The sequence below is a fragment of the Synechococcus sp. CS-603 genome, from assembly GCF_977929215.1.
Genome location: NZ_OZ376778.1, coordinates 222,798 through 663,250 on the forward strand (window position 1 = coordinate 222,798; position 440,453 = coordinate 663,250).

Below are 440,453 nucleotides of genomic sequence, written 5' to 3' on the forward strand. Positions count from 1 at the left end.
CTTGATTCCGGCGAAGCGGAAACCAGCCACCGAGCCGTCGCCAGCCAGCCGAATCTCGCGCAACGGCCGGTTCAGATGCACCTCCCCCCCTTGTTCGCGGATCGCGGCGACGATCGGTTCACACAGGCGCTCGGGCGGGTTGCCATCAAGGAACGCCATCTTTGAACCGTTTTTCTCCTGCAGGAAGCGGTTGAGGGCCGTGAGCAGCACCGTGCTGGAGATTTCATCGGGATTGATGAAATTAAGGGCCTTGCTCATCGCAATGAACACCTCGTCGTTGACCCGCTCCGGAATGTTGTGCAGCCGCAGCCAGTCGGTCCAGGAATACTGATCGCAGTCTTCGACGTAGCCCTGACCACGGATCATCGCTGGTACCAGGCCAAGCCCGAACTGGATTTTCTCCGGCCAGGTGAGCATGTCGTTGTTGCCGAGGATCGCCGCCACGCCGTTGAGCGGGGCGGGCAGATCAGGAAAATCGAAGCGGCTGTAGGTGCCGGGATCGTCCTTCTGGTTGAAGATCATCGCGTGGTCCTTCCACTGCAGACGGTCTTCAATGCCGAGTTCGCTGAACAGCTGGAGCATGTTGGGGTAGGCCCCGAAGAAGATGTGCAGACCGGTCTCGTACCAGTCGCCGTCTTCGTCCTGCCAGGCCGCCACCTTGCCGCCGAGCACATCCCTGGCTTCGTAGAGCACGGGGGTGTGGCCTGCGTCGCAGAGGTATTTGGCGCAGGAGAGGCCGGCAAGACCTGCTCCGGCGATGGCGACGCGCATGGGAAATCAAAAACCAAAATCAACCTTAAAAGGCCCAGGCCGCCCAGCGCTGAACGAGAGCTTCCTAAAGTCAGGTCGTGCGTCCTGTTCCGGCACTTCCGCCCCCCCTTTCATGGCCGACGAACTCCTGCTCAAATCGACGACCCGTCACGTACGGCTGTTCACCGCCCGCCTGGAGGAGGAGCAACTCGTGGCCGATCCCTCCAAACTCACCCTCGACCTCGATCCCGACAACGAGTTTCTCTGGGAGCCGGCCGTGGTCGCGACCGTCCAGAAGCGGTTCAAGGACCTGGTGGCGGCCGACGCCGGCAAGGATCTCAGCGAATACAACCTGCGCAGGATCGGCTCCGAGCTGGAGGGCACGATCCGGCAATTGCTGCAGGCCGGCGAGCTGAAGTACAACCCGGATGCCCGGGTCCTGAATTATTCGATGGGATTGCCCCGCAGCCCGGAGGCCTGAGATGAACCGTTCCCGTTTCGACCGCGAGCGTGACCCCTCTTCGGCTCGTAACCGTTCCAGTAGCACCAACGGCGATCGCGACGCCTACGCGGCCTACGACGAGGAGCGCTACGGCGAACGCTCCCGTCCCCGCCGCCAGCCCGGCCGGGCCGGCATCGAGAGCAACGGCGCAAGCGGCGTCGGAGCGGCTCCTGCCCAGCCCTTCAAGTTCAATGTGGCCACCATGGCCGTGCTCGCCGGCGTGCTGGTGGTTGGCATCGGCATCGGCACCGCCCTCTCCAGCAACACGGTGGGCAACCAGGGCAACATCGCCAGCAGCCAGCAGCTCGACCTCGCCGTCCCGGATCCGGAGTTCTGCAAGCAGTGGGGTGCGAGTGCCTTCGTGAACGACATCGAGCTCTACACGACCATGAACCCGAGCAGCAGTTTCGTGACCCAGCCGACCCTGCAGGCCGGTTGCGTGATCCGCCGGGAAAACTGGAGCGTGTTGCAGAAGGAAGGCGCCGTGACCGCCGAGCAGATGCGCCAGTGCAAGCAGCGCATGAACACCTTTGCCTACATCGGCTCGATCCGGGACAGCCCAGTGGTCCGCTGCGTCTACCAGACCGACATCAGCGGCAACAAATTCCAGACCCGCGGCATCGCCGGAGCCGCCGATGACGCCGTCGGGATCACCCCCGAAGGGGATCAGTTCTGAGCCGCTGCGCTCTGGGCCGTCGCTGCAGCCAGCACTTCGGGGCTGGCTGCAGGCTTGGCTGGCTGGCGTAGGGGGCTATCCGGGCTGGCGAACTCAGGCAGCACTTCGCGGCGGAAAGCTTCAGAGGCCCTGGAGCAATAGCGGGCTGGGTGGGTGATCAACTTCAGCTGACGCCGCACCAGCAAGTCGGCCACGGGGAGCCGTTGCAGGCTGCCGGTCGCCAGCTCCCGCTCGATCGAGACCACCGGCAGGAAGGCCGCTCCCAGACCAGACTGGACAGCATTTTTGATCGCCTCAAAGGAGTTGAGCTCCATCTCGATCTTGAGACGTTGCAACTCCAGGCCGGAGCGCGAGAGCAGATGGTCCACCATTTTCCGGGTGGTCGACTGGGCATCAAGGCAGACGAAGCCAAGGCGGTAGAGGTCGTCTTTGTGCAGCTCGCTCAGGCGCGACAACGGATGCTTGACCGGCAGTACCAGGGCAAGTTCATCGTTGGCGTAGGGAACCACCTGCAGCAGGTCGTTGAGCTCAGACGGCAGCTCGCCGCCGATGATCGCCAGATCCACCTGGCCATTGGCCACGCTCCAGCTGGTGCGCCGGGTGCTGTGCACCTGCAGCTGCACCGCCACATCGGGATACTTCTGGCGGAACAGGCCGATCATCCGCGGCATCAGATAGGTGCCCGTGGTCTGGCTGGCACCCACCACCAACGACCCCCCCTTGAGGTTGTGGAGATCCTCGATTGAGCGGCAGGCCTCCTGACACTGGCCGAGGATCCGGTCGCAGTAGCTCAACAGAAGGTGGCCGGCTTCGGTGAGCTGGGCCTTGCGGCCGCCCCGATCAAACAGGGAAACATCCAGCTGCTTCTCCAGATTCTGGATCTGCAGGCTGACCGCCGGCTGGGTCACGTAGAGGCTGTCCGCCGCCTTCTTGAAGCTGCCCTCGCTGGCAATGGCCCGCAGGATGCGCAGCTGATCGAGGGTGAAGGGCAGATCAGCCATGGAATGACCCGTGGGGCTTGCTCCAGCTGAGTGGGCGAACTCTAAGGGAAACCTTGCGGGTGAACCAAGCGGAGCAGCAGAGGGCAACAGGCCGTCAGAATCCGCCCAGCTGCGGCCGTTGCTTGCCCCTTGCAGACCACCAGTCCAGCCTGGAGATGCTGGCCCTCCTGTTCGCTTTCGCCGTAATCCACAGCGGCGGTGCGGCCCTGCGCGTCTGGGGGGAGAAGCGGATTGGCGCCCGGGCCTGGCGGCTGCTGTTCGCCGCGCTCAGCATTCCATCGGCCGTGCTGGTGATCGGCTATTTCCTCGCCCATCGCTACGACGGCGTGCGGCTCTGGAACCTGCAGGGCAGCGCCGGGCTGATCCCCCTGATCTGGATCGGCACGGCGATCAGCTTCTTCTTCCTCTATCCGGCCACCTACAACCTGCTGGAGATCCCGGCGCTGCTCAAACCTGAGCAGCGGCTCTATGCCACCGGCATCATCCGGATCAGCCGCCACCCCCAGGCCGTTGGCCAGGTGCTCTGGTGTGCGACCCACCTGCTCTGGATCGGCAGCAGTTTCACGCTGGTCACCTGTGTGGGGCTGATCGCCCATCACCTGTTCGCCATCTGGCACGGCGATCGGCGCCTGGCTGCCCGCTACGGACCGGCCTTCGCTGCCGTCAAGGCCAACACCTCGGTGCTTCCGTTTCGAGCCGTGCTCGATGGGCGCCAGTCGCTGGTGCCCGCTGAATTCCTGCGGCCCTCCCAGCTGGGCATCGCCATCGCCATCGGCGGGCTCTGGTGGAGCCATCGCTACATCGGCCTTGCCGCCAGCAGCTTCAGCGACGGTCCGCTCGGCGCTGCCCTGGGCTGAGCGCGGTCGCTCACACAGCCCGAAGCAGACCTGGAGGTCTGCTTACACTCCGGGGGACTGCCCAGGGACTGGATGACATCGGCCTCGGAACTCGCCTGGTTGATTCCAGTGCTACCCCTGCTGGGGGCAGCGCTGATCGGCCTCAGCCTGATCAGCTTCAATCGCACCATCAACAGGTTGCGCAAACCTGTTGCTGTTTTCCTGATCAGCTGCGTCGGGGCCGCCGCCGTGCTCAGTTACGCGGTGCTGATCGAGCAGATCGGCGGCGCGCCGCCCACGGAAGTGCTGTTCGACTGGGCCAGTGCCGGCAGCTTCAATCTGCAGATGGGCTTCCGGGTCGATGCGCTTGGCGCCGTGATGCTGGCCCTGGTGACCACCATCGCCGTGCTGGTGATGGTGTACTCGGATGGCTACATGGCCCATGACAAGAGTTATGTGCGCTTTTTCACCTATCTGGCCCTTTTCAGCAGCTCGATGCTGGGCCTGGTGATCAGCCCCAACCTGCTCGAGATCTACGTGTTCTGGGAGCTGGTGGGCATGAGCTCCTACCTGCTGATCGGCTTCTGGTATGACCGCGATGGTGCCGCCAACGCCGCCCAGAAGGCCTTTGTGGTCAACCGGGTGGGTGATTTCGGCCTGCTGCTCGGCATCCTCGGCCTGTTCTGGGCCACCGGCAGCTTCGGCTTCGAGGACATCGGCCTCCGCCTCAGCCAGGCCCTGGCCGATGGCAGCGTCTCTCACCCGGCGGCGGTGATCCTCTGCCTGTTGGTGTTCATGGGGCCGATGGCCAAATCGGCCCAGTTCCCGCTTCATGTCTGGTTGCCCGACGCCATGGAGGGGCCCACCCCGATCTCCGCCCTGATCCATGCGGCCACGATGGTGGCGGCCGGCGTGTTCCTGGTGGCCCGCCTTCAGCCGATCTACATCCAGTTCGAGGAGGTGCAGGCCTTCATTGCCGTGATCGGCACGATCACCTGTTTCCTGGGCGCCTCGATCGCCCTCACCCAGATGGATCTGAAGAAGGGCCTGGCCTACAGCACGGTGTCCCAGCTGGGCTACATGGTCTTAGCGATGGGATGCGGCGCCCCGGTGGCCGGGATGTTCCACCTCGTGACCCACGCCTTCTTCAAGGCCATGTTGTTCCTCTGTTCAGGCTCGGTGATCCACGCCATGGAGGAGGTGGTGGGCCACGAACCGGTTCTCGCCCAGGACATGCGCCTGATGGGAGGTCTGCGCAAGCACATGCCCGTGACGGCCACCACCTTCCTGATCGGCTGCGTGGCGATCAGCGGCATCCCTCCTTTGGCGGGCTTCTGGAGCAAGGACGAGATCCTCGGCCAGGCCTTCAACGCCTTCCCCCTGCTCTGGGCGGTGGGCTTCCTCACCGCCGGCATGACCGCCTTCTACATGTTCCGGCTCTACTTCCTCACCTTTGAGGGGCCGTTCCGAGGCACCGATGCCGCCTTGAAAGCCCAGGTGCTGGCCGATGCCGGCCGGGTGGCAATGGAGGAAGAAGGCCAGGAAGGGCATGGCCAGCACGCCAGCGTTCCCCACGAATCGGGCTGGCAGATGGCAGCCCCGCTTGCGGTTTTGGCGGTGCCTTCCGTGCTGATCGGCCTGCTTGGGACCCCCTGGAACAACCGCTTCGCCAACCTGCTTGACCCCAGTGAGGCCGCCGAGATGGCCGAGCAGTTCAGTTGGGGCGACTTTTTACCTCTGGCCGGCGCCTCGGTGGTGATCTCGCTCACCGGGATCACCGTGGCGGTCCTGGCCTACTCCCTACACAAGCTGGATCTGGCCACGGCCGTGGCGGGCCGCTTCCCCCGCCTCAACGCCTTTCTGGCCAACAAGTGGTACCTCGACGACATCAACGATCGAATTTTCGTCAAGGGCAGCCGCAAGCTCGCTCGCCAGGTGCTGGAGGTTGACGCCAAGGTGGTGGACGGGGTGGTCAACCTCACCGGCCTGCTCACCCTCGGCAGCGGCGAGGGTCTCAAGTACTTCGAAACCGGCCGCGCCCAATTCTATGCACTGATCGTCTTCGGAGGCGTGATTGCCCTGGTGGTGCTGTTCAGCAGCTTCTAGGCCTGCCGCCACTGTGTGTGTCAACCCGTATCTGGGGAGCTCAAGCGCGGCCTGTATTTCTACACTCCGCCCAGAACTGCTTCCGAGGTCTGTGCCGCTGGATTTCTCCGTTGCTCCAGGCGCCCTGGCGGTCCTGGGCGGCGATCACGCAGGGGCCTTCCCCTGGCTCAGCGTCTCGATCCTGATGCCGATCGTGGCCGGGCTGTTGATCCCGTTCATTCCTGATCCCGGCGACGGCAAGACGATTCGCTGGTACGCCCTGGGCGTCGCCCTGCTCACCTTCCTGGTCACCGTTGGGGCCTACCTCAACGGCTACGACCCCTCAGAGGCCGGCCTGCAGCTGATCGAGCGGGTGGAATGGCTGCCCGATCTCGGCCTGGCCTGGTCGGTCGGTGCCGACGGGCTCTCGATGCCCCTGATCCTGCTCACCAGCTTCATCACCGCCCTGGCGGTGCTGGCCGCCTGGCCGGTCACCTTCAAACCGCGGCTGTTCTTCTTCCTGATCCTGGCGATGGATGGCGGCCAGATCGCCGTCTTCGCCGTTCAGGACATGCTTCTGTTCTTCCTGGCCTGGGAGCTGGAACTGCTGCCGGTGTACCTGTTGTTGGCGATCTGGGGGGCCAAGAAGCGCCAGTACGCTGCCACCAAGTTCATCCTTTACACCGCCGGCGGCTCGGTGTTCATCCTGCTGGCGGCCCTGGCCATGGGCTTCCAGGGTGGCGGCCCCCCCAGCTTTGAATACACAGCCCTGGCGGCCAAGGATTTCGGCACGCGCTTTGAGCTGCTGGCCTACGCCGGCCTGCTGATCGCCTTTGGGGTGAAACTGCCGATCGTGCCGCTGCACACCTGGCTGCCTGACGCCCACGGCGAAGCGACCGCGCCCGTGCACATGTTGCTGGCCGGCATCCTGCTGAAGATGGGGGGCTATGCCCTGCTGCGCTTCAACGTGCAGCTGCTGCCCGCAGCCCACGCCCAGTTTGCGCCGTTGCTGGTGGTTCTGGGGGTGGTCAACATCATCTACGCCGCCCTCACCTCCTTCGCCCAGCGCAACCTCAAACGCAAGATCGCCTACAGCTCGATCAGCCACATGGGCTTCGTGCTGATTGGCATCGGCAGCTTCAGCGCCCTCGGCACCAGCGGCGCCATGTTGCAGATGGTCAGCCATGGCCTGATCGGTGCCAGCCTCTTCTTCCTGGTGGGCGCCACCTACGACCGCACCCACACCCTGCAGCTCGATGAGATGGGCGGCGTGGGCCAGAAGATGCGCAAGATGTTCGCCCTCTGGACCGTCTGTTCGCTGGCCTCGCTGGCCCTACCGGGCATGAGCGGTTTCGTCTCGGAGCTGATGGTGTTTGTGGGCTTCGTCACCAGCGAGGCCTACTCTCTCAGCTTCCGCATCGTCATGGCAGGCCTGGCGGCGGTGGGGGTGATTCTGACGCCGATCTACCTGCTCTCCATGCTGCGGGAGATCTTCTTCGGCAAGGAGAACCCCGAGCTGGCGGCCCACAACACCCAGCTGGTGGATGCCGAGCCCCGCGAGATCTACGTGATCTCCTGCCTGCTGGTGCCGATCATCGGCATTGGTCTGTACCCCAGGATCGTCACCGACACCTACCGCGCCTCCATCGAGGCCCTGGTGCTACGCGAGCAATCGGTGATGGCCCGGGTGCTGTCTCCTCCGGAGAACGGGCTGATCCGCAACGCCCAGCCGGTCGAGTGGATGGCCCCCGCCCTGCTCCAGGCCCCGGCCCTGGGCTGAAAGCGCCCGGGGCGCCTGCCTCTGAGCGGTTACGAAACCCTGCGGTTGCCGGCAGCGGATTGCAGAACCAGATCGCCCTGCCTACGCTCCCTGCCAGCAACCAAGACCAGCTGAATCGAGCCATGCGACAGCTGAATTTTCTGTTGATCTTCAGCTTCGGGCTGGCCACGGTGATGTTCACCCTGGAAAACACAGCCCCAACCACCGTTCAGTTCCTGCCGGGCGTGTCAACCACCCTGCCACTGGCGGCCATGTTGCTCGTGGTTGGCGGGATCGGCGCCACGGCCGCCTGGGTGTTCGCCGTCTGGACCGGCGTGGTCAAGAAGGTGGAGCTGGTCCAGTCCCAGAGCGATCGAGAAGCCCAGCGGGTGAAGATCACCGAGCTGGAAGCCGACATTCAGCGCTATCGGGCCACCGTGGATGCCCAGCTAGGCCTGCTGCCAGCAGCTGGGGAGAGTTCCGCACCGGCCGCCGAAGCCGTCACAACCGATTGAGCCCATTGGTCCGCCAGCCAGCTGAGTTCCAGCTGGCTTCTGGCTGCAGCCGGCCAAACCGGGTACGTTGCCCCTAGCGAGGGGAAGGAGTGGCAGACGCAGGCGCCAGGCTGGCCATTCGCCTGCTTCAGGACGCCGCTGAACGTGGCGACATCGACCCGTGGGACGTCGATGTGATCGCCGTTGTGGACGGCTTTCTTGACCAGCTGCGCGGACGCATCGAGGTGCCCCGCCTGATCGCGGCCACCCAGGCCGGACGGGGCGGCAGTTACGAACAGGACTTGGCCGCCTCCAGCGAGGCCTTCCTGGCTGCGGCCGTGCTGGTGGGCCTGAAGGCCGAGGTGCTGGAGCGACAGACGTTCCCAGCGCCGCAGCTGATCGAGGATCCCTTCGGCTGTGATCCGGATGATGAGGACGCAGATTTCGCGGGTTTTGTGTTGCCACGCCGGCCGGAGAGGCAACTCTGGCGCCGGCCGGTGGCACCCCCTCCACTGCAACGGCCGGTCAGCCTCGGTGAACTGATCAGCCAGCTCGAGGACATCGCCGCGCGGCTGGAGCAGGATGGTGGCCGCAACCGCCCCAAACCCAGGAGCCGGCCCTACAGCGAGCGGGAGGCCATCGAACAAGTGGCCTCCCTGGCCCACCGCGAGAAACTGCCAGAAACCACCGCGGCCCTGAGCCTGTTTCTGCAGCAGTGGCCCGCGGCCCTCGCATGGGTCGACTTCGAGCAGCTTGTTGCGGCCTGGGCAGCGTCGGCACCCGCCGATCTCGATCACGATCGGGTGGGGGTGTTCTGGGCCTTGCTGTTTCTCTGCTCCCAGGGCCGACTCGACCTGCAGCAGGAGGGTGGGCTCTTTGGTCCGCTTCAGATCAAGCGGCTGCAGGAGGTGGACCACCTGGAGACTCGGCGGCAGCAACAGCAGCAGCGAACCGACAACGACCCGGCCCCTGTGCTGGAACGCCAACGCACAGCTGGGCCAGCTCCCTTGCCGGCTCGATTGCCAGAGGCCGCCTGATTTTCTTTCATATAGTGATGTCTTGAAGTAACAAATTAAGGAAGGCGCCCATGAAGGCGATGATCCTCGCGGCCGGCAAGGGTACCCGCGTGCGTCCTATTACGCACACCATTCCCAAACCGATGATCCCGATCCTTCAGAAACCCGTCATGGAGTTTCTGCTGGAATTGTTGCGGCAACACGGATTTGACGAGGTGATGGTCAATGTCTCCCACCTGTCCGAAGAAATTGAAAATTATTTTCGCGACGGCCAGCGATTCGGTGTACAGATTGCTTACAGCTTTGAGGGGCGCATCGAAGATGGCGAACTGATCGGCGCCGCCCTTGGCTCGGCTGGAGGAATCAAAAAAGTTCAAACCTTTCAGAAATTTTTTGATGACACCTTTGTGGTGCTCTGCGGCGATGCCCTGATCGATCTTGACCTGACTGAAGCTGTTCGGCGCCACAAGGAAAAGGGTGCAATCGCCAGTCTGGTGACCAAGCGAGTGCCGAAGGATCAAGTCAGCAGCTATGGCGTCGTCGTCACCGATGAAGATTCCAGGGTGGTGACCTTCCAGGAGAAGCCCTCTCTGGAAGATGCCGCCAGCGACATGATCAACACTGGTATTTATATTTTCGAGCCCGAAGTACTCGATCACATCCCCGAAGGTGTTCCCTTCGATATCGGCGCCGACCTTTTCCCAAGGCTGACAGCTGTGGGCGCACCCTTTTATGCCCTGCCGATGGATTTTGAATGGGTCGACATCGGCAAGGTGCCCGACTACTGGCAGGCGATCCGCAGCGTGCTGCTCGGCGATGTTCGCCAGGTGCAGATCCCCGGACGGGAAGTGCGGCCTGGGATCTACGTGGGCCTGAACGTGGCGGCGGACTGGGATCAGATTGATGTGCGCGGCCCGGTCTACGTGGGAGGGATGAGCCGGATTGAACCGGGTGTGACAATCATTGGCCCAGCGATGATCGGCCCGAGCTGCCACATCTGCGAAGGTGCCACAATCGATAACTCGATCATTTTTGAATACTCCCGGATTGGCGCTGGCGTGCGCTTGGTCGAAAAATTGGTGTTCGGGCGCTATTGCGTCGATCGCAATGGTGACCACTTCGATCTTCAAGAAGCAGCCCTGGATTGGCTGATCACCGATGTGCGGCGCCAGGATGTCGCCCAACCCTCCCCCCATCAGAAGGCTTTGGCCGAGCTGCTCGGCACCGATTTCAGCCTCAGCCAGGGCGGAGTCTGAGCGACAGCGGCTCAACTGGAGCAACACCGGCCTTGGCCAGAATCATCGGGATTCGCTCTTCCGCTTTCACCGCCATCAGGTGCACCCCTTGGGCGATCGATTGATAGGTTGCCACCTGTTCGGCGGCGATGTTGATCCCTTCGGCAGCCGGATCTTCAGCGGCGGCGAGACGATCGATCAAGGCCTGGGGAATCAGTGCTCCTGGCACCATCCGGTTCACAAAGGCGGCATTGCGCGCCGACTTCAGCAGAAACACCCCCGCCAGCACCGGCAGACCCAGTGGTGCGGCGATCTCGCCACAGAAGCGCTTCAGGGCCTCCGGTTGCATCACCATCTGCGTCTGCAGAAAGCGGGCACCGGCGGCCTTTTTGCGCCCGACCCTGGTCTTCAGGCCGCTCCAACTGGGCGACTGCGGATCGGCAGCCGCGCCAGCGAACAGGCTGGTGGGGCCGTCGTTCAGCAAGCCTTTGACGGGGTCTTCCCCCGCATTGAAACCTCTGACCAGCTGCAACAGACGCACCGCTTCCAGCTCATTCACGGGGCGAGCCCCGGGTTGATCGCCGGCGCCGACAGGGTCACCGGTCAAGCAGAGCAGATTGCGAATGCCGAGGGCATGGGCTCCGAGCAGTTCGGCCTGGAGGGCAATGCGGTTGCGGTCGCGGCAGGAGAGTTGCAAGACGGGCTCCAGGCCGATGTCAAGCAGCAGGCGGCAGAGGGCCAGGCTGCTCATGCGCATCACCGCCCGGCTGCCATCGGTGACATTGACGGCATGAACAAGGCCTTTCAACCCCGCCGCCACCCTCAAGGTGCGGCCGGGGTCGCCGCCACGCGGCGGCATGACCTCCGCGGTGATCGCGAAGCGACCATCGGCAAGCGCCTGTTGCAGCAACAAAGAAACGGGAGAATCAGACGCTGCCCATCATGCGGCAACAGTGGTCCGGGCGCTTTGGTTGCTTAGAGTGAATCCCCGGAGGCTGGGATCCTTGATGTCCGTACCAGATGGTCTAGCCCAGCTGCCTGGCCCCATTCTTTCCGCGCGTGAGATCGAGATCATCGAGCTGGTGGCCACCGGCCTAACCAACCAGGAAATTGCCTTGCGCTTGATGATCAGCAAACGCACGGTCGATAATCACGTCAGCAATATCTTCAGCAAAACCGGCGCCAAGAACCGGGTCGCCCTGTTGAATTGGGCGATGGATCACGGCAAGATCTGCCGCGATGGCTTCAACTGCTGCAACCTTCCCTGAGCCTCAACCAGCCTGAAGGCGCCGATTCAGCAACCCCGCACTCAGTTGATGCCGGATTGTGACTCCGAGTGTTCGTCAGCGGATAACGCCTGCAGGCAATAGCCGTCGGGAGTGAGCCCGAACAATTCGGCGTAATCCAGGCAGGCAAGGGTGTCCCGTCCAGAGAAACGCAACATACCTTGATCGTCGTAGAGACCGATCATGGAAGGAGACAAGCCGGCAAAGGCAAACAAGGATAAAACCTTAAGACATGGGCTGAAGAGCCCCGCGGCCACCGAGTCATTGTTGATGTGAGCCATCTGGATTTGGTCCGTGTTGATCGGACCAGACAGGTCCGTGTTGATCGGACCAGCAGCTGTAGGGATGGGCTGCCAGGGCCGCATTGCTCCATGGACCTTGGCCGGTCAGCTCAATCCCGCACCACTCTGGCAAGGACAGAGGCTGCTCTGCGTGCTCGAGTTCCACCTCGGCGAGCACCAGAGGCGCATTCTCCGCCTCGAACACATCGACCACCCAGTCACCACCGGGACAATCAAGGCCAAAGCGCTGTTTGCTGAGGCGATGCGCCGCGAGAGCGAGCAGCGCTTCGCCATCGCCAAATGGAATCGGGTACTCGAACTCGTGGCGGGCGATCCCCGTCGCTGCGGCCTTGAGTGTGAGCCAGGCCTGGCCGTCATCACTGAGCCTCACCCGAACGGTAAATCCCTGCTCCGACGACACCAGGTAGCCCTGGCGGAACTGCTGCTGCCAGCAGATGTGCTCGCGCCAGCTGTTCCCCTCAACAAGAAAGCGTCGTTCGATCTCCAGTGCCATCAGACCGCCTGCTTCCAACGCATCGGTCCATCCTGGCCGCCGGCGGCAGGCAGCTCGCTCCCTTGGCCGATCACACGATCAATTGTTCGATGGTTCACCGGAGGTCAGGTCACCTGCCCAGTGGAGCTTGTGGGTCAAGGTCCGGTAATAGGACGGGCTCTGCTCGAGCACCACCATCAGGGCGGAGTGCTCACAGCGTCGCACCAAGCAGCGGTCGCCAGGTTCCAGCACGGTGGCGTGGGCCCCGTCTTTCCAGAGCTTCACCCGGCGACTGGCCTCACCCAGGGGCAACACCACCAGGGTCGAACCGGGGGGGACCACCAGGGGGCGGCTGGAGAGGCTCATCGGACAGATCGGATTGACCACAATGGCATCGATGCCAGGGTGCAGGATCGGTCCACCCGCCGCCATCGAATAGCCAGTGGAGCCGGTCGGCGTGGAAATGATCAGGCCATCGCCGCGGAACTGGTCCACCACCTCCCCATCGATCTCCAGCTCCAACAGGCAGGTGGGTGCAACTTCCTCCAGGCAAGGACGGAAATAGAAGTCATTGAGGGCACGATGCAGCCCTTGCCCGTCAGGCAGGCTGCGGTCGTCGGGCGCGCCATCACCGTGGTCGACGACAGCCTCGAGCATCATGCGGCGCTCCAGGGCAAAGCGGTCATCACGCAGCCGCTGCCAGAGATTGTCCGGGGTGCTGGGCGAAAGAACCAGCAACTGGCGCGCCTGCGTGAGAAAACCGAAGTGGCCACCCACGTTGAAGCTGAGGATCGGCACCCCCAAGGGGCCCAGGTGCCTGGCGGCGCCCAGCACCGTGCCATCACCGCCGAGCAGAACGGTGAGATCTGGCAGGCGCGGTTCTGTGGCCAGCAGGCCGGGGAACGGGTTGGCGGCCAGACCACTGGTGGCGACCGTGACCTCAATGCCCTGGCCCTTGAGATCGGCCGCACAGAGTCGGCCCTGTCGCTGGGCCTCCTGACTATTGCTACGCAGGATCAGCCAGACCCTCTCAAGCTGCATGAAGAGGTTGAGAGATCACCAGCGCAGCAGGTTAAAGCGCTCCATATCGACGGTTTCGCGGTTCCGATAGAGAGAGAGCAGGATCGCCAGGCCCACAGCCGCTTCAGCCGCCGCCACGGTGATCACAAAGATGGCAAACACCTGACCACGGATCAGCTGGCCATCGATGTAGCTGGAGAAGGCCATCAGGTTGATGTTGACGGCGTTGAGCATCAACTCGATACTCATCAGCACCCGCACAGCATTGCGGCTGTTGATCAGACCCCACACCCCTGTGCAGAAGAGAATCGCCGCTAGCACCAGATAGGCTTGCAGGGGCACATCAATCGAATTGGTCGTCATCATCGTCTGGTCTCCAGAGCGGTGGGTTCAGCTGGGGGGGTCTCGATCAGCAGGGGAGTTCTGGACTTCTCGATCAGGGCCTGATCGGCATCATCACCGGTGACGATGTCGACACTGAAGACATCGCGCCTGGCCAGCACAATTGCACCGATCATCGACATCAGCAGCAACACCGAAGCCAACTCAAAAGGAAGGAGATAGTCGGTGAAGAGATGGATGCCAATCCGGACGGTGGCGTCATCGCCGATCGGACTGGGGCCAGGCACCGCCCATGGCGTGGTGAGATCGACCCGCAGCAGCAACAGGAAGAGGCCGAGGCAAACACCACCGGAGAGCAGGCGACGCAAAGCTAGACCTGGAATGTCCGCCATCGCCTCCTTCTTGTTGACCAGCATGATCGCAAACAGGATCAGCACGTTGACCGCGCCGACGTAGACCAGCACCTGGGCAGCAGCAACGAAACTGGCGTTGAGCATCAGATAGAGGCCCGCCACCGACAGAAAAACGCCGCCGAGCAGAAAGGCCGAATAGACGATGTTGGGCAGCAGAACCACGCCGAGTGAACCGAACACCACGGCGGCCGACAGAATAAGGAAACAAATTCCCTGGGTGGTGGAAGCGATCGTCATCAGGCTGACTCCCCATTTGAACCGGCCTTGAGTTCAGCCAGCACCTGTTCGGGCAGCTTGCCGGCCCGGGGCCGGGCTGGATCGACGCCGTGGGGATCCATCTCACCTTTGGGCAGATAGGCCAGCTCTTTGAAGGCGGTGACGGCCGGATCACTGGTGACGCTGGTTGGCAGCCGGCCAAGGGCCACATTGTCGAAGTTGAGGCTGTGGCGATCAAAGGCCGCCAGCTCATACTCTTCGGTCATGGAGAGGCAATTGGTGGGGCAATACTCCACGCAGTTGCCGCAGAAGATGCAAACACCAAAATCGATTGAGTAGTTACTCAGCTCTTTCTTCTTGGTTTGCTTGTTCATCGCCCAATCCACCACCGGCAGGTTGATCGGACACACCCGCACACACACTTCACAAGCGATGCACTTGTCGAACTCGAAGTGGATCCGGCCCCGGTAACGCTCTGACGGGATCAGCTTCTCGTAGGGGTACTGAACGGTGATCGGCCGCCGGCTCAGGTGGTCAAAGGTGACCGACAGGCCTTGGGTGATGTAGGAGGCGGCGCTAACAGCCTCTTTGGTGTAATCGCCGACCTTTTGGAGGAATCCGAACATGGCTGGAGAAGTCGGAAGGTGAGAGGGGAGAGGGGCTACCCGGGCAACCCGAAAGCTGTAACTGAGCCCGCCTGCGGAAACGGAGTTTTGGAGGGAGTTCTGGAGAAGGTACTTCTACTCACTCATGATGGACGAACGCTGCCTTAACCGCCGAAGAAGGCAGGAAAGGCCAGCTTCAATCCGGCGGTGACCAGCAGATTGACCAGGGCGATCGGCAGCAGGAACTTCCAGCCCAGATCGAGCAGTTGGTCAATCCGCACCCGGGGCAGGGTCCAGCGCAGCAGGATCGCGATGAACACCAGCAGGTAGGCCTTGAGCACGGTCATGACGATACCCAGCGAGCCCGTGATCACCTGCACGACAGGGGCATCGACGGACTGGCCAATCGCCCCGGCTAACCACTCCACCGGAATCGGGAAGCCCCAGCCGCCTAGATAGAGCACCGCCACCAACAGGGCCGAGAGCACCAGATTGATGTAGCTGCCCAGGTAGAAAAGGGCGAACTTCATGCCGGAATATTCCGTCTGGTATCCGGCCACCAGCTCCTCTTCTGCCTCGGGAAGGTCGAAAGGGAGGCGCTCGCATTCGGCCAGGGCGCAGATCCAGAAGATCAGGAAGCCCACGGGCTGGCGCCAGATGTTCCAGCTGAGGATGCCGGCCGTGTTCTGCTGGTTGACGATGTCGATGGTGCTGAGCGAGTTGCTCATCATCACCACCGCCAGCACCGCCAGGGCAAGGGGAATCTCGTAGCTGATCGACTGGGCCGCCGCCCGCAGCCCACCAAGAAGCGAATACTTGTTATTGCTGGCGTAGCCACTCATCAGCAGGCCGATCGGCTGGATGCTGCTGAGGGCGATCCAGAGGAACACGCCGATGCCCACATCGCTGATGAGCATGTTCTGGCCGAAGGGGATCACCAGCCAGGAGAGGATCACCGGGATCAGCACCAGGATCGGGCCGAGGGTGAACAGCAGGCCATCGGCCTTCGCCGGGATGATGTCTTCCTTCCAGAGCAGCTTGAGGCCGTCGGCGAGGGGCTGCAGCACCCCAAGGGCGCCGGCATATTCCGGACCGATGCGCTGCTGAACGGCGGCGGAGATCTTGCGCTCCAGCCAGACGTTGACCAGTACGCCGATCACCGCGGCGACCAGCACCAGCAGCATGGGCAGGGGCAGCCAGAGCAGGTGGGCGGTGCCCGGAGTGAGGCCGAAGCCCTCCATGGCCGTGGTGAAGCTGCCTTGAAGGTCAAGGCCCGTACTGACCGCCGCCAGCGGAGATCTCAGCATTGTCATGGACTCTGGCGCGGTCATCATCACCACAGCGTCAACTGCCGAATCGGATCCGGTGCATGCAAGTTAACCGCCACCCGCGGCATTTCGGGCATCCAGGGGCACCCAGCTTCTGCCGGAACTGCCGGTATAGATCTGGGTGGGCCGGTAAATCCGATTGGCACCGAGCTGCTCCTTCCAGTGGGCCAGCCAGCCCGCCACCCGGGCGATCGCGAAGATCGGCGTGAACAGGTCGCGGGGGATGCCGAGCTTGCGGTAGACGAGGCCTGAATAAAAATCGACATTGGGGTAGATGCCCTTCGGCCCCAGCCGCGTGGCGGCCGCCTCCTCAAGGCGACGGGCCAGGTCGTACATCGAATCGTGGCCGAAGCGGTTGAAGAGTTGCTCGGCCAGGTCTTGCAGGATCACGGCGCGGGGATCCTTCACCTTGTATTCGCGGTGACCAAAGCCCATGATCTTCTGCTTTTCAGCGATGGCCCTATCCAGGTAGGGCTCCACCTGGTCTTCCGTGCCGATCTGCTCGAGCATGGCGAGCACGTCTTCATTGGCGCCGCCATGCAGGGGGCCAGCCAGGGTTCCCACTGCCGAGGCCACCACCGCGTAGGGGTCGGTGAGGGTGCTGGCGGTGACCCGGGCGCTGAAGGTGCTGGCGTTGAGGCTGTGCTCGGCGTGAAGGATCAGGCAGGCGTCGAAGATCCGAGCGGCGAGGGGATCGGGCTCCCGCTCGGTGATCATGTAGAGGAAATTGGCCGAATAGGGGAGATCGTCGCGGGGCTGGATGGGATCTTGGCCTTTGCGGATCAGCTGGTAGGCCGCCACCATCGTGGGGATCTTGGCGATCAGTCGCATCACCGCGTCAACGATGTAATCGGGATCGTCGAGGGCGCGGCGTGAATAGAAGAGCCCAAGAGAGGCGGCGCTCGACTGGAGCGCATCCATCGGGTGGCCGTCCGCCGGGAAGCACTTCATCATGTCGCGGATACGGAAGCTCACCCGACGGTGCATCTGGACATCGTTCTCGAAAGCGCGCAGCTGATCGAAGCTGGGCAGATCGCCCCAGATCAGCAGATAGGCCGTTTCCAGGAAGCTGCTGTTGGCCGCCAGCTCATCGACGCCATAGCCGCGGTAGGTGAGTAGACCCTTCTGGCCATCGATGTCGCAGATGGACGACTGCGTGGCCGGGACGCCTTCAAGTCCGGGCCGGAAGGCCTGGGCGGCTGGGGCCGCAGATTTCTCTGCCGCAGATTTCTCTGCCGCAGATGTATCTGCCGCAGTCTGCGCTGCATCCACCACCATCGCCAACGCCACCAATGGGAGTCGAATTTAGGGCCAGCTCCTCAGGGGCGCCGTAGCGGCGCTGACAGGCTGCGGGGCGTGAGCAGGAGCATCAGGCAGGCCCGGCCGAGACATCCATCCGGCTCCGGACTGCCGGCAGGAAGCTCCAGCAGCGCCACTCCGGCTTTGCGCAGCCGCAGGGCTCCAGGCGGCGCCCCGCACAACCGGGCGGCCAGGCCGCTCAGATCCGGCTCATGGCCCACCAGGCAGAGCCGCCGCCAGCCTGGCAGGGGCGGCTGCGCCCCCAGCCAGGGCAACAACAGATCGAGGGGATCGGCCTCCGGTGCCAGTTCAGGCGTCTGCTTCAGGCGGGGGGCCAAGCCGCCCGCGAGGGCAAGATCCGCGGTTTCGCTGGCGCGCAGCAGGGGGCTCGAAAGGATCTGATCGCAGCCCAGTCCCAGGCCCACCAACTTTTCAACCACCCAGGCGGTGCGTTGGCGTCCCTCCTCAGTGAGAGGCCGCTGCTGATCGGCCAGGCCCAAACGCCCGGCCAGCTCCCGGTCGAGAGCAAGCCCATGGCGCAGCAGCAGCAACTGGGATGTCCCCATCGGCTCAGCCCAGCTCCAGCCGGCCCCGCAGCCGCAGGGCCGGTTCGGCCTCTGTGTCTGCGGGAGCCTCCGCTTCCAGGCTGAAGGCGAGACCGTCGATCGTGTTGGCCAATGGGCTGCCGGCAAGCCCGGTGAGCAAGCGCCAGGGCTGCCACAGGGCCAGCAGCCTGCGGGCGGGCTCTGGGGCCAGGGCCGCTTGAAGCGGAGCCAGGGGCGACCCCAGGGCCTGCAACTGAAGGAGCCGCTCCTTGGGAGGCTGACGCCCTTCAAGCTGGGCGTCGAGTACGCCCAGCCCTTCCGCCCACCAGGCCACGCCGTTCTGAACGGCTCGGGTGCCGGCCACGCTGGCCTGGAGCTGGTCCGCGTTGCCTTGACGAGGGGCCGCCTCCAGCCGGGTCCAGACCTGCAGAGGCATCCGCTCGGAGCGGATCAGGGGGGCAGAGATCAGGCCATCGGCGCTGAGCGAGGGTTGGAGCTGGGCGGCGCTGGCGGAATCGCGGCTCGTTGCCAGCAACCAGCCTTTGGCCTGCTCGGCCCAGAGCAAGGGGCCCTGATCGTGACGGCTGACAAGGGCGGGAAGGGGTCCGGCCAATCCGAGCAGGCTTTGGTGCAGCAGCGGAGCCAGCAGGCGCTGCCAGAGCGCGAAATCAGTGGCCACAGCCTCGGCATCGAAGCGGTCCTGCTCGCTGCCAAGCGCACGCTCCTCGCTGCTCGCTGGCTGTGGTGAACCCGATGCGTTCGGGGGCTGCGATTCCTGCAACAGCAGGGCCGGGTTCTGGATCAGGGCAAGGCTGCTGGCCGGACTGCGCAGTTCCGAGAGCAAGGGCGGCTGGAGCTCGAGCTGAAGCGACGGCAGGGCTTGGCGCAGGTCGATGTCGGACTCAAGCCGTAACGCCCGACCCGAGGGAGAAAGGGCCGCCACCAGACCAACCACGTCTGGATCGGCCCCAATCTCCGCCGGAATCCCCAGCCAATCGGCGAAGACGTCGGGCCGGGCCGTGATCAGGGCAATGCCCTGGCCAAGACGTTGCAGATCGGCGGCCAGTCGTGGGTTTTCCGCCTGGTTGAGCTCGGCGATCTGGGAGACATCCAGGGCCTGCTCGAGCACACCGCGACCTGAGGCCACCAGGACCAGCCGGTCATGGATCAAGGCCGTGGCGAGGGGCCTGGCCCGCTCGCCCGTCACGCCGCCACGACCGCTGATCAGCCCCATGCCGCGATAGCTGCTGATCTGCAGTTCCGTGCCCGCCAGGCTGCGGGTCTGCCAGAAGCGCTGCAGGAAGAGGCGGGCCCCCTCCGCATCACGACTTTCCATGGCGAGCAGCCAGCCCGTCGGGCCAGCGGGGCCCTCGGGAGCCATCAGGGCCAGGCTGGTCTGGGAGCCCAGCCAATCGGCCAGCTCACTGGCGTAATCCAGTCCTGCAGCTGCAAAGGCGCCATCACGCAGGCGCTCGACCGCGGCCACTGCCCGGCGCCGCTGCCTTGCTGGAGCCATGACCCTGGTGTAGGCCACCAGCCCATCAGGATTGGTCAACAGATGGAGGCTGAGAGGGGCGGTGCGGGGAATGAACCGCGCCGCCTCAGGCATCGGCAGGCTGCGATGTTGCAGGTTGAGCGGGCTCTGCCGCACCACCAGCCACCAACCGCCGACGCCGATGGCGAGCAGGGTCAGGGCCACGGTCAGCACCAGCACCAGGAAGGGGCGCCCCTTCATGCGTCCAAGGCAGGATTCGCCTCATCCTTATGCATCCAGGCTGCTTTGCTCGCGCTAGCGGTGGTCTTCTCAGGCATCCGGCCTGACCTCGTAGGACCATCCAGCCTCGCTTCTGGCCCCTCACTCCCGGGAAACCCCTTCGATGAACCCTTCCAAACCCCATCCCCCCTCCAGCCTGCGGGCCCAGGAGCTGCAGGCCAGGCTCGCTCGAGGAGAGGCGCTGCAGTTGGTGGATGTGCGTGAAGACGCCGAACTGGTCCAGGCCAACCTGGGTGAGGGCGTGATCCACCTGCCCCTGAGCCGCTCGCAGGAGTGGATGTCTCAGATCGGCTTGCTGCTGGATCGGGACCGGGAGGTGGTGGTGTTCTGCCATGCGGGGATTCGCAGCTGGCAGTTCGGCTGCTGGCTGATCGAAACCCAGGGATTCGATCAGGTCTGGAACCTGCAGGGCGGCATCGACGCCTGTAGCGTGGAGGTGGATCGCTCGGTGGCCCGCTACTGAAACCCGCCACCAACCAGCCTTGCCGACCTGCAGCTTGCAACAGGGGAAGCAATACGATCCCCACGACTTACACAAAACCCAAAAGACTGTTCGCAATAAAGCAAAGCAAGAAGCTGGATTCATCCAGGGCAAAGTGCTGATAAAGGGCACGTTATTCACCCAAGTCCTTCTCTGCCGGCCAAGTGAAGAAGGCACAGCTTAAAATCACATAGCGCAGAAGCTGTGCCATAGAGACTAGAATCCAATTTGAATCAGTTCAATCACCAAACGTTGCCAGACCTGACACGGCGGGACCAACAGGTGCTAAGTGCAACCATTCAGCACTACGTCGACACGGTGGAGCCCGTGGGTAGTCAGACCCTGGTGAAGCGTTTCGATTTCCCGGCCAGCCCCGCCACAGTGCGTACCGCCATGGGGGTGCTGGAGCAGAAAGGTCTGCTGGTCCAGCCCCACATCTCCGCCGGCCGGGTTCCGAGCCAGCTGGGCTACAGGTTGTTTGTTGACGATCTGCTGCCAGCCCCCGGCGCCGGCGCCCTTCAGCTGGAGCGTGAACTGCTGGCTATGAGCCTGAAATGGGCGGCACTGGATGATCTCCTGATTCATCTGGCCCGGCGGCTGGCCGATCTCACCGGACTGCTCAGCCTGATCACCCGCCCACAACGCCTGCAGTCGCGGCTGCAGGCAACGCGGCTGGTGGCGGCCGGTGATCGGCTGCTGATCTTTTTGGTCGAGAACGGAGGGGTGGCCTGCAGCCTCAATGTGCGGCTGCAGGCCGGAACCGAACCGGAACTGCCTGCCCTAGAGCGCTGGGTGAATGATCAGCTCCGAAACAATCCCGATTCCACCATCCGCTGGCAGAGGCTCCCTCCCCAGCTGCAAACCAGTGGCCGGGTGGTGCTCCAAGCCCTGAGCAGCCATCAACTGGCCCGCAGGGCGGATGGCGAAGGAGCCGTGGCCCTTGGCCTCGGTGGCCTGCTGGGCCAACCGGAGTTCAGCCGCACCGCCAGCTTGCGGCCGCTGATTCAGCTGGTGGAAGAAGACCCCCAGAAACTGCTGCGTCGCGACGTCAGCGATCGCGACGGAATCCCTGCTTCGCTGATGGCCCTGCCCATGGCGATTCCCCTCGACGGGGTGTGGATCGGCGCCGAACACCCCCACCCGGCGCTCAACCAGTGCGCGGTCGTGCAGGCCACCTACGAGGCGGGCGATGGCAGCCGCGGCCAGGTTGCCCTGGTCGGGCCGATGCGGATGGCCTACGCCACCGCCCGCGCGGCGGTGCGCTCAGTCGCCAGTAGCCTGCAGCGCCTGCTCAGCTGAGGCCACGAGCATTGACCTATTGCGTCGGTTTTTATCTGGAGGATGGGCTGGTGATGGCCTCAGACTCCCGGACCAATGCCGGTGTGGATTACATCTCCAGCTATCGGAAGCTGCATGTGTTCCAGCCCAGCCCCGATCGCCTGTTCATCCTGCTGGCGGCCGGCAACCTGGCCACCACCCAGGCCTGTTTGAACTGGATCAGCCGCGATCTCGACCAAGCTCGCCTGGACGGTTCAAAGCCCAAGCCGCAGGCCTCGCCCGAAGCCGGCACGCCCCCCGACCTGCTGAGCGCAACCTATCTGTTTGAAGCCGCGGCCTACATCGGTCGGATCAGCGTGGCGGTGCAGGAGGCGAATCACTCGGCCCTGCGGCAGGCGGGCGCCAGCGGTGAGGCCACCTTCATCCTCGGTGGGCAGATCGCCGGACAAAGCCACGGGCTTTATCAGATCTATCCCCAGGGCAACGCGATCATGGCCACGCCGGAAACACCATTCCTGCAGATCGGTGAGAGCAAATACGGCAAGCCTCCCCTCGATGGCGTGGGCCATCACAAACTCTCACTCGAAGACGCCGCCCGGCTCTGCCTGGTGTCGCAGGTGATCACCCGTCGCTCCAATCTGACCGTCGGCCCCCCCTTCGAAGTGGCGCTCTATCGCCGCGACAGCCTGGAGATCGCCCATCAGCTCAAACTGGAGCGCGGCCATCCCGAGATCAGCCAGATCAACAAGGCCTGGATCGAGAGTCAGCGGCAGGCCCTCCAGCAGTTGCCCCGCTTTGCCTGGGAAGCCGAAGCCGACTCCCAGGCCTCCGCCACCCGCTGAGCGGTCCCCCGTCCCCACCCACGCACCTATGCAATCGGTGTCCAGCGGGATCTCCACAGGGCATCTGCCCGATACCGACGTGGTGCAGGAGCTGGTGCGCGAAGCCCACCGGCGCTTTGGCCCCATCAACGAAGGGCTGGTCGCCGATTACATCCCTGCCCTGGCAGCCGCCGCTGCCGATCACTTCGGCATCTGCGTGGCCGGCAGCATGACCGCCGTGGCCCCCGGCAACGGCGCGTGCGGCCAGCTCACCGCCCGTTTCCTCTCAACCGGCCATCGCATCGCCGAGCCGCTCGGCCACAGTGGTCACATCCTTGTCGCCGCGGCCAGAGAGGTTGATCACCACCTCCGTGCCCGGCGCCAGCGTCGGACAGAGCGACTCCAGCCAGGCAAAGGCATGGGCCGTTTCAAGCGCCGGGATGATGCCTTCGAGCTCGCTGACCCGCTGCAGGGCATCCAGGGCCTCCTGGTCGGTGACGGCGGCGTATTCGGCCCGGCCGAGCTCCTTGAGATAGCTGTGTTCCGGCCCGACGCCGGGATAGTCGAGGCCGGCGCTGATCGAATGGGCCTCCTGGACCTGACCCTCGGCGTCCTGGAGCAGCAGGCTCATGGCCCCGTGCAGCACGCCGACGCGGCCCTCGGTGATCGTGGCGGCGTGGCGCCCGGTGGCCACCCCCTCACCGGCAGCCTCCACACCGATCAGGCGCACGGAAGGGTCGTTCACGAACGGATGGAACAGCCCCATCGCATTGGAGCCGCCACCGACGCAGGCCAGCAGCACATCAGGCAGGCGACCGAAAGCCTCGGCGCACTGCCGCTTGGTTTCGTGGCCGATCACGGCGTGGAAATCGCGCACCAGCATCGGGTAGGGGTGGGGGCCGGCCACCGAGCCGAGGATGTAGTGGGTGCTCTCCACGTTGGTCACCCAATCGCGGATGGCTTCACTGGTGGCGTCCTTGAGGGTGGCCGTGCCGGCTGTCACCGGCTGCACCCTGGCTCCCAGCAGGCGCATGCGGAAAACGTTGAGGGCCTGGCGGCGCATGTCCTCGGCGCCCATGTAGACCACGCATTCCAGCCCGAAGCGAGCGCAGACGGTGGCAGTGGCCACGCCGTGCTGGCCAGCGCCAGTTTCAGCAATGATCCGCTTCTTGCCCATACGCAGGGCCAGCAGGGCCTGGCCAAGCGCGTTGTTGATCTTGTGGGCGCCGGTGTGGTTGAGGTCTTCGCGCTTCAGCCAGAGGCGCGGGCCGCCCTCGGGGCGCTGGTAGTGGGCGGTGAGTCGCTCAGCTTCATAGAGCGGGGTGGGCCGGCCCACGTAGGTACGCAGCAGGTGATCCAGGCGGGCGGTGAAGGCGGGATCGGCCCAGGCCGCCGCTGCTGCCGCTTCCAGCTCCGCCAGGGCCGGCATCAGCGTTTCCGGCACGTACTGGCCGCCGAAGCGACCGAAGCGACCGGCCGCCGTTGGCCGCACCGATGCGGCCAGGGTGGCGGGATCCGGATGGACGGAGGGGAGCGTGCTGGTCACCGGAAGAGGGGCGTGATAAGTCCAGCCTAGGAAGCTGGCTTCAACGCTTCGCTGGCGATACCGGCGGCTGGGCCGTTGCGCTGTGATGGAGGCGTCGCGACAACGGGCGCCATGGGCAAGGGAGGTTGGCAAGAATTCAGCAGGCCCGAGAGCACCGAAAGGGCGGGCAGCTCAGGCGCCGGTGCGGCGGCCCGATCCCAGCAGCGGGTGCGGGTGCAGCGCACCAAGGCCGGCAAAGGCGGTAAAACCGTAACTGTGATCACCGGGTTGGAGCTCAGCGACAGCGAAGCCAGCGGTCTGCTCAAGCGGCTCAAGACCTCCGCCGGCAGCGGCGGCACCCTCAAGCAGGGCCAGATCGAGCTGCAGGGAGATCAGCTGGCCATCGCCTTGGCGACGCTCAGCCAGGAGGGCTTCCGGCCAAAGCAGGCCGGCGGCTGACGTGGGCATCGGTGTGTGAATCGGCTCAGGGCCCGCGAACGTCCAGGCCGGCCTCACGGCCACGGATTTCGCCAGGCTCAGGCAGTCCCAGGCGGCAGGCGAGCTCATCGAGAAAGGTTTTCAGGCAGCTCGCCACCGGCACCGCCAGCAGCAGGCCAAGCAGGCCGCCGAGGCCGAGCAAGCTGCCGATACGGGCGCCGATCGGCAGGCTGACCAGCAGCCAGGCCGGCTGCAAGCCAACGATCTGACCCATCAGCCTGGGCTGGATGATCTGGTCGACCACCTGACCCACCGTGATCGCCGCCACCAGCACCTCAAGACCCGTGCGGGGATCATCGAGAGCCAGAAGGCCACTCACCAGGACGATCGTGAAGGCGCTGGCATAGGGAATCAAGGTGGTGAACCCGATCGCCACGGCGAAGAGCACGCCGTAGGGGATGGCCAGCAGGGCGAAGACCACAATCTGGGCAGCGCTGAGGATCAAGGCCAGCACCACCTGGCCGGCGAAATAGCCGCGGAAGGTGCGATACAACGTGCCCAGCACCATCGCTCTCCAGCTGGCCGGCAGCCAGCGTCCGAGCCCACGGCTGATCGACTCACCACCGATCAGCAGGAACACGGCCAGCACGATCACAACCAGCGTGTTGATCGTCAAGGTGAGCGTGGCGCCCAGCAGGCTGAGCAACCGCTGGCTGAGCTGGCTGGCGAGCTGGGTGGAGCGGGTGAGCAGCTCACTGCTGAGATCGCCGAAGTCGGCCGGCAGACCATGGGCCGTCGCCCAGCTCTGGGCCTCATTCAGCAGCAATTCACCTTGAACCAGCCAGCGGGGCAAGGCCTTGAGCAGATCGCCCAGCTGGTCTACCAGGCGCGGCACCAGCACCAGCGACACCAGCACCAGCAAGCCCAGCCCCAAGCCGAGCACCAGGGCAAGCGCCAGCAGGCGGGGCACCCCGCGACCCGTGAGCCAGCGGCTGGGGATGTCGAGCAGGAAGGCGATCAGGGCGGCCGTGAGGATCAGGGCCGGGAACGGCGCCAGCGGCAGCAGCAGCTGGCGCAGCACGAACACATTGAGCACCAGCAGCGGCAGGGCCAGACCCAGACGCAGGGACATCGGCACCGTCACGGTCGCAGCCTTGGTCATGACGGGGGGGCCTCCATCGCCCGGAGGTAGGCCGCCATCCCGAACGCTTCAAGACTGGAATCCTTCGCCCTCACCTGATCATGCAGTTCGGCCCTGTAGGCCATCAGCTGTTCGCCCAGGACGGGATCCGCCGTGGCCAGGATCTGGGCCGCCAACAGGCCGGCGTTGCTGCCGTTGCCGATCGCCACGGTGGCCACGGGAATGCCAGCCGGCATCTGCACGATCGAAAGCAGGGAGTCGAACCCCGAGAGGGCGCGGCTCTGCACCGGCACCCCAATCACCGGCAGGGGGGTGAGCGCCGCCACCATCCCCGGCAGATGGGCCGCCCCGCCGGCACCGGCAATGATCACCTTCAGGCCCCGGCCGTGGGCCCCGGTGGCGAACTCCACCATCGCCAGCGGCGTGCGGTGGGCCGAGAGCACCCGCACCTCCACCGCCATTCCGAAGCGCTCCAGGATCTGGACCGCCGGCGCCATGGTGGGCAGGTCGGAATCGCTGCCCATCACCACCGCGACCTGACAGGCGCCAGGTTCCGTTGCTGGCCGGGGTGTGGGGATGGCCGCAGCAGGCCTGGGCTCAACGTCCAAGGGAGGAGGGCAGCGAAGATGGCATTCTCCCGCTCCTGGCGCCTCGCCGCCGAAGGTCATGCGCTGGCTCAGCAACGTCCGCCTTCCAGGCGCCGGCCCAAGCGCGGGCAACGACGACCAGCGCTGGCGGATCGGTGTCGATGAGCAGGGTCAGATCGCCTGCGTGCGGCCGCTGCAGCCCGGCAGCAAGGCTGCCGGCGACGACTGGCAGGGGAACTGGCTCAGCCCAGCCGGCGTCGACCTGCAGATCAACGGCGGCCTGGGCCTGGCCTTCCCGGAGCTCCAGCCCCACGACCTGCCCCGCCTGCTGGAGCTGCTGGAGCTGCTCTGGCGTGATGGGGTCGAGGCGATCTGCCCAACCCTGGTGACCTGCGCGGTGGAGCCCCTGCGCCAGGCCCTGGCCGTGCTGGGCCAAGCCCGCGCCCAGCACCGGCCGGGCCGCTGCCTGCTGCTCGGCGCCCACCTGGAGGGCCCGTTCCTGGCCACGGCCCGCCGCGGCGCCCACCCCGAGCAGCACCTCTGCCCGCCCAGCCTGGCGGCGCTCCAGCAGCGGATCGGCGGCTTTGAAGACAGCATCGATCTGGTCACCCTGGCCCCGGAACTCCCCGGCGCCGGCGCCGTGATCGAGGCCCTGCGTGCCCGGGGCATCGTGGTGAGCCTGGGTCACAGCGCCGCCACAGAAGCCGAAGCCGACGCCGCCTTCACCGCAGGCGTTTCGATGCTCACCCACAGCTTCAACGCGATGCCCGGCCTGCACCACCGGGCGGCGGGTCCGATCGGCGCGGCACTGCGGCGCGGCGACATCAGCCTCGGGCTGATCGCCGATGGGGTGCATGTGACCCCCACCATGGCGGTGCTGTTGCAGCGGCTGGCGCCCCGGCACGTGGTGCTGGTCAGTGATGCGCTCGCTCCCTACGGGCTCGAGGAAGGCCGTCACCGCTGGGATGAGCGGACGTTGCTGGTGGAAGGCGGCAGCTGCCGGCTGGAGGACGGCACCCTGGCCGGCGTCACCCTGCCGCTGCTGGAGGGGGTGGTGCGGCTGGCCCGCTGGAGCGGCGCCCCGGGGCGGGCGATCGCCGCGGCCACCGTGCTGCCAAGGTGGGTGCTGGGCGATGACCGGCCGCTGGAGGCGATGCTGGTGGGCCTTCCCCTGGGCGAGGCCCTGCGCTGGAGCCGCCCGGCGCCAGGCGATCTGCGCTGGCGGCGGGCCGGGGCCAGCTGGGGCGGGGAGTCTCCTTAAGATTCGGCCGGTTGCACCCTGTCTCGATGTCCGCTGAACCGTTGCTGGAGAAGGCTCTGGAGAAAGCGGAGGTCCGCGACTACTTCAACAGCACGGGCTTTGAGCGCTGGAATCGCATCTACAGCGACAGCGACGAGGTCAATAAGGTGCAGCGGAACATCCGCATCGGCCACCAGAAAACCGTGGATCAGGTGCTGCTGTGGCTGCAGGAGGAGGGGAATCTGGCTGGGCGCAGCTTCCTCGATGCCGGCTGTGGCGTCGGCAGCCTCAGCCTTCCCCTGGCCCAGCTCGGTGCCGGCAGCATCGCCGCCAGCGACCTCTCCGAGGCGATGGTGAACGAGGCGGGCCGCCGGGCCGCAGCGGCTGATCTCGGCCCAGAGCGCATCCAATTCAGCGCCTCCGATCTCGAAAGCCTCAGCGGCCGCTACGACACGGTGATCTGCCTGGATGTGTTCATCCACTACCCCCAGGAGCCCGCCGAGCAGATGGTGCGCCACCTGGCCTCGATGGCCGAGCGCCGGCTGCTGGTCAGCTTCGCCCCCTACACCCCCTTGCTGGCCGCGCTGAAATCGATCGGTCAGCTCTTCCCCGGCCCCAGCAAGACCACCCGCGCCTACACCCTGCGCGAAGACGGCATCGTGGCGGCAGCGGCAACGGCAGGATTCCAGCCCTTACGCCGCAGCCTCAACACGGCCCCGTTTTACTTCTCGCGGCTGATCGAATTTGGCCGGAGCTGAGCAGGGCCGCCGGCAAGGGCGCCTCCAGCGCCAGCTCCTCCCCCCCCGGCAGTAACAGACGCAAGCGGTGGGCCCGCAGGGTGTACCCACCTTCGCCGGGGAGGGCCTCATCGCGAGCCCCGCCGCCAGCTCGATACAGCGGATCGCCCAGCAAGGGCGCCCCGAGGCTGGCGGTGTGGATCCGGATCTGATGGGGCCGTCCGGTCACGATCGCCACCTCCACCAGATCAGCCTCAGGGCGGCTCTCGATCAGGGTCAGCTGGCTGAGGGCCGTCAGGGCTCCGGGAGCCTCCGGCGGCACGGCGCACCAGACCTGGCCCAGCCGGGGATGGGGCACGCGCCCGATCGCGGCGTGGATCCAGCGGCTGAAACCGGGCTGCTGTGGCAGCACCCCGGGCCTGATCAGGGCGCGATAAAACTTGCGGCAAGAGGCCGGATCGCTCGTTCGCAGCTCGGCACTGAGCCAGGCCCGGGTGGCGGAGCGGCGCGCGCAGACCAGCAGCCCGGAGGTGAAGCGGCCGAGGCGGTGCACGGGCCTGGGAGCTGGCCCTGAACCCGAACCGCCAAAGCGGCGCTCCAGCAGGCGCAACAGCGTGTGCTCCAGGTACCCACCCGCCGGCAGCACCGGCAGCCCGCTGGGCTTGTCGATCACCAGCAAGTCGCCGTCATCGTGGATGACCTCCCAGTGATCCGGCACCGACGCTTCCAGCCAGGGGGGCCGCTGCCACTGCAGGCGGTCACCGCTGGATAGGGTGAAATCGCTGCGCAGGCGCTGGCCGTTGCACAAGACTTCGCCGGCCGCGAGACGCTGCGCCCAGACGCCCTGATCGGAATGGGCGTAGCGGCCGGCGTAGAACGCGCTGAGGCTGGAGCCGGCCTCAGCGGGCCCGATCCGGTCGCGGTAGGTCCAGCCGTTGTTGGCAGAAGCCGGCCGCCACTGCTCAGACAACCAGGCCGTTCTCCAGGGCGTAACGCACCAGTTCGGTGCGGCTGGTGGTGCTGGTTTTGATGAACAGCCGGCTCACGTACTTCTCGACGTTGCGGATGGAAGTTTCCAGCCGTCTGGCGATTTCCTTGTTCATCAGGCCCTCGGCCACCAGCTGCAGCACGCTTGCTTCGCGGGGAGTGAACTCATGGCGCACTGGAGCCGACGCCTTCTTGGCACCACCGAGCTGCAACAGGGAGCGGATCTCGGTGATCTGGCGAGCCATCTGGCCGATGTCGGCATCGGCGTAACGGGCGGCCTCCGCCAGCAAACGCTCCTGGCGCCGCACCACGTTGCGCACCCGGGCCACCAGCTCGTCGGGATCGAAAGGTTTGGGGATGTAATCGTCGACGCCGGCCTGGAAGCCCTCAATGCGATCGGCCGTCATGCCCTTGGCGGTGAGAAAGATCACCGGCGTACCGCCCAGCCGTTCATCGGAGCGCAGGCGCCGCAACAGCTCATAGCCGTCGCAGCGGGGCATCATCACGTCGCTGATCACCAGATCGGGCAGCAGCTCCTGGGCTGCCGCCCAGCCCTGGTCGCCATCGCTGGCGGTGGTGACATCAAAGCCCTCGTCCTCCAGGTAGGCCTGGACGGCGTTGCGCAGACCCGGTTCGTCGTCGACCAGCAGCAGCCGGGCTGGCGGCAGGGCCGCTTCAACGGGTGCCTCTGATGCCGTGCCCTCAGAAGAAGTGCCCTCTGACGCCGTTGTTGCCGCGTCCTGGGGAAGGGCGGGGATGTCTTGGCTCATGAACCCAGAAGCACATGTTGGGAATCTATCCAGTAGGGCTCAGGGGAAGCCCAGAGGCAGCACCGTCTCCCGCTCGACCCGATGGCCGCTGTAGCCGAGCTGGAGAGCCAACGGACGCAGGCCGGCGGGATCCTTGCCGGCCTGCTCGGGAAAACAGGTGGCCCACCAGACCAGATGGTCGATCCGGTTGACCGAGGAGATCGCCCCACCGGGGTTGAGTTCGCGCAGGATCAAAGAGCGGCCGTTATTGGTCACCCGCGTCGGCGCCGAGGGGGAGCAGCGGATCGTTTCGCTGCGCACCTTCACGTCGTCGGGGACTTCCTCCCAAACCTTGATCCGCCAGAGGTCTGGCTGTGATGGATCCGGCGTGATCCCGAACACCCCCAGCGCCTCGGGACCACCGCGGATGGTGCGCTCCATCAGCAACGCCATGCCCGCAGGACGGTTCTGGGCCGGGATGCCGACCCTGGTGCCCTGGGCGACGGCAGGAACCAGCGCGGCCCCCAGGCCCAGCAGGGCCGTGATCACGCCAACGGGCCACAGTTGGCTCAGCGACGGCCGGCTGCGATTGATCCTGTTCCCTGCCATCGGATGGCTCCACCAAGGCAGACGTGTTGTCAGCATGGAACGGTTCGTCTCTGTTGAAAAGGCCGGATGGCACGCCGGGGCGCTCCAGCGGACGGTTCGCTCCAGGGTGCACCGCCCCCCTATCTCGATCACCAGGCCACCACGCCCTGTGATCCTGCCGTGGTCGCGGCGATGGCGCCCTACTGGAGTGAGACCTTCGCCAACCCGGCCAGCCGCCTGCACCGGCCAGGGCTGGCGGCGGCGGCGGCGGTGGAGCGGGCCCGCCAGCAGCTGGGGTTCCTGTTGGGGGTGGGGCCTGAGCAGGTGGTGTTCACCAGCGGCGCCACCGAAGCGAACAACCTGGCCCTCAAGGGCTTGGCCGAGGCGCGGCTGAGCCGGGGCCGCCACCTGGTCTGCCTGGCCAGCGAGCACCGGGCCGTGCTCGATCCGCTGCGCTACCTGGCCGGCCACGGCTTTTCACTCACCGTGCTGCCCGTAGGGGCCGATGGCCTGGTGGACCTGGAGCAGCTGGAGGCCGCCCTGCGGCCCGACACTGTGCTGGTCAGCGTGATGGCCGCCAACAACGAGATCGGGGTGCTTCAGCCCCTGGCCTCGATCGCTGCGCTCTGTCGCCGGCGGGACATCGCCTTTCACTGTGACGGCGCCCAGGCCTTCGGCCAGATCCCCCTGCAGCCGGCGGAGCTGGGCATCGATCTGCTCAGCCTCAGCGGCCACAAGATCTACGGGCCCAAGGGGATCGGCGCCCTGGTGATCGATCCAGCCCTGAACCTGGCCCCCCAACAGCATGGCGGCGGCCAGGAAGGGGGCCTGCGCGGCGGCACCCTGCCCGTTCCCCTGATCGTGGGGCTGGCGGTGGCCGCGGAGCTGGCTATGGCCGACCGCGAGAGCCGCCGGGTGCGGCTCGGCGGCCTGCGCGACCGGCTGCTGGCCAGGCTGCTGGCCCTTGGCGGGGTGCGGCTCAACGGCAGCCTGGAGGCGCGCCTGGCCCACAACCTCAACCTCAGCTTTGACGGGGTGGATGGCAACCGCCTGCACAGCCTGCTGCGGCGGCGGCTGGCGGTGAGCGGCGGTTCGGCCTGCAGCAGCGGCAACCCCTCCCACGTGCTGGCCGCCCTGGGTCGCAGCCGGGCGGAGGCGGCGGCATCGATTCGCTTTGGCCTGGGGCGCAGCACCACGGCAGAGGAGATCGATTCGGCCGCCGCCGCTGTGATCGAGAGCGTGGAAACCTTGCGCCACAACCCGATGACAACCGGCCCATAAGCTGGTTTTAAGCTCGCCAACAGCTGATGCCGCTCGTCCAGGGAATCGACGGCCAGCCTCCGATTGAAGGCCGTCCGGCCGAAGCGGGAGAGCGAGCGGCAGCGCAGCCCCTGCAACAGCGCCGACTCCGTTTCCTTGGCGTCGCTCTGAATCGCCTGCTGGGCCTGCTCGGCACGGCCATGTTGTTGTCTGCGGCTGGCCGGAGTTTGGGGGTGGATGGCAGCCAGGCCACCACGGTTCAAGGGGTCGTGGCGCTCTGCGGTCTGGTGCTGCTGGTGGCCGCCATCCGGCGCAGCGGCCTGGGCCTGCTCGCGGCCGCTGAACGGCCAGCCGGGCGCAGCCGTCTGATCCAGGCCATCGGGCTGTTTCCCTTCCCGGCGATGGGCGCCTTCGTGATCTATCGCCTCGGCGTCACCGACATTGAGGCCTACCAACCGCTCGTGAGCGAGGGGAGCCTGGTGGAGTGGCTGAGTTTCCTGCTCTTCCTGGCGGCAGGCGTGATCGGCCTGCTCAGTGCCAGGGCGGAATGGCGCTCCGGCCAGGCTCTGCTGGCGGGCGTGTTCCTCGGATTCGCCCTGCTCTGCCTGTTCGTGGGCCTGGAGGAAATGAGCTGGGGTCAGACGATCTTCAACTGGGACACCCCGGAGCTGTTCAACGAGGTCAATGCCCAGAAAGAGACGAACCTGCACAACCATGTGGGGTTCAAGGACAAGCTCTGGGCCAGCACTGCGGCGGCCTTCCTGGTGATCACCCTGCTGATACCGCTGCGCTGGCTGCTGCAACGGCAGGGCTGGCTGCGCTCCTGGTCGGCCGTGGATGCGGCCTTACCGGTGGGCTGTCTGATCGGCTACTTCCTGCTCGCCACGGCCATTTACATCCCGGTGGCGCTGGAGAAGGGAGGCCTCGACGTGCCGGTTCTGGTCACCCGCGACCAGGAAGTGGCGGAGCTGCTCTTCGCCTTGGGAGTGTTGCTGCACGCCTGCAGAAACTACCTGCACTGGGCCGCTCCGATCCGCAGCAAAACCAGGCTCAGCCCGGCAGCAGCACAGCGCTGAGCAGCACGAAACCAACCACCCCCAGTACCGCCAGCAGGGCCTGGGCCACCCGGCTGACCAGCATGCCGGCGACCACCGCCAGGCCCACCAGCAAGGAGCGGCGCAGGCGCAGCAGTCCGAGGGGCCCCAAGGCGCTGGGCGCGCTGATCAGCTCCCCCAGCGAGGCTCCCGCCAGCGGCCCCACCAGGGCTCCCAGCAGCGGGCCGCCCACAGGCAGGGCCGGCAGCAGGCCGAACAACCCCACCACCAGGCCCAGGGCCGCACCGATGTAGGCCCAGCGGGTGGCCCGCAGGCGCGCCGCCCCCAGCACCACCCCGAGGGCATCGGCCCCCCAGCCCAGCAGCAGGATCAAGCTGGCGAAGCCGATCTCTGGCCAGGCGGTGGCCCAACCCACACCCCAGACCCAGAGCCCGGCCCCGAGCGGCAGAAAGATCAATCCGGGCAGAACCGGCAGCAGGGTGCCGGGGATCGCCAGCAGCTGGATCAGCAGCGCCGCCCACCAGAGCAGGTCGCTGCGCGAGAGCTCCGGCAGGGAAAGGTCGATCACGGCAAGCGTCGCGCCAGACGCAGCTTGGCCGATCGGCTGCGGGGATTGGCCTCCTGTTCGGCTGCGGAGGCCACCAGCGGCTTCCTGGTGATCCGCTCCAGGCGTCCATCGCCCAGGAAGGCCGTTTTGACGCGCCGGTCTTCGAGCGAGTGGAAGCTGATCACGGCCAGAACCCCTCCGGGTTGCAGCCAGTCGGGGGCGCGCAGCAGCCACTGATCTAGGGCGGCGAGTTCATCGTTGACGGCGATGCGCAGGGCCTGAAAGGTGCGGGTGGCTGGATGGAGGCGGCCGCGGCGGGCCTTGGGGGGATAGCAGCCGGCCACCAGATAGGCCAGAGCAGCGGTGCCCTGCGAAGAGCCGCTCCAGGGCCGCTTCTCGACGATCCGCCGGGCGATCCGCCGGGAAAGGCGCTCCTCGCCGTAGGCATAGATCAGATCGGCCAGCTCGGTTTCGCTGAGACGATCAATCAGCTCGGCGGCCGTTTCCCCGCTCTGGGGATCCATGCGCATGTCGAGGGGGCCATCGGCGCGGAAGCTGAACCCCCGTTGGGCTTGATCCAGCTGCGGACTGCTCACGCCCAGGTCGGCCAGCACGCCCCGCACCGGCCAGGGCGGTGTGAACGCCGCGAAATTGGAGGCCACCAGCCGCTGCCGATCGCCGAAGGGGGCCAGCCGATCGGCAGCGGCAGCCAGGGCGGCGGGGTCGCGGTCGAGGCCGATCAGGCCCAGGGCGGGGTGGGCCTCCAACAGCAGGGCGCTGTGGCCGCCGCCGCCAACGGTGGCATCGATCAGCCAGTCGGCAGGGGGGGGCGCAGGGACAGGCCCAGCGGCGCAGACCTCGGCAAAAGCCGCGATCAACGCTTCGGCCAGAACTGGAACGTGATCAAACGACTGAACCATGGGTTCCTTCCTAAGATCCCGGCATTCGCCAGCAGTTCTGGGACCCCATGACGCAGCTCGAAACCCGCACCGAGCCGATGGTGGTCAACTTCGGCCCCCATCACCCCTCGATGCACGGAGTGTTGCGGCTTGTGGTGACCCTCGATGGCGAAGACGTGGTGGACTGCGAGCCGGTGATCGGCTATCTGCACCGCGGCATGGAGAAGATCGCCGAAAACCGCACGAACGTGATGTTCGTGCCCTATGTGAGCCGCTGGGACTATGCCGCCGGCATGTTCAACGAGGCGATCACGGTGAACGCCCCTGAGCGGCTGGCGGACATCACGGTGCCGAAGCGGGCCAGCCACATCCGGGTGTTGATGCTGGAGCTCAACCGGATCGCCAACCACCTGCTCTGGCTTGGTCCATTCCTGGCGGATGTGGGCGCCCAGACCCCCTTCTTTTACATCTTCCGCGAGCGGGAGATGATCTATGACCTCTGGGAAGCAGCCACAGGCCAGCGGCTGATCAACAACAACTATTTCCGCATCGGTGGCGTGGCGGCCGATCTCCCCTACGGCTGGTTGGAGAAATGCCTCGATTTTTGCGACTACTTCGGGCCAAAAATCGATGAATACGAGAAGCTGATCACCAACAATCCGATCTTCAAACGCCGCATTGAGGGTCTGGGGGTGATCAGCCGTGAGATGGCGATCAACTGGAGCCTTTCCGGGCCGATGCTGCGCGCCTCTGGAGTGCCTTGGGATCTGCGCAAGGTGGATCACTACGAGTGCTACGACGATTTCGAGTGGGACGTGGCTACCGCCAGCGAAGGCGACTGCTACGCCCGCTATCGGGTGCGGATCGAGGAAATGCGCCAGTCGCTGAGGATCCTCAAGCAGGCCGCCAAGGCCATCCCCGGCGGTCCTACCGAGAATCTCGAAGCCAAGCGGATGATGGAAGGCAAGGGCGGCGATTCCTCTGGCTTCGATTACCAGTACATCGCCAAGAAAGTGGCTCCAACCTTCAAGATTCCAGGCGGTGAACTCTACGCGCGGCTGGAATCCGGAAAAGGAGAACTGGGCGTGTTCATCATGGGCAATGATGATGTCACTCCCTGGCGTTGGAAGATCCGGGCGGCCGATTTCAACAACCTCCAGATCCTCCCCCACATCCTGACCGGAGCCAAGGTCGCCGACATCATGGCGATCCTCGGTTCGATCGATGTGATCATGGGCTCCGTCGACCGCTAACGGCTGTGTCCCAGACGGTTGGGCCTCTGAAATCAGCTCGTCGCCGTCGTTCAGCGTTCCTGAACCGATTGCGGGCCTCGGGCTATTGGGTCCCGGCTCTGCTGACCGGCTACCTGGCGCTCAAGGGCCTGCACCCGGATCTGCCTGGCTTGGCCTGTCCCTTCCGCGCCCTGACAGGCATTCCATGCCCCACCTGCTATCTGACCCGATCCATCAGCGCCAGCCTGGTCGCTGACTTCGGAGAATCCCTGGCGCTGCATGCCCTCGGCCCGCTCGCCGCGGCAGGACTGATTCTTTGGTCGCTGCAGGCGATCCGCCAACGGGAACTGTGGCCTAGGGGGATCTCATCTCCCCGGCTGGTGGCTGCCGCAGCCCTGCTGGCCGGCTACTGGGCGTTCCGCATCGGCATGACCTACGGCGCCGGAATCAATCTGTTTCCGGCGTTCTGAACCTGGGGATCAACGCACCAGACCCTTGTAATAAACAGCGTTTTGAAGATAGAAGCTGGAAACAGGAACAGCCACCAGGGCGCCAAGGCCGCAGGTACACAGGGAGACCACAACGGTGACCGCCCAGACGATCACCTGCAGCCCCACGAACGAAAGGCCATCGGGAGATTTATAAACGGCCTGAAACGAAGAGGTGAAGGCTTCGATCACCGTGGCATCGCCGTTAAAGATCTTGTTGACATACACAGGGGCAACCAGTGCCACGGCAATGCCTGGAAGGACACAAAGCAGCAGCCCAATTGCCGAGGTCAGCGCAAAAAGAAGGCCTGCCAGAAAATAGCGTTTAGGACGTTCAAGCAGCGTTTTAAAAGCCTGCCTTGGCGCGATCGTCTCACCCGTTGAATAATGCAGCGCCGGCACCGCAACCAATAACACACCAACCAGACTGGAGAGTATCGAGAACGGCAGCTGCCCGACCTGGCCCAACACCAGACCAATCGATGCGGCAGTGTCCACCTCCGGCCCGCCAGCAACTGCAAGACCAAGCAGGCTGAACAGGAAGTAAACGAATACGCCAACAGCGGAGATGGCAATCGTGGCCACCCAGATCAGCAGGATGGTTGGGACATGGGGGATGAAGGCTGTCCACGCCTTGTTGATCGTGGGAGCCTCGTAGGCAATTGGATCAGCCAAAGATCGATAGACGCACGACTGCAAACCTACTGGAGGCTCCTGTGCGCAGCAACGGCGAAGCTGAAGGCAAGAGGGCGGAGTCAGGCTCGATTAGATTTCCACTCTCCAGCGGCTCAACACAGCGGCTCAACACCTGCGATCGAACAGCCTTTGACCAGCCCCGCACCCTGGCTTTCCCAGCAGCGCACCGTTCGCTTCGGCGACACCGATGCCGCCGGCGTCATGCACTTCCATCAGCTGTTGCGCTGGTGCCACGAGGCCTACGAGCAAAGCCTGGAACAATTCGGCATCCAGGCCACCGCCCTGTTTCCCAGCCCGAATGGAGGCGTGGCCGTGGCCCTGCCGATCATTCACTGCAGCGCCGATTTCCTCAGGCCCCTGGCCTGCGGTGACAAGCTTTCGGTTCAGCTCACGCCCCTGCCGCTTGACTCCGGCCGCTTTGAGGTCGCCTATGTCTTCCGCCGCAGCACCGATGACAGCCAGGAAGTGGCCCGCGGCCTCACACGCCATCTGGCGATCGACACCTCCAGCCGGCGCCGCTGCCTGCTGCCGCCAGCCATCGATCAATGGCTGCAAGGCTCCACGGCCAAGGCCCAAGCCGAAGTCAAGATGGCCTAGGGCCTTCGCCCCAACACGGCCTCGCGCACGGATTTGAGGATGTCCCAGGCTCTTTGCTTACTGGCGCACCCATCCCAGCTTGAGGCCCTGCTGGCCTGGATGGATCAGTACAAGCCAGCGATCACCGCCTTTGCGCTGCTCACAACACCGGAGCTGGCCCAGGCCTTTCGCCAGGATCCAAGAACCGCCTCTCTCAAGACCACAGAGCTAAGGCCCCTGAAGACCGGCGGTGATATCGAGCTGGCCGGCAAGGTGCTGGCCGCCGAAGTGGCCGCCATCATCTTCTTTCCTGAGATTGGGGGCACGGTGCAGTTGGCCTCGGAGCTGCCGCTGTTGATCCGGGCCTGTGCCATCGAGAACACACCGCTGGCTCTCAATGAAGCCACCGCCGATCTGGCGATGCACGGGCTGGCGCACAGCCGCGTGGCCTATCTGATCTTCAACCCCGTGGCCGGGCAGGGAGATCCCAATCAGGAACTCGCCCAGATCCGCTATCTCCTGGAGCCGCAGATTCTGCTGAATGTGGTGATGACCAAGATCGATGTCGATCCCACCGACCAGGCCAGCGCCATCGTCGCCAGAATCGCAGCCCAACCCGAGAGTGATCCGGGCAGCACGATGATCATCGCCTCGGGTGGAGATGGCACCGTGTCTGCGGTGGCGGGCGCGGTGATCGGCACCGGGATCCCCCTGGGGATCATCCCGCGGGGCACCGCCAATGCCTTTGCGGCTGGCCTTGGCATTCCCTTCGATCTTCGCGGAGCCTGCCGGACGATCCTGGCGGGGAACACCCATGTGATCGATGCGGCCCGCTGCAATGCCAAGCCGATGATTCTGCTGGCCGGACTGGGTTTTGAAGCCGGGATGGTGAGCCGGGCGACCCGGGAGCTCAAGAACCTGCTGGGCACCCTGGCCTATCTGCTGGCGGGTGCCCAGCAGCTGGCCAATCAGGCCACCTTTAAAGCCAGCCTGACAATCGATGGCGAACTGATTGAACTTGAATCCGCCGCAATCACAGTGGCGAATGTGGCACCATCGAGTTCTGTTCTGGCCCAGGGATTCGGCCGGGTCATCCCCGACGACGGCCTGCTGGAGGTCACCATCGCCACACCAGCGAACCCTCTGCAGAGCCTCAATGCCCTGGCCTCGCTGGCGGCTTCAGCCGTGGTGCAGACGCCGACAGATCGCGAGGATCTGCTCTGCTTCCGGGCCCGCACAATCACGATCGAAACCGATCCGGCCCAGCTCCTTGTGATCGATGGCGAAATCGTCGAGGCCAACCCGATCACCTTTGAATGTCTGCCCGGCAGTCTCACGATTTACGCCCCCTTGCCCTCGCCTTAGCCGCTGATGCAGCTGATTCAAGAACCGACGATTCCCGTCAAGATGCACGCCATGCAGCAACGGGTGTGCTGGCAGGATCCGGCAATCACCAGTCGGCAGATCGATCAGACGCAACTGGCCTTCAGCTCCGAACTCGGACCAGAGGATCCATTCAGTTTTCTGGTGCTGGGCGACAGCGGTACCGGGAGTGGCACTGGGCGCCATCGCCGGCGCAGGCCCCAGTGCCAGGTGGCCAAGCTATTGATGGAGCAGGGCAACGGTGCCAGTTTCGTGCTGCACACCGGAGATCTGGTCTATCAGGTGGGCTCCAGTGAGCAATACCGCCGAAATTTCATTCGTCCCTACCGGGATTGGTTGGTGGGCGGTGATCAACCGAAGAGAATCGCCTATGACCAGATGACCTTCAAGCTGCCTTTCTTTCCCGTTCTCGGTAATCACGACTATTACGATCTGCCCCTGCTGCTCGGACTGCTCTCTGGGATCACCGGCCCGCTGCAATGGCTGTTGCGCTCTTTGATCAACCTGGATGTGGGCTGGCATGGCTCCCACCGCGGGGATGCCTTCGCCCGCGCCTTTCTCGATTACCTCAAGGGCCGTCCCAAACACTCGCTGGGCGACCATCTCGACCAGCACTACACCAGCAGGGTGGATGACAGGCGCTGCCTCACCTACCGGCCCGGCAACTTCACGCGGCTGCCGAATCGTTACTACAGCTTCCGCCATGCCGGCATTGATGTCTTCGCGCTCGACTCCAACACTTTCAACCAACCCTTGCCGGGACAGGGCTCCGGTAAGGGGGGCCAAAAGCGGCAGGATTGGCTGGCCGAACGGGCTGAACTCCACCAGCAGAAGGCCGAACGACTCAAGGCCATCGGCCTGGAATTGCTGCCTTCGTTGCAGAACACGGAACCGGGCGATCGCGCTGATGATCTCGCTGGTGAGATCGAGGCGATCGACGAACAACTCCTCGATATCGAGAAGCGCCTGAACAGCGGGGATGGCGCCGACAGTGTCGATCAGGAGCAACTTGACTGGCTCCGGGATCGGTTGGTGGCCTCCTGGCGCAACCCGGCCGTGCGCGGGCGCGTCCTGGTGCTTCACCATCCGCCGTATGTGACCGAGGCGACCAAGTGGTTCCAGGGGCAGACCCTGGCCGTACGCCATCAACTCCGCCGGGTGCTCGATCAGGTGGCCGCGGAACTGGAGGAAGCACAGGTTCAGCAAGGGCAGAAGCAACCCCTGCTGGATCTGGTGCTGAGCGGCCACGCCCACTGCCTGGAGCTGCTGCGCAGCGGCGACACCGGCCATGGCGACGCCCACATTCCCTGGCTGATCTGTGGGGGCAGCGGCTACAGCCTGCGCCGTCAGCGGCCCGAAGGAGCGGACCTGCAGGAGCGGATCGAAGCGGCTGACTGCACGGTGGCGTACTCGCAGCTGTTCATCGGCCGCAGTGGCAAGGGCAGCAGCCTGCGGCGCCCCTATTCGGCTGTGCGGCTGGAGGTCTCAGCCGGCCGCCCCCCCCGATTCACGCTTCGACCGTTGGTGGCCGAACGCCGGCAGCATCGCTGGGAGAGCCCTGAACTGGAGCCCATCACGTTCTGACGACAGAGAAGCCGCTGCCTACAGTTCGCTGGTGTTTGATTCAAGCCTCCGGTGAGCCTGACGGTTGCCCTGCTCACCGTTTCCGATCGGCGCAGCGCCGACCCCGCCAGCGGCGATCCCTCCGGCGATCTGCTGAGCGATCGGCTGAAAGCCGCCGGTCACCGGCTGGTGGATCGCGCCCTGCTTCCCGATAACCGCTATGCCATCCGTGCCGCGATCAGCGGCTGGATTGCCGATCCGGCCGTGCAGGTGGTGATCAGCAGTGGTGGAACCGGCCTCACCGGCCGCGACGGCAGCCCTGAGGCCGTCGCACCTCTGCTCGACAAAACAATCGAGGGCTTCGGGGAGCTGTTCCGGGTGCTCTCCTTTGAGACGATCGGTACCAGCAGCCTGCAGAGCCGCTGCCTGGCCGGCGTGGCCAACGGCACCGTGATCTTCGTGTTGCCGGGATCACCCGATGCGGTGACAACAGCCTGGGACCGGCTGATCAGCGCCCAACTCGATGGCGGCACCCGCCCCTGCAATTTGGTGCAACTGCTGCCACGGCTGCTGGAAGACCCTGAGCAAGCTGAATTGGCTCCCTAGGAGCCTTGTAGATGCTCAGCAATGAAGAAGCCCCAAGCGATACGAAAACATGCAGACTTTAATTCAGTGGGTCAGCTCTTTATTGGCCGATCCCCTCGTCTCGAAGCTATTCATTGCTGTGGCCGGACTTCTGGTCATCAGCCTATTGATTCGCTCATTTCAATATTCACTAACACGTTATCTCAAAGATTCTGATAGCCGCTACTACGGGCGCAAACTCATTACTTTTTCTGGATATCTTGCGGGCTTTGTCTTCATTACGATCGTCTTCAAGGATCGGCTGGGTGGCTTGACCGTTGCCATTGGTGTTGCGAGCGCAGGCATTACCTTTTCCTTGCAGGAAGTGATTGCCAGCGTGGCAGGCTGGATTGCGATTTCAGCTGGTGGCTTTTACAACCCGGGGGATCGGGTCCAGATAGGAGGCAGTAAAGGGGATGTCATTGATATCGGCATACTTCGAACAACGTTGATGGAACTGGGCGAGTGGGTGGAATCTGACCTTTACACGGGAAGGATTGTCCGCATCGCCAACAGCTTTGTGTTCAAGGCGCCAGTCTTCAATTACTCGGGCGACTTTCCCTATTTATGGGACGAGATCAAAATCCCTGTGAAGTACGGAAGCGATCATCGCTTGGCACGATCCATCCTTGAACAAGTGATTGCAGAGATGATTCCAACCAATACAACAGCGAATGTCAAAGCCGCCTGGCAAGTGATGTTCAGGAAGTATTTAATTGAAGATGCCAGAATTGACCCCGTCGTCAGCCTCGTTCTCACTGACAACTGGATAGAATTCACCATTCGCTACGTGGTTGACTACAAAACCCGACGCCTGATCAAGGATCAGCTGTTCACGCGAATTCTCGATGAGTTTGCAAGGACAGAACAACGCGTCAACATTGCATCCACCACGATTCAGTTAACCGAAGCCCCCACGCTTAACGTGAAATTAGACAACAATCGGCCGGAGAACAATCGGCTATGAATACAGAGCTGCTTGGAAAAGAGTAGTGGCTACACGCCTACTCACGCTCGGCACTGGTTGCTGGAGCGACTTCAAGGACGGTAATCGGCTTGCCCTCCACCCCCGCATAGACCATCACGATCTCGGCGGTTTCCGTGCCGTTATTGGTGCCGTAGTGGGGCTGGTTCACCATCTCGATTATTCCATCGCCCGCCTTGAGTTGTTTGGAGGGGCCCGCCTCACTGATCACCAGCAGCTGGCCGCGGATCAGCATGCCGGCGTTGATCACCGGGTGGATGTGCATCGGCAGCTTCACCCCCGGGGGAATCGTGATGTGCAGCACGGTGAGCTCCGGCTCACCTCTGGGATAGGCGGGCAGGCGCGTGCCGTTCCACGCCTGGCCGGATCGGACCAGCGTTTGCACCTGGACCCCAGCGGGCTCGCCATCCGCCACTGCCTTCAGGCTTGTCAGCAGAAGACTGCCACCAAGCAGCAGCAGGGCCAACAAGTGCTTCTGGTGCTTCTGGAAAAACGGTTTTGTCTGAAGCATCGTCTGTCAACTCTCGGGCTAGCAGCAGAAGTTAGCCGACGAAACGGAAAGAGACAGGCACTGCTGCATCAGTTTTAATGCGGAGCGAAGAAGCCATTAGCGCCTCAAGACAGTGGACCGCAATCTGGTTGCTGGCATGGTCGGAATCTACGTTCATGTTAGATAGCGGCAGCTCCAGCACTGGTGAAACTTTCTTCCTTAACGACAACATCCATGTATTTCCAGCAAGCTATTTTATAAGCCGCTCTTTAAGCGCTAGCAAAAGCATCGACCACCTGAATATTAAGCCGAATTTCAACCGCTCAGCCCTAAGATCGCAAACTCCAATCAGCGCGCTGGCCGCCGCACGCCGAAGGCTTCAACATGGGCTCACGAGATCAACACACAAAATGGTAAGATGTAAGGCTGAGCTCATGAATGAGATTTCAAGCGATCGCAATGTGCTATTTTATTATCAAATATTGTAAAGTGTAAGCCTTAAGCCACAGTCACCAAGGCTGGAGAACTAAAAGTTCCAGTCATTTTTGAGTTAACCAAAAAGCAAGTCTTAGGCAACTGGATGACTGTTAGCGTTATTACTCCAACCAGGCTATTGCCAGATCGGCTGAGCATGTTGGTGGAATTAAATCAAAGCCTACAAAACAATGATTGTGTGGTTGAACACGTTATTGTCGTTGATGGCCAAAGCGGTGAAGCCCTGCCAAGCGAGATCCGCAAGACATCCACAGTCATCAAGACAGAGCGACCGATTGGCCAGGCCGCAGCACGCAATTTAGGCCTGGCGATTGCCCGAGGCGGTTGGATCACAAGTGCCGATGACGATGATTGGCTCTATCCACACTCCATTGACAAAAGACTAGCCGCGTTAAAAGGGCAACATGGTGCTCTTTGGTCAGCCGGATATTGCACAGATGATTGCAAGATTGATCCAGCAATCGTGCCAGCAGGGCCCAGCTCTCCTGGAGACATCTGGCGTAGTTGGCCAACACCAAAAGCCAGTATTCCACTAGGGCCGACAACCTTGTTGGTGGATGCCAATCTTCTGAAAAAAGCTGGCGGATGGATGGGCCTGCCCCAAGGCGAAGACATTGGCATGATGATTGCCGTAACCTGTATGGCGCCAGGCATTGTGATTAAAGACTATGTCTATCATATTCGCTTGCATGAGGGGCAGATGACAAAGACAAAATGGTTTGACGATTTAGAACTCCTGTCAAGGCGATGCGCCTGGGAGCGGGGTGAACAGATTATTTCGCATACGCCGATCGGCAGCCATCCATGGAGTGGCGCAACCGCTCCTAACTACAGCTCAGCAAGAAAGGGCAATCAGGCAACAACAGCCAAGCTCCTTTCCGTATAAACAAATTACATAACTACTAAAAACCGCAGCAAAAGCCCACAAAAAATTATATCGCAAAGCGGTCTATTTTCTTGTATTTTTAAAGAAGTAAGGTGCCATCAACGCTTGTGTTCTGTTTGTTCCACTTGTTCTGTCACTGCCCTGGTGGCTCGCAGGCCCCGCCACTCGGCATACTTTCTCCATGACCTCCTCCGGCACCAGCGTCGCCTCCGGCGGCAGCCCAATCACCACCCAGCTGGGTCAGCAGGGCCTGGGGCAGCAGCCCTGGTGGGTGGAGCAGTGGATGGAGCTGATCAACTCCTACCGCTACAAGAAACGGCTGGAGCGCGCCTGGACCTACGCCCGCTCCGGCAACGTGCTTTCGATCCGCTTTGAGGGGCGCCGGGTCCATGCCCGGGTGCAGGGCACCGAAGCTGAGCCCTACAAGGTGAAGCTCTGGCTCGACACCCTCTCCGACGAAGACTGGGGCTACGTGCTCGAAGCGCTCGGCCAGAAGGCCCGCTGGTCGGCCCAGTTGCTGGCTGGCGTGATGCCCCAGGACATCGAGCGGGCCTTTGCCGCCAGCGGCAAGCGCCTGTTCCCCTTCAAACTGCAAGAGGTGCGCTGCGAGTGCAGCTGCCCGGACAAGGCCGCCCCCTGCAAACACGTCAGCGCCGTCTACTTCCTGATGGGCGACCGCTTCAGCGAAGACCCCTTCGTGCTCTTCCAGATGCGGGGGCGCAGCCGCAGCCAGCTGCTCGCCGATCTGGCTGTGCAGCGCCGCAAATTGCTGGTGTCCAGGGCCGCCAGCGCCAAAGCCGCCGCCAAAACTGCTGCCAAAGCAGAGGCCAAAGCAGAAGCCAAGGGGCGCTCCAAAGCTGGAGGCAAGGGCCAGGCCCCAGCCCCGGTGCCCGCTGAGCCGCTCGCCGCCCAGGCGCCGCACCCGGTTCATGCCGCCATCACCGACCCGAGCCTGTGGTGGTCGTACGCCGCTGCCCTCGATCCGGATCTGGTCGTGATCACCCAGGCGATGGAAGGCGAAACGGGCCTGGATGAGGCGGGCGAACTACCGCTCGCCGCCGAACCCCTCTTCCCAGAAGCCAACCGCCTTTTCCTGGAGCAGCTCAAGGCCCAGGGCAACCGGCTCGGCAAGGCGGCCATGGCCCAGGCGATGGGCAGTGGCCCTGATCCCGGTTGATACCGGTTGATGCCCGTTTGTTCCTCACGCCTGAGCCGCTGCCGGCGGAGTCCCCCTGGCTCAGCCCTGCCGCCCTGGAGTTCGCCGAGGCCTTGCTCGCCGCGTTCCACAGCGGTTTCGGCCGGCCCCTGATCGCCAGCCAGGCCAGCCACTCCCGTGGCCGCGCCCAGGACCTGTTCGCCGCCTCTGCCGTGGTGCTCGCCCATGGCGGCGGCGACGATCCCCGGCTGATCTATGCCAACGCCGCGGCGCTTGGCCTCTGGCGCCGGCCCTGGAGCGCCATGGTCGGGATGCCGTCGCGGCTCACCGCCGAAGCCTCCGAGCGCCCAGGGCGCGCCGAGCTGCTGGCCACGGCACGGCGGCAGGAAGCCATCAGCGGCTACAGCGGCATTCGCATCGACAGCCAGGGCCGCCGCTTCCGCATCGAGTCAGCCCGGCTCTGGACCGTGCGCAACGCCAGCGGTGCGGCCTGCGCCCAGGCGGCCTGCTTTTCCCGATGGTGGTGGCTCTGAGTGAACGCGGCCTGCCTGCTGGTGATTGGCAAGGCGTTCGGTTCTCCGTTCTGGCGTGGAGGGTAGACCGACCGAGGCGTAGACACCGTACCGAATGGATCGGTTTTCGCCGGCTTGGTTGGCATCAAAAGGCGCCACATTGGCTTGGCGGGTGATCCATAACCCACCCGAATTCATCAATCCGTAGAGGACATCACCATGCTGACCCTGCGCCATTCCCCCTTCGAACTGTTGGAGCGCCTGGAGCAACAGGTGCGCCAGACCGATCTCGTTCCTGCCGCCGAAGTGCAGGAAAGCCAGACCTCCTACACGGTGGTCTTGGAACTCCCCGGCGTCGATCGCGGATCGATCGATGTTCAAGCCAGCGACCGCTCCCTGGTGATCAGCGCCAAGCGCGAATCCCAGACTCCTGCCACGGACAGTGGCGACGCTCAGCAGGCCCAGAGCAACGAAGCCAAGCAGGCGACTCCCCTGCACAGCGAGTTCAACTACGGCCTCTTGAAGCGCAGCTTCCAGTTCCCCGTTCCGCTTGAGCGCACCGGCCTCCAGGCCCGTTACCGCGACGGCCTGCTCACCGTCACCGCCCCCAAAGCCCAGACCCACACTCCCGTGACCGTACGGGTAGAGGACTGACGGGGCTGGAGCCTGCCTGCGCAGGCAGGCTCAGCGCTTGATCTTCAGGCTGTCGAGATAGGCCTGGGGATTCTCCGGATCAAAGACGATGCCGTCAAAGAAGGTTTCCTTGCCCCGCGAGGAACCGCTGGGAATGTCGGCAGCGGGAACGCCCACCTCAATGGCCGCTTGACGCCAGAGATCTTCGCGGACCACCTTGTCAACAAGGGCCTTCGCCTGGGCGATGGTATCGAGCTGTCCGGGGTGGAACTTCCAGCGGATCGATTCCACCAGGAACCAGAGATTGAGGCTCTTGTAGGGGTAGGAAATCACACCGCGATCGCTGTTCCAGTAGAGCGGACCAAGCTTGGGATCGTTGGAGGTCTTCAGGTCGGCACCGAGCTTGTACTGGGCCTTGAGGGCCGGCTCAAGCACGGAAACCGGCGTGTTGAAGTAGGCCCGGGAGCTGAGCATCTGGGCGAGCGCCATCTTGTTCTCGGGCTTGTCGGCCCACTGCTGCGCCTCGATCAGTCCCTTGAGCAGGGCGATGGTGGCCTGCGGGTGCTTGTCGACCCAGTCAGCGCGCACAGCCAGGAATTCCTCCGGGTGAACGGGCCAGATCTCGGCGGTGAGCGCGGCGATGTAGCCGATATTGTCGGCCACGATCCGGAACGGCCAGGGATCACCGGTGCTGAAGGCTTCCATCGAGCCGTTGCGCATCCCCTGCAGCGTTTCAGTGGAGGGCACCGTCAGCAGCTCGATGTCCTTGTCGGGGTCGATGCCGCCTGCACCAAGCCAGTAGCGAATCCAGAGATCCTGATTGGCATTGGCAAAGGTGTGGGCAGCCCGGAACTTGCGCCCATCGGTCTTGGGGAAGCCAAGGATGATCGCAGCAGCAGGGGTCAGGTTGACCCGCAGATTGGCCTCCTTCAAGGAGTTGGACACGGCAATTCCATTGCCCTGGCTGCTCAGCTGCGCCAGCACGTACATCGGCACCTTCTTGCCGTTGGTGATGAGGCCCTCAGTGATCAGGTGCGGCATCGGCAATTGCCACTGGCCGCCGTCAATGCCGCCACCGGCTGAGCCGATCACCACGTTTTCACTGGCGTCGGGCCAGCTGGCCTGCTTGGCCAAGGTCACCTCAAGGCCATGCTTGGCAAAGAAGCCTTGTTCCACACCGGCCACCAGGGCAGCGGCCTCCAGGATCGGGACATAGCCAAGCGTGATCGACCTGGTTTCGAGCTTGGCCGCGGCCGTCGAATTAGAGCTGGCTCCATCAGCAAGTCCGCCCCGATCAGGAGCGTTCCCACAGGCGTTGAGCACCAGGGTGCTCGCCAGGGTGGCGCTGAAAATGGAGAGAAATCTGCGGCGACGCGGCATGGTCAGGCTGACAAGAGAAAGAAGGGGAGAAAAATGGAAGCCAACAGAAAAACGACGCAATATCTCGCTCTTTGGCTGTGAAATTCTATAAACCTCGCGTCAGCGAGGTGGCCAGATCAGGATGCAGCCACGCCAGTCCAAGCGCCAAATCAAGCCCCGAATCAAGCGGGTTGGGGAAGGGATTGCTGGTCTCCATTCCTGCGGCCAGGGCTGCGGCTGCAGGACCCTAAGGCCGCTTGGGACGACGAAGCGAGAGAGTTGAATCATTGATTGTCTTTGTCATGCACGAGCGCGAATGGCAGCGATCAGCTCCGCCCATCCAGCCAATAAGGAAGGAAACGAGGCAGAAGCGATCCAGCCAAGCTCAACCCGGCCGAGCTAGAGGTGCCAGGGGTGCCCGTGGATTCCATGGGGAAGCAGCAGATCGACATCTCTCCTGGTCACGATCAGACCGCTGGCTTTGAAACGGCTCAAGGCTTTGGTCACGCTTACCCGGGTCATGCCGGTGAGATCAGCCAACATGCGATGGGTCAGGTTCATTTCCTGCAGCGATACCACGGTGCCCTGACTGCTGATCATGCCAAAGCGTGCTCCGATCCAGTGCAGCAGATGGATCAGCCTGGAATCAACAGGCCGGAGCCTGCCGATCTGGAGCAGGCTGATGGCCTGGGCCATCTGGTGATGAAGACAGGCGGACAGCTCCTCATTCGACGGGCTGACTTCCTCCACACTGACCCTTGTCAGGCAGACTCTTTCCATGGCTTGCCCCTTCGAATTCAGGGGAGCAATCAGATCACCGGGACCGGCCAATCCGATCGTCACAACATCGCCATCCAGCGTCCAGGTATTGGCGCGGATGTAGCCATCGACCAATCTCCAGCAGAGATGGGACGGCAGGATGCTGGCTGCATCCAGCGTGAGCTGAAGTTTTTCTACGGTCAGGCTGTTGATCATGAACCCAAGCAAAGGATGGAGTAATGAGAAAGAGGGAGTGAACCCCATCGGCAAGGGATCAACACGGCAAACATTTGTTTTGTTTTTCGTCTTTTTGCTGATGCCGAACCCTAGGGACTTGAGCGTGGACTTGGATCAATTCTGGCTAAAGGGTTCTTAATCCAGGCAATCAGCTGTCGTGATCGGATTGACGCACTGTTGCTCCTTTCCCTGTGGATTGATGAACCGGCGTAAATTATTGATTCCATTGATTTCGCCAGCAGCGTGAGCCCTGGGCTTGGACCTGATTTTTCTGCCCCTGGCTGGCTGGGCTGGGGTCGGCGGGTGAGCCTCGCCACCCGGCACGGCAAGGAGAAGGTGATCGCCAGGCCTTTCCGCAAGGGTCTGGGGGCGGAATTGGTGCTCGCCAGCGGCTTTGACACCGACAGCCTCGGCAGCTTCAGTGGCGAGCGGCCCCGGCTCAGCGATGCCGAAACCACCTGTCGCCTTAAGGCCGAAGCGGGAATGGCAGAAACCGGGCTGGATCTGGGCCTGGCCAGCGAAGGCAGCTTCGGGCCGCACCCGGCCCTGCCCTTTCTGCCCCTGGCGATGGAATGGATGGCCTGGGTGGACCGGGCCCAAGGCCTGGTGATCACCGAGCAGCTGGTCGGCTGTCGCACCAACTTCGACCATTGCACCGCCAGTCCCGGCGCGGATTTGGATCCGTGGCTGGACCGGATCGGCTTCCCCACCCACGCCGTGATTGTGCAACCCCATCGGGCTCGCGCGAAACCCTGCCTGAGCAAGGGCCTCGGCGCCGTGGCCGAACTGCGCGAGGCGATCGAGCAGGCCAGCCGTGCCTCCAGCGATGGGCTGGCCCTGCTGGAAACGGACATGCGCGCCCACCAAAATCCCACCCGGATGGCCTCGATCCGGGTGCTGGCCTTCAAGTTGGTGCGCCGGATCGCCAGTCCCTGCCCAACCTGCGGGGCCCCGGGCTGGGGAAGGGTCGACGTGCTGCTGGGGCTGCCCTGTGACTGGTGCGGCACGGCCACAGACCTGGTGCGCAGCGAGCGCTTCGGCTGCGTGAGTTGCTCAGCCAGTGAGGAGCGGCCGCGCGCCGATGGGCTCACCAAGGCCGATCCGCAGTTCTGCCCGCTCTGCAATCCCTGAACGGTTGACCCAGGATCCGTGGCCTCAGCGGCTGAGGCCAGTGACGGCGAAGAGCAGCACGAAGCCGCCAAGAACCAGCAGTCCCAGCCGCGCCACGGTGAGCAGAGCGGGGCCCAGCCGGCGGTCCGGCGGCACCTGGCGGCCCTGGATCACCTGCAGATTCATCCAGCCGAGCAGGGGGGTGGTCACGAACGACACCACCATCGCCAGCTGCACCAAGGTGCCCATCGAGCTGGCGGAGAAGAGCAGAATCCCGGCGGCAGCAAAGCCATGAAGCCCGATCCAGAGGCTGTGGTCGCTCTGGTTCTGAACGTCGCGGCCCCGGAATCCCCGCAGCAGCCGCAGCCCGGCCGAAGCCGAACGGGGATAGCCATCCAGGCAGGTGAGGGTGGTGCTGAACATCGTGGTGAAGGCCGCCAGGGCAATCAGGAGATAGGCCCACCCCCCCAGGCTGGCGGTATAGAGCTCGATCAGTTGCTGCGCAAAAACGGCACCGGCCGGCGAAAAGCTGCGGCCGGTGCCGTGCATCACCCAGGCCCCCAGGACCAGGAACAGCACCGCCATCAGCACAGTGGCGCCGTAGCCGATGTTGAAATCGGCCTCCAGCTCCGCTTGGCTGCCTTGATGGCCGGAATCCTCGCTGCGCGCAAAGATCCACAGCGATGACCAGGCCGCCAGATCAAGCGGACAGGGCATCCAGCCCATCAGGGCAATCAGGAACGGCAGGGCCGGCAGGGTCCAGGGGCTGGGGCTGAACATCGCGGCGATCGGAGCCCCGGAGACAGGCCCTTGAAGCAGGGCGGCCAGGGTGGCGGCGGTGGTGCTCAGCACCAGGATCGCCACCACCAGCTTGCTCAACCGATCCAGGCTGCGGTAGTGCCCCCAGAGCAACAGCAGTAGAGAGAGAACCAGCAGCAGCACGGCCAGGTTGGTGGCACTCAGCAACGCCCCGATCGAGGCCGGCAGCAAGCTGGTGGCCAGGCTGCCGCTCACCGCTGCCACCGCCACGATGTTGGCCACGCCGGTGGCGGCGGTGATCAGCAGGAACAGGGGCAGATACCACCGTCCCTGGCGTTGGTAACCCTCCAGCAGGCTCAGTCCGGTGGCGGCGGTGAATCGCGTGCCGACCAACAAAAAGGGGTACTTGATCAGGTTGATCAGCAGCACCAGCGCCAGCAACCCGAGGCCATAGCGGGCCCCCGCCTGGGTGGAGGCGACGAGGTGCGAACCACCGATCGCGGCGCCGGCCAACAAAATGCCGGGTCCAAGGCTCTGGCGCAGACCCGCCAGGCGGTAGCGCTTCGAAGCGGTGATAGGAATCATGGCAGCCAAAGGCAGCCATCAGTTTGACCAATCGGCCAGCCGCCGGACAATCGGCAGAGCACAGACTTGGCACTTGCTGGCGGCGCCCACGTGCGTTGCCAACGTGCGTTGTGCCAAATCACGATTGGCCACAGCCGTCAGTGCACCCCGCAAAGAAAAATCCCGGCCTGTGTAGACACACAGCCGGGATGGGAACGATGCAATGGGTTCGGATCAGTCAGATGGGATCAGATCAGAATTTGTGGGCGCGCAGAGCCTCCACCGAGGAGATGTAGGTAATGCAGGAGTAGTTGTCAAAATACTTCTCCACCACCTTGTTTTGAATGGCATCAGCCAGCTCACGGCTGGATGTCAGCACTTCAAATTTGATGTTGGAAAACGTATGAGAAACACTGGGTTCTCCCGTGGAGCGAACATTACGGCTACCTTCACCAGCCGCCGCAAGGATGGTGTATCCAGTGGCGCCCGCTTCCTTGATGATCTTAGCGATCTTCTTCAGCAGAATTTCTTCTGTGATGATGATCAACTTGCAGACTGGTTGGCTCATGGGAATGATCTCTGTTTGGAAGTGAGTTGAACAACGAAGGGATGGGGGCGCTTACTTGCCAAGCATGACCTCAGCAAGGCCCATGAAAAGCGGAATGCCGATGGCGATCGCCACTGGAGTGCCGATAGCGGTGGAAGCACCAATATAAGAAGATGGATTTGCCGTGGGAATACCAGCTCGAAGTGTCGGAGGGCCCGAAATATCAGAACTGGAGGCAGCGATCACAGCCAGCACAACAGCACCACCGATGCTGAAGCCAGTGAGCTTGTGAATCAGCAGGCCAACACCAAAACCGATGAAACCATGAAGCAGGGGCGCGATGAAAGCATAGATGGCAAACCATTGGGCCACTTTGCGCAGCTCATTCATACGCTGTGCGGCCTCCATACCCATGATGATCATGAGAACGGAGAGAAAGCCACGGAAAAGTAGATCATAAAAGCCTTCATAAACACGTTCAGGCCTGGTCAGAATGCCAAGGGCAACACCCAGCAGCATGGCCGTAACGGCAGAGCTCTGCAGGCTTTCCTTGATGATCGGCCAGATCTCGACTTCGTCAGACGTGTCAGGGGAATTGCGGCTGGTATAAACGCTTGCCACTACGATCGCCGTCACCAGCGCCGGGATATCCATGAACGGATAAAGGGCCGCACTCCAGGTCTCGTACTGGATGTTTGCCGATTCCAACTGGGGCAGAACCGCGGCGAGGGTGGAACCACTCACAGCACCAAAGAGACCACCTGTGGCGATGGCATCGGTGAATTTAATTCCCGGCAATCGCGCCAAAGTGAATTGACTGATCACCACGATCAGGATGCCAATCAGCACAGCCCCCAATGCCGGGAGAATGATCTCAGACAGGTTGGAATTGCGAATGCCAATGCCTGCGCTCAAGCCGATCTTCAAAAGCAAGAAGAACGTGATGAACTTGTAAATGGCATCCGGGATCGCCAATTGGCTACCGAACGAGGCAACAACGATGCCACCGATCAGGAAGCCTAGCGTTGGAGACTGAAGCTGCTTAATAAAAAGCTCAAAGAAGTCGGACAATTCAAATCCTCTGGTGTTTTGGTAAATGAGGTTGCTGGGAGAATTCAAAAGTCTTGGGCCGAATTCATCCCAAGCCTGCAACCAGATTGATGGGTTTCAGACCGTGTGTTCCAGGACACATGCGACTGCTCGAGCTGATGCCATCGCCATAGGCAAGGAAAACCACACGAGGTGATTTTGATGCCTGACAGGCACACAAGACCGCAAAAGCGTTAATGAAATTAACCTTTTGCGCGCATCCCGTTCTTGGTCAGGGCGAACGGGAGAACCTGAAGCGTGGGACCGAATCACCTGAGTGATCAAAAGCGCTCAGCAGGGAGACATAAAGGACTGATGTATTGGTTGCGTGACGTTAATTCCATCACGATGGCACTGGGTGCCTGTTGGACAAAGAGTTGCAAATCCTACAGATAAGCAGGGATTATCTGACGGCGATCTGATCGGCATATTGCGGGGAAAACCATAACGATTGCCGGCTTCCGTAACGGCTGGGCGTGAAATCTGCCGGTGGCCCAAGCCGTGCCTATGGCGGCCATCAGATGCCCGAATCGGCCCGGCCGGGCCCGGACGGCTCTGGAGCCAGGGAAATCCCAACGAAGTTTCTAGAGTCGGCGTCCTTGCAGACGCCGTCGATGACTGTCGCCACCGCTGCACCCCCCCGCCTTTCGCTCCAGTGCGAGGCGATCGGCGCCGATACCACCACGATCCGTTCCCTTGACTGGGACCGCAGCCGCTTCGACATCGAATTCGGCCTGCGCAACGGCACCACCTACAACGCCTTTCTGGTGCGGGGCGAGCGCACCGCCCTGATCGACACCAGCCACGCAAAATTCGCCGATACCTGGCTGCCACTGCTCGAAGGGCAGATCGATCCAACCACGATCGACTACCTGATCGTGTCCCACACCGAGCCCGACCACTCCGGCCTGATCGGAGCGGTGCTGGAGCGCAACCCCGAGATCGAGATCGTCGGCTCGAAGGTGGCGATCGCCTACCTGGCCGACCAGGTGCACCGGACGTTCAAGAGCCGGGCTGTCAAGAGCGGCGAGGTTCTCGATCTCGGCACCAACCCCAGCAGCGGTGTGGCCCACCGCTTCGAGTTCCTCAGTGCTCCCAACCTGCACTGGCCCGACACGATCTTCTCCTTCGATCACGGCACCGGCATCCTCTACACCTGCGATGCCTTCGGACTGCACTACTGCTCCGATGCCGTTTTCGATGTCGACCCCGGCTCAATCGCCCCAGATTTCCGCTTCTATTACGACTGCTTGATGGGCCCAAACGCCCGCAGCGTGCTGCAGGCCCTCAAGCGCATGGACGCCCTGCCGGAGCTAAGCATGATCGCCACGGGCCATGGCCCCTTGCTGCGCGATCACCTCAGCCTCTGGATCGGCGACTACCGCGACTGGAGCAGCCAGCGCAGTGCCGGCGAAACCTATGCGGCCGTCTGTTATCTGAGCCAGTATGGCTTCTGTGACCGGCTCAGCCAGGCCCTTGCCCGCGGCATCGGCAAGGCCGACAGCCAGGCCCAACTGGTGGATCTGCGCTCCACCGACCCCCAGGAGCTCGCCGCCCTGATCGGTGAAGCCAGCGCCGTGTTGGTGCCCACCTGGCCGGCCAATCCCGACGTGGAAACCCAGCAGTCGATCGGCACGCTGCTGGCCGCCCTGCACGGCAAGCAGTGGGTGGCCGTCTACGACGCCTACGGCGGCAACGACCTGCCGATCGACAGCATCGCCGCCAAGCTGCGCAGCCTGGGCCAAAAAGAAGCCTTCCCGCCGCTGCGGGTCAAAAAGGTGCCGGATGGCAACGACTATCAACGCTTCGAGGAAGCCGGCACCGACCTGGGCCAGGTGCTCGGCCGCGCCAAGACGATCGCGGCGATGAAGGCGCTCGACAGCGACCTCGACAAGGCGCTCGGGCGGCTCAGCGGTGGCCTCTACATCGTCACGGCCCGCCAGGAGGAGCGCAGCAGCGCCATGGTGGCCAGCTGGGTGAGCCAGGCCAGCTTTGAGCCGCCGGGCCTCTCGATCGCCGTGGCCAAAGACCGCGCCATCGAAACCCTGATGCAGGTCGGCGACCGCTTCGTGCTCAATGTGTTGCAGGAGGGTCAATACCAAGACTTGCTGCGCCATTTCCTGCGCCGCTTCCCGCCCGGTGCCGACCGCTTTGAAGGCGTGGCCACGTTGGAAGGGGCCGCCAGGGGCGGGCCTGTGCTCAGCGACGCCCTGGCCTTCCTGGGTTGCCAGGTGGTGCAGCGGATGGAAACCCCTGACCACTGGATCATCTATGCGGAGGTGGAGGAGGGCACCGTGGCCGATGCTGAGGGCAGCACGGCCGTGCACCATCGCAAGGTTGGCAACCACTACTGATGGGCAACTCCAGCTCCGCCACCCCCAGTGCTGATCGCAGCGTGATCCTGCTGCCGATCGAGCCTGGTCTCGTCTGCCTGCGCGGCCTCAGTCCGAAGCGGCTGCGCTTTGAGGTGGAGTACGGCCTGGAGCGTGGCACCACGGCCAACGCCTATCTGTTCACCGACGGCGAGCATGAGGGCGCGCCGATCGGGCCGGTGCTGGTGCATCCGCCGGGCCAATCGTTCGCCGAGCCTTTCCTGGCGGCCCTGGCAGCTGAGCTGGAGGCCGCCGCCACCCGCGCCTTGCCCACCCCCTTGCCACCGCTGCGCTTGGTGGTGGGCTTCACCAACCCGAACCGGGTGGCTTTCCTGCGCCAGCTGGCCGCCCGCTGGCCCGATCTCAGCCTGATCGCCTCCAACGCCGGCGCCCGTCTGCTCGCCGACCTCTGGCCCCAGGTGAAACCGAGCGCGCCGGGCTCCAGCGAACCGCCAGCGGCGCTGCCACCGCTGCCGCCGATCACAATCGTCAAGGGAGAGGAGCTGCTGGAGCTGGGGCTGGGCCGCCAGTTGCGGCTGATCCCGGTGCCCACCCCCCGCTGGCCCGGCGCCCTGGTGGCGTTTGAGGAGAGCAGCGGCCTGCTGATGAGCGGCAAATTCTTCGCCGCCCACCTCTGCATCGAGGCCTTTGCCGAGGCCAACCGGGTGAGCAGCGAGGAAGACCGACGCCACTTCTACGACTGCCTGATGGCGCCGATGGCCCGCCAGGTTGAAACAGTCGTCGACCGGCTCGAAGACCTGCCGATCCGCACGATCGCCCCGGGCCACGGCCCGGCGATCAGCGAGAGCTGGCGCAGCCTGCTGGCCGACTACCGCCGCTGGGGCGAGAGCCAGGGGAAGGCGCAGCTGTCTGTGGCCCTGCTCTACGCCAGCGCCTACGGCAACACCGCCGCCATCGCCGATGCCCTGGCCCAGGGGGTTTCGCGCACGGGGGTGCGGGTCGAGAGCGTCAACTGCGAATTCGCCCCGCCCGAGCAACTGCTCGAAACCATCCGCCGCTGCGATGCCTTGCTGATCGGCTCGCCCACCCTGGGCGGCCATGCCCCCACCCCGATCGTTTCGGCCCTGGGCACCCTGCTGGCCGAAGCCGACCGGGCCAAGCCTGTGGGAGTGTTCGGCAGCTACGGCTGGAGCGGCGAGGCGATCGACCTGCTGGAAGCGAAATTGCGCGACGGCGGCTTCCGCTTCGCCTTCGAGACCATCCGGGTGAAGTTCAGCCCCGACGGCGCCACCCTCCAGCGCCTGGAGGAAACCGGCACGGCCCTGGGGAGGGAACTGCTGGGTCAGCAGCGCCGCAGCAAACGGATCGCCGCCGGTGGCCTCAGCCAGAGCCTCAGCAACACCGCGGTGCTGGCCCTGGGCCGGATTGTCGGCTCGCTCTGCGTGCTCACCACCCGCCGCGGCGAAGGCGAGGCCGCTGTGGGAAGTGCCATGGTGGCTAGCTGGGTGAGCCAGGCCAGCTTCACCCCGCCGGGCTTCACCGTGGCGGTGGCCAAGGACCGGGCCGTTGAAACCCTGCTGCATGTTGGCGATGCCTTCACGCTCAACGTGCTGGCTGAAGGGCGCCAGATGGGCCCGATGAAACAGTTTCTGCAGCGGTTTCCGCCCGGCGCCGACCGCTTCGCCGGCCTGGAGCTGGAGAGCAGCCCCTCGGGCCAGCCGGTGTTGCCCGAGGCGATGGCCTGGCTGGAGGCGCGGGTGAGCCAGCGGATGGAATGCGGCGACCACTGGCTGCTCTATGCCCAGGTGGACCATGGCGGCCTGCTCGATCCAGTCGCCCTCACCGCCGTGCACCAACGCCGCAGTGGCGCCAACTACTGACTAGCAACACCGATCCCGCGATCAAACATTCTCCTGTGACCCGCAGAAGCAGCCAACCCTCCACCAAGGCTGCGGTCTTCCGCCCGGCCGCCGAGCGCTTCCTCAGCACACTTGACTGGCTGGAGAGCTGGCACAGCTTCTCCTTCGCCCACCACTACGACCCGGCCTGGCTGGGCTTCGGTCCGCTGCGGGTGATCAACGACGACACGATCGCCGCCGGCCGTGGCTTCGGCCTGCACCCCCACCGGGACATGGAGATCATCACCGTGATGCTGGAGGGCGAGCTCAGCCACAGCGATTCGATGGGCAACGGCGAGATGTTGCGGGCCGGCGAGGTGCAACGCATGAGTGCCGGCAGCGGCGTGGTTCACAGCGAGATCAACCGCGGCGCCGTGCCCTGCCGGCTGTTGCAGATCTGGATTGAACCGTCCAGCCACGGCAGCGCGCCGGCCTACGAGCAGAAGCCCTTCGCGTTGGGCGACGACTGGACCCTGCTGCTCGATCCCGAAGGCCGCCAGGGGGCGATGGCCTTGAACCGGCCCGTGCGGCTGTGGCGGGCCCGGCCTGCGGCCGGCAGCCGGCTGGGCCTGCCCCTGGCGGCTGGCCGCCAAAGCTGGCTGCAGCTGATCGATGGCAGCGTGCGGCTCGATTCCGGGCGCGCCCTGGAGCGTGGAGACGGCCTCGGCTTCGTGGCGGGTCCTGAAGCCCTCATCAGCGAAGCCGAAGGCCTGACAGCCGAGGCCGCCGGCGCCGATCTGCTGCTGTTCGAACTGGCTTGAATGGGACTGGCGAGAACGGCAGGACTGATGAACAGCTCCCAGCTGGAGCACTGCAGGCCAAAGCGGCAGAGATCCTGACCTTCTGGTTCGAGCAAACGGCGCCCCGAAGCTGGTTTGTCAAAGACCAGGCCTTTGATCGCTTCAGCAATGCCGACACCAGCCGCTTTGCCCGTCGGCACCGGGACGTGATCGCCTGATTGGGAATCGTTTTAGGGTCGAATGGCTTGGCGTTCCGGAACCGGAGAGCCTGGCTCAGGAGGCTTCGCTGGAAGGGATGGGGCCGGGTTGTGGAGGAGTTGAGAAGGAGTTGCGGAAGGGTTCTGGCCAGAGAAGGCCTTCGATCACAGCGGTTTCAAGGCCACACATCACCAAGATCGAGATCTTTTCTGAGACTGGCTTGAAGAGTTACGAAGAATACGGGTGAGTGCAGTGGTTGCTGCAGCATCCGGCGGCATCCATTCCTGTAATGAACTGAACCGTCCTGTCGACCATGGTCCAGGTCCGAGAGTTTCCTGACCCCAGCCTTCCCATTCACGGCCAGGCTGCCAGTCGTCAGGGCCGGCGCTGGATGGTGCGCTACAGGGGGTTTGTGCTCATGCCCCAGCCCGATCTCAGCTGGCTGGTGCGGCCAGAGCGCAGCCCGATGGGAGTACTGCCCTTCCGCACACCTCCCAATTCCCTCGACGATGTCAAGGCCTTGGTGGACTGGCGCCTCAATCAGGCCGCCTGAGGCGGTGTTGGCGTTGGTGAGGCTTGGAACGGCAGCACCAGGGTGACCCAGCGATCCGGTCGTTCGGGCCTGGCACGCCGCGCCTGACGCACACCAAACGGGACCCGCAGCACATTGGTGCCCTCAACGCGAAAGACCTCGCCGCGGGCGTGGGAATGGGCCATCGAACCGCGCAGGGGGGGAAGTTGGGGTTCGCGCCGCCTCGGAGTACTGCTCTGTGGAGTGCTGCCCTTCGAAGTGCTGCAACCCCTTGCATCAGCGCTGTCATCTGAGATGGCCAGGGCTGCCAGGTTCAGGTGACTGGGGGCGCGGGGGCCTTTGCTGCTGCCGTCGTTGTTGTTCATGATCCCGGGTGTGAGGAGCGGGCTGGCATGGGAGAACAACCGCACGGGGTTGCCCTGTTTGCCGGGAATGTAGCCCCCTTTCCAGTCGCCGGGTAGGGCGGAGATGCCGCCTACCTTTCCGGCTGAAGAAGTGACTGGATGATACTCACTCGCTGACCGCCATCTCCTCCACCGTCGGACAGGTGCAGACCAAGTTGCGATCGCCGTAGGCGTTATCGATCCGGGCCACGGCCGGCCAGAACTTGTTGTGGCGCTGGGCAACGCCGGCCGGGAAGGCCGCCTGGCTGCGGCTGTAGGGCCGATCCCACTGATCGGCGGTGACGGCAGCGAGGGTGTGGGGGGCGCGGCGCAGGGGGTTGTTGCTGGGATCGGAAGCGCCCGATTCAATGGCGGCCGCCTCGGCGCGGATGGCGACCATCGCCGCGCAGAACCGCTCGATCTCCGCGAGCGACTCGCTTTCGGTGGGCTCAACCATCACGGTGCCGGCCACCGGCCAACTCACGGTCGGTGCATGGAAGCCGTAATCCATCAGCCGTTTGGCCAGGTCATCAACCTCCAATCCAGCACTGCGCTTGAGCGGACGCAGATCGAGAATGCACTCATGGGCCACCCGGCCGCCGGCGCCGCGGAACAGCACCGGGTAGTGGTCTTCCAGTCGGCTGGCGATCAGGTTGGCGGCCAGCAGGGCCACGGCACTGGCCTGACGCAGGCCGGCGCCGCCCATCATCCGCACGTACATCCAGCTGATCGGCAGGATGCCGGCACTGCCCCAGGGCGCGGCGGACACCGGCCCGATCGCCTGGCTCTCAGGCCCTGAAGCGGACACCTTGGTGTGGGGATGGCCGGGAAGAAAGGGCACCAGATGGGGCGCTACTCCGATCGGGCCGACCCCGGGACCACCGCCGCCGTGGGGAATGCAGAAGGTCTTGTGCAGGTTGAGGTGGCAGACATCGGCGCCGAAACGACCCGGCTGGGCGAGCCCCACCTGGGCATTGAGATTGGCGCCATCGAGATAGACCTGGCCGCCATGACGATGCACCACCGCACAGAGCTGGCGGATGCCGGTTTCGAACACGCCGTGGGTGGAGGGATAGGTGACCATCACCGCTGCCAGCGAGGCGGCGTGGGTCTCGGCCTTGGCCTCCAGGTCAGCCAGGTCGATGTTGCCGTCGGCATCGCAGGCCACAGGCACCACCTTGAGGCCAGCCATCACGGCGCTGGCCGGGTTGGTGCCGTGGGCGCTGGTGGGAATCAGGCAGATGTGGCGCGCGCCCTCGCCGCGGCTGCGGTGCCAGGCCCGGATCACCAACAGGCCAGCATATTCACCCTGGGACCCGGCATTGGGCTGCAGCGACACCCCGGCAAAGCCCGTGCAGGCCGCCAGCCAACCTTCCAGATCGGCCACCAGCTTCGCGTAGCCCAGGGTCTGGCTGGTCGGGGCGAAGGGGTGCAGTTCGGCGAACTCCGGCCAGCTCACGGGCGCCAGCTCGGCGGCGGCATTGAGCTTCATCGTGCAGCTGCCCAGCGGGATCATGCCGTGCACCAGCGAGAGGTCTTTGGAGACCAGCCGTTGGATGTAGCGCAGCAGCTCGGTTTCGCTGCGGTAGCGATGGAAGACCTCCTGGGCCAGCCAGGGGCGCTGCCGCAGCGGCAGACCAGCCAGCAGCTGGCCATCGAGCGTGTGGCCAGCGGCGGTGGCGGCGCCCTCCAGCTCGGCCAACAAGGCCGCCGCGCTCGGGGCCTGCGCGCCTGCGGCAAAAACGGCCAGCAAGCGATCCAGCTCGGCGGTGTCGGTGCGCTCATCGAGGCTGATGGCCAGGCCAGCAGGGAACAGCGGCCGCAGGTTGAAGCCGGCCGCCTCGGCGCCCGCCAGCAGGCTGGCGGCAGCCGGGGTGCGCAGGCTGAGCGTGTCGAAGGCCGGGCCGGGCTCCACGGCAAAGCCCAGCCGCTCGAGGCCCAGGGCCAGGGCGGCCCGCTGCAGCATCAGCCGACGGGCGATCGCCGCGAGGCCATCGGGACCGTGGTGCACGGCGTAGAAGCTGGCCATCACCGCCAGCAGCACCTGGGCGGTGCAGATGTTGCTGGTGGCCTTATCGCGCCGGATGTGCTGCTCACGGGTCTGCAGCGCCAGCCGCAGGGCGGGGTTGCCTTCCGCATCGAGCGATTGGCCCACCAGCCGGCCGGGAATCTGGCGCTGGTGCTGGGTCGTGGTGGCGAAAAAGGCGGCATGGGGCCCGCCGCAGCCGAGCGGTACGCCGAAGCGTTGGCTGCTGCCGACGGCCATGTCAGCTCCGAGCTCTCCAACGGGCTCCAGCAGCACCTGGGCCAGGGGATCGATCGCCACGGTGACCAGGGCGCCGGCGGCGTGAGCCGCGGTGATCACGGCGCGGGGATCCCAGAGCCGGCCGCTGCTGCCGGGTAACTGCAGCAGAACGCCAAAGATGTCGCCTGCCTTCTCGCCTGGACCATCGCCAAGTCCAACAGGCAGGGGTCGGGCAGGGTCAAAGGTCTCGATCACCAGGCCCAGCGGCTCGGCGCGGGTCTGGAGCACGGCCAGGGTCTGGGGGAAGACCCCCTGATCCACCAGGAAGCGGCGGGCCTCGGGCCGCTTGCAGGCGCCGTAGCTGAGTGCCATGGCTTCGGCCGCGGCGGTGGCCTCATCGAGCAGGGAGGCGTTGGCGATCGGCAGGCCGGTGAGCTCGCTGATCAGGGTCTGGAAGTTGAGCAGGGCCTCCAACCGCCCCTGGGCGATTTCCGCTTGGTAGGGGGTGTAGGCGGTGTACCAAGAGGGGTTCTCCAGCACCTGGCGCTGAATCACCGCCGGGGTGGCGGTGCCGTAATACCCCAGCCCGATCAGGCTGCGCCGCACTTTGTTGGTGGCGGCGATCTGGCGCAGCTCAGCCAGGGCCTGGGCCTCCCCTACACCAACTGGCAAGCCCACGGCGGCCTCGGCGGAGCCCAGCAGGATGTCGGCGGGGACCACCTCGGCGATGAAACTGTCGAGATCAGCGCAACCAACGGCGGCCAGCATCTGAGCCTGATCGGCCGGCGACGGTCCGATGTGCCGCGCCACGAACGCAGAGAGGGCGGGCGTGACAGCTGGCGCGGCCGGAGCCGCTGCGGGCGTGGAGGTTGATGCAGCGAAAGAAGCCCGAGCTTCGGTCGCTTCGGTCGCCAGTCCTGAAGAGGCTGCGGTCACGGCCTGGCGCCCATGGGGAAGTGAGGGCGAGTGTAGGGAGGGATATTCGCCAGGCAGGCAGGCTCGCCTAAGCGCCTTCAGCTCCCTTCGACCTTGGCGCGGTATTGGCCGGCATCCATCAGATCGTTGAGTTCCGCCGCCGCACTGGGGCGCACCAGCAACAACCAGCCTTCACCGAAAGGGTCGTTCTGGATCTCCTCCGGGCTGGCCAGCACCGCTTCGTTGCGCACCTCAACGGTGCCGCTGATCGGGGCATACATATCCTCGACGGCCTTGACCGACTCCACCGAGCCAAAACTGGTGCCCCGCTCCAGGCTGGCGCCCACGTCCGGCAATTCGACAAAGACGATGTCGCCGAGTTGCTGCACGGCGAAGGCGCTGACGCCCACCCGCACCAGCTCACCTTCGGCACGGGCGTATTCGTGGCTCTCAGCGTATCGGCAGTCGTCGGGATAGGGGAGCGCCATCGCCGGCGGAATTTCAGAGGTGACTCACTGTGGCGGAACGCCACCGGTTAGGGCAACAGGCCAGCGGGTTCCAGCTGCCCTGCCGCTTCAAGGGCGGTGAGGGCCCGCTCCAGGGCCAGTTCGGCGTGGCAGTGATGGCTGCCGCCCTGGCTGAACAACACGTAGGGCTCCCGCAGCGGGGCATCGGCGGAGAACTCGCTGGTGCTGCCGTCGATGAAAGTGCCACCGGCCATCACCAGCTCACTGCCGTAGCCGGGCATCGGCGCAGGCACCGGATCGAGATAGGACCCCACCGGCGAGCAGGCCTGGAAGGCCCGGCAGACGGTTTGCAGCGGTCCTGCCGCACCGAAGCGCACCGCCTGGATCACATCGCTGCGCTCTCCCCCCACCAGGGGTTGGATGGCAAAGCCCAGCGAGGCGAACACCGCCCCCACCAGTTCGGCGCTGATCAACGCCTCAGCCACCATCTGCGGAGCCAGGAACAGGCCCTGGAACAGCAGGCGGTAGAGATCAAAACCGGTGCCGCCCTCCCGGCCGATGCCCGGGGCGGTGAGGCGGCAGCAGGCCTGCTCCACCAGCTCGCTGCGGCCGGCCACATAGCCGCCGGTGGGGGCCAGGGTTCCGCCGGGATTCTTGATCAAGGAGCCGGCGATCAGATCGGCCCCCACCGCCGGCGGCTCGCAGGCCTCAACGAATTCCCCATAACAGTTGTCGACAAAACAGACGCAGCCGGGCTGGAGCGCCTTGACCCGCTCAATCAGCGCGCCGATCGCGGCGATGCCCAGCGACGGACGCCAGCTATAGCCACAACTGCGCTGGATCAGCACCATCCGGGTGGGAACCGCCAGGGCGTCGGCCAACCCGGAAGTGTCCACCCGGCCGTCGGCATCGAGCCCAAGTTCGTCGTAGTGGATGCCGAACTCGGCCAGGGAGCCCTGGCCACTGCCGCGCAGGCCGATCACTTCTTCGAGGGTGTCGTAGGGGCGGCCGGTGAGAGCCAGCAGCCGGTCTCCAGGCCTGAGCACGCCGTAGAGGGCGGCGGCGATCGCGTGGGTGCCGCTGACGAACTGCAGGCGCACGGCCGCCGATTCGGCCCCCAGCACCCGGGCGAAAACCCGATCGAGGACCTCCCGGCCCAGATCACCGTGGCCGTAGCCGCTCACCGAGGCGAAGTGATGGGGCCCCAACCGCTCGGCCGCAAAGGCCTCCAGCACCCGTGCCAGGCCTGGCTTCACGGCGGCGGTGCGGCGGGCCGCCAGGGGAGTGATGGCGGCGAGTGCGGCGGCGACCCGATCGCTGGCCCAAGGGGAGATCGGCGCTGGAACGCTCCGTTGCGGCTGCCCGTCCATGACCCAAGGCCTCAGGAGTGGAGCCATCGTGCCTGCTCTTCCTCCTTTCACCGCTAGATTCCGAGGCGATTGAGCGGTGCCAAGCGCCGTTTGCCCAGGTTCAGGTGATCAACTTTGCCCCCACGGGGCTCCTTGCAGCGGGCCAGGCCCGTGGATGGCGAGGCGGCGGACACCACCCTGCCCACATCCGCGAGAGTTCATTTGGTTGCCGCTCCAGACACCAGCCCGGCCCCTTCCCAGCCGGGGCGATCTTCCCTTCAGACCCTGCGCAGCCCGGGTGTCCACGCCTCCGACAACCTGGAGGCAGCCATTCGCAGCGCCGTGAACTCCCGGCGTGCGCCGTTGCCGCCCAAACAGCGCGTCTACAAGCTCGGCACCACCGGCTTCATGCTGGCCATGCATGTGGGTGCCGTGGCAGCCCTGCTCCCCCGCTTCTGGAGCTGGCAGGCCGTGGCGGTGATGGCCGTCCTCTACTGGACCACCGTGCTCGGAGTCACCCTTGGGCTGCACCGCCTGCTGGCCCACCGCAGCTTCGTGGCCCCCAAGTGGCTGGAGCGCACCCTGGTGCTGATGGGCAGCCTGGCCTGCCAGAGCGGACCGATCGAATGGGTGGGGCTGCACCGCCACCACCACAAATTCTCCGACCAGTCCAACGACCACCACGACGCCGGCCGCGGTCTGTGGTGGAGCCACAGCGACTGGATGCTGCACGACATCCCCGCCGTGCGTGAGGTTGAGCGCTTCACCGGCGACCTGCAACGCGACCCCTTCTATCGCTGGCTGGATCGCTGGTTCCTGATGCTGCAGCTGCCCCTCGGTGCCGCCCTTTGGTGGTACGGCGAGCAGGCCGGCGTTCCAGGTGGCGGCCTCGGCCTGGTGCTCTGGGCGATTCCGCTGCGCCTGGTTGTCGTCTATCACGTCACCTGGCTGGTCAATAGCGCCACCCACGCCTTCGGCTACCGCAACTTCGACAGCCCCGATCTGTCGCGCAATTGCTGGTGGGTGGCGATCCTCTCTTTTGGTGAGGGCTGGCACAACAACCACCATGCCCATCCCTCCAGCGCCCGCCATGGCCTGCGCTGGTTCGAATTCGATCTCACCTGGCAGCACATCCGACTGCTGCAGTGGCTGGGCCTGGCCCGGCGCGTGCGGGTGGCCCGTTACGGGCCTGAAAGCTCGGCGGCGAGTTCCTGACGGATCACCTCAGCCAGTTCCCTGCTGCCCGCCTGTTTCTGCAGGCGGGCTTTTTGGCGCAATACCTCAAGGAACTGATCGGCACTGAGCTCCGGAGCGCCAGCCCCTCCAAGCCCCACCAGGGTGCGGTGAAGATCGAGCAGTTCGCTGTCGAGTTCGCCCGAGCTGTAATCGCGCTGGCCGGCCATCACGGCGGCGAAACGTTCACGGCGCTGGGATTTCTCGGCGGGATAGGCCGCCAGGATCTGATCGCGGCTGGATCGCCAGGGCCGACCGCCGCTGAGCAGTTCAGCCAGGGCGGCACTGAGCGGAATCGCTTCCTCGTCGGCGATGCGCAGGTCGAAGGCCGTGGGGGGCTGGCGGATCCCGACGAAAATCTCCAGCAGCTGGCCGCAGCCCAGCGCCAGGCCGTCGTTGTCGCGCAGGGGCAGGCAGCCGCTGGCGAGGGCCTCGATCAACTCGGGCTGGCCGGCGAGCGCCTCGGAGCGGCCAGCCCCAGCGCCGGCGCCCGCCAGCCACTGGTTGATGCGCCCCAGGGCGAGGAACACCTCCGGGCCTGGGGCCGCCAGCTTGCGGTTGCGCAGCATCGAGACCTGGGAGTTATGGATGCGCCCAAGGCCGAGGGTTTCAGCCAGGCCAGGGAGAACCCGGTGGGACCAGCCGTTGCGCTCATGCCAGGCCCTGATCAGATGAGCAAAGGCTTCACGGCCTGATTCGATTTCCTCTCGATATCCCACTCGATCTGGATTCGTATTGCTACCATTCTAAGGATTGATATGGAGATGACCCGCATGACCATGGCCCCCCAGCGTTCTCGCCCCCGGGGCCCAACCCCACACCTGATGCCAGGCCCGATGCCGGCTCCGCCTCCAAACCCGTGGGTCTGGACCACACCCCGCGACGAGAGGATCGCGGTGACAACTCGTGGCGCCGCAGGTGGCGTACACCCGCCCCAGCCAGTGGGAAACGCGCAGCGAGGGGGGGCTTACCGGCGGGTGAAGTCAGACCACGACCCGCTGCATGGCCGTGATCCATGTGCTGGCGCTGGTGGCATTGCTGCCCCGGTTCTGGAGCGTTCCGGCGGTCGTCAGCCTGCTGGTGCTCTATTGGATCACGGCCTGCCTGGGGGTCACGGTCGGCTATCACCGGCTGCTCAGCCACCGCTCGTTCCGGGTGCCCCACTGGCTGGAGCGGTTCTTCGCCACCTGCGGCGCCCTGAGCTGTCAGCACGGTCCGATCGACTGGAGCGGCCTGCACCGCCATCACCACAAGTTCTCCGATACGGATGTGGATCACCACAACAGCCACCGCGGCTTCTGGTGGAGCCACATGGGCTGGATGTTCGAGACCATCCCCGCCACCGCCGCCGTGCCCCGGCTCACCGGCGATCTGCAGCGCGACCCCTACTACCGCTGGCTGAACAATTACTTCCTGCTGCTGCAGATCCCCCTCGGCCTGCTGCTGTTCTGGATCGGCACGGTCAGCGGCGCCGGCGGCTGGGCTCTGGTGCTCTGGGGCATTCCCCTGCGCCTGGTGATCGTCTACCACTTCACCTGGCTGGTGAACAGCGCCACCCACCGTTGGGGGCAGGTCCGCTACCCCAGCGGCGACCAGTCGCGCAACAACCCCTGGGTGGCTGCCCTGACTTTCGGTGAGGGCTGGCACAACAACCACCACGCCTTCCCCCATTCGGCCCGCCACGGCTTCGGCCCCGCCCAGATCGACCTCACCTGGCAGCACATCCGCCTACTGCGTGCCCTCGGTCTGGCGACCCATGTGCGCCTTCCCCGCAGGGCTGGCTGAGGCCATCAAGCGTTGACCTAGGCTCGACGATCGCCCTTGCGGCCGCTCGCCCGAGTCGGCCCTTTGTTCACCTTCCTGCAACTCCCATGGCCAAACGCGTATCTGTCGTCCTCAGCGAAGACGTCGCCAGCCTCGGCAAGGACGGTGAACTGGTGGATGTGGCTCCCGGCTACGCCCGTAATTTCCTGCTTCCCCAAGGCAAGGCCGTGGCGGTGACCGCCGCGGTGCTGCGCCAGGTGGAGCACCGCCGGGCCAAGGAAGCCGAACGCCAGGCCGCCCTGAAGGCCGAGGCCGAAGCCTTCCGCACGGCCCTGGTCACGATCGGGCGTTTCACCGTCAAGAAGCAGACCGGCGGCGACGACGTGCTCTTCGGCACCGTCACCAACGGCGATGTGGCTGAAGCGATCGAAGCGGCCACCAAAAAAGAACTGGATCGCCGCGACATCCTGGTGCCCGAAATCCACCGTACTGGCGCCTACAAGGTGCAGGTGAAGCTCCACCCCGAAGTGACCGCCGAGATCAACCTCGAAGTGGTCAGCCACTGAGCCTGAACCGCGCCGAAACGGCGGCTGAACCCCTCGCAGCGGCCTAGCCTCGGCCGATGGTCAGCGCTCCCCTCTCAGCTCCCGATGGTGGCGGCCCCGAGCCCGGGGGCAACGTCACCCCGGCCTTCCGTCGCCGCGGCCGCGAGCAGGACGAAGCCCGCTTCGAGGCCCTTCCCGATCAGGTTCCGCCCCAGAACCTGGAGGCGGAAGAAGCCGTGCTGGGTGGCATCCTGCTCGACCCCGATGCCCTCGGGCGCATCGCCGACGTACTGCGTCCCGAGGCCTTCTACCTCAACGCCCACCGCGAGATCTACCGCACCGCCCTGATGCTGCACGGCCAGGGCAAGCCCACCGACCTCACAGCCATGGCCGCCTGGCTGGCGGACACCGGCCAACTGGAGAAGGTGGGCGGCAGCAACCGGCTGGTGGAGCTGGTGGAGCGCACGCTCAGCACCGCCTCGATCGACCAGGTGGCCCGCCTGGTGATGGACAAATACCTCAGGCGGCAGCTGATCCGCTCGGGCAATGAGGTGATCCGGCTCGGCTTTGATCAGACCAAGCCGATGGACCAGGTGCTCGATGAAGCCGAGCAGCAGATCTTCGCGATCAGCCAGGAAAAACCATCGGTGGGTCTTACCCCCACCGCCGAAATTCTCACCAGCACCTTCAACGAGATCGAAAGCCGCTCGCTCGGCATCTCGGTGGCGGGCATTCCGGTCAACTTCTACGACCTCGACGCGATCACCCAGGGGCTGCAGCGCAGTGACCTGATCATCGTGGCCGGCCGGCCAGCGATGGGGAAAACCTCGATCGTGCTCAACATCGCCAAGAACGTGGCCCAGCTCCACCAGCTGCCGGTCTGCGTCTTCAGCCTGGAGATGAGCAAAGCCCAGCTCACCTACCGCCTGCTCTCGATGGAGGTGGGCATCGAGAGCGGGCGGCTGCGCACCGGCCGGCTACAGCAGGAGGAATGGCCCCGGCTCGGCCAGGGCATCAACACCCTCGGCCAGCTGCCGCTGTTCATCGACGACAAGCCCAATGCCGGCGTCCTGGAGATGCGCTCCCTCTGCCGGCGGCTGATGGCCGAGCAGGGCAAGGAGCTGGGCCTGATTGTGATCGATTACCTGCAGCTGATGGAGGGCACCACCCCCGACAACCGGGTGCAGGAACTCTCCCGCATCACCCGGGGCCTCAAGGGCATGGCGCGCGAGCTGAACGTGCCGGTGATCGCCCTCTCCCAGCTCAGCCGCGGCGTCGAATCGCGCACCAACAAGCGGCCGATGCTCAGCGATCTGCGCGAATCAGGCTCAATCGAGCAGGACGCCGACCTGGTGCTGATGATCTACCGCGACGAGTATTACAACCCGGAAACGGCCGATCGCGGCATCACCGAGGTGATCGTCACCAAGCACCGCAACGGGCCGGTGGGCACCGTGAAATTGCTGTTCGAGCCCCAGTTCACCCGCTTCCGCAACCTGGCGGCGCCTTAAACCAGGCGGCACGCCTGCTGGAGCGATCAGCTGGATCCTGCTGCATCTCCATGATTTCGGCTGTTTCAAGGCGGCGCGGTGTCCCTAAGCTGTGCCGTGACGCCGCCTTTGGGATAACCAGTCCATGCCGATCGCACAGATCGACACTGAAAAGATCGACACCGAAACAGTGATCCGTTCGCTCGGCGATCACTCCTTCGTGTTCTACGGACTTGTTTTCTTCGGCATTATTTTAGCCCGTTATTTTCTGTTGGCCGGTGGATCCTGGTGGTGGCTCTATGCCCGCAGCCCGGAAACAATTCCCGCACCCACTCCCCAGCAGAGACATCGCAGCGCCGAGGGCATCCGCGCTGACATCCGCCTCTCGGTGCTCTCGGCGGTCGTGTTCGCCCTGGCCACCGCCGCCGTGCTCACGCTCCAGAGCCATGGGCTTACGCGCCTCTATGCCAAGCCCGACACCTACGGCTGGTGGTACCTGGCCTTGAGCTACGGCGCCATGCTGATCCTTCAGGACGCCCTGTACTACGCCAGCCATCGCCTCTTCCACCACCGCTGGTTTTACAGCTGGTGCCACCAAGGCCATCACCGCACGCGCCAACCCACCCCCTGGACCTCCTTCGCCTTCGATCCCCCCGAAGCCGTGGTTCAAGCCCTGGTGCTGGTGCTGCTGGTGATGCTGGTGCCCCTGCACCTGATCACCCTGATGGCGGTGCTGAGCACGATGACGGTCTGGGCGATTGTGAATCACCTCGGCCTCGATCACCTGCCCCGCCGTTTTCCCCACCACTGGCTGGGGCGCTGGGTGATTGGACCCGCCCACCATTCGCTGCACCATCGACACCCAGGCGTGCATTTCGGGCTCTATTTCACGTTCTGGGACCGCATCGGCGGCAGCGAAGATCCCGACTACGCCGCTGCGCTGGCCCCCCCGGGCGATCTGGGCGCCATACATTGAGGCGATGGCCTTCAGCGTCGAGCCCACCGAAACCTTTGAGCTGATCGTGGTCGGCGGCGGCCATGCCGGCTGCGAGGCGGCGATCACGGCGGCGCGGCTGGGGATCTCCACGGCCCTGTTCAGCCTCAACATCGATCGGATCGCCTGGCAGCCCTGCAACCCGGCGGTGGGCGGGCCAGCCAAGAGCCAGCTGGTGCACGAGGTGGATGCCCTCGGCGGCGTGATCGGCCGCCTCGCCGATGCCACGGCCCTGCAGAAGCGCGTGCTCAACGCCAGCCGCGGCCCGGCGGTGTGGGCCCTGCGCGCCCAGACCGACAAGCGCCAGTACGCCCGCCAGATGCGGCAGCTGCTGCAGCACACCCCCAACCCGCAGCCGCGCGAGGCGATGGTGACCGGCCTTGAGGTGGTGCTGGAGGGCAACGACCCCAACCAGGACGGCAGCGGGACTGTGGGCCGGATCACCGGCGTGCGCACCTATTTCGGCAGCGTCTATGCCGCGCCGGCCGTGATCCTCACCACCGGCACCTTCCTCGGGGGGCAGATCTGGGTGGGCAAGCAATCGATGAGCGCCGGCCGCGCTGGCGAGCAGGCCGCCGAAGGCCTCACCGAAGCACTGCAGGCCCTCGGGTTCCGCACCGGCCGCCTCAAAACCGGCACCCCCGCCCGGGTCGACCGCCGCAGCGTGGCCTTGGATCAGCTCGAAGAGCAGCCCAGCGACGCTGAGGGCCGCTACTTCTCCTTTGATCCGGCGGCCTGGGTGAGCGCTGAGCCGATGAGCTGTCACCTCACCCGCACCACCGCCGCCACCCACCAGCTGATCCGCGACAACCTCCATCTCACGCCCGTCTACGGCGGCTCGATCGACAGCAAAGGCCCCCGCTACTGCCCCTCGATCGAAGACAAGATCGTGCGCTTCGCCGATAAGGAAAGCCACCAGATCTTTCTGGAGCCAGAAGGCCGCGACACCCCCGAGCTCTATGTGCAGGGGTTCTCCACCGGCCTGCCAGAGCGGCTGCAGCTGGAGCTGCTGCGCACCCTGCCGGGGCTGGAGCGCTGCATCATGTTGCGGGCCGCCTACGCCGTCGACTACGACTACCTGCCCGCCACCCAGTGCCTGCCATCGCTGCAGACCAAACGGGTGGCCGGGCTGTTCACGGCCGGGCAACTCAATGGCACCACCGGCTACGAGGAGGCCGCCGCCCAGGGCCTGGTGGCCGGCCTCAACGCCGCCCGGCTGATTCGCCAGCAGCCGCCGGTGCATTTCCCCCGTGAGGGCAGCTACATCGGCACCTTGATCGACGATCTGGTCACGAAAGATCTGCGCGAGCCCTACCGGGTGCTCACCAGCCGCAGCGAGTACCGCCTGGTGCTGCGCTGCGACAACGCCGACCGGCGGCTGACGCCCCTGGGCCGCGAGCTGGGCCTGATCGATGATCGCCGCTGGCAGATCTTCGATCGCAAGCAGGCCCAGATCGTTGCCGAGCAGCAGCGCCTGGCCACGGTGCGGCTGAAGGTGAGTGATCCGGTGGCCCCGGCGGTGGAAGCGGAAACGGGGGCGCCGATCAAGGGATCGATCACCCTGGCCGACCTGCTGCGCCGCTCCGGCTTCCACAGCGCCGATCTGGTCCGCCATGGCCTGGCCGATCCCGCCCTGCCGCTCGATGTGCGCGAAGCCGCCGAGATCGACACCAAATACAGCGGCTACCTGGCCCGCCAGCAACAACAGATCGACCAGGTCAGCAAGCAACAGCAGCGCCCCATCCCCGCTGGCACCGATTTCCACGCCATCACCACCCTCTCGCGCGAGGCGCGCGAAAAACTCACGGCCGTGGGGCCGTTCAGCCTCGGCCAGGCCGCCCGCATCCCCGGAGTCAGCCCGGCGGACGTCACCGCCCTGCTGCTCTGGCTCGAACTGCAGCGACGCAAGGCCCTTGTTACCTGAGCCAACGAAATTCCATAGGCTGAAGCTCCCGCAAGCTGCCATGACGGGAACCGTTTCCCCCAGCACTGCTGACAGCCCAACCCCCAGCCCGGCTGAGCTCGGCTTGCCGTTTCTCTCGCCGCAGCCCCTCTGGCAGTGCTCCGTCGCGGCCCTGGCTGAGACCAGGACCACGGCCGAACTCAGCGGTCCCTGGCGCTTGCTGCTGCTCGGAGATGGCAGCCCCACCCGGCACCTGGAGCTGCTCACCGGCGCCCCGGTGGAGGTGGAGCTGATCGCGATGGCGCCGGATCCAGCCGGGGATGGCCGGGTGCCGGCAGAAGTCGGAGAACTGAGTCCTCCCTTGTTGCGACGGCAGGTCTGGCTGCGCTGCGGCGGCCAGGCCCTGGCCTGGGCCGAGAGCTGGTGGAACCAGACGGAAGCCGAACAAAGTCTTCGCGACCGGCAGCTGCCGATCTGGCGCAGCCTCAGCGCCGATCGGGCTGAGCTGTTCCGCGAAGTGGATGGGCTGGCACGGGTGCAGGCGAGCTGGCTGCAGCAGGGGTTCGCCGAGGAAGGCCCCTACTGGAGCCGCCACTACCGCTTCTTCCGTGACGGCAGGGAACTCACCGTGATCCGGGAGGTGTTCTCCCCGGCCCTCGAGCGCTGGCTTGGCCCCAGCAGCTCGAACAACATCTCTTAGGCCGAACCCAGGCGCAGGGCCTCGGCCTGTTGACGGCTCTTTTCGAGCAGCTCGCGCAGGCTGTCCTCGTCGGTGTGGCTGAGGCTGGTGCGCAGCAGCTTGGCGTGGGGAGCGAAGCGGCGCAGGCGCTCGATCACCCGATCAGGGGTGGCGTCACGCACCAGCAGGCAAAGGGCGGCATTGCCCTTCGGCAGGGTTTCGCCCACCTCGCGCAGAAAGCCATCGTTGATGCCCAGATCACTGAGCGCGCCGGAAGCGGCGCCCACGCCGGCACCGACAGCGGCCCCGAGCAGGGGATTCAGGAAGAGCAGGCCAACCAGTGACCCCCAGAAGCCCCCACCAAGGGCTCCAGCGGCAGTGAGGTTGACGGCCTGACGCAGCTGCACATGGCCCTGCTCGTCATGCTCGACGACCACCGCATCTTCCAGGGAAATCAGATGTTCCTGCTGGATGTTGACCAATTCACGGCGAACCTTATCGGCCTCATCAACCGAGGGGAAACCCACCACAATCAGGTTGCTCATCAGGCTTGCTCCCAGACATCACGACTGAATTCCAACCTAGGGGCAGCACCGACCCGGCGATCAGGGGCGGCGGCGGCTGGAGCGGGGCAGTGGCCTGGGCGAAGCCGACGCCGGCGGCAGCAGGGGGCCGCCCGGCGCGAGATGGCATCAAGCAAACGGCGCTGCTGAGGGGCGGCTAGGGGCGTGGTAACTGGGGGGAGCGGCCGCTTGATCGGTCTCGATTCGATCGTTGAATGGAGCTGGTGGCGTCCAGGGGTCCCGGCCTGGTGGCGACCGGCGTTCTTCCGGGATCGATTGCTGCCACGACTCCGGGGAGCGCTCGGACCAGTCGTCTTCCCCCTCCATGAACGCGTCGAGCTGGTTTTCCATCCAGCGCCCGACCCCTTTAAAACTGGGTAGGTCACTGGGTCGCTCAGCGGATCGCTCACTGCCGCGCTCGCCACCGCGGGCCTGGCTCCGGGAGCCCGGCCGTGCTCCGGCCACCCCATCCACCAACTGCCGCCCGGCAGTCATCCATTGATCGAGGGTGGATCCCGCTGATCGGCGCTTACCCCGACGGGCTGGATCACCAGAACCGTTCATCGCGCTGCCCTGACCTGCTCGAACGAAGCTGTTGGGCCAAGGTTAGCGGCTGTGGCGCAGTGCCCTGCGCTGCTTCAGCCAACGCTCCCGGCCGAGCCCCAGCAGGGCAATCGAAACACCGCCGACTTGCAGCACCCAAAGGAAAAGGTCCAAACGGGCGGAGAGCAGAAGGGCGAACCTTAAGGGGCGGTGTTCTCAGACACCGGCTTCGAAGATCAGCTGGCAGCTGGCGTTCCAGCGACCGCCGTGCAGGCGGTCACAGCAGAGGCGGCAGGCCACGCCCCGCACGCGGCGCTGGTAGGGAGCCGTGACACCGCAGCACGGACAGCGCGCCAGCCAGCGCACAGCCTGGAGTGGCAGGGGGTAGTGGTGACGCAGGCTCACCTCGAAGTCGCTCTGCGCCTGGTTGATCTCCGCCATGCGGGCCCGGAAGCAGGGACCATGCACCTCGCGCACCCCCAGGACCCGGTCGATCCAGGCATGGATCATCTCGTGGCAGAGCGTGCCGAGCATGGCCGTCTGCGGCAGGGGCTCCAGCAGGGGCCGCGAAAGCACGATCTCGCAGAGATCGCTGCCATCGGCGCGGCGACCGCGGCGGTAGAGGCCGGCGGTGCGGCGCATGCGGCCGTCACTCCAGCGCAGGTCCACCAAACGGCCTCCTGCCGGGGCCAGGGCACCGCCGAAGTGTTCCCGATCAAGGCGATGAAAAAGGGGAAGCAGGGGTGCAAGGGGCATGCCGCTTCGGCTTCGGGCCTTGGTGGCCCCCAGTCTGGCGGGGTCGTCGGTCAGACTCTGGGGCCAGAACGCAGCGGCACACACGATGGATTGGGGTCTGGCTCAGACGATCGGCACGAAGCTGCTGTTGGGTGGCGCCAGCGCCCTGCTCATCTACTGGACGTTCACGGCGGTGAAGCTGGTGCTCAGCGCCCGCGGCATCAACCCGCTGCTCAAGCAGTTCTTCACCCAGGTGGCCTCCGGTCAGATCGATGGCGCCTATCTACTCACCACCAAGAACTACCGCTCCCACGTGAACCGGCAGCAGTTCATCCGCTTCCTGGCCGGGCTGCAACTCAACAAGTACCGCAACCTCAAATCCGGCCGGCCCCGGCTGCAGGACAGTCAGATCATCCTCACGGTCAAGCTGAAGTCGGAAGCCAAAGAAGAGCTGCCCCTGGATTTCACCTTTGTGAAGGTGGAGAAAGCCTGGCGGGTGGAGCGAATCAGCCGGCTGGCAGCGGCCTGAGCCGAAGACGTCCGACGTCCTGCCACGGCCGATGCCCGATCCATCCCCCCAGCACAGGGCCGAGGAACTGCACCGGCTGCTGCAACGCGCCGCCCACGCGTACTACGTGCTCGATGCTCCGGAACTTGAAGACGCGGTTTACGACCGGCTGTATCGGGAGCTGCAGGAGATTGAGGCGCTAAGCCCCGAGCTGGTGCGTGCCGACAGCCCCACCCAGCGGGTGGGCGGCCCGCCGGCCGACGGCTTCTTGGCCGTGCGTCACCGCATCAGCCTGCTCAGCCTGGAGAACGCCTTCTCAAGCGAAGAGCTGCAGGCCTGGTACGGGCGGCTGCTGAAGGTGCTCGATCGGCCCGCTCCCCTCGGGGAAGCCGCCGCAGCGCTGCCGATGGTGTGCGAACTTAAGATCGACGGCAACGCCCTGGCCCTGAGCTACGAGCGTGGCGTGCTGGTGCGGGCCGCCAGCCGCGGCGACGGCGAATCCGGCGAGGAGATCACCGCCAATGTGCGCACAATCCAGAGCGTGCCCCTGCGCCTGCTGCTGGACGATCCGCCGGAGTGGCTGGAGGTGCGCGGCGAAGCCCTGATCCCCGATAGCACCTTCGCGGCCATCAACGCCGAGCGCGCCAGCCGCGAGGAGCCGCTGTTTGCCAACCCGCGCAATGCCTGCGCCGGCACCCTGCGTCAGCTCGATCCGGCCGTGGTGGCGGCACGGCGACTGGAGTTCTTTGCCTACACCCTGCACCTGCCGGGCGACTGGCAGCCTGCGGCCGGCGAGCCCTCCCGGCCCCGCAGCCAGTGGGAGTGCCTGAGCTGGCTGGCGGCCGCCGGCTTCCGGGTCAACCCCAACGCCGCGCTCTGCCCCGATCTGGCGTCGGTGGAGGCCTTCTTCGCGGCATGGGAACAGCAGCGGCATCAGCTCGCCTACGCCACCGATGGCGTGGTGGTGAAGCTCGATGACCTGCGCCTGCAGGCCGATGCCGGCTTCACCCAGAAGGCGCCGCGCTGGGCGATCGCCCTGAAGTACCCCGCCGAGGAGGCCCCCAGCCAGCTGCTTCATCTGGTGGCCCAGGTGGGCCGCACCGGCGTGATCACGCCGGTGGCTGAATTCGAGCCGGTGACTCTGGCCGGCACCAGCGTGAGCCGGGCCACATTGCACAACGCCGATCGCCTGGTCGAACTGGATCTCCATGACGGCGACACGGTGGTGGTGCGCAAGGCCGGCGAGATCATCCCCGAGGTGGTGCGCGTGCTGAGCGAGCTGCGCGCGCCAGGCGCCAGGCGCCTGCAGCTGCCCTCCACCTGCCCGGAGTGCGGCTCGACCCTGGTGCGCGAGGAGGGCGAGGCCGCCACCCGCTGCGTGAACAGCAGCTGCCCGGCGATCCTGCGCGGCGCCCTGCGCCACTGGGTGAGCAAGGCGGCCCTGGATGTGGATGGCCTCGGCGGCAAGCTGATCGAGCAGCTGGTGGACCAGGGTCTGGTGACCTCGATCGCCGCTCTCTACCGCCTCGATGCCGCCCTGCTCGCCAGCCTGGAGCGGATGGGCGAGACCTCAGCCTTGAAGCTGGCGGCGGCCCTTGAAGCCTCCAAGCAACAGCCTTGGCACCGTCAGCTTTATGGCCTTGGCATCCACCACGTGGGAGCGGTGAACGCCAAAGCTCTGGCGCGGCAGTTTGCCTCCGCCGAGGCCTTGGGCACCGCCGCGGCTGAGCAACCAGAAGCGATCACCGCCGTCTTCGGCATCGGCGCTGAAATCGCCGAATCCCTGCGCCAATGGTTCGCCACCGCCGCCAACCTCGCCCTGCTGGCGGAGCTGGAGGCTGAGGGGATCCCCCTGGCGGCAGCCCTAGGCGATGGGGCTGCTGGGGAAGCCGCCAACCGCTTGAGCGGCCAGACCTTCGTGCTCACTGGCACCCTGCCCAGCCTCAGCCGCAGCCAGGCCCAGGAGTTGATCGAGGCGGCGGGGGGAAAGGTGAGCAGCTCGGTGAGTAAAAGAACGAGCTACGTGGTGGCTGGCGCCGAAGCCGGCAGCAAGCTCAGCAAGGCCGAAGCCCTGGGCGTGGCCGTGCTCGATGAGGCCGGCCTGCGGGAGCTGCTGGAGGAATTGAGCTGAGACAGCCCAAGGCCGGATTGCGCCAGAGTGGCGACATGAACCCTGCACCCAGCCAACCCGCCGTCTACCGCTGGATCAAGACGGACTGCGGTCGAGCGCAATACATGGAACTGGCCAGCCGTCGCGGCCTACCCGCGAAAGTCCGCCTGGGCTGGTTCGTGCTGATCGCAGCGATCCGCGACTGGCCGCTGAAGCCGGCTGAGCCAGGCGCCTGAAAGTTGCCTTCAGCTCGGATCCAGCCGCTCCAGGGCCCGCCGCGCCGCCCGGCTCGCCAGCGAGATCGAGCCCACCGTGGCGATCAACCCCAGGATGCGCAGCACCCAGGTGCCGGCATCCGCCTCGCCGTGGAGCACCTCCCCGAAGCGGGCCACATCGCCGGCGAGCTCGCCAAGGGCACAGAACAACACCGTGCCCGGCAGGATCGCGATCAACCCGATCAGGTAGTCGCGCAGGCTCACCTCGCTGAGGCCATAGACGAGGTTGAGCAGACTGAAGGGAAACGCCGGTGAGAGGCGGGTGAGCAGCACCAACTTGAGGCCCTCCTGGCTCACGGCCCGCTCGATCGCCAGCAGCTTCGGAAAGGCCTGCAGCCGCTGGCGGGTCCAGTCGCGCAACCAGTGCCTGCCCAGCAGGAAGGCGGCGATCGCCCCCAACGAGGCACCCACGAACACGATCAGGCTGCCCCAGACGGTGCCGTAGAGCGCACCGGCCAGCATCGAAGCCCAGACCCCCGGCAGCAGCAACGTGACCCAAATGGCATAGAGCGGCACGAAAGCCACCGCCCCGGCGGGGGAGCGCAGGGCCGGCAGCAGCTGCTCCAGCCAGGGGGAGAGGTCCACTACCCAGACGGCGCGACAACCCCAACACTGGCAGCCGCAACCAGGCCAGTGACGCCTCCCTACAGTCCACTGCTAGAGAGCACCTGGCTCTGCTGGCAGTGGAAGCCCCCACGTCGATCAAGGAGAACAGCTTCTACGCTACGAGTCTGCGCACCACCTCAAAAGCGTTGCTGCAGCACGCGCGAGACCCTTGGCCATACCGCTGCCATGGGAGATCGGCCAGGGCTGACCGGCTCGCGTACGGTCAACGATGCAGTTCAAGCACCTCGGTCTGGCCGTCATGCCCCTGGTCGTAGGGGGTTGAGGCGAACCGGCCGCTCCAGCGGGGGGGAAGTTCGGCCAGAAGTGACTCAGCGAAGGGGTGCCGGCGGGCCTGACGTTCGATCGTGTGGGCGGGATAGAGGCGCACCGCCCTGCGGCTCACGCGCAACAGCTCAGCCAGCGCGCGGTGGTGCCAGGCCAGATCCAGCCCCTCTGCGGGCATCAGGCCGCCATCTGCCATCGACGCATAGCTGAACAGCAGGTGTCCGCTGAGCACCAGATCAAACTGTTGATCTGCAAAGGGCAACGCCGGCAGGCTGGCGGCGATGTAGCGATCCGGATTGGCACGGCGATCGGCCAGGAACACGTCGAGGGCAGCGAGGTGTTCCTGGCGGCAGGCGGCCAGATCAAAGCCCGGACGGATCGCTGGATCACCCGCGAGTTGGCCCATGGCGCGATCGAGGTCAGCCAGAGCCCGCTGCTTCAAGCTGTCCTCCGCCAACGCGTAGAGCGGATCCACGGCGGTCACATCGAATCCATCTGCCCGCAGCACAGCGGAAAGGGAGCCAGGGCCACCGGGACAGTCGAGCACCCGGGCGCCACGCCACTGCTGCGGATCGAGATTGAACATCGACAGGGCCTGTTTGCCAAGACGGCCGTAGAACACCACCTGGGCGAATTCCATGGCAGCCGCCTCTGGCGATGTGAACGATCAGTCTTGCTGTTCAACGCTGTCTGAGATCCGGTTCGCGCAGATCGACGACACCTGATCGCCCATGGGGCCGACAACAGATGCGGCTGATGGGCTTGGCGCATCTACGCGTGGCGATGCCGGCCTACGGTGCCAGCGGCGACATCGAGACAGGATCGTCATGGCATGCCCTGCCAGGCCAGCCAGCGCGGAAGAGCAGCTGGTCGAGAAGCTGCGCCGAATCGAGGCCCTGTTCGCCCGGGCCGGCAGCGATGGCGAGAAGGTGGCGGCCCAGCGGGCGCGGCAACGCATCCAGGCCCGCCTCAAGGAAATCGCGGCCGAGGAGCCGCCGATCGAGTTTCGCTTCTCGCTCGCCGACCAATGGTCGAGGCATCTGTTCGTGGCGCTGATGCGGCGCTACGGCATCACGCCCTACCGCTACCGCGGCCAACGGCGCACGACTGTGATGGCACGCCTCAGCCGCACGTTCGTGAACGACACCCTCTGGCCAGAGTTCCAGGAACTGCAGCAGAGCTTGGCCGCCTACTTCGACGCGCTCACCGATCGGGTGATCGAGCAGGCCCTGGACGTGAAGGCCAGCGAGGCAGAGGAGCGCGCCCCGGCGCAACAGTTGCCGCCGGTGGACCATCAGGGGTCGCTGCTGTAGGCCTTCATCGCGCACGGGGAACTGGCGGCGAGGGGAGCGCGCGCCAAACCATCTCCTAATTTGGACAAAGTTAGGAGTTCATTGGGAGTTGCCCATCCGTCTGCCCCACAGGCCTCCGCCCTTGGAGGAGTTGCTCGCCCGCAGCGGCGGGCTGGAGCAAGCCTTGGCATTGCTCAACCGGCTGGCCGCGGCGGCAGTACCAGAGCGCTATCTCCACTGGGACGAGCTGCGCCACCACCAGCCGCCGGAGGGCCTGAACCACGAGCAGTGGTGGCTGGCCGAGAAGCTCTCCCGCAGACCCATCCCCTTACCTCTGCAGGGGAGTGACGGCAAGGCCTTCTGGTTCTGCCAGCCACCCCTGCTGCTCCAGGGCCTCCATGAGATCGATCGGCAGGCCGGCGGCGGCGTAGTGGCCCCAGACGCTGTCACGACACGGTCCACGCGCGATCGCCACCTGCTGAGCTCGCTGATGGAGGAGGCGATCACCTCTTCGCAGATGGAAGGTGCGGCGACAACGCGGGATGTGGCCAAGGCCATGATCCGCAGTGGGCGGGTGCCGCGGGATCGCTCCGAGCGGATGATCCTCAACAACTTCCTGACGATGCAACGCATCCGGGAACTCAAGGATCAGCCGCTCAGTCCGCAGCTGGTGCTGGATCTGCACCGGCTGGTGAGTGAGGGCACCCTGGATGATCCGGCCGATGCCGGACAGCTGCGCCCGCCAGGCAAGGAGGTGGTAGTGGAGGACGCCTACGGCACGGTGTTCCATGTGCCACCAGCGGCTGGCGAGCTGGAGCAGCGGCTGGTGTTGCTCTGCCGTTTCGCCAACGGCGAGATTCCAGCCGTGTTCCTCCACCCGCTGGTGCGTGCCATCACGCTTCACTTCTGGCTGGCCTACGACCACCCCTTCTGTGATGGCAACGGCCGCACGGCTCGGGCGCTCTTCTACTGGGCGATGCTCCATCAGGGCTACCGGCTGTTTGAGTTCATCTCGATCTCCTCGGTGATCAACAAGGCCCGAGGGCAGTACGAACGCTCGTTTCTGTTCAGCGAAAGTGATGACAACGACCTCACCTACTTCCTGCTGGCACAGGTCAAGGTGATCCAGCAAGGGATCAGTAATTTGCATGCCTATCTGGAGCGCAAAGCCGGTGAGGTTGGCGCCTTGCAACTCCGGCTCGAAGGAGTGGACGGGCTGAACCACCGCCAGCTGGCCCTGCTACGCCATGCGCTGCGCCATTGCGGCTTTCGCTACACCGTGCTCTCCCACCAGAGGTGCCATGGGGTGAGCAACCAGACCGCCCGGACGGACCTACAGAAGCTGGCGGCACTCGGCCTACTCCTGCGCAGACAAGAGGGGCGAAGGGACGTCTTCTGCGTGCCGGAGGATCTCGCGGCGCGGCTGCCAAGCTGATCACCCCAGCTCAGAACTACTCGGAAAGCAAATAAAAGCCATTAACTCGGATTCCACTTAAATTGCGTTGATTAGGACTACGAGTAGGCGATGGACCTTAACGAGCAGGTGATCCGCGCACCATCACAGCTAGGCCAGCTGCTGAAGGGCCTCAGGCGCCAGCGGGGCTTGAGCCAGAAGGATCTCGCCCTCAGGGCCGGCGGCATCAGCCAGGCACGCCTGTCGCAGCTGGAGCTCCATCCCGGTCGCCTGACCCTGGAGCGCCTGCTGTTGCTGACGGCCGCTCTGGACCTGGAGCTGGTGATCAGGCCACGCCAAGAACCCTCCGACACCGCGGAGTGGTGATGGGGCGCCCTAGGCACAGCCGCGAACTGGCGGTCTGGATGAACGGGGAGCGGGTCGGCATCTGGGCGCTGCCGAGCAGGGGAGGCCAGGAGTTTCGCTACGCAGAGAGCTGGCTGGGCTCAAGCCAGTTCCGCCCCCTGTCGTTGTCGTTGCCAGCGGGCCTGGGCACCACCGCCCTGCAGGGCGCAGCGGTGGGGAGCTGGTTCGAGAATCTGCTGCCTGATAGCAGCGCGATCCGCCAGCGCGTTCAGCGACGCTTTCAGGCCGCCAGCTCCAGCGCCTTCGATCTGCTGGCCGCGGTGGGCCGTGATTGCGCCGGGGCGGTGCAAGTGCTGCCACTTGATGAAGAACCCAGCGGCCTTGATCGCATCGAGGCGACTCCGCTGTCTGAGCAGGAGATCGGGCAGGTGCTGCGGGGTGTCGTAGCCCCAGCGTTGCCTGGATTCAGTGGCCCTGCAGCAGAGGAGCTGCGGCTCTCCGTGGCTGGGGCGCAAGAAAAGACGGCCCTGCTCCGCCATAACGGCCGCTGGTGCCGGCCGCTCAACAGCACGCCCACCACCCACCTGTTCAAGCTGCCAATGGGAACGGTGGGCAACGGACAGATCGATTTCTCCACCTCTGTGGAGAACGAATGGCTGTGTGGTCGCCTGCTCAGGGCTTACGGCATCGATGTGGCTGCCTCCCAGATCGCCAGCTTCGCAGGCGAGCGCTGCTTGATCGTGGAGCGCTTCGACCGCAGGCTTCATCCCACGGGCAGCCACTGGCTGCGCTTGCCCACCGAAGATTTTTGCCAGGTCACCGGAACCCCGCCAGAGGCGAAATACGAAAATCAAGGTGGGCCTGGCCTGGTGGCGATCAGTGCCTGGCTGGCCCAATCCTCGGCTGCAGGAGATCTGTGCACGTTCTATCGAGCCCAAGTGTTGTTCTGGATGTTGCGCGCCATTGATGGACACGCCAAGAACTTCAGCCTGTTTCTCAACCCTGGCGGGCGCTACCAACTCACCCCGCTCTATGACGTTCTCTCCGCCTGGCCGGTGATCGGCACTGGCACCGGAATGTGGCCCCAGCAGGAGATCAGGATGGCCATGGCCTGGTATGGAAGCAAAAGCCGCACCTACAAGCCGTTACAGATTCAGCGACGCCACCTGATCAGCACAGCCCAGAAGCTGGGGCTGGGGGGAACGGCCGACACCATCGTGGATGCGTTGGTGGAGTCAACGCCAGGGGTGATTGATGCGGTGAGGGCTGAAGTGCCGTCTGGTTGCCCAGAAGAGCTGGCAGAGAGTGTTTTCAGAGGCTTGCAGTCGTCTGCAGATCAGATCAACAAATAGGCGTGAAGTTCAGTCTGTTAGTTATGGCATGAGGGTGGCATAGCAGGACACAGAGTCTGGCTGCAGCAGCTCACCCAAGCCCAGCTAACCGCCCCCGCGCCAGCCCCGCCTGCGCCTCGGCTTCCGCCAGGTTCGCGTGGCACTCGGCCACCACCTCCGGCGGCGCCTTGCTGGCGAAGTTGGGGTTGGCGAGACGGCCGGCCAGGCCCTTAATTTCCTTCTCGGCCTTGGCGATGTCTTTCTCCAGGCGGCCGCGCAGGGCATCGAGATCAACCAGACCCTCGATCGGCAGCAGCACCTGCAGCTCGCCGCTCACGGCCGCCAGGGTGCGCTCGCTCGCAGCCGCGTCGCCCGAGCCAGCCGGCTCGCGCACCTCCACCGACACCGCCCGGGTGAGGGCGGTAATGTCGCCGCTGGCCTGGCGCAGCACTGCCGCCAGCTCCGGACGGCCGGTGATGAACACCACCGGCGCCGGCTGCGACGGCTTGAGGCCAGCCACTGCCCGCAGGTTGCGCACCACCCGGATCGCCTCGATCAACTCCGCAAACGACGCTTCCAAGGAGGCATCAAGCGCGGACTGATCCACAGCCGGCCAGGGCTGCAGGGCCAAGAAGGTGCCCTCAGGCTCGCCGGTGAGGCCATGCCAGAGCTCCTCACTCAGGTGCGGCATCAGCGGGTGCAGCAACACCAACAGTTCGGCGAGCACCTTGGCGAGCACTTGCCGCGCTACGCGCTGATCGGCGAGGGCCTCAGGGCTGAGCGCGGCGCCTTCCGTGGCGGGGCGGGGATAGAGGCGCCGCTTGAGCAGCTCGATCGTCCAGTCGCACACCTCATTCCAGGCGAACTCGTAGAGCCCCTTGGCGGCTTCGCCCAGGGCGTAGCTGCCGTAGCGCTGGGCGGTGTCCTGGTTGACGCGGGCCAGGCGGGAGAGGATCCAGCGGTCGGCGAGGGTGAGGGCGGCCGGATCGGGGGCGCCAAGGGAAGCGGGGGTTTCGCCGCCCAGATTCATCAGCGCGAAGCGGGTGGCGTTCCAGAGCTTGTTGGCGAAGTTGCGCGCGCCCTCCACCGTGGCGGAGCTGCCGCTGGCACGGTCGTAGTCGAGGCGGATGTCCTGGCCGGCGCCGGCCACTTCGCGCACCAGGGCGAAGCGCAGGGCATCGGCGCCATAGCGCTCGATCAGCGGCAGCGGGTCGATGCCGTTGCCCGCCGATTTGCTCATCTTGCGGTTGTTTTCATCGCGCACCAGGCCGTGGATCATCACGTCGGCGAAGGGCATGCGCCCGGTGAAGGCGCCGGCGAGCATCGTCATCCGCGCCACCCAGAAAAAGATGATGTCGAAGCCGGTCACCAGCACGCTGGTGGGATACCAGGTGGCCAGATCGGCGGCGTTCTCATCGGGCCAGCCCAGGGTGGAGAAGGGCCAGAGGCCGCTGGAGAACCAGGTGTCGAGCACGTCCGGGTCCTGCTCCAGCTGCAGCGGCCGGCCAAATTGCGCCTCGGCTTTGGCGCGGGCTTCGGCCGCATCGCGGGCCACCACATAGGGGGTGGCGTCGCTGATCACACCGCCGGTTTCACTCACCACGAACCAGGCGGGGATGCGGTGACCCCACCAGAGCTGGCGGCTGATGCACCAGTCGCGGATGTCGGTGAGCCAGTCGCGGTACACCTTCTGCCAGCGCTCCGGCACGAAGCGTGGCTCGCCCCGATCGAGGGCCTCGCGGCAGCGGGCCGCCAGGGGCTCGGCCTTGGCGAACCATTGGGTGGAGAGCAGCGGCTCCACCGGCACCTTGCCGCGATCCGAAAACGGCACGCTGTGGCGGTGGGGCTCCACCTTCACCAGGAAGCCTTCGGCTTCCATCGCCGCCACCACCGCCGTGCGCGCCTCAAAGCGATCCAGCCCGGCGAAGCGGCCGGCGGCGGCGTTCATGCTGCCGTCCTTGGCCATCACCGTGATCAGCGGCAGGCCGTGGCGGGCGCCGATGGCGAAGTCGTTGGGGTCGTGGGCGGGGGTGACCTTGACGCAGCCGGTGCCGAAGGCGGGATCCACGTGCTCATCGGCCACGATCGGGATCTCGCGGCCCACCAGCGGCAGGGTGATCGTCTGGCCCACTAAGGCTGCATAGCGCGGGTCAGTGGGGTGCACGGCCACGCCGGTGTCACCCAGCAGGGTTTCGGGGCGGGTGGTGGCCACCACCAGGTGATCGAGGCCATCACGGGTGGCCCCACCACTAAGCGGGTAGCGGAAGTGCCAGAGGTGGCCGTCGAGCTCCTTCATCTCCACTTCGAGATCGCTCACCGCCGATCCCGAAGCCGGGCACCAGTTCACCAGGTATTCGCCCCGGTAGATCAGGCCCTGCTCGTGCAGGCGCACAAAGGCCTCCACCACCGCCTTGTTCAGGCCCGGATCGAGGGTGAAGCGCTCGCGCTTCCAGTCCACCGAGTAGCCCAGCCGGCGCAGCTGGCCCACGATCGTGCCGCCGCTTTCGGCCTTCCAGGCCCAGGCGCGCTCCAGGAAGGCGTCGCGGCCGAGGTCGTCTTTGCTGCCGCCTTCCGCCTTGATCTGCTTCTCCAGGATCGACTGCACAGCAATCGAGGCGTGGTCGGTACCGGGCAGGCAGAGCACGTTCTTGCCCTGCAGACGCTGGAAGCGCACGATCGTGTCGATCAGGGCCGTCTCGAAGCCGTGGCCCATGTGCAGGCTGCCGGTCACGTTCGGCGGCGGGATCACCACGCTGAACGGCTCGCCGGGGGCGGTGGGATCCGGGTGGAAGGCGCCGGCGGCTTCCCAGGCCGCCTGCCAGCGGGCTTCGGTGCCGGCCGGGTCGTAGGTCTTGGGCAGGGCCTCGGTCACGGCTGGCTTTGGGGAGATCAGCCCATGCTCTCAAAGGGGGCTCAGTAGCGTTGAAGCGGAAGCCTGCCTCAAGCCCCCGCACTGGATGCACTGTTGAACACACAAGCCGGGAGTTGATTCTTGTTGGTACGCAGAATCACTAGACAGCTCATCTCCATCGCCTCCCGCCTCACCGCAGCAGGGCTTGCCCTGGTACCGCTGGCGGCAGATGCAGCACCAAACGGCACGTGGCTATCCAAACCACAGATCTGGTTTTACACCTCAACCAACACCATCACCCAGACCCTGGCTGGGATGCGCGCGGTTCGCTATCGCGTGGTGTTTCTGGATTACCGGAACGTCGCTGATCCTGTTCAACAGCACGTTGCCCAGGAGGCCCGTCAACAAGGGCTGATGCCCGTGGTCTGGGTGCAATCACCGCAATACCGGTCCATGAGTATTCCAGATCTGGTGCATGAAGCCCGCCATGGGGATGGCATCCAGGTGGATGATCACTTTTTTGCCAATTACACCCGGGCCGACTTTTATCGACTTCGCCAGCTCTACACCAAGCCGATTTTTTGCAGCATCCAGCCCTTCCAGGTTGCGCTTTTGCCTCCCGGCGGCTGCAACCAGCTTGACGTGCAGTGCTACACAGCCCAGACATTTCAACAATGCGTCAAAACGGCTGATCGGCTCGGGGCCGTGGTGAGCTTGTCAACTAAAAACACCCTCGGGTATCAAAACAGCCTGGGTACCCGGCGCTTCAATACGTTCCTTTGGCCCGGCTGAGGGCCACCAGAGGCTGCCCTGCAGGTGGCAACGTTCTGAGGCCAAAATTTCAAAACAAAATCTCAGAATCAAAACGCCGTCAGGGTTCCCACGCACTATGGCAACGGCGCCAATCCGTTCGCCGCCGTCATCGGTATGTCCAACGGTCGGCCATCATCCCGATGCTTGCGCCGCCCACAACTGCCACTTCGCCACCTCCCGCTGGAGGTCTTCGAGCATGACATCTGCAACAGCCAAAACAGCCATGAACGCCGCCCTCTCAGGCGTCCTGGCCCTCGGCCTGGTGGGCGCCACCGCCGGTGAGGCCCTCGCGGGCAAAGCCGGCATGGAGAAATGCGCCGGCATCGCCAAAGCGGGCATGAATGACTGCGGCACCAGCAAGCACAGCTGCGCAGGAGAAGCGAAGGTTTCGGGTGATCCCGAAGAGTGGGTGTACGTGCCCAAAGGCACCTGCAAGAAGATTGTTGGAGGAACGATCAAGCAAGCCAGCTGAACGCAGGTGCCAGTGCCTATCGGGTTGAGGCCAACCATCCCGATAGGTCCATCGGCCAAGACTGGCAACCCAATGAGCCAACCAAGCGCCATGAATCTCCACGGAGTAGGCCTGGGCCTGCGCTCCCAGCACTATGCACCCATTCTCAACACAACCCCGGCCATCCCCTGGTTTGAGGCCCTCTCGGACAACTATCTCGGCGGCGGCCTGCCGTTGCGGCATCTCTCCGCCATCCGGGAGCGCTATCCCCTCACCCTGCATGGGGTCGGCCTGTCGATTGGCTCCGCCGATGCGCTCAACTGGGCTTACCTGCATCGTTTGAAAGCCCTGGCCGATCGGATTGAGCCCGTCTACGTGTCCGACCACCTGGCCTGGGTGTCAAGCGGCGGCCACTACTTCAACGATCTCGCCCCGCTGCCCTACACCGATTCCGTTCTCATTTATGTTGCCGATCGAATCCAGCAGGTGCAGGAGTTCCTGGGCCGGCGCATCCTGATCGAAAACCTGTCGCCCTACCTGCAGTTTGCCGGCAACGACCTCAGCGAATGGCAATTTCTCGCCGCGTTGGCTGAAAAGGCTGACTGTGATCTGCTGCTCGATGTCAACAATATCTATGTCAATGCCATCAATCACGGCTTTGATCCCATGGAGTATCTGGCCGCGATCTCGATTGATCGCGTCAAAGAAATACACCTGGCCGGCTATGAGCAGCAGGGATCCTTTCTCTTCGATACCCATGGAAAGCCGGTGCAGCCTGGTGTTTGGGCGCTGTACGAGCAGGCCCTGGAACGCTTTGGCCCGCTGCCCACCCTGATCGAATGGGATACCGACATCCCCAGCTTTGACGTGCTCCAGGCCGAAGTCCACAAAGCCGAGCAGTGCCGATGCCAACGCCAGCTCCCAACGACCTGATCCGCCTGCAACGGCTGTTCCATGGGGCGATCAGCCCTGGCGGTGATCCGGCCTGCCTGGAAGCGTTGGAGCCACAGCTTCATGGCTCCGGCAACCTCAGCGTGCGGCAGGGGATTGCGGCCTACAAGGGCAGTGTGAAAGGCAAGCTCATCCGTTGTCTGGAGGAGATTTATCCCGTCTGCCGGCGGCTGGTGGGCGCGGCCTTCTTCGGCGGCCTGGCCGAAACGTACGTGATGCAGAACGCGTCAACCTCGCCCGATCTGGGGGACTATGGCGGTGATCTGCCGGTCTTCCTTCAGACCTTCCCGCCTGCCAAAGCATTGCCCTATCTCGCCGATGTGGCGCAACTGGAGTGGCACTGGCACCGGGCCTTCAACGCTGCAGATGAAAGCGGCATCGACCTGACGGCCCTCGCCCAGGTGGCGCCTGGGCAATGGGAGCGGTTGGTGTTCCAACTGCCTCAATCCAGTGTGCTGATGCAATCCGACTTCCCTGTGCATCGCATCTGGCAGGCCAATCAGGCCGACGCCACGGATTCAGAGACCATTGACCTCGATGAGGGGAGTGTGAATCTCTTCATCTGGAGAGATGGGGTTGAAACCCGGATTGACAGGCCGAACCCTGATGAATGGCGGCTGCTGGAAGGCTTTGCCGCCAGAACAGAATTTGGCCAGCTCTGCAGCGAGCTGGATCAGGGGGCGGTCCCTGTGGATCCCGCCGTGTTGCTGCCGGTCTTTGTGCAGCGCGGCTGGGTGCGCTCGTTTGTGCTTGACAGCACCATGCTTCAGGCCGCCAGCCGTTTGACGTAGTCCTCCATCCGGCCGGCATTGATCCAGCCGGTGGCGATGGTTTTGCTGTGCTCCTGGCTCACCCGACCCCGGTGGATGTGTGAGACCCCGGCGGGGAAGATCGCCAGCTTGCCCCGCTCCGCTTGCTCGTGGTGCCCCTGCCAATGGAACTCGGTGCCCCCCTCGGGCAGGGAGTTGCAGTAGAGAATCCAGGCCAGCACGCGGGCGTGGGGTTCGGTGGCCTCATCGCTGAGGGTCCAGTCGCAGTGCCACTGGCGAAAGCCTTCCCTAGGGGCATAGCGCTGCAGGTTGAAGATCGGGTTCACGAACAGGCTCTGCTCGGGGCAGCACTGGCGCAGCAGCGGCCTCTCCTTGAGGTACTGACTGAGGCCGGCGTTCACGCCGCGCAGGATCACCTCGGCTAAGGCGAAGGCCTCTGGATCGCTGCGGTCGGTCGCCACCAGGCTGATATCAGTGGACACCTTCGCGGGCAGGCTGGCTGACTCAGCTTCGGGACCAACCTCAGGGCCGAAGGCCACACCTGGGCGCTGCAGGTCGCTGCGGTGATCAAAAAAGGCCATCACCCCATCGGCCAGGGCCGTGAAGCCGTTGTTTTGATACGTGGCAATCAGGTTCATGGATCGTCTCGCCAGGGCACAGCCACCAGGGCCTCCAGCTTCTGCCAGCGGCCGCGTTCACTCACCCGGCCCTCCAGACCGGCGGCGGCCAGGGCTGCCGCCACCCGCTCGAGATCAAGGGGCTGGCCGTCGCCCGCTTCGGACGCCAGTGGCAGCACCAGCACCTGGGGGTCGGCAGGGTCGGCCAGCAGCTTCAGGCCGAGGCCGTCGAGCTCACGCTCAAAGAACAGCCGCCGCATCCGACCCGCCAACGCAGGCCCCAGGGCGGCGGCGAAGCTTTCGAGGCCGCTGCGATCGCCGCTGCCGCCGCTGTTGAGGGCCAGCCAGATCATCAGCTTGGCCCAGCTCTCGGTGGTCCACAGGGGAGCGAAGCTGCCCCGGTGCTGGCGCACCAGCTCGGCAATGGCGAATTCGAACAGACCGGCCTGGAGGCTGGCGGCGGCGGGAACCGGCGGTGCAGGGGACATCAGCTCAACCAAGCATTTCGGATGAAGCGAGACTGACCCACCCATCGGGGGCCAAACTGTGAGGGCTTGAACCTGACAGACCCATGGGCCTCGACCTCAACGATCCCGAACTGGAGTTCGCAGACCTGGTCTACGCCTACCAGAGCTGGGTCATGGCAGTGATCAATGACGAGAAGCTTGGCGGGGAGGAGAAACTGCTCACCGACGACATCGCCGAGGACGCCCTCAACGCCATGCGCTTCCTGCCCGGCGAAGTCACTTCCGCGATCGAAACCAGCCTCGCCCGGGTCTACGACGTCGATGCCGACGAACTCGCCGACCTGCTGTTCCCTGAAGAATGAGCCGCAAGGGCTGAACGCCGAGCACGACCCATCCACGCCGATGGCCGCTTCCCAGCCTGATTCGCAGGCCACCGGCACCTATGTGCTCGGCACCGACGCCGCCGAACAGCAGCGCCTGAGCCAGCAGCACGCGCTCTGGCTTTCCTCCGCCCAGGAAGCCTGGGGCAGGGCCGGTCTGGCGGCAGGTGAACGGGTGCTTGATCTGGGGGCAGGTCCGGGATTCGTCAGCCTGGAGCTCGCCCGCCAGGTGGGAGCCGGCGGCCGGGTTCTGGCCCTGGAGCTCAGCCCCTCCTACGGGGAGGCCGCCCGACGGGCGGCGGCCGAAGCGGGCCTGGCCCAGCTGGAAGTCCGCCGCCATGACCTCTGCTCTGATCCACTGCCGCAGGAGGGCTTCGACCTTGTCTGGTGCCGCTGGGTGGCGATGTTTCTGCCGTCGCTTGAGCCCCTGCTCGACCAGCTCGCCGCCACCTTGAAACCGGGGGCACGGGTGTTGTTTCACGAATACGTGCACTGGAGCACCTTCGGGCTCCACCCCGATGGCGACGCGGTCCGCCGTTTCGGTGCCGCCGCCCTGGCCAGTTTTCGTGCCGCCGGCGGCGATCCCGATGTGAACCGCCGGCTGCCGTCGCTGCTGGCGGCGCGGGGGTTCCGCATTGATGCCCTGCGGCCATTGCCGCTCCTGGGGAGCCCTGGGGATGCTGGGGATGCCGTGGCGAACTGGCTGGAGAGCTTCGTGGATGTCTATGGCCAGCAGCTGATCCGCCAGGGGTTCTGGACGCCAACCGCCGCCGCTGCCGCCAGCGCCGAGATCGCCGCGGCCAGCCAGGATCCCGGGGCTTACTGGATGGGGCCCACGGTGATGGAACTTCAGGCGACACGATGAAGGCCCTGACCTGTTAGCGCGCCACAAGCCGATGCCCTGGACCACCGCCGACATCCCCGATCAGACCGGCCGGATCGCCCTGATCACTGGAGCCAACAGCGGGCTCGGGTTTGAATCGGCCCGGGCCCTGGCCGGCCATGGCGCCACCGTGGTGCTGGCCTGCCGCTCCCGCCGCAAGGGGGAGGCGGCCCGTGATGAGCTGCTGCCAGCCGCCACCGGCGGGCTGGAGGTGTTGATGCTCGATTTAGCCGACTTGGCCAGCGTGCGTGCCGGGGCCCGTTGGCTGGCCGAGCAATACGGTCGCCTCGACCTGCTGATCAACAACGCTGGTGTGATGGGCACGCCGCGGCAGCTCACCCACGATGGCTTCGAGCTGCAATTCGGCACCAACCACCTGGGCCACTTCGCCCTCACCACGGCCCTGTTGCCGCTGCTGGCCGAGCGGCCCGGAGCCCGGGTGGTCACGGTCACCTCAGGCGCCCAGTTCTTCGGTCGCCTCCCCTTCGATGACCTGATGGGCGAAAGCCACTACGACCGTTGGGCGGCCTACAGCCAGAGCAAGCTGGCCAACGTGATGTTCGCCCTCGAACTGCAGGAGCGGCTGCAGGCAGCCGGCAGCCCGGCGATCTCCCTGGCCGCCCACCCCGGCCTGGCCCGCACCAACCTGCAGCCGGCGTCAGTGGCCGCCAACGGCTCGAAGCTGGAGGGCCTGGCCTACCGGCTGATGGATCCCCTCTTCCAGAGCGCGGCGATGGGCGCCCTGCCCCAGCTCCATGCCGCCACAGCAGCGGAGGCCAAGGGCGGCGAGCACTTCGGCCCCGACCAACTGGGGGGAATGCGCGGCTGGCCGCGGGCCTGCCGGGTGGCACCAAAGGCCCTGAACGCAGAGACCCGCCGCCAGCTCTGGGAGGTCAGCGAAGCGCTCACGGCTGTTGGTTGAGCAAGGGAGATGAACATGCCGAGGATCACCTTTGCAGAAAGCAAGCGGGCTGAGCCCTGTTGATCCATCAAGGGCTAACGCCTTGGCTGGCAATGGCTCACTGGAGAAGGGTTGGTTATCGGTTCAGGATTCGGATTGATAGCCATGCTTGGCCGTGGGCTGGGGTGCTGATCTCCAGCCGCTGATGCTTGCGCTCCCAGCGCATCGGGCGGAACCGCGGACCATGACAGCCAGCGCTCAGCCACCCTTCCGACGGGATCAGGGGAACAGGTCGTGATGGCCGGCTCCTGTCTTTTGGAGTCAGACATCGATGGACTGGCCACACGGTTCCGGATTGCTGTCGCGCTCCTCAGACCTGCCCAGAGAAGAGAGCAGAAGCAGGCTTGCCACAGCGGCGGCTCCGCTAGCGGCCCCTGCATTCAACCAAGCCTGTGAAGGGGTGGTCGCTTGGCGCCGTGTCGCCATCGGATACCGCCATACAAAATTCAGCCCGATAGATGTAGTATGAGAATCGTTCTCAGGCCGATGATCGCGATCTCATGGTCCCTGTGCCCGTCACCGTGCTCACCGGCTTTCTCGGTGCCGGCAAGACCACGCTCCTCAACCACATTCTCAGCAACCAGAAGGGTGTGCGCAGTGCTGTATTAGTCAATGAATTCGGCGAGGTTGGCATCGACAACGAACTGGTGGTGACCACCAGCGACAACATGGTGGAGCTCAGTAACGGCTGCATTTGTTGTTCAATCAACGGTGAGCTGCAAGAGGCGGTTCAGCGCGTTCTGGAGCGCCCTGATCCGCCGGATTTCATCGTGGTGGAGACCACCGGATTGGCCGATCCGCTACCGGTGGCCCTCACCTTCATGGCTGGTGAGTTTCGCGATTTGCTCCGTTTGGATTCGATCATCACCTTGATCGATGCCGAGCATTTTGATGGCGCTTTTGTTGAGAAGAGCCCGATTGCCAGGGCTCAAGTTGTGTACGGCGACATCCTTGTACTCAACAAATGTGACCTTGTCGATGCCGAACGGCTAGTGGCCGTGGAGGCTCGCCTGAGGGAGATCAAGCCCGATGCCCGCATCCTGCATGCCAGCCATGGCGATGTGCCCCTGTCAATGCTGCTGAGTGTGGGCCTGTTCGAAACGGATCTATTGGTGGCGCTCCAAGACCAGGAAGCGCTCAGAAAGGATCACGACCACCACGTCCATCACGGCCAAGATCACCAACACAACCACCATCAATCGCACGACCATGTGCACAACCACGCAGACGCCCACACGCCTGAGCTGGAGGGATTCCGTTCAGTGTCTCTAGCGGCAGATGCTCCCTTTGATCTACGCCGCTTTCAACACTTTCTCGACAAGCAGCTGCCGGCCAACGTGTTTCGAGCCAAGGGGGTGCTCTGGTTTCGCGAGAGCAACCGCCGCCACCTGTTTCACCTCTGCGGCAAACGCTTCACGATTGATGATTCCGACTGGCCGCAAGGCAGCCCTCGGCACACCAAGGTGGTAGCGATCGGCAAAGACATTGATCAGGCCGGCCTAAAGGCGCAGCTCGAGGCCTGTTTGGCAGAACGATGAGCCAGATCCTGCTGATCTCCGGACCTCCAGGCTGTGGCAAGACGGCCTGGATCCTGAAACATTTTCAGGCCCACCTTGGGCCTTGCGGCTACCTCCGCCTTCCCGGATTTGCGGATGAAGGCCTGCAACACGCTGAGGATGGCGGCCTCGACCAGGCCTTTCTGTGCGATCAATGCCCGGAACTGATGGATCTCGCTGACCAAGACGTCAGCCTGGCTTCACACGCCACCAATCTGCTGGCCTGCCTTGAGATACCACAGTTTCACCACCCAGCGGAGAGCGGATTGGCCGGGATCGATCGACGCCTGATCCCCCAGCTGGCGGCCCTGCAGCTGATGCCTCAGTGTCATCTGCATTTTGGCCGTGATAACGAATTGCCCCAGCAGGACACCCTCGAATTCAGCGCTCTTGAGCACCACAGCCTGCCGCTCAATGGTGCGGTGTGGGATCCAGACAGTCTGAGCAGCTTCTGGTTTGAGCTGGTGAATGGAGCCTACGGCGATATTTTCCGCGCCAAGGCCCATGTCAACCTGCCTGACGGCCGCGGCTTCCTGTTCAACTGGATCGTGAGCCAGGAGGGGTCCCAATTTCTACCCTTGCTGGAGCTGGAATCACCACATGGACGTCCAACGCGGTTGTCGCGATTGGTCGTGCAAGGGAAGCAACTTCAGCTGAACCAGATACAAAACACGATCAACGACTGCCTGCTCAGCGACGCGGCTCTGGAGCTGCAGCAGGGGCCCTTGCGCCAACAGCAACAACTGCCGACCCCATCGCCTTGACACCCATGGCTATCGCCGTTCTCTCCTGCTTGCACGCCAACCTGGCCGCCGTGGAGGCGGTGTTGGCCGACATTGATCAGTTGGGTCTTGACACCATCATCTGCCTGGGTGATCTGGTTGGCTATGGCCCCCAACCCAATGAGGTGGTGGAGCTGGTACGTGAGCGGGGCATTCCCAGCTGCCAGGGCTGCTGGGATGAGGACATCATCGAGGGGCTCGATGCCTGCGATTGCAGCTATCCCTCCCAACTGGCCGAACGACGTGGGCAGCTGGCACACCATTGGACAGCGTCCCAGCTCAAGGCTGAAAACCGAGACTTTCTGGCAGGCCTTCCTTTTTCGCTACGCCGTGGGCGCCTGTTGTTTGTGCATGGCAGCCCCAACAGTCAGCACGAATATCTCCTGCCTGACATGAATGCTTTCACGGCCCTGGAGCGAGTCGATTCTGCGGAGGCCGACACCTTGCTCTGTGGCCACACCCATCGCCCCTATGTGCGCAGGTTGAACCATGGCTCCATCCGGGTGCGGGTTCAGAAACCTGCTGGCGCCGCAACCTCAAGTTCCAATCTCGCGAGCAGCGAGCATCAGCTCGATCTACCGCTTCGCCGCCTCATCAATGCGGGGTCGGTAGGCGAACCACGGCACGGCAGCACCAAGGCCACGTACATCACTGTCGACGAAGACCATGACGCGGTAGAGATCCGTGAAGTGAGCTACGACGTGGAGCGCACCTGCCAGGCCATCCTGAATGCGGGACTTCCGCCCATCTTCTCTTGGCGGCTTCGCCATGGATTCGAGTACGCCGAGCGGGCCGACGACGCTGCTCACGTTTGTGAGCGTTGATGGCGATGTGGGCACTTTTGAGTGGACTGCGCGGAAACCTGAAGGCCTATGAGGCCGTGCTCAGGGATCTTCGGCGTGAGCGAGTGAGCACTCTGTTCATTCTGGGCGATCTGGTGGGCCCTGACCCAAGCTGTCATGCCCTGCTGGAACGACTCCGGAACCCACGACGGGGGGAGTTGCAACCCCAGTGTGTCGTCGGCTGGTGGGATGAACAGCTCCTGGCGGAGTGGGGATACCGCGGGCGCAGCCGCGCCGATGGGTTGCGGGCGGCGCAAGGGGAGGCTGCCGTGGAATCACTGCTGAACGCGGTGGATCAAGCCGATATGGCCTGGCTGGCCAACCTGCCATTCGGCTTTAGGGAGCTTGACTGCGCCCTCCTGCACGGAAGCTCCGCCGATGTGAGCGACAGCCTCTCCAGCGACAGCTCACCACTGTTACTGCTCGATCGCCTCACACGGATGGATGTCAATCGACTGTTCACCGGCCGAAGCGGGGAGCAATTCTGTGTGGAGCTCAGCGGCGGCCTCGATTCCAACCTCCAGCACCTCGCTGGCGTGGAGGAGCATCACCAATCCGTACCGGCCCGCAAGGTGATCGGCGTGGGCTGCGTGAACCCGGGCCCAACGGCAGGGCCCAGCACTTACTGCCTCTACAATCCCGGATCCGATCAGGTCTTTTTCCAGCAGGTCGTCGCTCAGCGAGGTTTTGCATGAGCAGAGCCTTTGCTGGAGAGGTTGAACGGCTACGTCTCAATCTGGCGGGGCACCAGCTCACCGTCGTGCTGGAGCGCCGCGGACCAGCAGCCGCACCCCTTTGGCTGCTCCTACCTGCCCTGAGCACGGTTTCGAGCCGAAGCGAATGGCTGGCGTTTGTAGAGGCGGTCGGGGATCAACGCCAGCTGGTGAGCTTTGACTGGCTCGGTTTCGGTGAGAGTGATCGGCCGCCGATGGACTACGACGCATCGCTGCAGCGCTTCGTGCTCCAAGGCGTGTTGGACCATCTCGCTAGCCACCACTCCCAACCGGTCACGGTGGTTGCTGCCGGACACAGTGCCAGCCTGGCCCTCTCCCTGGCGGCGGAGTGCTCGAATCAGTGGCAAGGACTCATAGCGGTTGCACCGACCTGGCGCGGCCCCCTGCCCACCATGACTGGCTGGTCACCCCAGAGCTTTGGCTGGTTGCGACAGCTGCTGGCAGCGCCCTTGATCGGACCAGCGCTCTACTGGCTCAATACCAGCCGACCCGTGCTGCAGGTGATGCTGCGACGCCACGTGTGGATGAATCCTGCGCTGCTGACGCAGGCGCGAATATTTGAGCAGCAGAGCATCGCCCGTCAACCCGGTGCGCGCTACGCGAGTGCTGCGTTTGTCAGCGGTGGACTGGATGCCGCCACACATGGCAGGTGGTGGCGGCAACAGGCGACGTTGCTGAAGTGCCCTCTTCATGTCGTGCTGAGGTGGTCTGGCTTTTCTGGACAGGCCCCATCGTTAACCTCTGAGGCGGGGCACTGCCCTTGAAAAGGGGCTCCCAGCCATGAGCAAACGCCGTACCCACAGCCCAGAGTTCAAGGCCAGAGTCGCCATGGAGGCGATCAGTGGCCGCAAGACGCTCCAGGAGATTGCCGCTGATCACGCGATCCACCCGATCCAGGTGAGCCAGTGGAAGAAGCAGATGCTGGAGGGCGCCAGCGATCTGTTCACCCGAGGCAAGAAGAGCAACGCCAACGAGGAAGTACAGGCCAAGGAGGCGGAGCTGTTCCAGCAGATCGGTCGGCTCCAGATGGAACTGGAGTGGCTTAAAAAAAAGTCTCAGCTGCTGTGATGCCCGTGAACTGCGCAAGCTGGTCGACCACGATCACCCTGAGATCAGCATCACCCGGCAGTGTGAGCTGCTGGGGCTGCCACGATCCACGCTCTACTACCGGCCCACACCGGTGCGTGAATCGACGCTGCGGATCATGGCCAGGATCGATGCGCTGTATTTGGAGGATCCCTGCAGCGGCAGCCGCCGGATGGTGGACTACCTGGCCAGAGAAGGGATCCCGATCAGCCGTGACCGTGTCCGAAACCTCATGCGCCGCATGGGTTTACGGGCCATCTACCAGAAGCCACGCACCACAGTGCCAGGTGAGCCATCGGAGCGCTTTCCATGCCTGGTGGACCTCAAGGAGGTCAAGAAAGTGGATCAGGTTTGGGCAACGGATATCACCTATATCCCGCTGCGGAAAGGCTTTCTCTACCTCGTGGCTGTTGTGGATCTGTTCTCCAGGCACGTGCTCAGTTGGAAGCTTTCCAACAGCCTTGACACGGAATTCTGCCTGGAGGCATTGGAGATTGCTCTTACCGGTGGGCGAAAGCCACAGATGTTCCACTCCGATCAGGGGTGTCAGTTCACCTCCGGTGACTTCGTGGCAAGGCTCAAGACAGAGGAGATCAAGATCAGCTGGTCTGGTAGAGGACGCTGTTACGACAACATCCTGGTGGAGAGACTATGGAGGACAGTCAAATATGAGGAGGTGTACCTGCGCGCCTACAGCGATGGCTGGGAAGCTGAAATCAGCTTGTCCCGATTCCTGTGGAGGTACTGCCATGTAAGACCCCATAGCTCATTGGATAGCAAAACTCCCAATGAGGTCTACAATCAAATTGAACCCTGTCCCTCCCGCCCGAGGTTAACGATGTCAGGGGCCAGATCTGTCCAATAAAAGCCATCCACCTCATGCTGGCTGACGAAGCACCTCCCCGCTCACGACTCCAGATGCAGGCCTTGGCACAAGACGCCGATCAAGTCACGGTCATCGCCGGGCGCTTGGGCTTGCATCAGGAGTTCGGCGGTCTGCTGGCCCAACAACTGCTGGAGACCACGGGCGGAACTGGCTGATCAAAAGCGCCAGCAGGAAGCCGGCGAACTGCACGATCACCACACAGGGGCCAGAGGGCAGGTTGGTGATCCCCGAGCTGAGCAGGCCGATGACGGCGCAGCCTCCACCCAGCACAGCCGATGTGGTCACATAGATCGAAAATCTACGGCTCAACAACCGGCCGGCACACGCGGGAATCACCACGAAGGCACTGATCAGCAGCACACCCACCGCCTTAATTGACACGGCCACCACGACCGCCAACAGCACGATGAAGGAGAGGCGGTGGACAAGGCCTTGGACGCCGAAGGCTCCTGCCAGATCGCCATTGAGGGTCAGCAACACCTGAGCTCGCAGGCTCAGGGCCAAATACACCAGAGCACCAAGTAACAACGCCCCGATCACCCCCAGATCCAACCAGCTGATGCCGAGGATGTCACCGAAAAGAAGCTGCTGGATTCCACCCCGGTAGGACTTCACCAGGCTCAGCGCCACCACCGCAAAGGCCAAGGAAGTGGAATAGACGATGTTGAGCAAGGCATCGGTGGGCAGGCGGCTGCGCTCCACCAGCAGGTTCACCAGCAGGGCAAATCCCACCGCAAAGGGGATCAGCACCAAGGTGGGGTTGAGGCCCAGGAGGATCCCCAAACTGATGCCCAGGAGGGCCGAGTGGCCAAGCGCATCACTGAAAAAAGACAGCTGACGCAACACGGCAAAGCTGCCTAATAAGCCTCCGAGTGCGCCTGTGAGCAGACCGCCGATCAGGGCCCGCTGCATGAACGGCTGCGCCAGAACAGTACCCAGGGCTCCCACCTCAATCATGAAGGCTGCCGCTGCGCTCGTGATGATGCCGGTAGGGCACCATGTTGGGTCCGTAAAGCTCGCTCAGACGCGACGGACTGAGGGCATGGTCTGGCGACCCACTGCAACACAGCCGTCGGTTCAGACACAGAACCTGATTGCAGCTGCGTCGCACCATGTCCAGATCGTGGGACACATGCAAGACAGTCCAGCCCTCCTGACGACGAAGCTCCAGCAACAGCAGCTGGAACTGTGCCGCGGAGGGTGCATCCAAGCCGGCCTCAGCCTCATCGAGCACCAGCAACCGACGAGGCCGCACCACACAGAAGGACAGCAGCACCCGCTTGAGTTGCCCTCCGGACAGCTCGCTGAGCAACCGATCTCCCAGATCGCCGCAGCCAGTACGCACCAGGGAGCGGCGCACCGCCTGGCGCCGACGTTCGCCACCACGCCAAGGCAGCGTTGGACCCGGCGGATCAAACCCAAAACCCACGAACTCCGCCACCGAGAGCGGAAACTGCCCTTGCAAGCTGAGGGCCTGGGGCACGTAGGCGATCTGAGCGCGCACGGAACGGGGCAGCTGGCCCAGCGGGCCAAGCCGCTGGCCGAGGATCTGCACCGTGCCTCCCTGGTGGGGCAGCAGACCGAGCAGGGCTGCCACCAAAGTGCTCTTACCAGCGCCGTTGGGCCCCACCAGTGCGGTATCGCTTTCGCTGGGCAACTCAAAGGACACCCCATCAACGGCCAGCATCCCGTCGCGCCTCACGGTGAGGCCTTCAACCCGTAGCACCGGCTCAGCCTTCAAGGTTCAGCCACCGAAAGCCGAGAGCAAATCGGCCCCATTGCGGCGCATCACGGTGAAGTAGGTACCCGGGTCCCGCGATGCTTCCTCACTGCCGGTTTCCAGGGGGTCAAACACGCTGATCTTCACTCCAAGATCCCTGGCCAGCGCGTTGAAGGAGCGGTTCCCCTCCTGGGGTTCAGTGAGCAGGGCCCGCAACTGGGTGCGCTCCACGATCTCGCTCACCCGCTGCAGATCGGCGGGGGTGGGATTCATCTCGGGCACGTCCACCAAGTACTCCGCCTTAAGGCCGAAGCGCTCGGCGAAGTAGGGGGCGAAATCGTGGAAGGCCACGAAGGTCTTGCCCTGGAAGGGCTTGAGCTGGCCTGCTAACTCAGTGTTGAGACTTCTGAGCTGGGTGGTGTAGGCCTCCGCATTGCGGCGATAGCCCTCAGAACAGCTCGGATCGGCCTTCGTCAGCCCGTCCCGAATGTTTTCCACCTGCTGCACCGCCCGCAGCGGATCAAGCCAGATGTGGGGATTCACCTCGCCGTGGGCATGGCCGTGGGCTTGATCGTTCTCCTGGCTGTGGCCCTGCTCCTGCGGCGAATCAATTGTGGCCACCCCGCGGCTGGAGTCGATCACCACCAGCTGGCTGTTACCGACTGAGCTCACAAGCTTGTCGAGGAAGGCCTCCATATCCAGACCGTTCTTCACAAGCACGCGAGCCTCGCGTAGCGCTGCCAGATCACCCGGCTTGGCCTGGAAGTCGTGGGGGCCCGTGTTAGGCGGAATCAGGGCAGTGACTTCAGCGCAATCACCAGCCACCGCCTTCGTGAACAGGGTGATCGGCAGGAAGGTGGTCATCACCTTGAAGCCCTTGCCACCGGAACTGGCGTCATTGGCCTGTTGCGGGGCTCCGCAGGACACCAGGACAAGAGCCAGTCCCAACAGCCCCGTACGTCGCAGAGAGGAAAAGAGAACGCTCATCAAGATTCAGGGAGAAAAAAGGAAAACCCAGCAACAGGAGGCATCGCAACGAACGCCGCAACAACCAGAACCAAAACCAGAATGAGAATCGTTCCCATAGTAGCGGAGTCCACCTTCCCCGCATGAGCGGGTCCCGCTATTCAGGCGTCAGGCACCTCACTGGAGGTGAGCGGCCACATCACCCAAGCTCCCTCGTCTCCGCCAGCGGCGAGGGCCTGACCGTCAGAGCGCCAGACCACACGGCTTAGCCCCTGACCATCCAGGTCGAGCACTTGGAGCAGCGATCCGGCTTCCGTCCACAGCGCTGCTGTGCCATCGCGCGAAGCCGTCACGATCGGCACCTGAGCTGTGCCAAAAGCCAGTGCCGTGATCCGATCCTGATGCCAGGGGAGCAGCACGGCGTTCCAGGACTCGAGGTCGTCTTCTGGGCCGGACCACAGGACCGCGGCCTCCGCCGCAGCGACCAGTAGTCCCTGCTGCCCGCTGGGTAACCGCGCCAAATCAATGGCATGAATCTTTCCCAGTAAGTCACCGACGCCGAGCAAGGGTCGCTGCAGATCCCGCCAAAGCACCACGCGCCGGTCTATCAAGCCCGCCACTAGCCAAGGTGGATCGACGCCCCACACCAGTTGCAACACCGCCGAGCCCGTTTCCAGCTGTAGGGGCCCTGCAACTTGCGCTGAGGCCAGCGGCAGGGCCCAGATACACACCCCCTGCCCCGTGCCCGCAGCCAGCTGATCACCCAATGGACTCCAGCTCAGGGCCATGACGGCAGAGCCTGGACTGCGCAGCGGCGGCAGCCAGGCCTGATCGTCGCGGTTCCAGATCCAGATCTCTGCGCCCCGCGCCACTGCCAGCAGCGCACCACCCGGCTGCCAGGCCAGTTGATCGATCCAGCCCCCCACCGGAGGCACCGACATCCGTTGGGGCAGATCACCATCCAGGCGCCAGAGCGAAACAACCCCGCCCTCTCCGGCAGCCGCCAGCCAGTTGCCACAGCTGGAGAATCCCATGGCGTCAAAGCCCCGACTGTCTGCATCGTTGGCGTCGCGAAGGGGCCAATCCACGCCGGCCTGAAAGTCCACCAGGATCAGCTCTCCTTCGGCGCTGGCAATCCCGAGCTGGGCTGCATGGGGCGCCCAGGCCAATCCGGTGATGCAGCCCTGAACCCTGCCGCGCAGTCGCTGCGTCACTGGACCTTGGGCCATCGGCGAGCCAGTAGGTGAGCGTTCAACCATCACCGGTGGACCACTCCAGAAGCAACCCCACTGAGAGCAGCCAGGCCTGGTGGCGCAGCAGCCCACCCTGCATCTGCTCGAAGCATGCTTGCTCCTCCGCTGGGGGCTCGTGCTCTCAGGGGTGCTGCCCGGAAGATTCCTGCGCGCCCGAGGTCATCGGCAGACGCCAGAGCCTTGGGGCAAAGGGCAGCAGCATGGGCTCCACATGAATAAATGAGAATCGTTCTCACAGAATCGATTGCATGTCTGGTTCGGTCTGGCGGCGGGCATAGCGGCGCGTTCCTGCCAGAGGGAGGGCCCCACGGCCATCGTGTGAGGCGGAGTTCAGCCGCCATCAGGTTGTCAGCGAAAACCCTTTCCACTGGTTGGCGCTCTGCCTGCGCTGCCTTGGGGAATGTTCATCGGCCAAAGCCACCAGCGGCCCTGATCCCCGCCGGCGGCCAAGTGCCGCCCGTCGGGCCGCCAGGCAAGGGCATTGAACCCCTGGCCCTCGCCCTCCAGGGGCTGGCGCAGGCGCCCGCGGCCATCCCAGAGCCCCACCGTGCCATCGGCCGAGGCACTGGCCAGCAGGGGGCGGCCCGGTGCGAAGGCCAGGGCGGTGACACGTTTCTGATGCCAGATCAGGGGTTCGGGCTTCCAACCCTGTGAGCTTTTGTCCTGTTGTCTCCAGAGAACGACGCTGTCTCCAGAGGCGACGGCCAGCGGTGGTGCGAATCGGCTGGACTGATCACTCCAGGCCAGGGCCCGCACCTTGGCCGGAAAGCCACTGAACTGCCAGGGGCGAACATGGCCGACCGCAGGCCATAACAGCAGCGAACGATCCATTTGGCCGCTGGCCAGCAATCCGCCCATGGGCGAGAAGGCCAAGGCGAGGCCAGCGGAGCCTGTGGGTGCTCGCCAGGGCTCATCAGCCAGCGGCGTTGTTGGACGCCAGATGGCGACTTCCTTATGACAACTAGCAGCCAGCTGCAGCCCGTCAGGGCTCCAACTCAGGGCCTGCACGCTGCCGGGAAGACTGAGCGTGTCAGGGCGCCATTGACGCTTGGCTCCATCCCAGAGGCGCACCTGACGACCAGCGGCGACCGCCAGGAGCAGTCCATCGGGTTGCCACAGCGCCGCATCGAGCCAACCGGCTCCCAAGGGCAATGGCTCAAGGGCCATCGGCCGGATACCACTGCCACCCAGTTCCCAGAGCAGCAGCTCACCGGCCTGACCCACCGCCATCAGGAACTGTCCATCGGCACTGAAGCCAATGGAATCGAGGCTGACATCGCGATCTCCTTGGAGCAGCTCCTCAAAGCCGGCCCTGAAATCCAAGAACAGCAACTCGCCGCCGGCACTGGCGATGGCCAGGAATTCGCCATCCCTCGACCAGCTCAGCGTTGTGATCGCCTGTTGGAGCTCACCGCAGAGCCGCTCGCTCACCAAGGTCGCTGGTGCTGGCATCCGTCCTCAGGCGACGCAGGCGAGAAATCCGGACCGCAACGCTTCCGTATCGAGATCGCGGCCGATAATGACGAATTCAGTGCGGCGGCGTTCACCGGTTTTCCAGGAACGGTCGAAATCACCATCAATCAACATGTGCACCGATTGCAAGACATAGCGCTGATCTTTGCCGGCTAGCTGGATCAGGCCCTTCATACGGAACAGGTCGGGTCCGCGCTCGGCAACCAAGTCGGAGAGCCACTTGCTCAGTCGTTCCAGATCCATCGGGCGCTCCTCAACGAAGGCCACTGAACTCACCGCGTCGTCGTGTTCATGGGCGTGTTCGTCCACCAGAAAACCTGGATCCAGACTCAAGGCACGCTCCAGCTCAAAGGCCCCCACACCAAGGATCTGATCGATCGGCACATCGGCGTTGCTGCTGGTGAGCAGCCGGGCCATCGGGTTGATCGCCCGCACCCGCTGCTCAATCGCCTGGCGGCTGCTGGGATCAACCAGATCAGTTTTGTTGAGCACCAGGACATCGGCAAAAGCCAACTGCTCCTGCACTTCCTCAGCCTCCCAGTGTTGCTCGACATGGTGCAGATCCACCAAAGTGACTACCGCATCAAGCCTGAGCTCATCGCGCAGGTCTTCATCGACGAAGAAGGTCTGAATCACTGGGGCAGGATCGGCAAGACCCGTGGTCTCGATGATCAGATGATCAAAACGATCCCGGCGCTTCATCAAGTTGCCAATGATTCGGATCAGATCACCACGAACGGTGCAGCAGATGCAGCCGTTATTCATCTCAAAGATCTCTTCATCGGCATCGATCACCAGCTGGTTGTCGATTCCCACCTCGCCGAACTCGTTGACGATCACCGCCACCTTGAGGCCATGCTCGTGGGTGAGGATCCGGTTGAGCAGCGTGGTTTTACCGGCGCCGAGGTAACCCGTCAAAACGGTGACAGGCAGATGCTCGGAGGCTGGGACGGCACTGGAGAAAGTCACAAGAGCGCAAAGGACGACGCGTCCATGGGTGAGAATGGTTTTCGTTCTAGCAAGAACAGAGCCTCCTGCTTGTGTTCTGTTCTTCCCCGTTGACGGCCTTTGTCTCCGGCCTCCATGCCTCACCCAGACATCGCTCTCCCTTCGGACCTCTTGGAGGCGGCTTCAGTCCGGCCGGGCCCTCGTCAGCAGCAGTTGCTGCAGCTGCTGTGCGAGGCCGAGCGGGAATTGAGCGGGCAGGAGCTACATCAACGGCTCAAGGGCGGCCAGGAGCGCCAAGGCCTAGCCACCGTCTACCGCGGGCTCAAACAACTGCAACGTTGTGGGCTGGTGCGTTGTCGCAAGCTGAGCAGCGGTGAAAGCGTGTATGCCCCGTTGGAGCGGGATGAGCATCACCTCATCTGCATCCAATGCGGCCATAGCGAGCGGCTGCCGATCTGTCCGCTGGGTACCAGCGGACTGGGGCTGACCACGGTGCTGCTGCAGGGTTTCCGGCCGCTCTTTCACACGTTTGAGATCCACGGCCTCTGCTCCAGCTGCCAATACACCGGGGTGGCCTGCCATGGCTGAGCTGGTGATCGCCGGGGCCGGCCCCCAGGCCCTCACCCTCTGCTGCCAGCTGCTGCAGAAAAGGCCCCAGTGGCGCCGGCAGCTGCGGGTGCTCGACCCCACGGGAACCTGGCTGTCGTGCTGGCACAGCCAGATGCGGCGTTACGAGATCCCCTGGCTGCGCTCCCCCTCATCCCACCATCCGCACCCCAACCCCCATGCCCTGCGCCGCTATGCCCAAGAAAGGCAGCGCAGCCTGGACTTGGAAGGTCCCTATGGCCTCCCCCACACAAGCCTCTTTGCTGACTTCTGCCGCAGCGTCGTGGCCGACTTCCAGCTCGGTTCACACGTGCAGGCGGCCTCGGTGCAGCAGATCCGCCTGGACCAGGCAGGGCCCGCATCGCTGGAGGTGACCCTGAGTGACGGTGCAGTTGTGGCGGCCCATCGGCTGGTGATCGCCACTGGTGCGGGCGTGCCTGTGCTGCCGAGCTGGGCTCGGACCATCGCGGCTCCCCATCCGGCAGAGGCCATGCAACACAGCCAATCGATCGATCTGGCCGCCTGCCAGGGGTTGCGCGGGCAGCACATCTTGATCGTGGGTGGCGGTCTGACCAGCGGCCATCTGGCCCTGGGTGCCATCAAGCGGGGGGCCAGGGTCACCCTGCTGTGCCGGCGGGACCTGCGGAGCAAACACTTCGACGCAGATCCGGGCTGGCTGGGCCCGAACTACCTCAAGACTTTTCGTGCTGAACCGTGCTGGCACCGGCGCCGCCAGCAGGTGCTGGAAGCTCGCGATGGCGGTTCGATCACGCCCCAGCTCGTTGCCAAGCTGCATCAGGCGCGCCAGCAGGGCAGCCTGCAACTCCATGAGCACTGTGAGGTGGAGGAAGCTTGCTGGTGTGCAGGCCAGTGGCAGATTCTTTGCCGCGATGGAAGTCGGCAGCTGGCCGATCGCATCTGGCTGGCCACCGGCCTCCACCAGGGAGTCAGCCACCACCCGCTGCTGCGCCAGTTACTGGAGCAACGTCCCATCGAGCTGATCGATGATCAGCCCGCACTTACAAGCGATTTGCGCTGGCCAGGCACCAACGTGCACCTCATGGGAGGCCTGTCAGCGCTACGGCTTGGTCCTGCTGCGCGCAACCTTTTCGGAGGACGAGAAGCTTCTCAGCGCATTTGCCGCGCCGCCATGAAGGCCTGATGGACGTCCTTCCAGCGGTCGCAACAGACCATCTGGCTCAGCAACAGCCTGGCCACCATCCATGACAGCAGCATCAGGGCCGGCACCCTGCGGCAATCACAACTGTGAGCATCGTTGCCGCGCTCCCGCGCCCTGGCCTTTTGAATGAAGACTTCCCAGCTCTGTTACCAACGGTGGGCTCCCCAGTTCAAGGCGTTGCCGAGCCCGCGATCACCACGCCCCCCAGCGAGCTGATTCCCGTCGACGCCCTGCGCCAGCTGAATCGGCGAGCAGATGCGGCTGGCTGGCGACAGGTGGCGGGCCATGGGGGCCTGATCCTCGTGTGCGGGCTGATCTGGGGGGATGCTCGTTTGCCCTGGGCGCTGCGGATTCCGGCCCTGCTGCTGCTGGGCTGGGGTCTGGCCTTCTGCTTCTGCGCCATGCACGAATGCGGCCATCGCACCGCCTTCGCCAGCCGTTCGCTCAATGACGCGGTGGCCTGGTGGGCGGGGGTGCTGAGCTTCTACAACGCCGATTTCTACCGCCGCTACCACCAGTGGCATCACCGCTACACCCACCAGCCCGGGCTGGATCCTGAGCTCGAAGGGGGCACCCCCAGCTCTCGGCTGGCCTATGGCGTTGAGCTCAGCGGGCTGCCCTGGTGGATGGGCAAACTGCGCTCCCACTGGCGCGGGCTGGTGGGCGCCTACGACGACTGCCCCTACATCCCGGCAGACGCGGTGGCGGCTGTGCGCGCCTCCCACTGGAAGCAGGCGGCGGTCTACGCCGCGGCCCTGCTGCTCTCGCTGCTGGCCGGCAACGGCCTGCTGCTCTGGCTCTGGCTGCTGCCGCTGGCCCTGGGGCAACCCTTGCTGCGCTTCGTGTTGCTCGCTGAGCACGGTGGCTGCAGCACCAGCACCGATGGGCTGCGCAACACCCGCACCACCCACACCCTGGCGCCGTTGCGCTGGCTGATGTGGAACATGCCCTTCCACAGCGAACACCATCTGTTCGCCTCGATCCCCTTCCATGCCCTGCCCGCGGCACACCCCTGGATCGCCGCCGATCTGGAGCACAACGATCCGGGCTACCTGGCGGTGCACCGAACGTTCCTGGCCGATCCGTCAACACTGGCGCTGCCAACGGCATGAGCGTGGCACCAGCGGTTCAAGGCAGAGATGCGCTGTTTGAACTGGGGCCCATGGCGCTCAGCTGCGGCCGGGAACTGCCCGACGCTCGCCTCGCCTACCGGGTCTTCGGGGAGCTCAACGCCGATCGCTCCAACCTGGTGCTCTACCCCAGCTCCTACGGCGCCTGGCCTGAAGACATCGACTGGGTGGTGGGGCCGATCCTCGATCCAACGCGGTTCTGCGTGCTGCTCGTGAGTCAGTTCGGCAATGGGCGCTCCAGCAGCCCCAGCACCAGCGCCCTGGGCCTGGCCGAGCAGGGCTGGGTGATCAGCCATGCCGACAACGTGGCCGCCCAGCAACGCCTGATTCAGGAGGTGTTCGAGGTGGAGCGCCTCGCCCTGATCTACGGCTGGTCGATGGGGGCGCAGCAGGCCTACCACTGGGCGGCCCTGGCCCCAGAGCGGGTGGAGCGGATCTGCTGCCTCTGCGGCACGGCCCGCACCACGCCCCACAACCGCCTGTTCCTGCTCAGCCTGCGCCAGGCCCTCACCGCCGATCCCGCCTGGGATGGAACGCGCTTCAGGGCCAGCCCGGAGCAGGGGCTGCGCACCTTCGCCCTGATCTATGCCAGCTGGGCCGCCAGCCAGGCCTTCTACAGGCAGGGCCGGCACGAAGCCCTGGGCTACGGCAGCGTTGAGGCGTACGTGGAGCGCAGCTGGCTGCCCGCCTACCGCCGCCACGATCCCCACGATCTGCTGGCGATGCTCGACACCTGGCTGGCCAATGATCTGGCGGCTGCTGTGGCAGAGCAGGACAGCAAAACCAGCGCCGGCATTGAAGCCGAGCCGATCAATTTGGCGGCGGCCCTGGGGCGGATCACGGCCCGCACCACCGTGATCGCCGGCTCCCACGACCTGTATTTCCCGCCCGACGACTGCGCCGCAGAAGCCGCCCTGATTGCCGGCGCCCGCTTCGAGCGGCTGGAGTCGGTGCTGGGGCATCGGGCCGGCAATCCGCGCGAGGCGCCGGCCGAGCAGGCCGTGATCCGCGCCGCTGTTGAGAACCTGTTGAGAACCTTTTAAGCACCTGTTGAACCCATGACCGACCTGGCCCGCTACGCCGCCGACCACGGCCTCCGCCATTTCCTCTTCTCCTTCTCGGATCTGTTCGGGGTGCAGCGCGCCAAGCTCGTGCCAGCCAGCGCCGCTAACAAGCTGGCCCGTGATGGCGCCGGTTTCGCCGGCTTTGCCGCCTGGCTGGACATGACCCCGGCCGACCCGGACGTGCTCGCCCTGCCCGATCCCTCCAGCCTGGCGGTGCTGCCCTGGCAGCGCAACGTGGCCTGGGTGGCCACCGATCTGCAGGTGGAGGGCCAGCCGCTGGAGCAGTCGCCGCGCTGGGTGCTGCGCCGTCAGCTGGAGCGGGTGGCGCAGTTGGGCTACAGCTTCCGCACCGGGGTGGAGGCGGAGTTCTTCCTGCTGCAGCCCGGCGGTGAGGCGATCGCCGATGGCCGCGACAGCCAGCGCAAACCCTGCTACGACCAACTGGCGCTGATGCGTCAGTTCGAGCTGATCGGCGGCCTGCTCGAAGCGATGGAGGAGCTGGGCTGGGGGCCGTACCAGGCCGATCACGAGGATGCCAACGGCCAGTTCGAGATCAACTGGACCTTCGCCGATGCCCTGGTCACCGCCGACCGCCACGCCCTCTTCCGGGTGATGGCGCAGGCGATGGCCGAGCCCCTGGGCTGGCAGGTGAGCTTCGCGCCCAAGCCCTTCCCCCAGCTCACCGGCAGCGGCGCCCACCTGCACCACTCGCTCTGGGACACCGAAGGCCGCAACCTCTTTCACGACCCCCGCGGTGAGCTCGGCCTCTCGCCACTGGCGTACCACTTCCTGGCCGGCGTGCTGGAGCATGCGCCGGCCCTGTGCGCCATCACCAATCCCACAGCCGAGAGCTATGCGCGGCTCGGGGGCCAGACCACCAAGTCCGGCGCCACCTGGTCGCCGGGCTGGATCAGTTATGGCGGCAACAACCGCAGCCACATGGTGCGCATCCCCGATGACCAGCGCCTGGAACTGCGCCTGGCCGATAGCGCCGCCAACCCCTACCTGCTGCCGGCGGCGGTGCTGGCCGCCGGCCTCGACGGCCTGGAGCGGCAGCTCGATCCTGGCCCCCGCAACGACGCCAACCTCTACACCGACCCGCCTGCGCCGGGTACGACTCCGCCCCTGCCTGCCAATCCCGAAGAAGCCCTGGCCGCCTTCGCCGCAGACACGGTGCTGCGCCAGGCCCTTGGCGAACCCTTCTGCCAGGCCTACGAAAGCCTGAGGCGCCAGCACGGCTGAAGGCCGGCAGCAACGAACGGCTTGAAGGAGCGGCAAGAAAGATGGCTAGAAGGAGTGGCCAGAAGCAAGCTCCTGTAACAGCCGAACGTGAGATCCGGGAGTGAAGATGACGGTGCCTACCTGTCCATCCCCACGGTGTCCCTCCCTGCCTGCTCCCCGATCTCCGCGGCCCGGCCGCCGTTGTGGCGGGCCGCTCGGAGGCTGGCCGGCCCCGGGGCGGCCGCAGCCGTGATCGGGAGCCTGGCCCTGACGGCTCCGGCCGTGGCGGCGGCAGAAGATCCAGCGGCAGCGATAGCGGTGCCGGCGGCCGTGATGCGGCGCCTGGAGGCGGTCACCGGCAAGCCGATGTACCGCCACAGCACCTGGGGCTGGCAGGTGGTGGATGAAGGTAGCGGCGCGGTGCTGCTGGAGCGCAACAGCGCCCAGATGTTCGTGCCTGGCTCGATCATGAAAACCTTCAGCACTGCCGCGGTGCTGAACGAGTACGGGCCGGAGCACCGCTTCCGCACCCCGATCCACCAGTTCGGCAGCTTGCGCGATGGGGTGCTCGATGGCCACCTGGTGCTGGTGGCCTCGGGGGATTTCAGCTTCGGGCTGCGCGAGCGCGCCGACGGCAGCCTTGGCTTCAACAGCCTGCCCCAGATCGATCACAACTACGCCAGCACCGGATTCCCCGGCGTCGCCCTGCTGGACGACAGCGACCCGCTCCGGGCCCTGAACCAGCTGGCGGCCCAGGTGCGCGCCGCCGGCATCCAGCGGGTGCGCGGCGATGTGGTCATCGACGACCGCCTGTTCAACACCTACGCCGGCTGGCCCGATGGCCTGATCGCGCCGATCTGGGTGAACGAGAACATGCTCAACATCATCACCCGTCCAGGCCGCCCCGGTGAACTGGCCGTGGTGGACTGGCGGCCGCGCACCGCTGCGCTGAGCGTGGTGTCCCAGGTGACGACGGTCGCGGCGGGCACGGCCACCGAGCCGTTGCAGGTGGAGCCGCTCGATGGGGGGCTGGTGCGGATCAGCGGCCAGATCGCCGCCGATGCCCCGGAGCGGATCAGCAGCGCTGAGATCCTCCAGCCCGCTGCCTTTGCTCGCACCGCCTTGATCGAAGCCCTGGAGCGGGCCGGCGTGGTGGTGGAGGCTACGGCCACGGGGAAGAACCCGGTGGCGATCCTGCCGATCCTGCCGGCGACCGCCCGGACTGAGGCCATGACCAGCGCCTATGCCGGCGCCCCGAAGCTGGCGGAGCACGTCTCGCCGCCGCTCTCGGAATTCGTCAAGGTGGTCCTGAAGATCAGTTACAACCGCGGTGCCGCCCTGATGGTCTGCCTGGTGGCGGTCAAGGCGGGCAGCCTTGACTGCCCCGACGGCCTGGCGCGGGAGCTGGAGGTCATCACCGCCCTGGGCGTATCTCCCGCCAGCACCTTGGTGGAGGACGGGGCCGGCTCCATCGACAGCAGCCGCACCTCCCCGATCGATCAGACCACCCTGCTGCGCCGCCTGCTGAAGGAACCCTGGGGCCAGGCCCTGCGGCAGGGGCTGCCGGTGATGGGGGTGGACGGCACCCAGGCGCAGAACCAGGCGGGCCACCCGGCCGCCGGCCGGATCCGGCTCAAGGATGGCTCCAGGGTGATGGGCAGCGCCAGCGGCCAGGTCTCGATTCCCGCCAAGACCCAGGTGGGCTACATCGAGGCCGCCAGCGGCCGGCGGCTGGTGTATGCCCTCTATCTCAACAACGTGCCCACCAGCCCCGACACCCTGCTGAGCAGCTTCGAAACCGCAGACCGTGATCTCGCCGCGATCGCGGCGGCCTTTCAGGAGGCCTTCTGATGGGGGCCCTGCTGGTGAGGGCTGCACTGTTCGCCCTGGCGCTCGTGCCCGGCCTGGCGGAAAAGGCCCTGGCAGAGAAGGTCTTGGCAACGGCGTCCTTGCGGGAGGCGGCCCCATCCGCGGCAGTGGCGGCGGTGATGAACAAGCCGCGCTACTCGGGTGCGAGCTGGAGCCTGCTGGTGAGCGATCTTTCCAGCGGCCGCACGCTGATGGCTCTCAACCCCGATCAACTGGCCTTCACCGGGTCGGTTCGCAAGCTGTTCTCGGTGGGCCGCGCCCTGCAGACCCTGGGGCCGGAGCACCGGGTCGAGACCACGGTGCTCCGGCGGGGCTCCCTGGGCGCAGGGCGGCTGGCGGGTGATCTGGTGCTCGTGGCAGGTGGTGATCTCACCTTCGGGGGCAGGCGTCTGCCGGATGGCGGCGTGGCCTTCACGGCCTTCGATCACAACGATGCCAACAACCTCGGCACGGCCCTGCTGACGCCGCAGGATCCGCTGCAGGCTCTCGATGCCCTGGCGTTCCAGGTGCGGCAGGCGGGGATCCGCCAGGTGGAGGGCGATGTGGTGGTGGACGATCGGCTGTTTCCGGCTTACCGGGTCCCCAACGGCAATCTGCTGATCCCCCCGATCCTGGTGAACGAGAACATGGTCGATGTGTCGGTGACACCGACGGCCATGGGGGAACCGGCCCGGGTCGACTGGCGGCCCCGCAGTGCCGCCTTCCAGGTGCGCTCCAGCGTTCGCACCGTGGCAGCGGGAGGGCCAGCCGTGCTCGATCTCTCCGATCTGGGACAGATGGACTGCCAATGGCGGGAACCCTGCACGGGCACCATCAGCGGCACAATCCCCCTCGACTACCGGGCACCCCTCTCCGGCAGCCCGGTGGCGGTGCGCACCTTCCGGATCGAGGATCCCGCCTCCTATGCCCGCATCGCCTTCCATGAAGCCCTCGCCCGTGCCGGCGTGGTGGTGCGGGCCCCCCTGCTGGCCCCGAATGATCCGAGCCGGCTCCAGCCCGCCGGCTCCGGGGACGCCGAGCAGACGAACAAGCAGGCTGCGCAGCTGACGGAAGAGCAGACCGTGGCCTCCTGGCGCTCCACGCCCTATGGCGCCCTGGCCCGGCTGATCCTCAAGGTGAGTCTCAACCTGGGGGCCAACCTCAGCCTCACCCAGGTGGGACTGGTGGAAGGCGAACGGCAGGTGGACGGGGCCCTGGCCGCCGAACGGCGCGACCTGAACAGGCAGGGCCTGAGCCCCCAGAGCTTCCGGTTTCCCAGCAACGGCAGCGGTAGCCCCGACAGCCAGGCCACGCCTCGGGCGGTGGTGCAGTGGCTGGAGATCATGCACGGCAGCCCCCAGGCTGCCGTGTTCCGCTCGGCGCTGCCGGTACTGGGCGTGGATGGATCCCTGGCGGAAACCGGACGGGACCTGACCGCCCGCGGCGAGGTGATGGCCAAGACGGGCACCACGATCGATTCCACGGGCCTCAAGGCCCAGGTGCTGGCGGGCTACCTGCGCAGCGTCAGCGGGCGGGATCTGGCCTTCGCGTTGTTCGTGAACGACGCCGGTCCGGTGAGCTCGATCACCGATGTGGCCGAAGTGTTCGAGGATCAAGCGGTGATTACCGATCTGATCCGAAGCTGGAGCCCCTGACCCAGCCAAGGGCCAGCCCGGTCTCAGTTGGGCATTCTCAATTGGGCATCGTCACGAACTCTTCGGCGACGGAGGGGTGCAGCGCCATGGTGCGGTCGAAATCGGCCTTGGTGGCGCCCATGCCGATGGCGATCGCCGTCATCTGGATGATCTCTGCGGCGTGTTCACCCACCATGTGAGCGCCCAATACCTTTCCTGTGGCGGTTGCCACAACCAGCTTGAGCAGCACCCGGGGACCCCGGGCCGGCAAGGCCTGGTTCATCGGCCGGAAGCGGGCCCGGTGCACCTTGACGCCATCGGCGCCATGGCGCTCAATCGCCTGCTCCTCACTCAGGCCAACCGACGAGAGCTCAGGTTGGGAGAAGACCGCCGAGGCCACCAGGTCATGATCCACCTGGCGAGGCTTGTTGCCGTAAACCGTGTCGGCGAAGGCCCTGCCCTCATCAACGGCCACGGGCGTGAGGTTGATGCGATCGGTCACGTCACCCACCGCATAGATCGTCGGCACGCTGGTGCGTTGATCGGCGTCCACCGGGATCCGGTGGCCCTCCACCGCCACCCCGGCGGCCTCCAGGTTGATGCCCTGCAGGAATGGCCGCCGGCCTGTGGCCAGCAAGACGCCACCGCAGCTGAAACGTTCACCGCCCTCGCTGGTCAGCGTCAGCTCACCCGAGGGGCCCTCCTTGCTGATGGCGGCGGGCGAATGGGCAAATCGCAGGGTGATGCCTTCGGCCTCCATCCCCTCTTGCACGGCCGAGCTGGCTTCCCGATCGAAGCCGCGCAGCAGGTGATCGCCGCGGATCAGCTGGGTCACCTGCACGCCAAGGCCATGGAGGATGCAGGCGAATTCGCAGGCGATGAAACCGCCACCCACCACCACCACGTGGGCTGGGAGCGATTCGAGCAGGAACATGTCATCGCTCACCCAACCCAGCTCGGCGCCGGGGATGGCCGGGCGATGGGGGCGACCGCCCACGGCCACCAGAATCCGCTCGCCCCGCAGCTGGCGGGATGATCCATCCGCTGCCGTCACCGCAATGGTCTGGGCGTCGTCGAAGCGACCCCAGCCGCGCACCAGTTCCACACCGGCCTTGGCCAGCAGACCGATGTGGAGCTCATTGAGCCGATCCACCTCGGCGCGGACGTTGGCCAGCAAGCGCCCGGCATCCAGATTCAGATACCCCACGTCCCAGCCGTAGCTGGGGGCATCGGCAAGCAGATGGCGGTAGGCCGAGCCATAGACCAACAACTTCTTGGGAACGCAGCCCCGGATCACGCAGGTGCCACCCACCCGATCGCCCTCAACGATCGCCACCCGCGCCCCGTAGGAGGCGGCCCGCTTGGCTGCGGCCAGCCCCCCCGATCCGGCGCCAAGAACAATCAGATCGAAGGGGTCGCTCATGGGCAGGTGACGGGGAGCCAACGGATGGGTGGACAGGTCTGTATTCGCCTCAGCCGGCAAATTCGAGCCGGGGCTCGCAGACGCCCGTGGGTGCCACGCCCTTCAGGTAGGCCAGCATCGTGTCGGCGTCGGAGACTTCGAAGGGATCGGTGGGGCAGTTGTTCTCGGCGCCAGCTTCAGCGAAGACTTTCTCGATCGTGCCGTCATTAACCACCATCGAATAGCGCCAGGAACGCAGACCAAAGCCCAGGTTCGACTTCTCCACCAACATCCCCATCTCGCGGGTGAAGTCGCCGTTGCCATCGGGGAGCAGGAAGACATTCTTGGCGCCCACGCTCTGACCCCACTTGAACATCACGAAGGCATCGTTGACCGACACACAGACGATCTGATCGACGCCAAGCGCGCGGAACTCCTCATAAAGCTCTTCGTAGCGGGGCAGGTGGTTGGAGGAGCAGGTAGGGGTGAAGGCACCGGGCAGCGAAAACACCACAACTTTTTTGCCAGCAAAGATTTCACTGCTGCTGAGGTCTTGCCAGCGGAAAGGATTGCCCCCCTCCACGGATTCATCGCGGACGCGGGTCTTGAAGACGACGGTGGGGACGCTGGATGGGTAGGACATGGGAGGGGAAAACGGAGGGGTGAACTGGAGGCTGAAGGCCAAACGCTAGCCGGGCCAGCACAACAGCCAGCAGCTTATGCGAACTCATACTGGCTTCGACTTGGCCTGGCTGTCAAGGTGGTTTGACGTCTGTCTTCGCTTGGTCCACGCCTTTGCCTGAGTTGCGCCGCATCCTGCTCACCGGGGGTAACTCCGGTATCGGTTTCGAAGCCGCCGTCCTGCTCTGCAGGGCCGGCCATCCCCTCACCTTGCTCTGCCGGGATGGCACCAGCGCAGAGGAGGCCAGCCACCGGGTGGCAGAAAAGGCCGGCTCCACCACCCTGCCCCAGTCAGCCATTTGCGACCTGGGCGATCTGGAGAGCGTGAGGGCCTGCGCGGCCGCGCTGCTGGCGGCAGGAACGGTCAGCGACACGCTCGTTCTCAATGCCGGGCTGCAGTACGCGGGCGCCAAGGAACCGCGGCGCACCCCCCAGGGCTTCGAGCTCAGCGTCGGCGTCAACCATCTCGGCCATCTGCTGCTCGCCCAGCTGCTCACCCCCACGCTGGAGGCCGGACGCTCGCCTCGCCTGGTGGTCACCGCTTCGGAAGTGCATGACCCCACCAGCGCCGGCGGCAAGGTGGGCCGGCCAGCCGGGCTGGGTGATCTCAGCGGCTTGAAGGCTGGCGAGGACGCCGCCATGGTGGATGGATCCACCCCCTTCAATGCCGAGAAGGCCTACAAAGACAGCAAGCTCTGCAACGTGCTCTTCGCCCGCGAATACCAGCGCCGGATGGAAGCGCGGGGGCAGGACCTGCCGGTGATCGCCTGGAGCCCCGGGCTGGTGATCCCGCCGATCAGCAGCGGCGGCTTCTGGCGTTACAGCCGCCAGTCCAACGAGCTCGGCCAGCGCTTGTTTGCCCTGGCGGCCCGCTCGATCCTGCGGATCAGCGAGCGGGTGGAAACCGCCGGATCCCTGCTCGCCGCCCTGGCCACCGACGACGCCTACGCCACCCCTGGCTTCAGCTACTACAGCAACCGCCTGCTGGCCCCAGGTCGCCATCGCTTCGAGGCCACCGCGATCAGCGCCGAAGCCCAAAACGACGCCCTGGCCCTGCAGCTGTGGGAGCGGAGCACGGCGCTGGTGGGTACTGAGATCGGTACGGAGATCACCCTGCCCGACCAAGACGCCCACAGCGGCCAGATCGCTTAGTATCGACTTATACATTTCAGCTTGGCGGAGCCACTGGTATCCCTGCCCGGTCCTGGAGATCGGCAGACCATTCGGTCGTCTCCCCTGAGTCATCAAAACTGAATAAACACGTGGCATCCCCTTTTGGAGCCCTGGATTTGCCGATGGTGCAGTACGCGCCGTTGGCCCCCAAGGCTCCCGTTTCACCGCCCGCACCAGCCGGCATTCCTGCGGTGATCTACTGCGAGGGCCAGTTCATGAGCCCCGATGGCAAGACGGCCCATGGGTTGGTGCGCCACAGCGAGCGCTTCCGAATCGCGGCTGTGATCGACAGCCTCTGCGCCGGCGCCGATGCCGGCCTGCTCTTGGATGGTGTGGCCAATGGCATCCCGGTCGTGGCCGACCTGGAGGCGGCCTTTGCCCTCGGCGGAGCGCCACTGCGGACCTTGATCTACGGCATGGCCCCCGCCGATGGTCTGTTCAGCCCAACCGACCGTGCCGTGCTCCTCGGCGCCGTTCGCGCCGGCCTCGGCCTGGTGAATGGCCTGCGTGAGTTCCTCGGCGATGACGCCGAATTCACCGCCGCCGCCGCGCTCCATCAGGTCACGATTGAGGATGTCCGGCGTCCACCGGCCCTGAAGGACCTGCGCCTGTTCAGCGGCGCGATCGCCAGGGCCCACTGCCGGCGCATCGCCGTTCTCGGCACCGATGGCGCCATCGGCAAGCGCACCACCGCCACGCTGCTGGTGCAGGCCCTCAACGACCATGGCATCCGCGCCGTGCTGGTCTCCACCGGCCAGACCGGGATGATCCAGGGCGGGCGCTACGGGCTGCCGCTCGATGCCATCCCGTCCCAGTTCTGCTCCGGCGAAGTGGAAGCCGCCGTGGTGCTGGCCTACGAAACCGAGCAGCCCCAGGTGATCGTGATCGAGGGCCAGGGCGCCCTCAGCCATCCGGCCTACCTCTCCTCCACCTTCATCCTGCGCGGCAGCCAGCCCCAGGCCGTGGTGTTGCAACATGCGCCGAAACGCCGCTATCGCTGTGATTTTCCGCAGGTGGCGATGCCCACCCCCCAGAGCGAGATCACGCTGATCGAGGCCTTCGCCCCCACCCGGGTGATCGGCATGACCCTCAACCATGAGGGCATGGAGGTCGCTGAAATCCCCGCCGCCATTGCCCTTTACGAGGCCGAACTGCACATTCCAGTCACCGATGCCTTGGCCTGCCCGCCCGAGCGGCTCGTCCAGATGGTGATGCGGGCCTTCCCAGAACTGGCAGGGGAACTGGCGGCGGTGACGTGAGCGCCCCGCGGCTCGAGATCGATCTCGGCCGCCTCCAGCACAACGCCATCACCCTGGTGAGGCGCCTGGCACGCCAGGGCATTTCGGTTTCGGGCGTGAGCAAGGCCGTTCTCGGACTGCCGGAGATCGTGCACCTCTGGCTGGCCGCCGGGGTGAGCTCGATCGGGGATTCACGCCTCGAAACGATTGAAGCCATGGCGCATGCGGGCATCACAGCTCCACTGCTGTTGATCCGCACGCCCATGCTCAGCCAGGTGGAACGGGTCGTGGCCCATGCCGCCACCAGCTGCAACAGCGAACCCGTGGTAATCAAAGCCCTGGCAGCGGCGGCCTTGCGCCAAAGGCGGCGCCATGGCGTGTTGCTGATGGTGGAACTCGGTGATCTGCGCGAGGGGATCCTGCCGCCTGATCTGACGGCAATCGCCGAACTCACCCTGGGCCTGCCGTCGCTGCGGCTGGTGGGGATCGGCAGCAACCTGGGCTGCCAGCACGGGGTGGCGGCCGATGCCGACAACATGGGCGAACTCTCGGCCCTGGCCAACGCCCTGGAAGCCCGCTTCGGCATCAGCCTGGAGCTGATTTCAGGCGGGAATTCCGCCAATCTCCCCTGGCTGGAGCAAGGCGGAGCACCCGGCCGGATCAACCATCTGCGCCTGGGCGAGGCCCTGCTGCTGGGCCGCGAACCCCTGGGCCGCACCGCTATCCCCGGCCTCCACACCGACGCCTTCAAGCTGGTGGGTGAACTGATCGAAGTGAAAACCAAGCCAACCCGGCCCTGGGGCAGGCAAGGCCTCACCAGCTTCAGCGACGAAAGCCCCCGCCAACCTTCCTTACGCGAAGACCGGGGCCTGCGGCAGCGTGGCTTGTTAGCCCTTGGCCTTCAGGACGTTGATCCTGCCGGTCTGGAGCCGCCGCCGGGCGTTTCAATCGTGGGAGCCAGCAGCGATCACCTGGTGGTGGAGGCTGATCATCCCCTGAGCGTGGGCGAGGAACTGAGCTTCTCACCGAACTACAGCGCCCTGTTGCGTGCCATGACAAGCCTGTTTGTGGAGCGCCTGTGCATCGACGGAGAAGCCAAGGCTCCCAGAGGAGCGGCAGCCTCTACGGCTCAAGCACCAAGGCCGGGGAGTCAACCAGGGACGACTCTGGAGGGAGATTCGGAACGAGCGCTAGTCGCGACTACAAGCTGAACGGCACCGAACAAGCAGAAGTCAAATAAACAAATCACGGCTTTGTCTGATAATCAGCAAGGAAAGAGTGCAGGATCCACATGTAATCGTCACTTGACGATAACCAGCGGAGATCGACGCCAGCACTGGGATTGTCAAGCTGGACATTGAATTTTGCCGCCAGCCCCACCCCCGAACGGACCGAACTGACAGGACGGCCCTTGCTCCCGTGGCCAGTGGCCGAGGGAGACGAACGGCAAGAATCCGCCATACGGAGCAGGTCAGACTTGAGGAAATACCGCAAATCCATCGGCAAGCAAGCTAGAGCCAAGCCAGAACGACAGCTAAAACTTGACAGAACCACTGAACAATGGTAGGTATTGTCAAGTGACGAAGACATTCAATTAATGTTCAGGCCTTAGGCGCGCTCGCTCAAGGCACATACAGTTAAAAGAATTCACGCAAAAAATGTAGCCTTAAGTTCAACTGCAACTCCAGCAACTGGCAGCTCAGTTTCCTCTAGAATCCACACTACTTCACTTTTGAGCGAATGAAACTTGATCAGCACGTTTCCAATGGCTCAACTTCACAAAATACCAAATCTTGCATGTTTACTTGATTGGCCGTCCCACAAAGTCCTCAGCGACAGAATCCTGTAAACCACGGATTCTGCCCAAGAGCAGCAAGTGTTGAGGAAGATTGTAAGCGATAAGCACATCAATGCCAGCAGACCGCCCCCTCTTCATCCTGCTGATCAGCGTTCACGGCCTAATCCGTGGGGAGAATCTCGAACTCGGCCACGATGCCGATACTGGCGGTCAGACGAAATACGTTGTGGAGCTGGCCAGAGCCCTGGCCAGGCACGTTGACATTGAGCAGGTCGATCTGATCACCAGGCGGGTGGTGGATGCCTCCGTGAGCGACGACTACGCCAAACCAATCGAAGAATTGGCAGACAAAGCCCGCATTGTGCGCCTCGAAGCAGGCCCTGCGGCCTACATCGCCAAGGAAAGCCTCTGGCCCCATCTCGATACGTTGGCGGACAACGTCTTCGAGTGGATGTACAACCAGCCGCGCCTGCCCGACATCATTCACACCCACTACGCCGATGCCGGCTATGTGGGGGTGCGGCTGTCGAAGGCCACCGGCATCCCCCTGATCCACACCGGCCACTCTCTCGGGCGTGATAAGTGGCGGCGGCTGATGGCGATGGGCACCACGATCGAGCAGATCGAAGAGCGTTATCACATGGCTGAGCGTTTTTCTGCCGAAGAAAATGTTCTCGCTAATGCCGAGCTGATCATCACCAGCACACGTAATGAAATGGAGGATCAATATGGCCTCTACGACTACTACACTCCGGAGAAGATGGCGGTGATTCCGCCTGGGACCGATCTCAAGCTGTTTCATCCCGCCAGCAAGAAAGACTCCCCCTGCCAGCTCGCCCCAACCCTGGATCGACTGCTCAAGGATCCAACCAAGCCGATGATTCTGGCGCTCTGCCGGCCTGATCCGCGCAAGAATCTGCTCACCTTGGTGGAAGCCTATGGCGAATCCCCCAGCCTGCAACAGCTGGCCAATCTGGTGATAGTGGCTGGCAACCGCGATGACATCCGCGACCTTGGCGACAATGCCCAGGGTGTGTTTGCCGAGCTGCTGTTGGCGATCGATCTGCACGAGCTCTATGGCCTGGCGGCACTTCCCAAGCATCACAACTCCGACGACGTTCCAGGCATTTATCGGCAGGTTGCCGACTCGGGGGGGGTATTCATCAATCCAGCCCTGACCGAACCCTTCGGTCTCACCCTGCTGGAGGCGGCCGCCTGCGGACTACCGCTGGTGGCCACCGAGAACGGTGGCCCCGTCGACATCATCGGCAACTGCCGAAACGGGCTTCTGGTTGATCCACTCGATAAGGGGGCGATCGCCAGTGCCCTGAAACAGTTGCTCACCGATCAGGCACTCTGGCAACGCTGCGCCAGCAACGGCCTTCGCCATGTCAAGACGCACTATTCCTGGGATGCCCATGCCAGCAGCTATCTGCAGCGGATCCGCCCGATCACCGATCGCCATCAGGCGCGCCGCGCCGTACCCGCTTCGTCCGGAAGGCAGATCGACCGCCGCCGCGCCCTGTTCACGGCCATCGACAACACACTGCTGGGTGATGTCGAAGCCCTGCGCGAATTCATCGAAACCGTGCGCCGCCACCGCCGCCAGTTCGTCTTCGGCATCGCCACCGGCCGCCGGCTTGATTCGGTCCTGAAGCTGATCCGGGCCTATGGCATCCCCAGCCCCGATGTGCTCATTACCAGCCTGGGAACAGAGATCCACTACTCAGCCCAGTTGTTCGGCGACATCGCCTGGAGCCACCACATCGACCACGTCTGGACGCCCAAGGTGTTGCGGCGCGTTCTGGAGGGCATTCCCGGCCTGAAGACCCAGGGCAAGGAAGAACAGAGTCGCTACAAACTCTCCTACTTCTACGATGCTGCAGAGGCCCCACCGCTGGTAGAAATTCAATCCATCCTGCGCCAACGGGAACTCTCCGTGAATGCCATCTTGTCGTTCGGCCAGTATCTCGATGTGATTCCGGCCCGGGCCTCGAAAGGACAGGCGTTGCGCTACGTGCTCAACCAGCGGCGGATCCCCCTGGAGCGCAGCCTGGTCACCGGGGGGTCCGGCGGCGATGAGGACATGCTGCGGGGCAACATGCTGGGCGTGGTTGTTTCCAATCGCCACTGGGAGGAACTCTCCAACCTTCGTGAGAATGAGCGTGTGTATTTTGCCCAGGGAGCCCACTGCAGGGGGATTCTTGAAGCCATTGAGCACTACAACTTCTTCTCCAGCAGGCCCCAGGATTTTGCCCCTTCGAGCTGATCAAGCCGAGCCCAAACCGGAATCCTTTCTAGCGTTCAGCCATCCGCTTTCGGTCATCCTCCTTCATCTATCAGATCCAGCGATCAGATCCAGCCATCCGCTCCAGCCCTGGCTTCGGGCGTCGGTTATAGAACGTCCGCCTAGTGCCGTTCGATTGAGCCAGCACCCCACCAGATCAGCTCTCCCCCTTGTCTTGAATGTACGAACAAGTTTCCCATTCCCTGCTGAATTCGATCCTCAACGATCTCAAGCCCGAAATTCGCCGCCAAGACCTACGCCATTTCTACACACGGCTGGGGGCAAATTTCTATGCCATCCACTCCCTGTTCAGCACGCTCTACGGCCACCGCGATGATTTCAACATCCAGATCCTAAATCTGGTTGAAACGATGGCGACGGGCTACATCCAACGCAGCGCCGAGTTGGAGGAGCTCGACATGGAGCGGGAGCGTGACCACAACTGGTTTCTCTCCCAGAAGTGGGTGGGGATGGCTCTTTACACCAATGGGTTCGCCGAAAACCTGGAAGACCTGCTCCACAACAGGATCGGCTACCTCCAGGAGCTGGGCATCAACATGGTGCACATCATGCCGATTCTGAAATGTCCAGTTGGCCAGAGTGATGGTGGTTATGCCGTAAGCGACTTCCGGCAGATCGATGAGCGCGTGGGAACACTCAACACATTTCGCCAAGTGGCTGATGAGTTTCGCAAGCGCGAGATCCTGCTGGTTCATGACATCATTTTGAATCACACCTCCGATGAACACGCGTGGGCCCAGAAGGCCAAGGCAGGGGAGACTCACTACCAGGATTATTACTACACTTTCGAAGATCGGCGGATTCCCGATATCTACGAGCAAAGCATGCCGCAGGTGTTCCCTGGAACCGATCCCGGCAACTTCACCTGGAGTGGGGAGATGCAGCGCTGGGTGATGAGTGTGTTTCATCACTACCAGTGGGACCTGAATTACTCCAATCCAGAGGTGCTGATCCAGATCGTCGATATCATTCTGTTCTGGGCCAATCAGGGTGTCGATGTGCTCCGCCTTGATGCGGTGGCCTTTCTCTGGAAGCGGCTTGGCAGCACCTGCCAGAACGAACGCAAGGCCCACCTGATCCTGCAGCTGCTCAAAGACTGCTGCCAGGTCACCGCGCCGAGCGTGCTGTTCATCGCCGAGGCGATCGTGGCGCCGGTGGAAGTCACCAAATACTTTGGCGAAGATGCGATCGTGGCCAAGGAATGCGAGGTGGCCTACAACGCCACCTTGATGGCGTTGCTCTGGGATGCCACCGCCACCAAGAACGCCAAACTTCTCTGCCAGGGCCTCAAGAGCCTGCCAGGCAAGCTGGACCGGGCCACCTGGCTGAACTACGTCCGCTGCCATGACGACATCGGCTTCGGCTTTGATGATCAGGACATCCGGGCCGTCGGCTATGAACCCCGCGCCCACCGTCGTTTCCTCACCGACTATTTCACCGGCAGCTTCGACGGCCAGGCCAGGGGGCTGGCCTTCAACCGCGACGATGCCACAGGCGATGCCCGAATCTGCGGTTCGTTGGCTTCACTGGCGGGCCTGGAAACCGCACTGGAAGCCGACGATCAGGCCCTGATCCAAGCGGCCATCGACCGGATCTTGCTGCTGCACGGCGTGATCCTGTCCTTCGGTGGCATCCCGCTGATCTACAACGGAGACGCCATCGGCACCCTCAACGATTACAGCTTCTCCGATGATCCCAGCAAGAGCCATGACAACCGCTGGGTGCACCGCAACAAGATCAATTGGAAACGGGCCGAGCGGCGCAACCAGGCGGGAACGGTGGAACACAGCCTGTTTGGGGCGATGCAAAAACTGATCGCCATCCGCAAGGAGATCCCCGCCTTCGCTGATTTCAACAACCGCGAACTGCTGCCCCTGGCGAATGATCATCTGCTCGGCATGGTGCGCTTCAACCCCCAGCGTCCCTCCGACCTGGTGGTGGTAATCGCCAATTTCGACAGCAGCGCCCATGGGATCGACCTGGAGACCCTCTCCCGCCATGGCCTGAACCCAAGGGGCCGGCTGGTGGATCTCGCCAGCGGCCGCTCCCCACTCCTGCAGGACGGAGTTCTGGCCGTTGGCGGCCAGCAGTTCCACTGGCTAACCGAAACCTGAGCCCCGTCACGCCGGCCAATCAGCCCAGCAACACCACCGGATCCCCAAGCTTGAGGGCACCCGGCCGCAGCACCGAGAGCCGGATGCCTGCTTCCACCTTGTTATGGCGAGCGGTCGCCCGCAGGATTTCGAGGTTCTGAGGCAAGGCGCCCTGGGCCAGGGTGGTGACCACACAGCGCGGGCAGGCGTCGTCAACCCGCAGCTCCAGTTGATCGCCCAGTCGCAGCGTGCGGCCGATCCAGCCCGCCTCCACAAAGCCTTCGGCGCCTGCTTCCGGCTCGATCAGCAGGTTGGGGCGGAAGCGCTCTGCAGCGAAATCGAGCCCAGGCGCCAGGGCCCGCAAACGCTCCAGGCTGGCGGTGGTGATGGCGTGGATCGGGCAGGAATCGAAGAAGGTGCCATGGGGCAGCACCAGTTCGTTGACCACGTTCTGGAAATCACGCTCCGGCACTTCAGGCCAGTACTGATCTAGGCTGGCGTCCTGCGGGGCGCGATCGAGCAGGCTCACCTGGCGCCCAAGCAGGCCGGAGAGCCGCCTGGCCAGATCTGGGCCTGAGCTGAGCAGGTCGGGGCTTTCGGATTGTCCGTTGGCGAACCCCACCGGCGTGATCGCCACCGGCGGGGGGAGCGCCTCAGCCTCGGGTTCCGCCAGATAGCGGGCCCGATAGCCGAGCAATTCACTCCAGAGGCGCGGGTTCTTGGCACTGGCCACCCGGGAGGTGGCGTGATCCCAGAGGGCCCAGCCGCGGTCACCGCAGCCCCCCCGTCTGTCAACCGAGAGGCACTGCAGCGATTCCCCCAGCATCGATTTCACGGGGTAGCGCCAGAGCGCGGCCACCCGGCCCAGCAGCTGCGACGTGTCGCGTGAGACCAGCTCCGCGCCCATTGTCTCCACCATTCCTTCTGCGGCCGACCGCCGTTGAAACCGGAACCATCCAAGCCCCAGCCTGGAGGCGACAACGTTCGCAGCAGACCGGAGCTGAAGCCGACTGAAACCAGCCGTGACTATCTGCGTAGTCCCCCCCTCTGCCACTGGCCCGGCTACCACTGATCAGTCGACAACGCTTGATCCGCAGCAACTGCAGCAGGCCGTGGAACTCCGGCACCAACGCTTCACGCTCCGCCGCATCGCCCGGGCGCCACTGACACCACATGGCGAGCTGCCCGCGCGTTGCTGGTCGAAACCGCTGGCTACCCCGCTACCTGGAGACCTGTAACGGCAGCAGGTGCCACATGGCTCTCGGTAACCTCAAGCCTCAGCAGTGCCTCAATCGGCTGCTGATCGCTGAATGACCTGGTGAGAAAACACACCTAGGCAATGATTCCAATGCATCGAAACTTTCTCGCAATCCCGCTTGCCATTGCCGCCACATACTTTTTGGGTGGGCTTTTATTGTTCTTCTTTCAGCGCAACTTGATTTATTTCCCCACCAGCAAGATTGATCATGATTTCAATGAGCTGATCCTCGAAAACGATGAGCAAAAGATTCGCGTCATCTCTTTAAATGAGGGGAACGAATCTGCGATTTTGTATTTTGGCGGCAATGCAGAGTCCATGGCGTTTACGGCCATGGAGTTTCAAGCCAGATTGCCATCATTCTCCATCTATTTAATGAATTACAGGGGCTATGGCGGAAGCTCGGGGTACCCAGAGGAAGATGGATTGTATGCTGATGCTTTGCAGCTCTATGACTCCCTAAGATCAATGTACAACGACGTCTTTGTTGTTGGGCGCAGCCTTGGCAGTGGAGTGGCAACCTATGTTGCATCCCAGCGTCCCGTCAGCAGATTAGTGCTAGTAACACCTTTCGATAGTGTCGAGAATGTCGCCCAAGAGCAATTTCCTTTTTATCCTATTTGGATCTTACTGAAAGACAAGTTTGATTCTGCGAGCAGGGCAAAAGCCATCGATTCAAAAGTATTGATCCTATCGGCGGATGGCGACAGGGTGATATCCAAAAAACGTACTGATAACTTAGCCGCCAGCCTGAGCCGCGTCCAGCTCACCCAAGTGGTGATCAACAACTCTGGGCATAATTCTCTTTCGGAAAACAACAAATTCTACAACGCAATCCATCAGTTTCTTCAGTGATGCCAGCCAAGATCAAAGGCACTTGTTTTGTAAGGCTATCCAAAGCGTGCAGGCAAAGATCTGAACCGAAGGGATAAAATGGGGCCGAGATTGATTCAGTCGCATCTTCGTTGATGGAAGCGGCTCGATCGCCGGCTCTTCATGAGATGGCTTCCATAAAATGAGAACTCTATCCAGCACGATCGGATCCCTTTAGGGTTGATCATTCCGCTGCGCGACCAACATGAAACCGTTCGCTCCGTTGGTGGCCCTGCTGGCTGCGATCACACCTGCCATGCCGGTTGTCGCTCAAGTGGGCCTTTCTATTCAGATCGGTCAGCCGAACGTCTACGGACCGATTCAGTCCGGCTTCTACGGCCGCAACCAACCTTTCTTTACGGCACCGCAGTTTTACTACCCAAGGCTCAGGTGTCATGCCTTTAACGGATGCAGCAGGCCAGTTTATTCTGTTCGCGATCAGTGGTATCGAACGAATAACATTCCCCGCCTCCGGCCGGAGAGGCGCTGGAAACAGGACAACGACAATCGCTCGCGACGACAGCAATTCCGCTACCGAAACAACAAAAGGGGCTGGTATTAGGCCTCTCGAGCACAGCTGGCTCTTCATTCACAACTGATCAATGCCAACCGAAAGCTTTTGATCAATGCCAGCTAAAAAATTTGAGCTCGAAAACCTCACCAAACCAGCTCTGGTAATTCACGAAACACTTGTCGAACCCCGGCACTCCACTCGTCGCTGAGTTGCCTGAAAAAGCTGTCGCCTTCAGCGAAACGGCGGCGGTGGGTGATCGCCAGGCTGTCGCGCTTGTAGACAATCAGGTCAATCGGCATCCCGACCGACAAATTGCTGCGAATCGTCGAATCAAATGAAACGAGCACGCACTTGGCCGTTTCCCCCAGCGTCGTGTCGGGATGGATCACGCGATCGATGATCGGCTTGCCATACTTCGCCTCACCCGTCTGTAGATAGGGTGTGGTATCGCTGGCTTCGATGAAATTGCCTTCGGCGTACATCCGAAACAGCCGGGGCGGCTCGCCCTTCAGCTGGCCGCCCACCAGAAACGACGCATTGAATCCGCCGCCCGATCCCTCCAGGTAGGGGCCATCACGCTGCCCGATCGCCCGCACCGCATCGGACACAAGCCCCATCACATCGAACATCGTCCGCGCCGTCCACACAGTGGCCTGGCCATCTCCTGCTTCGCCGCGCTGACGCAGCAGACCAATCACCGCCTGCGTACCAGCCAGACTGCCGGAGCTGAGCAGCACCAACACCCGATCGCCGGCGCGCTCAAACACCGTCATCTTCGAGAAGCTGGCGAAATCATCCAAGCCCGCATTCGTGCGCGAATCCGAGGCGAACACCATGCCGCTCTCCAGCAACACGGCCACGCAATAAGTCATGCCGCCTGCGGACGATCGAGTCCTCAGCCTAGGAAGGGCTTGGCGTCTGCGCCTGTCAGGAGCCCGTCCGCCAGGGATCTCTCCAGCACGCTGGCGAGCCGATCGGCCCACTCCTGCTGGCCTGACTCCGTGGCCAGCAGATCCTGGCGGATCTCCAGCTCCACATGGGGAATCCGGCGCCGCTCACCGTGTTCCACCACCGTGTAATCGGTGCTGTCGCTAAGCGCATAGGGCTGGTTCTCCCCCACCAGGAGCCCCGGCTCGCGCCGCAGCTCCTGGCGCAGACGCCCAGCCAGGCGCCCGTCGCGGCCGTGCAGCACGCCCACAGGCCAGGGGCGCACCACGCCGGCGTACACCGGCGTGAAACTGTGCAGGGCCACAAGCACGCTTGGCTGCCCTCGCTGGAGACGGGAATCGAGCTCAGCGGCGATGCGGCGGTGGTAGGGCTCAAACAGTTCCTCGATCCGTTGCCGCCGCGCGGCAGACGAAAGCGTCTGGTTGGCGGCAATGGCTGTGTGCTCGCTGTGGTCAACGATCGAGTCCGTCGCCTCAAGCGGCCGGTTGGGGTCGATCACCAGCCGTGAGTAGTTGTGCAGGATCAAGAAGGCATCGAGTTGGGCCGATAGGCCTTCGGCCAGCCCGGCCACGCCCAGATCCCAGGCCACATGGGTCTCCAGCACCTGATCACTCAAGTGGAGGCGATTCAGGCTGCGGGGAATGGCGCGGCCGGCATGGTCGGCAGTAAGAAAAAAAGCTGATTCGCCAGCGGGGCGAACAAGGCGAAACACGGCCGGATCGTTCGCCCCCAGCAGCGGTTCTGGGTTCATCTTGGCCCGCTCTTCAACAGCCACTCACTTGAGCGAATGCAGGCCAATCGGATTGCCTTCCGTGTCGATCACCATCGAGATGAAGCCAAATTCACCGATCGCCATCTTTGGGCGACACACCGTTCCGCCGGCGGCGGCCACACGGCTCTCCTCCAGTGCGCAGTCTGCGCAGGCGAAGTAGACCGTTGTGCCACCCTTGCCAGGTTCAGCACCCTGCATCTGCATCAGCGCCCCACCGGCACCCACCACGCCGTCGTCCATCGGGAAGCACCAATAGGCCATGCCGTCCTGGGACATGTCCTCAAGCGTGACCTGGAAGACAGCGCTGTAGAACGCCTTGGCGCGCTCCATGTCGGCAACGTTGAGCTCGAACCAGCTGACGGGATTGACAGGCATCACTGCATTGGTTGAGGCAAATCCAAGCCTAGACCCGTCATTCCTTGCCTGGCCAGGCAGGGACGCTGACGCAGCGAGTGCTTCAGCCCAACGCTTCAACCGCATGAACGAGCGCTTGGTGGCGGGTGAGGTCGATGTGATTTTGAGGAAGCTGTTCATAGAGCTTGAGTTTCTCCAGACGCTTCAAGGTGGTGCCGCGGGCCCCCACCACATAGACGTTGCGGCCCACCTCAATTGCCTCTTCGACGGCGTTCTCGATCGCTAGTGCAGCGGTGAGTCCGAGATGCACCACCTCGCTGAGATCGAAGATCACGGCATCACAGTCTGCGATGGCATTGTGTTCCCGGTTGATCGCTTTGGCCACCCCGAAGATCATGGCGCCGTTGAGCTGGAAGAGCAGCACGCGGCCGCCGCCCTGGTTGAGCAGGACACGTTCGGAATCGCTGAGTTCGGCATCATTGTCACCCGTGCAGACTGATTTCACAGCCCGCGTCTGCATGCTGTTCATCTTGTCAATCGTGATGATATTGGCCAGGAAAATGCCCACGCCCACCGCCACCATCAGGTCGACGAGCACGGTGAGCGCCACCACCAGATAGGTGATCAGGGCACCCTTGGGCGAGAGCTGGGGCACCCGGCGCAGGAAGCCCCAGTCGACGATGTCGATCCCCACCTTGAAGACGATCGCCGCCAGCACGGCCAGTGGAATCCGCGAGGCCAGGCCTGAGCCGGCCAGGATCATCAGGGCGAGGATCAGCGCGCGCAGGATGCCCGACAGGGCGGTGCGGCCGCCGGCCTGGATGTTGACCACCGTGGCGGTGGTCGCCCCCGATCCAGGCAGGGCTCCGCAGAGGCCGGCCACGATGTTGGCGAGGCCCTGACCCACCAGCTCCTTGTCGGACTTGTGTTCGCTGCGGGTGAGGCTGTCGGAAACCAGACAGGTGAGCAGGCAGTCGATCGAACCGAGCATCCCCAGCAGGGCGGCATTGATCAGCACCAGCTGCAGCACATCGGGAGTGAGGGCCGGCAGGGTGAGCTGGGGCAGACCGCTGGGGATCACACCGATCCGGCGCAGCTCCACCCCCTGGAAGGCCACCAGGGAGATGGCCGTGCCAAGAAGCATGGCGAACAGCGGGGCCGGGATCAGCCGTTTGATCCGCTCCGGCGTCCACCAGAGAACGGCGAGGGTGATCAGGGCCAGCAGCGATTCCAGCGGTTGGACGCCCTGCAACAGCTGGGGCAGGCTCTGCAAGGTGCCGATCACACCCCCCGTGGGCTGGGCCTGACCGAGCAGGGGCCCGATCTGCAGCACGATCAGAATCGTGCCGATGCCGCTCATGAAGCCCGAGATCACCGTGTAAGGCATCTGGGTGATGTAGCGGCCCAGGCGGAAGACGCCGTAGAGGATCTGGAACACCCCGGAGAGCATCACCACGGTGAAGGCGATCGCCAGGGCCTGGGCCGGGCTGTCGGCCTTGGTGGCGAGGTTGGCGAGCACCGCCGTGAACACCACCGTCATCGGCCCGGTGGGCTCGGAAATCAGCGCCGGTGTGCCGCCAAACAGGGCGGTGACCAGACCGATGATCGCTGCCGACCAGAGGCCGGCCGCCGCGCCAGCTCCGGAGGCCACCCCAAAGGCCAGGGCCAATGGCAAGGCGATGACGGCCGCGGTGAGCCCGCCGAAGAAATCACCGCGCAGGTTGTTGCGGCCAATGTGGTTGAGGATCTGGCTTGGCATAGGACTTGTCATTGACACAGGCAATGGTCATCGATGTTTGACGGACACCCGTGAAGAGAACGAAGGCGTCCGTTGGCTAGGGGGAAGATTCTTTTGGCCCATTCATGCCCAGCATGGGGGTGAAATCACCCTTTGATACCGGGAACTGATTAAGCACACACCTTGGACCCGCGTTCAACCCGCCCTGCGCTGGCGGTTCATCTCCAACGGCGGCGGCAGCGGCCTGGCGGTTCTGGGGCTGGTTCTGGGGTTGGGGGCTCCCGCCCGTGCCCTCGAAGAGATCGTGGTGCCGCTGCCCCTGCTGCAAACCAATCTCACGGTGAAACTGGCTGAGTTGCGCAACCCCAGCAGCCTGTTGCGAGGCGACAGCGATCTGGCCCAGCTGGATCAGGCCAGCAATGGGGCCTTGGGTCGCAAGCTCGTGGAACTGGTGAACACCCCGTTGCCATTGGAGGTGAGTCGCTTCATCGACACGTCCGTGGAATCGCCGCTTCTAAACGAGGCCTTGGCGATCGTTGCGGCCATTTTCCAGGTCAAGGGATTGCCCCAGGAGCTCGACGGCAGCCAACTGGCGGCCGTCTTCAACCGAGCCGGCACCAACAAGACGTCGCCCACCCTGCTCGATCTGCTCGAAGCGATCCCGGGGCAGTCGGCCAGCCTGGATCTCGAGCAGGCCGTGTTGGCTGTGGACCGGCTGATCCGTCAGCAGGCGGAAGGTGAACGGTTGGCAAAGACGATTCCCGCGGCGGACATCGATCCTGCCTTGAGTCAGCTGGGGCCGCGGGCGATCCGCTTGGCCCAGCAGACCATCCCGGTGAGCTACCGGCCCGAGCCGCTCTCGGTCGTGTCGGTGGTGCCGAGAACAGGGGCCAACGGCCGGCTGGTGGTGATCTCCCACGGCCTCTGGGACGATCCCGAGAGCTTTGAGGGCTGGGGGAAGCACCTGGCCAGCCATGGCTACACGGTGCTGATCCCCCGCCACCCCGGCAGCGACCTCAGCCAGCAGCGGTCCATGCTCGCCGGCGAAGCGCCGCCGCCCAACCCCGACGACATGATCCTGCGGCCGATGGACATCTCGGCAGCCATCGATGCCGCTGCCGCCGGCACGCTCAGCAACCTTCCCGCCAACCTGCGCACCGACGCGGTGGTGGGCATGGGCCAGTCGTGGGGGGCGACGGACATGCTGCAACTCGCAGGCGCAGAGCCCAGCAACGCCGGCATCATCAAGCGCTGCCCGGGCCTGCGCAATCCGTCGCGCAATCTCAGCTGGGTGCTCCAGTGCAGCTTCCTCGAATCGGCCAACCGGGCCGGGCGGGCTGATCCACGCATCAAGGCCGTGATGGCCGTGAGTCCGGTGACGTCGCTGCTGTTCGACGTGGGGGCAGCCGGCCAGATGAACGCCCGCGTGCTGCTGGTGAGCGGCACCCATGACTGGGTCGTTCCCTCCGGGCCAGAAGCCATCGTGCCGATGGCAGAGGAGGCCCGCAACGTGGGCGGCGGCCACCAGTTCGTGCTGGCCAAAGGCGGCACTCACTTCAACCTGCGCGCCACATTGGCGCAAGGGGGTGGCCCCCTGGGAGGCCTGTTGCTGGCCTGGACGAACGCCGCCTTCGCGGCAGGGCCTGCAGCGGCGCCGGGCCCCAACGCAGCGTTGCTGTTGCCGCCCGATGGCTGGGGGGACAACACCTATCCCTTGATGAACGTCACACCTCAGCTAAAAACGCTACCGGTGCCTGCCAATCCCTAAAGACACACTGAAGCGTTGAAACGACGCAACAGCAGGACGTTCGATCATCACCACAACCTGGATCAGGGCCTTGCCAAGGCTCAAGGAGCGGGGGCGGAATCAGCCTGCTTCGGATCAGAATCCGCAGGAAGTTCCAGGCAATACCCAGCTCCATACACCGTTTTGATGAAGCGGGGTTTGCGGGAATCGGGTTCCAGCTTGGTGCGCAGATGGCGAATGTGGGCCCGCATCGTCTCAACGTCGTCATCAGGCTCGTAGCCCCAGACTTCCTGAAGGATCTGCGGCGGTGGCACGGCATGGCCGTGGTGTTGGAGCAGGCAATGCAACAGATTGAATTCCAGACGGGTGAGCCGCACCGCTTTGTCGAACCAGACGGCCTCAAAGCGCTCACGCACCAAGGTGAGAGGACCAAAGCTGAGGATCTCGTTGGGCTTGGTGGAAAGCGTGGCGCGCTGGCTGCGGCGCAGCAGGGCCTTCACCCTGGCAAGCAACTCCTCAAGATCAAAGGGTTTGGTGAGGTAGTCATCGGCGCCTGAGTTGAAACCACTGACTTTGTCGTGGGTTTCGCCCATGGCCGTGATCATCAGGATCGGGACCCCGGCGCTGCGTTCATTCCGGCGTAACCGTTGGCAAACGGTGAGGCCGTCCACCTTGGGGAGCATCAGATCCAGCAGGATCAGGTCCGGGTTCTCCTGCATGGCCAGGGCCTGCCCTTTGATGCCGTCCTCCGCACATTCCAGCCGAAAACCAGCTTGTTCGAGAAAGGCAACCACCAGCTCCTGCATGTCTGGGTTGTCTTCAATCAGCAGGATGCAGGGCTTCGCCAGAAATTGCCTGGTCATCAGCGGCAGCAGGGAATGGTGATTGACAAAACCAGCGTTCGCAGATTATCACGACTGCTCCATTGCAGAACTGTTACCTGGCAGGGTGCTCTAGCAAGCCACCCACAATCGGGTAACGGCTGATACGCAGTAAGCAAAAAGGCTCAATGGCCAACTCGATTAGGTAGCAAACTCCGCACACCTCAGGAGTCGTTCCGGCCGTGCTTGACAGCTGCAGATGGCATGAACCACACGCTCGGTCATTGCCGCCAGATTGAACCGCCGATTGAAGCGGTAGCTGAAGGCGCCCAAGTAGCGATCAGCGTACTTTTCGAAGCGAAGGGCATGGAAGCTGCCGCTGAAGCTGGTTTTCAAGTTGCTGAGCACCGTGTTAATCCAACGGAATTCTGGTAATTCATTGGGATGACGACCCTTTACGACCACAGGATGATGGAAGCAACCGACTTCTGCAACGGCGCGAAAGCAAGCCAGCCCATCGGAGATCACTTCACAGCCTATCGCCAGTGAATCTTGGGCCCAATCAGCAATAGCGGCAAAAGAGAACGTGGGCACGGTGGCAAGTTTTATATACCGGGGGTGGCCCGCCTCATCGACAGAGACGGCTGCCACGACCGGCACCTTGTTCTCCGATCCACGACCAGGCTTGCCACCACAGCGTTCTCCGCCAAGGTAGGCATCATCCACCTGCACCCTTCCTCTGAGGACATAGGCGCCATCACGTTCTTTCATTGCCTGCATGATCTTGTTCTGAAGCAACCATGCCGTTCGGTAGTTCACACCGAGATGACGCCTCAGAGCTAGTGAGGAGATTCCTGTCTTGGCTTGGCCGACGAGGTAGAAGGCAAGGAACCAGGTGGTCAGAGGTAACTTTGTTGCCTCCAAGATGGTACCGGCCGTGAGGGTGGCTTGATGACGACAGCTCCGGCACTGATAGCGCTTGTGGCGCCTGCCAATGATGAGCCCGTACTCCTTGCCCTCACAACGTGGGCAACGGAAACCATCAGGCCAGCGCGCCTGTTCCAGGGCAACTTCACATTTTTGCTCGGTTCCGTAGAGCTCAATAAACTGGGGCAGCGACAGGCTGGCCTGGAACTGGATCCGATTCATAGCCATGGCAGTGACGACTGGTATATGCGTACCAGCCTAGATCCCAAAAGGGCTGCCTGCGGAGCTTGCTGCCTAATCAAGATGGCCAATAGCGCCTGGAATGATGTGCCATTGGCCATTCCACAGTTCTGAGATAAGGCAAAGACAGAGAACTGGCTGCCTGGCCCGGGCAGACATCAACGAAGCTAGCAAGAGAGCAACGAGCCTGAAAGCCAAGCCAAGATGAACAAGCGCGCAGAAACTCCAGGAAATCTCTATGCAAACCAGCAGGAAAGACAAGGCACCCCTGTCAAACTACATAAGCCCTAAGCCAATTCCCGATAGGGAGTCGATGGAAAATGTCTGAGCTGAATGGCGTGATGATGCAATATTTCCACTGGTATAATGAACCCGATGGAAGTTTGTGGAACGAAGTTGCTGATAATGCTAAAGATCTGGCCGACGTAGGGATCACGGCACTCTGGCTTCCTCCCGCCTACAAGGGCAATGCAGGCGGTTACGACGTTGGCTACAGCGTTTATGACCTCTACGACCTGGGCGAGTTTGATCAAAAAGGAAGCATTCGTACAAAATACGGCAGCAAAGACGACTACGTGCGTGCGGTCGAAACCGCCAAAGAAGCAGGCATTCGTGTCTATGCCGACGTGGTCTTAAACCACAAGATGGGCGCTGACAACTTCGAAGAAGTGACAGCCACACCCATGAGCGAGGCCAACCGCCATGAAGCGATTGACGAACCACGCACGGTCAAAGTGTGGACCCATTTTAATTTTCCCGGTCGACAGGGTCAATATTCCGAAATGGAATGGCACTGGTGGCACTTTACGGCCATAGATTATGACGACAACAATCCAGATTACGAAGCTGTTTACCTTTTTGAAGGCAAACAGTTTGACGAGAATGTAGATCTAGAGAAAGGCGTTTTTGACTACCTCATGGGTTGCAACCTCGACATGAAGTCTGGGGAGGTGCGCGAGGCTCTCAATGACTGGGGGGCCTGGTACACCAAAACGACCGAGGTGGATGGCTTTCGCTTTGATGCGGTCAAGCACGTACGGGCCGGGTTCTTTCCACAATGGCTAGAGCATTGCCGCAAAACCTCCGGGCGCAGGCTGTTTGCCGTGGGTGAGTATTGGTCCTATGAAATTGAGGCCCTGCATCATTTTATCAAGGAAACGGGCGGAGATGTGCACCTGTTTGATGCGCCACTGCATTACAACTTTTGCGAAGCCAGCAAAGCCGGCAACGACTATGACCTCAGCACCATCTTCGACAATACCCTGGTGAAAGATCAGCCAGCCCTGGCCGTAACGCTGGTGGACAACCATGATTCTCAGCCGCTGCAATCACTCGAATCCGTTGTGGAGCCATGGTTCAAGCCCCTGGCCTACGCCCTGATCCTGCTGCGTCAGGATGGCTACCCTTGCATTTTCTACGCCGACTATTACGGCGCACACTACAAAGACAAGGGCAGCGACGGCGGCGAATACGAAATCTGGCTCGATAGCCACCGCTGGCTCATCGACAAGTTCTTGCTTGTACGCAGCAACTACGCCTACGGTGACCAGGTCGACTACTTTGACCACCCCAGCACCATCGGCTGGACGCGCTCAGGCGACAAGGACAACCCCGGCGGCATGGCGGTGCTGCTGAGCAGCGGTGATGATGGGCGCAAATGGATGGAGGTGGGCAAGCCCAACAGCGTTTTTCATGACATCACCGAACATATTTCAGATAGCGTCACCACTAACGACGAAGGCTGGGGGGAATTCAGCTGCAAGGGAGCTTCGGTGTCAGTCTGGGTGCCGAAGAACTAGGTATAAAAGAACAAAATAAATCTGCATACACTCCGAAAAGTGTATGCAGACTCGATTTGAAAGCCAAACAAACAGAACAACTAATCAGTTGATCGTGGCATGTGCGTCGTCTTTCATGTCTTCAACAGCATGTTGAACACTGGCGCGGGTTTGCTTGGCTTTGCCAGCAAGCTCATCTTCTTCTCTACCGGTTACCTTACCGAAGGTTTCCTGTGCCTTGCCTTCAAGGTCTTTGGCCGTAGCTTCAACCCTTTCACCTAATCCCATGATTGTCTCCTTTGTAATGGTCAACATCCAAGCAAGATGGATGTATGCAGTAACCATAGGCCATGCAAAGGGCTACAACTCACCAAATACCTTTGAACTTCCTTGAGTTCAGTTTGATTAAATCTGTAGCCTCGTCCATGTCTGCCGTTGATAGCTGGCATGAGCTCCTTGCTTACGTTGAGGCGGCAGAAAGCAGGGCTTCGGTCAGCTCATCAGGATCAGCATTGGAATCAGAACCTGGACCTGCATGGCCCAAGAGCTCGGGACGGTCAGCCAACGACTCGATCAGGGCAGAGAAAAAGTTGTCTTGATCATTGAGCATCAAGGCGCCCATGCTGCCCATCCTTCCACCGATGCACCAATCAACGGACCCATCCACTGCCGTGATCACCACCCCGGGGCGCTGGGGGAGAGAGTTTTGAATCTTCAATGGATCGCGACATGAAAAGAAGCCGTCGGCCTCTTCGGGTGTACAGCGAATTAAAGTGGCTGCTTGAGCCAATGGGCGGAAACGCCTGAGGATTTCCTGTGTCGGCATGGAGCCTGGCTCAAGCCCCCAGGACTGAGGCTTGCAGGCCACGTCCAGGGCAATCGCAACACCTTGTGGAATCGCACGCTCCAGCACCATCGTCAACGTTGTATTCTCTGTCGCACCAATCAGGGCATTACTGGTGATCTGAAGCCAGGAGGTCTTGGAGGCATCCGGCATCGTCACTTCCACCAGGCCAGCTGCCGTGGCAGTCGCAGAGTCTGCCTGTTCGAAGAGGGAAGCAAAGTCAGCATAAGCCTGATAGCAGGCCTCATCACTTGAAGCGAATGGCTCCTTGGCAGCAGGAGCGCTGTTGGTTGCATTCACAGTGTTATCAGTCATCAGAGTACAAATAGGGGTGGGCAATGAAAAAGTGTGCAGCGCTACTCAGCGTGACACGATGCAGTGGGACGACGACAAAAGACAGGCCAATGAAGAGCCATCAGCAACTCCTATCTCACTATCGGCAATGAGAGCTGAGGTTTGATGGTCAACTGAAGCGGCCTGAAACGCGAACTGCCATGGATTGTTCTCGGCCAATGTTCGGCATTCACAGCCTGGGTGAAAAGGCCACGACAAGAACAAGCACAGCCGAAACTATCGGCTAGCAAAGGATTGCGTATCGCAAGCCACCTGATCAGTATTGTGCTCGCCGCCAGCTTCAGCTTGCTTGGCTTTGCCTGCTAATTCACTCTGTTCATTTCCAATAACCTTGCCGAGCTGTTCCTGGATCTTGCCTTCAATATCCTTGGCAGTGGCCGCCACTTTCTGAGTCAAACCCATCATAACCTCGATTGTTTGCGCATCCGCAAAAGTTGGATGCATGCGCTCAAGATAAAACAGGGCACAAGGAGGTCGCCACCGTTAATCCATCATCATCCTTGAGTCCTTATGGATTAATTCTGGGATTTGAGAACTGGCTTTCGCAAGTACAGCTTAGATGAGATCGTACCTCCACGAGAACGATCCCATGCCTGCTGGAATACTCCCTGGAATACTCCGCAGAAGGAGTGGTAACAAAACGGGGCCTGTCAATCAAGCGAATGAATCAACAGGGTGCACGGGCCGGATGGTGCCACAAGGTCGGTGAGCACGCCATCTCTTGAACTGCTCTACGAGCAACGTGCGAAATGTTCGATGACGCTCAAACCTTCCACAGGGCCCGGTGAAATCAGCATCACCAAGGCATTGAGCCATTTACAGCGGCCGTTTCGCACGCCTGACATGGTGGGTGTTGCCATGCGGGCGCTACTGGCCAACAAGCTGGCAGACCTGCCACGACCAGCTGACGGCAGAACACTGCAACGCTGGCAAGCGCTAGCCGAAGTTGGAGCCAACGATCTTTCATTGGCCAAAGTCTATGAAGGCCATACCGATGCGCTGGCCATCCTTGCAGAACACCACGGTCCGATAGGTCAAGGAATCTGGGCGGTCTGGGCCGCCGAAACTCCACAATCACGCGTCAAATTCCTTGCGGGCAAACACGGAGGCGCGCTCTACGGAACGAAGGCTTGGTGCTCAGGGGCGGCACTGGCCGATTCAGCACTGATGACGGCCTGGACGCAGGATGAGCAACCGATCCTCGTGGCGCTGCAGCTGCGCCAACCTGGGCTCCGCATTGAAACTCAGCAGTGGAATGCGGTCGGGATGTCGGCCACTGAAAGTGCCACAGTCATCCTCAATGGTGTTCCTGCAGTCGCAGTCGGTGGTCAAGGAGAGTATGGCGGCCGTCCCGGTTTCTGGCAGGGCGGTGCCGGCATCGCAGCGGTTTGGTACGGGGCCACAGTGGCCATCGCTAAAGCACTTGCCACATCTTCGAAAGTTGCCAGCGATCCGCATGCCGCCGCCCATCTGGGCGCCATGGACAGCACCTTGCGCGCCGCCCGTGCGCTGCTCATCGAAACCGCCACATGGATCGACACCCATCCAATGGCAGACACCAAGTCAGCCGCGCTGCGCGTGCGAGCCACTGTGGAATCAACGGCCAACGACGTCTTGCAGCGCACGGGGCGGGCACTGGGCCCGGGACTGCTCTGTAGCGATGCCATTCATGCCCAGCGCTGCGCAGACCTCCCCGTCTTCTTGCGTCAGAGTCATGCGGAGCATGATCTTGCTGCCCTCGGACAATCTGTTAAGGGCCATTCCGCAAGGTGGTCATTATGACAGCAATCCAGTATGCGGGCGGATCAATTAAGGATGCGCTGATCACGCGGTCGTTGGATTTAGGGCTGGTAGCACCACATCCAAACCTACGTTCTTGTGTGGTTGTCCCGGCTCGCAACGAGGAAGCGGTTTTGCCAGCACTCATTGCTGCCCTAGCCGCTCAGCGAAATCTTGCCGGTGCCAAGCTCGATCCAAGCAGTTTCGAGGTCATCGTTCTAGTGAACAACTGCAGCGATTCCACAGCTTCAGTTGGCTTCGATCTGTGCAGACAGTTCCACCAGCTCCATCTCCACATCGCTGACGTATCTTTTGACGCCGATACGGCCCATGTGGGGCGTGCACGCCAAGCACTTTTTGACGTGGCCTTGGCCCGTTTTGAAAAGCTTGGGCGCCCCAACGGATTGATTCTCACCACTGACGCTGATTCACGGCCAGCAACCGATTGGATAGCCCAGACCGAGGCAGAGATTGCCAAGGGTGTGGTCGGCGTTGGCGGCCGCATTACTCTCCATCGAGAAGAAACAGCCGAACTGCAAGCAGGTGTACGCAAGTTCCTATTTCTCGATATTGCCTACCGACGGGCAATGGAAGAATTGCGCTGGCTCTACGCCCCAGAAGCGCATGATCCATTTCCCAGGCATCACCAGCACTTCGGCGCAAGTTTCGCTGTCACTGCGGCCGCCTACGTACAGGCCGGCGGCATGCCACTCCAGCGGAGTAGCGAAGACGTGGCCCTCTATCGAGCCATCATTGATTCAGGTGGTCGCTTTCGTCATAGCGCGCAAGTCAGGGTCCAGACATCAGCACGCATGGTCGGCAGGGCACAAGGCGGCTTAGCCGACGCACTTGACTGCTGGGATCAACAAACCCGCCATGCGGAACTCGTACTGGTTGAATCTGCTGCAGACGCCGAGGCACGTCTGGCCAGATTAGGGCTTTTATGCGCTGGGAATCCTGGCTGCATTCCACCGTCTTCGTTAATCATGACGCCAGACAAGCCTCTGCCAGGACAGGGGGCAGAGATTGGAGCCACCCTGCATTCCTTACGCGAAATCTGTGCCTCACTGAGGCCAATCACAATGACGGAGCGCCTCAATCAGGCGCGTTACCGATTCGGTCAGATCGATGCAGATGTCAAACCCCACAGAAACCAGATCATGCCAACTCCACTGCTACCCAAATCATTACTCGAAGAGCCAGAGCGTCATCCATTGCGTCCCGCAAAGGCAGCACTGGCTTTGGGGTCAACGGTCATCGTTGCTCCCCACCCAGACGATGAAACCCTGGGCTGCGGCGGTCTGCTGGCCTTACTTGCCCAGAGCGGTATCCCCACAAAGGTTCTGTTGATGACGAACGGCTCGCGCTCCCATCCAAACTCACTATCGCATCCGTACGAAAAGCTCGCAGAAGTGCGCGAGGGTGAAACAATCAACGCCCTCACTGCACTTGGAGTCTCACCGAACGCAGCAACGTTCCTACGCTATGGCGATGGCGAATTACCACAACCTTGCACCCCAGCCTTTGGCCAAACGATTGGACGCCTTAGAGATCTATTCACTGAACTTGAAGCGAACACCGTTTTGGTGCCATGGCGACGAGATCCCCATGACGATCACAAAGCCACTTGGCATCTGCTGAGATCAACCTTCGCTGGCTTGGCTGAGCGCCCGCGCTGGTTGGAATATCCAATTTGGGCTTGGCAGGATGCAAACAATGAAGCAGCACCAAGCAGCCATGAAGCCTGTGCCTGGAGGCTCGATATTTCATCCATACTGCTGCAAAAGCAACACGCTATCGCACAGCACCGTTCTCAGCTGGGTACATTAATCCATGACGATCCAGAAGGATTCGTGCTGAGGCCGGAAATGATCAGCTACTTCGTACAGCCTTGGGAACTTTTCATTGAGCCAAACGATGACTGAAGTAACACCACACATCAAAGCCACATGCAGCGGCTCCAGCTGCTTTGGGCGTGACTACTTCAATCTCTTGTACACACAGAACAGCGATCCATGGGCGTTTGAATCAAGCCCATACGAAGCAGCAAAATACGCGGCAACATTGGCAGTTCTACCACAGCTACATTATTGCAATGCCCTAGAACTTGGTTGCTCCATCGGTGTACTGACACAGCAACTGGCCTTAAGGTGCAATCAATTACTTGCCACTGACATCTCGGAAGTAGCCCTCGCGAAAGCGGAAGTGCGCTGCAAAAACCTCAATAACGTCAGATTCCAAAGACGTGATCTCAGCACAGATTTCACAAATGGACAATTTGATCTGATCCTGGTATCAGAAGTTGCCAACTATCTTTCGCAGCAAGAGTTAGAAGTTTTACGCTCCAACATCGCTAATGCCTTAATCCCTGGCGGCAGCCTGTTATTGGTACACTACACAGGCAAAACGCACTATCCACTCACTGCAGACCAAGTACACCAAACATTCCTTGAATGGGAAGGGGTGGCATGGAAATCTGAAGAACGTCAGTGCAGGGTGGACTACCGTCTCGATCTACTGACAAAAATCAACTCGTAGACATGCCAGCAGAGATTTAGCGGCCTGTGGGCCTATTCTGGATGCCCGCACAAAGGTGCTGTGAGCAACGCGCTGGGAAAGCATTCAGCAATATTCTGCTCGTTCAGCGCAGCAACAGAGAACGCCAAGTTTCAAGCGTGTCCAAGCAAGTCTGTTCAAGTCTGTTCAATTCTGTCGAAACAGACCGAACACAAGACGAAACTCATGTCCAGGCACCAAGCTCTAGATTAACTCAAGACTGAATCAAGAATTACGGAAGATTCCAGGTGCTCACAGGCTCTGTTCTTTGACATACTTTGAGTTGAAGGCTCGCTACTGATCACGATCAAGGGAGAACGCCATGCGCTTATCTAAAGAGGCGACAAGCAATGCAAAAATACTGCCAAGCATGCACTAGACAGTCTTCTATAGAATCAGCAACTTATCCAATTTCTAAGCAAAGCTCATGACCGTAAAAAGTATTAATCCGGCAACACGTGAAGTCATGTGGAGCTTTAAGACACTAACGAAATACGAGGCCCTGGACGCTGTTGACAAGGCACATGAGATGTTCGGTCAATGGAGGCATACGAGTTTTGAGGTGCGCAAAGATTTCATGCTCAGATTTGCTAGACAACTAAGAGAGCACAGGCAAGAACTAGCCGAGCTGATCACCTTAGAGATGGGGAAACGAATTGCAGAGAGTCTCGATGAAATCGAGCTCAGCGCCGAGATTGTAGATTATTATGCCCATAACGCTGAAGAATTCCTCTCCAATCAAAAACTTGAACTTGAGGGGTCAGAAGCCTACATCCAACACGCACCGATCGGAGTGCTTATTGGGGTGATGCCATGGAACTTCCCGTTTTATCAAGTGGTTCGATTCATCGCCCCCAACATTATGGCTGGCAATACCACATTGGTCCGCCATGCCAGTATCGTGCCTCAGTGCGCAGAGCGGATTGCCAACCTGCTGCAGAAGAGCGGTCTGCCAGAGGGGGTTTTTACAAATCTGCTGATCCCCCACGAATTCATGGCAACGTTAATCGCACACAAAGCCGTACGTGGTGTGTCATTAACAGGCAGCGAAAGTGCCGGCAGTTCGGTTGCTTCGCTGGCTGGAAAGAATCTAAAGCCTTCCGTTCTGGAATTGGGAGGCAATGATGCGTTTATTGTGCTGGAAGATGCAGACTTGGACTTAGCAGTAGAACTGGCCATCAAAGGACGGATGGCAAATACAGGACAATCATGTGTCGCCTCCAAGCGAATGATTGTTGTCAAACCAGTAGCAGAGCAATTCATCAATGGGCTGAAAGTGGGGCTGGAATCCATGAAGCTCGGGGATCCAATGGACCCTAAAACCGATGTAGGCCCATTGTCGTCCGAAAGTGCCGCACAACAACTCGATGATCAAGTACAGAAGACCATCGAAGCAGGGGCAACAGTCATTCTCGGTGGAGGGCGACCAGATCGTAAAGGAGCATTCTTTAATCCAACCATCCTGACTGGTGTAACTCCAAGGATGCCAAGCTATGACCAAGAACTCTTCGGACCCGTGGCTACGGTGTATGTGGTTGAGAACGAAACTGAAGCCATCAAGTTAGCCAATGATTCTGCCTACGGCTTGGGGGGTTCAGTCTTCACCAGTAATCCAGAACGTGCCTGTGCCATCGCAGAATCCGTAGACACCGGAATGATGTTCATCAACCAGCCGACAAACTCTCAGGCTGAACTTCCGTTCGGTGGAATCAAGAATTCAGGATATGGGCGGGAACTTTCGAAACTCGGAATTCTTGAGTTTGTCAACAAGAAACTCATCAACATCAGCAGAGCCTAATTCTCGCCACTGTGCCATGCTTTTTCAATGGCAACAAAGGCATACGCTATAGCGCATTTCAGCAGCTACAAAAGAAAGGCAGGCGAAATCTTTTGTGCTGATTCTTGATGACTCGTTGTACTGACTACCAATGAAATTCCATGGGAATCTCAAACACATCAGACACCCATCAATCAACGTAGTGACAGAGTTCAGGGTTTCATCCCTCCTAGGCGTGGTGATCGCATCCAACAACATAAAGCACGTCATTTTCAGCACACATCTAGCAGAAATCTGGCACAGATCCAGCAGGGATGCTCAACGGATTGATGTCTATGGCGGAAAGGGGCAAGAGCCTTCAACGGGCTCGTCAATGCAGACAGAATGGGCAAGTTTCTTGTGAAGGTCTACGGCAACACACCTCCTTACTCAAACAGCGTGGATAACGATGGATTTGAATGAAGATGTCGCGATTGTCACCGGGGCAAGCAGCGGAATTGGGGCTGCGATTGCAGTTGAACTCGCGCGTGCGGGGGCAACGATTGTCATCGCTTACTACTCCGATCCGGCCGGAGCAGATCAGGTCAAGGCAAAAGTTACGGCCTTTGGCGTACCCTGCTTGACGGTGCAAGGCAACGTCGCAGAACTGGATGATCTCAGGAGAATCTTTGCGACCACGATCAAACGATTTGGACGATTAGATATTATGGTGAACAATGCCGGCATCAATCCAGATAGTCCGCTCCTTGAAACAACTGAGGAGCTCTACGATAGAATAATGGCAGTAAATCTTAAAAGCGCCGTATTCGGTACGCAATTTGCCGCCAAGCAAATGATCAGCCAGGGAAGCGGTGGTCGTATCATTAACATCAGCTCAGTTCATGAAGACTGGCCAATGCCGGGACATTCGTCCTATTGCATCTCAAAAGGGGGGATGCGAATGCTAACGCGGAATGCAGCGTTAGAACTTGCAAGGTTCAAGATTTCTGTTGTCGGCGTTGGGCCTGGAGCTGTTGCAACACCGATCAATGAGGATACTCTTGAGGATCCTCAAGAGTTCAGTCGGTTGAATCAATCAATCCCAATCGGCCGCGTGGCAGAACCTGAAGAAATTGCTCGGATGGTAGCGTTCCTTGCCGGAGATGGCGCCAGCTATCTCACGGCAACAACCGTCATGGTCGATGGCGGAATTATGCACGGAAGCACTGGGCTATGAACAAGTTCAGATGTTAAGGTCGTTGTTACCAAAAACAGCCATTCCCCAAAGTTAGCGATTCAAACAAACGAGCCCATGTTCTCTCAGGTTGGGACTTCATAGCGAAGTTCCACAAGACCCGGTCCATATTGTTGAACTGCCACGAGTTTCAAAGCTGGAGAAATGATTTGACGTGGCAAGAGTGGCTTTCCCTTGCATAAGGTAACGGAACCTATCTGCACGATAATCTCATCCAGCAGGTTCTCGTCATAGAACTGAGCCACAAGGCCTCCTCCGCCAGCTAGCCAAAGATTTCTGCCATGGGCCGCTGCCTTCATGGCTTCGTGCACAGGTCTTACATGTCCAGAAACGAAGCGGATGTCAGCGCCCTCAACGCTTGGCAGGGTGCGGCTTGAGAACACCCAGGTGGGTTGCTCATAAGGCCAGGCAGAAGGGTTGGCCTGATCTGTGCCATGTTTGATCGTGTGTTGCAGCATCCAGCCATAGGTTGAAGAACCCATCGCAATGGCACCAACGTCATCTAAGAAAGATGGATAACTGGTTTTATTGACATCACCGAGTGGGAACAGCCAATCCAAGGAGTCGTCAGGTTTCGAAATGAATCCATCAAGACTAGAGGCGGAATAATATTGAGTACGCATAGCAAGGCTGGTGGGTTCGTTGTTTCGTTGACTAGACATGCGAACGAACGATCAATGGTCCGAAATGGTGCCTGAACGCACCACACCGGACCATCTGGTTCGTGAAAGGACATGGGCACAATCAGCCCATGCCAGCTTTGCTCGTAAGCGTGTCAGCTGTATCCCTGGCATTGGCTTCGGCCTGCTTGGCCTTACCGGCTAGGCGATCACCCTCATCACCAGTGACGAGGCCGATCGATTCCTGAATCTTACCCTCAACATCTTTGGCAACTGTTTTGGCTTTGTTAGAACCAAACAACATCAGAATGGGGGGTTGGTTGATGGAGGGTTGTGGCGTCGATGCAGCAAACACTGGGGAAGGAGAGGTGCAGAAAAAAGATAGAACTGAAAACAAGCCACCTAAACAGTAACTCAACGTTGAATGAAAGAGTCTTCGAAAAAGAATCATTGGAATGTCCAGAAGTGTTGATGTGATCCAAAGCAAAATGGAATGGATCTTGGCGCAGCAATTGGCAGAAGGCGATGAGCCCTGGCTGATAGCCAAATCTCATAGCTAGACTTGATAGGCAAAGCTGACAATGAGACCTGAGGGCCTCATGATGGTCAGCCCAGGCTGCGACGCCCCGTCAGGAAGGAGAACAAGGCAAGCACGAGGAACACAAGGAAGAGGATCTGGGCGATGCCAGCGGCTGAGCCGGCGATCCCACCAAAACCGAGGACTGCGGCAATGACCGCAACGACCAGAAAAACAAAAGAATAATGAAGCATGACGAATCACCGAGAAGTGGAAAAATAGACGCTTGGTTAATGCAATTAGTCAGAAGATTGCTTCATCATCTGTTCCTGGGTTTCACCAGTGATCAGTCCACTGGCCCGCTCCAGAGATTGCTCAACATTCTTGGAAACAGAGGGTATACCGCCTGGAACAAGCATGCTTTCCTCCATCATGTCCGTTGTGCCTTGAATTCGCTCTTGCTTGTTGGGGTCGAAGTCTTGGCTGACATCAAGCCCTGACAAGGCAATCCATGCACTGGTACCGGATGATGTAACTCCGATCATCGTGGTGACTGGAAGCCCGTCTGCCCAGGCCATTTGGGGGGCATAGCCACAGGCAGTAACGGCGGAGGTTAGAAATAGCAACCCAGAAACAAGTAACGCCTTTAGCATCTTTGCAATTGATTGTGCCATCGTATCGAAGGTTAAAGGTAGGTTTGTGCCCTTACTGGCAAAGCCAGAGGGCTTAAAATCATGATCAAGAACATAGGAAAGAAACGAAGGGCATCAATAGAGAAAAGACGACATTTAGGTGGCACCGCCAGGCACTTAGCCTTTCGCATCCTCAACTGCATGCTCCCCTTGGGCTTGAGCTTGTTTCGCTTTGCCAGCTAACTGGTTTTGCTCACTATCAGTAGCTTTGCCAAATGCTTCTTGAACTTTGCCTTCAATGTCTTTTGCTGTGGCTTGAGCCTTGTCACCTAAACCCATGATCAACTCCGCGATTGTGAATCGCATCCATGTGGAATGGATGCGTACAATCAATGTATGACAGGGAGGGCAGAACAGATCAGCCATAGGCTTTGAACTTCCTTGAGCTAACTTGCTTAAAATCTGTAGTATCTGCTAAAAGTAAAGTCAACGATACCAACCAATTGGTTCCTGAGCCAATGGGTATCGAATTCAGCCGGTCGTTTGGCGAAATAGCAGACAACGGTGATCAGCCGCCAAAGCTCCACCCCCATTGGATACCACAGATCAACTTCGAGGCATAACCGCCATCAAGGGTCGATCCTTTAGGCGTCATCAATGGATGACTAATTCTCTGGTCTTGTCTCCAACGGCATCGGCTTCTCCATTTTTATCACTACCTCCATTTCCATCATCAGAAATCGCAACGCCTGAGCCGGTCAGGTCTGAACCGGTCAGGGCAGTGGGATCATCATTCCATTCGTCTGTGACGACCTTGAAGCCCGCCAGCACGTTTTGGCCAAAGGAATGGGTAATCGGTACATCAGCCGCATCGCGACCACGGGCGATGAGAACGCGGCCGATCCGGGGCGTATTGTGTCTGGCATCGAAGGTGTACCAATGGCCATCAAGGTACGCCTCAAACCATCCAGAAAAGTCCATGGGCGCATCATGCGGCGGGATGCCGATATCACCCAAATAACCGGTGCAATAGCGCGCCGGAATGTTCATGCATCGGCAGAAGGTGACAGCAAGGTGGGCAAAATCACGACAGACACCGGAGCCTTCCTGATAGGCCTGCCATGCCGTCTTCATTGAATTGGCATGTTCATAACCAAAGCGCAGGTGTCCGTGAACAAAGTCACAGATCGCCTGAACGCGACCCCAGCCTTGAGGAGACGTGCCGAACAGTCGCCAAGCGATGTTGGAGAGACAATCTGTTTCGCAATAGCGGCTTCCCAACAGAAACAGCAGCGTCTCATCCGGCAACAGTTCCAAAGGAACCTGCTGAGCCTCAGGCACCATACGATCAGGTTGGCCTGAATCGTTAATCAAGGCATCGGTTGAAAGGCTGAGCCGTCCCTGGGGAGCCACAAAACGCTGGCAACAGTTACCGAAATGATCACGATAGGCCTTAAAGGGAATAGGCGGATCAAGTTGCGGAGGGTCAGCGATCAGCAGATCTTGACGGCGTGTCTCATGCACACTCAACATCAAGATCATGGGTGTGGGCTGAGGAATGTCATAGATCAGTTCGTAGCCGATGCGAATTTTCATAGTGAACTACCTTTCTCTCAAGGCAGTGAGGTGTGGAAGTGCTCGGAAAGTCTGTTGCAAGAAAAGGCTGTTGCAAGAAAAACCCTCAACAAATCAGTGTGCCATTGCAAGCGGTAGTGAAGCGGGTGCCCATTGTGTCAGTGGTCCGCCATGGATCTGACGATTCCATGGCGGACCAAGAGAGTTCAACGGACTTCAGACCTTGGGAATCAGGAATCCCGATTGGACTTAGCCCAACCCGGTCGCGTCCTTGACGTCTTCAACGGCATTGCGGACATTAGCTTCGCCTTGCTTGGCCATGCCAGCGAGACGGTCACCCGGATCACCCGTGGCTTTGCCAATTGATTCCTGGGTTTTTCCTTTGAGCTCCTTGGATGCAGCCGTGGCTTTGTTGGATCCGAACAACATCAACACACGTGGCTGACTGATCGCAGCAGGCTGGGGGCTTGCTGCAGACACTGGAGCAGGTATGAAGCTCAGTAGGGCCGCGATTGAGAGGATGCCGGCGAGACAGAAACTCATCATTGACTGACGAATTCGTTGAATGGTAATCATTGGATTCTCCAAGGTGGTAGTGGTTTAACGAAAGCATAGAACTTTGAATGACGAAAGATCATTCAATTATGGCTTTCTATCAGTAGCTAGGTAGCAGCGTTCGAGCCATGCCGGCCAGGGCTGGTGCACGACCGGCAACGCCGCAATGGCCTGGATTTGCAAAGCAGAACCTGAATGGATTGGGTTCAGCCCAGGCTGCGACGACCCGTAAGAAATGAGATCAAGGCCAGCACAATGAAGACCAGGAACAGGAATTGGGCGATGCCGGCGGCTGAACCAGCGATCCCGCCAAAACCAAGGACTGCGGCAATGACCGCAACGACCAGAAAGACTAGAGAGTAGTGAAGCATAACATTGCTCGAATAGTTGGGGAATTAATATGGATGATTAGTGGTAGTCAGTCCCTGGTAGCACCCGGGTTGACTCGCCTAGCCAGATCAAGGATCAGTGCCAGGCCAGGTCAGTCTTTTGCATCCTCGATAGCGTGTTCACCTTTGGCTTGGGCTTGCTTCGCCTTGCCAGCTAGTTTGTTCTGCTCATCATCGGTCACTTTGCCGAGGGTTTCCTGGGCCTTCCCTTCAATGTCCTTGGCAGTTGCTTGAGCCTTGTTTCCTAATCCCATGGTTGTCTCCGTATGGTGTGAATCACATCCAGAAGGTTTGGATGTGTGCAATCACCATATGCCAGGAACAAGCCCATTGAACAACTTCAACCGTTCATCTTCCTTGAGCTCTCCTGTTATAAATCTGAAATTTTCTGCAAAACCTGGCTGTTTAGAGTAAATTAAAGACAACACAGAAAGCTTTATTCTCAGATGGTGGACTTAGTGAGACAAAAATTGGCCGAATACGCTTGCGTCCTTATTTTGCCGAGAACTCTGCCTACAAACTTAGCGCAATACAATCGGAAATCGGAAGTTTGAAGAATATTTCCCTCGCCCCATCGGCCTTGGCAATGTTTGATTAGCAAAGTAGAGCTACGCACAGTTATGACGCAGTAACCAATGGATCTGTCCACCTGTGATCGCGAACCAATTCACATTCCGGGGCTGATTCAGCCCCATGGCGCTCTTTTGGTGCTGCAGGAGCCAGGCTTGATCATTGTCCAAGTCAGTGGGAACACACTTGAAATACTTGGCCATCGCCCAAAGGAACTATTAAGACAGCCGTTATCCATTTTGTTGGCTCCCCAGCAGATTGCTGCTATTCAGCAATGCCTTAGCGAAGATACGGAAAATGTGAATCCATTGGATATTGCTATTTCCTACAGAGGCAGCTTGCTGATGTTCGATGGCAATATCCACCGCCAAGATGCATTGGTACTTTTAGAATTAGAACCTCAAGATCAAAAGCAACGAAATGACTATTCCGAACTGCATCAGGGAGTCAAAAGCACGATAACAAAGATACAGAAATCCTCTAGCTTGCTGAAGATGTGCGAGCTGGTCGTTAAAGAAGTCAAAAAGATCACTGGATTCGATCGCATTATGGTCTACCAGTTTGATGCCGATGGTGCTGGAGAAGTCATCGCAGAAGAACGAACAGAAGGCCTCACGCCTTATCTGGGCCTACGCTACCCCGCAAGCGATATTCCAGTTCAGGCAAAACAACTTTATACACTCAACTGGCTACGCTTAATTCCGGACTCTAGCTATACACCAGTCGCCCTGGTTCCTGAGCGCAACCCCGTTGATGAGGAGCCCACAGATTTGAGTTTCGCGCTGCTCCGTAGTGTCTCTCCATTGCACTTGGAATATCTCAACAACATGGGAGTCGCAGCGTCAATGTCGATTTCCTTGATCCAAGATCAAAAACTATGGGGTTTGATTGCCTGTCACCATTCAAGGCCACGTCATGTGCCTTCTAATCTGCGAATCATGTGCGAGTTTATTGGGCAGGTGATGTCACTTGACCTCAGCAAGCGTGTAGACAATCAAGATTTGTCCTATAAGCTGAGCATGAAGTCTCTGCAAAGCAAGCTGGTCGAGTCGCTATCTCAATCCAAGCAGATTATCAAAGGATCCATCCAACTAGACGAAAGCTTGCTTGAACTCGTCAGTGCAACAGGAGCCATTTTCTGTACGGCAGATCATAGTATTGGTGTTGGTCAAACGCCACCAGCAAGTGAATGGCCTGCCCTGCGCGATTGGATTAAAACGCAGATGCAGGACAACATGTTTCAAAGCCGATCGCTCTCTCGCCTTTATCCCGCTGCAACATCGTTTAAGGCCGTTGCCAGTGGGGTGTTAGCTCTGGAAATCTCTCAATTCCATCAGGATTTCGTCATCTGGTTCCGCCCAGAGGTGATTGAAACGGTGACGTGGGCTGGCAACCCCCATAAGCCTGTCGAGGTAGCCAGCAACGGGATCGTCACCTTATCGCCGCGCAAATCATTTCAACAGTGGAAGGAAACACTGCAAGGTTGCGCCTTGCCATGGAAACCGTGTGAACTAAAAGTTGTTGCCGAATTACGCAGCTTGATCGTTAGCAAGATTCTCAAACAGGCGGCAGACCTGGCAAATGTAAATCTAGAACTTGAGCGAAGCAATATTGAGCTCGATTCGTTTGCATACGTTGCATCTCATGACCTCAAAGAGCCATTACGCGGCATTCACAATTACTCTAATTTTTTGATTGAAGATTATGCGGAAGTGCTTGACACTGCTGGTGTAGACAAATTAGCTACCCTCGTGCGCCTCACTCAACGAATGGAAGATCTGATCAATTCGCTTTTACATTATTCACAGCTGGGGCGCATTGAACTTTCCAGGCAACCCACAGACCTGGCTGAGTTGGTGGAACAAACGATTGAAGTTCTAAGAATTAGCCAACCGCAAAGCTCAATCGATTTTCGGATGTCAGGCTCCATGCCAATGGTGGATTGCGATCGCACACAAATCAGCGAGGTATTGACCAACCTATTAACCAATGCAATCAAGTACAACGACAAAGCTGAGAAGTGGGTTGAAATCGGCTGTGCCCAATCAGGCAATGGAGATTCTGACGGCCTCTCAGGTTGCACCTTTTTTGTCCGTGACAACGGCATTGGCATCCCGCCTCAACATTTGGAGCGTGTGTTTCAGATTTTCAAACGTTTGCATACCCAAGACCAATATGGAGGAGGGACTGGGGCTGGCCTGACGATCGTTCGCAAGATCGTCCATCAACATGGAGGCAAGATTTGGGTGGAATCGAGCTTCGGTGAAGGCAGCACATTCTTCTTTACGCTGGCATCAGGAGAGCAATCATGAATCAGTCATCATTGGCCAGAATCCATAATCGCTCGCTCATGTTGGTCGTTGAGGATAGCAATGAAGATTTCGAAGCCTTCCAACGCTATGCTCGTCGATCGCCGTTGAGAATTCCTATTTATCGCTGCGTCGATGGTGATCATGCACTGTCATTTCTCTATCGAACCGGTCGCTATGTTGACCCCAAGCAAGCACCACGTCCGAACTTGATTTTACTGGATCTTAATTTACCGGGAACGGACGGACGAGAAGTCTTGCAAAAAGTTAAGCGAGATGAAAATCTAAAAACGATTCCAGTCGTGATTTTGACGACATCAAGCAACCCCAAGGACATTGAAGCCTGTTATAGATGGGGCGCTAATAGCTATATGGTTAAGCCGATGGATTCCGATCGGCTAAAGCACGGGGTTCAATCCTTAATCAACTACTGGTTCAACACGACGTTACTACCCACCGACAATTGAGAGCTGCCCTAATGAATTCCCAACGGTGCCGCACCATTTTGATCGTGGACGATAGCCCAGAAGATCGCGAGATGTATCGACGCTACATGGTGCGCGATCGTGACCATGACTATACGTTCATCGAAACAAGTTTTGGTGAAGAAGGGTTGAATCTGTGGCGGCAGCACCATCCCGATGCTGTGCTACTTGATTATCGATTGCCCGACCAAGACGGATTGGAATTTCTCGCTGCGCTGCAAAAAGAACTTCCCCTTCCAATCGTGATGATGACCGCCGTTGGCAGCGAGGAGATTGCCGTTAAAGCGATTAAATCAGGCGCCCAAGACTATCTAGTTAAGGAGCAGATTACACCAGAGAATCTGAAGCACACTCTCGATGCAACAATTAAGACTGTGCAGCTAGAAGTACAACTGCAGAATCGCATCGATCGAGAAAGTATCATTGCCAAGTTATCAGAAAAAGTATTCCAAACTTTGGATCTAGATATGGTCCTGCAGACCATCGTCAAAGAAGTGCGCAACTTCCTTAAGGCTGATCGGGTCGTTGTGTTTCAAGCCAACTCGATTGGAAAGGAAGCGGTTGCAGCAGAAGCGGTGGGCAGCGAATGGAAATCGTTTCTTTCAGAGCCTATTAATGATCCGTCTTTTGTCGAAAACTATATCGACAACTCTCAGCGCGAACGCAATCCGCTGGCAACAGACGGCCACAATGCCAACATTTCACCCGGCCATGTTGAGCTGCTGAAGAAATATCAAGTGCAGTCTAATCTGGTCGTTCCCATTTTGAACGATGGCCAGCTTTGGGGAGGGTTAATTGCTCATCACTGTGCTGCTCCCCGCCAGTGGCAAGCGCTAGAGATTGATTTGCTTCACCAATTGTCCACGCAAGTTAGCGTTGCCATCAGGCAAGCAGAGCTGTATCAGGAAGCCCAGCGCGAACTTGTTGAACGGAGTCGCACAGAGGAGGTCTTACGAAACCAGGACGACAAACTCCGATTGGTGCTCGAAGCTGCCGGGATGACAACCTGGGACTGGGACCTTCTGACGAACTCTATTACCTGGTCCAGCAACATGGGCAGCCTGTTTGGATTGGGGACGGAGGAATCCAAAGGAACCTACGATGACTTCGTGGCTTGCCTACACCCCGATGATCGTGAACGCGTCTTAGGAGCCCTCCAAGACGCTCTAACACAAGAGAAAGATTACAACATTGATTTCCGAGTTCTACATCCGAACCAAGGGATTCGCTGGGCGTCAAGCCAAGCCACAGTCTTTACTGACCAGAATGGCAAGCCTATTCGCATGTCAGGTTGCACCCTGGACATTACTGAACGCAAACAGTCTGAGTGCAGATTGCAAGAGAGTGAAACTCAGGTGCGTCGTATTCTCGATGGGTTGTTTAGCTTTGTCGGCTTGCTAGCCTTGGATGGAACAATGCTTGAGGTTAATCGAACTGCCTTAGAAGCGGCTTCTCTGGTACCGGCAGATGTTGTAGGCAAGTCATTTCCTGATACCTATTGGTGGGCTTACGATTCAGAGGTTCAGGCCCAACTCTCTAAGGACATACGACAAGCAGCTTCAGGAGAAACAGTTCGCTACGACGTGCAGATCCGGCTCAAGGAAGATCACCTTATTACCATTGATTTTTCCTTGGCACCACTGTACAATCAGGCAGGGGATGTTGAATTCTTGATTCCCTCTGGCATCGATATCAGCGAACGTGTTCAGGCGCAGGCGGCATTAAAGCGAAGCCAAGACTTCAATAAACGGATCATCGAAAGCAGCAACGACTGCATCAAGGTTCTTGATCTTGATGCCAGATTGCTCTACATGAATGCGGCGAGCCGGGATTTCTTGAAGAGCTGCAAGCTGACAGTTGTCCCTCAAACAAACTGGTTGAGCCTGTGGAATGGTGATTATCAGCAAGCAGCAAAAAAAGCCTTTACTACAGCGAAATCCGGTGAAGTTGGCAGGTTTCAGGGGAACTATCAGCCTGCCAACGGCCTGCCCATTTGGCGGGATGTCGTGGTTACGCCAATCTTTGATTCAAGCGGACAGGTGATCCAGATTTTAACGACAACACGGGATATCACACAGCAACGATTGATGGAAGAACAACTACGGCAAAAGAATGCCATTCTGGACGTAGTCAATGAGTCTTCGCATACACTCATTTTCCTTAAAGATCGTCAAGGCAAAATGCTTTATGCCAACTCAGCCGTCCTTCAGACCCTTGGCAAAACGGAATCTGAGGTCATCGGACATTACGACTACGAGCTTTTCCCGAATGCCCATGAAGCAAAAAAGATCATGGATAATGACCAGCGAGTCATGGCGTCAAGGCAGGTTGAAAACGTTCAGGAGTCCATCGATGACTCTCAAGTTTTTCTATCCACCAAAGCGCCTTACTTTGATGAAAATGGAGACGTCATTGGGCTCGTTGGCATAGGCCACGATATCACTGATCGGATCAAACTAGAACACGAACGCGAGGACATCCTCCAGCAGAAACAATATTCCCTGGAAGAAGCGCAACGCGTGAACCGCATTAAAGACGAATTCCTGGCTGTACTCTCCCATGAATTGCGCTCGCCTCTTGGCCCAATTCTGGGCTGGACACAATTGCTGCAAACCCGCAAACTTGATGACACCAAAACCACAGCAGCGTTAGCAACGATCGAACGGAATGCCAAGGCCCAATGTCGCTTGATTGATGATCTGTTGGATATGGCCTGCGTGTTGCAAGGCAAGTTATCTCTAAAAATTGCTCCTGTCAGTTTAAAGGTGGTGATTGAGTCGGCAATCGAAACTGTGCAAACTGCTGCGATCGCCAAGTCTGTTCAGATTCGCTCCAAGCTCTCTGAAGTTCCAACACTATCTGGGGATTCCGTTCGCCTTCAGCAGGTCATCTGGAACTTGCTGACAAACGCGGTCAAATTCACGCCCAGCGGCGGCCAGATTGACATTCGGCTTGAGAACGTTGACAACCAGGCAGAGATCACCATCACAGATACAGGCAAAGGCATCAGTCCGGAATTCTTGCCTTATATCTTTGAGTCATTTTGCCAGGAAGACACCACAGTAACTCGGAAATATGGCGGCTTAGGGCTGGGTATGGCGATCGTCTATCAGCTGGTAGAAGCGCACGGTGGCCGTGTGACTGCTGAGAGCCTTGGCGAAGGGAAAGGAGCTTGTTTCACTGTGAAGCTTCCCCTGCTGAAAGCCCACATCAAGGAGCAGCAACCGAAACCTTCGCAAAAGCGAACCCTTGATCTCACCGGCATTCGCCTGCTGATCATTGACGACGATCCAGACAGTCGCGACCTACTTGACTTCATCTTGGATCAGGCCGGAGCAGAAAGTATTTCAGTTTCTACTGCTGCTGAATTCTTCCCCGCTCTGGAATCATTTCAACCTGATGTTGTGGTTAGTGATATCGGAATGCCAGAGATTGATGGCTATACGTTGCTCAAGAAAGTGCGATCCCTATCCCCTGAGCAGGGAGGGCAGGTTCCGATGATCGCCCTAACGGCTTACGCTGGCGAAGTTGACCGGCAACGTGCCATCACGGCAGGCTTTGAGAAACACATCACCAAGCCGATTGAGCCTGATCAATTGGTGGTAACGATCGCTGATTTGCTGAGCAAACAATCCATCGCCAAGAACTGAACTGCAACAACCGAACGCCACCAGCTGATCCAATGCCTGTAGCCGCCATGGCTGCGGAGATGGCGCGTGGATCGGCCGGTATGCGCAACAGCTCAGCACTAGCATCAAAAATCCAGGCCTTGAAACCATTGATCCGCCAGAAGCCATCCATTGGAGGCCGTCATCGGTATGCACAATGGGCGGCCACCAACTCCGTGTTGCAGCCCCCAAACCCCCATCCCACCCCCTCCAACAAGAGGGCTTCGAACATGACATCTGCAACAGCAAAAACGGCCATCAACACAGCCATCTCCAGCGTTTTGGCCCTTGGCCTGGTGGCCGTCACCAGCAGTGAAGCCCTCGCTGGCAAAGCCGGCATGGAAAAGTGCGCCGGCATCGCCAAGGCGGGCCTGAATGATTGCGGCACCAGCAAGCACAGCTGCGCAGGCAAGGCCACCGTGTCGGGTGATCCCGAAGAGTGGGTGTTCGTGCCCACTGGTACCTGCAACAAGATCGTTGGAGGGAAGCTCAAGATGGCGAACTGAACAGCCACCCATCAAGGACCAGCCCAAGCCGTTGACACATCCACCATGAATCTCCAAGGGGTGGGCCTCGGCTTGCGGTCTGTGCACTATTCCCACATCCTCAGGGAAACGCCGCCCGTGCCTTGGTTTGAGGCGCTCTCGGACAACTATCTGGGTGGCGGGCTACCGCTCCATCATCTGACCCTGATCCGCCAGACCTATCCAATCACCCTGCATGGGGTTGGGCTTTCGCTTGGTTCAGCAGATCCACTCAACTGGGACTATCTGCATCGGTTGAAAGCCCTGGCCACCCGCATCGAACCGGTGTATGTGTCCGACCATCTGGCCTGGGTTTCGAGCGGCGGCCACTATTTCAACGATCTGGCTCCGCTGCCCTACAACGAGCCTGTGTTGAACTACGTGGCTGATCGAATCCAACAGGTGCAGGAGTTTCTGGGAAGGCGAATCCTGATCGAAAACCTTTCGCCCTACCTGCAGTTTTCAGGCAACGACTACAGCGAATGGCAGTTTCTCGCCGCACTGGCTCAGCAGGCCGATTGCGATCTGTTACTTGATATCAACAACGTTTTTGTGAACGCCAGCAATCACGGCTTTAACCCGATGGAGTATCTCGCTGCCATGCCAGTCGATCGCGTCAAAGAGATCCACTTGGCTGGCTACGAGCAGCAAGGTTCCTTTCTTTTCGATACCCACGGAAGGCCGGTGCAATCCGGTGTTTGGTCGCTGTATCAAGAAGCCCTAGAGCGCTTTGGAGCGGTTCCGACCCTGATCGAATGGGACACCAATATTCCCTGCTTCGATGACCTCCAAAACGAAGCCCGCAAAGCCGAGACGTATCGATGCCAACTCCAGCCCCAAGCGAACTGACCTCTCTGCAGACCTTGTTCTATGCGGCGATCAGCCAAGCAGCCGATCCTGCCAGCCTTGCGGCTCTGGAGCCGATGCTGCATTGCAGCGGCAGCCTGAGCGTCAAAGAGGGGTTCGCCGCCTACCGGGGCAGCGTGAAGGGCAAGCTGATCCGTTGCCTCGAAGACATTTATCCCGTTTGTCAACGGCTGGTGGGTGATAATTTCTTCGGAGGACTTACCGAGCAGTTCATCATGACCTATGCATCAGTTTCGCCGGATCTGGGCGATTACGGCGCTGAGCTGCCGGCCTTCATCAAGACGTTCACTCCAGCTGAAGCCCTGCCCTATCTGGCCGATGTGGCCCAGCTGGAGTGGCACTGGCACCGGGTGTTCAACGCACCAGACGAGAAAGCCTTCGACATGCAGGCGCTTTCCCAAGTGGCAGCTGAGCAATGGGAAAGCCTGGTGTTCCAACTGCCTCGATCCAGTGTTTTGCTGCGATCGATCTATCCGGTCCACCGGATCTGGGAGGCCAATCAAGATGGCGTCACTGATTCAGTGCCGGTTGACCTGGACCAGGGAGGCGCGAATCTTTTCATCTGGAGAGATGGCGTTGAAACGCGGATTGAGATGCCGGGAGATGGGGAATGGAGGTTGCTGGAGGGCTTTGCCGCCAGAACAACATTTGGCCAGCTCTGCGCAGACCTGGATCAAGGCCTGGCCTCTGTGGATGCATCCGTGTTGCTGCCGGTCTTCGTCAAGCGTGGTTGGGTGAAATCGTTTGTATTGGGTGAGGGATAGAAGCTGTCAGTTGTCGTTGTCCCCTAACCGTCCATGGCCACACCGGCTTCTCGGGCTTGAGCTGAAACTTCTTGTACTGTTGCGGTTGGGGGGAATGGGCGATCACAGGATCGAACTGTGGACATCCTGCTTGTAAGGCAGGCGCTCTACCGCTGAGCTAATCGCCCCGGCTTTCATTCTGGGGCCTGGATGCCCCCATGCTGACGGGGACACCACCGATGCAGCGATGGCCAAGGGCCGTAGCCACGACCGCGCCACCTGGCTGCTGGCTCTGCCCTTTGCGCTGCTGTGGGCGCCGGGCCTGGGCCTGGCGGGGATGGGCACGGCCGGGCTCAGCTTCCTGGTGGGCGGCCTGCTGCTCTCCCCCGATCTCGACACCCGCTCCAACGCCACCCGTCGTTGGGGACCCCTGCGGCTGCTCTGGTGGCCCTACCGCAAGGGGCTCTCGCACCGCTCAGTGCTCTCCCACAGTCCGCTGCTGGGCACGGCTGGACGCCTGGCCTACCTGGCGTTGCTGGCCCTGGGCCTGGCAGCGCTGCTGTCTTTTTTCGGGGGGCCGCCGCCCCAGGAGCTGCTGGGCTGGGCCGGGCGCCTGTGGCGCGAGCAGCGCCCGCTGGTGCTGAGTGCGCTGGTGGGGCTGGAGGCCAGCAGCTGGCTGCACCTGATCCAGGATGGCGACCCGATGCCGCGGCTGCCCAGGCTGCTGCGCCGTCGCTGAGCACAGCAGCCGAGGCCCTGGCCCATGCCCGCCGATCCCACCCTGAGCGCCCTGGCCGAGCTGATCGCCGTGGTGGCACGGCTGCGCGATCCCGCCAGCGGTTGCCCCTGGGACCTGGAGCAGACCCACACCTCCCTGGTGCCCTATGTGCTGGAGGAGGCCCACGAGGTGGCCGATGCCATCCGCCATGGCGATGACGCCCACCTCAGCGAGGAACTGGGCGACCTGCTGCTGCAGGTGGTGCTGCACGCCCAGATCGCCAGCGAGGCGGGTCGCTTCGATCTGGGGGCGATTGCCCGGGGCATCAGCGCCAAGCTCATCCGCCGCCATCCCCATGTGTTCGCAGGCGCCGTGGCGGCCGACACCGCCGCCGTGCGCGCCAGCTGGGAGGCGATCAAGGCCGAGGAGGCCAGCGCCAGGGCAGCAGCCCACGCCAGCGCAACGGCAAGCCCACTCAGCGATCGGCTCGCCAGCAAAGTGCGCGGCCAACCCGCCCTGGCTGGCGCCATGACCATCTCCAAAAAGGCCGCCTCCGCCGGCTTCGAGTGGGACGACCTGGGCGGGGTGTGGGAGAAAGTGCAGGAGGAGCTGGGCGAGCTTCAGGAGGCCGTGGCCAGCGGCGACCGGGCCCACGCCCAGGAGGAACTCGGCGATGTGCTGTTCACCCTGGTGAACGTGGCCCGCTGGTGCGCGCTCGACCCGGAAGCCGGCCTAGCCGGCACCAACCAGCGGTTCCTGGATCGCTTCTCCCGCGTCGAAGCCGCCCTGGGCGGTGATCTTGGCGGTCGCAACATCGCCGAACTGGAGGACCTGTGGCGGCAGGCCAAGGCCGCAATCCGCGCTGAGGCGGCAGGGCCTTAGGCCGGCTCAGAGATCAAGCTCAGAGATCACTGCCACCGCCCCGCTGGGCACGCCGGGCCTTGATTGCGCCCCGCTGCTTCTTGGCCGTGAGCCGCCGCTCCACCGAGCCACGGCTGGGCCGGGTGGCGCGGCGCGGCGGTGGCGGCGGCCGCAGGGCCTCCTGCAGCAGCATCACAAGACGGCGCTGGGCCGCCACCCGGTTCTGCCACTGGGAGCGGTGCTCGCTGGCCGCCACCACCACGGCCCCCTCCACTAGGCGCGCCTCCAACCGCCGCAACGCCCGGGCCTGCAGCAGCGCCGGCAGCGCCGCCGAAGCCGCCAGATCAAACACCAGCTCCACCCGCGAGTCGGTGGTGTTCACGTTCTGACCACCCGGGCCCGAGGAGCGCGAAAAACGCCAGCGCAGCTCGGCCGCCGGGATCAGCACCGCCGGCGTCACGCGCAGATCACTGCCGGGCAGGTCGCTGGCCATGGATTGAGCCTGACATGGACAGGCGGCGCCCAACGTGCGGCCCTCTGTGCAAGCGTACGGATCAAGCCATCCGACCCCGCCCCGCCGCCATGGACCCCTCCCCCGGCTGGATCGATGAGGTCTACGACGGTGTGCGCTACGGCCTGGCTGGCCGGGTGATCGCCGAGACCAGCTCGCCTTACCAGCGCGTCACGATCATCGAGAGCGAGCGCTACGGCAAGGGGCTGCTGCTCGACGGTTGTTGGATGACGGCCGAGCGCCAGGAGCGGCACTACCACGAGCCCCTCGTGCATCCCGCCCTCTGCGGCGCCGCGGCCATCGAGCGGGTGCTGGTGATCGGTGGCGGCGACGGCGGCACCGCCCGCGAGTGCCTGCGCCACCCCGGCGTGCAGCAGCTCGACCTGGTGGAGATCGATGGCCAGGTGGTGGCCTGGAGCCAGGAGCACCTGCCCAGTCTCGGGGCCGGCTGCTGGAGCGATCCCCGTTTGCAGCTCACCGTGGGCGACGGCATTGCCTGGGTCGCCGCCGCCGCTGACGCCAGTTACGACGTGGTGATCGTCGACGGTTCCGACTCCGCCGGCCCGGCCGAGGGCCTGTTCAACCGCGCCTTCTTCCAGCACTGCCGCCGCATCCTCAGGCCCGGCGGCGTCTTCGCCACCCAGAGCGAATCGCCCGAGGCCTTCCGCTCGGTGCACCTCGAAACGGTGCGGCTGCTGCGCGAAGTGTTCCGCCACGCCGATCCCCTCTACGGCTGGGTGCCGATGTACCCAAGCGGCTGGTGGAGCTGGACCTTCGCCGCCAGCGACGGCCCCCGTTACCGGCAGCCGGATGCCGCCCGCGCCGCGTCCGTCGCCGAGGGCTGCGAGATCTGGAGCCCCCGCTGGCAGCGCGGCGCCTTCGAGGCGGTTCCGGCCGGAATCGAGAGGGCCCTCGCTGGCTGACGTGCTGGGCAGCACCGCTGAGGATCCAGACTTGTTGGCCATCACCTGTTTCAACCCAGACTTGCCCGACATCAACCAGTTCGACCCTGACCTGATTGACAGCGACCTCTTTGAAACGGACGGTGCGGTGTTCATGGCGGGCCGCCGCGATCCGGCCGGTTGCCAGGTGGGGCTATTCGGTGTCCCCTATGACGGCACCACCTCGTTCCGTCCCGGCACCCGCTTCGGGCCAGCGGCGATCCGGGAGGTGAGCAGTGGGCTGGAAACCTATTGCCCCCAGCTCGATCTGGATCTTGAGGACCTGGCCTTCGCCGATCTGGGCGCGGTGGCGATTCCCTTTGGCGCCCCGGAGCCAGTGGTGGCCGCCGTGGGCCAGGCCACCGAGGCGGTGCTGGCCCTGGGGCTGAAGCCCCTGATGCTGGGCGGCGAGCACTCGATCAGCAGCGGCGCGGTCGGGGCAGTCGCCGCCCGCCACCCGGATCTGGTGCTGGTGCAACTCGATGCCCACGCCGACCTGCGCCACAGCTGGCTCGGCTCAAGCCACAGCCACGCCTGCGCCATGCGCCGTTGCCTGGAGGTGCTCCCCAGTGGCCAGCTGCTGCAGATCGCCATCCGCAGCGGCACGCGCGCGGAATTCGCCGAACTCAGGCACAGCGGCCGCCTGGTGGGCACCGGCCCCGGCCTCTCTCTGCAGCCCGAGCGTCTGCAGGCCGACCTGGTGGCAGCCCTGGCGCCCCTGCGCGGCAGACCGCTTTACCTAACCGTGGATCTCGACTGGTTCGACCCTTCCGTTCTGCCGGGCACCGGCACACCAGAACCCGGCGGCTTTCTCTGGGGCCACTTCAGCGGGCTGGTGGACGAACTCCGCCACCACCGCCTGGTGGGCGCGGATGTGGTGGAGCTCTCACCCCTGCTCGACCCCGGCGGCAACAGCGCCGTTCTGGCGGCGAAAGTGGTTCGCAGCCTGCTGCTCTTGCTCGGTCGCCCCGCTCAGTAACAGTAAGAGCCGCTGGCCCGTTGTTCGCGCAGGCGCTCGTGCTGCTGGCCGATCAGGTCAATCGCGAGGGTGGGATGGTTGTGCAGCAGGTTCAGAAAACTGAGCCGGCCGAGCTTCACCAGTTCGACGGGAGTGCGGGCGATCGCCTCATGGCGGAAATAGCCCCCACGCCAGACGATGTCGAGATAGCTGAACAGTTCCCCTGGCCTGTAGCAGAGCCGGTCGCCAGCCTGGTCGATGATTTCGACGATTCCTTTGCGCACGGCATAAATGGCATTGGCTGGTTCGCCATGACCAAAAATGCGGGTTCCTGTCGGCAGGGTGAACGTTTCACCATCCAACTGACAGGCCATCAGTTCAACCGGCCTTCCCGGGGAAAGTGTGACCAACCATCTACCTCCTTACAGGGTTTGGGGGAGGGCTGCCTGGCAAAACAAGGGGCCAGAGGCCGGGAGATCATCCAAGCTGGCCCTTCGCCTTGTCACTGACAGCCGCTAAGCAGTCGCTGATTCTAGTTCAGTAAATCGCGTTTCAGGCATTCCTAAACAGAGACAGGCTCCTGTGAGACAGGCTCCAGCAATCCAACCAGGGAAAGCTGGCGATGGCCATAGGGCTGGAAGCTGATTGGCTGAGCCAGAACGGGCTCGACGGACGGGCGCCCGGAGCGCGCCGTCCAGTGGTGACACCAGAGGTCCCCACTCAATTCCGAATGGATCGCCAGCCGTCGCAACTGACACCAGCCAGGCTCACCACCCAAAGGAGCGATGCAGTGACGACAACTGCGACAGTTGGGGCGCTGGCCCATGATCGACTTAATCCAAGGTCCATAAGGTACTGATTTCAATGGGCTGCAAACAGGCGTAGAACCGAACCTCCCGGAAGTCTTCGGGTTTGAAACGCCACTCCATAGGATCGAGACAACGTTTCGGCAACCATTCAGCCATGGCAGGTGATCCCGTTGGCGCTGCCGCCGATCCGCTCCAACTCACCCCCCTGGCCGAACTCTGCAAGGCCGCCGGGGGGCGGATGGTGCCGTTTGAGGGCTGGCAGATGGCAGTGCAATACAAGGGGCTGGTCGAAGAACATCGGGCCGTGCGCGAGCGCTGCGGCGTCTTCGACATCTCCCACATGGGTGTGCTCACCCTCCAAGGCGATGGGGTGAAGAGCGCCCTGCAACGGCTCGTACCCACGGACCTCGATCGCATCGGCCCCGGCGAAGCGCTCTACACCGTGCTGCTCAACGAGGCGGGCGGCATCCGCGATGACCTGATCATCTACGACCAGGGCCGGCCTGATGGACCCGCAGGCCCCGTCGACACCCTGCTGGTGGTGATCAATGCCGCCTGCGCCGCAGCCGACACCGCCTGGCTGCGCGCTCAGCTGGAAACAGAGGATGTGCAGATCAGCGATCGCAAGGGGCAAGGGGTGCTGCTCGCCCTGCAGGGCCCCGAGGCCGCGGCCCTGCTGGAGGCCTTGGTGGGCGAAAGCCTCGCAGGCCTGCCCCGCTTCGGGCACCGCAGCCTGCGGCTCGCCGGCAGCGCCAGCGGCGCGGCGGCGGGGGCAGCCGTGTTCGTGGCCCGCACCGGCTACACCGGCGAGGACGGCTTCGAACTGCTGCTGGAGCGCTCGGCCGGCCAGGCCCTCTGGCAACAACTGCTGAGCAGCGGCGTGCCCCCCTGCGGCCTTGGCGCCCGCGACACCCTGCGCCTGGAGGCCGCCATGCACCTCTACGGCCAGGACATGGACGCCACCACCACCCCCCTGGAAGCCTCGCTGGGCTGGCTGGTTCACCTGGAGATGCCGGCTGATTTCATCGGCCGGGCGGCCCTGGAGCGCCAGACAGCCGAAGGGGTGAGCCGGCGGCTGGTGGGGCTCAAGCTCCAGGGCCGGGCGATCGCCCGCCATGGCTATCCGGTGCTCCTGGGTGGAGCCGTGGTGGGCGAGATCACCAGCGGTACCTGGTCACCGACGCTTGGCGAAGCCATCGCCCTGGCCAGCGTGCCAGCCGAGGCGGCCAAGCTCGGCACCGAACTGCAGGTGGAGATTCGCGGCCAGCCCCAACCGGCGCTTGTGGTGAAGCGGCCTTTCTATCGGCGGCCGTAGGGGACCCGGCCTTGGCTGCTGCCATGGGAAACTCGCAGATTCCTTTCCTCTTCCCCGATGCGCAGTCACGGATGCGGCGATCTGCGTCGTGATGCCGTCGATCAGACCGTTCAGCTCTGCGGCTGGGTGGACCGGCGCCGCGACCATGGCGGCCTGATCTTTCTGGATCTGCGTGATCGCAGTGGCACCATCCAGATCACGGTGGATCCCGAGCTCGCCGGCAACCTGCGCAATGAAACGGTGCTGCAGGTGGTGGGACGGGTGCAGCTTCGGCCAGAAGAGTCGCTCAACGAACGGCTGGCCACCGGTGCGGTGGAGGTGATCGCCAGCCAACTCACCGTTCTCAATGCCATCAAAAAAACGCTGCCCTTCGCCGTCTCCGTTCACGACGACGGCAACGTGCGCGAGGAACTGCGGCTGCGCCATCGCTATCTCGACCTGCGCCGCGAGCGCATGGCCCGCAACCTGCGGCTGCGGCACAGCACGATCCGGGCCGCCCGGACCTTCCTGGAAGGCGAAGGCTTCATCGAGGTGGAAACTCCGATCCTCACCCGCTCCACCCCCGAGGGCGCCCGCGATTACCTGGTACCCAGCCGGGTCTGCGGCGGCGAGTGGTTCGCCCTGCCCCAGTCACCCCAACTGTTCAAGCAGCTGCTGATGGTGGGCGGACTGGAGCGCTACTACCAGGTGGCGCGCTGCTTCCGCGACGAAGACCTGCGCGCCGATCGCCAGCCGGAGTTCACCCAGCTCGACATCGAGGTGAGCTTTCTGGAGCAGGAGGAGATCCTTGACCTCAACGAACGCCTGATCGCCGCGATCTGGAAGACAGCGAAGGGAATCGAGCTGCCGCTGCCCTTCCCCCGCCTCACCTGGCAGGAGGCGATGGATCGCTACGGCACCGACCGCCCCGACACCCGCTACGGCCTGGAGCTGGTGGATGTGAGCGACATTGCCACGCACTCCGGCTTCAAGGTGTTCTCCGGCGCCGTGGCGGCCGGTGGGGCCGTGAAGTGCATCGCCATCCCCGGCGGCAATGAGGCACTCAGCAACGTGCGCATCAAACCCGGCGGGGATGTGTTCAGCGAAGCCCAGGCGGCGGGAGCGGCTGGCCTGGCTTTCATCCGCGTCATTGAGGGGGTGGACCCTGAAACCTCCTTTGATGTCGGCGGCAACCTGGTCGGGATCAACACGATCGGAGCGATCAAAGATGGCTTCACCAAGGCGCAGATGGCCGAGCTGCTGGAGCGCAGCGGCGCCACGCCCGGCACCCTGCTGCTGTTCGGCGCCGGCGACACCGCCACGGTGAACAAGGCCCTTGACCGGGTGCGTCAGTACCTGGCCCGGGAGTTGGGCCTGGTTCCAGCCGAGGCCAGCAACGAGGCCTGGAACTTCCTCTGGGTGGTCGACTTCCCGATGTTCGGCTTCAACAGCGAGGAGAACCGGCTGGAGGCCCTGCACCATCCCTTTTGCGCCCCCAACCCCGCTGACCTCGGCAGTGATCCGGCCAGCTGGGCTGCGGCCTTGCCAAGCGCCCGAGCCCAGGCCTACGACCTGGTGCTCAACGGCCTGGAGCTGGGCGGCGGCTCCCTGCGCATCCATGATTCGGCCCTGCAGCGCCAGGTGCTGCAGACGATCGGCCTGCCCCAGGAAGAAGCGGAACGCCAGTTCGGCTTCCTGCTGGAGGCCCTTGATCTGGGTGCCCCGCCCCACGGCGGCATCGCCTTCGGCCTCGATCGGATGGTGATGCTGCTGGCCGGTGAGGAGTCGATCCGCGACACGATCGCCTTCCCAAAAACCCAGCAGGCCCGCTGCCTGCTCACCCAGGCCCCAGCCGATGTGGCCGCCCAGCAACTCAGGGATCTGCACGTGGCCAGCACCTGGAGCGACGCCGATTGACCCCAGAACTCCAGGAATATCAGGGATTTCAGTCCTGTAGGCCAACTAAAATGGCCTCATAACAACGCAACCCAGAACAACACCATGACTGCCACTGCCACTTCCAGCCAGGCCAGCACTTCCAGCCAGGCCAGCGCCCCACCGATCGACATCGGCATGTCCAGCGAGGAGCGCGAACAGATCGCCGCAGGGCTCAGCCGCCTCCTGGCTGACAGCTACGTGCTCTACGGCAAGACCCATGGCTTCCACTGGAACGTCACCGGTCCGATGTTCAACAGCCTGCATCTGATGTTCATGGAGCAGTACACCGAGATCTGGACGGCGCTCGATGAGATCGCCGAGCGCATCCGGGCCCTGGGTTGTCCTGCCCCGTTCGGCGGCTCCCACTTCGCCGCCCTCTCCTCGATCAGTGAGACCGAAGGGGAGCTCAACGCCATGGAGATGGTGCGGGAGCTGGTGCTCGGCCACGAAGCCGTGGCTCGTACGGCCCGCAGCGTCTTCGCCTCGGTGGAGGCCGCCAGCGATGAACCCACCGCCGACCTGCTCACCCAGCGGCTGCAGATCCACGAAAAAACCGCCTGGATGCTGCGCAGCCTGCTCGAGGCTTGAATCACCTGGGCCTGGCTTCGGTCGTTACGCCCGCTGCGCGGGCAACACGGGCCTACGCCAGGCCCAGGTGATTCGGCTGGGTGGGGCAGCAGGGGAGGGGAAGGGAGCCCTTGAGTTGAAGGAGCCTTTGGGTTGGAGGTCGTTAAAGTTGGCGATCGCCCTGGGGGTTCATGACCAAGTTTGTGTTCGTGACCGGCGGGGTGGTGTCGAGCATCGGCAAGGGCATCGTGGCGGCGAGCCTGGGACGGTTGCTGAAATCGCGCGGCTACAGCGTTTCGATCCTCAAGCTCGATCCGTACCTCAACGTGGATCCGGGCACCATGAGCCCCTACCAGCACGGTGAGGTGTTCGTCACCCAGGACGGCGCGGAGACCGACCTCGACCTGGGCCACTACGAGCGCTTCACCGACACCGCCATGTCACGCCTCAACAGCGTGACCACCGGCTCGATCTACCAGGCGGTGATCAACAAGGAACGCCGCGGTGATTACAACGGCGGCACGGTCCAGGTGATCCCCCACATCACCCGCGAGATCCGCGAGCGCATCCACCGGGTGGCCGCCGACAGTGGGGTTGACGTGGTGATCACCGAGATCGGCGGCACGGTGGGCGACATCGAATCGCTGCCATTCCTGGAAGCAATCCGTGAATTCCGTGGCGATGTGGGCCGCCGCGATCTGGCCTATGTGCACGTCACCCTGCTGCCTTACATCGGCACCTCCGGTGAGATCAAGACCAAGCCCACCCAGCACTCGGTGAAGGAACTGCGCTCGATCGGCATCCAACCCGATCTGCTGGTGTCGCGCTGTGACCGGCCGATCAGCGAAGAGCTCAAGGCCAAGATCGGCGGCTTCTGCGGCGTTCCGGCCACGGCCGTGATCCCCGCCCGTGATGCCGACAGCATCTACGCCGTCCCGATCGCCCTCGAGAAAGAAGGCCTGTGTCGGGAGGTGCTCCATGTGCTCGACCTCGAAGACCGCGACAGCGACATGGCCGGCTGGGAGGATCTGGTGCGCAAGCTGCGCAACCCAGGCCCGGCGGTGAAGGTGGCGTTGGTGGGCAAGTACGTCCAGCTCAACGACGCCTACCTCTCGGTGGTCGAGGCCCTGCGTCACGCCTGCATCGATCGGGATGCCTCCCTCGACCTGCACTGGATCTGCGCCGAGCAGCTCGAAATCGAAGGGGCAGAAGCCCTGCTCCACGGCATGGACGCGGTGGTGGTGCCGGGCGGCTTCGGGCACCGGGGCGTGGACGGCAAGATCCAGGCGATCCGCTGGGCGCGCGAGCAGCAGGTTCCGTTCCTGGGGCTCTGCCTGGGGATGCAGTGCGCCGTGATCGCCTGGGCCCGCCACGAGGCTGGTCTCAGTGGCGCCAGCAGCGCCGAGCTCGATGCCGACTCCCCTGATCCAGTTATCCACCTGCTGCCTGAGCAGCAGGACGTGGTCGACCTGGGCGGCACCATGCGCCTGGGCGTCTACCCCTGTCGCCTGTCCCCGGGCAGCCTGGCCTCCCGCCTCTATGGCGAGGAAGTGGTCTACGAGCGGCATCGCCATCGCTACGAATTCAATAACGCCTACCGCCAGCTCTTCCTCGACTCGGGCTATCGGATCAGCGGCAGCTCGCCGGATGGCCGCTTGGTCGAACTGATCGAACTCGACGGGCATCCGTTCTTCACAGCCTGCCAGTTCCATCCGGAATTCCTCTCCAGGCCCGGCCGCCCCCACCCACTGTTCCGGGGTCTGATCGAAGCCGCCCAGCGCCGCCTGCCCGCCAACGGCTCCGAGTTCGGCGTTTCTCCTGCGAGCACGGCCAGCGAGAGCAACGCCAGCGAAAGTCCTGTCAGCGAAAGGACCAACCAGCCGCTGAGCGAGATCGCGGTCTCCAGCTGAGGGGCCGACTGCCATGGCCGCCGTAGCGATGGTTGAGACCCCCGGGCTTCTGCCCGTGGTGGAAACCTTCCATTCCCTGCAGGGGGAAGGGGCCCATGCCGGCCGCAGCGCCTTTTTCATCCGGCTGGGCGGTTGCGCGGTGGGCTGCCCCTGGTGCGACACCAAGCACTCCTGGCCGCAGGCCAGCCACCCACTGCAGAGCCCCTCGGAACTCTCCGAGCGGGCGGCGCGGGCGGTGGAGGCGGGCGCTGGATTCGTAGTGATCACCGGCGGAGAACCGCTGCATCACAACCTTGATGGCCTCTGCCAGGCCTTGGCCGGTCTCAGCCAAGGCGGCGCCACTCCCTCCAGCTTCCAGCCCCTGCCGCTCCACCTCGAAACAAGCGGCGTGGATCCCTTCACGGGCCAGTTCGCCTGGATCACCCTCTCACCCAAGCCCCATCGCCCACCCACGGCCGAAGCGCTGGGCCGTTGCCACGAACTCAAGGTGGTGGTGCATGAGCCCTCCGATCTGGGTTTCGCCGAGCAGATGGCCGCTGCGGCGCTTCAGGCCCGGAGCAACAACGGGGAACCTGCGGCCGGCAGCCTACCGGTGCTGCTGCTCCAACCCGGCTGGGACAGCGCGAAGGGCCAGGCGCTGGCGGTCGACTTCGTGCGTCAACACCCCAGTTGGCGGCTCAGCCTGCAGACCCATAAGTGGCTGGGGGTGCGCTGAGCGGCCAGGCAGCCGTGGATTCAAAGGCTCATACGGTTCCAATTACGGTGCCAATTACAGTGCCGACCACTGCTCAAGATTCAGCGTGACGGCCTCCCAGAAGCGGAATCTCGTCACCGGTGGCGCCGGCTTTGTGGGATCCCATCTGGTTGATCGGCTGATGGAAGCCGGCGAAGACGTGATCTGCCTCGACAACTACTTCACCGGCCGCAAGGCCAACATCGCCCGCTGGATCGGCCACCCCAACTTCGAGCTGGTTCGTCACGACGTGACTGAGCCGATTTCGTTGGAGGTGGATCGGATCTGGCATCTGGCCTGTCCGGCCTCGCCGGTGCACTACCAGCACAATCCGATCAAGACGGCCAAAACCAGCTTTCTCGGCACCTACAACATGCTGGGCCTGGCCCGTCGGGTCGGGGCCCGCCTGTTGATGGCCAGCACCAGCGAAGTGTATGGCGATCCGGAGGTGCATCCCCAGCCGGAGAGCTATCGCGGCAGCGTCAATACCCACGGCATCCGCGCCTGCTACGACGAGGGTAAGCGGGTCGCCGAAACCCTCTGCTTCGACTACCAGCGGATGCACGGCACGGAGATCCGCATCGCCCGGATCTTCAACACCTACGGGCCACGCATGCTGGCCGACGACGGGCGGGTGGTGAGCAACTTCATCGTCCAGGCGCTGCGGGGCGAACCTCTTACCCTCTACGGCGAAGGCAGCCAGACCCGCAGCTTCTGCTTCGTCGATGATCTCGTCGAAGGGCTGATCCGCTTGATGAACGGGGAGCACTCCGGTCCGATCAACATCGGCAATCCAGGAGAGTTCACGATTCGCCAGCTGGCGGAACTGGTGCGCGAGCGGATCGATCCGTCGCTGGACTTCACCCTGCTGCCCTTGCCCCAGGACGACCCTCTCCAGCGCCAGCCGGTGATCACCCTGGCCCAGCAGGAGCTGGGCTGGGAGCCGACCATTCCCCTGCGCGCGGGCCTTGAGCGCACGATCGCCGATTTCCGCTGCCGCCTCGCGGCCTGAGGCCGGCCCCTGAGCCAGCTCCGGCTGGCGCCGGTTGATCCCCCAAACTGGGCGGCAGTGCTGGGTGCCGGCGTGGACAAGCTGCAGAGCCTTCGGGGCATGGTCGACCTGCTGCCGGAGCAGACGGCGATCTGGCAGCAGGTTGAGGCCGCGGCCCGCAGCCAGTTCCATCGGGCTGGCCTCGCCGAGATCCGCACCCCCCTGCTGGAGGCCACCGAGCTGTTCGCCCGCGGCATCGGCACCAGCACCGATGTGGTGGGCAAGGAGATGTACAGCTTCGAAGACCGGGGCCAGCGCCACTGCACGCTGCGGCCTGAAGGAACGGCCTCGGTGGTGCGCGCAGCGCTGCAGCACGGACTGCTCAACAAGGGGCCCCAGCGCCTTTGGTACACCGGCCCGATGTTTCGCTACGAGCGCCCCCAGGCGGGTCGCCAGCGCCAGTTCCACCAGCTCGGTGTCGAACTGCTGGGTTTCGCCGATCCCCGCAGCGACGCCGAAGCGATCGCGATCGCCTGGGACCTGCTGACAGCCCTGGGAATCGGGAATCTGGCCCTGGAGATCAACTCCCTCGGCGATGCCTGCGATCGCAGCCACTACCGCAGCGTGCTGGTGGAATGGCTCGAAGCCCGCCGCGACCAGCTCGACCCCGAAGCCCAGGGGCGGATCAGCACCAACCCGCTGCGGATCCTCGACAGCAAAAATCCCGAGACCCAGGCCCTGCTCGCCGCCGCACCCCTGCTCGGCGATTGTCTCAGCGCCAGCAGCCAGCAGCGCTTTGAGCGGGTGCGCCAGGCCCTCGACCGGCTGGAGATCCCCTATCAGCTCAATCCCAGGCTGGTGCGGGGGCTGGATTACTACACCCACACCGCCTTTGAGATCACCAGCAGCGAGCTCGGCGCCCAGGCCACGGTCTGCGGCGGTGGCCGTTACGACGGCCTGATCGAGCAGCTCGGTGGCAGCCCCACAGCGGCGATCGGCTGGGCCATCGGCCTGGAGCGGCTGGTGTTGCTGCTCCAGGCAGCCGTGGCCCCGGCCATGCATCCACTGGCCGCGGCGCAGGTGTATGTGATCAGCAGGGGCGAAGCGGCCGAGCTGCAGGCCCTTGCTCTGGCCAGGACCCTGCGCCAGGCGGGCTGCCGGGTGGAGCTGGATCTCACCGCTGCGGCCTTCGCCAAGCAACTCAAACGGGCCGATCGCAGCGGAGCCAGCTGGGCGCTGCTGATCGGGGAAGGGGAAATCGAGCAGGGGGTGGTGATCCTCAAGGATCTGCGCCTGTCCACTGAACAGCGCCTCCCCCCTGAGCTGGCGATCGGGGAGTTGGTCGCGAGGTTCTGCGATGCTGGCCCGCAGCCTTTCTCCTCGCCAACGGCATGACGGCACCGCTCACCGTCCGGACCATCTGTTGCATCGGGGCCGGCTACGTGGGCGGGCCGACGATGGCGGTGATTGCCGATCGCTGCCCGGGCATTCAGGTCACGGTGGTGGATCTCAACGCGGCCCGCATCGCCGCCTGGAATGGTGCCGATACCGCAGCCCTGCCGGTGTATGAACCGGGCCTCGCCGAGCTGGTGGAGCGCTGCCGCGGCCGCAACCTGCACTTCAGCACGGAGGTGGACCAGGCCATCGCCGCCGCCGACATGGTCTTCCTGTCGGTGAACACCCCCACGAAAACCAGGGGCATCGGCGCTGGTGAGGCCTCCGACCTGCGCTGGATCGAAGCCTCAGCCCGCCAGGTGGCTGCCCAAGCCCAGGGACACACGATCGTGGTGGAGAAGAGCACCCTGCCGGTGCGCACGGCCGAAACCGTCAAGGCCATCCTGGGCGCCTACCAGGAGCACAGCGGCACCACCGCCGCTGGCGGTGCCAAAACTTTCGCCGTGCTCTCCAATCCGGAATTCCTGGCCGAAGGGACCGCGATCGAGGATCTCAAGAACCCCGATCGGGTGCTGATCGGTGGCGATGAAACGGCCGCAATCGAGGCCCTAGCGGAGGTCTATGGCAACTGGGTGGCACCGGAGCGGATCCTGCGCACCAACCTCTGGAGCAGTGAACTCTCCAAGCTCACCGCCAATGCCTTTCTCGCCCAGCGGATCTCCTCGATCAATTCAATCGCCGCCCTCTGTGAAGCCACCGGAGCCGATGTGCGCGAGGTGGGACGGGCGATCGGCAGTGACTCCCGGATCGGCAAGCGCTTCCTGGCGGCAGGGCCAGGCTTTGGCGGCAGCTGCTTCCAGAAGGACATTCTCAACCTGGTTTATCTCTGCCGTCATTACCGGCTGGAGGAGGTGGCCCGTTACTGGCAGCAGGTGGTTGAGCTCAACAACTGGCAACAGCAACGGATCGCCCGGCTGGTGGTCAGCCGGCTGTTCGGCACGGTCAGCGGCAAGCGGATCGCCGTACTGGGCTTTGCCTTCAAGGCCGACACCAACGACACCCGCGCAGCGCCCGCCATTCGCATCTGCCAGGACCTGCTCGAAGAAGGCGCCCACCTGGCCATCCACGACCCCAAGGTGAGCAGCAGCCAGATCAGCGCCGACCTCAGCTCCCCGGATTGCTCAGGTGGCGACGGGCTGGGCCAGGGGCTGAGTGGCGAGGGGAGCTGGGAGAGCAGCGCCAACGTGCTGGCGGCTGTCCGTGGTGCTGATGCGGTGGTGGTGCTCACCGAATGGGGCGCCTTCGCCCAGCTCGACTGGCCGGCGATCGCGGCGCTGATGCGGCGGCCGGCCTGGCTGTTCGATGCCCGCGCCATCACCGATGCAGCGGCGGCTCGCTCGGCTGGGCTCCAGGTCTGGAGGGTGGGTGAGGGTGATTGATAGCTTGGCTGGCTTGAGGGCACAGCCGCGATGAGCATTCTGGTCACGGGGGCGGCGGGCTTCATCGGCGCCGCGGTGGCCGAGAGGCTTCTGGCCCGGGGCGATCGGGTGATCGGCCTCGACAACCTGAACAGCTACTACTCCCCCGCCCTGAAGCAGCAACGGCTGCAGCGACTCGAGCGGCACAGCAACTTTCACTTCCAGCGGCTGGCCCTGGAAGACACCGCCGCCATCTCCGAACTGTTTCGCTCGGAGGGATTGAAGCGGGTGATCCATCTGGCCGCCCAGGCGGGCGTTCGCTACTCAATTGAAAACCCGCTGGCCTATGTGAACAGCAATGTGGTGGGCTTTCTCTCGATCCTGGAGGGCTGCCGCCACCACGGCATTGAGCACCTGGTGTACGCGTCCAGCAGTTCGGTCTATGGAGGCAACCGCTGCCTGCCATTCTCAGAGCAGCAGGCCGTCAACCACCCAGTCAGCCTGTATGCGGCCACGAAAAAAGCCAATGAGCTGATGGCTCACACCTACAGCCACCTCTACGGGCTGCCGGCCACGGGCCTGCGCTTTTTCACCGTCTACGGCCCCTGGGGCCGACCGGACATGGCGCCGATGCTCTTCGCCAAGGCCATCCTGTCAGGAGAACCGATCCGGGTGTTCAACCAGGGGCGGATGGAGCGGGATTTCACCTACATCGATGACATCGTTGAAGGCGTGTTGCGCTGCCTCGACAAGCCTGCCACGGCTGAGGAAGGATTCGATCCGCTTCAGCCGAATCCAGCCACGGCCCAGGTGCCCCACCGGCTGTTCAACATCGGCAACAGCCAGCCAGTGCCGCTGCTCAGCTTCATCGCCCTGCTGGAGCAGGCCTTGGGGGTGAAAGCCATTCCACAATGGGAGCCGATGCAACCCGGTGATGTGGTGGCAACGGCGGCTGACACCACAGCACTGCAGCAATGGGTTGGATTCGCGCCCCACACACCCTTGGAGGTGGGTGTGGAGCGCTTCGCCAGCTGGTACCTGAACTGGGCTCAGGCGGAACCCACGGCCACATAGGAGCCGTAGAAGAACAGACCAACCACGAAGATCACCGCGATACCGCCAGCGGTGGCCACCAACCAGAGGGGCAGCACACCCTCGGTCCAGCGGCTGCGCCAAGCAACAGCGGGGCGACCGTCGGGAAGACGGTCGGGGATGCGGCCATCAGGCAGGGCTGATTTCTTACCACTCATGGCGAAATTGCGAAGTCAGGTTGAGGTCTCAGTTGAAGAAGTAGCTGGTGAACAGCACACCGATCACGAAGACCAGCAGCAGGCCGAGATAAAGGCTGGTGCGGTTCAGCTCAACCGGCAAATTGTTCGGATTCGGATTGCGCTCCATGGTTCTGATTTCAGCGACGGACGAACTGCATGGCCGCAAGGGCACCCAGGAAAAACACCGTGGGGACACCCAGGGCGTGAACGGAAAGCCAGCGCACCGTGAAGATCGGATAGTTGCGCGGCGTCGTGGCGGTTGGGGATTGACTCATCGGATTACTTCAAGCGCAGATCAAGCTGGTCTTTGCCTTCGTAGCGCTGGCTCACGACCGGAGCCTTCGCTTCCTGAGCCTGGAAATAGGCATCAGGGCGGGGGGTTCCGAAAGCGTCATAGGCCAGGCCCGTGGACACGAACAGGAAACCTGCCAAGAAAATGGCCGGCAGGGTGACCGCATGGATCACCCAGTAACGGATGCTCGTGATGATCTCGAAAAAGGGGCGTTCCCCGGTGGAGCCGGCAGCCATGGCAGCGGGCGAATCAGCTGAGCAAATCCTAAGGGGCGACCCGCTGCCGAGGCGCCCGAAGCCGCTGGTTGGTTACACAGGGTCGCCGATCAGCCGACCCAGCGCAGCATGTTGCCCCGCTCTCCGAGAACAAAGCCTTTGCCGTTGCCTGTGAAGGCGATTCGGTTGAAGTTGGTGGGCTGCTTGGCCCCCACTGGATCCCGCTGCCAGCTGGCTCCCCGGTCGCGACTGACCAGCAGGGTGCCGCTGCCGCCACCGGCCCAGATCGCGCCGCTGGGATCCCAGGCCATGTCGAGATAGCCGTAGCCATTGGTGATCGGGATCAGCGGTTTGCTCCAGTCCTCCGGATCGGCCGCATCGCCGTTGAAGCGCAGCTGGGCGCCACGGGTGACCATCCAGAGGCGACCGTCCGGTTCAAAACCCATGCTCTGCACCCGCTGGCTGCTGACCCGCTGATGGGGTTGCCAGGTCGCTTGGCCCGGATCCCAGGTGGCGAAGAAGTTGCCAAGGCTCGACACACTGACGTAACGCCCGTCCGGGGAACGGCGCAGGTCACGGACCGCTCCGGCCGCATCACTGACATCGGCCTGCCAGCTGGCTCCGCCGTCGTCCGTTCGGTAGATCGCGCCGACGCTGGTCGCCAGTTCGGCCTGCTTGGCCCCCAGGGCGGTCACGAGATAGGGCTCACCGGGAAGTTTGGTATCAAGCAGCAGGCGCTCCCAGTTCTGGCCGCCGTCGCCGGTGCGCAGCAGCAGGCCGGGCTGTCCGGCGATCCAGCCCTCCTGGCCCTTGAAGTCAACGCTGAGCAGGCGGTAGTTGTCGCCCTCGGGCAGGTCGAGCGAACGCTCCTGCCAGCTGGCGCCGCCATCCTCGGTTTCCAGGATCAGCCGGTTGCTGCCCACCAGGAAGCCATGCCGGTCGTCGGTGAAGGCCAGATCGAGCGGGCTGGCCTTGGTATCGAGTGCCACCGGCTGCCAGGGGCTGGTGGGCGTGACGGCCAGGCCGGTGGTGACACATCCACTCAGGCCGAAGCTGAGGCCCAGGGCCAGCACCACACCCAGCAGGGAAGAAAGCAGTCGGTTCACGGGTCTCAGCGGAGGGAATAGAGGGACAGGAAAAAGGCGAAACCCAGGGCAAGCCCCCCGAAGATCAGCACGTTCTTCTGGCCTGGGGTGAGCTTGTTGACCCCCAGACCGAAATTGAGGTTCTCCTCAAAACCGCTGGCCTGATTGCGGGGGCCGATGTCCCGGAAGGCCCCCACCCGGCTGCGGCAGACCGGGCAACGGAATGCAATCGGATCGAGGGCACTGAAAGGCACGCCGGCGGCGATGTTCAGCTTGCGGATGCCCTCGCCAGGGTCGTAGACGAAACCACAGCTGAGGCATTCGAAACGGTGGGTGTCCGGATCGGTGCTCTCACTGGGGTTCGGCCTCAGACCAGCAGCTGGTGTGGTCGCCTGGCTGCTTGCCTCAGTCGCGACATCCGGGTTGGCTTCGGCCGGAAGGGCGTTCTGGTCGTCGTCCTGACCACTGACCATCGTGATGGACCCCCGGGCTGAAGCTCAACTCTATCGAGGCCCCTCCAGGCCTAGAGCCGAGTGTCGCCGGAAACCGCCGCTTTCAAGGGATGGGTGCCAGACTTCCGCCCAGGTTTGGTCGGCTGATGTTCGTACTCCCGGGCTATGACGCCTTTCTCGGTTTTCTGCTGATTTCAGCGGCAGTGCCGATGTTGGCTCTCGTCACCAACAAGCTGTTGGCGCCGACCTCGCGCAATGGGGAACGGCGGCTTACCTACGAATCGGGCATGGAGCCGATCGGGGGGGCCTGGATTCAGTTCAACATTCGTTATTACATGTTCGCCCTGGTCTTTGTGATCTTCGACGTGGAGACGGTGTTCCTCTATCCCTGGGCCGTGGCCTTCAACCAGCTCGGCCTGCTGGCCTTCATCGAAGCCTTGATCTTCATCTCCATCTTGGTGGTGGCCCTGGCTTATGCCTGGCGCAAAGGCGCCCTCGAATGGAGCTAACCGGATCACCACCATGACCATCACTCCCTCCACCACCAATCCACTGGCCGCCCCCGGGCTCGGTGCCCCGTCGATCGACGCGCTGCGCGATCTGCGGGCCGCGAGCTGCAACCCGGTCGGGGCGCCCACCGTGACTTCGGATCTCTCCGAGAACGTGATCCTGACCAGCCTCGACGATCTGCACAACTGGGCTCGGCTGAGCAGCCTCTGGCCCCTGCTTTACGGCACGGCCTGCTGCTTCATCGAATTTGCAGCCCTGCTCGGTTCCCGCTTCGATTTCGACCGCTTCGGCCTGGTGCCCCGCTCCAGCCCAAGGCAGGCCGATCTGCTGATCACCGCTGGCACGGTGACCATGAAGATGGCCCCGGCTCTGGTCCGGCTCTACGAGCAGATGCCTGAGCCCAAATATGTGATCGCCATGGGGGCCTGCACGATCACCGGCGGCATGTTCAGCGCCGATTCCACCACCGCCGTTCGCGGGGTGGACAAGCTTATTCCGGTGGATCTCTATATTCCCGGCTGTCCGCCCAGGCCGGAAGCGATTTTTGATGCCGTCATCAAGCTGCGCAAGAAGGTGGGCAATGAGGCCTTAGCCGAGCGGGCCAACCTGCTGCCCAGCCACCGTTACCTCACCATTGAGCACCAGCTCAAGCCGGTTGCACCGATCGTGACCGGGGCCTATCTCAAGGCCGAAACCCAGAAGGCCGCCCTCGCCGCGGCCGACGGCCTGCCGATGGCAGCAGCCGATTCAGTCCCCAGCTCCGAGCCTGTTCCCGCCAGCAGCGCCTCCAACGATGCCTGAGTCTTCCGACAACGCTCCAGCCACGCCATCCTCGCAACCCCAGGAGGGCGCCGAACTGGCGATCCCGGCTGCCGGCCCGATCAGTCAGTGGCTCAACTCCCAGGGCTTTGAACACCGCTCTCTCGGCCCCGATCACATCGGCGTGGAGCTGATCGGCATTGAGCCGGTGTTTCTGCCGATGGTGGCCGCCGCGCTCAAGGCCTTCGGCTTTGACTATCTCCAGTGCCAGGGCGGCTACGACGAAGGCCCCGGTGGCCAGCTGGTCAGCTTTTATCACCTGGTCAAGCTGAGCGCAGCTGCCGTTGCTTCGCCGGCCCCGGGCAGCAAACCCGAAGAAGTGCGCCTGAAGGTGTTCCTGCCGCGGGATGGCGCGCTCACGGTGCCCAGCCTCTACGGGCTCTTCCGTGGCGCCGATTGGCAGGAGCGGGAAACCTTCGACATGTACGGCATTCAGTTCGAGGGCCATCCCCATCCCAAGCGCCTGCTGATGCCCGAAGACTGGAAGGGTTACCCCCTGCGCAAGGATTACGTTCAGCCCGATTTCTACGAACTTCAGGACGCTTACTGAACAGCTTCAGGCCACTTCTGAGCTTTTGCCGCTCTTGTGCTTGCGGAAGAAGCGCATCACTGCCAGGGCGAGGTTGCGTGGATCGTGGCGGAGGCTGGCGTCGGCCTGGTTCCCCTGCAGCGGGGCCTGCATCACCTCGTAGCCCTGGCCGCGCAACTTGGTGGCATCACAGATGACCGGGTCAGCGCCGCGGGCGCGGTAGTGGTGGATCAGCCGGTTGTTGCGCAGGGATTCCTGGGCGAGTACGGCGGTGAATAGCCGTTCCTGGACGCCGAGGCTGGCCAGCTGGGCTTCGATGGCCCGCAGATGGCCCTCCACATCAAGCCGATCGGTTTCCCCGGGCTGGGTCATCAGGTTGCAGATGTAGAGGCGGGGAGCCCGGCTGCGTCTGATCGCCTGGACCAGTTCCGGCACCAACAGATTGGGCAACAGCGAGGTGTAGAGGCTGCCGGGACCCAGCACAATCAGCTCAGCGTTGGCGATGGCTTCAATCGCCCGGGGCAGGGCTGGCGGCCGCTCGGGGGTGCAGCCCAGCCGCACGATCGGGCTGGTGGCCTGACCGATCGACGATTCACCTTCAAGCCGGTCGCCGTTCTCGAGTTCGGCCCAGAGCCGCACATCGGCCGTGGTGGCTGGCACCACCTGGCCCTGCACCGCCAGCACCCGGCTGCTGGCGGTGATCGCCGATTCGAGGCTGCCGGTGATCGCGGTGAGAGCTGTGAGGAAGAGATTGCCGAAGCTGTGGCCCTCGAGGCCGCTACCGGCCTTGAAGCGGTACTGAAACAGGCGGGTGAGCAGGGGCTCTTCCCGGGCCAGGGCCGCCAGGCAGTTGCGGATGTCGCCGGGTGGCTGCACCCCCAGCTCCCGCCTGAGCACGCCGCTGCTGCCGCCGTCATCGGCCACCGTCACAATCGCTGTGATGTTGCTGCTGTAGCGCTTGAGGCCACTGAGCAGGGTGGCCAGGCCGGTGCCGCCACCGATCGCGACCACATTGGGGCCGCGGTTGAGGCGACGCTGGGCCAACAGGGCATCCACCAGCACGGTGCCCTTTTCTGGAGCCAGTGCCTGCTGGATCGAATCAAAGCTGCGGCTTTGTCCCCAGATCACCAGCCCGGCTCCGGCCACCAGCACCAGCGGACCGGTGACACCCCGCGGCAACACCTCGGTGAGCTGGGTGAGAACCCAATTGAGTGATTCCAGCGACCAGTAGATCGGCTTGAGATCGGCGAGGATGGCGGCTCCCAGCAGGGCCAGGAGCAGCCCCAGGCCGGAGGTGAGCATCCAGCGCTTCACCACCAGACCAGGCTGCAGCCAGCGCACGGCGCGGCGTGAGCGGCTCACCAGATCCTGTTGACGCTGGTCGCCACGTCCCATCCAACCGGGACGGCGCAGCCGCCGGCCATGCAGGCGTCGGGGGAGGTGGGGGCGCTGGGGGTTCAAACCGACAGGGCGTCACGCCACAGCACGGAGTCCATGAACTGTACGGATGAACAACTTGAAAGCAAGTTTGACCCCTTCCCTGCCATGCGCAGGCCAGCCGGTACTGGAACTTGGCAACATCAGCATGCGCTGGGGCAGCAACTCGGTGCTCGATGGCCTCAGCCTGACGCTTCAAGAAGGGGAGCGGCTGGCGGTGGTGGGGCCTTCAGGAACCGGTAAATCAACCGTGCTACGAATCCTCGCTGGCCTGCTGCTGCCCAGCGAGGGTGAGCTGCGGATCAACGGAATCGCCCAGCGCTACCTGCGCATCGACCAGCCCCGGCCGCCCGATGTGCGCCTGGTGTTCCAGAACCCGGCCCTGCTCGGTTCGCTCACGGTGGGGCAGAACGTCGGCTTTCTGCTCTATCGCCACAGCCGGCTGCCGGAACGCGAGATTCGCGCCAGGGTTCAGAAGGCCCTGGAGGCCGTGGGTCTGCTCGGCATCGAAGACCAGCTACCCGGAGAGCTCAGCGGCGGCATGCAGAAACGGGTGAGCTTCGCTCGGGCCCTGATCGACGATCCCAGCCAGTCGTCTGGCCAGCACCCCCTGCTGCTCTTCGATGAACCGACCGCCGGCCTCGATCCGGTGGCCTGCACCCGCATCGAGGATCTGATCGTCACCACCAGCCGCATGGCGGGGGGCTGCTCGGTGGTCGTCAGCCACGTGATGAGCACGATCCTGCGCTCCGCCCAGCGGGTGGCGATGCTCTACGACGGCCACCTGCAGTGGTGCGGGGGCATTGAGGAGTTCGAGCAAACGGCCAATCCCTATGTGGCCCAGTTCAGAAGCGGTAGCCTGCAGGGCCCGATGCAACCGACGGAACTATGAAGCGTCATGCGTCGTAGCGTCCGTGAGGCCTTGGTTGGGTTCTCGCTGCTTGGAGCCATTGCCGGTGGCTTAGGCCTGTGGTTCTGGTTGCGGGGGATTTCACTCAGTCAGAACAACTGGATCATCAAGGCGACCTTCGCCGATGCCGCAGGCCTGGCCGATCGCTCGCCGGTTTTTTACCGCGGCGTCCAGGTGGGCAGCGTCAAAAGCATCGAAACCACCTCGCAGGCCGTGCTGGCGGAACTGGAGATCAGTGATCCCAATCTGCAGTTGGCCAGGCCGACCGTGGCCCAGGTCGAGACCGGTTCGCTGCTGGGAGGCGATGCCCAGGTGGCCCTGATCAGCAGGGGCAATCCGCTGCCCAAGAACGCTCCCCTGCCCGGTGCCAATGACTGTGACAAGGACCTGATGGTCTGCGCCGGTGGCGAACTCCAGGGTGTGGAGGCCGCCAGCTTGAACAGCGTCACCGAATTGATGCAGCAACTGCTCTCCCAGGCCGATCGCGAACAGATCCTGCCCCAGGTGGCCAGCACCACCCGCAGTTTTGACGCCACCTCCAAGGAAGCCAACCTCTTCCTCAAGGAAGCCCAGCGACTGGTCAGGGAGCTGAATGCGGCGGTCGGTAAAGCCGATCCGATCCTGGCCAACCTCAATGCGGCCAGTGCCGATGCCGCCGCTGCCGGTCGGCATGTCCGCAACCTCACCGCCAGCCTCGATGACCCCAAGACCCTGGCCGAGATCAAGACCACAGTGAGCAACGCCCAGCGGCTCACCGCCCGGGTCGATGCCGTCGGTGGCGACGTCAGCAAGCTCACCAGCGACCCCGAGTTCATGGATGGGGTGCGCAGCGTGGCGATCGGACTGGGCCAGCTGTTCGACGAGATCTACCCCGCCCAGACGGGACTGGCCCGCGACAAGGCCCGGCAGGACCAGCAGGGCCAGGACAAACAAAGCAAGCCGCCACAGCGCCAGGTTGCTCCCTAACGGCCGGGCCCGGCTTCAGCCCGGCCCGGCTTCAGGTGCCATTGAGAGCGTCGAGGGCGATGGCGGCGATCGCCTGGTCGCTGGCTTTGGGCAGCTGCACGTACTTGCCGCCGGCTGCTTCAGCCAGGTCCTTGCCCATGCCGCTGCCGATGAACTTGCGCTCGGTGTCGATCACCAGCAGCTTGATCCCCAGGGCCCGGTAGCGGCCGGCCACCCGGATCACCTCTTCTTTGAGGTCCACTGGCTCCTCGCCTTCCAGGGGCGGCTGGCCCAGGGATCGCGCGAGGGGCACGTTGCCGCGGCCATCGGTGATCGCCACCACCACCACTTGGCCCATGTCACCGCTGGCAAGGGCATTGGCGCCGACCCGGGCTGCCTGGGTGAGGCCGTGGGCCAGGGGTGAGCCGCCGCCACAGGGCATCTGCTCGAGGCGGCGACGGGCGGCGGTGATCGAGCGCGTGGGGGGGAGCAGCACCTCGGCCTGCTCGCCGCGGAAGGGGATCAGGGCGACTTCGTCTCGGTTTTCGTAGGCCTCGGTGAGCAGGCGGATCACGGCCCCCTTGGCGCTCTGCATGCGGTTGAGGGCCATCGAACCGCTGGCGTCCACCAGGAAGATCACCAGGGAGCCGGCCTTGCGCTGCAGCTGCTTGGCGCGCAGATCACCCTCCTCAACGATCACGGTGCGATGGGGTTCGCGGGCGCGGCGGGCCTTCTGGTGGGGGGCGGCGGCCCGCAGCGTGGCATCCACAGCGATGCGGCGCACAGGGCCGCGGGGGAGCATCGGCTTGACGTAGCGGCCGCGCGAGTCGGAGAGCACCACCGAGCGCTTGCCACTGCCGCCGCCTCGCGATTTAGCCGCAGCGAACAGCAGCAGATCGGGGTCGATGGCGATCGCCTCAGGATCGAGCAGAAACTCCTCAGGCACCTGGGGCGGCGCCTGGTCGTCGGGATTGTCGTCCTGGTTGTCGTCGTCGGTGTCGTCCGGGTTGTCCGGGTTGTCGGGCTCGGAGGTGTCCTCGGGATTGTCGTCAGGGCTGTTTTCTGAGTTATCTTCGGAGCCGTTTTCTGGGGGCTGCTGCGGGGGTTCGGGCGGCTGCTCTGGCGGCTGCTCGGCCTGGGGCGGCGGCGGGGGCTCCAGCGGTTGCTCTGGATCGGGCGGCGGCAGCTGCAGGGCGCGCGGCGCGATCACCAGCCGCACCGCCACCTGCAGGTCGTCGGCATCTACGCGGTCGCGGCCGCACAGGGCCGCATGGGCCCGCGCCACCCGCACGGCGTAGAGCTCGGAGCGGTGGCCTTCCACGCCGCCGCGCAGGGCCTCCTTCACCAGATAGACGATCTGCTCGCGGGCAATCACCACATCGGGGAGCCACTGGCGGGCCAGCAGCAGCTGGGTGGCCAGGGCATCGGTTTCCTCCTGCCAGCGGGCGCGGAAGGCTTCGCTGGAGCTGCCGTGGTCGAGGGCGGCGCTGGTGATCGCCACCCGCTGATCCATCGCCAGCAACTGGTTGGCGGAGAGAACAATGGCGAAGCGATCGAGCAGGTGATCGCGCACCGCCCCCTCTTCGGGGTTGTAGGTGGCGATCAGCAGGGTGCGGCAGGGGTGGGAGAGGCTGAGGCCTTCGCGCTCGATCCGGTTCTCGCCACTGCCCACCGCCGCCAGCAGCAGGTTGGTGATGCCGTCGTCGAGCAAGTTGAGCTCATCGACGTAGAGGACGCCGCGATGGGCTTCAGCCAGCAGGCCGGGCTGGAACACCGCGGCGCCGGCGGCCAGGGAGGCGGTCACATCGACTGAGCCCACCAGCCGGTCTTCGGTGACGCCCAGGGGCACCTGGATGAACGGAGCCGGGATCACCGCCGTGGGCAACAGGGCGGTGGGATCGGCGCCGCTGGGGTCCCCCCCCAGTTCGGTGATGCGGGCGCACACCGGCCCATCCCAGTCGTCGGGACGCAGCGGATCCACATTGAGGCGACGGCAGGCTTCGCCCAGATCGAGCACGTCGATCGGCGGCAGCAGGGCATGCAGGCCACGGGCCAACACCGACTTACCGGTGCCGCGGCCACCAGCAATCACAACGCCGCCCAGGCCGGGATCCACCGCTGCCAGCAGCAGCGCCAACTTCAAGGTGCCGTGGCCGGTGATCGCCGCCAGCGGAAAGGCGCGCGCAGCGGCGTTGGCGGCCGCGGCTGCAGAGGCTGTTGTTCCGCTGACAACCATGGGGGCGGAGGGCGGAAAAGAGTGAACTCAGTCTGGCGGATCGCTTCCCAGGCCCAGGTGCAGGGCTGCCTTCTAGAAGCGCGACATCGCCTTGATCTTGGAGATCTTCTCGGCATCAAGGCCGCTGAGTTCGTCGAGCTGGATCAGGTCTTCCTTCAACAGGTTGGCGAAAACAAACAGGATTCCGTCGAGGCGCATGTCGAAGCGCCCCTCAATCACGTGACGCTGGGTGCTCAGGTAATCGTGCAGCTGCCAGAGAGACTCAGCCGAGCTGATTGAATCCGCCTGGCTGCGAACGGTGCTGATCAATGTGGCGATCGCGCGGCCGTAAGCCGTGTTGAAAGCCCGCTCAGCGATGGCCTGTTCCGCCTCGCTCCAGCCGATCACAACCGCTAGCGCCATAAAAATCTCTTTCGATAAATGACCCTAATGGGGAGCTGATGGGGCCGCGAGTGGAGCGGAGGAATTCCGGCGCTGCAGAGCGAACGCGCGCTGGCGTGGCAGCTGAAACCAGGCCATGGCTGGGAACTCATGGTGCTCCCAGTGGTAGCCGAAGTGATAGCAGGCCAGCAAAGACAACCATTCCGGCAACTCCAGGCTGCGGGCATGGTGGCGATTGCCAGCGCCGTGCCGGTCACGGTGCGGCAGGTAGGTGCCAAAGACAAACAATTGCAGCGAACTGAGCAGCAGGGGCAAGGTGCAGAACAACAACACATGGACCAGTCCTGACTGGACACTGCCCGGACCGGGGGCCACCGCGGCGGATCCGATCAACAGCCCCCACCAGCCCAGCAGCAGCAGCATCTGGGCGCCGGAGAGATAACCCGCCAGGAAGTGGAGATACCAGCGCAGCCCACCCCACGCGGGATCGGGCCGGTGATCGGGGTCATCGGCCCGATCCCGCGTGGGGTGGCGGATGGTGGCGGATGTGGTTGGCCCGGCAAGCGCCATAGGGCAGGCAGCCATACAGCCCCAGGGCCAGTTGCCCCAACTGGTGGTTGGCCTGCGGCCGGCCTGGAAGCAGCAGGCCATGCATGGCGTCGTGGGCCACGATGAACAGGCCGGTGTGGAGCAGCGTGCGGATCAGCACCGCCAGGGCCAGCAGCGGCAGGGGAAGTAAGCCCAGATCAGCTGGCAGCAAGACCACCAGGCTGGTGGTCCAGGCCAGCAGGATCAGGGCGGCGAGCCCCAGGCCCGTGTTGGCGGGGATGGGGCTCAACTGGACAACCTCAACGGGCGTACTTGAGCAGGTCTGCTGGGGAGGCCAGCAGATCAATGGCCACGAAGTAGATCTTGCCCTCGGGATTGAGCAGGAAACGCCAGGCCACGTTCATGCCCACGCCGGCGCCGAACCAGGGGGTCTGGACCTTGCCGGTGACCTTGATCTGGGTGAACTCGCCATCGGCGGGCTCGGAGTAGCCCGATTCGGGCAGCAACCGCAGGTTCTGACAATCTTCGCGGAAGAAGCGCAGCACGGCCTCCCTACCGACGATCGGCTTCTGGAAGGGGGGCTGCAGGGCCCCGTCGGGAAGGAAGAGTTCGATCAGGTTGTCGAAGTCGTTGGCGTTGAGCAGATCCATGTAGGTGGTGACCGTGGGGCTATCCAGCCCGCTGATCAAGACCTTTTTGCGATCGGCTTCCGGCGTGGGTGCCACCACCGGCTCCATGACCCGCTGGCCTTCGCCCTTGGCGGGGTCGTAGCCCATGTCAACGACGAAGTTGCGCAACAGGGTGATCTGCTGGCCCTGCTCCACGCCCCTCAACGAGCTGAGCACGGATGCCGCGTTGGCGGAGAGCTGATAGCCCTTGGGAATCGGAGCCACGAGGCCAGCGGCCATCCACTCTCCGAGTTGATACCAGAAGCCGAGCTTGATGTTGACCGACCAGCTGGCGTAGGTACGACCGACCTGGAAATCGGTCCTGTTGGCGAGATCACACATCAGCTGGCTCTGCTCGGTGAAGCCCATGGCCTTGATCGCGCTGAGCGTGGCCTCCGCAAACTGCATGCGGGCAGCGCCGGGGGCCGCGACGGTGATGGTGGTGCCCATCTCGAGGTAGGCGTACCAGATCAGAGCCAGCTGGTCTTCGGCGCTGAGCAGCCTGAAGCGAGCTGTGATGGCAGGTACGGCGTCCGCGGAGAGCGTGTCCGGGAAGATCTGGGAAGCCTTCTCGAGGGTGAACATATGCGGTCAGACCCAATTGTTAAGGAAGCTTACGAAGCCTAGTCGACAAGCGATCGACTTGGTATGAAGATTTAACAGAAAAATGTAATCAAGACAACAAGGCTGGCCTGCTACCGACTGGATCCATGTCAGCTTCAAGCCATGCCAGGTTCAAGCCATGCTTCGTTTCCTGCTTAACGCCATCTGGTTCGTGCTCGGGGGCTTCGTGATGGGCCTGGGCTGGTGGCTGGCTGGTCTGGTGGCCGCGATCACGGTTGTGGGATTGCCCTGGGCGCGGGCCTGTTTCGTGATCGGCAATTTTTCGTTCTGGCCATTCGGCTACGAGGCGATCAGCCGAAGCGAACTCACCGGCCGCACTGACCTGGGCACCGGCCCCCTGGGGTTGGTGGGCAACGTGATCTGGTTTCTGCTGGCGGGCTGGTGGCTGGCGATCGGCCATGTCACCTCCGCCCTGGCCTGCTTCGTGACGATCATCGGCATTCCCTTCGGAATCCAGCACATCAAGCTGGCCCTGATTGCCCTGGCGCCGATCGGCCTGCAGGTGGTCCCGAGTGGCACGCGGTCGCAGGGAGGGCTCTGAAGCGGCAGCGCAGCACCGCCAGAGCCTCATCGGGCAAGCCCAAAAAGCGATCCAGCCAGGGCTCGCCGCAGGGCTCGATCGTGGCCACCCCCACCAGCAGGGCCGTGCCGTCGCCCGCCAGGGGCTGGCCGCTGCTGCGGTGCCGTTGGCTGACCAGCGCCCCACTGGTCAACTCGGTGTCGACCCGCAGGGCCGGAGCGCGATAGAGCGAGCCCAGCGAGAACAGAAAGCGGGCCCTGAACTGCAACGTCACCGCGCCGCTTTCACCATCCAGGCTGCCGGCCAACCGCTCCGGCTCGATCGCGATGCGCAATCCCGGCGGCAGGGGCAGACCCAGGAAACGGGTGCTGCGCCAATCGAGGGGCGGGATCGTCAGCTCAGAGGGCTCAAAGTCAAGCGCCAGTCCAGCGACTGGGGCCGCCGGTTGGCGCTGGCCGCCTAGCGGATCGCCGCCGATCCGCCCGAGGCCCCCGCCGCCGCTGGCGTTGTAACGGAAGCGGGGATAGCCACCGATCGTCAGGGCGCAGCCCGCCAGGGTGGAGAGCTGCAGGGAACTGGAACTCATCGTTGGCGCAGGGACTCCAGTTCTCCCTTGCTATTGCTCTCGGCGAGGGCGTCATAGCCACCGATCAACGCACCGTCGATGAACACCTGGGGCACGCGGCTCTCGCCCTCGGGCTCGATCACCAGATGGGGGATGTCGAGGCTGCGCAACAGGCGAAGCGCGCGCCAGGAAAAGGGGCAGCCGGGGCGCACGGCGATGGTGACCCGCGGCTCGGCGGTTGAGCCTGACGAAAGGACCGCCGGCAGGTGCTCGGCTGGGACTTGGGCCATGGCCGGGGTCGGCAGCGGACCGTCGAGCAGGCCCACCAGCAGATCGGCGCCCTTGAGCACCAGGCTGCCAGGCTCCAGGTGGCCGCCCCACACCTGGCACTCGGAATCGGAGAGGCTCAGGTGCAAATGCACGCCTTGCGGGGCCACGGTGCCCTGCAGGGTGATGATTTCCAGCTCTCCCTGGAGCACGGTGGGAGCAGCTTTGCCGGGGCACTGAAAGGCAGCCTGGGACAGGTTGCCCACCACACCGAGCACGAAGCCGGAGGCTCCCTGCTCCAGCGCCAGCTGCTCCAGCGCCAGGCGCAGGTCGCTGCCGGGCAGGAGATGGAGGGGCACAGAACGCATCGGCAGGGCTGGGACAAGCAGGGGGCAAGGCTACCGGGGAGGCGCCAGCGGCCTGCCTGCAAGCACGGGCAGCCGGGGATGCTGCAACTGGAAGCCCAGCCCATGCAGCCGCCGGTTCGACACCCGCCGGCCGGCGCCGGCGTCAGCGGCCGGGGCGGCCTCGGCCTCCCAGATCACCGGCTTGAGTCCGGCGGCACGGCAGGTCAGATCGATCAGGTCGCGCACGCTGATCGGCGCGTCATCCACCAGGTTGAACACCCCATCGAGGCCGGTCTCCAGCGCCAAGGCCAGGGCCGCCACCACGTCATCGCGGTGGATCCAGCTGGTGAGCGCGGCGCCATTCCCCTGGCGCTGGCTGCCCGCCAGCGACCGGAAACGCTCCTGCAGCTCCCGCCCGGGTCCATAGAGCGCCCCCAACCGCCAGATGGCGACGCGGCGGCTGGGGCTGCGGCAGCTCAACAACACGGCTTCGGCATCGCGCAGGATCTCGCCATGCCTGTCACGGGGCTGCAGCGGGGTGTCCTCCTCCAGCAGGCCGCCGGCGTTGCCGTACACCGAGCAACTGCTGGTGTACAGCAGCTGGTTGAGCTGGGGCAGCTCGCCCACCACGGCGGCCAGGGCCTGCATGCTGCGCAGAAAGGTGGCCTCGTAGCCGTCGGCATCCACCTGCCGCTCACCGCTGGGCGCCAGGCAGAACACGGCGGCCTCACTTCCCTGCAGGGCCTGGCGTAGCCCGATGGGGTCAGCGGCATCGAGCACCTGAACCGAATCGGCCACGGCGGCCAGCTCTTCGGCCCGATCGGCGCTGGTGGTGGTCACCCGCAGCCAGTGCCGGCCTTGCTGGTGCCAATGGCGGGCCAGGGCCGTGCCCACATAGCCACAGCCAACGATCGTGATCCGCATCCGGGGTCATGCTGTGGGCGGCAAGCTAGGGGGCCATGACCGGTCACGACCGCCAGTGGGAGCTGAACCGGCTCAACTTCGAGGGCCGCTGGTGCGGGACGAGCCGCTGGTACGAACGCAACACCGCCGGTGTGCTGGATCTGATCACCCCCACCGCGGTGATCGAGAGCACCTGCTACTCCATCAGCTTTTCCGACCCCGACACCGGTCTGTGGGATGGCAGCGGCCTGCGCTTCGCTCCGGACGGCCGCCGCCGGCTGCCTCTCTGCCGCGCCACCTACAACAGTGGCGGCCAGTGCTGGCAATTCCGCGCCGCCGGCGGCCAATCAAGCCTGATGGTGGACGAAAAGCAGCCCCGATTCGGCCATGAACTGAATCTGTTCTGCGGCCGCTCCCGCTCGATGCTGGTGCTGCTCTACGCGCCGCTGGCACCAGCCCCGGCTGGTGGTCCCCTCTGGCGCCTGCAGAGCCTGGGGGTGGTTCCCTTCCGCTGCACCCTGGCGCCCGAACCGGACCCTCCCCGGCCTGCGGCCAGCGACTGGCGGGCCCTGCTGGCGGAGGTGGAGGGCTGGCCCGGGGAGCTGGAGCGCCTGGAGCCCCGGCACTGGCCCTCAACCGACCCCCAGCCGCAGCCCTGCGCACCCTTTCGCAGCCGTCAGTTCAGTGGCAACGACCTCTGCGCCGGCTTCGCCGATGGGCTGGTTTGTTCGCTGCCGGAGACGCTGCCGGCGAGGGCCTTTGCCTTGCAGGTGGGCTGCCGCCTCGATGGCGGGCACTTCAATCAGGTGAGCCTCCACTACGGCAGCCAACAGCAGCTCACGGCCTGGGAACTGAGGCGATTCCAGAGTCCCTGAGGCTCAGTTCCTGACGCGGCAGGCCCAGGCGGATGCCCTCGCGATCGAAGGCCTCCTTGACGCGCAAACGGAACTCCCGCCCCACCGGCCACTGGGCCAGCGGCAGGGTCTGGATCCAGACCCGGATCAGGCAGCCCGACTGGCGCACCTCATCCACCCCCAGCACTTCCGGGGTCCCGAGCACGTACGGAGACCAGTCGGGATCGTGGCGCATGTCTTCGGCGACCCGGCCGATCAGCTCCAGCACGGCGCGCAGGTCTTCGTCGGCTGAAACCTCAATGGTGAAGTTCACCCGCGACCAGTCTTTGGTGAGGTTCTCGATGGCGCGGATCTGGCCGTTGGGCAGGCTGGTGAGCTGGCCGTCGAGGCCGCGCAGCTGGGTGTTGAACAGATTCATGTTCTCCACGAAGCCATCGTGGGGCGCGATGATCACCACATCGCCGATGGCATAACGGTCGGTGAGGATGATCAACAGCCCCTGCATGAAATCTTCCAGCAGGTTGCGCAGCAGCAGGCCAGCCGCCACGGCCACCACCCCGGCACCGGTGAGCACCGAACGGTTGATGCCCACGAGCAGCAGGGTGAGCACGATGCCGATCGTGATGCACACCATCGTGGCCGTGTTCCTGAGCATTTTGGTGTAGGTCACCGCCTGCAGGGCATAGCGCCGGGAGCCGGGATTGCTGATGGTGGAGGCAATCACCCAGTTGTTCACGCTGTGGTCAATCGCCAGCAGCAGCAACCAGCGCACCACGATCAGCCCCAGCCACATCAGCGGCACACTCACCGACTTCTGCATCAGCAGCAGGGAGGCGATGCGGATGCTGGGGAAAAAGATCGCGATCGCCCCGAGCCCGGCCGCCACCAGACTCAACTGCAGCAGACCGGTGATCAGCAGTGCCATCTCGAGCAGGTTGCGGGCCTGGTCGCGCCAGCCCTGCTGACGGAGCGTGGCGACCGAAAGGGTCTCGATCAGGCGGCTGGTGCCCTCGATCAGGCGGCCGGTGCCCTCGATCAGTTGCTGGGGGTGGCGGCTGGCGCGGCGGCCGAGGCGCTGCAGCCAGCTGCGCCGGGGCTGGGGTGACGCCTCGGCGACCCTCTCGTCGCTCCCCTCCGAACTGGGCGCGGCGTTCTGGCCCTCAAGGTTGCCGCTGAAGGCTGCCATCACCTCCCGCGTGGCCGATTCGCGCAGGGCCTCGGCGTTGTCCCGCAAGCCCCGCAACGCGTGCCGCAGCGCCCAGCGGATCGACGAGAGGGCCAGCTGGACCAGAAGCACGATGCCGGCCACCGCCGCCGCCAGCACCAGGCGACCGGCGGGAAAGCGGCGGTTGAACTCCAGGCCCCAGAGTGATTCGCTGATCACCTTCTGGAGCACTGTTTTCCAGCGCTCCGCCAGCTCCATCGTCGTGCTGCCGGCCCAAGCCGCATCGGGTTCGGTGACCGTGAGCAGGGTCGCGGGACCCAGGCCCAGGTCAGGAGCGGCGGGCATGAACACCACCGGCACGTTGTTGCGGAAGCCCACCGCCACGGTGGGCGTGAAGGGATGCAGGGCCTGGCGGTTGAACACGTTCCAGACGTTCAGCTCCGCGACAGCCAGCGTCGCGGTGCTCTCACGCACCGCCGCCGCGGCCTGCCGGCGCTCCGGCGACAGGGCGGCGCTTCCCTCCCGCTGGGCCTGGCGCAGTTGGGCAATCACCCCCTCCACGCTGCGTTCCACCGTTTCGGCCCGCGTCTCCGCTGCCCGCGCGGCGTCTGATGCCGACATCGATTCGCCGGGATCGATGGCCAGGACGATCCGGGTGCTGAGAACGTCGTGGGGGAACACCACGGTGCTGCACCAGAGGCGGCCGCACGAGAAGGCCTGCTCGCGATCCAGCCAGCCCTCTTCCGCTCCGCCACCGTCGTCGCCACCAGCTCCGACCAGGTTCAGTACCGCGGCGGCGGGTTGCCCCAGCAGCAGGCTCAGGGCCAGACCCAGCAGCAGCGGCCGCCACATACGCCGCCAGCAGCGGCGGCGCCTTGGCCCCCGATTCAGCCCCATCCCTTGCCCTCCCCTCAGTGGTTCCGTGGCAGCTGCCCAGCCCATCCAGCAGCTATTCAGGGTACGGAGGTTGAGGGAGCTCAGCCGTTTTGAGTGGATCTAAGAACCCATCTCCGCCGACACGCCCATCTCCAGCGAAAGCATCTGATCGGGCGGGACTTGCGGATCAAGGGAGACCTCTTCTTGTTGGGCTGAGCCCCCACTGCCCCAGCCGGCGAGGCCGCTGGGGATGGAGCCGCTGAGCGCGGCCAGCCCCAGCACGGTGGCCAGGGCCAGGACCAGGGCGCCGATCAGGAGCTGTCGCAGCGAGATCTCAGGCATGGCACGGCTGGGGGCAAGGGCCTTGACCTGGAGCTGGAGCCTTCAAGGCAGAGCGCATCAGGCCTGCTGCCGGTCTAGCTCGGAATCGTTGGCCAACCTGGCCACCAGATCGCCACCGGCGACAACGGCTCACCGGGGGACGTTCGCCTACGTGGCGGAGATCGCTGGCGGCGGAGCAAGACCACCTGGCTAAGTGAGTAGGGACCCCCCCACGAAGGGGGTCCCCTGCATCAGCGCGTGCAGATTGGCGGCGGTGACGCGAGCAATGTCGTTGAGAGCTTCGTGGGTGAGAAAGGCCTGGTGGGCTGTGATCAACACATTCGGAAAGGTGAGCATCCGCGCCAGCAGATCATCCTGCAACACCTCTCCGGAAAGATCTTCGAAAAACACCCCTTCTTCCTCCTCATAAACATCCAGCGCCACGCCACCAAGGCGTCCGGATTTCAAGGCCTCGATCAGGGCCACGGTGTCGATCAGGCCACCCCGGCTGACATTCACCAGGATCACACCCGGCTTCATGCAGTCGATGGTTTCACGGCGGATGATGTGATGGGTTTCCGGCATCAGGGGAACATGCAGGGAGATCACATCACTGAGGCTGGACAGGGTGATCGGATCCACATAGGTGATGCCCTCGCGAATCGCCCAGGCCGCATCGGGGTAGGGGTCGTAGGCGACAACCACCATGCCGAAACCGCGCAGGATCCTGGCCACGATCCGCCCGATCTTGCCCGTTCCCACAATGCCGGCCGTCTTGCCATTGAGATCAAAGCCCACCAGGCCCTGCAGGGAGAAATTGAGTTCCCGCACCCGGTTGAACGAGCGGTGCACATGGCGATTCAGGGTCAACAGCAACGCCACGGCATGCTCGGCCACGGCATTGGGTGAGTAGATGGGCACGCGGGTCACGGCCATGCCAAGATCGCGCGCCGCTTCGATGTCCACGTTGTTGCACCCGGTGCAGCGCAGGGCCACCAGCTCGACGCCCTGGCTGGCCAAGGATTCAAGACAGCCTTTGTCAATCACATCATTGACAAACACACAAACAGCCCGCGCCCCATCGGCCGTAGCCGCTGTATCGACACTCAGGCGAAAATTCAGAAAGCGCAGATCCAGATCGGAGCCTGCAGCTGCTGGCAGGTGCAGCAGGTCGTAGGGCTTTGTGTCATAGACAGCCACAGAGCACTGCGTCTTCTGCATGGAAATGGCGTGCCATCAAAGGGTCGTGTGGAGGGAACCTAGCCAGAGCCATCCACCCCTGTTCCAGCTCAGCCATCGCACAGCGGGGTCGTTTCGGCCCCAACGATCTACTTGAGGTCTGGTTTCCGGTTGCGGCGGCGGATCAGGCTCCTCCCATGCGGATTTCAGCTCTGAGCGGCCAGACAGGCTGGCTCCTGGGTGCAGCTGGGTTCGTGCTTGAGCGCACCCTCAACTGGCGTGACAACGATGGCGACAGACTCGCCAGGATGATGGCCTCAACGTCTGGGCCCAAGCCCAGGCATGGCCAGAACCCGAGAGACCCGTGACGACAACAGTGCCAGCAGCAGTTCGAACAACAACGTTCGCGGAGTTTGCCCAACGGGCCAACTATTCGCTGCTGGAGTCACTGCATGCGGATCCTCAGGCGAGTAGTGATGGCCACGATCACCGGCCCCGCCAGGTGTTCTCAGGCCATTACGTGCCGGTGACACCCACGCCGATTCCAGCGCCGGAGATCGTTGCCCACAGCCGAACCCTGTTCCACGAGCTGGGCCTGAGCGATGCGCTGGCCCATGACGACCAATTCATCCGACTGTTTTCCGGCGACATCAGCGTGGCGCAGGGGCCGATGCGACCGTTTGGCTGGGCGACCGGCTATGCCCTGTCGATCTACGGCACGGAGTACAACCAGCAGTGCCCGTTTGGAACCGGCAACGGCTACGGCGATGGCCGGGCCATTTCCGTGTTCGAAGGCGTCTTCAACGGCAGGCGCTGGGAGATGCAACTCAAAGGCGGTGGCCCCACGCCCTATTGCCGCGGCGCCGATGGACGCGCCGTGCTGCGCTCCAGCGTGCGCGAATTTCTGGCGCAGGAGTTCATGCACGCCCTGGGGGTTCCCACATCACGCTCGCTGATGCTGGTGGTGTCCCGAGGCGAAACCGTGCGCAGGCCCTGGTATTCCGCGAACTCCAGGTCGTTCGATCCCGACATCCTGGTGGACAACCCGGCGGCGATCACCACCCGCGTGGCACCGTCGTTTCTGCGGGTGGGCCAACTGGAGCTGTTCGCCCGTCGCGCCCGCAGCGAGGCCCATCCGGGTGCGTTGAACGAACTGCAGATGATCACGGCGCACCTGATTGAGCGCAATTACCGGCAGGAAATTGATCCGGGTCTGGAGTTCAGCGATCAGCTGGTGGAGCTGGCGGGATTGTTTCGCGCACGGCTCACTTCGCTGGTGGCCAACTGGATGCGCGTGGGTTATTGCCAGGGCAATTTCAACAGCGACAACTGCGCCGCAGGAGGCTTCACCCTCGACTATGGCCCCTTCGGCTTCTGCGAACTGTTCGAGCCCAGATTTCAGCCCTGGACCGGCGGCGGCGAGCATTTTTCATTCTTCAACCAACCGGTGGCAGCCGAAGCCAACTATCAGATGTTCTGGGCCTCCATCCGACTGCTGCTCGATGGCAACACCAAAGCCCTGGCGCGGCTGGATCAGATCCACGATGGCTTCGCTGAAGCGATGACCCTGGAGATCGAGGCCATGTGGGCCAAAAAACTCGGCCTGAACAGCTATGACCCCACGCTGGTGAATGAGTTACTGGAGCTCCTGGTTCTCTCCAAGGCTGACTACACGATCTTCTTCCGCAGGCTCTCTGAGATTCCAGAGCAACTCTCAGCCCTCAAAGAGAGCTTCTACCTGCCCAGTTCAGAGCAACTCGATTCGCAGTGGAACAACTGGCTGCAACGCTGGCGGGAGCGCATCACGGAAAGTGGCGACAGCCGCGTGACATCCGATGCGATGAAACGCGTCAACCCAAAGATCACCTGGCGCGAGTGGCTGATCGCGCCCGCCTATCAACAGGCTGAGCAAGGTGACACCAGCTTGATCGAGGAGCTGCAGGAGGTGTTCAGCCATCCCTATGACGAGCTATCGGCGGAGCTGGCGGCCAAGTACGACCGTCTCAAGCCCAGGGAATTCTTCAACGCCGGTGGCGTGTCCTACTACAGCTGCTCGTCGTGAGCCGATCGCACGTTTTCGACCCGTCTCAAGCCTCAAGCAACCAGAGGGCCTCGCGGCCGCCAGCGACCCCCTCACAGCTGAGGCGGCGATCGAAGCTCACCAGCCGGCCACCGCGGTGCATCCACATGGCTCTGGTCCAGCAGGCTGAGCGAGTCTGGCCAGAACGGATGCTGCGGGTGGCTGATCAGCTCCGCCACCAGAGGGGCCACCACCGCCGGCGGCCCCGGGCTGTTGGGATAGCGCGGCTGGCCGAGGATGCGCAGGACGGCGTTCTGTGTGAGCGGGCAGGTGGCCCATCCATTTGCCACGTTCACATCGAGCAGAGCCGCACTCACGCCAGCTCGTCGCGCAGGTTGTTCACGAGCTCCAGATCCACCGGTGCTCCCCTCTCCATCCATGGCAGCAGGGGCAGGCCGTTGCGATGGTCGGACCTCTGGTTATCGGAGCTGGAGCGCTGTTGCCGAGCCAGCACCCGCGCCGCCGCCAGCACGTCGTCGTCGAGCTGCAGGGTGGTGCGCATCTGATGTGATCGCATCAGGCATCAAGGGAAGGGACGCCTGTCCTGACTGCGGTGCTCGCGCACCAACCGCTGTTCGGACGGAGGCGAGGCGAGTAGCCGCCTCGTCGATCAGCTTGATATTGCTCGAAACGGCAGTCTGCGTCCGTGGGTTGGTCTCTAACTGCGCACGACCAACTCCAACGTTTCCACGCTCTTCACTCCGGCCTCCTCGTCCTCGACCTCAAGCCAAAGGGTGATGGCCTCACGGATGCTGCTGAGAGCTTCCTCGCGGGTGTTGCCCTGGGAGTGACAGCCAGGCAGGTCGAGGCAGCTCACAGCCCAGCCTTCTTCGGTTTCGAGCAGGCGGATGCGGTCGGTCATGGGGCCGGCCCCTTGGTGGTAGCAAGCCTGGCCGGTCTCACACCGCCACCGCCAGCGAATCGCCATCGGCCGTTCGCCTTCATGGCTCACATAATCGGCAATGCGCAGGCACAGGAACGGCAGCGTGGAGCCGCCGCATCTCGAGTGATGGGGAGGACGAGACCCATCCAGGCGTTGGATGCGTTCAAGTCGCTGGCTAAGGCATTGGGGCGTCTTTGCTCAGTACATCCTGCAGAGAGGTTTTGAGGCCAGGGAGGTCATTCTGGACGCATCCCAGAGAATCAGCTGATCCACGGTTTCGTAGACGTGAATGATTCTGTTGCGGGTACCCACGATGCGGCGGAGATCGGGGATGACATCAAGAACGCTGGGATCGGCATCGAGGGCCCGCTTGAGCGCTTCTCCGATGATCTCGAACTTACGTTCTACTGCTGATTGGATCAATTCATCGTCAAGGTAGTGATCAAGGGTGCAGTTCTCAATGAAGCGCTCAATCGCCTCGATGGCCTCAAAGGCGTCAAGCAGGCGTTTCAGCGCCTCCCTTTGCAGCTCAGAGTTCCAGGAGTAGCCGCCGTGAAGCGTCCACGTCTTTGCGGAAAAAAGGATTGTGGATCATGGATTCCGTCAGGAGATCCACCGGACGGCCGAAGAGGGCTTCCAATTCATCGGCGAAGGAACAGAAGCGCCGGGCATAGCCCGGTTCCCGTTGACCCCTCATCTGCACGATGAAGTCCAGATCACTGCTGGCAGGGTCAAACAGGCCCTTCGCCGCCGAGCCGAACACTTCAAGCCGATCCACGCCGTAGCGATCGCAAAGGTGCCTGAGCGGCTCAAGCCGGTCGATCAGCAAGGGCAGCAGTGGGGCGGCCGTGTCCATGGAGTCAGGTTAGTGGAGTCGTGGGTTCCCTCAAACCGCCACCGCCAGCTCCGGATAGAAGCCCCCGGAATCGGCCGCTCGCCTTCGTAGCTCACGTAGTCGGCAAAGCCGAGGGCCAGGTCGCGGGTGCGGGTGGTTTGGGAGGAGAGGGCTTCGCTTTTGCGCAGGGTGATGAACAGAAGGCCGTGATGGTGGGCTGGTGCCAGCGCACGCCTTCGCGTTGGATCCAGGAGGCTTTTCATTCCCTCAGGACCAGGCAGTTCGTCAGGACAGAACGGTCTTCAGCTGAAGGATCAGCAGCGGCAATTCCACCTGGATCACATCCCACACCACATCAAGATCGACCCCTAGGTAGGCGTGGATGAGTTGATTGCGCATCGCGATGATCTCCCGCCAGGGGATCTCAGGATGGGCCAGCTTCACCTCCTCTGGGATGCGAGTGGCGGCCTCGCCGATCAGCTCGATGTTGCGAAGAACGGCGTCCTGCATCAGCTGATTTGCCTCGAACTGCGCACGGTCCAGCTCAGCGCAGTAACTCACTGCACGATGGGCAAACCGATCCATGTCCTGCGCATAGAGGCACCAGTCACGTTTCGGATTGCCGTCAGAGGGGGATGGCATCCGCCTCCACTGCAGGTCTGAGCTCCTGCCGGAGTGCTTGTTCTGTCACCAGATCGACAGGTTGCTGGAGCAGATCTTCCAGGAACAGCTGAAGGCCATAGAAGCGTCTGGCGGTGGCAGGGCCGTCGAAGGCCACCAGCAGATCCACATCGCTGCTCGATGTTGCTGTGCCACGCGCCCAGGAGCCGAATAATCGCAGGCTGTGCACCCCGAAACGCTCACTACAGACGGGCGCGTGCTGGCGTAACTGGCTGATCAACGTTTCTGCACTGACGTCCATGGCCGACTGGGAACGCTCAGGAGTGGTCTGGAACAAGGCTAAACCGCCACCGCCAGCTCCGGGTAGAACGCAGGGCTGATTGAAAGTCTGATCAAGTCGCCCATCCTGGCCTGATCCCAGCCATTGTGAGCAGCTTGGCGATGTCGTGGGCCACCTCAGCCAGCCCAGCTCTCACCGAGTAGTGGCCGTGCAGCCCGAGCAGGTTGAGGGCCAGGGTCCTCAGCGTGGCCAGCACGGCAGCGCCGGGGCCGCCATAACGGTGTTCATCTTCATGGAGCTGGGTATCGCGGATCCAGTGCCAGCTTTCAATGCACCAGCGGTCCCTCACCAGTTGCAGCAGGGCTTTTGGCGTGGTGCGCAGGCTGGTGAGAAAAAGGTGCCGCTGGAGGGAGGGCTTGCCATGACGCTTGCCACTGACGACAAGTTCAACAATCCAGCTACTGCCGGGCCAGGCCTCGTTGATGAAGTCAGGAGCCTGTTTGGCCCTGAGTATCCAGGTGGTGTCGCGTCCATGGCTGCGTTCAGAAACCATTGCTGTGAGAGGGATCTTGCGGGAGTAGAGGAACTGCTCGCCGATCTGGCGATGCAGGGTCCTTTGGTTTGCTTTCACTGTGAGGAGGAAGTCGGCCCCCTGCTCCGTGAGCTGCCGAAAAACGGTTTCTGGGTATGAAGCGCGTCGGCCTGGATCAAGACGCCGTCGAGATCCATCGTGGCCAACAGCTCCCGCAGTACGGCACGCTCGTGAGATTCACGGGTGTCGTAGGTGGCCTGGGCAATGGCCACACCCAGGGTCTTGGAGTAGAGCGTCACCTGAGAAATGAACGCACCGCCGCCACCGTCGGTCTGGACAATCGAGCCGCGGAGTGTCTTGCCGTCGCACACGAGCTGATCAAGACCCATCGCACCACCTGGGATCTGGGCGAGCATCCACCCCTGCAGCTGCCGGCAGATCTCGGCCACATCAACCTGCAGGAACAGATAGCGGAAGGTGGAATCAGTGGGTGGCCGCCTGAGCTCAAGACCCAACGCCTGGTTCAGCGCAGCGTGATGGCGGAGGGCAAAGCGCTCCAGATCCCGCAGGCTCTGGCAGCCACTCAAGATCCCGAGGACCGCCACCAGGAGCAGAAACCACTGGGGGAAGCGCACCCCACGACGCATCCGTCCCTCTGGGATCGCCTGCAGAAAGCTGATCAGGTCGGCAGAGGCATTAGCAGGAGAGGGTTCTGGCAAAGAAGGGATCCATTCCCGCCGACCAAACCCAATGCTCGCAGCAACGCCAAGCTCGCTTGTGACAGACTTTCAATCAGCCCTGGGGTAGAACGCCCCCGGAATCGGCCGCTGCAGCCGCCAGCGAATCGCCATCGGGAGATCGTTCTCGTTGATGGTGACCCTTTGGTTCGCCTATCTTTGGTAAGCGGCTGGATGGATCTACGGTGAGAGCAGCAACTCCTCTGATTACCTGTACGCCGGGGATCCGAAGCGGCAAACCCTGTATTGCAGGCACCCGTATCAGTGTTTCGGATGTGTTGGAGTACCTGGCCAGCGGCATGCGTCAGGAGGATATCCTGGCCGATTTTCCTGACCTGCGGGTGGAGCATCTTCAGGCTGTCTTGAGCTACGCGGCAGATCGTGAGAAGCGCCTGAGTGACCTCACGACCGCGTGATTGCTTCGATGGCTGGGCCCCTTCTGTTTGATGAAAATCTCAGTCCTCGTCTGGCATCTGCAATGGCTGGCTTCTTTCCAGGCAGCATCCACATTCGCGATGTGGGCCTCAAGGGTGCAGCGGATCTTGAAATCTGGAGTTTTGCTCAGCAGCATGGGTTCACCATCGTCACGAAGGATGATGACTTTCGTGGACTAAGCCTTTTACGGGGTGCACCACCCAAGGTGCTGTGGCTGGTTGTGGGCAACACCAGCACTCAAACCATTTCCAGGATTCTGTTGACCAGGCGGGATGTGATCATAGCGTTCATCAAGGAACCCAACACTTCACTGCTGACGTTGCGCTGAGGCTGAGCAGCAGAGCAGCTTCGCCGCCCCCCTCACACCGCCAGCCCAGGAGGAGATGCCACTGAGGCGGCCATCAATCGTGCGGAATCAAACAACTCTGAGGAACTCACTGACGTCGACCTGAGCCTGGCGAAGAAGGCCTGCGAGGGTACCCACCTTGACCGGTCGATGCAACGGAACCACGCAACCCCGGCTACCGCAGCGCATCACCACGTGGCTTCCGTTCTGCCGGACAGCGCTGAACCCCAGGCGTTCCAATGCCCGAATGACCTCCCGACCAGAAAGGTGCGGAAGTTTAGGCATGGGCAGGAATGCTGAACATCGTGACCAGTGGGTGGCCCGTCACAGCGAGTGGGAACTCCTCGAGATACAAGGATGTCGCCTCTCGCAGGTTTGCAAGTGCTTCATCAATGGAATCGCCCTGGCTTGCGGTGCCAGTTTCGGGGTTGTAGGCCACATAGCCGCCTTCTTCGGCTGGGCTGAGCACGGCTGTCAGTTCCATGGACTTACCGCTTTCACTCCATTCTGACAGGGCTGGCAGCGGTCGGAAGATCCTGAAATTCTGACCCCCTTCACACTGCCACCGCCAGCTCCGGATAGAAGGCCCCCGGAATCGCCCTTTGAAGCCGCCAGCGAATCGCCATCGGGCGTTCGCCTTCGTGGCTCACGTATTCGGAAAAGCCGAGGCACAGAAACGGCAGCGTCACGCCACCGCGCCTGTTCTCCTCCCGCACCAACAACAGCACCCGGCTGCCGCGGGCGTGGTGGTGGATATAACGCTGGCCGGTGGATGAGGCTTCGCGGGTGAGACTCTGGCTCTCCCAGTGGAACTCGCGGGGCGAGATGGCGTAGTCGTTGTAGCGGGTGGTGGGGGAGAACAAGCGCTCGGATTTCTTCAGGGTGATGAAGAACACGTCGCAGCGCGACGCCTCATCAAAGAAGACCCCCTCGCGGCCGGGGAAGGGGCGGGCTTCGTTCAACAAGCCAAACGCCGCGAACACCTCGGCGCGGGAGTAGCGGCCATGGAGCATCAGGGGCACCGGCGGTGCTGGCTCGCCAGCGGCCAGAGCCGGCCAATCGAGCGGCGCCACCAGGTGGGTTGTGCGCTCCAGCAGGAGCTCTAACAGCTCCACCAGCTCGGCGCGGATGGCGGAAGCGGCCCAGAGTCGCACCAACGCCTCTGCGAGGGGCACATGGTTGCGGCCATTGCCCCAGAGCTGGGCCAGCAGCATCCGCCACTGGCGCTCCGCACACAGGTCCAACCCCCGCCGGATCGGGCGCCACTGGCCGCTGCAACTGATCCACCAGCCAGCGCAGTCGCTCCGAGTCGTCGAGATGCAGCAGGCCGCCGGCGATGCCCCGCCCCAACCGCTCCTCATCCGCCGTGGGCTCCCCGGAGGCTGCCGCCGCCCCCCACCCCAGCTCCCGCTGCAGCAACGCCCAACACCCCGCCACCCGATAAAACTCCCCCAGCTCCATACCGAGCCCGTCGAGCAGCGCCGCCAGCGAGCAGGACCCGAGGCGGCGGCATTCGGCGAGCAGCTGGGGCCGGCGGCTGGGCAGCGACTCGCGCAGATTGGAAAGCACCCGCTCCGTGGAGACGCGATCGAGCTGGAGGCTGCAGCCGGCGGGGAGGAAGGGGAAGCCGGTTTCGATTTACTGGCGCAGCTGGTCGCGGGTGCCGCCGAGCAGGGCGCGGTAGCGGAGGTCGTGGCGGAAGCGGCGGTGGGCCTGGCCGATGAAATCAAGAACGGTGAGGCAGCTCTTGCCCGGGCAGAGGCGCAGACCGCGGCCGAGCTGCTGCAGGAACACGATCGCGCTCTCGGTGGGCCGCAGGAACAGCACCGTGTCGATCTCGGGGATGTCGAGCCCTTCGTTGAACAGATCCACGGCGAAGAGGATCTGCAGCTCACCGGACCTGAGGCGGCGGATCTGCTCGGCGCGCTCGTCGCGAGGGCTGTTGGCATCCAGGGAGGCGGCGCGCAGGCCGGCCGCGGCGAACTTGCGGGCCATCCAGCCAGCGTGCTCCACGCTCACACAGAAGCCCAGGGCCCGCATCGTGGGCAGGTTGGTGATCTTGGCGGTGAGTTCGCGCAGGATCAGGCGCAGGCTTTTCTGGGCCAGCACCTACCCCAAAACCGCCCCACCCCAGGCAGACTCCCTCCAGCGCCGCCCCACCTGATCCAGCGATGCCCGATCAGGACCAGCTGAACGATTTCCGCGAAGGCCCGGAAACGCTGGGCGACCACGCCCCACTGATCTTCACTAGGCGCCTCTGCGATGGGTTCGACGACGAGTTGAAGCCGGGGACCGGCATGGAGATCGGCGGTCCGTTCAAGATTCCCAGGACCCGCAGCCAGGCGGGCGAACGGCTCAGCCTCGATCGCGGAACCAAGTGCTTCGCGCCATCCTTGCTTTGAACAACGCCATGCCATCGGAGAAGGCCGCTGTCGATCTACCCCAGAATCTGCCGTTTCCTGGCATCAGCGAGGAAGTGATTGAACGCGGCTTGATTGAAAAACTGCAAAGCCTGAAATACGACTATCGCCCAGACATCAAGAGCCGCTCCAACCTCGAAAAGAACTTTCGTGAGCGATTTGAGGCGCTGAATCGCGTTCAGCTCACCGATGGCGAGTTTGCCCGGCTGTTGGATGAGATCATCACGCCCGATGTCTTCAATGCCTCGAGGATCCTTCGAAGCATCAATGCCTTCACGCGCGACGACGGCACGCCGCTGAACTATACATTGGTGAACATCAAGGATTGGTGCAAGAACCACTTTGAGGTGATCAACCAGCTCCGCATCAACACAAACAATAGCCACCACCGCTACGACGTCATCCTTCTGATCAATGGCGTGCCGGTTGTTCAGATTGAGCTGAAGACCCTCGGCGTGAATCCGCGGCGGGCCATGGAGCAGATCGTTGAATACAAAAACGATTCCGGCAACGGTTACACCAAGACCCTGCTTTGCTTCATGCAGCTCTTCATCGTGAGCAACCGCGATCGCACCTATTACTTCTCCAACAACAACACTCGGCACTTCGCCTTCAATGCCGATGAACGCTTCCTGCCCGTGTATGAATTCGCCGGCGAAGACAACCAGAAGATCACCCACCTCGATGATTTCTCCGCGCATTTCCTCAAGAAGTGCGACCTCGGCCGCACCATCAGCCGCTACATGGTGCTCCTCGCCGGCGAGCAGAAGCTGATGATCATGCGCCCCTATCAGGTGTATGCCGTGCAGCACCTGGTGAGCTGCATCGCCGAAGACAACGGCAACGGCTTCATCTGGCACACCACCGGCAGCGGCAAGACGCTCACCTCCTTCAAGGCCTCCACCCTGCTCAAGGAAAACGAGCACATCCACAAATGTGTCTTCGTTGTCGACCGCAAAGACCTCGACCGTCAGACCCGCGAGGAGTTCAACCGCTTCCAGGACGGTTGCGTGGAAGAAAACACCAACACCGCCGCCCTGGTGCGCCGTCTGCGTTCCGAAGACTTTGCCGACAAGGTGATCGTCACCACGATCCAGAAGCTCGGCCTGGCGCTGGATGACAACAGCAAGCGCAACAAGCAGCGCAGCAGCAACGGCCAGCCCACCTACAAAGAGCAGCTCACCGGCCTGAAGGACAAACGCATCGTCTTCATCTTCGACGAATGCCACCGCTCACAGTTCGGCGACAACCACCGCGCGATCAAAGCCTTCTTCCCCAGGGCCCAGCTCTTCGGCTTCACCGGCACGCCGATCTTTGAGGTCAATGCCTCCTTGCAGAAGATCGAGAACACCCAGGCCTCGATGCGCACCACGGCAGACCTCTTCGAGAAGCAACTCCACGCCTACACCATCACCCATGCCATCGAGGATAGGAATGTTTTGCGCTTTCACGTTGATTACTTCAAGCCCAAGCTTGAGGCCGAAGGCACCCCGCCCCGGCCCGGAGAAGCGCTATCGAAACGGGCCGTCATTGAGGCCATCCTGGCCAAGCATGACGCCGCCACCGCCGGTCGCCGCTTCAATGCGATCCTCGCCACCGCCTCGATCAATGACGCCATCGAGTATCACGGCCTGTTCCAGACCATGCAGGCGGAAAAGGAGCGCAGCGATCTGGGCTTCAAACCGCTGAACATCGCCTGTGTGTTCTCCCCGCCTGCCGAGGGCGATCCGGATGTGAAGCAGATCCAGGAAGACCTGCCCCAGGAGCAGGCCGACAACACGGTGGACCCCGAGGGCAAGAAGGCTGCGCTCAAGGCCATTGTCACCATCTACAACAGCCGCTATGGCACCAATCACCGCCTCAGCGAGTTTGACCTCTACTACCAGGATGTGCAGAAGCGCATCAAAGATCAGCAGTGGCCTAATGCCGACTATCCCTCAGCGCAGAAGATCGATATCACGATCGTGGTGGACATGCTGCTCACGGGCTTCGATTCCAAGTATTTGAACACGCTCTATGTGGACAAGAACCTCAAGCACCACGGCTTGATCCAGGCCTTCTCGCGCACCAATCGCGTGCTCAATGGCACCAAGCCCTACGGCCACATCCTCGATTTCCGCCAGCAGCAGGACGCCGTGGATGCCGCCATCGCTCTGTTCTCCGGCGAAAAATCCAGCGAGCAGGCCCGCGAAATCTGGCTCGTGGAGAAGGCACCCGTGGTGATCCAGAAACTCGAAGCGGCCGTGCAGAAGCTCCATGGCTTCATGACTTCCCAGGGCCTGGCCTGCACCCCCTCCGCCGTGGCCAATTTGAAGGGCGATGCCGCCAAGGCTGCCTTCATCACGCACTTCAAGGAGGTGCAGCGGCTGAAAACCCAGCTCGACCAATACACCGATCTGACCGAGGAAAGCATTGCCACCATCGAGCAGGTACTGCCGAAGCAGAACCTGCTGGGCTTCAAAGGCCAGTACCTGGAAACCGCCAAACAGCTCAAGGAGGTTCAGGGCAAGGGCGATGACGACGGCGCCGGCACCAACCCCGTCGACCAGCTCGACTTCGAGTTCGTGCTCTTTGCCTCTGCTGTGATTGATTACGACTACATCATGGGCCTGATCGCCCGCTTCTCCGCCAGGGAGCCAGGCAAGACGAAGATGAGCCGCGAGGAACTCATCGGCCTGAGCAGCGCCGATGCCAAGTTCATGAACGAGCGTGAGGCCATCGCCGCGTACATCGGCACACTCAAGGCCGGTGAGGGTTTAAGCGAACAAGCCATCCGCGACGGCTACAGCCGCTTCAAGGCGGAACAATCAGCCGCTGAACTCGCCAACCTTGCCAGCCGGCACGGCCTCACCACGGCTGCCCTGCAAGCCTTCGTGGACGCCATCCTCGAGCGCATGATCTTCGATGGGGAGCAGCTCAGCGACCTCCTGGCCCCGCTCGACCTCGGCTGGAAAGCCCGCAGCCAGGCCGAACTCGCTCTCATGGCCGACCTCCACCCCCTCCTCAGCCAACGCGCCGGTGGCCGCAACATCTCAGGGCTCAGTGCATATGAGCAGTAAGACGAAAACCACCTCCATGAAGGAAGAGGTGAAGACTGTGATGGTGCCGAAGCTGCGGTTTCCGGAGTTTCGGGGGGCGGAGGGGTGGAAACTTATAGCCCTTCAAGAAGTATCCACGCCCATAACTGGAAGAGTGGGTCAAAAGAAACTCACGCCTGTGAGCATTTCGGCTGGAATCGGATTCGTTCCGCAGTCTGAGAAGTTCGGGCGAGACATTTCGGGAAAGCAGTATCAGCACTATACCTTGGTCAGCGATGGCGACTTCGTTTTCAACAAGGGTAACTCGCTCAAGTTTCCTCAGGGCTGTATCTATCTTCTGCAGGGATGGGGGGAAGTCGCTGCGCCAAATGTCTTCATCTGTTTCCGTCTGAAGGGTGGCTACTCGAATGGCTTCTTTCAGAATTGCTTCGAGCAAAACCAACATGGAAGGCAGCTCAAGAGGCACATCACGAGCGGAGCGCGAAGCAATGGCTTGTTGAACATCAGCAAAGAGACATTTTATGGGGTCGAAATCCCAACCCCAACCCTTTCTGAACAACAAAGAATCGCCGACTGCCTGAGTTCGGTGGACCAGTGGATGGCCGCCCAAGCCCGGAAAGTGGACGCGCTCAAGTCCTATAAAAGAGGGCTGATGCAGCAGCTTTTCCCCCGCGAAGGCGAAACCCAACCCCACCTTCGCTTCCCCGAGTTCCAAAATGCAGGTGAGTGGGAGCCGCGTACTCTTGGGTCTGTTTGCAGTTCATTTAGTGGAGGAACACCAAGCACTACCAAGCCTGAATACTATGAAGGGGACATCCCTTTCATAAGGTCAGCAGAGATTGCGAGAGATAGAACTGAGCTTTTCCCCCCTCTGCCAGCAAAGTTGACGCCTCTCCATCTCGACCACTTTCACCACCAGGGGGCTTAATGGAGCAGTTCAATGCGTGGATACAGCGAGGCCGTCAAGGCTGATGTGAGAAGGCGGATGAGCCCACCGCACAGGCAGAGCGTGGCCAGGATTTCAGAAGAGCTGGGCATCCACGTGATCACCCTCTACAAATGGAGGAAGACCTGGCGGTTGCAGGGTGAAGTGGTGCCGGCATCGGCGAAAGATCCCGAGGGCTGGGGTGCCACCGACAAGTTCACGGTGGTGCTGGAGACCGCTGGTTTTAACTCGACTGAGCTCAGCGCCTACTGCCGGGAGCGTGGTCTTTTCCCAAAGCAGGTAGACCGCTGGCGCCAAGCAGCCCAGGATGCCAACAAGAAGCCAGTGCTCACCTTGAAAGAGCAGAAGGATCTGGACCACCGCCATCAGCAGGACCAGCGTGAAATCAAGCAGCTCAAACAGGAGCTGCGCCGTAAGGAGAAGGCCCTTGCAGAAGCAGCCGCCCTGCTATTGGCGGCAAAAAAGATCCAGGCCTTCTGGGGAGAGGACGGGGACGACTGACGACCCCGGACGATCGCCGGAAGGCCCTGCAGATCCTGGATGAGGGCATCGCTGACGGAGCCCGAGCCAGTGAGCTGGCCATGCTGCTGGGCGTGGGCTTGACCACACTGCAGCGCTGGCGCCGACAGTTCGCAGGTGATGGGGATGGGACCGATGGCAGGAAAGGCAGCCATCGCCATGTGGCTCACCGCCTCAGCGATGAGGAACGCCAACGGATCCTGCTCACCTGCAACCAGCCGGAATTCGCCGCGCTGCCGCCGGGACAGATCGTGCCGATCCTTGCTGACCGTTCTCTCTATATCGGCTCGGAGCGCAGTTTTTACCGGGTGCTCTACACCCATGGGCAAGCCCATCGCCGTGGCCGTGCCAGGCCTCCTCAGGAACCCAGACCAGTGCCGCGGCTCCGAGCCGATGGCCCCAAGCAGGTGTGGAGTTGGGATATCACCTACTTGCCCACCACTGTCCGTGGTGTGTGGCTGTACCTCTATTTGGTGATCGACGTGTGGAGCCGCAAAGTCGTGGCCTGGGATATCGCTGAACGAGAGGACGCCAAGATTGCTGCTGATCTGGTGAGTAGGGCCTGCCTGCGCGAGCGCATCTCTCGCCATCGGGGATTCGGGACCCAGCAGCGCCCTCCGTTGATTCTCCACGCCGACAACGGCAATGCCATGCGCGCGGCCACGCTCGAATCAAGGCTGGAGGAGCTCGGTGTACTCAGATCCTTCTCCAGGCCAAGGGTTTCCAACGACAACCCTTACTCAGAATCCCTGTTCCGCACCGTGAAATACCGGCCCGATTACCCGAGCCGTCCGTTCAGCAGCAAGGACGAGGCCTGCCTGTGGGTGGCGTCATTCGTGGTCTGGTACAACCACCAGCACCGCCACAGCGGCATCAAGTTCGTCACGCCCCACCAGCGCCATTGCGGCCAGGCCGTCGAAATCTGCCGACACAGAGCCCACGTCTATGAACAGGCGCGTCAACTGCATCCCCGCCGATGGAGCCACTCAACGCGCTGCTGGCGTCAACCCGAAGTGGTGTGGATCAACCCGCCACCGCCAGAATTGGACAACGAAAAAGCTACATTGGCCATGGCCGCTTGATCAGCGGCAGGAGCGTCATCTTTCCTGGCAGTCACCGTTCTTGACTCGCGAGGGCCTTGCGAATTCAGCATCGAAGATTGTTGCCAAGGGAGATGTCTTGGTCGCGCTGTATGGTGCCAACAGCGGTGATGTCGCAATCGCCAAAATTAGTGGTGCAATAAATCAGGCAATCTTGTGCCTGAAATCCAAAGAGAGTAACGCCTTCATTTACCAGTTCTTGAGCTTCAAGAAGGACTGGGTTGTGGCGACCTATCTCCAGGGTGGGCAGGGGAACTTGTCGGGAGAGATCGTCAAGTCCATCTCCGTGTGTTTCCCCTTCCCCGCGGAACAACAACGCATCGCCGCCTGCCTTAACAGCCTCGACGTGCTGGTCACCGCCGAAACCCTAAAGCTCGAAGCCCTCAAGACCCACAAGCAAGGGCTAATGCAGCAGCTTTTCCCTTCACCGGAGGAGAACTGAATGATGATCTTCAAAATTAACCGACTCACTAACTTCGGCAACTTCCGCCAGTTTCAATGGGCAGGCACCACACCCTTTTCGAAACGCAACCTCATCTACGGATGGAATTACTCTGGCAAAACTACACTATCTCGCCTGTTTCAGATTCTTGCTGAACCAAATCAGCTCGCACAATGGCAGGGCTGTCAATTCGAAGTAGAGCTTCAAGACGGGACCACAAGGACGCACTCCAACCTGGTTAATCCTCTGCTCATTAAGGTCTTTAACCGTGACTTCGTCCAACGTAACTTTCAGCAGGAACACCAAGCCCCTAGCGTGTTCATTGTCGGTGGCGATGCCATCCACCTGCGCAATCGGATTGCTCGCTTGAGTGAGCACGAGACAAAGGTTCTAAGAATAAAGGTACGCATGTCCGAAGACCATGGGAGGCTACAAAGTGAACTTGATTTGTTGAAGACAAATCATGCTAGGGCCGTTAGCACGGTAACCGGAGACAGAACATACAATCGTACCAAACGCGTAGCTGAAATTGAACGAATCAAAGCGACGCCAGACGTTTTTATTCTTACAGAGGAAGACCTCCAAGCCAAGGTGTCGCTACTCCGCAGCACGGAACAATGGGCGGACATCAATGCTGTTCCCGCTCCAGCGGATAAACCAGATGCTTTGCATCAAGGTTTGCTCCCGGTGATGCAAAAGACCGCATCGAACGAGGCCATCGCCAAGCTGAAAGAAGATCGTGACCTTGAATCATGGATACGAACAGGCCTGTCGCATCATGTGGAATCCTCTCAGTGCGAATTCTGCGGGTCCACAATTTCGGAGGAGCGTCTGACGGCATTGCAAAAACACTTCTCAAAAGCCTACGAAGAGTTAGCTGCAGAAGTGGCTTCTCAAACCTCCACACTTGAAGACATAGAGCTGTCAATTAATCTCCCAGACGAGCGTGACTTCTTTCCAGATCTACGGACGCAGTTTGTTGCTCTGAAGGCTAGGATTGAGGATTGGATCACTTGGGCAGATTCAGCAGTCGGCGCGCTCGCCATGCTCGCCAAACAGAAACAGCTAAGCCTTGAAACTCAACTTGCCTGCGTGGTCGACACAAGACGCACCTCTGAAATTGATCAATTCGTAGCGGACATCAACGCGCTTGTTACATCCCACAATCAAAAGGGCACTCAGATCGACACTGAGAAAAGATCTGCTAAGGGTGCAATCGAGAAGCATCAAGCTGCGAGCTTTTATCAGAATAATAGTGTCCTAGATAGAGAGGCCGCGATTCAAGCTGCCATTGATCAAGTTGAAAAAGCACAAAATGTTCTGACTGAAATCACCGCAAAGAAGCTGGGGGTCGAAACTCTGATCCAGCAGCAATCCATCGCAGCACAAAAGATTAACGAGACGGTCCAGTTTCTTTTGCCGGACAACAACATCTCAGTCGCTGAACTCCCTGGAGGCTCATTTGAATTCAGACGCGATGGTTCACCAGCTAATAACCTGAGTGAAGGCGAGAAGACCGCCATCACCTTTGCCTATTTCCTCGTTACACTTGAAAATAATGGCGCTTCACTAATTCAAACAGCTGTCTTCATCGATGATCCCATTTCTAGCCTCGATTCAAACCACATCTACGCAATTTATGCATTGATTACAAGACAACTGGAGTCATGTCTGCAGATTTTTATTTCCACTCACAACATCGAGCTTTACACCCTGCTCAAGGACTATTGGTTTCAGGCAAGGCAACAGTTTGCGAACCACCCTGATGCATGCGCCTACTACACGCGGCGATACATAGATGGTACCAGCCGCCAATGGCACTCTACGCTCGAGGATACTCCAATTCTTCTTCGAAAATACAAATCTGAATACCAGTTTATTTTTGACCAATTGCACCTCTTTGCATCATCGCAGGCGCCGTCTCTTCATGAAGCTTATACCTCCCCCAACTTGCTGCGCAAGTTCCTTGAAGCATACCTTGGCTTCAAAAAGCCTTGTATATCAAAATGGTCAAACAAGCTTGACCTATTGTTTGATGTAGATATTGATCGGGTCGAAATCCAGAAGTTCGCTGACGATGCGTCGCACTTGCAAGGATTGACCCGTGCTCTCCAGCAACCAGACTTTATCTCTAATGCACAGAACACTGTGAACAAGGTTATCCAAGCCTTGAAAGCGAAAGACATCATGCACTACACGTCCATGTGCACTGTGATCGGAGTTAGTCCTTAATGGCTCTATGAGTGAGTTCATCTTATACGCCAGCGACGACGGCCAAAGCCACATCCAGCTGCGGGCACATGAGCAAACCGTCTGGCTGACCCAGCTCGAAATGGCGGAACTCTTCGATGCCACCAAGCAGAACATCTCCCTGCACCTGAAGAACGTCTTTGCCGAAGGAGAGTTGGTCCCAGCGGCAACTGTCAAGGAATCCTTGACAGTTCAGATCGAAGGCAGTCGCGAGGTGCAGCGTCCCGTCACCCTCTACAACCTCGATGCGATTCTGGCCATGGGCTACCGGGTGCGCTCGCCCCGTGGCGTGCAGTTCCGTCGGTGGGCTTCCACCATCCTGAAGGACTACCTGATCAAGGGTTTCGTGATGGATGACGAGCGGCTGAAGAACCCCGACGGCCGCCCGGATTACTTCGACGAGATGCTGGAGCGCATCCGAGATATTCGGGCCTCCGAGAAGCGCTTTTACAAGAAAGTGCGCAACCTCTTCGCCCTCAGCAGCGACTACGACAAGACCGACAAGGGCACCCAAGTCTTCTATGCCACCGTACAGAATCTTCTCATCTACGCCGTGACCAGGAAGACGGCAGCCGAACTCATCACCGCACGGGCAAATCCCGCCGATCCGCATTTCGGCCTGCTGACCTGGAAGGGCGACAAGGTGCGCAAGGCGGGCATCGTCGTGGCCAAGAGCTACCTGAGCGAGGATCAGATCATCACCTCCAACGGCTTCCCTCTGCTCACCCATGCAGGTTTGACAACGACCGCAAGAGGCAGGATGCCCTTCACGCCGATCAGCAGGATGAGGCCATCCTCAAGGCTCTGGAAACCAATATGAAACGCCGCCCCAAGCCATGACTGACCCCAACCAGAAGCAACTCGGCAGCACCCTTTGGGCGATCGCCGACCAATTGCGCGGAGCGATGAATGCAGACGACTTCCGCGATTACATGCTGTCGTTTCTCTTTCTGCGCTACCTGTCCGACAACTACGAGCTGGCAGCGAAAAGGGAGCTGGGCAGCGATTACCCAGAGCTGGAGGATGACAGCTATCTGGTACCACTGAACATCTGGTATGAACTCAACCCTGAGGATATCGATGCTTTTGAAAAACAGATGCGCCGAAAAATCCACTATGTGATTCAGCCAAAATACCTATGGAACAGCATTGCCCATCTGGCGCGCACCCAGAACGGTGAACTCCTGAACACGCTTCAGGGTGGCTTTCAGTACATCGAGAACGAATCGTTTGAGAGCACATTCCAGGGGCTGTTCGCTGAGATCAACCTGGCCTCCGACAAGCTCGGGCGAACCTACGCGGATCGCAACGCCAAGCTCTGCACCATCATCACCAAGATTGCCGAGGGTCTGGCGGAGTTTTCTACCAACATCGATTCGCTGGGGGATGCTTACGAGTATCTGATCGGGCAGTTTGCCGCTGGTTCGGGCAAGAAGGCGGGAGAGTTCTATACCCCTCAACAGATCTCAGACATCCTCTCCGGCATCGTCACACTCGACAGCCAAGAACCCAGAACCGGAACGAAGCAGCGACTGGACAGCGTGTTGGATTTCGCCTGTGGCTCAGGCTCCTTGCTTCTCAACATCCGTACGCGGGTGAAAAAAGCGGGCGGCACGATTGGCAAGATCTTTGGCCAGGAAAACAACATCACCACCTACAACCTCGCCCGCATGAACATGCTGTTGCATGGGGTGAAAGACACGGAGTTTGAGATCTTTCACGGCGACACCCTGCTGAACGAATGGGACATGCTGCGCGAGCAGAATCCAGCCAAGAAGCCGAGCTTCGATGCCATCGTGGCCAACCCGCCCTTCAGCTACCGCTGGGAGCCCACCGACGCACTTGCCGATGATGTGCGCTTCAAAAGCCATGGCATGGCCCCGAAATCCGCTGCAGACTTTGCCTTTCTGCTCCATGGCTTTCACTACCTGAAAGACGAAGGCGTCATGGCCATCATCTTGCCCCACGGGGTGCTCTTCCGTGGCGGAGCCGAAGAACGGATCCGCACCAAGCTGCTCAAAGACGGCCACATCGACACCGTGATCGGCCTCCCCGCCAATCTCTTTTACTCCACAGGCATCCCGGTCTGCATTCTCGTGCTCAAGAAGTGCAAGAAGCCCGATGACGTGCTCTTCATCAATGCAGCCGAGCACTTTGTCAAAGGTAAGCGCCAGAACCAATTAACTCAGGAGCACATCAGCAAGATTATCCACACCTATCAGCAGCGGGAGCCAGAACCTCGTTACTCCCGCCGGGTGGAGATGGCGGAGATTGAAAAGAATGACTTCAACCTGAACATCTCTCGCTACATCAGCACGGCCGTCGCTGAGGAGGAGATCGACTTGCTGGCCGTTCATTCCAAGCTGGCCTCCCTTGAGCAATCCATTCGTGATGCTCGAGACAAACACAATGTGTTCCTTGAGAAATTAGGCCTACCCCCCTTGCTGTGACGGCAAAGCTGAGCCATCCAGACGCCATGACCCCCGCCCGTCCCTTCGCCCTGCGTCTGTTCGTGCCCTCCAGCCAACCAGAGGGCATGCGCATTGTGGAGAAAACGAACTGGAGCGGCATCGGCTTCGTGGTGCCCCGCTCCCAGCTCAAGGAATTCACCCAGCGGCCTGAGGCCGCGCGCCCGGGCGTCTATGTGCTCTCGGGGCCAGATCCGGAGGGCGGCAGTGATCGCGTCTACATCGGCGAAGCCGATCCCCTAGGCCGCCGCCTGGAGCAACACCAGGCCAAGGAGTTCTGGACTACCGCCTATGCCTTCACCTCCAAAGATGGCTACCTCAACAAGGCCCATGCCCAGCATCTGGAGGCGCGCCTGATTGTGATGGCCCAGGAGGCCAAGCGCTGCCGCCTGGAGAACGTCGTGCAGGGGCACTCGATCTCCCTGGCGGAGATGGACCGGGCCGAGGCTGATGGCTTCCTGGAGGAGGTGCTGCTCTGCTGCCCGGTGCTGGGTTTCCGAGCTTTTGAGCAGCCATCGGGCAAGCCGTCTGCCTCCAGCCGCAGGCTGTTTCACCTCAAGGGCCCAGACGCTTCCGGCCAGGGCTTTGAGTCGCCAGGCGGTTTCACCGTGTTGCGTGGCGCCCGGGCCCGAACCGACTTCGTCGACTCCACGCCTCCCGCCTGGGTCACGGCCCGTGCGCAACTGGTGAGCCAGGGAGTGTTTCTCAAGGAACCATCCGGCCTCAGCCTCGCCCAGGCCTACGAATTCACCTCACCATCCCAGGCGGCGATGATGCTGCTCGCCCGTAATGCCAATGGCCGCACCGAGTGGAAAGACGCTAAGGGCCTCACCCTCAAGGCCCATCAGGAGCAGGCAGCGGAGGCGGCCTCCATCGAGCAGGAAAGGTGAACGCACCGTGCAGGTTTTGTAAGGAGGCATGTCGCTGATACGCCGGTGGCACTCACCAATGCAGCCGCCCCAGCGCCTTGGCCACCCGCGCCGTCTACTCCTTCACCGGCTTTCCCGGCGACCCGGAGAGCCACGTTTACCTCCATCACGACGGCTACCCCACCGGAGCCGCCTGGCGCTTTGCGGCAGCCCTGCGCGAAAACCATGAACCCGCCTGCTTCCTCGCCGCCTTCCTGAGCACGCAGCCCAGGGCGGAGCCAATTCAGAGCCCCGAGCAGGCTGCCGATGCCGAGTACCGCTACCGGGTGCAGCTCCTCCCTGGCACCGATCCCCACCTTGAGGTGCAGTGCCGGCGTCGGATTCCGGGTAGCGCCAGCTGGATTCCCCGCTGCGGGCCAATGCCGCTGAAGCTGTTCATTCGGCGCTTCCTGCCCGGTGATCAGCTTTGACCCGGCCAAGCGCCTGCGAACCGTTGAGCAGCGCGGCCTGGATTTTCTTGATGCTGAGCGCGTCTTTTCAGGGCCCACGCTTGAGTTCCAGGATGTGCGCCGCGACTATGGTGAGGAACGGATCGTCTGCCTGGGCCTGCTTGAGAGGCGTCTGGTCGTCATCGTGTACACGAAACGATCCTCCCACCGGCAGATCATTTCGATGCGAAAGGCTAATGCAAGAGAACAACTTCGTTTTCGTCTCTACTTCTCCTGAGGATCCGATCCGCTCTGATCTTCTGCGTGTGGATGCCCACGTGATCCAGCCAGAGGAGTACACAGAGATTCCGGAGATCACCGACGAGGATCTCCTCCATGCCGTGCTCCGGCGACCCGGGCAATCGGATCAGCCTGTGGTGGCCGACCCTCCCTCACACGCCTGATCGAAGCCGCCTCAGGTCCGAAGCGCCTCCCGATGGGCGCTCAGGAATGCCTCCTGCTCCCGACTGAACGGCCGGATCAGGTTGGCCCCATCGATCCCCCAGCAGCGAAGCGCATCGCGGGCCGCCTCGTGTTCGCAGAGCAGTGCACCCTCGGCATCAAAGCTGATCCAGTGGCGATCAAACAGCTTGTCCACATGGGGGGAGAGCAGCAGGCCGTTGGCTCCGCTGAGCCGCTCGCGGTTATCGCAATCCCGCCAAGGTTTGATGTGGCTCGCCACCAGAAACTGTTGTCGCGCCAGCCCCGTCACCCGGCAGGCCGGCTCCAGTTCAGACACCCGATGGCGGAACAACCCCTGCCCCAGCCGCGCCTTGGTGAGCGCATCGCGCTCGGTGCTGCTCGGCACCTCCCGCAGCCGTTGCATGTCATCGAGCAGGGCGGTGGTGTAGTTGCCCTCTTCTGCCAGCACCACCAGGTGCACGCGCACTGCCGGGTCGGCATGGTCTTCGATCAGCTTGAGCAGTAGCAAGCCAAGGGTTTCGCCCAGCCCCGCCAGGTACACCCCCTGGTTGCCCCGGCCTGAGTTGGTGCTGATCGGGCTGTGGCGCTCAGGCAGCAGCGGTTGCAGCAGCTCGAAGAACGTCTGCGGCACCAACGCTTGGCGCAGCGGTTGCCAGTTCACGCGCACCAGCCAACCTTCCTGGCTCCAGTTGTCGCCGGTCGATCCGAACTCAGGCGGCTTGGGCGCGGTGATCGCCGCTGTTTCCACCAAGCCGATCTGGCTGATCTTGCCGTTGGCGTAGCTGAACACCACATCCCCCCGCTGGCAGCGGGTGAGGTTGTCGTAGCTCACATTGCGCGCGCCGTTGGCATTGGCCTTGGGCGACCAGATGTAGCCGCCGTCGGTCTCCTGCCGGTAGGTCTGTTTTGGTTGACTCACCAGTAGGCCATGAATGGTGGCTGGGCTTGGCCCAGTTGTAGCCGAGTCAGAGCTGAGTGTCTTCAATAGGCCTGATGCGCAGGAATCACTCCCCGTACCCCACCTCGCGGCTGCTCACAATCCCCCTGCCGCCTTGGAATCAGATGCCAGTGCGCATGAAACACCGTCTGCACCGCCGCCTCGCCTGAGTTCAGCCCCACATTCCAGCCGCTGATCCCGGCATCGTCAGTCGCGAGCTGCTCCCGCCGGCGCTTGAGCAGTTCCACCACCGCATTCCACTCCGGCTGGTGCAACTCCAGCCCGTCGGACACATGGCGCCTGGAGATCACCAGGCTGTGCCCCTCACTCACCGGATAGGCATCGGCGATGCAGAGCGCCAATTCGCTCTCCAGCAGCACCCGGCCGCTGCCCTCCAGCGCGCAGAACACACAACCCTCCTGCCTGATCTGGTAGCTGGCGAGGAGTCCGCGAAAGTCGGTGCGATCCGTGTCTCGCTTGCCGGCATTACAGCGGAAGCAGAGGGCCTGGAAGTTGGAGAGGTCGTCGGGTCCTCCCTGGTTTCTGGGGATGATGTGATCCACCTCCAGGGCGCACTGGTGCTTGGGCGCGGAAGGCGTCGAGGCGCTGGCGGCAGAGGGCTAGAAGCTCATCGCGCTCGGCGTCACTCAGCTCCTCGCCGCCCAACAGGCGGTAGTGGTCGTAGGCGTAGCTGGTCATGCCGTTGACGGTGAGGTGTCGATCTGGGTCACGTCTTCCCCCAGGATCCGCCGGGCGATGTCCTGCGACGGGGCGGGGCTGGCTGTTGCTTGGCAAATCAGCGGCCGAGCAGTTCCAACCGCTACGCGGAAGCCTTCGGCTACACCATCAGCGGCTGGTCGATGGGGCTCATGCGCATCCGCCGCGTCACGTCGTCGCGCAGGCGTTCGTAGGTGGGGGAGGGGGCAGGGGGCATGAGGGCATGGGGGCATGGGGGCATGGGGGCATGGAGCGATGGTGGCGGTTGCCGGTCGCTCCGACCAGGGTGGGTTTTGGGCGGCCCGTCAGGCTGGCGCTCCTGCTGGGATCCCTTCTGGTGTGAGCGCGCAGCGGCTGCAGCCAACCCGGCTCCGGGTGTGGTTATGCCGCCCCAGTCCCCTTCATCTGCAGAACCAATGGGCAGGCCACGGCAACACTTGGGCCTCATCCAGCGGGGGAACGGACAAGAGCATCCGCTCCAACCCTTGCCCACTCGCGCTGCCATCACGTCCACCACGACGGAGTCCCAGCGTGATGCCCCTGTCGGCCTGCACCGTGATCATGTGGATAGACAACGTCTACCTGAAAGGGCTAGGGTTGCTTAACGCCTGCTGTTGATCCGTGGCTGCCACTCCTCGACTCAGCTGGAACTTGCGGGTCACGCCCGACGATCAGGCGCTGATCGATCGCGCGGTCCGTACTTCTGGCCTCACCCGAACCGACTTCGTTCTGCAGGCGGCCCGCAATGCCGCCCGTGAGCTGCTGGTGCAGCAGGCCTGGCAGGCCATTTCGCCTGAACAGTTCGACTTGTTTCTTCGCCAGCTCGACGCTCCGCCCACCCCATCGGATCGTCTACAACGCACCATGACGGCACCGAAGCCCTGGCAGCGCTGATGGATCTGCAGGCGCCGCAGCCGCTGGCGCAGCATCACAGCACTGTCGGCTTTGACTGTGGCGATTCCAGCCTTGACCACTGGCTTCAGCAGCGTGCACTGACCAACCAGAAGGGCGGTGCGACGCGCAGCTTCGTGGTCTGCAATGGCGACGACATCGTCAAGGCCTATGTAGCCCTGGCCTCCGGCTCGGTGGCCGTGGCCTCAGCCCCTGGGCGTTTCAGGCGCAACATGCCCGATCCCATTCCAGTGGTGGTGTTGGCGCGGTTGGCGGTCTGCCGCAGTGTCCAGGGACGAGGCATCGCTCGCGCACTGCTCGCCGATGCGTTTGAGCGGGTGCTGCAGGCCAGCACACAGATCGGCGTGCGCGGCATCGTGGTTCATGCAGCGTCCACGGAAGCCCGCAGCTTCTATCTCCACATGGGTTTTGATCCCTCACCCATCGACCCCGACACCCTGCTGATCCGTCTCTCGGATGTGGCGGCCACCTTGCCGTTCTGATCTGAGCGGCGCAGGGTGTCGCTGGCCTGCAGGTTGTGCTGAGGTCGTCGGAGCCGCTCATCGTCCTGGGCACGATGTGGTCCACCTCTAGGGCCCGCTGGTGAGGGATTTGCAGAGCAACAGCCCGCGCCGCAGCATTCGCAGCGGCCACGGGCGCGGAAAGTGTTGAGGCGCTGGCGGCAGAGCTGCAGCAGCTCATCGCGCTCGGCATCGCTCAGCTCTACTGCTACGCAGAAGCCTTCGGCTACGCCGCCCAACAGGCGGTAGTGGTCGTTGGCGTAGCTGGTCACGCCGTTGACGGTGAGCAATCGATCTGGGTCACGTCTTCGCCCAGGATCCGCCGGGCGATGTCCTCGGCTGGGGCGGGGCTGCGGCGGCCCAGCAGTTCCATGAGCATCAGTGGCTGGTAGCTGTGGCTCATGCGCATCCGCCGCGTCACGTCGTCGCGCAGGCGTTCGTAGGTGGGGGAGGTGGGAGGGGGCATGGAGCGGTGCTGGCGGCTGCCGGGCGCTTGGGCCAGGTCTGGTTTTGGGCGGCCCGTCAGGCCGGAGCCCCTGCCGGGATCCCTTCTGGCGCGGGCGCGTGGCGGCTGCAGCCAACCCAGTCCCCTCCATACCCAAAACCGATGGGAAGGCCATGGCAAAACGTGCTGCGGGCCCTGGAGCCGCGCGGCCCGGGATCGGGGCGGTACTGGCGAGGGGCAGCAGAATGGGCATCATGACCGCCAGCCAACCCCCAACGCTCCAGCAGCTGTCGCAGTTGGCGCCCAAGCTGCAGGCGCTCATCGCTGCCCACGGTGGTCGGGATCTGCGGGTGTTTGGCTCTGTGCTCCACGGCACGGCAGCGAACCAGAGCGATGTGGACCTGCTTGTGGATTTCCCAGGCAGCCCCAGCTTTGAGCAGTACATGGATCTCAAGCTGGCCCTGGAAGATCTGCTCAACGCTCGGGTGGATCTGGTCACCCGGCGCGGACTTCGCCCGGAATTACGCCAACGCATTGAGCAGGAGGCCCTTCCGCTTGCCTGAGCAGCACCAGGGTCGCGACTGGACCTTGTTTCTTCAGGACATGCGGAAGTGCTGCACCAAGGTGCTCCGCTACAGCAGTGGCCTCACCAAGCAACAGTTTCTCGATGATGAGCTGACGCTTGATGCCGTGCTGAGGAATCTGGAGGTGCTGGGCGAAGCGGCTAAGCAGATCCCTGCGGAGATCCGGGAGCGCCATTTGCAGGTTCCTTGGCGGCGAATTGCTGGTCTCCGTGATGTTCTGGCCCATGCCTACTTTGGCCTGGAAGACGACACCATCTGGCAGATTGTTTCCGAGAGCCTGCCAGCCCTTGCCGCACAGTTGGACCAGGTGGCTGAGGCTGAGCTGTGACGGCGGAAGCCATGCGCGCAGCCGAAGACTTCTGCCCGGCAGACCACATCCTCGCCGCGCTGCTCGCGGAACGCAGCAGAGGGCCAGGGTTGGCTTTGGGCGGCCCGTCAGGTCATCGCCCCTGCTGGGATCCCTTCTGGATTGGGCGCGGGCGGCTGCCCAGTCAGCAGCAGGATCCCTTCCTCCACTGCAAGAGTGATGACACTGGAGGCGGCCATGCAGGAAATCCTTTTCGTGGTGGAGGAAGCGGAGGATGGCTCCTTCCGGGCCAGTGCTGCCGGTGCAGCGATCCACACCGAGGCAGGCACCCTCGAGGAGCTCCACCGGGAGATCCGCGATGCCGTTGTCTGCCATTTCGATCCCGGCGAGGCGCCACCCCTGATCCGTCTTCATCACGTGAGGCAGGAACTGCTGGCCCTGTGAGGATTCCGCGGGACGTCAACGGCCAGCTCTTGGCTGAGCGCCTGCAACGCCATGGCTACGCGGTGACCCGACAGACAGGCAGCCACACCTCACAATTCCCGCCCACAAGCCCGTGAAGGTCGGCACCCTGCGCCAGATCCTCAAGGACGTGGCCGCTCAGCTGGGCTGCTCGATCGAAGAGCTGACCGGCAGCCTGGACCTATGAGGGCTGGCCTTTGGGGCCGCGCTTCTTTTTCGTGGGGATCCTGTCCGCTGACGCTCGATAGCCACTGATCGGCGTGTCTCGCCCATTCGCTTCATGCGTTCAGTGGCATGGGCGCATCCTCGCTGGGGTGTGACGGGGGTGGCACTTGTAAGGGGAAGAACACAGGCAAGCCAGGCCGCCATGTCAGCTCGTGATCGCCGTCGCCCTGTACCACCGCTTGACGTGCCTACGCCTGGCGGTGGTAAGGTAGCGGTGTGATCAGGTCGTTTCGTTGCCGAGACACCCAGGCCTTGTTTTCGGGAAAGCCGGTGCGGCGCTTTGGGAGCATCGCTCGCGTGGCCTTCCGCAAGCTCTCCTTGCGCAAGCTCGCCATTCTTGATGCCGCCGCAGGCCTCAACGATCTGCAGATTCCACCAGGCAACCGCCTGGAGCCGCTCCGGGGAGACCGCCATGGCCAGCACAGCATCCGCATCAACGACCAGTTCCGGCTCTGCTTTCACTGGACGGAAGCCGGGCCAGAGGATGTCGAAATCGTTGACTATCACTGACGCGATGCTCGTTCACCCCGGCGAGGTGCTGCTGGAGGAGTTCTTGCGGCCATTGGGGATCAGCCAGTACCGGTTGGCGCAGGCGATCGATGTGCCCGAGAGCCGCATCAACGCCATCGTGAAAGGGCGGCGGGCGATCACTGCCGACACCGATCTGCGCCTTTGCCGGTTCTTTGGTCTGAGCGAGGGCTTCTGGCTGCGGATGCAAGGGAGCCATGATCTGAAGCTGGCCAAGCAGGCTCTGGAAAGTGTGCTGCCGGCGATCGAGCCAATCCAGCCAATGGCGTGAGCAGCGCTGTCGGCTCGGCGTCGCTCAGTTCGTCGCCACCCAACAGGCGGTAGTGGTCGTTGGCGTAGCTGGTCACGCCATTGACGGTGAGTAGTCGATCTGGGTCACGTCTTCCCCCAGGATCCGCCGGGCGATGTCCTGGGCTGGGGCTGGGCTGCGGCGGCTGAGCAGCTCCATCAGCATGAGCGGTTGATCGATGTGGCTCATGCGCATCGGCCGCGTCACGTCGTCGCGCAGGCGTTCGTAGGTGGGGGAGGGGACAGGGGGTGGCACTGGTGAGTTGAACAGCAAACCTCTGAACGTGTGGTCTGGATCGTTGTCGTGGTTGCATTTGCATCAGCTCTACAGTGGTGAGATTGCTCCCTCGGAGGCCTCGGCTGATGGCGGCACATTTCTCTCTAGCTAAGATGAGTCTGGAAGAGAAGCTCGAGGCGATGGAACTCCTCTGGGCAGATCTCTCCGCTACGCCCGATCAGGTCGATTCCCCCTCCTGGCATCGCGATGAATTAGAGCGACGCCGTGAGCAGGTACGGCAGGATCCTGACCGTTTTCAGCCCTGGAATGCTGCCATCGCTGAGCTGAGATTTGAGCTCCGTGGACATCAGACTTCTTGACGCCGCCAGGGATGATCTCCGCAATGGCTGGATATTTTATGAGCGCCAACTCGTCGGCCTTGGCGACCGTTTTCTTGACGCCATTGAAGCCGATGTCCGGTTTTTGTCTCTGTACGCTGGCATCCATTCGAAGGTCGACGGCTTCCATCGGCTGCTAATCAGAAGATTCCCATTCGCGCTCTACTACTTGGTGGAGGAGGAAAGAATCGACATCTACGCCATCCTCGACTGTCGCCGCGATCCGCTCTTGATTCGCTCACGGCTACAGACCGATCGGCCCAACCCGTGAGCCCAGGCAGGCCGCCGATCAGGCTGTAGGCGTCGTTCCCGTAGGCGGTGATGCCGTTGCCGGTGAGCACCCGCTGCACGTAGGTGTCGATCTGGGTCACGTCTTCCCCCAGGATCCGCCGGGCGATGTCCTGGGCGGGGGCTGGGCTGCGGCGGCCGAGCAGTTCCATGAGCATCAGCGGCTGGTCGATGGGGCTCATGCGCATCCGCCCCGCCAAGTAGTCGCCCAGGCGTTCGTAGGTGGGGGAGAAGCCCCTACCAGGCGCCATGCCTTTGCATGCCCCCTCCACCAGGCCGGAGGAACTATTGTGTAGACACCTCACCATGAGGTCACACATGGCCACGAATCTCGCTCTCGATCAGGCCCTGCTCGATCACGCCTTCCGTGTGAGCGGTGAGCCCACCAAGAAAGCCGCCGTCACCCGCGCCCTGCAGGAGTTCATCGCGCGCCGGGAACAGCGCCAGGTGGCGGAGCTCTTCGGCAAGCTCGAGTGGGATCCCGGCTACGACTACAAGGCCGAACGTGATCGCCAGCTGTGAGTTTGCTGGTCGACACGTCGGTGTGGTCGCTGGCTTTTCGCCGTGATGGCCAGCAGGGCGTGCCTGAGGTGGGTGCACTCCGGGCCGCGCTCCAGGGTGCCGACCAGGTCTTCACCACCGGATTGGTGCTCCAGGAAGTGCTGCAGGGTTTTGCCGGCCCCAAAAACCGTGACGAGCTCGTGGAGCGCCTCTCCGTGCTCGCCTTTCTTCAGCCCGATAAGCAGGATCACATCGCCGCCGCCGGCATCCGCAATTCCTGCCGCCGCCGGGGTGTCCAGATCGGCACGATTGATGCCCTGCTCATCCAGCTTTGCCAGCGCTACGACCTGACGCTGCTCACAACGGATCAAGACTTTCAGGCGGCTTCTCAGCACGTGGATGTCCGGTTATGGGTGTGAGCAGCACCCGGCCATTGAGTACTTCTTGGAATGATGTGAGCCACCTCCAGGGCGCACTGGTGCGGGATTTGCCAAGCAACAGCCCGCGCCGCAGCTCATCGCGCTCGGCTTCGCTCAGTGGTGATGCCGTTACCGGTGAGTCTTGGCGTCGTGCATGTTCACCTGACGCATGGCCACCACCGCTGGCTTGAGTTCAACCAGTTTAGTCGACTAACCTGATCATTCCGGCATGTGCTTCTCAACGGAGACCCGCGTTGGTCCGTGGAGTAACCAACGTCCCTGCCATTTGTGGCCCAGCTCAGCGGAGAGCTGTTGGCTGATCAGAGCCCACTCCAGAGCGGCATCCGCCCCCACGCCAGAGATAAACGGCTCGAGTTTTCACCTTGCCAAGCGCCTCAGAAAATTCCGAGTGTTTTCTTCTTGCAATAGCCAGCCCCAATGTTCATCCATCCCGATGGACAGGGCTTTCCAGCGGTGGGCGTCACCTCGTAATAGATGAATGAATTGCAATGCTGCTTCAGGTCATTCACATAACCGAGCGGACACTGGTCATATCCCGGGAGTTTGGGAATCCGCTTTTGAGCCTGTGCTGTGCCAGGGGTCAGCAGCGGCAGAACCAGAAGCCCAGTGACCAAAGCGAGAGGTAGTTTCTGCACGGGGAGAGCCATCAAGTCATCAAACATAAGGAAAGTTCTCTGAATAGCGCCGCTTGGCCTGCCAAGGGCCGCTCTAACACCCGGCAGCCTAATCCGATTGAAACGATCTGACCCATTCAGCGGACGGTTGCCCGCGCCGATCTCGTCGCAGCGGTGGGACATTCGCCTGGAATCGAGACGTGAGGGAGGCCCTGCTGCTCGACACGAAGCGTTGGTAACCTTGATTTGAGCAGAAGCGAGAGCCTGTCGATGGCTCCTCTCAGGATCCGCAACCTCGAAGGCAGCACCAAAGCCCGGTTATTCAGCAAATCGATGCGGTGATTGCCGCCACCGTCCTGGCCCACAACGCTCAGCTCGCCACTGGGATTATGCCGACTTTGCCGAGGTCGAACTGAAGCTGATCACCCCCTGGCTCCTGCCATGACCACCCGTTCCCTACCGCCGATCGCTGGCGACGAAGCCGAGATCCTCGCTTTGGTGCAGCCAGCCGGCCCGGTCTTTCTGCCGCGCACCAACTTAAAGCTGGAGCAGATCAGCTCAGGCTTTGCCTGCGCCCTGCACATGCACCAGCCCACGATTCCAGCTGGGGCTGGTGGAGAGCTGATCTCCCAGCTTCAGTACATGCTGGAGCACCCCGGCGAGGGTGATAACCACAACGCCGAACCGTTTGCCCACTGTTACAAGCGTCTCGCTGAGATCATCCCCCAGCTGATTGCAGAGGGCTGCAACCCTCGGATCATGCTGGATTATTCCGGCAATCTGCTCTGGGGTTTTGAGCAGATGGGCCGCGTCGACATTCTCGATGCCCTCAAAAAACTCGCCTGCGATCCAAATCTGCAACCCCATGTGGAATTCCTGGGCAGTTTCTGGAGCCATGCCGTAGCTCCCTCTACGCCGATCCCCGATCTGAAGCTGCAGATCCTGGCCTGGCAACAGCATTTCGCCGCCATCTTCGGTGCTGAGGCGTTGCAACGGGTCAAGGGATTCTCGCCGCCGGAAATGGCCCTACCCAACCACCCCGACACCCTCTATGAATTGATCAAGGCCCTGCGCGCGTGCGGCTACCAGTGGCTGCTGGTGCAGGAGCACAGCGTGGAGAATTTCGATGGCTCCAGCCTCAGTCAGGAGCAGAAGTACCTTCCCAACCAACTGGTGGCGCGCAACTCCAGCGGCGAGTCGGTGTCCATCACCGCCCTGATCAAAACCCAGGGCTCAGACACCAAGCTGGTGGGTCAGATGCAGCCCTGCTACGAAGCGTTAGGGCTGGGCCGTCAAGGGCTGGGGGAAACCACAATCCCTGCGCTGGTGTCCCAGATTGCCGACGGCGAAAATGGCGGCGTAATGATGAATGAATTCCCCTCAGCCTTCATCCAGGCCCATCAGAAAATCGCCGCTATGGGGAGTGATTCAGGCCCTCAATCAGGCACGGTGGCGATCAATGGCACCGAATATCTGGAGTTGCTGGAAGCCGCCGGTGTCAGCGCAGCTGAATTCCCGCACATTCAGGCGATCCACCAACACAAGCTCTGGCAAAAAGTTGCTAGCCAAACCACTGGCAGCGCGCCCACCCCACAGGCCACCGAAGCGGCGATCGCTGAACTGCAAGCCAACGATCCCCAGTTCTCAATGGCGGGAGCGTCGTGGACCAACAACCTCAGTTGGGTGGAGGGCTACGGCAACGTGCTGGAGCCAATGAACCAGCTCAGCGCCCGCTTCCACCAGGTGTTTGATCCCTTGGTGGCGGGGGATCCTGCCGTGACCAAAACCCCGCCCTATCAAGAGGCGCTGCTCCAGGTGCTGCTGCTGGAAACCAGCTGTTTCCGCTATTGGGGCCAGGGCGTCTGGACTGACTACGCCCGCGAGATTCACCGGCGTGGTGAGGCGGTGATGGGTTAGGCCGCTGACACCCAGCTGTGGAGCTGAAGGCTCGGCACCTTGGCGAATTCACGTGTGTTGTTCGTGATCAGGATGGCCTGTTGGCTCAGGGCATGGGCCGCCTCATCAAGGGTTGATCTCAGCGCTGTCTTATTCCTCAGGCTGCTGACGCTTGATCTCAAACCCCGGCTCAAAGTCTTTCAGAGCAGCCTCCAGGATTTGCCAATGATCGTCTACCGGTAGCAAAAGCACGACATTGCCAAACTCGATTAGGTAGCAAACTCCGCACACCTCAGGAGTCGTTCCGGCCGTGCTTGACAGCTGCAGATGGCATGAACCACACGCTCGGTCATTGCCGCCAGATTGAACCGCCGATTGAAGCGGTAGCTGAAGGCGCCCAAGTAGCGATCAGCGTACTTTTCGAAGCGAAGGGCATGGAAGCTGCCGCTGAAGCTGGTTTTCAAGTTGCTGAGCACCGTGTTAATCCAACGGAATTCTGGTAATTCATTGGGATGACGACCCTTTACGACCACAGGATGATGGAAGCAACCGACTTCTGCAACGGCGCGAAAGCAAGCCAGCCCATCGGAGATCACTTCACAGCCTATCGCCAGTGAATCTTGGGCCCAATCAGCAATAGCGGCAAAAGAGAACGTGGGCACGGTGGCAAGTTTTATATACCGGGGGTGGCCCGCCTCATCGACAGAGACGGCTGCCACGACCGGCACCTTGTTCTCCGATCCACGACCAGGCTTGCCACCACAGCGTTCTCCGCCAAGGTAGGCATCATCCACCTGCACCCTTCCTCTGAGGACATAGGCGCCATCACGTTCTTTCATTGCCTGCATGATCTTGTTCTGAAGCAACCATGCCGTTCGGTAGTTCACACCGAGATGACGCCTCAGAGCTAGTGAGGAGATTCCTGTCTTGGCTTGGCCGACGAGGTAGAAGGCAAGGAACCAGGTGGTCAGAGGTAACTTTGTTGCCTCCAAGATGGTACCGGCCGTGAGGGTGGCTTGATGACGACAGCTCCGGCACTGATAGCGCTTGTGGCGCCTGCCAATGATGAGCCCGTACTCCTTGCCCTCACAACGTGGGCAACGGAAACCATCAGGCCAGCGCGCCTGTTCCAGGGCAACTTCACATTTTTGCTCGGTTCCGTAGAGCTCAATAAACTGGGGCAGCGACAGGCTGGCCTGGAACTGGATCCGATTCATAGCCATGGCAGTGACGACTGGTATATGCGTACCAGCCTAGGTCCCAAAAGGGCTGCCTGCGGAGCTTGCTGCCTAATCAAGTTGCCAAAAGACTTCACCAGCACTTCGGTGCCGAAGAAGCGGTAGTCCTTCGGCAGACGCACGGCTTGGCCCAGCGTGCCCTGGTGGTGAGGCATCAGTTCTGGGACGGCATCCAGAAGGCGCTTGATCCCCCGCTGCCTCAGCGAGCGCTCTGATCCTGGTTCTCAGCTGGCCGGGCGGCGTCAATCGGATCCGGTAGTTGCTCGAGTGCCTCCTCAAGCGCTTCAAGTTCCTGGTCATCCATGTCCTTCAGCAACAGGCTGGCCATCGCCCTGGCCTTGTCGGCATTGACATGGATTTGCTGCTTGGCCACTACACCGAAGTCACGGAAGATCTGGCGGCGCAACTCCACCCCCTCCTCGGAAAATCCGGGGCTGATCGTGGCGTTCTGGAGGATGAGGAAGTAATTGTTGCAGGCCTCGGTATACCCGATGATCAGGCGAAAGGCTCCCTTCAGGGCCGATGCCACCTGAAACTCCTGCTTGCTCAGGGTGGGCAGCGCCTCCTTGACCGCCGCCGACAGTCGCACGTATTCCTCCTTGCATTGGATCGGCGCAATCGCGATCGCCAGACCAGGCCCCAGCTGGTTCACATCCGTGACGTTGGCCGCGTTGCAGGAGGCCAGGAAGATGTCCAGCCCTCGCAGGCCCTCCCTCGCTTCGGTGGCGAGATCGGCCCGCAAAAAGCGCCGGGTCTTGCGGTTTTCCAGACCGCTGCGCACCACCAGTGTCAACTGGGTGACCACCGCCACGATCAGCACCGGCAGGGCTGTTTTGAAGAACTCGAACGTCTCCATCAGCGGTGAATCCACAGCACCATCCGACCAAGCATGGGGCCACCCCCAGGCCATCCGCCGTGGCGGCCAGATCCATCCCCTTGGCAAGGCATGCAGCAACGGCGAGTGACCAGCTGCGCTCAGCTGCAAATGAGCGGAGCTGTGGCCTTCTTACACCTTTGTCTAAGAATGGATCATCAGTTCCCGTCGGCAGCATGGCCCTGCGCTCAGCCAGCGAGTTCCCGCCATCCCCGGAGCCAGAGGCCCTGGGGGACACCTACAGCGAATGCCGCGCGGCGCTGGTGTCGGCCAATCGTTCGCGGGGGGTTCTCAAGGCCCAGAGCGACCGTCGCGGCGTGGTGATTGCCGAGCTGAAACGGGAGCTGGGCGAACTGGAGGCCGACTTGGCTGATGAAGCACGGACCAAGCTGCGGCTGCATGCCCTCAACGCCAAGCTCGGCGCCGTGATCCGCGAACTGGAGGACACCGGTGACGCGATGGTGGGGCTGATTGATGAGAGTGAGCGCCAGAGCGGCTTCTGGCTGGTGGAGATGTTCAGGCGGCTGATCACCCAGGCCAGCCGTTGGCGCCAGGCCAAGGCGCACGCTGCGGCACTCGCCAGTGAATCGGCGGTCGACAGCCAGGGCTCTGCCGAACTCACCCCGCGCCAGATCAACGGCAACTTGATCAACGAACAGCCATGAGCGCGGGTCCATCGATTGCCGATCTGCTTGAGCAGAGCCACCGAGAACTTGCCGGCAGCGATGCCCGGGTGTATCGCCGCGTGGAGGCGCATCTCCAACGCTCAGGTGAAGCCCTGAGCCAGCTGCACGATCCGCCCGATGCTCCTTCCCGGCGCGGCCAGGCCCTGCTGGGCAAAGGCAGCTTTCTCAAGCTGTCGGTGGCAGCCCTCAAGCAGCTGTGCAAGGCGCACGGGATCAAGGGCTACACCAAGTTGAAGAAGCCTGAGCTGGCCAGGATTCTTGAGCGGAACCAGGTGGAGCCCCCACCGCCGCCGTTGGAGTCGTTCAGCAAAAAGGAGCTGATTGGCTTGCTGCGGCAGTTGTTGGCTTAAGAGGCTGGGGGTCGCTCGGCCTCCAGCTTGTCCTTGCAGGTTGAACAAAGCAAACGCCCCTTTTCTTGCCGATAGAGCTGCACGGAGCGTTCGATCTGGACGCCGCAAACCGAACAGGGGAACAGAGGGCTCATCGGTTACGAGGCGTCATCCCCTGGCTAGCGGAACAGGGGCGACAGGATCTGATTCTGATTCATCTCTGATCGCCGTTGGCCGGATCAGCTCAGAGCGGAGCAGCGGCGGCCGGGGCGATGGCTGGGCACTCCAGATTCCCCTGCCATGACCCTCTTCCCGTCTTACCCGCCGTCCAGATGATGCCGGGTCGCCCCTCTCGGGAGACCGCCTTGCAGGTGCGTGACCCACTCGGGCTGGTCAGCACAGCATCGCCCGACTCGCACTGGTAGGTCTTGGGGTTGCCACTGCCCATGCTGCAACCGCTCAGGTTCTTGAAGCTGGCGCGGCTGCCATCCACCAGGGCCTCCTTGCCGAGGTAGGTGGCAAAGGCGATGGGGTTGGGCTCGAAGGGAAGCTGCGCTGCGGACAGGGGCGCAGCAACAGCCACCAGAGCCAGTCCGAGTGGGATCAATCTGCACATAGGGAGGGGTGAATGGGGAACGCAAAGCCTGAGGTGATGACCTCCTCTTTTCAATCATCCCCCAGATTCACCACTCTCCCTTCAAGGCCGCTGGTCATTCCATCAAGAAGGTGGGCTCGATCGGCGTGGAATCAATCCCTGAGTGCTGGCAAGCAAGAGTCGAACGCGATCGATCCGACATTTCGTCTGCTTTTCTCCTGCCTGAGCATTGAATCGTGTTGCACGACAGCCGGGGCCGTTGTTCGTCGCGCTTTGTCCGACAAAATCCTGTCGTGATTGCGCCCGCCGGCGATGGGCTCTGACACCGTTCGCTTCCTGCTTCGGCCCTGCTGGCTTGGCTGGATCCTGCTCGCCGCCACGCCGCGCGGCATTCTGGCGATCACCTTGGGCGATCAGCCAGGCCCACTGAGCGAAGAGCTGTGCCAGCGCCATCCCGCAGCCGAGCTCGCCGCGGCCGATCCCGAGCTGGAGGGCTGGCTGGCCCAGGTGCTCGCCGCCATCGACGAGCCGGTGCCGCCACCGCCGCTGGATCTGGGCGGCACGCCCTTCCGCCGGCGGGTCTGGCAGGAGCTGGTCCTGATTCCCGCCGGCCGGACGGTGAGCTATGCCGAGCTCGCCCGCCGTCTGGGCGAACCCCGCTCGGTGCGGGCCGTGGCCCAGGCCTGCGGCGCCAACCCGATCGCCCTGGCCATCCCCTGCCACCGCGTCATCGGCAGCGACGGCTCCCTGCGTGGCTACCGCTGGGGCCTTGAGCGCAAAAAAGCATTGCTGGAGCGCGAAGCTGGCCGTAACCGAGCCTGAGCCCGCCTTGACAACGGCCATCGCCCTTGGGGCCAACCTCGGCGATCCCGCTGCCACGCTCACGGCCCTGCGGCCGTTGCTGATTCAAGAGCTGGAATCCTGGATGGGTGGGCCTGAGCCGTTGCTGAAACTGCGTTGGTCGCCGCTGTTCCGCACGGCGCCGGTGGGTGGTCCGCCGGGGCAGCCGCCGTTTCTCAATGCGGTGCTGCTGGTGGAGCGGGCTGCCAGCGGCGCCGCCCTGCAAAACAGCGAATCCTGGCCCGATCCGCTGGACCTGCTGGTTCGGCTGCAGAGCCTGGAGGCGCGTTTCGGCCGCCAGCGGCTGGTGCCTTGGGGGCCCCGCAGCCTCGATCTCGACCTGCTCTGGTGTGGTGCCACGGCCACAGCCGCCGATCAGGGGTCGCCGCTCCAGCTGGAGCTGCCCCACCCACGCCTGCGCCAGCGCACCTTCGTGCTGGCGCCGCTGGCGGCGATCGAGCCAGGGCTGGTGCCACCCGGGGGAACCACAACGGCCGCCGCTTTGCTGCAGCAGCTGCTGGCGGGCTCCAAGGAGACACCACCGCAGCTCCTGCCTGGTCGCACTGGCTGGCCTGAGTGGGGAGCATCGCTTCTGGAGTGAACCGCGCCGGCTACGGCAGGCGGTCATGCTGGAATCCCCTCAGCCCTGCTCCATGGCTCCGCTGCCGCCCCCCGAGCCGTCCACCCACCTGGAAACCACGGCGGCCCTGCAGGCCCGCAAGATCCGTTTCGAGCTCAACCGGGTGGTGCTGCCGATGGGGGTGGAGGGCACCTACGGGATCATCCGCCACCCCGGCGCCTCCCTGGCGGTGCCCGTGCTCGACGACGGCCGGGTGGTGATCCTGCGCCAGTACCGCTTCGCGGTGGAACGCCGCATCCTCGAGTTCCCTGCCGGCACCCTGGAAGCGGGCGAAGACCCTCTGGGTTCGATGCAGCGCGAGCTGGGCGAAGAAGCCGGCTTCAGCGCCGCCCGCTGGGACTCGCTCGGTCTGATGCTGCCCTGCCCCGGCTACTCCGACGAGCTGATCCACCTGTTCCTGGCCCGCGAGCTCAGCGCCCTGAGCGAGCGGCCCGCCGCCGACGAGGACGAGGACCTGGAGGTGCTGCTGATCGAGCCCGCCGCCCTCGATGCCGCCTTGGCCAGTGGCGATGAGGCCCTCGATGGCAAGAGCGTCACCGCCTGGTTCCGCGCCCGCCAGCTGCTCGGCCTCGGATGAGTGCGTCCGCCGCCGCCCCGGAAGGGAGCACTCGCTGGCTGTTCTGGCACCGGCGCGACCTGCGCCTGGCCGACAACCTCGGCCTGGCCGCCGCCTGCCGTGCCACCGCTGCTGTCACGGGTGTGTATGTGATCGATCCGGCCGAGCTGGCGGCAGCGGATCAATCAGTGGCGCGGCTGTGGTTTCTCGCCGAGAGCCTGCGCGAACTCCAGCAAGGCTGGCGCGCCGCCGGCAGCCAACTGCTGGTGCTGCACGGTGACCCCGTCGCGCTGCTGCCCAGGCTCGCCGCCACGATCGGCGCGGGCGTGGTGGCCTGGAACCGGGAAGTGGAGCCGGCCGGGCGGGAGCGCGACCGCAAAGTGGCCGCCACCCTGCAGGCCGCTGGCCGGAAAGTGCTCGCGGGCTGGGACCAGCTGCTGGTTCCCCCCGATACCCTCAGCACCGGCAGTGGCGATCCCTATCGGGTCTATGGGCCCTACTGGCGCCGCTGGCGGCAACAGCTGGAGGAGAGGCCCGCCGCCACACTCACCCCCACCCCGGCGCCCAGCGGCCTGCAGGATCTGGACGCGGCTGCGTCCCAGGCGCTGGAGAGCGAGCTGCCCGGCGAGCCGGCCAAGGCGCTTGAGGATCTGGCCAACCTGGGTGCAGCCTTCGCCGGCGCCGAAATCTGCGCCTGCCGGCCTGGTGAGGCGGCCGCCCGAGAGCAGCTGGAGGGCTTCAGCCATGCCGCCCTGCTCAACTACGACTCCGGCCGCAACCTGCCCGGCGAAGCGGGAACCTCCGGGCTCAGCGCCGCCCTGCGCTTCGGCACCCTCAGTCCCCGTCAGGCCTGGGCCGCCGCCCAGGCGATGAGACCGGCCGCCGGCAGCGGGGAGCAGCAACAGGCGATCACCGTCTGGGAGCAGGAGCTGGCCTGGCGCGAGTTCTACCAGCAGGCGTTGTTCCATTTCCCGGCCCTGGCCGACGGCGCCTACCGGGCCCAGTGGCGCCAGTTCCCCTGGGAGAACGATCCTGTTCGCTTCGGGGCCTGGTGCGAGGGCCTCACCGGCGTGCCGATCGTGGATGCGGCGATGCGTCAGCTCAACGCCAGCGGCTGGATGCACAACCGCTGCCGCATGATCGTCGCCTCCTTTCTGGTCAAGGATCTGATCATCGACTGGCGCTGGGGCGAGCGGGCCTTCATGGAGCGCCTGGTGGACGGCGATCTGGCCGCCAACAACGGCGGCTGGCAGTGGAGCGCCAGCAGCGGCATGGACCCCAAACCGCTACGCATCTTCAACCCGTACACCCAGGCGACTCGCTTCGATGCCGAGGGCACCTACATCCGTCGCTGGCTGCCGGAGCTGGCCCGCGTGGCCACCGCCGATCTGCTCAGCGGCACCATCGCGCCCCTCGAACGGCTCGGTTACCCGGCGCCGATCGTGGAGCACCGGCAGCAACAGGCCCATTTCAAGCAGCTCTACGCGTCTTTGCGCTAGCTGTTTGCGCTGAACTGGTTTGCGACAAGCCGGCTCAGGCCGCCAGTGTGGTCGCTGGCTCCTGGGCGCTGAGCGAGAGGGCGCAGACGCGGCGCACCACCTCCACCACACGCTGCTGCTGCTCGGCGGTCAGTTCCGGGAAGATCGGCAGGCTGAGTACTTCGGAGGTCAGCCGCTCGGTGACCGGCAGGCTGCCGGGCCCGTAGCCCAGACCGGCATAGGCCGGCTGGCGGTGGATCGGGATCGGGTAATAGATGATCGTCTGCACGCCGGCGCTGGCCAGTTCCTGCTTGATCCAGTCGCGGCAGGAGCTCTCCGGTAGCCCAAACTCGGCGCTGGCTGGCGAAGGGGTGCAACGCCCCGCGCAACTGGGCAGGCTGTGGGGACAGCGGGGGATGCGCACCACGAACTGGTTCCAGCTGTGCCCCTCGGGTCCGGCTTCCGGCAGCCGCAAACCCGGGGTGCCTTCCAGCTCACGCCGGTAGCTGGCGGCCAGCTGGCTCCTGCGCTCGATCCAGCCCTGCAGGTAGGGCAGCTTGACGTTGAGTACGGCCGCCTGCAGGGCATCGAGGCGGCTGTTGTAACCCAGCGAGGTGTGCAGGTAGCGGCGCGGCATGCCGTGCACGGCCAGCTCGCGGATGCGTTGGGCCAAGGCCCCATCGCGGCAGGTGACAGCACCGCCGTCGCCGGCACCGCCGAGGTTCTTGGTGGGGAAGAAGCTGAAACAACCCGCATCGCCCCAGCTGCCCAGGGCCTGACCCGCCCAGCTGGCGCCGCTGGCCTGGGCGCAGTCTTCGATCACTCGTAGGTTGTGGGCGCTGGCAATGGCCATCAGCCGCTCCATGTCGACGGGGCGGCCGAACAGGTGGACAGGCATCAGGGCGCGGGTGGCCGGTGTGATAGACGCCTCAATTCGCCCCAGATCGAGCAGATACGAGCCTTCCTCGACGTCGACAAAGACCGGCGTGGCGCCGACGGAACTGATCGCCTCGGCGGTGGCGAAAAAACTGAACGAACTGGTGATCACCTCATCGCCCGGGCCGATGCCAAGACCACGCAGGGCCAGGACGAGGGAGTCAGTTCCGCTGTTGCAGCCGATTGCGTGGGGACAGCCGATCGTGGCGGCGAAATGTTGCTCGAACTGGGCAATCGTGGCCCCGCCGATGTATTGCCCACTGCGCAACACCTTCAATACGGCATCTTCGAGGGCTTCACCGAGTTGATGAAGCTGCTCGGTGAGATCGAAGGGGGGCACCTGCATGCGTGGCACCTTAAGCCCCGAAGTTGGGCTTCAGATCCAGGCGGGCTCCTTGCCGGGATGCCACTTGATGTTGCAACCGATCGAGGCGGTCTGCTCCGGATTCACCGGTTCACCGGCCAGCACCGCCTCAAGGGCGGCGCGCAGGTCGCGGCCGTCGGGGGGTTGGCCGTTGCCGGGACGGCTGGCGTCGAGCTGACCCCGGTAGAGCAGCCGATGGTCGGCGCCGAACAGGAAGAGATCAGGGGTGCAGGCGGCCCTGAAGGCCTGGGCCACCGACTGGTCCTGATCGAGCAGATAGGGAAAGCGCCAACCGCAGCGATGGCGCTGGACCGCCAGCTGCAGCGGACCGTCCTGGGGATGGCTGAGCTGGCTGTTGCTGGCGATCGCCAGGATCGTCAGGCGCTCGCCGTAGTCGGCGTCGATCCGGCTGAGCTCCGCTTCCACGTGGATCACGAACGGGCAATGGGCGCAGAGAAACAGCACCAGCACGGGCTCAGCTGGCAAGGCCGCGCTCTCGATGGCTGGTTCCCCCGCAGGTGTTAACAGCGTCGGCAACCGGAAGGTGGGCAGCGCCGTACCAAGGGGAAGCATCGTGGAGGGTGTCAGGGCCAAGGCCAGCTCGGACGATGGATCTGGTGATTGTGGCGTCCATGGCGAGCGCCTGGTTCCGGCAGGATCAGCGCCGCTTGCATTCCCAGCTCTTGTTTCGGACTTCGCCTCGCCTGGCGACCCTCGCCGGCACCGCCCTGCTGCTGGCCAGTTGCACGCCGTCCCACCAGAGCGCCAGCTGGCGGATCTTCCCGCTGCAGCGGCAGCAACCCCACGACGGCCTGGCGGTGGCCAGCCAGCCCGATGGCTATGGCCTCCACCTCTGGCTCGAAACCGACACCACCACCCGGGGCGTGTGCCGGCCCCGCTGGCTGCCGGATGCGACGCGGCTGTTCAACGGCAACGGCTCGGCACCGTTCAGCTCCGGGCTAGCCACTCGCCCGGAGGTGTTCGAGGCCTATGGGCGCCGTGATGTGCGCCAGGCCCTGCGCCGCGAACTCGAAGCGTTATGCGAAACCAGGGCGCCACGGAGCCGCTGGGAATGGAGCGACCCGCCCCGCCGGCTGGAGGAGCTGAAGGTGGAGCCGCTGCCGCCGCTCAAGGAAGAGGACCTGCTACCCGATCCCGAACAGGTGCGCCAGCAGGAAGAGGCCTTGGCGCCGATCCCACCCCAGCCGGAGGACAATTAAGGGCCAGCAGCGCAGACCATTGCCACCGCACCCGCGTAGCCCTCAGGCAGCTGGAGCTCGTGGAGGGCGGTGGCTGGCGGAGACGGCAACGGCGGCGCCAGGATGCCGGTTCCCTGGGCCTTGAGCGTGGCCTCCAGGCGGCACCAGTGCCTCAGGAACGCCAGCCGTTGCTTGCTGGGCGGCAGGGCCTCGATCTGGCGGCAGAGCGCCGGGTCGAAGCAGCGACGGGCGATCGGTTGCCAGCGAAGGCCGGCTCGCTGGCGCTCCACATCAACACCGACGGGGCAAGTGGCGTGAAAGGCCAGCAGCACCAGGGCGCCGGAGTGGGAAATGTTGAACTGGGGAGAAACCTGAGCGGCCAGCTGGGGTTTGCCGCCGGGGCCCACCGTCAGCGGCAACGTGGCGGGGTCCTGGCCGATCAAGCCACCCAGCACCAGGCGCAGTGCCCCACGGCCCAGCAGGCTGCGGTCACGGTCGTCGTCGCGGCGCAGGCGCTCGATCCGGCGCTGCTCCGCCGCCGAGAGCAGGGACTGCAGCAACGGCCGCTGGGCCACCAGGGCGTGACAGCGGCGGTCGATCAGCCAGATCAGCGGTGGGGCCTGCGCGGCGGGATCCAGCTGGGGCCAGGGCTTCGATGGTGGCGGCCAGCGCATCGGCCTGAGCGGTTCGGTCACAGCGACGGCAGGGCGAACCAGAACACGGGTGCGAGCGCTGCGAGAGAATCCCATTCTCTCGACCCCCAGCGATGCTTCTCGATCTGCGCGGCAAGAAAGCCCTCGTCACCGGCATCGCCAACAACCGCTCGATCGCCTGGGGCATTGCCCAGCAGCTGGCGGCGGCAGGCTGCGAACTGGCGGTCACCTACCTGCCCGATGAGAAGGGCCGTTTCGAGGCCAAGGTGCGCGAGCTCACCGCTCCGCTTGAGCCCAGCCTGGTGTTGCCGCTCAATGTCCAGAACCCTGAGCAGATCGAGGCGGTGTTCAGCGAAATCGAGCGGCAGTGGGGCCACTTCGACGTGCTGATTCACTGCCTGGCCTTCGCCGGCAAGGAGGAGCTGGTCGGCGACTACAGCGCGATCAGCCCTGAGGGCTTCGCCCGGGCCCTTGAGGTGAGCGCCTATTCCCTGGCGCCGCTCTGCCGCCACGCCAAACCCCTGTTCAACGAGGGGGCCAGCGTGATCACGCTCAGCTATCTCGGCGCTGAGCGCGCCATCCCCAACTACAACGTGATGGGGGTGGCCAAGGCAGCCCTGGAGGCTTCGGTGCGTTATCTCGCGGCGGAACTCGGCCCCCAGAAGCAGGTGCGCGTGAACGCCATCAGTGCCGGGCCGATCCGCACCCTGGCCAGCTCAGCGATCGGCGGCATTCTCGACATGATCCACAACGTGGAAGTGAAAGCTCCGCTCAAGCGCACCGTCACCCAGCAGGAGGTGGGAAGCACGGCGGCCTTCCTGGCCAGCCCCCTGGCCTCGGGCATCACCGGCCAGGTGATCTACGTGGACGCCGGTTACTGCATCAACGGGATGTGAGCCGCGCTGTGACCAGAGCCCGCATCAACGGGGGCTGATCAGTGTTTCTGAGCGCATGGGCATCACCGATCCCATCCAGTCGATGCTGGTGCTGTGCAGGTTGTAGAAGGCAGCCTCCACCTGCAGGCGGCCGCCGCGCATCAGATCGGTGAGCAGCACGCTGGAGTCGACCAGGTTGCGGGCCGCGTTGAGGGTGTGGAGGCGGGAGGCCTGATCCAGGTCGTGCTGCCCGCCCAGGCTGAGCAGCTCCATGCGGAGCTGTCCCACCACCTGGGCCAGGCTCGGGGTGAGCTTCAGCGCTGGGTTCAGGGCCGCCTCAACGGCACCGCAGCGTTCATGGCCGAGCACCACGATCACCGGCACGCCCAGGTGGGCAACGGCGTACTCCAGGGAAGCGATGGCCGCGGTGGTGGAAAGGGTGCCGGCGTTGCGGACCACGAACAGGTCGCCGAAGCCTGTGTCGAACAGCAGCTCGACCGGCACCCGGGAATCGGCGCAGCCCAGCACCGCTGCCGTTGGATGTTGGCCCGATTCCACCTCGAGCATGCGCTCACGGCTGCTGTGGGGATGGAGCGATTCACCGTCAAGGAAGCGCCGGTGGCCTGCGTGCAGCTCGGCGAGCACCGCCTGGGGACAGTTGTTCAAGCAGCGGCCGACGCGATGCCGGCGATTGTGGACTGCTTGCGTTCATTGACTTCGGCATGATTGGTACCGTCCCGACCGATTGCCCTGTGTCCTCCCTTTCGGACCTCGATCACGGCAGCCCCGTCGGCCGCAGCGGCAGCATCGAGCGCGTCACCGGTGAAACGGACGTGCGCGTGCGCTTGGGCCTCGATGGAACCGGCCTCTGCCAGGTGAGCACAGGCGTGCCGTTCCTCGATCACATGCTGCACCAGCTGGCCAGTCATGGGCTGCTCGATCTGGAGATCACGGCCAACGGCGACCTCCACATCGACGACCATCACACCAACGAAGACGTGGGCATCGCCGTGGGTCAGGCCCTGGCCCAGGCCCTGGGCAGCCGCCAGGGCATCCAGCGCTTCGGCCATTTCGTGGCGCCCCTCGATGAGGCGTTGGTGCAGGTGGTGCTCGACTGCTCCGGCCGTCCCCACCTCAGCTACGACCTGGTGATCCCGGCCCAGCGGATCGGCACCTACGACACCGAGCTGGTCAAGGAGTTCTTCGTGGCGGTGGTGAACAACTCCGGCCTCACCCTGCACATCCGCCAGCTCGCCGGCGTCAACTCCCACCACATCGTCGAGGCCTGCTTCAAGGCCTTCGCCAGGGCCCTAAGGCTGGCGGTGGAGATCGACCCCCGCCGCGCCGGCAAGGTGCCCAGCAGCAAGGGAGTGCTGGAGCAGGCCGGAGGCCGACCCGCAACGTAATGGTTCGTTACGTGATGATGGGGATCAAGTTGTCTTCCCTGCCGCCCGCCCGATGACCGTCGCCCCCAGCCGCCCCGAACCCACCAGCCCAGCCACCGGCTCAGCCGTCGGCGATTACGACCGCGACGATTGGGCGAGTTCCTTCCGCAACGTCGGCAGCGAGCTCACCGGCGTTGCACTCACGCCCAGCTCAGGCACGATCCCGCCAGAGCTGGGCGGCACGCTCTACCGCAATGGTCCCGGCCGCTTGGAGCGCGGCGGTCGCTGGGTGCACCATCCCTTCGATGGCGACGGCATGATCACGGCCCTGCGCTTTGAATCCGGCGCGGCCAGCCTCTGCAATCGCTTCGTGCGCACCGAGGGCTGGGTGGCCGAGGAAGCCGCCGACAAGGTGCTGTATCGGGGCGTGTTCGGCACCCAGAAACCCGGTGGCCCGGCGGCCAACGCCTTCGACCTGCGGCTCAAGAACATCGCCAACACCCATGTGGTGCGGCTGGGCGACAAGCTGCTGGCGCTGTGGGAAGCGAGCTCACCGCACGCGCTCGATCCCGACACCCTGGAAACCAGAGGCCTCGACCTGATGGAGGGCACCCTGGCGGAGGGCGAGGCCTTCAGTGCCCATCCTCGCTTCGATCCGGGCCACCACGGCGAACGGCGCATGGTCACCTTCGGGATCAAATCGGGGCCCCGCAGCACGGTGCGGCTGATGGAGTACGACGCCAGCGCCGCCGGAACAGCTGAACTGAAGGCGGATCAGAAGCACAACTTCCCCGGCTTTGCCTTCCTCCATGACTTCGCGATCACCCCGAACTGGGCGGTGTTCCTGCAGAACGCGATGTCGTTCAACCCGCTCGGCTTCGTATTCGGACTCAAAGGGGCCGCCCAATGCCTGGGCTCCAAGCCCGGAACCCCCGGCGAGTTCTGGCTGATCCCGCGCTCCGGTGGCGGTGAACCGCGACGGGTTTCAGCCCCCGAAGGCTTCGTGTTCCACCATCTCAATGCCTTCGAAGAACCGGATTCCGGTAGCGCCGGCACGCTGGTCGTCGATTCGATCTACTACAACGATTTTCCGACGATCCCCCAGGGCGTCGACTTCCGCTCGATCGATTTCGACAGCCTGCCGGTCGGCCAGCTGAAGCGCTGCCGCATCGATCTGGCCAGTGGCGAGGTCAGCACCGAGCTGCTGGAGCAGCGCTGCTGTGAATTCGCCACGGTGAATCCCTCCCGGGTGGGGCTGAAGGCCAGCTGGGCCTGGATGGCGGTGACCGAAGTGGAAACAGGCAACGCTCCGCTGCAGGCCATCGAAAAGATCAACCTCGACACAGGCGAGCGCCGGCTCTGGAGCGCCGCTCCTCGGGGCTTCGTCAGTGAGCCGGTGATGGTGCCACGCCCGGGCGCAACGGCAGAAGACGACGGCTGGGTGATGGTGGTGGTCTGGAATGGCGCCCGCTGCGCCAGTGATCTGGTGATCCTGCGCGCGGGCGACCTCAGTGAGCAGGCCGTCCTGCCCTTACCGCTGGCGCTCCCCCATGGCCTGCACGGCAGCTGGGCGGAGGCGGCCTGAAAATGGCACGATCTTCTGTTGCTTTTCTGCCCGTGCCGTTTCTAGCTTCGCTGCTGCTGATCACCCTGTTCTGGCTGCCGATGCCGGCGGCGGCATCGCTGTTGCATGTGGCCGGATCGGTGCCCGACACCCTCGGCCTCAAGGACGGGGCCCTGCCCACCTGCCCCTCGGCCAATCACTGCGTCCGGGAAGACTGGCCGCTGGCTGATCCCATCGCTGCCCTCGCCCAGCTGCAGCCGGTGGTGGCGGCGATGCCAGGCACCCGGATTGAAACCGGCGCAGAGCCGGCGGCCACCTACCTCCATGCCACGGCAGAAAGCCGGCTGTTCGGCTTCATCGATGATCTCGAGCTGGCCAGCGACCCCGACCACGGCGTCCTGCAGGTGCGCTCGGCCTCCAGGCTGGGTGATTCCGATCTCGGGGTGAACCGAAAGCGGATCGAGTTGCTGCGCGAAGCGCTCCTCCCTTAAGAAGCGCCCGTTTTAGTGGCGCAGATGACGGGAGAGGGTGGCCTCGGAAAACAGGTGGCCGCGCTCCTGGGCGATCGCCACAACCGCGCTCGGATCGGCGGCGGCATCCACCCGCTGCTTCAAGGCCGGATCGGCTTCCACCTCGACAAGAAAGGCGGTGAGTTGGGACTTGGACACGGGGCTGCTGGCGGGGGACAGCCTCAGTCCTAGTCGGGGCTGCCAATCCCGGCCTCGCCCGGCCCGGGCGGCCGCGCTGGCGGCGGTGGCAGGGGCGTGCGTTGGAGCAGCGGTTTTGGCTCCGGTTCGGGTGGCTCAGGAGCCAGAACAGGCGGTGGTGGCAGGTCGGGCTCCAGCAGCGGAACCCTGGCGGGTTCGGGGATCGGATTCGGGGCCGTCTCCGGACCCACCACCTCCACCGGTGAGCGCTCCACCACCAGCTGGAAGCGGATGCGTTCGCGTTGGTTGATCAGCCGTTGCACCTCCGCCACCTGTTTGGGGGTCGGCTCGCCCGGGCGGCTGGCCCGCACCACCACGCGGATGATCGGCGGGTTCACATCCCAGTTGATCGAGAAATCAGCGATCTGGGCCTCCTGACCCAGTGTCACCGTTTCCCTGGTCAGCAGGGTCTGGATCGTGGTGGCCACCTGGCGCTGGACCAGCTCCTCGCGGCTGCGGCGAACCAGATCAAGGAAGCTGCCGGTGAGCGGCACCACCAACAGAGCGGTGAGGCCGAGGCTGACGATGCCCAGCCGGCTGCGACTCATCTGGTTTCTCAGGCCAGGCCCTGATTTGGCCAACACCAGCAGGCAACCGCTGAGGATGCCCATCAAGTTGGTGAGATACAGCAGCCCGGAGCCGAGCGCCACCGACCACTGGCTAGCGGAGAGCAGCAGGCCCAGGGCGCAGACCGGCGGCACCAGGGCCACGGCGATCGCCGTTCCCGCCAGCGACGACACCGCCTCACTGCGCAACCGGGCATAGGCAGCGATGCCACCGGCCACCAGGGCGATGCCGAGATCCAGCAGGTTCGGGGCCGTGCGGGCCTGGACCTCGCTGCCGAAATCACCCAACCCCGAGAGCCAGCCCAGCAACACCGAAACCCCGACGGCGATCAGGCCGCCCAGCAACAGGGTGAACAGCCCCTGCAGAACCAGCTTCACCCGGCCCCGCAGGATGCCGAAGGCCGTGGCCCGCAGCGGGGTGATCCAGGGGGCGATGATCATCGCGCCGATCACCACCGCGGCGCTGTTGGCCAGCAACCCCAGGCTGGCGATCAGGCTGGAGCCGAGGCTGAGCACGATGAACACCTCGGTGGTCCGGGCGTCGTCTTCGAATTCGGCGATCAGTTCGCGAACTCTCCTGGTCTTGGGATAGGCCGCTGGATCGATGCCTTTGTCGCCGTAATCCGCCGGGTTCACCATCTCAGGGGCGACTCCAGAACAGACAGGGGATCGAGAGCAGCACGGAGCCGCACAGATCAATCACGACGGTGATCTTGAGGTCCCCCATCGTGGGGGTAGAGGGTGCGCACAGCAACAGGGCCCGGATCTACGGCCAGGTAATGCTCAACCGCCCGTTCAATGTTGCGGTGCATCCTCTCGTTGCCCAGACGCTGTCCCAGCTCCGAGCGGCGGATCAGATCCAGCACCGTGGGGTTGAGGCCCGCCAACCAGAGGCTGATTCCCTCCTTCTCAAGGCGCTGCTCGGCTTCGGTGAGCGTTTTGAGGGCGGAGTACTCGATGTCGATCACGGCACTGCCATCGAGCACCACCACCGTGGGCTGGTGCTGGTTCACCTCGGCGCGCATGCGGCTGAGAACGCCGTGGGCATTGGCAAAAAACAGGCGACCCTCGGCGCGGAGGAGCAACAGCCCCGGCCAGCTCTCATCGTGGGGATGGCGCGGCGAGAGAGGCCGGAATACATCGGTGCCGAGCTTGCGTCCGATCGCGTACACCGGCGGGTTCACCTCCTGTTGCACCAGCGCCAGCAGTGACAGGATCACGGCCACCAGGATGCCCTTGAGGGTGCCCAGAAACACCACGCCCAGGAAGGCCACAACGGCCCAGTGAAATTCGGCGGCGCGCACGCGGCGGATCGCCAGGAACTCGCCAGGAGCGATCAGTTCGAATGAATAAACGATCACCACCACCGCCAGGGCGGCCAGGGGCATCAGGGCGATCCAGGGGGCCAGCAGCAGCAGGGTGGCCAGGGCGGCCGCTGCCGTGACCAGCTCCGCCATCTGGCTGCGGGCGCCGGCCTGGCGGTTCACCGCGGTCTGGGTGGTGCCACCGCCGGCTGCCATCCCAGAAAAGAAGCCGCCGCCGATGTTGGCCAGTCCCAGGGCCAGCAGCTCCCGGTCGGGGTTCGGAGAGGGTTCGTCAGAGGCGCGGAACGCCCGTGCCGCTGCGATGCTTTCGGTGAAACTCATCATGGCGATGCCCGCCGCCCCTGGCCAGAGAGCACCGACCAGGTTGAGCTCAGGCCAACTGAGTCTGGGCAGGCCCCGTGGCACCGCTCCCACCAGCTCGACGCCGAAGCGATCGAGCCCCAACAGGGCGCAACTGGCGATCGCCACGGCCACCAGCAGCAAGGGTGCGGGCAGCCTCGGGCACCAGCGCTTCAGGCCAAAGAGCAGGCTGAACAGCCCGACCGAGAGCAGCACCGTGGCGATCGACGCCTGGGGGATCTGACCGAGCAGGGCGGCAAGGTCGCGAAAGAAACCGGCTTTCTCCACATGCAGACCGAGCAACTTGGGCAGCTGATCCACCACGATCACCAGGCCGATGCCGGATTTGAACCCCACCAGCACCGATTCAGAGATGAAGTTGGCGATGAAGCCAAGGCGGAGCAGAGACGCGCCGCAGAGCATCACGCCCACCAGCAGGGCCAGGGTGGCGCTGGCCGCCATCAGGGCACTGGAATCGGCCAGCGGCGAGAGACGGTTCAGCTCGCTGCCCACCAGGATCGCCAGCGTTGTCGTGGTGCTGACGCTCAGGGGCCGGGAACTACCGAAGAGGGCGTACACCACCATCGGCACCAGGGCCGTGTAGAGGCCCACCTGCACGGGCAGTCCGGCCACGGTGGCGTAGGCCATCGCCTTGGGCAGCACCACCGCCGCAGCCGTCAGGCCGGCCACCAGATCCACCCGCGGCAGGGCTTGGCCAACGGCAGATCGATGGAGAAGGGCCTGGATCTGCTTCAAGGCGTGGGTGATGAAACCTGAGTTCTTGCGCAAGTTTCCTCGTTGAAGCTCTCACGCATGGACCAAATCATGGATCCGCTTTCCCCCGTTGGGCTGGGCGGAGAATTCAGAGGAGATGGCCCATCAGCATCATCATTTGAGGGTTTTGATCGAACTGATCCACTCGCGCAACTGCTCAGAGGCCACCTCCTTGCCGCCCAGGCCGAAGGCCACGGCCACGGCCACAGCGATCGAGCCAAAAAGCAAACCGAAAGCAATCGAGACGATCATCGGCGCCACGCCGATCTGCTGCAGGGCCATGGCGCCGGCGAAGGCGATGATCGCCAGCCGGGTGATGGTGGAGAGCATGGGGGCCAGAGGACCCGACGAAGCGACGACCACCTGACTGGCCAGATTGGCCAGGTAAAGCCCGATCGCGAACACCACCAGCCCGGCCATGATCTGGCTGAACACCAGCAGCATCACTCTGAACACATCGGTGAGGGCCGGCAGGGCCAGCACATTCGAGGCGGCGATGCAGGAGAACAACAGGATGGCCAGAAAAGCCACCACACCCACCAGCTCCGAAGGTGAACGCATGCTGTCGTTGGCCTCGGCATTGGCAGCCTTGCCGTACTCCGGCAGGCCGATCCACTGGAACAGACGGTTGAAGCCGACGCCGGCCAGCACGCGATCCACCAAGCCAGCCACGAAGCGGCCCACCAAGATGCCCACGGCCACGATCAGCAGAGCCGTGAAGATCTGGGGCAGGCTCACCAGCACCTGGGCCAGCATGGCGGTGGCCGGGCCTGAAAGCGCCGGGATCTCCAGGGCATCGAGGGCAGCGGTGGCCGTGGGGATCAGCACCACCACATAGACCAGCGTTCCGGCGATCCAGGAGAGCCGTTGGTTGCCCTTGTCAGGGTTGAGGCCGAAATCGGCGCCGGCTTTGTCGAGGCCGCTGGCGGCCACCAAATTGGACACCACCCCCCGCATGGTCTTGGCGATCAGCCAGCCGATCACCGCAATCGCCAGCGCTTTGACCAGCTGCGGCAGGGCACCGATCAGATCTTCGAACAGGCCCACCACCGGCGTGATCTGGGCGCCGAGGTTGAGGGCGCCAAGCACCAGCGGCACGAAAAACAGAATGATCAGCCAGAAGACCAAGTTGGCAACGGTCTCGCCGATCAGCATCCCGGCCGGTGCGTCGTCCTCCTTGCTGTCGAAGAGTTTTTCGTCCAGTCCCAGGTTGGCTGTGGAAGAGCGGACGATCGAGCGCGCCAGCGTGGCCAGCACAAAAGCCACCGTGGCCAGGATCGCGGCCGAGAGCAACTTCGGCAGGTAGGCGAAAATCTGGTTCACCAGCTCGCTCACCGGCTCCGACACCGAGCGCAGATCAAGGGTGTCAAGCGCCGCCAGCAGGGCCAGCACGATCACGATCCAGAACACCGCGGTGGAGAGCCAGCGACTCAAGCGCAGGGGCTTGATGCCTTCACCACGGCCCGAGAGGGTGCGGGAGAGCCGCTCATCGACAGCCAACCTCCGCAGCACGGTGCGGCAGATCTTGGCGGCCACACCGGCCACCAGCCAGCCCAGAAGCAAAATCGCCAACGCCCCCAGCAGATTCAGCACCACTGGCAGCGCCTCAGCACCAAGGGCTGTCAGGTCAACACTGACGGGTGGAGACGCAGGCGTGGCAACAGCACTGAGCGGAAACGGTGGATGCATGGATGGCAATCAAGGTCAAAAGAAAATGGCGATGGCGACAGGCGCTGCTACGGCCAAGGCCACAGCCATCCGTTACAAGCTCGGCACGGAACTAGCCATTGTCAACAAATTGAAGGAATCGGAAGGGAACCGCGAGCTGAGCAAAACTGGTGGGCCAGCCGGCAAATCTGCCAGCCTCCAGTGAAGCTTGCCGCTGCTGGATGAACGACCTGGACACCTGGGATCAGCTGCTTCGCCTGCATGTGGATCAAGCCGGCAGGGTGGATTACGCCGGCTGGCTCAGCCACCATCCCCACACCCTGAGCCACTGGCTGGCTGCACAGACAGCCGAAACCGATGGACGCCAGGAGCATCTGGCCCACTGGATCAACCTTTACAACGCCTTCACCATCCAGGCCGTGCTCAAGGCCTACCCGATCGCCTCGATCCGCCCGACGCTGCTGGGCCTGCCGAACTGGATCGGCTTTCTGGCCTTCTTTCAACGCAAGCGACACAGGCTTGCGAAGCAATGGATCAGTCTGGCCTGGATTGAGAACCGGATGTTGCGTCAGCAGGGCGATCCACGCATTCACTTCGCCATCGTCTGCGCGTCATTGGGCTGCCCGTTGCTGCGCAACGAGGCCTACCGGCCCGAGCTGGTGGAGCAACAACTGGACGACGACCTGAAGCGCTTTGTCAACAATCCAAGCAAGGTGCGTTATGATCCAGAACAGAACATTCTATTTTGCAGCAAGATTTTTCAGTGGTACAAAGCCGATTTTCTTGACGAACATACTTCGCTATCGCATTACATCTTGCCCCATCTGACAACAAGCTCCAAGCCCATCAACAAACAAAATGCTGAATTAAATTCTCAGCCAAGCACGGAGACAAAGACTGAGCCAAGTATAGAGACCACAAACAAGCCAAGGAGTCACCAAAACAATGAGCCACACCTGTCCTTTCTCCCCTATGACTGGAGCCTGAATCAGCGAATGTCTTCATAGAAGCGCTTCATCCGGCCTGGTGGCATGCCAAGGCCCCAGAGAATACCAATGGAGAGATACATCACAACGGCTTTACAGGTTCCCCACTGCCGAACCCGCCGGTCTGAACTGAACACCACCCGGCGGATCAGTTTGATCCTCCCCCTTTTCAGCAACTTGAAGCAAAGATCCCCATCTTCCAGAAGTGGAAGCGATTCATTGAAGCCCCCAACACTCCAGAATGTGTCACGCCGGGTGATCATCACCTGATCACCGAACAGAAGCCGGAACCCCCTAAGGAACAGATGGGGGCGAAACAGAAGCGGCGCCCCATGGGTTTTCAGCAGGTTCAGAGTGGAAATCAACCAGCGGGTCTTGCCATCAGACCGCATCAACGACACGAAGCCAGCGCAGGCGATTGAATCATCCGCCAAGGCACCCCTGGCCACGCTCACCAGATCGGTGGGGATGCGGGTGTCGGCATGGAGAAAACAGAGGAGGGTGCCGCTGGCACGGCGGGCACCTTCGTTCATCTGAATGGCCCTGCCGGCCGTTGAGGTCTGTACAACTGTGATCCCCGCTCCATGGGCGATGGTTGTGGTGGTGTCCGTGCTGCCTCCATCCACCACCACCACGTCCCAGGCTGGCGGGTTGAGGGCCTGCACCGTGCGCAGGGTGCCGAGAAGCCAAGCCTCCTCATTCAGGGTTGGAATGATGATCGAGAGACGCTCCATCGCCACTGCCTAGGAGCTGGTTGCCAGGCCAAAACAACAACGGAGTGGACCGAGTCGCCGGATGATGCCCTCGTACACAGCAAAACTCAACAGCAGGGAAAGAATACAGATGATCAGAAACTTGGCTGTGATGCCAAGCTCAAGCGGCACCACAAACCAGGCCACCACCACCAGCAGCGGCTGATGAACCAGGTAGAGCGGCAGCGCGGCCCCACGTCCATAGCGAAGGATGGGATGGGGGGCTATCAGGAAGCGGCGCGCCAACGCCAACGCAGCCAACACGGCGATCCAGCTGTTAAAACCACGGAAAGCCTGGACAAGAATGAATGCCATCGAATAGCCAGACGGCGGCATCGATGGACTGAGCCCTAACCACACAACGCTCGCCATGCAGGGAACAGCAAGGCTGAGGATCGTCCATCTCTGCTTGTCCAGCACAAGCAAGATGCCTGGCTGGCAACAGAATAAATAGCCGTAAAAGAAATAAAGAAGATAAAGCGTCAGATTGGCCCAGTCGTCATAAACGTTCTGGAAGCCCGGCCAACCCGGACGCAACAGGGCTTCTGACAGCATCAGCGGCAGAGCCAAGAGCAGGAGCGAAGACCATGACACTGGCCAGGACATCAAGAGTGAAAGACGGCCATGGCTGCGATCATGCTGCAGCCATAACAGCACCGGAAGGCAGAGGAGCGAGATCACCAACAGATAAGCCAGAAACCAGAGATGGGCCCACTCAAAATGACCGACTGGCCGAATTCCATCAAAAAAGTGGGGATAAAACTGCAGGTAGTTCTGGTTCGATCCCGTGTCCTGCAGCTCGTGCAGATAAACCTGTGGAGGCACCAGCAACAGAATGCCAACCAGCAGGGGAACAAGCAACCGCCGCAGGCGTTCCCGCAGGTAGCGCGCAGGGCTGCGCAGCTGCAGGGAGTGCCAGCAGGCAGAGCCAGCCAGAAAGAACAACAACGGCATGTGCCATTGATACAGGAACTGAACCAGGCCAGCCAAGGCTGCACTCTTTTGGGGGTTGACCACATAGAAGACACCGAGTTCTCCGGTGTAGAATACGGCCGCTGCATGGAACGGGATCAACAACAACACGGCGATCAGCCTGGCCCAGTCAAGAGCCTGTGATCGCTCAGGTGTGTGGCTTGCCTGGCTGCTGATCATGAGTGCGTGATCATGGGCATGGCCCTAGAAGCCTGGAAGAACAATTCAAGAAGAAAAGTTATCACTTGAGCAAGGGAACACTATCGCCATAAAGATGATCTCGACAGCGATCTTTCTGTTACGAAGACGCTCAAAGTCAATGAACCAACACGTGAGCTGATGAGTCGGCTGGCTTCCCAAACAACTGCAAGTGCCTGCTCAATCTTCTCTTTCATTCCCGCCTGACTGAGCCTAGCAAGCCAAACAGCATGACTTGCCCATTCGCCATGAATGCTAGGTGCTCATTGCCATGAATCCTTTCTTTCAGCCAGATTTCGATCCAACTGATTTTTTTCAGCTTACTGCCATGGGGCGTGCCGATGACCCTCGTGGTCTACAACAGAGAAGATCATCGAGGAGATCGAAATACTCATAGTGCAGATTTTTATGGATGTTTCTATCTATCACAGGTTGCCAGCTTCTTGCTTTGGCTAGCATTTTGATGCAGCACAGGTCATCCACTAGTTGCCATGACTGGCGATTGAGTGCAATCCTGAAAATGTCCATTTCCGAACCTAAAGACGAAATAGCACTACTAGGGTCTGGTTGATTCAGATCGAGAGATTGTTGATCATGCGTTTGGATTATGGCTCGCTGGCCGGGGCTTTCGTGGGAGCCATCGTGGCCGCTTGGGGATCTGCGACGCAGGCGGAACAGCTGATGGATCAGTGCTTCGAAAACCTTGCAGTTCGTAGTGGGCAGGCCCATCAACGATCCTCAGTCGAGGCAGCCATCGATCTGACATCCTGTGAACTGACTCTTGGCGAAACGCAACAAGCCATTCGATTGCCCCAGCACGCTCAAGCCGAGCCTGCAAAAGCTTCCGATGAAATGCCCGCAAGCCCAGGGGGCACGGAGGATCTCGCCAAACAATCTCAGAATCCGATTGCCAATCTCATCAGCCTGCCCATCGAATTCAATACCATCTCGGGAGTAGGCCTTTCAGAGGCCCGATCACTGAACATTGTCTCCTTCAAGCCGGTCATTCCAGCGAAGCTGGGCAGCAGTGGTTGGAGCCTGATTACGCGCACGATCATTCCATTCGTGAATGCTCCCACCTCTGACACGGGCCGGCAAGCCATCACCGGTATCGGAGACATCAACCCCCAATTCTTCTTCGTTCCCGAAAGCAAAAATGGCCTCACCTGGGGGGTCGGTCCCGTGCTGACACTGCCCACAGCCAGCAACGAGCAGTTGGGGTCAGGGAAATGGAGTGGGGGGCCCGGGGCGGTCGTGGTCGTCACGACCGACAACCTGGTCTTCGGAGCCGTCGCCAACAACCAGTGGTCCTTTGCCGGCTCCAGCCGTCGTGACGAGGTCAACAGCTTGCTTATACAGCCCTTCTTGAATGTCAACCTTGATGGAGGTTGGTACCTGGTGTCGTCGCCGGTGATCACCGCCAACTGGCAAAACTCCGATCAGCAGGGACAATGGACCGTGCCCATCGGCGGCGGATTCGGTCGGGTGTTCCCGATTGGTACCCAACAGGTGAACGCCACCCTGCAGGCCTACTGGAATGCGGCCAAACCCGAGGGCGAGGGGACCTGGTCTGCCCGTGCCCAGATCACCTTTCTATTCCCACGCTGAAGCCGGGCGAGAGCGGTGTGGAGTCAGGCCGTTGTTCGAGCCGGCAGCAGCTTCAGAAACAACGTGGAGAGCAGAATGCTGACCAAGGTGTAAGTGAGAACAGCAGGGATCAGTCCTTTGATGGCGGATCCGTAGACCACCGCCAGCTGGGCAGCCAGGCCCAGATTCCTGGTGCAGGTCACCAGCGCCACGGTTCGTTGCTTGTCAGCATCCCTCTCGGCCAGGCCGTAGCCGATGGCCAGGCTGATCGCCACCATCAAGGCCATCGCCACCAGGGCCGCCAGATTCCCGGCCAGAAAGGGGAACAGGCTGCTGCTGGTGATCACCAGCAGCAGCACGACCACAAGCAACAACAAGGCCGTGGCCACTTGATTGATCACGCCACTCCAGCGCTCACCCCAGGCAGGCTTCCAGGCCTTCAGCAACAGGCCGGCCGCCAGCGGAAACAACTGCACCCTCGTGACCTGCAGCGCCACCTCAGCCGGTGTGATGTCCCAGCCATCCACCGGATTGACCCGGGTGAACAGCTCCACCATCAACGGGACCGAAACGATCGCCAGGATCGCCGCCGAAACCTGGATGCAGGCCGCCAGCTCGGGTGAACTGCCCGGGGAGCTCACGCGTCTCAGCGCCAATGGGGCACTGGGGCAGATCACCATCAAGGCGATGGCAAACCTGGCCGGGGAGGAGAGATCGGCCGTCAGAGGCAGCTCCAGAAGCAGGAGACCTGCCAGGGGCACCAACAGGCAGGTGCCCACCAAAATCCGTGCCATCACCCCGGGGTGCTGGCGCAGGACAGCAAAGGAGGAGGGTTTGAGCCCAAGGCCAAGGGCAAACATCACCGTGAAGATGGCGACACTGACCAACAGAGCAACGATGGGCGGCATTGGAGTCAGCGGAAGTTCAAGAGCAGAGCAGCGCAGCCATGGACCCTGATGCGAGCCTCAGGATCCAGACGCTCCCATGATCAGCAGCGACAACGCCACAATGCCGATCAGGGTGAGCGCAATGGCTGTGAAAATCGTGATGGAGGTCTGATCGATGTAGACAAAATCATCACGCTTCAGCTGCCTCAAGGTGCGCAGGTGCTGGCGGGTTGCCGCCGACATCGAAACGATGCCGATCAGCACGAATCCAATCGCCACCAGCCTCACACTCAGGCCAGCCTGGGAACTGCCCTCAAAGCGACTGGCGTTGATGGCGCCGACGATCTTGTCGAGACCGAAGCCGAAGCTGATCAGCGAGAGGCTGGTGCGGATCCAGGCCATCATCGTGCGCTCGGCCGCCGCCCGGCTGCGCTCTTTGGCCAGTTCGTTGTTGAGGTTGCCCATCAATCTGAGTGTTCACGAAGGCTGTCGGAAGGAATGTCGCCGGCTGCGGAGTGGGCCTGTCTGCGTTTCTGCCCATCCTCCAACTTCTGCTCGGTTTCCACCTCCCGGGCCAGAAAAACATTGAGGAAGGTGCGAATCACCGCCACCACCCCTAACTGGATCAGGTTCTGATTCGAGGGTGAGGTGGTCGTGGCCACGATGTCGGCGGCCAGCTGAAACTCCAGCGCCATCGACAACCAGCTGCCGAAGGTCAGGCGGATGGCATTGAAGGGCCGCGGCTGGCGATAGCCTCGCTGGCGCAAGCGCAGGGCCTGGCTGACGGTGACGACCAGGCCGATCGCCACGCACACCACCGACAGGCCTTCAAGCAGCAGGCGCAGGCCACCGGCCAAGCCGTCGATCCACTCGGCGAACAGGCCTGCTTCCATCGGTCAGCTCCGCACGATGCAGCGGAAGCCCATGTGGCAGGTGGAGGTGTCGATCCCCTGGGCCATGCGCGCCGCCGGCCGGTAGCGGCGGCAGTAGCTGGGGGCGCAGAGAAAGGAGCCACCCTTCACCACCTTGCGGGGCAGGCCCAGGTGCTGGGAGGTGGAATCGATGCTGGCCTCACGGCTGCCACCGCGGGGATTGGGGATCGTGCAGCAGCCCGGCTTGGCCTCATTCCGGTGGCGTTGCCGCTCGGGGTCGGCGGCGTGGTCTTGGTACCAGTCGTCGGTCCATTCCCAGACATTGCCGATGCAGTCGAGCAGGCCATAGCCGTTGGCGGGGAACACCCCCACCGGAGAGGTGCGCTCGTAGCCGTCCTGGCGGGTGTTCTGGTGGGGGAATTCACCCTGCCAGGTGTTGGCCAGCATGCGGCCGCCGGGGTGGAGCTCCGTGCCCCAAGCGAACTCGGCCCGCTCCAGCCCCCCACGGGCAGCCCGCTCCCACTCCGCCTCGCTGGGGAGCTGCTTCCCACTCCAGGCGGCGTAGGCCTGGGCATCTTCGAAGGCCACATGCACCACGGGATGGTGCTCGCGACCCTTGATCGAGCTGCCGGGGCCTTCAGGATGGCGCCAATGAGCTCCGGGGCGATAGACCCACCAGCGGTAGGGATCGCCCTGGCTCACAGACCCCGGCGGGGGGACGAACACGATGGAGGCAGGGGCCAGCAGGGCTGCGTCGGCGCCGGGATAGTCAGCGGGATCAGCGGGCCGCTCGGCCAGGGTGCGGTGGCCCGTGGCCTTCACGAACTTCTGGAACTGGGCGTTGGTGACCGGCGAGCAGTCGATCCAGAACCCTTCCACGCTCACCCGGTGGGCCGGGGCTTCCTCGGGGTAGTGATCGTCAGATCCCATTGAGAAGCTGCCGCCCGGAATCCACACCATCCCCCTGGCCGGGGGGCGGCCTGGGCGGCTGGCCCCCGGCAGGGAGGCGGGGGTAGGAGCGGCGGTCGGGGCCAAAAGGACGGGGTGAAAGGGTGATCAGGCGGGGCTGGACTCAGGAACTACCGAGGGTGGAGGTCATCTTCTCGATGGCATCCCCCACCGTGAAGCTGGCCGCCTTCTGGCGAGGCGGAAACTCCTTGAGGCTTTCCAGTGCCTTGGCCACCCGCGCCTGGGCAGGAATCAACAGGAAGACGTGGTCCAGCATCCAATCCCAGTAGGTGTTGGAGGTGATGTCGGCCCGCTCGTAGGGATCGGTGAGCAGGTTAAAGATCTTGGGGATGCGCAGAACGGTGAACGGTTCAGCCCAGATCTGCAGCGTTCCGGTGCAGCGCTGCTCCATGAACACGAACTTCCAGTTGTCATAACGCAGGGCGGTGAGATCGCCATCATCAGAGAAGTAGAAGTAATCCACCCGGGGGCTGGTGTCGGTCTTGCCGGTCCAGTAGTCGAGCATGTTGTAGCCATCGAGATGCACCTTGAAGGTCTTGCTGCCCACCGTGTGACCCTCCAGGCACTTCTGCTTGATGTCCGGTTCCCCGGCGGCGGCCAACAGCGTGGGCAGCCAGTCGAGATGGCTGACGATGCCGGTGAGCAGGCTGCCGGGCTCGATGTGCCCCGGCCAGCGCACCATCGCGGGTACCCGGTAGGCCCCTTCCCAGTTGGAGTTCTTCTCGTTGCGGAAGGGGGTCATGCCGGCATCGGGCCAGCTGTTCATGTGCGGCCCGTTGTCGGTGCTGTACATCACGATCGTGTCGTCGGTGATGCCCAGCTCATCCACCAGATCCAGCATCTCACCGATGCAGTTGTCGTGATAGATCATCACGTCGTGGTATTCCGATTGCCAACGCCCTGACTGGCCAACGTCCTGGGGACGGGCATGGGTGCGGAAGTGCATGTGGGTGGTGTTGAACCACACGAAGAACGGTTCGCCAGAGGCCACCGCCTCCTTGATGAAGCGCTTGGCCTCCTTCATGAACTCCTCGTCGGCCGTCTCCATTCGCTTCTTGGTGAGCGGGCCGGTATTTTCGATGCGCTGGGTGCCGTCGCCGTTGGCCCAGCAATGCAACACACCCCGGGGACCGAAATTCTTTTTAAAGTTCGGATAATCGGCTTCGGGGGGATAGTCCCGCAGCTCCGGTTCCTCCTCGGCATTGAGGTGATACAGGTTGCCGAAGAACTCATCGAAGCCGTGCATCGTCGGCAGATGCTCGTCGCGGTCGCCGAAGTGGTTCTTGCCGAACTGGCCGGTGCGGTAACCCAGGGGCTGAAGCAGTTCGGCGATGGTGGGATCCTCCGCCTGGTAGCCGGCCTCGGCGCCGGGCAGACCCACCTTGCTGAGGCCGGTGCGGATCACGCTCTGGCCGGAGATAAAAGCAGCCCGACCGGCGGTGCAGCTCTGCTCGGCGTAGTAGTGGATGAACTTGGCGCCTTCCTTGGCCACCCGATCGATGTTTGGGGTCTGGTACCCCATCAGGCCATCGCTGTAGCAGCTGAGGTTGCTCTGGCCGATGTCATCGCCCCAGAGAATCAGAACGTTGGGTTGACCGTTGGGCATGGGTGGCACAAAGAGGCGCAGGAAAGGGCGGGCGATGCCACGCCGAACCATTTTGTTGGCCGTGGCAGGCTTGTTCCACTCAAAAAGTGCAAGCGGCAATGCGGGATTGCCAGACCTTCAGCAGCGTTGAAGAACTGGCGGACCTGCTCCAGGCGACCGGGCTGGATCTCCAGCTCTGCCAGCTCTCCGGCGGGCGCCTGCAAGGGCGGATGGCCCTGAAGGAGCTGGGGGGGCTGAGGCTGCTGCGACTTCAGGTCAACCGCCGGCTTCTCTTTGCTGGTTCCAAGCCGGCCCATCGCCAGTTGGTGGCCCTCGATCTGGCCATGGGCCCGCGGCAGGCCCCGCTGCGGGCCCATGGGGTGGCGATGCTCCCGGACACACTCTTTGGCCTCGACGCCCGCTCGGAGGTGCACCTCTCCACACCGGAGCTGCTCGATCTGGGTGTGGTGATGCTTGAGCGCAGCGTCCTGCAGCAGAGCAGCAACGAATTCGGCGGCCCCGACCTCACGGCGCCCCGCCTGAGCGCCAACTGGCTGGAGGTGGGTCCCGAACGCCATAGAAGCCTGCGCCAGTTATTGCTGACGCTGTTGTCCGCCCCCACCGCGCCCGCCGGCGCGATCCAGGGCGACCTGGTGCCGCTGCTGCTCGAAGCGATGGTGCATGGCTCCGGCTGCAGGGCCGACCTCTGCCCGCCTCCGGCTCGGATCGATCTGGTCAAACAGGTGCAGCAATGGGTGGAGGACCATCCCGGCGAACCAATCAGCCTGGAGACGCTCTGCCGCCAGGCTCACGTCGGCCGCCGCAGCCTGCTCCAGGGCTTCCGGGAACACCTCGGCATGGGCCCGATGGCCTACATCAAGTTGAAGCGCCTGCATGGCATCCGCCGCGAACTGCTCCGGGCCCAGCCTGAATCGGTAACGGTGGCAGGGCTCGCCGCCCGCTGGGGATTTCTCAACCCGGGGCACTTCGCCCGGGATTACCAGCGGTTGTTTGGCGTTCTCCCCAGCCAGACCCTGAACGGCCGCGGCTAGCTAAGGGCAGGGCTGGGCGGTCGCCGTGCTATCCGGATCCGGGAACACCCGCGCCCAGTCGTTGCGCATGCTCACCACGGTCCAGCCGCGCTCCTGGGCCTGATCGAGCGCCAGGTCGAGCTTGCCGACCGGGGAGCGGCGGTCGTAGGCCACCTCCCGCTCGGCGTCGTCATGGCGGATGAGCATCCCCAGGCGGCTGCCGGGCAGGGAGGTCGTCCACTCCAGCATCTGCCGATCGCCATCGGAGTTGCCGAAGGCCGCAATCGGCGGCCGGCCGATCAGCCGCTCGATCGACAAGGGCTTGATCGCCTCATCATTGAGCACCTCCAGTTCGGGCTGCCGCAGAATCATCGGCTTGCCATCACGGACGACGTAGGTGGTGCGGACGCTGGAGCCGATCACCTGCTCCGGTGGAATGCCGTAGAGCTCCTGGCTGATCGCCCGCAGGAACGCTCCACCACCGCCGGAAACGATGTAGGTGCGGAAGCCGTTGACGCGGAGCAGCTCGAGCAACTCCAGCATCGGCACGTAGGTGAGGGAGGTGTAGGGCCGCTGAAGGCCGGGATGGCAGGCGGTGTTGAACCACTCGCGGGCCAGGGCTTCGAAGGCCTGGGGGGTCATGCCCGCGTGGGTGATCCCCACGAGCTCCATCAGCCCCTTCGTCCCCATCGCCAGCGCCGCCTCGCCGTTGCCGGCGGCGGCAGCGGCAACCACGGGATTGGCGGCGAGTTCCGGCCGCTCCTGCAGCAGGCGGCGGGCACGGTCGATGGCAAAGGCCAGCTGGGCGTACATCGGCTGCTCCGACCAGAGCGTGCCGTCGTTGTCGAACACGGCGATTCGCTCGGCCGGAGGCACGTACCCCTCGCCCCCCTCCGTGGTGACGGTGCGAATGAAGCTGAGCAAACGTTGCCGGGCGGGCCCCTCGCGCCAGGAGGGCAGCAGCGGCTGCTCGATCACCGCCCCTGCCAGCGGCGCCGACTCCAGGGCGGCTCCCGTGGCGGCACGCACGGGCAAACCCTGGCCCAGCACTGACGAAGCCAGCAGGGCGGCAGCCAACAGGGGGAGCGATCCGTGGGCCATCAGGGTGGGCTGAGAGGGAACAACATCGCCATTCTGGGGAGCAGCGCCTCAAAGGCCCGGCCGCGATGGCCCAGCCGCCGCTTCTGATCCGGCTGCATCTCGGCGAAGGTCAGGCCCACGTCCGGAACCAGGAACAGTGGGTCGTAGCCGAAACCACCGGCGCCGCGGGGTTGCTCCAGGATCAGTCCCTCACAGATTCCCTCCACCTCCAGCAGCGTGCGGCCACTGGGGTCGGCCACCGCCAGCACGGCGGTGAAACGGGCCCGCCTGTCGCTGCAGCCGGCCAGCTCCCGCAGCAGCCGGGCGATCCGCTCGGCGTCGGTGCTGGCGTAACGGGCGGAGTGGAGGCCAGGGGCGCCGCCGAGGGCATCGACGCTCAGGCCGGAGTCGTCGGCGAGGGCCCACTGGCCGGTGAGCCGCGCCACCGCTTCGGCCTTGAGGCGGGCGTTGGCGGCGAAGCTGTCGCCGGTTTCCTCCACCTCCAGGCCCGGGGGCTGGGGGCGCACGTCGAGGTTCAGGCCCGAGCCCGCCGCGCCCAGCAGGGCCGTGAACTCGCGCAGCTTGCCGGGGTTGCCGCTGGCGATCACCAGCGGCATGGGCGTGGGTTGGATCCGTTCAGTCATCGCGCTACGACCCCGCTCCTACCGCCTCGGCGAACTGCTGCGCCCAGGCCAGCACCGCGGCCACCCGCTCCTGGCTTGGGGCCTCGCAATACAGCCGCAGCAGCGGTTCGGTGCCCGAGAAGCGCAGCATCAGCCAGTGGCTCGGGCCCAGCCGCAGCTTGAGGCCGTCGGTGTTGCTCGCCTCCAGCACGGGCACTCCAGCCACAACCTGCGGCGGCGCCTCAGCGAGCTGGCGCTCCAGCCGTTCGCGGCTGGCCATGTCCTTGAGGCGGAGGTCGAGCCGGTCGTAGGCGCTGCCGCCGCCATGGGCCGCCCGCAGCCGGTCGAGCCGCTCGCCCAGAGGCAGGCCGCCCTCCACCAGGGCCTCCACCAAGAGCAGGGCCACCAGCAGGGCATCGCGCTCGGGCAGGTGCACGCCCACGCCCACGCCCCCCGATTCCTCGCCGCCGATCAGCACCTCACCCTTGAGCATCTCAGCGGCGATGTATTTGAAGCCCACCGGCTTCTCCACCACCTCGCGGCCCAGCCCCCTGGCCACCAGCTCCATCAGGTCGGAGCCGCTCACCGTTTTGATCACCATCCCCGGCAGGCCGCGGGCCCGGGCGAGGTGGTCGATCAGCAGGGGCATGAGCAGCTGGGTGCTGCAGTAGCGGCCCTGTTCATCAATGGCGGCGATGCGGTCGCCGTCGCCATCGAAGACGATGCCCACTGCCGGGCGCCCCGCCGCGGTGGAGGCGCGCACCGCTTCGATCAGCTCGCCGAGATAGGCGGCTAGCGGCTCGGGGGGATGGCCGCCGAAGAGTGGGTCGCGCTGGGAGCGAATCTCACGGATCGCCTCACCGGCTCCGCCAGATCCATCCGCACCGCCGGCGAGCAGGGCGGGCAAGCCGCCGGCAGCGGAGCCATGCATCGGATCGACGATCACCTGCAGCCCCAGCTGCGTGAGGCCCTCCAGCAGGCGGCTGGTGTCGACCTGGCGGCGCAGGCCGCTGAGGTAGTTCGTCCAGCCATCGAAGCGGGGGGTGACGCCGGGCACCGGCACGGTGAGGCCACCGGCCTCCAAGCGGCGCTCGACCCGGGCGGTGAAATCGCCTTCCACCGAACCGCCGAAGTGACCCTTGATCTTCAGGCCCAGCCATTCGGGCGGGTTGTGGCTGGCGGTGATCACCAGGGCCCCGAGGGCGCCCCGCTCGACCACCGCCCAGCTGCAGGCGGGGGTGGGCACGGGCGTGTCGGTGAGCAGGGGCTCAAGGCCGGCCCCGCGCACGGCACTGCCGATGGCTTCGGCCAGCTCCGGGGCCAGGAAGCGGCGGTCATAGCCGATCACCACCTCCCGACTCGTGAGGCCTTCGGGCGCGGAATGCTCCAGCTCCCTGGCGGCAGCCGCCGCCACCGGCAGCAGGCGCTCGATGGTGATGTCGACGCCGAGGATGCCGCGCCAGCCATCGGTGCCGAACTGGATCGGTCCTGGCTCCAGGGGCAGGGGTGGGGAAACCATCAAACTGGCGGGCAATACATAGCTCGTAGCAGCAGCTCCTGGCCTGCGGGACAACAAGGTGCCGGCCTGGTGGCAGACCACTGGCCGCCCTAGCCTGGGCCGATGCCTTGTGCCGTTGAAGAGCAGGTTGTCACCGACCGATTGCTGCGCAGCTGGCTGCGTTGCCGTCGGCGGGCCTGGCTTGACCGCCACGGCGACCCCAGCCAACGGCTCTGGAGCGCCCATCGCACCCTGCAGCTCGACGACCAGCAACGCTGTTTCGTGGGCCTGCTCGGCAAGATTCCCGGTCAGGGCGAGGCCGCTTGCGCAGCCGGCGACGCCGCGGTGGTGGGCCTGCGGCTGGTGGAACAGGTGCCGGGGGGGCTGCGGCTGGAGGGCCATCCCCCCCTGCTGGTGCGCACCGCCGGCAGCAGCCGCTGGGGCTCCCATGCCTACCAGCCAGCCCTGGCCCGCCAGGGGCGACGGCTCACCCGGGAGCACCGCTTGATGCTGACCCTCTGGGGCCGGCTGCTGGCCGGCTTCCAAGGGGCTCCTGTGAGCCATGGCCTGGTGGTAGCCGGCCATGGTCGCCACCAGGAGCGCGAACAGCTGCCGCTCACCGCTGCCCTGAACCGCCAGCTCGACGACGCCCTGCCCAGGCTGGCCGCCGAGCTGGCCTCTGCGCAGCCACCGCCCCTGGTGAACGACCGCCGCAAGTGCGTGCTCTGCTCCTGGCGCGGAGCCTGCGACCGGGAGGCGGCCGCCGAAGGCCACCTCAGCGAAGTGAGCGGCATCGGCGGCAAGCGCCGGGAGCTGCTGATCGAGCTGGGCCTGCAGCGGCTCTCCGACCTGGCGGGCGCCGAGCCCGAGCAGCTGGCCGATGCCTTGGAGGTGCACGGCGAACAGCACCGGGAGATCGCCGCCCAGCTGGTGGCCCAGGCCCGGGTGCAGCAGCAAGGCACGCCGGTGCGCCTGGAGGCCAGCCCCGCCCTGGCCGACCTGGAGCGGGCGCCGGGGCTGCTGCTCTACGACATCGAATCTGACCCCGATGCCCGCGACGACTTCCTGCACGGGTTCCTGAGGATCAAGCGCCAGGCCGATGGCTCCTGGCCGACCACAACCGAGGGCAGCCAGTACCTGCCGGTGCTGGGGCTGCATGAACACGGCGAAGCCCGGCTCTGGCAGCGGCTGCGCCTGTTGCTCGATCGCCATCCGGGCTGGCCCCTGCTCCATTACGGCGAAACCGAATCGGTGTCGCTCTGCCGGCTGGCCCAGCGGCAGGGGGAAGCGGAGCGGGAGGTGCAGGCGCTGCGCGGCCGCATGATCGACCTGCACAAACGCGTGCGCCGTCATTGGCTGATGCCGGTGAGCAGCTACGGCCTCAAGGCGGTGGCGAGCTGGCTGGGCTTCCGCTGGGGCCAGAAGGGCGTGGACGGGGCCCGCTGCCTGCTCTGGTGGCGCCAGTGGCGCGGCGATGGCAGCGACGCCGGTCGCGGCAGCCGTCACAACCTGCTGAGGATCCTGCGCTACAACCGCGACGACTGCCGGGCCACCTGGGCGGTGGCCACCTGGCTGCTGACTCAGGATCCAGCGGTGGCGGCACTTCCGGCACCCACCGGTGGGGCGCTGAACCCGGCTGGAAGCGAGATCTCCAGCGATTTTTCTGGTGATGGCTCGCCTGATGGCTCGCCCACCAGCAGCCGCTCCGCGCCTAGCGCCTGACGGCGGACCAGGGCCAAGCCGATCCAGCACGCGGGCTGATCCGCACGGGCCGGCAGCCGCTGGCAGGAGGTGATCCGCCCGGCCCGTTGGCCGTTGGCGTCGTGAAGCTGGGTTCCGGTCTCAAGGCCAGCCCCTGCAGCGGCCGCAGCCTGGTCGGGGCACCAGAACCAGCGTCTGAGCTGTTGTTTGACGCCGTCGTAGGTGGCGAGCTTGGCCAGGGTTTCCTGGCCCACGTAGCAGCCCTTGTTGAGACTGACCCGCTCCGCCAGCCCGAGCTCGAAGGGATTGAGATCGTCATTGATCTCGGCCGGCGCCTGGGGCCGGCCCTGCTGCAGCCGCCAACGCTCCAGCTCCGCTGCTGAGAGCTCGCTGCGGGCCGCCAACCAGGGCGCCAGCGAGGCCGGCTCCGCCTGATCGGCGAGCAGCAGCAACCGCTCCGGCCCAGCCAGCCGCCAGCCAGCGCCGGGTTCCGGACCCAGACGCTCCCAGCTGCCGGCTGCCGGCTCGCTGCCGGGCAGACCCGGATCGCCCTCGGCTCCCAGGGCCGTGATCAGCCGGGCCGGCTGCAGGGCGCCCAGCACCACCTGATCGGCGGGGAACAGCACCCGATCGAGCGCCTGGTGAATCGCGCCGCTGTAGCCGGCGGTGATCACCAGCCAGGCCCCACTGGCGTCGACGAGCACCTCGGCGAGCCCCCGCAAGCGGGCGGTGGAGGTGATGCAGCAGGTGGCCAGGCACTGGCCGGGGCGGGCACGCTCCAGGTCCTGGCTGGTCTGGCCATGCAGGAAGCGCAGCACCCCGGCGCCATCCAGCCGGATCACTGCCGCCGCTTGCTCCCAGCGGCAGGGCAGCGGCGGCTGCCACTGCCAGGGATCATCGCGGCGGGAATCGCCCAGGGCTGGGCTGCTCAGGACAGGGCTGCTCAAGGCAAAGCAAACGGGACGTTGACCTCAGCCTTGCAAATCCCTGGCCGTGCTGGCGATCTCCTCCAACAGATACAGAGCGCGCAGCTCCAGCCCGGCCGCCGTCATCGCCGCGAGCCCCCCCTCCTGACGATCCACGATCGTGACCACCCGCTCCACCACATAGCCCGCCTGGCGCAGCTGATCCACCGCCTTGAGCGAAGACCCGCCCGTGGTGACCACGTCTTCAAGCACGGTGATCCGGCTGCCGAGCGCCGGCAGGGGACCCTCCAGCCAGGCGCCGGTGCCATGGCCCTTGGCCTGCTTGCGCACGATCAGGGCATCGAGCGACCGTCCCGCCAGGGCGGCGGCCATCGCCACCCCCGACACCAGCGGATCGGCCCCCAGGGTCAGGCCGGCCACGGCACTCGCCTCCGTCTCCACCTGCTCCAGCATCAGCAGCGCCAGGGCCGCCAGACCCGGACCGCTGAGGCTCACCGGCTTGCAGTTGATGTAGTGGTCGCTGCTGCGCCCAGAGGCGAGGGTGAAGCGACCATGGCGGTAGGCGCGCTCCGCCAGCAGGCTGAGAACCGTGGCGCGGGGCGTGGCGCCGGAGAGGGCGGTTGCTGGGGACGAAGACATGGAGGGCGGCAAGGGCTCGTCGTGACCCCAGCGTCGCCGACGACTGGGCTGTGGAGGAGCAGCTCCTGGGCAAAGCAGGGATCAGCGGCCTAAATTCAAAATCATCCGTTGCCGGTTGCCCAGCATGGGTTCCATCCTCGACCTGCGGCGCTGCGCGGCCACCACCGCCGCCGGCCTGCTGGCCTGGACGGCGGCACCGGTGGCCGCCGCACCGGTGATCTGCACAACCACCCTGGAGGCTCCGCCGTTGGCCATTCACGGCAACAGGCCGATGGGGCCGGTGGAGGTCACCCGTTGCGGCGTGGTGGAGAGCACCGATGCCCTGATGGACCGGCGGGCCTCCACCTACCGAAGCAGCTTCGCCCGCGGCGTCAGCCTCACCCACCAGATCACCGATCTATTCGGCATCGCCATGGGCGGCGTAGGCGGCAACCGGATCATGGGCCTGGGCTTCCCCGACCAGGCGATCGTCTGGGATGGCTCCAGCATCGGCAACACCACTGAAGCCCTGCTTGAAGAGCAGAGCGCCCCGATCCCCTGGCGCAGCGGCGACCTTCCCAATCAGCTCACCAGCAGCCTCCAAGCCGAAGCCGAGCTATTAGCACCACTGAAGGGTGATTTCAGCCCCGACATGGGCGCTGTCAGGGGGCTGTGGTGAGCGCGGGGGTCTAGCAATCTGGTGAATGCAGCGGGCTCATAATCCGCCTTAGCCGAGTTCGATCCTCGGGACCCCCATCAACCAATACCCCTTCGGCATAACGTATTTTGGGCTTAGCTTGTTTTTTGCCAAGATCTCTATTCCTCTATTTGTCTATATCGGCAGTTCATGATCTAATCAGCACCACCAATTGATAGCCCAAGAAGCACAGCGAGATAGAGTTGCGACGGAATACATCAAGGCAATAAAGTCGCTCCTGCTTGACAATCAGCAGCGCTCATCAGATCAAGATTCTGAAGTCAGAGGGGTCGCGCTCCCTAACTCTTTCTTCCCTGTCGCAATTAGCAGGGGGCCGTGGTGGCCGCAAAGGCCTACTGATTCATTTTCTGCTCGACTCGTGCTTGAATACGAAGCCGAACAAGCTCTTCGACCGCAGCGGGGCCAATCTCAGGCATGCCAACCTCAGCGGTATTCAATGGGATGCCTTGACGCAGCGCCCATCAACTGACCAGCTTGATGGCACCAAAAATAAGCAACCAGAGTTGAAGCAACACCTGAAGCTGAACTAGTGGCCTCAAGATAATTCTCCTTGAAGCCCTCCACTGAGGGAATCTTGCACTCAGCGCTGCAGCAGCCAGCGTAAAAACGAGAGGGCAATGATCAGGCCGATGCCGGCGTTCCAGATCAGCGAGGGCCGCTCGGACAGCCGCTGCAGCCAGCGCGGCAGCCGATCCCTCCCGTGCTCCAGCAGCAGGGTAAACATCAGCAGCAGCGCCACGGGGATACCGATGGCCAACACCAGTTCTCGCGCCATGGGCCCCTATTCCACCAAGTGATCAGCGTATCGAGACTCCTCAGCGCTTGGACAAACACCGCTGCGAAGTTGAAGCGAGGGCATGCCGCGCCTGCGGGGGACGGGGCCTCGGCACAGCCTCAGAAGCCGGAGAGCGCAAATGATCCGAAGTCCTGCAGTCGCAAACAGTCACACAAGAGTGCTTGCGGTCGCCTAGAAAGCGCCCCGCAGAGCCACGGCCATCCAAGGGGCGCACCTAATCTCCACAAGTTACAAATCTTATCCCGCGATAATCGCGTTTGCCAATGTTAGTTCTCAATCGTTCGCTACGCATCGGTGTCGCTGCACTCTCCCTGAGCTGCTTGGCTTCAACCAGCGCCTTTGCAGGTAGCCCGCCGATGCCGACAAAGGACATCGTCGATACCGCTGTTTCTGCAGGCAGTTTCAAGACACTCACCACCGCGCTCACAGCGGCCGGACTCGTTGACACGCTCAAGGGCGAAGGTCCTTTCACCGTGTTCGCTCCCACCGACGAAGCCTTCGCGAAGCTGCCAGCCGGCACGGTGGAGTCACTTCTGATGCCCGCGAACAAGCAGAAACTCACTTCGATTCTCACCTATCACGTGGTAGCCGGAGATGTGAAAGCCGCCGATGTCGTCAAGCTCTCAAGCGCGAAAACACTGAACGGCCAGTCGGTCAAAATCAAGGCCAAGGGCAGCAAGGTCATGATTAACGGCGCCACCGTCGTCACGGCTGACATCGCAACAACCAACGGCACGATCCACGTGATCGATACCGTGTTGATGCCAAAGTAATCCTCAATCGGGCGCTCAACGACGGGCGCCCTTTCCGTGGATACCGCTTGGCGATGCCATTTTCGATACAGCTTACTAATACCTTTTAATGATTGTCTCTAATATTCTTTTTTAGCATTCTTGTTTAGATCTTTGATTTACTACGAAACAAGCAAGTTCGACTTCAGAGAGAGCAAGCATTGCAATTCCCGGCCCAGCACAAGTTCAACCAGCACTCTTTGCTGCCTCTACACCACGTTCAAGATAGGCGGAAAGATGCTTGGTGGTGATATCGCTGATCTGCCTGAGCTTGATATGGCGCCGACCTTTTCCCTTCCCTTCAAGAAAGCCAAAGGCATCGGTGATCAGTGCACCTTTGCTGAACTCAACGCTGACATGCTGCTTGTAGGCAAAAACGCCACCAAACTGGATCTCGGAAGAGAAGAGAATACCGCCGTACTTGACCTCCTCCGATAGGGGATGGATCGTCTGCTTCACCAGGGTGCGTACAGCCTCTACGACCAGAAATTGCTCTTCTCCGAGTAATTGGATGTCTTCCAGAAGGGCTTCAATTGTCTTGGGCATGGAGGGTTTCCTTGGCGACGTGACGAGGAGCTGTGACTGTCACCTCGCCAGCAGCGATCAAAGTGAATGCTGCCGTCTCCCCCCGCCTTGGACCGCCCCCTGCTCCTGCGCGCTGAGCAGCTCAAGCGTCAGTTGGGGGATCGACTCCTCTGGAGCCAGCTGGATCTGGAGCTGAGAGCCGGCGAGCGCCTCGGGTTGGTGGCGCCCTCGGGAGCGGGCAAAACCCTGTTGCTGCGCGCCCTGGCCCTGCTCGATCCGCTGCAAGCCGGCACGATTCATCTGCAGGGCCGCCCGCCGGCGTCGTGGGGTCTGCCCCGCTGGCGCTCGCTGGTGCTTTATCTCACCCAGCGGCCCGTCGCCCATGGGGGAACGGTGGAGGCGAACCTGCGCTCACCCTGGTCATTCCAGGAGCGGCGCGGGCGGGGGGGCTGGCGGCGCGAGCGGATCACGGATTGGTTGGCGGCCCTGGGGCGTGATCCATCGTTCCTGGCCTACGACGCCGAGCGGCTCTCAGGCGGCGAGCTGCAGCTGTTGGCGCTGCTGCGGGCCCTGCAGCTCGATCCAATCGTGCTGCTGCTGGATGAACCGACGGCCTCCCTGGATGGGGCCACCACCGGCGCCGTTGAGGCCCTGCTGATCGCCTGGCTCGGCGCAGGCCCGCGCGCCGCCGTGTTCACCAGCCATGACAGTGAGCAGATCCAACGCTTCGCCAGTCGCACCCTGGAGCTCGCCCGATGACGCCAACCAGTTCGGGGGCTCTGACGATCAGCGATGGCCGCCTGGCGCTCTCCGCCCTGCTGATCCTGGTGAACGTGGCGCTCTCAGCAGCGTTGCGCCTGGGCCTGGCGCGCAGCCTGCTGGTGGCGTCGGTGCGGATGGTGGTGCAGCTGCTGCTGGTGGGCTTCGTGCTCGAGTGGCTGTTCCGCCAGGACAACGCGCCGCTGATCGTGCTGTTGGGGGCGGCGATGGCGATGATCGCCGGGGTGTCGGCCGTGCAGCGCACCCGGCGCCGCTTTGCGGGGATCTATCTCAACAGCCTGCTGTCGGTGATGGCGGCGGCGGCCTTGGTGACCGGTCTGGCGGTGACAGGGCTGATCCAGCCCCAGCCCTGGTACAACCCCCAATATCTGATTCCCCTGCTGGGGATGGTGCTGGGCAACACGCTCAACGGCATCTCCCTGGGGCTCGATCGCTTCATGGAGGGGTTGCGCAGCGGCCGCGATCGGGTGGAGACGGCCCTGGCCCTCGGGGCCACCCGTTGGGAGGCCTGCCAGGAGGTGGTGCGCGACGCCATCCGCGTGGCGATGATCCCCACCATCAACTCGATGATGGTGATGGGGCTGGTGAGCCTGCCGGGAATGATGACCGGCCAGATCCTCCAGGGAGCCGCGCCGGCAGCAGCCGTTCGTTATCAGATTGTGATCCTGTTCATGATCGCTTCTGCCACGGCTCTGGGGGTGTTCGGCGTGGTGGGCCTGGCCTACAGGCGGCTCACCAGCGCCGACCATCAACTGCGGCTCGATCGCTTGACCAGTGTTAGCAAGCAGGGGTGAGCTGAGGGTGTGTGGGTATGGGTATGGGTATGGGCGGATGGAGGAGCCCATGCTGGCAATGGGGCCATCGTTCTCCCGCAGATAGAATCAAGGGAAACAACAGTTGAATCTCACTTGAAGAAACTTATTGGGCCACTGCGCAGAGCGTTGTTCTATGGCGTGATTAGCTATGGCGGGCTTGTTCTGATTAACAACTCAGAACTGAACCTCCCCAACATGTGGATTGCCTATCTGCCGATGTTTATCGGTGTCTACGTGCTGACGCAGTGGATCGATCAGAAGATTGGGAGTTGAGCTGAATCCGGCTGCCAGGCGAAGGGCAACGGCAGTGGCCTGTTTCTTGCTCGAGCGAGCTTTGGCTTGAGCAGACCAGCAAGTGGCCGAACCCTTGCCATCGCGCCGGCCGGCCTCTCCCCCATGGCAATCACAACAGTTCTGTCATGTTTGCAAAATTGCTACATGGTCTTTTAGTATCACGATGTCGTTATGACAGCAATCGATGTCACTGGCTTTGGCGCCTCCGCCTGCTCCCCTTGCCGAGACCAAGGCTCGGGTTCGCACCAGTAGGTCCCGCCGCTGGCCGCGGCTCTGGACTGAGCAGAGCCTGTTGCTGGAGCGCCAGCATGAGCGCATCGAGGCCTTGCTGGAGCAGCTGATCGACGGCCATGGCGTGTCCTCAGAGCACTGCTGCCGCCTGGTGCGGTCCCTCGGCCTTCACCTGCGGCTGGAGGAGCGCTGGCTGGATCAGGCGGGCTGCCTCTGCCCAGGCCATCGGGTGGCGCACCGGCAGGCCGCCGCCCTCGCGGCCACCATCCCGGCTGGAGCCAGTGAACGGCTTGGCTGGCTGATGGACCTGCAGCAGTGGTTCCAGCACCACCGCTTCGGCGCCGATGCCGTGGCCTATGCCCGCGCCTCGCTGAGCGACCAGCCATGACCGCCACCCCAGCCGCCCCCCACCTGCGCGAAGACCTGCTGACGCCGCGTTTCTACACCACAGAAATCAACAAGGCGGCCCGCACCGATCTGGAGCCCCAGCGGCCGGCCTTCGAGGCGATGCTCGCCGAGATGGAGGCCGATCACAACCGCGACCATTTCGAGCGCAAGGCGCCGCTCGATCGTTTGTGCGCCCTGGGCCCCGAGGAGAAGCAGGCCTACGAGAGCTACCTGGTGCGCTCCTGTGTTTCGGAGTTCTCCGGTTTCCTGCTGTTCAAGGAGCTCTCACGGCGCCTGTTCATGGCCGATCGCTCCGAACTGGGTCGCCTGTTTCAGCTGATGGCCCGCGATGAGGCCCGCCATGCCGGTTTCCTCAACCGGGCGCTGGTGGCGGAGGGGATCGAGATCGACCTGCCGAAACTGAGCACGAAGCGGCCGATCACCTGGTTCCCGCTCAGCTGGGTGCTTTACAGCGTCTTCCTGTCGGAAAAGATCGGCTACTGGCGCTACATCCTGATCGACCGGCACCTCAAGGCCAATCCCGACAACGCCTTTGCGCCCCTGTTCGATTTCTTCGAGCCCTGGTGCCAGGACGAGAACCGCCACGGCGACATCTTCAACCTGCTGATCCGCTGCTGGCCAGGCCTGAAGCAGGGCTTCCGCGGCAAGCTGCTCAGCCGTTTCTGCCTGTGGTCGGTGTTTCTCACCCACAGCCTCACGGTGTGTGAGCGGGGCAATTTCTACCGGATTCTGGGCATGGATCCGCACCGCTTTGACGCCGAGGTGATGCGCCAGACCAACCGCACCGCCCGCCGCGCCTTCCCCTGGGTGTTCGACCTGGAGAACAGCCGCTTTCTGGACCTGCGCGACCGGCTGGTGGCCTGCTTCCAGGAGATTCAGGCCACCAAAGCTGAGCGGAGTTCCCCGCTGCAGCAGCTGGGCCTGAAGCTGCACTTCGCAGGTCTGCTGCTCCGTCAGTTCACCCAGCCGATGCAGCAGGCAGAGGGCGGATGAGCCGCGCCCGTATCCGCCTCTATCCAGCGCTGCGGCGCTCTTCGCCATGACCGTTCCAATCCCCGAGACCCCACGTGTGTTCATCGGCTATGACCCGCGCGAGCGGGTGGCCGTGAATGTGCTGGCCGATTCCTTCCAAGCCTGCTCAAGCCTGCCGCTGTTGATCGGCCAGGTTCGGCTCGATCAGCTGGGCGGCATCTACGACCGCGAACACCACCCCAAGCAGAGCACTGATTTCTCCTTCTCGCGCTTCTTGGTGCCGTGGCTGGCGGGCTATCAGCGCTGGGCCCTGTTCATCGACGCCGACATGCTCTGCCTGGCGGATATCGCCGAGCTCTGGGCTTTGCGTGACGAGCGCTTCGCGGTGCAACTGGTGAAGCACCAGCACGACTGCGAGGCAGGCAGAAAGTTCCAGGGCATGCCCCAGACGCCCTACGGCCGCAAGAACTGGTCGTCGGTGATGTTGTTCAATTGCGCCCGTTGCCGGGCACTCAGCCCGGCCTACGTGAATACCGCCACGGGCCTGGAGTTGCACCAGTTCCACTGGCTGGCGGATGCCGAGATCGGCGAGCTGCCACCGGAATGGAACGTGCTTGTGGGCGTCCAGCCGCTGCCTCCCTCACCCAAGATCGTCCACTACACCCTGGGCGGTCCCTGGTTCGACGACTGCCTCGACATGCCCGCCTCGGACCGTTGGCTGGCCGCCCGCGCCGCGATGAACCACCCGCTGGAGTCCGCGCTGGCCGTTCACCACGAGGCCTAGGAGCGCATGAGTCGATGGGTCAAAGCGCCACTGCCGCCAGCGGCGCCTGGGGTGGCAGGCCGCTAGCCCGGGCATGGAGCAGCTCTGGCTCCAGAAGGGCCGTGCTCACCGTGCCACCGAAGCGGAGCTGAAGCCAGGTGATCACCGCCGGATCGCCGGCGACAACTGCTTCTTGGCCCAACGCCAGGGATGGCAGCAACCGGGCCACCTCAGCGGGCGGCAGCAGATGCAGGGCAGGGGGCGCGGGGAAGGACGCAGAAGCCATGGGCGGGGCGTTGCAACGAAATCGCAACGGCGTAACAACTACATAACGATACCGCGATAGCGTTGATTCGTTCATCTCACGCGGCCCTTCGCGTCCGATCGCGTTCACCATGACCACCACCCTCCCAGCCCCGATCTCCGACCACGCCAAACCCGGCGACGAGGCTGCCCGTAAGGGCTTCGGCCCCCGGGTGCGCCGCCTCCATGCGCGCATCGGTGCCGCCCACCACCAGGCCGAAGGCATGACCTTCTCCCGCGCCCTGCTTGACGGGCAGGCCAATCCACTGCAGTTGGCGGCCCTGATCCGCGCCCTGGGCCCCGGCTACGCCCTGATCGAGCAGCACGGCCCCGAACTGGCAGCCGCCCTCGGTGCGGCCGATCTCCCCTGGGCACACCTGGCTCGCAGCAGCTCCCTGGCCAAGGACACGGCAGCCCTGGCCGTCGCGCCGGCAACGCCCCCCTCAGCCGCTGCCGTCGTCTGGCAGGAGCGCCTGCGCACCCTGGCCCAGCAGGAGCCCCATCGCTTCCTGGCCCACGTGTACGTCCGCTATGGCGGTGACCTCTCCGGCGGTCAGCAGCTGGCTGAACAAGCCAACGCCATCCTGGCGGTCCACGGCCTGCCCCTGGTCACCTTTTGGAGTTTCGATCGGCCGATCACGGAGCTCAAGCAGGCCCTGCATGACGGCTTTGAGCAGCTTGAACTCAGCGAGGCCGAGGAAGCCGAACTGCTCGAGGAGACCGTGGTCGCCTTCCAGGACACCCAGCGCCTGCTGGCCGAACTGGCGCAGGTGGGGAGAGCCTGAGCTGATCACGTCCGCAGCCCACGCCCCCTGACCCGTCCGCCGCTTCCGCCACTCCATGACCGCCACCACTCCTGAGCGTCTCGATCCGCTGCAGTTGTTGCTCAAGCACGACAAGCCCGTTCCCCGCTACACCAGCTACCCCACCGCCGCCAGCTTCCACACCGAGGTGGGAGCGGCAGAGCTGGCAGCGGAGCTGGGGAGGCCCAGCACGGACGACGTTTCCCTTTACGTCCACATCCCCTTCTGCCGCCACGCCTGCTGGTACTGCGGCTGCAACCGGATCACCAGCCAGGCAGGCGCCAAGGTGGTGGGCCCCTACCTGCAGGCTCTGGCCCGGGAACTGGAGCTCATCGGGCAGTGCTCCGGCCAGCGCCGGCGGCTGGGCCAGCTGCACTGGGGCGGCGGCACACCCAACTACCTCAGCCTGGCCGAACAGGCCCAGCTCTGGGCCCTGATCGCGCAGCACTTCGACCTGGTCCCCGACCTGGAGGCCTCGATCGAAGTGAACCCAGAGTTCCTCAGCCGCGATGAGGTGCAGGGCCTGCGGCGGCTGGGGTTCAAGCGCATCAGCTTCGGCATCCAGGACGCCGATCCCCAGGTGCAGGCGGCCGTCAACCGGATTGTGCCGGTCGATCAGCTGCGCCGGGCGATGGCCTGGATGCGGGAGGCGGGCTTCGAGAGTGTGAATGTGGATCTGATCTGCGGCTTGCCACTTCAGACTCCGGAGCGCTTCGCCACCACGATCGCCCTGGTGGAGGAGCTGCAGCCGGATCGGGTGTCGCTGTTCAGCTTCGCCTACCTACCCGGGCAGCTGCCATTGCAGCGCAAGATCGCCGCCGATGATCTGCCCAGCCAGCGAGAGCAGTTGCGGATGCTGCAGGGCGCCTACGAGGCCTTCACCAGCGATGGCTACATCGCCATCGGCATGGACCATTTCGCCCTGCCCGGCGACAGCCTGGCAGCGGCGGCAGGCCAGGGACGTCTGCACCGGAATTTCCAGGGTTACACCACCGCAGGTGAGCTTGATCTGCTCGCGATCGGCGTCACGGCGATCAGCCAGTACCCCCGCTTGTTCAGCCAGAACCAGCGGGATCTCAAGGGCTACTACGCCGCCCTCGCGGCCGGCCAGCTGCCGGTGGAGAGGGGCCTGGTTGTTCAGGATCCAGAGGTGTTGCTGCGCCGCCAAATCATTCAGCGGCTGATGTGCGATTTCCGGATTGACTTCGACAGCTTGAGCCTGGAGGGACCGCTGGATGGCCCCCGCCGCTTTGCCGCCGAATGGGACGATCTAGGGCAACTGGAGGCGGATGGCCTGCTGCGGCTGGAGCCCAATGGCTTGACGGTGAGCCATGAGGGCCGCTGGCTGATCCGCACGATTGCCGCCGTGTTCGATCCCCAGCAGCGCCGACGGGCCAGCGGTTCACGGCTGATTTAGCGGCTGCTCAGGCTGAGCGCCAATCCAGCCACGGCAGGTGGGGAATGATCGCCGCGGTGGAGGCCCGGTAAGCGGCGTAGCTGGGATGGACCGCAAAAAGCCTGGCCTCCTCCCGCCGCGCCTTGTTGCCTAAAACCACCACAAAAGCAAGCAGCAGCCCCAGGTGCAGCACGCTGCCGAGCGCAATGGCGACACCCAGGGAGCAGATCAGCAGCGATTGGTAGAGGGGATGGCGACAGCGCCCGTAGGCACCCTCCGTCACAAGAACGGCGCCTGGCATCGGCTCCGGTAGGGGGCTGAGGCTGTCGCCCAGGTTGAAGGTGCCCTGGGCGCCCAGGACAAGTCGCACCACCACAGTGATTCCGCCGACGAGGCGCAGCGTTACCGGCCAATGAATCCCGAGCGCAGCCGGGGAGGGCATGGGCGGTAGCCAATGGGCGGCGATCAGCAGCATCTGGGCCAGAAGCCACCATTCACCATGGCGGTTGTCACGCAGGCCCTGCCAGGAGAACCCCCAGGCCTGCAATCGTTCGCCCAAAACGTTCCCCATGATCGGCTCGCCTGAATGGGCCAGTTTCTCCTCTTATGCTACTAGCGGCATGAAGACATGGCGGTTGGCAGTGGGTCGTCATGGCCGCGCCTAACTGCAATTCCCCGCTATGCACCGGGAAGTGAACGGGGAGATGGAGCTGAACCTGGCGATGCCGAATCAGCCGGCCCCAAGACTTTCGTGGCGTGAGAACATCAACGCGATCCGATGCTGATTCTGGATCCGTTCCTGGAGGCTGCCGGTATCTCAAGGGCAGTGGTGATGGGAAAGCCGGCGTCAATCTGCGCCGCTGAGATGACGGCGAAGCGAGCCATTGCCATCGATGGCGTCTTCCCTTCCGCTATATTAATTGCATTGTTGCTCGACATCGATGGCCCTTACCGGACCTGATCTACTCGCCAAAGTCAAGGAGCTTGGAGATGTTTCCAAGTCTGATCTGGTACGCGCCGCCGGCTACGTCAGCACCAAGAAGGATGGCAGCGAACGGCTGAATTTCACGGCCTTCTATGAGGCGCTGCTGGAAGCCAAGGGCGTCAGCCTTGGTGTTGGCGGTGGCAAAGCCATCGGCAAAGGTGGTCGCAGCTTGAGCTACACCGCCAAAATTCAGTTCAACGGCAACCTGCTGGTGGGCAAGGCTTACACCGCCCTGCTTGACCTCAAGCCCGGTGATGAGTTTGAAATCAAATTGGGTAAAAAGCAGATCCGCCTGATCCCCGCTGGCGCTAGCGACAGCGACGAAGAGGAGTGATCCACACGCTCACCTCTGTGGCCCAGCGGGCCACAGAGGTGACAAAACAAGGAAAAACTGCGATGGCCCCGATTGCCGTGACCATCGCCGGCTCTGACAGTGGTGGCGGCGCCGGCATCCAAGCCGATCTCAAAACGTTTTCGGCATTGGGGGTTTACGGCGCCAGCGTGGTCACGGCCCTGACGGCGCAGAACACCTGCGCCGTGACGCTTGTTGAACCTGCCAGCCCCGCGATGATCGCGGCGCAGATCGCGGCAGTTTTCGCTGATCTTGATGTCCGGGCCGTCAAAATCGGCATGCTGGGCGACACCGCCGCGATCGATACCGTGGCAGACAGTCTGGCCGGTTGTTCGCTGCCGATCGTGCTGGATCCGGTGATGGTGGCGAAGTCAGGGGATGCTTTGTTGTCAGCGGATGCTTTTTCCTGCTTACGCAGGCGCCTGTTGCCCATGGCGGCTCTCCTCACTCCCAACCTGCCCGAAGCGGCGGTTCTGCTGAACGTTCCGGTGGCCACAACCGAGGTAGCGATGTTGCAACAGGCGAAGGCCCTGGTCGGCTTCGGCGCGCGCGCGGTTCTGTTGAAAGGTGGTCATACCGAGGGCGCCGAATGTGTAGATCTTCTCGTCACAAGCAGCACTGTTCTGCGCCTGACGGCGCCACGTCAGGCGACCACCAACACCCATGGCACCGGCTGCACACTCTCAGCCGCCGTTGCCGCAGGTCTGGCCCAGGGGATTGATCTGGCCGACGCCGTCAGCCGCGCCCATGCCTATCTGCAAGGCGCGATCGCTGCAGCGGATGGCCTGCACGTCGGGCATGGACATGGACCGGTGCATCATTTCCATAACGTCTGGCCCCTTGTCTGACGTGCCGGTGGATGTGATCAGGCTCTTCCTGCTGCTTCCCGCACAGCAGCCAGCTCCCAGACGCACCGCCAGATCCGAAAACAGCTTCGGTAGCGCCCCTCCGTGTGATGTTCAATCTCGCCGCCCACAATCTGGATGATCACCTCAAAAACTTCGCCTTTCTTGGATAGATCGTCATGGCCAGTGGTCGCTTTCACCTGCCTTAGATGTCACCTGGAGTTTCAATCCCAAGGGCGATTAGACCGCAACCCATCAGATGTCAGCGAATGGCAAACGTGATCATTTCAATTGCGCCGATTTCGAAGTCATTGGCGGTACGTCCACGCTTTGTGGCGGATGCGGGTGTCCCTTGGGTCACCTGGAATGAGTCAGAACAGCTATCACCTGAGCCTCCTTCAGCCCTGCGCCGCCTACGCCTGGCCTCCAGAAACAACGGCTTGTTCTCACTATGTCCAGCCTGATGAGCTCAAGAGTGGGTGCACCGTGGCTTTTGTGACCCTGCAGGCGGGGGATGTACGGCGATGAGATGCTACGGTTCAAATGCTTTGCTGAGGACTTGCGGAGGCGAGGTAAAGCCTCTCTGAGGCACCCACCGCGAGTTGTAGCGCCGATGAGCACGAAGGGTGATTCACCCGGCACCAACGTCAGCCCACGGCGATGTCCCTGGTGGCGATGTGATCCTTCGCCCGGTCGCCCCTGGTGGAAGGATGCAGTGATCTACCAGATCCTGCCCTGGAGTTTCCTCGATACCAGCGGCACCGGCATTGGTGATCTGCAGGGTATCATCCGTCGATTTGATTATGTTGCCTCCCTCGGGGTGGATGCCATCTGGCTGACTCCTTTTTACGAGTCACCCATGAAGGATTTGGGCTATGACATCACGGATATGCTCGACATCGACCCCCTATTCGGGGTGATGAAGGATTTCGAGACACTCTTGTCCATTGCCCATGATATGGGTCTCAAGGTGTTGATCGATCAGGTCTGGAATCACACCTCCCAGCTGCACCCATGGTTTGTGGAGAGCGCCTCCAGCCGTAACAACCCCAAGGCCGACTGGTATGTCTGGCATGACCCACGCGACGATGGCTCCCCGCCAAACAACTGGCTTTCGGCCTTCATGGGACGCAGCGCCTGGCAATGGCATCTGGGGCGCCGCCAGTACTACCTCGCCAACTTCCTACCGTGTCAGCCAGAACTCAACTGGCACAACTCGGAAGTGTTGGAGGCCGTGCTCGATCTGGCCCGCTTCTGGCTCGATAAAGGTGTTGACGGTTTCCGCATCGACGCGGTGAACTTCTTCCTTGAGGACCCCGCCCTTCGCGATAACCCGGAGCGCACACCGGAGATGGGACTCCCTGACGGGATTTCGCCCGACAACCCGATGGTCCGCCAGCAGTTCGTCAACAGTTTCTGTCGCACCGAAATGTTCGAGCAGTTGCCTGCCATCCGGGCTCTGCTGGATGAATATCCCAACGTCGTGAGCCTGGGGGAGGTGACGCTCGCTGAGGACTCGATTGCTCTCTCCGGAGCCTATGTGCAGGGTCACAACCGTCTGCACCTCGCCTACAACAGCTCTCTGCTGCAGGAGCGCCCCTTGTCGATGGCGATGCTGCGAGGGGTGATTGAGCGCACCCTCAGCAACTTCCCCGACCAGGGGCAGTGCTGGATGGTGGGAAATCACGACTATGGCCGGTTCCGATCGCGCTGGACTGGCACCGATCAGCACGGCCAGCCCTATCCGGAAGTCGCTTATCACATGATGGCGGCTCTGCTGACCTGTCTCCCCGGAGCCCTCTGCCTCTATCAGGGCGATGAGCTGGGCCTGCCGGAAGCTCGGATTCCCGCCGACATCCCCGAGGACCGGATCCGGGACTCGTTCGGCAAGGCGCTCTATCCGGTTCTGCCCGGTCGGGACGGCTCCCGCACACCGATGCCCTGGTCGTCCAGCGCGCCCCAGCAGGGCTTCACCACTGCCGGCCAGCCCTGGCTGCCGATTCCGCGCCGGCATAGGGCTCTGGCGGTGGACCTCCAGACGAAGGATCCCAGCTCCCTGCTCAACACCTGGCGCCGGCTGCTGCACTGGCGCCGGGAGCATCCCGCCCTGCACAGCGGTGCAATCACCGTTCTGGAGACAGGGGAGCCCCTGTTGGCCTTCCTGCGCGGTGACGCCGAGGAGCGCAGTGTGTTCTGCCTTTTCAATACCAGCGGGCGCTGGGCCGACTTCCATCCCTCACGGCATGGTCTGGTCGATTGCCCCCTGCAACCCTCCTTGGTGATCCACGGCTTGAACGCCTTCGGCGAGGATCATGTTTGTGGCGAGGTTCTGCGATGTCCCCCCTACGGAGCCCTTGTGATGGAGCGATGAGCCCTCAACAGCAATGGTGGCGTTCCGCGGTGATCTACCAGATCTATCCGCGTAGTTTCATGGACAGCAGCGGCAACGGTGTTGGCGATCTTAGAGGCATCATCCAGAAACTTCCCTATGTCGCTTCCCTTGGCGTCGATGCGATCTGGGTGTCCCCGTTCTACCTATCGCCGATGAAGGACTTCGGCTATGACGTCAGTGACTATCGCCAGGTCGATCCTCTCTTTGGAACTCTTGAAGATGTTCGTGCGCTCCTCGATGAAGCCCACAGCCATGGCCTGAAGGTGATCATCGATCAGGTCTGGAGTCATACCTCCGACCAGCACCCCTGGTTTCTCGAGAGCAGAAAGAGTTGCCATAATCGCCACACTGACTGGTATGTCTGGCATGATCCTGGCCCCGATGACCAGCCTCCCAGCAACTGGCTGTCCACCTTCGGCGGCTCGGCCTGGACATGGGAACCCCAGCGCCGCCAGTACTACCTCCACCATTTCCTCAAGGAGCAGCCCGCCCTCAACTGGCGGAATCAGGAGGTTAAGGAGGCCATGTTGGACGTGGGGCGCTACTGGCTCGACATGGGCGTCGACGGTTTTCGTTTCGACGTCATCAACTTTCTGGTAGCCGATCAGAACTGCCGCGACAATCCACAGCGGCTTCCAGGTATGGCCCTGCCCGACGGGGCCTTCGGAGAGGTCCCCTTCTTTCAGTTCGTGAACACCTACAACCAGGGCCGGCCGGAGTCCGTGGAGATAGTGGAACGCATTCGGGCCTTGCTCGACAGCTATCCGGAACGCACCAGCCTGGCCGAGGTGTCGTGCGCCGAGGACGCGATCGCCGATGCGGCTGCCTACGTGGACGCTCCCGACAAGTTGCACATGGCCTACAACTCCTCCCTGATGAGCGAGGAGCCCCTTGATCGCGCCCGGCTCACGGGCATCATCGAGCGGGTGCAGGCCCAATTCAAGGGCGGAGTCCTTTGCTGGACCGCCGGAACCCACGACTTTCCCCGCCTCGCCTCCCGCTGGCACGGGGCTCTGATGGACGAACACTTCAGTCAGGAGGCCTTCGACCATCAGCTCGCCGCGCTCCTGATCAGCCTGCAGGGCAGCTGCTGCATCTATCAGGGTGACGAACTCGGGTTGCACCAGGCCGAGATCCCCCGCGAGCGGATGCAAGATCCCTTCGGGATTCGGGGCTATCCGCTGGTGCTGGGTCGCGATGGTTGCCGCACCCCCATGCCCTGGACGATTGAGGGCGATCAGGCCGGGTTCACCACGGCGCCGGAGGCCTGGCTGCCGCTCCCACGGGAACATCGCCGCATGGCGGTGGAGGCCCAGGAGCGCGACCCCCAGTCACTGTTGAACAAATACCGCCGTCTGATCCACTGGCGCCGGCGGCAGGAGGCCCTCACCGATGGTGACCTGCAGTTGCTTCCCAGCGAAGACCCTGTGCTGGCCTTCTGTCGTCGGGCCGCCAGCCAGACCCTCCTGTTTGCGTTCAATTTCGACAGGGTGCCGGTCTACCAGTCCCTGGAACATTGGCCGGCCTGCCGTCAGGCCGATGAACTGGATTTTCAGGTGAGGTGTTTCGAGAGCACAGTCGAGATCCCCGGTTTCGGAGTGTTCATCGCTGTTGCCGAGCCTGTGACCTCGTCCATCCATCCGATCGCAGGGTCTCCTGGTCTCCTCCGGTGAGGTTGTTTCTGCTGGATCCCAGCACGTTGGACGTTCTCCCGGGCCATGAGTGAAGCGATCCGACCGGCTTATTGAGGATCAAGCCCACCTCGGCGGCCCAAGAAAGAGGCCACGGCCGCCGGCAGCGTCGGGAAAAACCAGGCGGCTCCGACCAACTCCACGATGCCGGCACGATGGAGTTGGTTGTAGAGATCCTGTTTCACCCGCGCCATCCCGAAGGCGATGCCGAGGTCGGTGAGCTCCTGGTGGAGATCCTGCAACACGTCCACGGCAGTGATGTCGATCTCCACGATCGCCTCGGCGTTGAGCACGAACCACTCCACCGGTGCCTTTTCTCTCGCCACCGCTTCAAGGGCGCGACAGCGGAAGTCCTCCGCGTTGGCGAAGCAGAGCGGGGCGTCGTAGCGGTAGAGCACGAGGCCGGGATAGCTGCTGGCTCCCTCCCAGTCGCTGACGTCGTGAAGGCCAGCGAGTTTGGGCACCACCCCCATCACCGCGTCCTGGGGGCGTACCAGGCGGGCGAACAGATCGACCACGGAGAACGCCACCGCGAGCCCGACCCCTACAAGGATGTCCGTGACCAGCACGCCGAACAAGGTGATCAGGGCGAGCCCGAACTCGCTCTTGCGGAAGCGTCGCAGCCGCTGGAACTCGGGGATGTCAATCAGCCGCATGGCGGCGTAGATCACGATCGCCCCCAGGGCCGCCTTGGGGAACAGCGCCAGCAGCGGCCGCAGGAACAGCAGCACCAGCAACACCACCGCAAAGGCCACCAGTGAGAACAGCTGTGAGCGGCTGCCGAGCGACTCACCGATGGCGGTGCGGCTGCCGCTACTGCTCACCGGAAAACCCTGCAGCAGGCCATTGCCCACATTCACCACCCCCAGCGCCAGCAGCTCCTGGTTGGCATCGATGCGATAGCCACCCCGGGCGGCAAAGGAGCGAGCAGTCAGCACGTTGTCGGAATAGCCCACCAGGGCGATCCCCACCGCTGTTGAGACCAGATACTTGAGCTTCTCCGGCGCCACCCCCTGCGGCAGGGAGAAACTTGGCAGGCCGGCCGGGATCATGCCGATTACAGCGACGCCGGCGTGGTCGAGATGCCAAACGGCCACGATCGTGGTGGCCAGCAGCACCGCCAGGAGCGGACCTGGGACGGTAGGGAAGCGCCGCTGCACCCAGAACAGGAACAGCAGCGTCCCGCTCGCCAGCAACAGCGTGGGCAGGTGGATCTCGCTCCGCTGGGCCATCAGCTCGCCCATCTGGCCCAACAGAGACTCCGACTTAAAGCTCACCCCGCTGATCTTTCCGATCTGGCTGGTGATCATGATCACCGCCACACCAGCCATGTACCCCACCAGGATCGGCTTGGAGAGCAGATCGGCCAGGAATCCCAACCGTGTCACGGCGCCAATGCAGCACACGAGGCCCACAGTCAGCGCCAACAGGCTGGCCAAGGCGGCGTAGGTGCCTGGATCACCGGCAGCGATCGGACCGATCGCTGCGGCCGTCATCACGGCGGTGGTGGATTCGGGCCCTACTGATAGCTGGGGGGAGGAACCGATCAGGACATAGAGCAGCATCGGCGGCAAGATCGCCCACAGACCAGTGATCGGAGCCAGCCCCGCCAGCTCCGCATAGGCCATGCACTGCGGCACCAGATAGGCCGCCACGGTGCTTCCAGCCAGGACATCTCCTCTCAGCCAGGCTGGCTGGTAATGGCGGAGGCGCTGTAGGCCCGGGAAGGATGGGATCTGCATGGATCGCATGAACCACTGCGGCTGGGGGCTCTCAAGCTCCAGCAACCGACGGGCAACATTCAGCCTTTCGATCGAGCATGGCATCGAAACAATCCAGCGGCACGGCCAGCGGCCGCCTGTTGTCAGGCTTAACCACGAACGTGTTCGCGCTGTCGGCAGACGGCAAGGAGCAATCCGCTGCAAACCACCACCCTGCTTCAGGCGATTCAGGGCCTGGATGCTGATGGTCTGGTGAGCCTTGACTCTCTAGCCGCTACAGGATCTTTGATGGGTTCACTGCCCAAAGCCCCATGCGCAAGCACCAGCACGCCCCTGCGCCCAGCCTTCCGGCCCAAGCACCGACGGGCAGTGCATCAAAACGGACGTTTCGGATCCGCTCGATGGACTGCGCCAGCGAAGAGAACGAAATCCGCCACGCCCTGCGCGGCCTGCCGCAGAGTTGGTCAATGGTTTCGCGCCTGAGGCTCTCGGCCACGAGCCGGTGGAGATGGGGCTGGCGATCGGTGCGATCGCACTGGTGGGCCTGTCGATCTACCGCAAGGGCATCGCCGCCCTGCGGCAGGGCCGGCTGAACATCAACGCGCCTATGAGTGTGGCTGTCAGCGGTGCCTTTCTGATCGGGCACCGTCAACCAGAGCTGAGCCCTCGAGATCCGGGTGAGTGCCCCGGCCTCGCAGAGCACCCTGGCGCGCATCCTCCAGCGGTGGAGGAGGCCCAGGCCGCGCGCTACACGCCGGCGGTGTTTCTTCTGGCCTGCGCCGTGGCTGTACTGGTGCCGTTCCTGCTGGGCGTTGCGCCCCTTGAGGCGGCGATCCTGGTTCAGGAACGTCAGGGCCGCAGTGTCTCGCTTCTAGCCGACACGACCACGGTGCTGGCGATGGTCCCCGTGGCCGATACCGTCAAACCCTCATCCCAGCAGGCCATTGCAGCGCTGCGGGCCCTGGTCGTGCGGCCCAGGCCGGCAGCGACACAGCGATGGAAGTGGCCGATGTGGTGATCATGAAAGACGATCTGATGCGGCTACCGGAGACCATGGCCCTTTCGCGCCGCACGTTCACGGTGCTGTGGCAGAACATCACCCTGGCGCTTGGCTTCAAGGCCATTTTCCTGGTGCTCACGGTGGTGGGCCGCACCAGCATGTGGGAAGCCGTGTTTGCCGACATGGGCACCAAAAGCTGGGGATTCATGCACCCAGATGAGAACTCTCCGGATCGACCTACGATCCACCGACAGGGTTGGATCGGCGCCGATGCTGGCCATCTGCGTCGCTCTGCTCCAGCTCAAGGGCGCTCCCCTGGCCAGGGGTGGATGGGGTGCTGGGGGCACCGCTGTTGAAACGCCTGCCCGTCTGGATCGACCCCGTAGGCCAGCGCCTTCGCCTTGGGGAGGGAGCCGTGGCATTCGCGGACACCGGCGCCGAGGGTTTGTTCCTCAGCCCTGCCATAGCCACGCGTCTGGGGCCGATCGGGCCGGAGGAACCGGTACGGCTGGTGGGCTTTGGCGGCGAGCAACAGGTGAAACGCCAGCGTTTTGCTGGGTTGGGGCTCGGGTTGGGCCCGGCCCGCGTCGAGGGCATCGTCACTGCCAATCCGATTTTTGCTGAACTTCAAGTGGAGGCGATCGTTGGCCAGGAGCTGCTGCGCACGCACCGCCAGCTCTGGCGGCTTGATCAGAGGCCACCCACGCTCAGCCTGTGGTGAAGTCATTCACGGCTCTCCTGGCGTGGTCGCTAGCCCTGGTGCTGGCGCTCGCGGCCCTGTTCAGCCCAGCCCTGGCGACGATGGGAGCAACCTCCCCTGGCATCGGCACCCCCAGCGCTCCCTTGCCGCTCTCCAATGATGCCCTCAGCGAACGGGCCCCGTTCAACCAGAGCGCCCACTACCCCCTGGGCCTGCGCCCCGATCCCGCCCTCTACAAACCCCACGCCGACTGGATCGGCAGATTGATCCTGCCCAGTGAGCGCGAGCTGGCCGAGGCCCCGGGCACTCCGGGCCAGGACTGGACCTGGATCGAACTCGAACAGGTGCCAGCGCCGCAGGCGTCGTTGCTGGGCCAGCGCCTACGGCTCGGCTGGAAGGACAACCCACCTCTGACGAACCTGGTGCGCGCGGTCACCACCGACATCCGTCTGGATGCCGCCGCCCGCTCCGCCAGCACCGATGGCAACGTGGTGCCCGTGCGCCTCGATGGACGCCGGCGAGTGGGGCCGCTGCAGTCCCTGGCGGGCGCGCGCCCCCGCGATGACGTGATCGTGGAACTGCAGGAGGTCGCCGTGGCGCCTGCCGATGGGCTCGCCGCTGCGGGCGCCCCATCTCTGCGCATCGGCCGGCCGCCGATCCAGACCACCGGCCGCTGGGTCGCGCTGGCGCAGATCCTGGGCCCCGCCCCAGCTGTTGGCGGCGGTTCAGCCTCCGATCGCTACCGGGTGCAGCACTACGACAGCGAGCGGGGGGCGTTCAGTGGGCCGATCACCACCGTGCGCGTCCCCCAGCAGCCCCTCAACCGCAACGGCCGCTGGATGTCCAGCCCCTTGGGCCTGGTGAGCAACCCCATCGGCGAGCAGGGCTGGTATCTCTATGGCGCCCCCGATGCCACGGGGCTGTTCACGGTCCAGGCCCTGCGGCCCCGGGCCTTGTTTCAGCTCATGGCCGACCAACTGCAGCACGGCCGCGACGCCAGCTGGCGCTACCTGCAGCGCGGCAGCTGGGCCCCCACCAGCCTCCAGCGCGGAAGTTTCTCGCGGGTCGAGCTTGCCGCGAAAACTCCGGTGCCCTGGGTCCTGGGGGACCGCGGCCTGCTGATCCACCTGTTCGGGGGCATCGGTGGCCGCCAGGCAGAGCCCATCGCTTTTTTCACCGTGACCGGCCACTTCGCCTTCGGAGAGGCGGAGGTGGTGCGCGACCCCTTCACCGGCGAGCTTCAGTTCGCCCTGCGTTACCACCAGATCTATGCCAACAATCCCGATGGGATCGTGGCCGGCACGCAGGACTGGAGCGCCTATGCCGGCGACCTGCGCCGGGGCTGGCTGTGCACACGGCCCTTCTCTGATCTGCTGGTCAAGCTGGATCGCTTCGACGAGCCCGCCCGCTCCGATTTCGGCGCTGGCGAATCCCAGTTGTCGTTGTTGAGGGAACTGCAACTGCAGGCGGAGGTGTTGATGGCCCGCTACCGCAGCGGCGATGGCACCGGCTTCAACGGCGTGGGCGCGGCGATCTCCTGCGTACAGGACTCCAGCCAGGCCCTGGCGATTGCGGTGGAGCGCCTGCGCCTGCGGCTCGCGTCTGCCACCAGCCAAGGACCTGGCTCAGGCCCCGACGCCGAGCGGATCCAATCCCTCGAACGCCTCACCCGCTCCCTCGATGGCCTGCTCACGCCCTTTGGACAGATGCGCGCCGATTGGCGCCGCAATGCGGCCGTGGTGGAACAGTCGTCCCAGGGGATGGACGAGGGTGCGGCCTTCCGCCGCAGCACCGGTCTGCGGGTCACGTTGCTGAGCTGGCGCACGATGGTGCCCCGCAGCGGCCACGACAATCTGGCCCAGCTGTTCCTGAACCAAGGCGCCCAGCTGCATGTGCTGCGCACCAACCAGATTCCTGGCGGGGATGGGCGGATCACTCCTTTGGCCCCCACCGATCTGCTCGGTCAGCTGCCGCCCGTGGCCTCCCTGCTGCGCCGGATCGCCTCTGCCCTGTTCATGGCCGTCGGTTGGCGAACCGTGGCCATGACCCTGGCGATCCTTGTGCCCTACGCCCTGCTGGCTCTGGCCCTGGGACGACGCTCCGGTTTCCTCCATGCGCAGGTGCGCTGGGGACCGCCACTCCCCCTGTTGCGCCGATCCCTTGGTTGGTTGCTGATGCCCGCCTTGGTGGAAGAACTGTTGTTTCGCGTCGCCCTGCTGCCCCATCCGCTGGAGGGGGAAGGCCTGGCGGGCACGCTCGCCTGGGGCTCCTTGAGCCTGGGGCTGTTTGTGATCTACCACCCCCTGGCGGGGCGCACCTGGTACCCCAACGCCAAGAGGGTGTTCCATGACCCACGTTTTCTGGTGCAGTGCACCCTGCTGGGGTTGGCCTGCCTAGTCGCCTACAACCTCAGCGGCTCGATTTGGCCGCCACTGCTGATCCACTGGCTGGCGGTCACGGTCTGGCTAGGGCCCCTGCAGGGACACCGGCGCCTACGGCCAGCACGGTGACGCCGATGACCGCCAGGGCGATCAGCACCAGGCCCTGGGCCCACGGCCACCGACTGAAATCGAGCTCAGGCCGCTCTTGGCAAAGTTGAAGCGGAGGGGGCCAAGGCGGGCGGAGCGGCGGAAGCGGAAGGGCATGGCGATCAGCGGATCATGAAGCGCTTGCTCCCGGAGCTGAGTCAGCCCAATGGATGCGCCATGAAGACCACCAGCCTGCCGGGCCAACAACCTGTTGGCACTACACAGCCAGATCACACCTAACCCCATCCGATCCGGTCCGTTGCCGGTAGTCCCTGCATCCCCTACCGCAGCGGTCAGCATCGTTGGATCGTGACGACGCAAGCCACACCGATGAGCAGGCCATCCCGGGCGCCGCGGCCGGATCCGCTGCCTCGCGCCCTGCCGACCACGGCTGGGGGAGAATCCACGATCAGCGTGGTCATCCCGGTGCTGAATGAAGCCGGCCTGCTGGAATCGGCCCTTACGCACTGGCACAGCCTCAAGAGCAGCGGGGCCGAGTTGATTGTGGTGGATGGCGGCAGTCGCGATGGCACGGCCGAGCGGATCCGCCAGGCAGGCTTCACGGTGGTTCAGGCAGGGCGGGGCCGCGCCAGCCAGATGAATGCCGGTGCCGGCAACAGCAGCGGCGCGCTGCTGCTCTTTCTCCATGCCGACACCCGCCTGCCTACGGGCGCGCTCGCCATGGTGCGGCAGGCCCTATCGGCCGGCCCCGGCTGGGGTCGCTTCGATGTGGAGCTCTCGGGTGGCGGAGCGCTGCTGCGACTGGTGGCCGCCTCGATGAACCTGCGCTCGCGGCTGAGTGGCATCGCCACCGGCGATCAGGCGATCTTTCTGAGCCGCACCTGCTTCGATCGCGTCGGCGGCTTTCCCGACCAGCCGCTGATGGAAGACGTCGAACTCTCGGCGCGGCTGCGGTCCCTGTCCGCCCCCGTCTGCCTGCGGGCCCGGGTGGTCACCTCGCCGCGGCGCTGGCATCGCCACGGCATCGTGCCGACGATCCTGACCATGTGGGGCTTGCGACTGGCCTATGCCTGCGGCGTTCCGGCCCAGGCGTTGGCACGGTTCTACCGATGAACGCCAACCGCGCAGGCCGCTTCACCACCGTTGACGGCACCGTGGGCGACACCGTCATGGTGATCATTCCGGTGCTCAACGAGCAGGACACCCTGGCCTCGGTGATCGGCCAGCTGCAAGCAATCGGCCTGCCTCACATCCGGGTGGTCGACAACGGCAGCAGCGATGCCAGCGCCGCGGTGGGCACGGCCGCCGGCGCCGAGTTGCTGCGCGAACCGGTGGCCGGCTATGGCCGGGCCTGCTGGCGCGGGCTCGCCCAGCTGCCCGAGGCGATCGACTGGATCCTCTTCTGCGATGGTGACGGCAGCGACGACCTGGCCTCGTTGCCGGGCTGGATCAGCCGGCTGGCCGACCACGACCTGATCCTGGGCAACCGGGCCGCCACGGCGGCAGGCCGCCGGGCACTCACGCCCGTGCAGCGCTTCGGCAACAGCCTGGCGACCAGCCTGATCCAGCTGGGTTGGGGCCGGCGCTACCAGGATCTCGGCCCGCTGCGGTTGGTGCGCCGCAGCAGCCTGGCGGCGCTGGAGATGGGCGATCGCGGCTTCGGCTGGACGATCGAGATGCAGGTGCGAGCCATCGAAACCGGCCTGCGCATCTGCGAGTTGCCGGTGCCGCACCATCCCCGCCGCGGCGGCCACTCCAAGATCTCCGGCACCGTGGGCGGCAGTGTTCGGGCCGGGCTGGCCATCCTCAGCACCCTGGCTCGCCTCTACGGCCAACGGCTGTGGCGGAACCGGCTCGTGCAAGCGCGCAGCGAAGCGTCCTGAGATGGAACGCCCTCCCGCCTCACCACCTCCCGCACCACCGGCTCCCGCCTGGATCCTCCCCAGCAGCGCCGCCTTGCTGATCATTGGCGCCGCCGCGATGGCCCCGAACGGGCAGCTGACAGATCCCGACGTGCTGCAGCGTTTTTTCCTGGCGGCGGCAGTGATGCTGGCGGGCTTCGCCCTCACCTGGCGTCTGAAAACGGTGGGGGCGGCCTGGTTCTGGGGCGTGGCGCTGGCCGCCCGGCTGCTGCTGCTGCCGATGGAGCCCGGCGACGACATCTGGCGCTACCTCTGGGAAGGGCACATCCAGACCCTGGGCTTCAATCCGTTCGAGCTGGCGCCCGACGCCACCGCGCTGGTTCCCTGGCGCACGCCCTGGTGGGGGCTGATCAACCACCAGGACGTCTCAGCGATCTACCCGCCGCTGACCCAACTGCTGTTCCGGCTGCTGGCCTTGGGCGGCCCCAGCGTGCTGGCCGTGAAGCTGGCGATCGTGGCGGCCGATCTGGGGGTCTGCGCGTTGCTGGCGCGCCGCTTCGGCCACGGCCCGAGCCTGCTCTACGCCTGGAACCCCCTGATCCTCACTGTCTTCGCGGGGGGCGGGCATTTCGACAGCTGGTTCCTGCTGCCGCTGGTGGCGGCCTGGTTCCTGATCGATCCAGCCCAGGGCGATCGGCGTTGGCTGGCGGGCGCCCTGCTGCTGGGCGTGAGCATCGCGATCAAGTGGATCTCCCTACCGGTGCTGGGGTTCCTGGTCTGGCGGTCGCTGCGGGCGCGGCGCCCCGGGCTGGCCCTGCTGGTGGGGGCGCTGGGGCTGCTGCCGATGGCGGCGTCGGCGTTGGTGTTCTGCGAACCAACCAGCTGCCCGCTGGTTCCCACCGGATCGTCCTTCGTGCGTTACGGGCGCAGCGCCGAGCTGTTGCCCCATTTGGTGGGCGCCGTCTGGAGCGCCTCGCGGAGCTGGAACGCCCTGTTTCTGCTCGCCCCACTGCCGGTGCTGGCGCTGCTGACGTTGCGGGCCCGCAGCGTCGCCCAATTCAGCCGCTGGTGGTTCCTTTGCCTTTTCTTCACATCCCCGATCATCCATGCCTGGTACTTCAGTTGGCTGATCCCCTTCGCGGTGCCGAACGGGCACTGGGGGGCGCGGCTGGTCAGCGGCTCCGCCTTCCTCTACTTCGTGCTCCCGTCCCGCCTGCCGGTCTGGGAACTCAGCGATCCCGAACGCCTGCTGCTCTGGGGCCCCCTGCTGTTCGGCACTGCCCTGAGCGCCCTCGCTGGCACCGCTGACCCCGTTGAACTTCCAGAAAACGCCTGAATCAGATCCCTTCTGAATCCCGACGGCCTCTGACCGCACGGCCTTCTGACCCGACTGCCTCCTGAACCCGCCATGCTCCGCCCGTCCCTCTCCAGGCCCAGCCTGCCGTCGTTGCTGGGCCTGCCGGCCCTGATCGGCAGCCTGATCCTGCTACCCGCCTGCGGCCTGCTGCCCCAGTCCTCCGGCCCGTCCGATGGGCTGGGGGGCCTGGCGGGGCTGGCCAGCTCAACGGCCACGCCGGCCCCGCTGCTCGATAACAGCGCTTTCACCGAAGTGCTGGAGCGCTTTGTGGATGCCGAGGGTCTGGTCGATTACCGCGGCCTGCAGCAGAACCCCAAGGCGCTCCAGGCCTACGTGGACCAGCTCGCCGCCCTTCCCGCCGCCAGCTTCGCCAGCTGGAGCGAAGCGGAGCAGATCGCTGTGCTGCTCAACGCCTACAACGCCCTCACCCTGGTCGCGATCATCGAGCACGACCCGCTCAAGGCCAGCATTCGCGACATCCTCGGGGTGTGGAACCTGAGACGCCACACCGTGGCCGGCCAGTCGATGACCCTCGATCACCTCGAGCACGGCATCCTGCGCAAGGACTACAACGAACCGCGCATCCATGCCGCCCTCGTCTGCGCGGCGGTGAGTTGCCCGCCCCTGCGCCGCGAGCCGTTCAGCGGCGAACAGCTCGATGCCCAGCTCGACAACCAGGTGGACCTCTGGCTCGGCGGACCCCACGGCCTGCAGATCGATCGCGCCACCAACACCGTGGCGATCTCGAAGATCTTCGAGTGGTTCGCCGAAGACTGGGACCGCACCTACAAAACCGACAAGGTGTTCGGCGGCAACCCCAAGCAAAGCGCCGTGCTCAATTTCATCAGCCAACACAGCCCCCCGGCCGACCGCCTCTACCTCAACGACGCCACCTACCGCTTCACCTACCTCGACTACGACTGGGCCCTGAACAGCCAGAGAAAGCCAGATGGGTGAACGCTCAGCAGCAGCTGGCAGATTCTGAAGTCAGGCTGCCGTCAGGGGAGCAAACAGAGCCTGCATCGGCAAGGTCAAAAGGAAGGCCGCCACCGCAGCCGGGGAAGGGGCCGTAGTGGCGATCGAAGCTGCCGATGAACTGGAAGTGGGGCGCGTGGCGGCTTTCGGCCAGCATCCGGAAGGTGTTGCCGCAGACGGGGAACACCCGGCCCGCCTCGATGCGGTGGTGCTTGTCGAAGGGAAAGACGTGCGGGTGGGCGGCGATTCCGCCCTGGTAGATCACGGCCTGGCCGTGGTCTTCGCAGGCTTCTTCGAGCCCATCGATGGCGAACAGGCGGTGCGTGGCGGAGAAGAAGCGCAGCGGACCGGTGCGGGCGCTGAGGGCCGGATCGGTGATCGCCAGCGGCCGGTCGCTCACCAGGCGCGGATCGGGGAAACCGGCGCGGCGGGCCAGCTGCAGGAAGTCGTTCCAGTAGAGGGCGCCGCTGAGGCATTCGCCGTAGAGCACCGGGTCACGGAGCAGCGCTTCGGGTACGCGCCGATCGGCGTAGACATCGGCGAAATAGAACTCGCCACCGGGTTTGAGCAGGCGCCGCACCCCGGCCAGCACGGCCAGCTTGTCGGTGCAGAGGTTCACCACACAGTTGGAAACCACCAGATCGAAGCTGGCCGGCACCAGGGGCAGCTCGCCCAGGTTCTCCAGGGTTCCCTCCAGGAACGAGACGTTGGCGTAGCCGAAGCGCTCGGCGTGGAAATCGCGATGGGCCTCGGCCACCTCCAGCTGCTGGGGGGTCATGTCGATCCCCACCACCGAGCCGGTCGGTCCCACCAACTGGGCGAGCAGGTAAACGTCGCGGCCGCTGCCACAACCGAGGTCGAGCACGCGGGCGCCTTCCAGCAGCTCCGGCACCACCAGGCCGCAGCCGTAATAACGCGAGAGCACCTCGGGATGGATGCGGGCCAGCAGCGGCCGCAGCGCGGTGGGAACCGCCGAGGCATCACAGCAGGCGTCGGTGCGCAGGTCGGCGCTGCTCGCCAGGGTGCTGCCGTAATACTCCTGAACGCCCTCCTGGAGGGTGTTGGGCTGGGTGCTGATGCTGGCCATGGCGCCGGGGAACGAAGGATGGAAGGTGGGAGAAGGACGGAGGTGGGCGATCAGCCGCGGCGCCAGTCGTGGAAGCGCTTCAGCAGTTGCAGGACCCGCTGCGGAGCATGGTTTCGCTTCCATTCTCCGGCCACGTATTTGTTGGCCTCAGCAAGGGTGGGATAGGCATGGATGGTGCCGAGGATCTTGCCCAGGCCCAGGCCCCACTTCATCGCCAGCACGAATTCAGCCAGCAGTTCACCGGCGTGTTCGCCCACGATCGTGGCCCCCAGGATCTTGTCGCTGCCGGGCGGCGTGAGCACCTTCACAAAGCCGGCGCTGGCGCTTCCCGCAGTGCCACCTTCAATGATGGCCCGATCGAGTTCGGCGAGCGAAAAGCGGGTGACCTCCACCGCCTGAGCTGCAGCGGCCGCCTCCTGTTCCGTGAGCCCCACGCTGGCCACCTCGGGATCGCAGAAGGTGGTGCGGGGAATCACGCGGTTGTCCACCTGGAAGCGGCGCAGGTCGCCGAACAGGGCGTTGACGGCGGCATACCAGGCCTGGTGAGCGGCCGTGTGGGTGAACTGGTAGGGCCCGGCCACATCGCCGGCGGCATAGATGTTGGGGTAGAGCGTCTGCAGGTGGGCGTCAGTTTCGATCGTGCGGCCGGTGGGGATGCCGAGCTCCTCGAGGCCGAAGCCCTCCAGCCGCGCCTGGCGGCCGATGGCGCAGAGCAGGCGGTCAAAGCCGATCCGCTCGATCACCCCGCCGCTCTCCACGAGGGCTTCGCCGTTCTCGAACGCCTGCAGGCTGGCGTTGCTGAGCACCCGCACGCCATCGGCTTCGAGGGCAGCACGCACCAGGGCAGACACCTCGGCGTCCTCGCGCCTGAGCAGGCGATCGCCCCGTTGCAGCAGGGTGACGCGGGCGCCGAGCTGGGCCAGGGCCTGGGCCAGTTCACAGCCGATCGGGCCGCCCCCCAGCACCAGGATCCGCGGCGCGGCCAGCTCGCACTGGCGCAGGTTCTGCCAGAGGGTCTCGCTGGTGAGCGCCCCCACCGCCTCGATGCCGGGAATCGAGGGCAAGATCGGCCGGGCGCCGGTGGCCAGCACGATCGCGCGGGTTGTCAGCCGCCGCTCGCTGCCGTCGGCCGCGGTCACCGCCACGGTCCAGGGGTCGAGCAGGCGGGCATGGCCGCTGAGCACCTCCACCCCCAGGCCCTCGTAGCGCTCGACGCTGTCGTGGGGGGCGATGGCCTCCACCTTGCGGAACACCCGCTCCAGCACCGCCTGCCAGGACACCTCGGGATCAGCGGCCGTCAGGCCATAACGGTCGGCGCGGCGCATGCGGGCAGCCAGGCGGGCGGAGCTGATCAGCGCCTTGCTGGGCACGCAACCGGTGTTGAGGCAATCGCCGCCCATGCGATCGGCTTCGATCAGGGTCACCCGCGCCTTCACGGTGGCGGCGATGTAAGAGGTGACCAGACCAGCGGCGCCGGCACCGATCACGATCAAGTTGCGCTCGAAGTGCTGCGGCCGCGGCCAGGGGCGGTACAGACGCCAGCGCTGCCAGCGGCCCAGCAGCAGCTTGACGATCCAGGGGAAGGCGGCCAACAGGGCGAGCGAGCCCAGCAGCTGCGGCGAGAGGATTCCGTCGAGGCTGCGCAGCGCCGCCAGCTGGGTGCCGGCGTTCACGTACACGATCGTGCCGGGCAGCATGCCGATCTGGCTGGTGAGCGTGTAGGGGAGGGCCCGCATCGGCGTCAGACCCATCACCAGATTGATCAGAAAGAACGGAAACACCGGCACCAGCCGCAGGCTGAGCAGGTAGAGCACGCCATCACGGCGCACGCCCGCCTCGATCGGCGCCAGCTGGGCGCTGAAGTTGCGCTGCACCAGATCGCGCAACAGGGTGCGGGCCAGCAGAAAGGAGAGCAGGGCGCCAGCGGTGGAGGCGAACGACACCAGCAGCGTGCCCAGCACCAGCCCGAAGATGGCGCCGCCTGCCAGGGTCATCACCGCCGCGCCAGGCAGCGACAGCCCGGTCACCAGCACATAGGCCGCCGCATAAATCAGCGCCGCCAGCAGGGGCGAGCCGGCCCGCCAGGTCTGCAACGAGTCCTGGGCCGAACGCAGGGCCTCCAGGTTGAGGAAACGCTGCAGATCCAGCGCAAAGAACAGGCCCACCAGCAGGGCGACGGCCAGCAGCAACAGCAGGCGACGGATCATGCCGCCAGCGCACCGCCGCAGCTGGAGCCGCTGCCGGCGGTGCAGCCGAAGCAGTGGGCGGCCACCTGGATCGGGTCACCGGCGGGATCGCGCTGCAAAAGATCGCGCAGGTGGCGGCCGCCTGCGGGCAGGCCCAGCTGCTGGTTGAAGTCGCAGTCGTAGAGCCAGCCCTGCCAGTCGACGCTGATCAACTGGCGGCACATCACCTGATCGAGATTCGCCGGCTGGTGGCTGGCGCGCAGCAGGGCGAGGTAGTCATCGAGTTGGCCGCTGGCGGCAAGCGCTGTCGAAAACCGCTGGATCGGCATGTTGGCCAGGGCGTAGAGCCGGTTGAAGACGATGCCGTACTCGTCCAGCAGCACCCGCCGGTAATCGGCCTCCAGGGCCTGCTGGGGCGGGGGCAGCACCGCCCCCTGCGGGTTGTAGACGAGATCCAGCTCGAGGCCGCTGTCAGGCTGGCCATAGCCCAGAGCATTGAGCCGCCGCAGACCCTCGATGCTGCGCGCAAACACACCGCCGCCCCGCTGTTTCTCGACGTTCTCTTTGAGATAACAGGGCAGCGAGGCCACCACCGTGACCCCTTCGGCGGCCATGAACTCCGCCAGATCCTCCTGGCCCGGCTCCAGCAGGATGGTCAGGTTGCAGCGATCGATCACCTGCACGCCGAGCCGCCGGGCGGCGCGCACCAGCCCCCGGAAGCCAGGGTGCAGCTCCGGCGCACCACCGGTGAGATCCAGGCAACCCAGGCCACGGGCCTGCAGCACCGACGGGATCAGCGCCAGGGTGGCGTCGTCCATGCTTTCGGTGCGGCTGGGGCTGGCATCCACGTGACAGTGGGAGCAGGCCTGGTTACAGCGGTAGGTGATGTTCACCTGCAGGGTGCGCAGATCAAGCCGCCGCAGGCTGGGGAATCCAGGCGACGTGCCGAGGTCAGTACCCGTTGGGGTGGAGATGGTCGGAGTGGAGGCGGGGAGGCTCACGGAGCAGCTGCGGGCTGGGAACGGTGTAGCGGACGCTGATCAGATGGTGCTGGACAGAACAGTGGGACCGTGGGGGCCGCTGCCGGGTGCATCAAGCGCTTCGAGGCTGACGGTGAGGCTGCTGGCCTGGCTGGTGGGTTCCGGCGGGATCGGCATCGACACCGTGCCGTTGGCGTCGGGCACGAAGTGGACACAGCCCACCTCCTTGCCGTTGACCCGCGCCCAGAGCCGGTAGGCGTGGCGGGGCGGCGGAGCCGGCAAACCTTCCAACCGCAGCATGTTGTAGGGCTGGCTGCCGCTTACCTGAACTGCACCGCTGATGCGGTGGGCGGCATCCATGCTGCGCAAGGGCAGGCTGCGGCTGACCCGAAGGCCGGCATCGCCTGTGTCTCCAGGGAGCTGGGAGGGTGTGGCCTCGTAACGGGCCAGCTGGCTGCGGGTGCGCCACAGCTCGCCGCCGGTCACCAGCAGCCCCAGGGCCAGGGCCACGGGGATCCACCAGCGCTGGCCTGGGCCGGCCGCCGCTGGGGCGCGGTCATCCGCATTCAGCGACGGCACCGCCGGATCGAGCAACAGACGGCGCAGGCGAGGGGGAGGGACCGCGGCCTCGTTGAGGGCTAAGGGCAGCAGATGGAGGGTGCTCTGGAACTCCTCCAGCCGGCGGTTCAGCTCAGGTGCCTGCTGCAGCCGCAGCGTGAGCCGATCGCGTTCTGCGTCGTCGAGATCACCGAGCGCGAAGCCTGCGAGCAGCTCGTCGTCGAGGGATCCGGAGGTATCGCGGTCGTCGGCGGGGTTGGGCAGGGTCATGGCTGGGCAGCAAAATCGTTCAACAGGGTGCGCAGGCGGATCAGCCCTTGGCGCGCATGGGTTTTGACGGTGCCGAGGGGCAGCTGCAGCTGGCTGGCGATCGCCGACTGGCTGAGCCCCTCGTAGTAAGCGAGTTCGAGCACCTGCCGCTGGCGGGGGGCGATGGTGTCGAGGGCGGCCCGCACCCGCTCGGCAAGGTTGTCGGTCTCGGCGCACTCCTGCGGACCGCGGGAGGCCTTGGGCAGCAGCTGGCTCGACCACTGCTGAACTTTCTGCCAGCGCGACTGCCGCTGACTGAGGCGATTGAGGGCCATCGAGCGGGTCATCAAGAGCAGGTAAGCCACCACCGGCCCGCGGGCCGGGTCGTAGCGGCCCTGGCGCCAGTAGCGGAGGTAGACGTCATGGGTGAGATCCTCCGCTTCCTGGGGGGAGCGACACAGCTTCAGCGCCAGTCGGTAGACGGCCGGGCTGGTGGCGTCGTACAGGCTGGCCAGATCACCATGAAACTGTTGCGCCAGCTCCATCGGAGTGAGCCCTGTGGTCTCTTCACGGCGCTTCATGGCCACGGGTAGGACGGGCACAGGGGCGGCAGGGGCCATGGGATGGCCGGGAGGGAGGGCGGTGGAGCGGGCATCAATCGTGCAACGGCACACCACAGGTACCGGCCACCACGGCGATTGGATGTGCCTCGCTCGCGCGGCTCGGTCGTTCCATGCAGCAGATCAGCACTTTGGGGGCCGATCTCTTCAGCTGAGATTGAGATTCAGCTCACTTCTGCATACAGGAATCTAGAGACATTGCCCTCACCAGCTCACGCCATGGAGCTTCGGCAGCGGTGCGGTCTGGCTGGTGGTGGCGAACAGCCGGGGGATGCGGTTGCTGTTGTAGACCCTGAATTCCTCCACCAGGCTCACTCCTTCCTTGCGGACCGCCTGGTTGAGCACCAGAGAGCCATCGGGATCGGAGACCGAGCGGTGGAAGGTGCCCGGCGGGATGCGCAGGATGTCGCCACCGGTGTCGAGCCGGACGATGTGGAACGGGTAGTTCCAGCCCAGATTCACCAAAAAGAAGGTGCGGCCACCGTGCATGGCCAGCAGGTTGTCCTCCTGGTGGGGATGCAGGTAAAACTGCCAGGCTCCGGATTCCGGATCATCCGGGGGGCTCACCGCCGGCCCGCTGTGAACCACCAGGTCGCGGGCGTTGGAGGTGGGAACGGTGATATCGAAGAAGCGCACCGAAGGGGTGTCGCGGAACTTTTCGTAGGGGATGAGCTCGAACATCGGCGCCGGACGGGGCACTCTTGACTCGCTCGGCTGGAGGACGGAGCTGGACATCGGAACAACGCCGTCAGGGAAGAGACGCTTGAAAGTGATCCACCTAACCGGAGGAGTTCGGCCAGCAGCCGTGCGCACCGCTACGGAAGCCCGCGCTGGTGTCGAAAAGCAATCCGGCTGATGGACTTAGGCGGTTGTTGAGCTTACAAGCGCGCAAGCTTCAACTCCCCAGCAGAACCGGTCTGGCGGCCATTGCTTTAATGCGGGGAATACCCGTTGATGGAGCCCGAAGTCATGGCCGATCGCTCCCCTGCCGTTCTGCGCCTGGCGGCCGTGCTGGTGGCCGCCGGCCTGGGCCTGCAGACCTTGCCTGCTCTTGCCCAGACAGGCCGCTCCGCCGGCAGGCCCACCGTGTCGGTGCCCAACTTCAAGAACACCGTGACCCAGCAGGCCTGGTGGTGGCAAGGGCCGGTGGCAGAGGATCTCGCCGCCATGCTGGCCAATGAGCTGGCGGCTGAAGGCGATCTGCAGGTGGTGGAGCGCAGCAATCTCAAGGACGTGCTCTCGGAGCAGGAGCTCACCGACCTGGGAATCGTGCGCCAGAGCCCGAATGCGGCCCAGCGGGGCCAGATGACCGGCGCCCGCTACATCGTGCTCGGCACCGTGAGCTCCTACGACTCCAACGTGGAGAACACAAGCTCAGGCAGCAATTTCGGCCTGCTCGGCTTCGGCACCAAGAAGCAGCAGGTGGAAACCAAGGATTACGTGGCGATCGACATCCGTGTCGTCGACAGCACCACCGGTGAGGTGGTGGGACGCCGCACCGTGGAAGGGCGAGCCACCAGCACCGCTGAAGCCAGGGAGCAGGGGGGCAGCCTGCTGCCGTTGGCCGCCGGCGCCCTGCTGCTGGCCCCGAACATGGGCCGCACCGGTCAGGTGCTCACCGGCGCCGCCGGCACCTTGAACTTCGGCTCCAACGAAGCCCAGTCGCAGCGCACCCCGGCGGCCAAGGCCATCCGCGCCGCCCTGATCGACGCCTCCGACTACGTGAACTGCCTGCTGGTGCCCCGCGGGAACTGCATGGCCGCCTTCGACGCCCAGGACCAGCAACGTCGTCAACGTACCCGCGGCACACTTCAACTGGAGTGAACCGGCGCCAGTGGCCGGCCTGACCCTGGGCAAAGAATCAGAACGGGATCGGCATTTCGGCATCAGCCGGCTCTGGCGCGCACTGCGGAATCCGCTCCTCCACCACCTGGCCGATCACCACAATCGAAGGGGAACCAAAGCCTTCGGCCTCCACCCGATCGGCCAAAACCCCCAGGTAGCTCACCAGGTCGCGCTGACCACGGACCGTGCCCTGCTGGATCACCGCCGCTGGCGTTTCCTCGGCCAGGCCACCGGCGATCAGCTCCTCGCAGATCCGGCGCAGGTTGTGCAGGCCCATGTAAATCACCAGCCCGTCGCTGCTGCGGGCCAGCCCCCGCCAGTCGACCCCGGGGCGGTCCTTGTCGATCTCCTCATGGCCGGTGACGAAGGTGACGCTGGAGCCAGCGCGGCGATGGGTGACCGGCAGGCCGATGTAGGCCGGAGCGGCGATTCCGGCGGTCACCCCGGGCACCACCTGCACCGGCACCCCGGCCGCCACCAGGTGGGCGGCCTCCTCGCCGCCGCGGCCGAACAGAAAGGGATCGCCACCCTTGAGCCGCACGATGCAATCGCAGCGCTGGGCCAGGTCCACCAGCACGGCATTGGTGCTCGGCTGGGGCACCGAATGGTGGCCGCGCCGCTTGCCAACGAAATGGCGCTCACAACCTGCTGGGGTGAGATCAAGCAAGGCCCGCGGAACCAGAGAGTCGTAGACGAGCGCATCACACTGGCGCAGCAGACGGTGGGCCTTGAGGGTGAGCAGCTCCGGGTCACCAGGTCCGGCTCCCACCAGGTACACCGTGCCGGTCACGGCAAGGCCACCAAGGGCAGACCCCACGCCTGAGTCAGGTTGTCCGTGCGGGTCGCCAGCTTCCGGTCCTTCACATCTGCAGCAGTGTATGGAGTGGTTCAGCCACTCGCCTTGCTGACCTCATGGAGCGGGTGATGTGAGGGGCTGAGGTCAGGGGGTGAGGTCAAGGAGAAGGTCTGAAGATCAATCATTCCTAAGCTCGGTTTTTACGGGGACCTCACCACGACCTCGTTGCCACTGCCACGCAAGGCCGACTGGGGGCGGAGCCCTTCTGAACAGGCCAGACGGCCGGCGATGGCTGCCGATGCCCTGCGTTTTCGTGAGTTGCTCGCCAAGGTGGGCAGCGGTGAGCACACCAGCAAGGGCCTGAGCCAGGCCGAGGCCCGTGAGGCGATGGACCTGATGCTGGCCGGCGAGGTGGGGGAGGCCCAGCTCGGCGCCTTTCTGATCGCCCATCGGATCCGGCGGCCTTCGCCGGTTGAGCTCGCCGGCATGCTCGACAGTTACCGCGCCCGCGGCCCGGTCTTGCGCAGTCCGGTGTTGCTCAGTCCGGGGAAGAAGCCGCTCTGTTTTGGGGTGCCCTACGACGGCCGCAGCCGCACGGCGCCCCTGCTACCCCTGCTGGCGCTGATGCTGGCGGCCGCCGGCCAGCCGGTTGTGCTGCACGGCGGCGATCCGATGCCGGTGAAGTACGGCATCACCCTCGCCGAGCTGTTTGCGGCCCTGGGGATCGAATGGCGGAACCTCAGCCTGCCGGCGGTGCAGGCCAGGCTGGAGACGCACAACCTGGCCCTCACCCACCAGCCCCTGCACTTCGCCGCCGCCGATCGCCTGCTGCCGGTGCGCGACGCGATCGGCAAACGCCCGCCGGTGGCCAGCCTGGAGCTTCTCTGGACTCCCCATCAAGGGGAGCACCTGCTGGTGAGCGGCTTCGTTCACCCCCCCACCGAGAACCGGGCCTGGGAGGCCCTCGCCATGGCAGGCGAACCCGACCTGCTCACCGTCAAAGGGCTGGAAGGCTCCACCGACCTGCCCACATCCCGGGCGGGCATCACCGCTCGGGTGCGCGATGGCGTGATGACCCGACTCCTGCTCCATCCCCGCGACCATGGGATCAGCAGCCATGAACAGGCCTGGGAGAACCTCGAGCAATGGCGAGAGGATGCACTTGCGGCCCTGGTCGGGGAGGGGCCCCTGGCCGAAGGCCTGCTCTGGAATCTGGGGGCCTACCTCTGGCTGGCCGATCAGTGCAGCAGCCTCGAAGCCGCCCTGGACCAGGCCAGGGCCCTGCTGCTGGCCCGTAGCGGCGAAAAGCTTCGCCAGGAGCTGGCGGCATGAACCAACACAACCATTGCTTTGGCTTCGAGGCCGATTTCGTCGCCTCCCTGCGCTGCCTGCCGATGGCCGTGCGGCGCAAGCTCGATCTCGCCGGCGTCAAGCTCAAACTCAGCCACTGGCACGCCTTGAGCAACGACGAGCGGCTACAGCTGTTGGAGTGGGCCGATCAGCCTGACGCGATCACCGCCCTGCGGCAGTGGCTGAGCGGGCGCACCGCCGCCATGGCCGATGGACCGGCCAAGCCCCTGGAGCCAGCACACGCCGAGAGCTGGCAACAAAGCGAGCAGCTACCCGATCGGCTGCGCCTCTCTTGCGCGCAATTGGGCTGCTCAATCCCCTTGGCGGCCTGGGCGGAGCTGGGTGAACTGCAACGCTTCGCCTTAGTCAAACTCAGCCACCCTGGCCACGAACACCGCAACCTACCTGGGGCCATTCGCGAGTTCGGGCTTGGCGATTAGCCATGACCTCAAGGACCTCGGGCACCCGGTGGCGACGCTGACCCAAGCCTGATGACCAGCAAAGCCAATGAATCTCAATCCAGACTGCTGGGATGTAGAAAACGTTGATCAGAAAAGCTTGCTGAGGATGGTTATTAGGCCCGGCGCTCGATCGGCAGAATCACCGCCGCGGCAGCCTCGACGCGAACCGCCGCCGCCTTCAGCTCCGGCTGGCCGGAGATCGGGCAGGCCAACTCATGCATGAGCGCGTTGGCCTCGCAGGCCAACTCCTGCCTGAACCCCCAGTGCATCGGCAGAAACACCGTGCCGGCGCGGATGCGATCGCTGATCGACAGCCGGGCCGTGATGCTGGAGCGTCTGGAGGTGATCCGGGCCAGCGCGCCGTCCGCCAGGCCCAGATCAAGAGCGTCCACCGGATGCATCTCCAGCAGAGGCTCGGGATGCATGGCCACCAGCCGAGGAACCTGGGCCGTGCGGGTCATCGTGTGCCACTGGCCCAGATAACGCCCAACAGTGAGTACAAGGGGATAGCCCTCCGAGATCGGCTCGCCCAGGCCCAGCGGCAGATCGGCGCAGAAACGGGCGCGGCCGTTGGCGGTTGGGAAGAGCAGATCGGTGTAGAGGCGTTTCGCTTCGGTCGTTGGTGCGCTGCCTTTGGGAGCGGGCCATTGCTGCGGGCCGTGGCTGGCCAGTAGCTCGTGGCTGAGGCCGGAGACGTCGCAAAGGCGGCCGGCCGAGAGTTGGGCGTGCTCTGCATAGACCTCGGCTGCGCTGGTGTAGGTGAACTGATGCTCGAAACCCAGCCGCCGTCCAACAGCGGCGAAGATCTCCCAGTCGGGACGGGCCTTGCCTGGGGGGCGGCGGAAGGCCGGACAGAAGGTGACCCGCCGCTCGGAATTGGTCATCGTTCCCTGCTTCTCGCTCCACTGGGCGGCCGGCAGCAGCAGGTGGGCGTAATGCGCGGTTTCGGTACCGGCATAGGCCTCACTGAGCACGATCAATGGGCAGAGGGCCATGGCGGCCTTGACCCGTTCCAGGTTGGGCATACTCACCAGAGGGTTGGTGGCCGCCACCCACCACAGATCAATCTCGCCGCGCTCCATGGCCTCCAGCTGCTGCCATGCCGCCAATCCAGGCCTTGGGGCGATCGAGCCCGGCGCCAGATCCCAGGCACGCTCCACCTCGTCACGGTGCCCGGCATCATTCACATTGCGGTAGCCAGGCAGCAGGTGGGCCAGACCGCCAGCCTCCCGGCCACCCATGGCATTGGGCTGGCCGGTGAGAGAGAAGGGTCCCGCCCCGGGCCGGCCGATCTGACCGGTGAGCAGATGCAGGTTGATCAGGCCCGCCACCGTAGCCGTGCCCTCCACGCTCTGATTGACCCCCATCGACCAGAGGCTGAGCGCGGCCCCGGCGCCTCCCCAGAGCTCGGCCACCCGCCGCAGCTTGTCCTCGCTGACGCCACAGATGGCAGCAACCTTTGTTGGCGTCCACTCCTTCAGCACGGCGGCGAAGGCGGGAAAGCCATCGGTGGCCTCGTCGATGAACTCGTGATCGATGGTTCGCCGGGCCAGCAAAAGATGGGCAAGGCCATAGAGAAGTGCCAGGTCGGTACCGGGCTGAATGGCCAGATGAAGATCAGCGGCGTCTGAGGTGGCTGTGGCTCGCGGATCGACCACAACGATCTTGAGCTGCCTGGGGTTTTTCTTGCGACGTTTAACTAGTCGCTGGAACAACACCGGATGACAGGCAGCCGTGTTGGTGCCGATCAAGAAAGCCAGATCGCAATGATCAAGGTCGTCGTAACAACAGGGAGGGCCATCGGAGCCAAGGCTGCGGGCATAACCGGCAACGGCTGAGCTCATGCACAGCCGAGAATTGGCATCGAAATTATTGGATCCGATCGCTCCTTTGATGAGCTTCTGGGCAACGTAATAGTCTTCCGTATGGAACTGCCCTGAGCCGTAAAGGGCGATGGAATCGGATCGCTGCCTGGCGAGGCTGTTTTGAATCTGGCCAGCGATGAGATCAAGCGCCTTCTCCCAGCTGATCGGCTGGAAGGGCTGATCCAGGGTGGGGCGGTAGAGAGGTTCCAGCAGGCGGGATCGATCGAGCGTTTCCCCAACCGTGGCCCCCTTGATGCAGACCTGCCCCAGGCTGGATGGATGACCGCGATCCCCCTTCACCCCCCAGATCGGCAGGCCGTCGACCCCGCGACGGGTCGCTTGATTGGGGGCTGCTGGCGGCAGCATGGTGAGACCACAACCCACACCGCAGTAGGGGCACTGGGTGTTAACGGCAGAGGCTTCGGTTGTGGCCGGGGAATCGCCCATCTCGGCCACCATCAGGGCACTTCAGCCAGTATCACTTCTCCCTCGTGGAGATCATCGAAGGAACCCTTTGGTTCCTTGAGGAAGAAGTAACACATCAGGCCCACCACCAGCCCGGCCACACCCAGAACCTGGAAGAAGGCACTGTTGGATGCCGCCACTACCGCCGGAGACGGATCACCGGATGCGTCACCGATCCAGACGGGCAGCAGGCTGTAGATGGTGAGATAGGCCACGGCTCCCACATTTCCATAAGCCCCGACCATGCCGGCGATCTGGCCTGTGACCCGGCGCTTCACCAACGGAACAATGGCATAGGTGGATCCTTCTCCAGCCTGTACAAAGAAGGAGCAACCCATGGTGAGCACCAGGGCCAGCAGGATGCCGGCCGTACCCACGAAAGTTCCCGGTTTAATCATGCTCATCACCAAGTAACCGATACCCAGGCCCACGGTCAGAAAGCCCATTGTCTTGCGGCGCGATCCCAGACGATCGGAAATGAGTCCACCACCCGGGCGGGCCACCAGGTTGACGAACGCAAAGGAGGCGGCAAGGATACCGGCAGTCGCCTTCGGCAACAGGAAGGTAGTTTCAAAAAAGGTGGGCAACATCGACACCACAGCCAGTTCTGAGCCGAAATTCACCACATAGGTGAGCTCCAAAATAGCCACCTGCTTGAACTCATAACGATCGTCTTTGGGATACACTTTCGTACCCTTGATGAGATCCATATTTGTGCGGATGATGCCCAGGGTTTGGGCCACGAAAAAGGCAAGCACCAGCAACAGGGCGATCGTGTATCCCGTGTCATTGAGAAAGTTAACCTTCTGAAGCCGCCAGGCCAGCACGCTGAGAATGGCTGCAAACGGAACGTTCATGCCGAGCAGCCCCCAGAAGTCGCGCATGGAGGTCACCTCTAACCCAGCCGCTTTAGCGGGCTTTTGATAAACCCTTCCCGGTGGAGTATCGGAAACATTGAAAAAATAGAAGATGCCGTAGGCTGCAGCGATCAGTCCAGTTATGGCAATGGCGCCGCGCCAGTTGAGCACCACATCACCGATCTGAGCTCCGCCGGCAAACGAAAGCCAGCCCGCCACGATCACCATGGTAAGGGCCGAAAAGGCCGAGCCGAAATTCCCCCAGCCGCCGTAAATCCCTTCCGCCAGTCCAATCTCCTTCGGCGGAAACCATTCAGCCACCATGCGGATTCCGATCACGAAGCCTGCACCAACAATGGAGAGCAACAGCCGGGCAATCACCAGTTGATTGAAATCCTGGGCGCTTGCAAATAGCAAGCAAGGAATGGCTGAAAATACCAGAAGTGTGGAATAGGTGATTCGAGGTCCGTACTTATCGAGCACCATCCCAATCAGGATGCGGGCTGGCACCGTGAGAGCCACATTGCAGATCGCCAACGTACGGATCTGGGACAGCGAGAGACCCAAGTCCTCCTTGACCGTGGTGGCCAGTGGAGCGAGGTTGAACCAGACGACGAAGGTGAGAAAGAAGGCAAACCAGGTGAGATGCAGGGTTTTGTATCTCCCCTGGAGAGACCAGAGTTCGGCAAGCATGGGTCACGAAAGAGGAACCCTGGCTTCGGAAAAAAGCGCTCAGGACTGAAAATCGGCGCACCATGCTGACCGAGACACAAATAAGAGCATCCGGAGCACTCCTTCCTCTGTAGTTGTAGATACGAATCCTGTCAGGCCTTGCCTTGGTCCGCTGGTGCCCCCTTCTCCAGACCAATCAAAACCCACGCCATTCACAATACAAAACTCCGGCGAGGCTCTCCCCTGCGATCCCGAGCCTTGTGAATAGGCAAGGCAAGGAGCCCCGCGTCAGCCTTGATCAGCCTGCTTCGCTCTTTAATTTCTCAACGAGAATCGAATCATTTTTCTTGTAGAGCTTTGCCTCGGCCTCAATGAAAATGTTTGCGAGGGCGTTGTAAGCCTCGCCCCAGGCATCGATAACTTGATCTGTAGCAGCTTCTCCCAGCACATCTTTCATCGCCTCAAGCAGCTTGGCGCCGATGAGGGAGTATTGCTCGGGCAGGATTCTGGCCTCCACATGCTTGTGAGCAATTCGCTCGACGGCTGAAGCAAGTTCTTCGAGGCGGTCAATATGAGTGGCATAGGCATAGACAGAGGCGGCCAGCTTCTTGGCTTGACCGTTGCCATGGGCATCCACCATCCAGGTATTTTCAAAGCCCAATCTATAGTCGGGACGCTCTGCAAAGGCAATTTCATACATTCGAGAGGTGATCTTTTCGCCGTGCTCTTTAACCGCCGGAGCAGTTGCCTTGACGATGTCTATCGTCTGCTGCGAAATTGTCATTCTTCACTGTCCCAGAACTTCTTGACCATACCACGATTTGCTTGATTGATTTGCTGCGAGCGTACTGTTATTGCTTCCCCTTGCTGTCTGAGTCACTATGCTATCCCCTATTGATGAAGGGACTGGAGTCCTGCGCCGCTTCAACTCCAGTAGAGCGTGCAATGGCGCCTGATCGTTGCTGCTTCTTGGTTGTGCGTCCATCAGCGGATGCAAGGGCCCTCTTCACCTCGGAGCCCACACCCTTCGAGTGCTGATCGGAAGGATGGCTCGGGGCCAGCTTTCAAACACTGCCTCGAAACATCAAGCTTGAGTCACAATCCTCGTTGAAGACCCACCTGACTGAGCAAGAGGATCGAGTCTCACGAAGGTTTCAATCACTTGACAGGACTTTCACTGTAAAAAAAGGGATTAGGGCGACAAAGAACCGACCTGACGACCCAGCCGACGCTGTTCTGGAGACCATGCCTAAAACTGGACCCTGATAGATGCAGGCAGTTCAACCAGCGCAGCATGGCCTGGCTGAGAGCATGGGGTAATGGCCGTCTCCATCCGGTTCTGCCCCTGTCTGCTGAGCGGCGGTGAGAGTCGGCGGATGGGCCGCGACAAAGCGCTGCTTCCCCATCCAGCTGGCGGCACCTGGTTGGAGCAGGCCCTGCGCCTGCTGGCCCAGCTGCAGCAGCCCGTCACCCTGCTCAGCCGCCACCCGTCCCACGGGACGATCGCCCGTCAACTTCAGCAGCGCGAGGGGTTCGAGCTAGAGGTGATCGTGGAGCCACCGCCCCAGGAGGGCCCCCTGCTGGCCCTGACCCGGCTGATGGCCCATCACCGCGGCCAGCGACTGCTACTGGCGCCAGTGGACATGCCCTGGCTGCAGCCAGGCACCCTGAAGCAACTGCTGAAGGCCGGCGCGGCGGAGCCGGAGCGGATTCTTGTGGCCCACGACGGCCAGCGGCTTCAGCCCCTGCTCGGTCTCTACCCCGCCAGCGACCCCTCCCGTCAGTCCGCCGAAACGTTCACCGGCCAAGGAGGCCGCAGCCTGCTGCGCTGGCTGAATCAAACCCAGCGCTTCAGTTCGGTGCCGCTGGACCCACTGCAGCTGCGTAACGCCAACCTGCCGGCCGACTGGGCGCCCTGAGCAGCCAATCCGAACACTGCCGCGCCAGGCTTGGCGCCCGGCAGCAAACCAGAGGAGGTTGTGATGGCTGAACCGGCCTCCCTGCGTGATCGCCTCGGACGCCCACCCGGCGTGTTGCGTCTGTCGCTGACGGCCCGTTGCAATCTGGCCTGTCCCTATTGCTGCCCGGATTCCCAGGAACCACCTGAGCTGCTCAGCCTGACGGAGCGTCTGCAGCTGGTGGCCGCCGCCGTGGATCTGGGCTTCGGCACGCTGCGGCTCACCGGCGGTGAACCGTTGCTGAACCGGGATCTGGAGGCCTTGATCGGCGGTCTCCAAGCCCTTCGTGATCCTTCCAGCCGCCCCCGCGGCCCGTTGCAGGACATCGCGCTGACCACCAACGGGGCGCTGCTGGGGGCGGAGCGGGCCCGGGCCCTGAAGGCCGCCGGGCTCGATCGGATCACCATCAGCCTCGATGGCACCGATGGCGAGAGCGTGGCGCGGATGGCGGGTCTGCTGGCGGGGCCCAGCGCCGGGGAAGCCCTGCTGGCCAAGGTGCTGGCGGCTGTGGAGCACGCCCGTGCCGCCGGCTTCGACCCGGCCGCAGGCCAGCTCAAGCTCAATGCCGTGATCGCCCGCGGCCGCAACGACGATCAGCTGCTGCCGTTGGCGGCGCTGGCGCGGCGGCTGGGGGTGGAGTTGCGCCTGATTGAGTTCATGGATGTGGGCAACCGCAACGGCTGGAACCTCGAGCAGGTGGTGCCAGCGGCCGAGATGCTGCAACGGATCGGCGCCGTCTGGCCGCTGCAGCCGGTGGGACGTGCCAGCGCTGCCACCGCCAACCGCTGGCGCTACCGCGACGGCGGCCTGGAGGCGGCTTCCGGTGGCGGGCAACTGGCCGTGGTGGCCTCGATCAGCGCCCCCTTCTGCGGCGACTGCAACCGCCTGCGCATCACCGCCGATGGCGTGGCCTACACCTGCCTGTTCGCCTCCAGCGGCTTCGACCTCAAACCCTGGCTGCGGCCAGGCGGGCGCCCGGGAGCTGACCGGGCTGGGCTGGATGCGGCCCTGCGCGGCCTCTGGCGCGAGCGCCAGGATCGCTACAGCGAAGAACGGGGGCCCGAGGCTGGCTCCGCCGAGCCCAGCACACCGGCAGCGGCCCACGCCGAGATGGCCTACTTGGGCGGTTGAGCTGCCCGGTCAACCTGCTGGGGGAAAAGCGCCGCGCACCAGCACCGGCACCCGTTTGAAGGCCGGCGTGCCGCTGCGGGCATCCACCTTGGTGCGGATGATGGCGTTCACCTCGGGATAGAACATCAGAGCCGCCCCTTCGCGGATCTCGCCGGGGATGATCTCGATGTTGGTAAGCACGCCGGCTTCGCCCTGCACCGACACCCGCTGGTGGGCGCTCAGGCCGGAGCGGGCCAGATCGCCGCGGTTCATCAGGATCGTCTGGCGGTGCGGCATGCCCCGGTAGGCATCGCCGGCTTTGTAGACCACCGTGTTGTGCTGGCCGTAGCTGCGGGCTGTGATCAAGGCCACCACCAAGCCGTGCTCGCCCGGCCCCAGGTCACCGAAGTGGGCCGGCTCAGGCAACTCCAGCGCCGGCAGGGGCGTGGCCTGCATCCGTGCTCGCCCCGATGGTGTCGGGAAGCGGGGCTGCTCGAACAGCCGCCCCTCCACGCTGAATTCCCCGTTATTGGCATCGATCCGGGCGATCGGCCCATAGCCGGGCACGGTGCGGGCGATCAACTGGCGCACGTACACCGGATCCTGCAGGCGTTCCCAGTCGATTGGATCGCGGCCCATCAGCCGCATGGCCAGCTCGGCGAGAAAGCCCACCTCGCTGATCAGATCGGCGCGCTTGAGGTGGCTGCTGCCGGGTTCGTTGAGGCGCACAAAATTGTTGCCCGATTCAGTCGTGGTGCGGTGTGGTGTTTCGAAGCGGTTGAACACCGGCAACACCAGGGTGGTGCGGGCCGCCAGGCCGTGGAAATGTCCCTGGTTGGGCTTGGTGGCGAGATAGAAGATCGTGTCGATGCGGCCCAGGGCCTGCCGGGCCTGCTCGGAATCGGGGTTGGCCCCCCAGAGATTGCCCCCCAGGCAGAGCAGGCTGTCGACGGCTCCGGCCTCGGCCGCCTCGATCAAGGCGCGGGTGTCATAGCCGGGCACCCGACTGAGCGGACGGCCCAGCAGGGTTTCCAGGGCTTTTTGCATCTCGGCGCGCAGCTTTACGGTCACGCCCATCGAGCCGAAGCCCTGCACGTTGGAGTGGCCGCGGATCGGCATCGTGCCCGCCCCCGGACGTCCGACGTTGCCGCTGAGCAGGGCGGTGTTGGCGATGGCATGCACATTGGCCGTGCCGTTGGCCTGGTGGGTGATGCCCATCGCCCAGGCGAACACCACCCCCTTGGCCCGGCCGATCACGGCGGCGGTCTCCTCCAGCTCTTCGCGGCTGAGGCCGCAGCAGCTGGTGATCGCCTCCCAGGAGGTTGACTTCAGCGCTTCCACCACGGCCTGCCAGCCCTCGGCGTGGGCCTTGAGGAAGTCGAACTTGATGCTGCCGGCCTCCAGCAGTGCCTTCTGGAGGCCCAGGAACACGGCCGTGTCGCTGCCGGGAATTGGCTGCAGGAACAGCGAGGCGATCGTCGAGCCCCGCAGCATCGACTTGATCGGAAAGGCCGGCGAGCCGAACTTGAGCAGCCCCACCTCCAGCACCGGATTGATCACGATCACGCTGCCGCAGCGCTCCCGCAGGTGGATCAGCTCATTCATCAGCCGCGGGTGGTTGGCCGGCGCGTTGGAGCCCACCAGCACCACGCAATCAGACTGCTGCAGGCTCTCCAGGCTCACCATCGAAGTGCCCGAGCCGAACACCTCGCCCAGCCCCACGGTGGAGGGGGCATGGCAGAGGTCGGAGCAGTCGGCCAGGTTGTTGGAGCCCCAGGCCCGCAGCAGCAACTGCAGCAGATAGGCCGCCTCGTTGGAGGAGCGGCCGGAGCTGTAGGAGGCCACCCGCTCCGGCGGGCGCTGGAAGGCGGCTTCAGCCAGCTCAAACACGTCGTCCCAGCCGAGGCGCTCGTAATGGCTTCCGCCCTCACGCAGGATCAGGGGATGGCTGAGGCGACCGAGGCGATCGGCCTCCATCGAACTCAGGCGCTGCAGTTCCGCCAGGCTGCGCTGCGCGAACACCCCCTCAGACACGGCCGGTTGCAGTTCCGCCGCAATCGCCTCGACGCTCTTGAGGCAGCGCTGCAGCGGTTGCCCCAGCTCATCGCGGAAGCCGCCGTTCTGGCCGCCTGTGCCCCAGGCACAGGACAGGCAGGCGCTCTTGTGCAGCAGTGTTTGCCAGAGCAGCGGGCCTTTGGGCGAGAGGGTCGCCTTGGCCCAGCCATCGATCACCGGCCAGCCGCCACCTACGGCCGGGGTGCCGGGATCAGCAGGGGAAGGTTCTGGAGTGGTTTTGGCGGAAGCGGAGACCCTGTCACCCATCTGCGCGACCGGCGAAGGAAAATCACGCTAACGACCACACCCCTGATTACGGTCAAGACAATCCACTCGCATCAGTTCAACCGATGAAATCGAGCCGTTTCGCCATCCACTTGGGATTCGCTGTGGCATTCGGCTTTGCCGTGGCGGGGTTATCGAGCTGTGCAGGGCCCGAGGCCAACCAGGGGAGCCTCTCCAGCCCACCAGCGCAGGATGCCAGCCTTGCCACGAAGTCTGAGCCTTTGCTGATCCGCTCCGGCGATTTTGTTTCCGGCGAGCATCCCACCAAAGGCTCTGCACAACTGGTGAAGGAGAACAACCAGCATCGCCTGGAATTGGATCAGGATTTTTCAACTTCAACATCTGGCCCTGACCTGGTTGTGGTCTTGCATCGCAAGGCCGATGTGATTGCCTCCACCACGCCACCAGCTTTCCCGCTTAACGAAGGTGATTACGTACTGCTTGCTCCCCTGAAGAGCTTCAGCGGCGCCCAGATGTATCCGATTCCAGAGAGCGTCAATCTCGAAGAGTTCAGATCAGCAACAATCTGGTGCCGGCGATTCAATGCCACGTTTGGTTCTGCCACATTGCAATAAGTGATCTCTGGCGTCCTTCAGTTGGGGGCAGTGGAAACGTGCCACCGTTGAGTTCAGCGCTTAGCTTTGATTTTGCGCGAGGTCTCGGTTTCGCACGTGGACCTGATGGCTGATTCGATCACCCCAGCCTTGCAGCGTCGCATCGGCCTCACCGGGGGCATTGCCAGTGGCAAAAGCAGTGTTGGGCGGATTCTTAGCGGCAGCTACGGGCTGCCCGTGCTGGATGCCGACGCCTACGCCCGCGACGCGTTAGCCCCGGGTACAGCGGCGACGCAGGCCGTGCAGGCCCGCTACGGCAACCTTGATCGAGCCGCCCTGGGGCGCATCGTGTTTGCCGATCCAGCCGAACGGCTCTGGCTTGAGCGCTTGGTGCACCCCTTGGTGCGCAGCCGCTTTGAGCAAGCCCTGGCACAATTCGCTGGGGCACCCTGCCTGGTGCTGATGATTCCGCTGCTCTATGAAGTGAATCTGCAGGGGCTCTGCAGCGAGGTCTGGCTGGTGGACTGCGACGAGGAGCAACAACTCCAGCGCCTGATCCAGCGTGACGGCTACAGCAGCGGTGAAGCCCGCGCCCGCATCAACGCCCAGTGGCCACTGGCCCGCAAGCGTGAGCTGGCCGATGTACTGATCAACAACCGCGGCGGCGAGGCCGAGCTGATCGAGCAGGTGCAGCGTCACTGGTTCTCGGCAAGCTGCCGTGATCCCTTCCCTCCAGCCGTCTCGCCATGACACGAACAATTCGCTTCTTCGCCACCAACCGCGACCGGGAGCAATTGGGCCAACGCTTTGATCGCAATCAGCGAATCAAGCTGCAGAGCAGTGGATATCACTGGGTCGACACCCATATCTGCATGGGCCACTACCTAGCCACCACCAATCCCAACACCATTCCCGTCGATGCGGTGATTTCGCCCTCCACCGAGCGGGTGTTCGACAAATTCCTTGCCAAGCCTGAAATCAGAAAGGTGGTGATCGGCATCCATGGCTTCAATGTGCCGTTGCATGGCGCCATCACCTCCTTTTCCCTGTTAGCTGAAGCCCTGGCCGCCACCCTTGAGGCCAGGGGCCTTTCCCTGGTGCTGGATCCCGAGCCAGCATCAACAACCACTGGCGTGAGCCCTCCACCAGCCGCCGCCGCTCCGGGCCGAGCTGTGCAAAAGGATCAGATCGCCTTCGTGGGGTTCTCCTGGCCTTCAGACGGCCGCCTGCTGGCCTACCAATCCGACCGGCTGGAGGCGGCCCAGTCGGCGAACGCCCTGGCCAACCTGATCGCCAACATCCGCGCCGCCAACGACAGCGTCGAGGTGGATGTGATCGCCCACAGCATGGGCAGCTATCTGGTCTGCAGCATGCTCAAAAGCCTGGTGGACCGCTCTGCCTGGCCCTACCGGGCCTGGGAGAACAACGCGATCGGCCGCTCGATCGCCCAACGGCTGAAGCGGCGCGACGATGCCGGTAGCAGTTCGTTCATCGATCGCCTGATCCTGCTGGCTCCCGATGTGGAGCGCCGCGAAGTCACCCAGTGCCACAACATCAACATTAACTCCGAGCTGTTGGACTACAACGGGCCGTTCCACGACGGTTTGAAGCATCTGGTCGGCCATACGTACCTGTTCTATTCGCGGAATGACTCCGCCCTGAAAGCCTCAGTGCTCGAAAAAGATGCCCTGCGCGAACCCTTCCAGAAGGTGAAAGAGCTTGTGGCCGGCGCCGACATCGACAAGCGCTGGGAGAGCAGCCTCGGCCTCAACCCGCTGCCCTCGCTTGCTCCAGCCAACATGACCGGCTTCAACGCCACCATGCTCACCAACCGCTCCATCGACCACGGTGATTATTTCGACGCCCCCCAGATCATCGAAACGATGGCCCAGCTGCTGGCGGATTAGCCGTGTGGTTCCAGCAGGTTGTTGCGCTAACCCTTCAGCTTTTCGGCCAGAATCCGGTTGGCGAGCTTGGGATCGGCGCGGCCGCCGGTGCGTTTCATCAGCTGGCCCACGAAGAAACCCTGCAGCTTGTTTTTACCGCCTCGGAACGCCTCCACCTCGGCTGGATGGGCCGCCAGCAGCTCCGCCACGATCGCCGTGATCGCCGCTGGGTCGCTGATCATGCCCAGACCGCGGTCGGCCACGATCGCCTGGGCGGAACCACCCTGCTCCAGCAGCTCCGGCAGAAGATCTTTGGCGATCTTGCCGCTGATGGTGCCGTCGTCGATCAGCTGCACCAATTCCGCCAGCTGCGCAGGCTTGAGGGGCAATTCGGTGATCGACATCTTGCCGGCATTGAGATGGGCGGCGATGTCGCCCGTGACCCAGTTGGCCACTCCCTTGGCGTCGGCACCAGCCGCCACGGCGGCTTCGAAGTATTCGGCCATGGCGCGCTCATCGGTGAGCACCCGGGCGTCGTAGATTGAGAGCCCTAGGGCATCGGCGTAACGATGGCGCTTGGCGGCAGGCAGCTCGGGCAGCTCGGCGCGCCAGCCCTCGCGCCGCTCGGCACTCACCTCAATCGGTCCCAGATCCGGCTCGGGGAAGTAGCGGTAATCGCTGCTGCCCTCCTTGCTGCGCATGCTGCGGGTGTGCTGCTTGCTCTCATCCCAGAGGCGTGTTTCCTGAAAGATCGGCTCGCCGGCCTCGATCGCCTTGATCTGACGGGCGATTTCGTGGTCACAGGCCTTCTGGATCGCCGAGAAGGAGTTCATGTTCTTGATCTCCACCTTCACGCCGAAGGGATCGTTGGGTCCGCGCCGCACCGAGATGTTCACATCGCAGCGCAGGGATCCTTCCTGCATGTTGCCGTCGCTGACGCCCAGATAACGCATGATCCGGCGGATTTCTGAGGCGTATTCGGCCGCCTCCCGGCCCGTGCGCAGATCGGGCTTGGAAACAATCTCGGCTAGGGCCACACCGGCGCGGTTGTAATCCACCAGCGAATGGGTGCTGCCGGCCAGACGATCGCTGCCGGCATGCACAAGCTTGCCGGCATCTTCTTCCATGTGCAGCCGCTCGATGCCGATCGTCTTGAGGTAGGTGTCTTTTCCCTTTTCGGCCACTTCCACCTCGATCCAGCCGTTTTCGGCGATCGGCTGATCGAACTGGGAGATCTGGTAGTTCTTGGGCAGGTCGGGATAGAAATACTGCTTGCGGTCGAACTTGCTGTGCTCGGCCACCTGCAGATTGAGGGCCAGAGCCGCCTTCACCGCATACTCGAGCACCTTCTGATTCAGCACCGGCAGGGTGCCGGGCAACCCCAGCACCACCGGATCGATGTGGCTGTTGGGCTGGTCGCCGAAGTTGGTGGAGGCGGCGGTGAAGATCTTGCTGGCCGTACCCAGCTGCACGTGGGTTTCCAGGCCGATCACGGCCTCCCAGCCCTCATGTCCAATCGCCGAAGCCATTCCGCTCTCCCGGCTTGCGCCTGTTGTGGAAACGATCCTATGCAGGGGACTGTTGGGCGCGGCCGCCATCACCCCGCTGCTGGCGCTTGGATAGTTTGAGTCCATGACAGGCCTGCGCACGGATCAAGTCTCGGCAAGCCGGTCCTTTGCAGAAGGCGACGCTGATCCGGTGCTGGTTCTCGGTGGCGGCCTGATCGGTCTGGCGATCGCCCACCAGCTGGCCCGTCGCGGCGAGTGTGTTCGGGTGCTGAGCCGCCGCCGCAACGAGGCGGCGGGCTTTGTCGCCGCCGGCATGCTCGCGCCCCATGCCGAGGGGCTGGAGGGGGCCATGCTCGCCCTGGGTCAACGCAGCCTGGCGTTGCTGCCCCAGTGGGTGGGCCAGCTCGAAGCCGACAGCGGCCTGCCCTGCGGCCTGCTGCGCTCAGGGATCGTGGTGCCCTTCACCACCAGCGCCGAGCGAGGGGCCTACCCCACCGCTTCGCTGGGGCAACCGCTCGATCGCGCCGAACTGGAAGCCGAAATCCCGGGCATCGGCGCAGACTTTTGCTGCGGGCTGCTGTTCGCCCAGGACGGCCAGATCGACAACCGCCGCCAGTTGATGCGCGCCCTGGAGCGGGCTTGCGTCGAGCGGGGCGTGGCCTTCGCCGAGGGCACCGAGGTGCTGGAACTGATGAGCGATGGCCAGCGGGTGCTCAGCGGGGTGCGCCTGATCGGCGCCGGTGGCCTGGTGCGCAGCCTGGCCTGTCGCCGGGCCGTGTTGGCCTGCGGGGCCTGGAGCGCCAGCCTGCTGCCCGGCTTGCCGGTGGTGCCGATCAAGGGGCAGATGCTCTCCCTGCAGGCCCCCCGCCGGGCCCTGCGCCGGGTGCTGTTCGGGCCCGGCACCTATCTGGTTCCCCGCGAGGACGGCCTGATTGTGGTGGGAGCCACCAGCGAACCGGAGGCCGGCTTCGCCGCTGGGCTCACGCCCCGGGGCCAGCAGCAGCTGGAGGCCGGCCTCACCGCCCTGTTGCCGGCGGCGGCCAGCTGGCCGCCGATGGAGCGCTGGTGGGGGTTTCGTCCGGGCACGCCCGATCAGGCTCCCTTGCTTGGCCCCAGTCCGATCGAGGGGTTGTGGCTGGCCACCGGCCACTACCGCAACGGTGTGCTGCTCGCGGCTGTCACAGCAGAGCTGATCACCGCCCAGGTGAGCGGCGATCAAGCCAGGGATGGATCAGGCGAGCCAAGCCGACGCAGCGTTTTGTCGGCCGCCAACGCCGCTTTGTTGGCCAACTTCCGCTTCGACCGCTTCGCTGTTCAGCCGCAAAGCGCTCAGGGCTCCACGCGCCAGACCTGATCGGCGGGCGTCCAGTCGCTCAGCTCGGAGGGCTCGAACCAGAGGCCGATCTCAAAATCAGCGGTTTCAGGGGCATCGGAGCCGTGGATCACGTTGCGACCGATGTTCACCGCCAGATCGCCGCGGATCGTGCCGGGCTCGGCCTCCAGCGGCTTGGTGGCGCCGATCAGCTTGCGGGCACTGGCGATCACACCATCGCCTTCCCAGACCATCGCCACCACGGGACCACTGGTGATGAACTCCACCAAGCCGGCGAAGAACGGCCGCTCGCTGTGCACCCCGTAATGGCTTTCAGCCAGCTCACGGCTGGGCACCAGCTGCTTGAGGCCCACCAGCTTGAAGCCCTTGCGCTCGAAGCGGCCGAGGATCTCGCCCACCAGCCCCCGCTGGACGCCATCGGGCTTGATGGCAAGGAAGGTGCGTTCGACGGCCATGGAAAGAGCGTTGGTGTGAGCCCCCATCGTCTGCGGCAGGGCCGCCCATTGGCAAGCCGAGCGCAGGGCTTCCCCAGCCACTCAGCCTGAGAGGGGCCAATCCAGACCCATGGGGAGATCGGGGAATGGAGGGGGCTGGCCCGTTGAGCGTGTCCAACGAGGTTCTGCGGACCGCCTCATTAGATTTCGGGTTCGTCCCCACGCACCGCCGCGCACCGATGGTGCTTGCCGATTCGCTTCCCCCCTCCGCGTCCGCCTGGTGCGCCGCCGACGGCGCCGCTCTCTATGGCGTAGACGGCTGGGGCGATCCCTATTTCAGTGTCAGCGAGCGCGGCCATGTGATGGTGCAGCCCCGCGGCGAACGCGGCGGCGCCCTCGATCTGGTGGAACTGGTGCGGGGGCTGCAGGGCCGCGATCTCTCCCTGCCGCTGCTGATCCGCTTCGACGACATCCTCGAAGACCGGCTGGAGCGGCTCCACGCCGCCTTTGAGAGAGCGATCGCCCAGTACGGCTACGCCGGCCGCTACCAGGGCGTTTTCCCGGTGAAATGCAACCAGCAGCGCCACGTGGTGGAGCAGCTGATGGAAAGCGGCCGCCGCTGGCACTTCGGGCTCGAGGCCGGCAGCAAGGCCGAACTGCTGATCGCCCTGTCGCTGCTCGACGACCCCGAGGCCCTGCTGATCTGCAACGGCTACAAAGACCAGCGCTACATCGAGACGGCGATCCTGGCCCGCCGGCTCGGCCGCCAGCCGGTGGTGGTGATCGAGCAGGCCGATGAGGTCGAGCCGATCATTGCCGCCAGCCGGGCCCTCGGCTCAGCGCCCTTGATCGGCGTGCGGGCCAAGCTCTCGAGCCGCAGCACCGGCCGCTGGGGCAGTTCGGTGGGCGAGCGGGCCAAGTTCGGTCTCTCGGTGCCCGACCTGCTGGCCACCCTCGACACCCTGCGCCAGGCGGATCTGCTCGGCGAATTGCGCCTGCTGCACTTCCACGTGGGCAGCCAGATCAACGACATCGCCGTGCTCAAGGACGCCCTGCAGGAAGCCGGTCAGATCTACGTGCAGCTGGCCCAGCTCGGTGCTCCGCTCGGTTACCTCGACGTGGGCGGCGGCCTCGGCATCGACTACGACGGCAGCCGCACCGCCACCGCCGCCTCCACCAACTACTCGCTGCAGAACTACGCCAACGATGTGGTGGCCACCGTGCGCGAGTGCTGCGAGCCCCACGGCATCCCCCTGCCCACCCTGGTGAGCGAGAGCGGCCGTGCGATCGCCAGCCATTTCAGCGTGCTGGTGTTCGACGTGCTCGGTGCTGGCCAGGTCAGTGGCGCGGTGCCGCCGCTGAGCGAGGGCGAACCACTGATTGTGCGCAACTTGCGCGACACCCTCTCGGCGATCGAGGCCGGCGCCGAGGCCAGCAGCGGCGACCACCTGCAAGAGGGCTGGAACGACGCGATCAAGTTCAAGCACGACGCCCTCTCCGCCTTCCGTCTCGGCTACCTGACCCTCACCGAGCGGGGAGCCGCCGAACGCCTCTACTGGGCCTGCTGCGAATCGATCGCCAGCCAGCTGGCCCGCTGGCCGGCCAGCGCCGCGATCCCCGATGAGCTGCGCACCCTGCCGGCGGCCCTGGCCAGCACCTACTACGCCAACTTCTCGGTGTTTCGCTCCGCCCCCGACACCTGGGCGATTGACCAGCTGTTCCCGGTGCTGCCGATCCATCGCCTCAACGAACGCCCCAACCGCCTGGGCAGCTTCGCTGACCTCACCTGTGACTCCGACGGCAAGCTGGCCCGCTTCATCGATGCCGGCCAGGTGAAACCGCTGCTCGAGTTGCATGACCTGCAGCCCGATGAGCCTTACTGGATCGGCCTGTTTCTCGGCGGCGCTTACCAGGAGGTGATGGGCAACCTGCACAACCTGTTCGGCAGCACCAATGCAGTCCATATCCGTCTTGGTGCCAATGGCAGCTACCGGGTCGAGCATGTGGTGAGGGGCAACACCAATGCCGAGGTGCTCGAAGCGATGGAACACGAACCCGACCAACTGCTTGAGCGTCTGCGCCTGGCCAGTGAGGCGGCCATCGACCGGGGCGACCTGCCAATCCGCGATGCCCAGCGGCTGATGGCCCACCTGGAAGGCAGCCTGCGCCAGACCACTTACCTGCAGACCTGACTGGAGCTGATGCCATGTGGGGAGATGAATCGCAGCTGAAGATCGTGCGCGAGCGCATCAAGCTGCTGCTGAAGATCCACTACGCCGATCTGGCGCCGGTCCAGCGCCTCGCCAGCCAGGGGGACCTGCTGATGCGTCAGGGAGATCCCGCCACCAGCCTGATGCTGCTCACCAGCGGCAAGGTAGCGGTCCAGATCCAGTTGCTTGAGCCCAGGCCCCACACCCTGGCGGTGCTCGAAGCGGAGGAACTCCTCGGTGAAATGGGATTGTTCGGCACCGGCATCCATTCCGCCGACGTGCGGGTGGTGGAGGGACCGGCCGAGCTGATTGAAGTCAGCGGCGACAACTTCCTCAAAACCCTGCTCTTCGACGTCGACCTGGCCATGGAGATGCTGTCGCTGGTGAGCCAGCGCTGCAAGTCGGGCAACAGGGTGATCGGCCTGCTCCTTGATGGCATCGCCGCGGCCCACCGGGGCGACACGGCCCAGCTGGCGGCCATCGCCAGCGCCATCCGGCCGCTCGATCACTGCCTGAGCCTGGCTGGCGATCGGCTGGTGGAACTGGGCGAGAGACGGGCCTGAACCATTCAGTTGGCGCAGAAACGCACCAGCAGTTCGAGGCGGTCGGTGGGGGCCGCCAGTTCGGCCGGATCAAACGGGGCCGCCTCATCAGCCATCGCTGTGCGAAACACCCTCGGCCCCATCCCTCCTTCGATCTGCACCTCCAGGGGGTTGAGGGCCCGCAGGCCGATCACCTCGGCAATGGTGAGGGCCTGACTGCGGGCCTCTTGATAGGCCGACCGCAACAGCTGGCGGCGTACGTCGGCGTCGGCAGCAGGGTCGGCCTCGGTGGTCACCGGGGACAGACGAACCCCCGGCAGGCTGCCCACCTGGCGGATCATGCCCTGGAGCTGGGGAGGCTGCAGCTGACCGTTCAGGCGCAGGCTAGCCTTCACCAGCTCGGGCCTGTCCTTGCTGCGCGGCTGCTGCCAGGTGGACGGGGAGCCCACCTCCAGCTCGCTCACCTGCAGCAGCTGCAAGGCCGTGCGCACGGCCGCCAGCCGTTCCTGCAGGGCTGGCAGGGCCAGCTCGGCGGTGGCGGCCTCAGCCTCCAGCCCCAGCGAGAAGCGCAGCCGCTCGGTGGTCCGTTTGACCTCGGCATTGCCGCGCGCCTCCAGCAGGGTGCCGTCGCAGCGGAGCTGAACCTGCTGGGAGAGCGCCGGCAGGGGCAGGAGCGCCAGGGACAGGGGCCATAGACCCAGCGCTGAGAGCCAGCACGCGGGAGGAAGGGGACGCATCGGCCAGGTTGCGACGAGACCCCAGACTGCCCCGCCGCGGGTCAGGCTCCCTGGCCGCTCCGTTCAGGAACCAGCCGCAGCCAACGCCGAGACCAGCTCCGCCCTGGCCTGCTCCAACGCACCATCGAGCGCCGCGCCGTCCTTGCCGCCGGCCTGGGCCAGGTTGGGGCGACCGCCACCGCCGCCGCCACAGCGCTTGGCCACACCACCGATGAAGGCCCCGGCCTTGGGACCCTTGGCGATCACCGCCTTTCCGAAGGCCGCCACCAGGATCACCTTGCCGCTGTCAGCCGGGTCAGGCAGGCCGCCCAGCAGCACCGCCGCCCCGTCACCGAGCTGCTGCTGCAGTTGCTGGGCGGCGCCCTGCAAACCGGCGCCCTCCACCCCGTCGAGGCGGGCCACCAGCAGCTGGAAGGCGCCCAGCGTTTCGGCCTCAGACACCAGCGCTGCCGCCTTGGCCAGGGCCAGTTCGCTGCGCACCGCGCCCAGCGCCTTGTTGCTCGCCTTGAGTTCCTCCTGCAGGGCGCTCACCCGCTCCACAATCTCGCCCGGCTGGGCCTTGAAACGCTCGCCCAGGTCGCGCACCACCTGCTCGCGGGCCTTGAGGTAAGGCAGCAGCGCCGGGCCGGCCACCGCTTCGATCCGGCGGATGCCTGCGGCCACGCCGCTTTCGCCGGAGATCTTGAACAGACCGATCTCGGCGGTGTTGGCCACGTGGGTGCCGCCGCAGAGTTCCATCGACACACCGGGCACGTCCACCACCCGCACCGTCGCGTCGTATTTCTCGCCGAACATGGCCACGGCTCCGGCGGCCCTGGCCTGCTCCAGCGCCATCTCCTGCACCTCCATCGCGTGAGCCGCTTCGATCCAGCCGTTGATCAGGTCCTCGATCCGCTCCAACTCCTCGCGGCTGAGCGGGCGCGGGCAATGGAAGTCGAAGCGCAGCCGATCGAAATCCACCAGGGAGCCGGCCTGGCTGATCGCGGGGTCCACCACCTGCTTGAGCGCCGCCTGCAGCAGGTGGGTGGCGGTGTGGTGGGCCTGGGCCCGGCGCCGGCAGCGGCGATCGACCCGGGCGTTGAGCTGGTCACCGAGCTGCAGCACGCCCCGCTCAATCCGGCCGTGGTGAACAAACAACTTGCGCAGGCGGCTCACCGCCTCGATCTCAACGATCAAGTCCTGGCCGACCAGCAGGCCGCGGTCACCGATCTGGCCACCGGATTCGCCATAGAACGGCGTGGCATCGAGCACCAGCTGCACCGCGTCGCCGGCCACCGCCCGCTGGCCCGGCGCGCCGTTCACCACCAGCGCCATCACCTGGCTGGGATGCTCCAGGGCGCCATAGCCGTGGAAATCGGTGTCGGCCAGATCGGCGGCGATCGCCTCAATGGCGCCCTGGACGGTGAGATCCACGCTCACCGCTGCCGCCTTGGCCCGCTGGCGCTGGGCCTCCATCGCTGCCTCGAAACCGTCGCGGTCCACCGTCAGACCATGCTCTTCGGCGATCTCTTCGGTGAGCTCCAGCGGGAAGCCATAGGTGTCGTAGAGCTCGAAGGCCTGGGCGCCGCTGATCCGCTGGGGTCTGGCGGCCAGCAGCTCAGCCAGCAGCTTCTCGCCCCTCTCGAGGGTTTCAAGAAAGCGGGCCTCCTCCCGCTCCAGCTCCGCGGTGATCGCCCCCCGGCGCTCCAGCAACTCGGGGTAGGCCGGCGCCATCAAGCTGATCGCCGCCTCGCCCATCGCGTGGAGGAAGGGCCGATCGATGCCGATCAGCCGCCCGTGGCGCACGACCCGGCGCAACAGACGCCGCAGGATGTAGCCCCGGCCCAGGTTCGAGGCACTCACCCCATCGCCGATCAGCTGGGTGATGGCTCGGCTGTGGTCGCCGATCACCTTCAACGACGTCTGAGCCTTGGTATTAAGACCGGGATAGGTGAGGCCAGCGAGGCCAGCGGCCGTTTCGATCAGCGGGTAGATCAGATCGGTTTCGTAGTTGTTCGGCACTTGCTGCAGGATCTGGGCCATGCGCTCGAGTCCCAGGCCCGTGTCGATGTTGCGGTTGGCCAGCGGCGTGAGCACACCAGCGGCATCGCGGTTGAATTCCATGAACACGAGGTTGTAGAACTCGATGAATCGGCTGTCGTCCTCCAGGTCGATGCCGTCATCGCCCAGTTCGGGTTTGAAGTCGTAGTAGAGCTCCGAGCAGGGACCGCAGGGACCAGTAGGACCCGACACCCAGAAGTTGTCGGCCTCATCGAGGCGCACGATCCGCTTGGGGGTAACCCCCACCGCGTCACGCCAGATCGCCGCGGCCTCGTCGTCGTCACGGAACACGCTCACCACCAACCGGGCCGGATCGAGGCCGAACAGCTCGGTGGAAAGCTCCCAGGCCCAGGCAATCGCCTCAGCCTTGAAGTAGTCGCCAAACGAAAAGTTGCCGAGCATCTCGAAAAATGTGTGATGCCGCGCCGTGCGGCCCACGTTCTCGATGTCGTTGGTGCGGATGCATTTCTGGGCTGTGGTGGCCCGCGGCGCCGGCCTCGGAGACTGCCCCAGGAACACCGGCTTGAACGGCAGCATCCCAGCGATGGTGAGCAGCACCGTGGGGTCGTCGGGAATCAGCGAGGCACTGGCCAGCCGCTGGTGGCCCCGAGCCGCGTAGAAAGCGAGGAAGGCTTCGCGGATCTCCGCGCCGCTGCGCGGGCGGGTGGCGCCGGTTGGGAAGTGGCGGGAATCTGGAGCGGCAGCCATGGCCCAAAACAGCGAAACAACCCTGGAAAGGGCATGATCGCCCAGCACAGGCACCAGCGACGCCGTTGTCTTCCACCGAGCAGCGCCATCAGTTGCGGCTCCAGTCGATCGGCTGGGCCCTGCTCGCCGGTGGCACCGCTCTGGCCCTCGGCCTGGTGCTGGGTCTGGAGCCGGGGCTGCGGGCCGGCGGCTGCGGTTTCTTCTACGGCCTGCTGGCCTTCCACCTGCAGCGGGTCGACCCGGACGATGGCCATCTCCAGGCCGGCCTGGTGGGAGCGGTCTGCGGCATCCGCAGCCTCGCCCTTCCCCTGGATCTCCCTGAGCTCGTTAGCGGGCACTGGGTCGAGGCGGCTCTGGCGCTGCTGCAGACAGCGCTCAAAGCCTGGTGGCCACTGTGGTGGCCGCTGCTGGGCGCCGCCCTGCTGCTGCAGGCAGGGCAACGGCTGCTGCCCGCCTTGAAGCCTTGAACTGATGCCTGGAGGGGGCAGGGGACCGCGATCGGGGATGATGGCGCCGATCCGTACCTGGCCGCGCCTCGGCGATGAGCCTTCTGCACGCCACCTGGCTCCCAGCCGATAGCAGCGGCATGGCGGTCGCCGGCCTGATGCTCTGGGCCGATACCTGGCGGGTGGCCCACCCGGCCAGTCCGATTGAGGCGCCCCTCGCCCACCCGCTCAGCCTCAACCAGGACGACCTCGGCGCCTGGCTGGAGGAGTGGGACCTGTGGACCGAATCGTTCCGGCCGGCCTCGGCCGCCCTGAGCCTGCCGAGCCGTCGCCAGAGCAGCAAGGGCAGGAAGAAGTCCGAGATGGGCGGCTGGAGTGGCCTGCCGCTGCAGGCCGGCGAACCGATCCCCAAAGATGTGGAGTGGTGGCCCTGGGAGGTGGAGGGGCTGTGGCTGGATCCCGCCGCCGCCGCCCTCTGGCTGGAGCGCCTGCCGCTCTCGGGAAACCATCCCGACCTGGCCGATGAATTGCGCTGGTGGAGCCATCTCCAACGCTGGAGCCTCAGCCTGATCGCCCGGGGCCGCTGGCTGCCCCAGGTGGAAGAGGGCCAGGCCCACTGGTTGCCCCTGCTCAACCGCGAAGACGACCGCCGTCGCCTCGAAGATCTGGCCACCCAGCTGCCCCAGGTGGCGGTGGCTGGCCTCTGCCGTGGCTCGAACCTGCCTGGATCGGGTTCAGCCTGGGCCGGCGCCAACGGCAGCGCACCCCTGGCCTGCTGGCGACCCGGCTCCGGCCGGCTGCGGGTGGTGACGATCCTCTCTGGCCTGGTGGATGCCCAGCTGCGCAGCGGCTTCAGCCCGAAAGCCGACGGCCTCGATCCCCTGCTGACGGCCTGGCAGCAGGCCCTGGGTCCGGGCAAGGGCGAGCTGCGCCTGGGCGAAGAAGAGATCGAGCGACTCGGCACCGCCACCCACCACTGGCGCGAAGCGGTGGCCGGGCGGGTCGCCCCGGCCCGGGCCTGCCTGGAGCTCGACACACCGCCAGAGGGCGCTGAGCTCTGGGAGCTGCGCTTCAGCCTGCAGGCCGAGGCCGATCCGAGCCTGAAATTGCCGGCGGCGGCGGTCTGGGCGGCTGGTGAAGCCAGCCTGCAACTCGGCGAGATCAACGTTCAGCAGCCCGGCGAACTGCTGCTCGAAGGCCTGGGCCGGGCCCTGCAGGTGTTCGAGCCGATCGGGCGGGGCCTCGATGCGGCCACCCCCTTGCAGATGGAGCTGGCCCCGGCCGAAGCCTTCGTGCTGGTGCGAACGGCCGCCGCCCGCCTGCGCGATGTGGGCGTGGGCGTGGTGCTCCCCCCCAGCCTCAGCGGTGGCCTGGCCAGCCGGCTGGGCCTGTCGATCGAAGCGGAGCTGCCGGCGAAATCACGGGGCTTCAGCCTCGGCGAAACCCTGGAGTGGCGCTGGGACCTGATGATCGGCGGCGTCACCTTGACCCTCAAGGACCTGGAGCGGCTGGCGAGCAAGCGCAGCCCACTGGTGCAGCACAAGGGGGCCTGGATCGAGCTGCGTCCGGGCGATCTCCGCAACGCCGAAAAGTTCTGCGCCCTCGATCCACCGCTCAGCCTCGACGACGCCCTGCGCCTGACCGGCAACGAAGGCGAAACCCTGCAGCGCCTGCCGGTGCACCGCTTCACGGCCGGGCCACGGCTGCAGGGGGTGCTGGAGCAGTACCACCAACAGAAGGCTCCCGATCCCCTGCCGGCACCGGAAGGCTTCTGCGGCCAGCTGCGCCCGTATCAGGAGCGGGGCCTGGGCTGGCTGGCCTTCCTGCACCGCTTCGACCATGGCGCCTGCCTGGCCGATGACATGGGCCTGGGCAAGACGATCCAGCTGCTGGCCTTCCTGCAGCACCTCAAGTCCGAGCAGGAACTGAAGCGACCGGTGCTGCTGGTGGCCCCCACCTCCGTGCTCACCAACTGGAAGCGTGAGGCCACCGGCTTCACACCAGAGCTGACCGTGCTGGAGCACTACGGCCCGAGGCGGCCCGCCACGCCGGCGGCCCTGGCCAAGGCGCTCAAGGGCGTCGATCTGGTGCTCACCAGCTACGGCCTGCTGCAACGCGACAGCGAGCTGCTGGCCTCGATGGACTGGCAGGGAACGGTGATCGACGAAGCCCAGGCGATCAAGAACCCTTCCGCCAAGCAATCCCTGGCAGCCCGTCAGCTGGCCAGGTCAGGCAAAACCAGCCGCTTCCGCATCGCCCTCACCGGCACCCCGGTGGAGAACCGGGTGAGTGAGCTGTGGGCCCTGATGGATTTCCTCAACCCCACGGTGCTGGGCGACGAAGAATTCTTCCGCCAGCGTTACCGCCTGCCGATCGAGCGCTACGGCGACACCGCCTCCCTGCGCGACATCAAGGCCCGGGTGGGCCCCTTCGTTCTGCGGCGGCTGAAAACCGACAAATCGATCATCTCCGACCTGCCCGAGAAGCTGGAACTCAGCGAATGGGTGGGGCTCAGCAGCGAGCAGAGCAAGCTCTACCGCAAAACGGTGGACGAAACGCTCGACGCCATCGCCCGGGCGCCCCTGGGCCAGAAGCATGGCCAGGTGCTCGGCCTGCTCACCAAGCTCAAGCAGATCTGTAACCACCCCGCCCTGGCCCTCAAGGAAGGGGGCATCGGCGAAGGGTTCAGCGCCCGCTCCGCCAAGCTGCAGCGGCTGGAAGAAATCGTTGATGAGGTGATCGAGGCGGGCGATCGGGCCCTGCTGTTCACCCAGTTCGCCGAATGGGGGCACCTGCTCAAGGCCCACCTCGAGAAGCGCTTCCGCCAGGAAGTGCCCTTCCTCTACGGCAGCACCAGCAAGGTGGAGCGCCAGGCGATGGTCGATCGCTTCCAGGACGATCCCCGCGGCCCCCAGTTGTTTCTGCTGTCGCTGAAGGCCGGTGGGGTGGGCCTCAACCTGACCCGCGCCAGCCACGTCTTCCACATCGATCGCTGGTGGAATCCGGCCGTGGAGAACCAGGCCACGGACCGGGCCTACCGCATCGGCCAGACCAACCGGGTGCTGGTGCACAAGTTCATCACCAGCGGCTCGGTGGAAGAGAAGATCGACCGGATGATTCGCGAGAAAGCCCGCCTTGCCGAAGACATCATCGGCAGCGGCGAGGAGTGGCTGGGTGGTCTCGATCCCGGCCAACTCCGGGATCTGGTCGCCCTCAACGACTGACCGAAAGGTTGATCAGGAGGCCGAACCGGAGAAGTAGCGCTGGCCTTGACTGCCCCAGACCTCAGTAACCAGAAGATCCTGCTGGCGGTGCGCTGGCCGGGAACTGGCTGAGGTAGGTGGAAACGGCGATGGACCGGGGCTGGTTGTAACCAACGGGCAACCAGAGATCACCGGCCGCTGCTGCGAAATGAATATCCCAGTGATAGAGCCCCACATAGGCGCTGGGGTCCTCCTTGACCAGGGAGGCATAGGTGAGCACGGCATTGCCGTAGTTGTCGCTGTTGTTATAGCCCCAGAGCCCTCTGCGGATGTCTTTCAAGCCACCCCGGCGCACCAGGTAACGGGCCGCCGCATGAATCGCGTCGTGGGGATCGCGGATGTCGCCCTTACCGACCCCCGCCTGCGCCCAGGTGGTGGGCAGGAACTGCATCGGCCCCTGGGCATTGGCCACGGAAACCCCATCGATGCGGCCCATGCCGGATTCCACCAGGTTCACGGCGGCCAGCACCTCCCATTCGATGCCCGTCGCCGCCTCGGCTTCTTTGTAATAGTCAATCAGCGTTTCGGCGGGCTCAGGCGCAATGATCCGCCAGGCCGGCAACGTTGTCGGTTTTCTGTCGCTGCGATGCATGGCCAGGAAGGAACGCCGCGCTGAGAGGTGCCGGTCGTAGATGCTCTGCCAAGCCACCGGAATGGAGCGCCGCACCTGCTGGGATCGCTCCGGCTGATGGGAGAGAACGCGGTAGATCACCTGCTGCTGGTGGCCGAGGCCAGGAAGCTCAGCGGCGGGGGTCTCCGGCGAGCGCAACGCCTGCTCCACCGACACCAGCAACGCCGCCAGCGCAACGGGATCAGATGGCACCAGCGGGTAATGGCGCCCCTGGGAGTTCAGCGGCAGGGCCTGATCGGTGGGCAGCTGCAGCACCGCCCGCTCCTGCCCGCCTTCAACAATCGCCGCCTGGGTGACGCCCTGGTGGGGGCGCAAAACCAGGCCAACCCCGAGCAGAAGGGCTCCACAGCCCAGGCCGGCGGCGAGCAATCGAGCAGATGGCTTTGGCATCGGACGGATCGGAGTCAGCAGGCGCCGACGGGGGAATGGGCAGATTAAGAGCCGGAAGGAGGCGGCCTCACGCCCCGGCGGCAGGATGCTCCCAGCTCCGCAGGCCAGCGTGATCTCCTCCAACAACGGCTCCCCGTCCGCAGAAGCCAGCGCCACCTGGCATCCCATCGCCGGTGGGATCACCGCGCCAATGGGGTTTGAGGCGGCGGGGATCACCGCTGGGCTGAAGGCCTCCGGCAAGCCCGATCTCTCCCTGCTGCTGGCGCCAGAGGGGGCCGTCTGCGCCGGCAGCTTCACCACCAACCGGGTGCGGGCCGCCTGCGTCGACCTCTGCGCCGAGCGCCTGGCTGAAGGCGCCGGCTGTGCCCGGGCCGTGCTCACCAACTCCGGTCAGGCCAATGCCTGCACCGGCGAGCGAGGCCTGATCGACAGCCTGCGCGCCACCGCCGCAGTGGCCGCCAAACTCAACGTGAAGCCCGAGCAGGTGCTGATCTGCTCCACCGGCGTGATCGGCGTGCCGATCCCGATCGACACCCTGCTGGCGGGGCTCGATCCACTGGTGGCGGCCCTGGGCCCGGCGGGGGGCGCCGCCGCCGCCAGCGCCATCCTCACCACCGATCTGGCCCTCAAGCAGATCGCCCTGGAGGCCGATCTCGGTGGCCAGCGGGTGCGGATCGGCGGCATGGCCAAGGGCTCGGGAATGATCCACCCGGACATGGCCACCCTGCTGGCCTATGCCAGTTGCGATGCCGGGGTTCCGGCCGCCATCTGGCAGGCCATGGTGGGCCGGGCGGTGGCGCGCTCCTTCAACGCGATCACGGTGGACGGCGACACCAGCACCAACGACTGTTACCTGGCCTTTGCAGCCGGCCCGCCCCTGAACCCCGAGCTCTATCCCGCCCTGGAGGCCGGCCTGACGGCGGTGTCGCAACACCTGGCCAGGGCCGTCGCCCGTGATGGTGAGGGGGCCACCTGCCTGATCGAGGTTCAGGTGGAGGGGGCCAGCAGCGACGCGGACGCCCGCGCCATCGCCAGAACGGTCTGTGGCTCCTCCCTGGTGAAAACGGCCGTGCATGGCCGCGATCCCAACTGGGGCCGGATCGTGGCCGCCGCCGGCCGCGCTGGGGTGGCGTTCCAAGCGGATGCCGTGGCCCTCTGGCTCGGAGAGCACCAGCTGATGGCCGCCGGTTCACCGCTGGCCTTCGATCGCCCCGCCGCGTCCACCTACCTGAAGGAGCGTGCCGCCGGCGCCTATCTCAACGCCGATCCGCGCAACGGCGACACCGTGACGATCCGCCTGGCCGTGGGCGCTGGCCCGGGCCAAGGGCTCGCCTGGGGCTGCGACCTCTCCGACCAGTACGTGCGCATCAACGCCGACTACACCACCTGACCACCACAACGAGCCGAAGCTGGCTCGGGGCTTCAGGATGGGGAAACAGAGCAGCTTCCCTCCATGTCCCAGGCCCGGCCCCGGCGGTCGTCCCGCCGCCACAGGCCAGCGCAGGCTGAGACCCCACGGCGGCCTCGATCGCCCTGGCTGATGGCCCTGCTGGCCGGCCTCTGCTTCGGCCTGGGATACGGCATCACCGGGCGTCTGCTTGCGCTGGGTGGCGGCGAGCAACAGCCACTGGGCCAGCCGTTTGAAGTGAAGCCCACGCCGGGAACGAGCCTGGAGAGCCTGCGGATGCGCTTCGGCGATCAGGACAGCGAGATCCGTGGCGATCTCGAGAAGCTGGAACAGGACGAGAAGCGCAAGGCGGGGGAGGCCAAGAGGGCCCAAGAGGTCAAAGAACGCCAAGCCGAAGCGGAGGCGGATGCCGCCAGCAGGACCGTGGCGCCGGAAGAACCGCCGCTGCAACGGCTTCTCCCCGATGAGCCCAGCACGGCCGCACCCAGCCCGCCGCCAAGGGATTTCCCCAGCGATCTGCCAGACCTTCCACCCCCCCAGACCTGATCTGCCACAGTTTGGCAAGACTTCAGGCCTGGAGATGAGCGCGCCCCAATCCTTGATCCAGGCGGCCCTGAACCGGTTGCAGGCCCGCATCGGCAGTGGCCTGGCTGACTCGGTGGCCGGCCTGGCGGTGCTGGCCCAGGAAGCGCCGGAGCGGCTGCGCAGCGAATGGGAGCTGTTCTGGCAGGAAGTCGAGATGGAAGCCGAACGGCTGGAAACCGACAGTGACGACCACGCCAGCTCGCCGCCAACGCCAGCAACGGGCAGCCCATGGGAGCCAGAGCGCAGCAGCCAGGAACGGATCGATGATCTACGCGCCGCGGTGGCCGCCCTCACCCGCCGCCTTGAGGACCGCGCCTGATGGGCAGCCTGGGCCCCCGCTGGCAGGGAGGGGTGCGCTCCCTGCGGATCTGGAGCGCGGTGCTGCAGTTCGCCTTTGGCCTCTGGCTCGATGGCAAAGACTGGAGCTATCGCGGCGGCGTCAATGAGCAGCGGCGAACGCTGCGCCAGCAAAGGCGAGCCCGCTGGCTCACGAAGGAACTGATCCAACTCGGCTCGGCCTTCATCAAGCTCGGGCAATTGCTCTCGGCCCGGCCCGACGTGCTGCCATCGGCCTATGTGGCCGAGCTCGCCAGCTTGCAGGACAAGGTGCCGGCCTTCCCCTTCAGCGTCGTTGAAACCTTGCTGGAGCAGGAGCTGGGGGAACGTTGCGCCGAGATCGTTGATCTTGAGGAGCAACCGCTCGGCTCCGCCAGCCTCGCCCAGGTGCACCGAGCCAGCCTGCGCAGCGGCCGCCAGGTGGTCTTCAAGGTTCAGCGGCCCGGCCTGGAGCGCCTGTTCCGGCTCGACCTGGAGGTGATGCAGCAGGTGGCGGCCGTGATTCAGCGCCATCCCCGCTGGGGCCAGGGCCGCGAGTGGGTGCCGATTGCCCAAGAATGCCGGCGCGTGCTGTTGCGCGAACTTGATTTCCGCCTGGAGGCAGAACATGCCGCCCGCTTCCGCCAGCAGTTCCTCGAAGACCCCGGCATCCGCATTCCCGGGGTGATCTGGGAGCTGAGCAGCCGCCGGGTGCTCTGTCTGGATTATCTACCCGGGATCAAGATCACCGATCGACCCGCCCTGGTGGCGGCCGGCATCGATCCGGCGGCGGTGGCGGAGAAGGGGGCGGCCAGTTACCTGCAGCAACTGGTGCGCTTCGGCTTCTTTCACGCCGATCCCCATCCCGGCAACCTGGCGGTGGCCGCCGATGGAGGCCTGATCTACTACGACTTCGGGATGATGGGTCAGATCTCCCCACGGCTGCGCAGCCGGATTGGGCGCATGGTGCGGGCGGCAGCGGGCCGCGATGCCTCGGCCCTGGTGGTGGAACTGCAGGGCGCCGGGGTGATCGCCGCCGGCATCGATGCCGGGCCGGTGCGCCGTCTGGTGCGGGTGATGCTGAACGACGCCCTCACCCCTCCCTTCTCCGCCAATGTGCTCGAGAAGCTCTCCGGCGACCTTTACGACCTGGTGTACGGCCAGCCCTTCCGCCTGCCCTCCGAACTGATCTTCGTGATGCGGGCCCTCTCCACCTTCGAGGGAGTCGGCCGTGGCCTGGACCCAGGCTTTAGCTTGATTTCGATTGCCCGCCCCTACCTACTGCCCCTGATGACCGCCAGCGGCCAAGGCCCCAACGACTTCATCAACGAACTGGGCCGCCAGGCCGGCGAACTCGGCAGCCGCGCCCTCGGCATCCCCCGCCGCCTCGACGACAGCCTGGCGCGCATCGAACAAGGCGACCTTCAGGTACAGATCCGCGCCGGCGAAACCGACCGCCTCCTCCGCCGCCTGGCCATCGCCCAGCAGGTCAGCGGTCAGTCCTTCCTGCTCGGCGGCCTGGCCATCGCAGCAGCCCTCCTGGCCTCCAGCGGCCGCCCAGCCCTCACGGCCGTGCCGCTAGTTCTTGGCGTGCCCGTGGGCCTCACCTGGCTGAAGCTCCAGGGCAAACTGCAACGCGATGGCCGCATCGATAAATTGCCAGGAGTGGGCGGCTGAGCACCCAGCCCAAGCCCACAAAGTCAGTTCTGCCTATCAAGACGATTGCGGCCAATAGGGTTTACCTGCTTCCAGAGGCTGTGGATCTGCTGTAATCACCCTTCTGCGCCTGGTTAGCCTGCAGCCATGCACAAGGGCTCCTCGAATAATGAGCAATCTACCTCAGCTCTGAGAGCATGAAAAAGCCGCCAGAGGGCGGCGGAAAATCAGAAGCCGACAAAAAACACTGACAAGTTACCCTGCAATCAGGGTTCGTCCGTCTGCGACTTAGGGCTTCCTGAAAAAGTCAAAACCCCTGCCCTGCAGTTGGTTTGAGCCAATCAAAGGCGCTAAACTGGTTTTGACCGAGCAATTCCTTGCTCGCTACATCGTGTAACGGCCACGAATGTATCGGAAACATCATAATGGCCAGCTCTCTATCGAGGAGTTCCACCTTCCTTTTGGTGGCACACTTGATCCAGATAACCGCTGGGTTGTTCTTGCTCAGTTGATACCGTGGGAAGAGCTTGAATCGTCCTACGCACCACAGTTCAGCGCCACGATCGGAGCTCCTGCAAAATCAGTGCGCTTGGCATTTGGCGCTCTTTACATCAAGCAGCGGCTTGGTCTGAGTGATGAGGAGACTGTGCTGCAGATCTAGGAAAATCCATACATGCAGTACTTTCTTGCTTTTTCTGGCTACTCGAGCAAAGCCCCTTTTGATCCATCGATGATGGTTCACTTTCGTAAGCGGCTATCAGATGAAGACCTGCGCAAGATCAATGAGCTGATCGTGCAGCGCGGCAAAGAAATGCTGGTTGAAGCTGTAGCTGCCAGAGTTGATGACAGCGACAAACCGGATGATCAAGATGGAGACGGTGGTGCGCAGCTCTCCCTGGACTCGATGATCAAGCCAGCTAACTGGCCAGAAGGCATGAACTGGGGAACGATCAGCCTCGACGCTTCCTGCGCCCCCGCAGATATTACTTATCCCACTGATTTGAAGCTGCTCAACGAGGCGAGGAATGGCACTGAAAAGATTATCGATGATCTTTGCCATCAGTCCACTGGTTTTGGACGCCATCGCCCCCACTACAACCGCGAAAAAGCTCGTTTCAGCTTCCTCACGATCGCCAAGCAGAAAAAGCCAAGGCTGCGCAAGTTGAAGGCCGCAGTGAGGAAGCAGCTCAACTATCTGCAGCGCAATCTTGAGGCTATCGACGCTTTGATCGCAGCTGGGGCAAGCCTTTCTGCCCTCAAGCAGCACTGGTGGCAGAAGCGTCTGGCCTGCAGTGAACTGGCACGGCAGCAAGCCATCCTTCTTGAAAGCAATTCCAGAAGCATTCCTCATCGCTTTGCGCACCTGGTTCAGAAACAAGTACGGCCAATTGTTCGAGGAAAAGCAAGGGCAGCCGTTGAGTTTGGCGCCAAAATCAGCATCACTGTTGAAAATGGATTCCCATTTCTTCATCGCATCAGTTGGGATGCATACAACGAAGGTGGAGATCTCATTGCTCAGGCAGAAAAATACAAAAAGGATAATGGTTGCTACCCAGAGCGGATCTGCGCTGATCGTATCTACATCAATCGCGAGAATAGGCACTTCTGCATGAGAAACGGAATCCGGCTCTCAGGCAAGCCTTTGGGTCGCCCCCCAAAGAACCCAGATCTGAATGCTGCCCGCAAGCAGCAACTCAGTGCTGATCTGCGCCGACGCAATGAGGTAGAGGGATCCTTTGGAGCTGGAAAGCGTAAGTATTCATTGGATCGCATCATGGCCAAACTCAAGCATGGTACCGAGACCACGATCTCGATGGCCTTCATCGTGATGTGCTCCGAGAAGGTGCTGAGGCTGCTGCGCCTCTTTTTTGTCCTTATTCTGGGTTGGTTATTGGGTCTGTACAGCCTCCAGGACGACGACTCAGAGGGCTGCCACTCGCTCAGCGGTCAATCACACGATTTGCTGCTTGCGGTATAGGCAGCATCGAGTCGCTGGCTGTTTCGGCGAAGTACCTGCATTTTGTGTGAGTGCCCTGGTTTTGTTTTTCAGGAAGCCCGACTTAGGCCGCTGCCACCACTTGGGTCGTGCGCTGAAGATATCGAAGGAAGTTGAAGGTCAGATTTTTGAGGCCCCACCATGCCTCATTCTTTTGAAGTCCAATCTTTCTCGTCAGCTTTCCACCCATTGACATGGTCATACAACCAAAGACATGCTCAACGCAGGCTCTAATTGCGGACTTGACATGATTTAGCTCCTTTGCTGCCTCATTGAGCGGGTGATTGCGAGAACCCTTTTCATGGATCAGGCTTTCAAAGCCTCCCAACCCAAGCAGTTCTTCAAAGCACTGCCCTGAATAGGCTGAGTCCACCCATACAAAGTCGTGCTCATTCTCTGGATCAAGGAGCCGTGGGAGCATCTGGCTATCATGAATATTGGCTGGTGTAACTGCATACCTGCGAATGAATCCATGGTCAACATCGATACAGATGTTGTTCTTGTGGCCATAGTAGTTGGCACCATTCTTCTTGACCCATCGAGCATCTAAGTCCTTCTGCTGCAGCCGATCTAGGTTTTCATCCCAGCCTTCCGGCAGCCTCCCAGCTTTGATTTCCTTGTTCTCTTCGCGGGTATTGCGTTGCTTGGGAACTGGGACAAGAGTTGCATCGATGATCTGACCGCCACGAGCTTGAAGGCCTTGAGTGCGGAGATACGCCTCAAACATCTCAAACAGCTCCTCGATGACCCCTGCCTTGCGGAGACGCTCCCTAAAAAAAGCCACAGTAGTTGCATCCGGAATATTGTTCATCACGCCAAGGCCGACAAACTCCTCGAAGGAGCGTCTGTCATTGACTTGGAATTCAAGCTCTTCAACCGCAAGCGGAAGGCTTCGCCTACGCTGAGATTAAAGAGCTGCTGGAGAACGAGCATCTTGAACAGGATCAAGGGATCAATCCTCTTGCGCCCAGCATTGCTCCTGCGCTCTTGCACATAGCCCTTATCGAGAAGTGGTCAGAATGACTCCCACGGGATCGATTCAGAAAGTCGCTGGAGAACCGGCTTCTTCTCCTTGAGCTTTGCGGCTCTTTGCTGTTCGTCCCAGAAGCCTCTCTGACCCACTGCAGAATTAGAATGTCATCTGTCTAATCTAGCTCAGACCAGGGCATAGTGCATTGGCTTGTTGATTTTTCGAGGTGCCCACAAGCTGATTGAAGCCATTGTGCGCGTCAATCGATCGCTTAAGGCAAAGGACCCAGCGGAGCTTGTGTGCCAAATTGAACAAGTGGTTCTCTGGCCAGCGAACCATTATCATGAAAATGGAAAGTACGATGAAAGTCCTAGGGACAGCTAGCTTCTGGAGAACATGACGACATGGGGCTCTCCATGTTCACAGAAGCAACCAACTGCTCAAAAATGGTTAACGGAACCTTCAATTGACAAGTTATCCGTATCCAACGAGCTGTTGTCGAGAAGCCACAGCTGGTACCGCGACATAGTACCATGCATGGATGAAGCGGAAGCACCAGCGAACCCTTGAGCTGATCTTCTCCCGTCCTATAAGCGGCAGTTTGCCGTGGAGGGACATCGAAGCCTTGTTTCAGGAGCTTGGTGGAGATGTCAGCGAGAGGGCGGGCAGCCGAGTCGCGGTCGTTCTGTTTGGCGAAGTCAGGGTCTTCCACAGACCCCACCCATCGCCAGATACAGACAAGGGTGCTGTTGCTTCAATCCGCAAGTGGCTTGAAGAACACGGAGTTACATCATGAATCTAATGACTGTGGATGGCTACCATGCCAAAATTGAATTCGACGAGGAAACGGATCAGTTTCGCGGGGAAATCCTTGGGCTTTCTGGAGGAGCGGACTTCTATGGATCAAGCCCGGATGAACTTCGTAGAGAGTTTAAAAAGTCACTGGACGTCTTTCTTGAGGTCTGCGAGGAGCAAGGAATTAAGCCGCGGAAACACTTTTCAGGCAAATTCAATCTTCGGATTCCGCCTGAACTCCATGAGAGGTTAGCGATGACTGCGGAAGTGCAGGGAAAGAGTCTTAACACGCTCGCACAGGAAGCGATCCAGAAAAGTGTCATCGCATAGATGAACGGATAACAAGCCCCTCGAGTGGGCAGGCCTCCACCGATTTCATTCTTGCGCTCTATAGTCACTCCCTGCCACTCAGGGGCGGCGTTCGAAGGATGTGTCGACCTTGATGGGGCACGCAAGGCAGTTTGCAGCACTGTAGTCAGGAGGCTACAGTTGGTAAATGGTTGAAGTCCGCCAGACAGAGCGGTTCGTTCGATGGCTTGCGGGTCTCCGTGATCTGAGAGGACGGGCGAAGGTTCTGGCCAGGATCGAGCGCCTCATCGGCGGCAATCCTGGTGACGTCAAGCCCGTCGGGGCCGGCGTGTCGGAGTTGCGGATCAACTACGGCCCTGGATACAGGGTCTACTTCCTGAAGAGGGGAACCGCCTTGATCATCCTTTTGGCTGGCGGAGACAAGAGCTCACAAGCCAAGGACATTGATGAGGCCCTTCTGTTGGCAGACAACCTTGCGGAGGAGACCTGATGAAAACTACGACCAGCCTGTACGACGTTGCCGAGCATCTCCGAACACCGGAGGACATGGCAGCCTATTTGGAAGCCTGCATCGAGGAGGCTGATGGAGATGCTGTCTTCATTGCAAAGGCTCTGGGCGACATTGCACGTGCCCAGGGGATGACTCAGGTGGCCAGAGATTCGGGGCTTTCCAGGGAGAGCCTCTACAGGGCCCTGTCTGGAGAGCGCAGCCCGAGCTTTGACACTATCCTGAAAGTCGTCACGGCTCTAGGACTGAAGTTGAGCGCCGGCGTGAGAAGTGAAGTGGAGGTGACTTGAACTCTGCTAGCGGGTTGTAGGTCGGGAAATGATGCCTGTGGTGATGCGACACCTTCGAACATGCGCCCCTAGAGTGGACAGACCACCTACGAATTTTTTTCGATAACATTAAAATCTTGCCTGCCACTCAGGGGCAGCGTTAGAAGGATCGAATCAAGGCGAGAAGTGCTGACGTCTTGACGCCATGACGTCAAAGAGGTATGGTTCGGAAATGGATGAGACAAAACGAGCCACCATCTACTTTGATGCGCATGTTCATCGTGCGCTGCGGATGAGAGCTGCTGAATGTAATCGGTCTATATCGGACATGGTCAATGAAGCTGTGCGCATGACACTGGCCGAAGATGCTGATGATTTACGTGACGCTGACCTTAGGCAAGCTGAGCCGAGTTCAAGCTTCGAGGAGCTTGTCACTGGCCTAAGGAATAGTGGCCGAATATAGTCTCTCTATCAGGCGATCAGCCTCCAAGGAACTCCAGGCTATATCGGACAAGGAGACGTTGACTCGCCTGGTTGAGAAGATCAAATCACTTGCGAATCAACCACGCCCATTAGGGGCAGAAAAGCTTGCTGGCAGGACAGATCTATATCGTGTCCGGCAGGGCAGTTATCGGGTAACTTTCTCTATTGACGATCAGGCAAATATTGTCGAAGTTATTAAGGTCGGCCACAGGAGGGACGTCTACCGTTGAGGGGTCCTTCTAACGAACAAGGATAGATCGTACGTAGCCACGATTTTATCCGGTGTTGGACAAGCCCTTTGTCGCTTCTGACCAGCTGCCTACAGTAGATACGTCCGGCCTGAATTCAGGCCTGATTCAGATTTGAAAATCAGGAGAATGGCCAGCAGTCTGGGTTCATGGGCGTTTCTGTTGCTTGATTCATACTGTACGCCCACAGCAAAGCTGCGGCTCCATGTTGTAATACGTCAAGCGCACTAGAGAGAGCCGTAGGCGGATGACTTCTGGCTATGAACCCATGACTATGATCAGCACAATAATCTCAGCTCAACACAATTGATGCTCAGTGATTCGGAGCATCCTAGCGATCAGTGTCATCGCTTTCTCGCAAGACTGACAGAGCACCGGTGATCGTTGCAGGTTGATCCTTGGCGACGGTACAGGAACTCTGAGCACAAGCTGCAATAGCTGAACCAGCCGCTTGCAGTTCGTATGCAGAAGGCCATAATCCCGCACGCGCCGAAACCGCCTTGGCAGCACGTGTCTCAGCAGCAGCCAGAGAAACTCTCCGCCGGGCATCGTGCGGATATGCTCAAGGCCCCGGTTGTCCTTGTAGCGGAAGCTGACCTCACCAGCGGTGTCAGCGATGATATTCTTCTCTGGCAGAACGCCCCGATAGAGATAGCGACCCAGATAAACGAGGGCTTGATCTCCGTGGCCGACATCCGTGCAGTCCACCACCTATTCATTCGGGAGCTGTTGCTCGCAGCGCAGACCCGCCAGTCGTAGGGCCTCAAACAATCTGGCGCGGAAGACCCTCGCCAGATTGTTGGCCCAGAACAGCACGTTGCCCTTCTGCTCGCACCACTCTCTACGTTGCTGGTTAATTACGCCTGCGGGCACAATCAGATGGACATGGGGATGGTAGTCAAGCCGGCGATTGTGCGTGTGCAGAACTGCATGGGCACCAGTTCGGCCTTTCAGCTTTCGATCTCTTCTCGAGAACGAGTCAATGGTCTGCCACGCGGTTTTGAGCAGCAAGTCATAGGTTTTGTGTTGATGATTCCAGAACAGACTCCTCAGCTGGGCCGGCACCGTGAAAGTGATCAAGAAATACCTGACTGGCAGCAACTTTCTGCGCTGCCCTTCCAGCCACGCCTGGCTCTCATGCTGCTGACAGTGGGGGCAGCTGCGATGACCACAGGAATGCGGCAGAATAACGTTCTGGTGGCAGTCCTTACATTCCAGGAGCATCACAGCACTGTATTGATTGCGGCACCGGCGGATGGCATTGAGGGCGTGGTGATGGCTTGGTAGAAGCTCATGGCCGTGGAGTTGCTCCAGTTCGTTGCGGTAGCGATCGACCAGATCAGCAAGCAGGATCATCAGCTTTCCTCCCAGCGGAGCTGGAAGCCACCCAGCAGTCCTCGATCCGCTCCTTTGCCTGGTCCCGATTCACTTCCGTGAGATGGGCATAGCGGGCCGTAGTTTCCGGCCTGCTGTGTCCCAGAAGCACCTGGATCGCCCGTAGATCCACGCCCAGCTCCAGCAGGTGCGTCGCGTAGGCATGGCGGAGCGAGTGCACCGTCAGGTGCTTGTGGATCCCGCACTCGATCCGCGCTGGTCTAAGGGCAGCCTGCACGCCACTGCGATCCATCGGTCTGCTTGCGGCTCGAACGGTGGCGGCGCTGCCGGAAGGGTTTGGGAACAGCAAGCGCCGGCGCTGGTGGGTCGTCCAGAACCGTCGTAGGTTCTGCAGCGTCAATTCCGGCAGCGGCACGTAGCGATCCTTCCCGCCTTTGGCCTGACGGATATGCACCCTGCGGAGTTGATCGTCCATGTCGCCAACTTCCAGATCCAGTCCCTCTCCAAGGCGCAGGCCCAGGCTGTAAACCGTCAGGAAGAACACGCGGTAACGGAGGCGCCGTACGCTATTGATCAGCCGCTGCACCTCCTGGCGTGTGGGAATATCCGGCAGTGATTGAACTTGCGGGGGTTTGACGATCTTGATCCACTCCAGTGGTCAACCCAGCACGTACCGATAGAAGAAGACCAGGCCCCATAGATCAACCTTGATGCTGCTCCAGGAGTAGCTTTCGACCATGGAGCTGTAGCAGCTCTTGAGCTCTTCTGTTGAGAGATTGTCAGGGCAGCGATCGAAATATCCGGCGATACGCCGCACGGCCCTGGCGTAGCCATCAATCGTCTTACCGCGTTTTCCTTGTAACTTGAGAGCTTGTAGATGTTGTGCATAGAGCCGATCAAATCGCGCCTGTTCAACGTGGTTCATAGCAATACTCATCGCTGATGGGACATGAAGGACAACCGCACACCTCAGGGCGTTCATCATTCACTGTGAGCCGCCAGGACTCAGTACAAGCGGAAACAAATACTTCTATTCCCTCTCAGGAGTTTCAGCCAGATCACTGTCGCTTACAAAGTGATGAGTGGGCTATGCTTCGTCTTGATCTGCCGCGTAGCGGCTTCGTCCAACATCAAGATGCAGCGATCGGGAGCATGAATACCTTATAAAAGCAAAGATATTCTTCCCGCCGCCGATCTTGAGTGTTAGATGTACAGAAATTCCATGCTGGCCATCCTTTGAGTGAAGATGGCGATCACAGTAGCCGACAATCCTCAGAAGAGGCCCTTACAGGTTTTACCTCTACAGTCACGAACCACAGGAACCTCTCTATAGTCATGTTGACCAGGATCGGGGCTCCTGCAAAGTGTGGCTCGGGCCAGTCGCGCTTTGTTCAAGTCTTGGCTTTTGGCCCATGGAACTGCGTGATATTGCAGGAATGAAAGCCAAGGAAAACTACAAGATAGATATCACGCTCACGTGAACAAGCAAAAGCTGCTTGAATAATGCTTTTCACTTCGGAAAGCGTAGTGTTTTATGCTTATATCTTCATTCGGTCAGGGCTGGTTCAGTTCTGCGCTTAGGCATTCTTCAGTTCAAAAGAAACTCTCAACAGTAGACAGACTCCTGCAGGATCTCGCCGCCATATTGCAAGTCCAGGTTGGGCCATAGGCTGAGCAGATCCCCAGCCCTCCCTACTGGCGCGGCCTGAGGCCAGTTTTCAGCTCGGTCAAACAGATCAGAAAAACAGCTTGAGGCCAAGTTCCACGCCGTTCATGTTGGTGTTGAAACCGGTGTCCCGGTTGGATCCATTGTTGTAGGCCAGGCCTAAGTAGCGCCAGGAAACATTCAGATCCGTGTTGTTACCCAGCGCATAACCCAACTCGATTAGGTAGCAAACTCCGCACACCTCAGGAGTCGTTCCGGCCGTGCTTGACAGCTGCAGATGGCATGAACCACACGCTCGGTCATTGCCGCCAGATTGAACCGCCGATTGAAGCGGTAGCTGAAGGCGCCCAAGTAGCGATCAGCGTACTTTTCGAAGCGAAGGGCATGGAAGCTGCCGCTGAAGCTGGTTTTCAAGTTGCTGAGCACCGTGTTAATCCAACGGAATTCTGGTAATTCATTGGGATGACGACCCTTTACGACCACAGGATGATGGAAGCAACCGACTTCTGCAACGGCGCGAAAGCAAGCCAGCCCATCGGAGATCACTTCACAGCCTATCGCCAGTGAATCTTGGGCCCAATCAGCAATAGCGGCAAAAGAGAACGTGGGCACGGTGGCAAGTTTTATATACCGGGGGTGGCCCGCCTCATCGACAGAGACGGCTGCCACGACCGGCACCTTGTTCTCCGATCCACGACCAGGCTTGCCACCACAGCGTTCTCCGCCAAGGTAGGCATCATCCACCTGCACCCTTCCTCTGAGGACATAGGCGCCATCACGTTCTTTCATTGCCTGCATGATCTTGTTCTGAAGCAACCATGCCGTTCGGTAGTTCACACCGAGATGACGCCTCAGAGCTAGTGAGGAGATTCCTGTCTTGGCTTGGCCGACGAGGTAGAAGGCAAGGAACCAGGTGGTCAGAGGTAACTTTGTTGCCTCCAAGATGGTACCGGCCGTGAGGGTGGCTTGATGACGACAGCTCCGGCACTGATAGCGCTTGTGGCGCCTGCCAATGATGAGCCCGTACTCCTTGCCCTCACAACGTGGGCAACGGAAACCATCAGGCCAGCGCGCCTGTTCCAGGGCAACTTCACATTTTTGCTCGGTTCCGTAGAGCTCAATAAACTGGGGCAGCGACAGGCTGGCCTGGAACTGGATCCGATTCATAGCCATGGCAGTGACGACTGGTATATGCGTACCAGCCTAGGTCCCAAAAGGGCTGCCTGCGGAGCTTGCTGCCTAATCAAGTAACCCAATCCCACCTGGGCGTTGCCCGAGAGGTCCTGTTCACCGCTGAGTCCAAAGCCGCCCACATCAGCCCGGGCGAAAATTCTCAGCCGCGGGGAAAGAAACAGGCTGGCCTGGGTGCCGATCAGGGGCTGCACCCAGGTGCGTTCGAGGCTTCCCTGCCGCTCGATCCTCCTTGGCCGGCCTGGATCGTTGCTGCGCAGCTCGGCGGTGACCCCCAGCTGGGCATTGATCACGCGCAGGCCCGCATAGGGAATCAGGCTGTACTGGCCGGGCTTGCCGATCGCCGCTTCTCGCTCCCCGAAGCGATAGCGCAGGGCCAGGTCGTAGATGCCGGTAATCGAGGTCACCCCAGCGGAGCCGGTGAGCAAACCATCGGGCCCGGTGCGGGAATCGGCTGCTCCCAGCTGGCTGTAGAAGATATCGGTGAGTACCCCGAAGCGGTTGTACTCCACGCTGCCCCGTGCGGCGAACGTGGATTGCAAGTTGTTGAGCACCTGGCCGGGATCCAGGTTTGTGGTGGCTTCGAAGCCCCGCACCGTGGTGGTGCTGTCGACCCAGGGGATGAACCCATAGAGCTCCACGGTTGCAGCCCAAGGCGACACCTCGGCCTGGATGTCGGGCTGTGTTTCGCTGTTAAGCGGTTTGGCAGGTTCAGCGGCATCAACTTCGGCGGTTTCGGGCGCGACCGAATCAAGCTGAGCTGTTTCAACCTCAGTGGAGCCGGCAACAACCGGTTCTGCGGCCCCCGCTGCTGGAGCGGCCAGCAGCCATCCCATCGGCTCCAGCATCAGACCCGCCACCAGGGCCAGGAGCGATGGCGCCCAATGGTTGGAGCGATTGGGATACCTGGGGAAGGTCAGCAGGCGCGGGGCTGGAACCGATCGATCCATTCGGACACATTCATGGAATAGCGAAAGCTTCAGAACGGCTCTCAGCCCTTCCCCCGTGGCCCGCGCTCTTCAGCGCCGGCGTAGAGCGCCTGACTGCCGAGCTCGTCTTCGATGCGCAGCAGGCGGTTGTATTTCGCCACCCGTTCGCTGCGGCTGAGGGAGCCGGTCTTGATCTGGCCGGCCCGGGTGGCTACGGCCAGGTCGGCGATCGTGGTGTCTTCGGTTTCGCCGCTGCGGTGGCTGATCACGCTGGTGTAGCCCGCCCTGCCAGCCAGGTCGATCGCTTGCAGGGTTTCGGTAAGAGAGCCGATCTGGTTCACCTTGATCAGGATCGAATTGGCGATCCCCTCCTCGATGCCCCGCTGCAGGCGGGTGGTGTTGGTCACGAACAGGTCGTCGCCCACCAGCTGCACGCGGCTGCCCAGCCGTTGGCTGAGCAGGGCCCAACCCTCCCAGTCGTCCTCGGCGAGGCCGTCTTCGATCGACACGATCGGATAGCGGCTCACCAGGGCTTCGAGCTGGTCGACCATCTCAGCGGCCGTATAGCTGCCGCCACCGAAGGCATAGCGGCCATCGCTGTAGAATTCCGTACTGGCCACATCCAGCGCCAGGGAAATCTGCTCGCCAGCTTTATAGCCAGCCTGCTCGATCGCCTCCACCAGCAACGCACCGGCGGCATCGTTGCTCTCCAGATCCGGCGCGAAGCCGCCCTCGTCGCCCACCGAGGTGGAGAGGCCGCGGCTGTGCAGCAGGCCTTTGAGGGTCTGGAACACTTCGGCGCCCATGCGCAAGGCCTCGCGGAACGTGGGAGCGCCGTGGGGCACCAGCATGAATTCCTGGAAATCCATGTTGTTGGCGGCATGGGCACCGCCATTGATCACGTTCATCAGCGGCACCGGCAGCAGGGTGGCCATCGGCCCACCCAGGTAGCGATACAGCGGCAGGCCAACGCCGGCAGCGGCGGCGCGGGCCACGGCCATGCTCACCGCCAAAATCGCATTGGCCCCCAGCGACGACTTGTTATCGCTGCCATCGAGTTCGGCCATCGCCGCATCCACCTGACCCTGCTCCAGGGCGCTGTAACCGCACAGGGCCGGGGCGATCTTCTCCTCAATGTTCGCCACCGCCTTCTGTACCCCTTTGCCGAAGTAGCGGCTACCGCCATCACGCAACTCATGGGCCTCATGGGCGCCTGTGCTGGCACCGCTGGGCACGATCGCCAGTCCGGTGGCGCCGCCCTCCAGGCGTACTTCCGCCTCGACGGTGGGCATGCCGCGGGAATCGAGCACTTCCCTGGCCACGATCGAATCAATCACCAGGTCCAAGGAGTCGATCACGGAAGCATCAAGGGCTCAATGGGACGGATCTTATGGGGCATCCCCAGGCCTGACTCTGTGCCTGTTGCCACGGCCTGACAGCTTCGGGCCGATCAAGGGGCGGTCAGAATGGCCTGATGATCCGGTAAGACGCCCCGATGCGACTGCTCCACACCATGCTCAGAGTGGGCGATCTCGATCGCTCCCTCGGCTTCTACACCGGCGTTCTGGGCATGACGCTGCTGCGTCGCCGCGACTTTCCCGAGGGTCGCTTCACCCTGGCCTTCGTGGGCTACGGAGACGAGACCGAGAACTCCGTTCTGGAGCTCACCTTCAACTGGGATACGCCCAGCTACGCCCTCGGTGACGGCTATGGCCACATCGCCATCGGCGTTGAAGACATCACCGCCACCTGCGCCGCCATCGCCACCAAAGGCGGAAAAGTGGTGCGGCCACCCGGCCCGATGAAGCACGGCAGCACTGTGATCGCCTTCATCGAAGACCCCGATGGCTACAAGGTGGAACTGATCCAGCGCAGACCGGAGCAGGATGCAGCCGCCTGAGCGCTTCGATCCCGGTAGCCAGGGGGCCGCTCCAACCGCCCAGGGCAGCCTGACCAGCGACCCCGATCGCTTCAGCGAGGCGGCCTGGGACCTGCTGCTCTCCGGCCAGGACCAGGCCCGCCGCTGGCGCCATGCCCAGCTCGATGTGGAACACCTGCTGCAGGTGCTGTTCCAGGATCCCCGTTACGCCAGCTGGGTGGACACCCTGCCCATCGACGGCGATCGCTTGCTGGATCAGCTGGAGGGCTTCTGCGCCGAACAACCCTCAGCCAGCGGCGAGGAGCTGTTCATCGGTGATGCCCTGGAAGACCTGCTCGAAGCCGCCGACCGGCGTCGCGCCAGCTGGGGTTCGCGTCTGCTCGACATCCCCCACCTGCTGCTGGCCCTGCGCGATGAGCCAAGGATCGGCGCGGACCTGCTGGCGGGCCAGGGGCTCAGTGAGGAGCGCCTGTTGCGCGAACTGCGGCCCACCTCCACGCCGGCCCCTACGCCCGCCCCTCTCCCTCAGCCAACAGCGGCGCCCGCAGCCGCGCCTAGCGGCCGTGACGACTGGATCGACAACCCCATCGACGCCCCCATCGACATCCCCTCCCCTCCGATCGACGACCGTCCCTTGCGCACCACTTCTGCCGGTTCCTCCGCCCCAGCCGCCCCGAGTGATGGCGACAGTGGCAGGGTCAGTGGCGGTGGCAGTGACCTGAGCCTGGACGCCGAACCGGCCGCCTTGGAGCAGTACGGCCGTGATCTCACCGCCGCCGCCCGGGCCGGGCTGCTTGACCCGGTGATCGGCCGCGACACCGAAATCCGCCGCCTGATCCAGGTGCTCTCGCGGCGCAGCAAAAACAATCCGGTGCTGATTGGTGAGCCCGGTGTGGGCAAAACCGCCATCGCCGAATTGCTCGCCCAGCGGATCGTGGCCGGCGAAGTGCCCGATTCACTCAAGGGGATCCGCCTGATCGGTCTTGATCTGGGCGCCCTGATCGCCGGCGCCAAGTTCCGCGGTCAGTTCGAGGAACGGCTGCGCAGCGTGCTCACCGAAGTGAGCGAAAGCGATGCGGCCGGCAACGGCGCCGGCGTGGTTCTGTTCATCGATGAACTGCACACCGTGGTGAGCAGCGATCGCTCCAGCGCCGATGCCGGCAGCATCCTCAAGCCGGTGCTGGCCCGCGGCGAACTGCGCTGCATCGGGGCCACCACCCCGGAAGACTTCCGCCGCACGGTGGAGAAGGACCCCGCCCTCAACCGCCGCTTCCAGCAGGTGGTGATCCGCGAACCGAGTCGGGAGGTGAGCGTGGAGATCCTGCGCGGCCTCAAAGAACGCTATGAGCTGCACCACGGCGTCACCATCACCGACGGGGCTCTGGTGGCGGCGATCCGGCTGGCCGATCGCTACATCGCCGACCGCTGCCTGCCCGACAAGGCGATCGACCTGATCGATGAGGCCGCCGCCCAGCTGCGCATGGAGGTCACTTCCAAACCCCAGGTGGTGGAGGAGGCCGAAGCCGAGTTGCGCCGGGTCGAACTGGCCCTGCTGGCGGCGGAGGCCGCACCGATGACCGAGCGGGTGCAGCGCCAGGAGCAGCGCCGCCTTGCCCTGAGCCGGCTGCAGGAGCTGCAACAGCGCTGGCAGGCCGAGCGGGAGCGCCTGGCCGAGCTGCGCGACCTGCTCCAGCAAGACGAAGACCTGCGCCACGCGATCAGCGAAGCCGAGCGCGATGGGGATCTGGAGGAGGCCGCCCGGCTGCAATACGACCAGCTGCATGGCGTGCAGCAACGCCGCCACGCCCTCGAAGACGAGCTTCAGGCCGCCCAGCAGGCCGGCGAAGCCCTGCTGCGTGAGCAGGTGGAGGAAGGCGACATCGCCGATGTGGTGGCCCGCTGGACGGGCATCCCGATGCAGCGGCTGCTGGCCGGCGAGCGCCAGAAATTGCTTGAGCTCGAAAACCGGTTGGCGGAGCGGGTCATCGGCCAGCCCGAGGCGGTGGCGGCGGTGGCGGCATCGATCCGCCGGGCCCGGGCCGGCATGCAGGATCCGCGACGGCCGGTGGGTTCCTTCCTCTTCCTCGGCCCCACCGGCGTCGGCAAGACCGAACTCGCCAAGGCCCTGGCGGCGGCGCTGTTCGATGAGGAGGAGGCCCTGGTGCGCCTCGATATGAGCGAATTCATGGAGCGCAACGCCGTGGCCCGGCTGCTGGGCGCCCCTCCGGGCTACGTGGGCTACGAGGAAGGCGGCCAGCTCACCGAGGCGATCCGGCGCCGCCCCTATGCCGTGTTGCTGCTCGATGAGGTGGAGAAGGCCCACCCCGAGGTGTTCAACCTGTTGCTGCAGGTGCTCGATGACGGCCGCCTCACCGATTCCCAGGGACGCACCGTGGACTTCCGCAACACGGTGGTGGTGATGACCAGCAACCTGGCCAGCCGCGCCATCCTCGAGCGCGCCCGTCAGGACCAGCAGGACAGCGAAGCAAACCTGGATGCCGCCCTTGATGAGGCCGTGGAGCAGGCACTCTCCGCCCAGTTCCGCCCAGAATTCCTCAATCGCATCGATGAGCTGATCCGCTTCCGGCCGCTTTCGGCGGCGGATCTACAGCGCATCGTGCGGCTGCAGCTGGCTGAGCTAGCCAGCCTGTTGGCCGAACAGCAGCTGGAGCTGCAAGTGGAAGAAGCGGTGGTCGACCGGCTCGCCGCCCAGGGCTACGAACCGGAGTACGGAGCGCGGCCGCTGCGACGGGTGTTGCGCCGCCAGATCGAGAACCCCCTGGCCACCGAGCTGCTCGAGGATCATTTCCACGGGGCCTGGGGGGTGAGGGTCAGCCTGGCGCCGGAATCCGCGCCGCAACCGCTGCTGTTCGAGGCCCTGCGCGAAGACGAAGGGGACATCCGGTAGGGTGAATCTTTGCCGGGTTGTTGTCACAGCTCGGCAGGCCAGCATCCTTGGAATCCCCCAGCCGCTCCTCCACCCCTGAAGACACGCTGACCGCCGAGCCGCTTCCCCCAGCGCCTCCCGGTCCGGCCGGCTTCGTCCCCTCGCTGTTGGAGGAGCTGCGCAAGGTGGTGTGGCCCAGCCGCCAACAGCTGTTCAGCGAGTCGGTGGCGGTGATCTTGATGGTCACCCTTTCAGCCGCAGCGATCGCCGCCGTTGATCGGTTCTACAGCTGGGGCTCCTCCCAGGTCTTCCCCTAAGCGACAGGCCAGCGCGCGATTCATCGCCGGGCCACCTCCCCAGTTCTTCCCCAGCTTTTACCCTTTTCCAGCCCGTGTCTGAAGCCGATCTGCTCACCACCGCCAGCGACGCCATCGAGGACAACCCCGATGCGGAAGGCGAGGCCCTGCCCGCAGAGGCCCCGGAACAGGCGGCAGCTGACAAAGCCCCCCAAATCGCCCGCTGGTACGCCGTTCAGGTGGCCTCGAGCTGTGAGAAGAAGGTGAAGGCCACCCTTGAGCAGCGCGCCATCACCCTCGGCGTGGATAACCGGATCGTCGAGATCGAGATCCCCCAGACCCCAGCCATCAAGCTGAAGAAGGACGGCAGCCGCCAGGCCACCGAGGAAAAGGTGTTCCCGGGCTACGTGCTGGTTCGCATGGTTCTCGATGAAGACACGATGCTGGCAGTGCGCAGCACCCCAAACGTGATCAATTTCGTTGGGCAGGAGGAACGGCGGGCCACCGGCCGCGCCCGCGGCCACATCAAGCCCCGGCCCCTCGCACGCGCCGAGGTGGAGCGGATCTTCAAGCGGGCGGCCGAGAAGAAACCCGTCGTCAAGGTCGACATCACCGAAGGCGATCAGATCCTGGTCACCGCTGGGCCCTTCAAGGATTTCCAGGGCGAGGTGATCGAAGTCTCCGGCGAACGCAGCAAGCTCAAAGCCCTGCTCTCGATCTTCGGCAGGGAAACCCCAGTGGAACTGGAGTTCTCCCAGATCACCAAGCAAAGTTGATTCACTGCGGCCGCCTCCCTGCGGAGGGCGGCCCTCGGTGGCTCCGCCGGTTTCGGCGGTCCACCACCACGCCTCCGCTTCGGTGAGGCGATCCGCAGTCCTCCCGCAAGGGAGTTTTGTTCCCACTCCCAGCAGGGAGTTCTGTTCCCCAGATCCAGCCGATGGCCAAGAAAGTTGTAGCCGTGATCAAGCTGGCTCTCAATGCCGGCAAAGCCAACCCGGCCCCACCGGTGGGCCCTGCCCTCGGGCAGCACGGGGTCAACATCATGGCGTTTTGCAAGGAGTACAACGCCCGCACCCAGGAGAAGGCCGGCTATGTGATTCCGGTGGAGATCTCGGTCTTCGAAGACCGCAGCTTCACCTTCATCACCAAGACCCCGCCTGCTTCGGTGCTGATCATCAAGGCAGCAGGCATCGACAAAGGTGCCGCCACCTCCAGCAAGGGCAGTGTGGGAGCGATCAGTCGCGCCCAGCTCGAGGAGATCGCCAAAACGAAACTCCCCGACCTCAACTGCACCAGCCTTGAGTCGGCCTCCCGCATCATCGAAGGCACCGCCCGCAACATGGGCGTCGCCGTCACCGACTGATCAGTGGCCCCAGCGCCGGTCTGATCACCGCTCCATTCCCCATCCACCCAATCCGGGGGAGACCCAGGACGCCTCGGCCGCCCTACGGCCCGCCCGTCCCGTCGCCAGTACCCCAACACCACGATGACAAAACCCTCCAAGCGCTTCAACGCCCTGCTCGAAAAAGTCGAAGACCGGCCCTATGCACCGCTCGAAGCGTTGCAGCTGGTCAAGACAACGGCAACGGCCAAATTCGATGAAACGATCGAGGCCCACGTGCGCCTCGGCATTGATCCGAAGTACACCGACCAGCAACTGCGCACCACCGTCGCCCTGCCGAACGGCACCGGCCAGAGCATCCGCATCGCCGTGATCGCCCGCGGCGAGAAGGTGGCCGAAGCCACCGCCGCCGGTGCAGACCTGGCTGGTGATGAGGATCTGGTGGAGGCGATCGCCGGCGGCCAGATGGACTTCGACCTGCTGATCGCAACCCCGGACATGATGCCCAAGGTGGCCAAGCTGGGTCGGGTGCTCGGACCGCGGGGCCTGATGCCCAATCCCAAGGCCGGCACCGTCACCACCGACCTGGGCGGCGCGATCCGCGAGTTCAAGGCGGGCAAGCTCGAATTCCGCGCCGATCGCACCGGCATCGTGCACGTGCGCTTCGGCAAGGCCAGCTTCACGGCCGAGACGCTGCTGGAGAACCTCAAGGCGCTGCAGGAAACCATCGACCGGCAGAAACCCAGTGGCGCCAAGGGCCGCTATTGGCGCAGCCTCACCATCAGCGCCACGATGGGCCCCGGCATCGACGTTGACTTCTCCGCCCTCCAGGACATCAAGCAGGAGAGCTGAGCGCCTCGGGATGTAAAGTCCTGAACTGGCTTCGGCCAGGGGGCACGCGCCCCGCCCAAGACAGCAGGTGGCCAATTGGCCTTAAACCCTGCCGAGGTGCATGCAGAAGGTTTTGTTTCCCTGGGTCCCCCAGGGGGTCGGATCATCAAGCAGCCTCGCGGCGTTCCGGTTGCACCGGTGCGGGGTTCTCTTGATGATCGCCTGGTCCGAGCTTTCGGATCCGGGCCGATGAATCAGCGGGAATCGTCTGGGTCGCGTGCTCGGCTTGTTCCCTCGATTCGTACCACCCCATGGGCCGCACCCTGGAGAGCAAGCAACAGATCGTCGAAGAGCTCAAGGGGCTCCTCAACGGGACCGAAATGGCGCTGGTCCTTGATTACAAGGGTCTGTCCATCAAGGAAATGACTGATCTGCGGATCCGTCTGCAGGCCAGCAATGGCGTCTGCAAGGTGACCAAAAACACCTTGATGCGTCTGGCCATTGATGGCGACAGCACCTGGTCGGAACTCGATTCCCTGCTCACCGGCACCAATGCCTTCGTCCTGATCAAGGGCGATGTCGGCAGTGCCGTCAAGGCCATTCAGTCCTTCCAGAAGGACACGAAGAAGTCGGAACTGAAAGGAGGCCTCTTCGAAGGCCAACTCCTGTCCCAGGCCGACATCAAGGCCATCGGTGAGCTCCCCTCCAAGGACGTGCTCATGGCCCAGATCGCCGGTGCGATCAATGCCGTGACCACCCAACTGGCCGTGGGCATCAACGAAGTTCCCTCCGGTCTCGCCCGGGCACTCAAGCAGCACGCCGAAAGCGACGCCAGCTGAGCCGATCCCTTTTCCCCGATTTCTCCATCCCCGACCTGTTGCCTGCTCTCAACTATGACAACCAAAACCGACACGATTCTCGAATCACTGAAAACCCTTTCCCTGCTTGAAGCTTCCGAGCTCGTCAAGCAGATCGAAGAGGCTTTCGGCGTTTCCGCCGCCGCTTCCGCCGGCGCCGTGATGATGGCCGCTCCCGCCGCTGCCGCTGAGGCGGTGGAAGAGCAGACCGAATTCGACGCCATCCTCGACAGCTTCGATGCTGCCGCGAAGATCAAAGTCCTCAAGGCCGTCCGCGAAGTCACCGGCCTCGGTCTGGGCGAAGCCAAGGCCCTTGTGGAAGCCGCTCCCAAGGCCATCAAGGAAGGCGTTTCCAAAGAGGAAGCCGCCACGATTAAGAAGACCGTTGAAGAGGTTGGCGGCAAGGTCACCGTCAAGTGATCTCGCTTCGCTGATTTCTCAGTTCTTGGCGAGGGTTCCGGCCCTCGCCCCTGCCGGCCCCTGGTGGCCGGCTTTTTCATGGCCGCCGTTATCGTGGCAGACCAAAAAAAAACCCCACCGAAGGCAGGGCTTTAGAGGTGGAACGTTCTTGGGAGTCTGTCCTTGTTTCGACCCCAACAGTGGGTTCCGCACCCCTCACACGAGTTAAAGGTAACGCCTGCTCAGGCCTGGGCCAGGGCAGAGGGGTCGCTACTTGAACTGTCCCAGCAGCAGCGGTCGTTTCCTGGCCTACTTGGTGACTGGCCTATTCGACGAAAGGAATCACCGGCAGGGCGATCGGATCGGTTCCGAGGTCATCAGTGAGACCGGGTCGACGGGCGATCAGCTGCCTGCCAGACCTGGTCGCTGGCGCGGCGGCGGCGATCAGCTGGGCCATGGGGGTGGGATTGGTGAAGTACAGATGGCTGAGGGTCTGCTCGCGGAAGACACGGCGACCGAGCTGCCAAGTGGACTCCAGCGTGATCGGCACGAAGCCATCGCGGTCACGCCGGTTGGCCTTGCCCCTGCCCACCACGATCGTTTCGGTCTCCACGGGGCTCATCGCCTGCAGCTGCAGCTCCTCGCCCACCTGCCTGAGCCGCAGCCGGAACGAGCCGCCCAGGTCCTGGTTGGCCGTGCGCAGGGAGTAGCCGTTGCTGTCGATGTAGCGGCTACAGATTCCGGTGAAGTCGAAACGGTTGAGGGCCGCGTCAATCAAGCCGTCCGGACGGGTTTCCCAGCAGAGCGGCTGGCTCCTGAGCTGCTCGAGCACCAGCAGCGACCAGTCGGACCTGCCCACCGGCCTGGCGAGCACCGCGAACCTGGAAGCGTCCACGGGCCGGCTGTCGAACAAGCCAACGGCTTGCGCCTGCGGCAACGAAGGGCCCTGCAGGACCGCGGCGCCAAGGGCCACAGCGGCCAAGGCAAGGTAAGTTCGCTTCATGGTGGCGACCCGACAAGCCGTAACAGGCTCCAATGATGACCTGATTTGTGCCGAATCGCCCAGTGGCTGCTGATCAACCACGGGTGGTGGCCGCGGCCACCGATGGCGCCTGCAGTGGCAACCCCGGACCCGGTGGCTGGGGTGCCTTGCTGCGCTTTGAAGATGGCTCGGTGCGGGAGCTGGGGGGCGCGGCAGCCAACACCACCAACAACCGCATGGAACTGGCTGCCGCGCTGGCCGTGCTCGAAGAGCTCAAGCAGCTCCCCCTGCATCCCGATCTGCAGCTGCGCACCGACAGCCGCTACCTGATCGATGGACTGGGCAAGTGGATGGCGGGCTGGAAACGCAAGGGTTGGCGCACGGCTTCTGGCGCTCCGGTGCTGAACAAGGACCTCTGGGAAGCCCTCGATCGGGCCCGCCTGCCGGCCGTGCCCCTGGTCCACGTGCGCGGCCACAGCGGCGATCCCGACAACGACCGCTGCGACGCCATTGCCGTGGCCTTCTCCAAGGGCGGAACCCCCAGGCTGGCGACCGGCCCTGCGGCTGCAACCACCAAAGCCGCTGCCAGTCCGGTTGATCCAGCCCCAGCGGCCCTCGCTCAGCTGCTGAGCCGTCTGGAGCTGGCGGATCGCCTGGCCAGCGGTGGCTATGCCCTGCGCCTGCCCGAGCTGGCCCAGCTGGTGGAGCTGCCCCTCTCCAGGCTTGAGGAGAAGGAGGAGGCCTGGACCTGGCGCGATTGGCAGGTGAGCCCGGCCGGTGAGGATCGCTGGCGGCTGGAGCGTCTCTGATGGCCACACCCCCCACCAGCAAAAACACCACCCCGAGTACTGGATCGCTCTACAAGCGTTGGGTGACTCCCCTGCTGGAGCAGGACGAAGGCGCCGATGCCGAGCAGCTCAGCCGCCTCACCCTGACGGCCCTGGGCATGGCCTCGCGGCGGCGCCACTGGCCGCTGGTGTCCGGCAGCCTGGCCGGGCTCGGGGCGGAGTTGCAACGGCGCGACGTGCGCCTGGAGCAGACCCTGTTCGGTTGCCGCTTTGCCAACCCGGTGGGGCTGGCGGCCGGCTTCGACAAGAACGCCGTGGCCGCCGGCGTCTGGCATCTGTTTGGCTTCGGCTTTGCCGAGCTGGGCACGGTCACCTGGCATGCCCAACCGGGAAACCCGAGACCACGCCTGTTCCGGCTGGCGGCGGAGCGCGCCGCCTTAAACCGGATGGGCTTCAACAACGACGGCGCAGAAGCGGTGAAGCGCACCCTGGAGCGTCAGGACCTGGAGCCGCCGGGGCAGCGGCCGGCGGTGCTGGGCCTGAACCTCGGCAAGTCGAAGATCACCTCCCTGGAGCTGGCTGCCGATGACTACGCCTCCTCGCTGGAGCTGCTCTCGCCCCTGGCCGACTACGCCGTGATCAACGTGAGCTCGCCGAACACACCGGGCCTGCGCGAACTGCAAAATGCCACTCAACTGCGCCGGCTGGTCGAACGGCTGCGCCGGTTGCCGGCCTGTCCGCCGCTGCTAGTGAAGATCGCCCCCGACCTGGAGGACGACGCGATCGACACCATCGCCCGCCTGGCCTACCAGGAAGGCCTGGCCGGGGTGATCGCAGTGAACACCAGCATCGACAGGCTCGGCCTGGAGAACCGCCGACTGACCCAGACGGGTCGCACGCTGGGCGAGGAAGCGGGAGGCCTGAGCGGCGCGCCCCTGCGGGCCAGGGCCCAGGAGGTGCTGCGCCGACTGCGGGCCACCGCCGGCCCCGCCCTGCCGCTGATCGGCGTGGGCGGGATTGATTCGCCCCAGGCGGCCTGGGAGCGGATCACAGCCGGCGCCTCCTTGATTCAGCTCTACACCGGCTGGATCTATGAGGGTCCGGCCCTGGTACCGGCGATCCTGGAAGGCCTGCAAAGGCAGCTCGATCGCCACGGCTGCCGGCAGATCAGCGAAGCGGTGGGCAGTGGGCTGCCCTGGGGTTAGCGGGAGCGCACCAACCCGGTGCATGCCAACAACAGCAAATGCCGATAAGCTGCCGCCCAGACTGGGATAAGGAGCCTGCCGTTGGTTCTAACTGGCTTGCGGGAACGCTTCGGGCCGCTGACGGCACGGATCTTCCCCAGGCGGGTGCTGCTTGTTCTTGAGGATGACGGCCTGACCCTGCTGGCGTTGCGCGGCCAGGGTTTCAAGCCGGCAGCCAGTCTGTTGCATCGGGTGCCACTGCCGCGGGGCGCCTGCCAGGACGGACGTCCGCTCCAGCAGGCGGCCCTGGGCGACCTGATCGGTGATCTGATGCTCGAACTCGGCCTGCACGGGGCCGAGGTGATCGCCAGCTTGCCCCGAGCAGCCTGCAGCCTGCGCGTGGTGCAGTGGCCCTTCGAGGAGTGGCCCGAGGAACCCGAGGAGGCCCTGCGCCAGATCGACCCCGATCTCCGTCTGGCCTGCCCACTCGCCCAGTCCTATCTCTGCCTCACTCCCCTTGGCGGAGCCGACCCGGCCCTTCCCCTCTGCTCGCTGCTCGTGACGGCTCCCCGGGCGTTGGTGCTGGAGTGGGTCGAGGTGTTTGCGATCGCCGCTCTCGATCTCGAACGGCTCGAACCCGCCCAGGTCGCTGAGCTGCGGGCAGTTGCGCCGCTGCTGGCTGAGGCGCCTGCCAACGAACTCACCGCCCTGATCGCGTGCCAGGCCGTTGGTGCCGAGCTGACCCTGATCCGCCAAGGCATTCCGGAGTTCAGTCGCCACCTGCCCGCCGAGCCTCGGGCCCTGGAGCGGGCGTTGCGCCAGTGCCTGAACTTCTGGCGCCAGCGAGATCCGCAGGTTCGCTCGGTGCGGTTGCTGTTGTTCGGCTCCAGCCGGCGCTTGGCAGGCGTCGCCGAGGCCTTGGGGCGAGAGGAGACCTGGAGCCTGGAGATCCTCGATCCGCTGCAGCGGGGCTGGTTGGACCTGGAGGAGAACGCGGCGGATTCGCTCGGCCCCAGCGAACGCGACGGCCCGGGCCTGCTCAGGCTCAGTGGCCTGGCCCAGGCGGAGCGGGCGCCATGACCCGCATGCTTCCCGCGGTGGATCTGCTCAGGGAGCGGCGAATCGAGCTGGGGCTGCCGCCTGACCCCAGCCGCACCCCTGATCCGCGCAAACTGCTGTGGATCGGCACCGCCGTGGCTGCCGGCCTGGTGTCGACCTGCCTGGCACTGGCGTTGTTGCTGCGCTGGCAACAGCAACGCGTGAGCGACGACTTGGCACAGCTGCAGCCGGTGCGGGCCGAAGTGGAGCAACTGGAGCAGCAGCTCATCGCCGAGAAGACGGCGATCGACGCCACCGGCAAGGCCAATGCGGAGCTGGCGGGGGCGTTGGTGACCTTGCGCTCCGGCACCGCCCTGATGACCGACCTGGCCGAGCGCAGCTCCACCGGCGTGCAGCTCACTGGCGTCAAGGTGAACAACGACGACCTGGAGATCAAGGGGCGCAGCAGCGATCCCGGCGCCTTCGAGCGAATCAACGCCCTCGTGCTGCGCCTCCAGGTCTCTCCCCTGCTCGATCCAGCCAGTGTGCGGCTGAAACGCGCCGGCCGCCCGGACGCGGAAGGGGGCGAGGAGGGCAAGCCGCCACGGCGCCAGCTTGTCGATTTCGAGCTCACCGCCACCTTTCGCCCGCCCCGCAGCGGCCCCGCCCAGCTCCGGCTGCTTCAGGAACTGGGGGCCGACGGCACGGCCCAGCGCCTGCAGGTGCTGCAAGAGCAGGGGCTGCTGCCATGACCAATCTTCAGGAGGGAGCCAAGCCGCCTTCGAAGCTGGGGCGCACCGCCCTGCTGCTGGGGCTGCCGATCAGCGCCGGACTACTGATCTCCGCCGTGGTGGTGGCCGGCGGGGTGTGGCAGCCCTGGAGCAAACTCCGCGAGGGCCAGAACCAGCTCCATGCGGTGCGGGCCATGCAACAGCGTCTGCCCCTGCTGCGCGAGCAGCGGCTGCGTCAGCTTGAGGCGGCAGAGAAGGCAAGGGCCCAGCAGGCGGATCTGCTGCAGCTGATTGCCGGCAGCGGCGAACTCAGCACCTTCCTCGCCCAGCTCAGTCGTGAGGCCGGCGCGGCTGGCGTCGAACTCGACCTGTTCGAACCCACCCCACATCAGGGGGCAAGGGCACGGCCAGGGACGGCTGCCGCCCCACCCCCAGCCGAGGGCGAAGCGCCCTCGGCTGCGAAGGATCCCCTGGAAGCCCAGGGCCTCAGCAAGAGCTCGACGCTGCTGAGTGCGCGGGGGCGCTTCCCCAACCTGCTGGGCTTCATGCGCCGACTGGAGCGCCTGGGATTGCTGGTGGTGCAGAGCAATCTCAACCTCAGCGCGCCCGACCCCAAAGCCGGAGCCCCAGCCCCGCTCACCGAGCTGAAATTGACTCTGTCGCTGTACGGCAAGACGACGGAGCCACGACAACAAGCCGCAGCGGCTGATCCAACTCCAACAGAAAACTGATCGCGATCGGCGCCGAAACGCCCGACAAAAAATACTGAACAGATGCTGAATAGATGGTGAAAACGACGCTAGACGGCATGGCGACTTTGCCTTGCTGGCCATAGTCTCTGCCCATCGCTTGGATGTTCCTTCCGGTGATTCAGAAGCATCCGGCTGGATTAGCGCTGGCGGCGACGGTGGGATTGGCGGGATTGGTGCGCCCGGTTCAGGCCGTTGCCAGCGTCGGGCCTCTGGAGCTCAGGGTTCGCCGCCTGCCGGACGCCGTTGAGGTGGTGATCGAGGGCACTGGCCCCGGCCCCCAGCTGCAGCAGTTCAACAACAGTTTGGGTTGGGAAGGCCAGCTGATCCTGCCCAATCCCACCAGCCTGCGCCGAGGTCCACAACGGCTTGCCCTGCCGGAGGCGGGCTTCGAGACAATCAGCCTGGAGGGAGAGGGCGACCGCTTCGTCATCCAGGTAACGCCGGTGAAGGCCGGGGCGGCGCCGCGGCCAGTGGTGAGCGCCGATGGCCGCAACTTGATCCTCAGCTTTGCCGCCGCTCCCCAGGCCTCCCTCCAGACCGGCCGCCTCGATCTCAACACCCCGGGCCGTGTTCCCCAGAGCGCCTTCGTGCCCCCGCTGCAGCCCAGGGCCGTCGCTCCACCCGTGGGCGACATGGCCGTGGGAAGCCTGCTGCTGCGCAATCCCAGTTTCGTGAATGTGCAGGGTCCGAGCGTCACGATGACGCTGCGCAACGCCCCGGCCAGGGACGCCCTGATGGCAGTGGCCCAGCTGGGGGGCTATGGCTTCGTCTATGTGGATGACACCGCCTCCAATCCCGGTTCTGGTTCTCCGGGGTCGCCCAATCCGATCACCGCCCAGAGAGTTGTCTCCATCGCCTTCCGAAACGAAGGCTATGCAAAGGCCGTCAATTCGGTCCTTCTCGCCGCTGGGCTACAGGGCAAGTTAGAGGGAAATCTGATCCTGGCCGGACCGAATGTGCTGGGCAAAACCTTTGGCTCCCAGCTCTCGAAGATCTACCGCTTGAACCAGGTGTCAGCCAACTCAGCGGCTGACTACCTCGCCAGCCTCGGCGCCACGATCAACAAGACCTTCACCACCACCTCCACCTCCAGCGAAGTGGCCTCTACCGGCACACCGTCCAACAACACAGCGGCGTCGACGGCATCCACCGCCACCACCACCCAGATCAACTCGTTCGGAGCCGGCCAGGGCCCCTTGCTCGGCCTGATTGGCACCACCGACTCGCGCTTGGGCACAATCACTCTGGTGGGCGACCCATCCCTGGTGCTGATCGCCGAGACCTATCTCAAGCAGTTGGATCTCCGCCAGCGGCAGGTGGCCCTGGCGGTGCGGCTCTTGGATGTGAATCTCGAGAACGACACGACGATCTCCAACAGTTTTGCCTTCCGCTATGGCAATAACTTCATCGTCAACGACAATGGCCAGCTGCTCGGAGCGTTCGGTCGTTTCCTGCCACCCACAGTTGGATCATTCCTTGGCGCGCCAACGCAGAATCCCGGCCTGCAAGTGCCTCGCGATAACTTTTTCGACTTTGTTCAGGCCCAGATCGTTTCCCGCAACACGACCTTGCTGGCCAGCCCCACCTTGATCCTGCAGGAGAACCCCTCGATCCTTCGCGACCCCAGTTCCGGCAGTAGCGGGGGTGGCGGTGGAGGTGGTTCTCAGAACTCCTCCGCCGGACTGGATGCCTACACGATCGATTCACCGATCGGACGCGGCAGGGCGAACGAAGCGGCGGTACGGGTCGGCACCAATGTGATCACCAGCGTCCGGATCACTGAAACTCAGAATGGCGGCACCCAGTGTGAGCTTGAGCTCTCCACAGCCGGGCTGATTCTCGGTGCTCGCGTTGAGAAGATCGATGACAACGGCTTCGTCACCTTCTCCCTGTCCCCCTCGATTTCAGCCGTCACCGATACGGTCCCCGGCCCACCCGCCTGTACACCGCAGATCAGCATCCTGAGTGTGCGGCGGCTGGATACCGGCGCCCTGCGGGTGCGCGAAGGCCAGACCCTGATCCTCACTGGCGTGATCTCCGACTTTGACGTAGCCGAGGTATCGAAGTGGCCGATTCTGGGTGACCTACCGCTAGTCGGCCAGTTCTTCCGGGCCTCGAACAACCAGCGCCAAAAACGGGAGCTGGTGATCATGGTCACCCCGCGAATCATCCGCGATGACGAGGGCGGAACCTTCGGCTATGGCATTCGGCCCACAAGCGAGGACGCGCGCCTATTCATGAGCAATCCCCAATAGCGCCTGGTTCACAAGGTCGAGCTTCAGTGGTTCGGCTCGATCAGAACGGCAGCGGCACGAACGCCTTGATCGCCAGGGGTGCCAGAAATTGCAGGAGTCCCGCCGTTCCGCTCAGCAACTGGGGCCCCAGTCCATTGCCGCCCTGCACCGGCTCGGGCGTGTCAGCCAGCTTGAGCGCCGCCTGCAGCAACTGCGCGCTGGTTTCGGGCTGGCCCTGCTGGTCGTAAAGGGCCGCAGCGACGTTGAAGTCGTCGGCTGCTGCCACCGTGTTGCCTTGCTCACTGCGGCTGATGCCCCGGGCCACCCAGCTGATCGCCGCTTCGGGTTGGCGCCCGATCGCGGCGCTGAACAACTGCTCCGCCTGGGGAAACCTGCCCCGCTGGGCGGCGTCCACCCCAGCGTTGTGCCAATCGGCGTAGCTCTGCTGGGCGGGAATGACGCCCTTGGCGCCCTGCCAGTGGCTGCTGGAGAGGGCCTCAGGATCGAGCAGGGCACCGCTGAGGTCGGCGTCGCGCAGGTCGCTGCCCAGCAGGCGGGCGCCGCGCAGATCGGCGCCACGCAGGGAAGCGCCCCGCAGGCTGGTGAAACTCAGATCAGCGCCGCTGAGCCGGGCGCCATCCAGGCGGGCGCCGCTGAGATTGGCGCGCTGCAACTGGGCGCCGCTCAATTCGGCCTCCCGCAGATCGGCCTGGACCAGATCGGCATCGGCCAAGGGGCAGTTGACACATTGCTTGCTGTCCAGCAAACGGATCAGGACCTCGCCATCGGCCGCCCGTGCGACCGTGCCAGCCACGCCAGCGCAGGCCAGCAGGCCGATGGCGGCAACCAGGGCACGGGCAAGGCGGATCACGGCCGTGAACGGCGGCAATAAAAGCTGTCTAACAGGCTTTTGAGCCTTTGGCGCGCGCCAGCCGCCGCCGTGGGAACAGCTGCCGCAAGGCTGGTTCGTCCACTGTTGGACACGGTTCAGCAGAGACGTCGGTGAGGGATCCGTCCACAACGGGGGAGCCAGAGGCCCGCCACGGCGGCAATCTGGTCGCCAGCGCCCGCCGGCTGGGCTGCCGCCCCGAGCAGTTGCTCGATGCCAGCGCCTCGTTGGTGCCCTTCGGGCCGCCGGCCCCGGTGCGGCTGCTGCTGCGCCAGGCGCTGGGGGCCCGAGCAGGCCGGCCCTCGCCCCTGCGCGACTATCCCGACCGGAGTTATCAGCGGCTGCGCGAGGCGATCGCCGCAGCCCATGGCCTCGATCCCGCTGCCGTGCTGCCTGGCAATGGCGCCGCCGAGCTGTTCACCTGGGCAGCCAGAGACGCAGCGGCGACGGGCACCAGTTGGTTGCCCACGCCCGGCTTTGCCGACTACCCCCGCGCCCTGGCCTGCTGGGGCGGGTCGTGGCAGTCCCTGCCCCTGCCGCTGGGGGCCCGTTCCCGGCCGCAGGGGAAGGGGGCCGGGGCCGTGACGGTGACGGTAACGATGCGATCTGGATCACCAATCCCCACAACCCCACGGGCCAGCTCTGGAGTCGCAGCAGCCTGGAGCCCTTGCTGGAGCGTTTTGCCCTGGTGATCGTCGATGAGGCCTTCCTGCCGCTGGTGCCCGGCGGCGAGGCCGATTCGCTGATCCCGTTGCTGGCCGATCACGCCAATCTGATCGTGATCCGCAGCCTGACCAAGCTGTTCGCGATCGCCGGGCTGCGACTGGGCTACGCGTTAGCGGCGCCGGAGCGGCTGAAGCGCTGGGCCGCCTGGCGCGACCCCTGGCCGGTGAACGGGCTGGCGGCCGCCGTGGGTGAAGCGGTGGTGGGTGATCGGCGCTGGCAGGAACGGGTGCGGCGCTGGGTTGCGAAGGAGGGGCCGTGGCTGGCAGGCCAGCTCTCTGGCCTGAGTGGCCTCAGGCCGCTGCCCTCCGCAGCCAATTTCCTGCTGGTGCAAGGCGAGGGGTCACTGCTGGGGCTGCGCGAACGGCTGGAGAGCCGCCAGCGGATCCTGCTGCGGGATTGCCGCAGCTTCGAAGGCCTCGGTGAGAACTGGTTGCGGATCGGCCTGCAGGACCGGCGGGGCAACCAGCGCATCCTGCGGGCCATGCGAACAGAGTTGGCCCGGAAAATGCGTTGAACCGATCAACCAAGAAGACCGATCAAACAGGCCAGCTCCCGCCTCTGGGGCCCAGCCGCTCAGACCAGCTCCTGAAGCAACAACGCCAGCCGTTGGTCCGCATCCCGCACCGCCAGCCGCTCCATGCCGTTGCGCAGGCTGAGCAAGGGATCGGCCGCCGCGGCCCCTCCCCGCAGCTTGGGGCCCAGCAACTGCCAGAGCGTCTGGGCCAGGGGGCCCTGGCCCGGAGGGTGTTGGGCGACGATCACGGCCCCGCCAGCGGCGACGGCAGCGGCGGCATTGGCGTCCTGGTGCCGATCGGCCGCCTGGGGAAACGGCACCAGGACGGCGGGGGTGCCGCAGACGGCCAGCTCACTGAGGCTGCCGGCGCCGGAGCGGCTGATGGCCAGATCGGTGTGCTGGAGCAGGCCGGCCAGCTCATCGCTGAAGGGACGCTCCACATAGCCGCTGGCGTGGATCGCTCCTACCTCCGGATCGCTGGAGCCGGTGAGATGCACGACCCGGCAGCCAGCAGCCAGCAGCTGCGGCACCAGGGGACGCACCATCCGGTTCAGCCCGAGCGCCCCCTGGCTGCCGCCCATCACCAGAAGCAGCGGACCCTCGCCAGCGGGAACCCACGCCGGTAACGGGGCAGGCAGCAGGAAGTCCTGGCGAACCGGCGTGCCGGTCAGCAGCGGGCGACAGCGGGGCAGGCGCTCGGTTGCAGCCGGAAGGCCCACCGCCACCCGGCTGCACAGCCGCCCCAGCAGCCGGGTGACCCGCCCCGGGATCGCATTGGAGTCATGCAGAACAACAGGCACACCACACCAGCGCGCCGCCAGGATGGCCGGGGCGGCGATGTAGCCCCCCGTGCTGAAGACCACGTCGATGCCTTCACGGCGGATCAACTGGCGCACCTTCAGGCTGGCGGCCAGCAGTTGGAACAGTTGCCAGAGTTTGCGCAGCCCCCGGCCCTGTAAGCCCCCGGCGCGAACGGTATGCAAGGGGTAGCGCGCCGGCACCAGCTCCCGCTCCAGGCGATCAGGCACTCCCAGCCACTGCACCGAGAAACTCGGCGGCAGCGCCTCGGCCACGGCCAGGGCAGGGAAGAGATGTCCACCAGTGCCGCTGGCGGCGATCAGAAGCCGGGTCATGGGCCTTTTCAAACGCGCCAAGCGTGCAAGCGAAGCGCGCCTAACTTATGTGAACTTCCCTGGCCGCTCCCGATGTCGTTGCCCCGCCCGTCCCTGCCTGCACTGCTGGCGGCGGCTGCGTTGTGCTTCGCTCCTCTCGCGGCTGCCGCGGCCCCCAGCCTGGCCCTCCTCCAGACCCTGGAAGCCAGCCTCAACAGCGGCAACTCCGGCTCCCTCTCCGGCCTGCTCAGCGAAGGGCCGGGCCTCGATCCCAGCGAGCTGGTGGAGCGTTATGACGCCCTGCGCAAGCGCTTCCCCGATGCCCGTTGGCAGGTCAGTCCGGGCAAGGCGCTCCGGGATGGCCGCAGCACGGTTCAGATCAAGGTCAGTGGCAGCCGCAGCGAAGGGCCCTACCTCTACCGGCTGGAAGCCGAACAACTCCTGGCCTTAGGCGAGGGCGGCGGACGGCTGAACGGCCAGGAAGTGATCCGTGAAACCAGTGTGCTGCGCAGCGGTTCCGTTGAGCTGCCGATCAGCCTGCAGATCCCCGATGCCGTGCTCACCGGCCAGCGCTACGACGTTGACGTGGTGTTCGACGAGCCACTGAACGGGGCGTTGGTGGCGGGCGGAATCGCCCCGATCACCGGCCCGCAGATCAGCGCTTCGCAGAACCCGGAGCTGGAGCTCGCCGCCCTCGCCGGTGGCGGCCTGTTCAAGATCGTGCAAGCGCCGCTCGAACCAGGCAGCCAGACCTGGGCCGTGCTTTTGGTCCATCCCGACGGCATCATCAGCACCACCAAGCGGGTGCGGGTGGTGGCTGACAAGGCCGCGCTCACCCCTTGAACCAGCGGATCAGGGCCGACACGTCCTCATCCCCGTGGCCGGCCTCGATCAGGGCGTCTTCGATCGCCGCCACCCGTTCGCCGATCGGCAACTCCAGCCCGGTGGCGGCTGCCGCGGCCAGAGCGATGGCCAGGTCCTTGCGGTGCAGCGCCAGCTTGAAACCCAGCGGGAACGACCCCTCCAGCATGCCGCCAGCCCGGTTCTCCAGGGCCCAGGAGCCCGCCGCCCCGCTGGCGAGGGCCTGACAGACCGCCGCCATCGGCAGCCCCAGCCGCTGGCCCAGGGCCATCGCCTCGGCCACGGCGGCGTAGCTGCCGGCCACCAGCACCTGGTTGACCGCCTTGGCCTGCTGCCCGCAGCCCACCGGGCCGAGGTGGGTGATGCGGCTGCCGACCACCTCCAGCAGGGGGCGGGCCCGCTCCAGATCGGCCATCGTTCCGCCCACCAACACCGACAGGCTGCCGGCTTTGGCCCCTTCCGTGCCACCGGTCACCGGGGCATCGAGATAGGCCACGCCCTGACGGCCCAGGCGCTCGGCCAGCGAGCGGCTGACGGCCGGATCGATCGTCGAGAAGTCGATCACGGTGGCCCCTGGGCGCAATCCAAGAGCGGCCGGCTGGGCGGCACCGAACAGCACGGCCTCCGCGGCGGCCCCATCGGTGAGGCATAGGCAGAGCCAGTCGGCGGCGGCTGCAGCTGCTGCCGGCGTGGGCGCCGCCGCCGCACCGGCAGCCAGCAGCGAAGCCTCCCGCGAACGTGTCCGGTTGTGAACGCTGAGCGGAAAGCCTGCGGCCAGCAGATTGGCTGCCATCGGGGCGCCCAGGGCCCCCAGGCCGATGAACGCCAGCGGGGGGCGGAAAGATTCAGTCATGGTCGGGCGCCAACGGGTAGGAGTTCAGTCGGAGATGCAGCCAAGGCCAGGGCCACGATGGTTGGGTTCAACGCCCCAGATCCATGTCCCGATCCCTCACCCTGCAGCGCTTGTTCTTGCCGCCGGTCGCTGCTGGCCTGGCCATGCTGCTCCAGGTCGATTCTGGAAAAGCCCAGACCAACCCCAACCCTGCGGTTCGAGTCCCAGCTGGCGAGCGGGTGCAGCTCAGCGAGAGCCAGAAGCAGGAGATCTTCAAGTCGCGCCACAGCTGGGCCCTGCGGGACAACGCCGCCCAGATGGCCATCCTCAAAGACAACGAGCGTTGCCTCAAGGCCGCCGCTGACATCGAAGCGTTGCGTCGCTGCCGCGGCGAGCAACGCAAGGAGCTGCGCGAGGTGATGCAGACCACGCGCAGCGAAAACCGTGCCCTCGCCCAACGGCTTGGGATTCCCATGCCCGAAGAGCGCGGCAGGGGTCAAGGCCGAGGCGGCAAGCGCAACCCCACGCCACAGCCCTGAGCGACAGCTTGAGGCCCCTTGAAGTCAGGCGTCGTCGAGGGCGGCGACGCCGGGGAGCACCTTGCCCTCCAGCAGCTCCAGGCTGGCGCCGCCACCGGTGGAGATGTGGCTCATTTTCTCCGCCACACCCACCTTCTCGACGGCCGCCACGGAGTCACCACCGCCGATGATCGTGCAGCAGCCCGTGCCGCTCAGCTCGGCGAGGGTGTGGGCCACACCGTTGGTGCCGGCGGCGAATTTGTCGAACTCGAACACGCCCATCGGCCCGTTCCAGATCACGGTTTTGCAGTCGGCCAAGGCCTCCTGGAAGGCCTGGAGTGAATCCGGGCCGATGTCGAGGCCCATCCAGCCGTCGGGGATCGCGTCCACCGCGGTGGTGAGCGTGTTGGCGTCGGGGGAGAAGGCGTCGGCGAGCACGACATCGCTGGGCAGCAGCAGCTGCACGCCCTTGGCCTTGGCCTTGGCCTCGAGCTCCTTGGCCAAGTCGAGCTTGTCGTCTTCAACCAGGCTTTTGCCCACCGCCAGGCCGCGCGCCTTGTAGAAGGTGAAGATCATGCCGCCGCCGATCAGCACCTTGTCGCACTTGTCGATCAACGACTCGAGCACGCCGATCTTGCTGCTCACCTTGGAGCCGCCAACGATCGCCGCCAGCGGACGCTTCGGCTCATCGATGGCGCCCTGCAGATACTGCAGTTCCTTTTCCATCAGCAGCCCGGCCACGCTGGGCTTCAGGTATTCGGTCACGCCGGCGGTGGAGGCATGGGCCCGGTGGGCGGCGCCAAAGGCATCATTCACATAGACATCGGCCAGGGCGGCCAGCTTGGCGGCGAAGCCGGGATCGTTCTTCTCTTCCTCAGCGAAGAAGCGCACGTTCTCCAGCAGCAGCACATCGCCATCGGCCAGGGCCGCCACCTTGGCTTCGGCGTCAGGGCCGATGCAGCTGTCGGTTTTGAGCACCGGCTTGCCCAGCAGCTCACTGAGGCGGGCCGCCACCGGGGTCAGCCGCATCGCCTCATTCACCTGACCCTTGGGCCGGCCGAAATGGGCGGCCAGAATCACGCGGGCCCCTTTGGCAGTGAGCGCGTGGATAGTGGGAAGCGCGGCGCGGATCCTGGTGTCATCGCTGATCGCCCCCGAGTCCGCCAGCGGAACGTTGAAATCGACCCGCACCAGCACCCGTTTGCCCTGGAGGTCATCGCTGCTGAGGCTGGCCAGGGAACGCTTCGCCATGGGGGAATGGTCTGGGGAAAAGATTGGGCGAGGCTAGGCCCCGGCCCAGCGGGCGCTAGGACAAGAGAGTCAGATCCCACCGCCCGCCTTTTCAGCCGGACTTCGAACGATGTTCAGCACTGTTCTGTTTCCCATCGATCAGAGCCGCCAGACGATGGACACCGCTGCGGTGGCCCTGGAGCTTGCCCAACAGCATTCCAGTCGGCTGGTGGTGCTCTCGGTGGTGGAAGAAGAGGAAGGGGCGATGCATGATGCCGCCGCCGTCGCCCGGCTGCTGGAGCAGGCCCGCGTGCACTTCGAGCAGGCCGGCATGGCCTGCGAGGTGATCGAACGGCAGGGCAAACCAGCCTTCGTGATCGGCGATGTGGCCGATGAGATCAACGCCGATGTGATCGTGATGGGCACCCGCGGCCTCAGCCTCGAGCCGGGCGAGGAGAGCACCGCCTCGCGGGTGATCCAGCTGGCCCCCTGTCCGGTGCTGGTGGTGCCCTGATGGAGCGTGTCGTCGACCCGACTCCGGCGGGTCCGATCCCGGCGGGCCATGGCCTCAGTGTCTCGGCCCCGGCGATTCAGTGGTATCCGGGCCATATCGCCAAGGCGGAGCGCCAGCTCCACAAGCAGCTGGCCAAGGTGGACCTGGTGATCGAGGTGCGTGATGCCCGCATTCCCCGCGCCACCGGCCACCCCCGCCTGCAGCGCTGGATGCAGGGCAAACAGCGGCTGCTGGTGATCAACCGCCGCGACATGGTCAACGAAACGGCCCGGCTCGCCTGGGACCGTTGGCTGCGCAGCCAGGGCGAGACCCCTTGGTGGTGCGATGCCCGGGCCGGCACCGGCGTGAAGCAACTGCAGGAGGCAGCCGTGCGGGCTGGCCGGCAGCTCAATGCCCGCCGGGCCGGTCGCGGCATGCTGCCGCGGCCGGTGCGGGCCCTGATGCTGGGGTTCCCAAACGTGGGCAAGTCGGCCCTGATCAACCGGCTGGTGCGCCAGAAGGTGGTGGACAGCGCCCGCCGGGCCGGGGTGACCCGCACCCTGCGCTGGGTCAGGGTCGGCCAGGACATCGATCTGCTCGACGCCCCCGGCGTGCTGCCGCCACGGCTGGATGATCAGCGCTCCGCCCTGCTGCTGGCCCTCTGCGACGACATCGGCCAGGCGGCCTATGACGGCGAGGCCGTTGCGGGCGCCTTCCTGCGCCTGCTCGACAGCCTGACGGGCAGCCCGGAAGCTGGCCTCAACCCTGGGCTGGTGGAGAGCCGCTATGGCGTCCCCATCGGTCGGCTCGATCCCGGCGATGGCCGCTCGGTGGTGGATGGCTGGGCCTGGCTGCAGGCGGCGGCGGCACGGCACACCAGCGGCGATACGGCCCGCATGGCCCAGCGCCTGCTCGACGACTTCCGCCGCTCCCTGCTCGGCGCCATCGCCCTGGAACTGCCGCCACCGCCCCAGCCACAGCAGCCATGACCGGCTCTGGCAGCGCTGAAACCTTTGGCAATGGCGAGGGCGAGCTGGTCAGCCTGGTGTACCCCAAGCCGTTGCCGATGCGGCTCGACCGCTGGCTGGTGGCCCAGCGGCCGGAGCAGAGCCGCGCCCGCATCCAGAAATTCATAGAAGCCGGCCTGGTGCGGGTCAACGGGATCGAGGGACGGGCCAAGACGCCCTTGCGCCCCGGCGATGCGGTGCAGCTGTGGATGCCCCCACCGGAGCCACTCCCCTACCTGCTGCCGGAGGCGATGCCGCTGGATGTGCTCTACGAAGACGCCCACCTGATCGTGCTCAACAAGCCGGCCGGGCTGACCGTGCACCCAGCCCCGGGCAACCGCGACGGCACCTTGGTGAACGGACTGCTGCACCACTGCCCCGACCTGCCGGGGATCGGCGGTGAGCGGCGGCCGGGGATCGTGCACCGGCTCGACAAGGACACCACCGGCTGCATCGTGGTAGCCAAAAGCCAGGAAGCCCTGGTGAAACTGCAGGTGCAGATCCAGAAGCGGATCGCTTCTCGGGACTACCTGGCCGTAATCCATGGGGTACCCAGGGAGGAGAGCGGCACGATCGAGGCACCGATCGGCCGCCACCCGCTGGATCGCAAAAAATATGCGGTGGTAGAGCTCGAGAAGGGCCGCCAGGCCCGCACCCACTGGCAGCTGGTGGAACGGCTGGGCGACTACTCGCTAATGCGCTTCAAGCTCGACACCGGCCGCACCCACCAGATCCGGGTGCACTGCGCCCATCTGGGTCACCCGATCCTGGGCGATGCCACCTACGGCCGCTGCCGCAAGCTGCCGATCTCCCTCACTGGCCAAGCCCTGCATGCGCTGCGCCTGGGGCTCGACCATCCGATCAGCGGCGAGCGGCTGGTGTTCGAGGCCCCCCTGCCGCCGATCTTCGAAAAGCTGCTGGCGGAGCTGCGCCGGGGCTGATCAATCAGCCAACGATGTTGTGCTCCGCTTCTCGGCGCAGCAGGTCGAAGATCGTCTCGCGCTCGAACAGATCGGCCACGGCGATGGCGGTGAGCACCGCGAAACCGATTGGCAGCAGCAGGGAGTAGTCCTTGCTCAGTTCAAAGCTCAGCAGGATCGCCGTGAGCGGTGTACGGGTCAGGGCGGCGAGGAAGGCGGCACCACCGGCGAACACCAGCGTGGTGGGGGCGTAATCGAACAGCACCAAGCAGAGCTGCTGCACCAGGGTTCCTAGGCAGGCGCCCACCACCAGGGCCGGGGCGAGGATGCCGCCGGGCGCTTCGGCAGCGACGGCCGCTGCGGTGCCCACCGCCTGCACCAGCAGCACCAGCAACGACTTGAACGGGGTGGTCAGGCCCAGCAGGGCATCAAAGCCGAGTTTGTCGACGTTGTCGAAGGAGGCAGGCAGCAGCGACCAGCCCAGCCCGATCAGCAGGCCCAGCAGCGCCAGCAACTGCCAGGAGGGCAGCCGCAGCCGGAAGAACCTCTGGCGCATCGAAAGGATCCAACGCTGATAAAGCATCGCCAGGAATCCGGCAAGCACACCAAGGGCCAGCAGGAAGGGCAGATCGAGGAGGCGGAACTCATCGAGACGGCTGGGATACTGGATCACCGGACCCAGCTCCCTCAGCCAGAAGGGGCCGCTTCCGGGCACGGCCAGCAGCCGCGTCCAGGCCACAGTGGCGAAGGTGGCAAAGGTGGCGGCCGCATTGATGCGGATGTCGGCGCGTTTGAGCAGCTCCTCGAGGATGTAGGCCAGGCCACCCAGGGGGGCATGGAAAATGGCGGCAAGGCCGGCGCCGCTGCCGATCGCCACCGCCACGCGCCGGGTGGAGCCGCGGGTCTGCAGGGCATCGGCCGATTCCTTGGCCAGCGAGGCACCGATCTGAATCGAGGGGCCCTCAGGCCCCACCGGGATGCCGCTGCCGATGGCCAAGCCACTGGCCAGCAACTTCACCACGGCCACCCGCCAGCCCATCGGCAGCGGGAACCCCCGCAGATAGAGCAACACCTGCACGATTCCCGAGCCTTTCGCCGCAGGCTCCAGGGCCGTGATCAAGGCACCGGCGAGCCCTCCCCCCAGCAAGCCCACCAAGGGCAGGGCCAGCCAGCGAGGCAGCGCGGCGGCCAGCTGCAGGCGCAGACCGTTGACGGCGGCGATCTCCTGGCCATAGATCCAGATCCCTACCCCCACGCCGATGCCGATCGCATTGACCAGCAGGAAGATGCGCAGCAGATGGAAGGCTTTGCCCATGGGCTCAGGCCAGCTGGGGCAGGCGCGGGCAGGCCGCCACCAACTGCTTGGTGATCGCCGCCTGGGGATGCTCCAGCAGCCGCTCGCCGACCCCCTCCTCAACGATCTGGCCGTTTTCGAGCACGAGCACCCGCTGGCAGAAGCCGCTGGCCACCGAGAGGTCGTGGGTGATGAAGATCATCCCCAGCCCCAGCCGCTCCTGCAGGTCGCGCAGCAAGGCCAGCACCTCGGCCTGCACTTCGGCATCCAGCATGCTGACGCTCTCGTCACAGAGCAGCACCTTCGGCTTCAGCACCAGGGCGCGGGCGATCGCCACCCGCTGCTGCTGGCCGCCGGAGAGCTGGCGGGGCAGCCGGTTCTCGAAGGATTCAGCGGGGCTCAGCCCCACCGCCTCAAGCCCCTGGCGGGCCAGGGCGCGGGCCTCGCTGCGGCCGGCCAGGCCATGGATCAACAACGGATCAGCCACCGCTTCGCCCACGGCCATGGCGGGGTTGAGGCAGGCGAGTGGGTCCTGGAACACCATCTGGATCTGGCGCCGGGCCCGCCTGAGCTCCCGGCCACGCAAGGCGCGCAGGTTCTTGCCGTGCAGCCGCACCGCACCGCCGCGCACCGGCACCAGGCCGGCCACGGCCCGGCAGAGGGTGCTCTTGCCACAGCCGGAAGCCCCCACAACCCCGACGGTTTCGCCCTCGTGCAGGCGCAGGCTGACCCCATCGACGGCCTTGAGCCAGCGACGCTGCCAGGGCGGTGAGGGCAGCGGATGCCAGCAGCGCAGACCATCGAGCTCAAGCAACAGCGGCTTGGTGCTCGTTTCAGGAGAGCCACTGCCCTCCCGCAGCCGGGCCGCGGCCACCAGCCGGCGTGTCAGCGGCGCCGCGGGTTCGGTGAGCAGGCGCTGCGAGGGGGCCTGCTCGACCAGGCGCCCCTGATCGAGCACGGCGATCTGCTCGCACCAGTGGCCGGCCATCGCCAGGTCGTGGCTGATCAGCAGCAGGGCGCTGCCGCTTTCGCGGCAGAGGTCGGTGAGCTCGGCCATCACCTGGGCCGCCACCGCCACATCCAGGCTGGTGGTGGGTTCATCGGCGATCACCAGGGGTGGTTCCAGGGCCATGGCCAGGGCGATCGACAGGCGCTGGCGCATGCCACCGCTGAATTCATGGGGGTAGCTGTTGAAGCGCTCGCCGGCGATCCCCACCCGCTCGAGCAGGTCGAGGGCGCGCTGGCGAACCCGCTGGCGCGCCCAGCGCGGCCGGTGGGCCGCCAGGGTGTCAGTGAGGTGTTCCCCCACCCGCAGCAGGGGATTGAGCCGGGTCATCGGGTCCTGGAACACCAGTCCCACCGCCTCGCCCCGCAGCCGCCGCAGCGCCTGGCGCTTCAGCAAGCGGGGATCCTGACCGGCGAGCAGCAGGCCACCGCTGCAGGAGCTTCCGGCCGGGAGCAGCTGCAGCACCGCACGGGCCACCGTGCTCTTGCCGCAACCGGAGGGACCCACCAAAGCGAGCCGGTCGCCGGGCTCCAGGGTCAGATCGAGGCCATCCAGCACGGCAGGCCCCGCGGCAGCCCCCACGCCAGACCCCTCAGGCTCCGGGTAGCGCACCACCAGGCCGTCGATCTTCAGCACCGGGCCGACGCTGCTGGAGGCGGTCATGGGCTGGGCAACGGGCAAACGCTGGCGGCCCCAGCATGGGGGACTGGACACACCATGACGAACACCTGATCTGATTTGCCTACGATGGGAAGATCAGAACGTTCTGATGACTGAAGCCGCCGGCTCCCTGATCACCCGTCCACGAGGCCAAGCCTCCACGCTGATCGAGGCTGCCGACTTGCCATCACCACCCCTGAGTTCGGAGTTGGTGAGCCCTGAGCTGCGCCGCCAAACACTCCGTTCCGTCGCCGACTACGGCGTGGAGCTCCCCGCCTGGCTGCAGGCCTGCATCGAAAAAGCGCCTCCGGGCGAACGCCACACCATCCCCACCAGTGGCGAAGGCCTGCTCGCCTCGGCCTTCGATTTTGCCTACCAGCTCCACGACGGCCAGGTCAGGGCCACTGGCGAGCCCTACATCATCCATCCGATCGCGGTCGCCGACCTGCTCCGCGACATCGGTGCGAGCCCCTGCGTGATCGCCGCCGGCTTCCTCCACGATGTGGTGGAGGACACCGAGGTGGTCTCCGAGCAGCTGGAAGCCCACTTCGGCCCCGAGGTGCGGGCCCTGGTCGAGGGCGTCACCAAACTTGGTGGTATTCACTTCACCAACCACACCGAAGCCCAGGCCGAGAACCTGCGGCGGATGTTCCTGGCGATGGCCAGCGACATCCGCGTCGTGCTGGTGAAGCTGGCCGACCGGCTCCACAACATGCGCACCCTCGGCGCGCTCAAGCCGGAGAAACAACAGCGGATCGCCCGCGAAACCCGCGAGATCTATGCCCCGCTCGCCAACCGGCTGGGCATCGGACGCCTCAAGTGGGAACTCGAAGACCTGGCCTTCAAGGTGCTGGAGCCCGAGTCGTACCGGGAGATCAAGGAGGAGGTGGCCAGCAAGCGCAGCGACCGGGAAGACCGGCTGGCGGTCACGGTGCGGCTGCTCAAGGATCGGCTGACAGCCGCGGGAGTGCGCCACTGCGAGGTGAGCGGGCGGCCCAAGCACCTCTATGGCATCTGGAGCAAGATGCGGCACCAGCAGAAGGCCTTCCACGAGATCTACGACGTGGCCGCCCTGCGCATCCTCACCGAAGACGTGGAAGGCTGCTACCGGGCCCTGGCCGTGGTGCACGACACCTTCCGGCCGATCCCCGGCCGCTTCAAGGACTACATCGGCCTGCCCAAGCCGAACGGCTACCAGTCGCTGCACACCGCCGTGATCGGCCGCCACCGGCCGGTGGAAGTGCAGATCCGCACCACCGAAATGCACCAGGTGGCGGAATACGGCATCGCCGCCCACTGGAAATACAAGGAAGGAGGATCACCGGCCACCGGCGGCGGCGACACCGAACGCTTCAACTGGCTGCGTCAGCTGGTTGATTGGCAGCAGGACGGCGGCAGTGAAGACAGCAGCGACTATCTCGCCTCGATCAAGGAAGACCTCTTCGATGAGGAGGTCTATGTGTTCACGCCCAAGGGCGATGTGGTGGGGCTGCGCACCGGCTCCACCGCCGTTGATTTCGCCTACCGGATCCACTCGGAGGTGGGCAATCACTGCCAGGGCGTGCGCATCAACGACCGGCTCTGCCCCCTGGCCACACCGTTGCAGAACGGTGATTTCGTGCAGGTGATCACCACCAAGAACGCCCACCCGAGCCTCGACTGGCTCAATTTCGTGGGCACACCGACGGCGCGCAACCGCATTCGTCAGTGGTACAAACGCAGCCATCGCCACGAAAACATCCTGCGGGGCCGCGACCTGCTCGAGCGGGAACTGGGCCGCAACGGCTTTGATGCCCTGCTCAATGGCGAGGCGATCGCCAAGGTGGCGCGCCGCTGCAATCTCGGCGGCACCGAAGACCTGCTCGCTTCACTCGGCTTCGGCGGCGTCACCCTGCATCAGGTGCTCAACCGCCTGCGCGAGGAGATCCGGCTGGCCAGCGAAGCCGCCGCCCCGGTGCTCTCCAACGAGGATCTGGCCCGCTCGGTGGGCAAGCAGGCCGAAACACTGGCCAGCCCCGACACCAGCGGCAGCGCGATCCTTGGCCTTGAAGGTCTCGACTACCGCCTCGGCGGTTGCTGTTGTCCCCTGCCGGGCGAAGCGATCGTGGGCAGCGTGGCCCTCGGCAACCATGGCATCACCATCCATCGCCAAGATTGCGCCAACGTCAACCAGATCCCCGTGGAGCGCCGCCTGCCGGTGCACTGGAACCCCAACACCGACCCCCAGCGCCGCCGTTACCCCGTGCAGTTGCGCATCGAAGTGCTCGACCGGGTCGGCGTGCTCAAGGACATCCTCACCCGCCTCTCCGACAGCCGCATCAACGTCAGCGACGCCCGCGTCCGCACCACCTACGGCAAACCCGCCTGCGTCGACCTCAAGGTGGAATTGCTGAGTGCCGGCCAACTGCGCACCACCATCGACCAGATCCGCTCGATGGCCGACGTGCTCGACCTCTGCCGCACCGGCATCGGCTGAAGGGTCGAGCGGCTTCCTACGCCAGTGATGCCCTCCAACCCCCTGCTAGCCCTGCCCTTCGAGCCTGCCATCGAGGGCCTCGGGGGTGACTACTGGGATGTGGTGGAGGCGGCGGCCTTTCCACTGACGCGCCTGCGCTTCCGCAACGACGAGCTGCTGCGCCAGCTGGGAATCGATCCGGCGGCGGTGAGCGATGCAGATCTGGAGGCGGCCTACGGACGCTTCGAGGCGCGCACGCCGCTGCTGGCCCTGCGCTACCACGGCTATCAATTCGACAACTACAACCCCTTGCTCGGCGACGGTCGCGGCTTTCTTTACGGCCAGCTGCGCGATCGCCACGGCCACCTCCAGGACCTGGGCAGCAAGGGCTCCGGCACCACGCCCTGGAGCCGTGGCGGTGACGGCCGCCTCACCCTCAAGGGCGGCGTTCGAGAGCTGATCGCCAGTGAGGCGCTGCACCGCCTCGGCGTGTCCACCAGCCGCACCCTCAGCCTGGTGGAAACCGGCGAGGACCTCTGGCGCGGCGATGAGCCCTCGCCCACCCGCAGTTCGGTGATGGTGCGGCTGGCGCGCACCCACCTGCGCTTCGGCAGCTGCGAGCGGCTGCGGCACCTGGGCCAGCCCCAGCAACTGGAGCGGCTGTTGCGCCATGTGGTGGCCATCTATTACCCGCAGATCGCGGCAGCCCATCCGGCCGATGGCCCCGCCGGCGTGAAGCCCCAGTTGCTGGCCTTCTACGGCGCCTTGGTGGAGCGGCTGGCGCGGCTGGCGGCCGAATGGATGGTGGCCGGCTTCACCCATGGGGTGCTCAACACCGACAACATGTCGCTGGCGGGCGAGAGCTTCGACTACGGCCCCTTCGCCTTTCTGGAAACCTGGGATCCAGGCTTCACCGCCGCCTATTTCGACCAGAACGGCCTCTACGCCTACGGCCAGCAGCCGCTGATCTGCCATCAGAACCTGCGCCGGCTGCAGGAGCCCCTGGCGATGCTGCTGCCCCGCCCTGAACTGGTGAGCCGCCTCGAGCGCTTCGCCCCCGCCTACGACCAGCACTACCGCCTGCGCCTGCTGCGGCGCCTCGGTTTCGACCTCAGCGTTGATCCAAACGGTGGCGATCAGCCGGTGGGGTCAGGCGCTGAGCTGCCCGACCTTGTGCCGCTCACCCTGCAGCTGCTGGCGCAATGGCCGGTGGCCTACGGCTCCTTCTTCGCCGCCCTGGCGGCACGGATCAGCAGCGCGGGTGTGCCCCAGGAAGCCGAAGCCCTCCTGCCCTTCCTGCCTGGTGCCCCGCCACCGCCCCGAGGCCCCTGGCAGGCCTGGCGCGATGGCTGGTGGGCCTGGAGCCATGCCCTGCCGACCGATAAGCAGGCCCAGATCGGCGCCACCCTGCGGCGCTGGAACCTACCGATCACCCCGGTGCGCGCTGAGGTGGAGCGCCTCTGGGAAGCGATCGATCAACGCGACGACTGGCAACCCCTGCATCAGTGGCTGGATTCAGTTGTTTGAGCGCGTGGTTTGAATCATTTGAGTCTGCCGATGCTGGCGAGTCCGGGTGTTTTGCGCTACAGCCCCAAAAAGCTGAATCTGTCTGACTTTCCCTAACAAGACTTCGAATTGATGCATCCCGATGACTTCCGAACAAGCCGCCCAGCTGATTGACGACACCCTCGATCTGGTCCATCAACGGCTCCAGCAGTTGGACGCCGTGCAACAACGGCGCGAACATCGGGCCCTCTCCGAGGAGTTCAGGGAGTGGCGTCAGCCCAGTGGCGGCCACATCGACCTGATGCTCTGCCCTGGATTCGGCAAGGGTTGATCCCGGCACAGGATCCGGCTCAGGATGGTGTCAGCGGCTGGCGTGCTTCGCGCTCCAGCCAATACCAATAAGCCAGGGAAACGGTGCTGGACGCCACCAGGCCCACAAGGCTGGAGCCCAGCAGCAAGCGGCTCGAGAACGACCAGCCCAGCTCCCAGAACCCTTCTCGCTGCAGCACCTCGGCGCTGGGCCAGCCGCGGCCGGGGCCGAGCAGCCAGGCGCCGAGCTGGTAGTTGAACCAGTAGAGCGGCACGTAGGTGATGGGGTTGCTGATCCAGGTGCCGGCGGCCGCCAGCAGGTGATTGCCACGCAGCAGGCTGGCCAGGCCGATGCCGAGCAGGGTCTGAACCCCGAAGAAGGGAAAGCAGCCACAGAAGATGCCGGCCGCCAGCCCACGGGCCCGCTGGCCATGGCTGCCCTCCTGCTGCCAGAGCCAAAGCAGCCACCGCCGCAGCCGAGACTGCAGCGAGCGTCGTTGCGAAGGACTGTTGGGATCAGACGACACGATTGCGGCGATCGCCACGGCGGTGGCGCCCGGGCAGGGGAGTGTGGCAATCGTAAGGATCTCGGGACCGCAGGCGGAGACGATCGGCCGTCTGCTCTTCCGTGCCCCAGGCCAGCAACCCTGGGACAGCCACCGGGTGCTCTACGGCCACATCTGCGATCCAGCCACGGATGAACGGGTGGACGAGGCCCTGCTGCTGTGGATGAAGGCCCCCCGCAGCTTCAGCGGCGAAGACGTGATCGAGTTACACGGCCATGGCGGATTGATCGTGGTGGAGCGGGTGCTGGAGCTGGTGCTGGCGGCCGGGGCGCGCCGGGCGGGGCCTGGCGAGTTCAGCCAGCGGGCCTTCCTGAATGGCCGCCTCGATCTCACCCGCGCCGAGGCGATCAGTGAACTGATCACGGCCCGCAGCCGCCGGGCCGCCCAGCTGGCGATGGCCGGATTGGAAGGGGGATTACAGCGCCGCATCGAAGCCCTGCGCCAACAACTTCTTGACCAATTGGCCGAGCTGGAGGCCCGGGTGGATTTCGAGGAAGACCTGCCGCCCCTCGATGGTGCTGCGGTGGTGGCAGCTCTCGAAGAGGTGCGCAAGGCGTTGGAGGAGCTGGTGGCGGAGGCCGGCCAAGGCCAGCTGTTGCGTGAAGGGTTGAGGGTGGCGATCGTTGGCCGGCCCAATGTCGGCAAATCCAGCCTGCTCAATGCCCTCAGCCGGCGGGAGCGGGCGATCGTCGCCGACCAGCCCGGCACCACCCGTGACCTGGTCGAAAGCGAGCTGGTGCTCGAAGGGGTGCCGCTCACCTTGCTGGACACCGCCGGCATCCGCCCCACCGACGACCCGATCGAGCAGCTGGGCATCGCCCGCAGTCATCAGGCGATGGCGACGGCCGATGCGGTGCTGCTACTGGTCGATCTGGCCGAGGGCTGGACAACGGCCGACCGGGACCTGCGCGCCCAATTGCCGGATCAGGTGCCCCAGCTGGTGGTGGGCAACAAGGCGGATCTGGCCGGGGTGACGCCAGGCCTGCTGCCAGACGCCGACGCGACGGCCATCGATGTGGCGATCAGCGCCCGCCATGGCGACGGCCTCAAGGCCCTGGCGACCGCCCTGCTCAGCCGCTGCGGCAACAGCCTCGGTCCTGGCCTGGTGGTGGCGCTGAACGGGCGGCAACGGGATCTGGCCGCCGCCGCCGCCGGCAGCCTGGACCGGAGCCTGGAGGCCGCCGCCCAGCAGTTGCCCTACGACTTCTGGACGATCGATCTGCGCCAGGCCGCCGGAAGTCTCGGCGCGATCACCGGCGAGGAGGTCACCGAAGCGGTGCTCGATCGGGTTTTCGCCCGCTTCTGCATCGGCAAATGAGCCGGAAGCGGGCTGGCGTTGAGCAGGATGGAGCCGAGCACGTTGCTGCGCAAAGCCTTGACTCCGCTGCCTGAGTCTCTGAATCATTCAGGCCTCCAGGCGGCGGCCCAGCTGGACCAGCCGGCCCTGGAGGAGCTGCTGCGCGCCTGGCTGCGCGAAGACATCGGCCGCGGCGATCTCACGGCCCCAGCCCTGATCGGCCGCCGCGGCCGGGCCCACTGGACCTGCAAACAGGCGGGCCTGTTCTGCGGCGGCGTGCTGCTGGAGCCCCTGTTCCAGCTGCTGGATCCAGCGCTGGAGCTGCGCCTGCTGGTGGCGGACGGGGAGCCTGTGCAGGCCGGCCAGCGGCTCGTGGAGCTCGATGGCCTGGCGACAGCGCTGGTGGCCGCTGAGCGCACGGCCCTGAATCTGGCGATGCGGCTCTCCGGTATCGCCACCGCCACCGCCACCTTGGTGGCGGCCCTGGAAGGCACAGGGGTTCGCCTGGCTGACACCCGCAAGACCACACCGGGTCTGCGGCTGCTGGAGAAGTACGCGGTGCGCTGTGGGGGCGGGCTGAATCACCGCCTCGGCCTCGATGACGCCGCCATGCTCAAGGAAAACCACCTGGCCTGGGGCGGCGGGCTGGAAGCGGCGATGGCGGCGGTGCGCGGCTCGGCCCCCTGGCCGGCAAGGCTGATTGTGGAAGCGGAAACCGCGGCCGAAGCGGAAGCGGCCGTGCGGGCCGGGGCCGATGGGGTCTTGCTCGATGAGTTCTCCCCGGCGGAGCTGGCCCAGCTGGTGCCGCGGCTGCGGGCACTGGCGGCCACCGGCCCGGCCGGGCGGGTGGTGCTGGAGGCCTCCGGCATCCAACCGGAGCAGCTGCGCGCCTACGCCGCCACCGGCATTGATCTGATCTCCAGCAGCGCCCCGATCACCCGGGCCCCCTGGCTCGACCTCAGCATGCGCTTCACAGAATGGGCCGCCTGAACCTTGTCTTCAGCACGTGCCAGTCCGTTGCGGCTTGCTGACAGACCAGACCAGCATGGGCAGAGTGGCGGTGGGTTTTTGATGCCGTAGGCCATGCCGCACCGCCGCTTGAATCCCCCTCGCCCCTTGTGGGCCTCAGCGCTACTGGCCCTGCTGACCGGCGTGCTGGTGGCGGCGCCGGCCAGGGCCGGAGGGGTCCTGAAACAGGTGGCCACCAGCGGCGAGCTGCGGGTGGGCGGCGACACCGACCTGCCACCGTTGCTGTTCAGCGATGCCGGCGGCAAGCCCATCGGCTACGGCATGGCGGTGAACAAACGCATCCAGGCGGAGCTGGCCACGACCCTGGGCCGGCCCGTGACGCTGCGCTTTGAGGCGGTGGCCGATCCCGCCGAGCTGGTGCGTCGCGTCGCCGCGGGCGAGCTGGCCCTGGCCTGCGGCGTGCCCTTCTCCTGGGCGCGCGACAGCCAGGTGGATTACACCCTGCCGATCGGCCTCTCGGGGATCCGGGTGCTGGCCGAAGACGGCCGCCTCGACGGCACAGCCGAGTCGCTGCAGGGCCAACGCATCGGCGTGGTGGCCGGATCCCTGGGCGAGGGGGTGCTCCAGGCCATCCAGCCCCAGGCCACAAGCACCAGCTTCTCCGGCCTGGGCGCAGCCGTGGCCGCCCTGCAGGCCGGAGATCTCGATGGCGTGATCGGCGACACCAACCTGCTCAGCGGCCTGGCCCACAGCCGCAACGCCAAGGGCCTGGTCCTCACGCCCTCGCTTCCCTACGAGCGCTACGCGATCGGTTGCATCGTCCCGCAGGACGACTCCGCCTTCCGTGACCTCAGCAACCTGGCGATCGCCCGATTGCTGCAGGATTATCTGAACGGCGAGCCCGAGGCGATCGCCAGCGTGGATCCCTGGGTGGGGCCCCAGGGGGTGCTGGGGGTGCCCTCTGAGCGCATCCGCACCTATTTCGAGTCGGTGCTGCTCAACCACGAAGCGATCCGACCCCAGGATCCGGCCACACCCCGCTAACCACCCAGCGTCCGTCACCCCGTCCGTTGTCTTCCCGGTCCCACCCCGATGGCATTTCTGCTTCGTTCCAGGCTGTTCGGTTTCCTGTTGATCCTGGCGGCCCTGCCCGTGATCCCCAGCGCCGCCCAGGCGGCTGCCTCCGACGGGCCCGACCCTGACACCCTCTCCGTGGAGGCCCGCCTGCGCCGCATTGCCGGAGCGCTGCGCAGCAGCGAGGACGGGCCCGAGAGGCCCGACGGACCCAGCGCTGGGCAGGAGGATTCCGCCACCTGCGCCTCGGATGATCTGCTCGCCTACGTCTTCGTCAACGGTCCAGGGATCGGCTGGCGCAATGGCGGCTTCCGCAACGGGGGCTTCCGCAATGGCGGCTTCGGGAATGGCGGTTTCCGCAATGGCGGCGGCTTCCGCAACAGCGGCGGGCACCACGGCGGTTTCCGCAATGGCAGTCATGGCTTCCGCAACTACTGGTGAACCGGCGCGAGCCATGCAGCAACCCATGGCCCTGAGCCCAGCCCAGCCCACCAGCGCAGACAGCTTCGGCCCCCTGCGCCTGCTGGTGGTGCAGCCCACGCCGTTCTGCAACCTCGACTGCGACTACTGCTACCTGCCCAGCCGCAACGACCGCCGTCGCCTGCCGCTGGAGCTGCTGGAGCGCACGCTGGAGCGGGTGCTGGAGAGCCCCTATGTGTCGGGCGATTTCACCCTGCTCTGGCATGCCGGTGAGCCGCTCACCATGCCGATCGCCTTCTATGACGACGCCACGGCCCTGATTCGTCGCGTTCTGGAGAGGCGCGTTGGGCCGCCGCTGCGGATCCAGCAGTCGCTGCAGACCAACGCCATGGTGATCGACGCCGCCTGGTGCGACTGCTTCGAGCGCAATGACATCCATGTGGGCGTCAGCCTCGATGGCCCGGCCTCCCTGCACGACGCCCATCGCCGCACCCGCACCGGCCTGCCCAGCCACGCCGCCAGCCTGCGCGGCATCCGCTGGCTGCAGAGCCGCGGCATCCCCTTCCAGGTGATCGCCGTGCTCACCGACGACGCCCTGGATCAGGCCGACCTGCTGTTCGATTTCTTCGCTGACCACGGCCTTCACAACCTGGCTTTCAACATGGAGGAAACCGAAGGCGACAATCTCAGCTCCTCCCTGTCGCGGCCCCACGCCGAGGCCCGCTACGTCAGCTTTCTGGAGCGTTTCTGGGAACGGCTGCGCCAGCAGCCCGGGGCCTTGCGCCTGCGCGAGTTCGACGAGATCACCAACCTGGCCTGCTGTGACCAGCGCCTCAGCCGCACCGACATGAACCACCCGTTCGCGATTGTGAACGTGGATGCCCGCGGCAATTTCTCCACCTTCGACCCGGAGCTGCTGGCGGTGGCCACCGCGGAGTACGGCGACTTCGTCTTCGGCAACGTGCGCAGCGACAGCCTGGAATCGGCGGTGGACAGCGCCAAATTCCAGCGCGTGCTCAGCGAGATCCGCTCCGGCGTGGCGCGCTGCAAGGCCGAATGCGACTACTTCGGCCTCTGCGGCGGAGGTGCCGGCAGCAACAAGTACTGGGAGCAGGGCAGCTTCGACTGCAGCGAAACCCAGGCCTGCCGCTACCGCATCAAACTCAGCGCCGACGTGGTGATGGCCGGCCTGGAGCGCGAACTGGAGCTGACTGGCTGAGTGGCCTGCCAGCGGGGTCCGGCTGACGCGGGATGATCGGAACCAGTGACCGCGCCGCCGCGACCGACCACCCCAGCCATGCTGCGCATCTTCGAAGAGCTCAACGCGCATCTCGCTGCTGCGACCCAGAGGGCCTTCCCGGCTGCCGCCGCCGGCCAGCCCCTCGACCCCCAGCTGGCCGCCGCCAGCAAGCCGGAATTCGGCGATTTCCAGGCCAACGGCGCCCTCGCCCTGGCCAAGCCCCTGAAGCAGGCACCCCGGGCGATCGCGACCGCGATCGTGAACCAGCTGAACGCCGACACCAGCTTTACGGCCCTGTGCCTGCCACCGGAGATCGCCGGCCCCGGCTTCATCAACCTCACCCTGCGACCCGAGCGGCTGGCCCATGAACTGCGCCAGCGCCTGGGCGATCCCCGCCTGGGGGTGCCCAGCGTGGCCGCGTCGGCGCCAGTGGTGGTGGATTTCTCCAGCCCCAACATCGCCAAAGAGATGCATGTGGGGCACCTGCGCTCCACGATCATCGGCGACTCGCTGGCGCGGGTGCTGGAGTTCCGCGGCCATCCGGTGCTGCGGCTCAACCATGTGGGCGACTGGGGCACCCAGTTCGGCATGTTGATCACCCATCTCAAGCAGGAGGCCCCCGAAGCGCTCAGCACTGCCGATGCGGTGGATCTGGGTGACCTGGTGGCCTTCTACCGCCAGGCCAAGGCCCGCTTTGATGCCGATGAGGCCTTCCAGGCCACCTCGCGTGAGGAGGTGGTGAAGCTGCAGGGGGGGGATCCGGTGTCGCTGAAGGCCTGGGGCCTGCTGTGCGATCAGAGTCGCCGCGAATTCCAGAAGCTCTACGACCGGCTCGACATTCGCCTGAACGAACGGGGCGAATCCTTCTACAACCCCTACCTCGAAGCGGTGGTGGCCGATCTGGAAGCCAGCGGCCTGCTGGTGACCGACGACGGCGCCCGCTGCGTGTTCCTTGAAGGGGTGCTGGGCAAAGACGGCACCCCCCTGCCGGTGATCGTGCAGAAGCGCGACGGCGGCTTCAACTACGCCACCACCGACCTGGCGGCGATCCGCTACCGCTTCGCTGAACCGCCCGAGGGCGATGGGGCTCGGCGGGTGATCTACGTGACCGATGCCGGCCAGGCGGCCCATTTCGCCGGCGTGTTCCAGGTGGCGGCTCGGGCCGGCTGGATTCCCAAGGAGGCCCGCCTGGAGCACGTGCCCTTCGGGCTAGTGCAGGGGGTCGACGGCAAGAAGCTCAAGACCCGCGCTGGTGACACCGTGCGCCTGCGCGATCTGCTCGATGAAGCCGTCGAGCGCGCTGAGGCCGACCTGCGCCGTCGCCTCCAGGAGGAAGAGCGCAGTGAGGACGAAGCCTTCATCACCCATGCGGCCACCACCGTGGGCCTGGCGGCGGTGAAGTATGCCGATCTCAGCCAGAACCGCAGCACCAACTATCAATTCAGCTTTGATCGAATGCTGGCCCTCACCGGCAACACCGCGCCTTACCTGCTCTATGCGGTGGTGCGTATCGCCGGCATCGCCCGCAAGGGAGGCGACATGGCGACAGCCGGAACGGAACTGCATTTCAGCGAACCCCAGGAATGGGGCCTGGTGCGGGAGCTGCTCAAGCTCGATGGCGTGATTGCCGAAGTGGAAGAAGAGCTGCTGCCCAATCGCCTCTGCACCTACCTGTTTGAGCTCAGCCAGGTGTTCAACCGCTTCTACGACCAGGTGCCCGTGCTCAAGGCCGCCGAACCGGCCCGCTCCTCCCGCCTGGCCCTCTGCAGCCTCACCGCCGACACCCTGAAATTAGGCATGGGCCTGCTGGGAATCCCGACCCTGGAGCGGATGTGATGGCAAGTGAAACGGCCTGGGTTGCCTAGCCAGAAGGCCAGCTAATTGCCGCGATAGGTGGAGTAGCCATAGGGGCTCAGCAGCAGTGGCACGTGATAGTGATCCAGGCTGCCATCCATGCTGAAGATCACGGGAATCTTCGGGAAGAAGGTGCTGATGCCTTGTTTTTTCAGCCATTCACCTGTCTTGAACGTGACCCGATAGGTTCCCTTCTCAAGCGGGGTACCTTCGGGATAGAGATCGCGAACGCGGCCTTGAGCATTGGTGCGAGCCGTACGCAACAGCGTCCATTGCTCACCCTTCATCCGCTCAAGAATCACCTCAACACCAGCACTGGGCAGCCCATCTTGTGTATTGAGAACATGAACGCTTAACGGATTGTCAGCAGCCACGGCCATCGACAAGAGTGAAGTCTGCATGGCAAAGCCGAGTGCCAGTGTCTTGAGCATCTTAGAAGTCTCCACCAGAGACAGTCTACTTGAGCCTACCAACCAGACGTATCTGCAGGCATGAAGCGCAGTGGACTAGCGGCAGGAGAAAACACTGTCTGGGGCGCAGTTTCTCTCTCATCCCACTTCAAAAGAGGTGACGCCAAACAGGCGATCAACCGGCAGATCAGGCACCTCTCCCCTGAACATTCTGGCGGTCTCAAACGAGATGGTCATGCCGTTGCGTTCAGCCATGTCCACAGCAGCCTGGTTGACGTCTGGTGTGTCAAGAAAGATTGGCCCTGAAGGCTTTACCGAAGCCTTCAGGGCCAGAAACAATGATTCCGCCCATTCTGGATTGTCCGCAAAAAGTGGCCCGATCTTATGGCCAGAGCGGCACTGGCGAATCACACCATAACCAACAAGCCGGCCGTTATGAATCATTCCCAGAGCCTCACAATTTGGTTGCTTAATCCAGGTCGAAAGGAACGGAGACCGGTCTGCAGGAAAAAATGGCTGGTCGTAATGTTCGATCATTTCAAAGGGCAATGTATTCAGCTGCACGATGTCTGCATTTACAGGCATGCTGCCGCTGCCAGCTCCTTGATAGCGTCTGTTGCGATAGGCCAAATGGAAGCCTGACCTTTCGTAGTTGGCTTGCTGGTCTGCGACGCCATCAAGGCCAATGGTGCGGCCTTCAAGCTGCTGAAGGCCGGCGTTCCAGATCTGGATGCCATAGCCTCTGCCGCGATACCCTGGCTTCACAATGTAGAACCCTAAAAATCCAAAAGATTCGCCATATTGGATTGCGGAGATCGTAGCAATCGGTTCATCACCAAGAAATCCAATCAGAAAACCATTGGGATCAGCGGTATAGTAGCAATGAGCGTCATGAAGTCCTGGATTCCATCCTTCCTGCGCCGCCCAATCAACAGCGATAGCAACTTCGCTTCGGCTCATTGTCTTGATTCTGTAGTCGTTGTTTTGCATGAAGGAAATTTCTGTTTTGTGCCCCGATCACTTGGCCACAGAGGCAGGCGAATGGCGGTGCTAGACAGTTGAACTTACCTCAACTTCAGGGCTCGCACGCAATTGACCCAATGGCGTAGCGATGAGGCTTGAGGTTGGGACCTCTATCTTCAAGAGCCGCTTAAAGATAGGCTGATATATCTTGACCTAGAAAGGCTTGTCCTATACTGAAAGAATGCGAAAACACTCGCCAGCGTTCTGGGTAAAATAGATACGGCAGCCTGAGGCAGTTCAATATCAAACCCAAACCTCCTTCCCTAGCATGTCGAATATCCACTGGATTCATAGATGCAGTTGTCACCCTCTAACGCTCCAGATCAGAAGCGAGCCCGCCTTTTGCCGTTAAACAATCACCCATTGATCCCATCTTCTGTATCTTAATGTTAGCCGAGACCACGCCAACTTCACAGGTCGCCTGGCTCAAGGCCGGTGTGCTTGGCGATTTGGACAAGCATACTGGGGCCTATCTCCACGCCCTCATGGAAAGCAAAGACATAGTCCGGGTATCCCTCATGTTCAAGCGTCTTGTGTGATCCTGATTGTCGCTTAACTCTCCATCCAATTGACTTGAGCGCGGCAAAGACCTTTTTGCTTTGGGTGACGGCTATTGCTCATGCAGAGAGTGGAAGTGAGAAGCTGATGCTGATTGGCTCGAATTCCCCATTTTCAAGTCGATCAGCGATGACGCGAAGAGCCAAAACCTCAGCCTTTGCCATCGCATTAGCAGAAGAACCCCCATAAGCCAGAACTCCAGGCAGCTCTGGCACTTCGGCGATCCAGCGACCGTCTACTTCTTGCTCACACTCCAACGAGAAATTCATGTCTTCCTCCCAGCAGAGGCGACGGGAGCAAGTTCCAGGTTAAAGCACATCCATTCCTTAAAAACAGCCTGGCCGATGCCCTCCTACCGATTCAGCTAACGCTCAAGATCAGCGGCGGGAAGTTGATCATTGCTCAGATTAAGAGTTGAATACGCCCGCCCGCTGAATCTTGATGTTAGATATCTCTGGAATCGCTTGCGGGAGCAGCCTCAAGCTAGCCCAACAGACTAGATTCATTGTCGCCGATTGTCAGTCCGACTTCCTCTATGCTAACAGTAGAAGCGACTGGCGCATTAACGGGTATTTCAAGATTCCGATTAGCGATTCCGAATGGAATGTGAACCATAGGAATGTCACTGGCCGGCGACTCGAGATGACTGATCTGGTCATCAAAGAACATGTGTGGGCGCAAGATTGTGAGAATACGGTGCTTCTCCATGCCACCCAAAAAGAATGCCTCATCCACTGAAACCCCCCAAGCTTTGAGGGTCGTTACAACGCGTTCGTGAGCTGGCGCATTTCGCGCAGTCACAATTGCAATTCTCAGTATCTTCTTGTATTGAGGATCATCTTTTTGCTGCTTTTGTTCTAGCTTTTGCATGAAAGCAAGTTTTTTGAATAGGTCGGCCAAAGGCCCTGGCTGATGAGGCGTTTCCTGATGAACTGTTTCATGCGCCTGGAACTCTACAAGATCATTGTTCTTCTTGAAAACGGCCTCCGCTTCATCGTTTGCAATCACACCGTCAAAGTCGAAAGCGACTCTTAGTTCGGCGTCGGCAGCATCATCGAAGACTTTTGACTGCAGCACAACTCCAGCGGGATAATCCGAAGCAATTGCTTGCCGGACATCGCTTGGGTTTGCGCTTAGAAAGAGAGATGCGTTAAATGCAGGGAGATATTCGTGCGGCGACCGGCCAGCAATAAATGCAGCTCTTGTTATATTAAGCGAGTAATGGTGAATAGAGCGAAAAACTCGTAGGCCTGTCTCAGGAGAATTCTTTGATAACAAAACTACCTCAACAGGCTCTCTCTCGGGAAACGCCCGATTAATGCCAAGAAATCGACGAATGAAAGGAAATGCCACTCCCTTAGACAAGGGAATGTCAATATTTTCCTCCTGGTGCACACGATATTTTTCAATGCCCTCCTCATTAAATATCCGATTTGACTCGGACAAGTCAAACAGGGCGCTTGAGGCGACGCCGATAACCAGCTTTCGATCGATGGGGTAAGGCATAGAGCAAATCTAACGCTCGCAATCACCTGGCCGCAAAGGGAGATTGCGATTCACAATGTCCATGCGGTGGCGGCTCAGGTGAATGGCGATGTTAGGCAGACCTAGCCGCCGCAATGAAGTCTTTCGCATCATCTGAATTACCGAGAGCCTGTCCGATGGCTACGGCTTCAACTAGCAAGCCATCAGTATTATGAACCATGATTCTTTTTTCAGCTTTACCGAGGCGATCTATTAGCTTCTTCTCCTGCTTCCGCGCTTGAGAGCTCAGGTGGACACCTCCTTTGACGTTGGCAATATATTTAATCACCTCACGGCGCTTGAACCTCCTCCCGTGAATTACTCCTGAGGTGGAATCAAGGAAATCTGTCAGCGTGAATACACGCTCAAAGGGATAGCCGTTTTCACGAATTGGCTCCGGCGGCGGATTGCCAAGAGGACCATTTCCTTTGTGGATCACCATTGCAGCCATCTGGACGCCTCTGAAGTCAGCTCCGCCGGCAAGAGCAATATCCATCAGGTTCCAATCATTCCCTAGAATCATGTCTAGATCTACTGCGATGAGCCTTGGCTGTTTAGGGCGTCCAAGTGATCTCCAGGCGTGCCCATATGCGACCTCCACGAGCAATCGACGCAGGACAGCGGTGCCCCGCCGAATTTCTGGATACTTGATATCTCCGCACCAAGTTGCCAAATATTCTAGATCCTCGGCCACTAGCAGAATTGATTCGGTGTCCATGGTTTGAATAGTTCCGCCTAACGCTGCCATCACCTGGCCGCAAAGGTTGTGTGTAACGAGAGCCACAGTGATACAGGGCTTATTTGTGGCAGCTCAGGTGAATGGCTGTGTTAGGGGGGGGGCATCCTTGGCAACATTTAGAATAACGCCCGAACGGACCATAGTCACCAGCTACATGCCCTTATCGGGCACAGGCAACAAAGTTCGGTACAACCAGCAGTGCCACTCATGAAGCAGGTATACAAGATCACATATCCGACAGGCAAGATTTACATTGGCAAGGACAGTGTTGGGAGCGCCCGATACATGGGCAGCCCTGACATGAACCTGGTTAACGCTGACTTTGAAACACTTCCAGATCACATTCGCAGAGACTACACCCTGCGAAAGGAGATTCTCTGGGAATCTGATAGTGCAACTGAAGCCGAGCTCTCCGCAAAGGAAGTAGAGATGATCCGTCTCTATCGATCCAATGACCCAACGGTTGGATACAATAGATGGCCAAAGCCATCAACTGATGATTGAGTGGAGAATTGTTCTTCTATGGAACCAAATCAGCAACCCGCTTAACGACCAAGCTGCGCGGCACAAACGAAGCGAAGCGTAGTTTGTGCCCGAACGAGCGCCTTGTTAGCGTTTACTATCATTATCATTCGACTGTAAGGATGGCAAGTAATCGAGACGCTCAGTTACGCTTAACGTACAAGTAGCCTCGCACTTCATACCTTCCTTAGACTCTCCTTTTGACGTATGTTCGGATATTCCTTCTAGCCTCATTTCTGACTGGGAGTATTTGACTTGAGAAATACCCCCAAAACTGACAGTAAACGGCAGATAGTATTTGTACGGATTCTTAATCTTCTCAACCATTTTCTCTGGAACAAGAAAATCACTGAGATGAACAGATCCATACCTGGAATGTTGATCTTTTGTTTCGTTATACCAATGAACAAGATCACCTGAGTAGCCCCCGGCCTCTCTCACATGGTTTTCGTAACAAGTACCTTCCACTTTTAAATATTCAATGAATTTATATTCATCCTTGGGCTTTTCTTCAGAACAAGCTTGCAGAACAAGCTTGCAGAACAAGCTTGCAGAACAAGCACTGTAACTAAAGAAACCATCATTTTCTGAATGCCTCTCATATATTTTCTTTAAACGCTAACTTGTTATTGGACGGTTCTGAGAACCAACCTGCAGGGCGCCGCTGCTTCTGTGAACCCTGCTCATGGCGAAGGCGCCTCTTGGTCAGAATCAAGTAGCCGTCTAGATCCTTAGGATCCGCAAGCACAATCCGTCCGCGGTTCTCTGGTCAGAGAACCACATGTTCAATCTGCTACATAAAATCTGCGGGGCTGCTCACGCCCAGGGGGCCTCTGTTCAGCACATGCGTGTAGATCATGGTGGTGCTCACATCCTGATGGCCCAGCAACTCCTGAATCGTACGGATGTCCTGGCCCCGTTCCAGAAGGTGCGTTGCAAAGGAGTGGCGAAAGGTATGGCAGCTGGCAGCTTTGCTCACGCCAGCATTAGCCACCGCCTGTTTCACGGCTCGCTGCACCACGGTGGGGTCGAGGTGGTGTCTTCCCTGGGCCCCTGTTGTGCGATCCAGCCAGCGTTTCTGCTGGGGAAACACCCACTGCCAGGCCAGCTGCCAGATCCCCCTGGTGCAACCGCCGAATCTCTAATAGATGCTGCCGAAGATCAGCCATCTGGCTCTGGGGCAGCAATGTGAGCCGATCCTTCCCGCCCTTGCCGTCCCGAACCAACAGTTCACGACGCTCGAAGTCAAGATCTTTCACCCGTAATCTCAGCGCCTCCATCAGCCGAAGGCCACTGCCATACAACAGACCCACCACCAATGCCGGCACCCCTTCTAGCCGCTGACGCACGGCTTTCACCTCCCCCTCGCTGAGCACCCCTGGATGCAGCTTCAGCATTCCGCGTTGCAGCGGCCTCCCTACGCTGCCGGAGGTTGTCGCTCCGCTGTGCCTTGACCCCTTGCCTGCCTGACGGTCCCCAGGCCCGGCCCGAGGTGGAGAGCCTGCAGTCCTACAGCGCTCCGCTGGAAGGGCGGCGCGGTTTGCTGCGGCTCGATTTCAACGAAAACACCATCGGCCCCAGTCCGCAGGTGGTGGCGGCGATCCGCGCCATCCCGGCCGATCACTACGCCATCTACCCCGAATACGACGGCCTGCGTGAAGCGGTGCTGGCCAACCTGGGATTGCCGGCCCTCAGCCCTGGCCACATCGGCCTGTTCAACGGCGTCGATGCGGCGATCCATGCTCTCTTTCATGCCTTCGGAGCTGCGGGCAACGTTCTGCTCACCACCAGCCCCACCTTCGGCTACTACAGCCCCTGCGCCCAGATGCAGGGCATGGCGATCGAGGCGATCCCGTACCTGGGAGCGGATTTCAGCTTCCCCCTGGGGGCGATCCGCACCGCCCTGTTCAAGCGGCCCAGCCCGCGCCTGTTGCTGCTCTGCAATCCCAACAACCCCACCGGCACTCGCCTGGCTCCCGAGTTGATCCTGGAGCTGGCTGCTGCCGCACCGGCCACGCTGGTGGTGGTGGATGAGCTCTATGAGGCCTTCACCGGCGACAGCGTGCTGCCCAGCGCCGACTTCAGCGCCACACCCAACCTGCTGGTGCTGCGCTCCCTGGCCAAAACGGCCGGCTTGGCCGGGTTGCGTATCGGTTTTGCGATCGGAGCGAAGGCGGTGGTGGATCGCCTCAGCCGTGTCACCGGCCCCTACGACATCAACAGCTTTGCGGTCACGGCCTCCCGGGCGGCTTTGGCGGATCAGGCCTTCACCGATGCCTACGTGGCCGAGGTGTTGCGCTCCCGTAGTTGGCTGCTGGAGCAGCTGCGGGGCGGGGCCGTGCGTCACCACGCCGCCGGTGGCAACTACCTGCTGATCTGGCCCAGCCGTCCCGTGCAGGCGGTGGAGGCGGAACTGCGCGCGACAGGCATTCTGGTGCGCTCAATGGCCGGCAAGCCCCTGATCGATGGCTCCTTGCGCGTCAGCATCGGCACCAAGGAGCAGATGGAGCATTTCTGGACGGCCTACCGCGAAATTGAGAACCTAGGTTCTCTCGCTTGAAACAGCTTATCGGTCAGCTGTCATCACAACATGAGCTATCTGGACTGGGCCATTCGTCAATTCCAAAGCAGAGAAAGTTAAGAACTTGAACAGACAGAAAGTGGACGCATGGGTTGAAAGGTTCAGTTCAGCCCGGCGGTCAGCCTTCTATTGGGTTATGGGGTGATCGCTTCATCTGTTTCATCTACCGAATCCACTAGCCTGATTCGATCAACTGGTCTTCGGATTTAGGATTTGATGGTATCTGCATGAAAAGCATTGGCCTGGCCTTGGGCAGCGGTGGTGCCAGGGGCTGGGCACACATTGGCGTCCTGCGTGCTCTTGAGGAAGCAGAGATCAGGATTGATTGCATCTCCGGTGCCAGCATTGGCGCACTCGTTGGCGCCATCTATTGCGCTGGTGAACTGGATGATCTCGAAGACTTCATCAGAGACCTGAGTTGGAAAGACATGCTGTCCTACTTCGACCTGGTGTTTCCCAGTTCTGGCCTGCTGGATGGCAACAAGATCTACGACCTGCTTTCAGAACACATCCAGGGGATGAGGATTGAGGAATCAGAGATCAAGTTCTGTTGTGTCGCCACCGATCTGATCAAAGGAGAGGAAATGCATCTCAGCTCAGGTTCAATGGTGGAAGCCGTGCGAGCCAGCATCTCTGTACCAGGTATCTTTACGCCCTTCTGCCATGGCGATCTGTTCTTAGGGGATGGCGGTATTGTCAATCCAGTGCCGGTAGACGTAGCCAAGGCCATGGGAGCTGATCTGATCATCGCCGTGAATCTCAACTGCGCTGACAGCACCAAAATTGGAGCAGAAGCCACCAAAATCGAGATCACTGGCGGTGCAGAGCAATCGGACAATCCACAAGAGAAGGATCACAAGGAGAGTCAGTCCCAACGGGAAAGCAGTGAGGCCTCAAAACTGCGCAAGCAGTCATTTCTGAAGAATCTCAGTGATCGCTACTCAGACCTGGAGGACAAACTCCATTACAAGGTAGAAAACTGGTTGGCCAACGAAAATCCATGCCCAAACATTTTCGAAGTAATCGGCACATCGCTCAATGTGATGGAGCAGCAAGTGACCCGTAGCCGCCTAGAAGCGCACGCTCCTGATCTTCTTGTTGAACCGAAACTCACTGACTACGCCATTTTTGACTTTCACGAAGCCGATGCGATCATCCGCAAAGGCTATGCCGCCATGAAGGAACAGCTGCCAGCTCTCGAGAAGCTGCTTCAAGAAGAATCAGCCGAAGGGAAGAGTCAATAATCAATTCGGATGAGTTGGTCCAGACGGAAGCCATCTTTGCCTGGGGGTCTTAGATTCATTTGTTGATTCAGCCTCATGCCCTCTGCTTCAACGTCATACCCAGTGCTTAGGGGATCACAACCTTGTGACGCGAGGATTTCGCGCTGCTGCCGAACCGTTGCATCCATAGATTCTGTCGGGCTACGACTGCCCAGTTGCGTCAAGAGCTGCTGCGAAAGCTGCATACACTCCTGAGTTTGTGCCACAATCGGCGGGACGAAACCTGGCAAAAGCAGGCTGAAAAGGAAGACAACAATCTTCATCAGGGCGTGGCTGAGACCATCCATTCAAGCTCCAGTCTGCCACCTATACCAATCACATGGAGAAACAAAAAAGAAGCTTACCTGTAGCACCGAAGCTTTGTGCTGCTACGTAAATACGGCCAAGTACTAGTGCAATCACTGAATAACGTCGCGCTTGGCAACCAGAAAGAAAGCTATGGCGAGAAGAAGAAAAACAAGAAAGACGAGTTTTGTATAGCCCACCACTGCACCAGCAAACCCGCTAAATCCAAACAGTGCAGCAGCAAGAGCAATGATTAAGCAAGTACCTGCGGTTTTACGCATGGAAGCCTTGCTGATCAGTTGATTTTTTAGAGAATCAGGTGGGCTGGCTCTCTTCGATAGGGTGCTGCAGTCAGCAAGGGTGCTGGGATTGTCGGCCGAGTCCTGAAAACATTTTTCACGCTGCTCAAGCCCATCTTCAACATTGTTCTGCTTGGACCGTTCATCCACAGTGCCAAGAGCTTCAGGTGTAACCGTGGGCATCGCTTGCAGATTATTGGAATTCGTGTTCATGGTGTTGTCCTTGGGTTGTTATGAGCAAATGGTTGTTATCCACTGATGCCAAGCCAATGATCGAGGGGCTTCAGAAGTGCTAACGATCCACATCAATTCAATGTGGCGATGACTGTGGTGCATCTGCCTTTCATGCCGATGAATCGTTTGTACCTACCCATTTCCAGGCCAGCAAAGGCTTGCAGCACAGCCGAATTGACTCAAGATTTCAAGGCCTGATCGTTTCCTTGAAGACCTGCTGCCCAAATTGTCGAGAGCCCGAAGCCAAGGGAGACAGGATCAGGATGTAGCGGAAAAACGTTTCCAACTCTGGGGCAATATAAACCTGCATTTAGACTTACGAATAGCCCACAGGAACTCTTGCTAAAGCCAGTTTAACACATGGTTCTCATTCACCAACGTCCCAGCCATATCAGCAAAAGCGAGCTGTTTGGCAGGACAATCTGAGAATAACCGATAGATTCAAGGTTGTCAGCGGGAGAATGATCCCGCGTCCAGGGGGCAGACCTCCGCAGCCTCTGAGTTGTTTTGGAGCCATTCGGACCTCCGTAAAACGACTTGTTCTCCACGCAAAAGTCCAAGGTAGCCCATTCAACCTTTTCTGCATAGAGATTACAGACCGACAATGCAGATTTATACTAGGTTTCCCGAGAGAAGACTGACAGATATCAGCTAATATAGCAAAGGCTAGTCCATTCAAGTATTTCAGAGCTTTTTATGACCGGATGGATTTTGTATCTAATCACAGCGATTGGCAAGGTGTTTATTGCCTCTGCAGTGGTATTCATAACTTCGAAGCTATTAGCAAGTTGGGCGAGACGGCTTACTAGAAGAACAACATCAGACCTCGATGATCGCTTGGCACAGTCTATTCTGAAGACTGCAGCCCCCATCGGCTACTTACTTGCCTTGTGGTGGGGGTGGAACTCTTTCGTTGGCGATTCAGACTTGGTGGCTATTGAAAGCATGGTCACGCGGATAGCGGAAGCCACTATATTGTTATTAATCACCATTCTGCTCGTCAGAATGGTCAACCGCATAGCCATTCTGGTTCTCGATAAGTCACTTCGGCGCGCGGGGAAGCAAGAACAGCTAGCCGTACTACACAGCTTCGAACCAATGATTCGAACTGTTGTCTTTATCCTAGGGATTCTGGTATTCCTGCAAACGCAAGGAGTACAAATGGGAGTCATCTATGCATCACTGGCAGGCGCTGGCATCGGGGTTGGCTTGGCCTTAAAAGGTCCAATTTCCAATTTCTTGAACTACTTAACGATTTTGCTGGATGAACCGTTCAAGATCGGCCACTTCATCCGATTTGCCGGAATGCTTGGAACAGTCGAGAGTGTCGGCATGCGCTCCACACACGTCCGCAGCCTCAGTGGTGAGCTCATCGTGATCAGCAATGAGGAATTGCTAAGTAATATCATTCAGAATTATGGTGACCTACCAAAACGTCGCATTGCCACCACAATTGGGGTTGAATACAAAACACCTTTGAAAACCATCAAACAAATTCCAGAATTGGTTGCAGCTGTTATTCGCAGAAATAGGCCCGCAGAGTTTGACCGCTGTCACTTCACCCGTTTTGCAGACAGCTCACTGGAGTTCGAATTCGTATACTTTGTTCCCGATGCCGATATCGTACTTTATCTTGATTTACAACAAGATATCAACCATGGTTTGATGGAGGAATTCCAAGACAAGAATATAAGCTTTGCCTATCCCAGTCAAACGCTTTATCTTGAATCAGCCCTAGGAGAAGCAAAAAGCAAGTTAGAGGTAGCCGTCAACTGATAAGAGTTCTGTTTTCATTGGCCAACTCCCATACGTAACTTTAGGACCAATGAATCAGCTGTTGACAAGCCTAGATGAGCTCCTTGGTACGCGCCAAATGGCAGAGAATGTGCTGAACTGGATCCCGAATGCGGCGTCAGCAGCCGGGATTCTTTTCGCTTACTGGGTGGTTTGGGGCCTGGTGCGGCGCAGTGTTAAATATGCAGCCCTACGCGCTAATCTTGATCGAACAGCCTTAAATTTTCTTCTCACAATCCTGAAATACGCCATTCTCAGTCTTGGCGTTGTCATGGCGCTGGGCAGGCTTGGCATCAACACCACATCGCTGCTGGCCAGCATTGGCATTGCTGGTATTACCGTAGGTTTTGCAGCGAAGGATGTGATTTCGAATATGATATCTGGACTCTTTATCTTCTGGGATCGACCGTTTGTGCTTGGAGATCTCGTTGAAGTTGGAGGGCATTATGGCCGCGTTGAAAGCATCACGATGCGATCAACGCGCGTTGTGACACCAGACGGCAAGATGCTTGCAGTTCCTAATTCAGTGGTGATCAATACAACCGTTGCTTCCTATACCAATTTCCCTCACCTCCGCATTGATATTCCGTTTGCCGTGGCAGTTCAGGAAAATCTGGGCAGGGTTCGCTCCATCCTGCTATCGATGTGCCATCAGAATATTTCGCTTCTTGATGAACCCGCGCCTGCAGTTATCGTCACTGACCTCAATGATTACAACGTTGGCATGCAGCTCCAGGTATGGCTTGATGATGAAGAGCAGCATATCGTTGTGAGACAGCAGCTCTATGAACAAGTTTTTGAAGCCCTGCGCAAGGCTGGTGTCGACATGCCATTCCAAACTCTCTCGCTCACGTCAGTAGAGATTGAGCGCCCAACAACAATGCAAGATTAGATGAAGCCTCAGCCATATTATGCCAATGAATGCCTATTTAGCGGCTACCCTGAATAAACCGTACATCCACAAGGCGGTGCATTCTTGCTCCGCCCATTCCCAATGCCACCCAGCCTCTTTGCTCCCGGCCTGAGGGATCGTCTCCAGTTCAACCTCAACCGTCTGCGCGAGAAGATTTGGTTTCGGCCACTACTGCTCTGCCTGGTGTCGTTGATCGGGGTCGGCATGGCCCATCTCGCCGATGATCTGCTTCCGATGGCCCCGCTCCCTGATGTCTCGAGCGACACGCTGGAGACCTTGCTGCGAATTATCACCTCCAGCATGCTGGTCATTGCGGTGTTTGCCGCCGGTTCCATGTTGACCGCTTACTCCTCGGCCGCTTCCGTCGCCACGCCCCGCGCCTTCACCCTGGTGGTCGCTGACGACATTTCCCAATACGCCCTCTCCACCTTCATCGGGGCCTTCATCTTCGGGATCGTCGGCTTGATCGCCTTGATGAATGGCTTTTATGGCCGCAGCGGTCGATTTGCCTTATTTCTAATCACCGTAACGGTGTTCACCATCGTGGTCCTCAGCTTCGTCACCTGGGTTGACCGTATCGCCAGGCTGGGTAGGGTGACGAACACGATCGACCGGGTTGAAAAAGCAGCGACCAGTTCCTTGATGGAGCATGGCAGGTCGCCCACCCTGCGCGCTCGCTCAGCCGCCAACGATGCATTCAAAAACCCAGATTCCTCGTGGGACTTGGTGATCCGCGCCCAGGAGGTGGGTTATCTCCAGAGGATCAATCTCGCTGAGCTGCAGCAGGCATCGGAATCACTCGATCTGGAGGTAGTCATCGAGATCTTGCCGGGTGCTTTCGTGACACCCCAACGGATCTTGGCCCGGGCCATCAGTTCCAAGCCGATCGAGTCAGGCGCTGCCGAGCGCCTGGCCATGTCGTTCCGAGTCGGCAATCGACGCACCTTTGATGACGACCCCCGTTTCGGCTTGTTGGTGCTCTCGGAAATTGCCAGCAGGGCCCTCTCCCCTGCCGTGAATGACCCCGGAACAGCCATCTACATCATTGGTACCTTCGTGCGTCTGTTCACCAAGTGGGTTGATGGCTCCTGCCAGCGACCAGACGACGCAGATGAGCCGCCACGTTTCGATCGGCTCTGGATGCAGGAGCTGGCCCTGGAGGATCTGTTCGATGATGCTTTTCAGGCCATCGGCCGCGACGGTGCCTCCACCTTGGAGGTTGGCCTCAGGATTCAGAAGGGTCTCTCCTTGATCAGTGCGTTGCCGAAATCCGGAATCCGTGAAGCCGCCAGAGCTCAGGCCACCCTGGCGTTGCATCATGGTGAGAAAGCCCTACGGCTGGCTCAGGACGTGGCGCGGCTGCGCAAGGCTGCCGGTTGGGTGCTCCACCCAGAGCATCTTGGCGATGAGATCACTCTCGGTAGATGAGTGTTCACTCCCTCAACCAGAGTGTCGTCGAACAGAGCCCCAAGCACCCATCGAACCAAGATAAACATCGAGTTGCTTGAAGCCTCTGCTCGCAAGCCATCCAGCTGCCACCGTCGCACGCGAACCGCTGGCACACATGAGCGTATAACTCATGTCCTTATCTAGATCTTTCCACTGTTCGTTGAGATGCCCAACATAGATATGCCAAGATCCCTCAATAGCCGCCAAAGTACGTTCGTCCTGATCACGCACATCAAGCAGGATCCAACCACTTGGAACGTCTTTTAGGCGCCGCTCAATTTCGTGGGTTCCTATCATGGGAATTGACAGCATCTCTTCACCGCTCGCCGCTGCAGAAACAACACCGACATAACCTCCAATGATATTGTCGAGAGAGATACGCAGCAGTTGCTCACTAGCTGACTTCAATTCGCTCTCATCTGACGCAATGAGCACAATTCTCTGGCCTTCACTGATGAACCAACCAGCGAAGGCCGAAATCATATTGACTGGAAGGCTCATGGCTCCCTGTAAGTGACCGGCCGCATAAGCCATTGGCTCACGCACATCGACGAGATGGTCAGCCTTGCAATCGTTTAACTCGTTAAGCGAGAGGATGCGCGGACACGAGACACGAGGGACAGCCGTTCCACCTTCGAGATTAAGGCGCTCCATCAGCCTAAAATAAGGTGGTTGATAATGATTTTCTGCTACTTTCACACGAATAAACTCGCCTCTGCTGTCAATCTGCAAACGGGGATTATTGCGACGTTCGTGACCAATGCTGGAGAATTCACGAGCTGCCATGCTTGAGCCACAAACGGAGCCTGAGCCGTGGGCGGGATAGATGATTGCCTGATCACCAAGCAAAGCAATTTTACGAAGGGAATCGAATAGAAGACCAGCTACTTCCTCTTTGCGGTCGGGATAAAAATCGGTGCGCCCAACATCACCGACAAACAGTGCATCACCAGTAAACACGCCCACGGCCCCATCTGGATACTCGGTGTCATAAAGGACATAGGCAATATGGTCGTCGGTATGACCTGGTGTTTCCAGTACTTCAATGAGCAGCTGTCCGAGTTCGAAGCGTTCACCATCTTGCACATAATCGGCATAAACCACCTCTCCTGCTGGATTGGGACCATGCAAGACCCGGGCACCCGTCATCGCGGCGAGAATTGGCGCACCAGATACGAGGTCTTCATTCCGATGTGTTTCAAATATATACACAATTTCAAGCCCTGAAGCACGAGCTACTTCAATATAAACTTCACAATCCCTACGTGGATCAACAACCGCCGCCTTACCAGCTGAACCAAGGACATAGGAAAGGTGTGATAGACCTGGCGTTTTGACTGTTTGGAGCAGCATCGTTGAACCCATTATTTTTACTGAGAGACATTAGAATTGCAAACACCTTATCGCTAGAGTGCCTTTACAATTGGGAGATCATCAGCGAGATTACTTCGACTTTTAGTTTCATGTTACAGGCCACAGAATTGCCCAACCTTTGGATTCACCATCCTGGCCTGCGAACCCAGAAAGCCTGGCTCTCGAAGGTCAGAAATCAACGGTCTTAGCCCTCCGCCCCGCACCAAGCAATGCCGGCGAGGTCGGCCAGATCTCGATGCCAGCTGGTGAGATCGTGAGCAGCAAAACCGCTGAGTGTGGTGTGGCCACAGGCACGGGCCATCACCTGCATCAGATCGACCGAGGCTTGCAGAAAGCGCGCCAAACGATCAGCGGCATGGTCAATGTTCAGCTTGCGGCGCAGATCGGGGTTCTGGGTGGCGATGCCGGCGGGACAGTTGTTCGTATGGCAGATCCGGGCCCCAACGCAGCCAATCGCTTGGATCGCGGCGTTGGCCAAGGCAATCCCATCGGCTCCAAGGGCCATGGCCTTGATGAAGTCGGCGGGAGTTCTTAGGCCGCCCGTGATGATCAAGGTGACACGACCGCTGGCCCCCCGGCGATCAAGATGGCGCCGCGCCCGCGCCAATGCGGGGATCGTCGGCACCGAGATGTGATCACGAAACAGCAAGGGAGCACCTCCTGTGCCACCACCGCGTCCATCGAGAATGATGTAATCAGCCCCAGCCTTCAGCGCAAAATCCAGATCGGCTTCGATCTGCTGAGCACTCATCTTGAAGCCAATGGGAATCCCTCCGCTGATCTCCCTCACCTGATCTGAGAATCGCCGGAAGTCATCCACCGTGATCAGATCCTTGAAGGTCGGTGGAGAAATCGCCGCTTGGCCCTCAGCGACGCCACGCAATTCGGCGATACGGTCTGTCATCTTGCTGCGTGGCAGATAACCTCCGGTTCCGGTCTTCGCCGCTTGGCCGCACTTGAAGTGGAAGGCCTGTACGTGCTCAAGCAACTCCGGCCTGTAGCCGAATCGCCCTGAGGCGTATTCATAGAAATAACGCGTGGACTCCGCCTGTTCCTCGGGCAGCATTCCTCCTTCCCCGGAGCAAATGCCTGTTTCGGCTTTTTCGGCACCTCGTGCCAGGGAAACTTTCGCCTCCATGGAGAGCGCTCCAAAGCTCATGTCTGAAACGAACAGGGGTATCCGTAACGACAGGGGCTTGGCGGCCTGCGGACCAAGCACCAGTTCCGTTCCCACCGATGCGTCATCCTGCAAAGGTGTTCGAGCGAGCTGGGCCACCAGGATCTGGATGTGATCCCAACTCGGAAGTTGGCTGCGGGGCACTCCCATCGCCTCGACTGGCCCATGACTCCCCACCTGATCGAGGCCATGCTCAGCCAATTCATGAATGAAGCGGACATATGGTTCCACAGCAGTGGAATGGGGTTCCGGCATCTGAGCCTGATCAGGCTGCTCCGAAACTGAATCCTTTTTTGCATCGGAATCGGAATCCGAGCCCGAGTCCGAATGGGACAGGGCCTGCCCGACCTGCTCGTCAGAAACCTGGGCGTGGCTGCCATCGCAATAGGGAGGATGATCCGTCTGCTTACAGCGGCAAAGTGCGGACTCGCCCCCTGATTCGGGCGTGAAAGACAGGGGGGTAAAACGACTGCCTTCATGGGAGCCATCGCAGAACGGTTGCTCGCTTGAGCGTCCACAGGTGCAATACAGGTAGCTTTTCCCTGCCTTCAGATCGACAGATATAGGTTCATTCGCTGAAACGATGGCTTGGTTCATACAAGACTGGCGTGATGGTGAGGCTGGCGCAACCGTGACAGCCTCGTTAGAGACGCCGGTTGCTGGAGAGCGGATGGCTGCTAATCGCGTACGCAGAGGCAAATCTCAGCAGCTCTTCCACTTGCGCCGCACTGGCAAGGCCTCGGGAGCCAGCGGCCGACTTGCCAACCAGTTCAGGTTGGCTGCAGAGACCATCGAGGACAGCGGCCAGGAAGTTTTGGCTACAGCTTCCCCCATCGTCTTGGCTGTTGAGCGCTAAAAGACCACGATGACCACCCAGACACCACTGGATCGTGCCGGTGGGGCCGGGAATCAGCACGGAGGGGCGATTCGCCAATTGCCCATGAATCGCTGTCGCGTCGGTGGTACCAAAGAAATGATCGGCTTCTTCTTTGGTGCAGTGGATCAGACTGGCCGCTTCAGATAGAAGTTTGAAACGCTGCAACACGTCCGCACTCGGCGCTGAGCCTGGAGGCAGGCCCCAGAACGACGGTTGCCAGGCCACATCAAGGGCAACGCAAACTCCTTGTGCCCGCGCACGCTTGAGCAACAGGCTGATCGCCATGTAGTTGGAGAGCTCCTTCAGCGAATTAGTGGCAACGAGCAACCAGCGGGCCTCATCCAGGTAAGGCATGATCGATTCGGCCAGGGTTTCTGGAACCAGGGCTTGATCGGCAAAACCGACGTCCTGACTGCCGAGAAAATTGGTTCGCTCATGACCCCCATTTCGGTTGAGAAAGACTTCTGCCGTACGGGTGGGTCGGTCTGAATCGAACTGGAGAGCCACAGGGGCAATATTCAGACTTGTCAGCAAGGAGCCCAGTTGACGGCCGATGGCATCCTCACTGAAGCGCCCCAAGAAGCCCACGGGAACCCCAAGCAAGGCGGCACTGCAAGCCACATTGAAGGGCTGTCCACCGGGGAAGGATCCGACGAACTGATCCCCTGTTTCTGTTGAAGCATGGACATGATTCAGCGAGACTTCGCCAATACAAACAATGTAGGTTGCTCTGTTGAGCCGACGCTGATACTGGGAGTGGTTAACATAATTTCTCCAGATAAAGGATTGTGATCGCTTGGCTTCAGCGGCTTTTTGTGAGCTCTTGGCGCCTTACTGCAGAAGGCTCGCCAGCTTCCAGGCTGTCTTTTGGTGCGTGCGCAGCCGCTGCGTCAGCAAGTCGGCGCTGCCTTCATCGCCGGTCTCTTGAGCCTGAGCCAGCGCCTTTTGGCAATGGGCCGCGAGATGGCGGTGATCAGCCTCAAGCTCCCTCACCATGGCCATTGCATCAGGACTGCCACTGGCATCACAGAGAGAGGAGAGCCTGGAAAGGGCCGCCGCTCCATAGGGTGCTTCGACCCTGAGCACACGGATGCGCTCAGCCAGCTCATCGATGGCTTCGAACAGTTCGGTGTATTGCTCCATGAACAGAGCATGCAGGGACGTGAACATGGGACCCGTCACATTCCAGTGAAAGCCATGGGTTTTGCTGTAGAGCACGTAAGTGTCAGCCAGCACCTGCTTCAAGCCAGCAACGTTCTTGCCGTGGCTGTTTGCCGTTTGCGTTGTGGGGGCAATCAATGTGTTCGTCATAAAAAATATTGTGGACTCCTTCATCACTATCACGATTGACCGAAGGAGACAAATGAAGGCACAACAGAATTCAACCTCAAGAGGCATGAGTCATTAGGATCACTCATGAACAGGCTCAACATCCTCAGCCTGCAGTCTGATGTTGCTATAAAGAAAGGATAAAGCTGTTCGATTCTGCTTGAATCAGCAGAAAAAAGGGCTCAAAAACTTTCATCGGCAAGCCAAGCAGTCAAGAAAACTGATCAATGATCAGGCCCTGTCTGCTTAACCGGCGAGATCGCTTGCGCTGCCGATCATCTCAGCGGTGAATCGAAGCAATCAGCCCTGCCCAGCCTGGCATCTATCGCTTGACCGCAATCTGCCTATCGGTTACGGTAGAGCAATCGGATCAAGATCAGCGCATCATGCGATTGGTCGTTCAAACGATTGTTTGAGCATTTTCCCGAGCTGTCCGCCTAGGCACTGCCTAGTGAGAGATTGCCGGCGAAGACACTTCTGGCGGGCTCTCTGCTTACGAGGGCTCTATTTTCAAAGCTTCGGCTTAAGCGACGTCTTTCGCGAGCTTCGCGAAAGACGCAGACACGTTTGGCGATCCCTTTCTTGCCCAGCCATCACGCCGGGGCAGATGCAGTGATCTTGGTTCCGTCCCCTATCAACTCTATCGAGACCACCTATGACGATGACCAAAGACAACACCCTGATGACCAACGCCAAGCAAGTTCTCAGTGACAAGGAGCGCCAGGCCTACTTCGAGCAGCAGCAGGCCCGCCTTGATGAGTGGACAGCTGAACTGGAGAAACTCAAGGCGAAAGCCAGCTATCAAAGCGCCTCGGCCAAGCAAGCGGTACTTGAGAAGATCGACCAACAACTGGACACACTTCAAGAAGCCCGCAGCTTTGTTCACAGCAAACTCCTCAATGTTCAAGAAGCCTCCAGTGATCAATGGAACCAGCTTGTTGAGGAATCAGACCACCTCTTGAGTCAACTATCGGAGAAGGTCAAAGGGTTCATGGACGACATCAATGGATCGCCTACCGACGGTGCGGCGAACCAGCAACAGGACCAGGCCTGAATCCTGAAGCCAGGGCTTCCATGCCCTGGCGCTACCCAGGCCAGCGACACCCTTCCTCGCCTGCACCCACTGAATCGATGAAGCCAATCAAGCTTCCATTCGTCAGTTTGAAGGCCGGATTGATGGCAAAGCCCGCGCTTCTCAAACCCCTGGCCGTCCACTGGTTGCAGGTGCTGAACAGGTGATAGGAGCCCGTAGCTTCGTAGAACTGGTTCACGCCTTGCCTGCCTGTTGGCGTCGGCAACAGGCCTCCCTTTGCATCCCTGAGAAAACTATCCGCCAGAAATTGGCTCAATGATCTGATCTGTTCCTCACTCAGGCACAGGCGCCGTACAACGCGATCAGGGAACGACCGGTAGGGCGAGCTGGGAACAGACACCACATGCACGACGGAGTCGGTGGGCCAGAACAACGCCTTCAGCGTGTGGTCCGTCCTTTTTTCTCCAGCTTGATAGAAATCATTGTCCCCCCAGCCCACCTCGAGATAGCGGCCGGCAGGAAATCGCTCGGCCAATCCCGGCAGCAGATCTTGCAGTTGCTCGCTTGGAACAACGATTCCGGTGTGCAAGCCATGGGTCACCAGATAGGCCGAATGCCGACCTGATGCTTGCGTATGCCCTTGTGGAACAGGGCGCCGATGCTGTTGAGGACTCGCGCACCCAACGCTCAGCAGCACCACTAACGAAACCAGCCCAAGGCGTAAGCCCATGGCACCAACCCCAGGGCCCGAGCCCTTGACGTGATCAGCGCATCACCTTGATCTCAGTGTTGTCGCTCAACGTTGCCGAGAGGCTGAAGCTGCGGCCCACCCGTTGCACGGGGGTGCCGGCCATCGCATCGAGGAAAGGTTGCAGGCCGCCCTGATCGCATTGGGCCGGGGTTGTGCCGCTCACGTATTGCACCGGGATCACCCGGCGGGGCTGCAGCTCCCGCACCACTTCGGCCGCTTCGGCACCGGTGTACACCTTGGCGCCGCCGCCCACACCGATCACGAGCACATCAGGGCGACCCAGCAACACCCGGTCTTCCGGCCGCAGGCCGGCGGCGGTGCCGCCCAAATGGGTGAACTCCAGGCCGCCTTGCTTCCAGCGCCAGATCGTGGCCATGCCGAAGCGGCGGCCGCCGAGACGGTCGTGGGGAATGGACACCCCTTCCAGCTGAAGCCCGGCCATCCGGTATGAGCCCGGGTTGACCAGCAGGGGCCCGGAGGCCACCGGCGCCCCTTCATCGAGCAGGCGGCTGCTGGCCAGGATCACATCGGCGCTCACCCGCGGCTCGGCCAGCCCGGCGGCGCAACCCACCGCCTTGAAGGGATTGAGCAGCACCCGGGCACCGCCACCCTGGATCAGCAGGGCGGTGTGGCCATAGCTGGTGATCGTCACGCCACTGGCCTGGCTGGCCGCAGGGCTGACAAGGCCGAGACCCAGCAGCAGGGCCGCTGAGGAGGTGGCCAGGCTGGCCGAAAGCTTGGTGGCGCTGGCCATGGCAGGGTGCGCCCTGGCGGCGCCTGGAGTGGCGCGAACCTAGCAGCGCCGATCCAGGGATCTCAGCGCAGCGTTCCGGTGACGGCTCCGGCGGCCTGGCGCAGGAAATTGGCCAGCAGGCGATGGCCGTCCTGGGTGAGCACACTCTCCGGGTGGAACTGCACGCCCTGCAGGTGGCGATGCTGGCGGTGCTGCAGGCCCATGATCGTGCCGTCCTCGAGCCAGGCCGTGATCTCCAGGCAAGGCGGCAGGCTGTCGCGCTCGGCGATCAGGCTGTGGTAGCGGGTGGCGGTGAGCGGGCTGGGCAGCCCCTCGAACACCCCTTCGCCGCCATGCAGCACCGGCGAGGTCTTGCCGTGCATCAACTCCGCCGCCCGCACCACCCGGCCACCAAACACCTGGGCCAGGCATTGATGGCCGAGGCACACGCCGAGGATCGGCAGGGTGGGGCCCAGTTCCTTCAACACCTCCAAGCAGATGCCGGCCTGGTTCGGATCGCCCGGACCCGGCGAGATCAGGATCGCTTCGGGGGCAAGGGCGCGGATGCCATCCAAGGAGAGTGCGTCGTTGCGCACCACCCGCACCTCGGCGGCCAGGGGGTGATCAGCGGCCAGTTCACCGAGGTATTGCACCAGGTTGAACGTGAAGCTGTCGTAGTTGTCGAGAACGAGAAGCATTCATCCGGGGCCAGAGGGCCCGATCCGGGGCCAGGCCCCCCATCAAAGACCAAGCACGACCAGCAGCGGCGGCAGCAGCAGCAACAGGGCAATCAACAGCGAGGCCACGGCGGCCACCAGCACCGCCGCTGCGGCGCAATCCTTGGCGATCCGGGCCAGGGGATGGAAGCGGCGGCCGATGGCCAGATCCACCACCGACTCGATCGCCGTGTTGATCAGCTCCAGCACCAGCACCGCCGTGACCGTGAGCACCAGTACGGCCAATCGGTCCGGGCTCAACTGCAGCCAGAGGCCCAGGCCGAAGGTGAACGCCCCCACCACCACATGGATGCGGAAATTGCGCTGGGTCAGAAAACCATGGGCCAGCCCCTGGGCGGCGTAGCGCAGGCTCAGGGGCAGGTCACCGGCCACACGCCAGGGACCCGTCCGCCGGCCCCGTCCCCGTGGACGGATCTCGTTGGCCAAAGGGGCTGGATTGGCGGGGAAAAGTGTTGTCATGGGGCCCTGTTTCCGGCCTGCATCGCACCCTACCGTCGATTTTTGTTCACGCCACATTTGGTCGCTCAGTCCGCACAGCCGAGCAGCTGGTCCTGGCGGGCAAGCATCGCCTGCAGGCGGGCCTCCGTCGGGTGATCCCAGCCCAGCAGGTGCAGCAGGCCATGGCTTGCCAGCCAGGGAAGCTCCCGCTCCAGGCCCTCGCCCGCCGCTGTGGCCTGACGAGCGGCCGTCTCCAGGGAAATCACGATGTCACCGAGTTCAAGCGGTTCAAGCTCCATCTCGGCAGGCTGTGGGGGGGTCGGGGCCGCATCAAGGTCGGCGTCCTGGGCGGCAAAGGCCAGCACATCGGTGGGGCCTTCCACCTGCCGCCAACTGGCATTGAGCTCAGCGATCTCGGCGTCGCCACAGAGGCTGAGCCCGAGGCTGTAGGCCTGGGCACTGAGGCCCGGCGGCAGCTCGGCCGCCAGCTGGACCAGCCAGCCGCCCAGTAGACCCTGCCAGTGCTCTTCAGCGGCGTTCGGATCGCCATAGGGGCCAGCCGCCCGAAGCAGATCGGCAGGCAGGGCCGGATCGAGGCTGAAGGCCAGATCGAGCGTCAGGCTCATTGGGGAAGGCTGGGCCGACCGAACCAGGCCAGCAGGAACAGCAGCGCGCTGAAGCCCACCGCGGTGAGCCCGAAGTGGACCAGGCTCTGGCGCCCCTTCCTGACCATGTTGCGCATCGCCAGCTTCACGAAGCTGGGTGGCGGGCTGGTGGGGGCCGGCGGCTCCAGAGGGGCTGGATCTACTGGGTTTTGGTCAATGAGGCCTGGCTCAGTGAGGCCTGGTTCAGAGAGGCCTTGATCCATGGGGCTGCTGCTGTCAGTCATTGGTCAGTTTTCGGGGGATCGGCAGGGCTCAAGCGGCCACATCGGCGGCGATCTCCACACCCTGGCGCAACAACGATTGGATGAACGGGTCGAGATCGCCATCCATCACCCCCTGCACATCGGTGGTTTCCACGGCCGTACGCAAATCCTTGACCATCTGATACGGGTGAAACACATAGTTGCGGATCTGGTTGCCCCAGGCCGCCTCGACGATGTCGCCGCGAATGTCGGCGATCTCCGAGGCCCGCTGCTCCTGGGCGATCACCAGCAGCTTGGCCATCAGCAGCGCCATCGCCTTCTCCTTGTTCTGCAGCTGGGAGCGCTCCTGGGTGCAGCGCACCGCCAGGCCGGTGGGCACGTGCAGGATGCGCACCGCCGTCTCCACCTTGTTGACGTTCTGGCCTCCGGCACCGCCGGAGCGGGAGGTGGTGACCTCCAGGTCCTTGTCGGGGATGTCGAGCTTGACGCCCTCCTCCAGCTTCGGCATCACCTCGACGCCGGCAAAGCTGGTCTGGCGTTTGTCGTTGGCGTTGAACGGTGAGATCCGCACCAGCCGGTGGGTGCCCTTTTCGTTGCGCAGATAGCCGTAGGCATAGCGGCCATCGATCTCGATCGTGCAGCTCTTGATGCCGGCCTCTTCCCCTTCCGAGAGCTCATTCACCGACACCTTCATGCCGTGGTCTTCGCCCCAGCGGGTGTACATGCGCATCAGCATCAACGCCCAGTCCTGGGCGTCGGTGCCGCCAGCGCCGGCGTTGATCGAAATCACAGCACCTTCCTTGTCGTAGATGCCGGAGAGCAACCGCTCCAGCTCCCAGCGATCCAGCTCGGCCTTGAGGGTTTGCAGGCCGCCATTGGCTTCGGCCAGCAGCTCCTCGTCGGGTTCGAGGTCGTAGAGCTCCAGGGTGGCGCGGCCGTCATCCACAGACGTTCGCCACTGCTTCAGCTGCTCCAGCTGCGCCTTCACCTCATCGAGCTGGCGCATCTGCTTCTGGGCCTGCTGCTGGTCGTCCCAGAAGTCGGGCTGGGAGGCGAGCTGCTCCAGGTCCTGCTGGCGTGCGTTCAGTGCCGGTACGTCAAAGACAGTCCTGGGCATGGCCCAGGCGGTCAGTGAGCTCGGAGAGATCGCGTTTGAAATCGGTGAGATCGAGCACCGGGTGGAAGCTAGAGACTGAAATTGACCGTATCAGCAGGGCCACCAACACTGCGGTGTGCCGAATCCACCAGCACAGGGGCGTACGGAGCAAGACTTCTAGGATCCCCTTTCCTTCCCCGCCCAGCGATGGCCGCCAACGTCGAGATCTACACCTGGCGGTTCTGCCCCTTCTGCATCCGCGCCAAGGCCCTGCTCGATCGCAAAGGCGTGCCTTACCAGGAGTTCGCCATCGACGGCGACAACGCGGCCCGTTCCGCCATGGCGGAACGGGCCGAGGGGCGCAAAAGCCTGCCCCAGATCTTCATCGATGACCAGGGCATCGGCGGCTGCGATGAACTCCACGCCCTGGAGCGGGCCGGCCGGCTTGATCCGCTCCTACAAGGGAGCTGAGGGTGACGGCCAGCGCCATGGGGGGCGGTGAGCCCCAACTGTTCGTCGTCGATCCGCTGGAGCGCCTGCGCCCGGCCAAGGATTCCAGCGTCGCCCTGATGCAGGCGGCCCAGCGGGCCGGCCAGGCGGTGTGGGCCTGCCGCACGGCCGATCTGGCGGTGGAGGGGCAACGCAGCGAAGCGGCCACTGGCGGCTGCACACCGATGGTGCGCGCCCAGCCGCTCAGCCTCGCCGACATCCGCCCCAACAGCACCCACAGGAGCGGCTGGCAGGTGCCCGATCCCTGGTTCACGGCCGGTGAACCGCGCTGGCTGCCGCTCAGCCACTTCCCGGTGGTGTGGATGCGTAAGGATCCGCCCGTCGACGAGGTGTACCTCTACGCGACGCTGCTGCTGCAGCTGGCCGAACAGCAGGGGGTGCGGGTGCTCAACCGGCCGGCGGCCCTGCTGGCCTGGAACGAGAAGCTGGGTTCGCTGCGTTTCAGTGAGCTGATGGCGCCCTCGCTGGTGAGCGCCAACGTGGAGCGGCTGGCTGGCTTCGCCGCCGAACACCAGGAGGTGGTGCTCAAACCGCTGGGTGGGCGGGCAGGCCAGGGGGTGGTGCGCTGTGCCGCAGCAGCGCCCGGTCTGCGGGCGCTGCTGGAGCTGGTCACCCAGCAGCAGACGCTGCCGGTGATGGTGCAGGCCTTCCTGCCGGCGGTGACCGCCGGCGACAAGCGCATTCTGTTGGTGAACGGTGAGCCGCTGGGCGCGATCAACCGCCGGCCCCTGCCCGGCGAGTTCCGCAGCAACCTGGCCGTGGGCGGCGAGCCCGAAGCCACCACGCTCACCACCGCTGAACGGGCGATCTGCGCAGAGCTGGCCCCCGCCCTTCAGGCCGACGGTCTGTTTTTCGTTGGCATTGATGTGATCGGCGAGCGGCTCAGTGAGATCAACGTCACCAGCCCCACCGGCATCCGCGAGATCGAACGGCTCGGGGCTGTGCCCGTGGCCGACCTCACCATGGAGCGTTTGTTGAAGGGGTGAGTGGCAGGCTGAGTTGCTGCTGCAGCACCCCCAGCTTCAGGGCCACCTCCTGCAGTTCCCGCTCCGGCTCCGAGCCTTTCACCAGGCCAGCGCCGGCGGTCAGTTCCAATTGATCACCGCGCAAGCGGCCGCTGCGGATCGCCACCCGCAGTTCCGCATCGCCGGCATTGTCGATCCAGCCGATCGGTGCGGCGTAATGGCCCCGCTCGAACACCTCCAGGCTGCGCAGCCAGGCCATCGCCTCCCGCCGTGGCAGCCCTGCCACGGCGGGAGTGGGATGGAGGGCTGCGGCGATTGAAAGGGGCTGATGGGCGCCGATCGCGGCGGTGATCGGTGTCTGCAGGTGCACCAACTGACCATGGCGGACCAGCCGCGGCTGGCGGGGCCAGCGGGGAGACAATCCGGCAACGGCCAGCACGTCGGTGATCGCTTCCACCACCAGCGCGTGCTCATGACGATCCTTACCGGAGCGGCTGAGCTGGTCGGCGAGCGGGCCCCAGGGAGCGGTGCCGGCCAGGGCGTCGCTGCGCAGCTGGCCCCGACGTACCGCCAGCAGTCGCTCGGGCGAGGCACCGATCAGGGCATCACCGGGGCTTTGCTGCCAGAGAAAGCGACAACTACCCGGCTGGTGCCGCCGCAGCTGCTGGAGCAGCACCAGCGGGTCGAGCGGACGATCGAGTTGCAGCTGCTGGCGCACGGCCACCACCAACTTGCGCAGCTCGCCGCTCTCCACTAAGGCGAGGGCGCGCTGAACCGCCAGGCGGTAGCCCGTCTCCCAGCTGGAGCGCTGGGCGATGTCGGGGCTGCGCTCCCAGCGGGCTCCGGCCTCGCTGGGATCGGGCAGGCGCTCCAGGCGACGGGCCTCCTCCCAGAGTTCTTCGGCCACGCTGCGGGCCGTGACGCCGCCCCCCAGCGGGCGCTGCAGCCGCAGCCAGCAGTGAAGGCCCTGGCGGCTCAACTGCCAGCGCGGCAGCACCGCCTGCACCCCAGCCACCCCCGTGCCCTCCTGCAACGGGCTGTCGAAGAAGGAGAACGCCAACAGCACCCGCGGCCGAGCCATGGGCAAACAGACCTGCGGCACCGTCACCAGCCGGCTGAGGCAGATGGTGCTGAAGCGCTGGGCCAGCTCAAAGCGCCGCGGACCGCTCAGCTCCAGGCTGTTGGCGCTGCCACAGGCGGCCAGGCAGAGGCCAGGAGCCCCATCCCAGAGGAAACGAAAGCGATGGCCAGTCCCCAGCGCGCTCAACAGGGCCAGTGGATCGGGGCCAGCCCCCTGGGCAGGCACGGCCAGCGGCAGCGCCAGGCTCAGCACGCCTTCCTCCTCCAGCTGCCGGCCCCCCTCGGCGGCAGCGGCCAGAAGCTCGCTGAAGGAGTAGGGAACCATGCCGGTTGCGAGGTCCGGGGGGTGGGGGCTGCTCAAATGTATGGGCCCCCTTCCCGTCAGCGTCGGCCCCGCCCATGTCAGGCCCCCAGGTCGTCGCAAGCCGTTACGCCGCCGCTGGCGGCCGCCGCCAGCTCTGGAAGGCGGCGATCAAGTGGCCGATGTATTCGGTGGCGGTGATGCCGGCACTGCTGGCGGCCGGCTGGTGGCTGGCCCAGGGTCAGCCACCGCGCTGGGGCCAGCTTCTCGGGTTCTTGCTGGCGGCCGTGCTGCTGCTGGCCTGGGAAAACCTGGCCAATGACGTGTTTGATGCCGACACCGGCGTCGACCGCCAGGGCAAGCCCCACTCCGTGGTGAACCTCACCGGCCGCCGTGACCGGGTGGCGCTGCTGGCCAACGGCTGCCTGCTGCTGGGGTTGGGGCTGATCGCCCTGGTGGCCGCCCGCAGCAGTCCGGCGGTGCTGGTCCTGGTGCTGGCCTGCTGCGGCATCGGTTACGCCTACCAGGGTCCACCGCTGCGGCTGAGCTATCGGGGTCTGGGGGAACCGCTCTGCTGGCTGGCCTTCGGTCCGCTGGCCACCGCCGCCGCCCTGTTGGCGCTCGCCCCGGTGACGGGCGAAGCCAGCCCCTTTTCTGGCCTGGTGGTGCCCTGGCGGTCAGCGATCGCCCTGGGCGGAGGGCCAGCGATCGCCACCAGCCTGGTGCTCTATTGCTCCCATTTCCACCAGGTGGATGAAGACGCGGCCCATGGCAAGCGCTCACCCGTGGTCCGGCTCGGCACGGCCGCAGCCGCCGGCCTGGTGCCCTGGTTCATCGCCCTGACCCTGGCGCTCCAGTGGGCGCCGGTGCTGGCGGGCCGCTGGCCGCTCACTGCCCTGCTCGGCGTGATCGGCCTGCCGCCAGGTCTACGTTTGATCCAGCTGCTGGGAGACCACCACGCCAGCCCGGAGCGCATCAGCGGTAGCAAGTTTCTGGCCCTGAAGTTCCAGGCCTTCAACGGGCTGGGCCTGGCCTGTGGCCTGGCTGTGGGGCCGTGGCTGGGCGCCGTGAACACCAGCTGGTTCCAGGGCCGATGAAGCGGAACCAGCGATGAAGCTGCAGTGGCGGCCGTTCCGCTTTCAGCTGCCCCGGCCCCTGATCACGGCGAATGGGAGCTACACCCACAAGCGTGGCTGGTTGCTGCGGCTGGAGGCCGAGGAGCTGCCCGTGGCCGGACGGATCGGTTGGGGGGAGGCCTCGCCGCTGGAGGCCGATCCTGCGGCCCAGGCCAGGGCCCTGGCCCAGCTGGAGGCGGCGATCTCAGCCCTGGGGGAGCGCCAGCAGCGCCAGCGGCTGGAGGCCGCGCTAACGGGTTTGCCGGCAGCGCTGGGCTTCGCGATCGGCGCCGCCCTCGCCGAAATCGATGGGCAGGTGGGGGCGTGCAGGGGCGGCGGCCAGAGTGGCAGCGAAGGTGGCTGGCTCCCGGCTCCGCGCTCCGCCGTGCTGCTGCCGGCGGGAGAAGCGGCCATCGAGGCCCTGGAGGCGCTGATTGGTGGAGCAGCCGGTGAACAGGCAGAAGCAGTGGCAACGAGCACCCCGCCGCTGACGCTGAAATGGAAGGTGGCGGCCGCCGCTGATGCCGTCGAGCGGCAGGTGTTGGCCACCCTGCTGCAACGGTTACCGGCCAGCGCCAAGCTGCGACTGGATGCCAACGGCGGTTGGGATCGGCCGACGGCAGACCAGTGGGCCCGGATCCTGGCGGGCGAACCTCGGCTGGAATGGCTGGAGCAACCGCTGGAGCCCGCCGACGCCGCAGGGCACCAGGAGCTGGCGGCCCAGCTGCCGGTGGCGCTGGATGAATCGCTGCGCCACTGCCCCTCGCTCTACCGGAACTGGAGCGGCTGGCAGGTGCGGCGTCCGGCCCTGGAGGGCGATCCCAGGCCCCTGCTGGCCCAGCTCCAGGCCTGCAGCCCCAGGCTGATGCTCAGCACCGCATTCGAAACCGGCATCGGCCGGCGCTGGCTCAACCACCTGGCCGCCCTGCAGCAACGAGGCCCCACCCCCACCGCGCCCGGCCTGGCCCCCGGCTGGAGGCCGGCGGGGGCCCTGTTCAGCGGCGATCCCCAGCAGGTGTGGGCAGCGGGCCTGGCCGGCAGGGGGGTCCGGAATGACCTGTCTGGGGGCAATGCCGATGACGCAGCTGAGGACTGGGCCGACGACCCGGCCGCCGCGGCCGTCGCCCTGGAGCGTCTCTGGGCCGCCGGCGAGGTGGTGGGTCTGGCGGCGCCCGAGGAGCGGGCCGAGCTGCGGCAGCTGCTCGATCGGGCCGGCGAACCGCTGCGGTACTGGGGGCCGGCGGTGGTGATCGGCAGCGGCGGCAGCAGCGGCGGCCGGCGCTGGTGCCTGCAACCGCTCAGCCATCTGCGCCAATCGGCCGCCGCCACTGGGGAATGGCTGCGGCGTCAGGGGATCGATCCGGCCGGCACGGTCGTGGTCAACCCATTGCCACTGCATCACGTCAGTGGTCTGCTGCCGTTGTTGCGTAGCCGCCATTGGGGCGTACCGCTGCGCTGGCTAGCCCCAGCGGTGATGCGGCAGACGGCGGCCCTGCTGGCCCTCGATCCCCTGCCGACAGAGCGGCAGGCCCTGATCTCCCTGGTGCCCACCCAACTGCATCGCCTGATGGCCGATCCGGCCGGGCTGAGCTGGCTGCGGGGCTTTGCCGTGATCTGGGTGGGCGGAGCCAGCCTGGCGCCGGCCCTGGCGGCGGCGGCCCGCCAGGCCGGCCTGCGCCTCTCACCTTGCTACGGAGCCACCGAAACGGCGGCGATGGTGGCGGCCCAGCCACCCCAGGCCTTCCTGGCCGGCGAGACGGGTTGCGGAGCGGCCCTGGCGGATGTGGAGCTGCGCCTCTGCAGCGGTGGCGGTGAAGGCGTCAACGGAAGTGGCGCCATCGAAGTGCGCACCTCCCGGCTGAGCCCAGGCTGGTTGCGGGCGGGTCCGCTGAGCCCCGGGGCACCCGCCCTGCAGCCCTTCGCTGGCCCAGAGGGCTGGTGGCGCAGCGGGGATGCCGGCTGGCTCGATGGCACGGGGCTGGGGGTGCACGGCCGGCTCGATGGGGCGATCCTCAGTGGCGCTGAAACGGTGTTTCCTGAACGGGTGGAGGAAACGCTGAAGCAGCGGGCCCGCCAGGCCGGCCTGCCCATCGCCGAGCTGCTGCTGCTGCCGGTGGCCGACCCCCTCTGGGGGCAGCGGCTTGTGGCCCTCTACAGAACCGAGGACATCGTCGGCCGTCCAGAAACCAGCCTGGGGCCTTCCTTCGCCGAGATCGCCCGGCAGCTGCCAGCGGCGCAGCGCCCCCAGCGCTGGATCGCCTGCCCGCCGCTCGAGCGCAACGGTCTGGGGAAGTGGGAACGAAAGCGCTGGCAAGCCTGGCTGGTCAGTGGCCATGCGAGCAGCAGCCTGGGCGGCGCCATCCTCTGAGCCGACGGGCCAGCATGGGGAGAGGCAAACCAAGCGTCCCCGACCACCGCTCCGATGAACCCCTGCTCACCGCCAGCTGTCTCAGCCAGCACACCACCGAACTGGGTCGACGACCGCACGCCCCTGGGCTGGCTGATCGCCCGTGTGCTGGCAGTGGAGCCCCTGCGGCAACTGCTGTTTCTGCAGGCGCGGCGGATGATGATCCGCACCGCCGAGCGGCGGGGAATTCCCTGGCGGGCCCGCCGCGACGCGCTGCAGCGCCAGGCCGAACCCCTGCTGGAGCAGAGCACCAGCGCCGGGGTCAGCACCCCCGCCTACTACCGGGCCCGCTTCCACGCTTACGCCGATGGCAACCTCTGCTGGGCCGCCGCCTGTGAGGCCGAGCAAGCCACCGCCTCGGTGGCGCTGCGGGTCTGGAAAGAGGAAGCACTGAGCGCTGAGGCCGCCCAGGCGCGGATGCGGGACGCGATCTTTGCCGCGATCGAGCCGAGCCTCACGGGTCCGGTGCGCCAGGCTCTCGATGTCGGTTGTTCCGTTGGCGTCGGCACCCTCGCCCTCAAGGATTGGCTTGACACGCGCGTGGGAAGCTCCGTGGCCGTCAGCGGCCTCGACCTCTCCCCCCAGATGCTGGCCGTGGCCCGGGTGCGCGATGCAGGCGGCCGGATCGAAGCCTGGCACCACGCCGCCGCCGAAGCCAGCGGACTGCCTAGCGCCAGCGTCGATCTGATCACCCTGCAGTTCGTCTGCCATGAGCTGCCTGGCGAGGCCACCCGCGCCGTGCTGTCTGAGGCGGCCCGGCTGTTGCGGCCCGATGGCGTCGTGGCCCTGGTGGATCAGGATCCGGAATCGGAGGTGATCCGGGCGATGCCCGCCCCCCTGGCCACCCTGCTCAAGAGCACCGAGCCCTACCTGGAGGATTATTTCCGCCTCGATCTGCCCGCGGCCTTGGCGGACGCCGGCTTCCGCCGCATCCGCCGCGTGGCCTCCGACCACCGCCACCGGGTGATGGTGGCCAGCCGTTGACGGGCCCCCTGCAACACGGCCAGATCCGCGTGCGCCTGTTCGCCGCCCTGCGGGAACGTGCCGGCTGGAGCGAACGCTCCATTGCGCTCACTCCTGGCCAGCCCCACCCCACCGCCTCCGACCTCTGGTGGCAGCTGGAGCTCGGGGGCACGGCCGCCAAGGACGATGGCGCCCTGCCCGCCAGCCTGCGCGTCGCGATCAACCAGGCCTTCGCCAGCTTGGATCAACCGCTGCAGGCCGGAGACGAGCTGGCCTTCCTGCCCCCGATCAGCGGAGGCTGAGGCCATGGCACTGCGGGTCCGACTCCACCACGACGCCTTCGATCCACTCGCCGCCCTGGCCGCCTGGCAGCGGCACCTGGAGCTGGAGCTGGAGCTGGATCCAAGCAGCCCGCCAGAACCATCCCGACAAAGAGCTGCCGCCGAAGCCCATTTCATCGGCCGGGTCCGCGGCATCAACGCCGCCGGCGAACCCCTCGACGCGCTCGAACTGGAGCACTACCCCGGCATGACCGAGGCCCAGATTGAACACCTCGCCGCTGCCGTCTCGGCACGCCACGGCCTCATCCACGCCCTGGTGGAACACCGGGTGGGGCGGGCGCTGCCGGGGGAGGCGCTGGTGCTGGTGGCCGTGGGCGCCGATCGTCGTGGCCCGGCCCAGCGCGGTTGCCAGGAGCTGCTGGAGGCGCTCAAGCACGAGGCCCCGTTCTGGAAGCGGGAGTGGATCGGCAGCAGCGGCCGCTGGATCGAAGGCAACACGCCCCTTTAAGCACAGTTCAGAACAGGGGCAGGCGCAGCAGCTGGGCCCAGAGCTCCGTGCCCGCCTCCAGGCCGCCTTGTTCCGCAGGAATCTCCAGCAGCAGGTCGGCGCCTTGCAGCGAACCGATGCGGGAGGAGGCCTGGCTGCCCTCCACCGACGCCTGAAGCTCACCGTCTGGCCCCACCAGCAGCCGGGCGCGCGCCAACTCGGGCCGGCCCGCCGAGCGCCTGATCGGCGCGGCCAGGCGCACCTTCAGCCGCGGCAGCAATTCCACCGGCGCCCCCTCGAGGTGCTGCAGGGCGGGCCAGAGCAGCTGCAACGCCGTGATCGCCGCCGCCACCGGATTGCCCGGCAAACCAAAGAAGGGCTTGCCGCCCAGCTGGCCGAAGGCGAAAGGCCGACCCGGCCGCAGGAACAACTTCCAGAAGTCCACCGCTCCGAGTTCCGCCAACAGCGGCCGGATCCAATCGGTGTCGCCGGCCGAAACGCCACCGGTGCTCACAACAACATCAGCGGCTGCCGCCAGCTCGCTGAGCGCCTGCCGCAACAGGGCCGGATCATCGGCCACCACCCGCCGCTCGGCCACCACCACCCCCAGCCGGGCCAGCAGGGAAGCCAGCAGGACGCCGTTGCTCTCCCAGATCTGGCCGGGGCCCCGGGCCAGGCCGGCCGCCACCAACTCATCACCGCTGATCAACAGCCCCACCCGGGGCCGAGGGCGCACGCCGAGCTGGGCCACACCGCAACTGGCGAGGCGGCCGAGATCAGCCGGGCCCAGGCGGTGACCACCGGGCAGCAGCTCTTCGCCGGCCGCGGCCTCCTCATCGGCGGCGCGGATCCAGGGGTTGCGGCCCAACTCCCCCTTCAAGGTCAGAGCCTCTGCGCCGCTGCCTTCCCCGCTGCCCGGACCGGCCAACCGCTCCACCAGCTCCTGGGGCAACACCCGCTGGGCCCCGGCCGGAAGCGGGGCGCCGGTGAGGATGCGGATCGCCTCGCCGGGCCGCAACACATCGCAGAGCGATGGATCAGCTGATTCATCACCCGATTGAGCTCGATCGCGCTGGAAGGGGGCACCGGGGGCGGATCGACCCACCAGCTGCCACAGCGCTCCAACCGCTGGAGCCTCCAGCTCGGCAATGGCATAGCCATCCATGATCGAGGCCCTGAACCCCGGCACCGCCTCCAGCGCCAGCACGGGCTCGGCCGTGACCCGCCCGAGCGCGGCCTCCAGCGGCACCTGTTCGCGGCCCGCCAGGGGTTGGAGCGCGGCCAGGATGCGCTGGCGGGCCTCAGCCAGGGGCAGGCCTTCGCGGGGGAACGGCTCACGCGAGCCAGGGTCCATCGCCAACGGCACTTCAGGCACGGGAGCCCACGGCGTCGGGATGGCGCCAGGGGCCATGGCGTCCCCCTGCTTTCTCCAGCAGGCGCACCGGGCCGATCGTCATGGCGGGATCGGCGGATTTGACCATGTCGTAGAGGGTGAGCAGGCCCACCTGAACGGCGGTGAGGGCCTCCATCTCGACGCCGGTGGGCGCGTTGGTGCGGGCGCTGGCCTCCAGCCGCAGTCCGCAGCCATCGGCACTGGGCTCGATGCGCACCTCCAGGCCGGTGAGCGCGATCGGATGACAGAGGGGAATCAGCTCCCAGGTGCGCTTGGCCGCCTGAATCGCCGCCACCCGCGCCACCGCCAGGACGTCACCTTTGGGGGCACGGCCCTCCATCACCAGCGCCAGCACCTCCGGGGCCATGGCCAGGAAGCCCTCGGCAACGGCAGAGCGGTGGGTGGCGGGGCGATCGCCCACCTCCACCATGTGGACTTCGCCACTGGCGTTGAGATGGCTGAGCTGGGTGGGCGGATCGAGGTGTTCGGCCAAGGCCTTGCTGCCGCTGCCACGAGCTTGCTGCATCGGGGCCCAGGTCCCATGGGAAGGTGAGCCACGACCGCGGGGAGCCCCTGTTGCGCCGGCCTCAGCCCTCCACCTTGTTCTGCGCGTTCCTCACCCTGCTCAACGATCGGTTGAGCGAGAGCATCGTCTTTCCGCTGCTGCCCTTCCTGCTGGCCAGCTTCACGGGTGATGCGCGCACCCTCGGCCTGCTGGCGGGCTGCTACGCCCTGGCCCAGTTCCTGTTCACGCCCCTGATCGGCGCCCTCAGCGATCGCTTCGGCCGTAAACCGGTGATCACCGCCTGCGTGACCGGCTCGGTGCTGGGCCTGGGCCTGTTCGCCTTCACCGTGTCGCTCGACTGGCCGGCCGGCAGCCTCTGGCCGCTGCCGCTGCTGTTCACCGCCCGCCTGATCGATGGGGTGAGCGGCGGCACCGCCGCCACCGCCGGGGCCGTGCTGGCCGACATCAGCCCGCCCCAGCAGCGGGCCCGGGCCTTCGGGCTGATCGGTGTGGCCTTCGGCTTCGGCTTCATCCTCGGTCCGGCGCTGGGCGGGGTATTGGCGGAAATCGACATCAGCCTGCCGTTGCTCGTCGCCGTGAGCGTGGCGATCCTCAACCTGGTGCTGGTGGTGAAGGTGCTGCCGGAGACCCTGCCGCCGGCGGCCCGCCTGGCCCTGCCCCGCAAGCGGGACCTCAGCCCGCTGGTGCAGCTCCAGCGGGTGTTCGGCAACCCCAGGGTGCGGCGGCTGTGCGCGGCCTTCTTTCTGTTTTTCCTGGCCTTCGGCGGCTTCACCGCCGTGCTGGTGCTCTATTTCAAACAGGCCTTCGGCTGGGGCCCGGGCCTCTCGGCCACCGCCTTTCTGGTAGTGGGCGTGGTCGCCACCCTGGTCCAGGGCGCCCTGATCGGGCCGTTGGTGCAGCGCTTCGGCGAAGGGCGCCTCACCCTGGTCGGGCTTGGCCTGGTGATCAGCGGCTGCCTGCTGGTGCCGCTCGCCACCCCCGCCAACGCCCAGCCGCTGGTGTTCATCGCCGTGGGAATCCTGGCGGCAGGCACCGGCCTGGTCACCCCCTGCCTGCGCAGCCTGGTGTCGCGCCGCCTCGATGGCTCCGGCCAGGGGGCTGCCCTCGGCAGCCTCCAGGGTCTGCAGAGCCTGGGCAGCTTCATCGGGCCGCCGCTGGCCGGAGTGGCCTATGAGCTGCTGGGTCAGAAAAGTCCGTTCTGGCTGGGCACGGCCTTGCTGGTGGGCGTGGCCCTGCTGGTGGCCAAGCAGCTCCCTGCCGAGCCAGGCGGAATCTGATTGCTACCTTGCCTGCGTGATCCGCAAAGGCCTGTTCGTCCCCATGAGCGATCAAGTGGTGGCCCCGGAGCTCTACATCAACCGGGAATTGAGCTGGATCGCCTTCAACAGCAGGGTGCTGGCCCAGGCGCTGAATGAACAGACACCCCTGCTGGAGCAGGCCAAGTTCAGTGCCATCTTCAGCAACAACCTCGATGAATTTTTCATGGTGCGGGTGGCTTCGCTGAAGTCACAGCTGGAGGCTGGCGTGACCGCCCTCAGTGACGACGGCCTCACCCCCCAGCAGCAACTTCTCGAGATCCAGAAGACCCTCAGGCCACTGCTGGAGAAACAACAGGTTCATTACCGCCAATACCTCAAGCATCAACTCGCCGACCAGGGCGTCCAGCTGGTCGACTACGAACGGCTCAATAAAAAACAGAAAGAATGGACGGATCAGTATTTCCGGATGGCGATCTTCCCGGTGCTGACACCACTGGCCGTGGATTCGGCCCACCCCTTCCCGTTCATGAGCAACCTCAGCTTGAACGTGGCCGCCCTGATCCTCGACCCCGACACCGGCCAGCAACAGTTCGCCCGGGTGAAGATTCCGCAGAAGAACCTGCCTCGCTTCGTCGAGATCCCCGCCGAGCTGAGCAGCCGTCAACCAAAGCCGCTGTACACCGCCGTGCCGCTGGAGCAGGTGGTGGCTTTCAACATGCAGCTCCTCTTCCCCGGCATGACGATCGAAGGGCACTACTTCTTCCGCGTCACCCGTGACGCCGACCTGGAGCTGCGGGATCTCGAAGCCGACGACCTGATGGAGGCGCTCCAGGAAGGTCTGCGCAAACGCCGCCGTGGTGGTGAGGTGGTGCGCCTTGAGGTGGCCAATGAAATGCCCGATGAGGTGGTCGAGCGGCTGGTGGAGGCCACCGACATCCAGCCCGAAGACCTCTATCGCGTCCAGGGGCCGCTCGGACTCGACGACCTGATGAGCCTGCTCTCGCTCCCCCTGCCTGAACTCAAGGACAAACCGCACCTGGGGCGTACCGCCTCGGCGCTGGTGCAGGCCCAGAAGAGTCAGCTGGAGGACGGCTCGATCAAGCCCGAAGAGTTCCAGAGCATCTTCTCGGTGATCCGCCGCAACGATGTGCTCCTGCATCACCCCTACGAACTGTTCGCCACATCGGTGGAGGAGTTCATTAACCAGGCCGCCGACGACGCCTCGGTGCTGGCGATCAAGATGACCCTGTACCGCACCTCCAAGGATTCACCGATCGTCTCCGCCTTGATCCGGGCGGCCGAGAACGGCAAACAGGTGATGGCCCTGGTGGAACTCAAGGCCCGGTTCGATGAAGACAACAACATCCAATGGGCCCGCCAGCTGGAGCGCTCCGGCGTGCATGTGGTCTATGGCGTTCTGGGTCTGAAGACCCACACCAAAATCATGCTGGTGGTGCGCAAGGAAAAGGAACGCCTGCGTAGCTACGTGCACATCGGCACCGGCAACTACAACTCCAAAACTTCCGGCCTCTACACCGACATCGGCCTGCTCTCGGCCCGTCAGGAACTCGGCCAGGACCTGGTGGAACTGTTCAATTACCTCACAGGCTTCTCCAAACAGCAGAGCTTCCGGCGGCTTCTGGTGGCCCCTGTCACCCTGCGCAAGGGGATGGAGGCCCTGATCGAGCGGGAGATCGGCCATGCCCGCGCCGGCGGGGTGGGCGCGATCAGGGCAAAAATGAATGCGCTGGTGGATCCTGGGATCATTGCCCTGCTCTACGAAGCCTCCCAGGCGGGCGTCCAGATCGATCTGCTGATCCGTGGCATGTGTTGCCTGCGGCCAGGGGTGGCCGGTGTCAGCGACAACATCCGGGTGCAGAGCATCATCGGCCGCTTCCTTGAGCACTCCCGCCTGTTCTGGTTTGGCAACAATGGCGAACCGGAGATCTTCTTCGGCAGTGCCGACTGGATGCCCCGCAACCTCGACCGGCGCGTCGAGGCCGTGGCGCCGGTGGATGATCCCAGGCTCAGGGCCCAGCTGGAGCGCTTGCTGGAGGCCTATTTCGCCGACAACTGCGCCGCCTGGGACATGCAGAGCGACGGCAGCTTCCAACAACGCCAACCGGAGGGTGAGCCGCACAGTGCCCAGCTCGATCTGATCAAGAACTGGCGGAAGGGGCTCCTGGCTGAAGCCTGATCCAGGCCCTGGGGCGGCATGGCTGTTCTCGGCCGTTCAGCTGGTTGATCAGTTTGATGGATCAGTTTGATCGTTCAGCTTGGTCGTTGCGGTCAGAGAAGATCTCTCACGAAGAGATTTTTTGCAGGTATTTTGCTCGCCAGCCCTGCGGTCCAGCCATCAGCTTGCGGAGAATTTCATTTGATGACGAAGGATCAGGGGCGATCTGTTCACATTCCCCTCAAAAGTCTCTGATTTGAAACGCTGAAAGCAACGCATATCTGCTAAGTTCCGCCGATAACTTACGGAGCATGAGGTGATGGGGACACCTCCGAGACTCACGGCTGCAAACGCAGACAAGGGTGATGACGACAAGCCGTCAGCCAAAGTGGGTCAGTCACGGACGAGTGGACGGTTAAGCGCCGATTCGATTGGCTGGTATCTCAGCACGATCGGTCGGGTACCCCTGCTCACGGCGGCGGAAGAAATCGAGCTGGCCCATCATGTCCAAGGTATGAAGGTGCTGCAAGCCCTTCCCCCCGACACCCTCACCCGGCGCCAGCACCATCAGATTCGGATGGGCACGCGCGCCCGCACCCGGATGATGGCCGCCAACTTGCGTCTGGTGGTCAGCGTGGCCAAGAAATATCAGAACCAGGGTCTCGATCTGATGGATCTCGTGCAGGAAGGGGCGATCGGCCTCGAGCGTGCCGTCGATAAGTTCGATCCCGCCATGGGCTACAAATTTTCCACCTACGCCTATTGGTGGATCCGCCAGGGCATGACCCGGGCAATCGACAACAGCGCCCGCACGATCCGCCTGCCGATTCACGTCAGTGAAAAGCTCTCGAAGATGCGGCGGATCACCCGTGAGCTCTCCCATCGTTTCGGGCGCCAACCCAACCGACTCGAAATGGCCCATGCCATGGGCATCGAGCCCAAGGACCTGGAGGATCTGATCACCCAGAGCGCTCCTTGCGCCTCCCTTGATGCCCACGCCCGCGGCGACGAAGACCGCAGCACCCTGGGAGAACTGATTCCGGATCCGGCCAGCAACGAGCCGATGGATTCAATGGATCGCAGCCTCCAGAAGGAGCACTTAGGCGCCTGGCTGTCCCAGCTCAATGAACGGGAACAGAAGATCCTCAAGCTGCGCTTCGGTCTGGAGGGCGCCGAGCCCCTCACCCTCGCGGAGATCGGTCGCACGATCAATGTCTCGCGCGAGCGGGTGCGGCAGCTCGAAGCCAAGGCGATCATGAAGTTGCGGCTGATGAGCAGCTACCAGCAGGCCGCCTGAGGCTGTTGGCCCTGCAGAGCTGGTGGGCTGGCCTGGCTGGCTGGAGCCAGCAGGTGCTTGGTGTGGGAGCCGTGGCCCTTTGGCTTGCTGCCGTGGTCGCTGCGGCCCTCGGCGTGCGCTGGCTCTGGCCGCAGCAACGGGAATGGAGCCGGAAGTTGCTGCACATCGGCACCGGGCCGGTGGTGCTGATCGCCTGGGCCCTGGGAATCGATCGCTGGATCGCCCTGCCTGCCGCGGCCTTGGTCACCCTGATCACGGCCCTCAACCACCGCTTTCGCCTCCTGCCGGCCATTGAGGATGTGGGCCGCGCCAGCTACGGCACGGTGGCCTATGGAGCGGCGATCACCCTGCTGTTCGGCCTCTTCTGGCCCCTCCACGCCGATGCCGTCGCGGCCGGGGTGCTGGTGATGGCCCTCGGTGACGGCCTTGCCGGCCTGCTGGGAGCGGCGATCCCCTCCTGGAGCTGGAGGGTCTGGGGGCAGCGCAAATCGCTGCTAGGCACAACCACGATGGCGTTGGTCGGATTGGCCGTGTTGCTGGCCCTGCGGGCCGCCATCGACCTGGGGAGCGCGGAGCTACCCACCGCCAGCCTGGCGGGGATCGCTGTAGTGGCGACACTGCTGGAGCAGGTCGCCGTCCTCGGGCTCGACAATCTGAGCGTGCCGGTGATCACCGGCCTGCTCTGGGCCTGGCTGGCGGCTCAGGCCTGAAGCATGCGTTCACAGCGGTTCTGCCAATCGTCGTGGGTGCCGAGGCCGGCCACCAGCAGGCGATCGGCTGGCTCCTGACGCAGACGCCACTGCCATTGGCGGATCACCTCGGCCCGCTCCATCCAGACATTGAGCACCGTGCTCTCGATCCCCTCGGCGTCCCAGCCCCGCCGCTGGCAGGAGGCCTGGGCCCAGCCGAGCAGGTCGTCGAGCTGGAAGGGACGGAAGCCGGCAAACACCGGACCGGATTGTGGCGTTGCGGCGGCACTCTGCTCGAGATAAAAGATCTGCAGTGGCTCTGAGAGTCCACAGAATTGAAGGAGATAGGCCATCGTCCAATCACCCAGCGAAAGGATGGGCGAAACTTAAGCAATCCCCAGCAAAGAGCTGTTCAGCCAGAACGTTTTGTTGCAGTCAAACTAAACCTGGCAATCACAACTCGCGAGTGCCAAAAAGAGTTCAGACCGGGGCCAGCGAGGCCGCCTGCAACTCCGCCACCGCCTCGGCCAGCTCCTTGAGCAGCGCCTGGGTGGTAGCCAGATCAATGCAGGCATCGGTGATGCTCTGGCCGTAGGTGAGCGTGGAGCGGTCCGAAGCGATCGCCTGGTTGCCGGCCACCAGATGGCTTTCGAGCATCAGCCCCATCACCGGCGAGGAGCCCTGGCGCACCTGCTGGGCCACCTGGCGTAGCACCTCAGCCTGGAGCCGGTAATCCTTGTTGGAGTTGCCATGGCTGCAATCCACCATCAACCGAGGCGGCAGGCCGGCTTTGGCCAGGCTGGAGGCAGCGGCGGCCACGGCCTCACCGTGATAGTTGCTGCCGCCTTTGCCGCCGCGCAACACCAGGTGGCCGTCAGGGTTGCCGGTGGTGGAAACGATGGCGGCATGGCCCAGCTGACTGATGCCAAGGAAATGATGGGGGCGGGCAGCCGCTTCCATGGCGTTGATCGCTGTGAGCACGCTGCCATCGGTGCCGTTCTTGAAGCCGATCGGCATCGACAGTCCCGAGGCCATCTCCCGGTGGGTCTGGCTTTCGGTGGTGCGGGCACCGATGGCCGTCCAGCTGATCAGATCGGCGATGTATTGGGGCACCACCGGATCAAGAAGTTCTGTGGCCGCCGGCAGACCCAGCTCAGCGAGGTGCAGCAGCAGGCCACGGGCCAGGCGCAGACCGGTGTTGATGTCGTAGCTGTGATCCAGGTGCGGATCGTTGATCAGCCCCTTCCAGCCCACGGTGGTGCGCGGCTTCTCGAAGTAAACGCGCATCACCACCTCGAGCTGCTGGTGATGGAGCCGCTGGGTTTCGGCGATCGCGGCCGCGTACTCGCGGGCGGCGCCTAAGTCATGGACCGAGCAGGGGCCGACGATCACCAGCAGCCGTGGATCGCGGCCATGCAGGATCGCCTTGATCCGCTCCCGCGCCCCTGAAACGGTGGCGGCGGCTCCGGGCGAAAGGGGCAGTTCACGGTGCAGGACAGCGGGAGCGACCAGCGGCCGGGTCTCGACCACATGCAGGTCAGAGGTGGGGTTCATGCCGGTCGCGCTCGAGAACCGTGGACGGATCATCCAGCCTAAACAGTCAGAACACCCCCGTATTGGCAGCGATGACGACCACCTCTGTCAAAACGGGGGCGAGAATGGGGCCTCCTAACATTGGATTGGAATGCAGGCCGTCACCTCTGCCCCCTTCGACCTTCTGGCCAGCTACCGCCAGGAGGCGGCGGAGCGCGAGGCCCAAGGTGTCCTGCCCCTGCCGCTCACGGCCGCCCAGACCCAGGCCCTGACGGCCCTGCTGGAGCAACCCCCCGCCGGCGAGGACGCCGTGCTGCTCGATCTGCTCAGCGAGAGGATTCCACCGGGGGTGGATGAGGCGGCGTATGTCAAGGCCACCTGGCTGAACGCCGTCGCCCGGGGCGAGGCCGTCAGCCCGCTGCTGAGCCCGATCGAGGCCACCCGCCTGCTGGCCACCATGATCGGCGGCTACAACGTCAGTGCCCTGGTCGGCCTGCTGAGCCACGCCGATGCCGCCATCGCCGCCGAGGCGGCCACGGGCCTGAGCCGCACCCTGCTCGTCTACGACGCCTTCCACGACGTACTTGAGCTCGCCGCCAGCAACCCCTGGGCGAAGCAGGTGGTGGAGAGCTGGGCCGCGGCCGAGTGGTTCACCGCCAGGCCCGGGCTGCCCGAAGCCATCAGCGTCACCGTGTTCAAGGTGGAGGGCGAGACCAACACCGACGACCTCTCCCCGGCCACCCACGCCACCACCCGCCCCGACATCCCGCTGCACGCCATGGCGATGCTGGAGACCCGCATGCCCGGCGGCCTCAAGCTGATCGAGCAGCTCAAGGCCAAGGGCCATCCCGTCGCCTACGTGGGCGATGTGGTCGGCACCGGCAGCTCGCGCAAATCAGCGATCAACTCGGTGCTCTGGCACACCGGTACCGACATCCCCCATGTGCCCAACAAGCGTGGGGGGGGCGTGATCCTGGGCGGAAAGATCGCCCCGATCTTTTTCAACACCGCCGAGGATTCCGGCGCCCTGCCGATCGAATGCGATGTCTCGGCGCTGAACTCGGGCGATGTGATCACGATCCGCCCCCACGTCGGCACGATCGAGCGGGCCGAAGGCGAGGCCAACGCCGGTGAGGTGGTGGCCCGTTTTGAGCTCAAGCCCAGCACCATCGCCGATGAGGTGCGCGCCGGCGGCCGCATCCCCCTGCTGATCGGCCGTTCACTCACCGACAAGGTGCGAACCCAGCTGGGCCGGCCGCCCTCGGAGTTGTTCATTCGCCCGTCGGCGCCGGCTGAAACGGGCAAAGGCTTCACCCTGGCCCAGAAAATGGTGGGCCAGGCCTGCGGCCTGAGCGGCGTGCGGCCCGGCACCAGCTGTGAGCCACTGATGACCACCGTGGGCAGCCAGGACACCACCGGGCCGATGACCCGCGATGAGATGAAGGAGCTGGCCTGCCTCGGTTTCTCCGCTGATCTGGTGCTGCAGAGCTTCTGCCACACCGCCGCCTACCCCAAGCCGGTGGATCTGAAAACCCACGCCGAACTGCCCGATTTCATCAGCTCCCGCGGCGGCGTCGCCCTGCGCCCCGGCGACGGCATCATCCACAGCTGGCTGAACCGCATGCTCCTGCCCGACACCGTCGGCACCGGCGGCGACAGCCACACCCGCTTCCCGCTCGGCATCTCCTTCCCGGCCGGTTCTGGCCTGGTGGCCTTTGCCGCCGCCATCGGCGCCATGCCGCTTGACATGCCGGAATCGGTGTTGGTGCGGTTCACCGGCTCGCTCCAGCCCGGCGTCACCCTGCGCGATGTGGTGAATGCGATCCCCTATGTGGCGATCCAGAAGGGGCTGCTCACCGTGGCCAAAGCCGGCAAGGTCAACGTCTTCTCCGGCCGGATCATGGAGATCGAGGGCCTGCCCGATCTCAAGCTGGAGCAGGCGTTTGAGCTCACCGACGCCACCGCCGAGCGCTCCTGCGCGGGGTGCACGATCAAGCTCTCCGAGGCCACGGTGGCGGAGTATCTCAGCAGCAACGTGGCCCTGCTCAAGAACATGATCGCCCGCGGTTACGACGACGCCCGCACGATGGCGCGGCGGCTGCGGGCGATGGAGGCCTGGCTGGCCGATCCCCAGCTGATGGCCGCCGATGCCGACGCCGAGTACGCCGAAGTGATCGAGATCAACCTCGATGACCTCACCGAGCCGGTGCTGGCCTGCCCCAACGATCCCGACAACGTCAAGCTGCTCTCGGAGGTGGCCGGTGCAGCGATCGATGAGGTGTTCATCGGCTCCTGTATGACCAACATCGGCCACTACCGGGCCGCCGCCACCGTGCTCAAGGGGGCCGGCAGCAGCCAGGCCAGGCTCTGGGTCTGCCCGCCCACCCGCATGGACGACGAGATGCTGCGGGCGGAGGGCTACACGGCGATCTTCGAGGCCGGCGGCGCCCGCATGGAACTGCCCGGCTGTTCGCTCTGCATGGGCAACCAGGCCCGCGTCGACGACAACACCACCGTGTTCTCGACCAGCACCCGCAACTTCAACAACCGCCTCGGCAACGGCGCCCAGGTGTACCTGGGCAGCGCCGAACTGGCCGCCGTCTGCGCCCTGCTGGGCCACATCCCCACCCCGGCCGAATACCTGGAGATCGCGGCCGCCAAGATCGATCCGCTGGCGGCCGATCTCTACCGCTACCTCAATTTCGATCAGATCGAGGGCTTCGGTGACGAGGGCCGGGTGCTGAGCAGCGCCGAGCAGGCCAACGTGCTGGCGGAGGTCTGAGGGGAGGCGCGGGCCCCTGATGCACGCCAAAGCCAGCGGCCGGACCAAACCTGAGCAGCAACGGCTTCAGACCGTCACGATCCGGCGGCTGCTCGAGAACAAGTGGCTGGCCGTGGTCCTGGCCCTGATGCTCACCGGTCTGGGTGCCGCCACCGCCGGCTTGTTCCTCAAACTCGGCCTCGACAACCTCGGCCGGGCCCGGCTGCAGTTGCTTGAGCTTGGACCTTCCCTGCTGCTGCTGCCGGCAATCGGCGGCGCTGGCGGCTTGATCGGCGGTTTGCTGGTGCAGACCCTGGCCCCGGCAGCCCAGGGTTCCGGCATCCCCCAGGTGATCCAGTACCTGCGCCGGCAGCCGATTCCGATGGGGCTGCAGGTGGGCGTGGTCAAGTTGATCGCCAGCATCGTGGCGATCGGCAGCGGCTTCCCCCTTGGCCCTTCAGGCCCCTCGATTCAGATGGGCAGCTCGATGGGCTGGCAGGTGGCGCGCTGGATCAAGGCGCCCAGTTCCTTCCTGCGCATGATCGTGGCCGCCGGTGGCGGCGCCGGCATTGCCGCTGTCTTCAATGCCCCGATCGCCGGCTTTTTCTACACGATCGAGGAACTGCTCAAAGGAGCCCGCCCGGTGGTGATGCTGCTGGTGCTGGTCACCACCTTCTGGGCCGACACCTGGGCCGACCTGCTGGGCCTGGCCGGACTGGGACCGACGGCCAGCGGCTGGAATCCAGGCGGCAGCCTGGAGCTGGAGCGCCAGGTGTTGCCGTTCATCCAGGTGCTGCCGATCGATCTGGTGGTGCTGTTCGGCTTCGGAGGCCTGGTGGCCTTCGCCGCCGAGGCCTATTGCCGCTTCGTGGTGGTGCTGCAACGGCTACGCCGCCAATGGCAGGTGCCACTGGCGGCGGGCATGGCCTGCACCGGCGTGCTGATCGGACTGGTCGACGCGCTGCTGCCGACTGACTTCATCAACCGCGCCGGCATCCGCCAGGTGGTGGTGGAAGGCGACGTGGACATTTCCCGTGCCCTGGCGATCTTTGTGGTGCTGTTCTTCAGCACCGGTCTGGCCGCCGCCGCCGGTACCCCCGGCGGACTGTTCGCGCCGATGCTGACGCTGGGCGGTGCCCTTGGCCTGGCCGCCGCCGGTCTGATCGAGCAGTGGGGCGGTCAGGCCCCCAGCACCGTGGTGTTTGCCGGCATGGGGGCCTTCATGGCGGCCTGCGCGCGCACACCGATGACGGCCATGTTCCTCACCTTCGCCCTCACCAAGGATCTGTTGATCCTCAAACCGTTGATGGTGGCCTGCCTGGGCAGCTTTCTGATGGCCCGGGTGTTTCACAAGCATTCGATCTTCGAACGCCTGATTTCCCTGGGACCTCCCTGGCGCGAACCTCCACCCTCCAGCGGGACCATTGGCACAAAGGAACTCACCCTTCCCTCAGTGCCGCTGCCGCCCAGAAAGCTCTGATGGGGCGTGGCTTGTTGAGCGTCGCCAGCCATGGGGCTCGCAGCTGAGTGGAAAGGCCGGGACGGCCTGCGCGGAACGATCTGTGTTGATCATGACCAATTCCAAAGAAGAGCGAACCCGCTGGGTGAATCCCACAGGGATCGGTAGGTTGCTCTGGACACAAGATTGCCTTCCTTATGACTGCATGGCCTCGGCTTCTCGGCACCTACACCGTCCTCCTCGCCGCCGCCGGCTCTCTGGCCCTTGGCGGCTGCAGCGGCACCAAGGAGTCCATGAAACAGGCTGGTGACAAGATGGGTGATGCAGGCCAGACGGCCGCCAGCGGGGCCGCACAGACGGCCCTGGCCCCCGCCGTCAATCCAGTCATCGACATGCTCCAGGAAGGACGCAGCGAAGTGGAGGCTGGCAATCTGGACAAAGCCAGCGCCACGATGGCCGGCTTCAAGCCGCTCTGGGAGAAGGCTTCACCGGTGATCAAGCCCCTGGCTGGCGACAAGTTCCCCGCCATCGAAAACGCCGCCAACACCCTGATCAGCACCTTCAGCGGTGGGCAGCCGGACGCCGGGCCTGCCTCCGCTGCGATCAGTGGATTGCTCGGACCGCTCTCCTCCCTGATGGGCAGCTAGCCCGATGGGGTGACACGCTGGAAGGCCGACCCTTTTCGGCTAACCCCTGAACCAGGAGATCCTGCTATTCGAGCCGGCCCAACCGGCCGCCGATGCGCTCAAGGCGGTGCTGGCCTTCCCCAGCACCTACACCGTCGGGATCACCAGCCTGGGCTACCAGGTGGTCTGGGCAGCCCTGGCCAGCCGGGGTGATCTCGACGTGCGGCGTTTGTTCACCGACCAGGGCGATCCGGCTCACCGCCACTGCGATCTGTTCGGGCTGTCGTTGAGCTGGGAGCTTGATGCCCCGGTGCTGCTCGATTTTCTCGAGCGTCAGCACATCCCGCTCTGGAGCAGCGAGCGCGGCGAGCGCGATCCGCTCGTGTTCGGGGGCGGGCCGGTGCTGACCGCCAACCCCGAGCCGCTCGCGCCCTTTTTCGATGTGCTGCTGCTCGGGGACGGCGAGCTGCTGCTGCCCGCCTTCATCGATGCCGTCCAGGCCCACCGGGGAGCGCCCCGGGCCGAGCGACTGCGAGCCCTGGCGGCGGTGCCGGGCGTCTATGTGCCGGCGCTCTATGCCCCCCGCTACAGCAGCGACGGCCAGCTGCTGGGCGTCGAGCCGATCGGCAGCGGCATCCCGGCCCGGGTGGCCAAGCAGACCTGGCGAGGCAACACCCTCAGCCACTCGATGGTGATCACGCCGGAAGCGGCCTGGCCCTCGATCCACATGGTGGAAGTGGTTCGCAGCTGCCCGGAGCTCTGCCGCTTCTGCCTGGCCAGCTACCTCACCCTGCCGTTCCGCACCCCCAGCCTTGATGACGGCCTGATCCCGGCGGTGGAGAAGGGCTTAGTCGCCACCCAGCGCCTGGGGCTGCTGGGAGCGTCCGTCACCCAGCACCCCCAGTTCGCCGACCTGCTGAGCTGGCTCGATGGCGACCGCTTCGAGGACACCCGGGTGAGCGTCAGCTCGGTGCGCGCCGCCACGGTGACCCCCCAGCTGGGGCGGATCCTGGCGCGGCGGGGCAGCAAATCGCTGACGATCGCGATCGAAAGCGGCAGCGAGCGCCTGCGGCGGGTGGTCAACAAAAAGCTGGAGAGCGAGGAGATCTTCGCGGCCGCCCGCTACGCCAAAGAAGGCGGATTGAGCGGCCTGAAGCTCTATGGCATGGCCGGTTTGCCCAGCGAAACCAACGACGACATCGAGGCCACCGCCGCCCTGTTGATCGCGCTCAAGGGCGCCACCCCAGGTCTGCGCCTGTCGCTGGGGGTGAGCAGCTTCGTGCCCAAGGCCCACACCCCCTTCCAGTGGGAGGGGGTGCGGCCGGAGGCAGAGAAACGGCTGAAGCTGCTGGCCAAGCGGCTCCAACCCAAAGGCATCGCGCTCCGCCCCGAGAGCTATGGCTGGAGCGTCATCCAGGCGCTGCTCTCGCGCAGCGATCGCCGTCTGGCGGCCGTGATTGCTGCGGTGCGTGGCAACAACAACACCCTGGGGGGCTGGAAGAAGGCCTATCGCGCCGTGGCCGCCGAAACGCCAGCGCCCGGATCAGCCCCTCTGCCCGCCTGGCAGGAGGTGATCCACGCCAGCTGGAGCCCCGATCGGGTTCTCCCCTGGGACCATCTCGACGGCCCCCTGCCGAAAGCCACCCTGGCCGGCCATCACCGCGACGCCCTCGCCATTGGCCTCACCGCTGCGCCGGCTGTGATGGCTGCAGAAGGGTCGCCCTGATCCCCGCCATCAGAATCCAGCCCACCACATTGATCCTGCTGTCGTAGAGCGGCATGTCGGTGGCATGGAGCGCGACCAGCACCAACGCCGCCGCCCACCAGGCCCGCTCGAAAACCGCTCCGGTGGCCATGCCCCGCTGGGCGGAGCGGATCAGCAACCAGGCCACCAGCCCGACCAGCAGCAGCGCCACCGGCAGGCCATGGCTCAGGGCCAGATCAATCGGCAGGTTGTGGGGATGGCCATGCCAGAAGCCTGTGCGCAGCGGGTAGATCACGCTGAACGCGGCCGCACCCCAGCCCAGCCAGGGGCGCTCCGCCACCAGCTGGAGCGCCACACCCCACTGGCTCAGCCGGGTGATCGCCAGGGGGCGCTCGCTTGCGAAGGTGAGATCGCTCAACCGGCCCCAGATGCCATCGGGCACCAGGCTCCGGGCCGGTTGCTGGATGGCTGCTGGCACACCGGAAAGGCTGGCCAAGCCCACAGGAATCAGCAGTAGCAACAAAAGGGGCAGCAGCCACAGCCAGTTGGCTGGACCGGCCACGATCGGCAACACCAGCACCAGGGCCCCCCAGGCATTGCGCGAATCGGTGAGCGCCAGGGCTGCCACCAGGGAGCTGGCCACGGCCAGGGCCGCCAGACGGCGCGGCCACACCTGGCGGGGCTGCATCAGGGCCGCCAGGGCGAATGGCCAGGCCAGGGCCAGCCAGGCCGCGGCGATATTGGCGTAATCGAACAGGCCCGCCAGCCGACCCGTGGGGTTGCCGCCTGCCTTGAGGTGCCAGATGATCAGGCCACCGAGGCTTTGGAAGGGTCCGCTCCAGCCCCAGAAGAGCTGGCCCAGGCCGGTGAGGATCACCGGCACCGTGCCAGCCAGTATCCAGAGCGCCACCCGGCGGCGGGCCTGCGCTTCGCCCAGGTAGGGCTGAAATCCCCAGAAGGCCCAGAAGAATGGGAGCCAGTTGCCCAGGCCCACCCAGGCCAGCCAGCCGCTGCTGGCCGTGAAGCCGCCCAGCAGCATCAGGGCCGCCAGCAAGAGCAGCACCGCGTTGACCCGGTCGGCCAGGAACGGCTGGCGCCCGCGGCCGCCGAGCACCAGGGCGATCAGCAGCAGCGGACCACCGAGCAGGGCGCTGCTGGCAAGCAGGAACATCCCGAGCTGAAAGCACCTCCAGCCGAGTGGCGAGGCCGCCTCGGGCCTGGTGCTGTCGAGACGACGCAGAACAGCACCAGGGTCAGGCCGCGCCATCGCTTAGGAGAACACCGCCGTGCGGCCTCCGTACACCATCACCTGGCGGCGCAGGTGAACCCGAAGGGCGCGGGCCAGGGCCAGCCGTTCGCTGTCGCGGCCCTTGCGGATCAGATCCTCCACCTCATCGCGGTGACTCACCGCCACGGTGGCCTGCTCAATGATCGGCCCGGCATCGAGTTCCTCGGTCACGTAGTGGGCCGTCGCTCCGATCAGCTTGACGCCGCGCTGCCAGGCCCGTTGGTAGGGCTGGGCCCCTTGGAAGGCCGGCAGGAAGGAATGGTGGATGTTGATCACCGGTGGGCAGCCGGCCAGGAAGGTGGGACTGAGCACCTGCATGTACTTGGCGAGCACCACCAGCTCGATGCCCTCCTCGGCCAGCAGGGCCAACTGGGCCGCTTCGCCCTCCTCCCGGCTGGCCGCAGAGATCGGCCGATGGGCGAAGCGAGCACCGAACGTCTCCGCCAAAGGCCTGAGGTCGGGATGGTTGGAGACCACCAGCGGCACCTGCATCGGCAGTTCACCGGCCTTGGTGCGCCAGAGCAGATCCACCAGGCAGTGGTCCTGCTTGCCCACAAAGATCGCCACCCGGGGCAGGGAATCAGAGAAGTGGAGCTGGCCTTCGCCGCCGAGTCGCTCGGCCAGGGCCAGCGCGGCTGGGGCGATCGCGTCGCGGGGCAAGCCGAAACCCTCAAGCTGCCATTCGATGCGGCTGAGGAAGAGACCGGCCCCAGCATCGGTGTGGTGATCGGCATGGCGGATGTTGCCGCCATTGGCGGCCACCCAACCGGAGAGCGCACTGACCAGACCTGGCCGGTCCGGGCAGATCAACTGGAGGATCGCCGTTGGGGTGCTCATCGCCGCATCGGCTCGCCAAAGCGGCATTGTGCCCGCCCGGAGCCGGCCTAAAGTCCCGCCGACCGTCTCAGACGCCATGGCTGCCCTGTTGAAGCGAATCGCCCTTCTCTGTCTGGCCGTGGTGCTCTCGTTCGGCCTCACCGCCTGCGGCGGCGCCCAGGCCAAAGCCCCCACGATCAGCGCCGAGGATCTGGCGACGATCCAGCGCCAGGCCGAAGGTTTCCTTGCCGCCAAAGACCGGCTGCCCGAGCTGGCCGAGCTGGTGAACGAACGCAACTGGGTGTTCACCCGCAACTTGATCCACGGACCGATGCAGGAAGTGGGGCGCCAGATGCTCTACATCAACCAACGCCTGCTGCCCGCCGACCGCCCCGAGGCCAACAAGTTGGCCGCCAGACTCAAGGGCGCCCTGGCTGAACTCGACGAGTCGGCCCGCCTCCAGGACGGCGAGCGTTTGCGCAAGGCCTACATCAAGGTGGCCAGCGGCTTCGGCAACTACGGCGAAGTGCTGCACGCCGACGGCATCTCCTGAGCGAGTCGGGCCATCGGTTGGCATGGTGATCGGCAACCGTCGCGACCGTGACCGCGTGCTGGTCATCGGCGCCGGCATCGTCGGCCTGGCCAGCAGTTGGAGGCTGCAGCGCCTTGGCTATGCCGTGACACTCGTGGACCCGGCAGCAGCCGGGCCCCAGCCCGCAGGCAGCGGCAGCAGTGCCGCCCTCGGGGTGTTCATGGGCGATGTCTTCCATCGCGCCAGCGGGCGGGCCTGGCGATTGCGTCAGCAATCCCTTGATCTCTGGCGCCGCTGGTCGGCGGATCTGGCAGCCCAGGGCCTGCCCCTGTCGTTCCAGGCCGGCCTGTTGCTGCTGGCCGCAACAGCCGAGCAGGAGGTCCGCCTGCAACGGTTGGCGCACGAACGCCAGCAGGCAGGCCTGCCCCTCGAACTCTGGTCCAAGCAGCAGCTGCGGCGCCTGACACCATCGCTGCCTGCTGGCGCCTTGTGCGGCCTGTTCTCCCCCCGGGACGGCCAGCTGGATCCGCTTGAAGCCATGCGGGCCTTCCGCAGCGATGGCCAACGCGCAGGCCTGGAACTGCGCCATGGGGCCGTGGTCCGCCTGGGGCGCCTCGCCGGCGCTGACTGGCAGGTGGAGCTGGAAGGCGGTGAAACCCTTGAAGCCAGCTGGGTGGTGCTGGCCAGCGGGCTTTCAACCCCGGCACTGCTGGAGCCCCTGGGGCATGAACGCCCCCTGGAGGCGGTGCTCGGCCAGGCGGTGGAGCTGCAGCTCCCGGCTGGCGCCCCGGCCTTCGCGCACTGGCCGGGGGCGGTGGTGTGGCAAGGGGTGAACCTGATCCCTAGGCCGGATGGAAGGCTGTGGCTGGGGGCCACGTTGGAGCCGGGACAAGTCGCCGATCCCCAGAGCCTGGAACCACTGCTTCAGCTCGGTGGTCAAGCGCCCGCCTGGCTGCGTGAGGCCGAACTGGTGAGCCGCTGGCAAGGGCTTCGCGCCAGGCCCATCGGCAGACCGGCGCCCCTGCTCGAGGTGCTCGAGCAGGGGCTGGTGTTGGCCTGCGGGCACTACCGCAACGGCATCCTGCTGGCGCCGGCCAGCGCCCAGTGGGTCACTGACCAGATCGAGGCCGGGATCACTTGCTCTCGGTGAACTCGGCGTCGATCACATCCTCAGCCGCGCCGGCACTGCCGGCCGAGCTGCCGTTGTCGCCCGTCCCGTTGGCTGCGGCTCCATCGGCGGCGGCACCCGCCTGCTGGTACACCGAGGCACCGGCGGCATAGAGGGCCTGCTGGAGTTGTTCCAACACGGTTTTGATCGTGGGGTAATCCTCCTGGGCAATCGCCTCCTTGAGCTGGGTGGAGTAGCCTTCCACCTTGCCCTTGTCTTCAGCGCTCACCTTGTCGCCGAGCTCGCCGAGCTGCTTCTCGGCCTGGTACACCAGGGTTTCGGCCTGGTTCTTGAGGTCGATGCGCTCGCGCTTCTCCTTGTCGGCGCTGGCATTGGCCTCAGCATCTTTCACCATCTTCTCCACCTCGTTCTCGCCGAGGGTGGAGGCGCCGGTGATCGAGATGCTCTGCTCCTTGCCGCTGCCCTTGTCCTTGGCGGTGACGCTGAGGATGCCGTTGGCGTCGATGTCGAAGGTGACTTCGATCTGGGGCACGCCGCGGGGGGAAGGCGGAATGCCATCGAGGCGGAAGGTGCCGAGACTCTTGTTGTCAGAAGCCAGCTCACGCTCGCCCTGGAGCACGTGAATCTCCACATTGGTCTGGCCATCCACAGCCGTGGAGTAGGTCTCCGATTTCTTGGTGGGGATCGTGGTGTTGCGGGTGATCATCTTGGTCATCACGCCACCGAGGGTTTCAACACCCAAGGAGAGCGGCGTGACATCCAGCAAGAGGATGTCCTTGACCTCACCGGCCAGCACACCGCCCTGAATGGCGGCGCCAACCGCCACCACTTCGTCGGGGTTCACGGTTTGATTCGGGCCTTTGCCGGTGATCCGCTTCACCAGTTCGAGCACGGCGGGGATGCGGGTGGAGCCGCCCACCATCACCACTTCATCAAGCTCGCTGGTGGAGAGCTTGGCGTCCTTGAGGGCCTGCTCCACCGGCACGCGGCAGCGATCGATCAGCTTGGAGGCCAGTTCCTCGAACTTGGCCCGCGTCAGGGTGAGATCGAGATGCTTGGGGCCTTCCGGCGTGGCCGTGATGAACGGCAGATTGATCTCGCTCTGGGTGGCGCTGGAGAGTTCGATCTTGGCCTTCTCGGCTGCCTCGGTGAGACGCTGCAGGGCCTGCTTGTCCTGGCGCAGGTCGATGCCTTCGTTGCTCTTGAAGGTGGCAGCCAGGTGATCGACGATCACCTTGTCGAAGTCATCGCCGCCCAGATGGGTGTCGCCGCTGGTGGAGAGCACCTCGAATACGCCATCGCCCACCTCCAGCACCGAGACGTCGAAGGTGCCGCCGCCGAGGTCGAAGACCAGGATGCGCTCGTTGCTCTTGCGATCGAGGCCATAGGCCAGAGCGGCCGCCGTGGGCTCGTTGATGATCCGCAGCACTTCGAGGCCGGCAATTTTGCCGGCGTCCTTGGTGGCCTGACGCTGGGAGTCGTTGAAATAGGCGGGGACGGTGATCACCGCCTGGGTGACAGTTTCACCGAGGTACTTACCGGCGTCTTCGGCGAGCTTGCGCAGCACTTCTGCTGATACTTCCTCAGGCGCGAACTGTTTGCTCAGCACCGGGCACTTCACCTTCACGTTGGAGCCGGCCTTCTCGACGCCGTAGCTCACTTCTTTGGATTCCTCGTTCACCTCATCCACCCGGCGGCCGATGAACCGTTTCACCGAATAGAAGGTGTTCTCCGGGTTCATCACCGCCTGGCGCTTGGCGATCTGACCCACCAGCTTGTCCTGGTTCTTGGTGTACGCGACCACCGACGGGGTGGTGCGAAAGCCTTCGGCGTTGGCAATCACCGTGGGCTTGCCGCCCTCCATCACCGCCACGCAGCTGTTCGTGGTGCCGAGATCAATGCCTACAACTTTGCCCATGGGTGCTTCCCCGCTTGGATCGAATGAGTTCCTTCCGTTGCATCCTCATCAGCAGAGGCCATCTGAGGCGAGGGGTGGTTTCCGAACCGCTGCCGTACCGTGCCGCCCATTGATCGCGGCAGAGTCGCGGCAGAGCGCCAGGATTCATGCCCGTTTCGATTTCAGGCCAGACAGCCCTGGTGGGGCTTCTCGGCGATCCGGTGGCTCACTCACTTTCGCCGGCCATGCACAACGCAGCCCTCGCTGAGCTGGGCCTGAACTGGCGCTACCTGGCCTTTCCGGTGGCCGCAGCGGAGCTGGGCACGGCCCTGCGGGGTCTTGAGGCCCTGGGCTGCCGTGGTCTGAACGTGACCCTGCCGCACAAACAGGCGGCGGCGGCGGCCGCGGCCGAGCTCACACCGCTGGCCGAGCGACTGGGCGCGGCGAACACCCTGGTGCGCCGCGCCGAAGGGGGCTGGCTCGGGGCCAACACCGATGTGGAGGGCTTTTTGGCCCCCCTGGGCGACCTGCCGAGCGGAGCCAGGGCGCTGGTGCTGGGCTGCGGCGGCAGTGCCCGGGCGGTGGTGGCGGGTCTGGTGGAGCGGAATCTGGAGGTGATCGAGCTGGCCGCCCGCGACCCCCAACGGCGCGCAGCCTTCCTCTCAAGCTGCCAGGCCTGGGCCCCCCAACTGCGCGGCCTTAATTGGACCAGCGAGCTGCTGCTGCCGGCCCTTGCCGCAGCCGATCTGGTCGTGAACACCACCCCGGTGGGCATGGCGGCTGACGCCTGCCCGCTGGCTCCAGCGGAGCTGGAGGCCTTGCGCCCCGAGACCCTTGTCTACGACTTGATCTACACGCCGCGGCCGAGTCGCCTGCTGCGGGAAGCCCGCGAGCGTGGCTGCCAAAGTCTGGACGGCCTGGAGATGCTGGTGCAGCAGGGAGCCGCAGCGCTACGGCTCTGGTTGGCCGCCGCCGGCGACGAAACCACCGTTCCGGTGGCAGCGATGCGGCAGGCCGCCCTCAACCAGCTCGGGCACGACCCCTAACCTTGGAAGACGCGGTCTGCCTCAATGCAAATTCCCCCCTGGCAACGCCTGCTGGCGCTGCTGGCCTACCTGTTGCCGTGGAGCGACGGCGTGATGTTCGGCGAATCGCTGTTCACGCTCTTCCCGGCCCTGCAGTGGACGGTCTTGCCGGCCCTGCCGTTGCTCAGCCTGCAGCGGCTGGTGCCGTTCGGCGGCTTCCTGCTGTTCCTGGCCCTGTTCCTGGGGGTGGTGCGCAACCAGCGCGTCCCTTACTTCATCCGCTTCAACGTCCTGCAGGCGATCCTGCTGGACATCGTGCTGATCCTGCTGTCCCTGGCATTCCGGCTGCTGCTGGCTCCGCTCGGCGGCAGTTTCGCCCTGCGCACGCTCAGCAACACCGTCTTCTTCGGCACCCTGCTGCTGGTGCTGTTCGCCGTGGTCCAGTGCGTACGCGGCAAGGAGCCCGATATCCCGACCGTGTCCGAGGCGGTGCGGATCCAGCTGTACTGAGGCGTCTGGACTGACGGGGTACGGTGCCGCGTTACGGTATCGAGTCCGTCGCTGGCAGCCGCAGGGCCGCTGGCCTCACTCGAGCCCGTCACGGAGGTTTCAGCCCGTCATGTCGCAGCAGCCCTACTACGAAACGATGTACATCCTTCGCCCGGACATCGCGGAGGAAGAAGTCGAAGGCCATGTCAACAAGTACCGCGATCTGGTCACCGAGGCCGGCGCCGAAGTGCTCGACACCCAGATGCGTGGCAAGCGCCGTCTGGCCTACACGATCGCCAAGCACCGCGAAGGCATCTACGTGCAGCTGAACCACAGCGGCGATGGCCAGCAGGTGGCGGCCCTGGAGCGGGCCATGCGGCTGAGCGAGGATGTGATTCGCTATCTCACCGTCAAGCAGGACGGCCCCCTGCCCGCCCCCCGCGGTGCCGGCGGCGAAGCGGTCAGCGCTGAAGCCTGAGCTAGCCACAACACCTCCACCATTTCTGGTCAAAAAGCCAGGCATCCCCCAACTGGATGCCTGGCTTTGGTTTTGAGATGGTTCGTCTGATCAGCGGCTCTTGAAGATGAGCTGTTCTTGGCCAGCGTGACTCCGCTGATTGGCCCTAGCGGCGCAAGCTGGCGGCCCAGAGCCGGGCCGGCAGCCCCCAGATATAGATGAATCCTTCGGAGGCGCGGTGATCAAAACGATCGTCGCCGCCATAGGTGGCCATGGTGGGCACGTAGAGGCTGTCCAAAGCTGAACTCCTGCCGATCACGGTGGCATTGCCCTTGTGCAGCCGGATCCGCACCGTGCCGTTCACCGTGGCCTGGGTGGCATCGAGGAAGCCATCGAGGGCCGCCTTGAGCGGGCCGAACCAGAGGCCCTGATACACCAGATCCGCCCAGCTGGACTCGATCTGGCGCTTGTAGCGCTGCACATCGGCCGCCAGGGTGAGGCTTTCGAGTTCCTGGTGAGCGCGAATCAACAGCAACAGGCCGGGAGTTTCATAGATCTCCCTCGACTTGATGCCCACCACCCGGTTCTCGATGATGTCCAGCCGACCGAAGCCGTGGCTGCCAGCCAGGTCATTGGCGCGCCGGACCAGGCTGACCGGATCGAGCATCTCGCCATTGAGGCTGACGGGATTGCCCTGCACGAAGCCGATCTCCACCACCTCGGGCTCTTCGGGGGCCGCCGCGATCGAGCGGGTCATGGCAAACACCTCCTCGGGTGGCTCCACCTGCGGATCCTCGAGGGGGCCGGCTTCAACACTGCGCCCGAGCAGGTTGAGGTCGATCGAATAGGGATTGGCCTTGCTCACCGGTGCCGGCATCCCGAAGCGCTCGCCGTAGGCGATCGTTTCCTCCCGGCTCATACCCCACTCCCGCGCCGGGGTGAGCACCTTGAGCTCGGGCGCCAGGCAGGCGATCGCCACGTCGAAGCGGACCTGGTCGTTGCCCTTGCCGGTGCAGCCGTGGGCGACGGCATCGGCGCCCACCAGGCGAGCCACCGCCACCAGCTCCCGGGCGATCAGCGGCCGGGCCAGGGCTGTGGAGAGGGGATAGCGACCCTCATAGAGGGCGTTGGCGCGAATGGCGGGGAAGGCGAACTCCGTGATGAACGGCTCAATCAGATCCCCCACCAGCGATTGGCTGGCGCCGGCTTCGAGGGCCTTGAGACGGATCGGTTCGAGCTCATCGCCCTGGCCCAGATCGGCGGCGAAGGTGATCACCTCCTCGACACCCCACTCCTCGCGCAGATAGGGAATGCAGACGCTGGTATCGACCCCACCCGAGTAGGCCAACACCACCTTGCGGGCACGCCCGACCCCTTGCCCCGCCAACTCCTCTCCCATCCGCTCAGTCCTGCTCGTGAATGCCGTTGGAGGATTGTCCCCTGTCGCCGTTCAAGTTGCCGTCGAAATGGCGCCAGCGCGTGGCCAGCCACAGGGCCAGCAGGCCAGGAGGCCCCAGCACCAGGGCCCAGACCAGTTGCGGCTGAATCGCCAACGGCTCGGGCCAGCGTTCACCGCCGCGCACCAGCAGGGCGGCGAGCAGAAGGGCGGCCCCCCAGGTGATCAGCAGCTGGAAGGCTTTGGGCCAGGTCACAGAGGAAGATCAGCAGCATGACCTATCGTGATGGATTGGCGTGTTGCCCGCTTCGCAGGCTTGCTGCGCCCCCAAGGCCGTCCATGAGCACACTCGACAGCATCAATCCTTCCCTTACCCGCTACCGCAGGGATGAGCCCGCCCCGGTGCTGCCCCTGCGCGATGAGCCCGACCTGCTCAGCTGGCTGGAGACCAGCGGCCGCCTGGTGGCCGATGAAGAGGCCGCCGCTCCCGATGTGAGCACGGTGGAAGAGGAGGAACTTTCAGCTCTGATGGGCGAGAAAGAGGAATACAACGCCGCCGACGAGCAGACCGAGGAGAACTGGGAAGACTGAGCCCTGTGCCATTGACCCAGACCACACAGGCCCCCTCAACCCTGCCCTTGCCTGACCGTGAACAGGTGGCTTGGCGCTGGCTGGCCCTGCTTGTTCTTGGCGTCTGCTTGCTGACGGACGCACTGAGTCGCGCACCCCAGCTGACACCGCCCCTGCTGGTGGCGGGCTTGGTCAGCTGGGGTCTCGGCCGCTGGGGGGTGCCGAATCTGCGGGCCCTCAAGCTCGGCCAGGTGATCCGCCAGGAAGGGCCCCAGGCCCATCACAGCAAGGCCGGCACTCCCACGATGGGGGGCCTGCTGGTCGTACCGGTTGGGGTGATTGTCGGCAGTTTGGTCGCCCCGAGCGATCCACGCCTGCCAGCGGTGGCCGCGATCACCCTGGCCTTCATGGCCATCGGCGGCTTCGACGACTGGCGCAGCCTGACCCGCCGCACCAACACCGGCCTGAGCCCCCGCGGCAAACTGCTGCTTCAGGCCCTTGCTGCCGCGCTCTTTCTGTTGGTGGCAGCCTGGAACGACTGGATTTCCCGCAGTGTGGGCTTGCCGTTCGGCCTCGCCCTGTCGCTCGGCTTGCTGATCCTGCCGCTCGGCCTGTTCGTGTTTCTGGCCGAAAGCAACGCCACCAACCTCACTGACGGGCTCGATGGGCTGGCGGCAGGCTGCGGGGCCGTGGTGTTCGCTGGCTTCGGGGTGCAGTTGATGCTGCGGGGCCATCTGGGCGATCCGGCCCTGGCCGGGTTCTGTGCCGCCATGGCCGGCACCTGGCTGGGTTTCCTGGCCCATAACCGCCATCCGGCCAGGATGTTCATGGGTGACACTGGCTCCCTGGCGATGGGGGCGGCCCTGAGCGCCGTGGCCCTGCTCAGCGACAGCCTCTGGCCCTTGCTGCTGATGGGCGGCGTGTTCGTGGCCGAATCTCTCTCGGTGATCCTGCAGGTGTGGGTGTTCAAGGCCACCAAGGGGGCCGATGGTCAGGGCCGCCGCCTGTTGCGGATGGCCCCACTCCACCACCACTTCGAGCTGGCCGGTCACTCCGAGCAACGGGTGGTGGTGGGATTTTGGATGATCAGCTTGCTGCTGGTGGCCATCGGCCTGCTGCTGCTTCCCTGATTCGGGTGGCTGCTGGTGCCAGCTGGGGCCAAGCTGATGGCATGGCTTCAAGTTGGTGTTATGGCTTATTTCACCTGGAAAGAAAAGGGGCTGACGGCCGATTGCGCCAGCCTCGCGGCGATGGCTTCACGGTTTGAGGAGGCTGCGGCCCTGATGCGCCGCATGGCCGACGAAGGCTTCGAGTTGGAACGCCACAGCGATGGTCAGCACATCACCCACCCCGACGACCAGGTGTTCGAGGCCTACGGCTTCATCAGTGAGGAGACGCCCGTGCGCCAGCTCGACCTGATTGCGGACCTCCCGTCCGGCCGCGAAGACTGATCCGACCCTTGCATCCGAACAAAACAGCTCAGGAGCGGCGCAGCAGGCCCAGTCCCCAGACGAGCACGAAGGCGAGGGAGGAAATCCCCAGATAGATCAACACCCCCCGCTGCAGGCCCGCCACATCCCAGCCAAACGGCAGGCCGTTGGCCACATCGCCGGCCGTCGAGAAGGCCAGAACGGCCTGGGAGGAGATCAACACGGCGGGCCGTTGCAGCGGAGTGGGTCGCCGAGCACTTCTAGCAGGCCCGTCAGGCAGCAGGATCGGAGCCTCCGCAACCCGCGCGCCATGCCCATGCCCGCCACCTCCTTTCCCCGCACCCTGATGCTGCTGGGCAGCGGTGAACTGGGCAAGGAGGTGGCCATCGCCGCCCAGCGCCTGGGTTGCCGCGTGATCGCCGTCGACCGCTACCCCGGCGCCCCGGCCATGCAGGTGGCCGATGCCGCCGAGGTGATCGCCATGACCGATCCCGAAGCGCTCAAGGCCGTGGTGCGCCGCCACCGGCCCGATCTGCTGATTCCCGAGATTGAGGCCCTGGCCGTCGATGCCCTGGCGGAACTTGAAGCGGAAGGGTTCACCGTGATCCCCACCGCCCGGGCCACGGCGGTGACGATGAACCGCGACCGGATCCGCGACCTGGCCGCCGGCAGCCTCGGCCTGCGCACCGCCCGCTTCGCCTATGCCGGCAGTGCCGCCGATCTGGCTGAGGCCGCCGCGCCCCTGGGCTGGCCGGTGGTGGTCAAGCCGGTGATGAGCTCCTCGGGCAAGGGCCAGAGCGTGGTGGAGGGGCCTGAGGGAATCACAGCCGCCTGGGAGGCCGCCCTGGCCGGCGCCCGCGGCGCAGGGGCGCGGGTGATCGTCGAGGAGTTTTTGCGTTTCGAGCAGGAGATCACCCTGTTGACCGTGAAGCAGTGGGATGGGCCCACCCTGTTCTGCCCGCCGATCGGCCACCTCCAGGAGCGGGGCGACTACCAGTGCAGCTGGCAGCCGGCGGACCTGGGTGCCAGCGCCCTGGCCACGGCCGAAGCGATGGCCCGCCGCGTCACCGACCACCTGGGTGGGGCCGGACTGTTTGGCGTTGAGTTTTTCCTCTGCGGCCCACGCGGCCAGGAGGAGGTGGTGTTCTCGGAACTCTCGCCGCGGCCACACGACACCGGCCTGGTCACCCTCAGGGGCCAGAACCTCAGCGAGTTCGACCTGCACCTGCGGGCTGTGCTGGGGCTGCCGATCCCCGCCATCCACTCCCGCGGCGCGGCCGCCAGCCGGGTCATCCTGGCCACAGGCAACCTCGCCAGCGTCGCCTATGAGGGCGTTGCTGCGGCCCTGGCCGAGCCTGACACCCAGGTGCTGCTGTTCGGCAAACCGGAGGCTCGGCCCCAGCGACGGATGGGCGTGGTGGTGGCCGGTGGCGAAGATCTGGCCGAAGCCAGAGGGCGCGCCGATCGGGCCGCCAGCAAGGTCAACGTGGTCGCCGGAAGCCCAACAGAGCTGGCCTGACCGGGGATTGGGTTTTAAGCTGCGCCCAACAGGACACTTCATGGCCCAGGCCCAACCGCGTCGTCGCTCCAACCCTCCCGGCACCGTGTCCCACTTGGACCGGCGAAGCGGGAGCCAGCCCCCCGCCCCACCCGAGCTGCCGGCTGGCGGCCCAGAGAAGCCCCGACTCTCCCGTCGCGCCCTGCTGATCGGCTTCGGTTGCGGGCTTGCTTTCGGCTACGCCCTGGCCGGCCCGTTGCCGGGCCTGCTCGGCGGCGCCTTGGCCAATCTGCAGCGCTCCACCCCGGCCTTGACCTCGCTGGTCAACCCTCTCAGCCTGGATAATCGCCGCATCCTGGTGCTGGGCACCGATCAGATCAGCGGCAGCACCGATGTGATGTTCACCGTTGAGGTTCTCGACGGTGTCACCCAGATCACCCAGGTTCCGCGGGACACCTTCATCGAGTCTGAATCGTTCGGTGTGATCAAGGCCAACGCCCTCTATGCGGTGGGCGGGGTGAACGTGGCCAAACAGGAGGTCTCGAGCCTGCTCACGACAGACATCGATCGCTACTTGATCGTCAATCTCGACGCGGTCGAGAAGCTGGCTGAAGCCCTCGGTGGCGTCGAAATCGATGTTCCCAAGAGCATGTATTACGTCGACAGTCGCCAGGATCTCTACATCGATCTCTACCCGGGTCCCCAATTGCTCAAGGGCCGGGACCTGGAAGGCTTCCTGCGCTATCGCAACGACGAGCAAGGCGACCTGGGCCGCATGGAACGCCAGCAGATGGTGTTGCGCGAGGCCTTCAAGAAACTGGTTCAACCCTCCACCATTGCCAGGCTGCCGTCGTTGCTGGCCATCGCCGACGAGGACATCACGACCGACCTGTCGCCGGTGGAGCTGGCCAGGCTGCTCTCCGTGATGGGCAACAGCAAGCTGAGCAGCCAACGCCTGAACGGCAGGCTGTTCTGGCACGGCGACCTGAGCTACTGGATGCCCGATATCAACACCCGCTATGCCGGCCAGGACAGCGCCGATCCTGAGTACTAGCCGCGAGGGTTCAGCCCCCAGCCAGCCCGCAGCACAGGGATAGGGATTCTCCGATCACGGACTGGCTTGCAATCGCTCCGTCACATCGAAGAGCGGACGGCTGGTATTCCCCCAGCCGTTGGCGGGAAGGAGGGATGGGGCGGCCGGTCCTGGAGCGGCGGCGGCACCAGCGGCAAAGGCCCCGTCCACCCAGGCCAGCAGCAGGCCACCGAGCGCGCCGCCGCCCTCCTCCCCGTAGCGGGAGCCGAGGTTGAAATGATCACCGCCTTCGGCAATCACCAGCCGGTGACCACCACCGGCGGCACCGGCCTCAGCAGCCAGCGGCGTGATCGCCTCAGGGCCAGACGGCACGACCCAGTCGCGGCTGCCACTGACCACCAGGGCGCGGGCATTCATGCCCAGGGCAGCGCCGTAGTTGAACAGCAACGACATCGGTGGACTCACCGCCACCACCGCCTTGACGCGGGGATCGGCCAGCGAGGCCTCGCTGGCCGAACTGATGAAGCTGCACTGCAGCACCCAGCTGAGGTTGCGGGCCGGATCCTTGACATCGCCGCAGCGTTCCTCCAGCAGGGTGGCGCTGGGCTGGGCGCCGGCGAGCTGCAGCACGGTGGTGGCCCCCCACGACTGACCAAGCACCGCGACGAAATCGGTGCGCAGGCCGGCCGCCAACCCGAGCTTGCCGGCGGCGGCACCGTCGATCAACGACGAGACATCGAGGGGCCGCAACCTCAGCTCTGCCGGGCTCGGTGGTGGGGCGGTGCCGGAGAGCATGGCCCGCTGCTGGCTGAGGTCACTGCCGGGATGGCGTGGCAGCAGCACGGTGTAGCCATGGCTGGCCAGATGGCTCGCCCAGCCCTCGAAGCTTTCCGGATCATCCCAGAGCCCATGGGAAATCAAGACCAAACGGCCGTTTCCCGCCCGGCCGGGGCTCACCACCACCACCTGGAGAGGATCGGGGCGATGGCTGACCACCAGGCTGGTCTCGCGCCGCTCCACCGCCAGGGGGCCAGGGCGAACCAGGGAGGGAGCCTGGCGGGCCGCCGCCCCCGCGGCGATCAGCCTGTCGGCCGGTTGCAGCTGGCGGCTGAGGCGCTGGACAGCGAACAGGGCCAGCTCCAGGTCAACGGAGGCCGTCTGGCCGGGCAAGGCCTGGAGCACCGTGAGCATGGTCAGCGGACCCCTGGTGGCGGCGCGATCGAGAACGCGGCGGAGCTCTTCACCATTGATGTCGGCAGGCAGGCCATCGATGCCGCCGATGGCCGAAACCAGCAGCAGGGCCTGGCTGGCCAGGGGCGAATCGGCCGTTTCGCGCACCACCGCCAGCGACTGAATCGGCAGCGGGTAATTGAAGAACTCCAGCAGACGCCGCCCGATCGCCCCGTTGGTGGCTCGATCGAGCTCGGCCAGATCACTGGTGCCGGCGAACAGGCCGCCGGGTGCATTCAGCTCCGACAGGTTGACCGTGAACATGGTGTCCAGCACCGGAATGTTCAGATCGATCTGCTCAAGGGCAGCCGCCGGCCTGGGCGCCCCCCCCATCGAGGCGAGCAGCGCTGCTGCCACGACCAGCCAACGGGTCGGCAACGGAAAACTGGGCGGGCGCACGGTGGCTGGGCGTATTGCCACCATGATCCCCCGACAGGGTCACCCATCGACCGATTTCCAACCAACTCCCTGAACCCGTACGCCAGACAACCGCTTTAATTGGGACGACTCGAAAGGATTGGATGAACCTTTTTGCCCTGTTGGCCCTGGCGGCGCCGCTTCTGATTGGCAGCGGATCTGGCGCGTCCGTTGCCGCCGAGCGCTGCACCTTTCTGCAGCCCATCGGCGGCGATGGCACCACACCGATCGTGAACAAGCAGGTGAGCCGCGCCAAACTTCTCGGCAAGACGAACTGGAACACCGACTTCATCGTCGACCAGCCTTATACCAGTTTCAAGTTCTTCTTCACCGCCAACTCCTCCGATCCAGGCGCAAAATACCCGGTGGAAGGGTTCATGAAGTTCAGCGATGGCTCCAACCTCCAGGTGATCAATGAAGTAATGAATCCACCGATCGGCACAGGCCGCATGTTCGGCCCGTTTGCGGCTGTCGAAGGCAAGCAGGCCAGCCAGATGAATTTCAAGGTGGGCGCCAGCGCCGACCCCAAAGCCCTTGGATTCAGCTATCGCCTCTCCGTTCAGGGCTGCAGCTGACGCCGGGGTTCAGACCGTCGCCCCAGCAACGGCGGGGTGTTGGGCCAGCACCTCTTTGAGGTAGCGGCCGGTGTGGCTGCTGGGGTGCTCGGCCACCTGCTCGGGCGTGCCGGCCGCCACGATCTCGCCACCCTTGTTGCCCCCCTCGGGGCCGAGGTCGATCAGCCAGTCAGCGCAGCGGATTACATCGAGGTTGTGCTCGATCACCACGATCGAATTGCCCTTGTCCACCAGGCGCTGCATCACGTCCATCAGCTTGTGGACGTCGTAGAAGCTGAGGCCGGTGGTGGGCTCGTCGATCAGGTAGAGCGTCTTGCCGGTGGCCCGTTTTGACAGCTCCGTGGCCAACTTGACCCGCTGAGCCTCGCCGCCGGAGAGGGTGGGGGCCGGTTGACCGAGCTTGATGTAGCCCAGCCCCACATCCACCAGGGTGCGCAGCCGATCCGCCGCCTGGGGGATCGCACTGAACACATCGGCAGCCTGCTCCACCGTCATCTGCAGCACCTCAGCGATGGTGTGGCCCTTGTAGGCCACCTGGAGGGTTTCGCGGTTGTAGCGGGCCCCCTTGCAGACATCGCACTGCACATACACATCGGGCAGGAAGTTCATCTCGATCACGTTCACTCCCTGGCCGCTGCAGGCCTCGCAACGTCCCCCTTTGACGTTGAAACTGAATTGCCCCACCTGGTAGCCGCGGGCCTTGGCCTCCACGGTGGCGGCAAACACCTGGCGGATCGGATCGAAGGCACCGGTGTAGGTGGCGGGATTGGAGCGGGGCGTGCGGCCGATCGGGCTCTGA

Annotated in this window: 461 protein-coding genes, 2 tRNA genes and 4 pseudogenes (2 of these 467 cut by a window edge); 263 read left to right on the forward strand and 204 right to left on the reverse strand. The window is 63.8% G+C overall.

Annotated features, from left to right (window positions below):
* On the reverse strand, positions 1–771 hold the 5' portion of the coding sequence (gene pds / locus ACXMDM_RS01185) for a 15-cis-phytoene desaturase (RefSeq protein WP_071800262.1). 624 nt of this gene lie to the left of the window's left edge; 771 of the gene's 1,395 nt are visible here — the first part of the coding sequence; the start codon lies at positions 769–771; the stop codon falls past the left edge of the window.
* A gap of 112 nt (positions 772–883) precedes the next feature.
* Between pds and ndhM the strand changes: the two genes are divergently transcribed.
* Both ndhM and ACXMDM_RS01195 read left to right on the forward strand, forming a co-directional pair.
* Positions 884–1,231: an NAD(P)H-quinone oxidoreductase subunit M gene (gene ndhM, locus ACXMDM_RS01190; RefSeq protein WP_071800263.1), complete on the forward strand. Its 348-nt coding sequence runs from the start codon at positions 884–886 to the stop codon at positions 1,229–1,231.
* A gap of 1 nt (position 1,232) precedes the next feature.
* A complete protein-coding gene (locus tag ACXMDM_RS01195; RefSeq protein WP_071800264.1) occupies positions 1,233–1,928 on the forward strand; it encodes a DUF3172 domain-containing protein in 696 nt (231 codons plus the stop codon).
* Here the strand turns inward: ACXMDM_RS01195 and ACXMDM_RS01200 are convergent.
* Complete coding sequence (locus tag ACXMDM_RS01200; protein ID WP_071800265.1) at positions 1,919–2,929, reverse strand: LysR family transcriptional regulator; 1,011 nt, start codon at positions 2,927–2,929, stop codon at positions 1,919–1,921. The genes ACXMDM_RS01195 and ACXMDM_RS01200 overlap by 10 nt on opposite strands.
* A gap of 155 nt (positions 2,930–3,084) precedes the next feature.
* Here ACXMDM_RS01200 and ACXMDM_RS01205 point away from each other — a divergent pair, with 155 nt between their 5' ends.
* From ACXMDM_RS01205 to ACXMDM_RS01230, 6 genes are all read left to right on the forward strand, one after another.
* The gene (locus tag ACXMDM_RS01205; protein WP_071800266.1) at positions 3,085–3,786 is read left to right on the forward strand and encodes an NnrU family protein; all 702 of its coding nucleotides are present in this window, start codon (positions 3,085–3,087) and stop codon (positions 3,784–3,786) included.
* Positions 3,787–3,858: 72 nt separating this feature from the next.
* Complete coding sequence (locus ACXMDM_RS01210) at positions 3,859–5,871, forward strand: NAD(P)H-quinone oxidoreductase subunit 5 (protein ID WP_071800267.1); 2,013 nt, start codon at positions 3,859–3,861, stop codon at positions 5,869–5,871.
* Between the two features lie 184 nt (positions 5,872–6,055).
* On the forward strand, positions 6,056–7,630 hold the full coding sequence (locus tag ACXMDM_RS01215) for an NAD(P)H-quinone oxidoreductase subunit 4 (protein WP_233831249.1): 1,575 nt from the start codon (positions 6,056–6,058) through the stop codon (positions 7,628–7,630).
* Positions 7,631–7,752: 122 nt separating this feature from the next.
* A complete protein-coding gene (locus tag ACXMDM_RS01220) occupies positions 7,753–8,124 on the forward strand; it encodes a LapA family protein (protein WP_071801972.1) in 372 nt (123 codons plus the stop codon).
* A gap of 89 nt (positions 8,125–8,213) precedes the next feature.
* On the forward strand, positions 8,214–9,140 hold the full coding sequence (locus ACXMDM_RS01225; RefSeq protein WP_083544386.1) for a segregation/condensation protein A: 927 nt from the start codon (positions 8,214–8,216) through the stop codon (positions 9,138–9,140).
* Positions 9,141–9,190: 50 nt separating this feature from the next.
* Entirely contained in the window at positions 9,191–10,375 is a 1,185-nt protein-coding gene (locus ACXMDM_RS01230) for a nucleotidyltransferase family protein (RefSeq protein ID WP_071800268.1), read from the forward strand.
* On the opposite strand, the gene ACXMDM_RS01235 is transcribed toward ACXMDM_RS01230, so the two are convergent.
* Positions 10,356–11,213, reverse strand: coding sequence for a methylenetetrahydrofolate reductase (locus ACXMDM_RS01235; protein WP_233831073.1), 858 nt, complete (start codon positions 11,211–11,213; stop codon positions 10,356–10,358). The two genes, ACXMDM_RS01230 and ACXMDM_RS01235, sit on opposite strands and share 20 nt — an antisense overlap.
* Before the next feature lie 148 nt (positions 11,214–11,361).
* Here ACXMDM_RS01235 and pedR point away from each other — a divergent pair, with 148 nt between their 5' ends.
* Entirely contained in the window at positions 11,362–11,622 is a 261-nt protein-coding gene (gene pedR, locus ACXMDM_RS01240) for a photosynthetic electron transport-dependent transcriptional regulator PedR (RefSeq protein ID WP_071800270.1), read from the forward strand.
* 41 nt (positions 11,623–11,663) lie between these two features.
* Here the strand turns inward: pedR and ACXMDM_RS01245 are convergent, their stop codons facing one another.
* The 10 genes from ACXMDM_RS01245 to ACXMDM_RS01290 all read right to left on the reverse strand — a co-directional run bounded on the left by ACXMDM_RS01245 (position 11,664) and on the right by ACXMDM_RS01290 (position 19,917).
* The gene (locus ACXMDM_RS01245) at positions 11,664–11,921 is read right to left on the reverse strand and encodes a hypothetical protein (RefSeq protein WP_145536905.1); all 258 of its coding nucleotides are present in this window, start codon (positions 11,919–11,921) and stop codon (positions 11,664–11,666) included.
* Positions 11,902–12,435, reverse strand: a complete 534-nt coding sequence (locus ACXMDM_RS01250; RefSeq protein WP_071801973.1) for a CYTH domain-containing protein — start codon at positions 12,433–12,435, stop codon at positions 11,902–11,904. The genes ACXMDM_RS01245 and ACXMDM_RS01250 overlap by 20 nt, the downstream gene beginning before the upstream one ends.
* A gap of 78 nt (positions 12,436–12,513) precedes the next feature.
* A complete protein-coding gene (locus tag ACXMDM_RS01255; RefSeq protein ID WP_071800271.1) occupies positions 12,514–13,455 on the reverse strand; it encodes an NAD(+) kinase in 942 nt (313 codons plus the stop codon).
* Between the two features lie 15 nt (positions 13,456–13,470).
* Entirely contained in the window at positions 13,471–13,797 is a 327-nt protein-coding gene (gene nuoK, locus ACXMDM_RS01260; protein WP_120352755.1) for an NADH-quinone oxidoreductase subunit NuoK, read from the reverse strand.
* Positions 13,797–14,426 carry an NADH-quinone oxidoreductase subunit J gene (locus ACXMDM_RS01265; protein ID WP_071800273.1) on the reverse strand — a complete coding sequence of 210 codons (630 nt, stop codon included), beginning with the start codon at positions 14,424–14,426 and terminating at the stop codon, positions 13,797–13,799. Before ACXMDM_RS01265 ends, nuoK begins: the two co-directional genes overlap by 1 nt.
* Positions 14,426–15,031, reverse strand: coding sequence for an NAD(P)H-quinone oxidoreductase subunit I (gene ndhI, locus ACXMDM_RS01270; RefSeq protein ID WP_071800274.1), 606 nt, complete (start codon positions 15,029–15,031; stop codon positions 14,426–14,428). Before ndhI ends, ACXMDM_RS01265 begins: the two co-directional genes overlap by 1 nt.
* A gap of 143 nt (positions 15,032–15,174) precedes the next feature.
* Complete coding sequence (nuoH, locus tag ACXMDM_RS01275) at positions 15,175–16,317, reverse strand: NADH-quinone oxidoreductase subunit NuoH (protein WP_071800275.1); 1,143 nt, start codon at positions 16,315–16,317, stop codon at positions 15,175–15,177.
* 69 nt (positions 16,318–16,386) lie between these two features.
* A complete protein-coding gene (locus ACXMDM_RS01280; RefSeq protein WP_499569920.1) occupies positions 16,387–17,616 on the reverse strand; it encodes a citrate synthase in 1,230 nt (409 codons plus the stop codon).
* Between the two features lie 41 nt (positions 17,617–17,657).
* A complete protein-coding gene (locus ACXMDM_RS01285) occupies positions 17,658–18,203 on the reverse strand; it encodes a SixA phosphatase family protein (protein WP_071800276.1) in 546 nt (181 codons plus the stop codon).
* A 4-nt stretch (positions 18,204–18,207) separates the two neighbouring features.
* A complete protein-coding gene (locus tag ACXMDM_RS01290; RefSeq protein ID WP_071800277.1) occupies positions 18,208–19,917 on the reverse strand; it encodes a DUF3352 domain-containing protein in 1,710 nt (569 codons plus the stop codon).
* A 142-nt stretch (positions 19,918–20,059) separates the two neighbouring features.
* On the opposite strand from ACXMDM_RS01290, the gene ACXMDM_RS01295 reads away from it, so the two are divergent.
* The 3 genes from ACXMDM_RS01295 to ACXMDM_RS01305 all read left to right on the forward strand — a co-directional run bounded on the left by ACXMDM_RS01295 (position 20,060) and on the right by ACXMDM_RS01305 (position 22,557).
* The gene (locus tag ACXMDM_RS01295) at positions 20,060–20,419 is read left to right on the forward strand and encodes a rhodanese-like domain-containing protein (protein WP_259722763.1); all 360 of its coding nucleotides are present in this window, start codon (positions 20,060–20,062) and stop codon (positions 20,417–20,419) included.
* A 270-nt stretch (positions 20,420–20,689) separates the two neighbouring features.
* Positions 20,690–21,736, forward strand: coding sequence for an HrcA family transcriptional regulator (locus ACXMDM_RS01300; protein ID WP_120352825.1), 1,047 nt, complete (start codon positions 20,690–20,692; stop codon positions 21,734–21,736).
* A gap of 53 nt (positions 21,737–21,789) precedes the next feature.
* On the forward strand, positions 21,790–22,557 hold the full coding sequence (locus ACXMDM_RS01305) for a proteasome-type protease (RefSeq protein ID WP_259722764.1): 768 nt from the start codon (positions 21,790–21,792) through the stop codon (positions 22,555–22,557).
* 265 nt (positions 22,558–22,822) lie between these two features.
* Here the strand turns inward: ACXMDM_RS01305 and trpB are convergent, their stop codons facing one another.
* Positions 22,823–24,082, reverse strand: coding sequence for a tryptophan synthase subunit beta (gene trpB / locus ACXMDM_RS01310; protein ID WP_071800280.1), 1,260 nt, complete (start codon positions 24,080–24,082; stop codon positions 22,823–22,825).
* Positions 24,083–24,193: 111 nt separating this feature from the next.
* Between trpB and ACXMDM_RS01315 the strand changes: the two genes are divergently transcribed.
* A complete protein-coding gene (locus ACXMDM_RS01315; protein WP_071800281.1) occupies positions 24,194–24,520 on the forward strand; it encodes a translation initiation factor in 327 nt (108 codons plus the stop codon).
* Positions 24,521–24,545: 25 nt separating this feature from the next.
* Here the strand turns inward: ACXMDM_RS01315 and ACXMDM_RS01320 are convergent, their stop codons facing one another.
* On the reverse strand, positions 24,546–25,661 hold the full coding sequence (locus ACXMDM_RS01320; RefSeq protein WP_083544387.1) for an AI-2E family transporter: 1,116 nt from the start codon (positions 25,659–25,661) through the stop codon (positions 24,546–24,548).
* A complete protein-coding gene (purE, locus tag ACXMDM_RS01325) occupies positions 25,658–26,164 on the reverse strand; it encodes a 5-(carboxyamino)imidazole ribonucleotide mutase (RefSeq protein WP_071800282.1) in 507 nt (168 codons plus the stop codon). The genes ACXMDM_RS01320 and purE overlap by 4 nt, the downstream gene beginning before the upstream one ends.
* Positions 26,165–26,306: 142 nt before the next feature.
* On the opposite strand from purE, the gene ACXMDM_RS01330 reads away from it, so the two are divergent.
* Entirely contained in the window at positions 26,307–27,488 is a 1,182-nt protein-coding gene (locus tag ACXMDM_RS01330; RefSeq protein ID WP_259722765.1) for an N-acetylglucosamine-6-phosphate deacetylase, read from the forward strand.
* A 26-nt stretch (positions 27,489–27,514) separates the two neighbouring features.
* Positions 27,515–28,225 carry a magnesium protoporphyrin IX methyltransferase gene (gene bchM / locus ACXMDM_RS01335; protein WP_071800284.1) on the forward strand — a complete coding sequence of 237 codons (711 nt, stop codon included), beginning with the start codon at positions 27,515–27,517 and terminating at the stop codon, positions 28,223–28,225.
* Here the strand turns inward: bchM and ACXMDM_RS01340 are convergent.
* From ACXMDM_RS01340 to ACXMDM_RS01350, 3 genes are read right to left on the reverse strand one after another with little or no spacing between them, the layout of a single operon-like run.
* Complete coding sequence (locus ACXMDM_RS01340; protein WP_259722766.1) at positions 28,173–29,174, reverse strand: pseudouridine synthase; 1,002 nt, start codon at positions 29,172–29,174, stop codon at positions 28,173–28,175. The genes bchM and ACXMDM_RS01340 overlap by 53 nt on opposite strands.
* Positions 29,167–29,961, reverse strand: coding sequence for a response regulator transcription factor (locus tag ACXMDM_RS01345; protein WP_259722767.1), 795 nt, complete (start codon positions 29,959–29,961; stop codon positions 29,167–29,169). Before ACXMDM_RS01345 ends, ACXMDM_RS01340 begins: the two co-directional genes overlap by 8 nt.
* Positions 29,962–30,000: 39 nt before the next feature.
* Complete coding sequence (locus tag ACXMDM_RS01350; RefSeq protein WP_083544390.1) at positions 30,001–30,585, reverse strand: hypothetical protein; 585 nt, start codon at positions 30,583–30,585, stop codon at positions 30,001–30,003.
* 30 nt (positions 30,586–30,615) lie between these two features.
* Between ACXMDM_RS01350 and ACXMDM_RS01355 the strand changes: the two genes are divergently transcribed.
* Positions 30,616–31,809 (forward strand): cysteine desulfurase family protein, encoded by a 1,194-nt coding sequence (locus ACXMDM_RS01355; RefSeq protein ID WP_071800287.1) that lies wholly within the window; start codon positions 30,616–30,618, stop codon positions 31,807–31,809.
* Positions 31,810–31,835: 26 nt separating this feature from the next.
* Positions 31,836–32,864, forward strand: a complete 1,029-nt coding sequence (locus ACXMDM_RS01360) for a hypothetical protein (RefSeq protein ID WP_071800288.1) — start codon at positions 31,836–31,838, stop codon at positions 32,862–32,864.
* Here the strand turns inward: ACXMDM_RS01360 and ACXMDM_RS01365 are convergent.
* Both ACXMDM_RS01365 and rsmH read right to left on the reverse strand, forming a co-directional pair.
* Positions 32,839–33,411, reverse strand: a complete 573-nt coding sequence (locus ACXMDM_RS01365) for a DUF456 family protein (RefSeq protein WP_499569927.1) — start codon at positions 33,409–33,411, stop codon at positions 32,839–32,841. The two genes, ACXMDM_RS01360 and ACXMDM_RS01365, sit on opposite strands and share 26 nt — an antisense overlap.
* On the reverse strand, positions 33,408–34,310 hold the full coding sequence (gene rsmH / locus ACXMDM_RS01370) for a 16S rRNA (cytosine(1402)-N(4))-methyltransferase RsmH (RefSeq protein ID WP_071800289.1): 903 nt from the start codon (positions 34,308–34,310) through the stop codon (positions 33,408–33,410). Before rsmH ends, ACXMDM_RS01365 begins: the two co-directional genes overlap by 4 nt.
* 47 nt (positions 34,311–34,357) lie before the next feature.
* Between rsmH and ACXMDM_RS01375 the strand changes: the two genes are divergently transcribed.
* The gene (locus ACXMDM_RS01375; protein ID WP_071800290.1) at positions 34,358–35,542 is read left to right on the forward strand and encodes an NAD(P)H-quinone oxidoreductase subunit H; all 1,185 of its coding nucleotides are present in this window, start codon (positions 34,358–34,360) and stop codon (positions 35,540–35,542) included.
* A 68-nt stretch (positions 35,543–35,610) separates the two neighbouring features.
* Positions 35,611–35,991: a DUF2752 domain-containing protein gene (locus ACXMDM_RS01380; protein ID WP_071800291.1), complete on the forward strand. Its 381-nt coding sequence runs from the start codon at positions 35,611–35,613 to the stop codon at positions 35,989–35,991.
* Between the two features lie 9 nt (positions 35,992–36,000).
* On the opposite strand, the gene ACXMDM_RS01385 is transcribed toward ACXMDM_RS01380, so the two are convergent.
* The gene (locus tag ACXMDM_RS01385) at positions 36,001–36,684 is read right to left on the reverse strand and encodes a hypothetical protein (protein WP_259722768.1); all 684 of its coding nucleotides are present in this window, start codon (positions 36,682–36,684) and stop codon (positions 36,001–36,003) included.
* Between the two features lie 150 nt (positions 36,685–36,834).
* On the opposite strand from ACXMDM_RS01385, the gene ACXMDM_RS01390 reads away from it, so the two are divergent.
* From ACXMDM_RS01390 to ACXMDM_RS01410, 5 genes are all read left to right on the forward strand, one after another.
* Entirely contained in the window at positions 36,835–37,302 is a 468-nt protein-coding gene (locus ACXMDM_RS01390) for an acyl-CoA thioesterase (RefSeq protein ID WP_071800296.1), read from the forward strand.
* Positions 37,303–37,341: 39 nt separating this feature from the next.
* Positions 37,342–38,646, forward strand: coding sequence for a YegS/Rv2252/BmrU family lipid kinase (locus tag ACXMDM_RS01395; RefSeq protein ID WP_071800297.1), 1,305 nt, complete (start codon positions 37,342–37,344; stop codon positions 38,644–38,646).
* Positions 38,647–38,652: 6 nt separating this feature from the next.
* Entirely contained in the window at positions 38,653–40,248 is a 1,596-nt protein-coding gene (locus ACXMDM_RS01400) for a metallophosphoesterase family protein (protein ID WP_071800298.1), read from the forward strand.
* Positions 40,249–40,299: 51 nt separating this feature from the next.
* Complete coding sequence (gene moaB / locus ACXMDM_RS01405) at positions 40,300–40,833, forward strand: molybdenum cofactor biosynthesis protein B (protein WP_071800299.1); 534 nt, start codon at positions 40,300–40,302, stop codon at positions 40,831–40,833.
* 82 nt (positions 40,834–40,915) lie between these two features.
* The gene (locus tag ACXMDM_RS01410) at positions 40,916–41,818 is read left to right on the forward strand and encodes a mechanosensitive ion channel family protein (protein ID WP_313772248.1); all 903 of its coding nucleotides are present in this window, start codon (positions 40,916–40,918) and stop codon (positions 41,816–41,818) included.
* 37 nt (positions 41,819–41,855) lie between these two features.
* Here the strand turns inward: ACXMDM_RS01410 and ACXMDM_RS01415 are convergent, their stop codons facing one another.
* Complete coding sequence (locus tag ACXMDM_RS01415) at positions 41,856–42,302, reverse strand: cupin domain-containing protein (RefSeq protein WP_233831079.1); 447 nt, start codon at positions 42,300–42,302, stop codon at positions 41,856–41,858.
* A gap of 655 nt (positions 42,303–42,957) precedes the next feature.
* Here ACXMDM_RS01415 and ACXMDM_RS01420 point away from each other — a divergent pair.
* The 4 genes from ACXMDM_RS01420 (at position 42,958) to ACXMDM_RS01435 (ending at position 46,029) form a co-directional block, all read left to right on the forward strand.
* Entirely contained in the window at positions 42,958–43,707 is a 750-nt protein-coding gene (locus ACXMDM_RS01420; RefSeq protein ID WP_233831082.1) for a glycosyltransferase family A protein, read from the forward strand.
* A 181-nt stretch (positions 43,708–43,888) separates the two neighbouring features.
* Positions 43,889–44,884, forward strand: a complete 996-nt coding sequence (locus ACXMDM_RS01425) for an SWIM zinc finger family protein (protein WP_071800303.1) — start codon at positions 43,889–43,891, stop codon at positions 44,882–44,884.
* Positions 44,885–44,901: 17 nt separating this feature from the next.
* The gene (locus ACXMDM_RS01430) at positions 44,902–45,396 is read left to right on the forward strand and encodes an MEKHLA domain-containing protein (protein WP_071801979.1); all 495 of its coding nucleotides are present in this window, start codon (positions 44,902–44,904) and stop codon (positions 45,394–45,396) included.
* A gap of 198 nt (positions 45,397–45,594) precedes the next feature.
* On the forward strand, positions 45,595–46,029 hold the full coding sequence (locus tag ACXMDM_RS01435) for an Hsp20/alpha crystallin family protein (protein WP_071800304.1): 435 nt from the start codon (positions 45,595–45,597) through the stop codon (positions 46,027–46,029).
* A gap of 30 nt (positions 46,030–46,059) precedes the next feature.
* Here ACXMDM_RS01435 and ACXMDM_RS01440 read toward each other — a convergent pair whose 3' ends face one another.
* Together ACXMDM_RS01440 and ACXMDM_RS01445 are read right to left on the reverse strand one after the other, a co-directional pair.
* A complete protein-coding gene (locus ACXMDM_RS01440; protein ID WP_071800305.1) occupies positions 46,060–47,388 on the reverse strand; it encodes a CmpA/NrtA family ABC transporter substrate-binding protein in 1,329 nt (442 codons plus the stop codon).
* A gap of 378 nt (positions 47,389–47,766) precedes the next feature.
* Positions 47,767–48,390, reverse strand: coding sequence for a Crp/Fnr family transcriptional regulator (locus ACXMDM_RS01445; protein ID WP_083544393.1), 624 nt, complete (start codon positions 48,388–48,390; stop codon positions 47,767–47,769).
* Positions 48,391–48,606: 216 nt separating this feature from the next.
* Here ACXMDM_RS01445 and ACXMDM_RS01450 point away from each other — a divergent pair, with 216 nt between their 5' ends.
* Positions 48,607–49,494, forward strand: a complete 888-nt coding sequence (locus ACXMDM_RS01450) for a DUF6671 family protein (RefSeq protein WP_233831088.1) — start codon at positions 48,607–48,609, stop codon at positions 49,492–49,494.
* Between the two features lie 24 nt (positions 49,495–49,518).
* On the opposite strand, the gene ACXMDM_RS01455 is transcribed toward ACXMDM_RS01450, so the two are convergent.
* From ACXMDM_RS01455 to ACXMDM_RS01465, 3 genes are all read right to left on the reverse strand, one after another.
* A complete protein-coding gene (locus tag ACXMDM_RS01455; protein ID WP_259722769.1) occupies positions 49,519–50,817 on the reverse strand; it encodes an NRAMP family divalent metal transporter in 1,299 nt (432 codons plus the stop codon).
* Positions 50,818–51,049: 232 nt separating this feature from the next.
* Positions 51,050–51,364, reverse strand: coding sequence for a P-II family nitrogen regulator (locus tag ACXMDM_RS01460; protein ID WP_259722770.1), 315 nt, complete (start codon positions 51,362–51,364; stop codon positions 51,050–51,052).
* 51 nt (positions 51,365–51,415) lie between these two features.
* Complete coding sequence (locus ACXMDM_RS01465) at positions 51,416–52,414, reverse strand: sodium-dependent bicarbonate transport family permease (protein WP_259722796.1); 999 nt, start codon at positions 52,412–52,414, stop codon at positions 51,416–51,418.
* Between the two features lie 632 nt (positions 52,415–53,046).
* Between ACXMDM_RS01465 and ACXMDM_RS01470 the strand changes: the two genes are divergently transcribed.
* The 5 genes from ACXMDM_RS01470 (at position 53,047) to ACXMDM_RS01490 (ending at position 58,154) form a co-directional block, all read left to right on the forward strand.
* Positions 53,047–54,786, forward strand: coding sequence for a diflavin flavoprotein (locus ACXMDM_RS01470; RefSeq protein ID WP_259722771.1), 1,740 nt, complete (start codon positions 53,047–53,049; stop codon positions 54,784–54,786).
* Complete coding sequence (locus tag ACXMDM_RS01475) at positions 54,786–56,645, forward strand: diflavin flavoprotein (protein WP_071800312.1); 1,860 nt, start codon at positions 54,786–54,788, stop codon at positions 56,643–56,645. Before ACXMDM_RS01470 ends, ACXMDM_RS01475 begins: the two co-directional genes overlap by 1 nt.
* A gap of 35 nt (positions 56,646–56,680) precedes the next feature.
* Positions 56,681–57,424, forward strand: coding sequence for a pirin family protein (locus ACXMDM_RS01480; protein WP_071800313.1), 744 nt, complete (start codon positions 56,681–56,683; stop codon positions 57,422–57,424).
* Positions 57,421–57,621, forward strand: coding sequence for a hypothetical protein (locus ACXMDM_RS01485; protein WP_071800314.1), 201 nt, complete (start codon positions 57,421–57,423; stop codon positions 57,619–57,621). Before ACXMDM_RS01480 ends, ACXMDM_RS01485 begins: the two co-directional genes overlap by 4 nt.
* Before the next feature lie 293 nt (positions 57,622–57,914).
* A complete protein-coding gene (locus tag ACXMDM_RS01490) occupies positions 57,915–58,154 on the forward strand; it encodes a hypothetical protein (protein ID WP_071800315.1) in 240 nt (79 codons plus the stop codon).
* On the opposite strand, the gene ACXMDM_RS01495 is transcribed toward ACXMDM_RS01490, so the two are convergent.
* The 4 genes from ACXMDM_RS01495 to ACXMDM_RS01510 all read right to left on the reverse strand — a co-directional run bounded on the left by ACXMDM_RS01495 (position 58,142) and on the right by ACXMDM_RS01510 (position 63,513).
* Positions 58,142–58,330: a hypothetical protein gene (locus tag ACXMDM_RS01495; protein ID WP_071801982.1), complete on the reverse strand. Its 189-nt coding sequence runs from the start codon at positions 58,328–58,330 to the stop codon at positions 58,142–58,144. The two genes, ACXMDM_RS01490 and ACXMDM_RS01495, sit on opposite strands and share 13 nt — an antisense overlap.
* A 313-nt stretch (positions 58,331–58,643) precedes the next feature.
* Positions 58,644–61,529 (reverse strand): aminomethyl-transferring glycine dehydrogenase, encoded by a 2,886-nt coding sequence (gene gcvP, locus ACXMDM_RS01500; RefSeq protein WP_499570339.1) that lies wholly within the window; start codon positions 61,527–61,529, stop codon positions 58,644–58,646.
* A gap of 245 nt (positions 61,530–61,774) precedes the next feature.
* A complete protein-coding gene (gcvH, locus tag ACXMDM_RS01505; RefSeq protein WP_259722772.1) occupies positions 61,775–62,164 on the reverse strand; it encodes a glycine cleavage system protein GcvH in 390 nt (129 codons plus the stop codon).
* 47 nt (positions 62,165–62,211) lie between these two features.
* Positions 62,212–63,513, reverse strand: coding sequence for a methionine gamma-lyase family protein (locus ACXMDM_RS01510; protein ID WP_259722773.1), 1,302 nt, complete (start codon positions 63,511–63,513; stop codon positions 62,212–62,214).
* A gap of 297 nt (positions 63,514–63,810) precedes the next feature.
* Here ACXMDM_RS01510 and ACXMDM_RS01515 point away from each other — a divergent pair, with 297 nt between their 5' ends.
* Positions 63,811–64,707 (forward strand): acyl-CoA desaturase, encoded by an 897-nt coding sequence (locus ACXMDM_RS01515; RefSeq protein WP_499570341.1) that lies wholly within the window; start codon positions 63,811–63,813, stop codon positions 64,705–64,707.
* On the opposite strand, the gene ACXMDM_RS01520 is transcribed toward ACXMDM_RS01515, so the two are convergent.
* Positions 64,674–65,444, reverse strand: coding sequence for a DUF8644 domain-containing protein (locus ACXMDM_RS01520; protein ID WP_259722774.1), 771 nt, complete (start codon positions 65,442–65,444; stop codon positions 64,674–64,676). The two genes, ACXMDM_RS01515 and ACXMDM_RS01520, sit on opposite strands and share 34 nt — an antisense overlap.
* A gap of 283 nt (positions 65,445–65,727) precedes the next feature.
* Between ACXMDM_RS01520 and ACXMDM_RS01525 the strand changes: the two genes are divergently transcribed.
* The 6 genes from ACXMDM_RS01525 to ACXMDM_RS01550 all read left to right on the forward strand — a co-directional run bounded on the left by ACXMDM_RS01525 (position 65,728) and on the right by ACXMDM_RS01550 (position 72,121).
* Positions 65,728–66,510 carry an acyl-CoA desaturase gene (locus ACXMDM_RS01525; RefSeq protein WP_499569937.1) on the forward strand — a complete coding sequence of 261 codons (783 nt, stop codon included), beginning with the start codon at positions 65,728–65,730 and terminating at the stop codon, positions 66,508–66,510.
* Positions 66,511–66,596: 86 nt separating this feature from the next.
* A complete protein-coding gene (gene rplI, locus ACXMDM_RS01530) occupies positions 66,597–67,055 on the forward strand; it encodes a 50S ribosomal protein L9 (RefSeq protein ID WP_259722776.1) in 459 nt (152 codons plus the stop codon).
* A 56-nt stretch (positions 67,056–67,111) separates the two neighbouring features.
* Positions 67,112–68,545, forward strand: a complete 1,434-nt coding sequence (gene dnaB / locus ACXMDM_RS01535) for a replicative DNA helicase (protein ID WP_259722777.1) — start codon at positions 67,112–67,114, stop codon at positions 68,543–68,545.
* A 124-nt stretch (positions 68,546–68,669) separates the two neighbouring features.
* Entirely contained in the window at positions 68,670–69,500 is an 831-nt protein-coding gene (locus tag ACXMDM_RS01540; protein WP_259722778.1) for a sterol desaturase family protein, read from the forward strand.
* A gap of 4 nt (positions 69,501–69,504) precedes the next feature.
* Positions 69,505–71,442 carry a tRNA uridine-5-carboxymethylaminomethyl(34) synthesis enzyme MnmG gene (gene mnmG / locus ACXMDM_RS01545; protein WP_499569940.1) on the forward strand — a complete coding sequence of 646 codons (1,938 nt, stop codon included), beginning with the start codon at positions 69,505–69,507 and terminating at the stop codon, positions 71,440–71,442.
* Positions 71,443–71,482: 40 nt separating this feature from the next.
* A complete protein-coding gene (locus ACXMDM_RS01550; protein ID WP_259722780.1) occupies positions 71,483–72,121 on the forward strand; it encodes a chorismate lyase in 639 nt (212 codons plus the stop codon).
* Here ACXMDM_RS01550 and ACXMDM_RS01555 read toward each other — a convergent pair.
* The 3 genes from ACXMDM_RS01555 to ACXMDM_RS01565 all read right to left on the reverse strand — a co-directional run bounded on the left by ACXMDM_RS01555 (position 72,118) and on the right by ACXMDM_RS01565 (position 73,962).
* Positions 72,118–72,645: a DUF1269 domain-containing protein gene (locus tag ACXMDM_RS01555; RefSeq protein WP_071800323.1), complete on the reverse strand. Its 528-nt coding sequence runs from the start codon at positions 72,643–72,645 to the stop codon at positions 72,118–72,120. The genes ACXMDM_RS01550 and ACXMDM_RS01555 overlap by 4 nt on opposite strands.
* Before the next feature lie 147 nt (positions 72,646–72,792).
* Positions 72,793–73,158 (reverse strand): hypothetical protein, encoded by a 366-nt coding sequence (locus ACXMDM_RS01560; RefSeq protein ID WP_499569943.1) that lies wholly within the window; start codon positions 73,156–73,158, stop codon positions 72,793–72,795.
* Positions 73,159–73,422: 264 nt separating this feature from the next.
* The gene (locus ACXMDM_RS01565) at positions 73,423–73,962 is read right to left on the reverse strand and encodes a SprT family zinc-dependent metalloprotease (RefSeq protein ID WP_071801987.1); all 540 of its coding nucleotides are present in this window, start codon (positions 73,960–73,962) and stop codon (positions 73,423–73,425) included.
* A gap of 85 nt (positions 73,963–74,047) precedes the next feature.
* Between ACXMDM_RS01565 and ACXMDM_RS01570 the strand changes: the two genes are divergently transcribed.
* Genes ACXMDM_RS01570 through ACXMDM_RS01580 form a run of 3 tightly spaced genes read left to right on the forward strand, consistent with a single transcriptional unit; the run spans position 74,048 to position 76,795 of the window.
* Complete coding sequence (locus tag ACXMDM_RS01570) at positions 74,048–74,470, forward strand: hypothetical protein (RefSeq protein ID WP_071800324.1); 423 nt, start codon at positions 74,048–74,050, stop codon at positions 74,468–74,470.
* Positions 74,471–74,501: 31 nt separating this feature from the next.
* Positions 74,502–76,580, forward strand: a complete 2,079-nt coding sequence (ligA, locus tag ACXMDM_RS01575; protein ID WP_071800325.1) for an NAD-dependent DNA ligase LigA — start codon at positions 74,502–74,504, stop codon at positions 76,578–76,580.
* 35 nt (positions 76,581–76,615) lie between these two features.
* Positions 76,616–76,795, forward strand: a complete 180-nt coding sequence (locus ACXMDM_RS01580) for a hypothetical protein (protein WP_259722782.1) — start codon at positions 76,616–76,618, stop codon at positions 76,793–76,795.
* A gap of 9 nt (positions 76,796–76,804) precedes the next feature.
* Here the strand turns inward: ACXMDM_RS01580 and ACXMDM_RS01585 are convergent, their stop codons facing one another.
* Together ACXMDM_RS01585 and ACXMDM_RS01590 are read right to left on the reverse strand one after the other, a co-directional pair.
* Positions 76,805–77,419: a TVP38/TMEM64 family protein gene (locus ACXMDM_RS01585; RefSeq protein WP_259722783.1), complete on the reverse strand. Its 615-nt coding sequence runs from the start codon at positions 77,417–77,419 to the stop codon at positions 76,805–76,807.
* A gap of 244 nt (positions 77,420–77,663) precedes the next feature.
* Complete coding sequence (locus ACXMDM_RS01590) at positions 77,664–78,365, reverse strand: class I SAM-dependent methyltransferase (protein ID WP_259722784.1); 702 nt, start codon at positions 78,363–78,365, stop codon at positions 77,664–77,666.
* A gap of 187 nt (positions 78,366–78,552) precedes the next feature.
* On the opposite strand from ACXMDM_RS01590, the gene ACXMDM_RS01595 reads away from it, so the two are divergent.
* From ACXMDM_RS01595 to ACXMDM_RS01610, 4 genes are all read left to right on the forward strand, one after another.
* Entirely contained in the window at positions 78,553–79,038 is a 486-nt protein-coding gene (locus ACXMDM_RS01595) for a hypothetical protein (protein ID WP_259722785.1), read from the forward strand.
* 88 nt (positions 79,039–79,126) lie between these two features.
* A complete protein-coding gene (locus tag ACXMDM_RS01600) occupies positions 79,127–80,452 on the forward strand; it encodes a Fic family protein (protein WP_499569947.1) in 1,326 nt (441 codons plus the stop codon).
* A 90-nt stretch (positions 80,453–80,542) separates the two neighbouring features.
* Entirely contained in the window at positions 80,543–80,797 is a 255-nt protein-coding gene (locus ACXMDM_RS01605) for a helix-turn-helix domain-containing protein (protein WP_259722787.1), read from the forward strand.
* The gene (locus ACXMDM_RS01610; RefSeq protein ID WP_259722788.1) at positions 80,797–82,128 is read left to right on the forward strand and encodes a type II toxin-antitoxin system HipA family toxin; all 1,332 of its coding nucleotides are present in this window, start codon (positions 80,797–80,799) and stop codon (positions 82,126–82,128) included. The genes ACXMDM_RS01605 and ACXMDM_RS01610 overlap by 1 nt, the downstream gene beginning before the upstream one ends.
* Before the next feature lie 70 nt (positions 82,129–82,198).
* On the opposite strand, the gene ACXMDM_RS01615 is transcribed toward ACXMDM_RS01610, so the two are convergent.
* Entirely contained in the window at positions 82,199–84,979 is a 2,781-nt protein-coding gene (locus ACXMDM_RS01615) for a valine--tRNA ligase (RefSeq protein ID WP_259722789.1), read from the reverse strand.
* A gap of 123 nt (positions 84,980–85,102) precedes the next feature.
* Here ACXMDM_RS01615 and ACXMDM_RS01620 point away from each other — a divergent pair, with 123 nt between their 5' ends.
* The 4 genes from ACXMDM_RS01620 (at position 85,103) to ACXMDM_RS01635 (ending at position 87,964) form a co-directional block, all read left to right on the forward strand.
* Entirely contained in the window at positions 85,103–85,750 is a 648-nt protein-coding gene (locus ACXMDM_RS01620; protein WP_499569951.1) for a hypothetical protein, read from the forward strand.
* Positions 85,751–85,967: 217 nt separating this feature from the next.
* Positions 85,968–86,243 carry a BufA1 family periplasmic bufferin-type metallophore gene (locus ACXMDM_RS01625; RefSeq protein WP_499569953.1) on the forward strand — a complete coding sequence of 92 codons (276 nt, stop codon included), beginning with the start codon at positions 85,968–85,970 and terminating at the stop codon, positions 86,241–86,243.
* Positions 86,244–86,333: 90 nt separating this feature from the next.
* Positions 86,334–87,155: an MNIO family bufferin maturase gene (gene bufB / locus ACXMDM_RS01630; protein ID WP_259722792.1), complete on the forward strand. Its 822-nt coding sequence runs from the start codon at positions 86,334–86,336 to the stop codon at positions 87,153–87,155.
* Positions 87,128–87,964, forward strand: a complete 837-nt coding sequence (locus tag ACXMDM_RS01635) for an HvfC/BufC N-terminal domain-containing protein (RefSeq protein WP_259722793.1) — start codon at positions 87,128–87,130, stop codon at positions 87,962–87,964. The genes bufB (ACXMDM_RS01630) and ACXMDM_RS01635 overlap by 28 nt, the downstream gene beginning before the upstream one ends.
* On the opposite strand, the gene ACXMDM_RS01640 is transcribed toward ACXMDM_RS01635, so the two are convergent.
* Positions 87,940–88,581, reverse strand: a complete 642-nt coding sequence (locus ACXMDM_RS01640; RefSeq protein WP_259722794.1) for a 2OG-Fe(II) oxygenase — start codon at positions 88,579–88,581, stop codon at positions 87,940–87,942. The genes ACXMDM_RS01635 and ACXMDM_RS01640 overlap by 25 nt on opposite strands.
* Complete coding sequence (locus tag ACXMDM_RS01645; RefSeq protein ID WP_071801992.1) at positions 88,578–89,048, reverse strand: protein phosphatase; 471 nt, start codon at positions 89,046–89,048, stop codon at positions 88,578–88,580. The genes ACXMDM_RS01640 and ACXMDM_RS01645 overlap by 4 nt, the downstream gene beginning before the upstream one ends.
* 83 nt (positions 89,049–89,131) lie before the next feature.
* Between ACXMDM_RS01645 and ACXMDM_RS01650 the strand changes: the two genes are divergently transcribed.
* The 10 genes from ACXMDM_RS01650 to ACXMDM_RS01695 all read left to right on the forward strand — a co-directional run bounded on the left by ACXMDM_RS01650 (position 89,132) and on the right by ACXMDM_RS01695 (position 97,116).
* Positions 89,132–89,389 (forward strand): hypothetical protein, encoded by a 258-nt coding sequence (locus tag ACXMDM_RS01650; RefSeq protein WP_071800334.1) that lies wholly within the window; start codon positions 89,132–89,134, stop codon positions 89,387–89,389.
* A gap of 40 nt (positions 89,390–89,429) precedes the next feature.
* Positions 89,430–90,272 carry a class I SAM-dependent methyltransferase gene (locus ACXMDM_RS01655; RefSeq protein WP_071800335.1) on the forward strand — a complete coding sequence of 281 codons (843 nt, stop codon included), beginning with the start codon at positions 89,430–89,432 and terminating at the stop codon, positions 90,270–90,272.
* 31 nt (positions 90,273–90,303) lie between these two features.
* On the forward strand, positions 90,304–91,212 hold the full coding sequence (locus tag ACXMDM_RS01660; protein ID WP_071800336.1) for an oxidoreductase: 909 nt from the start codon (positions 90,304–90,306) through the stop codon (positions 91,210–91,212).
* Positions 91,213–91,751: 539 nt separating this feature from the next.
* Entirely contained in the window at positions 91,752–92,789 is a 1,038-nt protein-coding gene (locus ACXMDM_RS01665) for a CobW family GTP-binding protein (RefSeq protein WP_071800337.1), read from the forward strand.
* Complete coding sequence (locus tag ACXMDM_RS01670) at positions 92,786–93,571, forward strand: DEAD/DEAH box helicase family protein (protein ID WP_071800338.1); 786 nt, start codon at positions 92,786–92,788, stop codon at positions 93,569–93,571. The genes ACXMDM_RS01665 and ACXMDM_RS01670 overlap by 4 nt, the downstream gene beginning before the upstream one ends.
* 5 nt (positions 93,572–93,576) lie before the next feature.
* Entirely contained in the window at positions 93,577–94,413 is an 837-nt protein-coding gene (locus tag ACXMDM_RS01675) for a metallophosphoesterase family protein (protein WP_071800339.1), read from the forward strand.
* A gap of 5 nt (positions 94,414–94,418) precedes the next feature.
* Positions 94,419–95,126 carry a phosphoesterase gene (locus ACXMDM_RS01680; RefSeq protein WP_311134032.1) on the forward strand — a complete coding sequence of 236 codons (708 nt, stop codon included), beginning with the start codon at positions 94,419–94,421 and terminating at the stop codon, positions 95,124–95,126.
* A complete protein-coding gene (locus tag ACXMDM_RS01685; protein WP_071800341.1) occupies positions 95,123–95,929 on the forward strand; it encodes an alpha/beta fold hydrolase in 807 nt (268 codons plus the stop codon). The genes ACXMDM_RS01680 and ACXMDM_RS01685 overlap by 4 nt, the downstream gene beginning before the upstream one ends.
* A gap of 16 nt (positions 95,930–95,945) precedes the next feature.
* The gene (locus tag ACXMDM_RS01690) at positions 95,946–96,233 is read left to right on the forward strand and encodes a transposase (RefSeq protein WP_071800342.1); all 288 of its coding nucleotides are present in this window, start codon (positions 95,946–95,948) and stop codon (positions 96,231–96,233) included.
* Between the two features lie 49 nt (positions 96,234–96,282).
* Positions 96,283–97,116, forward strand: coding sequence for an IS3 family transposase (locus ACXMDM_RS01695; RefSeq protein ID WP_255448137.1), 834 nt, complete (start codon positions 96,283–96,285; stop codon positions 97,114–97,116).
* A 90-nt stretch (positions 97,117–97,206) separates the two neighbouring features.
* On the opposite strand, the gene ACXMDM_RS01700 is transcribed toward ACXMDM_RS01695, so the two are convergent.
* From ACXMDM_RS01700 to ACXMDM_RS01725, 6 genes are all read right to left on the reverse strand, one after another.
* On the reverse strand, positions 97,207–98,094 hold the full coding sequence (locus tag ACXMDM_RS01700) for a metal ABC transporter permease (RefSeq protein ID WP_071800343.1): 888 nt from the start codon (positions 98,092–98,094) through the stop codon (positions 97,207–97,209).
* The gene (locus ACXMDM_RS01705) at positions 98,087–98,824 is read right to left on the reverse strand and encodes a metal ABC transporter ATP-binding protein (RefSeq protein WP_071801993.1); all 738 of its coding nucleotides are present in this window, start codon (positions 98,822–98,824) and stop codon (positions 98,087–98,089) included. Before ACXMDM_RS01705 ends, ACXMDM_RS01700 begins: the two co-directional genes overlap by 8 nt.
* 57 nt (positions 98,825–98,881) lie before the next feature.
* Positions 98,882–99,784 carry a metal ABC transporter solute-binding protein, Zn/Mn family gene (locus ACXMDM_RS01710; RefSeq protein ID WP_259722752.1) on the reverse strand — a complete coding sequence of 301 codons (903 nt, stop codon included), beginning with the start codon at positions 99,782–99,784 and terminating at the stop codon, positions 98,882–98,884.
* Positions 99,785–99,984: 200 nt separating this feature from the next.
* On the reverse strand, positions 99,985–101,052 hold the full coding sequence (locus ACXMDM_RS01715) for a WD40 repeat domain-containing protein (protein ID WP_071800345.1): 1,068 nt from the start codon (positions 101,050–101,052) through the stop codon (positions 99,985–99,987).
* Between the two features lie 372 nt (positions 101,053–101,424).
* Positions 101,425–102,528 (reverse strand): WD40 repeat domain-containing protein, encoded by a 1,104-nt coding sequence (locus ACXMDM_RS01720; RefSeq protein ID WP_083544402.1) that lies wholly within the window; start codon positions 102,526–102,528, stop codon positions 101,425–101,427.
* Positions 102,529–102,534: 6 nt separating this feature from the next.
* Entirely contained in the window at positions 102,535–103,467 is a 933-nt protein-coding gene (locus ACXMDM_RS01725) for a CobW family GTP-binding protein (protein WP_311134204.1), read from the reverse strand.
* A 243-nt stretch (positions 103,468–103,710) separates the two neighbouring features.
* On the opposite strand from ACXMDM_RS01725, the gene ACXMDM_RS01730 reads away from it, so the two are divergent.
* The 7 genes from ACXMDM_RS01730 (at position 103,711) to dacB (ACXMDM_RS01760) (ending at position 112,201) form a co-directional block, all read left to right on the forward strand.
* Positions 103,711–104,085, forward strand: coding sequence for a Fur family transcriptional regulator (locus tag ACXMDM_RS01730; RefSeq protein WP_499569961.1), 375 nt, complete (start codon positions 103,711–103,713; stop codon positions 104,083–104,085).
* Positions 104,078–105,265 carry an NAD(P)-binding domain-containing protein gene (locus ACXMDM_RS01735; protein WP_145536952.1) on the forward strand — a complete coding sequence of 396 codons (1,188 nt, stop codon included), beginning with the start codon at positions 104,078–104,080 and terminating at the stop codon, positions 105,263–105,265. The genes ACXMDM_RS01730 and ACXMDM_RS01735 overlap by 8 nt, the downstream gene beginning before the upstream one ends.
* Before the next feature lie 173 nt (positions 105,266–105,438).
* A complete protein-coding gene (locus tag ACXMDM_RS01740; protein WP_233831108.1) occupies positions 105,439–106,395 on the forward strand; it encodes a fatty acid desaturase in 957 nt (318 codons plus the stop codon).
* Positions 106,392–107,456 carry an alpha/beta fold hydrolase gene (locus ACXMDM_RS01745; protein WP_083544404.1) on the forward strand — a complete coding sequence of 355 codons (1,065 nt, stop codon included), beginning with the start codon at positions 106,392–106,394 and terminating at the stop codon, positions 107,454–107,456. Before ACXMDM_RS01740 ends, ACXMDM_RS01745 begins: the two co-directional genes overlap by 4 nt.
* A 15-nt stretch (positions 107,457–107,471) precedes the next feature.
* Positions 107,472–108,719 carry a type III glutamate--ammonia ligase gene (gene glnT / locus ACXMDM_RS01750; protein ID WP_071800350.1) on the forward strand — a complete coding sequence of 416 codons (1,248 nt, stop codon included), beginning with the start codon at positions 107,472–107,474 and terminating at the stop codon, positions 108,717–108,719.
* A gap of 135 nt (positions 108,720–108,854) precedes the next feature.
* The gene (gene dacB, locus ACXMDM_RS01755; protein WP_145536948.1) at positions 108,855–110,549 is read left to right on the forward strand and encodes a D-alanyl-D-alanine carboxypeptidase/D-alanyl-D-alanine endopeptidase; all 1,695 of its coding nucleotides are present in this window, start codon (positions 108,855–108,857) and stop codon (positions 110,547–110,549) included.
* Positions 110,549–112,201 (forward strand): D-alanyl-D-alanine carboxypeptidase/D-alanyl-D-alanine endopeptidase, encoded by a 1,653-nt coding sequence (gene dacB, locus ACXMDM_RS01760; protein WP_071800352.1) that lies wholly within the window; start codon positions 110,549–110,551, stop codon positions 112,199–112,201. Before dacB (ACXMDM_RS01755) ends, dacB (ACXMDM_RS01760) begins: the two co-directional genes overlap by 1 nt.
* A 37-nt stretch (positions 112,202–112,238) precedes the next feature.
* On the opposite strand, the gene gorA is transcribed toward dacB (ACXMDM_RS01760), so the two are convergent.
* Together gorA and ACXMDM_RS01770 are read right to left on the reverse strand one after the other, a co-directional pair.
* Positions 112,239–113,603 carry a glutathione-disulfide reductase gene (gene gorA / locus ACXMDM_RS01765; RefSeq protein WP_071800353.1) on the reverse strand — a complete coding sequence of 455 codons (1,365 nt, stop codon included), beginning with the start codon at positions 113,601–113,603 and terminating at the stop codon, positions 112,239–112,241.
* A 49-nt stretch (positions 113,604–113,652) separates the two neighbouring features.
* Positions 113,653–114,225: a peroxiredoxin gene (locus ACXMDM_RS01770; protein WP_071801996.1), complete on the reverse strand. Its 573-nt coding sequence runs from the start codon at positions 114,223–114,225 to the stop codon at positions 113,653–113,655.
* Positions 114,226–114,377: 152 nt separating this feature from the next.
* Between ACXMDM_RS01770 and ACXMDM_RS01775 the strand changes: the two genes are divergently transcribed.
* The 5 genes from ACXMDM_RS01775 (at position 114,378) to ACXMDM_RS01795 (ending at position 122,894) form a co-directional block, all read left to right on the forward strand.
* The gene (locus tag ACXMDM_RS01775) at positions 114,378–115,415 is read left to right on the forward strand and encodes an SDR family NAD(P)-dependent oxidoreductase (protein ID WP_120352756.1); all 1,038 of its coding nucleotides are present in this window, start codon (positions 114,378–114,380) and stop codon (positions 115,413–115,415) included.
* Between the two features lie 110 nt (positions 115,416–115,525).
* Entirely contained in the window at positions 115,526–116,695 is a 1,170-nt protein-coding gene (locus tag ACXMDM_RS01780) for an N-acetyltransferase DgcN family protein (RefSeq protein ID WP_233831112.1), read from the forward strand.
* On the forward strand, positions 116,692–117,885 hold the full coding sequence (locus ACXMDM_RS01785; protein ID WP_083544405.1) for an alanine/ornithine racemase family PLP-dependent enzyme: 1,194 nt from the start codon (positions 116,692–116,694) through the stop codon (positions 117,883–117,885). The genes ACXMDM_RS01780 and ACXMDM_RS01785 overlap by 4 nt, the downstream gene beginning before the upstream one ends.
* Before the next feature lie 699 nt (positions 117,886–118,584).
* Positions 118,585–120,741, forward strand: coding sequence for an HAD-IIB family hydrolase (locus ACXMDM_RS01790; RefSeq protein ID WP_071800356.1), 2,157 nt, complete (start codon positions 118,585–118,587; stop codon positions 120,739–120,741).
* Positions 120,742–120,938: 197 nt separating this feature from the next.
* On the forward strand, positions 120,939–122,894 hold the full coding sequence (locus ACXMDM_RS01795; RefSeq protein ID WP_071800357.1) for an alpha-amylase family protein: 1,956 nt from the start codon (positions 120,939–120,941) through the stop codon (positions 122,892–122,894).
* 19 nt (positions 122,895–122,913) lie between these two features.
* Here ACXMDM_RS01795 and ACXMDM_RS01800 read toward each other — a convergent pair whose 3' ends face one another.
* Positions 122,914–123,792, reverse strand: a complete 879-nt coding sequence (locus ACXMDM_RS01800) for an MOSC domain-containing protein (protein WP_233831115.1) — start codon at positions 123,790–123,792, stop codon at positions 122,914–122,916.
* 429 nt (positions 123,793–124,221) lie between these two features.
* Between ACXMDM_RS01800 and ACXMDM_RS01805 the strand changes: the two genes are divergently transcribed.
* Complete coding sequence (locus ACXMDM_RS01805; protein WP_071801997.1) at positions 124,222–124,986, forward strand: alpha/beta hydrolase; 765 nt, start codon at positions 124,222–124,224, stop codon at positions 124,984–124,986.
* A 241-nt stretch (positions 124,987–125,227) separates the two neighbouring features.
* Positions 125,228–125,566 (forward strand): hypothetical protein, encoded by a 339-nt coding sequence (locus ACXMDM_RS01810; RefSeq protein ID WP_145536945.1) that lies wholly within the window; start codon positions 125,228–125,230, stop codon positions 125,564–125,566.
* A gap of 95 nt (positions 125,567–125,661) precedes the next feature.
* Here the strand turns inward: ACXMDM_RS01810 and ACXMDM_RS01815 are convergent, their stop codons facing one another.
* The 4 genes from ACXMDM_RS01815 to ACXMDM_RS01830 form a co-directional block, all read right to left on the reverse strand.
* The gene (locus tag ACXMDM_RS01815) at positions 125,662–126,378 is read right to left on the reverse strand and encodes a proteasome-type protease (RefSeq protein ID WP_233831118.1); all 717 of its coding nucleotides are present in this window, start codon (positions 126,376–126,378) and stop codon (positions 125,662–125,664) included.
* 35 nt (positions 126,379–126,413) lie between these two features.
* The gene (locus ACXMDM_RS01820) at positions 126,414–127,217 is read right to left on the reverse strand and encodes an N-formylglutamate amidohydrolase (RefSeq protein WP_071801998.1); all 804 of its coding nucleotides are present in this window, start codon (positions 127,215–127,217) and stop codon (positions 126,414–126,416) included.
* Positions 127,218–127,241: 24 nt separating this feature from the next.
* The gene (locus tag ACXMDM_RS01825; RefSeq protein WP_071800360.1) at positions 127,242–127,613 is read right to left on the reverse strand and encodes a VOC family protein; all 372 of its coding nucleotides are present in this window, start codon (positions 127,611–127,613) and stop codon (positions 127,242–127,244) included.
* 82 nt (positions 127,614–127,695) lie between these two features.
* Entirely contained in the window at positions 127,696–129,351 is a 1,656-nt protein-coding gene (locus ACXMDM_RS01830; RefSeq protein ID WP_120352758.1) for a SulP family inorganic anion transporter, read from the reverse strand.
* 250 nt (positions 129,352–129,601) lie between these two features.
* On the opposite strand from ACXMDM_RS01830, the gene ACXMDM_RS01835 reads away from it, so the two are divergent.
* A complete protein-coding gene (locus tag ACXMDM_RS01835; protein WP_233831121.1) occupies positions 129,602–131,098 on the forward strand; it encodes an alpha/beta hydrolase family protein in 1,497 nt (498 codons plus the stop codon).
* 80 nt (positions 131,099–131,178) lie between these two features.
* On the opposite strand, the gene ACXMDM_RS01840 is transcribed toward ACXMDM_RS01835, so the two are convergent.
* Positions 131,179–131,940, reverse strand: coding sequence for a response regulator transcription factor (locus ACXMDM_RS01840; RefSeq protein ID WP_071800363.1), 762 nt, complete (start codon positions 131,938–131,940; stop codon positions 131,179–131,181).
* A gap of 159 nt (positions 131,941–132,099) precedes the next feature.
* Positions 132,100–133,053 carry an IS1595 family transposase gene (locus ACXMDM_RS01845; RefSeq protein WP_071799713.1) on the reverse strand — a complete coding sequence of 318 codons (954 nt, stop codon included), beginning with the start codon at positions 133,051–133,053 and terminating at the stop codon, positions 132,100–132,102.
* 332 nt (positions 133,054–133,385) lie between these two features.
* Here ACXMDM_RS01845 and ACXMDM_RS01850 point away from each other — a divergent pair, with 332 nt between their 5' ends.
* Entirely contained in the window at positions 133,386–134,864 is a 1,479-nt protein-coding gene (locus ACXMDM_RS01850) for an alpha-amylase (RefSeq protein WP_259723221.1), read from the forward strand.
* 84 nt (positions 134,865–134,948) lie between these two features.
* Here ACXMDM_RS01850 and ACXMDM_RS01855 read toward each other — a convergent pair whose 3' ends face one another.
* The 3 genes from ACXMDM_RS01855 to ACXMDM_RS01865 form a co-directional block, all read right to left on the reverse strand.
* Positions 134,949–135,188, reverse strand: a complete 240-nt coding sequence (locus tag ACXMDM_RS01855; protein ID WP_311134186.1) for a CsbD family protein — start codon at positions 135,186–135,188, stop codon at positions 134,949–134,951.
* A gap of 115 nt (positions 135,189–135,303) precedes the next feature.
* The gene (locus ACXMDM_RS01860) at positions 135,304–136,002 is read right to left on the reverse strand and encodes a hypothetical protein (protein WP_071800365.1); all 699 of its coding nucleotides are present in this window, start codon (positions 136,000–136,002) and stop codon (positions 135,304–135,306) included.
* A gap of 255 nt (positions 136,003–136,257) precedes the next feature.
* The gene (locus ACXMDM_RS01865) at positions 136,258–136,485 is read right to left on the reverse strand and encodes a CsbD family protein (RefSeq protein WP_311134035.1); all 228 of its coding nucleotides are present in this window, start codon (positions 136,483–136,485) and stop codon (positions 136,258–136,260) included.
* 261 nt (positions 136,486–136,746) lie between these two features.
* Here ACXMDM_RS01865 and ACXMDM_RS01870 point away from each other — a divergent pair, with 261 nt between their 5' ends.
* The 5 genes from ACXMDM_RS01870 (at position 136,747) to ACXMDM_RS01890 (ending at position 143,369) form a co-directional block, all read left to right on the forward strand.
* Positions 136,747–137,823 carry an acyl-CoA dehydrogenase family protein gene (locus ACXMDM_RS01870; RefSeq protein WP_259723222.1) on the forward strand — a complete coding sequence of 359 codons (1,077 nt, stop codon included), beginning with the start codon at positions 136,747–136,749 and terminating at the stop codon, positions 137,821–137,823.
* Positions 137,820–139,745, forward strand: a complete 1,926-nt coding sequence (locus tag ACXMDM_RS01875; protein WP_145536925.1) for a PIG-L family deacetylase — start codon at positions 137,820–137,822, stop codon at positions 139,743–139,745. The genes ACXMDM_RS01870 and ACXMDM_RS01875 overlap by 4 nt, the downstream gene beginning before the upstream one ends.
* Positions 139,738–140,358: a class I SAM-dependent DNA methyltransferase gene (locus tag ACXMDM_RS01880; RefSeq protein WP_259723223.1), complete on the forward strand. Its 621-nt coding sequence runs from the start codon at positions 139,738–139,740 to the stop codon at positions 140,356–140,358. Before ACXMDM_RS01875 ends, ACXMDM_RS01880 begins: the two co-directional genes overlap by 8 nt.
* Before the next feature lie 445 nt (positions 140,359–140,803).
* Positions 140,804–142,174, forward strand: a complete 1,371-nt coding sequence (locus ACXMDM_RS01885; RefSeq protein WP_071800368.1) for an NAD-dependent succinate-semialdehyde dehydrogenase — start codon at positions 140,804–140,806, stop codon at positions 142,172–142,174.
* A gap of 427 nt (positions 142,175–142,601) precedes the next feature.
* A complete protein-coding gene (locus tag ACXMDM_RS01890) occupies positions 142,602–143,369 on the forward strand; it encodes an SDR family NAD(P)-dependent oxidoreductase (protein ID WP_071800369.1) in 768 nt (255 codons plus the stop codon).
* A gap of 83 nt (positions 143,370–143,452) precedes the next feature.
* Here the strand turns inward: ACXMDM_RS01890 and ACXMDM_RS01895 are convergent, their stop codons facing one another.
* The 9 genes from ACXMDM_RS01895 to ACXMDM_RS01935 all read right to left on the reverse strand — a co-directional run bounded on the left by ACXMDM_RS01895 (position 143,453) and on the right by ACXMDM_RS01935 (position 147,980).
* The gene (locus ACXMDM_RS01895) at positions 143,453–144,049 is read right to left on the reverse strand and encodes a dihydrofolate reductase family protein (RefSeq protein ID WP_313772464.1); all 597 of its coding nucleotides are present in this window, start codon (positions 144,047–144,049) and stop codon (positions 143,453–143,455) included.
* An 82-nt stretch (positions 144,050–144,131) separates the two neighbouring features.
* Positions 144,132–144,554, reverse strand: a complete 423-nt coding sequence (locus ACXMDM_RS01900) for a CsbD family protein (protein ID WP_233831127.1) — start codon at positions 144,552–144,554, stop codon at positions 144,132–144,134.
* Between the two features lie 59 nt (positions 144,555–144,613).
* Positions 144,614–144,778: a DUF1328 domain-containing protein gene (locus ACXMDM_RS01905; RefSeq protein ID WP_071800372.1), complete on the reverse strand. Its 165-nt coding sequence runs from the start codon at positions 144,776–144,778 to the stop codon at positions 144,614–144,616.
* A 45-nt stretch (positions 144,779–144,823) separates the two neighbouring features.
* Entirely contained in the window at positions 144,824–145,198 is a 375-nt protein-coding gene (locus ACXMDM_RS01910; RefSeq protein ID WP_145536928.1) for a hypothetical protein, read from the reverse strand.
* A 135-nt stretch (positions 145,199–145,333) separates the two neighbouring features.
* Entirely contained in the window at positions 145,334–145,522 is a 189-nt protein-coding gene (locus tag ACXMDM_RS01915) for a CsbD family protein (protein WP_311134036.1), read from the reverse strand.
* Between the two features lie 288 nt (positions 145,523–145,810).
* Positions 145,811–146,752 carry a transglutaminase-like domain-containing protein gene (locus ACXMDM_RS01920; RefSeq protein ID WP_259723225.1) on the reverse strand — a complete coding sequence of 314 codons (942 nt, stop codon included), beginning with the start codon at positions 146,750–146,752 and terminating at the stop codon, positions 145,811–145,813.
* Between the two features lie 228 nt (positions 146,753–146,980).
* Positions 146,981–147,319: a CsbD family protein gene (locus tag ACXMDM_RS01925; protein ID WP_259734960.1), complete on the reverse strand. Its 339-nt coding sequence runs from the start codon at positions 147,317–147,319 to the stop codon at positions 146,981–146,983.
* 173 nt (positions 147,320–147,492) lie between these two features.
* Positions 147,493–147,657 (reverse strand): DUF1328 domain-containing protein, encoded by a 165-nt coding sequence (locus ACXMDM_RS01930; protein WP_071800375.1) that lies wholly within the window; start codon positions 147,655–147,657, stop codon positions 147,493–147,495.
* Between the two features lie 110 nt (positions 147,658–147,767).
* Positions 147,768–147,980, reverse strand: a complete 213-nt coding sequence (locus tag ACXMDM_RS01935) for a CsbD family protein (RefSeq protein ID WP_499569975.1) — start codon at positions 147,978–147,980, stop codon at positions 147,768–147,770.
* A 330-nt stretch (positions 147,981–148,310) separates the two neighbouring features.
* Here ACXMDM_RS01935 and ACXMDM_RS01940 point away from each other — a divergent pair, with 330 nt between their 5' ends.
* From ACXMDM_RS01940 to ACXMDM_RS01965, 6 genes are all read left to right on the forward strand, one after another.
* Positions 148,311–150,557 (forward strand): ATP-binding protein, encoded by a 2,247-nt coding sequence (locus ACXMDM_RS01940; protein WP_071800377.1) that lies wholly within the window; start codon positions 148,311–148,313, stop codon positions 150,555–150,557.
* A gap of 38 nt (positions 150,558–150,595) precedes the next feature.
* Positions 150,596–151,021, forward strand: a complete 426-nt coding sequence (locus tag ACXMDM_RS01945; protein ID WP_233831130.1) for a response regulator — start codon at positions 150,596–150,598, stop codon at positions 151,019–151,021.
* Positions 151,022–151,065: 44 nt separating this feature from the next.
* Positions 151,066–154,689 (forward strand): PAS domain-containing protein, encoded by a 3,624-nt coding sequence (locus ACXMDM_RS01950; protein WP_259728616.1) that lies wholly within the window; start codon positions 151,066–151,068, stop codon positions 154,687–154,689.
* A 248-nt stretch (positions 154,690–154,937) separates the two neighbouring features.
* The gene (locus tag ACXMDM_RS01955; RefSeq protein ID WP_071800380.1) at positions 154,938–155,213 is read left to right on the forward strand and encodes a BufA1 family periplasmic bufferin-type metallophore; all 276 of its coding nucleotides are present in this window, start codon (positions 154,938–154,940) and stop codon (positions 155,211–155,213) included.
* Positions 155,214–155,258: 45 nt separating this feature from the next.
* Positions 155,259–156,080: an MNIO family bufferin maturase gene (gene bufB / locus ACXMDM_RS01960; protein ID WP_071800381.1), complete on the forward strand. Its 822-nt coding sequence runs from the start codon at positions 155,259–155,261 to the stop codon at positions 156,078–156,080.
* Entirely contained in the window at positions 156,053–156,862 is an 810-nt protein-coding gene (locus ACXMDM_RS01965) for an HvfC/BufC N-terminal domain-containing protein (RefSeq protein ID WP_071800382.1), read from the forward strand. The genes bufB (ACXMDM_RS01960) and ACXMDM_RS01965 overlap by 28 nt, the downstream gene beginning before the upstream one ends.
* A gap of 95 nt (positions 156,863–156,957) precedes the next feature.
* Here ACXMDM_RS01965 and ACXMDM_RS01970 read toward each other — a convergent pair.
* Positions 156,958–157,029 (reverse strand) — tRNA-Val (locus ACXMDM_RS01970).
* Between the two features lie 59 nt (positions 157,030–157,088).
* On the opposite strand from ACXMDM_RS01970, the gene ACXMDM_RS01975 reads away from it, so the two are divergent.
* Positions 157,089–157,580 carry a metal-binding protein gene (locus ACXMDM_RS01975; protein WP_071800383.1) on the forward strand — a complete coding sequence of 164 codons (492 nt, stop codon included), beginning with the start codon at positions 157,089–157,091 and terminating at the stop codon, positions 157,578–157,580.
* A gap of 24 nt (positions 157,581–157,604) precedes the next feature.
* Positions 157,605–158,441 (forward strand): nucleoside triphosphate pyrophosphohydrolase, encoded by an 837-nt coding sequence (gene mazG, locus ACXMDM_RS01980; RefSeq protein ID WP_071800384.1) that lies wholly within the window; start codon positions 157,605–157,607, stop codon positions 158,439–158,441.
* Between the two features lie 19 nt (positions 158,442–158,460).
* Here the strand turns inward: mazG and arfB are convergent, their stop codons facing one another.
* Positions 158,461–158,913 carry an alternative ribosome rescue aminoacyl-tRNA hydrolase ArfB gene (gene arfB / locus ACXMDM_RS01985; RefSeq protein WP_071800385.1) on the reverse strand — a complete coding sequence of 151 codons (453 nt, stop codon included), beginning with the start codon at positions 158,911–158,913 and terminating at the stop codon, positions 158,461–158,463.
* A gap of 89 nt (positions 158,914–159,002) precedes the next feature.
* Here arfB and speE point away from each other — a divergent pair, with 89 nt between their 5' ends.
* Positions 159,003–159,854 carry a polyamine aminopropyltransferase gene (gene speE, locus ACXMDM_RS01990; RefSeq protein WP_259723226.1) on the forward strand — a complete coding sequence of 284 codons (852 nt, stop codon included), beginning with the start codon at positions 159,003–159,005 and terminating at the stop codon, positions 159,852–159,854.
* A 133-nt stretch (positions 159,855–159,987) separates the two neighbouring features.
* On the forward strand, positions 159,988–160,851 hold the full coding sequence (speB, locus tag ACXMDM_RS01995; protein WP_071802003.1) for an agmatinase: 864 nt from the start codon (positions 159,988–159,990) through the stop codon (positions 160,849–160,851).
* Here the strand turns inward: speB and ACXMDM_RS02000 are convergent.
* Entirely contained in the window at positions 160,845–161,204 is a 360-nt protein-coding gene (locus ACXMDM_RS02000; protein ID WP_071800387.1) for a cyclic nucleotide-binding domain-containing protein, read from the reverse strand. The genes speB and ACXMDM_RS02000 overlap by 7 nt on opposite strands.
* A 589-nt stretch (positions 161,205–161,793) precedes the next feature.
* Here ACXMDM_RS02000 and gcvT point away from each other — a divergent pair.
* From gcvT to ACXMDM_RS02045, 9 genes are all read left to right on the forward strand, one after another.
* Positions 161,794–162,954: a glycine cleavage system aminomethyltransferase GcvT gene (gene gcvT, locus ACXMDM_RS02005; protein WP_071800389.1), complete on the forward strand. Its 1,161-nt coding sequence runs from the start codon at positions 161,794–161,796 to the stop codon at positions 162,952–162,954.
* A gap of 57 nt (positions 162,955–163,011) precedes the next feature.
* The gene (gene aspS, locus ACXMDM_RS02010; protein WP_071800390.1) at positions 163,012–164,850 is read left to right on the forward strand and encodes an aspartate--tRNA ligase; all 1,839 of its coding nucleotides are present in this window, start codon (positions 163,012–163,014) and stop codon (positions 164,848–164,850) included.
* Between the two features lie 84 nt (positions 164,851–164,934).
* On the forward strand, positions 164,935–165,459 hold the full coding sequence (locus tag ACXMDM_RS02015) for a Dps family protein (RefSeq protein WP_071800391.1): 525 nt from the start codon (positions 164,935–164,937) through the stop codon (positions 165,457–165,459).
* 170 nt (positions 165,460–165,629) lie between these two features.
* A complete protein-coding gene (gene pyrG, locus ACXMDM_RS02020) occupies positions 165,630–167,348 on the forward strand; it encodes a CTP synthase (protein ID WP_145536931.1) in 1,719 nt (572 codons plus the stop codon).
* Between the two features lie 28 nt (positions 167,349–167,376).
* Positions 167,377–168,063 carry a 7-carboxy-7-deazaguanine synthase QueE gene (locus ACXMDM_RS02025; protein ID WP_071802004.1) on the forward strand — a complete coding sequence of 229 codons (687 nt, stop codon included), beginning with the start codon at positions 167,377–167,379 and terminating at the stop codon, positions 168,061–168,063.
* Between the two features lie 85 nt (positions 168,064–168,148).
* Positions 168,149–169,093, forward strand: coding sequence for a UDP-glucuronic acid decarboxylase family protein (locus ACXMDM_RS02030; RefSeq protein ID WP_071800392.1), 945 nt, complete (start codon positions 168,149–168,151; stop codon positions 169,091–169,093).
* A gap of 72 nt (positions 169,094–169,165) precedes the next feature.
* Complete coding sequence (gene hisS, locus ACXMDM_RS02035; RefSeq protein WP_071802005.1) at positions 169,166–170,467, forward strand: histidine--tRNA ligase; 1,302 nt, start codon at positions 169,166–169,168, stop codon at positions 170,465–170,467.
* Positions 170,464–171,906: a nucleotide sugar dehydrogenase gene (locus tag ACXMDM_RS02040; RefSeq protein ID WP_071800393.1), complete on the forward strand. Its 1,443-nt coding sequence runs from the start codon at positions 170,464–170,466 to the stop codon at positions 171,904–171,906. The genes hisS and ACXMDM_RS02040 overlap by 4 nt, the downstream gene beginning before the upstream one ends.
* Before the next feature lie 30 nt (positions 171,907–171,936).
* Positions 171,937–172,959, forward strand: a complete 1,023-nt coding sequence (locus ACXMDM_RS02045; protein WP_071800394.1) for an NAD-dependent epimerase — start codon at positions 171,937–171,939, stop codon at positions 172,957–172,959.
* On the opposite strand, the gene ACXMDM_RS02050 is transcribed toward ACXMDM_RS02045, so the two are convergent.
* The 6 genes from ACXMDM_RS02050 to ACXMDM_RS02075 all read right to left on the reverse strand — a co-directional run bounded on the left by ACXMDM_RS02050 (position 172,935) and on the right by ACXMDM_RS02075 (position 175,221).
* Positions 172,935–173,135: a photosystem II reaction center protein J gene (locus ACXMDM_RS02050; protein ID WP_071800395.1), complete on the reverse strand. Its 201-nt coding sequence runs from the start codon at positions 173,133–173,135 to the stop codon at positions 172,935–172,937. The two genes, ACXMDM_RS02045 and ACXMDM_RS02050, sit on opposite strands and share 25 nt — an antisense overlap.
* 28 nt (positions 173,136–173,163) lie before the next feature.
* Positions 173,164–173,283, reverse strand: coding sequence for a photosystem II reaction center protein PsbL (gene psbL / locus ACXMDM_RS02055; RefSeq protein ID WP_071800396.1), 120 nt, complete (start codon positions 173,281–173,283; stop codon positions 173,164–173,166).
* A 10-nt stretch (positions 173,284–173,293) separates the two neighbouring features.
* Positions 173,294–173,431: a cytochrome b559 subunit beta gene (psbF, locus tag ACXMDM_RS02060; RefSeq protein ID WP_071800397.1), complete on the reverse strand. Its 138-nt coding sequence runs from the start codon at positions 173,429–173,431 to the stop codon at positions 173,294–173,296.
* A 4-nt stretch (positions 173,432–173,435) separates the two neighbouring features.
* The gene (gene psbE / locus ACXMDM_RS02065; protein WP_071800398.1) at positions 173,436–173,684 is read right to left on the reverse strand and encodes a cytochrome b559 subunit alpha; all 249 of its coding nucleotides are present in this window, start codon (positions 173,682–173,684) and stop codon (positions 173,436–173,438) included.
* Positions 173,685–173,773: 89 nt separating this feature from the next.
* Positions 173,774–174,769: a photosynthesis system II assembly factor Ycf48 gene (locus ACXMDM_RS02070; protein WP_071800399.1), complete on the reverse strand. Its 996-nt coding sequence runs from the start codon at positions 174,767–174,769 to the stop codon at positions 173,774–173,776.
* Positions 174,770–174,774: 5 nt separating this feature from the next.
* On the reverse strand, positions 174,775–175,221 hold the full coding sequence (locus ACXMDM_RS02075) for a rubredoxin (RefSeq protein ID WP_071800400.1): 447 nt from the start codon (positions 175,219–175,221) through the stop codon (positions 174,775–174,777).
* A 125-nt stretch (positions 175,222–175,346) separates the two neighbouring features.
* Here ACXMDM_RS02075 and ACXMDM_RS02080 point away from each other — a divergent pair, with 125 nt between their 5' ends.
* The 3 genes from ACXMDM_RS02080 to ACXMDM_RS02090 are packed head-to-tail and all read left to right on the forward strand — an operon-like array spanning position 175,347 to position 177,079.
* On the forward strand, positions 175,347–175,709 hold the full coding sequence (locus tag ACXMDM_RS02080) for an NAD(P)H-quinone oxidoreductase subunit 3 (protein ID WP_071800401.1): 363 nt from the start codon (positions 175,347–175,349) through the stop codon (positions 175,707–175,709).
* Positions 175,710–175,722: 13 nt separating this feature from the next.
* Entirely contained in the window at positions 175,723–176,511 is a 789-nt protein-coding gene (locus ACXMDM_RS02085) for an NADH dehydrogenase subunit K (protein WP_071800402.1), read from the forward strand.
* Positions 176,504–177,079, forward strand: coding sequence for an NAD(P)H-quinone oxidoreductase subunit J (locus ACXMDM_RS02090; protein WP_071800403.1), 576 nt, complete (start codon positions 176,504–176,506; stop codon positions 177,077–177,079). The genes ACXMDM_RS02085 and ACXMDM_RS02090 overlap by 8 nt, the downstream gene beginning before the upstream one ends.
* Positions 177,080–177,085: 6 nt before the next feature.
* On the opposite strand, the gene ACXMDM_RS02095 is transcribed toward ACXMDM_RS02090, so the two are convergent.
* Positions 177,086–178,453 carry a gluconeogenesis factor YvcK family protein gene (locus tag ACXMDM_RS02095; RefSeq protein ID WP_071800404.1) on the reverse strand — a complete coding sequence of 456 codons (1,368 nt, stop codon included), beginning with the start codon at positions 178,451–178,453 and terminating at the stop codon, positions 177,086–177,088.
* A gap of 190 nt (positions 178,454–178,643) precedes the next feature.
* On the opposite strand from ACXMDM_RS02095, the gene ACXMDM_RS02100 reads away from it, so the two are divergent.
* Both ACXMDM_RS02100 and ACXMDM_RS02105 read left to right on the forward strand, forming a co-directional pair.
* On the forward strand, positions 178,644–179,387 hold the full coding sequence (locus tag ACXMDM_RS02100; RefSeq protein WP_071802006.1) for an ABC transporter ATP-binding protein: 744 nt from the start codon (positions 178,644–178,646) through the stop codon (positions 179,385–179,387).
* 6 nt (positions 179,388–179,393) lie between these two features.
* A complete protein-coding gene (locus tag ACXMDM_RS02105) occupies positions 179,394–180,371 on the forward strand; it encodes an MlaD family protein (RefSeq protein WP_071800405.1) in 978 nt (325 codons plus the stop codon).
* 31 nt (positions 180,372–180,402) lie between these two features.
* Here ACXMDM_RS02105 and bchD read toward each other — a convergent pair whose 3' ends face one another.
* The 5 genes from bchD to ACXMDM_RS02130 all read right to left on the reverse strand — a co-directional run bounded on the left by bchD (position 180,403) and on the right by ACXMDM_RS02130 (position 184,769).
* The gene (bchD, locus tag ACXMDM_RS02110) at positions 180,403–182,586 is read right to left on the reverse strand and encodes a magnesium chelatase ATPase subunit D (protein ID WP_071800406.1); all 2,184 of its coding nucleotides are present in this window, start codon (positions 182,584–182,586) and stop codon (positions 180,403–180,405) included.
* Between the two features lie 72 nt (positions 182,587–182,658).
* Complete coding sequence (gene frp, locus ACXMDM_RS02115; RefSeq protein ID WP_071800407.1) at positions 182,659–182,988, reverse strand: fluorescence recovery protein; 330 nt, start codon at positions 182,986–182,988, stop codon at positions 182,659–182,661.
* A 24-nt stretch (positions 182,989–183,012) separates the two neighbouring features.
* Positions 183,013–183,537, reverse strand: coding sequence for a fatty acid desaturase (locus tag ACXMDM_RS02120; protein ID WP_162922846.1), 525 nt, complete (start codon positions 183,535–183,537; stop codon positions 183,013–183,015).
* Positions 183,473–183,805, reverse strand: coding sequence for a fatty acid desaturase family protein (locus tag ACXMDM_RS02125; RefSeq protein WP_162922847.1), 333 nt, complete (start codon positions 183,803–183,805; stop codon positions 183,473–183,475). Before ACXMDM_RS02125 ends, ACXMDM_RS02120 begins: the two co-directional genes overlap by 65 nt.
* A 10-nt stretch (positions 183,806–183,815) precedes the next feature.
* Positions 183,816–184,769 carry an orange carotenoid-binding protein gene (locus ACXMDM_RS02130; protein ID WP_071800408.1) on the reverse strand — a complete coding sequence of 318 codons (954 nt, stop codon included), beginning with the start codon at positions 184,767–184,769 and terminating at the stop codon, positions 183,816–183,818.
* A gap of 157 nt (positions 184,770–184,926) precedes the next feature.
* Here ACXMDM_RS02130 and ACXMDM_RS02135 point away from each other — a divergent pair, with 157 nt between their 5' ends.
* Positions 184,927–185,349 (forward strand): YccF domain-containing protein, encoded by a 423-nt coding sequence (locus ACXMDM_RS02135; protein WP_071800409.1) that lies wholly within the window; start codon positions 184,927–184,929, stop codon positions 185,347–185,349.
* Here the strand turns inward: ACXMDM_RS02135 and ACXMDM_RS02140 are convergent.
* The 3 genes from ACXMDM_RS02140 to ACXMDM_RS02150 are packed head-to-tail and all read right to left on the reverse strand — an operon-like array spanning position 185,270 to position 187,431.
* The gene (locus ACXMDM_RS02140) at positions 185,270–185,914 is read right to left on the reverse strand and encodes a hypothetical protein (protein ID WP_071800410.1); all 645 of its coding nucleotides are present in this window, start codon (positions 185,912–185,914) and stop codon (positions 185,270–185,272) included. The two genes, ACXMDM_RS02135 and ACXMDM_RS02140, sit on opposite strands and share 80 nt — an antisense overlap.
* Positions 185,911–186,528, reverse strand: a complete 618-nt coding sequence (locus ACXMDM_RS02145; RefSeq protein ID WP_071800412.1) for a PCC domain-containing protein — start codon at positions 186,526–186,528, stop codon at positions 185,911–185,913. The genes ACXMDM_RS02140 and ACXMDM_RS02145 overlap by 4 nt, the downstream gene beginning before the upstream one ends.
* 30 nt (positions 186,529–186,558) lie before the next feature.
* The gene (locus ACXMDM_RS02150) at positions 186,559–187,431 is read right to left on the reverse strand and encodes an NAD-dependent epimerase/dehydratase family protein (protein WP_071800414.1); all 873 of its coding nucleotides are present in this window, start codon (positions 187,429–187,431) and stop codon (positions 186,559–186,561) included.
* 35 nt (positions 187,432–187,466) lie between these two features.
* Between ACXMDM_RS02150 and ACXMDM_RS02155 the strand changes: the two genes are divergently transcribed.
* Complete coding sequence (locus tag ACXMDM_RS02155; RefSeq protein ID WP_071800416.1) at positions 187,467–188,285, forward strand: hypothetical protein; 819 nt, start codon at positions 187,467–187,469, stop codon at positions 188,283–188,285.
* Here the strand turns inward: ACXMDM_RS02155 and ACXMDM_RS02160 are convergent.
* The 3 genes from ACXMDM_RS02160 to ACXMDM_RS02170 all read right to left on the reverse strand — a co-directional run bounded on the left by ACXMDM_RS02160 (position 188,248) and on the right by ACXMDM_RS02170 (position 191,847).
* Positions 188,248–190,281, reverse strand: a complete 2,034-nt coding sequence (locus ACXMDM_RS02160; protein ID WP_499569990.1) for a mechanosensitive ion channel family protein — start codon at positions 190,279–190,281, stop codon at positions 188,248–188,250. The two genes, ACXMDM_RS02155 and ACXMDM_RS02160, sit on opposite strands and share 38 nt — an antisense overlap.
* A 144-nt stretch (positions 190,282–190,425) precedes the next feature.
* Positions 190,426–190,647: a hypothetical protein gene (locus ACXMDM_RS02165; RefSeq protein WP_071800420.1), complete on the reverse strand. Its 222-nt coding sequence runs from the start codon at positions 190,645–190,647 to the stop codon at positions 190,426–190,428.
* Between the two features lie 189 nt (positions 190,648–190,836).
* On the reverse strand, positions 190,837–191,847 hold the full coding sequence (locus ACXMDM_RS02170) for a 2-hydroxyacid dehydrogenase (protein WP_071800421.1): 1,011 nt from the start codon (positions 191,845–191,847) through the stop codon (positions 190,837–190,839).
* Between the two features lie 322 nt (positions 191,848–192,169).
* On the opposite strand from ACXMDM_RS02170, the gene ACXMDM_RS02175 reads away from it, so the two are divergent.
* Positions 192,170–193,867, forward strand: coding sequence for a protein adenylyltransferase SelO family protein (locus tag ACXMDM_RS02175; RefSeq protein ID WP_259723227.1), 1,698 nt, complete (start codon positions 192,170–192,172; stop codon positions 193,865–193,867).
* A 331-nt stretch (positions 193,868–194,198) separates the two neighbouring features.
* Here the strand turns inward: ACXMDM_RS02175 and ACXMDM_RS02180 are convergent, their stop codons facing one another.
* The 8 genes and pseudogenes from ACXMDM_RS02180 to ACXMDM_RS02215 form a co-directional block, all read right to left on the reverse strand.
* Positions 194,199–194,387 (reverse strand): CopG family transcriptional regulator, encoded by a 189-nt coding sequence (locus ACXMDM_RS02180; RefSeq protein WP_259723228.1) that lies wholly within the window; start codon positions 194,385–194,387, stop codon positions 194,199–194,201.
* A 156-nt stretch (positions 194,388–194,543) separates the two neighbouring features.
* Positions 194,544–194,747 carry a type II toxin-antitoxin system HicB family antitoxin gene (locus ACXMDM_RS02185; protein WP_259723229.1) on the reverse strand — a complete coding sequence of 68 codons (204 nt, stop codon included), beginning with the start codon at positions 194,745–194,747 and terminating at the stop codon, positions 194,544–194,546.
* A 219-nt stretch (positions 194,748–194,966) separates the two neighbouring features.
* Complete coding sequence (locus ACXMDM_RS02190) at positions 194,967–195,353, reverse strand: HepT-like ribonuclease domain-containing protein (protein ID WP_369009837.1); 387 nt, start codon at positions 195,351–195,353, stop codon at positions 194,967–194,969.
* Positions 195,298–195,624 carry a nucleotidyltransferase family protein gene (locus tag ACXMDM_RS02195; RefSeq protein ID WP_259723231.1) on the reverse strand — a complete coding sequence of 109 codons (327 nt, stop codon included), beginning with the start codon at positions 195,622–195,624 and terminating at the stop codon, positions 195,298–195,300. Before ACXMDM_RS02195 ends, ACXMDM_RS02190 begins: the two co-directional genes overlap by 56 nt.
* Positions 195,591–195,866 (reverse strand): hypothetical protein, encoded by a 276-nt coding sequence (locus tag ACXMDM_RS02200; RefSeq protein WP_259723232.1) that lies wholly within the window; start codon positions 195,864–195,866, stop codon positions 195,591–195,593. The genes ACXMDM_RS02195 and ACXMDM_RS02200 overlap by 34 nt, the downstream gene beginning before the upstream one ends.
* Before the next feature lie 22 nt (positions 195,867–195,888).
* Positions 195,889–196,245: a HepT-like ribonuclease domain-containing protein gene (locus ACXMDM_RS02205; protein ID WP_313772390.1), complete on the reverse strand. Its 357-nt coding sequence runs from the start codon at positions 196,243–196,245 to the stop codon at positions 195,889–195,891.
* On the reverse strand, positions 196,229–196,525 hold the full coding sequence (locus tag ACXMDM_RS02210; protein WP_071800426.1) for a nucleotidyltransferase family protein: 297 nt from the start codon (positions 196,523–196,525) through the stop codon (positions 196,229–196,231). The genes ACXMDM_RS02205 and ACXMDM_RS02210 overlap by 17 nt, the downstream gene beginning before the upstream one ends.
* A gap of 91 nt (positions 196,526–196,616) precedes the next feature.
* A pseudogene (locus ACXMDM_RS02215) lies at positions 196,617–197,683 on the reverse strand (ISAs1 family transposase).
* Between the two features lie 275 nt (positions 197,684–197,958).
* On the opposite strand from ACXMDM_RS02215, the gene ACXMDM_RS02220 reads away from it, so the two are divergent.
* Together ACXMDM_RS02220 and ACXMDM_RS02225 are read left to right on the forward strand one after the other, a co-directional pair.
* Complete coding sequence (locus ACXMDM_RS02220; RefSeq protein ID WP_259723021.1) at positions 197,959–198,189, forward strand: DUF433 domain-containing protein; 231 nt, start codon at positions 197,959–197,961, stop codon at positions 198,187–198,189.
* 8 nt (positions 198,190–198,197) lie between these two features.
* Complete coding sequence (locus tag ACXMDM_RS02225) at positions 198,198–198,536, forward strand: DUF5615 family PIN-like protein (RefSeq protein WP_259723022.1); 339 nt, start codon at positions 198,198–198,200, stop codon at positions 198,534–198,536.
* Between the two features lie 87 nt (positions 198,537–198,623).
* Here the strand turns inward: ACXMDM_RS02225 and ACXMDM_RS02230 are convergent, their stop codons facing one another.
* The 4 genes from ACXMDM_RS02230 to ACXMDM_RS02245 all read right to left on the reverse strand — a co-directional run bounded on the left by ACXMDM_RS02230 (position 198,624) and on the right by ACXMDM_RS02245 (position 200,663).
* Entirely contained in the window at positions 198,624–198,839 is a 216-nt protein-coding gene (locus tag ACXMDM_RS02230; protein ID WP_259723023.1) for a type II toxin-antitoxin system HicA family toxin, read from the reverse strand.
* Positions 198,832–199,038, reverse strand: coding sequence for a type II toxin-antitoxin system HicB family antitoxin (locus ACXMDM_RS02235; RefSeq protein WP_259723024.1), 207 nt, complete (start codon positions 199,036–199,038; stop codon positions 198,832–198,834). Before ACXMDM_RS02235 ends, ACXMDM_RS02230 begins: the two co-directional genes overlap by 8 nt.
* Before the next feature lie 70 nt (positions 199,039–199,108).
* Complete coding sequence (locus ACXMDM_RS02240; RefSeq protein ID WP_499569997.1) at positions 199,109–199,798, reverse strand: DUF3427 domain-containing protein; 690 nt, start codon at positions 199,796–199,798, stop codon at positions 199,109–199,111.
* A 394-nt stretch (positions 199,799–200,192) separates the two neighbouring features.
* A complete protein-coding gene (locus tag ACXMDM_RS02245) occupies positions 200,193–200,663 on the reverse strand; it encodes a helicase-related protein (protein WP_259723026.1) in 471 nt (156 codons plus the stop codon).
* Between the two features lie 62 nt (positions 200,664–200,725).
* Between ACXMDM_RS02245 and ACXMDM_RS02250 the strand changes: the two genes are divergently transcribed.
* The 12 genes from ACXMDM_RS02250 to ACXMDM_RS02305 all read left to right on the forward strand — a co-directional run bounded on the left by ACXMDM_RS02250 (position 200,726) and on the right by ACXMDM_RS02305 (position 213,332).
* Positions 200,726–200,956: a hypothetical protein gene (locus tag ACXMDM_RS02250; protein WP_259723027.1), complete on the forward strand. Its 231-nt coding sequence runs from the start codon at positions 200,726–200,728 to the stop codon at positions 200,954–200,956.
* An 8-nt stretch (positions 200,957–200,964) separates the two neighbouring features.
* A complete protein-coding gene (locus ACXMDM_RS02255) occupies positions 200,965–204,033 on the forward strand; it encodes a type I restriction endonuclease subunit R (protein ID WP_259723028.1) in 3,069 nt (1,022 codons plus the stop codon).
* Positions 204,023–204,940, forward strand: a complete 918-nt coding sequence (locus ACXMDM_RS02260) for a restriction endonuclease subunit S (protein WP_499570000.1) — start codon at positions 204,023–204,025, stop codon at positions 204,938–204,940. Before ACXMDM_RS02255 ends, ACXMDM_RS02260 begins: the two co-directional genes overlap by 11 nt.
* 57 nt (positions 204,941–204,997) lie before the next feature.
* Positions 204,998–205,459 carry a helix-turn-helix domain-containing protein gene (locus ACXMDM_RS02265; protein ID WP_313772235.1) on the forward strand — a complete coding sequence of 154 codons (462 nt, stop codon included), beginning with the start codon at positions 204,998–205,000 and terminating at the stop codon, positions 205,457–205,459.
* Positions 205,460–205,533: 74 nt separating this feature from the next.
* Positions 205,534–206,559, forward strand: a complete 1,026-nt coding sequence (locus ACXMDM_RS02270; RefSeq protein ID WP_313772237.1) for an IS3 family transposase — start codon at positions 205,534–205,536, stop codon at positions 206,557–206,559.
* Positions 206,560–206,599: 40 nt separating this feature from the next.
* Entirely contained in the window at positions 206,600–207,019 is a 420-nt protein-coding gene (locus ACXMDM_RS02275; protein ID WP_499570001.1) for a restriction endonuclease subunit S, read from the forward strand.
* Positions 207,020–209,251: an AAA family ATPase gene (locus tag ACXMDM_RS02280; RefSeq protein WP_499570003.1), complete on the forward strand. Its 2,232-nt coding sequence runs from the start codon at positions 207,020–207,022 to the stop codon at positions 209,249–209,251.
* 7 nt (positions 209,252–209,258) lie between these two features.
* The gene (locus tag ACXMDM_RS02285) at positions 209,259–210,089 is read left to right on the forward strand and encodes a RhuM family protein (protein ID WP_259723243.1); all 831 of its coding nucleotides are present in this window, start codon (positions 209,259–209,261) and stop codon (positions 210,087–210,089) included.
* Between the two features lie 16 nt (positions 210,090–210,105).
* Complete coding sequence (locus tag ACXMDM_RS02290; RefSeq protein WP_259723242.1) at positions 210,106–211,719, forward strand: type I restriction-modification system subunit M; 1,614 nt, start codon at positions 210,106–210,108, stop codon at positions 211,717–211,719.
* Positions 211,720–211,745: 26 nt separating this feature from the next.
* Positions 211,746–212,627 carry a GIY-YIG nuclease family protein gene (locus ACXMDM_RS02295; RefSeq protein ID WP_259723241.1) on the forward strand — a complete coding sequence of 294 codons (882 nt, stop codon included), beginning with the start codon at positions 211,746–211,748 and terminating at the stop codon, positions 212,625–212,627.
* A 77-nt stretch (positions 212,628–212,704) separates the two neighbouring features.
* Positions 212,705–213,076, forward strand: coding sequence for a hypothetical protein (locus ACXMDM_RS02300; protein WP_259723240.1), 372 nt, complete (start codon positions 212,705–212,707; stop codon positions 213,074–213,076).
* Entirely contained in the window at positions 213,063–213,332 is a 270-nt protein-coding gene (locus ACXMDM_RS02305) for a BrnT family toxin (protein ID WP_259723239.1), read from the forward strand. The genes ACXMDM_RS02300 and ACXMDM_RS02305 overlap by 14 nt, the downstream gene beginning before the upstream one ends.
* A 177-nt stretch (positions 213,333–213,509) precedes the next feature.
* Here the strand turns inward: ACXMDM_RS02305 and ACXMDM_RS02310 are convergent, their stop codons facing one another.
* A complete protein-coding gene (locus tag ACXMDM_RS02310) occupies positions 213,510–214,436 on the reverse strand; it encodes an HNH endonuclease (protein WP_259723238.1) in 927 nt (308 codons plus the stop codon).
* Positions 214,437–214,498: 62 nt separating this feature from the next.
* Positions 214,499–215,017, reverse strand: coding sequence for an HIT domain-containing protein (locus tag ACXMDM_RS02315; RefSeq protein WP_259723237.1), 519 nt, complete (start codon positions 215,015–215,017; stop codon positions 214,499–214,501).
* 775 nt (positions 215,018–215,792) lie between these two features.
* Between ACXMDM_RS02315 and ACXMDM_RS02320 the strand changes: the two genes are divergently transcribed.
* Positions 215,793–216,065 (forward strand): type II toxin-antitoxin system TacA family antitoxin, encoded by a 273-nt coding sequence (locus ACXMDM_RS02320; RefSeq protein WP_071800440.1) that lies wholly within the window; start codon positions 215,793–215,795, stop codon positions 216,063–216,065.
* Entirely contained in the window at positions 216,065–216,565 is a 501-nt protein-coding gene (locus ACXMDM_RS02325) for a GNAT family N-acetyltransferase (RefSeq protein WP_071800441.1), read from the forward strand. The genes ACXMDM_RS02320 and ACXMDM_RS02325 overlap by 1 nt, the downstream gene beginning before the upstream one ends.
* A gap of 286 nt (positions 216,566–216,851) precedes the next feature.
* Here the strand turns inward: ACXMDM_RS02325 and ACXMDM_RS02330 are convergent, their stop codons facing one another.
* The gene (locus ACXMDM_RS02330; RefSeq protein ID WP_259723236.1) at positions 216,852–217,049 is read right to left on the reverse strand and encodes a hypothetical protein; all 198 of its coding nucleotides are present in this window, start codon (positions 217,047–217,049) and stop codon (positions 216,852–216,854) included.
* A gap of 233 nt (positions 217,050–217,282) precedes the next feature.
* Between ACXMDM_RS02330 and ACXMDM_RS02335 the strand changes: the two genes are divergently transcribed.
* The 5 genes from ACXMDM_RS02335 to ACXMDM_RS02355 all read left to right on the forward strand — a co-directional run bounded on the left by ACXMDM_RS02335 (position 217,283) and on the right by ACXMDM_RS02355 (position 219,405).
* The gene (locus ACXMDM_RS02335) at positions 217,283–217,591 is read left to right on the forward strand and encodes a nucleotidyltransferase family protein (protein ID WP_071802012.1); all 309 of its coding nucleotides are present in this window, start codon (positions 217,283–217,285) and stop codon (positions 217,589–217,591) included.
* Positions 217,584–217,940: a HepT-like ribonuclease domain-containing protein gene (locus tag ACXMDM_RS02340; protein ID WP_259723235.1), complete on the forward strand. Its 357-nt coding sequence runs from the start codon at positions 217,584–217,586 to the stop codon at positions 217,938–217,940. Before ACXMDM_RS02335 ends, ACXMDM_RS02340 begins: the two co-directional genes overlap by 8 nt.
* A gap of 198 nt (positions 217,941–218,138) precedes the next feature.
* Positions 218,139–218,363, forward strand: coding sequence for a 2-oxoisovalerate dehydrogenase (locus ACXMDM_RS02345; protein ID WP_313772485.1), 225 nt, complete (start codon positions 218,139–218,141; stop codon positions 218,361–218,363).
* 540 nt (positions 218,364–218,903) lie between these two features.
* Positions 218,904–219,116: a type II toxin-antitoxin system RelE/ParE family toxin gene (locus ACXMDM_RS02350; protein WP_311134040.1), complete on the forward strand. Its 213-nt coding sequence runs from the start codon at positions 218,904–218,906 to the stop codon at positions 219,114–219,116.
* A complete protein-coding gene (locus ACXMDM_RS02355; protein WP_233831148.1) occupies positions 219,103–219,405 on the forward strand; it encodes a HigA family addiction module antitoxin in 303 nt (100 codons plus the stop codon). Before ACXMDM_RS02350 ends, ACXMDM_RS02355 begins: the two co-directional genes overlap by 14 nt.
* A 72-nt stretch (positions 219,406–219,477) precedes the next feature.
* Here the strand turns inward: ACXMDM_RS02355 and ACXMDM_RS02360 are convergent, their stop codons facing one another.
* Positions 219,478–219,678, reverse strand: coding sequence for a hypothetical protein (locus ACXMDM_RS02360; RefSeq protein ID WP_145536939.1), 201 nt, complete (start codon positions 219,676–219,678; stop codon positions 219,478–219,480).
* Positions 219,679–219,839: 161 nt separating this feature from the next.
* On the opposite strand from ACXMDM_RS02360, the gene ACXMDM_RS02365 reads away from it, so the two are divergent.
* Positions 219,840–220,019, forward strand: a complete 180-nt coding sequence (locus ACXMDM_RS02365; RefSeq protein WP_233831257.1) for an addiction module protein — start codon at positions 219,840–219,842, stop codon at positions 220,017–220,019.
* A gap of 158 nt (positions 220,020–220,177) precedes the next feature.
* Here ACXMDM_RS02365 and ACXMDM_RS02370 read toward each other — a convergent pair whose 3' ends face one another.
* Complete coding sequence (locus tag ACXMDM_RS02370; RefSeq protein ID WP_186437637.1) at positions 220,178–220,576, reverse strand: hypothetical protein; 399 nt, start codon at positions 220,574–220,576, stop codon at positions 220,178–220,180.
* A gap of 67 nt (positions 220,577–220,643) precedes the next feature.
* Between ACXMDM_RS02370 and ACXMDM_RS02375 the strand changes: the two genes are divergently transcribed.
* Both ACXMDM_RS02375 and vapC read left to right on the forward strand, forming a co-directional pair.
* Positions 220,644–220,847, forward strand: a complete 204-nt coding sequence (locus ACXMDM_RS02375; RefSeq protein WP_071800449.1) for a type II toxin-antitoxin system VapB family antitoxin — start codon at positions 220,644–220,646, stop codon at positions 220,845–220,847.
* 2 nt (positions 220,848–220,849) lie between these two features.
* Complete coding sequence (gene vapC, locus ACXMDM_RS02380) at positions 220,850–221,245, forward strand: type II toxin-antitoxin system VapC family toxin (RefSeq protein ID WP_499570010.1); 396 nt, start codon at positions 220,850–220,852, stop codon at positions 221,243–221,245.
* 395 nt (positions 221,246–221,640) lie between these two features.
* On the opposite strand, the gene ACXMDM_RS02385 is transcribed toward vapC, so the two are convergent.
* Positions 221,641–221,913 (reverse strand): hypothetical protein, encoded by a 273-nt coding sequence (locus ACXMDM_RS02385; RefSeq protein WP_233831260.1) that lies wholly within the window; start codon positions 221,911–221,913, stop codon positions 221,641–221,643.
* Positions 221,914–222,321: 408 nt separating this feature from the next.
* Here ACXMDM_RS02385 and ACXMDM_RS02390 point away from each other — a divergent pair, with 408 nt between their 5' ends.
* Positions 222,322–223,797, forward strand: coding sequence for a polysaccharide deacetylase family protein (locus ACXMDM_RS02390; protein ID WP_259723234.1), 1,476 nt, complete (start codon positions 222,322–222,324; stop codon positions 223,795–223,797).
* 248 nt (positions 223,798–224,045) lie between these two features.
* Here ACXMDM_RS02390 and ACXMDM_RS02395 read toward each other — a convergent pair whose 3' ends face one another.
* The gene (locus ACXMDM_RS02395; RefSeq protein WP_071799713.1) at positions 224,046–224,999 is read right to left on the reverse strand and encodes an IS1595 family transposase; all 954 of its coding nucleotides are present in this window, start codon (positions 224,997–224,999) and stop codon (positions 224,046–224,048) included.
* A gap of 214 nt (positions 225,000–225,213) precedes the next feature.
* Entirely contained in the window at positions 225,214–225,870 is a 657-nt protein-coding gene (locus ACXMDM_RS02400) for a hypothetical protein (protein ID WP_259723247.1), read from the reverse strand.
* 194 nt (positions 225,871–226,064) lie between these two features.
* Here ACXMDM_RS02400 and ACXMDM_RS02405 point away from each other — a divergent pair, with 194 nt between their 5' ends.
* Both ACXMDM_RS02405 and ACXMDM_RS02410 read left to right on the forward strand, forming a co-directional pair.
* Positions 226,065–226,553: a hypothetical protein gene (locus ACXMDM_RS02405; RefSeq protein WP_071800453.1), complete on the forward strand. Its 489-nt coding sequence runs from the start codon at positions 226,065–226,067 to the stop codon at positions 226,551–226,553.
* On the forward strand, positions 226,550–226,924 hold the full coding sequence (locus ACXMDM_RS02410) for a Rho termination factor N-terminal domain-containing protein (RefSeq protein ID WP_071800454.1): 375 nt from the start codon (positions 226,550–226,552) through the stop codon (positions 226,922–226,924). Before ACXMDM_RS02405 ends, ACXMDM_RS02410 begins: the two co-directional genes overlap by 4 nt.
* A 223-nt stretch (positions 226,925–227,147) precedes the next feature.
* Here ACXMDM_RS02410 and ACXMDM_RS02415 read toward each other — a convergent pair whose 3' ends face one another.
* A complete protein-coding gene (locus ACXMDM_RS02415) occupies positions 227,148–227,486 on the reverse strand; it encodes a hypothetical protein (RefSeq protein WP_259723248.1) in 339 nt (112 codons plus the stop codon).
* Positions 227,487–227,810: 324 nt separating this feature from the next.
* Between ACXMDM_RS02415 and ACXMDM_RS02420 the strand changes: the two genes are divergently transcribed.
* The 4 genes from ACXMDM_RS02420 to ACXMDM_RS02435 are packed head-to-tail and all read left to right on the forward strand — an operon-like array spanning position 227,811 to position 231,033.
* A complete protein-coding gene (locus ACXMDM_RS02420; protein WP_259723249.1) occupies positions 227,811–228,320 on the forward strand; it encodes a methylated-DNA--[protein]-cysteine S-methyltransferase in 510 nt (169 codons plus the stop codon).
* 7 nt (positions 228,321–228,327) lie between these two features.
* Entirely contained in the window at positions 228,328–228,939 is a 612-nt protein-coding gene (folK, locus tag ACXMDM_RS02425; protein WP_120352763.1) for a 2-amino-4-hydroxy-6-hydroxymethyldihydropteridine diphosphokinase, read from the forward strand.
* 52 nt (positions 228,940–228,991) lie between these two features.
* Positions 228,992–229,555 (forward strand): NUDIX domain-containing protein, encoded by a 564-nt coding sequence (locus ACXMDM_RS02430; RefSeq protein WP_071802016.1) that lies wholly within the window; start codon positions 228,992–228,994, stop codon positions 229,553–229,555.
* Positions 229,552–231,033, forward strand: coding sequence for a cryptochrome/photolyase family protein (locus ACXMDM_RS02435; RefSeq protein WP_071800457.1), 1,482 nt, complete (start codon positions 229,552–229,554; stop codon positions 231,031–231,033). The genes ACXMDM_RS02430 and ACXMDM_RS02435 overlap by 4 nt, the downstream gene beginning before the upstream one ends.
* Positions 231,034–231,067: 34 nt before the next feature.
* On the opposite strand, the gene ACXMDM_RS02440 is transcribed toward ACXMDM_RS02435, so the two are convergent.
* Both ACXMDM_RS02440 and ACXMDM_RS02445 read right to left on the reverse strand, forming a co-directional pair.
* The gene (locus ACXMDM_RS02440; RefSeq protein WP_071800458.1) at positions 231,068–232,294 is read right to left on the reverse strand and encodes a DegT/DnrJ/EryC1/StrS family aminotransferase; all 1,227 of its coding nucleotides are present in this window, start codon (positions 232,292–232,294) and stop codon (positions 231,068–231,070) included.
* Positions 232,295–232,324: 30 nt separating this feature from the next.
* Entirely contained in the window at positions 232,325–232,906 is a 582-nt protein-coding gene (locus ACXMDM_RS02445; protein ID WP_071800459.1) for a thioredoxin family protein, read from the reverse strand.
* Between the two features lie 38 nt (positions 232,907–232,944).
* On the opposite strand from ACXMDM_RS02445, the gene ACXMDM_RS02450 reads away from it, so the two are divergent.
* Positions 232,945–233,532: a hypothetical protein gene (locus ACXMDM_RS02450; protein ID WP_233831151.1), complete on the forward strand. Its 588-nt coding sequence runs from the start codon at positions 232,945–232,947 to the stop codon at positions 233,530–233,532.
* Here ACXMDM_RS02450 and ACXMDM_RS02455 read toward each other — a convergent pair.
* Positions 233,529–234,260: a 4'-phosphopantetheinyl transferase family protein gene (locus ACXMDM_RS02455; protein ID WP_083544419.1), complete on the reverse strand. Its 732-nt coding sequence runs from the start codon at positions 234,258–234,260 to the stop codon at positions 233,529–233,531. The two genes, ACXMDM_RS02450 and ACXMDM_RS02455, sit on opposite strands and share 4 nt — an antisense overlap.
* A 17-nt stretch (positions 234,261–234,277) precedes the next feature.
* Between ACXMDM_RS02455 and fabI the strand changes: the two genes are divergently transcribed.
* Entirely contained in the window at positions 234,278–235,060 is a 783-nt protein-coding gene (gene fabI, locus ACXMDM_RS02460) for an enoyl-ACP reductase FabI (RefSeq protein ID WP_071800461.1), read from the forward strand.
* Positions 235,061–235,084: 24 nt separating this feature from the next.
* Here fabI and ACXMDM_RS02465 read toward each other — a convergent pair whose 3' ends face one another.
* The gene (locus ACXMDM_RS02465) at positions 235,085–235,705 is read right to left on the reverse strand and encodes a carbonic anhydrase (protein WP_071800462.1); all 621 of its coding nucleotides are present in this window, start codon (positions 235,703–235,705) and stop codon (positions 235,085–235,087) included.
* Positions 235,706–235,791: 86 nt separating this feature from the next.
* On the opposite strand from ACXMDM_RS02465, the gene hisB reads away from it, so the two are divergent.
* The 3 genes from hisB to ACXMDM_RS02480 are packed head-to-tail and all read left to right on the forward strand — an operon-like array spanning position 235,792 to position 238,479.
* The gene (hisB, locus tag ACXMDM_RS02470; RefSeq protein WP_071800463.1) at positions 235,792–236,445 is read left to right on the forward strand and encodes an imidazoleglycerol-phosphate dehydratase HisB; all 654 of its coding nucleotides are present in this window, start codon (positions 235,792–235,794) and stop codon (positions 236,443–236,445) included.
* 52 nt (positions 236,446–236,497) lie between these two features.
* Positions 236,498–238,009, forward strand: a complete 1,512-nt coding sequence (locus ACXMDM_RS02475) for a carotenoid oxygenase family protein (RefSeq protein WP_071800464.1) — start codon at positions 236,498–236,500, stop codon at positions 238,007–238,009.
* A 2-nt stretch (positions 238,010–238,011) separates the two neighbouring features.
* On the forward strand, positions 238,012–238,479 hold the full coding sequence (locus ACXMDM_RS02480; protein WP_083544420.1) for a DUF1499 domain-containing protein: 468 nt from the start codon (positions 238,012–238,014) through the stop codon (positions 238,477–238,479).
* Between the two features lie 12 nt (positions 238,480–238,491).
* Here the strand turns inward: ACXMDM_RS02480 and ACXMDM_RS02485 are convergent, their stop codons facing one another.
* The 4 genes from ACXMDM_RS02485 to ACXMDM_RS02500 all read right to left on the reverse strand — a co-directional run bounded on the left by ACXMDM_RS02485 (position 238,492) and on the right by ACXMDM_RS02500 (position 243,388).
* On the reverse strand, positions 238,492–238,656 hold the full coding sequence (locus ACXMDM_RS02485) for a Nif11-like leader peptide family natural product precursor (protein WP_071800465.1): 165 nt from the start codon (positions 238,654–238,656) through the stop codon (positions 238,492–238,494).
* A 29-nt stretch (positions 238,657–238,685) separates the two neighbouring features.
* On the reverse strand, positions 238,686–239,900 hold the full coding sequence (locus ACXMDM_RS02490; RefSeq protein ID WP_083544421.1) for a DUF389 domain-containing protein: 1,215 nt from the start codon (positions 239,898–239,900) through the stop codon (positions 238,686–238,688).
* A gap of 56 nt (positions 239,901–239,956) precedes the next feature.
* Complete coding sequence (locus ACXMDM_RS02495; protein WP_259723250.1) at positions 239,957–241,714, reverse strand: SulP family inorganic anion transporter; 1,758 nt, start codon at positions 241,712–241,714, stop codon at positions 239,957–239,959.
* A 99-nt stretch (positions 241,715–241,813) separates the two neighbouring features.
* Positions 241,814–243,388, reverse strand: a complete 1,575-nt coding sequence (locus ACXMDM_RS02500; RefSeq protein ID WP_071800466.1) for a mechanosensitive ion channel — start codon at positions 243,386–243,388, stop codon at positions 241,814–241,816.
* On the opposite strand from ACXMDM_RS02500, the gene ACXMDM_RS02505 reads away from it, so the two are divergent.
* Together ACXMDM_RS02505 and ACXMDM_RS02510 are read left to right on the forward strand one after the other, a co-directional pair.
* The gene (locus tag ACXMDM_RS02505; RefSeq protein WP_071800467.1) at positions 243,387–243,572 is read left to right on the forward strand and encodes a hypothetical protein; all 186 of its coding nucleotides are present in this window, start codon (positions 243,387–243,389) and stop codon (positions 243,570–243,572) included. The genes ACXMDM_RS02500 and ACXMDM_RS02505 overlap by 2 nt on opposite strands.
* A 76-nt stretch (positions 243,573–243,648) precedes the next feature.
* Positions 243,649–244,374 carry a DUF547 domain-containing protein gene (locus ACXMDM_RS02510; protein WP_233831154.1) on the forward strand — a complete coding sequence of 242 codons (726 nt, stop codon included), beginning with the start codon at positions 243,649–243,651 and terminating at the stop codon, positions 244,372–244,374.
* Here the strand turns inward: ACXMDM_RS02510 and ACXMDM_RS02515 are convergent.
* Both ACXMDM_RS02515 and ACXMDM_RS02520 read right to left on the reverse strand, forming a co-directional pair.
* Positions 244,356–245,087, reverse strand: coding sequence for a TIGR04283 family arsenosugar biosynthesis glycosyltransferase (locus ACXMDM_RS02515; protein ID WP_071800469.1), 732 nt, complete (start codon positions 245,085–245,087; stop codon positions 244,356–244,358). The two genes, ACXMDM_RS02510 and ACXMDM_RS02515, sit on opposite strands and share 19 nt — an antisense overlap.
* A gap of 9 nt (positions 245,088–245,096) precedes the next feature.
* Positions 245,097–246,257, reverse strand: a complete 1,161-nt coding sequence (locus tag ACXMDM_RS02520; protein ID WP_259723251.1) for an acyltransferase family protein — start codon at positions 246,255–246,257, stop codon at positions 245,097–245,099.
* Positions 246,258–246,842: 585 nt separating this feature from the next.
* On the opposite strand from ACXMDM_RS02520, the gene ACXMDM_RS02525 reads away from it, so the two are divergent.
* The gene (locus ACXMDM_RS02525) at positions 246,843–247,883 is read left to right on the forward strand and encodes a hypothetical protein (protein ID WP_071800471.1); all 1,041 of its coding nucleotides are present in this window, start codon (positions 246,843–246,845) and stop codon (positions 247,881–247,883) included.
* A gap of 23 nt (positions 247,884–247,906) precedes the next feature.
* On the opposite strand, the gene ACXMDM_RS02530 is transcribed toward ACXMDM_RS02525, so the two are convergent.
* The 5 genes from ACXMDM_RS02530 to ACXMDM_RS02550 all read right to left on the reverse strand — a co-directional run bounded on the left by ACXMDM_RS02530 (position 247,907) and on the right by ACXMDM_RS02550 (position 252,247).
* Positions 247,907–248,770: a bile acid:sodium symporter family protein gene (locus ACXMDM_RS02530; RefSeq protein WP_071800472.1), complete on the reverse strand. Its 864-nt coding sequence runs from the start codon at positions 248,768–248,770 to the stop codon at positions 247,907–247,909.
* A gap of 57 nt (positions 248,771–248,827) precedes the next feature.
* Positions 248,828–249,214: a YidH family protein gene (locus ACXMDM_RS02535; protein ID WP_071800473.1), complete on the reverse strand. Its 387-nt coding sequence runs from the start codon at positions 249,212–249,214 to the stop codon at positions 248,828–248,830.
* A complete protein-coding gene (locus ACXMDM_RS02540) occupies positions 249,214–249,642 on the reverse strand; it encodes a DUF1622 domain-containing protein (RefSeq protein WP_071800474.1) in 429 nt (142 codons plus the stop codon). The genes ACXMDM_RS02535 and ACXMDM_RS02540 overlap by 1 nt, the downstream gene beginning before the upstream one ends.
* Positions 249,643–249,645: 3 nt before the next feature.
* Positions 249,646–250,581 carry a formylglycine-generating enzyme family protein gene (locus tag ACXMDM_RS02545; RefSeq protein ID WP_083544422.1) on the reverse strand — a complete coding sequence of 312 codons (936 nt, stop codon included), beginning with the start codon at positions 250,579–250,581 and terminating at the stop codon, positions 249,646–249,648.
* Positions 250,582–250,693: 112 nt separating this feature from the next.
* The gene (locus tag ACXMDM_RS02550) at positions 250,694–252,247 is read right to left on the reverse strand and encodes an arylsulfatase (RefSeq protein WP_313772372.1); all 1,554 of its coding nucleotides are present in this window, start codon (positions 252,245–252,247) and stop codon (positions 250,694–250,696) included.
* Between the two features lie 35 nt (positions 252,248–252,282).
* Between ACXMDM_RS02550 and ACXMDM_RS02555 the strand changes: the two genes are divergently transcribed.
* Positions 252,283–253,227, forward strand: a complete 945-nt coding sequence (locus ACXMDM_RS02555; protein WP_233831157.1) for a helix-turn-helix domain-containing protein — start codon at positions 252,283–252,285, stop codon at positions 253,225–253,227.
* Here the strand turns inward: ACXMDM_RS02555 and ACXMDM_RS02560 are convergent, their stop codons facing one another.
* Genes ACXMDM_RS02560 through ACXMDM_RS02570 form a run of 3 tightly spaced genes read right to left on the reverse strand, consistent with a single transcriptional unit; the run spans position 253,228 to position 256,428 of the window.
* Positions 253,228–254,307 carry an HAD family hydrolase gene (locus tag ACXMDM_RS02560; protein WP_083544423.1) on the reverse strand — a complete coding sequence of 360 codons (1,080 nt, stop codon included), beginning with the start codon at positions 254,305–254,307 and terminating at the stop codon, positions 253,228–253,230.
* Positions 254,307–254,930 (reverse strand): RdgB/HAM1 family non-canonical purine NTP pyrophosphatase, encoded by a 624-nt coding sequence (gene rdgB, locus ACXMDM_RS02565; protein ID WP_071800477.1) that lies wholly within the window; start codon positions 254,928–254,930, stop codon positions 254,307–254,309. The genes ACXMDM_RS02560 and rdgB overlap by 1 nt, the downstream gene beginning before the upstream one ends.
* Positions 254,931–254,934: 4 nt before the next feature.
* Entirely contained in the window at positions 254,935–256,428 is a 1,494-nt protein-coding gene (locus ACXMDM_RS02570; RefSeq protein ID WP_071802022.1) for a phosphohexomutase domain-containing protein, read from the reverse strand.
* Between the two features lie 102 nt (positions 256,429–256,530).
* On the opposite strand from ACXMDM_RS02570, the gene ACXMDM_RS02575 reads away from it, so the two are divergent.
* Positions 256,531–258,129, forward strand: a complete 1,599-nt coding sequence (locus ACXMDM_RS02575; protein WP_083544424.1) for a TM0106 family RecB-like putative nuclease — start codon at positions 256,531–256,533, stop codon at positions 258,127–258,129.
* A gap of 56 nt (positions 258,130–258,185) precedes the next feature.
* Here the strand turns inward: ACXMDM_RS02575 and ygfZ are convergent.
* Both ygfZ and pyrE read right to left on the reverse strand, forming a co-directional pair.
* Positions 258,186–258,950, reverse strand: a pseudogene (ygfZ, locus tag ACXMDM_RS02580) (CAF17-like 4Fe-4S cluster assembly/insertion protein YgfZ); the annotation flags it as partial.
* Between the two features lie 129 nt (positions 258,951–259,079).
* The gene (pyrE, locus tag ACXMDM_RS02585) at positions 259,080–259,673 is read right to left on the reverse strand and encodes an orotate phosphoribosyltransferase (RefSeq protein ID WP_071800478.1); all 594 of its coding nucleotides are present in this window, start codon (positions 259,671–259,673) and stop codon (positions 259,080–259,082) included.
* Between the two features lie 124 nt (positions 259,674–259,797).
* On the opposite strand from pyrE, the gene ACXMDM_RS02590 reads away from it, so the two are divergent.
* From ACXMDM_RS02590 to ACXMDM_RS02600, 3 genes are all read left to right on the forward strand, one after another.
* Entirely contained in the window at positions 259,798–260,331 is a 534-nt protein-coding gene (locus ACXMDM_RS02590) for an occludin/ELL family protein (protein ID WP_259723252.1), read from the forward strand.
* Positions 260,332–260,335: 4 nt separating this feature from the next.
* Positions 260,336–260,408, forward strand: a tRNA-Ile gene (locus ACXMDM_RS02595).
* Between the two features lie 183 nt (positions 260,409–260,591).
* A complete protein-coding gene (locus ACXMDM_RS02600; RefSeq protein WP_071800480.1) occupies positions 260,592–260,900 on the forward strand; it encodes a hypothetical protein in 309 nt (102 codons plus the stop codon).
* A 50-nt stretch (positions 260,901–260,950) separates the two neighbouring features.
* On the opposite strand, the gene ACXMDM_RS02605 is transcribed toward ACXMDM_RS02600, so the two are convergent.
* A complete protein-coding gene (locus ACXMDM_RS02605) occupies positions 260,951–261,145 on the reverse strand; it encodes a hypothetical protein (protein WP_071800481.1) in 195 nt (64 codons plus the stop codon).
* 377 nt (positions 261,146–261,522) lie between these two features.
* Here ACXMDM_RS02605 and ACXMDM_RS02610 point away from each other — a divergent pair, with 377 nt between their 5' ends.
* Entirely contained in the window at positions 261,523–261,939 is a 417-nt protein-coding gene (locus ACXMDM_RS02610; RefSeq protein ID WP_120352765.1) for a fasciclin domain-containing protein, read from the forward strand.
* A gap of 204 nt (positions 261,940–262,143) precedes the next feature.
* Here the strand turns inward: ACXMDM_RS02610 and ACXMDM_RS02615 are convergent, their stop codons facing one another.
* Positions 262,144–262,503 (reverse strand): DUF1801 domain-containing protein, encoded by a 360-nt coding sequence (locus ACXMDM_RS02615; RefSeq protein ID WP_071800482.1) that lies wholly within the window; start codon positions 262,501–262,503, stop codon positions 262,144–262,146.
* A 66-nt stretch (positions 262,504–262,569) separates the two neighbouring features.
* On the opposite strand from ACXMDM_RS02615, the gene ACXMDM_RS02620 reads away from it, so the two are divergent.
* The 6 genes from ACXMDM_RS02620 (at position 262,570) to ACXMDM_RS02645 (ending at position 266,766) form a co-directional block, all read left to right on the forward strand.
* Positions 262,570–263,241, forward strand: a complete 672-nt coding sequence (locus tag ACXMDM_RS02620) for an ABC transporter ATP-binding protein (protein WP_071800483.1) — start codon at positions 262,570–262,572, stop codon at positions 263,239–263,241.
* Complete coding sequence (locus ACXMDM_RS02625) at positions 263,238–264,056, forward strand: ABC transporter permease (RefSeq protein ID WP_071800484.1); 819 nt, start codon at positions 263,238–263,240, stop codon at positions 264,054–264,056. The genes ACXMDM_RS02620 and ACXMDM_RS02625 overlap by 4 nt, the downstream gene beginning before the upstream one ends.
* 114 nt (positions 264,057–264,170) lie before the next feature.
* Positions 264,171–264,350, forward strand: a complete 180-nt coding sequence (locus ACXMDM_RS02630; protein WP_071800485.1) for a hypothetical protein — start codon at positions 264,171–264,173, stop codon at positions 264,348–264,350.
* A gap of 205 nt (positions 264,351–264,555) precedes the next feature.
* Positions 264,556–264,990 carry a hypothetical protein gene (locus ACXMDM_RS02635; protein ID WP_145536892.1) on the forward strand — a complete coding sequence of 145 codons (435 nt, stop codon included), beginning with the start codon at positions 264,556–264,558 and terminating at the stop codon, positions 264,988–264,990.
* Positions 264,987–266,003, forward strand: a complete 1,017-nt coding sequence (acsF, locus tag ACXMDM_RS02640; RefSeq protein WP_259723253.1) for a magnesium-protoporphyrin IX monomethyl ester (oxidative) cyclase — start codon at positions 264,987–264,989, stop codon at positions 266,001–266,003. The genes ACXMDM_RS02635 and acsF overlap by 4 nt, the downstream gene beginning before the upstream one ends.
* Before the next feature lie 46 nt (positions 266,004–266,049).
* Positions 266,050–266,766 (forward strand): glycosyltransferase, encoded by a 717-nt coding sequence (locus ACXMDM_RS02645; protein ID WP_259723254.1) that lies wholly within the window; start codon positions 266,050–266,052, stop codon positions 266,764–266,766.
* Between the two features lie 19 nt (positions 266,767–266,785).
* Here the strand turns inward: ACXMDM_RS02645 and ACXMDM_RS02650 are convergent, their stop codons facing one another.
* Positions 266,786–267,031, reverse strand: a complete 246-nt coding sequence (locus tag ACXMDM_RS02650; RefSeq protein WP_259723255.1) for a hypothetical protein — start codon at positions 267,029–267,031, stop codon at positions 266,786–266,788.
* 109 nt (positions 267,032–267,140) lie between these two features.
* Here ACXMDM_RS02650 and ACXMDM_RS02655 point away from each other — a divergent pair, with 109 nt between their 5' ends.
* Positions 267,141–267,833, forward strand: a complete 693-nt coding sequence (locus tag ACXMDM_RS02655; RefSeq protein WP_259723256.1) for a biliverdin-producing heme oxygenase — start codon at positions 267,141–267,143, stop codon at positions 267,831–267,833.
* Between the two features lie 55 nt (positions 267,834–267,888).
* Complete coding sequence (hemN, locus tag ACXMDM_RS02660) at positions 267,889–269,268, forward strand: oxygen-independent coproporphyrinogen III oxidase (protein ID WP_259723257.1); 1,380 nt, start codon at positions 267,889–267,891, stop codon at positions 269,266–269,268.
* A gap of 7 nt (positions 269,269–269,275) precedes the next feature.
* Here the strand turns inward: hemN and ACXMDM_RS02665 are convergent, their stop codons facing one another.
* A complete protein-coding gene (locus ACXMDM_RS02665) occupies positions 269,276–269,818 on the reverse strand; it encodes a methyltransferase family protein (protein WP_259723258.1) in 543 nt (180 codons plus the stop codon).
* A gap of 207 nt (positions 269,819–270,025) precedes the next feature.
* Between ACXMDM_RS02665 and ACXMDM_RS02670 the strand changes: the two genes are divergently transcribed.
* From ACXMDM_RS02670 to ACXMDM_RS02690, 5 genes are all read left to right on the forward strand, one after another.
* Positions 270,026–270,208: a hypothetical protein gene (locus ACXMDM_RS02670; protein ID WP_071800493.1), complete on the forward strand. Its 183-nt coding sequence runs from the start codon at positions 270,026–270,028 to the stop codon at positions 270,206–270,208.
* A complete protein-coding gene (locus ACXMDM_RS02675; protein WP_259723259.1) occupies positions 270,189–270,566 on the forward strand; it encodes an AbrB family transcriptional regulator in 378 nt (125 codons plus the stop codon). Before ACXMDM_RS02670 ends, ACXMDM_RS02675 begins: the two co-directional genes overlap by 20 nt.
* Positions 270,563–271,432: a bifunctional hydroxymethylpyrimidine kinase/phosphomethylpyrimidine kinase gene (thiD, locus tag ACXMDM_RS02680; RefSeq protein ID WP_499570028.1), complete on the forward strand. Its 870-nt coding sequence runs from the start codon at positions 270,563–270,565 to the stop codon at positions 271,430–271,432. Before ACXMDM_RS02675 ends, thiD begins: the two co-directional genes overlap by 4 nt.
* A 610-nt stretch (positions 271,433–272,042) precedes the next feature.
* Entirely contained in the window at positions 272,043–273,800 is a 1,758-nt protein-coding gene (locus ACXMDM_RS02685) for an alpha-amylase family glycosyl hydrolase (protein WP_259723261.1), read from the forward strand.
* Positions 273,797–275,494: an alpha-glucosidase gene (locus ACXMDM_RS02690; RefSeq protein ID WP_259723262.1), complete on the forward strand. Its 1,698-nt coding sequence runs from the start codon at positions 273,797–273,799 to the stop codon at positions 275,492–275,494. The genes ACXMDM_RS02685 and ACXMDM_RS02690 overlap by 4 nt, the downstream gene beginning before the upstream one ends.
* Before the next feature lie 68 nt (positions 275,495–275,562).
* On the opposite strand, the gene sulP is transcribed toward ACXMDM_RS02690, so the two are convergent.
* Positions 275,563–277,254: a sulfate permease gene (gene sulP, locus ACXMDM_RS02695; RefSeq protein ID WP_259723263.1), complete on the reverse strand. Its 1,692-nt coding sequence runs from the start codon at positions 277,252–277,254 to the stop codon at positions 275,563–275,565.
* Between the two features lie 439 nt (positions 277,255–277,693).
* Between sulP and ACXMDM_RS02700 the strand changes: the two genes are divergently transcribed.
* From ACXMDM_RS02700 to ACXMDM_RS02715, 4 genes are read left to right on the forward strand one after another with little or no spacing between them, the layout of a single operon-like run.
* On the forward strand, positions 277,694–278,251 hold the full coding sequence (locus ACXMDM_RS02700; protein WP_259723264.1) for a hypothetical protein: 558 nt from the start codon (positions 277,694–277,696) through the stop codon (positions 278,249–278,251).
* A 2-nt stretch (positions 278,252–278,253) separates the two neighbouring features.
* On the forward strand, positions 278,254–278,589 hold the full coding sequence (locus tag ACXMDM_RS02705) for a hypothetical protein (protein ID WP_499570031.1): 336 nt from the start codon (positions 278,254–278,256) through the stop codon (positions 278,587–278,589).
* Positions 278,586–278,954, forward strand: coding sequence for a pepsin/retropepsin-like aspartic protease family protein (locus tag ACXMDM_RS02710; RefSeq protein ID WP_499570033.1), 369 nt, complete (start codon positions 278,586–278,588; stop codon positions 278,952–278,954). Before ACXMDM_RS02705 ends, ACXMDM_RS02710 begins: the two co-directional genes overlap by 4 nt.
* Entirely contained in the window at positions 278,951–281,443 is a 2,493-nt protein-coding gene (locus ACXMDM_RS02715; protein WP_259723267.1) for a CPBP family glutamic-type intramembrane protease, read from the forward strand. Before ACXMDM_RS02710 ends, ACXMDM_RS02715 begins: the two co-directional genes overlap by 4 nt.
* A gap of 21 nt (positions 281,444–281,464) precedes the next feature.
* On the opposite strand, the gene ACXMDM_RS02720 is transcribed toward ACXMDM_RS02715, so the two are convergent.
* Positions 281,465–281,578, reverse strand: coding sequence for a DUF4236 domain-containing protein (locus ACXMDM_RS02720; RefSeq protein WP_233831162.1), 114 nt, complete (start codon positions 281,576–281,578; stop codon positions 281,465–281,467).
* A gap of 213 nt (positions 281,579–281,791) precedes the next feature.
* Between ACXMDM_RS02720 and ACXMDM_RS02725 the strand changes: the two genes are divergently transcribed.
* The 4 genes from ACXMDM_RS02725 to ACXMDM_RS02740 all read left to right on the forward strand — a co-directional run bounded on the left by ACXMDM_RS02725 (position 281,792) and on the right by ACXMDM_RS02740 (position 285,598).
* Positions 281,792–282,535 carry a TIGR04283 family arsenosugar biosynthesis glycosyltransferase gene (locus ACXMDM_RS02725; protein WP_259723268.1) on the forward strand — a complete coding sequence of 248 codons (744 nt, stop codon included), beginning with the start codon at positions 281,792–281,794 and terminating at the stop codon, positions 282,533–282,535.
* Positions 282,532–283,305 carry a glycosyltransferase family 2 protein gene (locus ACXMDM_RS02730; RefSeq protein ID WP_259723269.1) on the forward strand — a complete coding sequence of 258 codons (774 nt, stop codon included), beginning with the start codon at positions 282,532–282,534 and terminating at the stop codon, positions 283,303–283,305. The genes ACXMDM_RS02725 and ACXMDM_RS02730 overlap by 4 nt, the downstream gene beginning before the upstream one ends.
* Position 283,306: 1 nt before the next feature.
* On the forward strand, positions 283,307–284,620 hold the full coding sequence (locus tag ACXMDM_RS02735) for a hypothetical protein (protein WP_259723270.1): 1,314 nt from the start codon (positions 283,307–283,309) through the stop codon (positions 284,618–284,620).
* Positions 284,621–284,692: 72 nt separating this feature from the next.
* A complete protein-coding gene (locus ACXMDM_RS02740; RefSeq protein ID WP_259723271.1) occupies positions 284,693–285,598 on the forward strand; it encodes a DUF547 domain-containing protein in 906 nt (301 codons plus the stop codon).
* Positions 285,599–285,602: 4 nt separating this feature from the next.
* Here ACXMDM_RS02740 and ACXMDM_RS02745 read toward each other — a convergent pair whose 3' ends face one another.
* The 6 genes from ACXMDM_RS02745 to ACXMDM_RS02770 form a co-directional block, all read right to left on the reverse strand.
* Complete coding sequence (locus tag ACXMDM_RS02745; RefSeq protein ID WP_259723272.1) at positions 285,603–286,703, reverse strand: methyltransferase domain-containing protein; 1,101 nt, start codon at positions 286,701–286,703, stop codon at positions 285,603–285,605.
* A gap of 50 nt (positions 286,704–286,753) precedes the next feature.
* Positions 286,754–288,910 (reverse strand): dihydrolipoyl dehydrogenase family protein, encoded by a 2,157-nt coding sequence (locus tag ACXMDM_RS02750; protein WP_259723273.1) that lies wholly within the window; start codon positions 288,908–288,910, stop codon positions 286,754–286,756.
* Positions 288,907–289,812, reverse strand: a complete 906-nt coding sequence (gene arsS, locus ACXMDM_RS02755) for an arsenosugar biosynthesis radical SAM (seleno)protein ArsS (protein WP_499570347.1) — start codon at positions 289,810–289,812, stop codon at positions 288,907–288,909. The genes ACXMDM_RS02750 and arsS overlap by 4 nt, the downstream gene beginning before the upstream one ends.
* Before the next feature lie 117 nt (positions 289,813–289,929).
* Positions 289,930–290,697, reverse strand: coding sequence for an anti-sigma factor domain-containing protein (locus ACXMDM_RS02760; RefSeq protein ID WP_071800505.1), 768 nt, complete (start codon positions 290,695–290,697; stop codon positions 289,930–289,932).
* On the reverse strand, positions 290,694–291,296 hold the full coding sequence (locus ACXMDM_RS02765) for a sigma-70 family RNA polymerase sigma factor (RefSeq protein WP_259723274.1): 603 nt from the start codon (positions 291,294–291,296) through the stop codon (positions 290,694–290,696). Before ACXMDM_RS02765 ends, ACXMDM_RS02760 begins: the two co-directional genes overlap by 4 nt.
* Positions 291,297–291,500: 204 nt before the next feature.
* Positions 291,501–291,977, reverse strand: a complete 477-nt coding sequence (locus ACXMDM_RS02770) for a redox protein (RefSeq protein WP_071800506.1) — start codon at positions 291,975–291,977, stop codon at positions 291,501–291,503.
* Positions 291,978–292,265: 288 nt separating this feature from the next.
* On the opposite strand from ACXMDM_RS02770, the gene ACXMDM_RS02775 reads away from it, so the two are divergent.
* Positions 292,266–293,120, forward strand: a complete 855-nt coding sequence (locus ACXMDM_RS02775) for a CsgG/HfaB family protein (RefSeq protein WP_071802032.1) — start codon at positions 292,266–292,268, stop codon at positions 293,118–293,120.
* A gap of 37 nt (positions 293,121–293,157) precedes the next feature.
* On the opposite strand, the gene cobA is transcribed toward ACXMDM_RS02775, so the two are convergent.
* Entirely contained in the window at positions 293,158–293,958 is an 801-nt protein-coding gene (gene cobA / locus ACXMDM_RS02780) for a uroporphyrinogen-III C-methyltransferase (protein WP_186437627.1), read from the reverse strand.
* A gap of 267 nt (positions 293,959–294,225) precedes the next feature.
* On the opposite strand from cobA, the gene ACXMDM_RS02785 reads away from it, so the two are divergent.
* The gene (locus ACXMDM_RS02785) at positions 294,226–295,269 is read left to right on the forward strand and encodes an anthranilate phosphoribosyltransferase (protein WP_071800508.1); all 1,044 of its coding nucleotides are present in this window, start codon (positions 294,226–294,228) and stop codon (positions 295,267–295,269) included.
* Positions 295,266–295,727, forward strand: a complete 462-nt coding sequence (locus tag ACXMDM_RS02790) for a nitrate reductase associated protein (protein ID WP_071800509.1) — start codon at positions 295,266–295,268, stop codon at positions 295,725–295,727. Before ACXMDM_RS02785 ends, ACXMDM_RS02790 begins: the two co-directional genes overlap by 4 nt.
* Positions 295,728–295,861: 134 nt before the next feature.
* Here ACXMDM_RS02790 and ACXMDM_RS02795 read toward each other — a convergent pair whose 3' ends face one another.
* The 3 genes from ACXMDM_RS02795 to ACXMDM_RS02805 all read right to left on the reverse strand — a co-directional run bounded on the left by ACXMDM_RS02795 (position 295,862) and on the right by ACXMDM_RS02805 (position 300,391).
* Entirely contained in the window at positions 295,862–298,072 is a 2,211-nt protein-coding gene (locus ACXMDM_RS02795) for a molybdopterin oxidoreductase family protein (RefSeq protein WP_233831169.1), read from the reverse strand.
* On the reverse strand, positions 298,072–299,628 hold the full coding sequence (locus tag ACXMDM_RS02800; RefSeq protein WP_071800510.1) for an MFS transporter: 1,557 nt from the start codon (positions 299,626–299,628) through the stop codon (positions 298,072–298,074). The genes ACXMDM_RS02795 and ACXMDM_RS02800 overlap by 1 nt, the downstream gene beginning before the upstream one ends.
* A 277-nt stretch (positions 299,629–299,905) precedes the next feature.
* Positions 299,906–300,391 carry a globin domain-containing protein gene (locus ACXMDM_RS02805; protein WP_071800511.1) on the reverse strand — a complete coding sequence of 162 codons (486 nt, stop codon included), beginning with the start codon at positions 300,389–300,391 and terminating at the stop codon, positions 299,906–299,908.
* Positions 300,392–300,926: 535 nt separating this feature from the next.
* Between ACXMDM_RS02805 and ACXMDM_RS02810 the strand changes: the two genes are divergently transcribed.
* Entirely contained in the window at positions 300,927–301,526 is a 600-nt protein-coding gene (locus ACXMDM_RS02810; RefSeq protein ID WP_071800512.1) for a molybdenum cofactor guanylyltransferase, read from the forward strand.
* Positions 301,527–301,589: 63 nt separating this feature from the next.
* Positions 301,590–302,696: a GTP 3',8-cyclase MoaA gene (locus tag ACXMDM_RS02815; RefSeq protein ID WP_071802035.1), complete on the forward strand. Its 1,107-nt coding sequence runs from the start codon at positions 301,590–301,592 to the stop codon at positions 302,694–302,696.
* Positions 302,697–302,705: 9 nt separating this feature from the next.
* Here the strand turns inward: ACXMDM_RS02815 and ACXMDM_RS02820 are convergent, their stop codons facing one another.
* Complete coding sequence (locus tag ACXMDM_RS02820) at positions 302,706–304,997, reverse strand: FdhF/YdeP family oxidoreductase (protein ID WP_083544434.1); 2,292 nt, start codon at positions 304,995–304,997, stop codon at positions 302,706–302,708.
* An 83-nt stretch (positions 304,998–305,080) separates the two neighbouring features.
* Here ACXMDM_RS02820 and ACXMDM_RS02825 point away from each other — a divergent pair, with 83 nt between their 5' ends.
* From ACXMDM_RS02825 to ACXMDM_RS02835, 3 genes are all read left to right on the forward strand, one after another.
* Positions 305,081–305,590 (forward strand): DM13 domain-containing protein, encoded by a 510-nt coding sequence (locus tag ACXMDM_RS02825; protein ID WP_071800513.1) that lies wholly within the window; start codon positions 305,081–305,083, stop codon positions 305,588–305,590.
* A 105-nt stretch (positions 305,591–305,695) separates the two neighbouring features.
* Positions 305,696–306,319, forward strand: a complete 624-nt coding sequence (gene coaE, locus ACXMDM_RS02830) for a dephospho-CoA kinase (protein WP_071802036.1) — start codon at positions 305,696–305,698, stop codon at positions 306,317–306,319.
* Positions 306,316–307,476 (forward strand): alpha/beta hydrolase, encoded by a 1,161-nt coding sequence (locus tag ACXMDM_RS02835; RefSeq protein ID WP_259723275.1) that lies wholly within the window; start codon positions 306,316–306,318, stop codon positions 307,474–307,476. The genes coaE and ACXMDM_RS02835 overlap by 4 nt, the downstream gene beginning before the upstream one ends.
* Before the next feature lie 26 nt (positions 307,477–307,502).
* On the opposite strand, the gene gatB is transcribed toward ACXMDM_RS02835, so the two are convergent.
* Entirely contained in the window at positions 307,503–308,984 is a 1,482-nt protein-coding gene (gene gatB, locus ACXMDM_RS02840; RefSeq protein ID WP_071802037.1) for an Asp-tRNA(Asn)/Glu-tRNA(Gln) amidotransferase subunit GatB, read from the reverse strand.
* Positions 308,985–309,087: 103 nt separating this feature from the next.
* Here gatB and thiO point away from each other — a divergent pair, with 103 nt between their 5' ends.
* A complete protein-coding gene (gene thiO / locus ACXMDM_RS02845) occupies positions 309,088–310,317 on the forward strand; it encodes a glycine oxidase ThiO (protein ID WP_071800515.1) in 1,230 nt (409 codons plus the stop codon).
* On the opposite strand, the gene ndk is transcribed toward thiO, so the two are convergent.
* Positions 310,293–310,751: a nucleoside-diphosphate kinase gene (gene ndk, locus ACXMDM_RS02850; RefSeq protein ID WP_071800516.1), complete on the reverse strand. Its 459-nt coding sequence runs from the start codon at positions 310,749–310,751 to the stop codon at positions 310,293–310,295. The two genes, thiO and ndk, sit on opposite strands and share 25 nt — an antisense overlap.
* 218 nt (positions 310,752–310,969) lie before the next feature.
* Here ndk and speA point away from each other — a divergent pair, with 218 nt between their 5' ends.
* The gene (gene speA / locus ACXMDM_RS02855) at positions 310,970–312,922 is read left to right on the forward strand and encodes a biosynthetic arginine decarboxylase (RefSeq protein WP_071802038.1); all 1,953 of its coding nucleotides are present in this window, start codon (positions 310,970–310,972) and stop codon (positions 312,920–312,922) included.
* A gap of 14 nt (positions 312,923–312,936) precedes the next feature.
* Positions 312,937–313,503, forward strand: coding sequence for a cyclic nucleotide-binding domain-containing protein (locus ACXMDM_RS02860; RefSeq protein WP_071800517.1), 567 nt, complete (start codon positions 312,937–312,939; stop codon positions 313,501–313,503).
* A 5-nt stretch (positions 313,504–313,508) separates the two neighbouring features.
* Here ACXMDM_RS02860 and ACXMDM_RS02865 read toward each other — a convergent pair whose 3' ends face one another.
* Positions 313,509–314,219, reverse strand: a complete 711-nt coding sequence (locus ACXMDM_RS02865; protein ID WP_071800518.1) for an SIMPL domain-containing protein — start codon at positions 314,217–314,219, stop codon at positions 313,509–313,511.
* Between the two features lie 63 nt (positions 314,220–314,282).
* A complete protein-coding gene (alaS, locus tag ACXMDM_RS02870; protein WP_071802039.1) occupies positions 314,283–316,967 on the reverse strand; it encodes an alanine--tRNA ligase in 2,685 nt (894 codons plus the stop codon).
* A gap of 65 nt (positions 316,968–317,032) precedes the next feature.
* Between alaS and ACXMDM_RS02875 the strand changes: the two genes are divergently transcribed.
* Both ACXMDM_RS02875 and ACXMDM_RS02880 read left to right on the forward strand, forming a co-directional pair.
* Positions 317,033–317,434, forward strand: coding sequence for a hypothetical protein (locus ACXMDM_RS02875; protein WP_071800519.1), 402 nt, complete (start codon positions 317,033–317,035; stop codon positions 317,432–317,434).
* Between the two features lie 74 nt (positions 317,435–317,508).
* The gene (locus ACXMDM_RS02880; protein WP_071800520.1) at positions 317,509–320,637 is read left to right on the forward strand and encodes a DEAD/DEAH box helicase; all 3,129 of its coding nucleotides are present in this window, start codon (positions 317,509–317,511) and stop codon (positions 320,635–320,637) included.
* 61 nt (positions 320,638–320,698) lie between these two features.
* On the opposite strand, the gene ACXMDM_RS02885 is transcribed toward ACXMDM_RS02880, so the two are convergent.
* Positions 320,699–321,697 (reverse strand): lytic transglycosylase domain-containing protein, encoded by a 999-nt coding sequence (locus ACXMDM_RS02885; RefSeq protein ID WP_071800521.1) that lies wholly within the window; start codon positions 321,695–321,697, stop codon positions 320,699–320,701.
* Between the two features lie 85 nt (positions 321,698–321,782).
* Between ACXMDM_RS02885 and argJ the strand changes: the two genes are divergently transcribed.
* The 6 genes from argJ to ACXMDM_RS02915 all read left to right on the forward strand — a co-directional run bounded on the left by argJ (position 321,783) and on the right by ACXMDM_RS02915 (position 327,639).
* On the forward strand, positions 321,783–323,087 hold the full coding sequence (gene argJ, locus ACXMDM_RS02890) for a bifunctional glutamate N-acetyltransferase/amino-acid acetyltransferase ArgJ (RefSeq protein ID WP_071800522.1): 1,305 nt from the start codon (positions 321,783–321,785) through the stop codon (positions 323,085–323,087).
* Positions 323,088–323,150: 63 nt separating this feature from the next.
* Positions 323,151–323,651 (forward strand): hypothetical protein, encoded by a 501-nt coding sequence (locus ACXMDM_RS02895; RefSeq protein ID WP_145536883.1) that lies wholly within the window; start codon positions 323,151–323,153, stop codon positions 323,649–323,651.
* Positions 323,652–323,685: 34 nt separating this feature from the next.
* On the forward strand, positions 323,686–324,009 hold the full coding sequence (locus tag ACXMDM_RS02900) for a hypothetical protein (protein ID WP_071800524.1): 324 nt from the start codon (positions 323,686–323,688) through the stop codon (positions 324,007–324,009).
* On the forward strand, positions 324,009–325,682 hold the full coding sequence (locus ACXMDM_RS02905; protein ID WP_071800525.1) for an ABC1 kinase family protein: 1,674 nt from the start codon (positions 324,009–324,011) through the stop codon (positions 325,680–325,682). Before ACXMDM_RS02900 ends, ACXMDM_RS02905 begins: the two co-directional genes overlap by 1 nt.
* A 385-nt stretch (positions 325,683–326,067) precedes the next feature.
* Complete coding sequence (locus ACXMDM_RS02910) at positions 326,068–326,322, forward strand: transposase (RefSeq protein ID WP_370454126.1); 255 nt, start codon at positions 326,068–326,070, stop codon at positions 326,320–326,322.
* A 12-nt stretch (positions 326,323–326,334) separates the two neighbouring features.
* Positions 326,335–327,639 carry an IS5 family transposase gene (locus ACXMDM_RS02915; protein ID WP_370454125.1) on the forward strand — a complete coding sequence of 435 codons (1,305 nt, stop codon included), beginning with the start codon at positions 326,335–326,337 and terminating at the stop codon, positions 327,637–327,639.
* Between the two features lie 82 nt (positions 327,640–327,721).
* On the opposite strand, the gene ACXMDM_RS02920 is transcribed toward ACXMDM_RS02915, so the two are convergent.
* Together ACXMDM_RS02920 and ACXMDM_RS02925 are read right to left on the reverse strand one after the other, a co-directional pair.
* Positions 327,722–328,471: an IS5 family transposase gene (locus ACXMDM_RS02920; RefSeq protein ID WP_233831173.1), complete on the reverse strand. Its 750-nt coding sequence runs from the start codon at positions 328,469–328,471 to the stop codon at positions 327,722–327,724.
* Positions 328,468–328,650 carry a transposase gene (locus ACXMDM_RS02925; protein WP_255448125.1) on the reverse strand — a complete coding sequence of 61 codons (183 nt, stop codon included), beginning with the start codon at positions 328,648–328,650 and terminating at the stop codon, positions 328,468–328,470. The genes ACXMDM_RS02920 and ACXMDM_RS02925 overlap by 4 nt, the downstream gene beginning before the upstream one ends.
* A gap of 518 nt (positions 328,651–329,168) precedes the next feature.
* On the opposite strand from ACXMDM_RS02925, the gene ACXMDM_RS02930 reads away from it, so the two are divergent.
* From ACXMDM_RS02930 to ACXMDM_RS02955, 6 genes are all read left to right on the forward strand, one after another.
* The gene (locus ACXMDM_RS02930; RefSeq protein ID WP_071800529.1) at positions 329,169–329,423 is read left to right on the forward strand and encodes a type II toxin-antitoxin system HicA family toxin; all 255 of its coding nucleotides are present in this window, start codon (positions 329,169–329,171) and stop codon (positions 329,421–329,423) included.
* Positions 329,424–329,428: 5 nt separating this feature from the next.
* On the forward strand, positions 329,429–329,752 hold the full coding sequence (locus ACXMDM_RS02935; RefSeq protein ID WP_233831175.1) for a type II toxin-antitoxin system HicB family antitoxin: 324 nt from the start codon (positions 329,429–329,431) through the stop codon (positions 329,750–329,752).
* A gap of 166 nt (positions 329,753–329,918) precedes the next feature.
* Positions 329,919–330,221, forward strand: coding sequence for a type II toxin-antitoxin system RelE/ParE family toxin (locus ACXMDM_RS02940; protein ID WP_071800531.1), 303 nt, complete (start codon positions 329,919–329,921; stop codon positions 330,219–330,221).
* Positions 330,221–330,529, forward strand: coding sequence for an addiction module antidote protein (locus ACXMDM_RS02945; protein ID WP_186437626.1), 309 nt, complete (start codon positions 330,221–330,223; stop codon positions 330,527–330,529). The genes ACXMDM_RS02940 and ACXMDM_RS02945 overlap by 1 nt, the downstream gene beginning before the upstream one ends.
* A 271-nt stretch (positions 330,530–330,800) precedes the next feature.
* Positions 330,801–330,971, forward strand: a complete 171-nt coding sequence (locus ACXMDM_RS02950) for a CopG family transcriptional regulator (RefSeq protein ID WP_499570350.1) — start codon at positions 330,801–330,803, stop codon at positions 330,969–330,971.
* Positions 330,958–331,221: a type II toxin-antitoxin system RelE family toxin gene (locus tag ACXMDM_RS02955; protein ID WP_071800533.1), complete on the forward strand. Its 264-nt coding sequence runs from the start codon at positions 330,958–330,960 to the stop codon at positions 331,219–331,221. Before ACXMDM_RS02950 ends, ACXMDM_RS02955 begins: the two co-directional genes overlap by 14 nt.
* A 315-nt stretch (positions 331,222–331,536) precedes the next feature.
* Here the strand turns inward: ACXMDM_RS02955 and ACXMDM_RS02960 are convergent.
* The 3 genes and pseudogenes from ACXMDM_RS02960 to ACXMDM_RS02970 form a co-directional block, all read right to left on the reverse strand.
* Positions 331,537–332,595 (reverse strand): annotated as a pseudogene (locus tag ACXMDM_RS02960) (IS91 family transposase).
* A complete protein-coding gene (locus ACXMDM_RS02965; RefSeq protein WP_233831177.1) occupies positions 332,579–333,160 on the reverse strand; it encodes a tyrosine-type recombinase/integrase in 582 nt (193 codons plus the stop codon). The pseudogene ACXMDM_RS02960 and the gene ACXMDM_RS02965 overlap by 17 nt, the downstream one beginning before the upstream one ends.
* A 72-nt stretch (positions 333,161–333,232) precedes the next feature.
* A complete protein-coding gene (locus ACXMDM_RS02970) occupies positions 333,233–333,511 on the reverse strand; it encodes a phage integrase N-terminal SAM-like domain-containing protein (protein WP_233831179.1) in 279 nt (92 codons plus the stop codon).
* Between the two features lie 331 nt (positions 333,512–333,842).
* Here ACXMDM_RS02970 and ACXMDM_RS02975 point away from each other — a divergent pair, with 331 nt between their 5' ends.
* Complete coding sequence (locus ACXMDM_RS02975) at positions 333,843–334,055, forward strand: DUF4160 domain-containing protein (protein WP_071800534.1); 213 nt, start codon at positions 333,843–333,845, stop codon at positions 334,053–334,055.
* Positions 334,056–334,310: 255 nt separating this feature from the next.
* Here ACXMDM_RS02975 and ACXMDM_RS02980 read toward each other — a convergent pair whose 3' ends face one another.
* From ACXMDM_RS02980 to eno, 4 genes are read right to left on the reverse strand one after another with little or no spacing between them, the layout of a single operon-like run.
* Positions 334,311–334,454 (reverse strand): hypothetical protein, encoded by a 144-nt coding sequence (locus ACXMDM_RS02980; protein ID WP_162922851.1) that lies wholly within the window; start codon positions 334,452–334,454, stop codon positions 334,311–334,313.
* 5 nt (positions 334,455–334,459) lie between these two features.
* The gene (locus ACXMDM_RS02985) at positions 334,460–335,413 is read right to left on the reverse strand and encodes an IS1595 family transposase (protein ID WP_071799713.1); all 954 of its coding nucleotides are present in this window, start codon (positions 335,411–335,413) and stop codon (positions 334,460–334,462) included.
* On the reverse strand, positions 335,404–336,381 hold the full coding sequence (locus ACXMDM_RS02990) for a hypothetical protein (RefSeq protein WP_071800535.1): 978 nt from the start codon (positions 336,379–336,381) through the stop codon (positions 335,404–335,406). Before ACXMDM_RS02990 ends, ACXMDM_RS02985 begins: the two co-directional genes overlap by 10 nt.
* Positions 336,382–336,422: 41 nt before the next feature.
* Positions 336,423–337,718 carry a phosphopyruvate hydratase gene (eno, locus tag ACXMDM_RS02995; protein ID WP_259722692.1) on the reverse strand — a complete coding sequence of 432 codons (1,296 nt, stop codon included), beginning with the start codon at positions 337,716–337,718 and terminating at the stop codon, positions 336,423–336,425.
* A gap of 137 nt (positions 337,719–337,855) precedes the next feature.
* On the opposite strand from eno, the gene gloA reads away from it, so the two are divergent.
* The 8 genes from gloA (at position 337,856) to rplL (ending at position 344,872) form a co-directional block, all read left to right on the forward strand.
* Entirely contained in the window at positions 337,856–338,260 is a 405-nt protein-coding gene (gene gloA, locus ACXMDM_RS03000; protein WP_071800537.1) for a lactoylglutathione lyase, read from the forward strand.
* Positions 338,247–341,147 carry an ATP-dependent Clp protease ATP-binding subunit gene (locus ACXMDM_RS03005; protein WP_071800538.1) on the forward strand — a complete coding sequence of 967 codons (2,901 nt, stop codon included), beginning with the start codon at positions 338,247–338,249 and terminating at the stop codon, positions 341,145–341,147. The genes gloA and ACXMDM_RS03005 overlap by 14 nt, the downstream gene beginning before the upstream one ends.
* Before the next feature lie 47 nt (positions 341,148–341,194).
* Positions 341,195–341,443: a preprotein translocase subunit SecE gene (secE, locus tag ACXMDM_RS03010; protein ID WP_071800539.1), complete on the forward strand. Its 249-nt coding sequence runs from the start codon at positions 341,195–341,197 to the stop codon at positions 341,441–341,443.
* A gap of 74 nt (positions 341,444–341,517) precedes the next feature.
* Positions 341,518–342,198 carry a transcription termination/antitermination protein NusG gene (gene nusG, locus ACXMDM_RS03015; RefSeq protein ID WP_083544437.1) on the forward strand — a complete coding sequence of 227 codons (681 nt, stop codon included), beginning with the start codon at positions 341,518–341,520 and terminating at the stop codon, positions 342,196–342,198.
* Between the two features lie 161 nt (positions 342,199–342,359).
* A complete protein-coding gene (gene rplK, locus ACXMDM_RS03020; RefSeq protein WP_071800540.1) occupies positions 342,360–342,785 on the forward strand; it encodes a 50S ribosomal protein L11 in 426 nt (141 codons plus the stop codon).
* Between the two features lie 123 nt (positions 342,786–342,908).
* Positions 342,909–343,616 carry a 50S ribosomal protein L1 gene (gene rplA, locus ACXMDM_RS03025; RefSeq protein WP_071800541.1) on the forward strand — a complete coding sequence of 236 codons (708 nt, stop codon included), beginning with the start codon at positions 342,909–342,911 and terminating at the stop codon, positions 343,614–343,616.
* A gap of 290 nt (positions 343,617–343,906) precedes the next feature.
* Entirely contained in the window at positions 343,907–344,434 is a 528-nt protein-coding gene (gene rplJ / locus ACXMDM_RS03030; protein ID WP_071800542.1) for a 50S ribosomal protein L10, read from the forward strand.
* 54 nt (positions 344,435–344,488) lie between these two features.
* Positions 344,489–344,872 carry a 50S ribosomal protein L7/L12 gene (rplL, locus tag ACXMDM_RS03035; protein WP_071800543.1) on the forward strand — a complete coding sequence of 128 codons (384 nt, stop codon included), beginning with the start codon at positions 344,489–344,491 and terminating at the stop codon, positions 344,870–344,872.
* Positions 344,873–345,176: 304 nt separating this feature from the next.
* On the opposite strand, the gene ACXMDM_RS03040 is transcribed toward rplL, so the two are convergent.
* Positions 345,177–345,854, reverse strand: a complete 678-nt coding sequence (locus tag ACXMDM_RS03040) for a DUF3747 domain-containing protein (protein WP_259722693.1) — start codon at positions 345,852–345,854, stop codon at positions 345,177–345,179.
* Between the two features lie 47 nt (positions 345,855–345,901).
* Between ACXMDM_RS03040 and ACXMDM_RS03045 the strand changes: the two genes are divergently transcribed.
* The 6 genes from ACXMDM_RS03045 (at position 345,902) to ACXMDM_RS03070 (ending at position 352,581) form a co-directional block, all read left to right on the forward strand.
* On the forward strand, positions 345,902–346,642 hold the full coding sequence (locus tag ACXMDM_RS03045) for a ribonuclease H family protein (RefSeq protein ID WP_499570055.1): 741 nt from the start codon (positions 345,902–345,904) through the stop codon (positions 346,640–346,642).
* The gene (locus ACXMDM_RS03050; RefSeq protein WP_071800546.1) at positions 346,642–347,826 is read left to right on the forward strand and encodes a quinone-dependent dihydroorotate dehydrogenase; all 1,185 of its coding nucleotides are present in this window, start codon (positions 346,642–346,644) and stop codon (positions 347,824–347,826) included. Before ACXMDM_RS03045 ends, ACXMDM_RS03050 begins: the two co-directional genes overlap by 1 nt.
* An 81-nt stretch (positions 347,827–347,907) precedes the next feature.
* Positions 347,908–348,885, forward strand: coding sequence for a type IV pilus biogenesis protein PilM (locus tag ACXMDM_RS03055; RefSeq protein WP_259722695.1), 978 nt, complete (start codon positions 347,908–347,910; stop codon positions 348,883–348,885).
* On the forward strand, positions 348,882–349,595 hold the full coding sequence (locus ACXMDM_RS03060; protein WP_499570058.1) for a PilN domain-containing protein: 714 nt from the start codon (positions 348,882–348,884) through the stop codon (positions 349,593–349,595). The genes ACXMDM_RS03055 and ACXMDM_RS03060 overlap by 4 nt, the downstream gene beginning before the upstream one ends.
* On the forward strand, positions 349,592–350,305 hold the full coding sequence (locus ACXMDM_RS03065) for a hypothetical protein (protein ID WP_259722697.1): 714 nt from the start codon (positions 349,592–349,594) through the stop codon (positions 350,303–350,305). The genes ACXMDM_RS03060 and ACXMDM_RS03065 overlap by 4 nt, the downstream gene beginning before the upstream one ends.
* A gap of 122 nt (positions 350,306–350,427) precedes the next feature.
* On the forward strand, positions 350,428–352,581 hold the full coding sequence (locus ACXMDM_RS03070; protein ID WP_259722698.1) for a type II secretion system protein GspD: 2,154 nt from the start codon (positions 350,428–350,430) through the stop codon (positions 352,579–352,581).
* Between the two features lie 40 nt (positions 352,582–352,621).
* Here the strand turns inward: ACXMDM_RS03070 and ACXMDM_RS03075 are convergent, their stop codons facing one another.
* The gene (locus tag ACXMDM_RS03075; RefSeq protein ID WP_499570061.1) at positions 352,622–353,449 is read right to left on the reverse strand and encodes a pentapeptide repeat-containing protein; all 828 of its coding nucleotides are present in this window, start codon (positions 353,447–353,449) and stop codon (positions 352,622–352,624) included.
* A 113-nt stretch (positions 353,450–353,562) separates the two neighbouring features.
* Between ACXMDM_RS03075 and ACXMDM_RS03080 the strand changes: the two are divergent.
* Positions 353,563–354,689: pseudogene (locus tag ACXMDM_RS03080) on the forward strand (pyridoxal phosphate-dependent aminotransferase).
* A gap of 59 nt (positions 354,690–354,748) precedes the next feature.
* Here the strand turns inward: ACXMDM_RS03080 and ACXMDM_RS03085 are convergent.
* Complete coding sequence (locus ACXMDM_RS03085; protein ID WP_071800553.1) at positions 354,749–355,822, reverse strand: UDP-N-acetylglucosamine--N-acetylmuramyl-(pentapeptide) pyrophosphoryl-undecaprenol N-acetylglucosamine transferase; 1,074 nt, start codon at positions 355,820–355,822, stop codon at positions 354,749–354,751.
* A 72-nt stretch (positions 355,823–355,894) separates the two neighbouring features.
* On the opposite strand from ACXMDM_RS03085, the gene ACXMDM_RS03090 reads away from it, so the two are divergent.
* Positions 355,895–356,644 carry a DUF8623 domain-containing protein gene (locus ACXMDM_RS03090; protein WP_071800554.1) on the forward strand — a complete coding sequence of 250 codons (750 nt, stop codon included), beginning with the start codon at positions 355,895–355,897 and terminating at the stop codon, positions 356,642–356,644.
* On the opposite strand, the gene ACXMDM_RS03095 is transcribed toward ACXMDM_RS03090, so the two are convergent.
* Positions 356,634–357,515, reverse strand: coding sequence for an NAD(P)-dependent oxidoreductase (locus tag ACXMDM_RS03095; protein ID WP_071800555.1), 882 nt, complete (start codon positions 357,513–357,515; stop codon positions 356,634–356,636). The two genes, ACXMDM_RS03090 and ACXMDM_RS03095, sit on opposite strands and share 11 nt — an antisense overlap.
* A gap of 83 nt (positions 357,516–357,598) precedes the next feature.
* Between ACXMDM_RS03095 and ACXMDM_RS03100 the strand changes: the two genes are divergently transcribed.
* Positions 357,599–358,033 carry a hypothetical protein gene (locus ACXMDM_RS03100; protein WP_071800556.1) on the forward strand — a complete coding sequence of 145 codons (435 nt, stop codon included), beginning with the start codon at positions 357,599–357,601 and terminating at the stop codon, positions 358,031–358,033.
* A 24-nt stretch (positions 358,034–358,057) separates the two neighbouring features.
* Here the strand turns inward: ACXMDM_RS03100 and ACXMDM_RS03105 are convergent, their stop codons facing one another.
* A complete protein-coding gene (locus ACXMDM_RS03105; protein WP_071800557.1) occupies positions 358,058–359,263 on the reverse strand; it encodes a phosphoglycerate kinase in 1,206 nt (401 codons plus the stop codon).
* Between the two features lie 109 nt (positions 359,264–359,372).
* Between ACXMDM_RS03105 and ACXMDM_RS03110 the strand changes: the two genes are divergently transcribed.
* Genes ACXMDM_RS03110 through ACXMDM_RS03120 form a run of 3 tightly spaced genes read left to right on the forward strand, consistent with a single transcriptional unit; the run spans position 359,373 to position 361,683 of the window.
* Entirely contained in the window at positions 359,373–359,756 is a 384-nt protein-coding gene (locus ACXMDM_RS03110; RefSeq protein WP_071800558.1) for a universal stress protein, read from the forward strand.
* Complete coding sequence (gene ylqF / locus ACXMDM_RS03115; RefSeq protein ID WP_071800559.1) at positions 359,756–360,724, forward strand: ribosome biogenesis GTPase YlqF; 969 nt, start codon at positions 359,756–359,758, stop codon at positions 360,722–360,724. The genes ACXMDM_RS03110 and ylqF overlap by 1 nt, the downstream gene beginning before the upstream one ends.
* Positions 360,721–361,683, forward strand: a complete 963-nt coding sequence (locus ACXMDM_RS03120) for an RluA family pseudouridine synthase (protein ID WP_071800560.1) — start codon at positions 360,721–360,723, stop codon at positions 361,681–361,683. The genes ylqF and ACXMDM_RS03120 overlap by 4 nt, the downstream gene beginning before the upstream one ends.
* Positions 361,684–361,687: 4 nt before the next feature.
* Here ACXMDM_RS03120 and ACXMDM_RS03125 read toward each other — a convergent pair whose 3' ends face one another.
* Together ACXMDM_RS03125 and ACXMDM_RS03130 are read right to left on the reverse strand one after the other, a co-directional pair.
* Positions 361,688–362,977 carry a chloride channel protein gene (locus ACXMDM_RS03125; protein ID WP_071800561.1) on the reverse strand — a complete coding sequence of 430 codons (1,290 nt, stop codon included), beginning with the start codon at positions 362,975–362,977 and terminating at the stop codon, positions 361,688–361,690.
* A 4-nt stretch (positions 362,978–362,981) separates the two neighbouring features.
* Positions 362,982–364,625, reverse strand: coding sequence for a dipeptide ABC transporter ATP-binding protein (locus tag ACXMDM_RS03130; RefSeq protein WP_071800562.1), 1,644 nt, complete (start codon positions 364,623–364,625; stop codon positions 362,982–362,984).
* 106 nt (positions 364,626–364,731) lie between these two features.
* On the opposite strand from ACXMDM_RS03130, the gene ACXMDM_RS03135 reads away from it, so the two are divergent.
* The 3 genes from ACXMDM_RS03135 (at position 364,732) to ACXMDM_RS03145 (ending at position 368,914) form a co-directional block, all read left to right on the forward strand.
* Positions 364,732–367,098, forward strand: a complete 2,367-nt coding sequence (locus tag ACXMDM_RS03135) for a RelA/SpoT family protein (protein ID WP_083544441.1) — start codon at positions 364,732–364,734, stop codon at positions 367,096–367,098.
* Between the two features lie 27 nt (positions 367,099–367,125).
* Complete coding sequence (locus ACXMDM_RS03140) at positions 367,126–368,604, forward strand: protein adenylyltransferase SelO (RefSeq protein WP_071800563.1); 1,479 nt, start codon at positions 367,126–367,128, stop codon at positions 368,602–368,604.
* A 121-nt stretch (positions 368,605–368,725) separates the two neighbouring features.
* On the forward strand, positions 368,726–368,914 hold the full coding sequence (locus tag ACXMDM_RS03145) for a hypothetical protein (RefSeq protein ID WP_071800564.1): 189 nt from the start codon (positions 368,726–368,728) through the stop codon (positions 368,912–368,914).
* Positions 368,915–368,933: 19 nt separating this feature from the next.
* Here ACXMDM_RS03145 and ACXMDM_RS03150 read toward each other — a convergent pair whose 3' ends face one another.
* On the reverse strand, positions 368,934–369,431 hold the full coding sequence (locus tag ACXMDM_RS03150) for a DUF2062 domain-containing protein (protein WP_233831276.1): 498 nt from the start codon (positions 369,429–369,431) through the stop codon (positions 368,934–368,936).
* Here ACXMDM_RS03150 and mnmE point away from each other — a divergent pair.
* From mnmE to argS, 6 genes are all read left to right on the forward strand, one after another.
* The gene (gene mnmE / locus ACXMDM_RS03155; RefSeq protein ID WP_233831184.1) at positions 369,403–370,776 is read left to right on the forward strand and encodes a tRNA uridine-5-carboxymethylaminomethyl(34) synthesis GTPase MnmE; all 1,374 of its coding nucleotides are present in this window, start codon (positions 369,403–369,405) and stop codon (positions 370,774–370,776) included. The genes ACXMDM_RS03150 and mnmE overlap by 29 nt on opposite strands.
* A gap of 27 nt (positions 370,777–370,803) precedes the next feature.
* Entirely contained in the window at positions 370,804–371,745 is a 942-nt protein-coding gene (gene nadC / locus ACXMDM_RS03160; RefSeq protein ID WP_083544443.1) for a carboxylating nicotinate-nucleotide diphosphorylase, read from the forward strand.
* A gap of 93 nt (positions 371,746–371,838) precedes the next feature.
* Positions 371,839–372,768 carry an extracellular substrate binding-like orphan protein GrrP gene (gene grrP / locus ACXMDM_RS03165; RefSeq protein WP_071800565.1) on the forward strand — a complete coding sequence of 310 codons (930 nt, stop codon included), beginning with the start codon at positions 371,839–371,841 and terminating at the stop codon, positions 372,766–372,768.
* A 48-nt stretch (positions 372,769–372,816) separates the two neighbouring features.
* The gene (gene grrA / locus ACXMDM_RS03170) at positions 372,817–373,239 is read left to right on the forward strand and encodes a GrrA/OscA1 family cyclophane-containing rSAM-modified RiPP (protein WP_071800566.1); all 423 of its coding nucleotides are present in this window, start codon (positions 372,817–372,819) and stop codon (positions 373,237–373,239) included.
* Positions 373,217–374,437 (forward strand): cyclophane-forming radical SAM/SPASM peptide maturase GrrM/OscB, encoded by a 1,221-nt coding sequence (gene grrM, locus ACXMDM_RS03175; RefSeq protein WP_255448123.1) that lies wholly within the window; start codon positions 373,217–373,219, stop codon positions 374,435–374,437. The genes grrA and grrM overlap by 23 nt, the downstream gene beginning before the upstream one ends.
* 78 nt (positions 374,438–374,515) lie before the next feature.
* Complete coding sequence (gene argS / locus ACXMDM_RS03180) at positions 374,516–376,294, forward strand: arginine--tRNA ligase (RefSeq protein ID WP_071800568.1); 1,779 nt, start codon at positions 374,516–374,518, stop codon at positions 376,292–376,294.
* A gap of 41 nt (positions 376,295–376,335) precedes the next feature.
* Here the strand turns inward: argS and uraH are convergent, their stop codons facing one another.
* The 9 genes from uraH to ACXMDM_RS03225 all read right to left on the reverse strand — a co-directional run bounded on the left by uraH (position 376,336) and on the right by ACXMDM_RS03225 (position 382,485).
* Positions 376,336–376,743, reverse strand: a complete 408-nt coding sequence (gene uraH / locus ACXMDM_RS03185; RefSeq protein ID WP_071800569.1) for a hydroxyisourate hydrolase — start codon at positions 376,741–376,743, stop codon at positions 376,336–376,338.
* 117 nt (positions 376,744–376,860) lie between these two features.
* Positions 376,861–377,712, reverse strand: a complete 852-nt coding sequence (locus tag ACXMDM_RS03190) for a GNAT family N-acetyltransferase (RefSeq protein WP_071800570.1) — start codon at positions 377,710–377,712, stop codon at positions 376,861–376,863.
* 443 nt (positions 377,713–378,155) lie between these two features.
* Positions 378,156–378,359 (reverse strand): type II toxin-antitoxin system HicA family toxin, encoded by a 204-nt coding sequence (locus tag ACXMDM_RS03195; RefSeq protein WP_071802046.1) that lies wholly within the window; start codon positions 378,357–378,359, stop codon positions 378,156–378,158.
* 3 nt (positions 378,360–378,362) lie between these two features.
* Positions 378,363–378,572: a type II toxin-antitoxin system HicB family antitoxin gene (locus ACXMDM_RS03200; RefSeq protein ID WP_071800571.1), complete on the reverse strand. Its 210-nt coding sequence runs from the start codon at positions 378,570–378,572 to the stop codon at positions 378,363–378,365.
* A 214-nt stretch (positions 378,573–378,786) separates the two neighbouring features.
* Positions 378,787–379,809, reverse strand: coding sequence for a 5'-nucleotidase (locus ACXMDM_RS03205; RefSeq protein WP_071800572.1), 1,023 nt, complete (start codon positions 379,807–379,809; stop codon positions 378,787–378,789).
* A 91-nt stretch (positions 379,810–379,900) separates the two neighbouring features.
* Positions 379,901–380,323 (reverse strand): hypothetical protein, encoded by a 423-nt coding sequence (locus ACXMDM_RS03210; protein ID WP_499570070.1) that lies wholly within the window; start codon positions 380,321–380,323, stop codon positions 379,901–379,903.
* Between the two features lie 852 nt (positions 380,324–381,175).
* A complete protein-coding gene (locus ACXMDM_RS03215) occupies positions 381,176–381,634 on the reverse strand; it encodes a hypothetical protein (RefSeq protein ID WP_259722702.1) in 459 nt (152 codons plus the stop codon).
* Between the two features lie 247 nt (positions 381,635–381,881).
* A complete protein-coding gene (locus ACXMDM_RS03220; RefSeq protein WP_255448122.1) occupies positions 381,882–382,181 on the reverse strand; it encodes a tyrosine-type recombinase/integrase in 300 nt (99 codons plus the stop codon).
* Complete coding sequence (locus ACXMDM_RS03225; protein ID WP_250638238.1) at positions 382,075–382,485, reverse strand: tyrosine-type recombinase/integrase; 411 nt, start codon at positions 382,483–382,485, stop codon at positions 382,075–382,077. Before ACXMDM_RS03225 ends, ACXMDM_RS03220 begins: the two co-directional genes overlap by 107 nt.
* Positions 382,486–382,538: 53 nt before the next feature.
* Between ACXMDM_RS03225 and ACXMDM_RS03230 the strand changes: the two genes are divergently transcribed.
* Entirely contained in the window at positions 382,539–383,648 is a 1,110-nt protein-coding gene (locus tag ACXMDM_RS03230) for a pyridoxal phosphate-dependent aminotransferase (protein WP_071800575.1), read from the forward strand.
* Between the two features lie 248 nt (positions 383,649–383,896).
* Positions 383,897–384,913 (forward strand): patatin family protein, encoded by a 1,017-nt coding sequence (locus tag ACXMDM_RS03235; RefSeq protein WP_071800576.1) that lies wholly within the window; start codon positions 383,897–383,899, stop codon positions 384,911–384,913.
* Here the strand turns inward: ACXMDM_RS03235 and ACXMDM_RS03240 are convergent.
* Together ACXMDM_RS03240 and ACXMDM_RS03245 are read right to left on the reverse strand one after the other, a co-directional pair.
* On the reverse strand, positions 384,907–385,239 hold the full coding sequence (locus tag ACXMDM_RS03240) for a hypothetical protein (protein ID WP_071800577.1): 333 nt from the start codon (positions 385,237–385,239) through the stop codon (positions 384,907–384,909). The two genes, ACXMDM_RS03235 and ACXMDM_RS03240, sit on opposite strands and share 7 nt — an antisense overlap.
* A gap of 111 nt (positions 385,240–385,350) precedes the next feature.
* Positions 385,351–385,749: a DUF1328 domain-containing protein gene (locus ACXMDM_RS03245; protein ID WP_083544444.1), complete on the reverse strand. Its 399-nt coding sequence runs from the start codon at positions 385,747–385,749 to the stop codon at positions 385,351–385,353.
* 717 nt (positions 385,750–386,466) lie between these two features.
* Here ACXMDM_RS03245 and ACXMDM_RS03250 point away from each other — a divergent pair.
* The 3 genes from ACXMDM_RS03250 to ACXMDM_RS03260 all read left to right on the forward strand — a co-directional run bounded on the left by ACXMDM_RS03250 (position 386,467) and on the right by ACXMDM_RS03260 (position 389,905).
* Entirely contained in the window at positions 386,467–387,546 is a 1,080-nt protein-coding gene (locus ACXMDM_RS03250) for a mechanosensitive ion channel family protein (RefSeq protein WP_071800579.1), read from the forward strand.
* A gap of 97 nt (positions 387,547–387,643) precedes the next feature.
* Complete coding sequence (locus ACXMDM_RS03255; RefSeq protein ID WP_499570074.1) at positions 387,644–388,456, forward strand: mechanosensitive ion channel family protein; 813 nt, start codon at positions 387,644–387,646, stop codon at positions 388,454–388,456.
* A 102-nt stretch (positions 388,457–388,558) separates the two neighbouring features.
* A complete protein-coding gene (locus ACXMDM_RS03260) occupies positions 388,559–389,905 on the forward strand; it encodes a DUF2254 domain-containing protein (protein ID WP_071800581.1) in 1,347 nt (448 codons plus the stop codon).
* Between the two features lie 12 nt (positions 389,906–389,917).
* Here ACXMDM_RS03260 and ACXMDM_RS03265 read toward each other — a convergent pair whose 3' ends face one another.
* The 4 genes from ACXMDM_RS03265 to ACXMDM_RS03280 all read right to left on the reverse strand — a co-directional run bounded on the left by ACXMDM_RS03265 (position 389,918) and on the right by ACXMDM_RS03280 (position 394,752).
* Positions 389,918–391,279 (reverse strand): MBL fold metallo-hydrolase, encoded by a 1,362-nt coding sequence (locus ACXMDM_RS03265; protein WP_071800582.1) that lies wholly within the window; start codon positions 391,277–391,279, stop codon positions 389,918–389,920.
* Between the two features lie 205 nt (positions 391,280–391,484).
* Complete coding sequence (locus ACXMDM_RS03270; protein ID WP_499570077.1) at positions 391,485–393,176, reverse strand: glutamate synthase-related protein; 1,692 nt, start codon at positions 393,174–393,176, stop codon at positions 391,485–391,487.
* Positions 393,121–394,134 carry a PfkB family carbohydrate kinase gene (locus ACXMDM_RS03275; RefSeq protein ID WP_083544445.1) on the reverse strand — a complete coding sequence of 338 codons (1,014 nt, stop codon included), beginning with the start codon at positions 394,132–394,134 and terminating at the stop codon, positions 393,121–393,123. The genes ACXMDM_RS03270 and ACXMDM_RS03275 overlap by 56 nt, the downstream gene beginning before the upstream one ends.
* Positions 394,135–394,185: 51 nt before the next feature.
* The gene (locus ACXMDM_RS03280; protein WP_255448121.1) at positions 394,186–394,752 is read right to left on the reverse strand and encodes a Dps family protein; all 567 of its coding nucleotides are present in this window, start codon (positions 394,750–394,752) and stop codon (positions 394,186–394,188) included.
* Positions 394,753–395,338: 586 nt separating this feature from the next.
* Between ACXMDM_RS03280 and ACXMDM_RS03285 the strand changes: the two genes are divergently transcribed.
* Positions 395,339–395,737: a sll1863 family stress response protein gene (locus ACXMDM_RS03285; RefSeq protein ID WP_145536849.1), complete on the forward strand. Its 399-nt coding sequence runs from the start codon at positions 395,339–395,341 to the stop codon at positions 395,735–395,737.
* Between the two features lie 31 nt (positions 395,738–395,768).
* Here the strand turns inward: ACXMDM_RS03285 and ACXMDM_RS03290 are convergent, their stop codons facing one another.
* From ACXMDM_RS03290 to prfB, 7 genes are all read right to left on the reverse strand, one after another.
* Entirely contained in the window at positions 395,769–396,446 is a 678-nt protein-coding gene (locus tag ACXMDM_RS03290; protein WP_071800586.1) for a TIGR02117 family protein, read from the reverse strand.
* 34 nt (positions 396,447–396,480) lie between these two features.
* The gene (locus ACXMDM_RS03295; RefSeq protein ID WP_071800587.1) at positions 396,481–397,221 is read right to left on the reverse strand and encodes an MBL fold metallo-hydrolase; all 741 of its coding nucleotides are present in this window, start codon (positions 397,219–397,221) and stop codon (positions 396,481–396,483) included.
* Positions 397,222–397,283: 62 nt separating this feature from the next.
* Complete coding sequence (locus tag ACXMDM_RS03300) at positions 397,284–397,898, reverse strand: anthranilate synthase component II (RefSeq protein WP_071800588.1); 615 nt, start codon at positions 397,896–397,898, stop codon at positions 397,284–397,286.
* 42 nt (positions 397,899–397,940) lie between these two features.
* Positions 397,941–398,396, reverse strand: coding sequence for a diacylglycerol kinase family protein (locus ACXMDM_RS03305; protein ID WP_083544446.1), 456 nt, complete (start codon positions 398,394–398,396; stop codon positions 397,941–397,943).
* Positions 398,397–398,461: 65 nt separating this feature from the next.
* Entirely contained in the window at positions 398,462–399,001 is a 540-nt protein-coding gene (gene ybeY / locus ACXMDM_RS03310; RefSeq protein WP_071800590.1) for an rRNA maturation RNase YbeY, read from the reverse strand.
* A complete protein-coding gene (locus ACXMDM_RS03315; RefSeq protein ID WP_233831286.1) occupies positions 398,998–399,168 on the reverse strand; it encodes a DUF3285 domain-containing protein in 171 nt (56 codons plus the stop codon). The genes ybeY and ACXMDM_RS03315 overlap by 4 nt, the downstream gene beginning before the upstream one ends.
* A gap of 124 nt (positions 399,169–399,292) precedes the next feature.
* Positions 399,293–400,418 (reverse strand): peptide chain release factor 2 gene (gene prfB, locus ACXMDM_RS03320; RefSeq protein WP_120352767.1). Its coding sequence is split into 2 segments (ribosomal slippage): positions 399,293–400,342 and positions 400,344–400,418, totalling 1,125 coding nucleotides; the frame shifts between segments, so codons are not numbered across the junction.
* Positions 400,419–400,546: 128 nt separating this feature from the next.
* Here prfB and grxC point away from each other — a divergent pair.
* Positions 400,547–400,810 carry a glutaredoxin 3 gene (gene grxC, locus ACXMDM_RS03325; RefSeq protein WP_071800592.1) on the forward strand — a complete coding sequence of 88 codons (264 nt, stop codon included), beginning with the start codon at positions 400,547–400,549 and terminating at the stop codon, positions 400,808–400,810.
* A gap of 17 nt (positions 400,811–400,827) precedes the next feature.
* Entirely contained in the window at positions 400,828–401,835 is a 1,008-nt protein-coding gene (gshB, locus tag ACXMDM_RS03330) for a glutathione synthase (RefSeq protein ID WP_071802048.1), read from the forward strand.
* Here the strand turns inward: gshB and ACXMDM_RS03335 are convergent.
* A complete protein-coding gene (locus tag ACXMDM_RS03335) occupies positions 401,807–403,219 on the reverse strand; it encodes an isochorismate synthase (RefSeq protein WP_071800593.1) in 1,413 nt (470 codons plus the stop codon). The genes gshB and ACXMDM_RS03335 overlap by 29 nt on opposite strands.
* A 74-nt stretch (positions 403,220–403,293) precedes the next feature.
* Here ACXMDM_RS03335 and menA point away from each other — a divergent pair, with 74 nt between their 5' ends.
* Genes menA through ACXMDM_RS03360 form a run of 5 tightly spaced genes read left to right on the forward strand, consistent with a single transcriptional unit; the run spans position 403,294 to position 408,469 of the window.
* Positions 403,294–404,292 carry a 2-carboxy-1,4-naphthoquinone phytyltransferase gene (gene menA, locus ACXMDM_RS03340; RefSeq protein WP_071800594.1) on the forward strand — a complete coding sequence of 333 codons (999 nt, stop codon included), beginning with the start codon at positions 403,294–403,296 and terminating at the stop codon, positions 404,290–404,292.
* 13 nt (positions 404,293–404,305) lie between these two features.
* Positions 404,306–406,678, forward strand: a complete 2,373-nt coding sequence (locus ACXMDM_RS03345; RefSeq protein ID WP_499570082.1) for an enolase C-terminal domain-like protein — start codon at positions 404,306–404,308, stop codon at positions 406,676–406,678.
* A gap of 54 nt (positions 406,679–406,732) precedes the next feature.
* Positions 406,733–407,701 (forward strand): class I SAM-dependent methyltransferase, encoded by a 969-nt coding sequence (locus ACXMDM_RS03350; RefSeq protein ID WP_071800597.1) that lies wholly within the window; start codon positions 406,733–406,735, stop codon positions 407,699–407,701.
* A complete protein-coding gene (locus tag ACXMDM_RS03355; protein ID WP_233831186.1) occupies positions 407,698–407,982 on the forward strand; it encodes a MoaD/ThiS family protein in 285 nt (94 codons plus the stop codon). Before ACXMDM_RS03350 ends, ACXMDM_RS03355 begins: the two co-directional genes overlap by 4 nt.
* 4 nt (positions 407,983–407,986) lie before the next feature.
* The gene (locus ACXMDM_RS03360) at positions 407,987–408,469 is read left to right on the forward strand and encodes a molybdopterin synthase catalytic subunit (RefSeq protein WP_071800598.1); all 483 of its coding nucleotides are present in this window, start codon (positions 407,987–407,989) and stop codon (positions 408,467–408,469) included.
* Positions 408,470–408,476: 7 nt separating this feature from the next.
* Here ACXMDM_RS03360 and ACXMDM_RS03365 read toward each other — a convergent pair whose 3' ends face one another.
* Together ACXMDM_RS03365 and moaC are read right to left on the reverse strand one after the other, a co-directional pair.
* Positions 408,477–409,802 carry a molybdopterin molybdotransferase MoeA gene (locus ACXMDM_RS03365; RefSeq protein WP_145536868.1) on the reverse strand — a complete coding sequence of 442 codons (1,326 nt, stop codon included), beginning with the start codon at positions 409,800–409,802 and terminating at the stop codon, positions 408,477–408,479.
* Positions 409,803–409,815: 13 nt separating this feature from the next.
* Positions 409,816–410,271 (reverse strand): cyclic pyranopterin monophosphate synthase MoaC, encoded by a 456-nt coding sequence (moaC, locus tag ACXMDM_RS03370; RefSeq protein ID WP_499570354.1) that lies wholly within the window; start codon positions 410,269–410,271, stop codon positions 409,816–409,818.
* A 146-nt stretch (positions 410,272–410,417) separates the two neighbouring features.
* On the opposite strand from moaC, the gene ACXMDM_RS03375 reads away from it, so the two are divergent.
* The 4 genes from ACXMDM_RS03375 to ACXMDM_RS03390 all read left to right on the forward strand — a co-directional run bounded on the left by ACXMDM_RS03375 (position 410,418) and on the right by ACXMDM_RS03390 (position 415,809).
* The gene (locus ACXMDM_RS03375) at positions 410,418–411,644 is read left to right on the forward strand and encodes an MFS transporter (protein WP_071802051.1); all 1,227 of its coding nucleotides are present in this window, start codon (positions 410,418–410,420) and stop codon (positions 411,642–411,644) included.
* 43 nt (positions 411,645–411,687) lie between these two features.
* Positions 411,688–413,823, forward strand: coding sequence for a polyphosphate kinase 1 (gene ppk1, locus ACXMDM_RS03380; protein ID WP_071802052.1), 2,136 nt, complete (start codon positions 411,688–411,690; stop codon positions 413,821–413,823).
* Between the two features lie 298 nt (positions 413,824–414,121).
* The gene (locus ACXMDM_RS03385; protein WP_071800600.1) at positions 414,122–415,099 is read left to right on the forward strand and encodes an RpoD/SigA family RNA polymerase sigma factor; all 978 of its coding nucleotides are present in this window, start codon (positions 414,122–414,124) and stop codon (positions 415,097–415,099) included.
* An 11-nt stretch (positions 415,100–415,110) separates the two neighbouring features.
* Complete coding sequence (locus ACXMDM_RS03390) at positions 415,111–415,809, forward strand: diacylglycerol/polyprenol kinase family protein (protein WP_233831288.1); 699 nt, start codon at positions 415,111–415,113, stop codon at positions 415,807–415,809.
* Here the strand turns inward: ACXMDM_RS03390 and ACXMDM_RS03395 are convergent.
* Both ACXMDM_RS03395 and ACXMDM_RS03400 read right to left on the reverse strand, forming a co-directional pair.
* Entirely contained in the window at positions 415,800–416,141 is a 342-nt protein-coding gene (locus ACXMDM_RS03395) for a hypothetical protein (RefSeq protein ID WP_071800601.1), read from the reverse strand. The two genes, ACXMDM_RS03390 and ACXMDM_RS03395, sit on opposite strands and share 10 nt — an antisense overlap.
* A gap of 127 nt (positions 416,142–416,268) precedes the next feature.
* A complete protein-coding gene (locus ACXMDM_RS03400) occupies positions 416,269–417,342 on the reverse strand; it encodes a 3-deoxy-7-phosphoheptulonate synthase (protein ID WP_071800602.1) in 1,074 nt (357 codons plus the stop codon).
* A 130-nt stretch (positions 417,343–417,472) separates the two neighbouring features.
* Between ACXMDM_RS03400 and acnB the strand changes: the two genes are divergently transcribed.
* From acnB to ACXMDM_RS03420, 4 genes are all read left to right on the forward strand, one after another.
* The gene (gene acnB, locus ACXMDM_RS03405; protein WP_071800603.1) at positions 417,473–420,103 is read left to right on the forward strand and encodes a bifunctional aconitate hydratase 2/2-methylisocitrate dehydratase; all 2,631 of its coding nucleotides are present in this window, start codon (positions 417,473–417,475) and stop codon (positions 420,101–420,103) included.
* A gap of 19 nt (positions 420,104–420,122) precedes the next feature.
* Positions 420,123–421,562 carry a ClC family H(+)/Cl(-) exchange transporter gene (locus ACXMDM_RS03410; RefSeq protein ID WP_162922853.1) on the forward strand — a complete coding sequence of 480 codons (1,440 nt, stop codon included), beginning with the start codon at positions 420,123–420,125 and terminating at the stop codon, positions 421,560–421,562.
* 176 nt (positions 421,563–421,738) lie between these two features.
* Complete coding sequence (locus ACXMDM_RS03415) at positions 421,739–422,188, forward strand: hypothetical protein (protein WP_071800604.1); 450 nt, start codon at positions 421,739–421,741, stop codon at positions 422,186–422,188.
* A 106-nt stretch (positions 422,189–422,294) separates the two neighbouring features.
* On the forward strand, positions 422,295–423,893 hold the full coding sequence (locus ACXMDM_RS03420; RefSeq protein WP_259722712.1) for a B12-binding domain-containing radical SAM protein: 1,599 nt from the start codon (positions 422,295–422,297) through the stop codon (positions 423,891–423,893).
* On the opposite strand, the gene ACXMDM_RS03425 is transcribed toward ACXMDM_RS03420, so the two are convergent.
* Complete coding sequence (locus tag ACXMDM_RS03425) at positions 423,850–425,139, reverse strand: O-antigen ligase family protein (protein WP_071800606.1); 1,290 nt, start codon at positions 425,137–425,139, stop codon at positions 423,850–423,852. The two genes, ACXMDM_RS03420 and ACXMDM_RS03425, sit on opposite strands and share 44 nt — an antisense overlap.
* A gap of 3 nt (positions 425,140–425,142) precedes the next feature.
* Positions 425,143–425,997 (reverse strand): formyltetrahydrofolate deformylase, encoded by an 855-nt coding sequence (purU, locus tag ACXMDM_RS03430; protein ID WP_071800607.1) that lies wholly within the window; start codon positions 425,995–425,997, stop codon positions 425,143–425,145.
* A gap of 76 nt (positions 425,998–426,073) precedes the next feature.
* Between purU and psbQ the strand changes: the two genes are divergently transcribed.
* Both psbQ and ACXMDM_RS03440 read left to right on the forward strand, forming a co-directional pair.
* The gene (gene psbQ, locus ACXMDM_RS03435; RefSeq protein ID WP_071800608.1) at positions 426,074–426,529 is read left to right on the forward strand and encodes a photosystem II protein PsbQ; all 456 of its coding nucleotides are present in this window, start codon (positions 426,074–426,076) and stop codon (positions 426,527–426,529) included.
* 22 nt (positions 426,530–426,551) lie between these two features.
* Complete coding sequence (locus ACXMDM_RS03440) at positions 426,552–427,658, forward strand: NAD(P)/FAD-dependent oxidoreductase (protein ID WP_071800609.1); 1,107 nt, start codon at positions 426,552–426,554, stop codon at positions 427,656–427,658.
* On the opposite strand, the gene dnaK is transcribed toward ACXMDM_RS03440, so the two are convergent.
* Complete coding sequence (dnaK, locus tag ACXMDM_RS03445) at positions 427,642–429,555, reverse strand: molecular chaperone DnaK (RefSeq protein ID WP_071800610.1); 1,914 nt, start codon at positions 429,553–429,555, stop codon at positions 427,642–427,644. The genes ACXMDM_RS03440 and dnaK overlap by 17 nt on opposite strands.
* A gap of 146 nt (positions 429,556–429,701) precedes the next feature.
* On the opposite strand from dnaK, the gene ACXMDM_RS03450 reads away from it, so the two are divergent.
* From ACXMDM_RS03450 to rpsF, 3 genes are all read left to right on the forward strand, one after another.
* Complete coding sequence (locus tag ACXMDM_RS03450; RefSeq protein ID WP_071800611.1) at positions 429,702–430,580, forward strand: shikimate dehydrogenase; 879 nt, start codon at positions 429,702–429,704, stop codon at positions 430,578–430,580.
* 24 nt (positions 430,581–430,604) lie between these two features.
* On the forward strand, positions 430,605–431,069 hold the full coding sequence (locus ACXMDM_RS03455; RefSeq protein WP_071800612.1) for a Tic20 family protein: 465 nt from the start codon (positions 430,605–430,607) through the stop codon (positions 431,067–431,069).
* A 109-nt stretch (positions 431,070–431,178) separates the two neighbouring features.
* The gene (rpsF, locus tag ACXMDM_RS03460; protein ID WP_071800613.1) at positions 431,179–431,526 is read left to right on the forward strand and encodes a 30S ribosomal protein S6; all 348 of its coding nucleotides are present in this window, start codon (positions 431,179–431,181) and stop codon (positions 431,524–431,526) included.
* 145 nt (positions 431,527–431,671) lie between these two features.
* Here the strand turns inward: rpsF and ACXMDM_RS03465 are convergent, their stop codons facing one another.
* Together ACXMDM_RS03465 and ACXMDM_RS03470 are read right to left on the reverse strand one after the other, a co-directional pair.
* Entirely contained in the window at positions 431,672–432,904 is a 1,233-nt protein-coding gene (locus ACXMDM_RS03465; RefSeq protein WP_071800614.1) for an argininosuccinate synthase, read from the reverse strand.
* Between the two features lie 4 nt (positions 432,905–432,908).
* Positions 432,909–433,157: a hypothetical protein gene (locus tag ACXMDM_RS03470; RefSeq protein ID WP_071800615.1), complete on the reverse strand. Its 249-nt coding sequence runs from the start codon at positions 433,155–433,157 to the stop codon at positions 432,909–432,911.
* An 83-nt stretch (positions 433,158–433,240) separates the two neighbouring features.
* Between ACXMDM_RS03470 and ACXMDM_RS03475 the strand changes: the two genes are divergently transcribed.
* From ACXMDM_RS03475 to ACXMDM_RS03485, 3 genes are read left to right on the forward strand one after another with little or no spacing between them, the layout of a single operon-like run.
* Positions 433,241–433,492: a DUF3134 domain-containing protein gene (locus ACXMDM_RS03475; RefSeq protein WP_071800616.1), complete on the forward strand. Its 252-nt coding sequence runs from the start codon at positions 433,241–433,243 to the stop codon at positions 433,490–433,492.
* A gap of 47 nt (positions 433,493–433,539) precedes the next feature.
* The gene (gene mraY / locus ACXMDM_RS03480; RefSeq protein ID WP_071802055.1) at positions 433,540–434,601 is read left to right on the forward strand and encodes a phospho-N-acetylmuramoyl-pentapeptide-transferase; all 1,062 of its coding nucleotides are present in this window, start codon (positions 433,540–433,542) and stop codon (positions 434,599–434,601) included.
* 60 nt (positions 434,602–434,661) lie between these two features.
* Positions 434,662–434,922, forward strand: coding sequence for a hypothetical protein (locus ACXMDM_RS03485; protein ID WP_071800617.1), 261 nt, complete (start codon positions 434,662–434,664; stop codon positions 434,920–434,922).
* Between the two features lie 28 nt (positions 434,923–434,950).
* On the opposite strand, the gene ACXMDM_RS03490 is transcribed toward ACXMDM_RS03485, so the two are convergent.
* Complete coding sequence (locus ACXMDM_RS03490; RefSeq protein ID WP_233831189.1) at positions 434,951–435,124, reverse strand: cytochrome B6; 174 nt, start codon at positions 435,122–435,124, stop codon at positions 434,951–434,953.
* Between the two features lie 93 nt (positions 435,125–435,217).
* Here ACXMDM_RS03490 and purT point away from each other — a divergent pair, with 93 nt between their 5' ends.
* Positions 435,218–436,420: a formate-dependent phosphoribosylglycinamide formyltransferase gene (purT, locus tag ACXMDM_RS03495; protein ID WP_071802057.1), complete on the forward strand. Its 1,203-nt coding sequence runs from the start codon at positions 435,218–435,220 to the stop codon at positions 436,418–436,420.
* A 40-nt stretch (positions 436,421–436,460) separates the two neighbouring features.
* Positions 436,461–437,453 carry an LCP family protein gene (locus ACXMDM_RS03500; protein WP_071800618.1) on the forward strand — a complete coding sequence of 331 codons (993 nt, stop codon included), beginning with the start codon at positions 436,461–436,463 and terminating at the stop codon, positions 437,451–437,453.
* Between the two features lie 54 nt (positions 437,454–437,507).
* On the opposite strand, the gene ACXMDM_RS03505 is transcribed toward ACXMDM_RS03500, so the two are convergent.
* On the reverse strand, positions 437,508–439,085 hold the full coding sequence (locus ACXMDM_RS03505) for an alpha/beta hydrolase family protein (protein WP_083544447.1): 1,578 nt from the start codon (positions 439,083–439,085) through the stop codon (positions 437,508–437,510).
* Positions 439,086–439,183: 98 nt separating this feature from the next.
* Here ACXMDM_RS03505 and ACXMDM_RS03510 point away from each other — a divergent pair, with 98 nt between their 5' ends.
* The gene (locus ACXMDM_RS03510; RefSeq protein ID WP_071800619.1) at positions 439,184–439,654 is read left to right on the forward strand and encodes a hypothetical protein; all 471 of its coding nucleotides are present in this window, start codon (positions 439,184–439,186) and stop codon (positions 439,652–439,654) included.
* A 9-nt stretch (positions 439,655–439,663) separates the two neighbouring features.
* Here ACXMDM_RS03510 and uvrA read toward each other — a convergent pair whose 3' ends face one another.
* Positions 439,664–440,453, reverse strand: the final stretch of a protein-coding gene (gene uvrA / locus ACXMDM_RS03515) for an excinuclease ABC subunit UvrA (protein ID WP_071800620.1). 2,246 nt of this gene lie beyond the right edge of the window; only the last 790 of its 3,036 coding nucleotides appear in the window; its start codon lies off the right edge, out of view; the stop codon is at positions 439,664–439,666.

What these genes read in the sequence shown, in the direction of transcription:
- ndhM (WP_071800263.1), top strand. Translation starts at nt 884, where the DNA reads ATGGCCGACGAACTCCTGCTCAAATCGACGACCCGTCACGTACGGCTG.
- ACXMDM_RS01195 (WP_071800264.1), top strand. Translation starts at nt 1,233, where the DNA reads ATGAACCGTTCCCGTTTCGACCGCGAGCGTGACCCCTCTTCGGCTCGT.
- ACXMDM_RS01200 (WP_071800265.1), bottom strand. Translation starts at nt 2,929, where the DNA reads ATGGCTGATCTGCCCTTCACCCTCGATCAGCTGCGCATCCTGCGGGCC.
- ACXMDM_RS01205 (WP_071800266.1), top strand. Translation starts at nt 3,085, where the DNA reads ATGCTGGCCCTCCTGTTCGCTTTCGCCGTAATCCACAGCGGCGGTGCG.
- ACXMDM_RS01210 (WP_071800267.1), top strand. Translation starts at nt 3,859, where the DNA reads ATGACATCGGCCTCGGAACTCGCCTGGTTGATTCCAGTGCTACCCCTG.
- ACXMDM_RS01215 (WP_233831249.1), top strand. Translation starts at nt 6,056, where the DNA reads ATGCCGATCGTGGCCGGGCTGTTGATCCCGTTCATTCCTGATCCCGGC.
- ACXMDM_RS01220 (WP_071801972.1), top strand. Translation starts at nt 7,753, where the DNA reads ATGCGACAGCTGAATTTTCTGTTGATCTTCAGCTTCGGGCTGGCCACG.
- ACXMDM_RS01230 (WP_071800268.1), top strand. Translation starts at nt 9,191, where the DNA reads ATGAAGGCGATGATCCTCGCGGCCGGCAAGGGTACCCGCGTGCGTCCT.
- ACXMDM_RS01235 (WP_233831073.1), bottom strand. Translation starts at nt 11,213, where the DNA reads ATGCCGCCGCGTGGCGGCGACCCCGGCCGCACCTTGAGGGTGGCGGCG.
- pedR (WP_071800270.1), top strand. Translation starts at nt 11,362, where the DNA reads ATGTCCGTACCAGATGGTCTAGCCCAGCTGCCTGGCCCCATTCTTTCC.
- ACXMDM_RS01245 (WP_145536905.1), bottom strand. Translation starts at nt 11,921, where the DNA reads ATGGCTCACATCAACAATGACTCGGTGGCCGCGGGGCTCTTCAGCCCA.
- ACXMDM_RS01250 (WP_071801973.1), bottom strand. Translation starts at nt 12,435, where the DNA reads ATGGCACTGGAGATCGAACGACGCTTTCTTGTTGAGGGGAACAGCTGG.
- ACXMDM_RS01255 (WP_071800271.1), bottom strand. Translation starts at nt 13,455, where the DNA reads ATGCAGCTTGAGAGGGTCTGGCTGATCCTGCGTAGCAATAGTCAGGAG.
- nuoK (WP_120352755.1), bottom strand. Translation starts at nt 13,797, where the DNA reads ATGACGACCAATTCGATTGATGTGCCCCTGCAAGCCTATCTGGTGCTA.
- ACXMDM_RS01265 (WP_071800273.1), bottom strand. Translation starts at nt 14,426, where the DNA reads ATGACGATCGCTTCCACCACCCAGGGAATTTGTTTCCTTATTCTGTCG.
- ndhI (WP_071800274.1), bottom strand. Translation starts at nt 15,031, where the DNA reads ATGTTCGGATTCCTCCAAAAGGTCGGCGATTACACCAAAGAGGCTGTT.
- nuoH (WP_071800275.1), bottom strand. Translation starts at nt 16,317, where the DNA reads ATGCTGAGATCTCCGCTGGCGGCGGTCAGTACGGGCCTTGACCTTCAA.
- ACXMDM_RS01280 (WP_499569920.1), bottom strand. Translation starts at nt 17,616, where the DNA reads ATGGTGGTGGATGCAGCGCAGACTGCGGCAGATACATCTGCGGCAGAG.
- ACXMDM_RS01285 (WP_071800276.1), bottom strand. Translation starts at nt 18,203, where the DNA reads ATGGGGACATCCCAGTTGCTGCTGCTGCGCCATGGGCTTGCTCTCGAC.
- ACXMDM_RS01290 (WP_071800277.1), bottom strand. Translation starts at nt 19,917, where the DNA reads ATGAAGGGGCGCCCCTTCCTGGTGCTGGTGCTGACCGTGGCCCTGACC.
- ACXMDM_RS01295 (WP_259722763.1), top strand. Translation starts at nt 20,060, where the DNA reads ATGAACCCTTCCAAACCCCATCCCCCCTCCAGCCTGCGGGCCCAGGAG.
- ACXMDM_RS01305 (WP_259722764.1), top strand. Translation starts at nt 21,790, where the DNA reads ATGGCCTCAGACTCCCGGACCAATGCCGGTGTGGATTACATCTCCAGC.
- ACXMDM_RS01315 (WP_071800281.1), top strand. Translation starts at nt 24,194, where the DNA reads ATGGGCAAGGGAGGTTGGCAAGAATTCAGCAGGCCCGAGAGCACCGAA.
- ACXMDM_RS01320 (WP_083544387.1), bottom strand. Translation starts at nt 25,661, where the DNA reads ATGACCAAGGCTGCGACCGTGACGGTGCCGATGTCCCTGCGTCTGGGT.
- purE (WP_071800282.1), bottom strand. Translation starts at nt 26,164, where the DNA reads ATGGGCAGCGATTCCGACCTGCCCACCATGGCGCCGGCGGTCCAGATC.
- ACXMDM_RS01330 (WP_259722765.1), top strand. Translation starts at nt 26,307, where the DNA reads ATGCGCTGGCTCAGCAACGTCCGCCTTCCAGGCGCCGGCCCAAGCGCG.
- bchM (WP_071800284.1), top strand. Translation starts at nt 27,515, where the DNA reads ATGTCCGCTGAACCGTTGCTGGAGAAGGCTCTGGAGAAAGCGGAGGTC.
- ACXMDM_RS01345 (WP_259722767.1), bottom strand. Translation starts at nt 29,961, where the DNA reads ATGAGCCAAGACATCCCCGCCCTTCCCCAGGACGCGGCAACAACGGCG.
- ACXMDM_RS01350 (WP_083544390.1), bottom strand. Translation starts at nt 30,585, where the DNA reads ATGCTGACAACACGTCTGCCTTGGTGGAGCCATCCGATGGCAGGGAAC.
- ACXMDM_RS01355 (WP_071800287.1), top strand. Translation starts at nt 30,616, where the DNA reads ATGGCACGCCGGGGCGCTCCAGCGGACGGTTCGCTCCAGGGTGCACCG.
- ACXMDM_RS01360 (WP_071800288.1), top strand. Translation starts at nt 31,836, where the DNA reads ATGCCGCTCGTCCAGGGAATCGACGGCCAGCCTCCGATTGAAGGCCGT.
- rsmH (WP_071800289.1), bottom strand. Translation starts at nt 34,310, where the DNA reads ATGGTTCAGTCGTTTGATCACGTTCCAGTTCTGGCCGAAGCGTTGATC.
- ACXMDM_RS01375 (WP_071800290.1), top strand. Translation starts at nt 34,358, where the DNA reads ATGACGCAGCTCGAAACCCGCACCGAGCCGATGGTGGTCAACTTCGGC.
- ACXMDM_RS01395 (WP_071800297.1), top strand. Translation starts at nt 37,342, where the DNA reads ATGTCCCAGGCTCTTTGCTTACTGGCGCACCCATCCCAGCTTGAGGCC.
- ACXMDM_RS01400 (WP_071800298.1), top strand. Translation starts at nt 38,653, where the DNA reads ATGCAGCTGATTCAAGAACCGACGATTCCCGTCAAGATGCACGCCATG.
- ACXMDM_RS01420 (WP_233831082.1), top strand. Translation starts at nt 42,958, where the DNA reads ATGTTGGTGGAATTAAATCAAAGCCTACAAAACAATGATTGTGTGGTT.
- ACXMDM_RS01425 (WP_071800303.1), top strand. Translation starts at nt 43,889, where the DNA reads ATGACCTCCTCCGGCACCAGCGTCGCCTCCGGCGGCAGCCCAATCACC.
- ACXMDM_RS01435 (WP_071800304.1), top strand. Translation starts at nt 45,595, where the DNA reads ATGCTGACCCTGCGCCATTCCCCCTTCGAACTGTTGGAGCGCCTGGAG.
- ACXMDM_RS01440 (WP_071800305.1), bottom strand. Translation starts at nt 47,388, where the DNA reads ATGCCGCGTCGCCGCAGATTTCTCTCCATTTTCAGCGCCACCCTGGCG.
- ACXMDM_RS01445 (WP_083544393.1), bottom strand. Translation starts at nt 48,390, where the DNA reads ATGGGGTTCACTCCCTCTTTCTCATTACTCCATCCTTTGCTTGGGTTC.
- ACXMDM_RS01455 (WP_259722769.1), bottom strand. Translation starts at nt 50,817, where the DNA reads ATGATTCCTATCACCGCTTCGAAGCGCTACCGCCTGGCGGGTCTGCGC.
- ACXMDM_RS01460 (WP_259722770.1), bottom strand. Translation starts at nt 51,364, where the DNA reads ATGAGCCAACCAGTCTGCAAGTTGATCATCATCACAGAAGAAATTCTG.
- ACXMDM_RS01470 (WP_259722771.1), top strand. Translation starts at nt 53,047, where the DNA reads ATGACTGTCGCCACCGCTGCACCCCCCCGCCTTTCGCTCCAGTGCGAG.
- ACXMDM_RS01475 (WP_071800312.1), top strand. Translation starts at nt 54,786, where the DNA reads ATGGGCAACTCCAGCTCCGCCACCCCCAGTGCTGATCGCAGCGTGATC.
- ACXMDM_RS01490 (WP_071800315.1), top strand. Translation starts at nt 57,915, where the DNA reads ATGGTCCAGGTCCGAGAGTTTCCTGACCCCAGCCTTCCCATTCACGGC.
- gcvP (WP_499570339.1), bottom strand. Translation starts at nt 61,529, where the DNA reads ATGCTGGCCGCCGTTGGTTGCGCTGATCTCGACAGTTTCATCGCCGAG.
- gcvH (WP_259722772.1), bottom strand. Translation starts at nt 62,164, where the DNA reads ATGGCGCTCCCCTATCCCGACGACTGCCGATACGCTGAGAGCCACGAA.
- ACXMDM_RS01510 (WP_259722773.1), bottom strand. Translation starts at nt 63,513, where the DNA reads ATGGACGGGCAGCCGCAACGGAGCGTTCCAGCGCCGATCTCCCCTTGG.
- ACXMDM_RS01525 (WP_499569937.1), top strand. Translation starts at nt 65,728, where the DNA reads ATGGCCGTGATCCATGTGCTGGCGCTGGTGGCATTGCTGCCCCGGTTC.
- rplI (WP_259722776.1), top strand. Translation starts at nt 66,597, where the DNA reads ATGGCCAAACGCGTATCTGTCGTCCTCAGCGAAGACGTCGCCAGCCTC.
- dnaB (WP_259722777.1), top strand. Translation starts at nt 67,112, where the DNA reads ATGGTCAGCGCTCCCCTCTCAGCTCCCGATGGTGGCGGCCCCGAGCCC.
- ACXMDM_RS01540 (WP_259722778.1), top strand. Translation starts at nt 68,670, where the DNA reads ATGCCGATCGCACAGATCGACACTGAAAAGATCGACACCGAAACAGTG.
- mnmG (WP_499569940.1), top strand. Translation starts at nt 69,505, where the DNA reads ATGGCCTTCAGCGTCGAGCCCACCGAAACCTTTGAGCTGATCGTGGTC.
- ACXMDM_RS01550 (WP_259722780.1), top strand. Translation starts at nt 71,483, where the DNA reads ATGACGGGAACCGTTTCCCCCAGCACTGCTGACAGCCCAACCCCCAGC.
- ACXMDM_RS01555 (WP_071800323.1), bottom strand. Translation starts at nt 72,645, where the DNA reads ATGAGCAACCTGATTGTGGTGGGTTTCCCCTCGGTTGATGAGGCCGAT.
- ACXMDM_RS01560 (WP_499569943.1), bottom strand. Translation starts at nt 73,158, where the DNA reads ATGACTGCCGGGCGGCAGTTGGTGGATGGGGTGGCCGGAGCACGGCCG.
- ACXMDM_RS01565 (WP_071801987.1), bottom strand. Translation starts at nt 73,962, where the DNA reads ATGCCCCTTGCACCCCTGCTTCCCCTTTTTCATCGCCTTGATCGGGAA.
- ACXMDM_RS01570 (WP_071800324.1), top strand. Translation starts at nt 74,048, where the DNA reads ATGGATTGGGGTCTGGCTCAGACGATCGGCACGAAGCTGCTGTTGGGT.
- ligA (WP_071800325.1), top strand. Translation starts at nt 74,502, where the DNA reads ATGCCCGATCCATCCCCCCAGCACAGGGCCGAGGAACTGCACCGGCTG.
- ACXMDM_RS01580 (WP_259722782.1), top strand. Translation starts at nt 76,616, where the DNA reads ATGAACCCTGCACCCAGCCAACCCGCCGTCTACCGCTGGATCAAGACG.
- ACXMDM_RS01590 (WP_259722784.1), bottom strand. Translation starts at nt 78,365, where the DNA reads ATGGAATTCGCCCAGGTGGTGTTCTACGGCCGTCTTGGCAAACAGGCC.
- ACXMDM_RS01595 (WP_259722785.1), top strand. Translation starts at nt 78,553, where the DNA reads ATGGCATGCCCTGCCAGGCCAGCCAGCGCGGAAGAGCAGCTGGTCGAG.
- ACXMDM_RS01605 (WP_259722787.1), top strand. Translation starts at nt 80,543, where the DNA reads ATGGACCTTAACGAGCAGGTGATCCGCGCACCATCACAGCTAGGCCAG.
- ACXMDM_RS01610 (WP_259722788.1), top strand. Translation starts at nt 80,797, where the DNA reads ATGGGGCGCCCTAGGCACAGCCGCGAACTGGCGGTCTGGATGAACGGG.
- ACXMDM_RS01625 (WP_499569953.1), top strand. Translation starts at nt 85,968, where the DNA reads ATGACATCTGCAACAGCCAAAACAGCCATGAACGCCGCCCTCTCAGGC.
- bufB (WP_259722792.1), top strand. Translation starts at nt 86,334, where the DNA reads ATGAATCTCCACGGAGTAGGCCTGGGCCTGCGCTCCCAGCACTATGCA.
- ACXMDM_RS01635 (WP_259722793.1), top strand. Translation starts at nt 87,128, where the DNA reads ATGCCAACGCCAGCTCCCAACGACCTGATCCGCCTGCAACGGCTGTTC.
- ACXMDM_RS01640 (WP_259722794.1), bottom strand. Translation starts at nt 88,581, where the DNA reads ATGAACCTGATTGCCACGTATCAAAACAACGGCTTCACGGCCCTGGCC.
- ACXMDM_RS01645 (WP_071801992.1), bottom strand. Translation starts at nt 89,048, where the DNA reads ATGTCCCCTGCACCGCCGGTTCCCGCCGCCGCCAGCCTCCAGGCCGGT.
- ACXMDM_RS01650 (WP_071800334.1), top strand. Translation starts at nt 89,132, where the DNA reads ATGGGCCTCGACCTCAACGATCCCGAACTGGAGTTCGCAGACCTGGTC.
- ACXMDM_RS01655 (WP_071800335.1), top strand. Translation starts at nt 89,430, where the DNA reads ATGGCCGCTTCCCAGCCTGATTCGCAGGCCACCGGCACCTATGTGCTC.
- ACXMDM_RS01660 (WP_071800336.1), top strand. Translation starts at nt 90,304, where the DNA reads ATGCCCTGGACCACCGCCGACATCCCCGATCAGACCGGCCGGATCGCC.
- ACXMDM_RS01665 (WP_071800337.1), top strand. Translation starts at nt 91,752, where the DNA reads ATGGTCCCTGTGCCCGTCACCGTGCTCACCGGCTTTCTCGGTGCCGGC.
- ACXMDM_RS01670 (WP_071800338.1), top strand. Translation starts at nt 92,786, where the DNA reads ATGAGCCAGATCCTGCTGATCTCCGGACCTCCAGGCTGTGGCAAGACG.
- ACXMDM_RS01675 (WP_071800339.1), top strand. Translation starts at nt 93,577, where the DNA reads ATGGCTATCGCCGTTCTCTCCTGCTTGCACGCCAACCTGGCCGCCGTG.
- ACXMDM_RS01680 (WP_311134032.1), top strand. Translation starts at nt 94,419, where the DNA reads ATGTGGGCACTTTTGAGTGGACTGCGCGGAAACCTGAAGGCCTATGAG.
- ACXMDM_RS01685 (WP_071800341.1), top strand. Translation starts at nt 95,123, where the DNA reads ATGAGCAGAGCCTTTGCTGGAGAGGTTGAACGGCTACGTCTCAATCTG.
- ACXMDM_RS01690 (WP_071800342.1), top strand. Translation starts at nt 95,946, where the DNA reads ATGAGCAAACGCCGTACCCACAGCCCAGAGTTCAAGGCCAGAGTCGCC.
- ACXMDM_RS01700 (WP_071800343.1), bottom strand. Translation starts at nt 98,094, where the DNA reads ATGATTGAGGTGGGAGCCCTGGGTACTGTTCTGGCGCAGCCGTTCATG.
- ACXMDM_RS01705 (WP_071801993.1), bottom strand. Translation starts at nt 98,824, where the DNA reads ATGCTGGCCGTTGATGGGGTGTCCTTTGAGTTGCCCAGCGAAAGCGAT.
- ACXMDM_RS01715 (WP_071800345.1), bottom strand. Translation starts at nt 101,052, where the DNA reads ATGGCCCAAGGTCCAGTGACGCAGCGACTGCGCGGCAGGGTTCAGGGC.
- ACXMDM_RS01720 (WP_083544402.1), bottom strand. Translation starts at nt 102,528, where the DNA reads ATGCCAGCACCAGCGACCTTGGTGAGCGAGCGGCTCTGCGGTGAGCTC.
- ACXMDM_RS01735 (WP_145536952.1), top strand. Translation starts at nt 104,078, where the DNA reads ATGGCTGAGCTGGTGATCGCCGGGGCCGGCCCCCAGGCCCTCACCCTC.
- ACXMDM_RS01745 (WP_083544404.1), top strand. Translation starts at nt 106,392, where the DNA reads ATGAGCGTGGCACCAGCGGTTCAAGGCAGAGATGCGCTGTTTGAACTG.
- glnT (WP_071800350.1), top strand. Translation starts at nt 107,472, where the DNA reads ATGACCGACCTGGCCCGCTACGCCGCCGACCACGGCCTCCGCCATTTC.
- dacB (WP_071800352.1), top strand. Translation starts at nt 110,549, where the DNA reads ATGGGGGCCCTGCTGGTGAGGGCTGCACTGTTCGCCCTGGCGCTCGTG.
- gorA (WP_071800353.1), bottom strand. Translation starts at nt 113,603, where the DNA reads ATGAGCGACCCCTTCGATCTGATTGTTCTTGGCGCCGGATCGGGGGGG.
- ACXMDM_RS01770 (WP_071801996.1), bottom strand. Translation starts at nt 114,225, where the DNA reads ATGTCCTACCCATCCAGCGTCCCCACCGTCGTCTTCAAGACCCGCGTC.
- ACXMDM_RS01790 (WP_071800356.1), top strand. Translation starts at nt 118,585, where the DNA reads ATGCCAGCAGACCGCCCCCTCTTCATCCTGCTGATCAGCGTTCACGGC.
- ACXMDM_RS01795 (WP_071800357.1), top strand. Translation starts at nt 120,939, where the DNA reads ATGTACGAACAAGTTTCCCATTCCCTGCTGAATTCGATCCTCAACGAT.
- ACXMDM_RS01800 (WP_233831115.1), bottom strand. Translation starts at nt 123,792, where the DNA reads ATGGTGGAGACAATGGGCGCGGAGCTGGTCTCACGCGACACGTCGCAG.
- ACXMDM_RS01805 (WP_071801997.1), top strand. Translation starts at nt 124,222, where the DNA reads ATGCATCGAAACTTTCTCGCAATCCCGCTTGCCATTGCCGCCACATAC.
- ACXMDM_RS01820 (WP_071801998.1), bottom strand. Translation starts at nt 127,217, where the DNA reads ATGAACCCAGAACCGCTGCTGGGGGCGAACGATCCGGCCGTGTTTCGC.
- ACXMDM_RS01825 (WP_071800360.1), bottom strand. Translation starts at nt 127,613, where the DNA reads ATGCCTGTCAATCCCGTCAGCTGGTTCGAGCTCAACGTTGCCGACATG.
- ACXMDM_RS01830 (WP_120352758.1), bottom strand. Translation starts at nt 129,351, where the DNA reads ATGCCAAGCCAGATCCTCAACCACATTGGCCGCAACAACCTGCGCGGT.
- ACXMDM_RS01840 (WP_071800363.1), bottom strand. Translation starts at nt 131,940, where the DNA reads ATGACCAGGCAATTTCTGGCGAAGCCCTGCATCCTGCTGATTGAAGAC.
- ACXMDM_RS01845 (WP_071799713.1), bottom strand. Translation starts at nt 133,053, where the DNA reads ATGGCTATGAATCGGATCCAGTTCCAGGCCAGCCTGTCGCTGCCCCAG.
- ACXMDM_RS01850 (WP_259723221.1), top strand. Translation starts at nt 133,386, where the DNA reads ATGTCTGAGCTGAATGGCGTGATGATGCAATATTTCCACTGGTATAAT.
- ACXMDM_RS01855 (WP_311134186.1), bottom strand. Translation starts at nt 135,188, where the DNA reads ATGGTTACTGCATACATCCATCTTGCTTGGATGTTGACCATTACAAAG.
- ACXMDM_RS01860 (WP_071800365.1), bottom strand. Translation starts at nt 136,002, where the DNA reads ATGACTGATAACACTGTGAATGCAACCAACAGCGCTCCTGCTGCCAAG.
- ACXMDM_RS01865 (WP_311134035.1), bottom strand. Translation starts at nt 136,485, where the DNA reads ATGCATCCAACTTTTGCGGATGCGCAAACAATCGAGGTTATGATGGGT.
- ACXMDM_RS01875 (WP_145536925.1), top strand. Translation starts at nt 137,820, where the DNA reads ATGACAGCAATCCAGTATGCGGGCGGATCAATTAAGGATGCGCTGATC.
- ACXMDM_RS01880 (WP_259723223.1), top strand. Translation starts at nt 139,738, where the DNA reads ATGACTGAAGTAACACCACACATCAAAGCCACATGCAGCGGCTCCAGC.
- ACXMDM_RS01885 (WP_071800368.1), top strand. Translation starts at nt 140,804, where the DNA reads ATGACCGTAAAAAGTATTAATCCGGCAACACGTGAAGTCATGTGGAGC.
- ACXMDM_RS01890 (WP_071800369.1), top strand. Translation starts at nt 142,602, where the DNA reads ATGGATTTGAATGAAGATGTCGCGATTGTCACCGGGGCAAGCAGCGGA.
- ACXMDM_RS01895 (WP_313772464.1), bottom strand. Translation starts at nt 144,049, where the DNA reads ATGTCTAGTCAACGAAACAACGAACCCACCAGCCTTGCTATGCGTACT.
- ACXMDM_RS01905 (WP_071800372.1), bottom strand. Translation starts at nt 144,778, where the DNA reads ATGCTTCATTATTCTTTTGTTTTTCTGGTCGTTGCGGTCATTGCCGCA.
- ACXMDM_RS01910 (WP_145536928.1), bottom strand. Translation starts at nt 145,198, where the DNA reads ATGGCACAATCAATTGCAAAGATGCTAAAGGCGTTACTTGTTTCTGGG.
- ACXMDM_RS01915 (WP_311134036.1), bottom strand. Translation starts at nt 145,522, where the DNA reads ATGCGATTCACAATCGCGGAGTTGATCATGGGTTTAGGTGACAAGGCT.
- ACXMDM_RS01920 (WP_259723225.1), bottom strand. Translation starts at nt 146,752, where the DNA reads ATGAAAATTCGCATCGGCTACGAACTGATCTATGACATTCCTCAGCCC.
- ACXMDM_RS01930 (WP_071800375.1), bottom strand. Translation starts at nt 147,657, where the DNA reads ATGCTTCACTACTCTCTAGTCTTTCTGGTCGTTGCGGTCATTGCCGCA.
- ACXMDM_RS01940 (WP_071800377.1), top strand. Translation starts at nt 148,311, where the DNA reads ATGGATCTGTCCACCTGTGATCGCGAACCAATTCACATTCCGGGGCTG.
- ACXMDM_RS01945 (WP_233831130.1), top strand. Translation starts at nt 150,596, where the DNA reads ATGTTGGTCGTTGAGGATAGCAATGAAGATTTCGAAGCCTTCCAACGC.
- ACXMDM_RS01955 (WP_071800380.1), top strand. Translation starts at nt 154,938, where the DNA reads ATGACATCTGCAACAGCAAAAACGGCCATCAACACAGCCATCTCCAGC.
- bufB (WP_071800381.1), top strand. Translation starts at nt 155,259, where the DNA reads ATGAATCTCCAAGGGGTGGGCCTCGGCTTGCGGTCTGTGCACTATTCC.
- ACXMDM_RS01965 (WP_071800382.1), top strand. Translation starts at nt 156,053, where the DNA reads ATGCCAACTCCAGCCCCAAGCGAACTGACCTCTCTGCAGACCTTGTTC.
- ACXMDM_RS01975 (WP_071800383.1), top strand. Translation starts at nt 157,089, where the DNA reads ATGGCCAAGGGCCGTAGCCACGACCGCGCCACCTGGCTGCTGGCTCTG.
- mazG (WP_071800384.1), top strand. Translation starts at nt 157,605, where the DNA reads ATGCCCGCCGATCCCACCCTGAGCGCCCTGGCCGAGCTGATCGCCGTG.
- arfB (WP_071800385.1), bottom strand. Translation starts at nt 158,913, where the DNA reads ATGGCCAGCGACCTGCCCGGCAGTGATCTGCGCGTGACGCCGGCGGTG.
- speE (WP_259723226.1), top strand. Translation starts at nt 159,003, where the DNA reads ATGGACCCCTCCCCCGGCTGGATCGATGAGGTCTACGACGGTGTGCGC.
- speB (WP_071802003.1), top strand. Translation starts at nt 159,988, where the DNA reads ATGGCGGGCCGCCGCGATCCGGCCGGTTGCCAGGTGGGGCTATTCGGT.
- ACXMDM_RS02000 (WP_071800387.1), bottom strand. Translation starts at nt 161,204, where the DNA reads ATGGCCTGTCAGTTGGATGGTGAAACGTTCACCCTGCCGACAGGAACC.
- gcvT (WP_071800389.1), top strand. Translation starts at nt 161,794, where the DNA reads ATGGCAGGTGATCCCGTTGGCGCTGCCGCCGATCCGCTCCAACTCACC.
- aspS (WP_071800390.1), top strand. Translation starts at nt 163,012, where the DNA reads ATGCGCAGTCACGGATGCGGCGATCTGCGTCGTGATGCCGTCGATCAG.
- ACXMDM_RS02015 (WP_071800391.1), top strand. Translation starts at nt 164,935, where the DNA reads ATGACTGCCACTGCCACTTCCAGCCAGGCCAGCACTTCCAGCCAGGCC.
- pyrG (WP_145536931.1), top strand. Translation starts at nt 165,630, where the DNA reads ATGACCAAGTTTGTGTTCGTGACCGGCGGGGTGGTGTCGAGCATCGGC.
- ACXMDM_RS02025 (WP_071802004.1), top strand. Translation starts at nt 167,377, where the DNA reads ATGGTTGAGACCCCCGGGCTTCTGCCCGTGGTGGAAACCTTCCATTCC.
- ACXMDM_RS02040 (WP_071800393.1), top strand. Translation starts at nt 170,464, where the DNA reads ATGACGGCACCGCTCACCGTCCGGACCATCTGTTGCATCGGGGCCGGC.
- ACXMDM_RS02045 (WP_071800394.1), top strand. Translation starts at nt 171,937, where the DNA reads ATGAGCATTCTGGTCACGGGGGCGGCGGGCTTCATCGGCGCCGCGGTG.
- ACXMDM_RS02050 (WP_071800395.1), bottom strand. Translation starts at nt 173,135, where the DNA reads ATGAGTGGTAAGAAATCAGCCCTGCCTGATGGCCGCATCCCCGACCGT.
- psbL (WP_071800396.1), bottom strand. Translation starts at nt 173,283, where the DNA reads ATGGAGCGCAATCCGAATCCGAACAATTTGCCGGTTGAGCTGAACCGC.
- psbF (WP_071800397.1), bottom strand. Translation starts at nt 173,431, where the DNA reads ATGAGTCAATCCCCAACCGCCACGACGCCGCGCAACTATCCGATCTTC.
- psbE (WP_071800398.1), bottom strand. Translation starts at nt 173,684, where the DNA reads ATGGCTGCCGGCTCCACCGGGGAACGCCCCTTTTTCGAGATCATCACG.
- ACXMDM_RS02075 (WP_071800400.1), bottom strand. Translation starts at nt 175,221, where the DNA reads ATGGTCAGTGGTCAGGACGACGACCAGAACGCCCTTCCGGCCGAAGCC.
- ACXMDM_RS02080 (WP_071800401.1), top strand. Translation starts at nt 175,347, where the DNA reads ATGTTCGTACTCCCGGGCTATGACGCCTTTCTCGGTTTTCTGCTGATT.
- ACXMDM_RS02085 (WP_071800402.1), top strand. Translation starts at nt 175,723, where the DNA reads ATGACCATCACTCCCTCCACCACCAATCCACTGGCCGCCCCCGGGCTC.
- ACXMDM_RS02090 (WP_071800403.1), top strand. Translation starts at nt 176,504, where the DNA reads ATGCCTGAGTCTTCCGACAACGCTCCAGCCACGCCATCCTCGCAACCC.
- ACXMDM_RS02095 (WP_071800404.1), bottom strand. Translation starts at nt 178,453, where the DNA reads ATGGGACGTGGCGACCAGCGTCAACAGGATCTGGTGAGCCGCTCACGC.
- ACXMDM_RS02100 (WP_071802006.1), top strand. Translation starts at nt 178,644, where the DNA reads ATGCGCTGGGGCAGCAACTCGGTGCTCGATGGCCTCAGCCTGACGCTT.
- ACXMDM_RS02105 (WP_071800405.1), top strand. Translation starts at nt 179,394, where the DNA reads ATGCGTCGTAGCGTCCGTGAGGCCTTGGTTGGGTTCTCGCTGCTTGGA.
- bchD (WP_071800406.1), bottom strand. Translation starts at nt 182,586, where the DNA reads ATGGTTGTCAGCGGAACAACAGCCTCTGCAGCCGCGGCCGCCAACGCC.
- frp (WP_071800407.1), bottom strand. Translation starts at nt 182,988, where the DNA reads ATGGCGCTAGCGGTTGTGATCGGCTGGAGCGAGGCGGAACAGGCCATC.
- ACXMDM_RS02120 (WP_162922846.1), bottom strand. Translation starts at nt 183,537, where the DNA reads ATGGCGCTTGCCGGGCCAACCACATCCGCCACCATCCGCCACCCCACG.
- ACXMDM_RS02130 (WP_071800408.1), bottom strand. Translation starts at nt 184,769, where the DNA reads ATGTTCACCCTCGAGAAGGCTTCCCAGATCTTCCCGGACACGCTCTCC.
- ACXMDM_RS02135 (WP_071800409.1), top strand. Translation starts at nt 184,927, where the DNA reads ATGCTTCGTTTCCTGCTTAACGCCATCTGGTTCGTGCTCGGGGGCTTC.
- ACXMDM_RS02140 (WP_071800410.1), bottom strand. Translation starts at nt 185,914, where the DNA reads ATGAGTTCCAGTTCCCTGCAGCTCTCCACCCTGGCGGGCTGCGCCCTG.
- ACXMDM_RS02145 (WP_071800412.1), bottom strand. Translation starts at nt 186,528, where the DNA reads ATGCGTTCTGTGCCCCTCCATCTCCTGCCCGGCAGCGACCTGCGCCTG.
- ACXMDM_RS02150 (WP_071800414.1), bottom strand. Translation starts at nt 187,431, where the DNA reads ATGCGGATCACGATCGTTGGCTGTGGCTATGTGGGCACGGCCCTGGCC.
- ACXMDM_RS02155 (WP_071800416.1), top strand. Translation starts at nt 187,467, where the DNA reads ATGACCGGTCACGACCGCCAGTGGGAGCTGAACCGGCTCAACTTCGAG.
- ACXMDM_RS02160 (WP_499569990.1), bottom strand. Translation starts at nt 190,281, where the DNA reads ATGTGGCGGCCGCTGCTGCTGGGTCTGGCCCTGAGCCTGCTGCTGGGG.
- ACXMDM_RS02165 (WP_071800420.1), bottom strand. Translation starts at nt 190,647, where the DNA reads ATGCCTGAGATCTCGCTGCGACAGCTCCTGATCGGCGCCCTGGTCCTG.
- ACXMDM_RS02170 (WP_071800421.1), bottom strand. Translation starts at nt 191,847, where the DNA reads ATGCAGAAGACGCAGTGCTCTGTGGCTGTCTATGACACAAAGCCCTAC.
- ACXMDM_RS02180 (WP_259723228.1), bottom strand. Translation starts at nt 194,387, where the DNA reads ATGCGCACCACCCTGCAGCTCGACGACGACGTGCTGGCGGCGGCGCGG.
- ACXMDM_RS02185 (WP_259723229.1), bottom strand. Translation starts at nt 194,747, where the DNA reads ATGACCGACCGCATCCGCCTGCTCGAAACCGAAGAAGGCTGGGCTGTG.
- ACXMDM_RS02195 (WP_259723231.1), bottom strand. Translation starts at nt 195,624, where the DNA reads ATGGACACGGCCGCCCCACTGCTGCCCTTGCTGATCGACCGGCTTGAG.
- ACXMDM_RS02200 (WP_259723232.1), bottom strand. Translation starts at nt 195,866, where the DNA reads ATGAAAAGCCTCCTGGATCCAACGCGAAGGCGTGCGCTGGCACCAGCC.
- ACXMDM_RS02205 (WP_313772390.1), bottom strand. Translation starts at nt 196,245, where the DNA reads ATGCCATCCCCCTCTGACGGCAATCCGAAACGTGACTGGTGCCTCTAT.
- ACXMDM_RS02210 (WP_071800426.1), bottom strand. Translation starts at nt 196,525, where the DNA reads ATGGACGTCAGTGCAGAAACGTTGATCAGCCAGTTACGCCAGCACGCG.
- ACXMDM_RS02225 (WP_259723022.1), top strand. Translation starts at nt 198,198, where the DNA reads ATGGCTGGGCCCCTTCTGTTTGATGAAAATCTCAGTCCTCGTCTGGCA.
- ACXMDM_RS02230 (WP_259723023.1), bottom strand. Translation starts at nt 198,839, where the DNA reads ATGCCTAAACTTCCGCACCTTTCTGGTCGGGAGGTCATTCGGGCATTG.
- ACXMDM_RS02235 (WP_259723024.1), bottom strand. Translation starts at nt 199,038, where the DNA reads ATGGAACTGACAGCCGTGCTCAGCCCAGCCGAAGAAGGCGGCTATGTG.
- ACXMDM_RS02250 (WP_259723027.1), top strand. Translation starts at nt 200,726, where the DNA reads ATGCCCGATCAGGACCAGCTGAACGATTTCCGCGAAGGCCCGGAAACG.
- ACXMDM_RS02255 (WP_259723028.1), top strand. Translation starts at nt 200,965, where the DNA reads ATGCCATCGGAGAAGGCCGCTGTCGATCTACCCCAGAATCTGCCGTTT.
- ACXMDM_RS02260 (WP_499570000.1), top strand. Translation starts at nt 204,023, where the DNA reads ATGAGCAGTAAGACGAAAACCACCTCCATGAAGGAAGAGGTGAAGACT.
- ACXMDM_RS02265 (WP_313772235.1), top strand. Translation starts at nt 204,998, where the DNA reads ATGAGCCCACCGCACAGGCAGAGCGTGGCCAGGATTTCAGAAGAGCTG.
- ACXMDM_RS02280 (WP_499570003.1), top strand. Translation starts at nt 207,020, where the DNA reads ATGATGATCTTCAAAATTAACCGACTCACTAACTTCGGCAACTTCCGC.
- ACXMDM_RS02285 (WP_259723243.1), top strand. Translation starts at nt 209,259, where the DNA reads ATGAGTGAGTTCATCTTATACGCCAGCGACGACGGCCAAAGCCACATC.
- ACXMDM_RS02290 (WP_259723242.1), top strand. Translation starts at nt 210,106, where the DNA reads ATGACTGACCCCAACCAGAAGCAACTCGGCAGCACCCTTTGGGCGATC.
- ACXMDM_RS02295 (WP_259723241.1), top strand. Translation starts at nt 211,746, where the DNA reads ATGACCCCCGCCCGTCCCTTCGCCCTGCGTCTGTTCGTGCCCTCCAGC.
- ACXMDM_RS02325 (WP_071800441.1), top strand. Translation starts at nt 216,065, where the DNA reads ATGGATCTGCAGGCGCCGCAGCCGCTGGCGCAGCATCACAGCACTGTC.
- ACXMDM_RS02330 (WP_259723236.1), bottom strand. Translation starts at nt 217,049, where the DNA reads ATGCCCCCTCCCACCTCCCCCACCTACGAACGCCTGCGCGACGACGTG.
- ACXMDM_RS02335 (WP_071802012.1), top strand. Translation starts at nt 217,283, where the DNA reads ATGACCGCCAGCCAACCCCCAACGCTCCAGCAGCTGTCGCAGTTGGCG.
- ACXMDM_RS02345 (WP_313772485.1), top strand. Translation starts at nt 218,139, where the DNA reads ATGACACTGGAGGCGGCCATGCAGGAAATCCTTTTCGTGGTGGAGGAA.
- ACXMDM_RS02365 (WP_233831257.1), top strand. Translation starts at nt 219,840, where the DNA reads ATGGAACTCCTCTGGGCAGATCTCTCCGCTACGCCCGATCAGGTCGAT.
- ACXMDM_RS02370 (WP_186437637.1), bottom strand. Translation starts at nt 220,576, where the DNA reads ATGGCGCCTGGTAGGGGCTTCTCCCCCACCTACGAACGCCTGGGCGAC.
- ACXMDM_RS02375 (WP_071800449.1), top strand. Translation starts at nt 220,644, where the DNA reads ATGGCCACGAATCTCGCTCTCGATCAGGCCCTGCTCGATCACGCCTTC.
- ACXMDM_RS02385 (WP_233831260.1), bottom strand. Translation starts at nt 221,913, where the DNA reads ATGGCTCTCCCCGTGCAGAAACTACCTCTCGCTTTGGTCACTGGGCTT.
- ACXMDM_RS02390 (WP_259723234.1), top strand. Translation starts at nt 222,322, where the DNA reads ATGACCACCCGTTCCCTACCGCCGATCGCTGGCGACGAAGCCGAGATC.
- ACXMDM_RS02395 (WP_071799713.1), bottom strand. Translation starts at nt 224,999, where the DNA reads ATGGCTATGAATCGGATCCAGTTCCAGGCCAGCCTGTCGCTGCCCCAG.
- ACXMDM_RS02400 (WP_259723247.1), bottom strand. Translation starts at nt 225,870, where the DNA reads ATGGAGACGTTCGAGTTCTTCAAAACAGCCCTGCCGGTGCTGATCGTG.
- ACXMDM_RS02405 (WP_071800453.1), top strand. Translation starts at nt 226,065, where the DNA reads ATGGCCCTGCGCTCAGCCAGCGAGTTCCCGCCATCCCCGGAGCCAGAG.
- ACXMDM_RS02410 (WP_071800454.1), top strand. Translation starts at nt 226,550, where the DNA reads ATGAGCGCGGGTCCATCGATTGCCGATCTGCTTGAGCAGAGCCACCGA.
- ACXMDM_RS02420 (WP_259723249.1), top strand. Translation starts at nt 227,811, where the DNA reads ATGGGCTCTGACACCGTTCGCTTCCTGCTTCGGCCCTGCTGGCTTGGC.
- ACXMDM_RS02430 (WP_071802016.1), top strand. Translation starts at nt 228,992, where the DNA reads ATGGCTCCGCTGCCGCCCCCCGAGCCGTCCACCCACCTGGAAACCACG.
- ACXMDM_RS02435 (WP_071800457.1), top strand. Translation starts at nt 229,552, where the DNA reads ATGAGTGCGTCCGCCGCCGCCCCGGAAGGGAGCACTCGCTGGCTGTTC.
- ACXMDM_RS02440 (WP_071800458.1), bottom strand. Translation starts at nt 232,294, where the DNA reads ATGCAGGTGCCCCCCTTCGATCTCACCGAGCAGCTTCATCAACTCGGT.
- ACXMDM_RS02450 (WP_233831151.1), top strand. Translation starts at nt 232,945, where the DNA reads ATGGCGAGCGCCTGGTTCCGGCAGGATCAGCGCCGCTTGCATTCCCAG.
- ACXMDM_RS02455 (WP_083544419.1), bottom strand. Translation starts at nt 234,260, where the DNA reads ATGGGATTCTCTCGCAGCGCTCGCACCCGTGTTCTGGTTCGCCCTGCC.
- fabI (WP_071800461.1), top strand. Translation starts at nt 234,278, where the DNA reads ATGCTTCTCGATCTGCGCGGCAAGAAAGCCCTCGTCACCGGCATCGCC.
- ACXMDM_RS02475 (WP_071800464.1), top strand. Translation starts at nt 236,498, where the DNA reads ATGACCGTCGCCCCCAGCCGCCCCGAACCCACCAGCCCAGCCACCGGC.
- ACXMDM_RS02480 (WP_083544420.1), top strand. Translation starts at nt 238,012, where the DNA reads ATGGCACGATCTTCTGTTGCTTTTCTGCCCGTGCCGTTTCTAGCTTCG.
- ACXMDM_RS02490 (WP_083544421.1), bottom strand. Translation starts at nt 239,900, where the DNA reads ATGGTGAACCCGGCGGATTACGGCGACAAAGGCATCGATCCAGCGGCC.
- ACXMDM_RS02505 (WP_071800467.1), top strand. Translation starts at nt 243,387, where the DNA reads ATGGATGGCAATCAAGGTCAAAAGAAAATGGCGATGGCGACAGGCGCT.
- ACXMDM_RS02500 (WP_071800466.1), bottom strand. Translation starts at nt 243,388, where the DNA reads ATGCATCCACCGTTTCCGCTCAGTGCTGTTGCCACGCCTGCGTCTCCA.
- ACXMDM_RS02515 (WP_071800469.1), bottom strand. Translation starts at nt 245,087, where the DNA reads ATGGAGCGTCTCTCGATCATCATTCCAACCCTGAATGAGGAGGCTTGG.
- ACXMDM_RS02520 (WP_259723251.1), bottom strand. Translation starts at nt 246,257, where the DNA reads ATGATCAGCAGCCAGGCAAGCCACACACCTGAGCGATCACAGGCTCTT.
- ACXMDM_RS02530 (WP_071800472.1), bottom strand. Translation starts at nt 248,770, where the DNA reads ATGCCGCCCATCGTTGCTCTGTTGGTCAGTGTCGCCATCTTCACGGTG.
- ACXMDM_RS02535 (WP_071800473.1), bottom strand. Translation starts at nt 249,214, where the DNA reads ATGGGCAACCTCAACAACGAACTGGCCAAAGAGCGCAGCCGGGCGGCG.
- ACXMDM_RS02540 (WP_071800474.1), bottom strand. Translation starts at nt 249,642, where the DNA reads ATGGAAGCAGGCCTGTTCGCCGAGTGGATCGACGGCTTGGCCGGTGGC.
- ACXMDM_RS02545 (WP_083544422.1), bottom strand. Translation starts at nt 250,581, where the DNA reads ATGGTGTGGATTCCGGGCGGCAGCTTCTCAATGGGATCTGACGATCAC.
- ACXMDM_RS02550 (WP_313772372.1), bottom strand. Translation starts at nt 252,247, where the DNA reads ATGGTTCGGCGTGGCATCGCCCGCCCTTTCCTGCGCCTCTTTGTGCCA.
- ACXMDM_RS02560 (WP_083544423.1), bottom strand. Translation starts at nt 254,307, where the DNA reads ATGGCCCACGGATCGCTCCCCCTGTTGGCTGCCGCCCTGCTGGCTTCG.
- rdgB (WP_071800477.1), bottom strand. Translation starts at nt 254,930, where the DNA reads ATGACTGAACGGATCCAACCCACGCCCATGCCGCTGGTGATCGCCAGC.
- ACXMDM_RS02570 (WP_071802022.1), bottom strand. Translation starts at nt 256,428, where the DNA reads ATGGTTTCCCCACCCCTGCCCCTGGAGCCAGGACCGATCCAGTTCGGC.
- ACXMDM_RS02575 (WP_083544424.1), top strand. Translation starts at nt 256,531, where the DNA reads ATGCCTTGTGCCGTTGAAGAGCAGGTTGTCACCGACCGATTGCTGCGC.
- pyrE (WP_071800478.1), bottom strand. Translation starts at nt 259,673, where the DNA reads ATGTCTTCGTCCCCAGCAACCGCCCTCTCCGGCGCCACGCCCCGCGCC.
- ACXMDM_RS02590 (WP_259723252.1), top strand. Translation starts at nt 259,798, where the DNA reads ATGGGTTCCATCCTCGACCTGCGGCGCTGCGCGGCCACCACCGCCGCC.
- ACXMDM_RS02605 (WP_071800481.1), bottom strand. Translation starts at nt 261,145, where the DNA reads ATGGCGCGAGAACTGGTGTTGGCCATCGGTATCCCCGTGGCGCTGCTG.
- ACXMDM_RS02610 (WP_120352765.1), top strand. Translation starts at nt 261,523, where the DNA reads ATGCCGACAAAGGACATCGTCGATACCGCTGTTTCTGCAGGCAGTTTC.
- ACXMDM_RS02615 (WP_071800482.1), bottom strand. Translation starts at nt 262,503, where the DNA reads ATGCCCAAGACAATTGAAGCCCTTCTGGAAGACATCCAATTACTCGGA.
- ACXMDM_RS02620 (WP_071800483.1), top strand. Translation starts at nt 262,570, where the DNA reads ATGCTGCCGTCTCCCCCCGCCTTGGACCGCCCCCTGCTCCTGCGCGCT.
- ACXMDM_RS02625 (WP_071800484.1), top strand. Translation starts at nt 263,238, where the DNA reads ATGACGCCAACCAGTTCGGGGGCTCTGACGATCAGCGATGGCCGCCTG.
- ACXMDM_RS02635 (WP_145536892.1), top strand. Translation starts at nt 264,556, where the DNA reads ATGTCACTGGCTTTGGCGCCTCCGCCTGCTCCCCTTGCCGAGACCAAG.
- acsF (WP_259723253.1), top strand. Translation starts at nt 264,987, where the DNA reads ATGACCGCCACCCCAGCCGCCCCCCACCTGCGCGAAGACCTGCTGACG.
- ACXMDM_RS02645 (WP_259723254.1), top strand. Translation starts at nt 266,050, where the DNA reads ATGACCGTTCCAATCCCCGAGACCCCACGTGTGTTCATCGGCTATGAC.
- ACXMDM_RS02650 (WP_259723255.1), bottom strand. Translation starts at nt 267,031, where the DNA reads ATGGCTTCTGCGTCCTTCCCCGCGCCCCCTGCCCTGCATCTGCTGCCG.
- ACXMDM_RS02655 (WP_259723256.1), top strand. Translation starts at nt 267,141, where the DNA reads ATGACCACCACCCTCCCAGCCCCGATCTCCGACCACGCCAAACCCGGC.
- hemN (WP_259723257.1), top strand. Translation starts at nt 267,889, where the DNA reads ATGACCGCCACCACTCCTGAGCGTCTCGATCCGCTGCAGTTGTTGCTC.
- ACXMDM_RS02665 (WP_259723258.1), bottom strand. Translation starts at nt 269,818, where the DNA reads ATGGGGAACGTTTTGGGCGAACGATTGCAGGCCTGGGGGTTCTCCTGG.
- ACXMDM_RS02670 (WP_071800493.1), top strand. Translation starts at nt 270,026, where the DNA reads ATGCTGATTCTGGATCCGTTCCTGGAGGCTGCCGGTATCTCAAGGGCA.
- ACXMDM_RS02675 (WP_259723259.1), top strand. Translation starts at nt 270,189, where the DNA reads ATGGCCCTTACCGGACCTGATCTACTCGCCAAAGTCAAGGAGCTTGGA.
- ACXMDM_RS02685 (WP_259723261.1), top strand. Translation starts at nt 272,043, where the DNA reads ATGAGCACGAAGGGTGATTCACCCGGCACCAACGTCAGCCCACGGCGA.
- ACXMDM_RS02690 (WP_259723262.1), top strand. Translation starts at nt 273,797, where the DNA reads ATGAGCCCTCAACAGCAATGGTGGCGTTCCGCGGTGATCTACCAGATC.
- sulP (WP_259723263.1), bottom strand. Translation starts at nt 277,254, where the DNA reads ATGCAGATCCCATCCTTCCCGGGCCTACAGCGCCTCCGCCATTACCAG.
- ACXMDM_RS02705 (WP_499570031.1), top strand. Translation starts at nt 278,254, where the DNA reads ATGAAAGACGATCTGATGCGGCTACCGGAGACCATGGCCCTTTCGCGC.
- ACXMDM_RS02720 (WP_233831162.1), bottom strand. Translation starts at nt 281,578, where the DNA reads ATGCCCTTCCGCTTCCGCCGCTCCGCCCGCCTTGGCCCCCTCCGCTTC.
- ACXMDM_RS02725 (WP_259723268.1), top strand. Translation starts at nt 281,792, where the DNA reads ATGAGCAGGCCATCCCGGGCGCCGCGGCCGGATCCGCTGCCTCGCGCC.
- ACXMDM_RS02730 (WP_259723269.1), top strand. Translation starts at nt 282,532, where the DNA reads ATGAACGCCAACCGCGCAGGCCGCTTCACCACCGTTGACGGCACCGTG.
- ACXMDM_RS02735 (WP_259723270.1), top strand. Translation starts at nt 283,307, where the DNA reads ATGGAACGCCCTCCCGCCTCACCACCTCCCGCACCACCGGCTCCCGCC.
- ACXMDM_RS02740 (WP_259723271.1), top strand. Translation starts at nt 284,693, where the DNA reads ATGCTCCGCCCGTCCCTCTCCAGGCCCAGCCTGCCGTCGTTGCTGGGC.
- ACXMDM_RS02745 (WP_259723272.1), bottom strand. Translation starts at nt 286,703, where the DNA reads ATGGCCAGCATCAGCACCCAGCCCAACACCCTCCAGGAGGGCGTTCAG.
- ACXMDM_RS02750 (WP_259723273.1), bottom strand. Translation starts at nt 288,910, where the DNA reads ATGATCCGTCGCCTGCTGTTGCTGCTGGCCGTCGCCCTGCTGGTGGGC.
- ACXMDM_RS02760 (WP_071800505.1), bottom strand. Translation starts at nt 290,697, where the DNA reads ATGACCCTGCCCAACCCCGCCGACGACCGCGATACCTCCGGATCCCTC.
- ACXMDM_RS02765 (WP_259723274.1), bottom strand. Translation starts at nt 291,296, where the DNA reads ATGGCCCCTGCCGCCCCTGTGCCCGTCCTACCCGTGGCCATGAAGCGC.
- ACXMDM_RS02770 (WP_071800506.1), bottom strand. Translation starts at nt 291,977, where the DNA reads ATGTTCGAGCTCATCCCCTACGAAAAGTTCCGCGACACCCCTTCGGTG.
- ACXMDM_RS02775 (WP_071802032.1), top strand. Translation starts at nt 292,266, where the DNA reads ATGGCCGATCGCTCCCCTGCCGTTCTGCGCCTGGCGGCCGTGCTGGTG.
- ACXMDM_RS02785 (WP_071800508.1), top strand. Translation starts at nt 294,226, where the DNA reads ATGGCTGCCGATGCCCTGCGTTTTCGTGAGTTGCTCGCCAAGGTGGGC.
- ACXMDM_RS02790 (WP_071800509.1), top strand. Translation starts at nt 295,266, where the DNA reads ATGAACCAACACAACCATTGCTTTGGCTTCGAGGCCGATTTCGTCGCC.
- ACXMDM_RS02795 (WP_233831169.1), bottom strand. Translation starts at nt 298,072, where the DNA reads ATGGTGGCCGAGATGGGCGATTCCCCGGCCACAACCGAAGCCTCTGCC.
- ACXMDM_RS02800 (WP_071800510.1), bottom strand. Translation starts at nt 299,628, where the DNA reads ATGCTTGCCGAACTCTGGTCTCTCCAGGGGAGATACAAAACCCTGCAT.
- ACXMDM_RS02805 (WP_071800511.1), bottom strand. Translation starts at nt 300,391, where the DNA reads ATGACAATTTCGCAGCAGACGATAGACATCGTCAAGGCAACTGCTCCG.
- ACXMDM_RS02810 (WP_071800512.1), top strand. Translation starts at nt 300,927, where the DNA reads ATGGCCGTCTCCATCCGGTTCTGCCCCTGTCTGCTGAGCGGCGGTGAG.
- ACXMDM_RS02815 (WP_071802035.1), top strand. Translation starts at nt 301,590, where the DNA reads ATGGCTGAACCGGCCTCCCTGCGTGATCGCCTCGGACGCCCACCCGGC.
- ACXMDM_RS02820 (WP_083544434.1), bottom strand. Translation starts at nt 304,997, where the DNA reads ATGGGTGACAGGGTCTCCGCTTCCGCCAAAACCACTCCAGAACCTTCC.
- ACXMDM_RS02825 (WP_071800513.1), top strand. Translation starts at nt 305,081, where the DNA reads ATGAAATCGAGCCGTTTCGCCATCCACTTGGGATTCGCTGTGGCATTC.
- coaE (WP_071802036.1), top strand. Translation starts at nt 305,696, where the DNA reads ATGGCTGATTCGATCACCCCAGCCTTGCAGCGTCGCATCGGCCTCACC.
- ACXMDM_RS02835 (WP_259723275.1), top strand. Translation starts at nt 306,316, where the DNA reads ATGACACGAACAATTCGCTTCTTCGCCACCAACCGCGACCGGGAGCAA.
- gatB (WP_071802037.1), bottom strand. Translation starts at nt 308,984, where the DNA reads ATGGCTTCGGCGATTGGACATGAGGGCTGGGAGGCCGTGATCGGCCTG.
- thiO (WP_071800515.1), top strand. Translation starts at nt 309,088, where the DNA reads ATGACAGGCCTGCGCACGGATCAAGTCTCGGCAAGCCGGTCCTTTGCA.
- ndk (WP_071800516.1), bottom strand. Translation starts at nt 310,751, where the DNA reads ATGGCCGTCGAACGCACCTTCCTTGCCATCAAGCCCGATGGCGTCCAG.
- speA (WP_071802038.1), top strand. Translation starts at nt 310,970, where the DNA reads ATGGTGCTTGCCGATTCGCTTCCCCCCTCCGCGTCCGCCTGGTGCGCC.
- ACXMDM_RS02860 (WP_071800517.1), top strand. Translation starts at nt 312,937, where the DNA reads ATGTGGGGAGATGAATCGCAGCTGAAGATCGTGCGCGAGCGCATCAAG.
- ACXMDM_RS02865 (WP_071800518.1), bottom strand. Translation starts at nt 314,219, where the DNA reads ATGCGTCCCCTTCCTCCCGCGTGCTGGCTCTCAGCGCTGGGTCTATGG.
- alaS (WP_071802039.1), bottom strand. Translation starts at nt 316,967, where the DNA reads ATGGCTGCCGCTCCAGATTCCCGCCACTTCCCAACCGGCGCCACCCGC.
- ACXMDM_RS02880 (WP_071800520.1), top strand. Translation starts at nt 317,509, where the DNA reads ATGAGCCTTCTGCACGCCACCTGGCTCCCAGCCGATAGCAGCGGCATG.
- ACXMDM_RS02885 (WP_071800521.1), bottom strand. Translation starts at nt 321,697, where the DNA reads ATGCCAAAGCCATCTGCTCGATTGCTCGCCGCCGGCCTGGGCTGTGGA.
- argJ (WP_071800522.1), top strand. Translation starts at nt 321,783, where the DNA reads ATGCTCCCAGCTCCGCAGGCCAGCGTGATCTCCTCCAACAACGGCTCC.
- ACXMDM_RS02895 (WP_145536883.1), top strand. Translation starts at nt 323,151, where the DNA reads ATGTCCCAGGCCCGGCCCCGGCGGTCGTCCCGCCGCCACAGGCCAGCG.
- ACXMDM_RS02900 (WP_071800524.1), top strand. Translation starts at nt 323,686, where the DNA reads ATGAGCGCGCCCCAATCCTTGATCCAGGCGGCCCTGAACCGGTTGCAG.
- ACXMDM_RS02905 (WP_071800525.1), top strand. Translation starts at nt 324,009, where the DNA reads ATGGGCAGCCTGGGCCCCCGCTGGCAGGGAGGGGTGCGCTCCCTGCGG.
- ACXMDM_RS02910 (WP_370454126.1), top strand. Translation starts at nt 326,068, where the DNA reads ATGTATCGGAAACATCATAATGGCCAGCTCTCTATCGAGGAGTTCCAC.
- ACXMDM_RS02915 (WP_370454125.1), top strand. Translation starts at nt 326,335, where the DNA reads ATGCAGTACTTTCTTGCTTTTTCTGGCTACTCGAGCAAAGCCCCTTTT.
- ACXMDM_RS02930 (WP_071800529.1), top strand. Translation starts at nt 329,169, where the DNA reads ATGAAGCGGAAGCACCAGCGAACCCTTGAGCTGATCTTCTCCCGTCCT.
- ACXMDM_RS02935 (WP_233831175.1), top strand. Translation starts at nt 329,429, where the DNA reads ATGACTGTGGATGGCTACCATGCCAAAATTGAATTCGACGAGGAAACG.
- ACXMDM_RS02940 (WP_071800531.1), top strand. Translation starts at nt 329,919, where the DNA reads ATGGTTGAAGTCCGCCAGACAGAGCGGTTCGTTCGATGGCTTGCGGGT.
- ACXMDM_RS02945 (WP_186437626.1), top strand. Translation starts at nt 330,221, where the DNA reads ATGAAAACTACGACCAGCCTGTACGACGTTGCCGAGCATCTCCGAACA.
- ACXMDM_RS02950 (WP_499570350.1), top strand. Translation starts at nt 330,801, where the DNA reads ATGAGAGCTGCTGAATGTAATCGGTCTATATCGGACATGGTCAATGAA.
- ACXMDM_RS02970 (WP_233831179.1), bottom strand. Translation starts at nt 333,511, where the DNA reads ATGAGTATTGCTATGAACCACGTTGAACAGGCGCGATTTGATCGGCTC.
- ACXMDM_RS02985 (WP_071799713.1), bottom strand. Translation starts at nt 335,413, where the DNA reads ATGGCTATGAATCGGATCCAGTTCCAGGCCAGCCTGTCGCTGCCCCAG.
- ACXMDM_RS02990 (WP_071800535.1), bottom strand. Translation starts at nt 336,381, where the DNA reads ATGGATCGATCGGTTCCAGCCCCGCGCCTGCTGACCTTCCCCAGGTAT.
- gloA (WP_071800537.1), top strand. Translation starts at nt 337,856, where the DNA reads ATGCGACTGCTCCACACCATGCTCAGAGTGGGCGATCTCGATCGCTCC.
- ACXMDM_RS03005 (WP_071800538.1), top strand. Translation starts at nt 338,247, where the DNA reads ATGCAGCCGCCTGAGCGCTTCGATCCCGGTAGCCAGGGGGCCGCTCCA.
- rplK (WP_071800540.1), top strand. Translation starts at nt 342,360, where the DNA reads ATGGCCAAGAAAGTTGTAGCCGTGATCAAGCTGGCTCTCAATGCCGGC.
- rplA (WP_071800541.1), top strand. Translation starts at nt 342,909, where the DNA reads ATGACAAAACCCTCCAAGCGCTTCAACGCCCTGCTCGAAAAAGTCGAA.
- rplJ (WP_071800542.1), top strand. Translation starts at nt 343,907, where the DNA reads ATGGGCCGCACCCTGGAGAGCAAGCAACAGATCGTCGAAGAGCTCAAG.
- rplL (WP_071800543.1), top strand. Translation starts at nt 344,489, where the DNA reads ATGACAACCAAAACCGACACGATTCTCGAATCACTGAAAACCCTTTCC.
- ACXMDM_RS03040 (WP_259722693.1), bottom strand. Translation starts at nt 345,854, where the DNA reads ATGAAGCGAACTTACCTTGCCTTGGCCGCTGTGGCCCTTGGCGCCGCG.
- ACXMDM_RS03050 (WP_071800546.1), top strand. Translation starts at nt 346,642, where the DNA reads ATGGCCACACCCCCCACCAGCAAAAACACCACCCCGAGTACTGGATCG.
- ACXMDM_RS03060 (WP_499570058.1), top strand. Translation starts at nt 348,882, where the DNA reads ATGACCCGCATGCTTCCCGCGGTGGATCTGCTCAGGGAGCGGCGAATC.
- ACXMDM_RS03065 (WP_259722697.1), top strand. Translation starts at nt 349,592, where the DNA reads ATGACCAATCTTCAGGAGGGAGCCAAGCCGCCTTCGAAGCTGGGGCGC.
- ACXMDM_RS03070 (WP_259722698.1), top strand. Translation starts at nt 350,428, where the DNA reads ATGTTCCTTCCGGTGATTCAGAAGCATCCGGCTGGATTAGCGCTGGCG.
- ACXMDM_RS03085 (WP_071800553.1), bottom strand. Translation starts at nt 355,822, where the DNA reads ATGACCCGGCTTCTGATCGCCGCCAGCGGCACTGGTGGACATCTCTTC.
- ACXMDM_RS03090 (WP_071800554.1), top strand. Translation starts at nt 355,895, where the DNA reads ATGTCGTTGCCCCGCCCGTCCCTGCCTGCACTGCTGGCGGCGGCTGCG.
- ACXMDM_RS03095 (WP_071800555.1), bottom strand. Translation starts at nt 357,515, where the DNA reads ATGACTGAATCTTTCCGCCCCCCGCTGGCGTTCATCGGCCTGGGGGCC.
- ACXMDM_RS03100 (WP_071800556.1), top strand. Translation starts at nt 357,599, where the DNA reads ATGTCCCGATCCCTCACCCTGCAGCGCTTGTTCTTGCCGCCGGTCGCT.
- ACXMDM_RS03105 (WP_071800557.1), bottom strand. Translation starts at nt 359,263, where the DNA reads ATGGCGAAGCGTTCCCTGGCCAGCCTCAGCAGCGATGACCTCCAGGGC.
- ACXMDM_RS03110 (WP_071800558.1), top strand. Translation starts at nt 359,373, where the DNA reads ATGTTCAGCACTGTTCTGTTTCCCATCGATCAGAGCCGCCAGACGATG.
- ylqF (WP_071800559.1), top strand. Translation starts at nt 359,756, where the DNA reads ATGGAGCGTGTCGTCGACCCGACTCCGGCGGGTCCGATCCCGGCGGGC.
- ACXMDM_RS03120 (WP_071800560.1), top strand. Translation starts at nt 360,721, where the DNA reads ATGACCGGCTCTGGCAGCGCTGAAACCTTTGGCAATGGCGAGGGCGAG.
- ACXMDM_RS03125 (WP_071800561.1), bottom strand. Translation starts at nt 362,977, where the DNA reads ATGGGCAAAGCCTTCCATCTGCTGCGCATCTTCCTGCTGGTCAATGCG.
- ACXMDM_RS03130 (WP_071800562.1), bottom strand. Translation starts at nt 364,625, where the DNA reads ATGACCGCCTCCAGCAGCGTCGGCCCGGTGCTGAAGATCGACGGCCTG.
- ACXMDM_RS03135 (WP_083544441.1), top strand. Translation starts at nt 364,732, where the DNA reads ATGACTGAAGCCGCCGGCTCCCTGATCACCCGTCCACGAGGCCAAGCC.
- ACXMDM_RS03140 (WP_071800563.1), top strand. Translation starts at nt 367,126, where the DNA reads ATGCCCTCCAACCCCCTGCTAGCCCTGCCCTTCGAGCCTGCCATCGAG.
- ACXMDM_RS03145 (WP_071800564.1), top strand. Translation starts at nt 368,726, where the DNA reads ATGACTTCCGAACAAGCCGCCCAGCTGATTGACGACACCCTCGATCTG.
- nadC (WP_083544443.1), top strand. Translation starts at nt 370,804, where the DNA reads ATGGAGCCGAGCACGTTGCTGCGCAAAGCCTTGACTCCGCTGCCTGAG.
- grrP (WP_071800565.1), top strand. Translation starts at nt 371,839, where the DNA reads ATGCCGCACCGCCGCTTGAATCCCCCTCGCCCCTTGTGGGCCTCAGCG.
- grrA (WP_071800566.1), top strand. Translation starts at nt 372,817, where the DNA reads ATGGCATTTCTGCTTCGTTCCAGGCTGTTCGGTTTCCTGTTGATCCTG.
- grrM (WP_255448123.1), top strand. Translation starts at nt 373,217, where the DNA reads ATGGCTTCCGCAACTACTGGTGAACCGGCGCGAGCCATGCAGCAACCC.
- argS (WP_071800568.1), top strand. Translation starts at nt 374,516, where the DNA reads ATGCTGCGCATCTTCGAAGAGCTCAACGCGCATCTCGCTGCTGCGACC.
- uraH (WP_071800569.1), bottom strand. Translation starts at nt 376,743, where the DNA reads ATGCTCAAGACACTGGCACTCGGCTTTGCCATGCAGACTTCACTCTTG.
- ACXMDM_RS03190 (WP_071800570.1), bottom strand. Translation starts at nt 377,712, where the DNA reads ATGCAAAACAACGACTACAGAATCAAGACAATGAGCCGAAGCGAAGTT.
- ACXMDM_RS03200 (WP_071800571.1), bottom strand. Translation starts at nt 378,572, where the DNA reads ATGAATTTCTCGTTGGAGTGTGAGCAAGAAGTAGACGGTCGCTGGATC.
- ACXMDM_RS03205 (WP_071800572.1), bottom strand. Translation starts at nt 379,809, where the DNA reads ATGCCTTACCCCATCGATCGAAAGCTGGTTATCGGCGTCGCCTCAAGC.
- ACXMDM_RS03210 (WP_499570070.1), bottom strand. Translation starts at nt 380,323, where the DNA reads ATGGATATTGCTCTTGCCGGCGGAGCTGACTTCAGAGGCGTCCAGATG.
- ACXMDM_RS03225 (WP_250638238.1), bottom strand. Translation starts at nt 382,485, where the DNA reads ATGCTGAAGCTGCATCCAGGGGTGCTCAGCGAGGGGGAGGTGAAAGCC.
- ACXMDM_RS03235 (WP_071800576.1), top strand. Translation starts at nt 383,897, where the DNA reads ATGAAAAGCATTGGCCTGGCCTTGGGCAGCGGTGGTGCCAGGGGCTGG.
- ACXMDM_RS03240 (WP_071800577.1), bottom strand. Translation starts at nt 385,239, where the DNA reads ATGGATGGTCTCAGCCACGCCCTGATGAAGATTGTTGTCTTCCTTTTC.
- ACXMDM_RS03245 (WP_083544444.1), bottom strand. Translation starts at nt 385,749, where the DNA reads ATGAACACGAATTCCAATAATCTGCAAGCGATGCCCACGGTTACACCT.
- ACXMDM_RS03250 (WP_071800579.1), top strand. Translation starts at nt 386,467, where the DNA reads ATGACCGGATGGATTTTGTATCTAATCACAGCGATTGGCAAGGTGTTT.
- ACXMDM_RS03255 (WP_499570074.1), top strand. Translation starts at nt 387,644, where the DNA reads ATGGCAGAGAATGTGCTGAACTGGATCCCGAATGCGGCGTCAGCAGCC.
- ACXMDM_RS03260 (WP_071800581.1), top strand. Translation starts at nt 388,559, where the DNA reads ATGCCACCCAGCCTCTTTGCTCCCGGCCTGAGGGATCGTCTCCAGTTC.
- ACXMDM_RS03265 (WP_071800582.1), bottom strand. Translation starts at nt 391,279, where the DNA reads ATGCTGCTCCAAACAGTCAAAACGCCAGGTCTATCACACCTTTCCTAT.
- ACXMDM_RS03280 (WP_255448121.1), bottom strand. Translation starts at nt 394,752, where the DNA reads ATGCCTCTTGAGGTTGAATTCTGTTGTGCCTTCATTTGTCTCCTTCGG.
- ACXMDM_RS03285 (WP_145536849.1), top strand. Translation starts at nt 395,339, where the DNA reads ATGACGATGACCAAAGACAACACCCTGATGACCAACGCCAAGCAAGTT.
- ACXMDM_RS03290 (WP_071800586.1), bottom strand. Translation starts at nt 396,446, where the DNA reads ATGGGCTTACGCCTTGGGCTGGTTTCGTTAGTGGTGCTGCTGAGCGTT.
- ACXMDM_RS03295 (WP_071800587.1), bottom strand. Translation starts at nt 397,221, where the DNA reads ATGGCCAGCGCCACCAAGCTTTCGGCCAGCCTGGCCACCTCCTCAGCG.
- ACXMDM_RS03300 (WP_071800588.1), bottom strand. Translation starts at nt 397,898, where the DNA reads ATGCTTCTCGTTCTCGACAACTACGACAGCTTCACGTTCAACCTGGTG.
- ACXMDM_RS03305 (WP_083544446.1), bottom strand. Translation starts at nt 398,396, where the DNA reads ATGACAACACTTTTCCCCGCCAATCCAGCCCCTTTGGCCAACGAGATC.
- ybeY (WP_071800590.1), bottom strand. Translation starts at nt 399,001, where the DNA reads ATGAGCCTGACGCTCGATCTGGCCTTCAGCCTCGATCCGGCCCTGCCT.
- grxC (WP_071800592.1), top strand. Translation starts at nt 400,547, where the DNA reads ATGGCCGCCAACGTCGAGATCTACACCTGGCGGTTCTGCCCCTTCTGC.
- gshB (WP_071802048.1), top strand. Translation starts at nt 400,828, where the DNA reads ATGGGGGGCGGTGAGCCCCAACTGTTCGTCGTCGATCCGCTGGAGCGC.
- ACXMDM_RS03335 (WP_071800593.1), bottom strand. Translation starts at nt 403,219, where the DNA reads ATGGTTCCCTACTCCTTCAGCGAGCTTCTGGCCGCTGCCGCCGAGGGG.
- menA (WP_071800594.1), top strand. Translation starts at nt 403,294, where the DNA reads ATGTCAGGCCCCCAGGTCGTCGCAAGCCGTTACGCCGCCGCTGGCGGC.
- ACXMDM_RS03345 (WP_499570082.1), top strand. Translation starts at nt 404,306, where the DNA reads ATGAAGCTGCAGTGGCGGCCGTTCCGCTTTCAGCTGCCCCGGCCCCTG.
- ACXMDM_RS03350 (WP_071800597.1), top strand. Translation starts at nt 406,733, where the DNA reads ATGAACCCCTGCTCACCGCCAGCTGTCTCAGCCAGCACACCACCGAAC.
- ACXMDM_RS03360 (WP_071800598.1), top strand. Translation starts at nt 407,987, where the DNA reads ATGGCACTGCGGGTCCGACTCCACCACGACGCCTTCGATCCACTCGCC.
- ACXMDM_RS03365 (WP_145536868.1), bottom strand. Translation starts at nt 409,802, where the DNA reads ATGGACCCTGGCTCGCGTGAGCCGTTCCCCCGCGAAGGCCTGCCCCTG.
- moaC (WP_499570354.1), bottom strand. Translation starts at nt 410,271, where the DNA reads ATGGTGGAGGTGGGCGATCGCCCCGCCACCCACCGCTCTGCCGTTGCC.
- ppk1 (WP_071802052.1), top strand. Translation starts at nt 411,688, where the DNA reads ATGAGCGATCAAGTGGTGGCCCCGGAGCTCTACATCAACCGGGAATTG.
- ACXMDM_RS03385 (WP_071800600.1), top strand. Translation starts at nt 414,122, where the DNA reads ATGGGGACACCTCCGAGACTCACGGCTGCAAACGCAGACAAGGGTGAT.
- ACXMDM_RS03395 (WP_071800601.1), bottom strand. Translation starts at nt 416,141, where the DNA reads ATGGCCTATCTCCTTCAATTCTGTGGACTCTCAGAGCCACTGCAGATC.
- ACXMDM_RS03400 (WP_071800602.1), bottom strand. Translation starts at nt 417,342, where the DNA reads ATGAACCCCACCTCTGACCTGCATGTGGTCGAGACCCGGCCGCTGGTC.
- acnB (WP_071800603.1), top strand. Translation starts at nt 417,473, where the DNA reads ATGCAGGCCGTCACCTCTGCCCCCTTCGACCTTCTGGCCAGCTACCGC.
- ACXMDM_RS03410 (WP_162922853.1), top strand. Translation starts at nt 420,123, where the DNA reads ATGCACGCCAAAGCCAGCGGCCGGACCAAACCTGAGCAGCAACGGCTT.
- ACXMDM_RS03415 (WP_071800604.1), top strand. Translation starts at nt 421,739, where the DNA reads ATGACTGCATGGCCTCGGCTTCTCGGCACCTACACCGTCCTCCTCGCC.
- ACXMDM_RS03425 (WP_071800606.1), bottom strand. Translation starts at nt 425,139, where the DNA reads ATGGCGCGGCCTGACCCTGGTGCTGTTCTGCGTCGTCTCGACAGCACC.
- purU (WP_071800607.1), bottom strand. Translation starts at nt 425,997, where the DNA reads ATGAGCACCCCAACGGCGATCCTCCAGTTGATCTGCCCGGACCGGCCA.
- psbQ (WP_071800608.1), top strand. Translation starts at nt 426,074, where the DNA reads ATGGCTGCCCTGTTGAAGCGAATCGCCCTTCTCTGTCTGGCCGTGGTG.
- ACXMDM_RS03440 (WP_071800609.1), top strand. Translation starts at nt 426,552, where the DNA reads ATGGTGATCGGCAACCGTCGCGACCGTGACCGCGTGCTGGTCATCGGC.
- dnaK (WP_071800610.1), bottom strand. Translation starts at nt 429,555, where the DNA reads ATGGGCAAAGTTGTAGGCATTGATCTCGGCACCACGAACAGCTGCGTG.
- ACXMDM_RS03450 (WP_071800611.1), top strand. Translation starts at nt 429,702, where the DNA reads ATGCCCGTTTCGATTTCAGGCCAGACAGCCCTGGTGGGGCTTCTCGGC.
- ACXMDM_RS03455 (WP_071800612.1), top strand. Translation starts at nt 430,605, where the DNA reads ATGCAAATTCCCCCCTGGCAACGCCTGCTGGCGCTGCTGGCCTACCTG.
- rpsF (WP_071800613.1), top strand. Translation starts at nt 431,179, where the DNA reads ATGTCGCAGCAGCCCTACTACGAAACGATGTACATCCTTCGCCCGGAC.
- ACXMDM_RS03465 (WP_071800614.1), bottom strand. Translation starts at nt 432,904, where the DNA reads ATGGGAGAGGAGTTGGCGGGGCAAGGGGTCGGGCGTGCCCGCAAGGTG.
- ACXMDM_RS03475 (WP_071800616.1), top strand. Translation starts at nt 433,241, where the DNA reads ATGAGCACACTCGACAGCATCAATCCTTCCCTTACCCGCTACCGCAGG.
- ACXMDM_RS03485 (WP_071800617.1), top strand. Translation starts at nt 434,662, where the DNA reads ATGGCTTATTTCACCTGGAAAGAAAAGGGGCTGACGGCCGATTGCGCC.
- purT (WP_071802057.1), top strand. Translation starts at nt 435,218, where the DNA reads ATGCCCGCCACCTCCTTTCCCCGCACCCTGATGCTGCTGGGCAGCGGT.
- ACXMDM_RS03500 (WP_071800618.1), top strand. Translation starts at nt 436,461, where the DNA reads ATGGCCCAGGCCCAACCGCGTCGTCGCTCCAACCCTCCCGGCACCGTG.
- ACXMDM_RS03505 (WP_083544447.1), bottom strand. Translation starts at nt 439,085, where the DNA reads ATGGTGGCAATACGCCCAGCCACCGTGCGCCCGCCCAGTTTTCCGTTG.
- ACXMDM_RS03510 (WP_071800619.1), top strand. Translation starts at nt 439,184, where the DNA reads ATGAACCTTTTTGCCCTGTTGGCCCTGGCGGCGCCGCTTCTGATTGGC.